At 73.0% G+C, this 445,028-nt stretch carries 415 protein-coding genes, 2 pseudogenes and 1 riboswitch (2 of these 418 only partly in view); of the genes and pseudogenes, 239 read left to right on the top strand and 178 right to left on the bottom strand.

Annotated features, from left to right (window positions below):
- On the bottom strand, nucleotides 1–125 hold the 5' end (the start) of the coding sequence (locus ACIGO8_RS04635; protein ID WP_399723689.1) for an NADP-dependent oxidoreductase. The gene continues 814 nt to the left of window position 1, outside the view; 125 of the gene's 939 nt are visible here — the first part of the coding sequence; it begins with the start codon at nucleotides 123–125; its stop codon lies beyond the left edge, outside the window.
- 117 nt (nucleotides 126–242) lie between these two features.
- Between ACIGO8_RS04635 and ACIGO8_RS04630 the strand changes: the two genes are divergently transcribed.
- The 4 genes from ACIGO8_RS04630 (at nucleotide 243) to glmM (ending at nucleotide 3,396) form a co-directional block, all read left to right on the top strand.
- Entirely contained in the window at nucleotides 243–650 is a 408-nt protein-coding gene (locus tag ACIGO8_RS04630) for a winged helix-turn-helix transcriptional regulator (protein WP_399723687.1), read from the top strand.
- Nucleotides 651–856: 206 nt separating this feature from the next.
- On the top strand, nucleotides 857–1,300 hold the full coding sequence (gene rplM, locus ACIGO8_RS04625) for a 50S ribosomal protein L13 (protein WP_399723684.1): 444 nt from the start codon (nucleotides 857–859) through the stop codon (nucleotides 1,298–1,300).
- A gap of 44 nt (nucleotides 1,301–1,344) precedes the next feature.
- Nucleotides 1,345–1,857 carry a 30S ribosomal protein S9 gene (rpsI, locus tag ACIGO8_RS04620; RefSeq protein WP_389656437.1) on the top strand — a complete coding sequence of 171 codons (513 nt, stop codon included), beginning with the start codon at nucleotides 1,345–1,347 and terminating at the stop codon, nucleotides 1,855–1,857.
- A gap of 180 nt (nucleotides 1,858–2,037) precedes the next feature.
- Nucleotides 2,038–3,396: a phosphoglucosamine mutase gene (gene glmM / locus ACIGO8_RS04615; RefSeq protein WP_399723680.1), complete on the top strand. Its 1,359-nt coding sequence runs from the start codon at nucleotides 2,038–2,040 to the stop codon at nucleotides 3,394–3,396.
- Nucleotides 3,397–3,480: 84 nt separating this feature from the next.
- Here glmM and ACIGO8_RS04610 read toward each other — a convergent pair whose 3' ends face one another.
- Genes ACIGO8_RS04610 through ACIGO8_RS04600 form a run of 3 tightly spaced genes read right to left on the bottom strand, consistent with a single transcriptional unit; the run spans nucleotide 3,481 to nucleotide 6,568 of the window.
- The gene (locus tag ACIGO8_RS04610; RefSeq protein WP_399723677.1) at nucleotides 3,481–4,428 is read right to left on the bottom strand and encodes a DUF389 domain-containing protein; all 948 of its coding nucleotides are present in this window, start codon (nucleotides 4,426–4,428) and stop codon (nucleotides 3,481–3,483) included.
- A gap of 2 nt (nucleotides 4,429–4,430) precedes the next feature.
- Nucleotides 4,431–5,438 (bottom strand): type I pantothenate kinase, encoded by a 1,008-nt coding sequence (coaA, locus tag ACIGO8_RS04605; protein WP_399723674.1) that lies wholly within the window; start codon nucleotides 5,436–5,438, stop codon nucleotides 4,431–4,433.
- Nucleotides 5,435–6,568, bottom strand: coding sequence for an acyltransferase family protein (locus tag ACIGO8_RS04600; RefSeq protein ID WP_399723672.1), 1,134 nt, complete (start codon nucleotides 6,566–6,568; stop codon nucleotides 5,435–5,437). Before ACIGO8_RS04600 ends, coaA begins: the two co-directional genes overlap by 4 nt.
- Before the next feature lie 416 nt (nucleotides 6,569–6,984).
- On the opposite strand from ACIGO8_RS04600, the gene ACIGO8_RS04595 reads away from it, so the two are divergent.
- From ACIGO8_RS04595 to ACIGO8_RS04560, 8 genes are all read left to right on the top strand, one after another.
- Nucleotides 6,985–7,752 carry a hypothetical protein gene (locus ACIGO8_RS04595; protein WP_399723669.1) on the top strand — a complete coding sequence of 256 codons (768 nt, stop codon included), beginning with the start codon at nucleotides 6,985–6,987 and terminating at the stop codon, nucleotides 7,750–7,752.
- Between the two features lie 39 nt (nucleotides 7,753–7,791).
- Entirely contained in the window at nucleotides 7,792–9,639 is a 1,848-nt protein-coding gene (gene glmS, locus ACIGO8_RS04590) for a glutamine--fructose-6-phosphate transaminase (isomerizing) (protein ID WP_399723666.1), read from the top strand.
- A gap of 11 nt (nucleotides 9,640–9,650) precedes the next feature.
- A complete protein-coding gene (locus ACIGO8_RS04585) occupies nucleotides 9,651–10,019 on the top strand; it encodes a holo-ACP synthase (RefSeq protein ID WP_399723663.1) in 369 nt (122 codons plus the stop codon).
- 159 nt (nucleotides 10,020–10,178) lie between these two features.
- Entirely contained in the window at nucleotides 10,179–11,618 is a 1,440-nt protein-coding gene (locus ACIGO8_RS04580; protein WP_399723660.1) for an NAD(P)H-hydrate dehydratase, read from the top strand.
- Between the two features lie 80 nt (nucleotides 11,619–11,698).
- Nucleotides 11,699–12,874 carry an alanine racemase gene (gene alr / locus ACIGO8_RS04575; RefSeq protein WP_399723657.1) on the top strand — a complete coding sequence of 392 codons (1,176 nt, stop codon included), beginning with the start codon at nucleotides 11,699–11,701 and terminating at the stop codon, nucleotides 12,872–12,874.
- 13 nt (nucleotides 12,875–12,887) lie between these two features.
- Nucleotides 12,888–14,027 carry an alpha/beta fold hydrolase gene (locus ACIGO8_RS04570; RefSeq protein WP_399723655.1) on the top strand — a complete coding sequence of 380 codons (1,140 nt, stop codon included), beginning with the start codon at nucleotides 12,888–12,890 and terminating at the stop codon, nucleotides 14,025–14,027.
- A gap of 79 nt (nucleotides 14,028–14,106) precedes the next feature.
- Nucleotides 14,107–14,598 (top strand): tRNA (adenosine(37)-N6)-threonylcarbamoyltransferase complex ATPase subunit type 1 TsaE, encoded by a 492-nt coding sequence (gene tsaE, locus ACIGO8_RS04565; protein ID WP_399723652.1) that lies wholly within the window; start codon nucleotides 14,107–14,109, stop codon nucleotides 14,596–14,598.
- 123 nt (nucleotides 14,599–14,721) lie between these two features.
- Nucleotides 14,722–14,898 (top strand): hypothetical protein, encoded by a 177-nt coding sequence (locus ACIGO8_RS04560; RefSeq protein WP_399723650.1) that lies wholly within the window; start codon nucleotides 14,722–14,724, stop codon nucleotides 14,896–14,898.
- A gap of 140 nt (nucleotides 14,899–15,038) precedes the next feature.
- Here the strand turns inward: ACIGO8_RS04560 and ACIGO8_RS04555 are convergent, their stop codons facing one another.
- Entirely contained in the window at nucleotides 15,039–15,608 is a 570-nt protein-coding gene (locus ACIGO8_RS04555) for a L,D-transpeptidase (protein ID WP_399723647.1), read from the bottom strand.
- Between the two features lie 109 nt (nucleotides 15,609–15,717).
- Here ACIGO8_RS04555 and tsaB point away from each other — a divergent pair, with 109 nt between their 5' ends.
- Genes tsaB through ACIGO8_RS04530 form a run of 5 tightly spaced genes read left to right on the top strand, consistent with a single transcriptional unit; the run spans nucleotide 15,718 to nucleotide 19,164 of the window.
- Nucleotides 15,718–16,383, top strand: coding sequence for a tRNA (adenosine(37)-N6)-threonylcarbamoyltransferase complex dimerization subunit type 1 TsaB (gene tsaB, locus ACIGO8_RS04550; RefSeq protein ID WP_399723644.1), 666 nt, complete (start codon nucleotides 15,718–15,720; stop codon nucleotides 16,381–16,383).
- 5 nt (nucleotides 16,384–16,388) lie between these two features.
- Entirely contained in the window at nucleotides 16,389–16,886 is a 498-nt protein-coding gene (gene rimI / locus ACIGO8_RS04545) for a ribosomal protein S18-alanine N-acetyltransferase (protein ID WP_399724334.1), read from the top strand.
- A complete protein-coding gene (tsaD, locus tag ACIGO8_RS04540) occupies nucleotides 16,876–17,988 on the top strand; it encodes a tRNA (adenosine(37)-N6)-threonylcarbamoyltransferase complex transferase subunit TsaD (protein ID WP_399723642.1) in 1,113 nt (370 codons plus the stop codon). The genes rimI and tsaD overlap by 11 nt, the downstream gene beginning before the upstream one ends.
- Nucleotides 17,989–18,002: 14 nt before the next feature.
- Nucleotides 18,003–18,254 carry a hypothetical protein gene (locus ACIGO8_RS04535; protein ID WP_399724331.1) on the top strand — a complete coding sequence of 84 codons (252 nt, stop codon included), beginning with the start codon at nucleotides 18,003–18,005 and terminating at the stop codon, nucleotides 18,252–18,254.
- A 46-nt stretch (nucleotides 18,255–18,300) separates the two neighbouring features.
- On the top strand, nucleotides 18,301–19,164 hold the full coding sequence (locus tag ACIGO8_RS04530; RefSeq protein WP_399723639.1) for a polysaccharide deacetylase family protein: 864 nt from the start codon (nucleotides 18,301–18,303) through the stop codon (nucleotides 19,162–19,164).
- 42 nt (nucleotides 19,165–19,206) lie between these two features.
- On the opposite strand, the gene ACIGO8_RS04525 is transcribed toward ACIGO8_RS04530, so the two are convergent.
- Entirely contained in the window at nucleotides 19,207–19,659 is a 453-nt protein-coding gene (locus tag ACIGO8_RS04525; protein ID WP_399723636.1) for a glutaredoxin domain-containing protein, read from the bottom strand.
- 124 nt (nucleotides 19,660–19,783) lie between these two features.
- Between ACIGO8_RS04525 and ACIGO8_RS04520 the strand changes: the two genes are divergently transcribed.
- From ACIGO8_RS04520 to ACIGO8_RS04510, 3 genes are all read left to right on the top strand, one after another.
- Nucleotides 19,784–20,149 carry a YciI family protein gene (locus ACIGO8_RS04520; RefSeq protein ID WP_399723633.1) on the top strand — a complete coding sequence of 122 codons (366 nt, stop codon included), beginning with the start codon at nucleotides 19,784–19,786 and terminating at the stop codon, nucleotides 20,147–20,149.
- A gap of 95 nt (nucleotides 20,150–20,244) precedes the next feature.
- Entirely contained in the window at nucleotides 20,245–21,465 is a 1,221-nt protein-coding gene (locus ACIGO8_RS04515) for an RNA polymerase sigma factor (RefSeq protein ID WP_399724329.1), read from the top strand.
- Nucleotides 21,466–21,475: 10 nt separating this feature from the next.
- The gene (locus ACIGO8_RS04510) at nucleotides 21,476–22,138 is read left to right on the top strand and encodes a hypothetical protein (protein ID WP_399723630.1); all 663 of its coding nucleotides are present in this window, start codon (nucleotides 21,476–21,478) and stop codon (nucleotides 22,136–22,138) included.
- Here the strand turns inward: ACIGO8_RS04510 and ACIGO8_RS04505 are convergent.
- A complete protein-coding gene (locus ACIGO8_RS04505) occupies nucleotides 22,080–23,267 on the bottom strand; it encodes a methyltransferase domain-containing protein (RefSeq protein ID WP_399723627.1) in 1,188 nt (395 codons plus the stop codon). The genes ACIGO8_RS04510 and ACIGO8_RS04505 overlap by 59 nt on opposite strands.
- Before the next feature lie 101 nt (nucleotides 23,268–23,368).
- On the opposite strand from ACIGO8_RS04505, the gene ACIGO8_RS04500 reads away from it, so the two are divergent.
- The 4 genes from ACIGO8_RS04500 (at nucleotide 23,369) to groL (ending at nucleotide 26,810) form a co-directional block, all read left to right on the top strand.
- Nucleotides 23,369–24,304: a polysaccharide deacetylase family protein gene (locus tag ACIGO8_RS04500; RefSeq protein ID WP_399723624.1), complete on the top strand. Its 936-nt coding sequence runs from the start codon at nucleotides 23,369–23,371 to the stop codon at nucleotides 24,302–24,304.
- Complete coding sequence (locus ACIGO8_RS04495; RefSeq protein ID WP_399723621.1) at nucleotides 24,301–24,570, top strand: hypothetical protein; 270 nt, start codon at nucleotides 24,301–24,303, stop codon at nucleotides 24,568–24,570. Before ACIGO8_RS04500 ends, ACIGO8_RS04495 begins: the two co-directional genes overlap by 4 nt.
- 174 nt (nucleotides 24,571–24,744) lie before the next feature.
- Nucleotides 24,745–25,053, top strand: a complete 309-nt coding sequence (gene groES / locus ACIGO8_RS04490; protein ID WP_003998759.1) for a co-chaperone GroES — start codon at nucleotides 24,745–24,747, stop codon at nucleotides 25,051–25,053.
- Nucleotides 25,054–25,181: 128 nt separating this feature from the next.
- A complete protein-coding gene (gene groL / locus ACIGO8_RS04485; RefSeq protein WP_399723617.1) occupies nucleotides 25,182–26,810 on the top strand; it encodes a chaperonin GroEL in 1,629 nt (542 codons plus the stop codon).
- A 225-nt stretch (nucleotides 26,811–27,035) separates the two neighbouring features.
- On the opposite strand, the gene ACIGO8_RS04480 is transcribed toward groL, so the two are convergent.
- The 6 genes from ACIGO8_RS04480 to ACIGO8_RS04455 all read right to left on the bottom strand — a co-directional run bounded on the left by ACIGO8_RS04480 (nucleotide 27,036) and on the right by ACIGO8_RS04455 (nucleotide 33,078).
- A complete protein-coding gene (locus tag ACIGO8_RS04480; protein ID WP_399723614.1) occupies nucleotides 27,036–27,680 on the bottom strand; it encodes an ester cyclase in 645 nt (214 codons plus the stop codon).
- 59 nt (nucleotides 27,681–27,739) lie between these two features.
- Nucleotides 27,740–28,759 carry a hydroxyacid dehydrogenase gene (locus ACIGO8_RS04475; protein ID WP_399723612.1) on the bottom strand — a complete coding sequence of 340 codons (1,020 nt, stop codon included), beginning with the start codon at nucleotides 28,757–28,759 and terminating at the stop codon, nucleotides 27,740–27,742.
- 31 nt (nucleotides 28,760–28,790) lie between these two features.
- Nucleotides 28,791–29,642, bottom strand: coding sequence for a carbohydrate ABC transporter permease (locus ACIGO8_RS04470; RefSeq protein ID WP_399723610.1), 852 nt, complete (start codon nucleotides 29,640–29,642; stop codon nucleotides 28,791–28,793).
- On the bottom strand, nucleotides 29,639–30,529 hold the full coding sequence (locus ACIGO8_RS04465) for a carbohydrate ABC transporter permease (protein WP_399723608.1): 891 nt from the start codon (nucleotides 30,527–30,529) through the stop codon (nucleotides 29,639–29,641). The genes ACIGO8_RS04470 and ACIGO8_RS04465 overlap by 4 nt, the downstream gene beginning before the upstream one ends.
- 4 nt (nucleotides 30,530–30,533) lie before the next feature.
- Complete coding sequence (locus ACIGO8_RS04460) at nucleotides 30,534–31,871, bottom strand: ABC transporter substrate-binding protein (protein ID WP_399723606.1); 1,338 nt, start codon at nucleotides 31,869–31,871, stop codon at nucleotides 30,534–30,536.
- A 100-nt stretch (nucleotides 31,872–31,971) separates the two neighbouring features.
- Nucleotides 31,972–33,078 carry a substrate-binding domain-containing protein gene (locus tag ACIGO8_RS04455; protein ID WP_399723604.1) on the bottom strand — a complete coding sequence of 369 codons (1,107 nt, stop codon included), beginning with the start codon at nucleotides 33,076–33,078 and terminating at the stop codon, nucleotides 31,972–31,974.
- Nucleotides 33,079–33,238: 160 nt separating this feature from the next.
- On the opposite strand from ACIGO8_RS04455, the gene ACIGO8_RS04450 reads away from it, so the two are divergent.
- Together ACIGO8_RS04450 and ACIGO8_RS04445 are read left to right on the top strand one after the other, a co-directional pair.
- Nucleotides 33,239–35,098 (top strand): DUF2264 domain-containing protein, encoded by a 1,860-nt coding sequence (locus tag ACIGO8_RS04450; RefSeq protein ID WP_399723602.1) that lies wholly within the window; start codon nucleotides 33,239–33,241, stop codon nucleotides 35,096–35,098.
- Nucleotides 35,095–36,645, top strand: a complete 1,551-nt coding sequence (locus ACIGO8_RS04445; protein ID WP_399723600.1) for a right-handed parallel beta-helix repeat-containing protein — start codon at nucleotides 35,095–35,097, stop codon at nucleotides 36,643–36,645. The genes ACIGO8_RS04450 and ACIGO8_RS04445 overlap by 4 nt, the downstream gene beginning before the upstream one ends.
- A 63-nt stretch (nucleotides 36,646–36,708) precedes the next feature.
- Here ACIGO8_RS04445 and ACIGO8_RS04440 read toward each other — a convergent pair whose 3' ends face one another.
- Entirely contained in the window at nucleotides 36,709–37,482 is a 774-nt protein-coding gene (locus tag ACIGO8_RS04440) for an SDR family NAD(P)-dependent oxidoreductase (RefSeq protein WP_399723598.1), read from the bottom strand.
- 214 nt (nucleotides 37,483–37,696) lie between these two features.
- A complete protein-coding gene (locus ACIGO8_RS04435) occupies nucleotides 37,697–38,374 on the bottom strand; it encodes an MOSC domain-containing protein (protein ID WP_399723597.1) in 678 nt (225 codons plus the stop codon).
- Between the two features lie 78 nt (nucleotides 38,375–38,452).
- On the opposite strand from ACIGO8_RS04435, the gene ACIGO8_RS04430 reads away from it, so the two are divergent.
- On the top strand, nucleotides 38,453–39,397 hold the full coding sequence (locus tag ACIGO8_RS04430; protein WP_399723595.1) for a LysR family transcriptional regulator: 945 nt from the start codon (nucleotides 38,453–38,455) through the stop codon (nucleotides 39,395–39,397).
- A gap of 490 nt (nucleotides 39,398–39,887) precedes the next feature.
- Here ACIGO8_RS04430 and ACIGO8_RS04425 read toward each other — a convergent pair whose 3' ends face one another.
- Nucleotides 39,888–40,238 (bottom strand): WhiB family transcriptional regulator, encoded by a 351-nt coding sequence (locus ACIGO8_RS04425; protein WP_399723593.1) that lies wholly within the window; start codon nucleotides 40,236–40,238, stop codon nucleotides 39,888–39,890.
- A 460-nt stretch (nucleotides 40,239–40,698) separates the two neighbouring features.
- Between ACIGO8_RS04425 and ACIGO8_RS04420 the strand changes: the two genes are divergently transcribed.
- From ACIGO8_RS04420 to ACIGO8_RS04405, 4 genes are all read left to right on the top strand, one after another.
- Complete coding sequence (locus ACIGO8_RS04420; RefSeq protein WP_003948568.1) at nucleotides 40,699–41,310, top strand: response regulator transcription factor; 612 nt, start codon at nucleotides 40,699–40,701, stop codon at nucleotides 41,308–41,310.
- 246 nt (nucleotides 41,311–41,556) lie between these two features.
- On the top strand, nucleotides 41,557–42,159 hold the full coding sequence (locus ACIGO8_RS04415) for a sigma-70 family RNA polymerase sigma factor (RefSeq protein ID WP_399723591.1): 603 nt from the start codon (nucleotides 41,557–41,559) through the stop codon (nucleotides 42,157–42,159).
- 204 nt (nucleotides 42,160–42,363) lie between these two features.
- Nucleotides 42,364–43,866 (top strand): IMP dehydrogenase, encoded by a 1,503-nt coding sequence (gene guaB, locus ACIGO8_RS04410; RefSeq protein ID WP_399723589.1) that lies wholly within the window; start codon nucleotides 42,364–42,366, stop codon nucleotides 43,864–43,866.
- A gap of 137 nt (nucleotides 43,867–44,003) precedes the next feature.
- Nucleotides 44,004–45,128: a GuaB3 family IMP dehydrogenase-related protein gene (locus ACIGO8_RS04405; protein WP_399723587.1), complete on the top strand. Its 1,125-nt coding sequence runs from the start codon at nucleotides 44,004–44,006 to the stop codon at nucleotides 45,126–45,128.
- Nucleotides 45,129–45,213: 85 nt separating this feature from the next.
- Here the strand turns inward: ACIGO8_RS04405 and ACIGO8_RS04400 are convergent, their stop codons facing one another.
- Nucleotides 45,214–46,467, bottom strand: coding sequence for a nucleotide sugar dehydrogenase (locus ACIGO8_RS04400; protein ID WP_399723585.1), 1,254 nt, complete (start codon nucleotides 46,465–46,467; stop codon nucleotides 45,214–45,216).
- A 302-nt stretch (nucleotides 46,468–46,769) separates the two neighbouring features.
- Here ACIGO8_RS04400 and ACIGO8_RS04395 point away from each other — a divergent pair, with 302 nt between their 5' ends.
- The 6 genes from ACIGO8_RS04395 (at nucleotide 46,770) to ACIGO8_RS04370 (ending at nucleotide 59,692) form a co-directional block, all read left to right on the top strand.
- The gene (locus ACIGO8_RS04395; RefSeq protein ID WP_399723583.1) at nucleotides 46,770–48,476 is read left to right on the top strand and encodes a glycerol-3-phosphate dehydrogenase/oxidase; all 1,707 of its coding nucleotides are present in this window, start codon (nucleotides 46,770–46,772) and stop codon (nucleotides 48,474–48,476) included.
- Nucleotides 48,477–48,640: 164 nt separating this feature from the next.
- Nucleotides 48,641–51,115 (top strand): serine/threonine-protein kinase, encoded by a 2,475-nt coding sequence (locus ACIGO8_RS04390; protein WP_399723581.1) that lies wholly within the window; start codon nucleotides 48,641–48,643, stop codon nucleotides 51,113–51,115.
- Nucleotides 51,116–51,190: 75 nt separating this feature from the next.
- On the top strand, nucleotides 51,191–54,010 hold the full coding sequence (locus ACIGO8_RS04385) for a protein kinase (protein WP_399723579.1): 2,820 nt from the start codon (nucleotides 51,191–51,193) through the stop codon (nucleotides 54,008–54,010).
- Nucleotides 54,011–54,194: 184 nt separating this feature from the next.
- The gene (locus ACIGO8_RS04380) at nucleotides 54,195–56,042 is read left to right on the top strand and encodes a serine/threonine-protein kinase (RefSeq protein WP_399723577.1); all 1,848 of its coding nucleotides are present in this window, start codon (nucleotides 54,195–54,197) and stop codon (nucleotides 56,040–56,042) included.
- Between the two features lie 144 nt (nucleotides 56,043–56,186).
- Nucleotides 56,187–57,815, top strand: a complete 1,629-nt coding sequence (locus ACIGO8_RS04375) for a succinic semialdehyde dehydrogenase (protein ID WP_399723575.1) — start codon at nucleotides 56,187–56,189, stop codon at nucleotides 57,813–57,815.
- Nucleotides 57,816–57,859: 44 nt separating this feature from the next.
- Entirely contained in the window at nucleotides 57,860–59,692 is a 1,833-nt protein-coding gene (locus tag ACIGO8_RS04370) for a GMC oxidoreductase (protein WP_399723573.1), read from the top strand.
- Between the two features lie 719 nt (nucleotides 59,693–60,411).
- Here the strand turns inward: ACIGO8_RS04370 and ACIGO8_RS04365 are convergent.
- Nucleotides 60,412–60,717, bottom strand: coding sequence for a chorismate mutase (locus ACIGO8_RS04365; RefSeq protein WP_399723571.1), 306 nt, complete (start codon nucleotides 60,715–60,717; stop codon nucleotides 60,412–60,414).
- A gap of 384 nt (nucleotides 60,718–61,101) precedes the next feature.
- Between ACIGO8_RS04365 and guaA the strand changes: the two genes are divergently transcribed.
- From guaA to ACIGO8_RS04345, 4 genes are all read left to right on the top strand, one after another.
- Nucleotides 61,102–62,703 carry a glutamine-hydrolyzing GMP synthase gene (guaA, locus tag ACIGO8_RS04360; protein ID WP_399723569.1) on the top strand — a complete coding sequence of 534 codons (1,602 nt, stop codon included), beginning with the start codon at nucleotides 61,102–61,104 and terminating at the stop codon, nucleotides 62,701–62,703.
- Between the two features lie 155 nt (nucleotides 62,704–62,858).
- The gene (locus tag ACIGO8_RS04355; protein ID WP_399723567.1) at nucleotides 62,859–63,659 is read left to right on the top strand and encodes a class II aldolase/adducin family protein; all 801 of its coding nucleotides are present in this window, start codon (nucleotides 62,859–62,861) and stop codon (nucleotides 63,657–63,659) included.
- A gap of 167 nt (nucleotides 63,660–63,826) precedes the next feature.
- Nucleotides 63,827–65,068 carry a hypothetical protein gene (locus tag ACIGO8_RS04350; RefSeq protein WP_399723565.1) on the top strand — a complete coding sequence of 414 codons (1,242 nt, stop codon included), beginning with the start codon at nucleotides 63,827–63,829 and terminating at the stop codon, nucleotides 65,066–65,068.
- A 120-nt stretch (nucleotides 65,069–65,188) separates the two neighbouring features.
- Nucleotides 65,189–65,758 (top strand): DoxX family protein, encoded by a 570-nt coding sequence (locus ACIGO8_RS04345; RefSeq protein ID WP_399723563.1) that lies wholly within the window; start codon nucleotides 65,189–65,191, stop codon nucleotides 65,756–65,758.
- A gap of 156 nt (nucleotides 65,759–65,914) precedes the next feature.
- Here ACIGO8_RS04345 and ACIGO8_RS04340 read toward each other — a convergent pair whose 3' ends face one another.
- Nucleotides 65,915–67,417 (bottom strand): PspC domain-containing protein, encoded by a 1,503-nt coding sequence (locus ACIGO8_RS04340; RefSeq protein WP_399723561.1) that lies wholly within the window; start codon nucleotides 67,415–67,417, stop codon nucleotides 65,915–65,917.
- Nucleotides 67,418–67,573: 156 nt separating this feature from the next.
- Between ACIGO8_RS04340 and ACIGO8_RS04335 the strand changes: the two genes are divergently transcribed.
- A complete protein-coding gene (locus tag ACIGO8_RS04335; protein WP_399723559.1) occupies nucleotides 67,574–68,842 on the top strand; it encodes a PspC domain-containing protein in 1,269 nt (422 codons plus the stop codon).
- Nucleotides 68,839–69,567 carry a LuxR C-terminal-related transcriptional regulator gene (locus tag ACIGO8_RS04330; RefSeq protein ID WP_399723557.1) on the top strand — a complete coding sequence of 243 codons (729 nt, stop codon included), beginning with the start codon at nucleotides 68,839–68,841 and terminating at the stop codon, nucleotides 69,565–69,567. Before ACIGO8_RS04335 ends, ACIGO8_RS04330 begins: the two co-directional genes overlap by 4 nt.
- A 57-nt stretch (nucleotides 69,568–69,624) precedes the next feature.
- Here the strand turns inward: ACIGO8_RS04330 and ACIGO8_RS04325 are convergent, their stop codons facing one another.
- Nucleotides 69,625–70,716 carry an NlpC/P60 family protein gene (locus tag ACIGO8_RS04325; RefSeq protein WP_399723555.1) on the bottom strand — a complete coding sequence of 364 codons (1,092 nt, stop codon included), beginning with the start codon at nucleotides 70,714–70,716 and terminating at the stop codon, nucleotides 69,625–69,627.
- Between the two features lie 343 nt (nucleotides 70,717–71,059).
- Between ACIGO8_RS04325 and ACIGO8_RS04320 the strand changes: the two genes are divergently transcribed.
- Entirely contained in the window at nucleotides 71,060–71,413 is a 354-nt protein-coding gene (locus ACIGO8_RS04320) for a hypothetical protein (protein ID WP_399723553.1), read from the top strand.
- Nucleotides 71,414–71,530: 117 nt separating this feature from the next.
- On the opposite strand, the gene ACIGO8_RS04315 is transcribed toward ACIGO8_RS04320, so the two are convergent.
- Nucleotides 71,531–72,676, bottom strand: a complete 1,146-nt coding sequence (locus ACIGO8_RS04315; protein WP_399723551.1) for an NlpC/P60 family protein — start codon at nucleotides 72,674–72,676, stop codon at nucleotides 71,531–71,533.
- Nucleotides 72,677–72,969: 293 nt separating this feature from the next.
- Here ACIGO8_RS04315 and pcrA point away from each other — a divergent pair, with 293 nt between their 5' ends.
- Nucleotides 72,970–75,420: a DNA helicase PcrA gene (gene pcrA / locus ACIGO8_RS04310; RefSeq protein WP_399723550.1), complete on the top strand. Its 2,451-nt coding sequence runs from the start codon at nucleotides 72,970–72,972 to the stop codon at nucleotides 75,418–75,420.
- A 98-nt stretch (nucleotides 75,421–75,518) separates the two neighbouring features.
- Here pcrA and ACIGO8_RS04305 read toward each other — a convergent pair whose 3' ends face one another.
- Both ACIGO8_RS04305 and ACIGO8_RS04300 read right to left on the bottom strand, forming a co-directional pair.
- Nucleotides 75,519–77,027, bottom strand: coding sequence for a M23 family metallopeptidase (locus ACIGO8_RS04305; protein WP_399723549.1), 1,509 nt, complete (start codon nucleotides 77,025–77,027; stop codon nucleotides 75,519–75,521).
- A gap of 220 nt (nucleotides 77,028–77,247) precedes the next feature.
- Nucleotides 77,248–78,045, bottom strand: coding sequence for an esterase/lipase family protein (locus tag ACIGO8_RS04300; RefSeq protein WP_399723547.1), 798 nt, complete (start codon nucleotides 78,043–78,045; stop codon nucleotides 77,248–77,250).
- A 228-nt stretch (nucleotides 78,046–78,273) separates the two neighbouring features.
- Between ACIGO8_RS04300 and ACIGO8_RS04295 the strand changes: the two genes are divergently transcribed.
- Nucleotides 78,274–78,681, top strand: a complete 408-nt coding sequence (locus ACIGO8_RS04295; RefSeq protein ID WP_399723545.1) for a cobalamin B12-binding domain-containing protein — start codon at nucleotides 78,274–78,276, stop codon at nucleotides 78,679–78,681.
- Nucleotides 78,682–79,234: 553 nt separating this feature from the next.
- Here the strand turns inward: ACIGO8_RS04295 and ACIGO8_RS04290 are convergent.
- Nucleotides 79,235–80,821, bottom strand: a complete 1,587-nt coding sequence (locus ACIGO8_RS04290) for a DUF5691 domain-containing protein (RefSeq protein ID WP_399723543.1) — start codon at nucleotides 80,819–80,821, stop codon at nucleotides 79,235–79,237.
- 42 nt (nucleotides 80,822–80,863) lie between these two features.
- Nucleotides 80,864–82,348: an SWIM zinc finger family protein gene (locus tag ACIGO8_RS04285; protein WP_399723541.1), complete on the bottom strand. Its 1,485-nt coding sequence runs from the start codon at nucleotides 82,346–82,348 to the stop codon at nucleotides 80,864–80,866.
- A gap of 138 nt (nucleotides 82,349–82,486) precedes the next feature.
- On the opposite strand from ACIGO8_RS04285, the gene ACIGO8_RS04280 reads away from it, so the two are divergent.
- The 5 genes from ACIGO8_RS04280 to sucD all read left to right on the top strand — a co-directional run bounded on the left by ACIGO8_RS04280 (nucleotide 82,487) and on the right by sucD (nucleotide 89,927).
- Complete coding sequence (locus tag ACIGO8_RS04280) at nucleotides 82,487–83,602, top strand: AAA family ATPase (protein WP_399723539.1); 1,116 nt, start codon at nucleotides 82,487–82,489, stop codon at nucleotides 83,600–83,602.
- Nucleotides 83,599–86,157 carry a DUF5682 family protein gene (locus tag ACIGO8_RS04275; RefSeq protein ID WP_399723537.1) on the top strand — a complete coding sequence of 853 codons (2,559 nt, stop codon included), beginning with the start codon at nucleotides 83,599–83,601 and terminating at the stop codon, nucleotides 86,155–86,157. The genes ACIGO8_RS04280 and ACIGO8_RS04275 overlap by 4 nt, the downstream gene beginning before the upstream one ends.
- Entirely contained in the window at nucleotides 86,154–87,311 is a 1,158-nt protein-coding gene (locus ACIGO8_RS04270) for a VWA domain-containing protein (protein ID WP_399723535.1), read from the top strand. Before ACIGO8_RS04275 ends, ACIGO8_RS04270 begins: the two co-directional genes overlap by 4 nt.
- 533 nt (nucleotides 87,312–87,844) lie before the next feature.
- Nucleotides 87,845–89,023: an ADP-forming succinate--CoA ligase subunit beta gene (gene sucC, locus ACIGO8_RS04265; RefSeq protein ID WP_399723533.1), complete on the top strand. Its 1,179-nt coding sequence runs from the start codon at nucleotides 87,845–87,847 to the stop codon at nucleotides 89,021–89,023.
- 19 nt (nucleotides 89,024–89,042) lie between these two features.
- Nucleotides 89,043–89,927, top strand: a complete 885-nt coding sequence (gene sucD, locus ACIGO8_RS04260; RefSeq protein WP_365337725.1) for a succinate--CoA ligase subunit alpha — start codon at nucleotides 89,043–89,045, stop codon at nucleotides 89,925–89,927.
- A gap of 122 nt (nucleotides 89,928–90,049) precedes the next feature.
- On the opposite strand, the gene ACIGO8_RS04255 is transcribed toward sucD, so the two are convergent.
- Nucleotides 90,050–91,561, bottom strand: a complete 1,512-nt coding sequence (locus tag ACIGO8_RS04255) for a sigma factor-like helix-turn-helix DNA-binding protein (protein WP_399723531.1) — start codon at nucleotides 91,559–91,561, stop codon at nucleotides 90,050–90,052.
- A 119-nt stretch (nucleotides 91,562–91,680) separates the two neighbouring features.
- On the opposite strand from ACIGO8_RS04255, the gene ACIGO8_RS04250 reads away from it, so the two are divergent.
- Nucleotides 91,681–93,393 carry a DUF6350 family protein gene (locus tag ACIGO8_RS04250; protein WP_399723529.1) on the top strand — a complete coding sequence of 571 codons (1,713 nt, stop codon included), beginning with the start codon at nucleotides 91,681–91,683 and terminating at the stop codon, nucleotides 93,391–93,393.
- A 21-nt stretch (nucleotides 93,394–93,414) separates the two neighbouring features.
- On the opposite strand, the gene ACIGO8_RS04245 is transcribed toward ACIGO8_RS04250, so the two are convergent.
- Nucleotides 93,415–94,098, bottom strand: a complete 684-nt coding sequence (locus ACIGO8_RS04245; protein ID WP_399723528.1) for a hypothetical protein — start codon at nucleotides 94,096–94,098, stop codon at nucleotides 93,415–93,417.
- Between the two features lie 231 nt (nucleotides 94,099–94,329).
- Between ACIGO8_RS04245 and purN the strand changes: the two genes are divergently transcribed.
- From purN to ACIGO8_RS04230, 3 genes are all read left to right on the top strand, one after another.
- On the top strand, nucleotides 94,330–94,968 hold the full coding sequence (purN, locus tag ACIGO8_RS04240) for a phosphoribosylglycinamide formyltransferase (RefSeq protein ID WP_399723526.1): 639 nt from the start codon (nucleotides 94,330–94,332) through the stop codon (nucleotides 94,966–94,968).
- On the top strand, nucleotides 94,943–96,508 hold the full coding sequence (gene purH, locus ACIGO8_RS04235) for a bifunctional phosphoribosylaminoimidazolecarboxamide formyltransferase/IMP cyclohydrolase (protein ID WP_399723524.1): 1,566 nt from the start codon (nucleotides 94,943–94,945) through the stop codon (nucleotides 96,506–96,508). The genes purN and purH overlap by 26 nt, the downstream gene beginning before the upstream one ends.
- 231 nt (nucleotides 96,509–96,739) lie before the next feature.
- On the top strand, nucleotides 96,740–98,203 hold the full coding sequence (locus ACIGO8_RS04230; RefSeq protein WP_399723522.1) for a DUF2079 domain-containing protein: 1,464 nt from the start codon (nucleotides 96,740–96,742) through the stop codon (nucleotides 98,201–98,203).
- Nucleotides 98,204–98,284: 81 nt separating this feature from the next.
- On the opposite strand, the gene ACIGO8_RS04225 is transcribed toward ACIGO8_RS04230, so the two are convergent.
- On the bottom strand, nucleotides 98,285–98,875 hold the full coding sequence (locus ACIGO8_RS04225; RefSeq protein ID WP_399723520.1) for a hypothetical protein: 591 nt from the start codon (nucleotides 98,873–98,875) through the stop codon (nucleotides 98,285–98,287).
- Between the two features lie 237 nt (nucleotides 98,876–99,112).
- Between ACIGO8_RS04225 and ACIGO8_RS04220 the strand changes: the two genes are divergently transcribed.
- The 3 genes from ACIGO8_RS04220 (at nucleotide 99,113) to ACIGO8_RS04210 (ending at nucleotide 101,944) form a co-directional block, all read left to right on the top strand.
- Nucleotides 99,113–99,973: a bifunctional methylenetetrahydrofolate dehydrogenase/methenyltetrahydrofolate cyclohydrolase gene (locus tag ACIGO8_RS04220; RefSeq protein ID WP_399723518.1), complete on the top strand. Its 861-nt coding sequence runs from the start codon at nucleotides 99,113–99,115 to the stop codon at nucleotides 99,971–99,973.
- A gap of 2 nt (nucleotides 99,974–99,975) precedes the next feature.
- Nucleotides 99,976–100,602 carry a DUF3017 domain-containing protein gene (locus ACIGO8_RS04215; protein ID WP_399723516.1) on the top strand — a complete coding sequence of 209 codons (627 nt, stop codon included), beginning with the start codon at nucleotides 99,976–99,978 and terminating at the stop codon, nucleotides 100,600–100,602.
- A 352-nt stretch (nucleotides 100,603–100,954) separates the two neighbouring features.
- Nucleotides 100,955–101,944: a malate dehydrogenase gene (locus ACIGO8_RS04210; RefSeq protein ID WP_399723514.1), complete on the top strand. Its 990-nt coding sequence runs from the start codon at nucleotides 100,955–100,957 to the stop codon at nucleotides 101,942–101,944.
- A 117-nt stretch (nucleotides 101,945–102,061) separates the two neighbouring features.
- Here the strand turns inward: ACIGO8_RS04210 and ACIGO8_RS04205 are convergent, their stop codons facing one another.
- Together ACIGO8_RS04205 and ACIGO8_RS04200 are read right to left on the bottom strand one after the other, a co-directional pair.
- On the bottom strand, nucleotides 102,062–102,817 hold the full coding sequence (locus ACIGO8_RS04205; RefSeq protein ID WP_399723513.1) for an isocitrate lyase/phosphoenolpyruvate mutase family protein: 756 nt from the start codon (nucleotides 102,815–102,817) through the stop codon (nucleotides 102,062–102,064).
- Nucleotides 102,814–103,317, bottom strand: coding sequence for a carboxymuconolactone decarboxylase family protein (locus tag ACIGO8_RS04200; protein ID WP_399723511.1), 504 nt, complete (start codon nucleotides 103,315–103,317; stop codon nucleotides 102,814–102,816). The genes ACIGO8_RS04205 and ACIGO8_RS04200 overlap by 4 nt, the downstream gene beginning before the upstream one ends.
- Nucleotides 103,318–103,364: 47 nt before the next feature.
- Between ACIGO8_RS04200 and ACIGO8_RS04195 the strand changes: the two genes are divergently transcribed.
- Nucleotides 103,365–104,786: a PLP-dependent aminotransferase family protein gene (locus ACIGO8_RS04195; protein WP_399723509.1), complete on the top strand. Its 1,422-nt coding sequence runs from the start codon at nucleotides 103,365–103,367 to the stop codon at nucleotides 104,784–104,786.
- An 8-nt stretch (nucleotides 104,787–104,794) separates the two neighbouring features.
- Here the strand turns inward: ACIGO8_RS04195 and ACIGO8_RS04190 are convergent, their stop codons facing one another.
- Entirely contained in the window at nucleotides 104,795–105,913 is a 1,119-nt protein-coding gene (locus tag ACIGO8_RS04190) for a serine hydrolase domain-containing protein (RefSeq protein ID WP_399723507.1), read from the bottom strand.
- 70 nt (nucleotides 105,914–105,983) lie between these two features.
- The gene (locus tag ACIGO8_RS04185) at nucleotides 105,984–106,814 is read right to left on the bottom strand and encodes a hypothetical protein (protein WP_399724327.1); all 831 of its coding nucleotides are present in this window, start codon (nucleotides 106,812–106,814) and stop codon (nucleotides 105,984–105,986) included.
- A gap of 120 nt (nucleotides 106,815–106,934) precedes the next feature.
- Here ACIGO8_RS04185 and ACIGO8_RS04180 point away from each other — a divergent pair, with 120 nt between their 5' ends.
- Nucleotides 106,935–107,234 (top strand): hypothetical protein, encoded by a 300-nt coding sequence (locus tag ACIGO8_RS04180; protein ID WP_399723505.1) that lies wholly within the window; start codon nucleotides 106,935–106,937, stop codon nucleotides 107,232–107,234.
- 7 nt (nucleotides 107,235–107,241) lie between these two features.
- Nucleotides 107,242–108,435, top strand: coding sequence for a glutathionylspermidine synthase family protein (locus ACIGO8_RS04175; protein WP_399723503.1), 1,194 nt, complete (start codon nucleotides 107,242–107,244; stop codon nucleotides 108,433–108,435).
- Nucleotides 108,436–108,565: 130 nt separating this feature from the next.
- On the opposite strand, the gene rocD is transcribed toward ACIGO8_RS04175, so the two are convergent.
- On the bottom strand, nucleotides 108,566–109,771 hold the full coding sequence (gene rocD / locus ACIGO8_RS04170) for an ornithine--oxo-acid transaminase (RefSeq protein WP_399723501.1): 1,206 nt from the start codon (nucleotides 109,769–109,771) through the stop codon (nucleotides 108,566–108,568).
- A 107-nt stretch (nucleotides 109,772–109,878) separates the two neighbouring features.
- Nucleotides 109,879–109,969: riboswitch (ZMP/ZTP riboswitch) on the top strand.
- A gap of 74 nt (nucleotides 109,970–110,043) precedes the next feature.
- Between rocD and glyA the strand changes: the two genes are divergently transcribed.
- Nucleotides 110,044–111,315 carry a serine hydroxymethyltransferase gene (glyA, locus tag ACIGO8_RS04165; protein WP_399723499.1) on the top strand — a complete coding sequence of 424 codons (1,272 nt, stop codon included), beginning with the start codon at nucleotides 110,044–110,046 and terminating at the stop codon, nucleotides 111,313–111,315.
- Between the two features lie 192 nt (nucleotides 111,316–111,507).
- Here the strand turns inward: glyA and ACIGO8_RS04160 are convergent, their stop codons facing one another.
- Entirely contained in the window at nucleotides 111,508–112,293 is a 786-nt protein-coding gene (locus tag ACIGO8_RS04160; protein ID WP_399723497.1) for a hypothetical protein, read from the bottom strand.
- A complete protein-coding gene (locus tag ACIGO8_RS04155; protein ID WP_399723495.1) occupies nucleotides 112,280–112,924 on the bottom strand; it encodes an RNA polymerase sigma factor in 645 nt (214 codons plus the stop codon). Before ACIGO8_RS04155 ends, ACIGO8_RS04160 begins: the two co-directional genes overlap by 14 nt.
- A gap of 17 nt (nucleotides 112,925–112,941) precedes the next feature.
- Between ACIGO8_RS04155 and trpS the strand changes: the two genes are divergently transcribed.
- Both trpS and ACIGO8_RS04145 read left to right on the top strand, forming a co-directional pair.
- Entirely contained in the window at nucleotides 112,942–113,955 is a 1,014-nt protein-coding gene (gene trpS, locus ACIGO8_RS04150) for a tryptophan--tRNA ligase (protein ID WP_399723493.1), read from the top strand.
- Between the two features lie 181 nt (nucleotides 113,956–114,136).
- Nucleotides 114,137–114,733, top strand: coding sequence for a 2'-5' RNA ligase family protein (locus ACIGO8_RS04145; RefSeq protein WP_399723491.1), 597 nt, complete (start codon nucleotides 114,137–114,139; stop codon nucleotides 114,731–114,733).
- Between the two features lie 60 nt (nucleotides 114,734–114,793).
- On the opposite strand, the gene ACIGO8_RS04140 is transcribed toward ACIGO8_RS04145, so the two are convergent.
- Both ACIGO8_RS04140 and ACIGO8_RS04135 read right to left on the bottom strand, forming a co-directional pair.
- On the bottom strand, nucleotides 114,794–115,549 hold the full coding sequence (locus ACIGO8_RS04140) for a decaprenylphospho-beta-D-erythro-pentofuranosid-2-ulose 2-reductase (protein ID WP_399724324.1): 756 nt from the start codon (nucleotides 115,547–115,549) through the stop codon (nucleotides 114,794–114,796).
- Nucleotides 115,550–115,586: 37 nt separating this feature from the next.
- Complete coding sequence (locus ACIGO8_RS04135) at nucleotides 115,587–116,975, bottom strand: FAD-binding protein (RefSeq protein WP_399723490.1); 1,389 nt, start codon at nucleotides 116,973–116,975, stop codon at nucleotides 115,587–115,589.
- Nucleotides 116,976–117,578: 603 nt separating this feature from the next.
- Between ACIGO8_RS04135 and ACIGO8_RS04130 the strand changes: the two genes are divergently transcribed.
- The 4 genes from ACIGO8_RS04130 to ACIGO8_RS04115 all read left to right on the top strand — a co-directional run bounded on the left by ACIGO8_RS04130 (nucleotide 117,579) and on the right by ACIGO8_RS04115 (nucleotide 120,684).
- Nucleotides 117,579–118,154, top strand: coding sequence for a phosphatase PAP2 family protein (locus tag ACIGO8_RS04130; RefSeq protein ID WP_399724321.1), 576 nt, complete (start codon nucleotides 117,579–117,581; stop codon nucleotides 118,152–118,154).
- The gene (locus ACIGO8_RS04125) at nucleotides 118,147–119,106 is read left to right on the top strand and encodes a decaprenyl-phosphate phosphoribosyltransferase (protein WP_399723488.1); all 960 of its coding nucleotides are present in this window, start codon (nucleotides 118,147–118,149) and stop codon (nucleotides 119,104–119,106) included. Before ACIGO8_RS04130 ends, ACIGO8_RS04125 begins: the two co-directional genes overlap by 8 nt.
- Before the next feature lie 137 nt (nucleotides 119,107–119,243).
- Complete coding sequence (locus ACIGO8_RS04120) at nucleotides 119,244–119,630, top strand: GtrA family protein (RefSeq protein ID WP_399724319.1); 387 nt, start codon at nucleotides 119,244–119,246, stop codon at nucleotides 119,628–119,630.
- 16 nt (nucleotides 119,631–119,646) lie between these two features.
- The gene (locus ACIGO8_RS04115; RefSeq protein ID WP_399723486.1) at nucleotides 119,647–120,684 is read left to right on the top strand and encodes a YihY/virulence factor BrkB family protein; all 1,038 of its coding nucleotides are present in this window, start codon (nucleotides 119,647–119,649) and stop codon (nucleotides 120,682–120,684) included.
- Between the two features lie 349 nt (nucleotides 120,685–121,033).
- Here ACIGO8_RS04115 and ACIGO8_RS04110 read toward each other — a convergent pair.
- Nucleotides 121,034–121,756 (bottom strand): annotated as a pseudogene (locus tag ACIGO8_RS04110) (D-alanyl-D-alanine carboxypeptidase family protein); the annotation flags it as partial.
- 259 nt (nucleotides 121,757–122,015) lie between these two features.
- Between ACIGO8_RS04110 and ACIGO8_RS04105 the strand changes: the two are divergent.
- From ACIGO8_RS04105 to ACIGO8_RS04095, 3 genes are all read left to right on the top strand, one after another.
- A complete protein-coding gene (locus ACIGO8_RS04105; RefSeq protein WP_399723484.1) occupies nucleotides 122,016–122,261 on the top strand; it encodes an SCO4848 family membrane protein in 246 nt (81 codons plus the stop codon).
- A 21-nt stretch (nucleotides 122,262–122,282) separates the two neighbouring features.
- Complete coding sequence (locus ACIGO8_RS04100) at nucleotides 122,283–123,677, top strand: metallophosphoesterase (RefSeq protein WP_399723482.1); 1,395 nt, start codon at nucleotides 122,283–122,285, stop codon at nucleotides 123,675–123,677.
- A 183-nt stretch (nucleotides 123,678–123,860) separates the two neighbouring features.
- Nucleotides 123,861–125,420 (top strand): ABC transporter substrate-binding protein, encoded by a 1,560-nt coding sequence (locus ACIGO8_RS04095; RefSeq protein ID WP_399723480.1) that lies wholly within the window; start codon nucleotides 123,861–123,863, stop codon nucleotides 125,418–125,420.
- An 85-nt stretch (nucleotides 125,421–125,505) separates the two neighbouring features.
- Here ACIGO8_RS04095 and ACIGO8_RS04090 read toward each other — a convergent pair whose 3' ends face one another.
- The 4 genes from ACIGO8_RS04090 to ACIGO8_RS04075 form a co-directional block, all read right to left on the bottom strand.
- Nucleotides 125,506–126,249, bottom strand: a complete 744-nt coding sequence (locus ACIGO8_RS04090; RefSeq protein ID WP_399723478.1) for a TetR family transcriptional regulator — start codon at nucleotides 126,247–126,249, stop codon at nucleotides 125,506–125,508.
- Nucleotides 126,250–126,272: 23 nt separating this feature from the next.
- The gene (locus tag ACIGO8_RS04085) at nucleotides 126,273–126,743 is read right to left on the bottom strand and encodes a thiol-disulfide oxidoreductase DCC family protein (RefSeq protein ID WP_399723476.1); all 471 of its coding nucleotides are present in this window, start codon (nucleotides 126,741–126,743) and stop codon (nucleotides 126,273–126,275) included.
- Nucleotides 126,744–126,748: 5 nt separating this feature from the next.
- Complete coding sequence (locus tag ACIGO8_RS04080; protein ID WP_399723474.1) at nucleotides 126,749–127,198, bottom strand: hypothetical protein; 450 nt, start codon at nucleotides 127,196–127,198, stop codon at nucleotides 126,749–126,751.
- 158 nt (nucleotides 127,199–127,356) lie between these two features.
- Nucleotides 127,357–128,547, bottom strand: coding sequence for an MFS transporter (locus tag ACIGO8_RS04075; RefSeq protein ID WP_399723472.1), 1,191 nt, complete (start codon nucleotides 128,545–128,547; stop codon nucleotides 127,357–127,359).
- 86 nt (nucleotides 128,548–128,633) lie between these two features.
- On the opposite strand from ACIGO8_RS04075, the gene ACIGO8_RS04070 reads away from it, so the two are divergent.
- Nucleotides 128,634–129,197, top strand: a complete 564-nt coding sequence (locus tag ACIGO8_RS04070) for a MarR family winged helix-turn-helix transcriptional regulator (RefSeq protein WP_399723470.1) — start codon at nucleotides 128,634–128,636, stop codon at nucleotides 129,195–129,197.
- 45 nt (nucleotides 129,198–129,242) lie between these two features.
- Here the strand turns inward: ACIGO8_RS04070 and ACIGO8_RS04065 are convergent, their stop codons facing one another.
- From ACIGO8_RS04065 to ACIGO8_RS04040, 6 genes are all read right to left on the bottom strand, one after another.
- Nucleotides 129,243–129,764, bottom strand: a complete 522-nt coding sequence (locus ACIGO8_RS04065) for a hypothetical protein (RefSeq protein WP_399723468.1) — start codon at nucleotides 129,762–129,764, stop codon at nucleotides 129,243–129,245.
- A gap of 97 nt (nucleotides 129,765–129,861) precedes the next feature.
- On the bottom strand, nucleotides 129,862–130,620 hold the full coding sequence (locus tag ACIGO8_RS04060) for a succinate dehydrogenase iron-sulfur subunit (RefSeq protein ID WP_399723466.1): 759 nt from the start codon (nucleotides 130,618–130,620) through the stop codon (nucleotides 129,862–129,864).
- Nucleotides 130,620–132,374 (bottom strand): succinate dehydrogenase flavoprotein subunit, encoded by a 1,755-nt coding sequence (gene sdhA, locus ACIGO8_RS04055; RefSeq protein WP_399723465.1) that lies wholly within the window; start codon nucleotides 132,372–132,374, stop codon nucleotides 130,620–130,622. Before sdhA ends, ACIGO8_RS04060 begins: the two co-directional genes overlap by 1 nt.
- A 25-nt stretch (nucleotides 132,375–132,399) precedes the next feature.
- The gene (locus ACIGO8_RS04050; protein WP_399723463.1) at nucleotides 132,400–132,879 is read right to left on the bottom strand and encodes a succinate dehydrogenase hydrophobic membrane anchor subunit; all 480 of its coding nucleotides are present in this window, start codon (nucleotides 132,877–132,879) and stop codon (nucleotides 132,400–132,402) included.
- A gap of 8 nt (nucleotides 132,880–132,887) precedes the next feature.
- On the bottom strand, nucleotides 132,888–133,268 hold the full coding sequence (gene sdhC, locus ACIGO8_RS04045) for a succinate dehydrogenase, cytochrome b556 subunit (RefSeq protein ID WP_399723461.1): 381 nt from the start codon (nucleotides 133,266–133,268) through the stop codon (nucleotides 132,888–132,890).
- Between the two features lie 192 nt (nucleotides 133,269–133,460).
- On the bottom strand, nucleotides 133,461–133,910 hold the full coding sequence (locus ACIGO8_RS04040) for a 2-oxo-4-hydroxy-4-carboxy-5-ureidoimidazoline decarboxylase (RefSeq protein ID WP_399723459.1): 450 nt from the start codon (nucleotides 133,908–133,910) through the stop codon (nucleotides 133,461–133,463).
- A 294-nt stretch (nucleotides 133,911–134,204) separates the two neighbouring features.
- Between ACIGO8_RS04040 and ACIGO8_RS04035 the strand changes: the two genes are divergently transcribed.
- The 3 genes from ACIGO8_RS04035 to ACIGO8_RS04025 all read left to right on the top strand — a co-directional run bounded on the left by ACIGO8_RS04035 (nucleotide 134,205) and on the right by ACIGO8_RS04025 (nucleotide 137,180).
- The gene (locus tag ACIGO8_RS04035; RefSeq protein ID WP_399723458.1) at nucleotides 134,205–135,836 is read left to right on the top strand and encodes a glycoside hydrolase family 20 protein; all 1,632 of its coding nucleotides are present in this window, start codon (nucleotides 134,205–134,207) and stop codon (nucleotides 135,834–135,836) included.
- A gap of 127 nt (nucleotides 135,837–135,963) precedes the next feature.
- Nucleotides 135,964–136,584, top strand: a complete 621-nt coding sequence (locus ACIGO8_RS04030; RefSeq protein ID WP_399723457.1) for a DUF4328 domain-containing protein — start codon at nucleotides 135,964–135,966, stop codon at nucleotides 136,582–136,584.
- Nucleotides 136,585–136,649: 65 nt separating this feature from the next.
- Complete coding sequence (locus tag ACIGO8_RS04025; RefSeq protein ID WP_399723455.1) at nucleotides 136,650–137,180, top strand: hypothetical protein; 531 nt, start codon at nucleotides 136,650–136,652, stop codon at nucleotides 137,178–137,180.
- Between the two features lie 73 nt (nucleotides 137,181–137,253).
- Here the strand turns inward: ACIGO8_RS04025 and ACIGO8_RS04020 are convergent, their stop codons facing one another.
- On the bottom strand, nucleotides 137,254–138,015 hold the full coding sequence (locus ACIGO8_RS04020) for a Clp protease N-terminal domain-containing protein (protein ID WP_399723453.1): 762 nt from the start codon (nucleotides 138,013–138,015) through the stop codon (nucleotides 137,254–137,256).
- 383 nt (nucleotides 138,016–138,398) lie between these two features.
- On the opposite strand from ACIGO8_RS04020, the gene ACIGO8_RS04015 reads away from it, so the two are divergent.
- Nucleotides 138,399–139,067, top strand: coding sequence for an RNA polymerase sigma factor (locus ACIGO8_RS04015; RefSeq protein ID WP_399724316.1), 669 nt, complete (start codon nucleotides 138,399–138,401; stop codon nucleotides 139,065–139,067).
- Complete coding sequence (locus tag ACIGO8_RS04010) at nucleotides 139,067–140,146, top strand: hypothetical protein (RefSeq protein WP_399723450.1); 1,080 nt, start codon at nucleotides 139,067–139,069, stop codon at nucleotides 140,144–140,146. Before ACIGO8_RS04015 ends, ACIGO8_RS04010 begins: the two co-directional genes overlap by 1 nt.
- Before the next feature lie 235 nt (nucleotides 140,147–140,381).
- Here the strand turns inward: ACIGO8_RS04010 and ACIGO8_RS04005 are convergent, their stop codons facing one another.
- Nucleotides 140,382–141,281: a L,D-transpeptidase family protein gene (locus tag ACIGO8_RS04005; RefSeq protein ID WP_399723449.1), complete on the bottom strand. Its 900-nt coding sequence runs from the start codon at nucleotides 141,279–141,281 to the stop codon at nucleotides 140,382–140,384.
- A gap of 137 nt (nucleotides 141,282–141,418) precedes the next feature.
- Between ACIGO8_RS04005 and ACIGO8_RS04000 the strand changes: the two genes are divergently transcribed.
- The 3 genes from ACIGO8_RS04000 (at nucleotide 141,419) to ACIGO8_RS03990 (ending at nucleotide 144,637) form a co-directional block, all read left to right on the top strand.
- A complete protein-coding gene (locus tag ACIGO8_RS04000; RefSeq protein WP_399724313.1) occupies nucleotides 141,419–142,999 on the top strand; it encodes a methylmalonyl-CoA mutase in 1,581 nt (526 codons plus the stop codon).
- A gap of 125 nt (nucleotides 143,000–143,124) precedes the next feature.
- Nucleotides 143,125–143,778, top strand: coding sequence for a leucine efflux protein LeuE (gene leuE, locus ACIGO8_RS03995; RefSeq protein WP_399723448.1), 654 nt, complete (start codon nucleotides 143,125–143,127; stop codon nucleotides 143,776–143,778).
- Between the two features lie 37 nt (nucleotides 143,779–143,815).
- Entirely contained in the window at nucleotides 143,816–144,637 is an 822-nt protein-coding gene (locus ACIGO8_RS03990) for a MerR family transcriptional regulator (protein ID WP_399723446.1), read from the top strand.
- 9 nt (nucleotides 144,638–144,646) lie between these two features.
- On the opposite strand, the gene ACIGO8_RS03985 is transcribed toward ACIGO8_RS03990, so the two are convergent.
- Together ACIGO8_RS03985 and ACIGO8_RS03980 are read right to left on the bottom strand one after the other, a co-directional pair.
- A complete protein-coding gene (locus ACIGO8_RS03985; RefSeq protein ID WP_399723444.1) occupies nucleotides 144,647–146,161 on the bottom strand; it encodes an alpha-2,8-polysialyltransferase family protein in 1,515 nt (504 codons plus the stop codon).
- On the bottom strand, nucleotides 146,158–147,180 hold the full coding sequence (locus tag ACIGO8_RS03980) for a glycosyltransferase family 2 protein (protein WP_399723442.1): 1,023 nt from the start codon (nucleotides 147,178–147,180) through the stop codon (nucleotides 146,158–146,160). The genes ACIGO8_RS03985 and ACIGO8_RS03980 overlap by 4 nt, the downstream gene beginning before the upstream one ends.
- 199 nt (nucleotides 147,181–147,379) lie before the next feature.
- Here ACIGO8_RS03980 and ACIGO8_RS03975 point away from each other — a divergent pair, with 199 nt between their 5' ends.
- The 11 genes from ACIGO8_RS03975 (at nucleotide 147,380) to ACIGO8_RS03925 (ending at nucleotide 160,808) form a co-directional block, all read left to right on the top strand.
- Entirely contained in the window at nucleotides 147,380–148,684 is a 1,305-nt protein-coding gene (locus ACIGO8_RS03975) for a DUF6716 putative glycosyltransferase (RefSeq protein ID WP_399723440.1), read from the top strand.
- Nucleotides 148,684–149,883, top strand: coding sequence for a cytidylyltransferase domain-containing protein (locus tag ACIGO8_RS03970; RefSeq protein ID WP_399723438.1), 1,200 nt, complete (start codon nucleotides 148,684–148,686; stop codon nucleotides 149,881–149,883). The genes ACIGO8_RS03975 and ACIGO8_RS03970 overlap by 1 nt, the downstream gene beginning before the upstream one ends.
- A 12-nt stretch (nucleotides 149,884–149,895) precedes the next feature.
- Complete coding sequence (locus ACIGO8_RS03965; RefSeq protein WP_399723437.1) at nucleotides 149,896–150,789, top strand: N-acetylneuraminate synthase family protein; 894 nt, start codon at nucleotides 149,896–149,898, stop codon at nucleotides 150,787–150,789.
- Nucleotides 150,786–151,955: a hypothetical protein gene (locus ACIGO8_RS03960; RefSeq protein WP_399723435.1), complete on the top strand. Its 1,170-nt coding sequence runs from the start codon at nucleotides 150,786–150,788 to the stop codon at nucleotides 151,953–151,955. The genes ACIGO8_RS03965 and ACIGO8_RS03960 overlap by 4 nt, the downstream gene beginning before the upstream one ends.
- A gap of 124 nt (nucleotides 151,956–152,079) precedes the next feature.
- Nucleotides 152,080–153,312 (top strand): amidohydrolase, encoded by a 1,233-nt coding sequence (locus tag ACIGO8_RS03955; RefSeq protein WP_399723433.1) that lies wholly within the window; start codon nucleotides 152,080–152,082, stop codon nucleotides 153,310–153,312.
- 459 nt (nucleotides 153,313–153,771) lie between these two features.
- On the top strand, nucleotides 153,772–154,833 hold the full coding sequence (locus ACIGO8_RS03950) for a BMP family protein (RefSeq protein WP_399723431.1): 1,062 nt from the start codon (nucleotides 153,772–153,774) through the stop codon (nucleotides 154,831–154,833).
- 117 nt (nucleotides 154,834–154,950) lie between these two features.
- Entirely contained in the window at nucleotides 154,951–156,663 is a 1,713-nt protein-coding gene (locus ACIGO8_RS03945; protein ID WP_399723429.1) for an ABC transporter ATP-binding protein, read from the top strand.
- Nucleotides 156,660–157,775 (top strand): ABC transporter permease, encoded by a 1,116-nt coding sequence (locus ACIGO8_RS03940; RefSeq protein ID WP_399723427.1) that lies wholly within the window; start codon nucleotides 156,660–156,662, stop codon nucleotides 157,773–157,775. Before ACIGO8_RS03945 ends, ACIGO8_RS03940 begins: the two co-directional genes overlap by 4 nt.
- Nucleotides 157,772–159,034 (top strand): ABC transporter permease, encoded by a 1,263-nt coding sequence (locus ACIGO8_RS03935; RefSeq protein WP_399723425.1) that lies wholly within the window; start codon nucleotides 157,772–157,774, stop codon nucleotides 159,032–159,034. The genes ACIGO8_RS03940 and ACIGO8_RS03935 overlap by 4 nt, the downstream gene beginning before the upstream one ends.
- On the top strand, nucleotides 159,031–159,435 hold the full coding sequence (locus ACIGO8_RS03930) for a cytidine deaminase (protein ID WP_399723424.1): 405 nt from the start codon (nucleotides 159,031–159,033) through the stop codon (nucleotides 159,433–159,435). The genes ACIGO8_RS03935 and ACIGO8_RS03930 overlap by 4 nt, the downstream gene beginning before the upstream one ends.
- A 95-nt stretch (nucleotides 159,436–159,530) precedes the next feature.
- Entirely contained in the window at nucleotides 159,531–160,808 is a 1,278-nt protein-coding gene (locus ACIGO8_RS03925; protein WP_399723422.1) for a thymidine phosphorylase, read from the top strand.
- Between the two features lie 55 nt (nucleotides 160,809–160,863).
- On the opposite strand, the gene ACIGO8_RS03920 is transcribed toward ACIGO8_RS03925, so the two are convergent.
- Nucleotides 160,864–162,006 carry a hypothetical protein gene (locus ACIGO8_RS03920; RefSeq protein ID WP_399723420.1) on the bottom strand — a complete coding sequence of 381 codons (1,143 nt, stop codon included), beginning with the start codon at nucleotides 162,004–162,006 and terminating at the stop codon, nucleotides 160,864–160,866.
- 126 nt (nucleotides 162,007–162,132) lie between these two features.
- On the opposite strand from ACIGO8_RS03920, the gene ACIGO8_RS03915 reads away from it, so the two are divergent.
- Nucleotides 162,133–162,435: an STAS domain-containing protein gene (locus ACIGO8_RS03915; RefSeq protein ID WP_399723418.1), complete on the top strand. Its 303-nt coding sequence runs from the start codon at nucleotides 162,133–162,135 to the stop codon at nucleotides 162,433–162,435.
- Between the two features lie 5 nt (nucleotides 162,436–162,440).
- Here ACIGO8_RS03915 and ACIGO8_RS03910 read toward each other — a convergent pair whose 3' ends face one another.
- The 3 genes from ACIGO8_RS03910 to ACIGO8_RS03900 form a co-directional block, all read right to left on the bottom strand.
- Complete coding sequence (locus tag ACIGO8_RS03910) at nucleotides 162,441–163,403, bottom strand: sigma-70 family RNA polymerase sigma factor (protein WP_399723416.1); 963 nt, start codon at nucleotides 163,401–163,403, stop codon at nucleotides 162,441–162,443.
- A 91-nt stretch (nucleotides 163,404–163,494) separates the two neighbouring features.
- Entirely contained in the window at nucleotides 163,495–164,190 is a 696-nt protein-coding gene (locus ACIGO8_RS03905) for a L,D-transpeptidase (RefSeq protein ID WP_399723414.1), read from the bottom strand.
- A gap of 276 nt (nucleotides 164,191–164,466) precedes the next feature.
- The gene (locus ACIGO8_RS03900) at nucleotides 164,467–165,741 is read right to left on the bottom strand and encodes an MFS transporter (protein WP_399723412.1); all 1,275 of its coding nucleotides are present in this window, start codon (nucleotides 165,739–165,741) and stop codon (nucleotides 164,467–164,469) included.
- 62 nt (nucleotides 165,742–165,803) lie between these two features.
- On the opposite strand from ACIGO8_RS03900, the gene ACIGO8_RS03895 reads away from it, so the two are divergent.
- Nucleotides 165,804–166,769, top strand: coding sequence for a LysR family transcriptional regulator (locus ACIGO8_RS03895; RefSeq protein WP_399723410.1), 966 nt, complete (start codon nucleotides 165,804–165,806; stop codon nucleotides 166,767–166,769).
- 120 nt (nucleotides 166,770–166,889) lie between these two features.
- On the opposite strand, the gene ACIGO8_RS03890 is transcribed toward ACIGO8_RS03895, so the two are convergent.
- Both ACIGO8_RS03890 and ACIGO8_RS03885 read right to left on the bottom strand, forming a co-directional pair.
- A complete protein-coding gene (locus ACIGO8_RS03890) occupies nucleotides 166,890–167,663 on the bottom strand; it encodes an alpha/beta hydrolase (protein WP_399723408.1) in 774 nt (257 codons plus the stop codon).
- An 88-nt stretch (nucleotides 167,664–167,751) separates the two neighbouring features.
- On the bottom strand, nucleotides 167,752–168,525 hold the full coding sequence (locus tag ACIGO8_RS03885) for a GNAT family N-acetyltransferase (protein WP_399723407.1): 774 nt from the start codon (nucleotides 168,523–168,525) through the stop codon (nucleotides 167,752–167,754).
- A 105-nt stretch (nucleotides 168,526–168,630) separates the two neighbouring features.
- Between ACIGO8_RS03885 and ACIGO8_RS03880 the strand changes: the two genes are divergently transcribed.
- Both ACIGO8_RS03880 and ACIGO8_RS03875 read left to right on the top strand, forming a co-directional pair.
- A complete protein-coding gene (locus ACIGO8_RS03880; RefSeq protein WP_399723405.1) occupies nucleotides 168,631–169,785 on the top strand; it encodes an adenosine deaminase in 1,155 nt (384 codons plus the stop codon).
- Nucleotides 169,786–169,966: 181 nt separating this feature from the next.
- Nucleotides 169,967–170,377 (top strand): hypothetical protein, encoded by a 411-nt coding sequence (locus ACIGO8_RS03875; protein WP_399723403.1) that lies wholly within the window; start codon nucleotides 169,967–169,969, stop codon nucleotides 170,375–170,377.
- A 146-nt stretch (nucleotides 170,378–170,523) separates the two neighbouring features.
- On the opposite strand, the gene ACIGO8_RS03870 is transcribed toward ACIGO8_RS03875, so the two are convergent.
- The 5 genes from ACIGO8_RS03870 to afsQ1 all read right to left on the bottom strand — a co-directional run bounded on the left by ACIGO8_RS03870 (nucleotide 170,524) and on the right by afsQ1 (nucleotide 174,344).
- Nucleotides 170,524–170,727 carry a PspC domain-containing protein gene (locus ACIGO8_RS03870; RefSeq protein WP_399723401.1) on the bottom strand — a complete coding sequence of 68 codons (204 nt, stop codon included), beginning with the start codon at nucleotides 170,725–170,727 and terminating at the stop codon, nucleotides 170,524–170,526.
- Nucleotides 170,728–170,804: 77 nt separating this feature from the next.
- The gene (locus ACIGO8_RS03865) at nucleotides 170,805–171,326 is read right to left on the bottom strand and encodes a VanZ family protein (protein ID WP_399723400.1); all 522 of its coding nucleotides are present in this window, start codon (nucleotides 171,324–171,326) and stop codon (nucleotides 170,805–170,807) included.
- 197 nt (nucleotides 171,327–171,523) lie between these two features.
- A complete protein-coding gene (locus ACIGO8_RS03860) occupies nucleotides 171,524–172,132 on the bottom strand; it encodes a hypothetical protein (protein WP_399723398.1) in 609 nt (202 codons plus the stop codon).
- Nucleotides 172,129–173,670 (bottom strand): ATP-binding protein, encoded by a 1,542-nt coding sequence (locus ACIGO8_RS03855; RefSeq protein ID WP_399723396.1) that lies wholly within the window; start codon nucleotides 173,668–173,670, stop codon nucleotides 172,129–172,131. Before ACIGO8_RS03855 ends, ACIGO8_RS03860 begins: the two co-directional genes overlap by 4 nt.
- Nucleotides 173,667–174,344, bottom strand: coding sequence for a two-component system response regulator AfsQ1 (afsQ1, locus tag ACIGO8_RS03850; RefSeq protein WP_399723394.1), 678 nt, complete (start codon nucleotides 174,342–174,344; stop codon nucleotides 173,667–173,669). The genes ACIGO8_RS03855 and afsQ1 overlap by 4 nt, the downstream gene beginning before the upstream one ends.
- A 169-nt stretch (nucleotides 174,345–174,513) precedes the next feature.
- On the opposite strand from afsQ1, the gene ACIGO8_RS03845 reads away from it, so the two are divergent.
- Nucleotides 174,514–175,233, top strand: a complete 720-nt coding sequence (locus ACIGO8_RS03845) for a SigE family RNA polymerase sigma factor (protein WP_399723392.1) — start codon at nucleotides 174,514–174,516, stop codon at nucleotides 175,231–175,233.
- Between the two features lie 274 nt (nucleotides 175,234–175,507).
- Here the strand turns inward: ACIGO8_RS03845 and ACIGO8_RS03840 are convergent, their stop codons facing one another.
- Entirely contained in the window at nucleotides 175,508–176,104 is a 597-nt protein-coding gene (locus ACIGO8_RS03840; RefSeq protein WP_399723390.1) for a hypothetical protein, read from the bottom strand.
- Nucleotides 176,105–176,381: 277 nt separating this feature from the next.
- On the bottom strand, nucleotides 176,382–177,077 hold the full coding sequence (locus ACIGO8_RS03835; RefSeq protein WP_399723388.1) for a uridine kinase: 696 nt from the start codon (nucleotides 177,075–177,077) through the stop codon (nucleotides 176,382–176,384).
- Between the two features lie 62 nt (nucleotides 177,078–177,139).
- Here ACIGO8_RS03835 and ACIGO8_RS03830 point away from each other — a divergent pair, with 62 nt between their 5' ends.
- Nucleotides 177,140–177,532 (top strand): hypothetical protein, encoded by a 393-nt coding sequence (locus ACIGO8_RS03830; RefSeq protein WP_399723387.1) that lies wholly within the window; start codon nucleotides 177,140–177,142, stop codon nucleotides 177,530–177,532.
- Nucleotides 177,533–177,603: 71 nt separating this feature from the next.
- Here ACIGO8_RS03830 and ACIGO8_RS03825 read toward each other — a convergent pair whose 3' ends face one another.
- The 3 genes from ACIGO8_RS03825 to deoC are packed head-to-tail and all read right to left on the bottom strand — an operon-like array spanning nucleotide 177,604 to nucleotide 180,891.
- Nucleotides 177,604–178,497: an aldehyde dehydrogenase family protein gene (locus ACIGO8_RS03825; RefSeq protein WP_399723385.1), complete on the bottom strand. Its 894-nt coding sequence runs from the start codon at nucleotides 178,495–178,497 to the stop codon at nucleotides 177,604–177,606.
- Nucleotides 178,490–179,926 (bottom strand): aldehyde dehydrogenase family protein, encoded by a 1,437-nt coding sequence (locus tag ACIGO8_RS03820; RefSeq protein WP_399723383.1) that lies wholly within the window; start codon nucleotides 179,924–179,926, stop codon nucleotides 178,490–178,492. Before ACIGO8_RS03820 ends, ACIGO8_RS03825 begins: the two co-directional genes overlap by 8 nt.
- A gap of 5 nt (nucleotides 179,927–179,931) precedes the next feature.
- Entirely contained in the window at nucleotides 179,932–180,891 is a 960-nt protein-coding gene (gene deoC, locus ACIGO8_RS03815) for a deoxyribose-phosphate aldolase (RefSeq protein ID WP_399724311.1), read from the bottom strand.
- Nucleotides 180,892–181,155: 264 nt separating this feature from the next.
- Between deoC and ACIGO8_RS03810 the strand changes: the two genes are divergently transcribed.
- The 3 genes from ACIGO8_RS03810 (at nucleotide 181,156) to ACIGO8_RS03800 (ending at nucleotide 183,862) form a co-directional block, all read left to right on the top strand.
- Nucleotides 181,156–182,418, top strand: a complete 1,263-nt coding sequence (locus ACIGO8_RS03810) for a hypothetical protein (protein ID WP_399723381.1) — start codon at nucleotides 181,156–181,158, stop codon at nucleotides 182,416–182,418.
- Nucleotides 182,419–182,565: 147 nt separating this feature from the next.
- On the top strand, nucleotides 182,566–183,192 hold the full coding sequence (locus tag ACIGO8_RS03805) for a class F sortase (RefSeq protein ID WP_399723379.1): 627 nt from the start codon (nucleotides 182,566–182,568) through the stop codon (nucleotides 183,190–183,192).
- 22 nt (nucleotides 183,193–183,214) lie between these two features.
- Nucleotides 183,215–183,862 carry a PH domain-containing protein gene (locus ACIGO8_RS03800; RefSeq protein ID WP_399723378.1) on the top strand — a complete coding sequence of 216 codons (648 nt, stop codon included), beginning with the start codon at nucleotides 183,215–183,217 and terminating at the stop codon, nucleotides 183,860–183,862.
- Nucleotides 183,863–183,935: 73 nt separating this feature from the next.
- On the opposite strand, the gene ACIGO8_RS03795 is transcribed toward ACIGO8_RS03800, so the two are convergent.
- From ACIGO8_RS03795 to ACIGO8_RS03780, 4 genes are all read right to left on the bottom strand, one after another.
- Nucleotides 183,936–185,111, bottom strand: coding sequence for a mannosyltransferase family protein (locus tag ACIGO8_RS03795; RefSeq protein ID WP_399724308.1), 1,176 nt, complete (start codon nucleotides 185,109–185,111; stop codon nucleotides 183,936–183,938).
- Between the two features lie 242 nt (nucleotides 185,112–185,353).
- A complete protein-coding gene (locus ACIGO8_RS03790; protein ID WP_399723376.1) occupies nucleotides 185,354–187,012 on the bottom strand; it encodes a phospho-sugar mutase in 1,659 nt (552 codons plus the stop codon).
- A 908-nt stretch (nucleotides 187,013–187,920) separates the two neighbouring features.
- Nucleotides 187,921–188,724, bottom strand: a complete 804-nt coding sequence (locus ACIGO8_RS03785; protein ID WP_399723375.1) for a purine-nucleoside phosphorylase — start codon at nucleotides 188,722–188,724, stop codon at nucleotides 187,921–187,923.
- A gap of 162 nt (nucleotides 188,725–188,886) precedes the next feature.
- The gene (locus tag ACIGO8_RS03780; RefSeq protein ID WP_399723373.1) at nucleotides 188,887–189,324 is read right to left on the bottom strand and encodes a gamma-glutamylcyclotransferase; all 438 of its coding nucleotides are present in this window, start codon (nucleotides 189,322–189,324) and stop codon (nucleotides 188,887–188,889) included.
- Between the two features lie 349 nt (nucleotides 189,325–189,673).
- Here ACIGO8_RS03780 and ACIGO8_RS03775 point away from each other — a divergent pair, with 349 nt between their 5' ends.
- Complete coding sequence (locus tag ACIGO8_RS03775; protein WP_399723371.1) at nucleotides 189,674–191,113, top strand: NAD(P)H-quinone dehydrogenase; 1,440 nt, start codon at nucleotides 189,674–189,676, stop codon at nucleotides 191,111–191,113.
- Between the two features lie 225 nt (nucleotides 191,114–191,338).
- Nucleotides 191,339–192,274, top strand: a complete 936-nt coding sequence (locus ACIGO8_RS03770) for a DeoR/GlpR family DNA-binding transcription regulator (protein WP_399724305.1) — start codon at nucleotides 191,339–191,341, stop codon at nucleotides 192,272–192,274.
- Nucleotides 192,275–192,481: 207 nt separating this feature from the next.
- On the opposite strand, the gene ACIGO8_RS03765 is transcribed toward ACIGO8_RS03770, so the two are convergent.
- Both ACIGO8_RS03765 and ACIGO8_RS03760 read right to left on the bottom strand, forming a co-directional pair.
- On the bottom strand, nucleotides 192,482–193,027 hold the full coding sequence (locus ACIGO8_RS03765; protein WP_399723369.1) for a TetR/AcrR family transcriptional regulator: 546 nt from the start codon (nucleotides 193,025–193,027) through the stop codon (nucleotides 192,482–192,484).
- Between the two features lie 103 nt (nucleotides 193,028–193,130).
- Nucleotides 193,131–194,885, bottom strand: coding sequence for an acetyl/propionyl/methylcrotonyl-CoA carboxylase subunit alpha (locus ACIGO8_RS03760; RefSeq protein ID WP_399723367.1), 1,755 nt, complete (start codon nucleotides 194,883–194,885; stop codon nucleotides 193,131–193,133).
- Between the two features lie 384 nt (nucleotides 194,886–195,269).
- Between ACIGO8_RS03760 and ACIGO8_RS03755 the strand changes: the two genes are divergently transcribed.
- A complete protein-coding gene (locus ACIGO8_RS03755; RefSeq protein ID WP_399723366.1) occupies nucleotides 195,270–195,698 on the top strand; it encodes a hypothetical protein in 429 nt (142 codons plus the stop codon).
- Nucleotides 195,699–195,728: 30 nt separating this feature from the next.
- On the opposite strand, the gene ACIGO8_RS03750 is transcribed toward ACIGO8_RS03755, so the two are convergent.
- From ACIGO8_RS03750 to ACIGO8_RS03740, 3 genes are all read right to left on the bottom strand, one after another.
- A complete protein-coding gene (locus ACIGO8_RS03750; protein ID WP_399723364.1) occupies nucleotides 195,729–196,334 on the bottom strand; it encodes a nucleoside triphosphate pyrophosphatase in 606 nt (201 codons plus the stop codon).
- A 24-nt stretch (nucleotides 196,335–196,358) separates the two neighbouring features.
- On the bottom strand, nucleotides 196,359–196,487 hold the full coding sequence (mmpB, locus tag ACIGO8_RS03745; protein ID WP_399723362.1) for a morphogenic membrane protein MmpB: 129 nt from the start codon (nucleotides 196,485–196,487) through the stop codon (nucleotides 196,359–196,361).
- 151 nt (nucleotides 196,488–196,638) lie between these two features.
- Nucleotides 196,639–197,361, bottom strand: coding sequence for a TetR/AcrR family transcriptional regulator (locus tag ACIGO8_RS03740; RefSeq protein WP_399723360.1), 723 nt, complete (start codon nucleotides 197,359–197,361; stop codon nucleotides 196,639–196,641).
- A gap of 69 nt (nucleotides 197,362–197,430) precedes the next feature.
- Between ACIGO8_RS03740 and ACIGO8_RS03735 the strand changes: the two genes are divergently transcribed.
- On the top strand, nucleotides 197,431–198,906 hold the full coding sequence (locus ACIGO8_RS03735) for an MFS transporter (protein ID WP_399723359.1): 1,476 nt from the start codon (nucleotides 197,431–197,433) through the stop codon (nucleotides 198,904–198,906).
- Here ACIGO8_RS03735 and ACIGO8_RS03730 read toward each other — a convergent pair.
- From ACIGO8_RS03730 to ACIGO8_RS03715, 4 genes are all read right to left on the bottom strand, one after another.
- Entirely contained in the window at nucleotides 198,888–203,702 is a 4,815-nt protein-coding gene (locus ACIGO8_RS03730) for a caspase family protein (RefSeq protein WP_399723358.1), read from the bottom strand. The two genes, ACIGO8_RS03735 and ACIGO8_RS03730, sit on opposite strands and share 19 nt — an antisense overlap.
- 3 nt (nucleotides 203,703–203,705) lie before the next feature.
- Nucleotides 203,706–204,251, bottom strand: a complete 546-nt coding sequence (locus ACIGO8_RS03725; RefSeq protein WP_399723357.1) for a hypothetical protein — start codon at nucleotides 204,249–204,251, stop codon at nucleotides 203,706–203,708.
- Between the two features lie 189 nt (nucleotides 204,252–204,440).
- Complete coding sequence (locus tag ACIGO8_RS03720; RefSeq protein WP_399723355.1) at nucleotides 204,441–204,653, bottom strand: acyl-CoA carboxylase subunit epsilon; 213 nt, start codon at nucleotides 204,651–204,653, stop codon at nucleotides 204,441–204,443.
- Nucleotides 204,654–204,673: 20 nt separating this feature from the next.
- Nucleotides 204,674–206,278 (bottom strand): acyl-CoA carboxylase subunit beta, encoded by a 1,605-nt coding sequence (locus ACIGO8_RS03715; RefSeq protein WP_399723353.1) that lies wholly within the window; start codon nucleotides 206,276–206,278, stop codon nucleotides 204,674–204,676.
- 134 nt (nucleotides 206,279–206,412) lie between these two features.
- Between ACIGO8_RS03715 and ACIGO8_RS03710 the strand changes: the two genes are divergently transcribed.
- The 4 genes from ACIGO8_RS03710 to ACIGO8_RS03695 all read left to right on the top strand — a co-directional run bounded on the left by ACIGO8_RS03710 (nucleotide 206,413) and on the right by ACIGO8_RS03695 (nucleotide 211,032).
- Nucleotides 206,413–207,264, top strand: coding sequence for a biotin--[acetyl-CoA-carboxylase] ligase (locus ACIGO8_RS03710; RefSeq protein ID WP_399723351.1), 852 nt, complete (start codon nucleotides 206,413–206,415; stop codon nucleotides 207,262–207,264).
- 537 nt (nucleotides 207,265–207,801) lie between these two features.
- Nucleotides 207,802–208,956, top strand: coding sequence for an adenylate/guanylate cyclase domain-containing protein (locus ACIGO8_RS03705; RefSeq protein WP_399723349.1), 1,155 nt, complete (start codon nucleotides 207,802–207,804; stop codon nucleotides 208,954–208,956).
- 60 nt (nucleotides 208,957–209,016) lie between these two features.
- Nucleotides 209,017–209,811: an enoyl-CoA hydratase/isomerase family protein gene (locus ACIGO8_RS03700; RefSeq protein WP_399723347.1), complete on the top strand. Its 795-nt coding sequence runs from the start codon at nucleotides 209,017–209,019 to the stop codon at nucleotides 209,809–209,811.
- A 105-nt stretch (nucleotides 209,812–209,916) separates the two neighbouring features.
- Nucleotides 209,917–211,032 carry a diguanylate cyclase domain-containing protein gene (locus ACIGO8_RS03695; protein WP_399723345.1) on the top strand — a complete coding sequence of 372 codons (1,116 nt, stop codon included), beginning with the start codon at nucleotides 209,917–209,919 and terminating at the stop codon, nucleotides 211,030–211,032.
- 153 nt (nucleotides 211,033–211,185) lie between these two features.
- Here the strand turns inward: ACIGO8_RS03695 and ACIGO8_RS03690 are convergent, their stop codons facing one another.
- Nucleotides 211,186–211,737: a YciI family protein gene (locus tag ACIGO8_RS03690; RefSeq protein ID WP_399723343.1), complete on the bottom strand. Its 552-nt coding sequence runs from the start codon at nucleotides 211,735–211,737 to the stop codon at nucleotides 211,186–211,188.
- A 196-nt stretch (nucleotides 211,738–211,933) separates the two neighbouring features.
- Between ACIGO8_RS03690 and hutH the strand changes: the two genes are divergently transcribed.
- Nucleotides 211,934–213,475 (top strand): histidine ammonia-lyase, encoded by a 1,542-nt coding sequence (hutH, locus tag ACIGO8_RS03685; protein ID WP_399724302.1) that lies wholly within the window; start codon nucleotides 211,934–211,936, stop codon nucleotides 213,473–213,475.
- Between the two features lie 69 nt (nucleotides 213,476–213,544).
- On the opposite strand, the gene ACIGO8_RS03680 is transcribed toward hutH, so the two are convergent.
- Nucleotides 213,545–213,814, bottom strand: a complete 270-nt coding sequence (locus ACIGO8_RS03680; RefSeq protein ID WP_399723342.1) for a hypothetical protein — start codon at nucleotides 213,812–213,814, stop codon at nucleotides 213,545–213,547.
- A 108-nt stretch (nucleotides 213,815–213,922) separates the two neighbouring features.
- Between ACIGO8_RS03680 and ACIGO8_RS03675 the strand changes: the two genes are divergently transcribed.
- Both ACIGO8_RS03675 and ACIGO8_RS03670 read left to right on the top strand, forming a co-directional pair.
- A complete protein-coding gene (locus ACIGO8_RS03675; RefSeq protein WP_399723340.1) occupies nucleotides 213,923–214,264 on the top strand; it encodes a hypothetical protein in 342 nt (113 codons plus the stop codon).
- 202 nt (nucleotides 214,265–214,466) lie between these two features.
- Complete coding sequence (locus ACIGO8_RS03670) at nucleotides 214,467–215,735, top strand: Ig-like domain-containing protein (RefSeq protein ID WP_399723338.1); 1,269 nt, start codon at nucleotides 214,467–214,469, stop codon at nucleotides 215,733–215,735.
- Between the two features lie 66 nt (nucleotides 215,736–215,801).
- Here the strand turns inward: ACIGO8_RS03670 and ACIGO8_RS03665 are convergent, their stop codons facing one another.
- Nucleotides 215,802–216,668: a helix-turn-helix transcriptional regulator gene (locus tag ACIGO8_RS03665; protein WP_399723336.1), complete on the bottom strand. Its 867-nt coding sequence runs from the start codon at nucleotides 216,666–216,668 to the stop codon at nucleotides 215,802–215,804.
- 129 nt (nucleotides 216,669–216,797) lie between these two features.
- On the opposite strand from ACIGO8_RS03665, the gene ACIGO8_RS03660 reads away from it, so the two are divergent.
- Together ACIGO8_RS03660 and ACIGO8_RS03655 are read left to right on the top strand one after the other, a co-directional pair.
- Nucleotides 216,798–217,841 carry an NAD(P)-dependent alcohol dehydrogenase gene (locus ACIGO8_RS03660; protein ID WP_399723334.1) on the top strand — a complete coding sequence of 348 codons (1,044 nt, stop codon included), beginning with the start codon at nucleotides 216,798–216,800 and terminating at the stop codon, nucleotides 217,839–217,841.
- A 148-nt stretch (nucleotides 217,842–217,989) separates the two neighbouring features.
- A complete protein-coding gene (locus ACIGO8_RS03655; protein WP_399723333.1) occupies nucleotides 217,990–218,349 on the top strand; it encodes a DUF1330 domain-containing protein in 360 nt (119 codons plus the stop codon).
- Here the strand turns inward: ACIGO8_RS03655 and ACIGO8_RS03650 are convergent.
- Entirely contained in the window at nucleotides 218,335–218,778 is a 444-nt protein-coding gene (locus ACIGO8_RS03650) for a VOC family protein (RefSeq protein ID WP_399723332.1), read from the bottom strand. The genes ACIGO8_RS03655 and ACIGO8_RS03650 overlap by 15 nt on opposite strands.
- A 52-nt stretch (nucleotides 218,779–218,830) precedes the next feature.
- On the opposite strand from ACIGO8_RS03650, the gene ACIGO8_RS03645 reads away from it, so the two are divergent.
- Nucleotides 218,831–219,589: a helix-turn-helix domain-containing protein gene (locus ACIGO8_RS03645; RefSeq protein ID WP_399723330.1), complete on the top strand. Its 759-nt coding sequence runs from the start codon at nucleotides 218,831–218,833 to the stop codon at nucleotides 219,587–219,589.
- A 38-nt stretch (nucleotides 219,590–219,627) separates the two neighbouring features.
- Here the strand turns inward: ACIGO8_RS03645 and msrA are convergent, their stop codons facing one another.
- Together msrA and ACIGO8_RS03635 are read right to left on the bottom strand one after the other, a co-directional pair.
- A complete protein-coding gene (gene msrA / locus ACIGO8_RS03640) occupies nucleotides 219,628–220,287 on the bottom strand; it encodes a peptide-methionine (S)-S-oxide reductase MsrA (RefSeq protein ID WP_399723328.1) in 660 nt (219 codons plus the stop codon).
- A 202-nt stretch (nucleotides 220,288–220,489) separates the two neighbouring features.
- Entirely contained in the window at nucleotides 220,490–221,593 is a 1,104-nt protein-coding gene (locus ACIGO8_RS03635) for a hypothetical protein (protein ID WP_399723327.1), read from the bottom strand.
- Between the two features lie 80 nt (nucleotides 221,594–221,673).
- Here ACIGO8_RS03635 and ACIGO8_RS03630 point away from each other — a divergent pair, with 80 nt between their 5' ends.
- Complete coding sequence (locus tag ACIGO8_RS03630; RefSeq protein WP_399723325.1) at nucleotides 221,674–222,828, top strand: cystathionine gamma-synthase; 1,155 nt, start codon at nucleotides 221,674–221,676, stop codon at nucleotides 222,826–222,828.
- A gap of 118 nt (nucleotides 222,829–222,946) precedes the next feature.
- Here ACIGO8_RS03630 and ACIGO8_RS03625 read toward each other — a convergent pair whose 3' ends face one another.
- From ACIGO8_RS03625 to ACIGO8_RS03610, 4 genes are read right to left on the bottom strand one after another with little or no spacing between them, the layout of a single operon-like run.
- Nucleotides 222,947–223,138: a DUF1059 domain-containing protein gene (locus ACIGO8_RS03625; RefSeq protein WP_399723323.1), complete on the bottom strand. Its 192-nt coding sequence runs from the start codon at nucleotides 223,136–223,138 to the stop codon at nucleotides 222,947–222,949.
- Nucleotides 223,139–223,179: 41 nt separating this feature from the next.
- Nucleotides 223,180–223,431, bottom strand: coding sequence for a hypothetical protein (locus ACIGO8_RS03620; RefSeq protein ID WP_399723321.1), 252 nt, complete (start codon nucleotides 223,429–223,431; stop codon nucleotides 223,180–223,182).
- Nucleotides 223,428–223,874 carry a sigma factor-like helix-turn-helix DNA-binding protein gene (locus ACIGO8_RS03615; RefSeq protein ID WP_399723320.1) on the bottom strand — a complete coding sequence of 149 codons (447 nt, stop codon included), beginning with the start codon at nucleotides 223,872–223,874 and terminating at the stop codon, nucleotides 223,428–223,430. The genes ACIGO8_RS03620 and ACIGO8_RS03615 overlap by 4 nt, the downstream gene beginning before the upstream one ends.
- A gap of 57 nt (nucleotides 223,875–223,931) precedes the next feature.
- Nucleotides 223,932–224,444 carry a MarR family winged helix-turn-helix transcriptional regulator gene (locus ACIGO8_RS03610; protein ID WP_399723319.1) on the bottom strand — a complete coding sequence of 171 codons (513 nt, stop codon included), beginning with the start codon at nucleotides 224,442–224,444 and terminating at the stop codon, nucleotides 223,932–223,934.
- A 157-nt stretch (nucleotides 224,445–224,601) separates the two neighbouring features.
- Here ACIGO8_RS03610 and ilvA point away from each other — a divergent pair, with 157 nt between their 5' ends.
- The 3 genes from ilvA (at nucleotide 224,602) to ACIGO8_RS03595 (ending at nucleotide 228,008) form a co-directional block, all read left to right on the top strand.
- Complete coding sequence (ilvA, locus tag ACIGO8_RS03605) at nucleotides 224,602–225,849, top strand: threonine ammonia-lyase (protein WP_399723317.1); 1,248 nt, start codon at nucleotides 224,602–224,604, stop codon at nucleotides 225,847–225,849.
- 243 nt (nucleotides 225,850–226,092) lie between these two features.
- Nucleotides 226,093–227,166, top strand: coding sequence for an ATP-binding cassette domain-containing protein (locus ACIGO8_RS03600; RefSeq protein WP_399723315.1), 1,074 nt, complete (start codon nucleotides 226,093–226,095; stop codon nucleotides 227,164–227,166).
- Nucleotides 227,163–228,008, top strand: a complete 846-nt coding sequence (locus ACIGO8_RS03595) for an ABC transporter permease (protein WP_399723313.1) — start codon at nucleotides 227,163–227,165, stop codon at nucleotides 228,006–228,008. The genes ACIGO8_RS03600 and ACIGO8_RS03595 overlap by 4 nt, the downstream gene beginning before the upstream one ends.
- 73 nt (nucleotides 228,009–228,081) lie before the next feature.
- Here ACIGO8_RS03595 and greA read toward each other — a convergent pair whose 3' ends face one another.
- The gene (gene greA / locus ACIGO8_RS03590) at nucleotides 228,082–228,579 is read right to left on the bottom strand and encodes a transcription elongation factor GreA (RefSeq protein WP_399723312.1); all 498 of its coding nucleotides are present in this window, start codon (nucleotides 228,577–228,579) and stop codon (nucleotides 228,082–228,084) included.
- A gap of 200 nt (nucleotides 228,580–228,779) precedes the next feature.
- Entirely contained in the window at nucleotides 228,780–229,181 is a 402-nt protein-coding gene (locus ACIGO8_RS03585; protein WP_399723311.1) for a DUF4307 domain-containing protein, read from the bottom strand.
- A gap of 97 nt (nucleotides 229,182–229,278) precedes the next feature.
- Here ACIGO8_RS03585 and mca point away from each other — a divergent pair, with 97 nt between their 5' ends.
- The 4 genes from mca to ACIGO8_RS03565 all read left to right on the top strand — a co-directional run bounded on the left by mca (nucleotide 229,279) and on the right by ACIGO8_RS03565 (nucleotide 233,274).
- A complete protein-coding gene (mca, locus tag ACIGO8_RS03580) occupies nucleotides 229,279–230,160 on the top strand; it encodes a mycothiol conjugate amidase Mca (RefSeq protein ID WP_399723309.1) in 882 nt (293 codons plus the stop codon).
- Nucleotides 230,153–230,389, top strand: coding sequence for a hypothetical protein (locus ACIGO8_RS03575; RefSeq protein ID WP_399723307.1), 237 nt, complete (start codon nucleotides 230,153–230,155; stop codon nucleotides 230,387–230,389). The genes mca and ACIGO8_RS03575 overlap by 8 nt, the downstream gene beginning before the upstream one ends.
- A gap of 303 nt (nucleotides 230,390–230,692) precedes the next feature.
- The gene (locus tag ACIGO8_RS03570; RefSeq protein WP_399723305.1) at nucleotides 230,693–231,085 is read left to right on the top strand and encodes a rodlin; all 393 of its coding nucleotides are present in this window, start codon (nucleotides 230,693–230,695) and stop codon (nucleotides 231,083–231,085) included.
- Nucleotides 231,086–231,246: 161 nt separating this feature from the next.
- The gene (locus ACIGO8_RS03565; RefSeq protein WP_399723303.1) at nucleotides 231,247–233,274 is read left to right on the top strand and encodes a thioredoxin domain-containing protein; all 2,028 of its coding nucleotides are present in this window, start codon (nucleotides 231,247–231,249) and stop codon (nucleotides 233,272–233,274) included.
- A gap of 65 nt (nucleotides 233,275–233,339) precedes the next feature.
- On the opposite strand, the gene ACIGO8_RS03560 is transcribed toward ACIGO8_RS03565, so the two are convergent.
- Nucleotides 233,340–234,365 carry an LCP family protein gene (locus ACIGO8_RS03560; protein WP_399723302.1) on the bottom strand — a complete coding sequence of 342 codons (1,026 nt, stop codon included), beginning with the start codon at nucleotides 234,363–234,365 and terminating at the stop codon, nucleotides 233,340–233,342.
- A gap of 554 nt (nucleotides 234,366–234,919) precedes the next feature.
- Between ACIGO8_RS03560 and ACIGO8_RS03555 the strand changes: the two genes are divergently transcribed.
- Nucleotides 234,920–235,153 (top strand): chaplin, encoded by a 234-nt coding sequence (locus ACIGO8_RS03555; protein WP_399723300.1) that lies wholly within the window; start codon nucleotides 234,920–234,922, stop codon nucleotides 235,151–235,153.
- 67 nt (nucleotides 235,154–235,220) lie between these two features.
- On the opposite strand, the gene ACIGO8_RS03550 is transcribed toward ACIGO8_RS03555, so the two are convergent.
- Both ACIGO8_RS03550 and ACIGO8_RS03545 read right to left on the bottom strand, forming a co-directional pair.
- Complete coding sequence (locus ACIGO8_RS03550; protein WP_399723298.1) at nucleotides 235,221–236,507, bottom strand: FAD-dependent oxidoreductase; 1,287 nt, start codon at nucleotides 236,505–236,507, stop codon at nucleotides 235,221–235,223.
- A gap of 131 nt (nucleotides 236,508–236,638) precedes the next feature.
- Nucleotides 236,639–237,988, bottom strand: coding sequence for an ATP-grasp domain-containing protein (locus tag ACIGO8_RS03545; protein ID WP_399723296.1), 1,350 nt, complete (start codon nucleotides 237,986–237,988; stop codon nucleotides 236,639–236,641).
- A 157-nt stretch (nucleotides 237,989–238,145) separates the two neighbouring features.
- Between ACIGO8_RS03545 and ACIGO8_RS03540 the strand changes: the two are divergent.
- Nucleotides 238,146–239,312: pseudogene (locus ACIGO8_RS03540) on the top strand (glycoside hydrolase family 26 protein); the annotation flags it as partial.
- A gap of 657 nt (nucleotides 239,313–239,969) precedes the next feature.
- On the opposite strand, the gene ACIGO8_RS03535 reads toward ACIGO8_RS03540, so the two are convergent.
- The 9 genes from ACIGO8_RS03535 to ACIGO8_RS03495 all read right to left on the bottom strand — a co-directional run bounded on the left by ACIGO8_RS03535 (nucleotide 239,970) and on the right by ACIGO8_RS03495 (nucleotide 251,276).
- On the bottom strand, nucleotides 239,970–241,115 hold the full coding sequence (locus ACIGO8_RS03535; RefSeq protein WP_399724299.1) for a GNAT family N-acetyltransferase: 1,146 nt from the start codon (nucleotides 241,113–241,115) through the stop codon (nucleotides 239,970–239,972).
- 176 nt (nucleotides 241,116–241,291) lie between these two features.
- Complete coding sequence (locus tag ACIGO8_RS03530; protein WP_399723294.1) at nucleotides 241,292–241,972, bottom strand: lipopolysaccharide biosynthesis protein; 681 nt, start codon at nucleotides 241,970–241,972, stop codon at nucleotides 241,292–241,294.
- Nucleotides 241,973–241,982: 10 nt separating this feature from the next.
- Nucleotides 241,983–243,134: a glycosyltransferase gene (locus ACIGO8_RS03525; RefSeq protein WP_399724296.1), complete on the bottom strand. Its 1,152-nt coding sequence runs from the start codon at nucleotides 243,132–243,134 to the stop codon at nucleotides 241,983–241,985.
- Between the two features lie 188 nt (nucleotides 243,135–243,322).
- On the bottom strand, nucleotides 243,323–244,114 hold the full coding sequence (locus tag ACIGO8_RS03520; RefSeq protein WP_399723292.1) for a polysaccharide deacetylase family protein: 792 nt from the start codon (nucleotides 244,112–244,114) through the stop codon (nucleotides 243,323–243,325).
- Entirely contained in the window at nucleotides 244,026–246,176 is a 2,151-nt protein-coding gene (gene murJ, locus ACIGO8_RS03515; RefSeq protein WP_399723290.1) for a murein biosynthesis integral membrane protein MurJ, read from the bottom strand. The genes ACIGO8_RS03520 and murJ overlap by 89 nt, the downstream gene beginning before the upstream one ends.
- On the bottom strand, nucleotides 246,169–247,530 hold the full coding sequence (locus ACIGO8_RS03510) for an O-antigen ligase family protein (RefSeq protein WP_399723288.1): 1,362 nt from the start codon (nucleotides 247,528–247,530) through the stop codon (nucleotides 246,169–246,171). The genes murJ and ACIGO8_RS03510 overlap by 8 nt, the downstream gene beginning before the upstream one ends.
- Nucleotides 247,531–247,532: 2 nt before the next feature.
- Entirely contained in the window at nucleotides 247,533–248,963 is a 1,431-nt protein-coding gene (locus ACIGO8_RS03505) for a sugar transferase (RefSeq protein ID WP_399723287.1), read from the bottom strand.
- The gene (locus ACIGO8_RS03500) at nucleotides 248,960–250,159 is read right to left on the bottom strand and encodes a glycosyltransferase (protein WP_399723285.1); all 1,200 of its coding nucleotides are present in this window, start codon (nucleotides 250,157–250,159) and stop codon (nucleotides 248,960–248,962) included. Before ACIGO8_RS03500 ends, ACIGO8_RS03505 begins: the two co-directional genes overlap by 4 nt.
- A gap of 1 nt (nucleotide 250,160) precedes the next feature.
- Nucleotides 250,161–251,276: a DUF3344 domain-containing protein gene (locus ACIGO8_RS03495; RefSeq protein WP_399723283.1), complete on the bottom strand. Its 1,116-nt coding sequence runs from the start codon at nucleotides 251,274–251,276 to the stop codon at nucleotides 250,161–250,163.
- A 376-nt stretch (nucleotides 251,277–251,652) separates the two neighbouring features.
- On the opposite strand from ACIGO8_RS03495, the gene ACIGO8_RS03490 reads away from it, so the two are divergent.
- From ACIGO8_RS03490 to ACIGO8_RS03465, 6 genes are all read left to right on the top strand, one after another.
- A complete protein-coding gene (locus ACIGO8_RS03490) occupies nucleotides 251,653–251,892 on the top strand; it encodes a chaplin (protein WP_399723281.1) in 240 nt (79 codons plus the stop codon).
- Between the two features lie 281 nt (nucleotides 251,893–252,173).
- Nucleotides 252,174–252,689 carry a hypothetical protein gene (locus tag ACIGO8_RS03485; RefSeq protein ID WP_399723279.1) on the top strand — a complete coding sequence of 172 codons (516 nt, stop codon included), beginning with the start codon at nucleotides 252,174–252,176 and terminating at the stop codon, nucleotides 252,687–252,689.
- Nucleotides 252,690–252,927: 238 nt separating this feature from the next.
- Entirely contained in the window at nucleotides 252,928–253,209 is a 282-nt protein-coding gene (locus tag ACIGO8_RS03480; RefSeq protein ID WP_399723277.1) for a hypothetical protein, read from the top strand.
- A 267-nt stretch (nucleotides 253,210–253,476) separates the two neighbouring features.
- Complete coding sequence (locus ACIGO8_RS03475) at nucleotides 253,477–254,427, top strand: LPXTG cell wall anchor domain-containing protein (RefSeq protein ID WP_399723276.1); 951 nt, start codon at nucleotides 253,477–253,479, stop codon at nucleotides 254,425–254,427.
- 115 nt (nucleotides 254,428–254,542) lie between these two features.
- Nucleotides 254,543–255,046: a hypothetical protein gene (locus ACIGO8_RS03470; RefSeq protein WP_399723274.1), complete on the top strand. Its 504-nt coding sequence runs from the start codon at nucleotides 254,543–254,545 to the stop codon at nucleotides 255,044–255,046.
- Between the two features lie 332 nt (nucleotides 255,047–255,378).
- Nucleotides 255,379–255,654 carry a chaplin gene (locus tag ACIGO8_RS03465; RefSeq protein WP_399723272.1) on the top strand — a complete coding sequence of 92 codons (276 nt, stop codon included), beginning with the start codon at nucleotides 255,379–255,381 and terminating at the stop codon, nucleotides 255,652–255,654.
- Between the two features lie 65 nt (nucleotides 255,655–255,719).
- On the opposite strand, the gene ACIGO8_RS03460 is transcribed toward ACIGO8_RS03465, so the two are convergent.
- Both ACIGO8_RS03460 and ACIGO8_RS03455 read right to left on the bottom strand, forming a co-directional pair.
- Nucleotides 255,720–256,586 carry a tyrosinase family protein gene (locus tag ACIGO8_RS03460; protein WP_399723270.1) on the bottom strand — a complete coding sequence of 289 codons (867 nt, stop codon included), beginning with the start codon at nucleotides 256,584–256,586 and terminating at the stop codon, nucleotides 255,720–255,722.
- Complete coding sequence (locus tag ACIGO8_RS03455; protein ID WP_399723268.1) at nucleotides 256,570–256,965, bottom strand: tyrosinase family oxidase copper chaperone; 396 nt, start codon at nucleotides 256,963–256,965, stop codon at nucleotides 256,570–256,572. Before ACIGO8_RS03455 ends, ACIGO8_RS03460 begins: the two co-directional genes overlap by 17 nt.
- Nucleotides 256,966–257,114: 149 nt before the next feature.
- On the opposite strand from ACIGO8_RS03455, the gene ACIGO8_RS03450 reads away from it, so the two are divergent.
- From ACIGO8_RS03450 to ACIGO8_RS03440, 3 genes are read left to right on the top strand one after another with little or no spacing between them, the layout of a single operon-like run.
- Nucleotides 257,115–257,618: a DUF5949 family protein gene (locus tag ACIGO8_RS03450; protein ID WP_399723267.1), complete on the top strand. Its 504-nt coding sequence runs from the start codon at nucleotides 257,115–257,117 to the stop codon at nucleotides 257,616–257,618.
- 19 nt (nucleotides 257,619–257,637) lie between these two features.
- The gene (locus ACIGO8_RS03445; protein ID WP_399723266.1) at nucleotides 257,638–258,285 is read left to right on the top strand and encodes a vitamin K epoxide reductase family protein; all 648 of its coding nucleotides are present in this window, start codon (nucleotides 257,638–257,640) and stop codon (nucleotides 258,283–258,285) included.
- A 46-nt stretch (nucleotides 258,286–258,331) separates the two neighbouring features.
- Nucleotides 258,332–259,336 (top strand): glycoside hydrolase family 26 protein, encoded by a 1,005-nt coding sequence (locus ACIGO8_RS03440; RefSeq protein ID WP_399723264.1) that lies wholly within the window; start codon nucleotides 258,332–258,334, stop codon nucleotides 259,334–259,336.
- Here ACIGO8_RS03440 and ACIGO8_RS03435 read toward each other — a convergent pair.
- On the bottom strand, nucleotides 259,290–259,913 hold the full coding sequence (locus ACIGO8_RS03435; protein ID WP_399723263.1) for a TetR family transcriptional regulator: 624 nt from the start codon (nucleotides 259,911–259,913) through the stop codon (nucleotides 259,290–259,292). The genes ACIGO8_RS03440 and ACIGO8_RS03435 overlap by 47 nt on opposite strands.
- Nucleotides 259,914–259,937: 24 nt before the next feature.
- On the bottom strand, nucleotides 259,938–260,630 hold the full coding sequence (locus tag ACIGO8_RS03430; protein ID WP_399723261.1) for a hemolysin III family protein: 693 nt from the start codon (nucleotides 260,628–260,630) through the stop codon (nucleotides 259,938–259,940).
- Nucleotides 260,631–260,826: 196 nt separating this feature from the next.
- Here ACIGO8_RS03430 and ACIGO8_RS03425 point away from each other — a divergent pair, with 196 nt between their 5' ends.
- Nucleotides 260,827–262,650: a phosphoenolpyruvate carboxykinase (GTP) gene (locus tag ACIGO8_RS03425; RefSeq protein WP_399723259.1), complete on the top strand. Its 1,824-nt coding sequence runs from the start codon at nucleotides 260,827–260,829 to the stop codon at nucleotides 262,648–262,650.
- Nucleotides 262,651–262,824: 174 nt separating this feature from the next.
- Here ACIGO8_RS03425 and ACIGO8_RS03420 read toward each other — a convergent pair whose 3' ends face one another.
- Complete coding sequence (locus ACIGO8_RS03420; RefSeq protein ID WP_399723257.1) at nucleotides 262,825–263,223, bottom strand: hypothetical protein; 399 nt, start codon at nucleotides 263,221–263,223, stop codon at nucleotides 262,825–262,827.
- A gap of 112 nt (nucleotides 263,224–263,335) precedes the next feature.
- On the bottom strand, nucleotides 263,336–264,547 hold the full coding sequence (locus ACIGO8_RS03415; RefSeq protein WP_399723255.1) for a pyridoxal phosphate-dependent aminotransferase: 1,212 nt from the start codon (nucleotides 264,545–264,547) through the stop codon (nucleotides 263,336–263,338).
- 243 nt (nucleotides 264,548–264,790) lie between these two features.
- On the opposite strand from ACIGO8_RS03415, the gene ACIGO8_RS03410 reads away from it, so the two are divergent.
- Both ACIGO8_RS03410 and mptB read left to right on the top strand, forming a co-directional pair.
- A complete protein-coding gene (locus ACIGO8_RS03410) occupies nucleotides 264,791–265,273 on the top strand; it encodes a hypothetical protein (RefSeq protein ID WP_399723253.1) in 483 nt (160 codons plus the stop codon).
- An 11-nt stretch (nucleotides 265,274–265,284) separates the two neighbouring features.
- Complete coding sequence (gene mptB, locus ACIGO8_RS03405; protein ID WP_399723251.1) at nucleotides 265,285–266,760, top strand: polyprenol phosphomannose-dependent alpha 1,6 mannosyltransferase MptB; 1,476 nt, start codon at nucleotides 265,285–265,287, stop codon at nucleotides 266,758–266,760.
- A 142-nt stretch (nucleotides 266,761–266,902) separates the two neighbouring features.
- Here the strand turns inward: mptB and ACIGO8_RS03400 are convergent, their stop codons facing one another.
- Both ACIGO8_RS03400 and ACIGO8_RS03395 read right to left on the bottom strand, forming a co-directional pair.
- The gene (locus tag ACIGO8_RS03400; RefSeq protein ID WP_399723249.1) at nucleotides 266,903–268,483 is read right to left on the bottom strand and encodes an amidohydrolase family protein; all 1,581 of its coding nucleotides are present in this window, start codon (nucleotides 268,481–268,483) and stop codon (nucleotides 266,903–266,905) included.
- Between the two features lie 29 nt (nucleotides 268,484–268,512).
- Complete coding sequence (locus ACIGO8_RS03395; protein WP_399723247.1) at nucleotides 268,513–269,778, bottom strand: alanine racemase; 1,266 nt, start codon at nucleotides 269,776–269,778, stop codon at nucleotides 268,513–268,515.
- Nucleotides 269,779–270,023: 245 nt separating this feature from the next.
- Between ACIGO8_RS03395 and ACIGO8_RS03390 the strand changes: the two genes are divergently transcribed.
- The 4 genes from ACIGO8_RS03390 to ACIGO8_RS03375 are packed head-to-tail and all read left to right on the top strand — an operon-like array spanning nucleotide 270,024 to nucleotide 272,872.
- On the top strand, nucleotides 270,024–271,109 hold the full coding sequence (locus ACIGO8_RS03390) for a sugar kinase (RefSeq protein ID WP_399724293.1): 1,086 nt from the start codon (nucleotides 270,024–270,026) through the stop codon (nucleotides 271,107–271,109).
- Entirely contained in the window at nucleotides 271,106–271,894 is a 789-nt protein-coding gene (locus ACIGO8_RS03385; protein ID WP_399723246.1) for an IclR family transcriptional regulator, read from the top strand. Before ACIGO8_RS03390 ends, ACIGO8_RS03385 begins: the two co-directional genes overlap by 4 nt.
- Nucleotides 271,891–272,301, top strand: a complete 411-nt coding sequence (locus ACIGO8_RS03380) for a RidA family protein (RefSeq protein WP_399723245.1) — start codon at nucleotides 271,891–271,893, stop codon at nucleotides 272,299–272,301. Before ACIGO8_RS03385 ends, ACIGO8_RS03380 begins: the two co-directional genes overlap by 4 nt.
- 49 nt (nucleotides 272,302–272,350) lie before the next feature.
- Nucleotides 272,351–272,872 carry a hypothetical protein gene (locus ACIGO8_RS03375; RefSeq protein ID WP_399723243.1) on the top strand — a complete coding sequence of 174 codons (522 nt, stop codon included), beginning with the start codon at nucleotides 272,351–272,353 and terminating at the stop codon, nucleotides 272,870–272,872.
- Here the strand turns inward: ACIGO8_RS03375 and ACIGO8_RS03370 are convergent.
- Both ACIGO8_RS03370 and ACIGO8_RS03365 read right to left on the bottom strand, forming a co-directional pair.
- A complete protein-coding gene (locus ACIGO8_RS03370) occupies nucleotides 272,869–274,218 on the bottom strand; it encodes a M14 family metallopeptidase (protein WP_399723241.1) in 1,350 nt (449 codons plus the stop codon). The genes ACIGO8_RS03375 and ACIGO8_RS03370 overlap by 4 nt on opposite strands.
- A 251-nt stretch (nucleotides 274,219–274,469) precedes the next feature.
- Nucleotides 274,470–276,152: a chitinase gene (locus tag ACIGO8_RS03365; protein ID WP_399723239.1), complete on the bottom strand. Its 1,683-nt coding sequence runs from the start codon at nucleotides 276,150–276,152 to the stop codon at nucleotides 274,470–274,472.
- Nucleotides 276,153–276,431: 279 nt separating this feature from the next.
- On the opposite strand from ACIGO8_RS03365, the gene ACIGO8_RS03360 reads away from it, so the two are divergent.
- The 14 genes from ACIGO8_RS03360 to ACIGO8_RS03295 all read left to right on the top strand — a co-directional run bounded on the left by ACIGO8_RS03360 (nucleotide 276,432) and on the right by ACIGO8_RS03295 (nucleotide 287,702).
- A complete protein-coding gene (locus tag ACIGO8_RS03360; RefSeq protein ID WP_399723237.1) occupies nucleotides 276,432–277,379 on the top strand; it encodes a hypothetical protein in 948 nt (315 codons plus the stop codon).
- Between the two features lie 101 nt (nucleotides 277,380–277,480).
- A complete protein-coding gene (gene cpaB, locus ACIGO8_RS03355) occupies nucleotides 277,481–278,191 on the top strand; it encodes a Flp pilus assembly protein CpaB (RefSeq protein ID WP_399723235.1) in 711 nt (236 codons plus the stop codon).
- 7 nt (nucleotides 278,192–278,198) lie between these two features.
- Nucleotides 278,199–279,473 carry a CpaE family protein gene (locus tag ACIGO8_RS03350; RefSeq protein WP_399723233.1) on the top strand — a complete coding sequence of 425 codons (1,275 nt, stop codon included), beginning with the start codon at nucleotides 278,199–278,201 and terminating at the stop codon, nucleotides 279,471–279,473.
- 46 nt (nucleotides 279,474–279,519) lie between these two features.
- Complete coding sequence (locus tag ACIGO8_RS03345; protein WP_399723231.1) at nucleotides 279,520–279,855, top strand: TadE/TadG family type IV pilus assembly protein; 336 nt, start codon at nucleotides 279,520–279,522, stop codon at nucleotides 279,853–279,855.
- A gap of 53 nt (nucleotides 279,856–279,908) precedes the next feature.
- Nucleotides 279,909–280,283 (top strand): TadE/TadG family type IV pilus assembly protein, encoded by a 375-nt coding sequence (locus ACIGO8_RS03340; RefSeq protein WP_399723229.1) that lies wholly within the window; start codon nucleotides 279,909–279,911, stop codon nucleotides 280,281–280,283.
- Nucleotides 280,280–281,626 (top strand): CpaF family protein, encoded by a 1,347-nt coding sequence (locus ACIGO8_RS03335; protein WP_399723228.1) that lies wholly within the window; start codon nucleotides 280,280–280,282, stop codon nucleotides 281,624–281,626. The genes ACIGO8_RS03340 and ACIGO8_RS03335 overlap by 4 nt, the downstream gene beginning before the upstream one ends.
- Nucleotides 281,627–281,764: 138 nt before the next feature.
- Nucleotides 281,765–282,709, top strand: a complete 945-nt coding sequence (locus ACIGO8_RS03330) for a type II secretion system F family protein (protein ID WP_399723226.1) — start codon at nucleotides 281,765–281,767, stop codon at nucleotides 282,707–282,709.
- Between the two features lie 13 nt (nucleotides 282,710–282,722).
- Nucleotides 282,723–283,610, top strand: coding sequence for a DUF5936 domain-containing protein (locus ACIGO8_RS03325; protein ID WP_399723224.1), 888 nt, complete (start codon nucleotides 282,723–282,725; stop codon nucleotides 283,608–283,610).
- 8 nt (nucleotides 283,611–283,618) lie between these two features.
- Entirely contained in the window at nucleotides 283,619–284,200 is a 582-nt protein-coding gene (locus tag ACIGO8_RS03320) for a response regulator transcription factor (protein ID WP_399723223.1), read from the top strand.
- A 96-nt stretch (nucleotides 284,201–284,296) separates the two neighbouring features.
- The gene (locus ACIGO8_RS03315; protein WP_399723221.1) at nucleotides 284,297–284,524 is read left to right on the top strand and encodes a Flp family type IVb pilin; all 228 of its coding nucleotides are present in this window, start codon (nucleotides 284,297–284,299) and stop codon (nucleotides 284,522–284,524) included.
- Nucleotides 284,521–285,204 carry a pilus assembly protein TadG-related protein gene (locus ACIGO8_RS03310; RefSeq protein WP_399724290.1) on the top strand — a complete coding sequence of 228 codons (684 nt, stop codon included), beginning with the start codon at nucleotides 284,521–284,523 and terminating at the stop codon, nucleotides 285,202–285,204. Before ACIGO8_RS03315 ends, ACIGO8_RS03310 begins: the two co-directional genes overlap by 4 nt.
- A 21-nt stretch (nucleotides 285,205–285,225) precedes the next feature.
- Nucleotides 285,226–285,807 carry a hypothetical protein gene (locus ACIGO8_RS03305; protein WP_399723219.1) on the top strand — a complete coding sequence of 194 codons (582 nt, stop codon included), beginning with the start codon at nucleotides 285,226–285,228 and terminating at the stop codon, nucleotides 285,805–285,807.
- A gap of 10 nt (nucleotides 285,808–285,817) precedes the next feature.
- On the top strand, nucleotides 285,818–286,432 hold the full coding sequence (locus ACIGO8_RS03300; RefSeq protein WP_399723217.1) for an OmpA family protein: 615 nt from the start codon (nucleotides 285,818–285,820) through the stop codon (nucleotides 286,430–286,432).
- 7 nt (nucleotides 286,433–286,439) lie between these two features.
- A complete protein-coding gene (locus ACIGO8_RS03295) occupies nucleotides 286,440–287,702 on the top strand; it encodes a hypothetical protein (protein WP_399723215.1) in 1,263 nt (420 codons plus the stop codon).
- On the opposite strand, the gene ACIGO8_RS03290 is transcribed toward ACIGO8_RS03295, so the two are convergent.
- Nucleotides 287,653–288,633 (bottom strand): hypothetical protein, encoded by a 981-nt coding sequence (locus ACIGO8_RS03290; protein ID WP_399723214.1) that lies wholly within the window; start codon nucleotides 288,631–288,633, stop codon nucleotides 287,653–287,655. The genes ACIGO8_RS03295 and ACIGO8_RS03290 overlap by 50 nt on opposite strands.
- A 156-nt stretch (nucleotides 288,634–288,789) precedes the next feature.
- On the opposite strand from ACIGO8_RS03290, the gene ACIGO8_RS03285 reads away from it, so the two are divergent.
- Together ACIGO8_RS03285 and ACIGO8_RS03280 are read left to right on the top strand one after the other, a co-directional pair.
- Complete coding sequence (locus ACIGO8_RS03285; protein WP_399723213.1) at nucleotides 288,790–289,209, top strand: hypothetical protein; 420 nt, start codon at nucleotides 288,790–288,792, stop codon at nucleotides 289,207–289,209.
- An 11-nt stretch (nucleotides 289,210–289,220) separates the two neighbouring features.
- Entirely contained in the window at nucleotides 289,221–290,390 is a 1,170-nt protein-coding gene (locus ACIGO8_RS03280) for a hypothetical protein (protein WP_399723211.1), read from the top strand.
- Here the strand turns inward: ACIGO8_RS03280 and ACIGO8_RS03275 are convergent.
- Nucleotides 290,362–290,760, bottom strand: coding sequence for a DUF192 domain-containing protein (locus ACIGO8_RS03275; protein ID WP_399723209.1), 399 nt, complete (start codon nucleotides 290,758–290,760; stop codon nucleotides 290,362–290,364). The two genes, ACIGO8_RS03280 and ACIGO8_RS03275, sit on opposite strands and share 29 nt — an antisense overlap.
- A 252-nt stretch (nucleotides 290,761–291,012) precedes the next feature.
- Between ACIGO8_RS03275 and ACIGO8_RS03270 the strand changes: the two genes are divergently transcribed.
- The gene (locus ACIGO8_RS03270) at nucleotides 291,013–291,759 is read left to right on the top strand and encodes a prepilin peptidase (protein WP_399723207.1); all 747 of its coding nucleotides are present in this window, start codon (nucleotides 291,013–291,015) and stop codon (nucleotides 291,757–291,759) included.
- A 166-nt stretch (nucleotides 291,760–291,925) separates the two neighbouring features.
- Nucleotides 291,926–293,392 carry a DUF2079 domain-containing protein gene (locus tag ACIGO8_RS03265; protein ID WP_399723205.1) on the top strand — a complete coding sequence of 489 codons (1,467 nt, stop codon included), beginning with the start codon at nucleotides 291,926–291,928 and terminating at the stop codon, nucleotides 293,390–293,392.
- Between the two features lie 72 nt (nucleotides 293,393–293,464).
- Here ACIGO8_RS03265 and ACIGO8_RS03260 read toward each other — a convergent pair whose 3' ends face one another.
- Nucleotides 293,465–294,697, bottom strand: coding sequence for a winged helix DNA-binding domain-containing protein (locus tag ACIGO8_RS03260; protein ID WP_399723203.1), 1,233 nt, complete (start codon nucleotides 294,695–294,697; stop codon nucleotides 293,465–293,467).
- Nucleotides 294,698–295,075: 378 nt separating this feature from the next.
- Nucleotides 295,076–296,113 (bottom strand): L-glyceraldehyde 3-phosphate reductase, encoded by a 1,038-nt coding sequence (gene mgrA / locus ACIGO8_RS03255; RefSeq protein WP_399723201.1) that lies wholly within the window; start codon nucleotides 296,111–296,113, stop codon nucleotides 295,076–295,078.
- 110 nt (nucleotides 296,114–296,223) lie between these two features.
- On the opposite strand from mgrA, the gene ACIGO8_RS03250 reads away from it, so the two are divergent.
- From ACIGO8_RS03250 to ACIGO8_RS03230, 5 genes are all read left to right on the top strand, one after another.
- A complete protein-coding gene (locus tag ACIGO8_RS03250; protein ID WP_399723199.1) occupies nucleotides 296,224–296,985 on the top strand; it encodes an isoprenyl transferase in 762 nt (253 codons plus the stop codon).
- 352 nt (nucleotides 296,986–297,337) lie between these two features.
- The gene (locus tag ACIGO8_RS03245) at nucleotides 297,338–298,660 is read left to right on the top strand and encodes a PhoH family protein (RefSeq protein ID WP_399723197.1); all 1,323 of its coding nucleotides are present in this window, start codon (nucleotides 297,338–297,340) and stop codon (nucleotides 298,658–298,660) included.
- A 352-nt stretch (nucleotides 298,661–299,012) separates the two neighbouring features.
- Nucleotides 299,013–299,726 (top strand): transglycosylase SLT domain-containing protein, encoded by a 714-nt coding sequence (locus ACIGO8_RS03240; protein ID WP_399723195.1) that lies wholly within the window; start codon nucleotides 299,013–299,015, stop codon nucleotides 299,724–299,726.
- A gap of 103 nt (nucleotides 299,727–299,829) precedes the next feature.
- Nucleotides 299,830–301,329: an AI-2E family transporter gene (locus tag ACIGO8_RS03235; RefSeq protein WP_399723193.1), complete on the top strand. Its 1,500-nt coding sequence runs from the start codon at nucleotides 299,830–299,832 to the stop codon at nucleotides 301,327–301,329.
- Nucleotides 301,326–302,033, top strand: coding sequence for a hypothetical protein (locus tag ACIGO8_RS03230; protein ID WP_399723191.1), 708 nt, complete (start codon nucleotides 301,326–301,328; stop codon nucleotides 302,031–302,033). Before ACIGO8_RS03235 ends, ACIGO8_RS03230 begins: the two co-directional genes overlap by 4 nt.
- A 72-nt stretch (nucleotides 302,034–302,105) precedes the next feature.
- Here the strand turns inward: ACIGO8_RS03230 and ACIGO8_RS03225 are convergent, their stop codons facing one another.
- Together ACIGO8_RS03225 and ACIGO8_RS03220 are read right to left on the bottom strand one after the other, a co-directional pair.
- Nucleotides 302,106–302,639, bottom strand: a complete 534-nt coding sequence (locus ACIGO8_RS03225; RefSeq protein WP_365325486.1) for an alkyl hydroperoxide reductase — start codon at nucleotides 302,637–302,639, stop codon at nucleotides 302,106–302,108.
- Between the two features lie 2 nt (nucleotides 302,640–302,641).
- Complete coding sequence (locus tag ACIGO8_RS03220) at nucleotides 302,642–303,196, bottom strand: peroxiredoxin (protein ID WP_399723188.1); 555 nt, start codon at nucleotides 303,194–303,196, stop codon at nucleotides 302,642–302,644.
- A gap of 150 nt (nucleotides 303,197–303,346) precedes the next feature.
- Here ACIGO8_RS03220 and ACIGO8_RS03215 point away from each other — a divergent pair, with 150 nt between their 5' ends.
- Nucleotides 303,347–304,291 carry a hydrogen peroxide-inducible genes activator gene (locus ACIGO8_RS03215; RefSeq protein ID WP_399723186.1) on the top strand — a complete coding sequence of 315 codons (945 nt, stop codon included), beginning with the start codon at nucleotides 303,347–303,349 and terminating at the stop codon, nucleotides 304,289–304,291.
- On the opposite strand, the gene ACIGO8_RS03210 is transcribed toward ACIGO8_RS03215, so the two are convergent.
- The 3 genes from ACIGO8_RS03210 to ACIGO8_RS03200 are packed head-to-tail and all read right to left on the bottom strand — an operon-like array spanning nucleotide 304,278 to nucleotide 307,986.
- Nucleotides 304,278–306,785 (bottom strand): FtsX-like permease family protein, encoded by a 2,508-nt coding sequence (locus tag ACIGO8_RS03210; RefSeq protein WP_399723185.1) that lies wholly within the window; start codon nucleotides 306,783–306,785, stop codon nucleotides 304,278–304,280. The two genes, ACIGO8_RS03215 and ACIGO8_RS03210, sit on opposite strands and share 14 nt — an antisense overlap.
- Nucleotides 306,782–307,465 (bottom strand): ABC transporter ATP-binding protein, encoded by a 684-nt coding sequence (locus tag ACIGO8_RS03205; RefSeq protein ID WP_399723183.1) that lies wholly within the window; start codon nucleotides 307,463–307,465, stop codon nucleotides 306,782–306,784. The genes ACIGO8_RS03210 and ACIGO8_RS03205 overlap by 4 nt, the downstream gene beginning before the upstream one ends.
- Nucleotides 307,462–307,986, bottom strand: a complete 525-nt coding sequence (locus ACIGO8_RS03200) for a PadR family transcriptional regulator (protein WP_399723181.1) — start codon at nucleotides 307,984–307,986, stop codon at nucleotides 307,462–307,464. Before ACIGO8_RS03200 ends, ACIGO8_RS03205 begins: the two co-directional genes overlap by 4 nt.
- A gap of 230 nt (nucleotides 307,987–308,216) precedes the next feature.
- On the opposite strand from ACIGO8_RS03200, the gene ACIGO8_RS03195 reads away from it, so the two are divergent.
- Nucleotides 308,217–310,409, top strand: coding sequence for a transglycosylase domain-containing protein (locus tag ACIGO8_RS03195; RefSeq protein ID WP_399723180.1), 2,193 nt, complete (start codon nucleotides 308,217–308,219; stop codon nucleotides 310,407–310,409).
- A 115-nt stretch (nucleotides 310,410–310,524) separates the two neighbouring features.
- Here ACIGO8_RS03195 and ACIGO8_RS03190 read toward each other — a convergent pair whose 3' ends face one another.
- The 3 genes from ACIGO8_RS03190 to ACIGO8_RS03180 all read right to left on the bottom strand — a co-directional run bounded on the left by ACIGO8_RS03190 (nucleotide 310,525) and on the right by ACIGO8_RS03180 (nucleotide 314,897).
- Nucleotides 310,525–312,396 carry a SpoIIE family protein phosphatase gene (locus tag ACIGO8_RS03190; RefSeq protein ID WP_399723178.1) on the bottom strand — a complete coding sequence of 624 codons (1,872 nt, stop codon included), beginning with the start codon at nucleotides 312,394–312,396 and terminating at the stop codon, nucleotides 310,525–310,527.
- 302 nt (nucleotides 312,397–312,698) lie between these two features.
- A complete protein-coding gene (locus tag ACIGO8_RS03185; protein ID WP_399723176.1) occupies nucleotides 312,699–313,364 on the bottom strand; it encodes a DUF402 domain-containing protein in 666 nt (221 codons plus the stop codon).
- A gap of 120 nt (nucleotides 313,365–313,484) precedes the next feature.
- Entirely contained in the window at nucleotides 313,485–314,897 is a 1,413-nt protein-coding gene (locus ACIGO8_RS03180) for a class II fumarate hydratase (protein ID WP_399723174.1), read from the bottom strand.
- A 106-nt stretch (nucleotides 314,898–315,003) separates the two neighbouring features.
- Between ACIGO8_RS03180 and ACIGO8_RS03175 the strand changes: the two genes are divergently transcribed.
- The gene (locus ACIGO8_RS03175; protein WP_399723172.1) at nucleotides 315,004–316,548 is read left to right on the top strand and encodes a ricin-type beta-trefoil lectin domain protein; all 1,545 of its coding nucleotides are present in this window, start codon (nucleotides 315,004–315,006) and stop codon (nucleotides 316,546–316,548) included.
- Nucleotides 316,549–316,604: 56 nt separating this feature from the next.
- Here ACIGO8_RS03175 and ACIGO8_RS03170 read toward each other — a convergent pair whose 3' ends face one another.
- Nucleotides 316,605–317,276: a lipoprotein gene (locus ACIGO8_RS03170; RefSeq protein ID WP_399723171.1), complete on the bottom strand. Its 672-nt coding sequence runs from the start codon at nucleotides 317,274–317,276 to the stop codon at nucleotides 316,605–316,607.
- 94 nt (nucleotides 317,277–317,370) lie between these two features.
- Between ACIGO8_RS03170 and ACIGO8_RS03165 the strand changes: the two genes are divergently transcribed.
- A complete protein-coding gene (locus ACIGO8_RS03165) occupies nucleotides 317,371–317,886 on the top strand; it encodes a dirigent protein (protein WP_399723169.1) in 516 nt (171 codons plus the stop codon).
- A 63-nt stretch (nucleotides 317,887–317,949) separates the two neighbouring features.
- On the opposite strand, the gene ACIGO8_RS03160 is transcribed toward ACIGO8_RS03165, so the two are convergent.
- The 5 genes from ACIGO8_RS03160 to ACIGO8_RS03140 all read right to left on the bottom strand — a co-directional run bounded on the left by ACIGO8_RS03160 (nucleotide 317,950) and on the right by ACIGO8_RS03140 (nucleotide 325,276).
- On the bottom strand, nucleotides 317,950–318,600 hold the full coding sequence (locus tag ACIGO8_RS03160; RefSeq protein WP_399723168.1) for an HAD family acid phosphatase: 651 nt from the start codon (nucleotides 318,598–318,600) through the stop codon (nucleotides 317,950–317,952).
- A 182-nt stretch (nucleotides 318,601–318,782) separates the two neighbouring features.
- On the bottom strand, nucleotides 318,783–319,601 hold the full coding sequence (locus tag ACIGO8_RS03155) for an MBL fold metallo-hydrolase (RefSeq protein ID WP_399723167.1): 819 nt from the start codon (nucleotides 319,599–319,601) through the stop codon (nucleotides 318,783–318,785).
- Nucleotides 319,594–320,466: an NAD-dependent epimerase/dehydratase family protein gene (locus ACIGO8_RS03150; protein WP_399723165.1), complete on the bottom strand. Its 873-nt coding sequence runs from the start codon at nucleotides 320,464–320,466 to the stop codon at nucleotides 319,594–319,596. The genes ACIGO8_RS03155 and ACIGO8_RS03150 overlap by 8 nt, the downstream gene beginning before the upstream one ends.
- Before the next feature lie 117 nt (nucleotides 320,467–320,583).
- The gene (locus ACIGO8_RS03145) at nucleotides 320,584–323,400 is read right to left on the bottom strand and encodes an AAA family ATPase (RefSeq protein ID WP_399723163.1); all 2,817 of its coding nucleotides are present in this window, start codon (nucleotides 323,398–323,400) and stop codon (nucleotides 320,584–320,586) included.
- Between the two features lie 181 nt (nucleotides 323,401–323,581).
- On the bottom strand, nucleotides 323,582–325,276 hold the full coding sequence (locus ACIGO8_RS03140) for a fumarate hydratase (protein ID WP_399723161.1): 1,695 nt from the start codon (nucleotides 325,274–325,276) through the stop codon (nucleotides 323,582–323,584).
- A gap of 237 nt (nucleotides 325,277–325,513) precedes the next feature.
- On the opposite strand from ACIGO8_RS03140, the gene ACIGO8_RS03135 reads away from it, so the two are divergent.
- Together ACIGO8_RS03135 and ACIGO8_RS03130 are read left to right on the top strand one after the other, a co-directional pair.
- The gene (locus ACIGO8_RS03135; protein WP_399723159.1) at nucleotides 325,514–326,209 is read left to right on the top strand and encodes a DUF1707 domain-containing protein; all 696 of its coding nucleotides are present in this window, start codon (nucleotides 325,514–325,516) and stop codon (nucleotides 326,207–326,209) included.
- A gap of 155 nt (nucleotides 326,210–326,364) precedes the next feature.
- Entirely contained in the window at nucleotides 326,365–326,739 is a 375-nt protein-coding gene (locus tag ACIGO8_RS03130; RefSeq protein ID WP_399723158.1) for a WhiB family transcriptional regulator, read from the top strand.
- Between the two features lie 136 nt (nucleotides 326,740–326,875).
- Here the strand turns inward: ACIGO8_RS03130 and glpX are convergent, their stop codons facing one another.
- Nucleotides 326,876–327,907 (bottom strand): class II fructose-bisphosphatase, encoded by a 1,032-nt coding sequence (gene glpX / locus ACIGO8_RS03125; protein ID WP_399723156.1) that lies wholly within the window; start codon nucleotides 327,905–327,907, stop codon nucleotides 326,876–326,878.
- A 119-nt stretch (nucleotides 327,908–328,026) separates the two neighbouring features.
- Between glpX and ACIGO8_RS03120 the strand changes: the two genes are divergently transcribed.
- Nucleotides 328,027–328,569, top strand: coding sequence for a DUF4245 domain-containing protein (locus ACIGO8_RS03120; RefSeq protein WP_399723154.1), 543 nt, complete (start codon nucleotides 328,027–328,029; stop codon nucleotides 328,567–328,569).
- Between the two features lie 115 nt (nucleotides 328,570–328,684).
- Here ACIGO8_RS03120 and ACIGO8_RS03115 read toward each other — a convergent pair whose 3' ends face one another.
- From ACIGO8_RS03115 to ACIGO8_RS03100, 4 genes are all read right to left on the bottom strand, one after another.
- Nucleotides 328,685–329,275 (bottom strand): malonic semialdehyde reductase, encoded by a 591-nt coding sequence (locus tag ACIGO8_RS03115; RefSeq protein ID WP_399723152.1) that lies wholly within the window; start codon nucleotides 329,273–329,275, stop codon nucleotides 328,685–328,687.
- Nucleotides 329,276–329,440: 165 nt separating this feature from the next.
- The gene (locus tag ACIGO8_RS03110; RefSeq protein ID WP_399723150.1) at nucleotides 329,441–329,680 is read right to left on the bottom strand and encodes an exodeoxyribonuclease VII small subunit; all 240 of its coding nucleotides are present in this window, start codon (nucleotides 329,678–329,680) and stop codon (nucleotides 329,441–329,443) included.
- 112 nt (nucleotides 329,681–329,792) lie between these two features.
- On the bottom strand, nucleotides 329,793–331,010 hold the full coding sequence (xseA, locus tag ACIGO8_RS03105) for an exodeoxyribonuclease VII large subunit (protein WP_399723148.1): 1,218 nt from the start codon (nucleotides 331,008–331,010) through the stop codon (nucleotides 329,793–329,795).
- A gap of 885 nt (nucleotides 331,011–331,895) precedes the next feature.
- The gene (locus tag ACIGO8_RS03100; protein ID WP_399723146.1) at nucleotides 331,896–333,248 is read right to left on the bottom strand and encodes an APC family permease; all 1,353 of its coding nucleotides are present in this window, start codon (nucleotides 333,246–333,248) and stop codon (nucleotides 331,896–331,898) included.
- Nucleotides 333,249–333,302: 54 nt separating this feature from the next.
- Here ACIGO8_RS03100 and ACIGO8_RS03095 point away from each other — a divergent pair, with 54 nt between their 5' ends.
- Complete coding sequence (locus ACIGO8_RS03095; protein WP_399723144.1) at nucleotides 333,303–334,322, top strand: 4-hydroxy-3-methylbut-2-enyl diphosphate reductase; 1,020 nt, start codon at nucleotides 333,303–333,305, stop codon at nucleotides 334,320–334,322.
- Nucleotides 334,323–334,352: 30 nt separating this feature from the next.
- On the top strand, nucleotides 334,353–335,111 hold the full coding sequence (gene ppgK, locus ACIGO8_RS03090; RefSeq protein ID WP_399723142.1) for a polyphosphate--glucose phosphotransferase: 759 nt from the start codon (nucleotides 334,353–334,355) through the stop codon (nucleotides 335,109–335,111).
- Between the two features lie 37 nt (nucleotides 335,112–335,148).
- Here the strand turns inward: ppgK and ACIGO8_RS03085 are convergent, their stop codons facing one another.
- The 4 genes from ACIGO8_RS03085 to ACIGO8_RS03070 form a co-directional block, all read right to left on the bottom strand.
- The gene (locus ACIGO8_RS03085) at nucleotides 335,149–335,490 is read right to left on the bottom strand and encodes a hypothetical protein (RefSeq protein ID WP_399723140.1); all 342 of its coding nucleotides are present in this window, start codon (nucleotides 335,488–335,490) and stop codon (nucleotides 335,149–335,151) included.
- A gap of 375 nt (nucleotides 335,491–335,865) precedes the next feature.
- Nucleotides 335,866–336,753 carry a carboxylating nicotinate-nucleotide diphosphorylase gene (gene nadC / locus ACIGO8_RS03080; protein ID WP_399723138.1) on the bottom strand — a complete coding sequence of 296 codons (888 nt, stop codon included), beginning with the start codon at nucleotides 336,751–336,753 and terminating at the stop codon, nucleotides 335,866–335,868.
- Between the two features lie 147 nt (nucleotides 336,754–336,900).
- On the bottom strand, nucleotides 336,901–337,194 hold the full coding sequence (locus ACIGO8_RS03075; protein ID WP_399723136.1) for a DUF1330 domain-containing protein: 294 nt from the start codon (nucleotides 337,192–337,194) through the stop codon (nucleotides 336,901–336,903).
- Nucleotides 337,195–337,232: 38 nt separating this feature from the next.
- The gene (locus ACIGO8_RS03070) at nucleotides 337,233–337,796 is read right to left on the bottom strand and encodes a carboxymuconolactone decarboxylase family protein (RefSeq protein ID WP_399723134.1); all 564 of its coding nucleotides are present in this window, start codon (nucleotides 337,794–337,796) and stop codon (nucleotides 337,233–337,235) included.
- 39 nt (nucleotides 337,797–337,835) lie between these two features.
- Here ACIGO8_RS03070 and ACIGO8_RS03065 point away from each other — a divergent pair, with 39 nt between their 5' ends.
- A complete protein-coding gene (locus ACIGO8_RS03065) occupies nucleotides 337,836–338,174 on the top strand; it encodes a winged helix-turn-helix transcriptional regulator (protein ID WP_397620509.1) in 339 nt (112 codons plus the stop codon).
- Nucleotides 338,175–338,276: 102 nt separating this feature from the next.
- Here the strand turns inward: ACIGO8_RS03065 and ACIGO8_RS03060 are convergent, their stop codons facing one another.
- The 3 genes from ACIGO8_RS03060 to ACIGO8_RS03050 form a co-directional block, all read right to left on the bottom strand.
- Nucleotides 338,277–339,725, bottom strand: a complete 1,449-nt coding sequence (locus ACIGO8_RS03060; protein WP_399723132.1) for an MFS transporter — start codon at nucleotides 339,723–339,725, stop codon at nucleotides 338,277–338,279.
- Nucleotides 339,722–340,084, bottom strand: a complete 363-nt coding sequence (locus tag ACIGO8_RS03055; RefSeq protein WP_399724287.1) for a MarR family winged helix-turn-helix transcriptional regulator — start codon at nucleotides 340,082–340,084, stop codon at nucleotides 339,722–339,724. The genes ACIGO8_RS03060 and ACIGO8_RS03055 overlap by 4 nt, the downstream gene beginning before the upstream one ends.
- Nucleotides 340,085–340,403: 319 nt before the next feature.
- Entirely contained in the window at nucleotides 340,404–341,057 is a 654-nt protein-coding gene (locus ACIGO8_RS03050; RefSeq protein WP_399723130.1) for a DUF6542 domain-containing protein, read from the bottom strand.
- Nucleotides 341,058–341,207: 150 nt separating this feature from the next.
- Between ACIGO8_RS03050 and ychF the strand changes: the two genes are divergently transcribed.
- A complete protein-coding gene (ychF, locus tag ACIGO8_RS03045; protein ID WP_399723128.1) occupies nucleotides 341,208–342,296 on the top strand; it encodes a redox-regulated ATPase YchF in 1,089 nt (362 codons plus the stop codon).
- A gap of 190 nt (nucleotides 342,297–342,486) precedes the next feature.
- Here ychF and ACIGO8_RS03040 read toward each other — a convergent pair whose 3' ends face one another.
- From ACIGO8_RS03040 to ACIGO8_RS03025, 4 genes are all read right to left on the bottom strand, one after another.
- Nucleotides 342,487–343,116: a DUF6000 family protein gene (locus tag ACIGO8_RS03040; protein WP_399723127.1), complete on the bottom strand. Its 630-nt coding sequence runs from the start codon at nucleotides 343,114–343,116 to the stop codon at nucleotides 342,487–342,489.
- A gap of 3 nt (nucleotides 343,117–343,119) precedes the next feature.
- A complete protein-coding gene (locus tag ACIGO8_RS03035) occupies nucleotides 343,120–343,302 on the bottom strand; it encodes a hypothetical protein (RefSeq protein WP_399723125.1) in 183 nt (60 codons plus the stop codon).
- 227 nt (nucleotides 343,303–343,529) lie between these two features.
- Nucleotides 343,530–344,144 carry an antibiotic biosynthesis monooxygenase gene (locus tag ACIGO8_RS03030; protein ID WP_399723123.1) on the bottom strand — a complete coding sequence of 205 codons (615 nt, stop codon included), beginning with the start codon at nucleotides 344,142–344,144 and terminating at the stop codon, nucleotides 343,530–343,532.
- Between the two features lie 142 nt (nucleotides 344,145–344,286).
- Nucleotides 344,287–344,955, bottom strand: a complete 669-nt coding sequence (locus ACIGO8_RS03025) for a ScbR family autoregulator-binding transcription factor (protein WP_399723121.1) — start codon at nucleotides 344,953–344,955, stop codon at nucleotides 344,287–344,289.
- A gap of 256 nt (nucleotides 344,956–345,211) precedes the next feature.
- On the opposite strand from ACIGO8_RS03025, the gene ACIGO8_RS03020 reads away from it, so the two are divergent.
- The 9 genes from ACIGO8_RS03020 (at nucleotide 345,212) to ACIGO8_RS02980 (ending at nucleotide 352,891) form a co-directional block, all read left to right on the top strand.
- Nucleotides 345,212–346,189, top strand: a complete 978-nt coding sequence (locus tag ACIGO8_RS03020; RefSeq protein WP_399723119.1) for a ScbA/BarX family gamma-butyrolactone biosynthesis protein — start codon at nucleotides 345,212–345,214, stop codon at nucleotides 346,187–346,189.
- Between the two features lie 126 nt (nucleotides 346,190–346,315).
- Nucleotides 346,316–347,008: an HAD family hydrolase gene (locus ACIGO8_RS03015; RefSeq protein WP_399723117.1), complete on the top strand. Its 693-nt coding sequence runs from the start codon at nucleotides 346,316–346,318 to the stop codon at nucleotides 347,006–347,008.
- Nucleotides 347,009–347,040: 32 nt separating this feature from the next.
- On the top strand, nucleotides 347,041–347,883 hold the full coding sequence (locus ACIGO8_RS03010; RefSeq protein ID WP_399723115.1) for an SDR family NAD(P)-dependent oxidoreductase: 843 nt from the start codon (nucleotides 347,041–347,043) through the stop codon (nucleotides 347,881–347,883).
- Nucleotides 347,884–348,074: 191 nt separating this feature from the next.
- Complete coding sequence (locus tag ACIGO8_RS03005; RefSeq protein ID WP_399723114.1) at nucleotides 348,075–348,662, top strand: TetR family transcriptional regulator; 588 nt, start codon at nucleotides 348,075–348,077, stop codon at nucleotides 348,660–348,662.
- A gap of 195 nt (nucleotides 348,663–348,857) precedes the next feature.
- Nucleotides 348,858–349,919 (top strand): ketopantoate reductase family protein, encoded by a 1,062-nt coding sequence (locus ACIGO8_RS03000; protein ID WP_399723112.1) that lies wholly within the window; start codon nucleotides 348,858–348,860, stop codon nucleotides 349,917–349,919.
- The gene (locus ACIGO8_RS02995; protein ID WP_399723110.1) at nucleotides 349,916–350,164 is read left to right on the top strand and encodes a hypothetical protein; all 249 of its coding nucleotides are present in this window, start codon (nucleotides 349,916–349,918) and stop codon (nucleotides 350,162–350,164) included. The genes ACIGO8_RS03000 and ACIGO8_RS02995 overlap by 4 nt, the downstream gene beginning before the upstream one ends.
- Nucleotides 350,161–351,585, top strand: a complete 1,425-nt coding sequence (locus ACIGO8_RS02990; protein WP_399723108.1) for an acetyl-CoA carboxylase biotin carboxylase subunit family protein — start codon at nucleotides 350,161–350,163, stop codon at nucleotides 351,583–351,585. Before ACIGO8_RS02995 ends, ACIGO8_RS02990 begins: the two co-directional genes overlap by 4 nt.
- Before the next feature lie 166 nt (nucleotides 351,586–351,751).
- Nucleotides 351,752–352,480, top strand: coding sequence for a DUF4232 domain-containing protein (locus ACIGO8_RS02985; protein ID WP_399723106.1), 729 nt, complete (start codon nucleotides 351,752–351,754; stop codon nucleotides 352,478–352,480).
- 78 nt (nucleotides 352,481–352,558) lie between these two features.
- Nucleotides 352,559–352,891: a hypothetical protein gene (locus ACIGO8_RS02980; RefSeq protein WP_399723104.1), complete on the top strand. Its 333-nt coding sequence runs from the start codon at nucleotides 352,559–352,561 to the stop codon at nucleotides 352,889–352,891.
- A 182-nt stretch (nucleotides 352,892–353,073) separates the two neighbouring features.
- On the opposite strand, the gene ACIGO8_RS02975 is transcribed toward ACIGO8_RS02980, so the two are convergent.
- The gene (locus ACIGO8_RS02975) at nucleotides 353,074–354,186 is read right to left on the bottom strand and encodes a threonine synthase (protein ID WP_399723102.1); all 1,113 of its coding nucleotides are present in this window, start codon (nucleotides 354,184–354,186) and stop codon (nucleotides 353,074–353,076) included.
- A gap of 272 nt (nucleotides 354,187–354,458) precedes the next feature.
- Here ACIGO8_RS02975 and ACIGO8_RS02970 point away from each other — a divergent pair, with 272 nt between their 5' ends.
- The 7 genes from ACIGO8_RS02970 to ACIGO8_RS02940 all read left to right on the top strand — a co-directional run bounded on the left by ACIGO8_RS02970 (nucleotide 354,459) and on the right by ACIGO8_RS02940 (nucleotide 362,641).
- Entirely contained in the window at nucleotides 354,459–356,036 is a 1,578-nt protein-coding gene (locus ACIGO8_RS02970; RefSeq protein ID WP_399723100.1) for a S8 family peptidase, read from the top strand.
- Between the two features lie 191 nt (nucleotides 356,037–356,227).
- Nucleotides 356,228–357,376, top strand: a complete 1,149-nt coding sequence (locus tag ACIGO8_RS02965; protein WP_399723098.1) for a DUF4190 domain-containing protein — start codon at nucleotides 356,228–356,230, stop codon at nucleotides 357,374–357,376.
- A gap of 208 nt (nucleotides 357,377–357,584) precedes the next feature.
- Nucleotides 357,585–358,337 (top strand): GntR family transcriptional regulator, encoded by a 753-nt coding sequence (locus ACIGO8_RS02960; RefSeq protein ID WP_399723096.1) that lies wholly within the window; start codon nucleotides 357,585–357,587, stop codon nucleotides 358,335–358,337.
- A 305-nt stretch (nucleotides 358,338–358,642) separates the two neighbouring features.
- Nucleotides 358,643–358,822 (top strand): SPOR domain-containing protein, encoded by a 180-nt coding sequence (locus ACIGO8_RS02955; protein WP_399723095.1) that lies wholly within the window; start codon nucleotides 358,643–358,645, stop codon nucleotides 358,820–358,822.
- A gap of 60 nt (nucleotides 358,823–358,882) precedes the next feature.
- The gene (locus ACIGO8_RS02950; RefSeq protein ID WP_399723093.1) at nucleotides 358,883–359,314 is read left to right on the top strand and encodes a (deoxy)nucleoside triphosphate pyrophosphohydrolase; all 432 of its coding nucleotides are present in this window, start codon (nucleotides 358,883–358,885) and stop codon (nucleotides 359,312–359,314) included.
- Between the two features lie 108 nt (nucleotides 359,315–359,422).
- A complete protein-coding gene (locus tag ACIGO8_RS02945) occupies nucleotides 359,423–359,845 on the top strand; it encodes an ATP-binding protein (RefSeq protein WP_399723091.1) in 423 nt (140 codons plus the stop codon).
- Between the two features lie 144 nt (nucleotides 359,846–359,989).
- Nucleotides 359,990–362,641 carry a SpoIIE family protein phosphatase gene (locus ACIGO8_RS02940; protein ID WP_399723089.1) on the top strand — a complete coding sequence of 884 codons (2,652 nt, stop codon included), beginning with the start codon at nucleotides 359,990–359,992 and terminating at the stop codon, nucleotides 362,639–362,641.
- A 55-nt stretch (nucleotides 362,642–362,696) separates the two neighbouring features.
- Here the strand turns inward: ACIGO8_RS02940 and ACIGO8_RS02935 are convergent, their stop codons facing one another.
- Nucleotides 362,697–364,589, bottom strand: a complete 1,893-nt coding sequence (locus ACIGO8_RS02935; RefSeq protein WP_399723087.1) for a TPM domain-containing protein — start codon at nucleotides 364,587–364,589, stop codon at nucleotides 362,697–362,699.
- 151 nt (nucleotides 364,590–364,740) lie between these two features.
- Between ACIGO8_RS02935 and ACIGO8_RS02930 the strand changes: the two genes are divergently transcribed.
- Complete coding sequence (locus tag ACIGO8_RS02930; protein ID WP_399723086.1) at nucleotides 364,741–365,760, top strand: hypothetical protein; 1,020 nt, start codon at nucleotides 364,741–364,743, stop codon at nucleotides 365,758–365,760.
- A gap of 67 nt (nucleotides 365,761–365,827) precedes the next feature.
- Here ACIGO8_RS02930 and ACIGO8_RS02925 read toward each other — a convergent pair whose 3' ends face one another.
- From ACIGO8_RS02925 to ACIGO8_RS02910, 4 genes are read right to left on the bottom strand one after another with little or no spacing between them, the layout of a single operon-like run.
- On the bottom strand, nucleotides 365,828–366,598 hold the full coding sequence (locus ACIGO8_RS02925) for a succinate dehydrogenase/fumarate reductase iron-sulfur subunit (RefSeq protein WP_399723084.1): 771 nt from the start codon (nucleotides 366,596–366,598) through the stop codon (nucleotides 365,828–365,830).
- Nucleotides 366,595–368,484: a fumarate reductase/succinate dehydrogenase flavoprotein subunit gene (locus ACIGO8_RS02920; RefSeq protein WP_399723083.1), complete on the bottom strand. Its 1,890-nt coding sequence runs from the start codon at nucleotides 368,482–368,484 to the stop codon at nucleotides 366,595–366,597. The genes ACIGO8_RS02925 and ACIGO8_RS02920 overlap by 4 nt, the downstream gene beginning before the upstream one ends.
- A 1-nt stretch (nucleotide 368,485) precedes the next feature.
- Nucleotides 368,486–369,304, bottom strand: a complete 819-nt coding sequence (locus ACIGO8_RS02915) for a hypothetical protein (RefSeq protein ID WP_399723081.1) — start codon at nucleotides 369,302–369,304, stop codon at nucleotides 368,486–368,488.
- Nucleotides 369,305–369,335: 31 nt separating this feature from the next.
- Nucleotides 369,336–369,563, bottom strand: a complete 228-nt coding sequence (locus tag ACIGO8_RS02910; RefSeq protein ID WP_399723079.1) for a hypothetical protein — start codon at nucleotides 369,561–369,563, stop codon at nucleotides 369,336–369,338.
- A gap of 250 nt (nucleotides 369,564–369,813) precedes the next feature.
- On the opposite strand from ACIGO8_RS02910, the gene ACIGO8_RS02905 reads away from it, so the two are divergent.
- The 14 genes from ACIGO8_RS02905 to ACIGO8_RS02840 all read left to right on the top strand — a co-directional run bounded on the left by ACIGO8_RS02905 (nucleotide 369,814) and on the right by ACIGO8_RS02840 (nucleotide 388,893).
- Nucleotides 369,814–372,168 carry an ABC transporter family substrate-binding protein gene (locus tag ACIGO8_RS02905; protein WP_399723077.1) on the top strand — a complete coding sequence of 785 codons (2,355 nt, stop codon included), beginning with the start codon at nucleotides 369,814–369,816 and terminating at the stop codon, nucleotides 372,166–372,168.
- 382 nt (nucleotides 372,169–372,550) lie between these two features.
- The gene (gene typA, locus ACIGO8_RS02900; protein WP_399723075.1) at nucleotides 372,551–374,452 is read left to right on the top strand and encodes a translational GTPase TypA; all 1,902 of its coding nucleotides are present in this window, start codon (nucleotides 372,551–372,553) and stop codon (nucleotides 374,450–374,452) included.
- A 436-nt stretch (nucleotides 374,453–374,888) separates the two neighbouring features.
- The gene (locus ACIGO8_RS02895; protein ID WP_399723073.1) at nucleotides 374,889–376,529 is read left to right on the top strand and encodes an ABC transporter substrate-binding protein; all 1,641 of its coding nucleotides are present in this window, start codon (nucleotides 374,889–374,891) and stop codon (nucleotides 376,527–376,529) included.
- 171 nt (nucleotides 376,530–376,700) lie between these two features.
- Nucleotides 376,701–377,633, top strand: coding sequence for an ABC transporter permease (locus ACIGO8_RS02890; RefSeq protein ID WP_399724284.1), 933 nt, complete (start codon nucleotides 376,701–376,703; stop codon nucleotides 377,631–377,633).
- Nucleotides 377,626–378,582 carry an ABC transporter permease gene (locus ACIGO8_RS02885; protein WP_399723071.1) on the top strand — a complete coding sequence of 319 codons (957 nt, stop codon included), beginning with the start codon at nucleotides 377,626–377,628 and terminating at the stop codon, nucleotides 378,580–378,582. The genes ACIGO8_RS02890 and ACIGO8_RS02885 overlap by 8 nt, the downstream gene beginning before the upstream one ends.
- A gap of 11 nt (nucleotides 378,583–378,593) precedes the next feature.
- Nucleotides 378,594–379,649, top strand: a complete 1,056-nt coding sequence (locus ACIGO8_RS02880; protein WP_399723070.1) for an ABC transporter ATP-binding protein — start codon at nucleotides 378,594–378,596, stop codon at nucleotides 379,647–379,649.
- On the top strand, nucleotides 379,642–380,751 hold the full coding sequence (locus tag ACIGO8_RS02875; protein ID WP_399723068.1) for an ABC transporter ATP-binding protein: 1,110 nt from the start codon (nucleotides 379,642–379,644) through the stop codon (nucleotides 380,749–380,751). Before ACIGO8_RS02880 ends, ACIGO8_RS02875 begins: the two co-directional genes overlap by 8 nt.
- Before the next feature lie 186 nt (nucleotides 380,752–380,937).
- A complete protein-coding gene (locus ACIGO8_RS02870) occupies nucleotides 380,938–382,563 on the top strand; it encodes an ABC transporter substrate-binding protein (RefSeq protein WP_399723066.1) in 1,626 nt (541 codons plus the stop codon).
- Between the two features lie 86 nt (nucleotides 382,564–382,649).
- Nucleotides 382,650–383,573 (top strand): ABC transporter permease, encoded by a 924-nt coding sequence (locus tag ACIGO8_RS02865; RefSeq protein ID WP_399723064.1) that lies wholly within the window; start codon nucleotides 382,650–382,652, stop codon nucleotides 383,571–383,573.
- Nucleotides 383,566–384,588 (top strand): ABC transporter permease, encoded by a 1,023-nt coding sequence (locus ACIGO8_RS02860; RefSeq protein ID WP_399723062.1) that lies wholly within the window; start codon nucleotides 383,566–383,568, stop codon nucleotides 384,586–384,588. The genes ACIGO8_RS02865 and ACIGO8_RS02860 overlap by 8 nt, the downstream gene beginning before the upstream one ends.
- A 6-nt stretch (nucleotides 384,589–384,594) precedes the next feature.
- Nucleotides 384,595–385,578 carry an ABC transporter ATP-binding protein gene (locus ACIGO8_RS02855; protein WP_399723060.1) on the top strand — a complete coding sequence of 328 codons (984 nt, stop codon included), beginning with the start codon at nucleotides 384,595–384,597 and terminating at the stop codon, nucleotides 385,576–385,578.
- Nucleotides 385,571–386,698, top strand: coding sequence for an ABC transporter ATP-binding protein (locus ACIGO8_RS02850; protein WP_399723058.1), 1,128 nt, complete (start codon nucleotides 385,571–385,573; stop codon nucleotides 386,696–386,698). Before ACIGO8_RS02855 ends, ACIGO8_RS02850 begins: the two co-directional genes overlap by 8 nt.
- Before the next feature lie 99 nt (nucleotides 386,699–386,797).
- Entirely contained in the window at nucleotides 386,798–387,538 is a 741-nt protein-coding gene (locus ACIGO8_RS02845; protein ID WP_399723057.1) for a class I SAM-dependent methyltransferase, read from the top strand.
- A 299-nt stretch (nucleotides 387,539–387,837) separates the two neighbouring features.
- Nucleotides 387,838–388,893: a hypothetical protein gene (locus tag ACIGO8_RS02840; protein WP_399723055.1), complete on the top strand. Its 1,056-nt coding sequence runs from the start codon at nucleotides 387,838–387,840 to the stop codon at nucleotides 388,891–388,893.
- Between the two features lie 33 nt (nucleotides 388,894–388,926).
- Here the strand turns inward: ACIGO8_RS02840 and ACIGO8_RS02835 are convergent, their stop codons facing one another.
- Nucleotides 388,927–391,092 (bottom strand): alpha/beta fold hydrolase, encoded by a 2,166-nt coding sequence (locus ACIGO8_RS02835; RefSeq protein WP_399723053.1) that lies wholly within the window; start codon nucleotides 391,090–391,092, stop codon nucleotides 388,927–388,929.
- Between the two features lie 169 nt (nucleotides 391,093–391,261).
- On the opposite strand from ACIGO8_RS02835, the gene ACIGO8_RS02830 reads away from it, so the two are divergent.
- The 4 genes from ACIGO8_RS02830 to ACIGO8_RS02815 all read left to right on the top strand — a co-directional run bounded on the left by ACIGO8_RS02830 (nucleotide 391,262) and on the right by ACIGO8_RS02815 (nucleotide 395,192).
- Nucleotides 391,262–391,456, top strand: coding sequence for a hypothetical protein (locus ACIGO8_RS02830; RefSeq protein WP_046911704.1), 195 nt, complete (start codon nucleotides 391,262–391,264; stop codon nucleotides 391,454–391,456).
- Nucleotides 391,457–391,497: 41 nt separating this feature from the next.
- Nucleotides 391,498–392,490 (top strand): N-acetyl-1-D-myo-inositol-2-amino-2-deoxy-alpha-D-glucopyranoside deacetylase, encoded by a 993-nt coding sequence (gene mshB, locus ACIGO8_RS02825; RefSeq protein ID WP_399723051.1) that lies wholly within the window; start codon nucleotides 391,498–391,500, stop codon nucleotides 392,488–392,490.
- On the top strand, nucleotides 392,487–392,846 hold the full coding sequence (locus ACIGO8_RS02820) for a DUF6113 family protein (protein ID WP_399723049.1): 360 nt from the start codon (nucleotides 392,487–392,489) through the stop codon (nucleotides 392,844–392,846). Before mshB ends, ACIGO8_RS02820 begins: the two co-directional genes overlap by 4 nt.
- 834 nt (nucleotides 392,847–393,680) lie before the next feature.
- A complete protein-coding gene (locus ACIGO8_RS02815) occupies nucleotides 393,681–395,192 on the top strand; it encodes a hypothetical protein (protein WP_399724281.1) in 1,512 nt (503 codons plus the stop codon).
- Between the two features lie 91 nt (nucleotides 395,193–395,283).
- Here ACIGO8_RS02815 and ACIGO8_RS02810 read toward each other — a convergent pair whose 3' ends face one another.
- The 3 genes from ACIGO8_RS02810 to ACIGO8_RS02800 all read right to left on the bottom strand — a co-directional run bounded on the left by ACIGO8_RS02810 (nucleotide 395,284) and on the right by ACIGO8_RS02800 (nucleotide 397,440).
- Nucleotides 395,284–395,508 carry a hypothetical protein gene (locus ACIGO8_RS02810; protein WP_399723048.1) on the bottom strand — a complete coding sequence of 75 codons (225 nt, stop codon included), beginning with the start codon at nucleotides 395,506–395,508 and terminating at the stop codon, nucleotides 395,284–395,286.
- 115 nt (nucleotides 395,509–395,623) lie between these two features.
- On the bottom strand, nucleotides 395,624–396,454 hold the full coding sequence (locus ACIGO8_RS02805) for a tetratricopeptide repeat protein (RefSeq protein WP_399723046.1): 831 nt from the start codon (nucleotides 396,452–396,454) through the stop codon (nucleotides 395,624–395,626).
- Nucleotides 396,439–397,440 carry a GNAT family N-acetyltransferase gene (locus tag ACIGO8_RS02800; RefSeq protein ID WP_399723044.1) on the bottom strand — a complete coding sequence of 334 codons (1,002 nt, stop codon included), beginning with the start codon at nucleotides 397,438–397,440 and terminating at the stop codon, nucleotides 396,439–396,441. The genes ACIGO8_RS02805 and ACIGO8_RS02800 overlap by 16 nt, the downstream gene beginning before the upstream one ends.
- A gap of 112 nt (nucleotides 397,441–397,552) precedes the next feature.
- Between ACIGO8_RS02800 and fdxA the strand changes: the two genes are divergently transcribed.
- Nucleotides 397,553–397,873, top strand: a complete 321-nt coding sequence (gene fdxA, locus ACIGO8_RS02795) for a ferredoxin (RefSeq protein ID WP_010474859.1) — start codon at nucleotides 397,553–397,555, stop codon at nucleotides 397,871–397,873.
- A gap of 82 nt (nucleotides 397,874–397,955) precedes the next feature.
- Nucleotides 397,956–399,053, top strand: a complete 1,098-nt coding sequence (locus ACIGO8_RS02790; protein ID WP_399723042.1) for a bifunctional succinyldiaminopimelate transaminase/glutamate-prephenate aminotransferase — start codon at nucleotides 397,956–397,958, stop codon at nucleotides 399,051–399,053.
- 73 nt (nucleotides 399,054–399,126) lie between these two features.
- Here the strand turns inward: ACIGO8_RS02790 and ACIGO8_RS02785 are convergent, their stop codons facing one another.
- Both ACIGO8_RS02785 and ACIGO8_RS02780 read right to left on the bottom strand, forming a co-directional pair.
- Nucleotides 399,127–399,576: an ATP-binding protein gene (locus tag ACIGO8_RS02785; RefSeq protein WP_399723040.1), complete on the bottom strand. Its 450-nt coding sequence runs from the start codon at nucleotides 399,574–399,576 to the stop codon at nucleotides 399,127–399,129.
- A gap of 405 nt (nucleotides 399,577–399,981) precedes the next feature.
- A complete protein-coding gene (locus ACIGO8_RS02780) occupies nucleotides 399,982–400,920 on the bottom strand; it encodes a hypothetical protein (protein ID WP_399723038.1) in 939 nt (312 codons plus the stop codon).
- A 29-nt stretch (nucleotides 400,921–400,949) separates the two neighbouring features.
- Here ACIGO8_RS02780 and dapE point away from each other — a divergent pair, with 29 nt between their 5' ends.
- Both dapE and ACIGO8_RS02770 read left to right on the top strand, forming a co-directional pair.
- A complete protein-coding gene (gene dapE / locus ACIGO8_RS02775; RefSeq protein WP_399723036.1) occupies nucleotides 400,950–402,056 on the top strand; it encodes a succinyl-diaminopimelate desuccinylase in 1,107 nt (368 codons plus the stop codon).
- Between the two features lie 84 nt (nucleotides 402,057–402,140).
- Nucleotides 402,141–402,890 (top strand): TIGR00730 family Rossman fold protein, encoded by a 750-nt coding sequence (locus tag ACIGO8_RS02770; protein ID WP_399723034.1) that lies wholly within the window; start codon nucleotides 402,141–402,143, stop codon nucleotides 402,888–402,890.
- 124 nt (nucleotides 402,891–403,014) lie between these two features.
- Here the strand turns inward: ACIGO8_RS02770 and folP are convergent, their stop codons facing one another.
- Nucleotides 403,015–403,875: a dihydropteroate synthase gene (folP, locus tag ACIGO8_RS02765; protein WP_399723033.1), complete on the bottom strand. Its 861-nt coding sequence runs from the start codon at nucleotides 403,873–403,875 to the stop codon at nucleotides 403,015–403,017.
- 104 nt (nucleotides 403,876–403,979) lie between these two features.
- On the opposite strand from folP, the gene ACIGO8_RS02760 reads away from it, so the two are divergent.
- On the top strand, nucleotides 403,980–404,312 hold the full coding sequence (locus ACIGO8_RS02760; protein ID WP_399723031.1) for a DivIVA domain-containing protein: 333 nt from the start codon (nucleotides 403,980–403,982) through the stop codon (nucleotides 404,310–404,312).
- The gene (locus tag ACIGO8_RS02755) at nucleotides 404,309–404,902 is read left to right on the top strand and encodes a DNA-3-methyladenine glycosylase I (protein ID WP_399723029.1); all 594 of its coding nucleotides are present in this window, start codon (nucleotides 404,309–404,311) and stop codon (nucleotides 404,900–404,902) included. Before ACIGO8_RS02760 ends, ACIGO8_RS02755 begins: the two co-directional genes overlap by 4 nt.
- A gap of 14 nt (nucleotides 404,903–404,916) precedes the next feature.
- Here the strand turns inward: ACIGO8_RS02755 and ACIGO8_RS02750 are convergent, their stop codons facing one another.
- Complete coding sequence (locus ACIGO8_RS02750; RefSeq protein ID WP_399723028.1) at nucleotides 404,917–405,720, bottom strand: enoyl-CoA hydratase/isomerase family protein; 804 nt, start codon at nucleotides 405,718–405,720, stop codon at nucleotides 404,917–404,919.
- A gap of 279 nt (nucleotides 405,721–405,999) precedes the next feature.
- Here ACIGO8_RS02750 and ACIGO8_RS02745 point away from each other — a divergent pair, with 279 nt between their 5' ends.
- Nucleotides 406,000–406,167 (top strand): DUF3117 domain-containing protein, encoded by a 168-nt coding sequence (locus ACIGO8_RS02745; protein ID WP_006346801.1) that lies wholly within the window; start codon nucleotides 406,000–406,002, stop codon nucleotides 406,165–406,167.
- Nucleotides 406,168–406,280: 113 nt separating this feature from the next.
- Here the strand turns inward: ACIGO8_RS02745 and ACIGO8_RS02740 are convergent, their stop codons facing one another.
- Nucleotides 406,281–406,895 carry an O-methyltransferase gene (locus ACIGO8_RS02740; protein WP_399723026.1) on the bottom strand — a complete coding sequence of 205 codons (615 nt, stop codon included), beginning with the start codon at nucleotides 406,893–406,895 and terminating at the stop codon, nucleotides 406,281–406,283.
- 208 nt (nucleotides 406,896–407,103) lie between these two features.
- Between ACIGO8_RS02740 and sigE the strand changes: the two genes are divergently transcribed.
- From sigE to ACIGO8_RS02715, 5 genes are all read left to right on the top strand, one after another.
- A complete protein-coding gene (sigE, locus tag ACIGO8_RS02735) occupies nucleotides 407,104–407,862 on the top strand; it encodes an RNA polymerase sigma factor SigE (protein ID WP_399723025.1) in 759 nt (252 codons plus the stop codon).
- Complete coding sequence (locus ACIGO8_RS02730; protein ID WP_399723023.1) at nucleotides 407,859–408,578, top strand: anti-sigma factor family protein; 720 nt, start codon at nucleotides 407,859–407,861, stop codon at nucleotides 408,576–408,578. Before sigE ends, ACIGO8_RS02730 begins: the two co-directional genes overlap by 4 nt.
- 88 nt (nucleotides 408,579–408,666) lie before the next feature.
- Nucleotides 408,667–410,355 carry a S1C family serine protease gene (locus ACIGO8_RS02725; protein WP_399723021.1) on the top strand — a complete coding sequence of 563 codons (1,689 nt, stop codon included), beginning with the start codon at nucleotides 408,667–408,669 and terminating at the stop codon, nucleotides 410,353–410,355.
- Between the two features lie 91 nt (nucleotides 410,356–410,446).
- Nucleotides 410,447–410,890, top strand: coding sequence for a sec-independent translocase (locus ACIGO8_RS02720; protein ID WP_399723019.1), 444 nt, complete (start codon nucleotides 410,447–410,449; stop codon nucleotides 410,888–410,890).
- Between the two features lie 74 nt (nucleotides 410,891–410,964).
- Nucleotides 410,965–411,567, top strand: a complete 603-nt coding sequence (locus tag ACIGO8_RS02715; RefSeq protein WP_399723017.1) for a hypothetical protein — start codon at nucleotides 410,965–410,967, stop codon at nucleotides 411,565–411,567.
- 60 nt (nucleotides 411,568–411,627) lie between these two features.
- Here ACIGO8_RS02715 and ACIGO8_RS02710 read toward each other — a convergent pair whose 3' ends face one another.
- From ACIGO8_RS02710 to ACIGO8_RS02700, 3 genes are read right to left on the bottom strand one after another with little or no spacing between them, the layout of a single operon-like run.
- Nucleotides 411,628–412,761 (bottom strand): Mrp/NBP35 family ATP-binding protein, encoded by a 1,134-nt coding sequence (locus tag ACIGO8_RS02710; RefSeq protein WP_399723015.1) that lies wholly within the window; start codon nucleotides 412,759–412,761, stop codon nucleotides 411,628–411,630.
- A 43-nt stretch (nucleotides 412,762–412,804) separates the two neighbouring features.
- Nucleotides 412,805–413,395 carry a DUF1003 domain-containing protein gene (locus ACIGO8_RS02705; protein ID WP_399723013.1) on the bottom strand — a complete coding sequence of 197 codons (591 nt, stop codon included), beginning with the start codon at nucleotides 413,393–413,395 and terminating at the stop codon, nucleotides 412,805–412,807.
- Nucleotides 413,388–414,668 (bottom strand): magnesium transporter MgtE N-terminal domain-containing protein, encoded by a 1,281-nt coding sequence (locus ACIGO8_RS02700; protein ID WP_399723012.1) that lies wholly within the window; start codon nucleotides 414,666–414,668, stop codon nucleotides 413,388–413,390. Before ACIGO8_RS02700 ends, ACIGO8_RS02705 begins: the two co-directional genes overlap by 8 nt.
- A 257-nt stretch (nucleotides 414,669–414,925) precedes the next feature.
- Between ACIGO8_RS02700 and ACIGO8_RS02695 the strand changes: the two genes are divergently transcribed.
- Nucleotides 414,926–415,732: a hypothetical protein gene (locus ACIGO8_RS02695; protein ID WP_399723010.1), complete on the top strand. Its 807-nt coding sequence runs from the start codon at nucleotides 414,926–414,928 to the stop codon at nucleotides 415,730–415,732.
- Here ACIGO8_RS02695 and ACIGO8_RS02690 read toward each other — a convergent pair.
- Nucleotides 415,705–416,580, bottom strand: coding sequence for a helix-turn-helix domain-containing protein (locus ACIGO8_RS02690; RefSeq protein ID WP_399723008.1), 876 nt, complete (start codon nucleotides 416,578–416,580; stop codon nucleotides 415,705–415,707). The genes ACIGO8_RS02695 and ACIGO8_RS02690 overlap by 28 nt on opposite strands.
- Nucleotides 416,581–416,711: 131 nt before the next feature.
- Here ACIGO8_RS02690 and ACIGO8_RS02685 point away from each other — a divergent pair, with 131 nt between their 5' ends.
- Complete coding sequence (locus ACIGO8_RS02685; protein ID WP_399723006.1) at nucleotides 416,712–417,506, top strand: alpha/beta fold hydrolase; 795 nt, start codon at nucleotides 416,712–416,714, stop codon at nucleotides 417,504–417,506.
- Complete coding sequence (locus ACIGO8_RS02680; protein ID WP_399723005.1) at nucleotides 417,503–418,777, top strand: FAD-dependent oxidoreductase; 1,275 nt, start codon at nucleotides 417,503–417,505, stop codon at nucleotides 418,775–418,777. Before ACIGO8_RS02685 ends, ACIGO8_RS02680 begins: the two co-directional genes overlap by 4 nt.
- Before the next feature lie 52 nt (nucleotides 418,778–418,829).
- Here ACIGO8_RS02680 and ACIGO8_RS02675 read toward each other — a convergent pair whose 3' ends face one another.
- Both ACIGO8_RS02675 and ACIGO8_RS02670 read right to left on the bottom strand, forming a co-directional pair.
- Nucleotides 418,830–419,345 (bottom strand): hypothetical protein, encoded by a 516-nt coding sequence (locus ACIGO8_RS02675; RefSeq protein WP_399723003.1) that lies wholly within the window; start codon nucleotides 419,343–419,345, stop codon nucleotides 418,830–418,832.
- Between the two features lie 13 nt (nucleotides 419,346–419,358).
- A complete protein-coding gene (locus tag ACIGO8_RS02670; RefSeq protein WP_399723001.1) occupies nucleotides 419,359–420,492 on the bottom strand; it encodes a magnesium and cobalt transport protein CorA in 1,134 nt (377 codons plus the stop codon).
- Between the two features lie 442 nt (nucleotides 420,493–420,934).
- Here ACIGO8_RS02670 and ACIGO8_RS02665 point away from each other — a divergent pair, with 442 nt between their 5' ends.
- Nucleotides 420,935–421,525: a suppressor of fused domain protein gene (locus tag ACIGO8_RS02665; protein WP_399722999.1), complete on the top strand. Its 591-nt coding sequence runs from the start codon at nucleotides 420,935–420,937 to the stop codon at nucleotides 421,523–421,525.
- Between the two features lie 57 nt (nucleotides 421,526–421,582).
- Here the strand turns inward: ACIGO8_RS02665 and ACIGO8_RS02660 are convergent, their stop codons facing one another.
- Nucleotides 421,583–422,824: an MFS transporter gene (locus tag ACIGO8_RS02660; protein ID WP_399722997.1), complete on the bottom strand. Its 1,242-nt coding sequence runs from the start codon at nucleotides 422,822–422,824 to the stop codon at nucleotides 421,583–421,585.
- Nucleotides 422,825–423,013: 189 nt separating this feature from the next.
- Here ACIGO8_RS02660 and ACIGO8_RS02655 point away from each other — a divergent pair, with 189 nt between their 5' ends.
- The 3 genes from ACIGO8_RS02655 to ACIGO8_RS02645 all read left to right on the top strand — a co-directional run bounded on the left by ACIGO8_RS02655 (nucleotide 423,014) and on the right by ACIGO8_RS02645 (nucleotide 425,495).
- Nucleotides 423,014–423,652, top strand: a complete 639-nt coding sequence (locus ACIGO8_RS02655; RefSeq protein WP_399722995.1) for a DUF6758 family protein — start codon at nucleotides 423,014–423,016, stop codon at nucleotides 423,650–423,652.
- A gap of 165 nt (nucleotides 423,653–423,817) precedes the next feature.
- Nucleotides 423,818–424,678, top strand: a complete 861-nt coding sequence (locus ACIGO8_RS02650; RefSeq protein WP_399722993.1) for a PHP domain-containing protein — start codon at nucleotides 423,818–423,820, stop codon at nucleotides 424,676–424,678.
- A gap of 211 nt (nucleotides 424,679–424,889) precedes the next feature.
- Nucleotides 424,890–425,495 carry a MarC family protein gene (locus ACIGO8_RS02645; protein ID WP_399722991.1) on the top strand — a complete coding sequence of 202 codons (606 nt, stop codon included), beginning with the start codon at nucleotides 424,890–424,892 and terminating at the stop codon, nucleotides 425,493–425,495.
- Between the two features lie 90 nt (nucleotides 425,496–425,585).
- Here ACIGO8_RS02645 and ACIGO8_RS02640 read toward each other — a convergent pair whose 3' ends face one another.
- Nucleotides 425,586–425,738 (bottom strand): hypothetical protein, encoded by a 153-nt coding sequence (locus tag ACIGO8_RS02640; RefSeq protein ID WP_399722990.1) that lies wholly within the window; start codon nucleotides 425,736–425,738, stop codon nucleotides 425,586–425,588.
- A gap of 108 nt (nucleotides 425,739–425,846) precedes the next feature.
- Between ACIGO8_RS02640 and ACIGO8_RS02635 the strand changes: the two genes are divergently transcribed.
- On the top strand, nucleotides 425,847–426,764 hold the full coding sequence (locus ACIGO8_RS02635) for an NYN domain-containing protein (protein ID WP_399722988.1): 918 nt from the start codon (nucleotides 425,847–425,849) through the stop codon (nucleotides 426,762–426,764).
- On the opposite strand, the gene ACIGO8_RS02630 is transcribed toward ACIGO8_RS02635, so the two are convergent.
- Nucleotides 426,682–427,662 carry an alpha/beta fold hydrolase gene (locus ACIGO8_RS02630; protein ID WP_399722987.1) on the bottom strand — a complete coding sequence of 327 codons (981 nt, stop codon included), beginning with the start codon at nucleotides 427,660–427,662 and terminating at the stop codon, nucleotides 426,682–426,684. The genes ACIGO8_RS02635 and ACIGO8_RS02630 overlap by 83 nt on opposite strands.
- Nucleotides 427,663–427,761: 99 nt before the next feature.
- A complete protein-coding gene (locus tag ACIGO8_RS02625; protein WP_399722985.1) occupies nucleotides 427,762–430,698 on the bottom strand; it encodes a DEAD/DEAH box helicase in 2,937 nt (978 codons plus the stop codon).
- 479 nt (nucleotides 430,699–431,177) lie between these two features.
- Between ACIGO8_RS02625 and ACIGO8_RS02620 the strand changes: the two genes are divergently transcribed.
- Complete coding sequence (locus ACIGO8_RS02620) at nucleotides 431,178–431,909, top strand: ferritin-like fold-containing protein (RefSeq protein WP_399722983.1); 732 nt, start codon at nucleotides 431,178–431,180, stop codon at nucleotides 431,907–431,909.
- Between the two features lie 109 nt (nucleotides 431,910–432,018).
- Here ACIGO8_RS02620 and ACIGO8_RS02615 read toward each other — a convergent pair whose 3' ends face one another.
- The 4 genes from ACIGO8_RS02615 to ACIGO8_RS02600 all read right to left on the bottom strand — a co-directional run bounded on the left by ACIGO8_RS02615 (nucleotide 432,019) and on the right by ACIGO8_RS02600 (nucleotide 434,000).
- The gene (locus ACIGO8_RS02615; protein WP_399722982.1) at nucleotides 432,019–432,288 is read right to left on the bottom strand and encodes a hypothetical protein; all 270 of its coding nucleotides are present in this window, start codon (nucleotides 432,286–432,288) and stop codon (nucleotides 432,019–432,021) included.
- Between the two features lie 211 nt (nucleotides 432,289–432,499).
- Entirely contained in the window at nucleotides 432,500–432,727 is a 228-nt protein-coding gene (locus tag ACIGO8_RS02610) for a DUF3107 domain-containing protein (protein WP_399722980.1), read from the bottom strand.
- A 136-nt stretch (nucleotides 432,728–432,863) separates the two neighbouring features.
- Complete coding sequence (locus tag ACIGO8_RS02605) at nucleotides 432,864–433,523, bottom strand: TetR/AcrR family transcriptional regulator (protein WP_399722978.1); 660 nt, start codon at nucleotides 433,521–433,523, stop codon at nucleotides 432,864–432,866.
- 261 nt (nucleotides 433,524–433,784) lie between these two features.
- Nucleotides 433,785–434,000, bottom strand: coding sequence for a hypothetical protein (locus tag ACIGO8_RS02600; RefSeq protein WP_399722976.1), 216 nt, complete (start codon nucleotides 433,998–434,000; stop codon nucleotides 433,785–433,787).
- 150 nt (nucleotides 434,001–434,150) lie between these two features.
- Between ACIGO8_RS02600 and ACIGO8_RS02595 the strand changes: the two genes are divergently transcribed.
- From ACIGO8_RS02595 to ACIGO8_RS02555, 9 genes are all read left to right on the top strand, one after another.
- Entirely contained in the window at nucleotides 434,151–435,134 is a 984-nt protein-coding gene (locus ACIGO8_RS02595) for an alpha/beta fold hydrolase (RefSeq protein ID WP_399722974.1), read from the top strand.
- Between the two features lie 8 nt (nucleotides 435,135–435,142).
- Nucleotides 435,143–436,465, top strand: a complete 1,323-nt coding sequence (locus ACIGO8_RS02590; RefSeq protein ID WP_399722972.1) for a DUF3152 domain-containing protein — start codon at nucleotides 435,143–435,145, stop codon at nucleotides 436,463–436,465.
- Between the two features lie 101 nt (nucleotides 436,466–436,566).
- Entirely contained in the window at nucleotides 436,567–436,662 is a 96-nt protein-coding gene (locus ACIGO8_RS02585) for an Ms4533A family Cys-rich leader peptide (RefSeq protein ID WP_399722970.1), read from the top strand.
- A 161-nt stretch (nucleotides 436,663–436,823) separates the two neighbouring features.
- A complete protein-coding gene (locus ACIGO8_RS02580) occupies nucleotides 436,824–438,554 on the top strand; it encodes an ABC transporter substrate-binding protein (RefSeq protein WP_399722968.1) in 1,731 nt (576 codons plus the stop codon).
- Nucleotides 438,555–438,607: 53 nt separating this feature from the next.
- Nucleotides 438,608–439,708, top strand: a complete 1,101-nt coding sequence (locus ACIGO8_RS02575) for an ABC transporter permease (protein ID WP_399724278.1) — start codon at nucleotides 438,608–438,610, stop codon at nucleotides 439,706–439,708.
- Entirely contained in the window at nucleotides 439,705–440,694 is a 990-nt protein-coding gene (locus ACIGO8_RS02570; protein ID WP_399722966.1) for an ABC transporter permease, read from the top strand. The genes ACIGO8_RS02575 and ACIGO8_RS02570 overlap by 4 nt, the downstream gene beginning before the upstream one ends.
- Nucleotides 440,691–442,427, top strand: coding sequence for a dipeptide ABC transporter ATP-binding protein (locus tag ACIGO8_RS02565; protein ID WP_399722965.1), 1,737 nt, complete (start codon nucleotides 440,691–440,693; stop codon nucleotides 442,425–442,427). Before ACIGO8_RS02570 ends, ACIGO8_RS02565 begins: the two co-directional genes overlap by 4 nt.
- A 194-nt stretch (nucleotides 442,428–442,621) precedes the next feature.
- Entirely contained in the window at nucleotides 442,622–444,427 is a 1,806-nt protein-coding gene (locus ACIGO8_RS02560) for a DUF3492 domain-containing protein (RefSeq protein WP_399722964.1), read from the top strand.
- 13 nt (nucleotides 444,428–444,440) lie between these two features.
- Nucleotides 444,441–445,028: the 5' end (the start) of a hypothetical protein gene (locus ACIGO8_RS02555; protein ID WP_399722962.1), read on the top strand. The gene runs 726 nt beyond the window's last position; only the first 588 of its 1,314 coding nucleotides appear in the window; its start codon is at nucleotides 444,441–444,443; its stop codon lies beyond the right edge, outside the window.

The following is a 445,028-nucleotide window of genomic DNA, read 5'->3' as shown; positions in this document are numbered from 1 at the left end:
ACCGGGTGGACGGTGGCGGCCTCGACGCGGATCAGGACCCGGCCGGGTCCGGGCTCGGGGCGGGGCACCTCGGCGATCCGGAGGACCTCGGGGCCGCCGAAGGAGTCGATGACGAGCGCGCGCATGGGCGGGACCTTCCGTGAGGTGTCCGTACGGGGTGACGGGACGAACCTAGGGAGCGCTACTCTCCGGCGGGAAGTACGTACCCGGAAGTGCGTACCGCACCTCGAGGAGGGCGCCCGATGGCCACCCGCACCGCCGCCGAACGCCGCGCCGACGCGCGCCGCGCCTATGACGCGTATCTCGCCGAGTGCCCGTCCCGGCAGCTTCTCGACCGGATCTCCGACAAGTGGGTCACCCTCCTCCTCAACGCCCTCGCGGACGGCCCGCGCCGCTACGCCGAGCTGGGGCGCACGGTGGCCGGGGTGAGCCAGAAGATGCTCACGCAGACCTTGCGGGGCCTGGAGCGGGACGGTCTGGTCACCCGGACGGTGACCCCTTCCGTACCCGTACGGGTCGACTACGCCCTCACCCCGCTCGGCGTGAGCCTGCTGCCGGTGGTGCGGGCCATCAAGGAGTGGGCGGACGGGCACATCGAGGAGGTCGCCGCCGCGCGGGCGGAGTACGACCGGAGCGCCGCCGCATTTTGACCCGCCGGGGGCGGCGCGGGTACTGTTGCGGTTTGTTATGCGTATCGGCTTCGTCGTTCTCACGCGAAGGGGCCCTGCGCAGGTTCCCTGGAGCAGTTACCAGTGGCTCGCATACGGGCAGCTCGTCCCGGCAGTGTGGGCCCCAGCTGCATGATCGCTTCAGGTGTGTCTGGACTCCAATCCACTGAAGAAGCGAAGGCTACGAAGTGCGTACGTACAGCCCCAAGCCCGGCGATGTCTCTCGCCAGTGGCACATCATCGACGCGCGGGACATCGTCCTGGGCCGTCTGGCGACGACGGCTGCGAACCTCCTGCGAGGCAAGCACAAGCCCGTCTACGCGCCGCACATGGACATGGGCGACTTCGTCATCATCATCAACGCTGACAAGGTCCACCTGTCCGGCAACAAGAAGACCCAGAAGATGGCCTACCGCCACTCTGGCTACCCGGGTGGTCTGCGCTCCGTCCGTTACGACGAGCTGCTGGACAAGAACCCCGAGAAGGCCGTCGAGAAGGCCATCAAGGGCATGATCCCCAAGAACTCCCTGGGCCGTCAGATGCTCTCGAAGCTGAAGGTCTACGCGGGCGAGAACCACCCGCACGCTGCGCAGCAGCCGGTCCCGTTCGAGATCACCCAGGTCGCGCAGTAGTTCCGGCCACACCCCCTAAGAACGAAAGAAATCTGAGGAGCATCGTGGCCGAGACCACCCCCGAGACCCCCGTCGACGAGTTCGAGGGCGTCGAGGAGTACACCACCGAGACCGAGACCGTCGAGGGCGACTACACCTCCGAGTCGCTCGCGTCCCGCTTCGGCGACCCGCAGCCGGCCGCCGGCCTGGGCCGTCGCAAGAACGCCATCGCCCGCGTCCGGATCGTTCCGGGCACCGGCAAGTGGAAGATCAACGGTCGCACCCTCGAGGACTACTTCCCGAACAAGGTGCACCAGCAGGAAGTCAACGAGCCCTTCAAGGTGCTCGAGCTCGACAACCGCTACGACGTCATCGCCCGCATCGCGGGTGGCGGCGTGTCCGGCCAGGCCGGCGCCCTGCGCCTCGGCGTGGCCCGCGCCCTCAACGAGGCGGACGTGGAGAACAACCGCGGCCCGCTGAAGAAGGCCGGCTTCCTCTCCCGCGACGACCGTGCGGTCGAGCGCAAGAAGGCCGGTCTCAAGAAGGCCCGCAAGGCCCCGCAGTACAGCAAGCGCTAATCGCCTGCTCGGTCTGCTTGGTCCGTACGCCCCGGCGGCACTGCCCGTGCTGCCGGGGCGTACGGCTTTTTCACACCTTGCTTTCATAATCTTGAGCACCAAACTGAGCACACCCTGGACGTGAAAACGGGCATCAAGCGTGCAGGGCATCGCATTTTCGGAGCATCTCGGAGGACAGCTGTGGGACGACTCTTCGGCACGGACGGAGTGCGCGGCGTGGCCAACGCCGACCTGACGGCGGAGCTGGCGCTCGGCCTGTCGGTCGCGGCCGCGCACGTGCTCGCCGAGGCGGGCACCTTCGAGGGCCACCGGCCGACCGCCGTCGTGGGGCGCGACCCGCGCGCCTCGGGAGAGTTCCTGGAGGCCGCCGTCGTGGCGGGCCTGGCCAGCGCGGGCGTCGACGTGCTGCGCGTCGGGGTGCTGCCCACCCCGGCCGTGGCGTATCTCACCGGCGCGCTCGGCGCCGACCTCGGTGTGATGCTGTCCGCCTCGCACAACGCGATGCCCGACAACGGCATCAAGTTCTTCGCCCGCGGCGGGCACAAGCTGGCCGACGAGCTCGAGGACAAGATCGAGGCCGTGTACGAGGAGCACCGCACCGGCGCTCCCTGGGACCGGCCCACCGGCGCGGGCGTCGGCCGGGTCCGCGACTACGACGAGGGCTTCGACAAGTACGTCGCCCATCTGATCGGCGTCCTCCCGAACCGCCTCGACGGGCTGAAGATCGTCCTCGACGAGGCGCACGGCGCCGCCGCCCGCGTCTCGCCCGAGGCCTTCTCCCGGGCCGGCGCCGAGGTCGTCACGATCGGCGCCTCGCCGGACGGCCTCAACATCAACGACGGCTGCGGCTCCACCCACCTCGGCCTGCTCAAGGCCGCCGTGGTCGAGCACAAGGCCGACTTCGGCATCGCGCACGACGGCGACGCCGACCGCTGCCTCGCGGTGGACCACACGGGTGAGGAGATCGACGGCGACCAGATCCTCGCCGTGCTCGCCCTGGCGATGCGCGAGGCCGGCACGCTGCGCGGCGAGACCGTCGTCGCCACCGTCATGTCGAACCTCGGCTTCAAGCTGGCCATGGAGCGCGAGGGCCTGCGGCTCGTCCAGACCGCGGTCGGCGACCGCTACGTCCTGGAGTCGATGAAGGAGCACGGCTTCGCCCTCGGCGGCGAGCAGTCCGGGCACGTCATCGTGCTCGACCACGCCACCACCGGCGACGGCACCCTGACCGGTCTGATGCTCGCGGCCCGGGTCGCCGCCACCGGCCGGTCGCTCGCCGAGCTCGCCTCGGTGATGGAGCGCCTGCCGCAGGTCCTGATCAACGTCCCGGACGTCGACAAGAGCCGGGTCACGACCTCCGCCGAGCTGGCCAACGCGGTCGTCGACGCCGAGCGCGAGCTCGGCTCCACCGGCCGGGTGCTGCTGCGTCCTTCCGGCACCGAGCCGCTGGTACGGGTCATGGTCGAGGCCGCCGACATCGAGCAGGCCCGCTCGGTGGCCGGCCGGCTCGCCGACGTGGTGAAGTCGGCGCTCGGCTAGCACGGATGAGGGCCCGTCCGCTGACGGCCCGTCCGGGTGACGTCCCGTCGGCCCCCGCCCTCGTGCGGGGGCCGACGCGTTTCGTCAGGCCTTTTCCTTGCGGATCCAGTGGCCGCGCTGCGTACGCCACAGCAGCACCTGGCCGAGCAGGGTCACGGTGCCCGCGAACACGATCCCGAGCAGGTTGAGCAGCAGCTGCTCGACCGAGCCCCACATCTGCGCGAACTCGCCGTAGGACAGCGCCACGGCCGCGTTGGCGCCGGCCGGGACCGTCGTCACCGAGATCGCCACGCCGATGAGCGCGCCGGACTTGGTCGAGGTCAGCGAGAGCGTGCCGGCGGCGCCCGCGAGCATGGCGACGACGAAGGAGAACGGGTCGGGCTTCCAGATGAAGCTGGTGTTGGCGCGCGGCGCGTCCAGCTGTTCGGCGCTGAACAGGCCGAGCCCGTCCATCGCCAGGCTGAAGACGGTCGTGGCGACGATCGCCGCGGCGAAGCCGACGAGCAGCGCGAACAGCGAGCGCAGCACCAGCCTCGGGGCCCGCCGCACCAGACCCGTACAGATGCCGGCGAGCGGGCCGAACTCCGGGCCCACGGCCATCGCGCCCACGATGAGGATCGCGTTGTCCAGGACCACACCGCAGGCGGCGATCATGGTCGCGAGGATCATGAAGGCGCTGTAGGTGATGGAGAGCGTCGACTCCTCGTGGGTGGCGTCGGTCAGCTGTTCCCAGATCACCGCGTCCGCGGCCTCGCCGGGCGCCTCCTGCTCGGCGGCGGCGGCCCGGGTCGACAGCGAGAGGTAGATGTTCTCGACGGCGATCGACCCGTCCCGGTCGATCCCGAGCTCCCTCATCCCGTGGATGAGTTCCTGCCCGGCCTCGCGGGCCACGTCGCACAGCACCAGGTCCCCGGCCGGCTCGCGGGCGGCACCGGGCAGGACCACGAGGTGGGTGGTGCCGACGGTGCGCTCGACGAGCGCGACGGCCGCCTCCGTACGGTCGGGCGGAACGATGAGGCGCAGGTGCAGCATCCTCAGAGCTTACGGAGGCTCAGCCGCTGCACCTTGTGATCCGGGCCCTTACGGATGACGAGCGTCGCCCGTCCGCGCGTGGGGGCCACGTTCTCCAGGAGGTTGACCTTGTTGACGGTGCGCCACATCGTGCGGGCGTAGTCGAGCGCCTCCTCCTCGGACACCGTCGTCCAGCGCTGGAAGTACGAGGAGGGGTCCTGGAAGGCGGTCTCGCGCAGCTTGCGGAAGCGGTTGAGGTACCAGCGCTCGACGTCCTCGGGCCGCGCGTCGACGTACACGGAGAAGTCGAAGTAGTCGGCGAGACCGACCCGGGTGCGGCCGTCCTTGCCGGGCAGGGCGGGCTGGAGGACGTTCAGGCCCTCGACGATCAGGATGTCGGGCCGGCGCACGACGAGGCGCTCGTCCGGCACCCGGTCGTAGATCAGGTGCGAGTAGACGGGTGCGGTGACCTCGTCCTTGCCGGCCTTCACGTCGGCCACGAAGCGGGTCAGCGCCCTGCGGTCGTAGGACTCGGGGAAGCCCTTGCGGGACATCAGGCCGCGGGCCTTCAGCTCCTCCATCGGGTAGAGGAAGCCGTCGGTGGTGACCCGCTCCACCCGCGGGTGCTCGGGCCAGCGGGCGAGCAGCGCCTCCAGGAGGCGGGCGACGGTCGACTTGCCGACGGCGACCGAGCCGGCCACTCCTATGACGAACGGGGTGCCGCGCTGTTCGGCCTTCTCGCCGAGGAAGGTGTTGAGCGCGCCGCGCAGGCCGCTGGTGGCCTGCACGTACAGATTGAGCAGCCGGGACAGCGGCAGGTAGATGTCACGCACCTCGTCGAGGTCGATGACGTCACCGAGTCCGCGCAGCCGCTCGACCTCCTCGGCGGTGAGAGGCAGCGGCGTCTTGTCGCGCAGGGCGCTCCACTCGGCCCGCGTGAGGTCGACGTACGGTGTGGGCTCGCCGGCCCGGCGCTGGGCGCCGTTTCCGGCGCCGGACGCGTGGGGGCTTCGTGGCGGCGAAGTGATCACCCCGCCATTGTCGTGGCTCGCGGGCGATCGTGGGTGCCCTCGAGGTCGTGGGCTGGGTCACGCCGTGCGCTGTCGCGGCGGGCCGGCAGCAGTCCGCGCAGCCGGCGCTCGGCCGGCTTCTCCACCCATTCGTGCAGGGCGGCGGCGACGACCAGGGCGGCGACGGCGGCTCCCGCCATCTCGACGAGGTCGGTGCGCAGGCCCTTGCTGGGCCCGTGGCCGAGGTGCTCGACGACCTTCAGGACCACGGCGTGGCAGAGGTAGTACGCGAAGGACCACTCGCCGAGCCGCACCAGGACCCGGGAGCGCAGCAGCGAGCGCCGGCCGCTGACGTCGCCCAGGGCGGCGGCCACGATGAGCAGCGCGAAGACCGGCATGAGGACGGCGTCGAAGAAGCCGATCTCGCCGCGGAAGGGGTGCAGGAGACCGGGGTCCCGCATCCACAGCCAGAGGAGCAGAATCGTTCCGCCGGTCAGGGCGGCCGCCGTGCCGGTGCCGATCCGAGGCCGCCAGCCGCGCCGTACCAAGAGGCCCGTGCACACGCCGAGGAGGAACATCGGCGTCAGGGCGAGCGGCGAGGACACCATGAGCCGCTCCACCTCGACCGACCGGTCCAGCTCCGTGACGACCACACGGCTGAGCGCGGTGGCCGCCACGCACAGCGCCGCGAGGACGGCGAGCAGTGTGTTCGTGCGGCGCAGCAGCAGCCGGAGAATCAGCGGAAAAGCGAGATAGAAGAAAGCCTCGACGGAAAGCGTCCAGGTGACGATGTTCATCGTCATGAAGTGCTCGGTGGTCCAGGCCTGGGTGAAGGTGAGCGTCCACACGATGTCCGCCGCGGAAACGGGAGCGTGCCACCACCATTTCATCAGCGCCACGGTCGCCGCCGTCGTGACGGCGAGCATCGGCCAGATGCGGGCGAAGCGCCGCCAGTAATAACGCCCGGGAGTGTCCGAAGGACGCGCCACCCAGGTCATGACGAATCCGGACAGAACGAAGAAGAACGGAACGCCTTCATAGCCGATGTCGGCGAGATCGAAGGCGCCCTGGGACTCCTTGAAGTAGGAGCGGGCGTGGAACAGGAAGACGCCGAACGCGGCGAACCAGCGCAATCCGGTCAGTGAATCCACGCGGCTGCCGCCCAGCGGCAGGGCCCACGGTGTGTCGCGTGACCAGCGGACGGGGGTCGTGGTGAGCCCCGTCCGCCGCCGTATGTTCTCGGGCGCGACGGAATTCTCGGTGATTGCGGAAATGGTGTCCCACTCCTCGACGGACCGTTGATCGACTGAAAGGGAATCAGCGGCTCCGGAATTGGAATTGTCAGCCCTGACACCGGCGGGGACCGTATCACTCCTGTGTGGGGGGTATGTGGAGTCTGTGTGACCTGGCCGGCCGTCCGCCGCCCGTCGAATCGGGCAAACGCGGTCAATCCAGAAGGCCGTTCCTTGCGATCCGATACCGACGGGCCGGTTCGTAATCGCGCTGTCTGCCTGCACACATAAGGTTCGCGAAGACAGCACACAGCCAGGACCGGAGAAGTCGAACCATGAATGCACGTGCCTTTCGTCACGTCGGAGTCCGCCGCGTCGGCGCCGCCGCCGCGGTCACCTCTCTCGCGCTTCTCCTCACCGCCTGCGGCGGCGAGGAGAAGAAGACGGAGGACACCGGAAAGGCCGACGCCTCCGCGTCCGCCGCGGCCAAGCCCGACGTCAAGGCACTGCCCGCGGCCGAGCTGGAGAAGCTCGTCGTCGAGCAGGCCGACCTCAAGGGCTACCAGGTGAAGAAGACCGAGGCCGCCGACGTCCTGAACGCGGGCGACGTCAGCGCCGACAAGGCCGCGTGCGAGCCGCTGGCCGAGGCCTTCGCCTCGGCCGCGCCCGGCACCCCGGGCGCCAGCGCCCACCGCAGGGCGATCCAGGTCCCGGACAAGAAGACCGGCTCCCTCGACGACGCCCTCGGCGCCCTCGCCGCGCCCATCACCTCCGTGACCCTCGGCTCGTACGCGGGCGAGGGCGCCCAGCAGGCCTTCGCCTCCCTGAAGGCGGCGGGGACCGCCTGCGCGGGCGGCTTCACCGCCCACGGCGGCGGCACCACGCACAAGGTCTCCAAGGTGACCCCGGAGACCCTGACCGCCGGTGACGAGGCCCTCGCCTGGACCATCAAGAGCGAGAACGAGGGCGAGTCCTTCGTCACCAAGCTCGTCGTCCTGCGCAAGGGCAACAACCTGGCCGGCTTCTCCACCCTGAGCCTGGCCGGCGAGGTCAAGGAGCAGCCCACCGCCGTCATCGACGCGCAGGCGGCCAAGCTGCGCTGAGTCCGGCCGCTCGGGGCGCTCGCGCCGTAGGCTGCCGACATGTGCGGAATCGTGGGTTACGTCGGCGGACAGTCGGCGCTCGATGTGGTGATCGCGGGCCTCAAGCGGCTGGAATACCGCGGCTACGACTCGGCCGGAGTCGCCGTGCTCTCCGACGGAGGGCTCGCCGCGGCCAAGAAGGCCGGGAAGCTCGTCAACCTGGAGAAGGAGCTGGTGGACCGCCCGCTGTCGAGCGGGTCCACCGGCATCGGACACACCCGGTGGGCCACCCACGGCGGCCCCACCGACGTCAACGCGCACCCGCACCTCGACAACGCGGGCCGCGTCGCCGTCGTCCACAACGGCATCATCGAGAACTTCGCCGCCCTGCGCGCCGAGCTCGCCGAGCGCGGCCACGACCTGCGGTCCGAGACGGACACCGAGGTCGTGGCCCATCTGCTCGCCGAGGAGTTCTCCTCCGTCGGTGACCTCGCCGAGGCCATGCGGCTGGTGTGCAAGCGGCTCGACGGCGCGTTCACGCTCGTCGCCGTGCACGCCGACCAGCCGGACGTCGTCGTCGGCGCCCGCCGCAACTCCCCGCTCGTCGTCGGCGTCGGCGAGGGCGAGAACTTCCTCGCCTCCGACGTCTCCGCCTTCATCGCCCACACCCGCTCGGCCATCGAACTCGGCCAGGACCAGGTCGTGGAGCTCACCCGCGAGGGCGTCACCGTCACCGACTTCGACGGCGGCCCCGCCGACGTGCGGGCCTACCACATCGACTGGGACGCCTCCGCCGCCGAGAAGGGCGGCTACGACTACTTCATGCTCAAGGAGATCGCCGAGCAGCCCAAGGCCGTCGCCGACACCCTCCTCGGCCGGATCGGCGCCGACGGACACCTGCGCCTCGACGAGGTGCGCATCCCGACCGCCGTGCTCCGCGAGGCCGACAAGATCGTCATCATCGCGTGCGGCACCGCCTTCCACGCCGGGCTCATCGCCAAGTACGCCATCGAGCACTGGACCCGCATCCCGTGCGAGGTCGAGCTGGCGAGCGAGTTCCGCTACCGGGACCCGATCCTCGGCCAGCGCACCCTCGTCATCGCCATCTCCCAGTCCGGCGAGACCATGGACACCCTGATGGCACTGCGGCACGCCCGCGAACAGGGCGCCAAGGTCCTCGCCGTCTGCAACACCAACGGCTCGACCATCCCGCGCGAGTCCGACGCCGTGCTCTACACGCACGCCGGACCCGAGGTCGCCGTCGCCTCCACCAAGGCCTTCCTCACCCAGCTGGTCGCCTGCTACCTGCTCGCGCTGTACCTGGGCCAGGTGCGCGGCACCAAGTGGGGCGACGAGATCCACGCCGTCATCCGCGAGCTGGCGCGCATCGCCGACGAGGTCGAGCGGGTCCTGGAGACCATGGAGCCGGTGCGCGCACTCGCCCGGTCGCTCGCCGGCAAGAACACCGTCCTCTTCCTCGGCCGGCACGTCGGCTATCCCGTGGCCCTCGAAGGCGCGCTGAAGCTCAAGGAACTCGCGTACATGCACGCCGAGGGCTTCGCCGCCGGGGAGCTCAAGCACGGCCCGATCGCCCTCATCGAGGAGGACCTGCCCGTCGTCGTGGTGGTGCCCTCGCCGCCCGGCCGGTCCGTCCTCCACGACAAGATCGTCTCCAACATCCAGGAGATCAGGGCGCGCGGCGCCCGGACGATCGTGATCGCCGAGGAGGGCGACGAGGCCGTCGTCCCCTACGCCGACCACCTCATCCGCATCCCCGCCACGCCGACCCTGCTCCAGCCGCTGGTCTCCACCGTCCCGCTCCAGGTCTTCGCCTGCGAACTGGCCACGGCCCGGGGCAACGAGGTCGACCAGCCGCGCAACCTGGCCAAGTCCGTGACGGTGGAGTGAGTGAGGAACAGATGATCATCGGGGTGGGGATCGACGTGGCGGAGATCGACCGCTTCGCCGCGTCACTGGAACGGACGCCGGGCCTGCTCCAGCGCCTCTTCGTGGAGCGGGAACTGCTGCTGCCGAGCGGCGAGCGCCGCGGCCCGGCCTCCCTCGCGGTCCGTTTCGCCGCCAAGGAGGCCCTGGCCAAGGCGCTCGGCGCCCCGGCGGGCCTGCACTGGACGGACGCCGAGGTGTACGTCGAGGACACCGGGCAGCCGCGGCTGCGGGTCCGGGGCACGGTCGCTGCCCGCGCCGCCGAACTCGGCGTGCGGAACTGGCACGTGTCGCTCAGCCATGACGCGGGGGTGGCGTCGGCGGTGGTGATCGCGGAGGGTTGAGGTCCCGCCGGGCCGAGAGGGCCCTGCCGGGCCTGAGGAGGCCTGCCGGGCCTGAGAGGTCCCGCCGGGCCGAGCGGTCCGCCGGGTCTGAGAGGTCGCGCCGGGCCGAGCGGTCCGGCCGGGCCTGAGGAGGCCTGCCGGGCCGGAAAGGGTGAGGACATGCGTACCGCTTATCGCGTGGAGACCGTACGGGCCGCCGAGGCCGAACTCATGGCGCGGCTGCCCGACGGCGCGCTCATGCAGCGGGCCGCGGCCGGGCTCGCCGCCGCCTGCCGCGCGCTGCTGCCGCGGGTGTACGGGTCGCGGGTCGTGCTCCTCGTCGGCAGCGGCGACAACGGCGGCGACGCGCTGTACGCCGGCGCCCGGCTGCTCCGGCGCGGCGCCGGAGTGACCGCCGTCCTGCTCGGGAGCCGGGCCCACGAGGGCGGGCTCGCGGCGCTGCGGGCGGCCGGCGGGCGGGTCGCGGACGACCCGTACGAGGCGCTGGCCGTCGCCGACCTCGTGCTCGACGGGATCACCGGCATCGGCGGGCGCGGCGGCCTGCGGCCCGAGGCCGTTCCCGTCGCACGGGCCGCGCGCGGCTCCGACGCGGTCGTGGTCGCCGTCGACCTGCCGAGCGGTGTCGACGCCGACACCGGCGAGGTCGCCGGCGAGGCGCTGCGGGCCGACGCGACCGTCACCTTCGGCGCGTACAAGCCGGGGCTGCTTGTCGATCCCGCACGGGAGTACGCCGGGGCGCTGCGGCTCGTCGACATCGGGCTCGACGCCGTCCTGCCGTCCGTGCCCGACCTGGAGGCGCTCCAGCACGAGGACGTGGCCCGGCTGCTGCCGGTGCCCACGCCCGAGAGCGACAAGTACCGGCGCGGGGTCGTCGGCATCGTCGCCGGCTCCGCCCGCTATCCCGGCGCCGCCGTCCTCGCCGTCGAGGGCGCGCTGCGGGGCGGCGCGGGGGCGGTGCGGTACGTCGGGCCGGGGCCGGTCGGCGACGCGGTGATCGCCGCGCATCCCGAGACGCTGGTGCACGCCGGGCCGCCGGCGAAGGCGGGCCGCGTGCAGGCGTGGGTCGTCGGGCCGGGCCTCGGCGACGGGCCCGGCGTGGCGGACGTCCTCGGCTCCGACGTGCCGGTGCTCGTCGACGCCGACGGCCTGCGCGACCTCGCGCCGGAGGCGGTCAAGGCCCGCACGGCGCCCACCGTGCTGACGCCGCACGCCGGGGAGGCGGCGGCGCTGCTCGGCGCGTCCCGCGAGGAGGTCGAGGCCGGCCGGCTCGCGGCCGTACGCGAACTGGCCGGGCGTTACGGCGCGACCGTGCTGCTCAAGGGCTCCACGACGCTGGTGTGCGGGGCGGGCGGCGCGGGGCCGGTGCGGGCCAATCCGACGGGCACGTCGTGGCTCGCGACGGCCGGCAGCGGCGACGTGCTGTCCGGGCTCGCCGGCTCGCTGCTGGCGGCCGGTCTCGCGCCGCTGGACGCGGCCTCCGTCGCGGCCTACCTCCACGGCCTCGCGGCCCGCCGCGCGACGACGGCGCCGGCCCCGATCACCGCCAGGGACGTGGCCCGCACCCTGCCCGCCGCCTGGCACGACGTCACGACCTCCTGACCACCGCCCGGCGCGCCCGGGACACGACGGGACGGCGGGGGCGGCCGGGGCCGGGGCGGGTACCTGAGAGACTGGGCGGGATGAGCCAGACACCGTTGCCACGACGAGCCCGCGCCGAGATCGATCTCGAAGCGCTGCGTGCGAACGTCCGTACGCTGCGTGCCCGGGTCGCGCCCCATGTCCAGTTCATGGCCGTGGTCAAGGCCGACGCGTACGGGCACGGCGCCGTGCCGTGCGCCCGCGCCGCGCTGGAGGCGGGTGCCGGGTGGCTGGGAACGGCGACGCCGCAGGAGGCGCTCGCGCTGCGGGCGGCCGGGCTGACCGAGGCGCGGATCCTGTGCTGGCTGTGGACGCCGGGCGACCCGTGGGCCGAGGGCATCCGGGCCGGGCTCGACATGACCGTCAGCGGCATGTGGGCGCTCCGCGAGATCACCGAGGCCGCCCGCGAGACGGGCCGCCGCGCCCGCGTCCAGCTCAAGGCCGACACCGGCCTCGGCCGCAACGGCTGCCAGCCCGCCGACTGGCCCGAGCTCGTCACCGAGGCCCTGAAGGCCGAGGCGCAGGGCCTGGTCAAGATCACCGGCCTGTGGTCCCACTTCGCCTGTGCGGACGAGCCCGGACACCCGTCGATCCCGGCGCAGCTCGACGTCTTCCGCTCCATGCTCGACTTCGCCGAGAAGGCCGGCGTCGAGCCCGAGGTCCGGCACATCGCGAACTCGCCCGCCACGCTCACCCTCCCCGAGACCCACTTCGACCTGGTGCGGCCCGGCATCGCGATGTACGGCGTGTCGCCCGATCCGGTGGCGGTCGGGCCCTCCGCCGCGTTCGGACTGCGGCCGGTGATGTCGCTCAAGGCGAGCCTGGCGCTGGTGAAGCAGGTGCCGGGCGGGCACGGCGTCTCCTACGGCCACCACTACGTCACGCCCGGCGAGACCACCCTCGGCCTCGTCCCGCTCGGCTACGCGGACGGCGTCCCGCGCCACGCGTCCGGCCGCGGACCGGTGCTGGTCGGCGACCGGGTCCGTACCGTCGCCGGGCGCGTCGCCATGGACCAGTTCGTCGTCGACCTCGGCGGCGACACGCCCGAGCCGGGCAGCGAGGCGGTGCTGTTCGGGCCGGGCGACCGTGGCGAGCCGACCGCGCAGGACTGGGCCGAGGCCGCCGACACCATCGCGTACGAGATCGTCACCCGGATCGGCGCACGCGTTCCCCGCGTCTACGTGGACGGGGCCGCGGACGGCGGCACGAGCGAGTAGGAAGGCGACCGGGGTGGCGGACGACACCTGGCGGCGGGCCGGCTGGGCCGGTGCCGCGATAGGCGTGCTCGCCGCCGGCGCGGCCGCGGGCGTCGCCGTCGAGCGGCTGACCGTCGGCCGTTCCGTACGGCAGAAGGCGCGGCTCGCGCTGGACTCCGAGGGCCCGTACGGCGCCCTGCGCGGCACGCCCGGCAAGGCCGTCGCGGACGACTCCACCGAGCTGTACTACGAGGTCGACGAGGTCGATCCCACGGCCGGCGTCCCGCGCAGACGGCGCCTGTTCGGGCGCCGCGCGCCCGCGCCCGTCACCGTCGTCTTCAGTCACGGCTACTGCCTCAGCCAGGACTCCTGGCACTTCCAGCGGGCCGCCCTGCGCGGGCTCGTGCGCACCGTCTTCTGGGACCAGCGCAGCCACGGCCGTTCGGGCCACGGCGTCGCGCAGGAAGGACCGGACGCGGTGCCGGTCTCGATCGACCAGCTGGGGCACGACCTGAAGGCCGTCATCGACGCCGCCGCGCCCGAGGGGCCGCTGGTGCTCGTCGGCCACTCGATGGGCGGCATGACGATGATGGCGCTCGCCGAGCTCTATCCGGAGTTCGTACGGGAGCGGGTGGCCGGGGTCGGCTTCGTGGGCACGTCCTCGGGCAGGCTCGGCGAGGTCACCTACGGGCTGCCGACGGCCGGCGTCAACGCGGTGCGGCGGGTGCTGCCCGGAGTGCTGCGAGCGCTGGGCGCGCGGGCGGAGCTGGTGGAGCGGGGCCGGCGGGCCACCGCCGACCTGTTCGCCGGGCTGATCAAGAAGTACTCGTTCTCGTCGAAGGACGTCGATCCGGCCGTCGTCCGGTTCGCCGAGCGGATGATCGAGTCCACGCCGATCGACGTCGTCGCGGAGTTCTATCCGGCGTTCGACGAGCACGACAAGGCGGCGGCCCTCGCCGCCTTCCGCGAGCTGCCCGTGCTGGCCCTCGCCGGCGACCACGATCTCGTCACGCCCAGCTCGCACACCGAGGCCATCGCCGACCTGCTGCCGGACGCGGAGCTGGTCATCGTGCCGGACGCCGGGCACCTGGTGATGCTGGAGCACCCGGAGGCGGTGACGGACCGGATCGCCGACCTGCTGGCCCGGGTGAGCACGGCCGCGGCCCGGCGGTAGGACCTCGGCCCGGGAGCAGGGCCTCGGTCCGGGGCTCGCGGCTAGGGCCTCGGGCGGGTGGGTCGGTAGGTTGGCGGGCATGGAGACACCGCACAACCAGGCCACACTCGCCGTCGACTCGCCCGAGCGGATGCAGGAGATCGGCCGCCGCCTCGCGAAGCTGCTGCGCCCCGGCGACCTCGTGATGCTCACCGGCGAGCTCGGGGCCGGCAAGACCACCCTGACCCGCGGGCTCGGCGAGGGCCTGGGCGTGCGGGGCGCGGTCACGTCGCCGACCTTCGTCATCGCCCGCGTCCATCCGTCCCTGGTCGGCGGCCCCGCGCTGGTGCACGTCGACGCCTACCGGCTCGGCGGCGGTCTGGACGAGATGGAGGACCTGGACCTCGATGTGTCGCTGCCCGAGTCGGTCGTGGTCGTGGAGTGGGGCGACGGCAAGGTCGAGGAGCTGACGGACGACCGGCTGCACGTGCTGATCCACCGGGTGGTGGGCGACACGGACGACGACCGCCGCACGGTCGTGCTCAACGGGATCGGCGCGCGCTGGGCGGCCGAGGACCTCGCCCTGGGCTGATCGGTACGGCCGAACGTACGTAGGTTCCGACAACGTGTCGGGAAAATGTTGCGCCGGTGCTCCGAGGCGTGGTCACATGGAAGCACGAGCTGGTTAGGTGTACCTAACCTACGGGAGGCATTCATGGCGACGCCGGAGCACGCCGGTCGGGCGGACCGCACCGCGGACAGCGTCTCGATGAGAGAGCTGCTGGCCTCCTGCGCCGCGGCGAGCGCCGTGTCCACGCCGCCGCGCGAGCGGGAGACGCCGGACGGCGAGGAGCCGGGCCCCGAGCCCGTCGCCCACGACGAGGCCGCCTGACCCGTAGGCGTGCGCGCCGGGAGTCGCCCGGCCCGTCGTCGTACGCGAGACGGCGCGACGAGCCGTCCGGTCCGTAGTCGCGCGCGCCGAGGGCCGTCCGACCCGTCGTCGTCCGCGACGCGGCCCCCGCCTCGTACGGCTTACGCCACCACGACGACCTTCGCGCCGATCGACGCGAACGTCCACATCGCGTCGCCGTCCGCGCGCTTCATCCGGATGCCGCCCGTCTTGCGTGACGGGTCCGGGCTCGGCGTCGAGCCGTCGACCGCCGCGCTGAAGCCGATCGACACGTCCTGGACCGTCGCGAAGCGGACGACGTGCTCGATCTGCACGCCGTCCGAGCCGCGCACCGCGCCCGAGCGGGAGGTCACCGCGTAGGAGCCCGGCGGCGGCGAGACGGTGCTCGGCATGACCGTGAAGGTGTGCGTGACCTGGTTCTTCGCGTCGACCAGCCACACCCGGCGGTCGGCCAGCGCGTAGACCACGCGCTCGCCCGTGCCCGAGCCCGCCGGCAGCGCCAGCGGGTCCTTGCGCGGCTGCTTCGGCGCGTCCGTCGCCGGAGTCGTGGGCGCCGTGGTGGGCGTGCGCGGCTGCGCCGCGAGCTCGGCCGGCGACGGCGCGTGGGCCGCGGCCTGATAGGCGAGGAAGCCGACCGCGACGACGGCCGCCGCGGTGAGCCCGGCCACGAATCCCGAGCTGCTCCTTGCCACCGTGCGCCCACCTTCTGTCGTACCTACGTATCGGTGCCTGACCGTAGCAGCCGTCACCCTCAAGGGGCGGGGCGCCGCACCTCCGTGCCCGGCGCCGTAGGCTGTTCGCGTGCTCTTGCTCGCCATGGATACCGCCACACCCGCCGTCACCGTCGCCCTCCACGACGGCGACTCCGTCGTCGCCCGGTCGAGCCAGGTCGACGCCCGCCGGCACGGGGAGCTGCTGCTGCCCGCCGTCGACGGAGTGCTGAAGGAGGCCGGGCTGAAGCTCGACGCGCTCACCGGCATCGTGGTCGGCGTCGGCCCCGGCCCGTACACCGGACTGCGCGTCGGCCTCGTCACCGCCGCCGCCTTCTCCTCCGCGCTCGGTGTGCCGGTGCACGGCCTGTGCACGCTGGACGGCCTCGCGTACGCCTCCGGGATCGACGAGCCGTTCGCCGTCGCCACGGACGCGCGCCGCAAGGAGGTCTACTGGGCGCGCTACGAGGACTCCCGCACCCGCGTCGGCGACGCCTCCGTGGACCGGCCCGCCGACATCGCCGAGCGGCTGGCGGGCCTGCCCGTCGTCGGCGCCGGCGCCCGGCTCTACCCGGAGGCCTTCCCCGACGCCCGCGACCCGGAGCACCAGTCGGCCGCCGCGCTCGCCGCCCTCGCGGCCGAGAAGCTGGCCGCGGGCGGCGACGGCGCGGCGGGCTTCCTCGACCCGCTGCCGATGTACCTGCGCCGCCCCGACGCGCAGGTGCCGAAGAACTACAAGGTGGTCACGCCGAAGTGACCGCCGTGACCGGGGCCGTGCTCCGCGAGATGCGCTGGTGGGACGTCGAGCCCGTGCTCGCGCTCGAAGCCGAGCTGTTTCCCGAGGACGCCTGGTCCGAGGGCATGTTCTGGTCCGAGCTGGCGCACGCCCGCGGTCCGCGCGCGACCCGCCACTACAGCGTGGCGGAGGACCCGGCCGACGGGCGTCTCGTCGGCTACGCGGGGCTCGCCGCGGCCGGCGGGCTCGGCGACGTGCAGACCATCGCCGTCGCCCGCGACCAGTGGGGCACCGGCCTCGGCGCGCGATTGCTCACCGACCTCCTGCAGGCCGCCACCGCCTTCGAGTGCGAGGAGGTCCTCCTCGAGGTGCGCGTGGACAACACCCGGGCCCAGAAGCTGTACGAGCGCTTCGGCTTCGAGCCCATCGGATTCCGCCGCGGCTACTACCAGCCCGGCAACGTGGACGCGCTCGTGATGCGACACACCGTTCAAGGAACAGAGACTGATTCAGATGGCTGCTGACGAACCGCTCGTACTCGGCATCGAGACCTCCTGCGACGAGACCGGCGTCGGCATCGTCCACGGGACCACGCTGCTCGCCGACGCCGTCGCCTCCAGCGTCGACACCCACGCCCGCTTCGGCGGCGTCGTGCCCGAGATCGCCTCCCGCGCCCACCTGGAGGCCATGGTCCCGACGATCGAACGCGCCTTGAAGCAGGCCGGGATCTCCGCACGCGACCTGGACGGCATCGCCGTCACCGCCGGGCCCGGGCTGGCCGGCGCGCTGCTCGTCGGCGTCTCGGCGGCCAAGGCGTACGCGTACGCGCTCGGCAAGCCGCTCTACGGCGTCAACCACCTGGCCTCGCACATCTGCGTCGACCAGCTGGAGCACGGCCGGCTGCCCGAGCCGACGATGGCGCTGCTGGTCTCCGGCGGGCACTCCTCGCTGCTGCTCTCCTCCGACATCACCTCCGACGTCCGGCCGATGGGCGCGACGATCGACGACGCGGCCGGCGAGGCCTTCGACAAGATCGCGCGGGTGCTCGACCTCGGCTTCCCGGGCGGCCCGGTCATCGACCGGCTCGCCAAGGAGGGCGACCCGGCGGCGATCGCGTTCCCGCGCGGTCTGACGGGCGCCAAGGACCCGGCGTACGACTTCTCCTTCTCCGGTCTGAAGACCGCCGTGGCCCGCTGGATCGAGGCCAAGCGGGCCGCGGGCGAGGACGTGCCCGTACGCGACGTCGCCGCGTCCTTCCAGGAGGCGGTCGTCGACGTGCTCACCCGCAAGGCCGTCCGGGCCTGCAAGGACGAGGGCGTCGACCACCTGATGATCGGCGGCGGCGTGGCCGCCAACTCGCGGCTGCGGGCGCTCGCCGAGGAGCGCTGCGAGCGGGCCGGGATCCGGCTGCGGGTGCCGCGGCCGGGCCTGTGCACCGACAACGGCGCGATGGTGGCGGCGCTGGGCGCGGAGATGGTGGCCCGTGGCCGGGCCGCCTCCGACCTGGAGCTGTCGGCGGACTCCTCGCTGCCGGTGACGGAGTCGCACGTGCCGGGCGTGGCGCACGACCACGTCCACGACCACGACCACGTGCACGAGGTCAGCAAGGAGAACCTGTACTCGTGACCACGGTCACCCTGATGTGGGAGGCGCGGGCGGCCGAGGGCCGCGGCGCCGAACTCCTCGCCTGGGCGCGGGAGCAGGCCCTGGACGGCGTACCGCTGCGCCGGGAGACCTTCCGCGCCCCGCAGGACCGGGTCCTCGTGCTGACGTGGTGGGAGACGGCGGACGGCCTGGACGCGGAGCTGCCGGAACTGCCGGAGCCGGCGGCGGGCCTGACCACGCGTCCGGTGCACCGCTGGCGTTTCGAATCGGTCGCCGCGGTCGGATAGTCGTACCGGAAGCAACCTTTCGTTCGATTCAGGCATCCCACAGCGCGTGAAGAAGACCCTCGCGCTGTGGGCGGCGCTGACCGCCGTCGCCCTGTTCGCGACCGGCTGCACGGTCGCCGACGCCGACACTCCCGACCACCCGGCCACGCCGACGAGCGCGGCGCCCTCCGCCCGCGCCGGGAACAAGGCACCCGAGGGGAACACGGCACCCGAGGCACCCGACCAGCGCGCCGCCGCCTACCGCAAGTGGGGCCTGAAGCCCTTCGCCGCGCCGCCCGCCCCGCCCGCGAAGAAGCCGGTGACCCGCCCGGCCGGCGGCCCGGTCCCCGTCATCAGCGACATCCCGACCTCCGAGAAGGTCGTCTTCGTCACCATCGACGACGGCGCCGAGAAGGACCCGGAGTTCGTCGCGATGATGAAGGACCTCAAGGTGCCGGTGACGATGTTCCTCACCGACGCCGCCATCCGCGCCGACTACGGCTACTTCACCCCGCTCGTCGCCCAGGGCCACGGCGTCGCCAACCACACCCTCACCCACCCCAACCTGCGCACCCTCTCCCAGGAGGCCCAGCGCAAGGAGATATGCGGCCAGCAGGAGAAGCTGGCGGAGCGGTACGGGAAGCGGCCGCGGCTGCTGCGCCCGCCCTACGGCAACTGGAACGAGGCCACCCGGGCCGCGGCCGCGCGGTGCGGCACCGACGCGATCGTGCTGTGGCGCGAGTCCATGCAGATCACGAACATGCAGTACCAGCGCGGCGACAAGAAGCTCCACCCCGGCGACATCATCCTGGCCCACTTCCGCGGCCCGTCCGAGCTCAAGGGCACGACGATGACGGAGATGACGGCGAACCTGTTCCGGCACATCCAGGAGCAGGGCTTCACGGTGGCGCGCCTGGAGGACTACGTCTGAGGCCCGGGCCGTAGGGCTACGTCCGAGGACTCCGCCCGAGGGCTACGTCCGCGGCCCGGCCGCGGTCCGGCGGAGCTGCTCGCGCACCCAGGCCGGATCGGGATTGGTGTGCGCCCGGCCCGCGACCACCACGGTCGGCACGGTCTCGTCGCCGCCGTTGGCCGCCCGTACCGCCGCCGCGCCCTCGGGATCCCGCCAGATGTCGACCCAGTGCGCCCGCCGGCCGCTCGCGCCCAGCCGGAGGCGCAGCCGCAGACAGTACGTGCAGCCCGGCCGCCAGTACACGACGGGCCGGCCGTCGGCCGCGCTGCGGCGCTGCGCCTCCCGCGCGCCGACCGCCCGCGGGAAGGCAAGCGGCGACAGCAGGCCCGCGAGCACCACGAAGAGCACCAGGAACGTCAGGCCCCGGCCCGGGCTCCCTCGCAGCACCGAACCGGCCGCGAGGGCCGAGCCGCAGAGCACCAGCGCCAGGGGCGGGATCCACGTGCGTGTCATGAGGCGGAAGGCTAGTCGAGGCGGCGGAAAAAACCTCCGGCGCGGTGTCGATGCGGGCGGATGCCGTTCGACGTATGAGTGGAAGGCGGGGAACGGCCCCGCCACCGCATCCCGAGGAGTCACCATGCCCCGCTACCTCTCCCTCGTCCGCATCGAGGAGAACACCATCGACATGGCCTCCGCCGACCCCGGCTTCGACGAGCGCATGGGCGCGCTCTTCGAGGAGATCACCAAGGCGGGCGCCATGGTCGACACCGCCGGCCTCCGGCCCACCGCCGAGGCCACCCGGATCACCTGGCAGGACGGGAAGCTGTCCTACACGGACGGCCCGTTCACCGAGACCAAGGAGGTCGTCGGCGGCTACGCCATGCTGCAGTGCAAGGACATGGCCGAGGCGGTCGAGTGGGGCAGGCGCTTCCTGGCCGTCCACCCGCCGCACTGGAAGGTGGGCCTGGAGGTCCGCGAGGTCGAGGAGATGCCGGGCGCCTGAGCGCCTGCCCGCCCCGCCGCTCCCGGCGGCTGTCAGTGGTCCGTGCTGTCATGTGAGACGTGACGGTGGACAGCACGCTCGAGACGGTCTATCGGATGGAGTCCGCGCGGATCGTCGCGACCGTGGCGCGCATCGTCCGGGACGTCGGCATCGCCGAGGAGATCGCCCAGGACGCGCTCGTCGCCGCCCTGGAGCAGTGGCCCCGGGACGGCGTTCCCGACCGGCCCGGCGCCTGGCTGACGGCCGCGGCCAAGCACCGGGCCGTCGACCTGGTGCGGCGGCGCGAGACGTACGCCCGCAAGCTCGCGGAGGCCGGCCGCGAGCTCACCGAGGAGTCGTACGACCCCGAGCCCTCGGGTCCCGGCGACATCGACGACGACGTGCTGCGGCTGGTCTTCACCGCCTGCCATCCGGTGCTGTCCGCCGAGGCCCGCACGGCCCTGACGCTGCGGCTCGTCGGCGGACTGCGCACGGACGAGATCGCCCGCGCCTTCCTCGTGCCGGAGGCGACGGTCGCCCAGCGGATCGTGCGGGCCAAGCGGACGCTCGCGAAGGCGGCGGTGCCCTTCGAGGTGCCGTACGGCGAGGACCGGGCGGCCCGCCTCGGCTCGGTCCTCGAGGTCATCTATCTGATCTTCAACGAGGGCTACGCGGCGACCGCGGGCGACGACCTGCTGCGGCCCGGCCTGTGCGAGGACGCGCTGCGGCTCGCCCGCGGCCTCGCCGCGCTCATGCCGAAGGAGGGCGAAGTCCACGGCCTGGCCGCCCTGCTGGAGATCCAGGCCTCGCGCACGGCGGCCAGGACCGGGCCGGACGGCGCGCCCGTGCTGCTCGCGGACCAGGACCGCAGCCGCTGGAACCGGCTGCTGATCCGGCGCGGTTACGCCGCTCTCGAGCGGGCCGTCCAGGAGGGCGGCGCGGGCGGACCGTACACCCTCCAGGCCGCCGTCGCCGCCTGCCACGCCCGCGCGGCGACGTACGAGGAGACGGACTGGGCCACCATCGCCGCGCTCTACGGGCGGCTCGCCGCCGTCGCGCCCTCGCCGGTCGTCGAGCTCAACCGCGCGGTCGCCGTGTCGCGGGCGGAGGGCCCGGAGGCGGGCCTGGCGCTCGTCGACGCCCTGGCCGCCGCCGCGCCCGGCCTGGACCGCTACCACCTGCTGCCGAGCGTCCGCGGCGACCTGCTGGCCCGGCTCGGCCGCGGCGCCGAGGCCCGGGCCGAGTTCCAACGGGCCGCCGCCCTCACCCGTAACGAGCGGGAGCGGAGCCTGCTCCTCCGGCGGGCCCGCGAATCCGCTCCAGGACACGGGACTTAGGCTTTTTGGCATGTCCCCGCGTACGCCGTTGCCTCCGCCGCCTCCGCCCGCCGAGATCCAGAACTGGCCCGACCGGGAGGCGCGGCTCGTCGACCGGGCGCTGGCGCTCGACGAGCTGGGCCGGCGGCTGCTCGGCGGCGGGCGGCTCGCGCTGTTCCTGACCTGGTTCCTGCTGCTCCAGCTCGGCTGGAGCCTGGTCGGCGTGCTGCTGACCTCGCTCGACGGCGCGATCCTCGACCCGATCACGTTCCTCGTCGGGCTGATCGTGGCCGCCCTCGGCCTGTGCGTCCTCGGCCCGGCGGTCTGGCTGACCGTCCGGAGCCTGCGCAGGGACAGGGTCGTGCGCGAGCGGCTGGTCCTGTGGGCGGTCCTGGACCGGCACGGCCCCACGGACGCCCGGCTGCGCGCGCCGGTGCTGAGCAGCTGCTGGATGCTGCTGTCCGCCCTGATGTGCGGCTTCGGCCTGTGGCTGTCCTTCGCCGTCCCGGCCGGCGCCACCCGCGAGGGCGGCTACGGTCCGGTCGTCTACGGCATGGGCGTCGCCCTGATCCTGTGGATCACGGGCCTCACCGGCCTGGCGAAGGCCGTCGGCCACTACCGCCTCGCCGTCCGCCTCACGGGCGCGGCGCCGGGTGCCCGATCAGCATCGTCGGAGCTCCCGCGACCCGAGTGAGCAGCACGGTCGCGGAGTGCGGGCCCTTCGGCTTCACCTTGCGGCGGATCTCCTCCGGCTCGACGGCCGAGCCGCGCTTCTTCACCGTCAGCGTGCCGACCTCGCGCTCGCGCAGCAGCGCCTTCAGCTTCTTGAGGTTGAACGGGAGTTCGTCGGTGATCTCGTAGGCGGTGGCGTACGGGGTCGCGGTGAGCGTGTCGGCCGTGACGTAGGCGATGGTCTCGTCGATCAGGCCGCCGTCCAGCTCCCGGGCCACCTCGGCGACCAGGTGCGCGCGGATGACGGCGCCGTCGGGCTCGTAGAGGTAGCGGCCGACGGGACGGACCCGCGGGTCGGGCAGGCCCTCGCCCAGGAGGCTCGCGCCGCCGGGCAGCAGCGTCGCGCGGCGGGCTCCGGGCTCGGTGCCGAACCACAGCACCGCCTCCTTCACGTCGCCGCCGTCCGAGATCCACTCCGCCTCGGCCTCCTCGGGCACGGCCTCGTGCGGGATGCCGGGAGCGATCTTGAGGGCCGCGTGCGGGGCCTTGCGGGCCGCCTCGACCGCCCAGGACAGCGGCGGCGAGTAGGCCTCCGGGTCGAAGACGCGGCCCCGGCCGCCGCGCCGCGCCGGGTCGACGAAGACCGCGTCGTACGGGCTGGTGTCGATCTCCGTGACGTCGGCGCACCGCACCTCGACCAGGTCCGCGAGGCCGAGCGCGGCGGCGTTGGCGCGGGCGGCCTCGGCGGTCAGCGGGTCGCGGTCGACGGCGAGGACGGAGATCCCGGCGCGGGCGAGCGCGAGCGCGTCGCCGCCGATGCCGGAGCAGAGGTCGGCCACGCTGCGCACGCCGAGCTCCTTCAGGCGGGCGGCGCGGTAGGCGCCGACGGTCGCCCGGGTGGACTGCTCGACGCCGTTGGGCGTGAAGTACATCCGGTACGCGTCCTCGGCGCCGAACTTCGCCACCGCCCGCTGCCGCAGACGGGCCTGACCGAGGGCCGCCGAGACGAGGTCGGCGGAGTGGTCGCGGCGCAGCCGGGAGGCGACCGCCAGTTCCTGGGCGGGGTCGTAGTCGCGCAGCGCGGCGAGGAGGGCCTGGCCCTCGGGGGCGAGCAGGGCGGTGAAGGCGGCGAGGTCGGTCACCCGCCCCATTGTGGCGGCCGGGGCGGGTGTGGGCCGCCCGGGGGATGGTGCGGACGGTGCCGGTGGTGTCGGGGCCGTGGAGCGGGGCGGCGCTGACAGGATGCGGCGCCATGCAGCTAGTAAGACAAAAGGAACAGAAGTCCATTTTTCTGGCCGTACGGGCGGCCGGGGCCGTCCTGGCCGTCGCCGCGCTCGGCTCCGCCTGCGCCGGTCCCGGCGGCGACGGGCGGCCCGAGGCGGCCGAACCGGCCAAGCCGGCCGCCGGTCAGGAGCAGCCCCGGGCCGGCGCCGTCGGCGCACTCGACGCGTACGTCGAACGCGTCCGCAAGACGCGCGCCGCCCGGGTGGCCGCCGCCCGGAAGTGGGGCCTGGAGAAGCCTCCGCTCGACGCGCCGGAGCCGCCCGCCGTCAAGCCGAGGATCACCACCCGCAAGGGCTTCGAGACCGACGGCGTCGGCCTGCCGCCGGTCTTCACCACCGTGCCGACCAAGCAGAAGGTCGTCTTCCTGACGATCGACGACGGCGCGGAGAAGGATCCCGCGCTGCTGCGGATGATGAGCGAGCTGAAGATCCCGTACAGCGCCTTCCTCAGCAACTACCTGGTCAAGGACGACTACGGCTACTTCAAGAAGATGCGGGACTCCGGCGTCTCGCTGCACAACCACACGCTCACCCACCCCTATCTGCCCGGTCTCGACTACGACGACCAGAAGCGGCAGATCTGCGGGATGCAGGACATCCTCCAGAAGCGGTTCGGCACCCGGCCGCCGCTCTTCCGCCCGCCGTACGGCAACTACAACGAGGACACCCTGCGCGCGGCCAAGTCGTGCGGCGTCAAGGCGGTCCCGCTGTGGGCGGCGGAGGCCTTCCCGGACCACATGGAGTGGCGCGAGTGGGACCGCGACCTGCACCCGGGCGACATCATCCTCACGCATTTCCGGGGCAAGGAGGACTGGAAGGGCACCATGCCGGACATGATCCGCAAGGTGATGAAGACGGTCACGGCCAAGGGGTACGCGGTGGCGAAGCTCGAGGACTACGTATGAGCCGGGCGCGCCGGCTGACCGCCGCCCTGGCCCTGACCGGCGCGCTGTTCGCCCTGCCGGCGTGCGCGTCCTCGGTCGACCCGATCGAGCGGCTCGGCCGCAAGGCGGCGGAGAAGGTCGGCCCGCGCCCGCACCGGGCCGCGCGCCAGCCGGCCGCGCGGCCGGGACCGTCGGTGTCTCCGGCTCCCGTCGTGTCCGGCGTGCCCCTCGTCCGGAACCGCCCGCCTCGGTCAGACGTTCCCCAGGTCGGCGCCACGGGGTCGTGAATTGGCACTCCGCTTGACCGAGTGCTAATCGCGGTCATAGTCTCGGCTCTGGCACTCCCCGCAGGAGAGTGCCAACACAGCGACGGGCAGGTCCGGCACCCGCGACGACGGATCCACCTGGTCGCCACCTCAGACAGTTAACCCCGTGAGATCTCCGAAGGGGGAGGTCGGATCGTGACGACCACCAGCTCCAAGGTTGCCATCAAGCCGCTCGAGGACCGCATCGTGGTCCAGCCGCTCGACGCCGAGCAGACCACCGCCTCTGGCCTGGTCATCCCGGACACCGCCAAGGAGAAGCCCCAGGAGGGCGTCGTCCTGGCCGTGGGCCCGGGCCGCTTCGAGAACGGCGAGCGCCTGCCGCTCGACGTCAAGACCGGCGACATCGTGCTGTACAGCAAGTACGGCGGCACCGAGGTGAAGTACAACGGCGAGGAGTACCTCGTCCTCTCGGCTCGCGACGTGCTCGCGATCATCGAGAAGTAAGTCACCCAGGGCCTTCAAGGGCACCTGTACAGATGCGTTGAGCTGCGCCCCTGACCCCCTGGCTATCTCCTCGGGCGGCCAGGGGCGCAGTTTCTTTCTACGATTTCCGAGAGGGCTGAACCGCTCCCATGGCGAAGATCCTGAAGTTCGACGAGGACGCCCGTCGCGCCCTTGAGCGCGGCGTCAACAAGCTTGCCGACACGGTGAAGGTGACGATCGGCCCCAAGGGCCGCAACGTCGTCATCGACAAGAAGTTCGGCGCCCCCACCATCACCAACGACGGTGTCACGATCGCCCGCGAGGTCGAGATCGAGGACCCGTACGAGAACCTCGGCGCCCAGCTGGTGAAGGAGGTGGCGACCAAGACCAACGACATCGCGGGTGACGGCACCACCACCGCCACCGTCCTGGCCCAGGCGCTGGTCCGCGAGGGTCTGCGCAACGTCGCCGCCGGCGCCTCCCCGGCCGCCCTGAAGAAGGGCATCGACGCCGCCGTCAAGGCCGTCTCCGACGAGCTCCTCGCCACCGCGCGTCCGATCGACGACAAGACCGACATCGCCGCCGTCGCCGCGCTCTCCGCGCAGGACCAGCAGGTCGGCGAGCTCATCGCCGAGGCGATGGACAAGGTCGGCAAGGACGGTGTCATCACCGTCGAGGAGTCCAACACCTTCGGCCTGGAGCTCGACTTCACCGAGGGCATGGCCTTCGACAAGGGCTACCTCTCGCCGTACATGGTCAGCGACCAGGAGCGTATGGAGGCCGTCCTCGACGACCCGTACATCCTGATCAACCAGGGCAAGATCTCCTCCATCCAGGACCTCCTGCCGCTGCTCGAGAAGGTCATCCAGGCCGGTGGCTCCAAGCCGCTGCTGATCATCGCCGAGGACGTCGAGGGCGAGGCCCTCTCCACCCTCGTCGTCAACAAGATCCGCGGCACCTTCAACGCCGTCGCCGTCAAGGCGCCCGGCTTCGGTGACCGCCGCAAGGCGATGCTCCAGGACATGGCCGTCCTCACCGGCGCCACCGTCATCTCCGAGGAGGTCGGCCTCAAGCTCGACCAGGCCGGTCTCGACGTGCTGGGCACCGCCCGCCGCGTGACCGTCACCAAGGACGACACCACGATCGTGGACGGCGCCGGCTCCTCCGAGGACGTCCTCGGCCGCGTCAACCAGATCAAGGCCGAGATCGAGGCCACGGACTCCGACTGGGACCGCGAGAAGCTCCAGGAGCGCCTCGCGAAGCTGGCCGGCGGCGTGTGCGTGATCAAGGTCGGCGCCGCCACCGAGGTGGAGCTGAAGGAGAAGAAGCACCGTCTGGAGGACGCCATCTCCGCGACCCGCGCCGCGGTCGAGGAGGGCATCGTCTCCGGTGGTGGCTCCGCGCTGGTCCACGCCGTCAAGGTCCTCGAGGGCAACCTCGACAAGACCGGCGACGAGGCCACCGGTGTCGCGGTCGTCCGCCGCGCCGCCGTCGAGCCGCTGCGCTGGATCGCCGAGAACGCCGGCCTCGAGGGCTACGTCATCACCGCGAAGGTGGCGGAGCTGGAGAAGGGCCAGGGCTTCAACGCCGCCACCGGCGAGTACGGCGACCTGGTCAAGGCCGGCGTCATCGACCCGGTCAAGGTGACGCGCTCCGCTCTCGAGAACGCCGCCTCCATCGCCTCCCTGCTCCTCACCACCGAGACCCTCGTGGTGGAGAAGAAGGAGGAGGAGCCGGCGGACGCGGGCCACGGCCACGGTCACGGCCACTCCCACTGAGCTCCGTAGCGCGCGGCCGGTAGCCTCCGGCTCGCGGCCCTCAGCTCGTGAGCGAGGCCCGGTGCTCCCGTCGCGGGAGCACCGGGCCTCGCCCGTTTCCAGGCCGTTCGACGGCGGCGTTCCTCCGCTCGGCGGCGGCGCCTCCTCGTCCCGTCGGGCTCCTCGTCCCGGTCAGGCCTCCACGGCTCCGAGCTGGCCCATCAGGCCCAGCAGGTCGTACTGCCACTAGCCCTCCGCGATCTTCCCGTCGTCGCGGAAGCGGTGGATGACGATCCCGGTCATGGACACCTTCATGCCGGTGGGCTGGAGCCCCATGAAGTCGCCGACATGGGTGCCCGTCCAGGTCCAGCGGGTGCAGACGCGGTCGCCCTCGGCCATCTGGTCCTCGACGGTGAAGGCGAAGTCGAAGCCGCCGCGCCACATCTCCACCTCGCGGCGCATCGCGTCCATGCCGATGGTGTCCTGCTCGTTGGTCGGGTCGTGGTCGTGATAACCCTCGGCGATCACCTCGTCGAGCAGCGCGAGCTCCGGCTCGTCGGCGAGCATCTCGAAGAAGCGCCGGGCGTTGGCCTTGTACAGCGCCTCGTCCCGCACCACGTCCAGATCCGTGAAGGTCGGCATCTCGTCGCAGAGCGCGACCATCTCCCGGAAGATCTTGTCGGTCTCCGGCAGCTGCGAATTGCGCATGGCCACGTCGTACGACGGGAACTCCACGATCTCCACGACATGGGAGGCGTCGGACCGGTCCGTGCCGACGATGCTGTGGGTGGCGGTGCGCTTGCCCTTGGTCTGCTCGACCCACCGGTCCATGAGGCGGTTGAGGTCGTCCACCCGGCTGGTCTTGCAGTCGATGATCTGTACGAAGCTCATGGCGCCTCCCGGAGCCGCCCCCCGGACCCGCTGGACCTCTCCAGTCTAGGTCCGGACGGCTACGCCGACCGTGTCAGGTCCGAGGCCCTGACCTCCTCCGCGAACGGCTCGCCCCGGCCGTAGCGGGCGATCTCCGCCAGCGCCTGGTCGGCCATGCGGTGCAGCTCGTTGCCGAGGGAGCCGGCCACGTGCGGAGTCAGCAGGACGTTCGGGAGTTCGTACAACGGCGAGTCGGGCGGCGGGAGTTCGGGATCGGTCACGTCGAGGACCGCGTGCAGCCGGCCCGCCCGCAGATGCGGGAGCAGGGCGTCCTCGTCGACGAGCGAGCCGCGGGCGGTGTTGATCAGCGTCGCGCCGTCGGGCATCGCGGCGAGCTGGGGCGCGCCGATCATCCGGTACGTGGCGGGCAGCTGGGGCGCGTGCACGGAGACGACGGTGCTGCGGGCGCAGAGTTCGTCGAGTCCGACGAGTTCCGTGCCGGGCGGGGCGTCCGTGACGTACGGGTCGTAGAGCAGGACGTCGAGGTCGAAGGGGCGCAGCAGGTCGAGGACCCGGCGGCCGATGCGGGAGGCGCCGACGATGCCGACGGTCCTGCGGTAGTTGCCCCAGGCGTCGGACTCGTCGGTCCAGGCCTGGTCGGTGCGCAGGCGCGCGTACTGCTGGGCGGAGCGCAGCACCTGCTTCCCGGCGAAGAGGATGGCGGCGAGGGTGTACTCGGCGACCGGCAGCGCGTTGGCGGCGGCGGCCGAGGTGACGCGGATGCCGCGGGCCCAGCAGGCCTCGGTGATGTGGTGCTTGACCGAGCCGGCCGCGTGGACGACGGCCTTGAGGCGCGGGGCGCGGTCGAGGACCTCCTCAGTGAGCGGCGTGGCGCCCCAGCAGGTCAGCAGGAGTTCGGCCTCGGCGAGCGCGGCGGCGGCCTCGGGCGCGGGCGCGGTCAGGTCGTGGGCGACCAGACGCGGGTCGGTGCGGGTGAGCGCGGCGAGCCGGGCGCGGTGGGCGTCGGTGAGCAGGCGTCCGTCGACGCCGGGGCCCATGCAGAGGAGGAGGGAAGGGCGGTTGTCGGTGGTCGGGTGCATCCTGGGACCTGGGCTCCTCACGGGACGTTCCTCACTTGACGCTGCCGGCGGTCAGACCCGCCTTCCAGTGGCGCTGGAGGGAGACGAAGGCGACGACGAGCGGGACGACGGCGAGCAGTGATCCGGTGACGACGAGGGGGTAGTAGTCGGGTTCGGCGTGGGCGTTGCTGTTCCACGCGTAGAGGCCGAGGCTCAGCGGGAAGAGCTTCTGGTCGGAGAGCATCACCAGGGGGAGGAAGAAGTTGTTCCAGATCGCGGTGAACTGGAAGAGGAAGACGGTCACGAAGCCCGGCATGATCATGCGCAGACCGATGGACCAGAAGGTGCGCAGCTCGCCGGCCCCGTCGATGCGGGCGGCCTCCAGGGCCTCGTCGGGGATGTAGCCGGCGCTGAAGACCCTGGCGAGGTAGACGCCGAAGGGGTTGACGAGGACGGGGATCAGCACGGCCCAGTAGGTGTTGACGACGCCCACCTCGCTGGCGAGCAGGTACATGGGCAGCGCGAGCGCGGTGGTGGGGACGAGCACGCCGAGGAGGACGAGGCCGAACAGCTTCTCCTTGCCCCGGAAGTCGTACTTGTCGAAGGCGTAGCCGGCGGCGACGCTGACCAGCGAGCAGGCGAGGGCGCCGAGGCCCGCGTAGAGCAGGCTGTTGAGGTACCAGCGGCCGTAGATGCCGTCGTTGTACGCGGCGAGGCGGCTCAGGTTGCCGCCGAGGTCGAAGCCCTCGAAGGAGAAGGCGTTTCCGGCGAGGAGTCCGCCGGCGTCCTTGGTGGCGGCGGTGAGCAGCCAGACGAGCGGGAAGAGCATGTAGACGACGGCGAGGACGAGGGCGCCGTTGACGGCCGCCTTGGACAGCCAGACCTTCGCGGTGCGGTTGCTCATGCCTCTCTGTCCTTCCGGCGGCGGGTCAGGCGGGTGACGGCGAAGGAGAGCAGCGCGGCCGTCAGGGCGAGCAGCACGGAGGAGGCCGCGGCGAGGCCGTAGTCGTTGCGGTCGAAGGCCGCCGTGTAGGCGTACATGTTCGGGGTCCAGGTGGAGGTGACGGCCGAGCCGGTGCCCTTGTTGAGGATCAGCGGCTCGGTGAACAGCTGGAGCGAGCCGATGACGGTGAAGAGGGCGACCATCACGAGCGAGGGGCGGATCAGCGGGATCTTGATGCCGGTCGCGACGCGCCAGGCGCCGGCGCCGTCGACGGTGGCGGCCTCCAGGACGGAGCGGTCGACGGCCTGGAGCGCGGCGTAGAAGATCACCATGTTGTAGCCGAGCCATTCCCACAGCGCGATGTTGACGACGGAGGGGAGGGAGCCGGCAGGGGAGAAGAAGTCGAAGCCGACGCCGCCGGCCTCCATGGCGTGGACGACCGGGCTGAGCTGGGGCGTGTAGAGGTAGACCCAGATCAGCGCGGCGATGATGCCGGGGACGGCGTGCGGCAGGAACAGCGCGAGCTGGAAGAAGCGGCGGGCGCGGGCGAGCGCGGAGTCGAGGAGCAGGGCGAGGCCGAGGGCCCCGGCGAGCAGCAGCGGGATGTAGAGCAGGCAGTATCCGAGCAGCACGCCGAAGCCCTCGCGGAAGGCCCGGTCACCGAGCGCGGCGGTGTAGTTGTCGAGTCCGCCGAAGACGGTCTCGGCGCCGCCGAAGCCGAGTCCCGACTGCTTCTCGGTGAAGAGGCTGAGCCAGACCGCGTATCCGATCGGCACCACCATCACCGCGGTGAAGAGCAGGAAGAACGGGGTCAGCAGGGTCGCCGCCGCGCGGGTGCGGGCCTTCACGCGATCAGCCCTCGACCTTCAGGCCGCGCTTGGTGAGTTCGGCGACGGTGGCGTCGTGGCCGGCCTTGACGGCGTCGGCGATGGTCGGGCCGCCCTTGGCGATCTTGCCGAAGTGGTCCTTGACGGTGGTGTTGGTGGTGCCGGTGGTCGGTCCCCAGGCCCAGTTCTCCTCGATGGTGGCGCCGGCCTGCTCGAAGAGGGCGTAGATGTCCTGACCGCCGTAGAAGCTCGCGTCGAAGGCCGACCTGGCGACCGGCCGCAGGGCGGAGGCGGCGGGGAAGGCGCTGGAGGTGCCGGAGGCGATACGGGCCTTCACACCGGCCTCGGTGGTGGACATCCACTCGGCGAACTCGACCGCGGCGGCCTTCTTGCCGCTGCTCTTGGTGACGGCGAAGGAGGTGCCGCCGAGCATGCCGCTGGCGGGTGTGCCCCAGTGCGGCATGGGCGCGACCGCCCACTTGCCGCTCTGCTCGGGCAGCGTGCCCTTGAGGACGCCGGCGCCCCAGGACGCGCCGAGGTAGCCGAGGGTGGTGCCGTTCTTGAGGGAGCCGGTCCACTCGGGGCTGAAGGAGGCGTTCTTGTGGACGAGGTCGGCGTCGAGGAGGCCCTGCCAGTAGTTCGCGACCTTGGTGGTGGCCGGGTCGGTGGTGTCGATCTTCCAGGTGTCGTTCTCGGCCTTGAACCACTGGGCGCCGGCCTGCCAGGCCATCGCCTCGAAGGTGGTGGGGTCGTCGGGGAAGAAGGTGGCGATCCGGGCCTTGGCGTCGGCCTTCTTGACCTTCTCCGCGGCCGCCTTGAACGCGTCCCAGGTCGTGGGGACGGTGATGCCGTACTTCGCGAACAGGTCCTTGCGGTAGTAGAAGGCCTGCGGCGAGGCGTCGAAGGGGACGGCCCAGGTCTTGCCGCCGAGGGTGGTGAGCTCCACGGCCTGCGGAAGCAGCTTGGCGCGGTCCTGCTCGGTGAACTGGTCGCCGATGTCCTGCAGGGCGCCGGAGGAGACGAACTCAGGGAGCGAGGAGTACTCGATGGAGACGAGGTCGGGCGCGTTGCCCGCCTTCACGGCGTTGGAGATCTTGGCGTAGCCGCCGGCGGTGCCGGAGGGGATCTCCTCGAACGTCACCCGGATGTTCCGGTGGGAGGCGTTGAAGGCGTCGACCACGTCCTTGGAGCCCTTGGCCCAGCCCCAGAAGGTGAGGGTGACGGGCTTGTCCGCGGTGCCCTTGCCGGCGTCGCCGGCGCTGTCGTCACCGCTCCCGCCGCAGGCCGTGAGGACGGCCAGGGCGGTGGCGGTGCCGGCTATGACGCGGGTGGTTCTGCTCCAACGGGTCCAACTACGGCTCACGGCACGGCTCCTGACACGGCGGCGTGGACGGGGTTGGCCGTGATCCTGGGACGGTTCGTGAGCGAAGTCAAGAGCGAAAGATTGATTGATCGAAAAAAGATCAGGAGATTGTCGATCCGTGCGCCCCGCACGAGGCCCGGACCCGCAGCCGCGGCAGCAGGCTCAGGTGCCGGCGCACCGGCTCCTCCTCGCCCGCCTCCGGCGCCTCCGTCAGCCGCTCCACCAGGAGCTCCGTGGCATGCCTGCCCACCTGCCGCTTGGGCGGGGCGACCGCCGTGAGCGGGATGTCGGCGAGGGCGGCGACCTCGTCGTCGTACGCGATCAGGGCGAGGTCCTCCGGCACCCGCACGCCGAGGTCGGCGAGCCGCTGCACGATCTGGATCGCGTCCACGTCGTTGTGCACCAGGGCCGCGTCGGCGAGACCCGACTCCACCGCCTCGTGCAGCGCCCGCACCGCCCGCTCGAAGCCCTCCGGGTCGGACTCCGCCGGTACGGAGTCGACGACCGCCCGCGGCGCCTTCAGGCCCAGCGTGCCGAGCGCCTCGGCGTAGCCGGCCCGCACCGCGAGCGCCGTCGGGCTGTCCCCGCGGGCCACGAGCAGCGGCGTGGCGCGGCCCAGGCCGAGCAGGTGGCGCAGCGCGAGCAGCACGCCGTGCGCGTGGTCGGACGCCACCCGGTCCAGGCCGTCGAGCGGGCTGCCCGGGTCGGCCCGCCGTTCCAGGAGCACGGCCGGCACCGGCAGTTCGGCCAGCCAGTCGCCGTAGGCGAGCCGGTCCTCGGGCCCGCGCCAGCCGGGTGCGACCAGGACGCCCTCGGCGCCCGCCGCGAGCAGGCCCTCGGTGCGGGCCCGGTCCTCCTCGGGCCGGTAGTCGGAGATCCGCAGGATGAGCCGGGCGCCGGCCCGGGCGGCGGCCTCGTGGGCGCCCCGGATGACCTCGGCGAAGTAGTACGTGGCGGAGGGCGCGAGCAGGCCGAGCACCAGGCCGCCGGGCGTGCCGGCTCCGGCCGCGGCGCCCGTGGCGCCGGGCCAGGACACCTGGCCGTGCACCCGGTCGAGCAGGCCCCTGGCGGCCAGCGCCTCCACGTCCCGGCGCGCGGTGACGGGGGAGACCCCGAGCAGTCCGGCCAGGTCGGAGACGCGGGCCGTGCCGCGTTCGCGCACCAGGGCCAGCAGTCGGTCGTGTCGTTCGGCGGCACTCTCGCGCACGGCGGTTCCCCCTCGCGGTGGTGGTGGACTCCCGACCTTAGAGCAAAATGATCGAACGGCGGGAGTTTCGATCATTCGCTCCGATTCTCTTGACGTTCGATCGGAGCGTGTTCAGGATTCCGGGGCGACGCCGCCGTCACCCAGGCACCCAGGGAGCATCATGCCCACGCCGCCCCCGAACCGTGAGCCGGAGGACCCCGAGCCCGAGGACCGTGCGCTCAGCCCGTACACCGGCTGGACCCGGGCCCACTGGGAGGCGCGGGCCGACCGGCTGCTCCTCGCCGTCCGCCCGTACGCCTCCCCGGGCCTCGGCCTCGTCGACCTGCCCGGGCCGCGCCCCAGCTGGTCCGGCACCCGCTCCGACGGCCTGGAGGGCTACGCCCGCACCTTCCTCCTCGCCGCCCTGCGGACCGCCGCCCACGGCGACGACCCGCACCGCCACCTCGACCGCTACGCCGCCGGGCTCGCCGCCGGCACCGAGAAGCCCGGCACCGACGGGCCCGACTCCTGGCCACGGATGGCCGGCACCCGCCAGGCGGTCGTCGAGTCCGCCTCCGTCGCCCTCGCCCTGCGCCTGACCCGCACCCGCCTCTGGGACCACCTCGACGACGACGTCCGCCGGCGCGCCGTCGACTGGCTCCTGCCCGCCCTCGAACCCTCGCCCGTCGACAACAACTGGTGGCTCTTCGGCCTCACCGTCGCCGGATTCCTCCAGGACGCCGGCATCGAGACCGACCGGGCCGCCGCCACCGTCGTCCGCTCCCTCGACCGGATCGAGGACTGGTACCTCGGCGACGGCTGGTACAGCGACGGCGACAACCGGGCCTTCGACCACTACAACGCCTGGGCCCTGCACTTCTACCCCGTCCTGCACGCCCACCTCGCCGGAGACCGCGCCCTCCTCGACCGCTACGGCCCCCGTCTGCGCGCCCACCTCGACGACTACGTCCACCTCTTCGACACGAACGGCGCACCGCTCCCGTACGGGCGTTCCCTGACCTACCGCTTCGCCGCCGCCGCGGCCCCCTGGCTCGGCGCGCTCACCGGCCACACCCCGCTCGGCCCCGGCGCCACCCGCCGGCTCGCCTCCGGCGCCCTGCGCCACTTCCTCGACCGCGGCGCCACCGACGAGAACGGGCTGCTCACCCTCGGCTGGCACGGCCCCTACGAACCCGTGCTCCAGTCCTACTCCGGCCCCGGATCCCCTTACTGGGCGTCCAAGGGCTTCCTCGGCCTGCTGCTCCCCGCCGACCACCCCGTGTGGACGGCGGCCGAGGAACCGCTGCCCGCCGAACGCGCCGACACCGTACGGGCCTTCGGCCCCACCGGCCTGCTCGTCCAGACCACCGCCGCCGACGGACTCGTCCGCCTCCACAACCACGGCAGCAACCACGTCGGCGACGGCGCCGACCCCGGCTACTCCCGCCACGCCTACTCCACCCGTACGGGACCCACCACCGCGCCCGACCCGGCCGACAACCACTTCGCCCTGCTCGGGCCCGACGGCACCGCCACCGCCCGCGGCCCCGCCGAACCGCTCGGCACCGGCCCCGGCCTGGCCGCCTCCGCCCACCGCCCGCTGCCCGGCGTCCGCGTCCTGTCCGCCACCCTCGCCCACGGCCGCGCCGAGGTCCGCGCCCACCTCGTGCTCGGCGCCCAGGAAGGGACACCCGTACGGCAGACCGGCTGGACCACCGGAGCCCGAGGGCCCGTCTCCCAGCTCCACCCGGTCCACGGCTATCACCCGGACCTCGCCCTCCTGCCCACCGGCGCCACCCTCCAGGGCCCCGGCCCCACCCGTACGCCCGCCCTGCACGGCACCACCCGCGGCCCCGCCGCCCTCTTCGTCGCCCTCGCCTCCCTCACCGCCGAACCCGACCCGGCTCCCGTCACCGCCCTCGCGCACGTCCAGGTCACCGGCCCCCACACCCTCACCGTGACCTGGCAGAACGGCACCACCGCACGACTCGACCTGGCAGCCCTCGCCCCTCTCGACGCCCCCGACCCGGAGGACCCGTGACCCAGCGCCGTACCCACGCCGCTCTCGCCGCCGCCGCCCTCGCCCTGCCCCTGCTCGCCGCCGCACCCGGCGCCCAGGCCGCCGCCCCGCCCGGCCACCGCCACTACGTCGACTGCTCCGCGCGGTCCGGCGGGGACGGCCCCGCGGACGGCAGCGTCCAGCACCCCTGGACCAGCCTCGCCGAGGCCAACGCCCACCCCTACGGGCCCGGCGACCGGCTCCTGCTGCGCCGCGGCACCACCTGCACCGGCACCCTCCAGCCCCGGGGCGAGGGCTCCGCCGCGTACCCCTTCACCATCGCCGACTACGGCTCCGCGCCCGGCCGCGCCGTCGTCGACGGCGCCGGCGCCCACGACGCCGTCCTGCTCGCCAACACCCGTCACGTCCGGCTCACCCGCCTGGAGATCACCAACGCCGCCGCGCCCGGCACCGAACGCAACGGCGTCCGCCTCCGCCTCGCCGACTACGGCGCCGCCCAGGGCATCACCCTCGACCACCTCGCCATCCACGACGTACGCGGCGGCGACTTCAAGACCCTCACCGGCTCCAGTGCCATCCACGTGGCCGTCGAGGGCACCACCGTCCCCAGCTGGTACGACGGCCTCGACATCCACCACAACGACATCCGGGACGTCGACCGCGAAGGCGTCTACTTCAAGTCCCGCTTCTCCCGCCGCGAACTCGTCGGCGACCAGCAGGACCCCGCCGCCTATCCCGGCCCCTGGACGCCCAGCCTCGGCGTGCGCGTCCACCACAACACCCTGACCTCGATCGCCGGCGACGGCATCAAGCTCGACACCACCCGCGGCGCCCGCGTCGACCACAACCGCGTCGACGGCTTCCAGCTCCGCTCGAACGCCGCCAACGCCGGCATCTGGACCTTCAACACCGACGACACCACCGTCGAGCACAACGAGGTATCGGGCGGCGGAAACACCCGGGACGGGATGTCCTTCGACGCCGACGGCGCCTCCCGGGGCACTGTCTTCCAGTACAACCTCAGCCACCACAACAAGGGCGGCTTCCTGCTGATCTGCCCCTACAGCGGCGCCCGGACCCTCGACACCGTCGTCCGCTACAACATCAGCGTCGACGACGGCGCCCGGCTGATCCAGAACTGCTGGGGCCCCATCCTCGGCACCGAGATCTACAACAACACCTTCGTGAACCGGACCACCGTGCCCGCCCACCTCGTCCAGGACGACGCCGGCAGCCCCGCCACCACCCGTCACGAACTCGCCCTGCGCAACAACATCTTCGTCAACGAGGGCACGCCCGGCGGCTACGCCTTCAAGAACCCGACGCCCGGGCTCTCCTTCTCGCACAACCTCTTCCACGGCGTCACCATGACCCGCCCCAACCCCGGCGGCCTCGACGCCGACCCGCTGCTCCGCCCGGACCTCCGGCTCGGCACCGGCTCCCCGGCCCTGTCCGCCGGCACCCTGATCGAGAACAACGGCGGCAGGGACTGGTTCGGGAACGACGTGCCGGCGACGTCGCTCCCCAACATCGGCGCCTACGAGGGCCCCGGCGTCGCGTCCGACTGACCGGCGGCTCCGGCGGCTCCTCGCGCGGCCGCGACGGCGCCGGCGACGGCGCCGGCCGAGCGGCTACTTCGGCCCGTACTTGCGGCCCGCCTTCGACGACACCCCGCCGAGCAGTCCGCGCGGGGCCAGCTTCACCACACCCATCAGCGCCTTGTAACGGGGATCGGGGATGGACAGCGTCCGTCCCCGGGCCAGGTCGGCGAGCGCCGTGGACACCAGCTTGTCCGCGTCCAGCCACATCCAGCCCGGGATGTTGTCCGTCCCCATGCCCGCCCGCTGGTGGAACTCCGTCCGCACAAAGCCCGGGCACAGCGCCATCAGCCGCACGCCGCTGCCCGCGAGGTCGCGCGCCGCGCCCTGGGTGAACTGCACCACCCACGCCTTCGACGCCCCGTAGGTGCCGCGCGGCACGAACGCGGCCACCGAGGCCACGTTCACCACGCCGCCGCGGCCCCGCGACCGCATCGACCCGGTCGCCGCGGACGTCAGCCGCAGCACCGCCTCGCAGTGGACCTTGAGCATCTTCAGCTCGTCGGCCATGGACACCTCGAGGAAGCGGCCCTTGTTGCCGAAGCCGGCGTTGTTCACCAGCAGGTCGACCGGCCGCTTCGCGTCGCTCAGCCGCGCCTCCACGGACGCGATCCCCGACTCCTCGGAGAGGTCCGCCGCCAGCACCTCCGCCTCCACGCCGTGGCGGTCGTGCAGCTCGGTCGCCTGCTCCCGCAGCCGCTTCACATCGCGTGCCACGAGCACCACGTCATGTCCGTCCGCGGCCAGTCGCCGCGCGAAGGCGGCGCCGATGCCGGCGGTCGCGCCCGTAATCAGTGCAGTCGTCATATGCGGCACGTTAGCCCGCGCCGTGTGAACGACGTGTGTGGGAAACCGGCACCCCGGGCCCTCCCGGACGCCGACCCGGGACTTCGCCCGGAGTTGTCCCCTACGCCGACCCGGGACTTCGCCCGGAGTTGTCCCCTACGCCGACCCGAGACTTCGCCCGGAGTTGTCCCGGGCCGGGCCCGGACGCGGCCGGGGCGACGACGGCGCCTTCCGGTCAGGACCCGGACGCGTCCCCGTACTTCTCCGTGTAGCCGCGCGCGAGTTCGAGCAGGCCCGACTCCATCCACTCCGCCGCGACCAGCGTGCCCGGCAGCTGCGTCCGGTCGGCCGTCGCCGCGTGGTGCAGCCGGGCGACGGTGACGTCGTGGTCCGGGCGGTGGACGACCTCCATCCGGTCGCCGGCCCGGATCTCGCCCGGGACGACGACCCGGAGCAGCGCGCCCGGACCCGCCGCCGAGCCGTTGAAGCGGCGGACCCAGCCGCTCTCCTCGACGAAGCCGGCGAACGTACGGCACGGGATGCGGCCGCCGGTCACCTCGACCACCACCTCCTCGCCGATCCGCCAGCGTTCGCCGATGAGGGCGCCGTTGACGTCGAGACCGCGGGTGGTGAGGTTCTCGCCGAAGGAGCCGGCCGCGAGCGGACGGCCGAGCTCGCGCTCCCAGGCGTCCAGGTCCTCGCGGGCGAAGGCGTAGACGGCCCGGTCGGGACCGCCGTGGAAGCGCAGGTCGCAGACGGCGTCCCCGGCCACGCCACTGGTCGCTCCGGGCCCGGGCGTCTCGACCCGTACGGGTCCGGTGACCGGCCGCTTGTCGATGGCCGTCGTCCCGGACGGGGCGTTGGTGTACTCCACGGTCTTGGGGCGGCCCACGTTCACGCTCAGCAGTTCCATGCGCGCACCCTAACCAGGCTTCTCAAAGCTGACCAGCGATATTCGCCGCGCCATCCAAGAGTCGCTTATGCTCGACCTATGATCGAGGCCCGCCACCTCCGCGTCCTGCGCGCCGTCGCCGCCACCGGCTCCTTCTCCGCCGCCGCGCGCGAACTCGGCTGCACCCAGCCCGCGGTGAGCCAGCAGATGAAGGCGCTCGAAGCCTCCGCCGGCACGCCGCTGCTCGTCCGCACCGGCCGCGAGATGCGGCTCACGCAGGCCGGCGAGGCGCTGGTCCGGCACGCCTCCGGCATCCTCGCCGGGCTGACCGCCGCCGAGGAGGAGGTCGCCGCCATCGCCGGGCTGCGGGCCGGCCGGGTGCGCCTGGTCTCCTTCCCGAGCGGCAGCTCCGCCCTCGTCCCCACCGCCCTGGCCGCGCTGCGCGCCGCCCATCCGGGCACCCGCGTCTCGCTGGTCGAGGCCGAGCCGCCGCGGTCGGTGGAGATGCTGCGCGAGGGCGACTGCGACGTGGCGCTCGCCTTCCGCTACGGCGCCGGGCCGGCGGCCGGTCCGGACGCCTGGGACGACCTGGTGGTCCGCCCGCTCCTGGCCGACCGGCTCGTCGGGCTCGTCCCGGAGGGGCACCGGCTGGCCGGCGCGGAGTCGGTCACGATCGGCGAACTGGCCGAGGACCCGTGGATCGCGGGCTGCCCGCGCTGCCGCCGCCAGCTGGTCGACGTCTGCGAGCGGGCCGGCTTCACTCCCCGGATCGACTTCGCCACCGACGACTACCCGGCCGTGGTGGGCCTGGTGGGCGCGGGTCTGGGCGTGGCCTTCCTGCCGGAGCTCGCCATCGAGTCCGTACGGCCGCGGGGAGCCGTCACGGTGCGGGTGGAACCCGCCGTGGAGCGGGAGATCGTGGCGCTGACCCTTCCGGACCTCGCCCAGGTGCCCGCCGTCGCGGCGACGCTCGACGAGCTCACCCGGGCCGCGAACCGGGGCGCGGGGCGCGGCGCGGGCCGGGCCGTGACGCCGGTCGGGTGACCCGCCGCCTCGGCCGTACGAGTGGTCCTGCCTCCGGCCGTACGGGTGGACTTTCCGCCCCGTAGGGGCCTCGCGTGCCGCCGTCGGGGTGAACGCGGCGGGCCGTCGGAGTGACGGGACGCGGGCCGTCGGGGTGAGACCCCGAGGGCTGTCCGGGTGACGGGGTGCGGGCCGTCGGAGTGAGCGGGCCGGGGCCGTCCGGGTGGCCGCCGTGGCGCCGTACGGGTGAGGGCGGGGACACCGGTCGGGGCCGGCCGGGTGACGCGGTCGGGCCGCACGGAACTCCGGGTCAGGCCGTACGGGGCTCCGGGTCGGGCCGTACGGGTGACGGGTGCGCGTGACGCCGGCGGCCGGCGCATCACGGGCGGCGGCCGGCGGTGGTCGGCCGCGGGCCGACCGGAGCCGCGCCGACCGGGACCGTCCCGCCCGGCTCCTGTCCTCCCGTCAGACGTCCTGGCGTGCCGTCAGGCAGGTTTGCAGAAACGTTCCTTCAGGCGTGGGCCACGCCTGCCGAACTCGACGCCGACGGCCGCGTCACTCCGGCGGCCGTCGTGACCAGGCGGTTGCGGGCCCGGCCCATGAGCTCCTCGCGTTCGTCCTCGGTGAGGCCGCCCCAGACGCCGTAAGGCTCCCGTACGGCGAGCGCGTGCGCCGCGCACTCCGCGCGGACCGGGCACCGCATGCAGACCTCTTTCGCCGAGTTCTCGCGCGCACTCCGTGCCGCGCCGCGCTCTCCCTCGGGGTGGAAGAACAGGGAGCTGTCGACCCCGCGGCAGGCCGCGAGGAGCTGCCAGTCCCACAGATCGGCGTTGGGTCCGGGAAGGCGGGAGAAATCTGCCATTGCGCTTGTCCCCTTGAAACCGTGTCGAACGGATAGGTGGGCGGGTGGATGGCTGATCGAGGGGGCCTTTCGCCCCTCAGTGGGTCTCGGGTACCCGCTCAAGCGGGTTCGATCCCGACCGTACAACTACTGACTGAGTAGATGTAAATATGACTCATTGCGAATCTAGCCACAGACACTGCGAAAAGGGAAGAAAACCCGCTAAATGGGGCATAGCTTCGAGCCAAGGACGGGTGACCTGCGACGCTCTCCTCCGCGTACGGTCCCTCACGTAGAGTGCCGAAGGCGGCCGTCCGACCCGTAACTCTTTCGAGTGACCATCGTTGAGAGTGCGGAGGCGGTTGAAGGAACAAGCGCTCGGGCAGGTGTCCGAGGGCGTCAATCGCACAGGTGACGATACGTACCAGCCCTGGAGGCCACAGGTGACGCGCTTCAGCTGCGAGAGCCACGGAGGTCAGCGATGACATCCGTCCTCGTCTGCGACGACTCCCCGCTTGCCCGAGAGGCTCTTCGCCGCGCGGTCGCGACCGTGCCCGGCGTCGAGCGCGTGACCACCGCGGCCAACGGTGAGGAGGTCCTCCGCCGCTGGGGCGCGGACCGCTCGGACCTCATCCTGATGGACGTGCGCATGCCCGGTCTGGGCGGCGTCGAGACCGTCCGCCGGCTGCTGTCCGCCGACCCCGGCGCCCGCATCATCATGCTGACCGTCGCCGAGGACCTGGACGGCGTCGCACTCGCGGTGGCCGCCGGCGCCCGTGGCTATCTGCACAAGGACGCCTCGCGCGCCGAGCTGCGGGCGACCGTCACCCAGGCCCTCGCCGACCCGACCTGGCGGCTCGCCCCGCGCCGGCTGCGCTCGGCCGAGATGGGTGCGGCGCCCACCCTGACCGCACGCGAGATCCAGGTCCTCGAGGGCATGAGCCACGGCCGGTCCAACGCGGAGATCGGACGCGAGCTGTTCCTCTCCGAGGACACCGTCAAGACGCACGCCCGGCGCCTCTTCAAGAAGCTGGGCGCCTCGGACCGGGCGCACGCGGTCGCGCTCGGATTCCGCTGGGGCCTGGTCCGCTGACCCGCGGTCTTCGGCCGCATCCCCGTCCGCCACGGGGCGGACGGGGTGGGCTTGTGTCACTTCCCCGCGGAATGCCGCATCCTTGAAGGCGTGGAGTTCCTCGGGGACGAGACGAACGAGCCAGCGGACAACGAGCGGAAGGGGAGGGCGCAGGAGATGAGTCCCGGCGCACCTGCTCATAACGCTTCGGTGCACAACTACGGACGCGGTGCCGCGAACGAGCAGACGCCGAGGCACCATGGAGCGATGCGCGACGACGAGACCACGGGGTCACCCGTGCCCGCCGGGCCGGGGGAGATCGGTGCACTCGTTCACCGTGCCGTCGAGGGGGACGCGCAGGCCACGCACGATCTCCTCGCGCGCGTGCACCCGCTCGCCCTGCGCTACTGCCGCACCCGGCTGAACCGGCTCCCCGGCGACGCCCGTCACTTCGTGGAGGACCTCGCCCAGGAGGTCTGCGTCGCCGTCCTCATGGCACTGCCGCGCTACAAGGACACCGGCAGGCCCTTCGAGGCCTTCGTCTTCGCCATCGCCGGACACAAGGTCGCCGACCTCCAGCGGGCCGCCATGCGGCATCCGGGGTCGACGGCGGTGCCCTCCGACGAGATGCCCGAGCGGCCCGACGACTCGCTCGGACCCGAGGAGCGCGCCCTGCTCAGCGACGACGCCGAGTGGGCCAAGAAGCTGCTCGCCAACCTCCCGGAGAACCAGCGCGAGCTGCTGGTGCTGCGGGTCGCGGTCGGGCTCACCGCCGAGGAGACCGGGCAGATGCTCGGCATGTCGCCGGGAGCCGTGCGGGTGGCCCAGCACCGCGCGCTCAGCCGGCTGCGGGCCCTGGCCGAGCAGTAGAAGGGCCCCGGGCCGAGCGGGAGAGGCCTCGGCCGGGCGGGAGAGGTTCGTAGTCCGGCCCGTAAGGGTTGCTGCTCAGGTGTATCCCTCACGTACACGTAGAAACCTCCAAAGCTTCTTGCTGATCTTGCTCGTGGAATGAGACACGGTCGCGGCCCGTTAGCATGGACATCCGCACCGATCAAGGCCATTGGGGAAGGTGTCATGACTGCAAACGTCGACGGAGTGCCCGGTAAATTCGCGACACTCGGGCTGACCTACGACGACGTGCTGCTGCTGCCGGGCGCATCCGAGGTGCTCCCCAACGCGGTCGACACCTCGTCCCGCATCTCCCGCAACGTGCGGGTCAACATCCCGCTGCTCTCCGCCGCGATGGACAAGGTGACCGAGTCCCGCATGGCGATCGCGATGGCCCGGCTGGGCGGCGTCGGCGTGCTGCACCGCAACCTCTCCGTCGAGGACCAGGTCAACCAGGTCGACCTCGTCAAGCGCTCCGAGTCCGGCATGGTCACCGACCCGATCACGGTGCACCCGGAGGCGACGCTCGCCGAGGCCGACGCCCTGTGCGCCAAGTTCCGCATCAGCGGCGTCCCGGTCACCAACCCGGACGGCAAGCTGCTGGGCATCGTGACCAACCGCGACATGGCCTTCGAGAGCGACCGCAGCCGCGAGGTCCGCGAGGTCATGACGCCGATGCCGCTGGTCACCGGCAAGGTCGGCATCTCCGGCGTGGACGCCATGGAGCTGCTGCGCCGCCACAAGATCGAGAAGCTGCCGCTGGTCGACGACGAGGGCGTGCTCAAGGGCCTCATCACCGTCAAGGACTTCGTCAAGGCGGAGAAGTACCCGAACGCCGCCAAGGACGCCGAGGGCCGGCTGCTCGTCGGCGCCGCCGTCGGCGCCAGCCCCGAGTCGCTCGAGCGCGCCCAGGCGCTCGCGGCCGCCGGTGTGGACTTCCTGGTCGTCGACACCTCGCACGGCCACAACAGCAACGCCCTCAGCTGGATGGCGAAGATCAAGTCGAGCGTGAACGTCGACGTGATCGGCGGCAACGTCGCCACCCGTGACGGCGCGCAGGCGATGATCGACGCCGGCGTCGACGGCATCAAGGTGGGCGTCGGCCCGGGCTCCATCTGCACCACCCGTGTGGTCGCCGGCATCGGCGTCCCGCAGGTCAGCGCCATCTACGAGGCCTCGCTCGCGGCCCGTCCGGCCGGCATCCCGCTGATCGGCGACGGCGGCCTGCAGTACTCCGGCGACATCGGCAAGGCGCTCGCCGCCGGCGCCGACACCGTGATGCTCGGCAGCCTCCTCGCCGGCTGTGAGGAGTCGCCCGGCGAGCTGCTCTTCATCAACGGCAAGCAGTTCAAGTCGTACCGCGGCATGGGTTCGCTCGGCGCCATGCAGTCCCGCGGCCAGGGCCGGTCCTACTCCAAGGACCGCTACTTCCAGGCCGAGGTCAGCTCCGACGACAAGCTCGTGCCCGAGGGCATCGAGGGCCAGGTGCCCTACCGCGGCCCGCTGGCCAACGTCCTGCACCAGCTCGTCGGCGGCCTGCGCCAGACCATGGGCTACGTGGGCGCCGCCACCGTCGCGGAGATGGAGTCCAAGGGCCGCTTCGTCCGGATCACCGCGGCCGGCCTCAAGGAGAGCCACCCGCACGACATCCAGATGACGGTCGAGGCGCCGAACTACAGCCGCAAGTAACAGCGCGCGACGGCGGACGGCGGCCCGCGCCGGCGCACGCCGGGGAAGGGGCGGTTCCGGCATACGGCCGGAGCCGCCCCTTCGGCGTGCTTCGGGGATACTGGTAGGCGCAGACCAAGAGGGAAAGGCCACACAACGTGACTGAGATCGAGATCGGGCGCGGCAAGCGCGGCCGCAGGGCGTACGCGTTCGACGACATCGCCGTCGTACCGAGCCGGCGCACCCGGGACCCGAAGGAGGTCTCGATCGCCTGGCAGATCGACGCCTACCGCTTCGAGCTGCCCTTCCTGGCCGCCCCCATGGACTCGGTCGTCTCGCCGCAGACCGCCATCCGCATCGGCGAGCTCGGCGGCCTCGGCGTCCTGAACCTCGAGGGCCTGTGGACCCGCTACGAGGACCCGCAGCCGCTGCTCGACGAGATCGCCGAGCTGGACGAGGCCACCGCGACCCGCCGTCTGCAGGAGATCTACGCCGCGCCGATCAAGGAGGAGCTGATCGGGCAGCGCATCAAGGAGGTGCGCGACTCGGGTGTGGTCACCGCCGCCGCGCTCTCCCCGCAGCGCACCGCGCAGTTCTCCAAGGCCGTGGTCGACGCCGGCGTGGACATCTTCGTCATCCGCGGCACGACCGTCTCCGCCGAGCACGTCTCCGGCGCCGCCGAGCCGCTGAACCTCAAGCAGTTCATCTACGAGCTCGACGTCCCGGTGATCGTCGGCGGCTGCGCCACCTACACGGCCGCGCTGCACCTGATGCGGACCGGCGCCGCGGGCGTCCTGGTCGGCTTCGGCGGCGGCGCCGCCCACACCACCCGTAACGTGCTCGGCATCCAGGTCCCGATGGCCACCGCCGTCGCCGACGTGGCCGCCGCCCGCCGCGACTACATGGACGAGTCCGGCGGCCGCTACGTGCACGTCATCGCCGACGGCGGCGTGGGCTGGTCCGGCGACCTGCCCAAGGCCATCGCCTGCGGCGCCGACGCCGTCATGATGGGCTCCCCGCTGGCCCGCGCCACCGACGCGCCCGGCAAGGGACACCACTGGGGCATGGAGGCCGTCCACGAGGACGTGCCGCGCGGCAAGCTCGTCGACCTGGGCATGGTCGGCACCACCGAGGAGATCCTCGCGGGCCCGTCGCACACCCCGGACGGCTCGATGAACTTCTTCGGCGCCCTGCGCCGCGCCATGGCCACCACCGGCTACAGCGAGCTGAAGGAGTTCCAGCGCGTCGAGGTCACGGTCGCCGACGCCCAGCACAAGCGCTGACCCACCGCCCGTCCCGTACGCCGAGGGGCCCCGCACCGAATGGTGCGGGGCCCCTCGGCGTACGCCCTTCGGTGTGCGCCCCTCCTCACAACCGGTGCGCCGCGCCGGCCGGGGTCGCGCCGCGGGTGTCGAGGAGCAGCTGGGCCTTCACCGCGAGGCCCTGGAGGTCGTACGTGCGGTGGTGCTGGAGCAGGATCGTCAGGTCCGCGTGGGCGGCGGCCTCGTAGAGGGAGTCGGCCCGGGGCACCGGCAGGTCGCCCACGCGCCAGTCGGGGACGTAGGGGTCGTGGTAGCTGACCGCTGCGCCGAGGTCGGTCAGCCGGCGGGCGATCTCGTCGGCGGGCGAGCCCTGCCGGTCGGCGAGATCGGGTTTGTACGTGACGCCGAGCAGCAGGACCCGTGCGCCGCGCGCGGACTTGCCGTGCTCGTTGAGGAGCGTGGCGCAGCGCTGCACGACGTACTGCGGCATCCGTTCGTTGACCTGCCCGGCGAGTTCGACCAGCCGCAGCGGCCGGTGGCCGCCCAGCCGGTCGACGGGCACGCCGTGGCCGCCGACGCCGGGTCCGGGCCGGAACGCCTGGAAGCCGAAGGGCTTGGTCTCGGCGCACCGGATGACGTCCCACAGGTCGACGCCCAACTCGTGGCAGAGCACCGCCATCTCGTTGACGAGGGCGATGTTGACGTGCCGGAAGTTGGTCTCCAGGAGCTTGACCGTCTCGGCCTCGCGCGGTCCGCGGGCGCGGACCACCTTGTCCGTCAGACGCCCGTAGAAGGCCGCCGCGGACTCCGTGCAGGCGGGCGTCAGGCCGCCGATCACCTTCGGCGTGCCGGCCAGGCCCGGGCCGCTCCCGTGGCCGCGGCTGCCGGGGTCGAGGCGCCCGGGCGAGTACGCGAGGTGGAAGTCGCGTCCGGCGCGCAGTCCCGATCCCGCCTCGAGGAGCTCGCGCAGCGGGCCCTCGGTGGTGCCGGGCGGCACCGGGGACTCCAGGACGACGGTGGTGTGCGGGCGCAGCCGGGCGGCGAGCGCGTGGGCGGCGTCGGTGACGGCGGTGAGGTCGAGGCCGCCGTCCGGGCCGGCCGGCGTGGGCGCGCAGATGACGGCCGTACGCACCCGGCCGAGCTCGGCGGGGCCGGTGGCGGCCCGGAAGCCGGCGGCCAGCATCCGGCGGATCTCGGCGGCGGTGAGGGAGCCGTCGACGGGCGGGCGTCCGGCGGCGAGTTCGGCGGCGGGGCGGGGATCGGTGTCGTAGCCGACGGTGGCGAGGCCGGCCGTGGTGGCTGCCTGGGCGAGGGGGAGTCCGTGGTGGCCGAGGCCGATGACGGCGAGGTCTGCGGGCATGGAGGATGGGCCGTCCTTCCCAGTAGCCGGAGGGGACGCGACGCGCAAGCCCTGTGGACCGAAGGGGGCGAACGCAATGTCAGACTAAGCGTAAATATGACCGATATGTGGCATTGTGCGGCCGAAGGTCGCCGAGTGTTATCCACAGGCTGGGGTCGAGGCGGTGGCTGAAGTCGGAGGGCCGGGCCAGAATCGAGTCTGTGAGCCGGACCACACGCGGCGCGACGCATCGGACACCAGCCGATCCCGCGCCGCCGCCCGGCTCCGCCGGCACACGGGGGACGCGACGGGAGGCAGCAGCCGTGAGGACAGCGACACTGGGACCGGCCGAGCGCGCCGAGGCGCTCGCGCAGATGGCCGAGCACGAACTGGACGTACTGGTCGTCGGCGCGGGAGTCGTCGGCGCCGGCACCGCCCTCGACGCCGTCACCAGAGGACTCTCCACCGGCCTCGTCGAGGCCCGCGACTGGGCCTCCGGCACCTCCAGCCGGTCCAGCAAGCTCATCCACGGCGGCCTGCGCTATCTCGAGATGCTCGACTTCGCCCTCGTCCGCGAGGCCCTGAAGGAGCGCGGCCTCCTCCTCGAACGGCTCGCGCCGCACCTCGTGAAACCCGTCCCGTTCCTCTATCCCTTGCAACACAAGGGCTGGGAGCGGCTCTACGCGGGCTCCGGCGTCGCGCTGTACGACGCGATGTCCGTCTCCTCCGGCCACGGGCGCGGCCTCCCGGTCCACCGCCACCTCAGCCGCCGCCGCGCCCTGCGCGTCGCACCCTGCCTGCGCAAGGACGCCCTCGTCGGCGCCCTGCAGTACTACGACGCCCAGATGGACGACGCCCGCTTCGTCACCACCCTCGTCCGCACCGCCGCGAGCTACGGCGCCCAGGTCGCCAGCCGCGCCCGCGTCGTCGGCTTCCTGCGCGAGGGCGAGCGGGTCGTCGGCGCCCGCGTCAGGGACGTCGAGACCGGCGGCGAGTACGAGATCAGGGCCCGTCAGATCGTCAACGCCACCGGCGTGTGGACGGACGACACCCAGGCCCTCATCGGCGAGCGCGGCCAGTTCCACGTCCGCGCCTCCAAGGGCATCCACCTCGTCGTGCCCAAGGACCGCATCCACTCCACCACCGGACTCATCCTGCGCACCGAGAAGTCCGTGCTCTTCGTCATCCCGTGGGGCCGCCACTGGATCATCGGCACCACCGACACCGACTGGGACCTCGACAAGGCCCACCCGGCCGCCTCCAGCGCCGACATCGACTATCTCCTGGAGCACGTGAACGGCGTGCTCGCCACCCCGCTCACCCGCGACGACGTCGAAGGCGTCTACGCCGGCCTGCGGCCGCTGCTCGCCGGCGAGTCGGACGCGACGAGCAAGCTCTCCCGCGAACACACCGTCGCCCACCCGGTGCCCGGCCTGGTCGTCGTCGCCGGCGGCAAGTACACGACCTACCGCGTGATGGCCAAGGACGCCGTCGACGAGGCCGTCCACGGCCTCGACAAGAGGGTCGCGGCCTGCGTCACCGAGGACGTCCCGCTCCTCGGCGCCGAGGGCTACAAGGCCCTGTGGAACGCCCGCGCCGGAATCGCCGCCCGCGCCGGGCTCCACGTCGCCCGGATCGAGCATCTGCTCAACCGCTACGGCTCCCTGACGGAGGAGGTCCTCGCCCTCGTCGCCGCCGACCCGTCCCTCGGCGCGCCGCTGCCGGCCGCCGAGGACTATCTGCGGGCCGAGATCGTCTACGCGGCCTCGCACGAGGGCGCGTGCCACCTCGACGACGTCCTGACCCGCCGCACCCGCATCTCCATCGAGACCTTCGACCGCGGCACGCTCAGCGCCCGCGAGTGCGCCGAACTCATGGCACCCGTGCTCGGCTGGGACGCCGGTCACGTCGACAAGGAGGTCGAACACTACGAGAAGCGCGTCCAGGCCGAACGCGAGTCCCAGCGCCAGCCGGACGACCTGACGGCCGACGCGGCGCGCCTCGGAGCGCCGGACATCGTGCCGATCTGACCCGATCAGGGCACCCCCCGGGGGTGGGCGGCCCGACCGGAGTGCGGACCCGGGGGAGCCGGTGGTCCCGGAGTGAGGGACAATGAGCTCTCTTCCAGGGCGGGTTGCCGCATTGCGCGGGAGCTCCGGACGCGGGCGACAAACAGGGATCGCAGAGGGGACGCATGTCGGAGTCGGAGCAGTCGCGGAACACGGGGCAGGCCCCCCGGCGGAACGCCGCCGCGGGCGCCGCCACCGACGGCGACCGGAGCGCGGTCCCGGCCGCGCGCACGCCGGAACAGGCCGACCAGCTGACGGCGGCGAAGACCTCGCCGCCCGAGGACACACCGACGCCGGGCGGCGCGAGCGCCGCTGACGGTGCCTCGACGGAGCCGCGGGACGCGGCGGAGGCCAAGGCGGTCGGGCCCGGCACGGGTTCGGCCGAGCCGCGGGACGCCACGAGCGCCGCCGCGCCGGGCGCCGCTGACGGTGCCTCGGCCGAGCCGCGGGACGCGGCGGACGCCGGCGCGGCGGAGGACCCGCGGCGCAAGGTCGTGTCGACGGCGAAGGACGTCGAGGCGGCGGACGGGCGTGAGAAGTCCGCGAAGGCGGACGCTCCGGCGGCCCGGCGGGGCGACCCGGCGAAGCCGGCGACGGGCGGCGCACGGACGGGCGTCGGACTGGCGAAGAGCACGGGCCCGGGCGCGAGCAGGTCGACCGACGGGGCCGCGCCGGCGGCCGGGTTCGGCGCCGACGGGTCCGGGAGCAGCGGGCGCACGGGAAGCACCGACGCGTCGTCCGCCGAAGGACGGCTGCTCGCCGGGCGTTACCGGCTCGGCGTCGTCCTCGGCCGTGGCGGCATGGGCACCGTGTGGCGCGCGGTCGACGAGACCCTCGGCCGCACCGTCGCCGTCAAGGAGCTCCGCTTCCCCAACAGCATCGACGAGGACGAGAAGCGACGCCTCATCACCCGGACCCTGCGCGAGGCCAAGGCCATCGCCCGGATCCGTAACAACGGCGCCGTGACCGTCTACGACGTCGTCGACGAGGACGACCGCCCGTGGATCGTCATGGAGCTCATCGAGGGCAAGTCGCTCGCCGACGCCGTGCGCGAGGACGGCACGCTCACCCCGCGCCGCGCCGCCGAGGTCGGCCTCGCCATCCTCGACGTGCTGCGTTCCGCGCACCGCGAGGGCATCCTGCACCGCGACGTGAAGCCCTCCAACGTGCTGATCGCCGAGGACGGCCGGGTCGTCCTCACCGACTTCGGCATCGCCCAGGTCGAGGGCGACCCGTCGATCACCTCCACCGGCATGCTCGTCGGCGCGCCCTCGTACATCTCGCCCGAGCGGGCCCGCGGCCACAAGCCCGGCCCCGCCGCCGACCTGTGGTCGCTCGGCGGACTCCTGTACGCGGCCGTCGAGGGCAGCCCGCCCTACGACAAGGGCTCCGCCATCGCCACGCTCACCGCGGTGATGACCGAGCAGGTCGACCCGCCCAAGAACGCCGGCCCGGAGCTGCAGCAGGTCATCTACGGCCTGCTCGAGAAGGACCCCGACCAGCGGCTCGACGACGCCGGCGCGCGGGCGCTGCTGCGCGCCGTCCTCGACGCGCCGGAGGCGGCGCCGGAGCCCTCGCCCGAGGCGACCCGCGTCGTTCCGCTGCCGCCGCTCCCGGACCGGCCGCCGGCCGCGCCCGTCCTCGGCAGGCCCGGCCGGGAGAAGCCCGCCGACGCGGCCGCCGACCGGATGCGCGACGCCCTCAAGTCCGTGCGCAACGCCGCCGCGTCCCGCACCGAGCCCGCGCGCACCGGCGCCGGAGCGACGGCGCCGGACCGGCCCACGCCGGCCAGGGCCTCGCTCACCGACGTCGTCCCGCGCCGCACCCTGGTGATCATCGCCGCGGTCGTCCTCGCCGTCCTGCTCGGCACGATCCTGTACGTCGCGCTCGGCGGCGGCAAGGACGGCGCCGACCAGGGCAAGGACGGCGCGAAGACCGGCGGCACCACCGCCTCGGCCGGTGCCGCGTCCGGCGGCGCCGACGGCCGGAACACGGACAAGTCGCCGAGCGACCCGACGCAGCAGGGCAGCGGCGGCAAGCCCGCCGCCGACAGCGGCGGCCAGAGCGGCACGACGCCCTCCGGTGGCCAGGGCGGCGACCAGAACAACGGCGGGAACGGCGCCGGCAACGGCACGCAGCTGCCCGCCGGTTACGTCACGGTCACCAACGACCGCTTCCACTTCCGGATGGCGATGCCCGCCTCGTTCCGGATGACCGCGATAGCGGGCCAGAACTCGGGCGGCATCTTCAACGCCTCGGAAGGCGCGTTCCCGCGCGTCCAGGTCGACTTCAACGACAGCCCGAAGGACGACGCCGCCGCCGCGTGGCGGGCCGCCATGGCCGCCGTCGCCGCGTCGAGCAACGGCTACCGGCACATCGGCATACGGGCGGTCGAGTACAAGGGCTACCCGACCGTCGCGGACTGGGAGTTCGAGCGCACCCAGAACGGCATGCGCATCCGGGTGCTCAACCGCGGCTTCAAGGTCGACGCCGGCCACGGCTACTCGATCATGGTCAGCTGCCGCGCCGACGCGTGGGACGCGGCGGAGTGCAAGACGCTGCGGGAGACCGCGTTCGCCACGTTCAGCCCCAAGGACTGACGGGCGGGACGTATCGTGAGAAGCCCCGCCCGCGAGGGCGGGGCCCGGGGGACGGAAGGCGCGTGGGGAGGCGTCGTGGACGACTACGCGGGAAGGGTGCTCGCGGACCGCTACCGTCTGCCCCTGCCGCCGGACGACGCGCACGCGGACGCCTACGACCTCGTCGAGACGCGCGCCTTCGACACGTACAGCGGCCAGGAAGTGCGCATCCGTCAGGTGCCGCTGCCCGAGGTCGTCGACGCCGAACTCGTCGACGACCAGCCCTACGCGGATCCCGGCCGCGCCACCCGAAGACCGGCCGACCCGGCCGTGCGCCGCGCCGTCGAGGCCGCCCAGGCCGCCGCCCGGATCCCCGACCATCCGCGCCTCGACCAGGTCTTCGACGTGTTCGCGGAGGCCGGATCGCTGTGGATAGTGAGCGAGTTCGTGGCGGCCACGCCGCTCACCGAGCTCCTCGCCGAGGGTCCGCTCAGCCCCTATCGGGCCGCCGAGATAGGCGCCGACCTCCTCACCGCCCTGCGCACCCTGCACGCGCACGGCTGGACCCACCGGAACGTCACCACCCGTACCGTCCTCGTCTGCGAGGACGGCCGCGTCGTCCTCACCGGCCTCGCCGCCGGCGCCGCCGAAGAGGCCCTCTGCGGCTACGCCCCGGTGCCCTCGGACGAGTACGCGGACGGCCCGGCCGACGCGTACGGCACCGAGGCGTACGCCGACACCGACGCGTACACCGACACCGTGGCGTACGACGACGAGGCCGACGAGGTCCATGAGCACGGCGCCTACGATGCCGAGCCGTACGACGAGGCCGGCGTCCACGGGCGGGACGACGACGGCCGGCCGGGTCCGCCCGGGACCTACGTGCCGGGCGCGCGCGTTCCCGGGAGCCGCCCGGCCGACGCGTACGGGCACGACGCGCTCGAGCCGGCCGTGACCGGCATCGAGGCCCCCGGGCCCTACGGCCCGGACGCCGGCCGGCAGGCGGACGAGGACGGCCCGGACGCGTCCGGCGCGCCGGAGCACACCGGTTACGGGCCCGACGGCGGCACGCCGTACGGGGCCGCGGGGCGGCCCCAGTTGCCCGCGGCGCCGGGTGGCGCGCCGGGCGCGGACGTACGGGCGGCGCGGGCGGGAGCCATCGCCGCCTACCGGGCCGGCGCACGGGCCGCCGCGCGGATCGGCGAGGCGAGCGCGCCTCCCGCGCCGCCCCAGGCCCCGGCCGCCCCGTCCGCGCCGCCGCCGGGCCCGCCCGCACCGCCGGCCCCGCCCGCGCCCCAGTGGTGGGCCCGGCTGGGCGACGACGAGGACGACGGCGACGACGAGGACGAGACGGGCGGCACGTACGGCGGCCCGCCGCCGCGCGCGTATCTCTCCGGGAGCTGGAGCGACGGCCCGCACGCCGCCCGCGACGGCGGCCGTTCCGTTCCGGCCGGCGGCGGGCTGCCCGCGCTGCCCGCCGGCTACCGCGCGGCGACGCCCGAACCCCGGCCCGTCCCCGCCACCACGCCCGTGCCCGCGTCCGGGCTCGCGCCCGACACGTACCGCGGTCCCGTGACCCGGCTCGCGGCCGAGCGCGCCCGGCAGACGCGGATCGCCGTCGTCGGCGCCGTCACCGAGCGCTGGGCGCCGGAGCAGGCGGGCCCGGTGCACGAGCACTGGCGACTGGCCCCGCCCATCGGCCCGGCCACCGACCTGTGGGCGCTCGGCGCGCTGCTCTACCGGGCCGTGCAGGGCCACGCCCCGTATCCCGAGGACAGCGCCGCCGAACTCGTCCAGCTGGTCTGCGCCGAGCCGCCCGCCTTCGCCGAGGAGTGCGGCCCGCTGCGGCCCGTCGTCGAGTCGCTGCTGCGCCAGGACCCGACCGAGCGCCCCGACGTCGAGGAGCTGAGCGGCTGGCTGCGCTCCCTCGTCCGTTCGGCGCCCGAGCCCGAGGCCGGCATCGGCGTCGTACCGCTGCCGTCCCCGGACGCCACCCGGCTGCCCATCGTGCGCAGGCGCGGCGAGTTGGTGCGCCGACGGCGCGGCGGCGCCGCCGGCGGGCGCCACCGCCACGCGAAGCGACGCGCGGTGCGCGCGGCGCCGTACGTCGACGAGCCGGCCTACGCGCCGGTGCACGAGGAGATCCCGCAGCGCGCCCCGCGGGCGCCCCGTGCTCCAGGGCGCTCCTCCGGGTCCCCACGCGCCCTCGGCCGTACGCTCCTGCTCCTGATCTGCCTGCTGCTGGCCGGGGCCGTCGCGTACGCCGTGCTGTTCATGCCCAAGGAGGGCGAGGAGCGCGGCGGTACGGGCGCGCCTCCGGCGAAGTCCGGCACCCCGCCGGCCCCGTCGGGCGCGCCGTCCGCCACCACCGGCGCCACCCCGTCCGAACCGGCCACCACGCCGCCCGTGACCAAGCCGCCCGCCACCACGCCGCCGGCCGCCGACCCGTCCGGTCCGGCGCTCGCCTCCGGCTACGAGCTCCGCAAGGACACCGAGGGCTTCCAGGTCGGCGTGCCGCGCGGCTGGCGGCGCAGTCCCGTCAACGACGCCGGACAAGTGCGCTTCACCGGCGGCGACTTCTTCCTGATCGTGGTCCCCGGCCGCGACACCGTGCAGGCGAACGGCGCCGATCCCATGGCGTACCAGCGCACGAAGGAGCGCGAGCTCCAGCCCTGGCGGGACTCGTCCTGGTCCAGCGCCTCGGGCCTGCGCCGGATCGACGTGGGCCGGCAGGCCATGGCGGAGGGCCAGTTCACCTGGCAGGACAGCACCGGCCGTGAGGTCTTCGTGCGCAATCTGGCGCTGATCGACGGCGGCCGCTACCACGTCGTCCAGGTCATCGGTCCCTCGAACGAACGGGACAAAGTGTCCGAGATCTACGAGCAGGCGGTGAAGGCCTACCGGGCCACCCGCTGAGCCGCACGCTCCGGCTCCCGCCCCGCGGTTGACGGTCCGTCGACGACCCGTTGACGCTCCGCGAGTTGTCCGGAATTCGACGGTCCATCAGCCGGTCACAGTGTGGTTCCCAAAGCGGCCCCGAGGTTCCGTGGGCCGCCCCACCCTCCGTACCCTTGCTTCCGAAGCAAACAGGCGGGGGCACGTGGAACATTCTGAGAGCACCGGCACCGGGCTGCTGCTCGCCGGACGCTACCGGTTGGGCGAGTCGATCGGGCGCGGCGGCATGGGCAAGGTGTGGCGCGCGCACGACGAGGTGCTGCACCGGGTGGTGGCCGTCAAGGAGTTGACGGCGGGCCGGTTCGTGGCGGAGGCCGACCGGCTGGTTCTGCACGCCCGGACGCAGAAGGAGGCCCGGGCCGCGGCCCGGATCACCCACCCGGGCGTGGTCACCGTGCACGACGTCCTGGAGCACGACGACCGGCCGTGGATCGTCATGCAGTACGTGGACGGGCCTTCGCTCGCGGACGCGACGAAGGAGTCCGAGTCCGGCACGATCGAGTCGCGCGAGGCGGCCCGGATCGGTCTGCACGTGCTCGGCGCCCTGCGCGCGGCGCACGCCGCCGGCGTGCTGCACCGGGACGTGAAGCCGGGCAACGTGCTGCTCGCCCGCGACGGCCGGGTCCTGATCACGGACTTCGGCATCGCCGCGATCGAGGGCGACTCCTCGATCACGCGCACCGGCGAGCTCGTCGGGTCCATCGACTACCTGGCGCCCGAGCGGGTGCGGGGCGGCGACCCGGGCCCGGCTTCGGACCTGTGGTCGCTCGGCGCCACGCTGTACGCGGCGGTGGAGGGCACCTCGCCGTTCCGCCGCACCTCGCCCATCAGCACCATGCAGGCCGTGGTGACCGAGGAGCCGCCGTATCCCGAGAAGGCGGGCGCGCTCGCGCCTGTCATCGTCGCCCTGCTGCGCAAGGACCCGGCGCAGCGGCCGGGCGCGGACGAGACGGAGCGGATGCTGCTCGACGCGATGGAGGGCCGGGCGCCGGACGCGGCGCAGGCCTACGTGCCGACGCAGCGGGTGGGGGCCGAGGAGCTGGCCGCCGCCGCTCCCGTGCCGTCCGCCGCGGCCTCCGCCGTGCCCTCGTCCACGGTGCCGCTGCCCCGGGACGGGTACGCCGACTCCGTGCCGTCCGCCCAGCCGGCCGGGACGCCGCCCGAGGACCGCCCCGGCAGCACCGTCGCCACAGGCACAGGCACAGGCACAGGCCCAGGCACAGGCACAGGCACAGGCGCGGGCACCGGCTCCGGCAGCACCGGCCCCGGAAACACCGGCAACACCGGCCCCGGCACCGCCGCGGGCGGCTCCGGCGGCCCGGTCCTTCCGTCCGCGATCCCGGCGCAGGGCGGCCGGGGCCGGTGGCGTACGGCGGTGCTCGCCGCCGTGGCCGCCGGCGTCATCGCGGGCGGCGCGGTCTTCGCCGCCATGACCCACATGGGCGGTGACCAGGGCGGGAAGGGCACCGGCACGCCCGCCGTCACCGAGGGCGCGGCCAAGGACCGGGACAAGGGCGCCGTCCCGGCCGGCTGGCACCGGGTCGAGGACCCGGACGGCTTCAGCCTGGTCGTACCGGACGGCTGGAAGCGGCAGACGGACGGCGACAACGTCGACTACACGCCGGACAACGGACGCCACCGCATCCGGATCAGCATCGATCCCACGCCCGACTTCGAGAACCCGTACGTGCACCTGCTGGACCTGGAGAAGACGCTCCGGAAGCGGATGGACTACCAGCGGATCCTGCTGAACCAGAACACCTACCGCGACCAGGTCCGTTCCGCGCGGTGGGAGTTCACCTGGACCGAGAAGCAGGAGTTCGCCGGCCCCCGGCACGCGATCGACCAGGTCTACTTCGGCGACGACGGCACCGAGTACGCCCTCTACATGTCCTCGCCCGAGGCGAGCTGGGAGACCACCCGGGAGCAGTTCGACGTCGTTCTGCGGCACTGGCGGGCGCCGGGCGAGCAGTCGGGCGGGCAGTCGGGCTGAGCGGGCGGACATCGCACGCCCGGCCGGGCGTAAGCCCCTGATCAGGGCTTATGTGCCAGCGATCGCTGGCGTGATGTGCGCACCCGGTGAAAACGCGTTACCGACGGGTACCCAAAGCCCGGAATGCGGCCTACTCTCGCCCTCATGACGGACTCGCAGGTACTCACCACCCCGGCCCCGGCCACCACCGGCACCAACCCCGTCGCGCCCGCGCCGGCCGGCGCGCGCACGGCCGCCGACGTGGTCACGCCCGACCTGGTCGCCCGGCTCACCCGCGGCGTCGTGGGCTCCGGCCGCACCGCGAACCACACGCCGTTCACCGGCGAGAAGCTCGCGGACCTGCCCGAGTCCACGCCCGAGGACGTCGCCACGGCCTTCACGCGCGCCCGCGCCGCCCAGCGCGCCTGGGCCGCGACGCCCGTCAAGGCCCGCGCGGCCGTCCTGCTGCGTTTCCACGACCTGGTCCTCCAGCGCCAGGCCGAGGTCCTCGACCTCATCCAGCTGGAGACCGGCAAGGCCCGCCTGCACGCCCACGAGGAGATCCAGGCGGTCGCCGTCGCCGCCCGGCACTACGGCCGCAAGGCGCCCGCCTACCTCAAGCCCCGGCACCACACCGGCGTCGTGCCGACCCTCACCAAGGTCACCGAGCTGCGCCAGCCGCGCGGTGTCGTCGGCCAGATCGCGCCCTGGAACTATCCCCTGGAGCTGTCGGTCGGCGACGCGCTGCCCGCCTTCGTCTCCGGCAACGCGGTCGTGATGAAGCCGGACACCGAGACCGCCCTGACCGCCCTGTGGGCCCGCGACCTGCTGATCGAGGCCGGTCTGCCGGCCGAGGTCTTCCAGGTCGTGCTCGGCGAGGGCCCGGTCGTCGGCCCCGAGGTCGTCCGGCACGCCGACTACGTCTCCTTCACCGGCTCCACCCGCACCGGCCGCGAGGTCGCCCAGGGCGCCGCCGCCCGCCTCGTCGGCGTCAGCCTCGAGCTCGGCGGCAAGAACGCCATGCTGGTCCTCGAGGACGCCGACGTCGAGAAGGCCGCCGCCGGCGCCGTCCGCGCCTGCTTCTCCTCCGCCGGCCAGCTGTGCATCTCCATCGAGCGGCTGTACGTGCACGAGTCGGTGGCCGACGAGTTCGTCGCCCGCTTCGCCGCCCGCACCAAGGCCATGCGGCTCGGCAAGTCGCTCGCGTACGGCGCCGACATGGGCTCCCTCGTCGGCGAGCGGCAGCTGGAGACCGTCACCCGGCACGTCGAGGAGGCCGTCGCCAAGGGCGCCAAGCTGGTCGCGGGCGGCGTCGCCCGCCCCGACATCGGCCCGCTCTTCTTCGAGCCGACCATCCTCGACGGCGTCGAGGCCCCGATGGCCGTCTGCGCCGAGGAGACCTTCGGCCCGGTCGTCTCGATCTACCGCTTCAGCGACGAGGACGAGGTGATCGAGCTCGCCAACGCCACCCCGTACGGGCTGAACTCCTCCGTCTGGACCACCGACTCCCGCCGCGGCCACGCGGTGGCCGCCCGGCTGCGCACCGGCACCGTCAACATCAACGAGGGCTACGCGCCCGCCTACGGCAGCGTCCAGGCCCCGATGGGCGGGATGAAGGACTCCGGACTCGGCCGGCGGCACGGTTCCGAGGGCATCCTCAAGTACACCGAGGCCCAGACCGTCGCCCAGCAGCGGCTGATGCCGCTCGCGCCGTCCTTCGGGATGGACGACGAGAAGTACGCGGCCTTCATGAGCACGTCCCTGAAGGTGATGAAGGCCCTGCGCCTGCGCTGACGCCCGTCCGCCCCACCTGTCCCCCTTTCCGTACGAGGAGAGCCATGACCACGGTACCCCCTGCCCAGAATCAGGCCGAGGACGGCTCGGACGACGCCTCGGGCCACGCCTACGACTACGACGTCCTCGTCGTCGGCTCCGGCTTCGGCGGCTCGGTCACGGCGCTCCGCCTGACCGAGAAGGGCTACCGGGTCGGCGTCCTGGAGGCCGGCCGCCGCTACACCCGCGAGACCCTGCCGAAGAACTCCTGGGACCTGAAGAACTTCCTGTGGGCCCCGGCGCTCGGCCTCTACGGGATCCAGCGCATCCACCTGCTCGGCAACGTCATGGTGCTCGCGGGCGCCGGCGTCGGCGGCGGTTCCCTCAACTACGCCAACACCCTCTACGAGCCGCTCGCGCCGTTCTTCGACGACCCGCAGTGGAAGGACATCACCGACTGGCGGGCGGAACTCTCGCCGTACTACGACCAGGCCAAGCGGATGCTCGGCGTCCGGCTCAACCCGACCATGACGCCCTCCGACGTCCACCTGAAGGCCACCGCCCAGGCCATGGGCATCGGCGACACCTTCCACATGGCGCCGGTCGGCGTCTTCTTCGGGGACGGCTCCGACGCCGACGGGTCGGAGAAGGTCAGGGCCAGGCCCGGGGGCGAGGTCGCCGACCCGTACTTCGGCGGCGCGGGGCCCTCCCGCAAGGCCTGCACCGAGTGCGGCGAGTGCATGACCGGCTGCCGGCACGGCGCCAAGAACACCCTCAACGAGAACTACCTCTATCTCGCCGAGAAGGCCGGCGCGGTCGTCCACCCCATGACCTCGGTCGTCGCCGTCACCGAGGACTCGCGCGGCGGCTACGCGGTCAGGACGCTGCCCACCGACAACCGGAAGAAGGGCGCGGGCCGCACCTTCACCGCCCGCCGGGTGGTGATCGCCGCCGGCACGTACGGCACCCAGACCCTGCTGCACCGGATGAAGGACACCGGGCTGCTGCCCCACATCTCCGGCCGGCTCGGCGAGCTGACCCGTACCAACTCCGAGGCGCTCGTCGGCGCCCAGACCACCGACCGCCGCTACCGCAAGCGGCACGGCAAGGAGCGGGCCGACTTCACCAAGGGCGTCGCGATCACCTCGTCGATCCACCCGGACGACAACACCCACATCGAGCCGGTCCGCTACGGCAAGGGCTCGAACTCCATGGGCGGCCTCACCGTCCTGCAGGTGCCCTACGGGGCCCACCGGGTCCGCAAGTGGCTCCTCGAGCTCGTCAAGCACCCGGCGCTCGCGATGCGCTCGCTGTCCAACCGCCGCTGGTCGGAGCGGACCATCATCGGCCTGGTCATGCAGTCCCTGGACAACTCCCTCACCACCTACCGCAAGCCCGGCGGCCTCGGGAAGGGCCTGCTCACCGCCCGCCAGGGCCACGGCGCGCCCAATCCCACCCAGATCGAGGCGGCGACGCGCGCCGCGAGCCTGATGGCCGAGGAGATCAACGGTTTCGCCGGCTCCAACGTCGGCGAGCTGATGGGCACCCCGCTCACCGCGCACTTCCTGGGCGGCTGCCCGATCGGCGCGGACGCGGAGTCCGGCGTCATCGACCCGTACCACCGGCTCTACGGCCACCCGGGCATCTCCGTCGTCGACGGTTCGGCGGTCTCGGCCAACCTGGGCGTCAACCCGTCCCTGACGATCACGGCGCAGGCGGAGCGGGCGATGTCCTTCTGGCCGAACAAGGGCGAGGAGGACCCGCGCCCGCGCCAGGGCGAGGCGTACGTCCGGCTGGCGCCGGTCGAGCCCAAGTCCCCGGCGGTCCCGGCCGAGGCCTTCGGCGCCCTGAAGCTGCCCTTCCTCGGCATCCCGGCGGTCCCGCCCAAGCGGGCCTGACCCGCGGAGCCCGGCCTCCTGGCGGAACGTCCCGGAGCGCGTTCCGGAAGACGTTCCGGAAGACGTTCCGGAAAAACGGAAAGGGCGCTGCACCCCCCTCCGAGTGCAGCGCCCCTCCAGTTTCTGGGTGGTGCTGCATAGATGACCGGTGACCTGGGGGATTGGTTGTAGCCGTCTCACGAGATCTTTATGTGACGCGCGTCACGTATCGCTCGGAGTGTTCGTCCGGCACGGCGCAGGGGCCCCGCGGCGCGATTCCGGTCGCGGCGCGGGGCCCCTGGCGGGTGGGGAGAGGGAGGTGTGGGGGAGCGGGGAGCGGGACGGTGGGTCTCGGGTCGTTCGGCCGGTTGCGGTCGGTCCCGGGCGTCCCCGGGACCGACCGCCCTTTCTGGGTGACCGGGCTGCTGTCCCCTGCCGTCCGGTCACGCGCGCTGGGGCGAGGTCCCACGACGTACCGGAGGTACGTCACACGCCCCAGCGAAGCCACGCGTGGTCTTTTTCGGGCCCGCCCCTGGCTGGCACGGACATCACGACCAACGAGGCGGCGCCGCGGCCGGTCACGCGCCGTACGGGTGAGGGTGCGACCGAACTCGGGTGCGGAACGGCACTCACACGCGCGGCGCCGCGGCCCGGCGGGCTCGGTGCTCCGGCTCGGCGGGCGCGGTGCTCCGGCTCGGCGCCGCTCCGGTCCGGCCCGGCTTGGCTCGGCCAGGCGGGGTTCAGATGCGGCCGCGGCACAGCTCCAGCATCGTCATCGCGATCGCGGTGCCCGGCTTGCCCAGCGCGTCGCGGTAGTGGCCGAGGACCTCCATCTCGCGCGCCAGGTTCACCCGGCGGCCGCCGGACGAGATCCGCGCCTCCTGGATGACGGCCGAGACGGCCACCCGTTCCTGGATCAGGCCGATGATCCGGTCGTCGAGCGCGTCGATGCGCTCGCGCGCGTCGCCGATGAGGGCCGCGGCCTCGTCGGTGCGGGCGCCGGTCTGCTCGGTGAGGGACTGCGCGGTGACGGTCTTCGTGGTCATGTCGGGGCTCCTGGGTGTCGGTCCGGTCGGATCTCGGGTCCGGGAGCCCCGGGCCTGCGCGGCCCGGAACAAGCAGAACGCCCCGGGCCTTGTCGGCCCGGGGCGCCTGGGAAGTCGCTTGTCAGTTGCTCAAGCAGCACGACCATGGCAGCCGGTGGGCCGGTTGCCATAGGTAAAGACGAAGGTCGTGAGCGTGCGCATGGGGCACAGTATGGCCCCTTCCGCGCGTCCCGGGGCAAGCCGGGTTCGGATGGTGAGACGAAGGCCACCCCGGAAGCGCCCAGGTTCGGATGGTGAGACGAAACGAGCCACCGGCGCGCCGGTAGAATCGACAAATAGCCCCCCTGTCGGGGGAACCGCTCCTACCGCCGGAAGGCCGCCGTAGTGTCATCAGCGCCCCCCGCTGCCGCGCCCGACGTCACCAACCCGGACGTAGTCCTCGTTGTCGACTTCGGCGCCCAGTACGCCCAGCTCATCGCCCGTCGCGTCCGTGAGGCGCGGGTCTACAGCGAGATCGTCCCGTCCACCATGCCGGTGGCCGAGATGCTGGCCAAGAAGCCGAAGGCGATCATCCTCTCCGGCGGCCCGTCCTCCGTGTACGCCGAGGGCGCCCCGCGCCTGGACCGCGAGATCTTCGAGGCCGGCGTCCCCGTCTTCGGCATGTGCTACGGCTTCCAGCTGATGGCGACCACGCTCGGCGGCACCGTCGACAACACCGGTGCCCGCGAGTACGGCCGTACGCCGCTGCACGTCTCCAAGGCCGGCTCCACCCTCTTCGAGGGCACCCCGGTCGAGCAGTCCGTGTGGATGTCGCACGGCGACGCCTGCTCCGCCGCGCCCGAGGGCTTCACCGTCACCGCGTCCACCGACGTCGTGCCGGTCGCCGCCTTCGAGAACGACGCGAAGAAGCTGTACGGCGTCCAGTACCACCCCGAGGTGATGCACTCCACGCACGGCCAGCAGATCCTGGAGCACTTCCTCTACCGCGGCGCCGGCATCGAGCCCACCTGGACCACCGGCAACGTCATCGAGGAGCAGGTCGCGGCCATCCGCGCCCAGGTCGGCACCAAGCGCGCCATCTGCGGTCTGTCCGGCGGCGTCGACTCCGCCGTGGCCGCCGCCCTCGTGCAGAAGGCCATCGGCTCGCAGCTGACCTGCGTCTACGTCGACCACGGCCTGATGCGCAAGAACGAGACCGAGCAGGTCGAGAAGGACTTCGTGGCCGCCACCGGCGTCCAGCTGAAGGTCGTCGACGCGCAGGAGCGATTCCTCACCGCGCTCGCCGGCGTCTCCGACCCGGAGACGAAGCGCAAGATCATCGGCCGGGAGTTCATCCGCGTCTTCGAGCAGGCGCAGGCCGAGATCATCGCCGAGGGCGCCGCCGACGGCGAGGAGGTCGCCTTCCTCGTCCAGGGCACCCTGTACCCGGACATCGTCGAGTCCGGCGGCGGCACCGGCACCGCCAACATCAAGTCGCACCACAACGTGGGCGGCCTCCCCGAGGACCTGGAGTTCGAGCTCGTCGAGCCGCTGCGCCAGCTGTTCAAGGACGAGGTCCGCATGGTCGGCCAGGAGCTCGGCCTGCCCGAGGAGATCGTCCAGCGCCAGCCGTTCCCCGGCCCCGGCCTCGGCATCCGCATCGTCGGCGAGGTCACCAAGGAGCGCCTGGACCTGCTGCGCGAGGCCGACGCCATCGCCCGCGAGGAGCTGACCGCCGCCGGTCTCGACCGCGACATCTGGCAGTGCCCGGTCGTGCTGCTCGCCGACGTCCGCTCGGTCGGCGTCCAGGGCGACGGCCGCACCTACGGCCACCCGATCGTGCTGCGCCCGGTGTCCTCCGAGGACGCCATGACCGCCGACTGGTCGCGCCTGCCCTACGAGGTGCTCGCCCGCATCTCGACCCGCATCACCAACGAGGTCGCCGACGTCAACCGCGTCGTCCTCGACGTGACGAGCAAGCCGCCGGGCACCATCGAGTGGGAGTGACCCCTCCCGCGCACCAGTGAAGCCGCCGCTCCCCGACGACCGGGGACGGCGGCTTCGTCGTGGGCGGCCCGCCCCCGCCGGTGCCGCCGAGGGCGTCGGCCTTTGGTCCGTACGGGCTCTGGAGACTTGGCGGGACGGGCGTTACCTTCCGGCGCATGACCGAGATACCGGCGCCCGTCCCGGCCCCCGTTCCCGTCGAGCAGCTCCACTTCGCGATGCCGCCCGTCCACGCGAGCAGCGCCGAGGAGCGCGCCCACCGCAAGCAGCGACTCGCCGCCGCGCTGCGGATCTTCGGACAGCTGGGGTACGAGGAAGGGGTGTCCGGCCACCTCACCGCCCGCGACCCGGAGCATCCCGACTGCTTCTGGGTGAACCCGTTCGGCGCGCCCTTCGCCGAGCTCACCGCGAGCGATCTGATCCTGGTCAACGGCGACGGGCAGGTGGTGTACGGCGCCCATCACGTCAACCAGGCCGCGTTCACCGTGCACGCCCAGGTCCACCGGGCCCGGCCCGACGTCGTGGCCGTCGCGCACACCCACTCCCCGCACGGGCGGGCACTCGCCGCCCTCGGCGAGCTGCTCGACCCGATCACGCAGGAGGCCTGCGCCTTCTACCAGGACCACGCCCTCTACGACGCCTACACCGGCGTCACCGTCGACCCGGAGGAGGGCCGGCGGATCGCGGTCGCCCTCGGCGGCCTCAAGGCGATCGTGCTGCGCAACCACGGGCTGCTCACGGTCGGATCGTCCGTGGACGCGGCGGCCTGGTGGTTCATCGCCATGGAACGGTGCGCGCAGGTGCAGCTGACCGCCCGGGCCGCGGGCAAGCCGGTGCTCATCGACCACCGCGACGCCGTCGCCACCCGCGAGCAGATCGGCAGCGACCTGGTGGCCTGGATCAACTACCAGCCGCTGTGGCGGCGGATCAGCCGCACCGAGCCCGAACTCCTGTCGTAACAGGTGGTCTTGGCTGTCCTTACGTCAATGTGATGACTCTTCAATCACTCTCGCGCGAGGGGTGCCGGGGCCCCCGTGCGGGCAGTGGGTGCGGCACAATTCCCGGGAATCGACAGCCAGTTGGCAGGGACGTGGGTCGGTCGACCGATCGGGAAGTGGGCGGCGCCGTGGCGGTGCAAGAGGCGAGACAGTGCGGGGCGGACGCCGCGACGGACGGCGGCTGCCCGCACTGCGAACGCTCCGGCCACCGGCGGGCCGTCGCCGCCTTCCTCGCCCGGCGCGACGAGCTGGCCACCGGGCACGGCGTGCCCGCCGCCCTCGCCCACTCGCCGGTCGCCTCCCGCCAGTGGGTCTCCGACGAACTCGCCCAGTCCGCCCGCACCGTCACCGCGCGCAGCCGGGAAGCCGGCCCGTCGCGGCTCGGCCGGATCCACCGGGGCACGCTCGCCGCCGCCTGGGGCGCCGTCCTGATGCTGCTCCTCGGCCAGGCCCTCACCGCGCTCGGCACCGGCTGGACCGGCACCCGCACCGCGGCCCTGGGCGCCGCCGCGATCCTCGCCGCCGCGCTGACCGCCGCGGCCCGCCTCCACCGCGACCGGGGCGGGATCGTCGCCGTGCTCGTCGGCGAGGACAACCGGATCTCCACCTCCCGCACCGTCGCCGCCGCCTGGCTCCTCTTCACCGGATACGCGGTGCTGCTGCTCGCCCTGCGTCTGGCGGGCGGTACGCAGCACGTGGACCTCGGCCTGCGGCGCGGCGCCGGACTGCTCGTCGTGCTCGCGCTGGCCGGCTGGACCGCCGTCGTCGCCCGGACGATCGTCGCGCTGCGGGTCGCGGCGCGGCGGCTGCAGAAGGTCCGCGCCGACCGGCCCCGGCCGGCCGACGTCCTGTGCGACGACGACGGCCGGGCCGGCCTCACCGACGTGCAGTACGTCCTGGTGACCGCCGCCGTGCTCGTCGTCGCCGCGGTCCGGCTCGGCCGCGCTCCCGACCGGCTGCCCGAGCTGCCCTGGACGCTGGTGCTGCTGCTCGCCGTCTCCGTGACCGGCTATCTCTTCGGCAAGTGCTCCGAGGGCGGCCGGCCCAAGATCTTCTCCGTGGTGCGGGCCCGCGAGGCCGGCGACCTCGACGCCCCGATCCGCACCGGCGACGACATCGAGATCCGCGGCAGCGGCTTCGTCCCGGCCGGCGCGGGCGGCGCCGAGCCGCTGACCCGGCTGGTCGTCCGGATCGGCCCGGTCCACGCCCATGTGCCGCTGGTCCCGGTGCCCGGCGGCTTCGCCAACCCGACCGACACCGCCCTGACCGTCCCGCTGCCGGCCGATGTCGAACCGGGCCGGGTGGAGGTGTCGGTCGTGACCGCCGCCGGTGTCGAGACCAACCGGGTCACGATCGACGTCGTCGACTGACCCCGAGCCCACTTCCGCGGACTTCCGCCGACTTCCCCGCGCCCGCACCTCACCCGTCACAGGGAATCCGGGGACAATCGTCCCGGGACAGCGACGCAGGGCGTGGAGAGGCGGCCGGAGATGGCGGGATTCAGTGGCTTCGGAAGGTCCGGCGGCACGGACGACGACGGGCGTCCCGAAGGGCGTGGCGACGGGCGTCCCGAAGGGCGCTTCGACGGGCGCCTGGACGGGTGGAAGGCGTACGCCTCCCGCTACGCGCTCCTGCCGCTGCGCGTCTTCCTCGGCATCACCTTCATCTACGCCGGCCTCGACAAGCTCACCGACGCCGGCTTCCTCGCGGACACCGGCCCCGAGTCGATCGGCGAGGTCATGCGGGGCGTCCGCGACACCTCGGCGCTTCCCGCCCTCGTCGACCTGGCCCTCAAGAACCCGGTCGGCTTCGGCTACGCCATCGCCCTCGGCGAGCTCGCCGTCGGCATCGGCACCCTCTTCGGCCTCTTCGCCCGGGTGGCCGCGCTCGGCGGGGCGCTGATCTCGCTGAGCCTCTGGCTGACGGTCAGCTGGCAGGTCAACCCCTACTACCTCGGCAACGACCTCGCCTATCTCATGTCCTGGCTCCCGCTGCTGCTCGCGGGCGCGCCCGTGCTCTCGCTCGACGCCCTGCTCGCCGACCGCCGCCGGATCAGATAGGCCGTCCAGGAGGCGAACGCCGCCAGGCCGAGGGCCCCGCCCAGCACCGGTATCACCATGTACCACGCGACCGACCAGGCGCCGGCGGCGTCGCCCGCGAACAGTGCCGCGAGGGCCAGCGCCGCCGCGCCCAGGATCAGCCGGCCGGGCCGGAACTCATGCAGCAGCACGGATGACCTCCACCTGTCCGACGCCGACCTCCAGCGAGAGGTCGAGGATGCCGCCCGGGGTGACGCCCGGCGGCGGGGCGAGCGTCCGGCTCTCGTCGAGGTCCGGCGCGATGTCGATGTCACCCGCCGGCTCCGTGGGCTCGGCCGACGGCGCCGGCGCCAGGGACGGCGCGGGCGGCACGGACGGCTGCCCGGAGGCCCGGCCCGGCGCGGACGGCGCGGCGGGGCGGGACGGGGCGGGCGGGGCCACCGGCGCGGCGGGGGAGCGGGTCGCGTGGTCCGGCGGCAGCCGCAGGTCGCCCAGACCCGCCTGGGCCCGCAGCTTCACCGTCGCGTTCCGCGGCACGATCACCTTCAGCTTGCCGGCGCCGACCTCCACCCCCGTCGTGACGGTCGTCCCCGCCGGGACGGCGAGGTCCGACAGATCGAGCGTGCCGATGCCCGTGCCCAGCTCGTACCGCGGCTGCACGGCCGCGACCGCGGCCGGGTGCCAGGTCTCGCGCGCCCAGACCGTCGAGATCTCCTTGGGCAGCACCGAGGCCACCGCGAGCAGACCCGCCGTCAGGACCATCAGACACAGCGTGCCGAAGCCGGTGCGGCCGAGGAAGCTGCTGACGACCAGGCCGAGGCCGATCACCGCGAGGGCGGCCGCCAGACCGATCTGCACGCTCGTGCCGAGCGGATGCCCCGACCAGGACAGGCCCGTGCCCAGGCCGCCCGCCAGCAGCGCGAGCAGGAACACCAGGCCGCCGATGGACGGCGGGCTCGCGTCCACCCGGCGCGACGGCGCCGGCCGGCCCGGCGCGCCCGGACCAGGACCCCACTGGCCGCCCGGTGTCGGCACCACGCCGTCGACCCTGCCGTCCTGGTCGACGATGCCGTGCGGGCCCCACAGATAGCCGATGGCCACCTTGCCGGTCGAACCGTCCTTGACGATCGGGTCGCGCCACCAGGACGGGAACTCCACCACCGGCGGCGCCTTGGTCTCCGGCGGCGCGTCGGCGACCGCGAGGGCGGCGGCCGGGTCTATCCGGCCGCCCTCCTCGGCGGTCGCGGCGACCGCCGGCCGGCGCTGCGACCACACCGCGGCGCCGCTCAGCGCGAGCGAGAGGACGAGCGCGAACGCCAGCGTCCCGCCGTTGTGCAGCATCGACAGGAAGATGCCGCAGCCCACCAGCGCCGTCAGCACCGCGGTCAGCGAGGAGCCCGAGACTCGGCCGGTGAGCAGCCTGCGGCCCTCGCTCTCCTCCTCGTCCGCGAGCGGGACCAGCAGCCACGCGAAGCCGTAGAAGATCAGCCCGACGCCTCCGGTCACCGCGAGCACGCCCAGCGCGACACGGAAGATCACCGGGTCCAGGTCGAAGTGCCGGCCGAGACCGCCGCACACCCCGGCCACGACCTTGTGCCCGCGCGAGCGCCGCAGCGGCGGGGCGGGCGGGACCTCCGCCGCCGGCGGGGCCTCGTGGTGCGAAGGCGTGGAACTCGTCATGCCTCCATGGTGACGGCCCGTGACCCGCCGCGGCACCGGGGCCGACCCTGCCTTGACCCTGATCTTCCGCCGGGGCCGGACCCCGAGACCGTTCCAGGGTCGATATCCGGGCCGACCCTGATGCCGTGGGGCCGCCGAACGTGTGACGATCAGTGCATGTCCGCATCCGCCCGTGTCACCGACATCGACGAACCGCCCGTGCGCAGGCTCTATCGAAGCGCCGACGGCCGGTGGCTCGGCGGTGTCGCGCGCGGTCTCGCAGGCCATCTCGGCCTGCCCGTGATCTGGGTTCGCGCCTTCTTCGTGGCCCTGATGCTCGCGGACGGGCTCGGCGCCCTGCTGTACGCGGTGTTCTGGATCGTCGTGCCGCTCGGCGTCGGCGGCCGCGCCGCGCCCCGCCCCGTGTTCGAGACCACCCCGGACGGCCGCAGACGGCTACGCAAGCCCGACCGCGGGCAGGTGTTCGCGCTGGTCGCGCTCGCGCTCGGGATCTCCGTGTTCGTCGGCAATCTCGACGTCGACAAGCAGGCCGGACGTTATGTCTGGCCGTCGCTGCTGATCGGTGTGGGTGTCGTCCTCGTCTGGCGGCAGGCGGACAACGCCCGCCGGGCCAGCTGGACCGACCCCGACCGGCGCCGGCGCGTCCTCCAGCTGGTCCGCGGCCTCGTCGGCGTGGCCCTGGTCGGCACGGGCCTCGCCGTCTTCCTCGTGGTCCGCGGCTCGATCACCCAGCTCGGCACGGCGCTGACCGCCGCCGTCGCGGTGCTCACCGGCATCGCGCTGCTCGCCGGTCCCTGGCTGGTGCGGATGTCGCAGGACCTCAGCGAGGAGCGCACGCTGCGCATCCGCGCCCAGGAGCGCGCCGAGGTCGCCGCCCACGTCCACGACTCCGTGCTGCACACCCTCACGCTGATCCAGCGCAACGCCGACGACGCCGGCGAGGTCCGCCGGCTCGCCCGCGCCCAGGAGCGCGAGCTGCGCAACTGGCTGTACAAGCCGGAGGGCACCGGCAAGGACGAGGACGAGGAGCCGGCCACGCTCGCCGAGGCCGTGAAGCGGGCCGCGGCCGAGGTCGAGGACAAGCACGGAGTCCCGCTGGAGGTCGTGGTCGTCGGCGACTGCCCGCTCGACGAGAAGCTGGCCGCCCAACTCCAGGCCGCACGCGAGGCGATGGTGAACGCCGCCAAGTACGGTGGCGAGGGCGGGCCGGTCCAGGTCTACGCGGAGGTGGAGGGCCGGACGGTCTTCGTCTCCGTGCGGGACCGCGGGCCCGGCTTCGACCTGGACGCCGTGCCGGCCGACCGGATGGGCGTACGAGAATCGATCATCGGCCGGATGCAACGCAACGGCGGATCGGCGCGGCTGCGGTCCGCTCAGGGCGGGGGCACCGAAGTGGAGCTGGAGATGGAGAGGGCGGACGGATGAGCGACGAGACCGGGACCGAGACCGGGATCGAGGCCGGGAGCGGGACGGCGGCACGGGGCGCGGGGCGCCGGGTGCGGGTCGTGCTAGTCGACGACCACCGGATGTTCCGCACCGGCGTGCAGGCCGAGATCGGCCGGACCGACGTGACCGGCGTCGAGGTGGTCGGCGAGGCCGCCGACGTGGACCAGGCGGTCACCGTGATCACCGCCACCCGGCCCGAGGTCGTCCTCCTCGACGTCCACCTGCCGGGCGGCGGCGGCGTCGAGGTGCTGCGCCGCTGCGCGAGCCTGATGGCGGCGCCCGAGGACCCGGTCCGCTTCCTGGCCCTGTCGGTGTCGGACGCGGCCGAGGACGTGATCGGCGTGATCCGCGGCGGGGCCCGCGGCTATGTCACCAAGACGATCACCGGCACCGACCTGGTCGACTCCATCTTCCGCGTCCAGGAGGGCGACGCCGTCTTCTCCCCGCGTCTGGCCGGCTTCGTCCTCGACGCCTTCGCCTCGACGGACGCGCCGCCGGTGGACGAGGACCTGGACCGGCTCACCCAGCGGGAGCGCGAGGTGCTGCGGCTGATCGCCCGCGGCTATGCGTACAAGGAGATCGCCAAGCAGCTGTTCATCTCGGTGAAGACGGTCGAGTCCCATGTCTCGGCGGTGCTGCGCAAGCTCCAGCTCTCCAACCGGCACGAGCTGACCCGCTGGGCGACCGCCCGCCGCCTGGTGTAGTCGCGGGCCCGTGCGGGCCCGTCAGCCGATCAGGCCGGCCGGGCCGTTGCCGGCCCGTCAGCCGATCCGGGTGGCGCCCGCGAAGGGCATCTCGTCGATCGGGGCGACCCGGACCGGGGCGCCCGGGCGCGGGGCGTGGATCATCTGCCCGCCGCCGATGTAGAGACCGACGTGGCTGATGCCGGAGTAGAAGAAGACCAGGTCGCCCGGCGCCAGTTCGGAGCGGGAGACCCGGCGGCCGGCGTTGATCTGGGTGTAGGTGGTGCGGGGCAGGGAGACTCCGGCGGCGCGCCAGGCGGCCTGGGTGAGGCCCGAGCAGTCGTAGGCGGACGGGCCGGTCGCGCCCCACACGTACGGCTTGCCGAGCTGCGCCCGGGCGAAGGCGATCGCCTCCGCGGCGCGGGTGTTCGGCGCCGAGACCGGCCCGCGGGCCGCCGAGCCGCGGTCGGCCCTGACCGCCGCCGTTCCCGTGCCGGCCGCGGCGCCCGCGCCGTCCCGGCCGGCCGCGGCCGCCTCGTAGCGGGCCCGCTCCTCGGCCGTGAGCCGGTCGAGCAGCTCGCGCGCCGCGGTCAGCTTGCCGCGCACGGCCGCCTTCTGCCGCCGCAGCTCCGCCTCCTGGGCCTGGAGTTCGCGCAGCCGGGTCTCCGCCTCGCCGCGCAGCTGCCGTACGGCTGCGAGCTCACGCCGTACGGAGGCGATGGCCGCCGCCTGCCGGTCCCCGGCCTTCTCGGCGAGCGCGGCCCGCTCCAGGTACTCGTCCGGGTCGGAGGTGAGCGCGAGCTGGACCGCCGGGTCGAGCCCGCCGGAGCGGTACTGGGCGGCGGCGATCGCGCCGAGCGCGTCGCGGGAGCGGTTGAGGCGTTCGGTCCTGCGGGCGGACTCGTCGCGCAGCCGGTCGAAGGCGGCCCGTGCCCGGTCGGCCCGCTCCTTGGCCCCGTTGTACTGCTCGGTGGCGGCCTCGGCCTCCTCGTACAGCCGGTCGACCTGCGACCTGACCTGCGCGGGAGTCGGCCGGGGCGTGGCCTGCCCGGAGCCTTCGAAGAGGGTCGCGGTGGCCGCGGAGGCGAGCGCCAGGGTGGCGGCGGTGCGGGCGGCCTGGCCGCCGAGCGGACCGAGCGGGGAGTGCTTGGGCTTGCGGTGCGCTGCCACGAGGGCGGGTCACATCCTCTCCCTGTGGGGGTCGCTGCCCGCCGGGGCCGGCGGCGGCCCGCACAGGGGAGACGGGCCGCCGCCGGTTTTCTCGGCGGGGGCGGCCGACAGCCGCCGGGTTCCGGCGGTGGTGGGGAGCCGGCCACCTGGGGCAGGACGCTAAACCTGGGCGGCGTCCGGCCGCCGCGTGTTGACCGTTATTGGCGCGCGATGGCGTTCCGTGACCGTTCCTGTTCGACGGGCCGGCGGCACGGCGGTGCTTGCGGCAGCCGCCTGACCGAAGCGCCGGACAAGGTGGACCCGCCCCGAAGGCGGTGCTATGGCCCCGGTTAGGCTCCGCCTCATGGACGTACTCATTCATGTCTTCGTCGCCCTGCACATCATCGGAATCGGCTCCCTGCTCGGCGGATTCCTCACCCAGATGAAGGCGATGGGCGCGGGTACGGCCCGCTTCACCCCGGCGATGCTGCACGGCGCCCTGACCATGCTCGTCACCGGCATCGCCCTCGTCGGGCTCAACCAGGCCGACGACCACACCGTGAACAACGTCAAGATCGGCATCAAGCTCGCCGTCCTCGTCGTCATCCTCGGCCTCGTCTACGTCAAGCGCGACGAGGAGAAGATCGACAAGGGCCTCTTCGGCGCCGTCGGCGGCCTGACCATGGCGAACATCTTCATCGCGACCCTCTGGGTCTGAGCGGCCCTCCGGGTCCGGGCGGCCTCCGGGCCGGACCGGCGCTCCGGCTGAGGCCGGCGGCCCGGGCGGACGGCCTCAGGGTCCGAGCGGACGGCCTCAGGGTCCGAGCGGAGGGCCTCAGACCGGGCGCACGCTCCCGTAGATCGGCATGTAGTAGATCGACTCCTCGCGCACGTACGCTCCCGGCTTCGGCGCGTGGATCATCTTCCCGCCGCCGATGTAGAGACCGACGTGGCTGATGTCGTCGTAGAAGAAGACGAGGTCGCCGGGCAGCAGGTCGTCCGTCGCGACCCGGTCGCCGACCTTCACCTGGTCCCAGGTCGTCCGCGGCAGGTCGACGCCCGCCGCCCGCCAGGCGGCCTGGGTGAGCCCGGAGCAGTCGTACGAGCTCGGGCCGGTCGCGCCCCACACGTAGGGCTTGCCGATCTGGGCCCGCGCGAAGGCCAGCGCCTCGGCGGCCTTCGCCGCGTACGTCGTACCGGACGGCGCGGGCACCGTCGGCCTCGGCGCCGGCCGGGTCTCCTCCTGGCGCTTGCGCGCCGCCGCGGCCGCCGCCTCCGCCTTCGCCCGCTCCTCCGCCTTGCGGCGCGCCTCCGCCTCGCGCCGCCGCTCCAGCTCCGCGAGCCGCGCCTTCTCCTCGGCCGTCAGCCGCGCGAGCAGCGTGCGCGCCTCGGCGAGCTTGCCCTGGACGACCTGCTTGCCGGCGCGCAGCCTCTCCTGCGAGGCGGTGAGCTCCGCGAGGCTCCGGGACGCCTTCGCCCGCAGCCCGGCCGCCGCGGCCCGCCGGTCCTCGTAGTCCGCGACCACCGTGCGCTGCCGCTCGGAGAGCCGGTCCATCAGGTGCCGCTGGTCGAAGTAGTCCTGCGGGCTGTCCGCGAAGATCAGCGTCGCGGTCGGGCCGACGGCGCCCGTGCGGTACTGGGCCGCCGCGTAGGAGCCGAGGGCGCGGCGCGCGGTGTTGATCTCCTCGGTGCGGCGGGCCACGTCGTCGAGGAGCCGGTCGACCTCGCGCCTGCGGCGGTCGGTGGCCTCCTTGGCCCGGTCGTACTCCTGCGTCGCGGCGCCGGCCTCCTGATACAGCCGGTCGACCTTCTTCTGCACCTCCTCCACCGTCGGCCGGGGCTTCGGCGCGGCCGGGGCCGCGTGGGCGCTCTGCGCCGGGAGCAGCGCGACCGAGGCCGTGAGCGAGGCGAGGGCGGCCGTCGTGACGCCGACGGCGGGAGCGTGCGAGCGGGGCGTGCGCGGCTTGCGGTGGGACGCCAAGGCCGGCCTCTCCTTCCGTGGACACCGGCACACGGCGGCTCGACTGCCGCGGGGCAGGGCCGGGTCCGGCGTGGGCGGCCCGCTCGGCGTGGATCGCCGACGGTGGAGACCGGTAGGGGTCGGGCTGCTTGGGCGAGCACGCTAGCGAGCCGCGGGACGGCTGGGAAGGCCGATGTTCGATATGCCCGATACATTTTCGTGACCTGATGCGGACGGGCACCCTCCGTACCGCATCGGTGACTTTGAGAGGGGGCGGCGCGCTGTCAGTGGCTCCCCCTAGACTCGTGGGTGCGATGAGCAACAGCCTCTTTGACGACAGCTTCCTGGCGAGCCTCCAGCACCACGCGGAGGAGCCCCCGCCCCCGCCCGAGGACGCCGAGCATGGCGCCCACGCCGCGGAGGAGGTCCCGCACGACCTCTTCGGCGACCACTTCGACACGCCCCCGGCCGGCCGGGACGCGTACTACCGCGACGGCGCCCACCGGCCCGTCGTGGACCCCGCCGCGCTCCTGGACGGGCTCAACGAGCAGCAGCGCGCCGCCGTCGTCCACACCGGCTCCCCGCTGCTCATCGTCGCCGGCGCCGGCTCCGGCAAGACCCGGGTGCTGACCCACCGCATCGCCCACCTCCTGGCCACCCGGCACGTCCACCCCGGCCAGATACTGGCGATCACCTTCACCAACAAGGCCGCCGGCGAGATGAAGGAGCGCGTCGAGCAGCTCGTCGGACCGCGCGCCAACGCCATGTGGGTCTCCACCTTCCACAGCGCCTGCGTGCGCATCCTGCGCCGCGAGTCCAAGCGCCTCGGCTTCACGTCCTCCTTCTCGATCTACGACGCCGCCGACTCCAAGCGCCTGATGGCGCTGGTCTGCCGCGACCTGGACCTCGATCCCAAGCGCTTCCCGCCGAAGTCCTTCAGCGCCAAGGTCTCCAACCTGAAGAACGAGCTGATCGACGAGGAGAGCTTCGCCGACCAGGCCGCCGACGGCTTCGAGAAGACCCTCGCCGAGGCCTACCGGATGTACCAGGCGCGGCTGCGCGAGGCCAACGCTCTGGACTTCGACGACATCATCATGACGACGGTCCACCTGCTCCAGGCCTTCCCGGACGTCGCCGAGCACTACCGCCGCCGCTTCCGGCACGTCCTCGTCGACGAGTACCAGGACACCAACCACGCCCAGTACACGCTGGTCCGCGAGCTGGTCGGCACCGGGTACGAGGACCTCGGCCCGGCCGAGCTGTGCGTCGTCGGCGACGCCGACCAGTCCATCTACGCCTTCCGCGGCGCGACCATCCGCAACATCCTCCAGTTCGAGGAGGACTACCCGGACGCGACCACGATCCTGCTGGAGCAGAACTACCGCTCCACCCAGACGATCCTGTCCGCCGCCAACGCCGTCATCGAGCGCAACGAGTCCCGCCGCCCCAAGAACCTGTGGACCAACGCGGGCGCCGGCGCGCAGATCACCGGATACGTCGCCGACACCGAGCACGACGAGGCCCAGTTCGTCGCCGACGAGATCGACCGGCTCACGGACACCGGCGACGCCAAGGCCGGCGACGTCGCCGTCTTCTACCGCACCAACGCGCAGTCCCGTGTCTTCGAAGAGATCTTCATCCGCGTCGGACTGCCCTACAAGGTCGTCGGCGGCGTGCGCTTCTACGAGCGCAAGGAGGTCCGCGACGTCCTCGCCTACCTGCGCGTCCTCGCCAACCCCGAGGACAACGTGCCGCTGCGCCGCATCCTCAACGTCCCCAAGCGGGGCATCGGCGAGCGCGCCGAGGCGATGATCGACGCCCTCGCGCTGCGCGAGAAGATCACCTTCCCGCAGGCGCTCAAGCGCGTCGACGAGGCGTACGGCATGGCGGCCCGCTCCGCCAACGCCGTCAAGCGCTTCAACACCCTCATGGAAGAGCTGCGCACCATCGTCGACTCCGGCGCCGGCCCGGCCGTCGTCCTGGAGGCCGTGCTCGAACGGACCGGGTACCTGGCCGAGTTGCAGGCCTCGACCGACCCGCAGGACGAGACCCGCATCGAGAACCTCCAGGAACTCGCCGCGGTGGCCCTGGAGTTCGAGCAGGAGCGCGGCGAGGAAGGCGGCTCGCTCGCCGAGTTCCTGGAGCAGGTCGCCCTCGTCGCCGACTCCGACCAGATCCCCGACGAGGACGAGGAGGGCTCGGGCGTCATCACCCTCATGACCCTCCACACCGCCAAGGGCCTTGAGTTCCCGGTCGTCTTCCTCACCGGCATGGAGGACGGCGTCTTCCCGCACATGCGGGCCCTCGGCCAGACCAAGGAGCTGGAGGAGGAGCGCCGCCTGGCGTACGTGGGCATCACCCGCGCCCGCGAGCGGCTGTATCTGACCCGTTCCGCGATGCGCAGCGCCTGGGGCCAGCCCTCGTACAACCCGGCCTCGCGCTTCCTGGAGGAGATCCCGGCCACGTATCTGGAGTGGAAGCGGAGCGGTCCGATGGCCAAGCCGGCCGGGCCGACCTCGGGCATCACGTCCTCGCTCTCCTCCTCGCGCTCCCGCTCCGGGCCCTCGGGCTTCGCCACCCGCCGCACCAGCGACAAGCCGGTGATCTCGCTCCAGGTCGGCGACCGGGTCACCCACGACCAGTTCGGCCTGGGCACGGTCATGGCCGTGACGGGCGCGGGCGCGGACGCGCAGGCCACGATCGACTTCGGCGACGAGAAGCCGAAGCGGCTGCTGCTGCGGTACGCGCCGGTCGAGAAGCTGTAGCGGATCGGCGTACGCGAAGGGGCCCCGGCCGGATGTCGGCGGGGCCCCTTCGCGTAGGTGCTTCCGTGCGGGTCCGCGTACGAGGTGTCGTACGGGCGTCAGCTGGTCGGGTCGAGTCCGTGGCGCAGCAGCCAGGGCAGCGGGTCGATCGCCGCGCCGCCGTTCGGCCGGACCTCGAAGTGGAGGTGCGGGCCGGTGGAGTTGCCGGAGTTGCCGGAGTACGCGATGACGTCGCCGGCCTTGACCTTGCCGGAGCGGATCTTGGTGCTGCTGAGGTGGCAGTACCAGGTCTCGGTGCCGTCCGGGGACGTCACGATCGCCATGTTGCCGTAGGCGCTGTTCCACTGCGTGCGGACGGTGCCGTCGGTCGCGGCCATCACGGGCGTGCCGTACTGCACGGGGAAGTCGATGCCGGTGTGCAGCGACATCCAGTTGACGCCGGCCTGGCCGTAGCGGGCGCTGAGCTGGTGCAGCTTCACCGGGAGCAGGAACTTCGGCCGCAGTGCCTCCTTGCGGGCCGCCTCCTCCTCGCGCTTCTTCTTCTCCGCCTCCTGGCGGAGCTTCAGGTCGATGCGCTCCTGGGTGCGGCTGGCGCGGTCGCCGAAGTCGCGGGCGTCGGCGCTGAGCGCGGCGAGCTGCGTGTCCAGCTCGCTGTTGGCGGCGACCTGCTTCACGGAGGCCGGGTCGGCGGCGGCCAGGGACGTCGTGTCGTCCTTGGCGTCGGAACCGCCGTCGGTGAGGCCGCCGACGGAGGCGGCCGCGATGCCGGCGACGCCCATGACACAGGCGGACGGGACGGCGACCGTCAGGAGCGCGGAGCGCTTGGCGGGCGTACGGCGCCGGCCGCGGCTGCCGCCACCGCCGGAACGGCGTACGGGCCGGGCGGGAAGCTCGGCGTCGCTCGGCACCGGGGAGGGCCCGGCCAGGTCCGGATCGATCTCCAGGGCGACCATGGTCTCGGCGTTGTGGAAGGCGTCCTCGTACGTCTCGGCCGCGTAGCCGTGCGTGTCGTGCGCGTCCTGGGTGCCGTGGAGGTCCTGCGCTTCGTCGAAGGCAAACTCGGCGGTGTGCTCCGGGGCGTAGTGCTCCTCGGGGGCGTACTGCTCGTCCGAGGCGTACTGCTCGGGCGAGTACTGCTCCGGGATGTACTGCTGCGGGACGACCGGCTCGGGCGTGGCGCCGGCGGTCTGGTTCCAGGCGGTGGCGTCGTAGCTGCCGGTCTCGAAGCCGGGCGTCGTCCACTGGCCGGTGGCGTCGTACGTGTCGTACGAGGCGTGCGCATCCTGGGAGGCGAAGGCGGCCGTTTCGTACGTGCCGGTCTGCTGGGCCTCGGTCCACGCGGTGGCGTCCCACTGGCCGGTGGCGGTGTACGAGCCGTAGGAGCCGCTGTCCCACTGACCGCCGCTGTAGTCGCTGTAACCGCTGTATCCGTGCTGCTGCTGGTCGGAGTGCGGTGCGTACTCCGCGTACTCCGTGTATCCCGTGTAGCCGCTCTGACCTGCGTCGTAGCCGGCGTCATAAGTGCCGAACAGGGGGTCGACGGCGAAGCTGCCCGTGGTCTGGGTGGCGTCCGTGACGTACCCGGCGTGGGGGTGCTGGTCGTTCACCAACTTCTCTCTCGCCTCGGCAGCAGGGGGTCAAGCAAGGGCTTGAGCGGAGGGCCAAGCAGTGGCGTGACTGTACCCGGCGGTATGCGCGCCCGACAATCTTCGCCGGGTTTCGAGCTGCCAGGAAACGGGCAATCGGCCGTCTTTCGGCGGGTTGCGGAGAGACCTTTGGCTCTGTGTTCGAAGAACGTTCGAAGAACGGCGGTGCTCTGTCGGCCCGTCAGGCCACCGATGCCGCCCCGGCGGCCCCGGCCTGCCCGTCGCGCGCCTCGCCCGACCGCCCGCCCTCGTCGAGCGCCTCGAGGATGCCGGCCGCGACCGCCGGGTGCACCGGCAGCGCCAGGTGCCCTATGCCGCTGACGCGCACGTTGTGCGCCCGCAGATCCGGATGGTCGAGCCGGGCCGTCTCCACCGGCACCATCACCTGGTCCAGATCGCTCCAGAAACTCACGAACCGGGTCCGGCAGCCCGGCGCCGGGCCCGCGAGCTCACGCAGCACCTCCGAACCGGGCCGCATCTGCCGCACCAGCGGATGGGCGTCGCCGAGCAGCGGCACGAACGTGGTGCCGGAATGCGGCGTGCCCAGCATGACCAGGGTCCGCACCCGGGCGTCACCGCCGCGGCACTGCACGTAATAGCGGGCGATGAGACCGCCCAGGCTGTGGCCCACCAGGTCGACCTCGGTGTGACCGGTCCGGGCGAGCAGCTTCTCGACCCGCCGCCCGAGCACCTCGGCGGCGGTCCGCAGGTCGCAGGTGAGCGGAGAGTAGTTGAGCGAGGCGACGTGGTCACGGCCGTGCCGGGCGAGCGCGCGGCGCAGCATCACGAAGACCGAGCGGTTGTCGACGAAGCCGTGGAGCAGGACGACCGGGCGGGTGGCGGACCGGTCGCCGGCACGCTCCGGAATCGCCTGGCGACGTTCGGCGACGAGCCCGGAAGGGTAGAGGAACAGATGGCCGGCCAGCACCGCGAGCTCCAGTGCGGTGGCCTTCAGACGTGCGGTGGGAACGAGATCCATCGCCGACCTCCGTCCCGGTACGACGGTGCGCCGCACCTCCGTGCCGTGCGGTTGGCGGCGGCACGGTGATACGGCGACCCCGTGGCGGCTCCTCCAGGGAGCGAAAAACGTCCCACGTGTGATTTCCCCCTCGCTGCCCACCGCGAAACGGGCCGGTGCGGGATGCTGGCGATAACGTTCGTTCACCTCCCCGGCAACGAAGCCCGGGGGTCGCATGTGGAGGCAGTGATGGGTGTGACCGGTCCGATCCGCGTGGTGGTCGCCAAGCCGGGTCTCGACGGCCACGATCGCGGGGCCAAGGTGATCGCGCGGGCGCTGCGCGACGCGGGTATGGAGGTCATCTACACGGGTCTGCACCAGACCCCGGAACAGATCGTGGACACGGCGATCCAGGAGGACGCCGACGCGATCGGCCTCTCGATCCTCTCCGGCGCCCACAACACGCTCTTCGTGAAGGTCATCGAGCTCCTGAAGGAGCGCGACGCGGAGGACATCAAGGTCTTCGGCGGCGGCATCATCCCGGACGCGGACATCGCACCGCTGAAGGAGAAGGGCGTCGCGGAGATCTTCACGCCGGGCGCGACGACGACGTCGATCGTGGACTGGGTGAACGCGAACGTCCGCGCGGCGGCCTGACGGCCGGTCGGCCTGACGGCCCGGTTGGCCTGCGGCCTGGCGGCTTGACGGCCTGCGGCCTGCGGCCGGTCGGTCTGCGGCCGGTCGGCCTGCGGCCGGTCGGCCTGCGGCCGGTTGGTCTGCGGCCTGCGGCCTGGCGCCGGTTGGCCTGTGGCCTGGCGGCTGGTTGGCCTGCGGCCGGTAGGTCTTCGGCCGGTCGGCCTGTGGCCTGGCGGCCGGTCGGTCTGCGGCCTGGTGGTCGGCCTGCGGTCTGCGGCCTGGCGGTCTGCGGCCGGTCGGCCTGGCGGCCGGTTGGCCTGTGGCCTGGCGGCTTGACGGCCGGTCGGCTTGCGGCCTGTGGCCTGGCGGCCTTGCGGTCCGGGTGGCGGCCTGGGGGCCGGTTGGTCGGACACGACGGGCGCTGGTGCGGCCCGGCCCGACGGGCCGGGAGGGCGCCGGCGTGCGTTCGGCACGGGCGGGCGCGCCGGGCCGCACGCTGTCGGTCGTACCCGCCGCCCGGGTGACCGGGCCGGCGCTGCCGCTCGCACGATCGGCGGCCCGGTGGGGCCGCTGGTCAGGCCGGCGCCAGTTCCGCGTGCATCGCCGCGCGCAGATCCAGGGTGGAGACCAGGCGCTGGAAGGCCTCGGACCAGTAGGCCGCGGCGCCGGGGGAGGCGTCCTCCGGCTCGGCCGGAAGGGCCGTGAGGGCGGCCAGCTGCGGCGCGGCCGACGGTGACAGGCAGCGTTCGGCCAGGCCCATCACCCCGCTGAAGCTCCATGGGTAGCTGCCCGCGTCCCGGGCGATGTCCAGGGCGTCCACCACCGCCCGGCCCAGCTCCTCCGACCACGGCACCGTGCACACGCCGAGCAGCTGGAACGCCTCCGACAGGCCGTGCGCCGCGATGAACGCCGCCACCCACGCCGCCCGCTCCTCCTGTGACAGCGTCGACAGCAGCTGGGCCCGCTCCGCGAGCGAGGACGTGCCGGGACCGGAGGTCTGCGGCGACGCGGGCGCGCCGAGCAGGGCCCGGGACCAGTCCGCGTCGCGCTGACGCACCGCCGCCCGGCACCAGGCCGCGTGCAGCTCGGCCCGCCAGTCGTCGGCGACCGGCAGCGCGACGATCTCCTCCGGCCGGCGCCCGCCGAACCGCGCCGGCCAGCAGTCGAGCGGCGCCGCCTCCACCAGCTGGCCCAGCCACCAGGACCGCTCACCGCGCCCGGTCGGCGGCGTCGCGACCACTCCGTCGTGCCGCATGCCCGCGTCGCACTCGTGCGGCGCCTCCACGACGATCGTCTCGGCGCCCTCCGTACGGTCGAGGGACACGCACGACGCGGCGCGTTCCGCCATCCGCGCGGCCAGCGCGGAGGACGGCAGCGCCGACAGCAGCTCGGCGGCCGTCGCCCGCACGTTGCGGCTGCGGTCGGCCAGGGCCGCCTCCAGGAACTCCTCGTCCGACGCGCTCAGCCCCGCCCGCAGCGAGTCCAGGAACATCAGCCGGTCCTCGGCCCGTTCCGCGGCCCAGGTGCCGGCGAGCAGCTCCCGGCCCCGGTCCGCGTCCCGAGCCCGTACGGCCGAGAGCAGGGCGACCCGCTCCGCGAACAGGCCCTCCTCCCACAGCGCCGTCACGCCGTCCGGGTCGGCCGGGTCGGGCAGGGCGCCGCCCGCGCCGGCGCCGCGCAGCGCGAACTTCCAGTCCGGGTTGAGCCGGGCCAGCCACAGCCCGCGCGGCCCGGCGAAGGCCAGGGCCTGCGGCCGCAGGTCGGTCCTGGCGCGGGCGGCGTCGAGCAGCGCGGGCAGCGCGGCGGCCGGCGCGCCGTAACCGTGCTCGTTGGCGGCGGCCAGCCACTGCGGCAGCAGCTCGGCCAGGTCCGGCGCGGCTCCGCGCCGCCCTCCGGACGGCGCGGGCGCGGCCCGGCCCGCGAGCAACTGCGCCAGCCGGCGCCGGGCCGCCTCCGGCAGCCGTCGGCGGCCGTCCTCCGGCGCGGCCTCCAGCGGCGGCGCGGCGGGCCCGGGCCGCAGCCCCGCCCTGCGCCGTACGGTGTGCACGGCGGCGGCGTCGAGCAGCGCGACGGGCGCCGCGTCCCCGGCGTCGTGCCGCGCGAGCGGCTTCCGGTCGGTGCCCAGCAGCGCCGACGTGACGAGCTCTTCCCAGGCGTCCATGGACTCTCCTCCAGAGGTGTGTTCCGGACCGGTCGACGACACTCAGACGAGCGGCACCGTCTCGCCGGGCGCGTCCGGCGCCCAGGCCGCGAGCGGCCTGAAGCCCTGGTGCCCGACCTCGCCGAACACGGTCACCGGCGCCCCGCCCGACAGGGCGACCAGCCGCCAGAGACCGGGATGGTTCTGCGCGGCCCGGGTCAGCGGTATCGCCTCCCGCGGCGCCTCGCCCGCGGCCGGGAGGCCGGTGTCCGGCCGCTCGTCGGCATGCGGCGCCACCGCGTGCGCCACGTGCCCCGCGTCGCCCGCGGAGCCCGGAGCGTCCGCCGGGGGCCGGGCGTCCGCGAGTTGCCAGCCGTCCTCCGCGCGGGCCGGGACCACGTCCGTGAGGGTGACCGGCCAGGTGTCGAGCCAGGGATCCTCGCGCAGGGCGCGGCCGTAGGCGGCGAGGGCGGCGGCGACGGGACCGCCGACGGGCGGCGGGGCGGGCACGGCGGGCGTGGCGAACTGCTCGACCAGCTCGACCAGCTCGGCGCGCAGACCGCCGCTCGCCTCGTACGGTCGGAGCTCGGCCTCGACGACCGCACCGACCGGAAAGGCCAGTTGGGGCGAGCGTCCTACCGGGCCGAACGACAGCAGCAGGGCCGTACGGCCGGTGCTCCGGCCGTGCAGCCAGATGCGGCGCGTGGTCAGGCGGCTGTCGGACGAGTCGTACTGCGCGAGCACCAGCCAGTGGTCCCGCACCACGGGACCCTCCGGCGGGGCCGTCAGGCCCACCCGGCTGCGTACCGTCGCGGCCAGCGGACCCGGCAGCCGGTCGGCGGACAGCCAGGCCCGGTCGAGGAGATGGGTCAGCGCGCACTCCTCCAGGAGCCGCACCGGCCAGCCCGGCCCTGATCCCGCTAGGGCGCCCAACTCCCGGACCCGCCCCGCCAGTCCGGGCGCCTGCGCGTCGACCATGCGGGCCGCCGTCTCCTCCCACAGCCCGTACCCCGGGCGGTCCGCCGACGCCAGCCCGCCGCGCAGCAGATCGGCGAGCCGCTGCTCCAACTCCTGCGCACCCGCCGTGATCCGGGCCGCCCGGCGCTCCGCCCGCCGGCGCGCCGCCTCGGGATCGGCCGGGCCCGGGTCGCCCGGACCGCCCGCGTCGGCGGCGGCCCGGGCGGCCTCCGCCCGGGCGCGGCGGCCCGCGAGCCACTCCTCCGCCCAGTCCGGTGCCTTGACGTCCTCGTCACCGCCGACGGCGTCGACACCGCCGTCCGCCCAGAGCAGCAGCAGCCCCAGCGCGTGCTTGCACGGGAACTTCCGACTCGGACAACTGCACGTGTACGCGGGCCCCGTGACGTCCACCACCGTGCGATACGGCGTTCTGCCGCTGCCCTTGCACAGGCCCCACACGGCCCCGCCGCCGGAGCCCGTGCCGGACCACGGCCCGGCCGAGCCCAGCTTGCCCCCCGCTTTGCGCGACGCGTCGTCAGGAGCCAGTGCCAGCACCTGTTCCGCCGTCCAGCGCACCCCCTGCTCAGTCATACGAACGACCGTACGGGCCGCCACTGACAACGCCCTCGGAGCGGCCCTGACCTGCGGTTTCCACCGGGCCGGGACGATTGTCAGTGGCATGGTGCACCGTGGATCCCACAGCAGGTCGAACGATCTGGAGGGGGACCCATGACCCTGCCCGAAACCACCACGGATACCTCCCGCGGCGAGGCCCTGCGGCCCCATGCCGAGGACGCCTTCGCCCACGAACTCGCCGCGCTGGCCGCGGTCGACGACCGGCCGCGCCCCGCCCGCTGGCGGCTCTCGCCGTGGGCCGTCGCCACCTATCTCCTCGGCGGCACACTCCGCGACGGCACCGTCGTCACACCCAAGTACGTGGGCCCGCGCCGCATCGTCGAGGTCGCCGTCACCACGCTCGCCACCGACCGCGCCCTCCTCCTGCTCGGTGTGCCCGGCACCGCCAAGACCTGGGTGTCCGAGCACCTGGCCGCCGCCGTCAGCGGCGACTCCACGCTCCTCGTCCAGGGCACCGCCGGCACGCCCGAGGAAGCCATCCGCTACGGCTGGAACTACGCGCAGCTGCTCGCCCACGGCCCGAGCCGCGCCGCCCTCGTGCCCAGCCCGGTCATGCGCGCCATGGCCGAGGGCATGACCGCCCGGGTCGAGGAGCTGACCCGCATCCCCGCCGACGTGCAGGACACCCTCATCACGATCCTGTCCGAGAAGACCCTGCCGATCCCCGAACTGGGCGAGGAGGTGCAGGCCGTCGGCGGCTTCAACCTCATCGCCACCGCCAACGACCGCGACCGCGGCGTCAACGACCTCTCCAGCGCCCTGCGCCGCCGCTTCAACACCGTCGTGCTGCCGCTGCCCGCCACGCCGGACGCCGAGGTGGACATCGTGGCGCGGCGCGTCGACCAGATCGGGCGCTCGCTCGACCTGCCGGCCGTTCCGGAGGGCGTGGACGAGATCCGCCGGGTCGTCACCGTCTTCCGCGAGCTGCGCGACGGAGTGACCACCGACGGCCGCACCAAGCTCAAGTCGCCCTCCGGGACGCTGTCGACGGCCGAGGCGATCTCCGTCGTCACCGGCGGTCTCGCCCTCGCGGCGCACTTCGGCGACGGCGTGCTGCGCTCGGCCGACGTCGCGGCCGGACTGCTCGGCGCGGTGGTCCGCGACCCGGCCGCCGACCGGGTGATCTGGCAGGAGTATCTGGAGACGGTCGTGCGCGAGAGAGAGGGATGGAAGGACTTCTACCGCGCGTGCCGCGAGGTGACCGCATGACGCCCGCCGCCGCCCGCGACGCCGGCCGCGCGCCCGACGCCGGCCACGGCGACACCGACCGCGCGTCCGACGCCGGCACCCGCGCCGACACCCACGGCCTCGGTGTGGGCGCCCGCGACGCCGACCGAGCGTCCGACGCCGGGGCCGGCATCCGGGAGGCCGACCGCGCGTCCGACGGCGGCACCCGCGCCGACACCCGCGGCCCCGGTGCGGGCGCCCGGTCCGAGGCCGGTTGCGGGCCGCTCGTGCTCGGGGTGCGGCATCACGGGCCCGGGTCCGCGCGGGCCGTGCGCGCGGCGCTCGAGGCGGGGCGGCCCAAGGCGGTGCTCATCGAAGGGCCGCCCGAGGCGGACGCGCTCGTGGCGCTCGCCGCCGACGAGGAGATGCGGCCGCCCGTCGCGCTGCTCGCGCACGCCGTGGACGATCCCGGCCGGGCCGCGTTCTGGCCGATGGCCGAGTTCTCGCCCGAGTGGGTCGCCATCCGCTGGGCCCTCACGCACGGCGCCCAGGTCCGCTTCATCGACCTGCCCGCCGCCCACACCCTCGCCGCCACCGACCCCACCTGGGGCGACGAGGACGAGACCGACGGCCACGGCGGCGGCCTGCGCATCGACCCCGTGGCCGAACTCGCCACCACCGCCGGCTACGACGACGCCGAGCGCTGGTGGGAGGACGTGGTCGAACTGCGCGGCGGCGACGACCCGTTCGCGCCCTTCGACGCCCTCGCCGAGGCCATGGGCGCGCTGCGCGAGGCGTACGGGCACGGCGGCCACCCGCGCGACGTCGTCCGCGAGGCGTACATGCGGATCCAGCTGCGCGCCGCGCAGAAGGAGTTCGGCGACGACGTGGCCGTCGTCTGCGGCGCCTGGCACGTGCCCGCCCTGCGCCGGAAGACCGGCGTCACCGCCGACCGCGCCCTGCTCAAGGGCCTGCCCAAGGTGAAGACCGAGCTGACCTGGGTCCCCTGGACGCACCGCCGGCTCGCCCGGCGCTCCGGGTACGGCGCGGGCATCGACGCCCCGGGCTGGTACGGGCACCTGTTCACCGTGCCCGACCGGCCCGTCGAACGGTGGATGACCAAGGTCGCCGGGCTCCTCAGGGACGAGGACTTCGCCGTCTCCTCCGCCCACGTCATCGAGGCCGTACGGCTCGCCGACACCCTCGCCGTCATGCGCGGCCGCCCGCTGGCCGGGCTCGGCGAGACCACCGACGCCGTCCGCGCCGTCATGTGCGACGGCTCCGACATCCCTCTCGACCTGGTCCGCGACCGGCTCGTCGTCGGCGACGTCCTCGGCACGGTGCCGGCCGCCGCGCCCGCCGTACCGCTCCAGCGCGACCTGGAGCGGCTCCAGCGCCGCCTGCGCCTCAAGCCCGAGGCGCACGAGCGCGAGCTCGAACTCGACCTGCGCAAGGACAACGACGCGGCCCGCAGCCGGCTGCTGCACCGGCTGCGGCTGCTCGGCGTCGCATGGGGCGCGCCCGTCGCGGGCCGCGGCTCCACCGGCACCTTCCGGGAGAGCTGGCGGCTGCGCTGGGAGCCGGAGCTGCACGTCCAGGTCGCCGAGGCGGGCGTGTGGGGCACCACCGTCGAGGCCGCCGCCACCGCCAAGGCCGAGGCACGCGCCGGCGCCGCCGGTGACCTCGTCGGCATCACCGCCCTCGCCGAGCAGTGCCTGCTCGCCGGGCTCACCGAAGCCCTGCCCGCCGTCCTGCACGCGCTCGCCGACCGCGCCGCCCTCGACAGCGACGTCGCCCACCTCGCCCAGGCCCTGCCCGCGCTCGCCCGTTCCCTGCGCTACGGCGACGTGCGCGCCACGGACACCGCCGCGCTCGGCGAGGTCGCCGCCGGCCTCGCCGAACGGATCTGCGTCGGCCTGCCGCCCGCCTGCACGGGCCTCGACACCGACGCCGCCGCGGAGATGCGCGAGCGCGTCGACGGCGTCCACGCCGCCGTGGCCCTCCTGACCACCCGCCGGCCCGGCCCCGACGGCCACCCCGACGGCGGCCCCGCCGCCACCAGCACCGGCGCCGCCGCCCACGACGGGCTCCGGGACCGGTGGGCCGGAGTGCTGCGGAAGCTGGCGGGGCGCGAGCGGGTGCCCGGCGTGCTGCGCGGCCGGGCCGTGCGGCTGCTGCTGGACGAGGGCCGGCTCGAGGACGGCGAGGCCGCCCGGCTCATGGGGCTCGCGCTGTCGCCCGGGACCGCGCCCGCCGACGCCGCCGCCTGGATCGAGGGCTTCGTCGGCGGCGCCTCCGGCGGCGGACTGCTGCTCGTCCACGACGAGCGGCTGCTCGCGCTGGTCGACGCGTGGCTCGCCGGCGTGCCGGCCGACGCCTTCACCGACGTGCTGCCGCTGCTGCGCCGTACCTTCGCCGCCTACGAGCCCGGCGTCCGCCGCACCCTCGGCGAGCTCGTCGCCCGCGGGCCCGCCACCGCCGGCGGCGCCGGCCCCGCCGTCACCACGCCCGGCTTCGCCGCCGCCCTCGACGAGGAGCGCGCCGACGGCGTCCTGCCCCTGCTCCAGCTGATCCTCGGTACGGAGGTAACCGCATGACGACCCCCACCACCGCCGACGAGCGGCTGCGCCGCTGGCGGCTCGTCCTCGGCGGCGGCGAGGCCGACGGCACCGGCCGGGCCCTCACCGGCACCGACGCCGCCATGGACGGCGCGCTCGGCGCCCTGTACGACAAGGGCCCCGGCGGGCCCGGCTCCGGCCGCGACCGCTCGGCCGGTCTCGGCGGGTCCGCGCCCTCCGTCGCCCGCTGGCTCGGCGACATCCGCACGTACTTCCCCAGCTCCGTCGTGCAGGTCATGCAGCGCGACGCCATCGAGCGGCTCGGCCTCGCCACCCTCCTCCTGGAGCCCGAGATGCTGGAGGCCGTCGAGGCGGACGTCCACCTCGTCGGCACCCTGCTCTCGCTCAACAAGGCCATGCCGGAGACCACCAAGGAGACCGCGCGGGCCGTCGTCCGCAAGGTCGTCGACGACCTCGAGAAGCGGCTGGCCACCCGCACCCGGGCGACCCTCACCGGCGCCCTCGACCGCTCCGCGCGGATCAGCCGGCCCCGCCACCGGGACATCGACTGGGACCGCACGCTGCGCGCCAACCTCAAGAACTACCTCCCCGAACACCGCACGGTCGTCCCCGAGCGGCTGGTCGGCTACGGCCGGGCCTCCCGGTCGGTCAGGAAGGAGGTCGTCATCTGCATCGACCAGTCCGGCTCCATGGCCGCCTCCGTCGTCTACGCCTCCGTCTTCGGTGCCGTCCTCGCCTCCATGCGGTCGCTCGCCACCCGCCTCGTCGTCTTCGACACCGCCGTCGTCGACCTCACCGACCAGCTCGACGACCCCGTCGACGTCCTCTTCGGCACCCAGCTCGGCGGCGGCACCGACATCAACCGGGCCCTCGCCTACTGCCAGTCGAAGATCACCCGCCCCGCCGACACCGTCGTCGTCCTCATCAGCGACCTCTACGAGGGCGGCATCCGCGACGAGATGCTCAAGCGGGTCGCGGCGATGAAGGCGTCCGGCGTGCAGTTCGTGGCCCTCCTCGCGCTGTCCGACGAGGGCGCGCCGGCCTACGACCGGGACCACGCCGCCGCGCTGGCCGCGCTCGGCGCGCCCGCCTTCGCCTGCACTCCCGACCTCTTCCCCGAGGTCATGGCGGCGGCCCTCGAGAAGCGCCCGCTTCCGATACCCGAGGCCTGAGACGCCGAAGCCCGCCCCGAAGCCCGAGACGCCGAGCCCGACCCGCGGCCCGAGACGCCGAAGCCCGCCCGAAGCCCGCCCGAAGCCCGCCCCAAGCCCGCCCCCACCCCGCCCCGGACCCACGCCCGCAGCGGGTGCGGAATCCGTCGCCGGGCGGCCCTGGACGGACACCCGGACGGGCGCGCACGCTGTCACTGAGGCCCATATCACACCCCGGGCCGGACGCCCCTCACTCCGCCGCCCGGCGTGCCGTGAGGGCCGCAACGCCCGCGCCCGGCCTGCCCCAAGGGCCCCGCCGCACCCCGCCCCCGACCCTACGGACCGCCCCGCCGGCCCTACGTTCTGTGACCCGTATCACCGCTCCGTTGTGATCTGCGATTTAGGGACCCACGGCCCACGGGGATAACCTGCGAGACGGACATGCCGCGTCCACGGACACCGTGTACGCCTCCCTAGTGACAGCGCAGTCACGTTGCCCTTCGCGGCACGCCCACGCAGACAACGAACCGCGATCATCTAGAAAAGGGACGCGCGTGGACCTGTTCGAGTACCAGGCGAGGGACCTCTTCGCCAAGCACGGTGTACCGGTGCTGGCCGGTGAAGTCATCGACACGCCTGAGGCGGCGCGCGAGGCCACCGAGCGGCTTGGCGGCAAGTCGGTCGTCAAGGCGCAGGTGAAGGTCGGTGGCCGCGGCAAGGCCGGCGGCGTCAAGCTGGCCGCCACCCCGGACGAGGCCGTCGCCCGCGCGACGGACATCCTGGGCATGGACATCAAGGGCCACACGGTCCACAAGGTGATGATCGCGGAGACCGCTCCGGAGATCCTCGAGGAGTACTACGTCTCGTACCTCCTCGACCGCACCAACCGCACCTTCCTCGCCATGGCCTCCGTCGCCGGCGGCATGGACATCGAGGAGGTCGCCGCGACGACCCCCGAGAAGCTCGCGAAGGTCCCGGTCGACGCCAACAACGGCGTGGACATCGAGAAGGCCCGTGAGATCGTCGCCCTGGCCCAGTTCCCGGCCGAGGTCGCCGAGAAGGTCGCCGAGGTCCTCGTGACCCTGTGGAAGACCTTCGTCGCCGAGGACGCGCTCCTCGTCGAGGTCAACCCGCTGGCGAAGGTCGCCTCCGGCGACGTCATCGCCCTCGACGGCAAGGTGTCCCTGGACGCCAACGCCGACTTCCGTCAGCCCGAGCACGAGGCGCTCGAGGACAAGGCCGCAGCCAACCCGCTCGAGGCTGCCGCCAAGGCCAAGGGCCTCAACTACGTGAAGCTCGACGGCGAGGTCGGCATCATCGGCAACGGCGCCGGCCTGGTCATGTCGACCCTGGACGTCGTCGCGTACGCCGGTGAGAACCACGGCGGCGTGAAGCCCGCCAACTTCCTCGACATCGGCGGCGGCGCCTCCGCCGAGGTCATGGCGAACGGCCTGGAGATCATCCTCGGCGACCCGGACGTCAAGTCCGTGTTCGTCAACGTCTTCGGTGGCATCACCGCCTGTGACGAGGTCGCCAACGGCATCGTCCAGGCCCTGGAGCTCCTCGCCTCGAAGGGCGAGGAGGTCACCAAGCCGCTGGTCGTGCGCCTCGACGGCAACAACGCGGAGCTGGGTCGCAAGATCCTGTCCGACGCCAACCACCCGCTGGTGCAGCGTGTGGACACCATGGACGGCGCGGCCGACAAGGCCGCCGAGCTCGCGGCTGCGAAGTAAGGGACGAGGACACACAGCCATGGCTATCTTCCTCAACAAGGACAGCAAGGTCATCGTCCAGGGCATGACCGGTGCCACGGGCATGAAGCACACCAAGCTCATGCTGGGTGACGGCACGAACATCGTCGGCGGCGTGAACCCGCGCAAGGCCGGCACGACCGTCGACTTCGACGGCACCGAGATCCCGGTCTTCGGCACCGTCGCCGAGGCGATGAAGGAGACCGGCGCCAACGTCTCGGTCCTCTTCGTCCCGCCGGCCTTCGCCAAGGCCGCCGTGGTCGAGGCGATCGACGCCGAGATCCCGCTCGCCGTCGTCATCACCGAGGGCATCGCCGTCCACGACTCCGCCGCGTTCTACGCGTACGCCGTGGAGAAGGGCAACAAGACCCGCCTCATCGGCCCGAACTGCCCCGGTCTCATCACCCCGGGCCAGTCCAACGCCGGCATCATCCCGGGCGACATCACCAAGCCGGGCCGCATCGGCCTGGTCTCGAAGTCCGGCACGCTGACGTACCAGATGATGTACGAGCTCCGCGACATCGGCTTCTCCTCCGCCGTCGGCATCGGTGGCGACCCGGTCATCGGCACCACGCACATCGACGCCCTGGCGGCCTTCGAGGCCGACCCGGACACCGACCTGATCGTCATGATCGGTGAGATCGGCGGCGACGCCGAGGAGCGTGCGGCCGACTTCATCAAGGCCAACGTCACCAAGCCGGTCGTCGGCTACGTCGCGGGCTTCACCGCGCCCGAGGGCAAGACCATGGGCCACGCCGGCGCCATCGTCTCCGGCTCCTCCGGCACCGCCCAGGCGAAGAAGGAGGCCCTCGAGGCCGCCGGTGTCAAGGTCGGCAAGACCCCGACCGAGACCGCCAAGCTGGCGCGCGCGATCCTCGCGGGCTGACACGGGCTGAACGCACAGCAGCCCGACGGGCCGTGAACGAGTGGGCCCCGCCCCTCCCGGGAGACCGGGCGGGGGCGGGGCCCACTCGCGTACGCGCGCCGCTGACCGGACGCCTGGCGGCCCTACCGGACCGTCGGGACCAGCCGCTCCGGGCCCGGGTGGGGCGCGGTGCGCAGCCGGTCGTGGAGTTCCTTGTCCTCGGCGTCCAGCTTCTGCGGGCCGCCGCGGACCGGGACGCCCTCGACGACGGCGCCGGGCGCGTTGACCGGGATGTAGCGGGTCGGCGCAGTCACCACGGTGAAGGCCGTGAGCCCGATCAGCACCGCCGTCACGCCGAACACCGCCCGCGTCAGCAGCCGGATCCGCCGCTCGCTGCCGCTGCGCACGCTGCGCGCCGGAGGCAGCGTGGCCGTCGGCGCCTCGGCGACCAGGCAGCTCAGCCGCTCGTGGAGCACCTCGGGATCGGCGAGTTCGGGCACCCGCTGCCCGATGACGGTCCGGGCGTGCAGCAGCCGGTTCCCGGCGGCGGGCGTGCTCGCCTCCGTCTCGGCGGCCGTCTCCGGCAGGTCGAGGCCGAGACCGTCGTAGAGCAGAACGGTACGGCGGTACGGCGGCGGGAGCTCCAGGAGCGCCGCGAGCAGGGCCCGCCGGGACGCCTCGGTCGGCGGCGAGTCGGGATGCCGGTGGCGGCGCCGGAAGCGGTGCCAGGGCGAGAGCGCGTACTCGTACGCCGCCGCGCGCACCCAGCCGACCGGGTCGCGGTCGACGGCGACCTCGGGCCAGTGCTGCCAGGCGTGGTGGAAGGCGTACTCGACGGACTCGCGGGAGAGCCGGCGGCGCCCGGTGAGCAGATACGTCTGATGGACGAGCCCGGGCGCGACGTACGCGTACAGCGCGTCGAACGCCTGCTCGGGCGTGAGTCCGTACGGCCGGTCGCCGCCGTCCGGCTCCGGCTCGGGCGCCGGGGCCTCGGCCGCGCCCGGACCGCCCACCGCGACCGCGGGCCGGACCGGTTGCGCGCCGTGCGGCGGGTGCGCGTCGGCGCCGGCCGCGGAGCCGGCGCTCGCCGCCTCGCCCGGCGCCCCCGTCGCGTCTCCGGCGCCGGCCGTGGCGCGGATCTCGCCTCCGGCCGGGCCCCGCGCTCCGGTCTCCGCCCTCGCCGTCGCGTCGGACGGTGTGGCGGCCCGTTCCCGCGCCCCGCCCGGCCTCCGGGCCGTGGCCGTGGCCGTGCGGCGTGCGCCGGGAGCCGGGCCGTCGGCGGTGTCCGCGACCGGGCCGCCGGCGGTGGCCGCGACCGGTTTCAGGCGCTCTTCGGGGACCTGGGGCGGCTTCGGCGACTTCGGCGGGCGAGCGGCGCCCTTCGCGGCCGGGCGCGGGCGGGTGGCGGCCGGTGCGGGGCGGGCGGGCTTCTCCGCGCGGGACGACGTGGGCTCCTCGTAGCAGCCGAGCAGCTTCGCGTACGCCTCGCGCTTGCGCCCTCTGGGCGAACTGCGGCCGGTCTCCCAGGCGCGGACGGTGGCCCGGGTGACGCCCAGCGCCTCCGCGACCTGGTCCTCGCTCAGCGAGAGGGCCTCACGCAGCCTGCGCCGCTCCTTCGGCGACGGGAGCGAGACGGACGGACTCGTCGGACTCATCGGCGTCGACCTCCCGCGGCGCAGCACTGGGCGGAAAAGTACATAAACGTATATTGAGCGACACAACGGTCATTCGCCTGTTACGAGGGCAAACCGCGTGTCGCTGGCAGCATGGCCCCGTGACGCACGTGACCGAGCAGCAACGCCCTCCGGCGGCGCCCGAAGCGCCGGTCCAGGGCCGCTCCTCCGCCGCCCTGGCCACCGCCTTCGTGCGCGGCGGCGTGGCGGCCGGGCTCGGTCTCGGCATGCTCGCCGTCCTCGTCACCGCCGCCTGGATCGCCTCGCCCTTCCCCGACGGCGGTCCCGGCGCCGCCCTGCACACCGCCGCCGGGCTCTGGCTGCTCGCCCACGGCGGGGACCTCGTCCGCACCGACACCGTCTCCGGCCTGCCCGCCCCGCTCGGCGTCACCCCGCTGCTGCTCACCGCCCTGCCGCTCTGGCTCGCGCACCGGGCGGCCCGCGACACCCTCGACCCGGACGACCGTCGCGCAGCGCCGCCGGCGGCCGGCGCGGTGGCCGCCGTCGCCGGCGGATACCTGCTGGTCGCGGCCGTGGTCGTGGTCTACACGGAGGCCGGGCCGCTGCCGGCCGAACTGCTCTCCACCGGCGCCTGGACGACGGTCACCGTCCTCGCCGCGGCGGGCGCGGGCGCCTGGACGGCGCAGGGCCGTCCGCTGCCGGACCGGGAGGAGAGCGCGACCGCGCTGCGCGCCGCCGGGCTCGCGCTGACCGTGCTGCTGGGCGGCGGCGCGCTCGCCGCGGGCGCGTCGCTGCTCTGGCACGTGGGTGACGCACAGGCGTCCTTCGACGGCATGGCGGGGGAGTGGTCGGGCCGGGCGGCCGTCACGCTGCTCGTCGTCGCGCTGCTGCCGAACGCCGTCGTCTGGGGCGTGGCGTACGGGCTCGGCCCCGGCTTCGCGCTCGGTACGGGCGCCCTGGTCACGCCGCTCGGCTTCACCGGCACTCCCGCCGTGCCCGACTTCCCGCTGCTGGCCGCGCTGCCGGGCGAGGGGCCCGGCCGCTGGCTGCACTGGGCGGCCGCCGCGGTCCCGGCCGTGGCCGCGCTCGTGCTCGGGCGGCGGGTCGGCCGGGCGGCGGTCCGTTCCTGGACGGTGCGGGAGACGGTGCTCAGCGCGCTCTGGGCGTCGGGAGCGTGCGGGGCGGCGGTCGCGGTCCTCGCGGCGGTGGCCGGCGGCCCGCTCGGTTCGGGGCGGCTCGCGGACTTCGGGCCGGTGTGGTGGCAGACGGGCGGCGCGGCGGTGGCGTGGTCCGCGGCCCTCGGGCTGCCGGTCGCGCTGGCGGTACGGGCCTGGGGCCGGCGTGGCCTGCGGCGCGCGGCCGGGAGCGCGCAGGCGGGGCTCGTGGCCGCGCCGCCCGGGTCCGTGCCGGCGCCGTCCGCCTCTTCGTCGTCCGCGCCGGGCCAGGCGTCCCCGGCCCACGGCCCGGCCTCGGCGCCGGAGGCCCCGGCGCCCGGTGCCACGGCCGACACCGCCGGCGCCCTGGCCGTACTCGACGCGCTCGAAGCGCGTGACACCGCGCGCGACGCCGCGCGCGACGCCGCGCGTGACGGGAGTGGCGGGAGTGGCGGGAGTGGCGCCGCCCGGGACGGCCGCGGAGGTCCGGGCGCACTGGACGACGACGCGGGCGACGAGGCGTACGGCATCCTGCCCGCCGCCTGGGAGCCCGCCGCCTGGGAGCCCCCGGCCGAGCCCCGAGTGGACCCCCGCCCGGATCCGCGCCCCGAGCCCGCCCCGCCACCTCGCCCCGAGATCCCTCCGGAGATCCCTCCGGAGTCCCGTCCCGAACTGCCGCCCGCCGCCCAGGAGTCCTGAGCGCCCGACCGCTCCGGCCGGCTACTCCCGGACGCCGAAGGTGTCCTGGAGCGGCTTCGGCAGCAGGTCGTTGCAGGCCAGCTGGCTCTCCTTGGTCAGGGCGTCGGCCCGGCACTCGTAGAAGTCCCGGTAGACGAGGTGCATCGCGAAGCCGCTCGCGACGATCGCGAGCGCCACCGAGGCCGCGACCAGGCCGCTGAGCGCCGCCGTCCGCTTCGAGCGGGCCGCGCCCGCGGCCGCCACCGCCTGCGCCGCCGACTGCGGCTCCTCCGGGGCCTTCGGACCGGCGCGCAGGGCGCTGATCGCCCAGTACAAGCCGAGCGCGCCGAGCAGCAGCGCCAGCTGCGGGATGTCGAAGATCGCGAAGAAGAAGGCCCACATGCCCGACAGCACCGCGTAGCGGGCCCGCCGCTGCGCCGGATCGGTCGGGTCCCAGCGCAGGCCCGGGCCCTGGCCGCCTTCGGGCCCGCCCTGTCCGCCGCCCTGACCGCCTCCCTGGCCGCCGCCGGGGCCGCCCGAGGGCTGGTCGGGCCGGCGGCCGAAGCCGTCGGAGGAACGTCCGGGCTGACTGCTGCTCCAGCCCGGGCCGGACGCCGAACCGTCCTCGTGGCCCTCTGGCCGCCGCGGCTGCCACGGCTGGTCCGGCTGCCCCTCGGGCGGCGGTGCGAACGGGTTGCTGTCGTTCGTGGACTGGCGATCCGGCATGTGCTGGACGTCTTCCCTCTGTCTGGTGTGCCCGGGTGTGATGTGGCGCGCGGCCCTGGTGTGGCGTGCCTCCGGACCCTGACGCTACCGCCCGGTCACGCCCCCGTCCCGTGGGGGCCGTCCGGAGTGCCGGTATCGTTGCTGACGGTCGAGCCCTTCGTAGGGTTCCCCGTATCGAGGGACGCGATTCGTTCGTACGACCGCACAAACACCACGGAAAGAGTGACCCCAGTGGCTGCCGCCCGCCTCGTCGTCCTGGTCTCCGGGTCCGGCACGAACCTCCAGGCGCTGCTCGACGCGATCGCCGCCGACCCCGAGGGCCCGGAAGGATACGGCGCCGAGATCGTCGCCGTCGGTGCCGACCGCGACGGCATCGCCGGCCTGGAGCGGGCCGAGCGCGCCGGACTTCCCACCTTCGTCTGCCGCGTCAAGGACCACGCGACCCGCGAGCTGTGGGACCGCGCCCTGACCGAGGCCACCGCCGCGTACGAGCCCGACCTCGTCGTCTCGGCCGGCTTCATGAAGATCGTCGGCAAGGAGTTCCTCGCCCGCTTCGGCGGCCGGGTCGTCAACACCCACCCGGCGCTGCTGCCCAGTTTTCCCGGTGCCCACGGCGTGCGCGACGCGCTCGCCTACGGGGCGAAGGTCACCGGATGCACCGTCCACTTCGTCGACGACGGTGTCGACACCGGCCCGATCATCGCCCAGGGCGTGGTCGAGGTGCGGGACGAGGACGATGAAGCCGCGCTCCACGAGCGCATCAAGGAAGTCGAGCGCTCGCTGCTCGTCGAGGTCGTGGGGCGCCTCGCCCGCAACGGCTACCGCATTGAGGGACGAAAGGTTCATGTCGGTGAACACGGACACCGTTAAGCCCATCCGCCGCGCGCTCGTCAGCGTCTACGACAAGACGGGGCTCGAAGAGCTGGCGCGCGGTCTGCACGAGGCCGGGGTCGAGCTGGTCTCCACCGGCTCCACCGCCTCGAAGATCGCCGCCGCCGGCGTCCCGGTCACCAAGGTCGAGGAGCTCACCGGCTTCCCCGAGTGCCTCGACGGCCGCGTCAAGACCCTCCACCCGCGCGTGCACGCCGGCATCCTCGCCGACCTGCGCCTGGAGTCGCACCGCGCGCAGCTCGCCGAGCTCGGTGTCGAACCCTTCGACCTGGTCGTCGTGAACCTCTACCCGTTCCGCGAGACCGTCGCCTCCGGCGCCACGCCCGACGAGTGCGTCGAGCAGATCGACATCGGCGGCCCGTCCATGGTCCGCGCCGCCGCCAAGAACCACCCGTCCGTGGCCATCGTCACCAGCCCCGAGCGGTACGCCGACGTGCTCGCCGCGGTCAAGGCCGGCGGCTTCGACCTCGCCACCCGCAAGCGGCTCGCCGGCGAGGCCTTCCAGCACACCGCCGCCTACGACGTGGCCGTCGCCGCCTGGTTCGCCGACGACTACGCGGCGGCGGACGACAGCGGCTTCCCCGACTTCCTCGGCGCCACCTACGCGCGCAAGAACGTGCTGCGCTACGGCGAGAACCCGCACCAGGGCGCCGCGCTCTACGTCGACGGCACGGGCGGCCTCGCCGAGGCCGAGCAGCTGCACGGCAAGGAGATGTCCTACAACAACTTCACGGACACCGACGCCGCCCGCCGGGCCGCCTACGACCACGCCGAGCCCTGCGTCGCGATCATCAAGCACGCCAACCCGTGCGGCATCGCGGTCGGCGCGGACGTCGCCGAGGCCCACCGCAAGGCGCACGCCTGCGACCCGCTGTCCGCGTTCGGCGGCGTCATCGCCGTCAACCGCCCGGTGTCGGTCGCGATGGCCGAGCAGGTCGCCGAGATCTTCACCGAGGTCATCGTCGCGCCCGGCTACGAGGACGGCGCCGTCGAGATCCTCGCCAAGAAGAAGAACATCCGCGTGCTGCGCGCCGAGGGCGCCCCGGCCAACCCGGTCGAGGTCAAGCCCATCGACGGCGGCGCCCTCCTGCAGGTCACCGACCGCCTCCAGGCCGACGGCGACGACCCGGCGAACTGGACCCTCGCGACCGGTGAGGCCCTGTCGGAGGCCGAGCTCGCCGAGCTCGCCTTCGCCTGGAAGGCCTGCCGCGCCGTCAAGTCCAACGCGATCCTGCTCGCCAAGGACGGCGCCTCGGTCGGCGTCGGCATGGGCCAGGTCAACCGCGTCGACTCCGCGAAGCTGGCCGTCGAGCGCGCGGGCGAGGAGCGGGCGCGCGGCTCGTACGCCGCCTCGGACGCGTTCTTCCCGTTCCCCGACGGCCTGGAGATCCTCACGGCGGCCGGCGTGAAGGCGGTCGTGCAGCCGGGCGGTTCGGTGCGCGACGAGCTGGTGGTCGAGGCCGCGCAGAAGGCGGGCGTGACGATGTACTTCACCGGGACGCGTCACTTCTTCCACTGACATCGGTCACGCCTTCCACTGACATCGCCTTCCACTGACGTCGGCACGTCTTCCACCGACGCCGGTCAGGAGGACGCAGGGCCCGCCGGTACGTGATGCGTACCGGCGGGCCCTCAGGCGAGAGGCACCCGAAGCGGTCCGCTCCACCCCGTCCGGCGGCGATTCCGCCGGTCGGGTGGACTCTGCTCTAATGGGTTGCTCTTTTGTCGGCGGCTGGTCCATGGGGGCACGGTGTTGGATGTGCACAACGGTTCCACGGCGGAGCCCTCCGCCCCCGAGGCCGGTCACGGGCCGCCCGGGGCGGCCGCCGCGGCGACCCCGGCCGGCCCGCCCGTCCTGCCGTACGCGCTCCTCGCGACCGTCCTCGGCGGGCTGTACTTCCTCTACTCGTGGGTGCAGTACGACCGCTTCCGCACCCCGTCCTGGGACCTCGGGATCTTCGAGCAGTCCGTGCGGGCCTACGCCGAGCTGCGCGCCCCGGTCGTCGACATCAAGGGACCCGGCTTCCTCATACTCGGGGACCATTTCAGCCCCGTGACGGCGCTCCTCGCGCCGCTCTACTGGGTGTGGTCCTCGCCGCTCGCGCTGCTCCTCGCGCAGGCCGCGCTCTTCGCCGCCTCCGCCGTCGTCGTCGGCCGCACCGCCCAGCAGGTGCTGGGCAGCCGCGCCACCGGGATCGCGCTCACCGTCGCGTACGGGCTGTCCTGGGGCCTGCAGGAGGCGGTCAAGTCCGACTTCCACGAGATCGCCTTCGCCGTCCCGCTGCTCGCCCTGACCTGCCGGGCGCTGCTCCTGGGCCGCTGGACCGCGGCCGTCGCCTGGTCCGTGCCGCTCGTCCTGGTCAAGGAGGACATGGGCCTGACCGTCGCCATGGTCGGCGCGGTGCTCTTCCTCAAGGGCCAGAAGCGGCTCGGCGCCGCCGTGGCCGCCTTCGGCACGGCGTTCTTCGCGCTCACCGTGCTCGTGCTCATCCCGGCCGCGAGCCGGGCCGGCCAGTACGACTACTGGGCCAAGATCGAGAAGTCCGGCAACGGCGCGGACGTCTCCTTCCTCGACTCCGTCCTCGGCGCCTTCCAGCACGGCGAGAAGTGGGAGATGGTCCTCTTCCTCCTCGGCGTCACGGGCTTCCTGTGCCTGCGCTCCCCGCTGACGCTGCTCGTGCTGCCGACGCTCGGCTGGCGCTTCCTGTCGCACGACCCGAACCACTGGGGCATGTTCTGGCACTACAGCGCCATCCTCATGCCGGTGGTCTTCCTCGCGCTGGTCGACGCCGTCCGCGCGGTGCGCACCTCGCCGCGGCCGTGGCTCGTGGCGTACGGGAAGGCCGCCGTCCCGGTCGTCACGGCGATCGCGGTCGTGCACGGCCTGGACATGCCGCTGCGCGAGCTGTTCCGGGCCGACACCTACCGCACCGACGCCCGCGTCCTGGACGCGCGGCGGGCGGTCGCCGCGGTGCCGGCGGGCAGCAGCGTGGAGACCAACGTGACGCTGATGGCGCACCTGACCGGGGACCACACGGTCTACTGGGTCGGCGGCGCGCAGGGCGTCAGCCCCGACTATCTGGCGCTCGACCTGAACTCCGGCTGGTCGCAGCCGGTCGCCGACCCGGTCGGGCTCGCCTCCCAGCTGCACCCGGAGGCGCGGTACGCGGTGGCCGAGCAGGCCGGGCAGTTCGTGGTGCTCAAGCGCCAGTGACCCGGCCGGCGCCGGACGGGCGGATGCGCGTACGCGAAGGGGCCCGGTTCCAGGACGGAACCGGGCCCCTTCGGCGAGTGATCAGTAGCGCGGGCGCTTGAACCAGGCGGCGCCGTCCGACTTCGCGACGAAGACCAGGATCAGGATGCCCAGGACCAGGTGGACCAGGCTCAGCGGGAACCACGGGTAGAGGCTGAACACGATGGTCAGCGAGGACAGCACGATGAGGCCGACGCGGGCACCGCTGCCGCCCTTGCCGCACTGCACGGCACCCCAGATCGCACCCGCCAGGAACAGCACGGCCACCACGATGAGCGCGTAGATGACGCCGCTGGAGAACTTCGTGATCGCGTCGAAGCCCTCCTGCCCCTTGAGCTCCGGGTCGTCCTTGATCTTCTCGACCGCGGCGACGCCGAGGAAGAGCAGCGCCAGGCCGACGACCTGGAGGCCCGCGATGACCCAGAGCATCACGCGCGCGGCCTTGATCGTGCCGGGCATCGTCAGCGGGACGCCGGGGCCGGCGCCGTAGCCGGAGACGGGCGGGGCGGCGGGGTAGCCGTAGCCCGCCTGACCCTGCGGCGGAACGCCCTGCGGGGCCTGCTGCGGGTAGCCGTAACCGGGCTGCTGGCCCTGCTGCTGGCCGTACGGGTTGTTCGGGTCGCCGAAGCTCATCGAGGAATTCCTCCGTTGATTCTGTGCGGGGACGACGCGGTCCGCGCGGAGGAGGTGTCACCACGTGTTTGACGACGTATGAGCGGTTTGGGCCCCCCGGCACTGCCCGCGGCACTGCGCAGATCATCGTGGTCAAAACGTCGACCGCTTGTCCAGTCGATAGGCGGCGCAGTTGTGCAAGTGCAATCTCCGGTTCCGAATTGGAAACGGGTGGGGTTCATCCGGGAGGATGGCCGCATGAGCGCCCAGATTCTCGATGGCAAGGCCACCGCAGCCGCGATCAAGTCCGATCTGACCGCCCGAGTGGCGGCCCTCAAGGAGCGGGGCGTGACGCCCGGTCTCGGCACCGTCCTGGTCGGCGACGACCCGGGCAGCCAGAAGTACGTCGCGGGCAAGCACCGCGACTGTGCCCAGGTCGGCATCGCCTCCATCCAGCGCGAACTGCCCGCCACCGCCACCCAGGAGGAGATCGAGGCGGTCGTACGGGAGCTCAACGAGGACCCGGCGTGCACCGGTTACATCGTGCAGCTGCCGCTGCCCAAGGGCATCGACGAGAACCGGATCCTGGAGCTGATGGACCCGGCCAAGGACGCCGACGGCCTGCACCCGATGAACCTCGGCCGGCTGGTCCTCAACGAGCCCGCGCCGCTGCCGTGCACGCCGTACGGCATCATCCAGCTGCTCCGCAAGCACGGTGTGGAGATCAAGGGCGCGGAGGTCGTGGTCGTCGGCCGCGGCGTCACCATCGGCCGCCCGATGCCGCTGCTGCTGACCCGCCGCTCGGAGAACGCCACGGTGACCCAGTGCCACACCGGCACCAAGGACCTGTCGGCGCACCTGCGGCGCGCGGACATCATCGTCGCGGCGGCCGGCGTGCCGCACCTGATCAAGCCGGAGGACGTCAAGCCGGGCGCGGCGGTGCTCGACGTCGGCGTCTCGCGCAACGGCGAGGGCAAGATCGTCGGCGACGTGGACCCGGGTGTCGCCGAGGTCGCCGGCTGGATCTCGCCGAACCCGGGCGGCGTCGGCCCGATGACCCGCGCCCAGCTCCTGGTCAACGTCGTCGAGGCCGCGGAACGCGCGGCCGGGGTCCGCTGACCGTGACCTCCTCCGACTCCTCGGAGGAGCCCGGCACGACGGACGGCACGGCTGACGGCACCGGCCCGGCGGTCGGCACGGACGGCACCGGCGCAGCCGGCGAAGCCGACCCGGACGGCACCGGCAGCACGGACGGTGCGGGCGCCACGGCCGGAGCCGAGGGCGGCCCCGGCCCCGGTCCCGCCGGTGCCACGGCCGGTCCCGCCGGGGCCGTCGACGGCGCCGTGCCCCGCCGGCATCCGCGGGCGGTCCTCACCACCACGACCGCGCGCCCCGAGGGCGGCGGCCGGGCGGCGCCGGGCGACGCGCCCGCGCCCGCGCGCCAGTGGCCGCTGCTCACCGTGCTCGGGATGACGTTCCTCGGGCTGCTGGTCGTCGGCACGGACCTGTTCGCCCAGGCGTTCCGGGTCGGCACGATCCTCGTCGGGGCCGCGCTGCTCACCGGCGCGGTACTGCGGCGGATGCTGCCGTCGGTCGGGATGCTGGCGGTGCGCTCGCGGTTCACCGACATGGTCACGTACGGCGTGATGGGCGGACTCATCGTGCTGCTCGCGCTCATGGTGCAGCCGGAGCCCTGGCTGCGGATCCCGTTCCTGGAGGACGTCCTCCACCTCACGGTCACCACGTAGCCGGCGGCGGGCACGCCCCGAGGCGGCCGGTACGGACAGGGCGCCCGTCCTCACCCCCGTGGGAGGGCGGGCGCCCTGCGTTCAAGGGTCATGTACGTGCCAACAGGGCTTCAAGACCCGGCGGTCCGTTGTGGCACGGAGGTGGCCGTCGTGGCACGCACGTGACGGAGGTGACCATTCCGCTACGTGACGGGCAGTGAGCCGTCCCACAAGGGGCCGGGGAGTGAGGGGGCGTCGGGTCGGATAGCCTGACCGCTGGATATCTCTTCACGTCGAGACACCGATCGATCAAGAGGGCTATCCAGCATCAGGGGCAGGGACCCCCACCGCCAGCTGTCTTACGGAGATCGCCATGACCCGCACTCCCGTGAATGTCACCGTCACCGGCGCGGCCGGCCAGATCGGTTACGCGCTGCTCTTCCGCATCGCCTCCGGCCACCTGCTCGGCGCGGACGTGCCGGTCAAGCTGCGCCTCCTCGAGATCCCGCAGGGCGTCAAGGCCGCCGAGGGCACCGCCATGGAGCTCGACGACTGCGCCTTCCCGCTGCTCAAGGGCATCGACATCTTCGACGACCCGAACAAGGGCTTCGAGGGCGCCAACGTCGCGCTGCTCGTCGGCGCCCGCCCCCGCACCAAGGGCATGGAGCGCGGCGACCTGCTGTCCGCCAACGGCGGCATCTTCAAGCCGCAGGGCAAGGCCATCAACGACCACGCCGCGGACGACATCAAGGTCCTCGTCGTCGGCAACCCGGCCAACACCAACGCCCTCATCGCACAGCAGTCCGCGCCGGACGTCCCGGCCGAGCGCTTCACCGCGATGACCCGCCTGGACCACAACCGCGCCCTGTCGCAGCTGGCCCAGAAGACCGGCGCCTCCGTCGAGGACATCAAGCGCCTCACCATCTGGGGCAACCACTCGGCCACCCAGTACCCCGACATCTTCCACGCGGAGATCGCCGGCAAGAACGCCGCCGAGGTCGTGGCCGACGAGGCCTGGCTCGCCGACACCTTCATCCCGACCGTCGCCAAGCGCGGCGCCGCGATCATCGAGGCCCGTGGCGCGTCCTCCGCCGCCTCCGCCGCGAACGCCGCCATCGACCACGTCCACACCTGGGTCAACGGCACCGCCGAGGGCGACTGGACCTCCATGGGCATCCCGTCGGACGGCTCCTACGGCGTCCCGGAGGGCCTCATCTCCTCCTTCCCCGTCACCTGCAAGGACGGCAAGTACGAGATCGTCCAGGGCCTGGAGATCAACGAGTTCTCCCGCACCCGCATCGACGCCTCGGTCGCCGAGCTGGCGGAGGAGCGCGACGCGGTGCGCGAGCTCGGCCTCATCTGAGTCCGTAGCCCGGCAGCCGCCCGGCTCCCCGGTTCCCGGGCCTGACAGGGCCTCATGTCGTCCCCGGTCGCTCACGCGGCCGGGGACGACATGTTCTGCCGGGCGGGGCCGTGGCCGTCACGACGCCAGCAGCTCGCGGCCCAGCTCCTCGACGCCCTTCAGGGTGCGCCCCAGCAGCCCCGGGCCGAAGGTGACGCGGGTCGCGCCCAGCCGGCCGAGCTCGGCGAAGGAGGGATCGCCGGGCCGGGCGAGGAAGTTGAGCGGGCCCTCGACGCCGGCGGCGCGCAGCCGCGGCAGGTCCTCGGCCGGCGCGAGGATCGGATAGACGCAGTCCGCGCCCGCCGCCGTGTAGTGCCGGGCGCGCTCGGCGGCCTCCTCGGCCGTCCCCTTGTGGAGGTACGTGTCGACGCGCGCGTTGACGAAGAGCGCGGGCCCGGCCGCCTCCCGTACCGCCGCCAGCCGCTCGGCCTGCTCGCGCGGGTCGCGCAGGCGGCGCGTCCCGCGTTCGGTGTCCTCCAGGTTCAGGCCGACCGCCCCGGTCTCCAGGACCCGTGCGACCAGTTCGCCCGCCGGCAGGCCGTAGCCGTCCTCCAGATCGGCGGTCACCGGCACGGAGACGGACCGGACGATCCGGGCCACGGCCGCGAACATCTCCTCGGGCGGCGTCTGCCCGTCCTCGTGGCCGAGAGCCGCCGCGATGCCCGCGCTCGGCGTGGCCAGGGCCGGGAACCCGGCCTTCTCGAAGGCCCGCGCGGAGGCCGCGTCCCACGGCCCCGGCAGGACGAGCGGGCGGCCGTCGGGCCGCGCCAGGTGGAGGCGCCGCAGCTCCTCGACGCCCGGGCGGCCGCCGCCGGGAGCGCTCTCGGCGCTCATCGCTTGTGCATCCCGGGCGTGTAGTGGCCCGGCGTGAAGCGGCAGGTCACGCCGATCCGGTTCCACGCGTTGATGACCGTGATCGCGCCGATGACGTGCGCCAGCTCCGCCTCCTCGAAGTGCGCGGCGGCCTCGGCGTACACCTCGTCGGGCACGAAGCCGTCGGTGAGGACGGTGACCGCCTCGGTCAGCGCGAGGGCCGCGAGCTCACGCTCGGTGTAGAAGTGCCGCGACTCGCGCCAGGCCGACAGCTGGACGATCCGCTGCACGGTCTCGCCCGCGGCCATCGCGTCCTGGGTGTGCATGTCCAGGCAGAAGGCACAGTTGTTGATCTGCGAGGCGCGGATCTTGATCAGCTCGTAGAGGGTGGGATCGATGTGCTTCGACGCGGCGATCTCCAGGCCGATCATGGCCTTGTAGAAGTCGGGGTGCTGCTCGGCGAAGGCGAGCCGGGGCGCGTGCTCGGCCGCGTGGACGGTCTGCTCGGTGGTGAGAGTCATGTCGATCACCGTACGGTCCGGGTGGAGCCGGGCTATGGTCCATTTCCATGGCGAACGACTGGGCCACTTTCGGGGCCGACCTGCATTTGGAGCTGCGCGGGCAGGGACTGCGCAACGGCCTGATGAACGCCCTGCGGGAGGCCGTGCGCAGCGGACGGCTCGCGGCGGGCGTACGGCTGCCGTCCTCCCGCTCCCTCGCCGCCGACCTCGGCGTGGCCCGCAACACCGTCGCCGACGCCTACGCGGAGCTCGTCGCCGAAGGATGGCTCACCGCACGCCAGGGCTCGGGCACCCGGGTGGCCCGGCGCTCCGACCCGCGGCCGCCGGCGGCGCCGGGCCGCACCACCACCGCCACCGGCGCCGGCGCGCGGACCACCGCCGGCAGGCCCGCCCACAACCTGCGGCCCGGCACGCCCGACCTCGCCTCCTTCCCGCGCGCCGAATGGCTCAAGGCCGCCCGCAAGGCGCTCATGGCCGCGCCGCACGAGGCCTTCGGATACGGCGACCCGCGCGGCCGGATCGAACTGCGCACCGTCCTCGCCGAATACCTGGCGCGGGCGCGGGGCGTCTACGCGCGGCCCGAACGGATCGTCGTCTGCTCCGGCTTCGTACACGGCCTGGAACTCATGGGACAGGTGCTGCGGGCCCGCGGCGTGCGGGAGATGGCCGTCGAGTCGTACGGCCTCGACCTCCACTGGGACCTGATCGGACGCACCGGCATCCGGATGCCGGCCCTGCCCTTCGACGCGCGGGGCACGCGCACCGAGGAACTGCCCGCCCTGGGCGGGACCGGGGCCGTCCTGCTGACGGCCGCCCACCAGTTCCCGACCGGCGGCGCCCTCCAGCCCGACCGGCGGGCGGCGGCCGTCGACTGGGCGCGGGCGGCCGGCGGGCTGATCCTGGAGGACGACTACGACGGCGAGTTCCGCTACGACCGCCAGCCGGTCGGCGCGCTCCAGGGCCTCGACCCCGAACGGGTGGTCTACCTCGGCACGGCGAGCAAGTCCCTGGCGCCGGGCCTGCGGCTGGCGTGGATGGTGCTGCCGGAGGACCTCGTCGACGAGGTCCTCACGGCGAAGGGCGCCGTCGACTGGGTGTCGAGCGTCACCGACCAGCTCACCTTCGCCGAGTTCCTCGGCTCGGGCGCGTACGACCGGCACGTACGGGCGATGCGGCTGCGCTACCGGCGGCGGCGGGACCAGCTCGTGGCCGCCGTCGCCGCCCGCTCGCCCGGCACGCGGGTCAGCGGCATCGCAGCGGGCCTGCACGCGGTGCTCGAACTGCCCGAGGGCACGGAGGACTCGGTCGTGCGCGCCGCCGCCTACCAGGGCCTCGCCCTCCAGGGCATCAACCGCTTCCGCCATCCCACGGTCCCGCGCACCACCGACGCCCTCGTCGTCGGCTACGCCACGCCACCGGACAGCGCCTGGTCCAACGCGCTCTCCGCCCTCTGCCGGGTGCTGCCGTAGCGGAACTCCTATTCCTTCTTCGGGCACGCCGCCGCATCGGTGAGCTTCCCGACCGCGTCCTTCGTCTTCTGGTGCATGGAGTTCGGGTCGTAGTTCATGGCGACCGTCGCCTGGCGCTGCCCGTCGGCCGTCGCGTACGACTCCACGAGGTATCCGGGGAAGTTTCCGCTGTGGCCCCACCAGGTGCCGCAGGAGAACCGGCGGGGCACGATGCCGAGGCCGTAGGTCACGCCGCTCCTGCCCGTCACCGTCGTCGTCATCTCCTTCAGCAGGGCGGGCGTGAGCAGACGACCCGTCAGCAGGGCGCGGTAGAACGACGAGACGTTGCTGGAGGAGGCGATGATGCCGCCGCCGGCCCACGCGATGGAGGGACTGAAGCGCGTCACGTCGGCGGCGGGCGGCTTCCCGAGCACGAAGTAGCCGTGGGCGTGGGGCCCGTCGATGTCGGGCCCGGTGGGCAGGTAGGTGGCGTCCAGGTCGAGCGGGTCGAAGATGCGCCGGTCGAACTGCGTGGCCAGCGAGGTGCCGGCCACCTTCTCGATGATCAGGCCGGCCACCGTGTAGTTCGTGTTCGAGTAGGAGACGTCCGTGCCGGGCTGGAACTTGCGCGGCAGCGAGGTCCCCAGTTCCACGAGCTGCCGCGGCGTCGTGACATGCGTGACGTTGCCGGCGAGATACGGCGCCAGGTAGCGCGGGTTCTCCTCGTAGTTGGGGATACCGCTCGAATGGTTCAGCAACTGGCGGACCGTGATCCGGCCGCCCTCGGGGACCAGACCGGGCAGCCATCGCTCCACCGTGTCGTCGAGCGTCATCTTCCGTTCGCCGACGAGCTGGAGAACGACGACCGCCACATAGGACTTCGCCAGGCTGCCGATCCTGAACCGGTCGTCCACCTTCATCGGGGCCCGGGACGCGACATCGCCCACTCCCCAGGCGTTGGCGGCCTGCTCGCCCTGGTCGGCGGTCACCACCACCGCCCCGGGCACCCCGGCGGCCAGCACCGTGTCGACGTCCTGCTGCAGTTCCTTCCGCCGCGACTCCGCCGGCGATTCTCCCTCCACACCGCAGGCGGCGGCGGACAGGACCACGGCGAGCAAAAGGGCGAGGAGTCTGAGCGGAGCCTTCACGCGCCCTACGATGCCCATCCGCGGGTCCCGCGTCGCCGAGGCACGCCTGGGGACCACTCCTCAGGAGGTGTCACTCGGCGGCCTGGGCCGGTTCCGGCGCGGGTGCCTCGCCGAAGCGGGCCAGGGTCAGCGAGCCCGCCACCGCGATCGCGAAGCCGAGCAGCGCGAGCCAGGCCAGGCCCTCGCGGGTGCGGTCGCCGAGCCAGACGACGCCGACGATCGCGGGGCCGATGGTCTCGCCCAGGACGAGCCCGGCGGTGGCGGTGGTGACGGAGCCGCGGTGCAGGGCGGAGGTGTAGAGCAGGAAGGCCGCGCCGCCGCCCACCAGGAGCGCGTACAGCGCCGGATCGGCCAGATCCACGGAGTCGATCAGGCGGACCGCGACCTCGACCACGCCGAAGCCGAACCCGCCCGCGAGCCCGAGCGTCAGCGCCCGTGGCCGCTCCGGCAGGTGGCCCGCGGCCGCGCCGACGAGCAGCACCGCGAAGGCCGCCGCGAGCAGGCCCCACTCCAGCCCCGCCCCGCCGCCCTCGTGGCCCTCCCTGCCGGACGCGAGCGCCAGCATCGCGAGCCCCAGGCACACCACCGCGACCGCGGCCCACTCGACACGGCGCAGCCGCACCTTCAGCATCCGGGAGGCGATCACCGCCGTGACCGCGAGGCTCGCCGCGAGCGACGCGCCGACCGCGTAGATCGGCAGGGTGCGCAGCGCGACGATCTGCAGCACGAAGCCGAGCCCGTCCAGGCCGAGCCCGGCCACGTACCGCCACTGGCGCAGCGCCCGCCACATCAGCGTGACGTCGACGCCGCCGCCCGAGCCGGGCTCGGCGGCCCGGGCGCCGAGCGCCTGGAAGACTGAGGCGGCCCCGAAACAGAACGCCGAACCGAGTGCGCACACCATCCCAAGAAGCACGAAAGGGACTCTAGTGCGACGGGGATCGGACGGGCGTTCACGCCGGGCCTACACTGTGCGATCGCAACCAGGCGCGGGCCGCCGTCTGGCGGACAGGGGAGGACGGACATGCGACGCAGGCTGAGGTCGGGCACGGTGGTACTCGGCGGGGTGGGCGTGCTCGCGGTGACCCTGACGGCCTGCTCGTCGGAGCCGGACCGCCGCTGCATCGACCCGACGACGTACAAGGAACTCGCGGACTACTACTGCGAGGACGGCGGCAGCGGCAGCAGCTCCTCCTCGTCGAGCACCGGCCGCTACTACTACGGCGGCTCGTCGCGTGGCGGCGTGGTCAGCGGCGGAAGCTTCGACAGGTCCGCGGTCGACAGCGGCGGCTTCGGCGGCCACCACTCCTCCTCGGGCGGCTGAGCCGACCGTGCGCCGCCACACCATCGAGCCCCGCCCCGGCTGGCAGCAGACGGTCGAGGAGCAGGGCCTGATCTATCCGCTGACCCGCTATCCCGACGACTCGCTGCGGCCCTACTGGGACGAGAGCGCCTACTACTCCTTCACCCTGCCCGAGGTCGAGGCCCTGGAGGAGGTCGTCGAGGAGCTGCACGCCATGTGCCTGGAGGCGGCGGCGCACATCGTCGAGAAGGATCGTTTCGCCGATCTGGGCATCACCGACCCCCGGCTCGCCGCCCGGGTCGCCGAGTCCTGGCGGCGCCGGGCCGAACTGCCCACCATCTACGGCCGTTTCGACCTCCGCTACGACGGCACGGGCCCGGCCAAGATGCTGGAGTACAACGCCGACACGCCCACCTCGCTGGTGGAGGCGGCGAGCCCGCAGTGGTTCTGGATGGAGGAACGCTTCCCCGGCGCCGACCAGTGGAACTCGCTCCACGAACGCCTCGTCGACGCCTGGAAGCGGCAGGCCCGGCTGCTGCCGCCCGGCAGCCCGGTCCACTTCGTCCACTCCGACGGCGACGAGCTCGGCGAGGACCTGATGACCGTCGCCTACCTGCGCGAGACCGCCCAGCAGGCCGGCCTCGACACCGTGGCGCTGTCGGTCGAGCGGATCGGCTGGGACCGGATCTCCGGCCGCTTCGTGGACGACCGGCTCCGCTTCATCCGCGCCTGCTTCAAGCTCTACCCGTGGGAGTGGCTCACCACGGACCGCTTCGGACCGCACGTCCTCGACACCCTCGACAACGGCGGCGGGACCGGCACCACCTGCTGGATCGAGCCCGCCTGGAAGATGCTGCTCTCCAACAAGGCGCTCCTCGCGATCCTCTGGGAGCTCCACCCGGGCCACCCCAACCTGCTGCCCGCCTATCTCGACGGGCCCCGCGAACTCGCCGCCGCCGGCGGGCCCGGCTACGTCGCCAAGCCGCTCCTCGGCCGCGAGGGCGCGGGCGTCACCGTGCACGAGCCCGGCGCGGAGCCGGCCGTGCCGGGCGACGAGGCCGTCTGCTACCAGGAGTTCGCCCCGCTGCCCGACTTCGACGGCAACCGGGTGGTGCTCGGCGCGTGGACCGTCGGGGACGAGGCGGCCGGGCTCGGCATCCGCGAGTCGGCGGGCCTGATCACGGACGAGTACGCGCGCTTCATCCCGCACGTCATCCTCTGACGCACGCGGTCGCACCGGGACCGCGGACCGGGACCACCGACCGGGACCGCGGGCCGGACCCGCACCGGAACCGCGGGCCGGGACCACGAGCCGGGCGCCGGAGGCGCGGCCCGCGGTCCCGGCGGCGGCGTCAGGCGGAGAGCACCGAGCGGAGCTGCTCCAGGCCCCAGTCCAGGTCCTCCTTGCTGATCACCAGGGGCGGCGCGATGCGGATCGTCGAACCGTGGGTGTCCTTCACCAGGACGCCGCGCTCCATCAGCCGTTCCGAGATCTGCCGGCCCGTGCCCTTCGCGGGCACGATGTCCACGCCCGCCCACAGGCCGCGCCCCCGCACCGCCTCCACCGCGCCGCCGCCCACCAGGAGGCCCAGCTCCGCGTGCAGGTGCTCGCCCAGTTCGGTCGCCCGCTGCTGGTACTCGCCCGTCCGCAGCATCGCGATCACCTCCAGGGCCACCGCGCAGGCCAGCGGGTTCCCGCCGAACGTCGACCCGTGCTCGCCCGGCCGGAACACCCCGAGCACGTCACGGTCCGCGACCACCGCCGACACCGGCACCACGCCGCCGCCCAGCGCCTTGCCCAGGATGTAGACGTCCGGCACCACGCCCTCGTGCTCGCACGCGAAGGTCTTCCCGGTGCGGCCCAGACCCGACTGGATCTCGTCCGCCATGAACAGCACGTTCCGCCGGGCCGTCAGCTCCCGCACCCCGCGCAGATAGCCGGCCGGCGGCACGAGCACGCCCGCCTCGCCCTGGACCGGTTCCAGGAGCACCGCCACCGTGTTCTCGGTGACCGCCGTCTCCAGCGCGGTCAGGTCCCCGTACGGCACGATCTCGAAGCCCGGCGTGTACGGCCCGAAGTGGTCCCGCGCCTCGTGGTCCGTGGAGAAGCTGACGATCGTGGTGGTGCGGCCGTGGAAGTTGTTGCCCGCCACGACGATCTTCGCGTGCCCGTCCGGCACGCCCTTCACCTCGTACCCCCACTTCCGGGCCGTCTTCACCGCCGTCTCCACGGCCTCCGCCCCGGTGTTCATCGGCAGCACCATCTCCTTGCCGCACAACTCGGCGAGCGAGGCGCAGAAGTCGGCGAAGCGGTCGTGCTGGAAGGCGCGCGAGGTGAGCGTCACCCGCTCCAGCTGCGTCCGCGCGGCATCGATCAGACGCCGGTTGCCGTGGCCGAAATTGAGCGCCGAGTACCCGGCGAGCATGTCGAGGAACCGGCGTCCCTCGACATCGGTCATCCACGCCCCCTCGGCGGAGGCGACGACCACGGGCAGAGGATGGTAGTTGTGGGCGCTGTGCGCGTCCGCGGCAGCGATCTCGTCTTGCGTCTTCGACACGGGATCTCCGTTCGTCCTGCGGCCTGGGGCTGGTGTGGCTCCCTTTCTTATCGTCGCTCGGATGCCGGACGGGGAAACCTGTGTGACGGCGCGCCCGCTACTCTGGAAACACGCGCGGCGACTGGCGTACGGGGAACCGACCCCGGGGGAGCCGTGCGCGGCAGACCACACGAGATGCCGCCCGCCTGGGCATCACGGGACACGGAGATTCCCGGTCCCGTGTGGTGCCGCAGGCATCCGCACCGGGACCCCTGCCCGGAGGAACACACGCCATGACCCTTCCCGCCCCGCACCATCCCGCCCTCTTTGCCGCCGACCCCGAGCTCGCCGCGCTCGTCGGCGCCGAGGAGCGGCTCCAGGCCGAGACGCTGCGGCTCATCCCCAGCGAGAACTACGTCTCCGCCGCCGTCCTCGAGGCCTCCGGCACCGTGCTGCAGAACAAGTACAGCGAGGGCTACCCGGGCCGCCGCTACTACGAGGGCCAGCAGAACATCGACCAGGTCGAGACCCTCGCCGTCGAGCGCGCCAAGGCCCTCTTCGGCGTCGACCACGCCAACGTCCAGCCCTACTCCGGCTCTCCGGCCAACCTCGCCGTCTATCTCGCCTTCGCCCGGCCCGGCGACACCGTGATGGGCATGGCCCTGCCCATGGGCGGCCACCTCACCCACGGCTGGGGCGTGTCCGCCACCGGCACCTGGTTCCGCGGTGTCCAGTACGGCGTACGCCAGGACACCGGCCTCATCGACTTCGACCAGGTGCGCGAGCTGGCCCTCGCCGAGCGCCCCAAGGTGATCTTCTGCGGCGGCACCGCGCTGCCCCGCACGATCGACTTCGCCGCCTTCGGCGAGATCGCCCGCGAGTGCGGCGCCGTGCTCGTCGCCGACGTCGCCCACATCGCCGGCCTGATCGCCGGCGGCGCCCACCCGTCGCCGGTCCCGCACGTGGACGTGATCTCCACGACCACCCACAAGACCCTGCGCGGCCCGCGCGGCGCCATGCTGATGTCCCGCGAGGAGCACGCCAAGGCCCTCGACAAGGCGGTCTTCCCGGGCCTCCAGGGCGGCCCGCACAACCAGACCACCGCCGCGATCGCCGTCGCCCTGCGCGAGGCGGCCCAGCCCTCCTTCCGTGACTACGCCCACGCGGTCGTCGCCAACGCCAAGGCCCTCGCCGAGGCACTGCTCGCCCGTGGCTTCGACCTGGTCTCCGGCGGCACCGACAACCACCTGATCCTGATGGACCTCACTCCCAAGGAGGTCCCCGGCAAGGTCGCGGCCAAGGCCCTCGACCGGGCCGGGATCGTCGTCAACTACAACACCGTGCCCTACGACCCGCGGAAGCCCTTCGACCCGTCCGGCGTCCGCATCGGCACTCCTTCCCTCACCTCCCGGGGCCTGGACGTCTCGCACATGCCGCAGGTCGCCGACTGGATCGACCGCGGTGTCGCCGCGGCCGGCAAGGGCGACGAGGAGGCCCTCGCCGTCATCCGCGCCGAGGTCGCCGACCTGATGTCCGCCTACCCGGCCCCCGGCCTCCCCGCCTAGCCCCTCCCGGGGCGCGGAGGCCGCCGCCTCCCGCCCCGGAGCGTCCCACCCGGCTGTCTGCCGGGCCGCCCGGCCAGCCACCCGGCCGTCTGCCGGGCCGGCCGGCTGGTCGCCCGCCCGCCCGCGGCGTCCGCCGTCCGCCCGCGGCCTCCGCGCCCGCCCGGCCGCCCGCGCGGCCGGCGGGCCCGCGGCTCACGGCACCGACGTCGCGATGCGTATCGCCTCCGCGCGGTCCGCCGGGCCCTCCAGACGGAGGGTCAGGGCGCCTCCGCTCCTCGTCCACAGGAGCGTGGGGCCCGACGGGCGGACCGAATGGGTCCAGGCCGCGCCGGAGGAGTCCGTCAGCGGGAAGGTCAGCAGATACGGACGGGCGAACCAGTACGCCTCCGAACCGTCCGGCAGCGACACCCACTCCGGCGGCACCCGCACCTCCTTGGCGAAGCCCATGTCGAGCCGGGCCGGGAACTCGTCCAGCCGGACCACGCCGCCGCCCTTCGTCCGCCAGCACAGGCCGATCACCCCGCGCGGCTCCGTCCCCGTCACCGCCACCGCGTCCGGCGGGCCCAGGGCCGCCGGTATCAGCGGCTCGAAGCCGGCCCGGCGCGCCGCCTCCGCGAGACCCACCGGCGCCGGGCAGCCCGGCACCCCGGCCGCGACGCCCGGCGCGGGCGGCGCCTCCGGCACGTACCGCACCGCGACTCCGCCGAAGCCCAGCCAGTCCACGACCGCGGCCCGCACCGGAGGAGTGAGCACCGCGACCATCAGCAGCCCCGACAGCGAGGCGACCAGTGCCTTCCAGCGCCGCCGCAGCCACGCCCGTCCCGGCGGCTCCGGCACCGGCTCCGGGACCGGCACCCGCTCGGCCAGGAGCTGGGCGAGCACCCGCTCGGCCATCGTCGTCCCGTCCACGTCCGGCACCTTCAGCGCGCGCCCGAGGTCCCGCAGCTCCTCCGGCAGCCCTCCGTCATCCCCGGCCATGCTCGTCACCTCCCTTCAGCTCCGTCCCCAGCCTCTTCAGCGCCCGGCTCAGCCGGGACTTCACCGTCCCGCGCGGCCAGCCCAGCGCCTCGGCCGTCTCCGCCTCGTCCAGCTCCAGCAGATAGCGGTGCACCACCACCTGCCGCTGCTCCTCGCCCAGCCCGTCGAGCGCCGCGAGCAGCCGTCCTCTCCGCTCGTGCTCCTCCGCCGCCACCGCCGGGTCCGCGCCCTCCGGTATCAGCGGCTCGCCCGCCAGCAGCTCCGCCTCCCGCCCCGCCACGGCCCGCTGCCGGCCCGCCGAGCGCAGTGTGTTCCTCGTCTCATTGGCCACGATGCTCAGCAGCCACGGCCGGAACGACGCCCCGTCCTTGAAGCCGCCCAGCGACCGATACGCCTTGAAGAACGCCTGCTGCACCACGTCCTCCGCGTCCGGGCCCGCGCCGCAGGCCACCGCGGCCCGCAGCGCCACCCCGGTGTGCGCGCGGACCAGCTCCGCGTACGCCTCGGTCTCCCCGGCGCGCACACGGGCGATCACGGCCCCCTCGTCGGCGACGACTCGGCCCCCCTCCCGGGTCCCCTCCCTCGTCCTCACACCTCTGATACACCGGCAGTCCGGGATCGGTTCCCACACCTGAGAGAATGATGAGCATGGCCTCTGAACGTCTTCGTGTGCTCTCCGGAATCCAGCCCACCGCAGGCTCGTTCCACCTCGGCAACTACCTCGGCGCCGTACGTCAGTGGGTCGCGCTGCAGGAGACCCACGACGCCTTCTACATGGTCGTCGACCTGCACGCGATCACGGTCCCGCAGGACCCGGCCGAGCTGCGCGCCAACACCCGGCTCGCCGCCGCCCAGCTGCTCGCCGCCGGCCTCGACCCGGAGCGCTGCACCCTCTTCGTCCAGAGCCACGTCCCCGAGCACGCGCAGCTCGGCTGGGTCATGAACTGCCTCACCGGCTTCGGCGAGGCCTCCCGCATGACCCAGTTCAAGGACAAGTCCGCGAAGCAGGGCGCCGACCGCGCCACCGTCGGCCTCTTCACCTACCCGATCCTCCAGGTCGCCGACATCCTGCTCTACCAGGCCCACCAGGTCCCGGTCGGCGAGGACCAGCGCCAGCACATCGAGCTGACCCGCGACCTCGCCGAGCGCTTCAACGGCCGCTTCGGCGAGACGTTCACGATCCCGGCGCCGTACATCCTCAAGGAGACGGCGAAGATCTACGACCTGCAGGACCCGACGATCAAGATGAGCAAGTCGGCGTCGACGCCCAAGGGCCTGATCAACCTGCTCGACGACCCGAAGACGACGGCGAAGAAGGTCAAGAGCGCGGTCACCGACACCGACACGGTCATCCGCTTCGACCCGGAGAACAAGGCCGGCGTCTCCAACCTGCTGACGATCATGTCCACGCTCACCTCCACCTCGGTCGCCGACCTGGAGAAGAGCTACGAGGGCAAGATGTACGGCGCTCTGAAGACCGACCTGGCCGAGGTCATGGTGGACTTCGTCACGCCGTTCCGGACCCGCACCCAGGAATACCTGGACGACCCGGAGACGCTGGACTCGATCCTGGCCAAGGGCGCGGAGAAGGCCCGCGCGGTCGCCGCGGAGACGCTGGCCCAGGCCTACGAGCGGATCGGCTTCCTGCCCGCCAAGCACTGAGCCGGCACCGCGCCGGCGCCCCGCCGGCGCCCGGCCGGCGCGGCGCCCGGGGCCGGGTCCGCGGGCCGGGCCGGGGGCCGGGTCGGAGGGCCCTGGCCACGAGGGTGGTGCAGGCCGCACACTGGCGCTGCACCATCACGCACATTTCGACGCACGACGGACGACGACGGAGGAGAACGACGTGGGGACCGTAACGCTCGGCGTTTCGATCGCGGTCCCGGAGCCTCACGGCAGCCTGCTCCAGGAGCGGCGCGCGGGCTTCGGGGATCCCGCCGCGCACGGCATTCCCACCCACGTCACCCTGCTCCCGCCGACCGAGGTGGACGCGGCCCTGCTGCCCCGGGTCCAGGCGCACCTCGCCGCGATCGCCGCGGTCAGCGACCCGTTCGCGATGCGGCTCGACGGCACCGGAACCTTCCGCCCGCTGTCCCCGGTCGTCTTCGTGAAGCTCGTCGAGGGCGCCGCCGGCTGCGACCTGCTCCAGCAGCGCATCCGGGACGCGGCCGGCCCGCTCCCGCGCGAGCTCCAGTTCCCGTACCACCCGCACGTCACCGTCGCGCACGGCATCCCCGACGAGGCCATGGACCGCGCCTTCGAGGAGCTCGCCGGTTACACGGCGGAGTGGACCTGCCGCTCCTTCGCGCTGTACGAGCAGGGCGCGGACGAGGTGTGGCGCAAGCTGTACGACTACGAGTTCGGCAGCGGCCGGACCGTCTCCGCGGTCCCGGCGCAGGGCGGCAGCCCGGTGGACGCCCCGGCGCGCACGCCCGCCGGCTGACGGCCCGCGCCGCCGCCGCTCCCGTACGGCCTCACCGCCCCCCCCCGCCGCCCGCTCCCGTCACAGCGGCAGGCGGCGGAAGACCGGCCTCGGGACGTGGCGCAGGGCCGACATCACCACGCGCAGCGCGCCCGGCACCCACACCGTCTCCGAGCGGCGCCGCAGGCCCAGCTCGATCGCCGTCGCGACCGCCTCCGGAGTCGTCGCGAGCGGCGCCTCCTCCAGGCCCTCGGTCATCTTCGAGCGGACGAACCCGGGCCGGACGACCATCACGTGCACCCCGGTGCCGTGCAGCGCGTCGCCGAGCCCCTGCGCGAAGGCGTCGAGACCGGCCTTCGACGAGCCGTAGATGAAGTTGGCCCGCCGGGCCCGCTCGCCCGCCACCGAGGAGAGCACCACGAGCGACCCGTGCCCCTGCGCCTGGAGTGCCTGCGCGCAGACCAGTCCGGCCGAGACCGCGCCGGTGTAGTTGGTCTGGGCGACGCGGACGGCCGCGAGCGGTTCGGACTCGTCGCGCGCCTGGTCGCCGAGGACGCCGAAGGCGAGCAGCACCATGTCGACGTCGCCCTCGGTGAAGATCTTGCCGAGCCGTTCCTCGTGGGAGTCGGTGTCCAGCGCGTCGAACGGGACCGTGTGGACGTCCGCGCCGAGCGCGCGCAGCGACTCGGCGGCGGCGGTGAGGCCGGGTGAGGGCCGGCCGGCCAGCCACACCGTACGGGTGCGGCGGGTGATCAGGCGGCGAGCGGTGGCGAGGCCGATCTCGGAGGTGCCGCCGAGAACGAGCAGGGACTGCGGTGCGCCGAAGGCGTCCTTCATGGCGTTCACGCTCCTCAGGAGAGCCGGTCGGGTCGACTCACAGGGCGAGGCGACGGGAGAGGTCCGAGACGAAGACGGACCGGGGATCGATACGGGCCCGCAGCTCGCGGAAGTCGGCGAGGCGCGGGTACATCGCGGCGAGCAGGTCGGGCCGCAGCCGCGAGTCCTTGGCGAGGTAGACCCGCCCGCCGGCGGCCACGACCTCCTCGTCCAGCTCGTCGAGGAACGCGCCGAGACCGGTGAGCGAGGCCGGGATGTCGAGCGCGAGGGTCCAGCCGGGCAGCGGGAAGGAGAGCCAGCCGGGATCGGCCTCGCCAAAGCGTTTGAGTACGGCGAGGAAGGAGGGACAGCCGCGGGAGGCGATCCGCCGGACGACCCGGCGCAGGGTCTCCTCCTGGCCGTGGCCGACGACGAACTGGTACTGCACGAAGCCGCCCCGGCCGTAGATCCGGTTCCAGTGCGGGACGCCGTCGAGCGGGTGGAAGAAGGAGGAGAGCCGCTGGAGCCGGTGGGTGGGGCGGCGCGGGGCCTTGCGGTACCAGAGCTCGTTGAACAGGCCGACGGTGGTGCGGCCGAGCAGGCCCTCGGGGACGTACGCGGGAGCGGCGGGCAGCCGGCCGGGCCGGAAGTCCAGGGGCGCGCGGCGGGCCCGGCGGGCGCGTACGGGCAGGGCGTCGTACGGGGCGTGGTCGCCGCGGGTCAGGACGGCGCGGCCGGTCGCGGCGCCGCGCGCGAGCAGGTCGATCCAGGCGACGGAGTAGCGGTAGCGGTGGTCGGTGGCGGTCAGCCGGGCCATCAGGTCGTCGAGGTCGGCGGCGCGTTCGGTGTCGACGGCCATGAGGGAGGTCTCGACGGGCAGCAGCCGGAGCGTCACGGAGAGGATCACGCCGGTCAGTCCCATGCCGCCGGCCGTGGCGTCGAAGAGGGGCGTGCCGGGGACGGCGGTCCGCACCTCGCCGTCGGCGGTGAGCAGGTCGAGGGAGACGACGTGGCGGGAGAAGGAGCCGGAGAGGTGGTGGTTCTTGCCGTGGATGTCGGCGCCGACGGCGCCGCCGACGGTGACGTAGCGGGTGCCGGGCGTGACGGGCACGAACCAGCCGAGCGGCAGCAGCACCTCCATGAGGTGGTGCAGGCTGACGCCGGCGTCGGCGACGACGAGCCCGGCCTCGGCGTCGACGGCGCGGATGCGGGAGAGGCCGGTCATGTCGAGCACGCAGCCGCCGGCGTTCTGCGCGGCGTCTCCGTAGGCCCGCCCGAGCCCGCGCGCGATCGACCCGCGCGCCCCGCAGGCGCGGACGGCGTCCGCGGCCTCCTCGTACGTGCGGGGACGGATCACACGGGCGTGGGTCGGGGCGGTGCGGCCCCAGCCGGTGAGGGTGTCGATGTCGGGTGCGACGCCCGGCTCGTAGTCGGTCTCGGCTGCCATGGAGGTGACCGTATCGCCGGGACTGTACCTTATGCCGGGATTGATGAGCGGTTCGCCGAAATGGGTGATTAAACGAGTGTCAGGAAAGCGTGCCGTCCCGTAGGCCGCCTCCGCGCGTCAGAGTCGCCCGTGGCTGACGGCGGCGAACCGGGGAGGCGGGCGAGACACATGCGACACGGGGACGGGGACGGCGACGACCGCACGGCGGCGGCCGCCGCCACGACGACCGCGACAGGCGGTGGCGCGGCCGTGGCCGCGCCCGCCGCGCGGACCGTGACCGGCGCGCCCGCGCCCACCGCGCGGGCTGTCACCGAGCCCGCGGTGGAGCCCGCCGCTCCGGTGGTCGCCGCGCCCGCCGCGCGGGCCATGACCGAGCCCGCGCCCGTTGCCGGTCGTGCGGCCGGTGACCCGTTGGTCCGGCGGAAGGCCGGGAGCGGCGTCCCGGGCGTCGCGCCGGACGGGCCCGCGGCCGCCTCGCGCGGCCTCACGGACGGGAGGGCGAGCGCCTGCTGCCCGCCGTCCGGCTCCGTGGCGACCGACGGCCCGGGGCCGAGGCCGGCCGCGACCGACGGCCAGGGGCCGAGGCCGGCCCCGGACGGCGACCTGGGGCCGAGGCCGGCCGCGGGCGGTGGCGCGGGCCGGGCCGGCGCCTGGGACCTGGCCGACCGGCGCGGACTGACCGTGGTGCGGGGCTGGGGAGAAGGGGCCGTCGTGGCCGGAGTGGCCCGAGGGCTGTCGTACGGCGGGGAGCACGGCGCGCTGTGGCTGGGCGCCGGGCTGCTCGGCGCGGCCCTGGACCCGGCGCGCCGGCGCGGCTGGCTGCGCGCGGTCGCGGTGGTCGGCGGCGCGCACCTGGTGAGCATGGGCGTGAAGCGGGTCGTACGGCGCCCGCGGCCGGCGCCGGAGACGTACGCGCCCCTCGTGCGCACCGCCGGCCGCCACTCCTTCCCCAGCTCCCACGCGAGTTCGGCCGCCGCCGCGGCCGTCGCCTTCGCCGCGCTGCACCCGCCCGCACGCCACGCCGTCGTTCCCGCGGCCGCCGCGATGTGCCTCTCCCGCCTCGTCGTCGGCGTCCACTACCCCAGCGACGTCGCCGCCGGAGCGCTCCTCGGCGCGGTCACGGCGGCCGCGGCCCGCACCTGGATCCGTACCGCGCCCACCGGAGGCCGCCGTGGCTGAGCCCACCACCGGGATCGCCGTCCTCGACCCGCTCGGCGCCGCGCCCCGCGTCCCCGGACGCACCGGCGCCCTCGCCACCGCCCGCGGTCTCGTCCGGACCGCCCGGCCCCGCCAGTGGGTCAAGAACGCCCTCGTCGTCGCCGCGCCCGTCGCCGCCGGCCAGCTCGGCTCCTGGCACAGCGCCGCCCGACTCGGCCTGGTCTTCGCCCTCTTCACCGCCGCCGCGTCCGCCGTCTATCTGGTCAACGACGCCCGCGACGCCGACGCCGACCGCGCCCACCCCGTCAAACGGCACCGCCCGGTCGCCGCCGGCCTCGTCCCCGTACCCCTCGCGTACGCCACGGGCGCCGCCCTCGCCCTCGGCGCGGCCGCGCTCGGCGCCCTGCTCTGCAACGCGATGACCGCGCTGCTCCTCACCGCGTACCTCGCGATGCAACTCGCCTACTGCGTCCGCCTCAAGCACGTCCTCGTCGTCGACCTCACCGTCGTCACCACCGGCTTCCTCATGCGGGCGATGATCGGCGGTGTCGCGCTCGGCATCCCGCTCTCCCGCTGGTTCCTCATCACGACCGGTTTCGGCGCGCTGTTCATGGTGGCGGCGAAGCGCTACTCCGAGGCCGTGCAGATGGAGGACGCGCAGGGCGCGACCCGTGCGCTGCTCACCCAGTACACGGCCGGATACCTGCGCTTCGTCTGGCAGCTGGCGGCCGGCGTCGCCGTCCTCGGCTACTGCCTGTGGGCCCTGGAGAGCGGGGGCGTGGCCCAGAGCGCGCTGCTTCCGTGGCGTCAGCTCTCCGTCGTCGCCTTCGTCCTCGCCGTGCTGCGCTACGCCGTCTTCGCCGACCGCGGCACGGCGGGCGAACCGGAGGACGTCGTCCTGCGCGACCGGCCGCTCGCCGTCATCGGCGTGGTGTGGGCGGCGATGTACGGCATGGCGGTGGCGGACCTGTGACCGCCTATGGACCACTGGCCGCTTCCGCCGAGAGCCACGCCGGGAGCCGTCCCGGGAGCCGCGCCGGGAGCCGCACCGAGAGCCGCGCCGGGAGCCGAGCCGAAAGCCGTCCCGGGAGCCGTGCCGGGCGGCGCGAGCTGCTCGGCTTCGCCACCGCCGGGCTCGCCGCCTACGCCGCCGACCTCGCCCTCTTCCTCTGCTTGCGCGGGCCGCTCGGCGTCGACCCGATCGCCGCCAAGGTCGGCTCCTTCCTTGCCGGCTGCACCGTCGCCTACCTCGGCAACGCCCTCGGCACCTACCGCCGCCGCGCCGTCGCCCTGCGCGAATACCTCGTCTTCTTCGCCGTGAACGTCGCCGGCGCCGCCGTCCAGCTCCTCTGTCTCGCCGCCTCCCACTACGGCCTCGGCCTCACCTCCGCCCGCGCCGACACGGTGTCAGGACTCGGCGTGGGCATGGTGCTTGCGACCTGTCTGCGATTCTGGGGTACCCGGACCCTGGTGTTCCGGAACGATCCCACCGCCTGAGGGAGAGACGTACGACATGGACTGGCTGAAGAAGCTCCCCGTCGTCGGCCCCTGGGTCACCCGCCTCCTGCGGACCCGCGTCTGGCACGCGTACGAGACGCTCGACGACGTCCGCTGGACCCGGCTCGCCGCCGCGATCACCTTCATCAGCTTCGTCGCGCTCTTCCCGCTGATCACCGTCGCCGCCGCCGTCGGCGCCGCGCTGCTCTCCGACGAACAGCTGAAGAAGATCGAGGACAAGATCGCCGACCAGGTGCCCGGCATCTCCGACCAGCTCGACATCGCGGGGCTCGTCGACAACGCCGGCACCATCGGTCTCGTCGCCGGCGCCGTGCTGCTCTTCACGGGCATCGGCTGGATCGGTTCGATGCGCGAGTGCCTGCGCGCGGTGTGGGGGCTCGACCGGGTCGACGAGGGAAATCCGTTCCTGCGCAAGGGCAAGGACACGGTCGTGCTGCTCGGACTCGGCGGTGTGATGCTCGGCTCGCTCGCCGCGTCGTGGCTCGGCTCGACCGCCGTCGGCTGGAGCGCCGAGCGGATCGGCATCTCGGACCGCGGCGCCGGCGGGATCCTGCTGGAGGTCGCCGCGGTCCTGGTGGCGGTCGTCGCGGACTTCCTGATCCTGCTGTACGTCCTGACGCTGCTGCCGGGCGTCGAGCCGCGGCGCCGGGACCTGGTGGTCGCGGCGCTGCTCGGCGCGGTCGGCTTCGAGCTGCTGAAGCTGCTGCTCGGCGGCTACATGAAGGGCGTCGCGGCGAAGTCGATGTACGGGGCCTTCGGCGTGCCGGTCGCCCTGCTCCTGTGGATCAACTTCACCGCGAAGCTGCTGCTGTTCTGCGCGGCCTGGACGGCCACCGGGGCCAAGAGCGCGGCCGAGGCGGTCAGGGATTCACCGGCGTCTGATCCGCAGCAGTCCCCGTCGAAGTCCCAGCCTCAGACACCGCCGCAGCCGCAGCCTCAGTCTCGGTCTCAGTCTCAGTCCCCGTCCCGGCCTCGGCCTCCGGCCCGGACTTCCGACGGCGGGCCGAAGCCGCCTGCGGCCAGCGGCGATTGACCACGAACGCGGCGCCCGCGAGCAGCACGAGCACGCCGCCCGCCACGCCCAGCGCGATCCCGGCGCCGCCCGACTTCTCCTGCGCGACACCGGCGTGCTGCGCGCTGCCGGCGGTGGCGTTCGTGTCCGGAGCGGGCGTGGAACCGTCGGACGAGCCGGTCCCCGTCGTCGTACGGGCCGACTTCGGCGGCACCAGCTCGCCGACCGGCTTCACCTTGCCGGAGGCCGCGAAGCCCCAGTCCAGGAGCCGGGCGGTCTCCTTGTAGACGGCGTGCTGCTCCTTCGACGACGGGTTCATGACCGTGACGAGCAGCACCCTTCCGTTGCGCTCGGCGACGCCCGTGAAGGTGGCGCCGGCGTGCGTGGTGTTGCCGTTCTTGACGCCGGCGATGCCCTGGTACGCGGGCACGCCGATGTCACCGGTCAGCAGCCGGTTGGTGTTCTGGATCTCGAAGCTCTCGCGCTTCTTGCCGGGCTTCTGCTCGCCGGGGAACTTGGCGCGGGAGGTCGCCGCGTACTCCCGGAAGTCCGGCTTCTGCATGCCGCTGCGGGCGATGAGGGTGAGGTCGTACGCGGAGGAGACCTGGCCCGGTGCGTCGTAACCGTCCGGTGAGACGACGTGGGTGTCGAGGGCCTGGAGGTCGTCGGCGTGCCGCTGCATGTCGAGGACGGTCTGCTGGACGCCGTTGTTCATCGCGGCCAGGACGTGGACGGCGTCGTTGCCGGACCGCAGGAAGACGCCGAGCCACAGGTCGTGGACGCTGTAGGTCTGCTTCTCCTTGATGCCGACGAGGCTGGAGCCGGCGCCGAGACCGGCGATGTCGGTGGCCAGGACGGTGTGGTTCGTCGTCTTGGGGAACTTGGGCAGCAGCGTGTCCGCGAAGAGCATCTTGAGGGTGGAGGCCGGGGCCAGCGGCCAGTGCGCGTTGTGCGCGGCGAGGATCTGGCCGCTCTCCGCGTCCGCCACGATCCACGAGCGCGCGCTGAGCTCCTTCGGCAGCACCGGCGCGCCGGGCAGGAGCTGCACCTGGGTGCCGGGCTGCGAGAGCAGTGTGCCGCCGACGCTGGACATGCGGGTGGGAGGCTGGGGCTGCGGGGCCTTGCCGTCGGCGTGCGCGGGAGCGGCGACGAGCAGGGGGAGCAGGGTGGCGGCGGCGGTCGCCGTGAGGGCGGTGCGGGCGGCCTTCGCGGTCATCTTCGAAGCGGACACGATCGAGAACGTACATCCCCGGAAGCGGGTTCCGAACCCCGCGGGGCGGTTCGTCCCCGCTCGTCCACCCGTCCGCAGGCCTGCCCGCGGGGCCCGCGGGGCCGGCGGTGATACTGGGACCATGAAGCTCAGCCGTCCCGTCTCCTGGTTCCTGCTCGCGTTCGGCGTGTGGAGCTGGTTCATCTGGATCACTTTCGTCAAGAATCTGGCCAACGACGCGAGCGGCCTCGCCTTCGACGACGCGGGTGATCCGACGGCCTACTTCTGGGTTCACCTGCTGCTTGCGGTCACGTCCTTTGTCTTGGGGACGGCGGTCGGAGTGATCGGGTTGCGTGGCGTTCGGGCGCTTCGGCGCGAGCGCGGTTAGCGATACGGGGGTTCGTCGGGCGTGGTCGTCTTCCTGCTGGTCATGGTGGTGGTCCTCGCCCTCCTGGGCGCGGTCCACCGGTACGTGTGGCAGCGCCTCGTGCGCGATCTCACAGCGCCGGGCGGCCTCGCCCGCCGCCTCGGCACCGCCGCGGCGGTCGTCCTGCCGCTGCTGTCGCTCGCGGCCCTCGTCTCCGGCCGCGCCGGCGCGCCCTTCCCGCTGGAGCAGGCCGTCGCCTGGCCCGGCTTCCTGTGGCTCGCCCTCCTCCTCTACGTCACGCTCGCCCTGGCCGTGACGGAGCCCCTGCGGCCGCTCCTGCGCCACCTGCTCGCCCGCCGGTCCGCCGCCCGGCCCGCCCCGCCGGAGGCCGCCGCCGAGGCCGCCCCGGCCTCAGCTCCGGCTCCCGCTCCCGCGCCGGCCGGAGCCCCGCCCGCCGCCCTCACCGCGGCCCCGGCCTCCGCACCCTCACCCTCCGCCCCCGGCGCCGCCCCGGCGGGCGCCACGGCGGCGCCGCCCGAGCACGCCGCTCCCGCCGCACCCGAGGCCTCCGCTCCCGCCGCTCCCGTCGACCCTGCCGCTTCCGTCGATCCCTCCCGGCGCCTCTTCGTCAACCGCCTCGTCTCCGGCGCCGCCGCCGCCGTCGCCGTCGGGACCGTCGGCTTCGGGACGTACGGCGTGCTGCGCGGACCGCGCCTGAAGCGGGTCGTCGTGCCGCTGGCCAAGCTGCCGCGCGCGGCGCACGGCTACCGGATCGCGGTGGTGTCGGACATCCACCTCGGGCCCATCCTGGGCCGGGCGCACACGCAGCGGATCGTCGACACGATCAACGCGGCCCAGCCCGACCTCGTCGCCGTGGTCGGCGACCTCGTCGACGGGAGCGTCGAGAACCTCGGGCCCGCCGCCGAGCCGCTCGCGCGGCTGAGGGCCCGGGACGGCGCGTTCTTCGTGACCGGCAACCACGAGTACTTCTCGGGCGCCGACGCCTGGGTCGACCACGTCCGCGACCTCGGACTGCGCCCGCTGCGCAACGCCCGCGTCGAGATCGGCGCCGGCTTCGACCTGGCCGGCGTCGACGACGTGGCCGGCGAGCGCGAGGGGCAGGGGCCCGACTTCGGGAAGGCGCTCGGCGACCGGGACCGGTCCCGTACGGCCGTGCTGCTCGCGCACCAGCCGATCGTCATCGACGACGCCGTGCGCCACGGCGTCGACCTCCAGCTCTCCGGCCACACCCACGGCGGCCAGCTCTGGCCCGGCAACTACCTCGCCGAGCTCGCCAATCCGACCGTCGCGGGCCTCGAACGCTACGGCGACACCCAGCTCTACGTGTCACGCGGCGCCGGCGCCTGGGGACCGCCGGTCCGGGTGGGCGCGCCGTCCGACATCACCGTCGTGGAGCTCGCCTCGAAACAGGCGTGACGCAGCGCTTCGTGACCGGTACGTACCGCTCGGTCCGCTGAAACACCACATCCCCGTACATATACCTGCAGTGTGAAGGTTTACTCTTCCACCAGTGAAGGTCGTGTGATTGGCTGACGCCATCGCGGCCGGCCTTTTTCCGCCGCGGCCAGGGGTGGGCACGCGAAAGAGGAAGCACGTCTCATGCGGTCGACGGTCCGTCTGCGGATTCTGATCACTTGTGGGGTTGTGGTGGCCGCCGGAATCGGGGGCTGGAAGCTGCTGCCCTCGGACGACGTACGGACCGACCCGATCGCCGTCGGCACCACCGACGAGGTGACGTCCCTCGACCCGGCCGGCGCCTACGACGCCGGTTCCTGGGCCCTGTACAGCAACGTCTTCCAGTCACTGCTCACCTTCAAGCCCGGCTTCACCACCCCGGTCCCCGACGCCGCCGAGAGCTGCCGTTTCGTCGGCTCGAAGCTCACCACGTACGAGTGCGAGCTGCGCGACGACCTCACCTTCGCCAACGGCCACAAGATCACCGGCGAGGACGTCCGCTACTCCTTCGAGCGGATGCTGGCGATCAAGACGGACGTCGGCCCGCAGCCGCTGTTCCCGACGCTCAAGAAGGTCGTCGCCCACGGCCAGAAGGTGACCTTCCAGCTCAGCGGACGTGACGCCACCTTCCCGCTGAAGCTCGCGACCGGCGCCGGCTCGATCGTCGACCACACCGCCTACCCCGCCAAGTCGCTGCGCACCGGCAACGTCGTGGACGGCTCCGGCCCGTACGTCCTCAAGGACTACCAGCCGGGCGTCAGCGCCCGCTTCGAGCCCAACCCGAACTACCGGGGCGCCGTCACCAAGACCGGCCGCACGGTCGTCGTGAAGTACTTCAAGGAGTCCGAGCAGCTCGCCGCCGCCTGGAAGGGCGATCAGGTCGACGTGACGCACCGGCAGATGCCGCCGGAGTTCCTCAACGCGCTGAACGACGCCCCGCAGGACGGCACCAAGATCACCGAGGCGGCCAGCGCCGAGATCCGCAACCTCAACTTCAACGTGCGCCCCGGCTCGGCGATGGCGAAGAAGGCGGTCCGGCAGGCCGTCGCCGCCGTGATCGACCGCCCGGCGATCACCACCGGCCCGTACAAGGGCACGGTCGAGCCGCTGTACTCCCTCATTCCGCAGGGCTTCACGGGCCACAGCACCGCCTTCTACGACGCGTATCCGGAGCCCAGCACCGCCAAGGCCGAGCAGCTGCTGCGGGCGGCCGGCGTCGACACACCCGTGAAGTTCACCCTCGGCCACCGCAAGGACGCCGTCTACGCCGACGAGGCCGCCGAGCTGAAGAAGCAGCTGGAGGACACCGGCCTCTTCGAGGTCGAGGTCGTGCCGGTGCCGTGGACCGACTTCCAGAAGCAGTACGCGCAGGGCAAGTTCGACGCGTACACGGTCGGCTGGCTCCCCGACTTCCCGGACTCCGACAGCTTCACCGCACCGCTCGTCGGCACCGACAACACCCTGCACAACGCCTTCTCGAACGCGGCGATCGACTCGCTGATCGCCTCGACGCAGCAGTACAGCGACCGCGCGCGGGCGTCCGCCGACTTCAAGGCCATCCAGGCCGAGGTCGCCAAGGACGTGCCGCTGGTGCCGCTGTGGCAGAAGAAGGACTACGTGCTGTCGACCGAGGCCGTCGCCGGTTCGCAGTACCTGTCGGACGGCACGGGCATCTGGCGCCTGTGGGAACTCAGCTGGATCTAGCGGGCGTCCTCCGAGGCATCCTCGGGGGCGTCCTGGCGGACGGCCTCGGCGGTGCCCCGGCCCGGGCCCTCTGACGGCGCCGGGGTCAGGACTTGTTCTTGGCCGCCCGCTTCGGCTTGCCCGAGGCCGCCATCCCGGCCGCCGTCGGCATGAAGTCGGACAGGACGTCGTGGACGTCCGTGACCAGCGGACGCAGGATCCGGAAGCGGGACAGCGAGATGGCCCGGGCGGTGACCGGGGCCAGCCGCTCCACCAGGCGGCGGCTGTTGGCGGCGTTCTCGGAGCGGTCGTACACCCAGAACAGCACCAGGCCCATCTGCTGCAGCCACAGCAACCGCGGCAGCGGCTCGGCCAGTTCGGGGTCGACCTTCACCGACGCGCCGCGGATGACCCGCCGGTGGACCTCGATCGCCGCCTCGCGCGGGCCCGTCGACTCGGGCGAGAAGGGGCTGAGCGGACTGTCCGGGTCGGCGGCGTTCTTGAAGAACTGGGCCGCGAACTCGTGGTACGGCTCCGCGATGTCGAGCCAGGCCAGGAGCACGCCCCTGATGCGGGAGGTCAGATCCTTCTGGCCGCCCTCCAGGATCGGTTCGACGGCCGCCTGGTGCTCCTCGGCGATCCGGTCGTAGAAGCCCTGGACCAGGTGCTCCTTGGAAGAGAAGTAGTAGTAGGCGTTGCCGACGGAGACGCCGGCCTCCTGCGCGATGGCCCGCATCGTCGTCTTGTCGTAACCGCGCTCCTTGAACAGCCGGAGCGCGGTCTCCAGGATGAGCGCGCGGGTCTGCTCGCTCTTGGGCGCCTTGGCGGGCGGGTCCTGCTTCTCTTCCATCGCGTCCTTCACAACTCCTGAGCCTAGCCGGACGAGCTGTGTGTCCCGCACCGCCCGTCGGCGCAGGACTCCCCGGCCTCGCCCTTGAGGCGTTCGCGCCACCTGGCGGCGGCGAGGACGGTCGCGCGGGCGAAGGGCTGCCCGGCCGGAGTGGCCAGCCAGTGGGCCTTGGGCCGGTACTCGGCCAGGGCCCACAGGCAGACGATCCAGGCGGCGGTGGCGCGGTAGACCTGGCCGCCGTCCCCGACCACGGTGATCTCCCGCAGGGTGTCGGCGTGGTCGAGGGCCGGGAAGCGCCGCCGCGCCTCGGCGGAGCCGGCCGGGACCAGGTCCATCGGTACGAGCCGGGGCTGGCGCAGCAGCCAGTGCCTCAGGTGGACGCAGAGCGGGCAGTCGGCGTCGTAGAGGACCGTCAGGTGCCGCACCGGCGCGTCCGGGTCCACGGCGGGACCGGCGACGGGCTCCACGGCGGGACCGGTCGGGGTGGCGGGCATCGGCGTCAGGCGCCGGTGGCCGGAGTCGCCCACGGGCCCGGTGCCTGCGGGCCGCCCCTGCCCGGGCCGGTCCAGCCCTGCGGCGGCACCGGCGGGACCTGGCCGCGCTCCATGACGCCCCGGCGGCGGATCTTGTTGAGGACGTAGACGTTGGCGAGGTGCATCACGCCGAGGACCAGCAGCACGACGCCGAGCTTGACCGAGAGGGCCTCGAAGAGCCGGCGGGCGTCGACGACGGTGTCGTCCTGGCTGAGGTAGAGGGCGACGAAGCCGAAGTTGACGAGGTAGAAGCCGACGACGAGCAGGTGGTTCACGGCGTCCGCGAGCTTCTCGTTCCCGTGCAGCACGTCGGCGAGGAAGACCTTGCCGTTGCGGCTGAGGGTGCGGGCGACCCAGACGGTGAGCCCGACGCTGATGAGCAGGTAGACGACGTACGCGACGACAGTGAGGTCCATGCCCCACGCTCCCTTGAACGCGTTCAAAGCTGACGTCGAAGACTCTAGACCTCATCTTGAACGTGTTCAAGTCAGCTTCGTGTGCGGAGGGGAAGGCGGAGGGGAATCCTGAGGAGGATCCGGGCGAGGGTCCGGAGGCGGCGGCTTCCGGACCCGGCTCAGCCGGCGCCGAACCGCCGCACGCCCGGCAGCAGCGCCGTTCCCAGGCAGCAGCCCGCCACCGCCACCGCCGCCGCGAGCAGCGGGAGCTCCGGGCCCCAGGCGGAGGCGGCGAGCGGGGCCAGGGCGTAGCCGAGCGGCATCGCGGCGAAGGACAGGAGCCAGTCGTACGAGGTGACGCGCGCGAGCGCGTGGGCCGGAACGGCCCGCTGCACCGCCGTCTCCCAGACCGGCGTGAGGAATCCGAGGCCGCCCTGCGCGAGCCCGTACGCGCCGATGACGACCGGCCCGGGCGCGTTCGCCGCGAGGAGCACCAGCGGCAGCGCGTAGGTGGCGAGGCCGGCGTTGGCGGCGAGGATCGGGCGCCGGGGCCGGATCCGGTCGGCGGCGAGCGAGCCGAGCAGCAGCCCGACCGCCCCGGCCTGGAGGAAGGCCGCCCAGGCGAGGTCGCCACCCATCCGCTCGACGGCGAGCGCGGGGCCCAGGGTCATCAGGACGGCGGCGGCGCCGTTCCAGGCGCTGTGGCCGATGAGGCTGCTCCAGTACCAGTCGCGGGTGCGCACCTCCCGCCAGCCCTCCTTGAGGTCGGCGAGGACCGAGGAGCGGCGCGGGGCCGTGACCGGTGCGACCCGCACCGCGCACAGCAGCGCGGCGCTGACCGCGAAGCTCGCCGCGTCGAGGACGAAGGCCCAGCCGGGGCCGACGGTCAGGATGAGCGTTCCGGCGAGGGCCGGGCCGCCGACCCGGCTGACGCTGTAGGCCACCGCCATGGCCGCGTTGGCCCGCTGCAGCTGCTCCGCCGCGACGGTGCCCTTGACCAGGGGCGAGGTGGTCGGCGTCGCGAAGGCCCCGGCCGCGCCGCCGGCGACCTCGACGGCGGCGATCACCGCGAGCGAGGGCGTCCCGCTCAGCAGCTGGACGCCGACGACGAGTTGGGTGACGCAGCGGACGAGGTCCATCGCGAGGGCGACCGTGCGGGCGTCGAACCGGTCGCCGACGACGCCGCCCAGCGGCAGCAGGAGCAGCTTCGGCACCATCGAGCAGGCGAGCACGAGGGCCAGCGCGGAGGTGGAGCCGGTCGCCTTCAGGACGGCGAGGGCGAGGGCGGCCGGGATGGCGGCGTCACCGAGCAGGGAGAGCGCGCGCCCGGCGAAGAGCAGGCGGAAGGAGCGGCTGCGGAGGGGATGCATGACCGCGAGATTATTTCGGTGCCGAATAATTCGTCAACGAAATACTTCGGGAGGGACGTCGGCGCCGTCCGACGTACGATCAGCCCATGGCACCCACCGAGGCCCCGCGCGGCACGCCCGACGAGACACCGCAGGAGCCCGCGCGCGACTGGACCGACGAGCACGTCGCGCGCTGGCGGCCCGTCCTGCCCGGCCTCGACCCGGTGGTCGAAGGCGCGGTCACCCGGATGAAGAAGCTCTCCGTCCACCTGCGCCGGGTCCGCGAGCAGTCCCTCGTCGACTTCGACCTCGAACGCCACGAGTTCGACACCCTCCACAAGCTCGCCGGCCGCGGCGGCAGCGCCGCGCCCTCCGAACTCGCCCAGGACCTCGACCTCGCGCCCGCCTCCGTCACCGGCCGCCTCGACGCCCTGGAGAAGCGCGGCTTCGTCCGCCGCACCCAGTCGACCACCGACCGCCGCCGCGTCGTCGTCGAACTCACCGCCTCCGGCCGCGAGACCTGGCTCGGCGCCATGGACGTCCTCGGCCACGAGGAGTACCGCCTCCTCGGCGTCCTGACGCCCGAGGAGCGCACCACCCTCAACGACCTGCTGCGCCGCATCATGCTCACCGCCGAGGAGAACCCCACGACCGAGCCCTGGCACGGCTGAACCGAGCCCTGGCACGGCTGACCGGTCGCGGGGACCCGCCGGGCCTCACATGCTCAGCGAGCGGGCGTAGTTCAGCTGACCCATGACCCAGTGGATGGTGTCCGGGCCGGTCGCCGGGATCATCGTCGCGTGGTGGCGGCCGCCGCTGGTCACCGTGACCTGGATGAAGCCCGTCGTCTGCTTCTCCTTCATCAGCAGGAACAGCAGACCGATCAGGCACAGCAGCGCGAACACGATCGCCAGCACGATCGCGACCGTCGGGATCTTCTCCTCGGTCCGCGACATGTCCATCGCGTTCCACACCGCGCCCTTGAGCGGCATGGTGCCGGCCGGCGTGACGATCTGGTCGCCGACGATCGTGATGTCGCCGAGCGCCAGCAGCGGCGCGCCGCCGCCCGGCGGCACCGCACCGTACTGCGGCGGCACCGGCACGCCGGCCGGCAACGTCGGCTGGTACGGCGGCGGCTGCTGCGGGTATCCGTACCCCGGCGCCCCGGCCTGCTGACCGCCCGGCCCCCACTCGTAACTGCCCGAGTCCTCCGGCCGGTAAGGGTTCGGCTCGCTCATCAGTCCCCGTCCTCCACTGCGTCCACACGCGAAAAAGCCCGCCTCTGCACGACGCAGCGTACAGAAGCGGGCTTCCCCGTCATGCAGTGACCAGGTGTCAGAAGCGACGCGTGATGAGCGCGCGCTTCACCTCCTGGATCGCCTTGGTGACCTCGATGCCACGCGGGCAGGCGTCCGTGCAGTTGAACGTCGTGCGGCAACGCCACACGCCGTCCTTGTCGTTCAGGATCTCCAGGCGCTGCTCGCCCGCCTCGTCACGCGAGTCGAAGATGAAGCGGTGCGCGTTGACGATCGCGGCCGGGCCGAAGTACTGCCCGTCGTTCCAGAAGACCGGGCAGGACGACGTGCACGCGGCGCACAGGATGCACTTGGTGGTGTCGTCGAAGCGCTCGCGGTCCTCGGCGGACTGCAGACGCTCACGGGTCGGCTCGTTGCCCTTGGTGACCAGGAACGGCATGACGTCCCGGTACGCCTGGAAGAACGGCTCCATGTCCACGACCAGGTCCTTCAGGACCGTCAGGCCCTTGATGGCCTCGACCGTGATGGGCTTCTCCGGGTTGATGTCCTTGATCAGCGTCTTGCAGGCGAGCCTGTTCTTGCCGTTGATCCGCATCGCGTCGGAGCCGCAGATGCCGTGCGCGCACGAGCGACGGAAGGTCAGCGTGCCGTCGAGGTCCCACTTGATCTTGTGAAGGGCGTCGAGCACACGCTCCTTCGGGTCGATCTCGATCTGGAAGTCCTCCCAGACCGCGGCGTCCGAGATCTCCGGGTTGAAGCGGCGGATCCGCATCGTGACCGTGATGTAGGGGGAGGCGGCGGAGTCGGCCTCGACCTTGTCCAGTACGGGAGTAGCCATCAGTACTTACGCTCCATCGGCTGGTAGCGGGTCTGGACGACCGGCTTGTAGTCGAGACGGACGGTCTCGGAGCCGTCCTCGCCGACCTCGCGGTACGCCATGGTGTGGCGCATGAAGTTGACGTCGTCGCGGTTCGGGTAGTCCTCGCGGTAGTGACCGCCGCGGGACTCCTTGCGCGCCAGGGCCGAGACGGCCATGACCTCGGCCAGCTCGAGCAGGTTGCCCAGCTCGATGGCCTCCAGGAGGTCGGTGTTGAAGCGCTTGCCCTTGTCCTGGACGGACACGTTCTTGTAGCGCGCGCGCAGCTCGGCGATCTTCTCGACGGCCGTCTTGATCGTCTGCTCGGTGCGGAACACCATCACGTTGGCGTCCATCGTCTCCTGGAGCTCACGGCGCAGGTCGGCGACCCGCTCGTTGCCCGTGGAGTTGCGCAGCCGCTCGATCTGCTCGACGACGAAGGCCTCGGGGTTCTCCGGCAGCTCGACGAAGTCGTGCTTGGCGGAGTACTCGGCGGCGGCGATGCCGGAGCGCTTGCCGAAGACGTTGATGTCGAGCAGCGAGTTGGTGCCGAGGCGGTTGGCGCCGTGCACCGACACGCAGGCGACCTCGCCGGCCGCGTACAGGCCCGGGACGACGGTGGTGTTGTCCGAGAGGACCTCACCCTCGACGTTGGTCGGGATGCCGCCCATGGCGTAGTGCGCGGTGGGCTGGATCGGGATCGGGTCCGTGTACGGCTCGATGCCGAGGTACGTACGGGCGAACTCGGTGATGTCCGGGAGCTTGGCGTCCAGCTGCTCCGGCGGCAGGTGGGTGAGGTCCAGGTAGACGTGGTCGCCCTCGGGACCGCAGCCGCGGCCCTCGCGGATCTCCGTGTAGATGGAGCGGGAGACGACGTCACGGGACGCGAGGTCCTTCATGACCGGCGCGTACTTCTCCATGAAGCGCTCGCCGTCCTTGTTGCGCAGGATGCCGCCCTCACCGCGGGCGCCCTCCGTGAGCAGGATGCCCATGCGCCAGATGCCCGTCGGGTGGAACTGGAAGAACTCCATGTCCTCCAGCGGCAGACCACGGCGGTAGCAGGCGGCCTGGCCGTCACCGGTCAGGGTGTGGGCGTTGGACGTCACCTTGAAGAACTTGCCGGTGCCGCCGGACGCGTAGATCACGGCCTTCGCCTGGAAGACGTGGATCTCGCCGGTGGCCAGCTCGTAGGCGACCACACCGGCGGAGTGCTTGACGCCGTCGACCTCGGTGATCAACTGGTCCAGGACGTAGAACTCGTTGAAGAACTCCACGCCCTCCTTGACGCAGTTCTGGTACAGCGTCTGGAGGATCATGTGGCCGGTGCGGTCCGCGGCGTAGCAGGACCGGCGGACCGGGGCCTCGCCGTGGTTGCGGGAGTGACCGCCGAAGCGGCGCTGGTCGATGGTGCCGTTCGGGGTCCGGTTGAACGGCAGGCCCATCTTCTCCAGGTCGAGGACGGCGTCGATGGCCTCCTTCGCCAGGATCTCGGCGGCGTCCTGGTCGACCAGGTAGTCACCGCCCTTGACCGTGTCGAAGGTGTGCCACTCCCAGTTGTCCTCCTCCACGTTCGCCAGCGCGGCGGCCATGCCGCCCTGCGCGGCGCCCGTGTGGGAGCGGGTCGGGTAGAGCTTCGTCAGCACGGCGGTGCGGCTGCGCTTCGTCGCCTCGATGGCGGCGCGCATGCCGGCGCCGCCGGCGCCGACGATGACGGTGTCGTACTTGTGGAACTTCATGACGTGGATTACCTCAGCCCCGTGCCTAGCGGATGTTCGGGTCGAAGGTGAAGATCACCAGCGTGCCCAGAAGGATGGTGAACACCGTGGCGGTGTACAGCAGGCCCTTGAGCCACAGACGCGTGTTGGCGCGCTCCGCGTAGTCGTTGACGACCGTGCGGAGGCCGTTGGCGCCGTGCAGCATCGCCAGCCACAGCATCAGCAGGTCCCAGACCTGCCAGAACGGGGACGCCCAGCGGCCGGCCACGAAGGCGAAGCCGATCTTGGAGACGCCGCCGTCCAGCACGAGCTGGATCAGCAGGTGGCCGACGACGAGGACGACGAGGACGATGCCCGAGAGGCGCATGAAGAGCCACGCGGCCATCTCGAAGTTGCCTCGGGTCGCCCGCGGCGTCTTGCCGGTGCGCTTGCGCGGGGCCTCGATGTACGGGGCCGGGTTGTCGATGCCGTACGGGGCAGTGCCCTCGACGGGACCGATCGCGGTGGAGGTGTCAGCGGTGGTCATGTCTGGTCTCAGCTCCCGAACACTTCACGCGCGGCGTGGGCGAGGACGGGGTAGACGGCGCCCGCCATCAGTACGACCCAGACGCCCACGACGGTCCAGAGCATCTGCTTCTGGTAGCGCGGGCCCTTGGACCAGAAGTCCACGGCGATGACACGGAGACCGTTCAGCGCGTGGAAGAGGATGGCGGCGACGAGGCCGTACTCGAGGAGTGCGACGATCGGCGTCTTGTACGTCGCCACGACATCGTCGTACGCCTCGGGGGAGACACGGACGAGAGCGGTGTCAAGGACGTGTACGAACAGGAAGAAGAAGATGAGGACGCCGGTGACTCGGTGAGCCACCCAGGACCACATTCCTTCCCGGCCGCGGTACAGCGTTCCAGCCGGCACGGAAAAACCCTCCGGGAGCGGGGATCGGGGCCGGCCGGCTTCTCTGTCGGTCTGGCCCGGCCGGGTACGGTCCACCGGCCCCGGTCATCGTAGCGACGACTCGTCGGTTCGCTCGCGCGGGGTCCGTCAGTGTGATCAAAGAGGCACGGACGGGCTATCCGTGTGCCCCGTATTACCGCATTCCGGGCGAACTCACCACGCGGCGATCGAACGGGTGAGCCGAGTACGGGCCAGCCGGCGCAGCTCCTCCGCGGCGACGACCCGTTCCTCCTCCCTTTCGTTGCCGAGACGTGACCGGATGGCGGCCAGGACCTGGTCGAGCCGCTCACCGGCCGGCACCCCGTCCAGGCTGATCACGAAGGCGTGGCCGAAGCTCGACTCGTACGCGGCGAGCGCGGCGCGCAGCGCGGTGCGGGCGGCCGGCGGCGCGTCCGGGTGCGGCAGGCCGGAGCTCTCGCGGGACAGCGCCTCGTCGAGATCGCCTCGCGTCAGGTCGTAACCGGCCTCGTCGGCGGCCGCGAGCAGCGCGTCGAGCGTCGGGTACGGTCGGTGCGCGGCCACCCGTTCGGCCCAACGGCGGCTGCCGTGGCAGTCGAGCAGCAGCGCCTCGGCGACGTGCGCCGGAGCCGCGTTGAAACGCACGAGGCCCGTGAGGTGCCGGCCCGTGCCCTGCTGGGCAGGTATGGCGGGGGAGACCGGGGTCCGGCAGGAGCCGGCGTGGATGTCGCTGGTCAGCGGGGACTCCGGGAGCGAGGGACGGAGGCGAGGGGCGCTGGCGAAGTGGCAGCTGTGACGCCACGCTATCGGCGGGACGGGGGAAGTGTCCGACGGATGCGCGAATTTCACCTGGACGAGTGGGTTTCGTCGAAGGACTTTACGGAAGACCCGAAAAGCCCGGGATGCCGTGGTTCGCGCGATGAGGGAGGATTCCGGGTGATGCGGTACTCCATACGAGGGCCCCGTCGGGGCCCCGCACTGACGGCGGCCGCGGTGGCACTGGTCACCGTGGCGGCCTGCTCGAACGGATCCGCCTCGGGCCCGCCCGCGGGCAGCGGCACCGGCACCGGTACGGGCTCCGCCGCCTCCACCGCGGCGCCCACCTCGGCCGCGCCACCGCCGAGTCCGACGCCCAGCAGGACCTATCCGCTGTCCACCGCGCCGCGCGTGATCCCCGCCGTCCGCTCCCACCAGGCCGCCCGCGGCCCCGGCTGGAAGCCCGGACCGGACGCCGGCGTCGTGGTCGCCGCGAAGGACGAGGCGGCGCTGGCCGACGAGGCCCGGCTGATCGCCGGCGAGCTGCGCGTCCCGTACCGCGGCACCGCCGCCGCCCGGCCCGGCGACGTCAGCCTCGCGCTCGGCGGGCAGGGCGGGGCCGAGTCGTACACCCTCACCGTCCGGGGCGGCGGCGTCCGCATCACCGGGCCCGGCGAGGCCGGTGTCTTCTACGGCACGCGCACGCTCAAGCAGTCCGTCCGGTCCACCGGCGCGATGCCCGAGGGCGTCGTCACCGACGCGCCCGCCAAGCCCCAGCGCGGACTGATGGTCGACATCGCCCGCAAGTACTTCACGGCCGGCTGGATCGAGGACCGGCTGCGCGAGATGGCCGACCTCAAGCTCAACCAGCTCGGCCTGCACTTCTCCGACGACCAGGGCTTCCGCATCGCCTCCGACAGCCACCCGGAGATCGTCTCCGAACGGCACCTCAGCAAGGCCGAGGTGCGGCGGATCGTCGCCCTCGCCCAGAGCCTGCACATCACCGTCGTCCCCGAGATCGACTCGCCCGGACACCTCGGCGCGGTCATCGCCGCCCACCCCGACCTCCAGCTCGTCAGCGCCACGGGCCGCCGCCCGGCCGGCACGGTCGACATCTCCAAGCCGGCCTCGGCGAAGATCGTCGACGACCTGCTGCGCGAGTACACGGGCCTCTTCCCCGGCGCCTCCTGGCACCTCGGCGGCGACGAGTACGTCGCCCTGATGGCCAAGAACCCCGAGGCGACCTATCCGCAGCTCGCCCGCGCGGCCACGGCGAAGTACGGCCCGTCCGGCCGGATCCAGGACCTGGCCACCGACTGGCTGAACGGCCGCGCGGCCGTCGTGCGGCCGACCGGCAAGCAACTGCGCGCCTGGAACGACGGCTTCTACACCGGCGGCGTGACGAGCGCCGCCAAGGACCTCCAGGTCGCCTACTGGACCGGCAACGAGATCGGCGCCCGCCCGCCCGCCTCGTATCTGAGCGCCGGCCGCACCATGCTCAACTACAACGACAAGTACCTCTACTACGTCCTCGGCAAGCCCAAGCTCTTCCCGTACCCGACCGGCCGCCGCATCTACGAGCAGTGGACCCCGCTCGTCGTCCGCGGCACCACACCCGTCCCGGCCCGCTACGACCCCCAGATCCTCGGCGGCAGCTTCGCCGTCTGGTGCGACGTGGCGACCGCCCAGACCCAGGCCCAGGTCGCGGACGGCATCCGGATGCCGCTGACGGCGACCGCCCAGAAGCTGTGGGACGCGCGCAAGCCGGCCCTGACCTGGACGGACTTCCAGACCCTGGCCGGCCGGGTCCGCTGACGCCCGGCCCGATTCCCTGTGGACGCGGGCGCCCCGGGTCCCGTACGTTCCCTCCGCCGCGGCCGACCGGCCCGCGGCGGCGCCCTGGGGAGGGCGCCGTCCCGTCCCTGGGGGGATCCGCTCCACCATGCTCCGCAACCCGAACGGCCTGTCGTACGCCGTGGTGTCCCTGCTCGGCGCGACCGCTGTCGTCGACGTCTTCGCCTTCCTCGCCGCGCTCGCCCTGCGCGCCGACCCGGTGCCGGAGGGCTCGGCCGACCTGATCGTCGCCCTGGTGTCGGTGGTGCAGCTGCTGCTGCTCGTCGCCACCGTGGTCGTCTGGATCGTCTGGTTCCACCGGACCCGGCAGAACGCCCAGGTCTGGGCGCCGGATCTGCACAGCCGCGGGCCTGGCTGGGCCATCGGCGCCTGGTTCATCCCGTTCGCCAATCTGTGGATACCGCGCAACATCGCCGCCGAGATCTGGCGTGCCAGCCGTCGGCTCCCGTACGCCCCCGACGCGCCGGGCGAGCTGGGACTGCTCAACGGCTGGTGGGCGCTGTTCGTGCTGCAAGGCCTCGTCGACCGCGTCGCGGGCCGGCTGTACGAGAAGGCCGAGACTCCTGACGCGTACGTCACGGCGGCCTCGTGGCTCGCGGCGAACGACATCGCGAACATCGCCGCCGCCGTCCTCGCGATCCTGTTCGTGCGGCGTCTGACCTCTATGCAGCACGCGAAGGCCACTGGCATGATTCCGGCCGCGCAGTGACGAAAAAGCGCCGGACGGCGCAGTAGTGGAAGTACTGCGTCCGCATCGCTGGCGAGGAGGCGTCCATGACGTCCGTGACGAGCACGAGCCTGCAGGAACTGATCGACCGCGCCGACGAGCGGGGCCTCGCGGCCGCCGGGCTCGCGTGCCTCGACCGGTGTCTGCCGCTGCTCGCGCCGGAGCGGGCCGACGTGCTGCGGCCGGTGTGGGCCGCGGTGGCGCGCGGCGACGGCGACGTGTGGGCCGAGGCGGTCGGCAAGGCGCGGGTCGAGCTGGCCGGCGTCGGGGACGAGGAGACGGACGCCGGCGGCGTCGTCACGATGGTGCGCGCGATGCTCCACGGCGTGCCCGCCGAATGGGCCGAGGGCCCGCTGCGGGAGTGGGCCGGACGGTGCTCCGGGATCGCGCTCGCCGTTCACCGGCTGTACGACGCGACCGAGGCCGGTCCGCTGCACGCGGGCGAACTCCGGCGGCAGCAGGCGGTCCTGGAGGCCGCGGCCCACGGGCCGACCGGGCTGCGCCGGGCCCGTGACCTGTCCACGGAGGGCGGGCGGGTGCTGCGCGCGGTGGTCTCGCGCCGGGCGCGTACCGCCTGAGGCGAGAAAAGCGAGAAGAGCGAGAAGGACGGGAGGGGCGGCCGGGCGGCCGCCCCTCCCGTCGTGTCGGAGGTCAGGCCTCCGGCTCGGCCGCGGGCATTGCGATCGACATCGAGGCGACGGCCTCCGCGATCTCCCGCTCGGCCCGCGCCTTGTCGAGGCCGAGCCCGGCGAGCGGGCCCTTGCCGTCCTCGAACTCGAGCAGCGCGAGCAGGATGTGCTCGGTCCCCACGTAGGGGTGACCGAGGCGCAGGGCCTCGCGGAAGGTGAGTTCCAGGACCTTCTTGGCGTCCGCGTCGTACGGGATGAGCGCGGGCACCTCCTCGACGGCCGCCGGCAGGGTCGGGGTGACCGCCTCGCGGACCTGCTCCGGGGTGACTCCCTGGTTGGTGATCCAGTGCCCGGCGAGGCCCTCGGGTTCGGCGAGCAGGCCGAGGGCCAGGTGGGCGGGGCCCGTCTTGTCGTTGCGGGCGGCGGAGGCCTCGTTCTGCGCGGCCACCACCACGTTGCGGGCCCGGGGGGTGAAGCGGGCGAAGCCGGCGGCCGGGTCCATCTTCGCCGCGTCGCCCGCGGTGTCGTCCTTGGGCACGAAGCGCTTCTGGGCGGCCTGCCGGGTGACGCCCATGCTCTTTCCGATGTCGGTCCAGGAGGCGCCGGCCCTCCTGGCCTGGTCCACGAAGTGGCCGATGAGGTGGTCGGCCACGTCACCGAGGTGGTCGGCCGCGATGACGGCGTCCGAGAGCTGGTCGAGGGCGTCGTCCGGGTGGGACTGCTTGATCGCCGCGATCAGGTCGTCGAGACGCACGGGGTTGGTCACGCCGAGTGGATTCGTCATGAGTGCAACCCTAGGTTGACAGTGCCCGGGGTGTCAACCGTGAGTTGACGGTCTGCGGCGGGGCGCGCCGGGAAACGAAAAAGGGCGCCCTCGCGGGCGCCCACACAGGAAGACGACCGGGGCCGCCACCCCCCACAGGAGAGGCCCCGGTCGTCGTCCGCGGAGCCGCAGCACGGCCCCGTACTCCTAACAGCGCCGTGCATGCGTTTTGTGTCACACCTCGCAGGCCCCCGGTCACACCGCACGAAGTTGCGACTTGTACAAAGAACCGGACCCGCGTGGACGCGACGCCCGAACAGGACGTAGCGTTCTGCTGCGCCCGGGCGGCGTGGCGGTGGCGACCAGCCGCGATGAGCACGACGACGGACGAACAGGTGTGGGGAGTGCTGGGGGACGACGCGGAGCTGACGGCCGCAGTGCTCGCCGCGCAGAACGGCGACGAGGACGCCTTCCGCGCCGTGTACCGCGCGGTGCAGCCACGGCTCCTCGGCTACATACGCACGCTGGTCGGCGAGGCCGACGCCGAGGACGTCGCCTCCGAGAGCTGGCTGCAGATCGCCCGCGACCTCGACCGCTTCAGCGGCGACGCGGACCGCTTCCGCGGCTGGGCCGCCCGCATCGCCCGCAACCGCGCCCTGGACCACATCCGGATGCGCGGCCGTCGCCCCGCCGTCGGCGGCGACGAGACCGAGCTCACCGACAAGCCCGCCGAGTCCGACACCGCGGACGAGGCCCTGGAAGCCCTGGCCACCGGCCGCACCATGCACCTCATCGCCCAGCTTCCGCAGGACCAGGCCGAGGCCGTCGTCCTGCGGGTCGTCGTCGGACTCGACGCCAAGAGCGCGGCCGACACCCTCGGCAAGCGCCCCGGCGCCGTCCGCACCGCCGCCCACCGCGGCCTGAAGAAACTCGCCGAACTCCTCGCCGCCGTCGGTCCCGACGGAGAGGCCGCCGCACTGGACGGCGTTCCTCCGCAACGCGGCCGCCGGCCGGGGTTCACGGCCCCCGGCGGTGTGACGCAATCGCGCCCGCGGACGCAGAAGGACATGTGATGGCCGACGAGCGGTACCAATGGCTCGACCAGGAGGCCGCGGAGCGGCTGCTGCGCGGCGATCCGGTCGACCCCGTCGACCCCACGGCCCGCGCCGAGGCCGTCTTCCTCGCGCGCGCCCTCGACACGGCCCGTACGCCCGCCGCCTCCGCCGCGGACGGTGAACTCCCCGGCGAGGCCGCGGCCCTCGCCGCCTTCCGCAAGGTCACCGCCGAGCGCGCCGCCCAGGCCGCCGCCCAGGGACAGGCAGGGCGGGCCACCGCGGCCGACCTCGGCGCCGTCCGGATCGCGCCGGACCGCACCGGCCACCGCTGGGGACGTTCCCTGCGCTACGGGCTGGCCGCCGCGTTCGCCGCCGTCACCGTCGGCGGAGTCGCCGTCGCCGCCGGCACGGGCGTCCTGCCGCTGACCTCCGATCCCGGCCCCGGCAGCTCCGTCGTCGCCGCCGATCCCTCCGCGCCCGCCACCTCCGGCTCGCCGAGCGGCGGCATCGGCACGGACGGGCCGGACCTGCCCAAGGACCCCGACCGGCCGACGGCCACGCCCGGCGTCACGGACGGCCCCGGCACCGCCACCGCCGGCCCCGGCGGCGACCCGACGGCCACGCCCGGCGCGACCACCGCGGGCCCGGGCCAGGAGACCGACGTCCAGCGCAGCAAGGTGGTCCAGGCCTGCCAGGAGTACCGCGCGGGCAAGCTGGCCGACAGCGGCCGGGAGCGGCTCGCGGCCGCGCTCCGGAACGGCGAGACCGTCAAGCGCTACTGCGACCGGATCCTCGCGGGCGGCCCGTCCGGCACCGCGACGCTGCCGTCCACCGGCCGTACGTCCTCGGGCGGCAACGGCGGCAGCGGATCGGGCTCCGGCTCGAACTCCGGCTCCGGCTCCGGTTCCGGCAACAAGGGATCCGACTCGGGCAACGGCGACGGCGACGGCGACGACAAGAGTGACCGAGGCGGTCACGGCGGCGGCAAGGGCCGCGGCGAGGACCGAGGCGCCGACCGTGGCGACGGCCGTGGCGACGGCCGCGATCAGGGTCTCCGTGGGACCGGCGACCACGGCCGGAACGGCTCCCGTTCATAGTCCCGACAGCCGGGTGTGACGTTTTTCGACCCCGTGACGCAGTACTGAGTGAGCCGACTGGTCATCGGCGAGCGCACGGAGCCGGGGTTCCCCCCGTACCTTCGGCTCGGCGCACCGGCGCGGGTGGGACACGTTCCCCCGGTCCCACCCGCGCCCCTTCCCTTCCAGGCCCTTTCTCCTCCGGGCCCTTTCTCCTCCGGGCCGCCTCTCCGCGGCTGCCGGCGCCCGTCAGGGCCTACCAGTGCACGACGACCTTGTCGCCGACCTTCACCTGGTCGAAGAGCACCGACAGCTTCGCCTTGTCCCGGACGTTCACGCAGCCGTGCGAGGCGCCCGCGTAGCCGCGCGCCGCGAAGTCCGCCGAGTAGTGCACCGCCTGGCCGCGGCTGAAGAACATCGCGTACGGCATCGGCGTGTGGTAGATCGTCGAGGTCCAGTCACGGGCCTTCCACTCCACCTTGAACTCGCCCTCGCGGGTCGGCGTGTTCTCCGAGCCGAAGCGCACGTCCATCGACGAGACGACCTTGCCGTCGATCATCCAGGCGAGCGTCCGGCTCTCCTTGCTGATGCACAGCACCCGCCCGGTCAGGCAGCGCGGGTCGGGCGCGTCCAGCTTGTTGGTGGTGGCCGGGCGCAGCTCGTCCGCGGTCGGCCGGTGCGTCATCGCGACCAGCTTCTGCCAGGTCGTCTCGTCCACCGAGCCGGTCTGCGGCAGGCCCCGCTTCTTCTGGAAGGACGTCACCGCGCCTCCGGTCATCGTCCCGTAGAAGCCGGTGGGCGCCCGGTCGAAGTAGCCGACCTGGCGCAGCCGCGCCTGGAGCTCGCGCACCTGCGTGTTCTCGTCGCCGTCCTTCATCAGGACCTTGCCCGCCGGAGCCCCGGTCGTGGCCGACGCGGACGGCGCGGCGGAGCCCGACGGCGGCGCCGAGGAGGGCTTGTCGTCGGTCGTGGCACCGGTCGACGGCGTGGCGGCGGGCGCCGACGTCGGCGTGCCCGAAGCACCCGAGCCGGGTGCCTGGCTGACCGTGCCGGTGCCCGGACCCGTGGGCCCGCCCTGGGCCGTACAGCCCGCGGCCAGGGCCACGGCCGCGGCGGCCAGGACTGCTCTGCGTATGACGGACGACGAACGCTTCATCGGTGTGCCCCCCGGGGAATTCACGTGTGTACCGCAAGGGATGTGTGCCCGGCCGCGCGCGGTTGCGCACGTGACCGAACGGAGACATGCATTCTGGAAGCCAGGTGAAGGTCCAGGTCGAGCGGGAGGCACCACGCATGGCGCGCGAGTCGGAGTCCGGGCTGCCCATCGAGCCGGTGTACGGGCCGGACGCCCTGGAGGGCTGGGATCCCGCGGAGAAGCTGGGCGAGCCCGGCGGGTATCCCTTCACGCGCGGGGTCTATCCGTCGATGTACACGGGCCGGCCGTGGACTATGCGCCAGTACGCGGGCTTCGGCACGGCCGTCGAGTCGAACGCCCGCTATCAGCAGCTGATCGCCCACGGCACCACCGGCCTGTCGGTCGCCTTCGACCTGCCGACGCAGATGGGCCACGACTCCGACGCGCCGATCGCGCACGGCGAGGTCGGCAAGGTGGGCGTGGCGATCGACTCGATCGAGGACATGCGGGTGCTGTTCGACGGGATCCCGCTGGACAAGGTGTCGACCTCGATGACCATCAACGCGCCGGCCGCGCTGCTGCTCCTGCTCTACCAGCTGGTCGGCGAGGAGCAGGGCGTGCCGGCCGAGCGGCTGACCGGCACGATCCAGAACGACGTGCTGAAGGAGTACATCGCCCGCGGCACGTACATCTTCCCGCCCAAGCCGTCGCTGCGGCTGATCGCCGACATCTTCAAGTACTGCCGGGCCGAGATCCCGAAGTGGAACACCATCTCGATCTCCGGCTACCACATGGCCGAGGCGGGTGCCTCGCCCGCGCAGGAGATCGCGTTCACGCTGGCCGACGGCATCGAGTACGTCCGCACCGCGGTCGCCGCCGGCATGGACGTGGACGACTTCGCGCCCCGGCTCTCCTTCTTCTTCGTGGCGCGTACGACGATCCTGGAGGAGGTCGCGAAGTTCCGGGCGGCCCGCCGGATCTGGGCGCGGGTGATGCGGGAGGAGTTCGGCGCGAAGAACCCGAAGTCGCTGATGCTGCGCTTCCACACCCAGACCGCCGGCGTGCAGCTGACCGCCCAGCAGCCCGAGGTCAACCTGGTCCGCGTCGCCGTCCAGGGCCTGGCGGCCGTGCTCGGCGGCACGCAGTCGCTGCACACCAACTCCTTCGACGAGGCCATCGCCCTGCCCACCGACAAGTCCGCCCGCCTCGCCCTGCGCACCCAGCAGGTCCTCGCCCACGAGACCGACGTCACCGCCACCGTCGACCCGTTCGCCGGCTCGTACGCCGTGGAGCGGATGACGGACGAGGTCGAGGCCGCGGCCGTGGAACTCATGCGCAAGGTGGAGGAAATGGGCGGCGCGGTCGAGGCGATCGAACGCGGCTTCCAGAAGGACGAGATCGAGCGCTCCGCCTACCGGATCGCGCAGCAGACGGAGTCCGGCGAGCGGGTCGTCGTCGGCGTCAACCGCTTCACGGTCGACGCCGAGGAGCCCTACGAGCCGCTGCGCGTCGACCCGGCCATCGAGGTCCGGCAGGCCGAACGCCTGGCCAGGCTGCGCGCCGAACGCGACCAGCAGGCCGTCGACGCGGCCCTCGCCGAGCTGCGGAAGGCCGCCGGAGGAACGGACAACGTGCTCTACCCGATGAAGGCGGCCCTCAAGGCGCGGGCGACGGTCGGCGAGGTCTGCGACGCGCTGCGCCAGGTGTGGGGCACGTACGTCCCCACCCACGCCTTCTGACGGCCGCGCGGCCACCGCGGTCCACGCCTTCCGACGGCCGTGCGGGCCCGCCGCGGTCCACGCCTGCCTTCCGCGATGCGAAACACACGGGCGGAATGTCGTACCCACGTGCGACACTCCGCTCCATGCTGGGTGTCACCGATCTGCCGACCTATCTCGCGGGCCTCGTCCTCATCATCCTCCTCCCGGGGCCGAACTCGCTGTACGTGCTGTCCGTCGCCGCCCGCAAGGGCACCCGCACCGGCTACAAGGCCGCGGCCGGGGTGTTCACCGGCGACACCGTCCTGATGACGCTCGCCGCCCTCGGCGCGGCCTCGCTGCTCCAGACCACGCCGCTGCTCTTCATGATCGTGAAGTACGCGGGCGCGGGCTATCTGACCTGGATGGCGATCGGCATGCTCCGCGCGGCCCGGTCGATGTGGCGCGCCCGCCACCAGGCCGCGGCCGAGGCCGCCGCCGAGCCGGACGAGGGCCCCGCCGAGCACCCGTACCGGCGCGCCCTGATCATCAGCCTGTTCAACCCGAAGGCGATCCTCTTCCTGATCTCCTTCTTCGTGCAGTTCGTGGACCCGTCCTACGCCTACCCGGCGCTGTCCTTCCTCGTCCTCGGCACGCTGCTGCAGATCGGCAGCTTCCTCTACCTGACCACCCTCATATTCGGCGGCACCCGCCTCGCCGCCGCCTTCCGCCGCCGCCGGCGCCTGGCCGTCGGCGCCACGACGGCGGCGGGAGCCCTCTTCCTCGGCTTCGCCGCCAAGCTCTCGCTGGCCGGTGCTTGACCCTCACACCGTGTGAGGCCGTTGCCTGGGACCCGCCATGTTCACCATCGGAGACTTCGCCCGGCACGGGCAGGTGTCGGTCCGGATGCTGCGTCACTACGACGCCGTCGGACTGCTCCGCCCGGCCCATGTCGACCCGCACAACGGCTACCGCTTCTACACGGCGGACCAGCTCGCGCGGCTGAACCGTGTCATCGCGCTCAAGGAGCTCGGCTTCACCCTCGAACAGGTGGGGGCCGTCCTCGACGAGGAGATCGGCGCGGAGGAGCTGCGCGGGATGCTGCGGCTGCGGCAGGCCGAGCTGGAAGCGGCCCTGGAGCAGGCGCGGGCGCGGCTCGCGCAGGTCGGGGCGAGGCTCCGAGCCATCGAGAGGGAGGGACGCATGTCCACCCAGGACGTCGTCGTGAAGAAGATCCCGGCCGTACGGATCGCCGAGCTGAGCGGTACGGCCGGCAGTTTCGGGCCGGAGGACATCGGTCCGGTCATCGGCCCGCTCTACCAGGAGCTGTGCGCCCGCCTGGAGGCGGCGGGCGTCAACGGGTTCGGGCCGGGCGTCGCGTACTACGAGGACGCGGGCCGGGGGGACGGCTCGATCGTCGTGCACGCCGGGATGACCGTTCCCGAGGGTACGGAGGCGGAGGGCGTCCAGGTGCACGTGCTGCCGGGCATCGAGGAGGCGGCCACCATCGTCCACCGCGGTTCCATGGACGGCATCCTGCCGACCGTGCAGACCCTGGCCGCCTGGATCGGGACCAACGGCTACCGGTCGGCCGGCTACGCCCGGGAGCTGTACCTGGAGTGCCCGGAGGACCCGGCGGGCTGGGTCGCCGAGATCCAGGAGCCGGTCACCCGCGGGTAGCCCTGGCCCTCACTTCCCGCCGAGCGCCCGCCGCTTCAGCTTCAGCGCGCGGCGGGCCAGCCGGCGCAGGCCCGGGTGGCGGGGGACCGGGAGGCCGCCGGGCAGGCCGAGCGAGGTCAGCCGGCGGCGCGTGAAGTGATGCCGGGTGGCGGCCGCGAGCGGTCCCGACAGGTGCCGTACGGCCGCGTCCCGCAGGTCCGGCCGGATCTTCGGCTGCATCGCGTAGCCGACCGCGGCGACGAGCCCGCCGAGTTCCGCCACGTCCGGCGGCCGGCGGCCGGCGGTCTCCTGGCCGGCCGCCTCCAGGTCGGGCACGAGCGCGTCCACGAGGGCCACCGGCACCCGGTTGCTGTTCTGGTACGGCGAGAGCCGGGCGACCAGCGGCCGGGTGCCGACCCGGGCGGTCTCGATCCCGTAGAAGGCGCTCGCGGTGAACAGGGCCGTGGAGAAGCAGCCCACCACGAGCGCGGGCCGCAGCTCGCGGTAGAGCACCTCGGCGAGCACCGGCCGGTCCAGGACGGTCAGTTCGGCGCCGAGCGCCTCCGCCTCCCGCACCAGCGCCTTCGACCAGGCGTCGGGCGCGGTCGGGTGCGGTTTGAAGACGAGCCGGCGGTGGCCGCGGGCGACGGCGCCGCGCACCATGCGCAGGTGCAGCTCGCCCTCCTCCTCGGGCGTGAGGAGGCCGAGCGCGGCCAGGTACTGGCCGAGGAGCAGGACGGGAGCCTCCGCCGCGGCGGGCTCCGCCGGCGCCGGTCCCGACAGTTCCTCCACGACCTTGGTGAACGCCTCGGTCGGTACGGTCTCGGCGACGGCCCCGAACTCTGCGAGCAGCAGCGGCGCGAGGCCGGGCACCAGGTCCAGGTGGAGCAGCCGCCGCACCCGCTCGCCGACCAGCGGGTCGATCTTGTTGCGGGTGGGGCCGTAGCTCATCAGGCCGTCCGCGTAGACGTCGACCGGGGCGTCCGGGAACAGCTGGGCGATCGTCAGGGCGGGCGCGACCTGGAGCGATTCCACGGCGAGTTCGATCCGGTCGGCGCCCAGGCCCCACAGCCGCCGCAGATGGCGCTGGAGCAGCGGCAGGTCGTCGGGACGGGGCGTCCAGCCGGCCGGGTGGAGCGGCTCGATGACCGCGTTCCAGTCGAGGACCTCGTCGAAACGGCCGCGCAGCCGCTCGAAGCCGGGCATCCGGTCCAGCGGGGTCGTGGTCTCGGGCACGGCGGCGTTCGTCGACACGAGCAGCAGACGCCGTCCGGCCGGACGGAAGCAGCCGCTGTCGACGGCGGCGGCCAGGGTGGCGGCGCCGTACAGCGTGGAGGCGTAGAAGATCTGCGTGGTCCCGGCGGTGCTCGCGTCGGAGCTCGCGGCCGCGGTCCGGGCGGCCGGGCTCGTGCTGGTCGCCGCGGTGGTGCCGGCGGCCCGGCTCCTGCTGGTCGCCGCGGTGGTCCCGGCGGCCGGGCCCGCGTACGAGTTCGTGGTCGCGGTGCTCGCGTCGGAGCTCGTGCGATCGCTGTGGTCGCTGGTCATGCCGCGGACGCCTCCGAGGTCGTGGCGGACGCCGGGGCGGTGGGAGCCGCCGGCGCCGGGGCCGGCCTCCGCCGCTTCAGCCGGCGCAGCGGCGCCGCCCGGTCCTCGCCCATCGCCGACAGCGCCTCCGCGAGCACGTCCTGCGGCATCCGCCGCAGCGCGCCCGCGCTCATCGCCCGCAATTTCCGTCCCACCTCCGGCTCGAATTTCGCCATGTTTCCGATGTGATGGAAAATCACCGCGCAATACGTCCGCACCGCCTTGGGAAGAAGCCGGTCCGCGTCCGGATCGCTCATTGTTTCTTCGATCACCTGGTCGAATGCGCGAATGAAATCGAGCTGCCGCACGTCGCCGATCTGGGTGAGCGAGGTGGCGACACCGCGCCGATAGAAGATGCCCAGGTCGCCGGTGACCGCGAAGGATTCCGCCTCCCGGTGCAGCCGCCAGATCCAGGGCCGGTCCTCGGCCGTCCGCAGCCCGTGCGGAAAATGCAGCAGGCCCCGCTCGAGGAGCCGCCGGTGATACATCCCGGCCCAGGCGTACGGGTAGTCCACCGAGGTCGTCCGGTCGGCCGGCAGGATCGCGTCCCTGGGCCGCAGCACCTCCCGCCGCCGCCCGACCGGCGCCCGCCGCACCGACCTGTTCCGGCCGGTCACGCGGACGTGGTCGGTGCGCAGGAAGTCGCAGCCCAGCTCGTCCATGGCCGCGACCTGGCCCGCGTAGAAGCCGGGCGAGAGCCAGTCGTCCCCGTCCAGGAAGGCCACGTACTCGCCGCGGGCCGCGTCCAGGCCGGTGTTCCGGGCGGTCGCCAGGCCCTCGTTGCGGGCGTGCCGGATCAGCCGCGCGCCCGGGATCTCGTGCCGCGCGCGCCGCAGGATCTCCGGGGTCCCGTCCGTCGAACAGTCGTCGACCAGCAGGAACTCGAAGTCCTCGCGGGCGTTCGCGCGCAGGCTTCGCAGGGCGTCGGGAGCGTATGTCTGCACGTTGTAGAACGGCACGACGACGGAGAGCTTGACCACGCGGCCGACGCTAGGCGCCGCCCCGGCATTCGCCCTGACCGAGAGGCGGATGCCCGGTGAACACAAAGCGGCGGGCCTCTTAACCACCTCGGACCGCTTTCCCATTCTGTCCGTTTCCCGCAATGCGTCATGGTGCTGTTAACCATTTGTTGCGGCCCAGTTGGGCCGCGAATCCCCCGGCCCTCCTAGCGTCCTCGACGTGCCCTCACGTACCGAACGAGCGGTGCGCGTCGCCGTTCTCGCCGACTCCGACACCCGGTGGAAATGGGGCGTGCTCACCGCACGCAGAATCACCGCGCCGAACGCCGCACCCACCGGCTTCGTACTGCGCGGCCGGGCCACTCCCACCGCCCGCCAGCTCGCCGAGACCGCGGTGTCCGACACCGCGCCGCGCGAGGTGACGGGTGCGGAGTTCCTGCGCGAGGTACGTGACGCGGCCGGCCGCGGCGAGGCGTACGACGTCGTCGTCCTCGCCCTCGTCGGCGGCACCGTCCGCGCCGTGCTCCAGGGCCTCGCCGACCTCGCGCTCGACCGCCGTCCGGTGATCGTCACCGGCTACGTCGGCGTCGTCTACGAGAAGCTCGCCGACGGGCTCCTGCTGCGCCACGGCGCCGACGTCGTCCTCGCCAACTCCCGCCACGACGCGGAGCGTTTCCGCGCCGTGTACGAGGGCGTCGGCGCCGACCCGTCCTCGGTCGTCGAGGCGGCCCTGCCCTTCCTCGGCGGCGCACCGTACCGCCCCGAGCCCGGCCGCGACACGCTCGTCTTCGCCGCCCAGCCCTCCGTGCCCGTCACCCGCGCCGAACGCGCCCACGTGCTGCGCCGGCTGGTCGAGCACGCCCGCCTGCACCCGCGGCGCGAGGTGCTGCTGAAGCTGCGCTCCAAGCCCGGCGAACACACCACGCACCTGGAGGAGTTCCCGTACCAGAAGCTGGTGCGCGACCTGCCGGTGCCGCCCAACTTCCGTCTCGTGTACGGACACATGGGCGAGGTCCTGGACCGTACCGACCTGCTGGTCACCGTCTCCTCCACGGCCGCCCTCGAAGCCCTCCACCGGCGGATCCCGACCGCGATCCTCACCGACCTCGGCGTGCGCGAGGCGCTCGGCAACCACCACTTCCTCGGCTCCGGGCTCCTCACCTCCTTCGACCGGCTCGACCGGGGCACCGTGCCGGCGCCGGACGAACGGTGGCTGGCCCGGCAGGGCGTCGGCACCGCAGGACCGGCCGGCGGCATCCCGTACGAGCGGGCCTTCGACGCGGCCCGCGAGCGGGTCGCCCGGCTCCTCGAAGAGCCCGCGCTGCCGCCGCTCGCGCCCTACTACACGGCCGAGACCGCCGGCGGCTACCTGCCCACGATCCTCGCCCGCCACCGCCTCGACGTCACCGCGCCCGAGCCCCGCGAGAGCGGTGTGCGCCGGATCGTCCGCGAGGCCGCGCGCGGCGCCTACCGCCACGGCGTGCAGCGCGTGGCCCCCGTCATCCGACGCCTGGGAGAACTGTGATGCCCACCCCCACCGTGCTCGCCGTCATCCCCGCACGAGGCGGCTCCAAGGGCGTCCCGGGCAAGAACCTCGCCCCGGTGTCCGGCATCCCGCTGGTCGGCCGGGCCGTCCGGGCCTGCCTCGGCGCGCCCGCCGTCACCGACGTCGTCGTCTCCACCGACGACGAGGGCATCGCCCGCGCCGCCCGCGCCTTCGGCGCGGACACGGTCCAGCGCCCCGCCGAGCTGTCCGGCGACACCGCCAGCAGCGAGTCCGCCGTCCTGCACGCCATGGACGCCTTCGAGGCCGCCCACGGCCGCGCCGCCGACGTCGTCCTGCTCGTCCAGTGCACCAGCCCCTTCCTCACCGCCGCCGAGGTCGACGAGACCGCCGCGAAGATCACCTCCGGCGCCGCCGACACCGCCTTCACGGCCGCGCCCAGCCACGGCTTCCTGTGGCGGGAGAAGCCGGACGGCGACGCCACCGGCGTCAACCACGACAAGGCCCACCGGCCGCGCCGCCAGGACCGCGCACCCGAGTACCTGGAGACCGGCGCCGTCTACGCCATGGCCGCCGAGGGCTTCCGAAGCCACCGGCACCGCTTCTTCGGCCGCACCGCGCTCGTCGTCACCGACCCGGCCCGCGTCCTCGAGGTCGACGACCCGTACGACCTGGCCCGGGCGCGCGCGCTCGCGCCGCTGCTCGACGAGCCGGCCACACCGGCCCTCGTCGACGTCGACGCGGTCGTCCTCGACTTCGACGGCACCCAGACCGACGACCGGGTGCACATCGACGCCGACGGCCGCGAGTTCGTCTCCGTGCACCGCGGCGACGGCCTCGGCATCGCCGCCCTGCGCCGGGCCGGCGTCCCGCTGCTGATCCTCTCCACCGAACAGAACCCCGTCGTCGCCGCCCGCGCCCGCAAGCTCCGCGTCCCCGTGCTGCACGGCGTGGACCGCAAGGACCTCGCCCTCAAGCAGTGGTGCGACGAGCAGGGCGTCGACCCGCAGCGCGTGCTCTACGCCGGCAACGACGTCAACGACCTGCCCTGCTTCCGCCTCGTCGGCTGGCCCGTCGCGGTGGGCAGCGCCCACGCGTCCGTACGGGCCGCCGCCCGCGCGGTCACCGACACCCCCGGCGGCTCCGGAGCGATCCGCGAGATCGCCGCCTGGCTCCTCGGCCCCGAACTCGACACCGCGCTCCACACCCCCAACGTGTAAGGAACCACCATCATGAGCACCCGCCTCCGCACCCTCGGCAGCAAGACCGCAGGCCCGGGCCGGCCCGTCTACATCACCGGCGAGATCGGCATCAACCACAACGGCGACCTGGACAACGCCTTCGCGCTCATCGACGTGGCCGCCGAGGCCGGCTGCGACGCCGTCAAGTTCCAGAAGCGCACGCCGGAGATCTGCACCCCGCGCGACCAGTGGGACATCGAGCGCGACACGCCGTGGGGCCGGATGACGTACATCGACTACCGCCACCGGGTGGAGTTCGGCGAGGACGAGTACCGCGCCATCGACGAGCACTGCAGGAAGCGCGGCATCGACTGGTTCGCCTCGCCGTGGGACACCGAGGCCGTCGCCTTCCTGGAGAAGTTCGACGTCCCCGCCCACAAGGTGGCCTCCGCGTCCCTGACGGACGACGAGCTGCTGCGCGAGCTGCGCGCCACCGGCCGCACGGTGATCCTCTCCACCGGCATGTCGACGCCGAAGCAGATCCGCCACGCGGTGGAGGTCCTCGGCAGCGACAACATCCTGCTCTGCCACGCCACCTCGACCTACCCGGCCAAGGCCGAGGAGCTCAACCTGCGCGTCATCCAGACGCTCCAGGAGGAGTACCCGAACGTCCCGATCGGCTACTCCGGCCACGAGACGGGCCTGCAGACCACGCTCGCCGCGGTCGCCCTCGGCGCCGCCTTCGTCGAGCGCCACATCACCCTGGACCGCGCCATGTGGGGCTCCGACCAGGCCGCCTCCGTCGAGCCGCAGGGCCTGCAGCGCCTGGTCCGCGACATCCGCACGATCGAGACGGCGCTCGGCGACGGCGTGAAGAAGGTCTACGAGTCGGAGCTCGGCCCGATGAAGAAGCTCCGCCGGGTCCCGGGACTCGTCGCCGCATGACCAGCCGGCTGGCGTTCGTCGAGAGCCCGGTCCAGCTCCTGAACGTCCTGGAATGGGCCCACACCACGGCCGCCTCGGTCCCGCCCCGCCTCGCGGCGGTCCCGCGCCAGCCCGACCGCCGCGAACCCGCGGCGGCGGGCCGTGCACCCGCCGCCGACCCGACCGGAGGTCCCACCGGGCCCGGTGCCACCGCCGCGCCGGGCGGCGGGCCGCTCTCGGGGCTCGGGCTCACCGTGGTCGTGCTGTCGCCCACCGATCCCATGTCCCGCGGGCAGCTGCGGCGGATGGCGCAGCTCGCCCGGGAGGAGGGCGTCGCGGTGAAGTGGCAGGACGCGCGGCAGGGGAGAGGGGCCGTGGCGCGGACGCTCAGGGAGCTCGCGGGGCCGCTGCGGGCGGCCGAGCGGGTGATCGTCGGCGATCCCTTCTCGCGCTACGTCCAGCTGCTGCTCGGGCTCTTCGGCCCGCGCCGGGTCACCGTCGTCGACGACGGCACCGCCACCATGGAGTTCGCCGCCCAGCTCGCGCGCGGCGAGCGCCTGGTGCGCTGGCACCGGCGCGGCGCCCGCGGGCCCCGCGAGCTGGTCCTCGCCCCGGTGACCTCTCTCGCCCGCCGCAAGCTCGCGCCCGGCCGCCGCCGCACCGTGGAGATCTTCACCTCGCTCCCGGTCCAGCCGCCGCCCGGCACCACCGTCACCGCCAACGACTTCTCCTGGACCCGGGCCCGCTTCGGCCCGCCGCGGATCACCCGCGGCTCCGACCTGGTCGGCACCTCCCTGGTGGAGACGGGCGTCGTCGACCCCGACGAGTACCTCCGCGCCGTCACCGTCCTCGCCCGCACCCACGGCGCCACTCGCTATTTCGCGCACCGCCGCGAGAGCGCGGAGAAGCTCCACCGGATCGCCGTCGAGACCGGCCTGGAGGTGGTCCGCCCCGATCTGCCACTGGAGCTGATCGCCCGCCGCGGCCCCATCGGCCGCACCGTCGTGAGCTTCCCGTCGACCGTGGTGCACACCTTGCCGCTCGCCCTCACCGGCACCGGCGTCAAGGTGGCCGTCTGCGAGATCGCGCCCGAGTGGCTGCGCGAGAACGCCTCCCCGCGCGCCCAGGGCTTCCTGGCCGGCGTCGCCGGCACCGCCACCCTCACCGAGAGGCTCGAGTTCGGGTAAGCGTAGTAGCGTACCCACACAGGGTGACCGTCAAGCCTGCGAAACAAGATTTCTATCCCCTATCGGGCTGAACTTTTCGTGATCAAGGGCCAGTTGATCTTCGTGGGGGCCTACCCTTCAAAAGGTGAACCAGTTGAAGTCCCGTGATCCCGGCCCCGACGCGGCGCCCGCAGCGCTGCCCGGAACGCTGTCAGAACCGCTGCGTACCGAACTGATCGCGTTCCGCAGGGACTTGCACATGCACCCGGAGCTCGGCAACCAGGAGTTCCGTACGACCGCTGTGCTCAAGGCCCGCCTGGAGGCGGCCGGCCTGCGCCCGAAGGTCCTCCCCGGCGGCACGGGGCTCATCTGCGACATCGGCACCTGGGACCGCGGCCGCCCCATGCTGGCCATCCGGGCCGACCTCGACGCGCTGCCCATCCCGGACACCAAGACCGTCGCCTACCGCTCCACCGAGCCCGGTCGCGCCCACGCCTGCGGCCACGACGTCCACACCACCGCCGCCCTCGGCGCCGGTCTCGTCCTGGCCGACCTCGACCGTCAGGGCCGCCTCCCCGCCGCCGTACGCCTGCTCTTCCAGCCCGCCGAGGAGGTCCTGCCCGGCGGCGCCGCCGACGCCGTCGAGGCCGGCGTCCTGGACGGCGTGGGCCGGATCATCGCCGTGCACTGCGACCCGCGCGTCGACGCCGGCAAGATCGGCCTGCGCAACGGCCCCATCACCTCCGCCTGCGACCGCCTGGAGATCACCCTTGGCGGCCCCGGCGGCCACACCGCGCGGCCCCACCTGACCACCGACCTGGTCACCGCCGCCGCCCGGATCGCCACCGACGTGCCCGCCGTGCTGGCCCGCCGCGTGGACGCCCGCTCCGGCCTGTCCGTCACCTGGGGCCGTATCGCCTCCGGCCACGCGCCCAACGTCATCCCGCAGCACGCCGAGCTCTCCGGCACCGTCCGCTGCCTCGACCTGCCGACCTGGCGCGAGGCCCCGGACCTGGTGCACGCGGCCATCGACGAGATCGCCACGCTGCACCGGGCCAAGTCGACCGTCGAGTACGTCCGCGGCGTCCCGCCCGTCGTCAACGACCCGGTCGTCACCGAGCTGCTCCGCGACGCGATGACCGCGCGCCGCGGCCCGTACGCGGTCGAGGACACCGAGCAGTCGCTCGGCGGCGAGGACTTCTCCTGGTACCTGGAGCACGTTCCCGGCGCCATGGCCCGCCTCGGCGTCCGCGCGCCCGGCGACACCCGGGTGCGCGATCTGCACGCGGGCGACTTCGACGTCGACGAGCGCGCCATCCAGGCCGGTGTCGAGCTCTTCACGGCCGCGGCCCTCCTCGACGCCATGCCCCAGCACTGAGGACCCCCCAGGGCCCGCGCCCGGAGCCGTGACCCGGCCCGGCGCCACCCCGCCCTCGGAGCCGTGACCCGGCTCCTCCGGCTCCTCCCGGTCCCGGCCCCTCCCGGTCCCGCGCCGCACCCGCCCGGCGCCCGGCCCCGCCCCGGACTCCTCCGGATCCTCCGCCCGAACCACAGGGCCGAATCCGGACGTTCCGGGCCACCCGCCGCCGGACCGGGGCCCGTTCAGCCGTCCGGCCCAGCGCCCGGCGTGTCGCCTCCGGGCCCGGCCCGTACGTCCGCACCAGCGTGTATGACGGGCCGTGTCGGCCCGGACGCCGCCCGTGGCCCTCTGGCTGGTTCGCGTCGATCCGATAACGACTCATGAACGGGTCTTTAACTGACATCTACGCGCGTTACGATCGCCGCGAAACCAGCGCCGGAAGAGGCGCTTTCGGTCAGTCTTGAAGGGACCCTCCTCTTGCGCCGGATCACCAGGATCACCACCGTGGGCATCGCCTCCGCGGCGCTCGCGCTGTCCGCCACCGCGTGTGGCAAGTCGTCGACGGACTCCGGTTCGAGCTCCAGCTACTCCTCCGCCGGCGCCGTCAAGGCCGCCATCGCCTACGACATCGGCGGCCGCGGCGACCAGTCCTTCAACGACGCCGCCTACGCGGGCCTGAAGCAGGCCGAGGAGGAGCTCGGCGTCAAGGGCGCCGAGGCCGAGCCGTCGCAGGGTGAGAGCGACGCCGACAAGGTCGCGCGCCTGACCTCGCTGGCCCGCGCCGGCAACAACCCGGTCATCGGCGTCGGCTTCTCCTACGCCCCGGCCATCGAGAAGGTCGCCAAGGCCTACCCGAAGACCACCTTCGGCCTCATCGACGACACGTCGAAGACCGGCCCGAACATCGCCAACCTCGTCTTCAACGAGGAGCAGGGCTCCTACCTGGCCGGCGTCGCCGCCGCCAAGGCCTCCAAGTCCGGCACGGTCGGCTTCATCGGCGGTGTCGAGGTTCCGCTGATCAAGAAGTTCGAGGCGGGCTTCGTCCAGGGCGTCAAGGACACCAACCCCAAGGCGAAGGTGCTCACCCAGTACCTGACCCAGCCGCCGAACTTCGACGGCTTCTCGAAGCCGGACCTCGGCAAGGCCGCCGCGCAGGGCCAGCTCGACAAGGGCGCCGACGTGATCTACGCGGCCGCCGGTCTGGCCGGCTCCGGCGCCATCGAGGCCACCGCCAAGGCGGGTAAGTGGGCCATCGGCGTCGACTCGGACCAGTACAACCAGAAGGGTCTGGCCGCGTACAAGGAGCACATCCTGACGTCGGTCACCAAGGACGTCTCGGACTCCGTCTTCAACCTGATCAAGTCGGTCAAGGACGGCAAGCCGCAGACCGGTGAGGTCCGCTACGGCCTCGCGACGGACGGCGTCGGCCTGGCCACGTCGAACCCGGCGTACTCGAGCATGACCGACATGGTCGCCGCCGTCGACAAGGCGAAGAAGGCGATCGTGGACGGCAAGATCACCGTCAAGACCACGCCGTAACGGCGCCCCAGGTCACGACCTGAGCCCGCGGGCCCGGTCCCAGTGGCAGCCACTGGAACCGGGCCCCGGGCCCATTCCCGTACGGGTTTTCAATTTCCGGCAGTGCTACGCGTGTAGATGTCCCAGCGGCACGATAACTTCGCCCCGCCCTGCCCGTCCGCTCCCACTCCTTTCGGCCAAGGAGAGTGCGCCATCAACGCGTCCAGCCCCCCTGCCGTAGAACTCCACGGCATCACCAAGCGCTTCCCCGGCGTCGTCGCCAACAAAGACATCGCCATCACCGTCCGCAAGGGCACCGTCCACGCCCTCATCGGCGAGAACGGTGCCGGCAAGTCGACCCTGATGAAGATCCTCTACGGCATGCAGAAGCCGGACGAGGGCACCATCGCCGTCGACGGCGAGCAGGTCTCCTTCTCCAGCCCCGGTGACGCCATCGCGCGCGGCATCGGCATGGTGCACCAGCACTTCATGCTCGCCGACAACCTCACCGTCCTGGAGAACGTCGTCCTCGGCGGCGAGAAGCTCTACGGCATCGGTGCCAAGGCCCGCCGGAAGATCAAGGAGATCTCCGACGCGTACGGCCTCGGCGTCCGCCCCGACGCGCTGGTCGAGGACCTCGGCGTCGCCGACCGGCAGCGCGTGGAGATCCTCAAGGTCCTCTACCGCGGCGCCAAGATCCTCATCCTCGACGAGCCGACCGCCGTCCTGGTCCCGCAGGAGGTCGACGCGCTCTTCGACAACCTGCGCGAGCTCAAGTCCGAGGGCCTCACGGTCATCTTCATCTCGCACAAGCTGGGCGAGGTCCTGAAGGTCGCCGACGACATCACCGTCATCCGCCGCGGCACCACGGTCGGCACCGCCGACCCCAAGACCGCCACCACCAAGCAGCTCGCCGAGCTGATGGTCGGCAGCGAGCTGCCCTCGCCGGAGACCCGCGAGTCGACGGTGACGGACATCCCGATGCTCAAGGTCGAGGGCCTGACCCTGACCGAGGCCGGCGCCGCCTCCGCCGCCCCTCTCACCACCGCCGCCCCGCCGGACCCGTCCGGCGCGGTCGCGGTCCTCGAGGCCGGCGAGGGCCGCAAGCTCCTCGACGACATCTCCCTGACCATCCACAAGGGCGAGATCCTGGGCATCGCAGGCGTCGAGGGCAACGGCCAGACCGAGCTCATCGAGGCCCTCATGGGCATGAACAGCCCCGACGCGGGTGTCGTCACCCTCGACGGCGAGGACATCACCGCGGTCTCCGTGCGCAAGCGCCGCGAGGGCGGCATCGGCTACATCCCGGAGGACCGCCACCGCCACGGCCTCCTCCTGGAAGCCCCGCTCTGGGAGAACCGCATCCTCGGCCACGTCACCGAGGCGCCCAACTCCAAGCGCGGCATCCTCGACCCGAAGGCCGCCCGCAAGGACACCGAGCGGATCGTGCGCGAGTACGACGTCCGCACGCCCGGCATCGACGTCACCGCGGCCTCCCTCTCCGGCGGCAACCAGCAGAAGCTGATCGTCGGCCGCGAGATGAGCCACGGCCCCAAGTTCCTGATCGCCGCCCACCCCACCCGCGGTGTGGACGTCGGCGCCCAGGCGCAGATCTGGGACGCCATCCGCGACGCCCGCCGCGAGGGCCTCGCGGTGCTGCTGATCTCCGCCGACCTCGACGAGCTGATCGGCCTGTCCGACAGCCTCAAGGTCATGTACCGCGGCCGGCTCGTCGCCGACGCCGACCCCGCCACCATCACGCCCGAGCAGCTGGGCTCCGCCATGACCGGCGCGGCCGCCGGCCAGCTCGAAGGCACCGAAGAGCAGTCCGAAGACGGTGACGCCCGATGATGAAATTCGACAAGGACAAGCTGATCATCGGGGCCGCGGGCCCGGTGCTCGCGCTGGTCACCTCCTTCGTGCTCACCGTGCTGGTGCTGCTGGCCACGGGCCTGGACCCGATCGAGCCGATCCGCCTGATGATCGAGAACGCCGAGTTCTCCGACACCCAGGTGCTGATCGTCAACCAGACCGGGATCTACTACCTGGCGGCCCTGGCCGTGGCCATCGGCTTCCGGATGAACCTCTTCAACATCGGCGTCGAGGGCCAGTACCGCCTCGCCGCGATGGTCTCGGCCCTGGTCGGTGCCGCCATCGAGCTGCCCGGCCCGCTGCACATCCTCGTGATCGTGCTCGTCGCCATCGCGACCGGTGCCCTCTGGGCCGGCATCGCGGGCATCCTGAAGACCACCCGCGGGGTCTCCGAGGTCGTCTCCACGATCATGCTCAACGCCATCACCACCTCCCTGGTGGCCTGGCTGATCCTGCCGAAGAACTTTGGCGTCCAGCCCGCCGGCTCCAACGACCTCACCACCGGTCAGATCGCCGAGTCCGGCTGGTTCCCCGGCATCGACATGGCCGAGGGCGGCCAGATCTACGGCTTCACCTTCGTCGCCCTCGCGCTCGGCGTCGTCTACTGGTTCGTCATCAACCGCACCCGCTTCGGCTTCGACCTGCGCGCCACCGGTGAGAGCGAGTCCGCGGCCCAGGCCAGCGGCGTCGACGCCAAGAAGATGATCCTCACCGCGATGCTGATCTCCGGCGGCCTCGCCGGTCTGGCCGGCATGCCGATCCTGCTCGGCGAGTCGCACACGTACAGCCTGGCCTTCCCGGTCAACGTCGGCTTCACCGCCATCACCGTGGCCCTGCTCGGCCGCAACCACCCGGTCGGCATCCTCTTCTCGGCCCTCCTCTTCGCGTTCCTCGACAAGGCGTCCTCCAACCTGGACGTCGCGGGTTACCCGAAGGAGATCACCCAGATCATGCAGGGCATCATCGTGATCGCCGTGGTCGTCTCCTACGAGCTCGTCCGCCGTTACGGCACCCGCCGCCAGCAGCAGAAGGTCGGCGAGCAGCTGGCCGCCGGCGGCGCCATCAAGACCGACAAGGAGGTGGCGGCATGAGCACCGGCACCGTTGCCAAGCCGAGCGCCGCGCCCAAGAAGGCCGGACGCCGCAAGCTGACCTGGCCCTGGATCCTGCTGATCGTCGCGGCCGGTCTCGTGCTCTTCTCGCTGGTCCGGGTCATCTCCGGGGCCGACGACCTCACCTCCGTCGGCCAGGTCTCCGGCGCCATCCAGCTCGCCGTGCCGATCGGCATGGCCGGCCTCGGCGGTCTGTGGGCCGAGCGCGCGGGCGTCGTCAACATCGGTCTCGAGGGCATGATGGTCCTCGGCACCTGGTTCGGCGCCTGGGCCGGCTACCAGTGGGGCCCGTGGACGGGTGTCCTCGTCGGCATCCTCGGCGGCGCCGTCGGCGGCCTGCTGCACGCGATCATCACCGTCACGTTCAACGTGAACCACATCGTCTCCGGTGTGGCCATCAACATCCTCGCGGTCGGCTTCACCCAGTACCTGTCGAACTTCACCTTCGACAAGGCCGAGGGCGGCTCCTCCAAGCAGTCCCCGCGCATCGACCAGATCACCGACATCACGATCCCGGGGCTCTCCGACTGGCTGTCGGACCTCCACGCCAAGCACTGGTTCCTGATCTCCGACATCGCCGGCATCCTCGGCGGCCTGGTCACCAACCTGTCGCTGCTCACGATCGTGGCGGCCCTGCTCATCCCGCTCACCTGGTGGGTGCTGTGGCGCACGGCCTTCGGCCTGCGGCTGCGCTCCTGCGGCGAGAACCCGGTCGCGGCCGAGTCGCTGGGCGTCAACGTCTACAAGTACAAGTACATCGCCGTCGTCGTCTCCGGCGGCCTGGCCGGTCTCGGCGGCGCGTTCCTCGCGATCGTGTCCACCGGCATCTACCAGGAGGGCCAGACCGGCGGCCGCGGTTACATCGGTCTCGCCGCGATGATCTTCGGCAACTGGATGCCCGGCGGCATGGCGCTCGGCGCGGGCCTGTTCGGCTTCACCGACAGCCTCAAGCTGCGCGGCGGCGCCGAGAACGTCCACGCGCTGCTGCTGCTCGTCGCCATCCTCCTGGTGATCGCCGCGCTGTGGCAGCTCTACCGGAAGAAGTACGTGGTCACCGTGATCGCCGCGGCGTTCTCGGCCGGCTTCTTCCTCTGGTACGCGCTCACCGACGAGGTCCCGAGCCAGTTCGTCGACGCCGCCCCGTACATCACCACGCTGCTCGTGCTGGCCCTGTCGGCGCAGCGGCTGCGGATGCCGAAGGCGGACGGCCTGCCCTACCGGAAGGGCCAGGGCAAGTGACGCCCGGCCCTGCCGAGCCGGACTGGGAGGCCCTGCGTACGGTGGCCCGCGAGGCGATGACCCACGCCTACGCCCCGTACTCGGACTTCCCGGTCGGCGCGGCGGCGCTCGTCGACGACGGCCGGGTCGTCTCCGGCTGCAACGTCGAGAACGCCTCGTTCGGTCTCGGCCTGTGCGCCGAGTGCGGTCTCGTCTCGCAGCTCCAGGCCACCGGCGGCGGGCGGCTCACGCACTTCGTGTGCGTGGACGGCCTGGGCGAGCCCCTGGTGCCGTGCGGCCGGTGCCGGCAGCTGTTGTACGAGTTCGGTGGCCCCGAGCTCGTCCTGGAGACGCCCGCCGGGTTCACCACCCTGGCGGAGATGCTTCCGCAGGCGTTCGGACCGGACCACCTGTCGAAGTAGAACCCGAGGAGCGGCCCTTCCGGCACGATGGAGGGGCCGCTCCTGTTTCCCCTCCCCGTACGACCCTCTATGCGCGTAGAAAGAGGCACCACCACATGGACGTCATCTCCGTCATCCGCACGAAGCGGGACAAGGGCGAGCTGAGCCCGGAGCAGATCGACTGGGTCATCGACGCCTACACCCGCGGGGAGGTCGCCGACGAGCAGATGTCCGCCCTGGCCATGGCGATCCTGCTGAACGGCATGAACCGCGACGAGATCGCCCGCTGGACCGCGGCCATGATCGCCTCCGGCGAGCGCATGGACTTCTCCTCGCTGTCCCGCCCGACCGCCGACAAGCACTCCACCGGCGGCGTCGGCGACAAGATCACCCTGCCGCTGGCCCCGCTGGTCGCCGCCTGCGGCGCGGCCGTCCCGCAGCTGTCGGGCCGCGGCCTCGGCCACACCGGCGGCACGCTCGACAAGCTGGAGTCCGTTCCCGGCTGGCGGGCGCTGCTGTCCAACGAGGAGATGCTGCACGTCCTCGACACCACCGGCGCGGTCATCTGCGCGGCGGGCGACGGCCTCGCCCCGGCCGACAAGAAGCTCTACGCGCTGCGCGACGTCACCGGCACCGTCGAGGCGATCCCGCTGATCGCCTCGTCCATCATGTCGAAGAAGATCGCCGAGGGCACCGGCTCGCTGGTCCTCGACGTCAAGGTCGGCACCGGCGCCTTCATGAAGAACATCGAGGACGCCCGCGAGCTGGCCTCCACGATGGTCGCCCTCGGCACCGACAGCGGCGTCAAGACGGTCGCCCTGCTCACCGACATGTCGACGCCGCTCGGCCTCACCGCCGGCAACGCGCTCGAGGTCCGCGAGTCCGTCGAGGTCCTCGCGGGCGGCGGCCCGGCGGACGTCGTCGAGCTGACCGTCGCGCTGGCCCGCGAGATGCTCGACGCGGCCGGCATCAAGGACGCGGACCCGGCGAAGGCCCTCGCGGACGGCTCCGCGATGGACGTGTGGCGCCGCATGATCGCCGCCCAGGGCGGCGACCCGGACGCCACCCTCCCGGTCGCCCGCGAGCAGCACGTCGTCACCGCCCCGGCTTCCGGCGTCCTGACCCGCCTCGACGCCTACGACATCGGCATCGCCGCCTGGCGCCTCGGCGCCGGCCGCGCCCGCAAGGAGGACCCGGTCCAGGCCGGCGCGGGCGTCGAACTCCATGCCAAGCCGGGTGACACGGTGACCGAGGGCCAGCCCCTGCTGACCCTCCACACGGACACCCCGGAGAAGTTCGACTACGCCCTGAAGTCCCTGCACGCCGCCTGGGACATCGCCCCCGCGGGCACCTCGTTCACCCCGAACCCGATCGTGCTCGACCGCATCGCGTGACGCCCGAGAACCGCGACGCCTGACCCCGGGGCCGGCGACCCACCACCGGCCCCGCTCAGCCGACGGCCCACCATGTCTCCCGGTCGACCGGCAGGCCCAGCTGGGCGAGGGTGATCCGCCGGTTGCCGTTGACCGGCGACCACAGGTCGTCGCGGGCGGCCAGCTCCCGCGCGAGGGAAGCCTGTTCGGGAGTCGGGTGCTCCGGCAGGCCGGTGGGGAAGTGGGCCTTCAGATAAGGGCCGAGGTCCGGGCAGGGAGCCAGGCGGAAGGCGTGCGGCAGGGCGGCGAGCGCGGGCTCGTGAAGGCGGGAGAGGTCACGCACCCGGTCGCACAGCACCGCGACCAGGGTCCAGCGCGCGGGACCGCCGCCGAAGCGGGGCAGGTCCGACAGCGCGTCGAAGGCGGTCGGCGTACGGGCCGCGGCGAGCAGCTCCGCGTGGGCGGCCGGGTCGTCGGCGAGCGGCCGGGTCGTCGCCGCCGCGCACCGCACCAGCGGGCTCGGGTCCGCGAGGAAGGCAGCCGGGTCGCCGCCGAGATCGCCCAGGTCCATGACGAGCGCCGCCCGCTCCTCCACGGACCCGGCCGCGCCGGCGGCCCGGGTCAGACGGGGCAGCAGGTGCGGCCCGTGGGCCGCCGCGGCGGCCGGGTGGTCCAGGAGCCGCGTGACCGTCGCCCAGGCGCAGGTGCGGACCCGCTCGTCCGGGTCGTCCAGGAACGCCGCCACCGGGTCCACCAGCTCCGGCAGCAGGTCCCAGCAGTCGAGCGCGGCCGCCGCGAGGACCAGGTCGCCGGTGCCGTCGTCGTCGGACCACAGGTCGACCTGCTCGTCCTCGTCGGCGGCGACGTACGCGGCCGTCCACTCCCGTGTCGGCGCCGCCGCCACCTCGGCCCGCAGCTCCTCGGCCCCGTCCCCGAACCGTACGCTGCTCGCCACGTCGCGGACGAATCGCAGGCCCAGCAGCGGTGCCTCCGCGAGGCGGCCCGCCACGCTCGACAGGACGGGCGGCGTCGCCGGCCAGACCGAGCCCTGGTGCAGGATCGCCGACCACAGGTGGTCGCCGGCCGCCTCCAGCGGGCCGGCCAGCACCTCGGCGGTGTCCGTGGCCGTCCCGTACGCGTGGAAGAGCGCCGACCAGTTCGTCGTCGGCCCGCCTTCGCGGGCTGCGCCGGGCGGCAGCGGTATGTCGTCAAGGCTCATGATCCGGAGCCTAGACGGTCGCCGGAGGGCCTCAGGAGACGGCTCCGACGACGGCTGCGACGACCGCTGCGACGGCCTCCGGTCGGCGACGGCCGTCTCCCGGGCGGCCGTCGGGGATGCCGGCCGATGAGTTCCGGGTGCGGCGGCGGTCTGTCTGGTGTGGACACCTCGCGCACTCTCGAACTACGGCTCACCGGGCGGCCCGCTCCGGACGACGTGGGCCGTCTCTGTGCCCTGCTGGAGGCCGCCGAGCCAGGGCTCGTCGTGTGTGAGGTCGGCGGGCTCGCCCGGGCCGATCTCGCCGCCGTCGACGCCCTCGCCCGGCTGCGGCTGGCGGCCCGGCGGCGCGGGCACCGGCTGGTGTTCCGGGGCGCCGGGCCCGAACTGCGCGGGATCCTCGATCTCGTCGGGCTCGGCGACCTGCTGTGACGGGCCTACGCCTCCAGCCGCTCCGGAAGGTCGAACAGCGGGAACCACCGCTTGGTGTCCAGGAAGAAGTCCATCCCGCCGACCTTGCCGTCGTGCAGCTGCAGCACGATCAGCGCCCACGGCGCGTACCCGCCCTCCGGGTCCGGGTGGTAGTGCGCGAAGGCCGGCTGGCCGTTCGCCACGGTCGGCACCAGCTTCGAGCCCCGGCACACCTCGCCGACGCCCAGCATCCAGCCCACGATGTCGTCGTGGCCGCGCAGCCACAGGTCGTACGGCGGCATGGACATCGTCGCGTCCTCGTGCAGGAGGGCGGTCAGCGCCTGCATGTCGTATCCCTCGAAGGCCGCCACATAGCGGTCGAGCAGCGCCTTCTGCTCCTCGTCCAGCGGGTCCGCCGGATCGGAGGAGGCCGGCGCCTGCTCGGCGAGGGTGGCCCGGGCCCGCTGCAGCGCGCTGTTGACCGAGGCGACGGACGTGCCGAGCAGCTCGGAGACCTCACTGGCCTTCCAGGCCAGCACCTCGCGCAGGATCAGCACCGCCCGCTGCTTCGGCGGCAGGTGCTGCAACGCCGCCACGAACGCCAGCCGGACCGTCTCCCGCGAGACCGCCGTCTCCGCCGGGTCGGCCACCGACGGCAGCACCCGCCCGTCCGGCACCGGCTCCAGCCAGGTGATCTCCGGACGCTCGTTGAGCCGGGCCTGCGCGACGGGCGTCGGATCCGTCAGGTCCATCGGCCTGGCCCGACGGTTGCCCGCGTTGAGCGAGTCGAGGCACACGTTGGTCGCGATCCGGTACAGCCAGGACCGCAGTGACGAGCGGCCCTCGAAGGAGTCGAGCGAGCGCCAGGCCCGCACCATGGTGTCCTGCACCGCGTCCTCCGCCTCGAAGGCGGAGCCCAGCATCCGATAGCAGTAACCGGTCAGCTCCGTGCGGTACTTCTCCAGGTCCTCGGTCATCTGCGCAGCCATCGGTCCACCCCGCTCGCCCCTCACCGGCGCCCGTTCGACGCCGATGAAAGGGAAGCTATCGCAGCCCACTGACAACCGGGGCCGGTTCCGGTCAGGTGCCCGGCTTGCGCCCGTACACGAACACGTCGTCGCCGTTGCGCAGCATGCTCCAGTACGCCTTGGCGTCCTTCTGCGTCATGTTGACGCAGCCGGCCGAACCCGGCGGGTTCCACATCGACTTGGTGACGGAGTGGAAGGCCTGCCCGCCGTCGAAGAACTGCGCGTACGGCATCGACACGTGGTACAGCGTCGACCAGTGGTTGATGTTGCGCCAGTAGATCTTCTTCGCGCCGGTACGGGTCTCCGCGCCGTCCCGGCCCGTGCGCACCGGCACCGGGCCGTACTTCAGCGTGGCGCCGTCCTGGATCCAGCTCAGCTGCCGGGTCAGGTCGACACAGGCGATCCGGCCCTTGTTCGTCGGACACTTGCGGTCCTTGTTGGGGTTGGCCCCCGCCGCCTTCTGCGCCAGCATCGTCGACATCGTGCGCCACGTGATGACGCCGGCGTAGCCGGCCGTCGGCGTGATGCCGTGCTTGGCCTGGAAGGCCTGGATGGCCTTGCAGTCGGCGAGCGACTGGCGCCCGTCGACCGGCCGGCCGAGGAACTTCTCCACCTGCTTCTGGTACGGGCCGGTCGTCACGTTGCAGGACGCCGCCTGCGCCGGGGCGGCGCCGAGCGCCACCGTCGTCGGCACCACCAGTGACGTGACGGCGAGGCCGATGGCGGCCTTTCTCCGAATCGCGTTCATGATCGTCAACTCCCCCTCGAGTCCTGACCGTTACGACGGACGAGGGAGCCGGACGGTTGCGCGGCGCCAGATGACGGAATCGTCACGAAACGACGCCGCCGCGCGGTCGTCCGTACGGGGCCGGGCCGGCAGCCCGTACGGGGCCGGTGCGGCAGCCCGGTGCGAGGCCCGTGCGGCAGCCCGTACGGGGCCGGTGCGGCAGCCCGTAAGGGCCCCGCGCGGCGGTCGGTACGGCGTCCGTACGACGTCCTCGCGAGGCCCCGCGGGCGGCCGGCGTCAGGCCGCCGCGAGCCGGTGGCGCCGCGCCTCGACGCGGGCGCTGTGCGTCCCGTACAGCGTGACCGACACGACGCCCAGCACCGCCACCAGACCGATCACGACCGTGCCCGCCCAGTCGCCCGCGTGGAAGGCCACCGCGCCGAGCGTGCCGCCCGCGCTGCTGCCCAGGTAGTACGCGGACTGGTAGAGCGCCGAGGCCTGCGCCCGGCCCGTCTTCGCCGTACGGCTCACCGAGGACGACGCCACCGCGTGCCCGGCGAAGAAGCCGGCGGTGACCAGGACCAGGCCCGCGAGGACGGCGGGCAGCGCGTCGGCGAGTGAGAGCAGCAGACCGGCCGCGGTGGTCGACACCGCGAGGTAGAGCGCCCCGCGCCGGCCCAGCCGGCCGACCAGCTTGCCGGCCGCCGCCGAGGAGACCGTACCGACGAGATAGACCAGGAAGACCGAGCCGACCACGCCCTGCGGCAGCGAGAACGGCGCCTCGACCAGGCGGTAGCCGATCACCGTGTAGACGGCGCCGAACACCGTCATGAACAGCGCGCCGATCGCGTACAGGCGCAGCAGCAGCGGATCCGCGAGGTGGCCGCGGACCGCCCGGAGGAGAGCCTTCGGGGCGGGCGTCGACGGCGTGAAGTGCCGGGCCTTCGGCAGCAGCGCCCGGAAGGCCAGCGCGCACACCGCCGCGGTCAGGCCGACGGCCGCCAGACCCGCCCGCCAGCCCCACAGCTGGGCGACCCAGCCGGTGACAAGGCGGCCGCTCATCCCGCCGACGGAGTTGCCCGCCACGAAGAGGCCGATCGCGGCGATCAGTGCCTTCGGCCGCACCTCCTCGGCCAGGAACGCCATCGCCGAGGCCGGCACACCGGCGAGCGCCGCGCCCTGCACCGCGCGCAGCGCGACCAGCCACTCCAGGTTCGGGGCGAACGGGACGAGGAGGCCGACGACGACGGCGACCGTGAGCGAGACCGTCATCATCAAGCGGCGCCCGAAGCGCTCGGACAGGGCGCTGAGCGGGAGGACGCACAGGGCGAGCGCGCCGGTCGCGGCGGACACCGTCCAGGAGGCCGCCGACGCGGTGGCACCGAACTCGGCCGAGACGGCGGGCAGGAGCGCCTGGGTGGAGTAGAGGAGGGCGAAGGTGGCCAGTCCGGCGGCGAAGAGCGCGAGGCTCATCCGGCGGTAGCCGGGAGCGCCGGGTGCGAGGCGGGAGTCAGCGGGGCTGGAGTCGGCGGCCGTGCTGGTGGCGGCCGCCTTGGTACTGGCGGAAGGCATGCCTCGAACGTAGGCCGACGCGCTTCATGCGTCCAATGCACGGAACTGCTGTAATCGTTCCCATGGTGCATGAGTACAGGTCACAGCGTCGGCTGTCACCGAACAGTAACGAAGAAGACATGGGACCGCTGCTCGCGCCGCGGCTCGCGTACTTCGCCGCGGTCGCCCGCCACGAGCACGTGACCAGAGCCGCGGCCGAGATGGGCGTGCCCCAGTCGACCCTCTCCCGGGCCGTCGTCCGGCTCGAAGAGGACCTCGGCGTCGCCCTGTTCGCCCGCCGCGGCCGCACGGTCTCCCTCACACCGGCCGGCCGCCGCTTCCTCGCCTCCGCCGAGCGCGCCCTCGCCGAGGTCGAGCGGGCCGCCGACTCCGTACGGGCCGACGCCGACCCCACCGCCGGCCGGGTCGCCTTCGGCTTCCTGCACACCATGGGCTCCGAGACCGTGCCCGGCCTCATCCGCGCCTTCCGCGTCGACCATCCCAAGGTCCGCTTCACCCTGGTGCAGAACTACGGCGAGGCGATGATCGAACGGCTCCGGGCCGGCGACCTCGACCTGTGCCTCACCTCGCCCGTACCGGACGCGCCCGACCTGGTGGCCCGCCGCCTCGACGAACAGCGGCTGCGCCTCGTCGTCCCCGACGACCACCGGCTCGCCTCCCGCAAGCGCATTCGCCTCGCGGAGGCCGCCGACGAGACCTTCGTGACCCTCGAACCGGGTTACGGGCTGCGCCGCATCACCGACGACCTGTGCGCGCAGGCCGGCTTCACGCCGCGCGTCGCCTTCGAGGGCGAGGAGGCCGAGACGCTGCGCGGCCTGGTCGCCGCCGGCCTCGGCGTGGCGCTCCTGCCGCCGCCGGCCGTCGCCCGCCCGGGCGTGGTCGAACTCGGCGTGACCTCACCGCGCGCGGTCCGCGAGATCGGCGTGGCCTGGCTCGACGGCCACCCGGACACACCGCCGGTGGCCGCCTTCAAGAAGTTCCTGCTCAGCAAGCGCGGCAGCCTGCTGCCGGAAGGCCCGTCGGAATGACCGGCAGAAGGCCCGCCGGAACGACCGGCAGCCGGCCCGTCGGAACGACCGGCGGGCCGGCTACCGCAACGACCGGCGGTCCGGCTACCGGAGCGACCGCCGCGAGGCCCGCCGGACCCGCTACCGGAACGACCGGCCGAAGCCCGCCGCCAGCGGCATCCGCAGCCCCAGCGGCGGCGGCGCGGCCATCGCGTCCGCCAGCGGCCGGCTGCGCGGGTGCGCGAACAGCGCCGACAGCACGAAGTCGGCCGCCAGCGCCTGGACTTCGTCCCGGTACTGACGCAGCGCGTGCCCGTCCGCGTGCACCTCGAAGCGGCAGGTGTCCCGGTTGGACTTCTTCGCCCGCTCGGCGAACCGGTACGACAGCTCCGGATCGGTCCGGCCGTCGTTCGTCCCGTGCACGATCAGCACCCGGCGCCCCACCAGCTGCCGCACCGGCTCCGGCTCGGCAGCCCGGTCGTCCTCCGGCAGCCACGGAGCCACCGCGAGCACCGCCGTGACCGCCGTGTGGCCGCCCGCCCGCAGCGCCGCCCGCGCGCCCATCCCGCGCCCCACCAGGCAGACCGGCACGTCGCCGTAGCGCCGTACCGCCTCCGACACCGCCCACGAGGCGTCCGCCGCGAGCCGCGCGTCCGCCCCGTTCCAGCCGCGGCTGCGATAGCGCACCACATGCGCCACCAGGCCGTCCGCCCGCCCGGCCCGCACCAGCCGCCGCCCGAGCCCCAGCACCGCCAGGTGCGCCCGCGCCGAGGCCCCGCGCCCGGACGTGTCCTCCCCGTCCGGCAGCAGCAGGACCACTCCGCCCGCCTCGGTGACCGGATGCGTCGCCGCTACGGGCCGCCCGAGCCGGGGTGTCCGGGAGCCGGCCGTTCCCACGAGTGCGTTGTGCGCCATGACGGAACAGTCTCAGAATCCGAGGTGTACGCCAGCCGTACGCGCGATCTCTGTTACGCAACGGCCCCTGAGTGAACGTTCTTGTGGCTCACGCCTGTTCGAAGGTGTGGATCTCGCCGACCGGGACGAAGCCGCGGCGGGCGTACCAGTGGCGGGGCCAGTCGTCGGCGAGGGCGATCAGGAAGACGGTGGTGCACCCGGCTTCGGCGGCGGTGCGCAGGGCGGTGTCGAGGACGACGCCCGCGTGGCCCTGGCCGAGGTGGGCCTCGGCGGTGACCAGGTCCTCGATCTGGGCGATGCCGGTGGCCGGGTCGATGTAGAGGTCGGCCCAGGAGGCGACCTGGCCGAACTCGTCGTGGGAGGCGAGGAAGCGGACGTCGTCGGCGCCGCGGCGGCGGGTCTCCCGGCGCTCGACCAGGACGCGCAGCACGTCGTCGCGGATGTCCGGCACCAGTCGCCGCAGGCTCTCGGTCAGCGGTTCGCGCAGGTCCGGCAGGCCGACCTCGCGTGCGCCGCCGAGCTCCGGCACGGGGCCGTCGTGGCGCATGACGACCAGCGTCCGGCAGGTGTAGCCGGCCCGGGCCAGGGGCTCGGCGCAGGCCTTGGCGACCGTGGCGTCGGGTATGTGGACGGTGCGGTGCGGCAGATGGGCCATGGCCTCGTCGACCAGCGCGGGCAGCGCCTCGGGGTCGGGTTCGCCGTCCACCAGGACGTGGTTGTTGCCGCGGGACAGCGCGTACGTGTCGTCGAGCGCGGCGAAGCCGCCGGGGAAGTCGGCCGTCCGCTCCGCCTGACGGCGGGTGAAGTCGGACAGGAAGCCGTGGATGCGGCGGAGTTCGGTCTCGCCGGTGCCGATGGTCATACCGGCAGGTTAGGCCCCACCACGCTCCGCCCGCACCGGAAAATCCGGGGGCGGAACCGGCGTCGAAGGGGCGCGCTCTACGCGCGTAGGGGCTAGAGTGCCGCAATGACGAGCCAGATCCCCAGCACCCCGACCGCGGACCAGATCCGCCGCGCCCCGAAGGTCCTCCTGCACGACCACCTCGACGGCGGACTGCGCCCCGGCACGATCATCGAACTCGCCCGTGCCCAGGGTTACGCGAACCTCCCGGAGACCGAGCCGGACAAGCTCGGCATCTGGTTCCGCGAGGCCGCCGACTCCGGCTCCCTGGAGCGCTATCTGGAGACCTTCGCGCACACCTGCGCCGTCATGCAGACCCGCGAGGCCCTCGTCCGGGTCGCCGCCGAGTGCGCCGTCGACCTCGCCGAGGACGGCGTCGTCTACGCCGAGGTGCGGTACGCGCCCGAGCAGCACCTGGAGGGCGGGCTCACCCTCGAAGAGGTCGTCGAGGCCGTCAACGAGGGCTTCCGCGAGGGCGAGCGCCGGGCCAGGGCGGCCGGCCACCGGATCCGCGTCGGCGCCCTGCTCACCGCGATGCGGCACGCCGCCCGCGCCCTGGAGATCGCCGAACTCGCCAACCGCTACCGCGACTCCGGTGTCGTCGGCTTCGACATCGCGGGCGCCGAGGCCGGCTTCCCGCCCACCCGCCACCTCGACGCCTTCGAGTACCTGAAGCGGGAGAACAACCACTTCACCATCCACGCCGGCGAGGCCTTCGGCCTGCCGTCGATCTGGCAGGCCCTCCAGTGGTGCGGCGCCGACCGCCTCGGCCACGGCGTGCGGATCATCGACGACATCGAGGTCGCCGACGACGGCTCGGTCAGCCTCGGCCGGCTCGCCGCGTACGTCCGGGACAAGCGCATCCCGCTGGAGATGTGCCCGACCTCCAACCTCCAGACCGGCGCCGCCGCCTCGTACCAGGAGCACCCCATCGGGCTGCTCCGCAAGCTGCACTTCCGGGCCACGGTCAACACCGACAACCGGCTGATGAGCGGCACCAGCATGAGCCGGGAATTCGAATTGCTTGTCGAGGCGTTCGGTTACACGCTCGAGGACATGCAGTGGTTCACGGTCAATGCGATGAAATCAGCGTTCATTCCTTTCGATGAACGACTGGCGATGATCAATGACGTCATCAAGCCCGGATATGCCGAACTGAAGTCCGAGTGGCTGTTCCAGCAGACCGCCACCACCAGCGACTCTTCCCGTACGGCGGGCTGATCGCGGCCCTCGGGACGATGATCGGAGCGGCCGGGCGCACCACGCCCGGCCGCATTTCGGTGTTTGCGGCCGGGACTTCCGCTGGTTAGTTTGCGTAGCCACCCCCGCATTCCAGCTTTCCCCGCGTTTCCAGCATTCGCCCTGCTCCACGCACCCGAGATTCCCCGAGGAAGATTTTCTGATGAAGCAGTCTGCCGCCAAGACGCTCGGTGTCGCCGCGCTCGGTGCCGCTTTCGCCGCCGTCGCCGCCGGAACGGCCTCCGCCGCCCCGGCCTCGCTGCCGGCCGGTCCCGACGTGCTCGGCCTGGTGACCAACACCGTGCCGCTCGGCGAGGACGTCACCGAGCTCCCGTCCGGCGCCGCCGAGGCCCTCGCGGGCGGCGAGACCGCCGTCGGCACCGGTGTCGACCAGGGCGTCAAGACCCTGCCGGGCGCGGTCGAGCAGGCCCAGAACCTGCCGGGCGAGCTGCAGAAGCAGGCCCAGGACCTGCCGCTCGACGGCGCCCGGAGCGGCCTCGCCGCCACCCCGCTCGGCGCGGCCGGCGGCCTCCTCGGCGGTCTGCCGGTCAACGGCCTGGGCCTGCCGCTCTAGGCTCCAGTCCTCGCGTCCTCGCATCCCGAGGCACCTCGCGTACGGCGAAGGGGCGCCCGTCCGGAACCGGACGGGCGCCCCTTCGCCGTGTGTGCGTATGTACGCGTGTGCGTGCAAGCGCGCGTGAACGTGCGGCTGTCGGTCGGCTACCAGGCCGTACGCGCCGACTTCTCCTCGCCGGGCAGCAGGATCCACAGCGCCAGGTACAGCAGGAACTGCGGACCGGGCAGCAGACACGACGCCAGGAAGATCACCCGCATCGCGGTCGAGGAGATGCCGAAGCGCCGGGCCAGCGCCGCGCACACTCCGCCGATCATGCGTCCGTCACGGGGGCGTACGAGTGCGGCCATGGTGGGCTCCTTCATTTCCGGTGCTCGGGATTTCCGATGCCTCCATCCTGTCCACTCAGCGCGGACAAAACGTCGGTCTACGGGGCGATCCCGACCCTGGGAATCGTCGGGGTCGGTCCCTGAGAAGCCGCCCTCCGGCTCCTCCTTGAGGAGGAGCCACGGGCCGTCCCCGACCGGCGGCGCAGCCGCGCCCGCGCGGCCGGCACCAGCAGCAGGTGCGCGAGCACCACGCCCGTCGTGTTCAGGAGCACCGAGTCCACGTCCACGACCTGCCCCGGCACCGCCGTCTGCAGCAGCTCCACCGCCAGCGAGACCAGCGCGCCCGCCGCCGCCGTACGGGTCAGGGATGCCCAGGGCGAGACGGTGAGCCGGCCGTCGGCCATCGGGAGCAGCACGCCGAGCGGGGCGAGGAGAAGGAGTCCGTCGGCGATGCGGCGGGCGGCCTCGGCCGGGCCGAGCACGAGATCGGATCTGATCCCGGCCAGCGGCGTCAGGTTCGGCGCGGTCACCCAGGCCACGTCCCGTGGCCGGAGCGTCAGCCAGGCGACGAGCAGCAGATGGGCGAGGAGAAGAAGGAAACCCGCCACGCGTACGACCACGGCGACACCGTCGCCGGAACTGCCCGAACCGCCCGAACCTTGAGGTTGCACGCACCCCAAGACGCGCCCCCCGGCGGAATCGGTTCCGCCGCACGCCGTACGAGGTGAGGACGCGCCCCGCGAGAGCCCCTGGCCGGGCCCGTACGAGCCCCGGCCGAGCCGCCTACGAGCCCCTGCCCTCCGTACGAGCCCGGTGCTCAGGAAGCCGTCGCCGGGGCCGACGGCACCGCCGACTCCGGGCGTTCCTTCAGCTCCCGCGTACAGCTGTAGCGTCGCGGCTCGTACCGGCCGGGCCCGCCGAGCACCACGGAGGAGCGGTCGGCCGCGGAAGTGCCCGGCGTGCTCTCCGCGAAGGTGCACACGATCTGCGCCAGCGCCGTCGCCGGCAGGTCCTCCGGCTGGCGGCTCAGCCGCAGCGTGCCCGCCGGATCGCCCTTCCTGGCCGCGCTCACCACCAGCGGTCCCTTCACCGCCGTGGAGAACCCGGCCTCCCGCTCGTCCGCCGACGGCTCGCTCTCCAGCTGGGCGAGCAGCGCCGACGCCGTGCGCACCGGATCGCCCGCCGCCTTCTCCTCCGGCAGCGGCGACCTGCGCTCCACCGGCTCCAGCTGGGCCCCGCACAGCAGGTACACGCGCAGCCGCAGCCCCTGCCCGGCCTGCCCGGCGGTGCCGTCCGCCACGTCGCACGGCACCCGGGAGGGCGCCGCGCCCGCGTCGACGGGCACCGAGGTCGTACGAATGCCGCAGCCCGCGAGCAGGACGGCGGCGCCCAGGGCGAGCAGCCCCCTTGTACGGCGACGTCTCAACTCTCCTCCACCTCGCCCTGACTGCTGCGGGTCTGCAGCTCCCGCGCGATGCCCGAGGCGTCCCGGGGCAGCCGCAGCACGAACACCGCGCCGTCCACCCGGCCGTCCTCGTCCGCGGAGTTGGCGGCGGTGATGGAGCCGCCGTGGATCAGCGCGTTCTCCATGGCGATCGACAGACCAAGGCCGCTGCCGTCCGACCGCGGCCGGGACGCGCTCGCCTTGTAGAAGCGGTCGAAGACGTGCGGCAGGACCTCCTCGGGGATGCCGGGCCCGTGGTCGCGCACCGCGATCACCAGGTCCTCGCCCTCGTCCGTGACCTCCGTGCGCACCGAGACCCGCACCGGCGAACCGCCGTGCTTGAGCGCGTTGCCGATCAGATTGGCCAGGATCACGTCCAGGCGGCGCGGGTCGAGCCGGGCCACGATCCCGCGCTCGGCGTCGAGGTCGACCGCGTCCAGCCAGGCCCGGGCGTCGATGCAGGCGGTGATCTGGTCGGCGATGTCCACGTCGTCCAGGACGAGGCGGGCGGTGCCCGCGTCGAAACGGGTCACCTCCATCAGGTTCTCCACCAGGTCGTTGAGGCGCCGGGTCTCGCTGACCACGAGCGCGACCGCCGGCGCGATCATCGGGTCGAGCGCGTCCTGCTCGTCCTCCAGGACCTCGGTCACGGCGGTCAGCGCGGTCAGCGGCGTGCGCAGCTCGTGCGACATGTCGGCGACGAAGCGGCGGCTGGCCTCCTCCCGGGCGCTCATGTCCGCGACCTTCTTCTGCAGCGACTCCGCCGCGCTGTTGAACGTACGGGACAGATCGGCCAGTTCGTCCGCGCCGGAGACCCGCAGCCGGGTGTCCAGCTTGCCCTCGCCGAGCTGCCGGGCCGCCTCGCCGAGCCGGTGCACCGGGCGCAGCACGGTCGTCGCCGCGACCTGCGCCAGCAGCACCGAGCCGATCACGGCGAGACCGGTGGCGATGCCGAGCGACCAGGCCAGCGAGTTCAGGTCGGCCTTCTCCGCGGCGAGCGACTTGAACAGGTAGCCGGTCGGCCCGCCGCCGTCGATCTTCGTGCCGCCGACCAGGTACGGCGTCGAGTCGCGCTGGGTGCGCTGCCAGAACAGGTGGTACGGGTAGGCGTTGGCCTCCGACACCGGGCGCCGGGTCTCCACCGCGGTCTGCAGCGGGCGCGGCACGTCCGCGAGCGTGAACACGTCCGGGTCGGAGGCGCCCACGATCGGCTTGCCCGCGTCGCGCTCACCGATCAGCAGCACGCTGTAGCCGGCGCTGCCGCTCGCCATCTGCTCGGCGGTGCGCCGCAGCTCCTCCTCGGTGGGCCGCAGCGGCAGCGTGGCCGCCCGGTTCTGCATCTCCTGCCGGAAGTCGTTGAGGGCGCTGTCCTGGGTGCGCTTGAGCACGGCCTCGCGGTTCAGCCAGTACGCGATGCCGGAGGCGGACACGGCCGCGGTGAGCGCGACCAGGGCGAAGACGACGACGAGCCGCAGGCGCAGGCTGGTGAACCTGAGCACCGAGACGATCCCTTTGCTCACGCAGGGACGTCCAGTCGGTAGCCGACGCCGCGTACGGTACGGATCAGGGTCGGCGAGGACGGCACGTCCTCGACCTTGGCGCGCAGCCGCTGCACACAGGCGTCCACGAGCCGCGAGTCGCCGAGGTAGTCGTGCTCCCACACCAGGCGCAGCAACTGCTGCCGCGACAGGGCCTGTCCGGGCCGCCGGCTCAGCTCCAGGAGCAGCCGCAGCTCGGTCGGGGTGAGCTGGAGGTCCTCGCCGTTCTTGGTGACGGTCATCGCCGAGCGGTCGATCACCAGCGAGCCGAAGGTGGCCGAGTCGGTGGCCTCCCGCTCGCCGCGCCGCAGCACCGCGCGGATCCGGGCGTCGAGCACCCGGCCCTGCACGGGCTTGACCACGTAGTCGTCGGCGCCGGACTCCAGGCCCACGACCACGTCGATGTCGTCGCTGCGGGCCGTGAGCAGGATGATCGGCAACTGGTCCGTGCGCCGGATCCGGCGGCACACCTCGAAGCCGTCGATGCCGGGCAGCATGACGTCGAGCACGACCAGGTCGGGCCGCTGCTCCTTGAGCATCTTCAGGCCGTCCTCGCCCGTCGCCGCGGTGGCCACACGGTGGCCCTGGCGGGACAGGGAGAGTTCGAGGGCCGTGCGGATGGCGTCGTCGTCCTCGATCAGCAACAGGAAAGGCACGGGCTCATTCTGTCCCATGCGGCCGTCCGAGTTCGACCGTCCGGTGACGCCTCCGTGCCCGGCCCGCCTGTGACACGGCTGTGACAGTCGGCGGACACCGCCATGAAGTCGGCCGGGCAGGCTTTTCGACATCAAGGACCTACGGACTCCAACCGACGGGGGGCGCGAGATGAACGCACTGCACAGCACCACCTCAAGCGCAGTTGTCACGCGTCTCCACGACGTCACGCGGAGCACCGAGAAGTCCGGCGCGGTGAACGGGCGGGGGTGCGTTCGCAGCGTCGGGCGTCAGCGCAAGGCGCCGTACATGGTCGCCGTGGCTGACGGGGGAGCGGCGTACGGGGAGGTCACGGGGGAGCGTTCCTGCACGGAGGCCGAGTTCACGGCCTACGTCCAGGAGCGCCGGGCCTCCCTGTACGCCACCGCCTACCACCTGACCGGTGACCGCTTCGAGGCCGAGGACCTGCTCCAGAGCGCGCTGTTCTCCACGTACCGCGCCTGGGACCGGATCAGCGACAAGGCCGCGGTCGGCGGCTACCTGCGCCGCACGATGACGAACCTGCACATCAGCGCCTGGCGCCGGCGCAAGCTCAACGAGTACCCGACCGAGGAGCTGCCGGAGACGGTCGGCGAGACGGACGCGATGCGCGGCACCGAGCTGCGCGCCGTGCTGTGGCAGGCCCTGGCCCGCCTGCCCGAGCTCCAGCGCACGATGCTGGTGCTGCGTTACTACGAGGGCCGGACCGATCCGGAGATCGCGGAGATCCTGGACATCAGTGTCGGCACGGTGAAGTCGAGCATCTGGCGCTCGCTGCGGCGACTGCGCGAGGACGAGGTGCTGAGCTTCGGCCGTGACGAGGAGGAGTCCTTCGGCGAGCTGGTGGCCTGAGGGCGTACGGGGGAAACGGGGAAACACGGGGGAATCACGGGGGAACGGGGAAACACGGGGGACCGTACGGGGGTACGGGGCAAGCGGCGAGGGCCGGACAGGATCGGGGGATCCTGCCCGGCCCTCGGCGTACGTCCGGCGCCTCACGCGGGTGCGGCGGGCCGACCGCCGCGGTTCGCCCGCCGCGGGGCCGCGGGCGGCGGTAGCGTGGAGGTGGCGGCTCCCGGCACTTCGCCTGCCGGGAGCCACCGTGCCGCTCCGCCGCGCGCCCGCCTCAGCAGTTCTTGCAGTTGGCGTGGCAGGCCGGGTCCTTGGCGGGCTTGGGGTACTGCCGGATGCGGTGGTGGTGGAGCCAGCAGTCGTTGTCGCCGCCGTTGGGCAGGATGACGGGCGGGATCCGGTCACAGCCGCTGGTGGTGGCCGGGTTGTTGGTGTACGGGGCGAGGGACAGCTCCGTGAAGCGCGCCGGGCTGATGATGTGGGACCGGTCGGCCACCGGCTGGAAGACCCACAGCTGGGACAGGGCCGCGAGGGTGTTGCTGTCCTTGTCGGGCGTCGGGTCGGGGAAGACGATGCCCTGGTTGATGGGGGCGTTCTGGGGATTGGCCGGGTCGAACGGGATGGCCATGACCTTCTTGGTCGAGACGTTCTGGATGCGGTAGGTCACCACTCCGTCGTCGGTGATCATGTAGGCCTCGAGCATCCACAGGGCCGGCGCGTCGTGGGTCTGGTCGCCGGTCAGCGGGTCCTGCTTGAGCTGCAGGTCCCCGGCCTGCGCGAGATAGCTGCCGCTCAGACGGTGCTGGAAGACCACCGGGGTCTGCAGACAGGAGGAGGCGACGATGTCGTTCGTGGGGTCGTAATAGACCATGGCGTGCCCTTCGTTCGTCGGCTGATGGAAGGTGAATTTCCCCTTCCATTTCTCGTCGGGAGTAACTTTCCCGAGGCCGGAGGGACATACGCGGAGAATGCCGGGCGCACGGGGACAAGAGCGGAGCGAACGGCGACCATCCGATCATCGGATGGTCGCCGGCGTGCACCGGCACGCAACAGCGCCCCCGGAGCGATGCTCCGGGGGCGGGGCGCCGACGGGCCGGGCGGGCGGCCCCGGTTCGGCGGACGGGCGTGGTGCGGCGGACGGGCGTGGTTCAGCCGGCGGCCGGGACGCGGCAGCGGCCGGCCGCTGCGGCGGCGAGCCGGCCGAGGGCCTCGTCCTTGGCGCACGGGTGCGCACCCAGGGCGGTCTGGCGGGCCACGATGGAGCGCTCGGCGCGCATCAGACGCCAGCCGCGGCGCAGCAGGAACGGCACCGACTTGCGGCCCTCCTTGAGGTCGCGCAGCAGCCGGCGGCGGAAGGTCGTCGAGGGCCGGCCGCGCAGACAGAGCGCGTCGGCCAGCACGCCGAGCTCACGGCAGCGCGCCACGATGTCGGCGGCGAAGATGCCCTCCGCCACGAAGAGCGGCGTCCGCGCGATGTCCAGCGTCTCGCGCCCCGCGACGGCGCTGGTGGCGATGTCGTACACGGGCACGTCGGTCCGTCCCGTACGGCACAGCTCGACGATCGCGGCGACCGCGGCGTCCTGGTCCCAGGAGAGCGGGGAGTCCCAGTCGATGTCCGAACTGCCCTCCACCAGCGGCAGCGTCGGGTCGTCGTGCTCCTTGTAGAAGTCGTCGAGGCGCAGCACCGGCAGTCCGGTGAGGGCGGCGAGGGACGACTTGCCGGAGCCGGAAGGGCCCGCGAGCAGGACGACCCGGGTCGGGATCGGTTGGGAACTCACGGGACACCAGTGTGAGGCATTCCCCCGTGCAGGGGACCCCCGAGGCGGCCCGTTGGTATCGAGCATCACACCTCCACTACTGTCGGTGGCCGCTCCGTCACCCCTCGAAGCCCCTGGAAGGTACGCCCATGGCGCGTCACGCAGAATCCCGCTCCTCCCGTCGCAGCGCCCTGCTGAAGGCCGGCCTCACCGTCACGGCGGCCGGTGCGGCGATGCTCGGCGCCGGCGCCGCGGCCCAGGCCGCCGGGCCGGTGGCGGTGCCGCTCCCGGTCGACTCGCTGACCCAGGTCGACGGCGCCGCGGCCCTGGAGGGCGTCGGTCACGGCGTGGCCCCGCTGACCGAGCTCCAGATCGACCCGCTGGCCAACACCGGCGTCGACCCGCTCGACAACGGCGTCGGCACCCAGGTCGCCGACTTCCGGCCGGTCGGCACGAACCTGGTCACCGACCACGTCACGCGCGGCGGCGCGCTGGCCGACCTGCCGGTGGCGGGCCCGCTGACGCAGGGCCTGCTGCCGTAGGGACGCGCGGGCCGTCCGGCACGACGGGCAGCCCCCGGCCGCATCGGCCGGGGGCTGCTGTCGTACGCCGTCTAGTACGAGGAGCCGGAGGCGCCCAGCGAACCCGTCGGGTGCCAGACCGTCTTCGTCTCCAGGAACGCGGTCATCCGGTCCGTGCCCGGGGACACGGTGAAGTCCTCGGCGCGGCGCGGGCGCAGCACGCGCTTGAGGTTGTCCGCCGCGGCGATCTCCAGGTCCCGGGCCAGGTCGGTGTCCGCGCCCGTCAGGTCGATCGCGTTGACGTCGAGGTGGGCCGCCAGGTGCGGACCCATCTCGGCGGCCTTGCCGGACAGGATGTTGACGACGCCGCCCGGCAGGTCGGAGGTGGCGAGCACCTCGCCCAGGGACAGCGCCGGCAGCGGGGCCTTCTCGGAGGCGATGACGACCGCCGTGTTGCCGGTGGCGATGACCGGGGCGATCACCGAGACCAGGCCGAGGAAGGACGACTCCTGCGGGGCGACCACGGTGACCACACCGGTGGGCTCCGGCGTGGACAGGTTGAAGTACGGGCCCGCCACCGGGTTCGCGCCGCCCACGACCTGGGCGATCTTGTCGGTCCAGCCCGCGTACCAGACCCAGCGGTCGATCGCGGCCTCGACGACCTCGGCCGCCTTGTTCTTGGACAGGCCCTCCGCCGCCGCGACCTCGTGCACGAACTGGCCCTTGCGGCCCTCCAGCATCTCGGCCACGCGGTAGAGGATCTGGCCGCGGTTGTACGCGGTCGCGCCCGCCCAGCCGGCGAAGGCCTTGCGGGCCGCGACGACCGCGTCACGCGCGTCCTTGCGGGAGGAGAGGGGCGCGTTCGCCAGCCACTTGCCCTTGGGGTCGGTCACCTCGTACACCCGGCCGCTCTCGGAGCGGGGGAACTTGCCCCCGACGTACAGCTTGTAGGTCTTGAAGACGCTCAGGCGGGTCTGATCAGACATCGAGGTAGGCCTCCAGACCGTGGCGGCCGCCCTCGCGGCCGAAGCCCGACTCCTTGTAGCCGCCGAAGGGCGAGGTCGGGTCGAACTTGTTGAACGTGTTGGCCCAGACGACGCCGGCCCGGAGCTTGTTGGCCACGGCGAGGATCCGCGAGCCCTTCTCCGTCCAGATGCCCGCCGACAGGCCGTACTGGCTGTTGTTGGCCTTGGCGACGGCCTCGTCGGGCGTACGGAAGGTCAGCACCGACAGGACCGGGCCGAAGATCTCGTCGCGGGCGACGGTGTGCGCCTGGGTGACGTTCGTGAAGAGCGTCGGCGCGAACCAGTAGCCGGCGGCCGGGATCTCGCAGGCGGCGGACCAGCGCTCGGCGCCCTCCGCCTCGCCCTGCTCGACGAGCGTGGTGATACGGGCCAGCTGCTCCTCGGAGTTGATGGCGCCGATGTCGGTGTTCTTGTCGAGCGGGTCGCCCAGGCGCAGCGTGCTCAGACGCCGCTTGAGCGACTCGAGCAGCTCGTCGTGGACGGACTCCTGCACCAGCAGGCGCGAGCCCGCGCAGCAGACCTGGCCCTGGTTGAAGAAGATGCCGTTGACGATGCCCTCGACGGCCTGGTCGATCGGGGCGTCGTCGAAGACGATGTTGGCGCCCTTGCCGCCCAGCTCCAGGGTGAGCTTCTTGTCGGTGCCCGCCACGGACTTGGCGATGGCCCGGCCGACGGCGGTCGAGCCGGTGAAGGCGACCTTGTCGACGTCCGGGTGCTCGACCAGGGCCGCGCCCGTGTCGCCGTAACCGGGAAGGATGTTGACGACACCCTTCGGCAGCCCGGCCTGGCGGCAGATGTCCGCGAAGAACAGGGCGGAGAGCGGCGTCGTCTCGGCGGGCTTGAGGACGACCGTGTTGCCGGTCGCGAGCGCCGGGGCGATCTTCCACGCCAGCATCAGCAGTGGGAAGTTCCACGGGATGACCTGGCCGGCCACGCCCAGCGGGCGCGGGTTCGCACCGTAGCCGGCGTGGTCGAGCTTGTCGGCCCAGCCCGCGTAGTAGAAGAAGTGCGCGGCGACCAGCGGGAGGTCCGCGTCGCGGGTCTCCTTGATCGGCTTGCCGTTGTCCAGGGTCTCCAGGACGGCCAGCTCACGGCTGCGCTCCTGGATGATCCGGGCGATGCGGAAGAGGTACTTGGCGCGCTCGGAGCCCGGCAGCGCGGACCACTTCTCGAACGCCTTGCGGGCCGCCTTCACCGCGCGGTCGACGTCCTCGGTGCCCGCCTGGGCGATCTCGGACAGGACCTCCTCGGTGGACGGGGAGACGGTCTTGAAGACCTTGCCGTCGGCGGCCTCGACGAACTCGCCGTCGATGAACAGGCCGTAGGAGGGCGCGATGTCGACGACGGACCGGGACTCGGGCGCCGGTGCGTACTCGAATGCAGATGCCATGTTGATCAGTCCACCGTCACGTAATCGGGGCCGGAGTAGTGGCCGGTCGCCAGCTTCTGACGCTGCATCAGCAGGTCGTTGAGCAGGCTGGAGGCACCGAAGCGGAACCAGTGGTTGTCCAGCCAGTCCTCGCCGACGGTCTCGTTGACCAGGACCAGGAACTTGACGGCTTCCTTGGTGTTGCGGATGCCGCCGGCCGGCTTCACGCCGACCTGGACGCCGGTCTGCGCGCGGAAGTCGCGCACGGCCTCCAGCATCAGGAGCGTGTTGGCCGGGGTGGCGTTGACCGCGACCTTGCCGGTCGAGGTCTTGATGAAGTCCGCGCCGGCCATCATGCCGAGCCAGGAGGCGCGGCGGATGTTGTCGTACGTGGACAGCTCGCCGGTCTCGAAGATCACCTTCAGACGGGCGCGGTCGCCGCACGTGGCCTTGATCGCGGCGATCTGCTCGTAGACCTCCAGGTAGCGGCCGGCGAGGAAGGCGCCACGGTCGATGACCATGTCGATCTCGTCGGCGCCCGCGGCGATGGCGTCGGCCGTGTCGGCGAGCTTCACCGGGAGGGCTGCGCGGCCGGCCGGGAAGGCGGTGGCGACCGAGGCGACCTTGACGCCGGAGCCCGCGACGGCGGCCTTGGCGGTGGCCACCATGTCGGGATAGACGCAGACGGCGGCGGTCTTCGGGGTCGTGCGGTCGGTCGGATCGGGGTTGACGGCCTTGGCGGCGAGCGCCCGGACCTTGCCCGGGGTGTCCGCGCCTTCGAGCGTCGTCAGGTCGATCATGGAGATGGCCAGGTCGATGGCGTACGCCTTGGCCGTGGTCTTGATCGAGCGGGTGCCGAGAGCGGCGGCGCGCGCTTCCAGGCCCACGGCGTCGACGCCGGGCAGCCCGTGGAGGAAGCGGCGCAGCGTGCTGTCGGACGCGGTCACGTCGGCGAAAGCAGTTGCTGCGGGTGCAGTGGTGGGCATGGTCACCAGTCGAGCATATCTACGCGCGTAGCAGCCTGTACAGGGCCCCGCTCTTCCGAGCGAACGAAAGGGCAGGTGGGTGCGGGAGTCACGGGTGCCGGGTGAGCCCTGTCACATGCCCGTGACATGGAGTGGACAGGTCCGGGAACCAAGATCCGTAACGTTTCTTCCGCAGCCGGCCAGAACTCAACGGACACCGACCGAACGAGAATGTCAGCGGCATGCGGCTCTCCCACCCACCTGCACTTCCTCACTGGAGTCGTGATGCGCACCGCCCTTCGCACCGCCGTCGCCACCGCCCTCCTCCTGGGCCTCGCGACCACCCCGGCCCTCGCCGCCGGCACCGCCCCCGCGGCGGACCACCCGGCCGCCGCCAGGGAGAACCAGGGCACTCTCGTCCGGACCGAGACGGTCTCCGACCACCTGACCGCCAAGATCTACCGGCTGGGCGAGCTCGCCTACCGGGCGGACGTCTTCCAGGACGGCACCCAGGTCGACTCGATCGAGGCCGTCACCCGCTCGGCGGCCGGCAGGACCGGCGGCTGGTACCTCGTCCTGAACCCGGACGGCACCACGCACCACTGGACCGGCAACTCCGTGACCGGCGCCCGCGACGGCCGCTACCGGCTGGCCGACGGCACCGTCCTGGAACTCGGCCGCAACGCGAAGGACGGCCGCGTGGGCCTCCAGCTGATCGAGAACGGCAAGGGCCGCGGTTTCACCTACGTGACCGGCGAGCGCGCGGTGTGGACGTACGGCAAGGCCGTCGTCGTCCTCGAGCGCGACGCCGACCTCGCCGCGTACGTCCCGGGCGCGGCCCGCCAGGCGGCGCCGGTCTACGTGGGCGCCACGGGCGGCGACGAGAAGCCGGGCGGCGGCGAGAAGCCGGGCGGCGGCGAGAAGCCGGGCGGCGGCGAGAAGCCGGGCGGCGGCGAGAAGCCCGGACCGACGCCGGCCGAGATCATCAGCGGCCCCACCGCCACCGGCCCGTGCACCGTCACCGAGGTCATCGCCTCGTCCTACGGCGGCGGGTGGACCGTCACCCTCACCAATGACCTGGACAAGGGCCCCAAGGCCGTCCTCAAGGACGCCAAGGGCAAGACCCTGGAGACGGTCGACCGCGCCCACCCCGGCCCGACCGGCCTGGGCCAGAAGATCGTCGGCGCCGGCACCCGCACCCCGCGCTACGGCCAGCACACCAACGGCGGCGACACCGCGCCGTACCGCTGGAACGACTTCCCGAAGCTCCCGAAGGACTGCGGCACGACCGCCACCCCGAAGCCCACCGCCTCGACCGGCACCGGCACCGGCACCGGCACCGGAACTGGAACCGGCACCGCCACTGGCGTCCAGGGCGGGCAGACGACCGTCGTGCCCAAGGGCGGTGTCGCCGCCGGCGCGGAGTTCGGCAGCGTCGAGCAGGCCAACGACGTCGCGCTGCTCGCCTCCGGCGCGGGCGCCGCGGCGGTCGTCGCCGCCGGCCTCGGCCTCACGGCCCTGCGCCGCCGGTCCGCCGGCCGCGGCTGACGCCCGCGGTCTGGACGGCCGACGCGGCGTGCCTGACGCCCTTGCGCGGCTTACACCCCTGACCGAGCCGCCGACCCCTCCGTCCACTGCCCGGCGGGCCGCCCTCCTCCTCGGCGGCCCGCCGCACCCCGTTCCCGGAGCACACCCATGACCCGCCGCCGCCCTCTCCTCCTCGTCCTGGCCGGCGCCGCCGTCGCGCTCGCCGGCTGCGCCGGACCCGCGGGCGGCGCGCCCGCCGCCGCCCCGGCCGTACCGGCGCCGCGCGTGACGACGGCCGCCGCGCCCGCCCCCACCGGGTCGCCCGCCACGCCGCTGCCGCGCTCCGAGCCCGTACGCGTACGGGTGCCGGCGGCCGGCGTCGACACCGGGCCGGTGCTGCGGCTCGGCCTGAACGACGACGGCACCGTGCAGGTGCCGTCGGTCGACCAGGCCGACCGGATCGGCTGGTACGACAAGGGCGTGACGCCCGGCGAGACCGGGCCGGCCGTCCTCATCGGCCACTACGACACCGCCCGGGGCCCCGCCGTCCTGCGCGACGTCGCGCGGATCCACGTCGGCGACCCGATCACCGTCACCCGTGCCGACGGCACCGACGCCGTCTTCCGCGTGCGCGCGGTGGAGCAGGTCACCAAGAAGGCCTTCCCGACCCGCAAGGTGTACGGCGACACCAGCCGTCCCGAACTGCGCCTGATCACCTGCGGCGGCGAGATCGTCGACGGCCACCGCCCCGACAACGTCGTCGTCTACGCCGACCTCGTCACCTCGGCCGCGTGACGGCTGAGGCACAATCGGCCCCATGACGACCCCCCAGCCGCCCTCCGCGCAGCCGTCCGAGCCCGCCCCGAAGGACCGCGTCTACCGCTCCCCGCTGGGCATCGCGGGCGGCGTCTTCCTGCTCGTCCTCGCCGTCGTCTTCGGCGGGGACGCGATCATCCGGGGCGACGGGCGCACGCCTTGGGCGGCGCTCGCCGGGATGATCCTCGTGGTGCCGCTGATCGTCGCCTTCACCATCCGGCCGGCCGTCCAGGCCAACGACCGCCGGCTGCGGATCCGTAACCCGTTCCGCACCCTCACGCTGCCCTGGGCCTCGGTCGCGGACGTCCGCGCCGGCTACTCCAGCGAGGTCCTCATGCACGACGGCCACCGGTACCAGCTGTGGGCCGTCCCCGTCTCGCTGCGCCAGCGCAAGCGCGCCGCGCGCCGCGCCGCGACGGCCTCCCAGGACGACCCGCACGGCCGAACCTCCGTCACCGCCGACGTCAACGACCGCGGCTCCCGTCAGGCCCCCGCCGACCAGACCGTGGCCGACCTGCGCGACATGGCCGAGCGCCTGGCCGGCACGCCCGAGGCACAGGGCGAGCCGCAGGTCCGGTGGGCGTACGAGGTGATCGCGCCGGCGGTGGCCGGTCTGGTGCTGCTGGTGATCCTGACCGTGGCCGGCTGACGCCGCGGGGCGCCCGCACGGGCCGTGCTGTACGGGCGGGGGCGGCCCCGCACTCGCCGCGGGCCCGGGTTCGTCAGGGCGGGCCCGGCCAGACCAGGAGCATGTGGCCGCCCAGCCAGGCCGAGGTCAGCGCCGCCAGGCCGAGGACCACGGCCGCGGCGGCCGGGCGGGCGCGGGAGACGGCCAGGGCGACGGGAAGCAGCAGCGGGAAGCCCGGCATGAGGAAGCGGGCGCGCGGGAAGTAGACGCCGGCGCTGCCGAGGACCACCACGAGCAGCACGCCGCCGAACACGAGCAGCGGCAGCGGCTGGCGGCCCGCCACGCACAGGACGTACAGGGCCGCCGAGAGGACCAGGACGGCGGAGACCGCGACCAGGAACAGCGGCGGGCGGGCGGACAGGACCAGCAGGCCGCGCAGCATCCGCAGCGTCGTGAGGCCGCCGTCCCACTGGTTCGTCCAGGTCCGCTGCACCGCGAGGTAGCCGTCCCAGCGGTCCAGTCGCAGCCCCACCCACGCCACGTAGCCCAGCCAGCCCGTCGGCGCCGCGACGGCCGCCGCCAGCGCCGCGGCCCGGCCCCCGCGCCCGCCCGTGCGGGCGGCCTGGAGCGCCGCCACCGACACTGCCGCCGCGACCGCGACACCGGTCGGCCGGGTGAGACCCGCTCCCACCGCCAGGGCCGCCGCCCACGCCCAGCGGCGGTTCAGGACCGCGTAGAGCGCCCACGCCGCCAGCGCCGTGAACAGCGACTCCGTATAGCCCATCCACTGCACCGCCGCCGCCGGCGCCGCGCCCCACAGCACCGCCAGGACCGTGCCCGTACGGCGCCCGTGCAGCCGGTCGCCGACCGCGAACACGCCGAGCGCGGCCAGCAGCGAGCACACCCCGGCGAGCACCAGCGCGACCGAGGCGCGCGAGCCCGGTGTCACGGCCGCGAAGGCCTTGATCAGCGCCGGGAAGAGCGGGAAGAAGGCCAGGTTGTCGTGGTGTCCGGGGCCGCCGAGCTCATGGTCGTAACCGCGGTCGGCGATCTGCAGATACCAGCCCGAGTCCCACGAGGTCGCGAGCAGCGGCCACAGCCCGCGGCCCCGCCCGTGCGCCCAATGGGCGAGGACGGCCAGGCCGAGCAGCCGCACCGCCAGATAGCCGAGCAGCGCCGGCGCCGCCCGGCGCAGCAGCCCGAGCCGCGGCGCGGCGGCGGGACCGCGGCGGGCGGGGACGGAAGGACGGGGAATCAGCACCGGGGACAGGGAAGGCACCGGGTCACCCTGCCCCGGCCGCCGGGACGCGCAGGGCGGGTTGCGGCAGCTGCCGTAGGCAATTCACCCGTAGGGGGAGCGGGCGCGGGGCGTGAGGGAGGGGCGTGGGGGAGGGGAGCAGGCGGAAGGCCCGTACGGAGACGATTCCGTACGGGCCTTCGCGGCGACCGGGCCCCGGGCCACGGGGCCTCGGGACCCACGGGCCCGGGCGAGGTGCGTCCCGGTGTGGCGGGTCAGAGGCCGGCGGCCTGCGCCAGGTCCTTCTTGATCGCGGCCAGGACGCCCGCGGCCGTCGCCCGCGCCGTGCCCAGCTCGCTCGCGCCGCCGACCGGGACCACGACCTCCAGGTAGCACTTGAGCTTGGGCTCGGTGCCGCTCGGGCGGACGATCACCCGGGCCTTGTAGTCGCCCGCCAGGTGGTAGCGCAGACCGTCCGTCGGCGGCAGCGACTCCGTACCCTTCGTCAGGTCCTCCGCCGAGACGACGGTCAGGCCCGCGAGCCGCACCGGCGGCTTCTCGCGCAGCGCCGCCATCGCGTCGGCGATGACGCTCAGGTCCTCCACGCGCACCGACAGCTGGTCCGTGGCGTGCAGGCCGTGCGCCACCGCCAGGTCGTCCAGCAGGTCCGTCAGCGTGCGGTGCTGCTCCTTGAGGACCGAGGCCAGCTCGGCGACGAGCAGCGCCGCCGTGATGCCGTCCTTGTCGCGGACGCCCTCCGGGTCGACGCAGTAGCCGAGCGCCTCCTCGTAGCCGTAGCGCAGGCCGTCGACGCGCGCGATCCACTTGAAGCCGGTCAGCGTCTCCTCGTAACCGACGCCCGCCGCCTCGGCGATCCGGCCGAGCAGCGAGGACGACACGATCGACTCGGCGAAGACGCCGGTGGCGCCCTTGTGGACCAGGTGCGCGGCGAGCAGCGCGCCGACCTCGTCACCGCGGAGCATGCGCCAGCCGCCGTCGACGGAGGCGTCCGGGACGGCGACGGCGCAGCGGTCGGCGTCCGGGTCGTTGGCGATCACGATGTCCGGGTCCACGGCGCGCGCCGCCTCGAAGGCGAGGTCCATGGCGCCCGGCTCCTCCGGGTTCGGGAACGCGACCGTCGGGAACGCCGGGTCCGGGTCCGCCTGCTCGGCGACCAGCGCCGGCGGCGGGAAGCCGTGCCGGGCGAAAGCGGCCGTCAGGACCTCCTTGCCGACGCCGTGCATGGCCGTGTAGACGGTGCGCGCGGAGCGCGGCGAGCCCGGGGTGAGGACGGCGTCCGTACGCTCCAGATAGGCCTGGAGGACCTCGTCGCCGAGGACGTCCCAGCCGCTGTCCGGGCGGGGCACGTCGTTCAGGGAGCGGACGGCGGCGATCTCGGCGGCGATCTCGGCGTCGGCGGGCGGCACGATCTGCGAGCCGTCGCCGAGATAGACCTTGTAGCCGTTGTCGCGCGGTGGGTTGTGGCTGGCGGTCACCTCGACGCCGGCGACGGCGCCCAGATGCCTTATGGCGTACGCCAGGACGGGCGTCGGCAGCGGGCGGGGCAGCAGCGCGGCGCGCAGACCGGCGCCGGTCATCACGGCGGCGGTGTCGCGGGCGAAGTCGGCCGACTTGTAGCGGGCGTCGTAGCCGATGACGACGAGACCGCCGGCCTGGCCCTTCGCCTTGAGGTACGCGGCGAGGCCGGCGGCGGCGCGGATCACGACGGCGCGGTTCATCCGCATGGGGCCCGCGCCCAGCTCGCCCCGGAGCCCGGCGGTGCCGAACTGGAGCGTGCCGGCGAAACGGGCGGCGAGCTCGGCGGTGGCGCCGGCGCCGCGGTCGAGGAGCGCGGCGAGCTCGTCACGGGTCTCGCTGTCGGGGTCCTCGGCGAGCCACGCCTGGGCCCGGGCGAGGAGGTCGTCCTGCGTCACGGTGTGTGCCTTTCGAGTGCGGAAGAAAGCGGTGCGGGATCGAGGTGCCGCTGGGCGGAGCCTTTCCCCACCCCGCCCCTTCCCCTAACCGGGCCCTGCGCGCCCGGCCCCGCGCCGAACGGCCCGGCACCGGCCGGGACCAGGGGCTCCGCCCCGGGCCCTGTCGGGCAGAGGGTCGGCGCACCCCCTGCGTCCTGGCGGACGTGGGGACCGGGGGCTCGCGCCCTCGGAGCAGCGGTGGGGTCCCTACGCCCTGGCGGGCGAGGGAGCCGGATGCCCGGCCGGTCCCGGCCGGAGCGAGGCCACGAGCTTGTCCCGCCCAGGGCGGGCAGGTGAGCTCCGTCGCCGGAACCGGCCCGGGCCGGCAGGTGGGCTCCACGCCCTGCGGGCGGGAGGACCGGGCCCCGGTCGGGACCGGCCCCGGCCCTCCGGAGGGCTGGCCTCCGGAGGGCCCAAGGCTTGTCCACGACTGGGCGCCCGTCCGGGCCCCGACCGGGGCTGGGGCTCCGTACGGGTACGGGTCCCGACCCTCGGGGGCGGAGACTGGCGCCCCGCATGGCAACGGGTTCCGGCCCTCGGAGGCCGGGTCGGGGCCGGCGCCCCGTCACGGGAGCGGGTCCCGGGCCCCGGTCCGGGGGCTGTTGCCCCCGTCACGGGAACGCGTCCCGGGCTTCCGGGCTCCGGTCCGGGGACCAGCGCCCCCTCAAGGGAACGGGCCCCGATCCGGGGCTGCTGCCCCCGGCGCGGGAACGGTCCCGGGCTTCCGGGGCGCAGGCCGGCGCCCCGCGCGGGAACGGCCCCAGCCCTCGGGGTCGGAGGCTCTCAGGCCCGCTACGGGACGGGTCCCGCTCCTCCGGGTGTCGGGCGGCCGGTCGGGTGGCGGCTCGGTCAGGGGAAAGGGACCGGGGTCAGATGCGGTCGAGGACGCGGGTGAGGAGCGCGCCCATGCGGGCCGCCGAGTCGCGGCCGGCCTGGAGGACCTCCTCGTGGTTCAGCGGCTCGCCCGAGAGGCCCGCCGCCAGGTTGGTGACGAGGGAGATGCCCAGGACCTCGGCGCCGGCCTCGCGGGCCGCGATGGCCTCGAGGACGGTGGACATGCCGACCAGGTCGCCGCCCAGGACGCGGACCATGTTGATCTCGGCCGGGGTCTCGTAGTGCGGGCCGGGGAACTGGACGTACACGCCCTCCTCCAGCGTCTCGTCGACCTCCTTGCACAGCGCGCGCAGCCGCGGCGAGTACAGGTCGGTGAGGTCCACGAAGTTCGCGCCGACGATTGGCGAGGCGGCCGTCAGGTTGAGGTGGTCGCTGATCAGGACCGGCTGGCCGGGGCGCATGCCCTCGCGCAGGCCGCCGCAGCCGTTCGTCAGGACGACCGTCTTGCAGCCGGCGGCGACGGCGGTGCGGACGCCGTGCGCGACGGCGGCGACACCGCGGCCCTCGTAGTAGTGGGTGCGGCCGAGGAAGACCAGGGCGCGCTTCTCGCCGATCTTGTACGAGCGGATCTTGCCGCCGTGGCCCTCGACGGCCGGCGGCGGGAAGCCGGGCAGTTCGGTGACCGGGAACTCGGCCTCGGGCGCGCCGAGCGCGTCGACGGCCGGGGCCCAGCCGGAGCCCATGACCAGGGCGACGTCGTGGTTCTCGACACCGGTCAGCTCGCGAAGGCGCGCGGCGGCGGCCTCGGCGGCCTCGTACGGGGTGGCAGTAGCGTTCACTGACTCTCTCGCCTCGGGGAGGGGGGTCCGAGGGGGAGGCCCCGGACGGATTTGATACGCGCAGAAGCCTAGCCCGAGAATCCCTACGCGCGTAGATGACGTCGCGCACGGAGCTGCGATCGTTGTCTTGTCGTTTCCGACAAGAGCCCCGACCGGGCCGGCTCAGCAGGGGCGCTTGCGCAGTTCCATCACGTAGTCGTGGGGCGCGCCCGCGGACTCCGCCGCGTCCGCGACCTCGCCGAGGTAGCGGGCCGACGGCAGGCCGCCCTCGTACGCGTTCAGGACGTACACCCAGGCCGGCTCCTCGCCGTCCAGGGTGTGCACCCGCACCCGCATCCGCCGGTAGATGTCGAGGCCGACGCCCTCCCAGCGGTCCATCGACTCCTCGTCCATCGGCGCGATGTCGTACAGCGCGACGAAGACCTGGGACCGCGGTGCCTCCACGATGGTGGCGAGCGCGCCCTCCCAGCCCATCTGCTCGCCGCCGAAGGTCAGCCGCCAGCCGTTGAGCCAGCCGGTGCCGCGCAGCGGCGAGTGCGGTGCGCGGCGGGTCATGAGCCGCGCGTCGAGGTTGCCGGCGTACGCGGCGTAGAGCGACATGGGGTCGAGGGTACGGGAGCGCGCGGCGTGCGTGACGAAGTCCGTGCCGCGGGCGGCACCCGGCGGCCCCGCGCCCGCCACCGGCTGATCCGCGCCCCGCCCCCGGCGCCGCGCCGGCCCCGTCCCATGCCCGCCCCCGCCGCCGCGCCGGCCCCCTCCCGCGCCCGCCCGCGGCCCGTCCGGCGCCCGTCCGCGGTGTCCGCGACCCGCCGGTGCGGCCCCGGCGCGTGGCCCGTACCCGCGTGCGGGAGAATGGGGTACGCACTTGAAGCGTGCGGGACAATGGCGTACGCACTGCAGCCCAGCGGGGGACCCCCCGGCAGAACGAGAGCGCGAGGCGTAGATCCCAGTGACCCGGATCGTGATCATCGGCGGCGGACCCGGCGGATACGAGGCGGCCCTGGTGGGCGCCCAACTCGGCGCGGAGGTGACCGTCGTCGACTGCGACGGCCTCGGCGGCGCGTCCGTCCTGACCGACTGCGTTCCCTCCAAGACCCTGATCGCCACCGCCGAGGTGATGACCACCTTCGACTCCTCCTACGAGGAGCTGGGCATCATCGTCGCGGACGACACCCCGCACATCGAGCAGGCGGCCCGGGTGGTCGGCGTGGACCTGGGCAAGGTCAACCGCCGTGTGAAGCGCCTCGCGCTCGCCCAGTCGCACGACATCACCGCCTCCGTCACCCGGGCCGGCGCCCGCGTCCTGCGCGGCCGCGGCCGGCTCGACGGGCGGCAGGCGATGGACGGCTCGCGCCAGGTCGTCGTCACGGCCGCCGACGGCTCCGAGGAGACGCTGACCGCCGACGCGGTGCTGATCGCCACCGGCGGTCACCCGCGCGAGCTGCCGGACGCCAAGCCGGACGGCGAGCGGATCCTCAACTGGACCCAGGTCTACGACCTCAAGGAGCTTCCCGAGGAGCTCATCGTGGTCGGTTCCGGTGTCACCGGCGCCGAGTTCGCCGGCGCGTACCAGGCGCTCGGCTCCCGGGTCACCCTCGTCTCCTCTCGTGACCGCGTGCTGCCCGGCGAGGACCCGGACGCCGCCGCGGTCCTGGAGGACGTCTTCCGCCGCCGCGGCATGAACGTCATGGCCCGCTCCCGCGCCGAGTCCGCCAAGCGGGTCGGCGACCGGGTCGAGGTCACGCTCTCCGACGGCCGGGTCATCTCCGGCACCCACTGCCTGATGGCGGTCGGCGCCATCCCGAACACCGCCGGAATGGGCCTGGAGGAGGCCGGCGTACGGCTGAAGGACTCCGGGCACATCTGGACGGACAAGGTCTCCCGCACCTCCGCGCCCGGTGTGTACGCGGCCGGTGACGTCACGGGCGTCTTCGCGCTCGCCTCGGTGGCGGCCATGCAGGGCCGGATCGCGATGTACCACTTCCTCGGCGACGCGGTGGCCCCGCTCAACCTGAAGACCGTGTCGTCCAACGTCTTCACCGACCCGGAGATCGCCACCGTCGGCTACACCCAGGCCGACGTCGACGCCGGCAAGATCGACGCCCGGGTCGTCAAGCTGCCGCTGCTGCGCAACCCGCGCGCCAAGATGCAGGGCATCAGGGACGGCTTCGTGAAGATCTTCTGCCGTCCGGGCACCGGGATCGTGGTCGGCGGCTGTGTCGTGGCCCCGCGCGCGAGCGAGCTGATCCACCCGATCTCGATCGCGGTCGACAACAATCTGACGGTCGAACAGATCGCAAACGCTTTCACCGTGTACCCCTCCCTGTCGGGCTCGATCGCGGAAGTGGCACGGCAGTTGCACACCCGAAAGACGGCGGCCGAGGCGTAGCCTCCCGCCCGGCCGGCGTCCCGGCCTGCGGGAACGGTTCGCCGACCCGGACAACCCCCGGCAAGCCGGGGCATAGATCGATCAACGGCGGGGCCCTCCATATCACTTGGAGGCCCCGCCTGTGTGCATCTTCTGCAATTCGGCGCATAGTGCTGAAAAGTATCGGCCGGTCACGTTACTGTCAGTTTCGTGTTCGCTGCAGAACGTCGCCAGTTGATCCTCGAAATGGTGCGCGCCAATGGAGCCGTGTCGCTCCGCGAGCTCGCCCGCGTCGTCCAGACCTCAGAAGTGACCGTACGGCGAGACGTGCGGGCCCTGGAGGCAGAAGGACTCCTCGACCGCCGGCACGGCGGTGCGGTACTGCCGGGCGGTTTCACGCGAGAGTCCGGCTTCCCGCAGAAATCCCATCTCGCCACCGCCGAGAAGACGGCCATCGCCGATGTCGCCGCCACCCTCGTCGAGGAGGGCGAGGCCATCGTCGTCGGCGCGGGCACCACCACGCAGGAGCTGGCCCGCCGGCTCGCCCGGGTGCCCGGGCTCACGGTCGTCACCAACTCGCTCCTCGTCGCCCAGGCCCTCGCGCACGCCAACCGGGTCGAGGTCGTCATGACCGGCGGCACGCTGCGCGGCTCCAACTACGCGCTCGTGGGCAGCGGGGCCGAGCAGTCGCTCCAGGGACTGCGGGTGTCCCGGGCGTTCCTGTCGGGCAGCGGGCTGACCGCCGAGCGCGGCCTGTCCACGTCCAACATGCTCTCCGCGAGCGTGGACCGGGCCCTGGTGCAGGCGGCGGCGGAGGTGGTGGTCCTCGCCGACCACACCAAGCTCGGCACCGACACCATGTTCCAGACGGTGCCGACCGACGTGATCACCCGCCTGGTCACCGACGAGCCGCCGGCCCACGACGAGCGGGCCGCCACCGAGCTCCAGGCGCTGGCCGACCAGGGCGTGCAGATCGCGGTGGCCGGCACGGGCGCGGCGCCGCACGGCGGCGAGCAGCTCCCGCCGGGCCGCCCGCGCCGCGACCTGCCCCTGCCGGGGCAGCGCGGCCGGCTGCCGGGCGGGCAGTTCCGCGGCGGTCCCGGCGGCCCGGGCGGCCCGCTCGGAGGCGAGGTGCTGGCCCCGGAGCGCCCGGTCCGCGTCGCGGACATGCGCCGCCGCTGAGCGGGCCCGCCCGCGCCGCCGGTACGGGTCGCCCGCCCGCGCCGCCGGCAGGCCCGCCGGCGCGGCCTCGAACGGCCACCGAGCGGTCCCGAAGGGTCTTGAACGGCCCTGACCGGGCCCTGCACGGCCTCGAGCGCCCCGCACGGCCCCGAACCGCCTGCGCCGCCCGCCGTGCGCCGCCCTCAGGTCGTCAGGCCCGTCAGGCCGTCACGCCTTCAGGCCCCGTACGGTCAGGTCGAGCAGGCGGTCCGCCAGTTCCGGGTCCTCCGGGGAGCGTTCGGCGGCCAGGGCGATCGCGTTGGTGAGCTTCATCAGGTCGCCGATCGACACGTCGGCGCGGACCGCCGCCGTCTCCCGGGCCCGGGCCAGCAGGATCTCGCCCGCCGCGCGCAGCGGCTCGCTGCACTCGGCGAGCGCCGAACTCCGGCCGTACGACACGGACATGAGCGCCATCGAGAGCCCGCGGTACTCACCCGCGTGGGCGATCAGGGTGCGCAGCCAGCTGACGAGCGCGACGCACGGGTCGGGTGCCGCGGCCAGCTCGGCGGAGCGGTCGAGGAGGGCGCGCAGGGCGTCCTGGAAGACGGCGCCGAGCAGCGCCTCGCGGGTGGGGAAGTGCCGGTAGAGGGTCCCGATGCCGACTCCGGCGCGACGCGCGATGTCCTCCAGGGAGGCGTCCGTGCCGTGGGCGGCGAAGGCGGCGCGGGCCTCGGCGAGCAGGCGCTCGTGGTTGCGGCGTGCGTCGGCCCGCATGCGTACTCCTTCCGCCGGCGACCGGTCGAGGTGTCACGAAGGGCCCGCAGGCGGTCGTGCCTGCGGGCCCTTCGTACCGTACCCCGGTGTGCCGGGGCCGGGTTCAGTCCTTGATCTCGCAGATCGCGGCGCCGGAGGTGATCGAGGCGCCGACCTCCGCGCCCAGGCCCTTGATGGTGCCGGACTTGTGGGCGTTGAGCGGCTGCTCCATCTTCATGGCCTCGAGGACGACGATCAGGTCGCCCTCCTTGACCTCCTGGCCCTCCTCGACGGCCACCTTGACGATGGTGCCCTGCATCGGGGAGGCGAGGGTGTCGCCCGAGGCGGTCGGGCCGGACTTCTTCGCGGCGCGGCGCTTCGGCTTGGCGCCGGCGGCCAGGCCGGTCCGGGCCAGCGACATGCCGAGCGACGACGGGAGCGAGACCTCCAGGCGCTTGCCGCCGACCTCGACGACGATCGTCTCGCGGCCGGACTCGTCCTCCTCGGCCTCACCGCCCGCCGGGGCGAACGGCTTGATCTCGTTGACGAACTCGGTCTCGATCCACCGGGTGTGGACGCGGAACGGGTCCGAGGTGAACGCCGGGTCGACCACGACGGCCTGGTGGAACGGGATGGCGGTGGCCATGCCCTCGACCTTGAACTCGGCGAGCGCGCGGGCCGCGCGCTGCAGCGCCTGCTCGCGGGTGGCGCCGGTGATGACCAGCTTGGCGAGCAGCGAGTCCCAGGCCGGGCCGATGACCGAGCCGGCCTCGACGCCCGCGTCCAGGCGGACACCGGGGCCGGTCGGCGCGTCGAAGGTGGTGACGGTGCCGGGCGCCGGGAGGAAGTTGCGGCCCGGGTCCTCGCCGTTGATGCGGAACTCGAAGGAGTGACCGCGGATCTCCGGGTCGCCGTAGCCGAGCTCCTCGCCGTCGGCGATGCGGAACATCTCGCGGACCAGGTCGATGCCGGTGACCTCTTCGGTGACCGGGTGCTCGACCTGGAGGCGGGTGTTGACCTCCAGGAAGGAGATCGTTCCGTCGAGGCCGACGAGGAACTCGACGGTGCCGGCCCCGACGTAGCCGGCCTCCTTGAGGATGGCCTTGGACGCCGCGTACAGCTGGGCGTTCTGAGCCTCCGACAGGAACGGCGCCGGGGCCTCCTCGACCAGCTTCTGGTGGCGGCGCTGCAGCGAGCAGTCACGGGTCGAGACGACGACCACGTTGCCGTGCTTGTCGGCGAGGCACTGGGTCTCGACGTGGCGCGGCTTGTCGAGGTAGCGCTCGACGAAGCACTCGCCGCGGCCGAAGGCGGCGACGGCCTCGCGGACCGCGGAGTCGTAGAGCTCCGGGACCTCTTCGAGCGTACGGGCGACCTTCAGGCCGCGGCCGCCGCCGCCGAAGGCGGCCTTGATGGCGATCGGCAGGCCGTGCTCCTCGGCGAAGGCGACGACCTCGTCGGCCCCGGAGACCGGGTCCGGGGTGCCGGCGACCAGCGGGGCGCCGGCGCGCTGCGCGATGTGACGGGCGGCGACCTTGTCACCGAGGTCGCGGATGGCCTGCGGCGGCGGGCCGATCCAGATCAGGCCGGCGTCGAGGACCGCCTGGGCGAAGTCGGCGTTCTCGGAAAGGAAGCCGTAACCCGGGTGGACGGCGTCGGCGCCGGAGTCCGCGGCGGCCTGGAGCACCTTGGCCATGTCCAGGTAACTGGTGGCCGGGGTGTCACCGCCCAGGGCGAACGCCTCGTCGGCCGCGCGGACGTGCAGAGCGTCCCGGTCCGGATCGGCGTAGACGGCTACGCTGGCGATCCCGGCGTCCCGGCAGGCCCGGGCGACGCGGACAGCGATTTCGCCACGGTTGGCGATGAGCACCTTGCGCACGATGGCTCCCTCCTTGAAACAAGCTGAGTTTAGGGACTGCCGACACGGCACTTCGACCCGTCCCCAATGGTGAGCTTGCCCACACGGAGCGTGAATCGAGGCTCGCTCGGGTCGTGAAATCCCTTGTCGCACCACGGTACGCAGGGTTCCTTTACGGCACAGTAGCTCCGGGGTGTGGCGCAGGTCTCTGTTCTCGTGACCAGTCGCCAAATGGGTTTCTTTGTGGAGTCCCTACGAATGGCTCAATGATTCTTTGCCCGTGGAGGGCCCGCTCGCCCACGTTTCACTCCCGTGCGCGAACCCTTGTCCGAGGTTTTACCGGCCAGTAGCCTTCGGCGTGTCGTTCGTACCGGAGGTAACAGCCGCATCCAGGGGGTGGCCGAGGTGGCCCGAAGACCGATAGCGCTCGTGACGGCGGCGGTGCTCTTCCTCGAAGCACCCGGCATCGTGGCGATCAACGCGGTCATGGCCCGGTTCGTGAAGGGCCAGTCGATGTCCCTCGACGGGCTCCATCCCGACGCCATGTACACCGGCACCTGGGCCCTCGGCATCGCCTCCGGCGCCCTGTTGGTGCTGTGCGCCCTCGTCCCGCTGATCGCCGCGATACGCGACCGCCGTCCCGGCCGGGCGGGCCGCGTCCTGCTCGTCGGCTGCGCGGTCGTCCACGGCGCCCTCGGAGCGGTCGCGGTCGGTCTGCTCGGCTGGGCCGCCTTCGCGTTCCTGATGGTGGTGGTCGGCCTGATCGTGCTCACCCTGGTGGCGTACGGCGAGACGCGCGCCGACGCCGCCCCTGAGGCGCCGGCCACCGCCTGAACGGGCCCGGCCGGGGCGGTCCGGCGTGCCTCAGGTCCAGAGGTCGGTGATCGAGACGCCCAGCTTGGCGAGCAGGGTGCGCAGCAGCGGCAGCGACAGGCCGATGACGTTGCCCGGGTCGCCGTCGATGCCCTCGATGAAGGGCGCCGAGCGGCCGTCGAGGGTGAACGCGCCCGCCACGTGCAGCGGTTCGCCGCTGGCCACGTAGGCGGCGATCTCGGCGTCGGTGGGCTCGCCGAAGCGGACGAGGGTGGAGGCGGTGGCCGACTCGTAGCGCTTGGCGGCCGTGTCGTACACGCAGTGGCCGGTCTGCAGGATGCCGACGCGGCCCCGCATCGCCTTCCAGCGGGCCGTGGCCTCCTCGGAGTCGGCGGGCTTGCCGAGCGCCTTCCCGTCCAGCTCCAGGACCGAGTCGCAGCCGATCACGAGGGCGCCGAAGGCCTCGGGGCGGGCGGCGACATGGGCGGCCTTGGCCTCGGCGAGGGCGAGGGCCAGCTCGGCCGGGGTCGGTGCGTGCGTCTTGTCCTCGTCGACGCCGCTCACGATGACCTCGGGAGCGAGACCGGCCTGCCGGAGCAGTCCGAGCCGGGCGGGAGAGGCGGAGGCGAGCACGACACGGCGGCGATCAGCAGTCATGGGGGCAGCGTAGCGAGCCCGTGCTCAGCGTGCGCCGACCACGAACATCGCCACCACCATCGCGAGGGCCAGCAGGACGCCGGCGCGCCGCAGCATCGCCTGCATGTCCCGCATTTCCTTCGGCGGCTCGTTCTTCGGGTCGGACCAGAGCATGCTTCCGATGCTGCGGCGCGGAGGGCCGCGGCGCCTGAGTACGGGTACTCAGGCGCCGCGTGTGAGGGGACTATTCCGCGCCGGCCCCGGCGGCTCCGGTCCCGGCGGCTGAGGCTCCGGTCCCGGCGGCTGAGGCTCCGGACCCGGCGGCTCAGGCTCCGGCGTCCCCGGCCTGGGTGTGCGCGGCCCCGATCTCACCGCCGCCGTCCGTGCCGTCGCCGGTCTCCGTCCCGCCGTCGCCGGTGCGCGCGTACGCGCCGGCGGCCGCGGCGGCCAGGGCGGCGGTGACGGCCCGTTCGGCGTCGGCGGCGGTCAGCTCCTCACGGGTGACCGCGAAGCGGTAGTAGAGCGGCGCCGAGACCGCGCGCAGCACCTCGACCGGGTCGGTGCCGGGCGGGAGTTCGCCGCGGGCGACCGCCCGGGCCGCGACCGGCGCCCACTCGGCGAGCCGGGTGCGGTAGAAGCCGCGCAGGGCGTCGGCGCAGTCCTCGTCGCAGGCCGCGGCCGCGATCACGGCCCGGAAGACGGCGCCCATCCGCGGGTCGGTGAGGGTGCGGTGCACGAGGGCCGCGTTCTCCCGCAGGTCGCCGGCGAGGCTCCCGGTGTCGACGGCCGGCAGGGACTGCTCGGCCATGTCGTGCAGCAGGTCCGCGACCAGGCCGACCGGTGAGCCCCAGCGGCGGTAGACGGTGGTCTTGCCGACGCCGGCGCTCGCGGCGATCTGATCCATGTTCAGCGTGTGGAAGCCCGAGGCCGCGAGGGCGTCCTCGGTCGCGTCGAGGACGGCCCTGCGCACCTTCGCGGTACGGCCGCCGGGCCGCACGGTGCCCGGCACGGCCGACTGGCTCTCGCTCAAATGGGTCTCCAGTTCCATTAAGAACTCTTGCTCTGCTACTGTCGGGGACATCCTAACGGAACGAGCTTCCCATTAAGGGGTCTGTTCATGGCTGCCCTCGATGTCTCCGCGCCCGCCGGCGCCGGCACGCCCGCCGACGCCGCCTCCACCGACACCACGACGAACGCTCCTCCGGACACCCGCATGACCGGCCGCATGCGGCTCGTCCTCGTCGTCCTCCTCGTCGCCCAGTTCATGCTGGCCGTCGACTTCTCGATCCTGAACGTCGCCCTTCCCGTCATCGGCCAGGGACTCGGCTTCAGCCTCGGCGGCCTGCAGTGGATCGCCACCGCCTTCGCCCTCGCCGCCGCCGGATTCACCCTGCTCTTCGGGCGCGTCGCCGACCTCGTCGGCCGCCGCCGGATCTTCCTCGGCGGCATGGCCGTCCTCGGCGTCGCCTCACTCGTCGGCGGCCTCGCCACCGGCCCCGAGATGCTGATGGCCGCCCGCGTCGCCCAGGGCCTGGCCACCGCCGCCGTCACGCCCGCCGGACTCTCGCTGCTCACCTCCTCCTTCCCCGAGGGCCCGCTGCGCGCCCGCGCCCTCGGCCTCAACGGCGCCCTGATGTCCGCCGGCTTCACCACCGGCGCCGTCCTCGGCGGCGTCCTCACCGACCTGCTCTCCTGGCGCTGGGCCTTCTTCATCAACGTGCCCGTCGCGCTCGCCGTCCTCCTCGTCGCCCCGGCCGTCGTCAAGGAGAGCCGCCCGGCCGCCCGGCCGCGCCTGGACGTGCCCGGCGCGATCACCGTCACCGGTGGCCTGCTCGCCCTCGTCTACGGGCTCACCGCCGCCGGCGAGCACGGCTGGACCGACCCCGGCGTCCTCGTCGCCCTCGCCGCGGCCGTCGCCCTGCTGACCGCCTTCCCGCTGATCGAACGGCGCTCCGCCGCGCCCCTCGTCCCGGTCCGGGTGCTGCGCCGCCGCACCGTCGTCTGGGGCAACCTCGCCGGTCTCGTCGCCTTCGCCACCGAGACCTCCCTGGTCTTCCTGATGACCCTGCACCTCCAGGACGTGCTCGGCTTCTCCCCGCTCGCCGCCGGCCTCTCCTTCGGCGTCCTGGGCGCCGGCACGGTCCTCGGCGGCCTGCTCGCCCCGCGCTTCATCGGCCGCTTCTCCGCCCGTACCGCCCTCGTCGCCGGCGGAGTGGTCCAGGCCGCCGCGACCCTCTCCCTCACCGCACTCGGCGACGAGCGGAGCACGTACGCCCTGCTGCTCGCCGGCACCTTCGTCGGCGGCATCGGCAACATGCTCGCCATCGTCGGCTTCATGGTCACCGCCACCTCCGGACTGCCCGACGCCGAACAGGGCATGGCCACCGGCATCGCCACCATGACCCAGCAGGTCGGCATCACGCTCGGCACGCCGGTCATGAGCGCCGTCGTCGTCACCTCCGCCGCGCTCCCCGACGGCATCGGCCGCGCCGTCCTGGTCAACGCGGCCGTCGTCCTCCTCGGCGCGCTCGCCTCGGCGCTGTTCCTCGGACGGTCCCGCCGGGCCGCCTCCCGTCAGCAGGACTCGCGGTAGTCCAGATGCGGGAAGAGGGCCTTCCACTGGTCCGGCTCCACGCCCAGCGGATGGGTCGCGCACAGCCGCTCGTAGACCTTGCGGGTGTCGCGGTCGAGGAGGTACGTGGCCTCCGTCTCGTCCAGGTTGGTCCGATCCGGCAGCACGATCACGTACGGCGTCCTCCCCGGCAGCAGGGCCACGCTGCGCACCCCGTCCAGCGTGGCCACCGCCGGCATCCGCCAGCTGCCGTCCGGCTCGACGTCCCAGATGCGGTACGGCGAGCCGGTGAGGACCCGGGTGCCGTCCGGGGCCACCTGGACGTCGGTGATCTCGCGGTCGAAGCGCAAGGTGTGCCGGACCTTCGGGTGCTTCGGGTCCTTCACGTCCACGAGCCGCACGGTGCCGTCCTGGAGCGTGGTGGCGAGCAGGTCGCCGACCGGGTGGTAGCCGCCCGGAGCCGCCGGAAGCCGGCCGACGGGCTTCGGGTGCCGGATGTCCGTCATGTCCCACATTTGGGCGCTCTGGTCGGTCCGGTCGGCGACCAGCAACCGCAGCGAGCGCACGTACATGGCGTGGTCGCGGGCCGCGTCCTTGAGCGGCGCCGGCACCCGGAAGGGGCGGGTGGGATCCTCGAGATCCCACAGCCGCAGGTTCAGCCCGCGGCTGCGGCCGTCGCCCTCCACGGTCGCAAGACCGCGCGGACCCATGAAGAACATGCTCTCCGGCTCGTACGACGGCGTCACCGCGATCACCGCCCGCCGCACCGGCCGGCGCGGGTCGCGGATGTCCCAGACCGCAGCCGACGGCTCCCGGGACGAGCCGATCACGAGCAGTGCGCCGTCGGGAGACATCGCCGTCCGCACGTCGCCCGCCCGCACCGGCATCTCGCCGCCGGCGACCGGAGGACCGTCGCCGCCCAGGTCCCAGACCCGGAAGGCGTGGTCGTCGGTGCCCTCCGTCCATCGGTGCGCGAGCAGCATCGGCCGGTCGCGGCCGGGCAGGAAGTACCTCGCCTCCCACGGGCGGGGCAGCGTGAAGCTCCTCCGCGGCGGGACACCCTTCAGCGTGTCCGCGGTGCTCATGTCCCAGACGCGGACCTCGCCGCCCAGCAGCGAACCGGCGTCGCTCTCGTCGGTGAGCACGAACCGTCCGTCGGCGCTGTACGGCCGCGTGCCGGGATCCCCGGACGCCAGCCTGCCGGGGACGGCGAGCGCGGGCGCCAGCTCCGGCCACAGCCGTACGTTGCCGCCGGTGTCGCCCAGCGCGAGATAGGCGCCGTCGCGGCTGTAGGCCACCGACTGGGCCGGCTCCCCGCTCGGCAGGGTGCCGTTCTCGGCGGAGGACGACAGCAGGGCCGCGTCGTCGGTACGGGCCACCGCCCGGACCGCGGCCCCGCCCGGATCGCCGGCCTGCGCCGCCGCGAGCATCTTGCCGTCGGGGCGGAAGCTGAGCGACGGCAGGCTACTGCCGTAGCCCCAGGTGCCCTGGAACCCGTCCTCCGGCTTGATCCGGTCGAGCCGCCGCCCGTCGCGGGCGACCGTCCACCAGGCCATCGCGCCCTCGCCGCCGGTCGCCACCAGCAGGTCCCGCTTCGGATGGAAGGCGACCGCCATGACGGACGCGCTGGTGACCGTGGTCAGCAGGGTGGCGCGGGCCGGATCGCGGACGTCCCACAGCCGCACCTCGGCGGGGCGGTTCCGCCCGGACGCGTCCTGGCTGTTGCCGTTGCCCGTGGCCAGAAAACGTCCGTCGTGAGGGAACGCCACCGAGATCAGTTCCGCGCGGGCGACGGTCCGGTCGAGCAGCGGCCTCGGCCGGGACGGCACGGCCACGTCCCACAGCCGCAGCCGCCCGGCCTCGCTGCCCGCCGCGAGCGTCCGCCCGTCGGGGCTGAAGGCGACGCTGAACGACTGCGTCGCGGCGAGCCGCTGCTCGCCGACCTGCTTCGGGTGGGCGGGGTCGGTCACGTCGTACAGCCGCAGCGCGGCCTTGCCCAGTGCGGCGAGCAGCGGGCGGCTCGGGTGGAAGGCGATCGGCGCGGTCCCGTCGAGGCGCAGCTCGGCGCCCCGGGCCGGCGCGTTGGGCACGGTGAGGTCCCACAGCCGGATCCGGCCGGTGCGCCGGCCGACGGCCAGGACCTTCCCGTCCGGGCCGTAGGCCAGGTTGAGTACGGGCTGGCGCACGTCGCCCCGGAGTTCCACCTGAGGGCGGGAGAGGTACGAGGCGTAGAGGCTGGAACGGGTCTCGCTGGTCTCGGCGGTGCGGTACGCGGCGAGACTGAGCCGCAGCGCGGTCTGCGGGTCGCGCTCGCGCATGGTGTCCGCCTGGGCGGCCAGCTGGTTGGCGACGGCGACGGTCTCGCGTGCCTCGGCGTCGCGCTGGGCGCCGCGCGCGACGACGGCGAGCGAACCGGCCAGCACCGCGAGCCCGGCCACCCCGGCGACGATCGCCCGCCGCACGCGCCGACCCAGCCGCTCGGCCCGCTCGCCCGCCACCAGAAAGTCCCGCTCCACGGGCCGGAGCGGCCCGAGCGGCCCCCCGTCCTGACCGGCCACCCGGCCCGCGGCCCGACCGGCGGAGCCGGGATCTTCGGTGCCGGGTGCGACGGCGTCGGGCGCGACGGCCTCGGGACCGTCGGCGCCGGGTGCGACGGGGTTGGGACGGTCGGCGCTGGGCCCGCCGGCCTTCGGACCGCCGTCGCCCGGACCACTCGGGACGCCCGAGTCACCCCGGCCGCGGCCGTCTGGGCCGCCTGGGAGCGGCTGGCCGGGGGTGGCACGCGGCTTCCACCAGGGACGCGTCTTCGGCGGTGGGTCCGTCAGCAGTGAGCGGGCGGTGGCCAGTTGGTCGCCGCGATAGAGCATGGCGGGCGGCCGGCCCGCCTCGTGCCAGGTGTCGGCGGCGTCGCCGACCCGCCGCAGGACGAGCAGCCGGACCCGGTCCGCGCGGATCCAGTCGCGCAGCAGCGGCCACCCGTAGAGCAGCGAGTCGTGGCACAACTGCGCCTCGCCCCGGTCGAGGACGACGAGCCGGGCGTCGGCGAGCCGGTCGAGCAGCTCCCGGTCCGCGTCGCCCTCCGCCTCCGGCACCGGCACCCGGCGGCGCACCGCGCGGCCGCCCGCGTCCACCAGCGTCACCATGCGCAGCAGCAGCGCCCGCAGCCGTGCGCGTCCGTCCGCGTCGAGGGCGTCGTGGACCTCGTCGGCGACCCGGGCCACCGAGCTGCGGATCCCGCCCGCGCTCTCGTAACCGCTGAAGGTGAGCAGGGCGCCACGGCGCCTGGCCCAGGTCTGCTGGAGGGCGTGCGCCAGGAACGGCAGGGCGACGGCCTCGCCGTCCCCGGCCGTCTCCAGGCGCAGCTCGTGCAGCAGATGGCTCGCCAGGCCGTCCTCCAGGCGCAGACCGGCGTGTTCCGCCGGCCGCTCGATCGCCGCGAGCAGTTCGTCGTCGGACATCGCCGGCACGGTGAACTGGCCGGCCCGCACGATCCGGGCGAGCCGCGGGTCGCGCAGGCACGGCCCGTAGAAGTCCGCCCGCAGGCCGAGCACGATCCGCGGCGCCGTCGCCGGGTCCGCGCCGGCCAGGGCCCGGACGAACAGCTCGCGTTCCTCGGCGTCGTCGCAGTCGGTGAAGAGCTCCTCCAGCTGGTCGACGACGAGCACGGCGGGCCCGCCGGCGCCGACGAACCGGCCCGCGCCCAGCTCCCGTTCCACCTCGGCGAACGGTCTGCGCACCGCCTGCGCCCAGCGCTCGACGAGCCGGTGGAAGGGCCGGGCGCCCGGCCCCGGCACCAGCAGCACCGAGCCCGCGCGGCGCTCCTCCAGACCCGCCACCAGACCGGCCCGCAGCAGCGAGGACTTGCCGGCCCCGGACGCGCCCACGAGCACGACGGGTCCCTGCCCGTGCTCGACCTGCCGCCGCAGGGCCTCGGACAACTCCTCGCGCCCGAAGAAGAGATGGCTCTGCTCCGGCAGGAACGGCCGCATGCCGGGATACGGGCACGGGCCGGGCGCCTGTGCCTCGGGCGCCGCGCTCCCGCCCTCGCCGCCGGGCGAGGAAGGGGCGACGGCGAGGTAGCCGGCGTTGCGGGTCACGACCAGATCGCCGGCGCGGCCGACGCCGTCCGCGTACGGGCGCGCCGGACCGCCCTGGAAGCGCCGGTCGAGGATCCGGTAGAGGTCGATGAGCGTCAGCCACTTCGGGCCGCTCGGATCGCCCTCCGCGAGCAGCCGGATCAGCTCGCCGGAGAAGAGCGTGTGCTCCTGGCCGACCGGCGCGAACGAGGCGGCGTAGTGGGTCGCCGAGGCGAGTAGGAAGCTGCCGGCCGGGCGGGCCGAGACGTACGGGTCGCGGTGGGCGCCGCTGGGCGCGGCCTCGGCCCGGCCGGAGAAGCAGCAGTCGAGGACGACGACGGTGCGGGCGGAGGCGTCGGCGAGCAGGTTGCGGATCTCCGCGTACGGCACGGCGTTGACGGTGTCGTCGGCCGTGGCGGTGCGCGTGGTGGCCAGATAGAGCTGCCGGCGCGGGCCGAGCAGGCCGTGGCCGACGAAGCAGAACAGGACGGCGCCGCCCTCCGCGCGGTGGACGGCGGTCCGCACCGCGGCGAGCACCTCCGTCGGGCTCTCCGGGTCGATGATCTCGGTGACCCGGCCGGCCATCCCGGCGCGCTCGCGCAGCAGCCGGGCCAGCTCCCGGGCCGAGCGCGCGGCACCGGGCAGGTCCGCGAGGCCCGCGCCGTCGCCCTGCCGTCCCGTCCCGACGACCACCGCGTGGCAGTCGGCTCCCGCGAGATCCCCCCACTCGCCGCCGGCCATGGCTCAGCCGTTCCCGGCGCTCGGCGGCCCGTCCTGCCGGCGACCGGCGTCCGGCGGGCCGGCGGCCCCGGGATCGGCCTCCTGCCGCCCGGAGGCCGACGACTCGGAGGCCGACCGCTCGCAGGCCGACGGCTCGGCAGCGGGCGACTCCGGGGCCGGGCGGGCCGGCGCCTCCAGCGCCCGTGCCACGCGCTCCGCCAGTTCGCCGCTGGACTCGGGCGTCAGACCGCGGACGCCCTCCGAGGTGACGACGACCTGGGTGCCGTCGGGCCGGGTGAGGGTCACGGACTGGGTGCCGCGGCGGGTCTGGAGCCAGGCCACCACCGAGGCGGCGAGCGTGACGGTCAGGCCGCCCGGCTGGAGCAGCAGCGAGACGATCTCGCCCGGACCGCCCATCGTCCCGGGCTCCGGCTCCGGCTCCGCTTCCGCCTCGGGCGGCGTTCCGGTGGTGGCGCCGCCCACCCGCGTGCGCAGCTCGGGATCGCCGCGCAGCCACTCCCGTAACTCGAGGGCGCCGCCCGCGCCGGTGACCTCAAGGGTGATCCTCACGTGACCTCCGATGCCAGAGCTCCCTGAGGCTAGGCCCGCAACTCCCGTGATTCCAGAAGCATTTCGGCCGCACCCGCCCCACCGCTCCGGCGGACGTGCCGGTGCCGGCCGAGGTGCCGCGGCGGCGACCGGCATGACGAAGGCCGGACCCCCCGCACACGGGATCCGGCCTTCGCTCCGTACGACCTTCTAGACCGGCCGGTAGGACCGCGCCCACGACATCGGGCCCGGCCGGTGACGCACGCCCCGGGCGATCCGCGCCGGGTCGGCCCAGCCCTCCGGCACCCGCGGGCCGCCGCCCGCCGCGGCGGCAGCCGCCGTGGCCGCGGCCCGCGCCTGGACCACCGCCAGTGCGGCGGCCAGCTCCTCGGGAGTCGGGTTTCCTCGTACGACCTTGATCATCGTGCTGTCCCTCCCGGAGGTTAGAGCGGGATGTTCCCGTGCTTCTTCGGAGGCAGGGATTCCCGCTTCGTGCGCAGCTGACGCAGGCCCTTCACGATCTGCGGGCGGGTGTCGGACGGCAGGATCACACCGTCGACGTAACCGCGCTCGGCCGCGATGTACGGGTTGAGCAGGGTGTCCTCGTACTCCTGGATCAGGCGCGCGCGCACCGCCTCGAGGTCCTCGCCGTTCGCCTCGGCCTCGGCGAGGGTGCGGCGGTGCAGGATGTTGACCGCGCCCTGCGCGCCCATGACCGCGATCTGCGCGGTCGGCCAGGCCAGGTTGAGGTCCGCGCCCAGGTGCTTGGAGCCCATGACGTCGTACGCGCCGCCGAAGGCCTTGCGGGTGATGACCGTGATCAGCGGGACGGTCGCCTCGGCGTACGCGTAGATCAGCTTCGCGCCGCGCCGGATGATGCCGCCGTACTCCTGGTCCACGCCCGGCAGGAAGCCGGGCACGTCGACGAAGGTGAGGACCGGGATGTTGAAGGCGTCGCAGGTGCGCACGAAACGCGCGGCCTTCTCGCTCGCGTCGATGTCCAGGCAACCGGCGAACTGCATCGGCTGGTTGGCGACCACACCCACCGGATAGCCCTCGACGCGGCCGAAGCCGGTGAGGATGTTCGGCGCGAACAGCGCCTGGGTCTCCAGGAACTCGCCGTCGTCGAGGACGTGCTCGATCACGGTGTGCATGTCGTACGGCTGGTTCGCGGAGTCCGGGATGAGGGTGTCCAGCTGGCGGTCCTCGTCCGTCGCGTCGGTCTCGGCCTGCTCGGGGAAGGCCGGCGGCTCGGAGAGGTTGTTCGAAGGGAGGTAGGACAGAAGGGACTTGACGTACTCGATCGCGTCCTTCTCGTCACCCGCCATGTGGTGCGCCACACCCGAGGTGGTGTTGTGGGTGCGGGCGCCGCCCAGCTCCTCGAAGCCGACGTCCTCGCCGGTGACCGTCTTGATGACGTCCGGGCCGGTGATGAACATGTGCGAGGTCTGGTCGACCATGACCGTGAAGTCGGTGATCGCGGGCGAATAGACCGCGCCGCCCGCGCAGGGGCCGACGACCAGCGAGATCTGCGGGATGACGCCGGAGGCGTGGGTGTTGCGGCGGAAGATCTCGCCGTACGCGCCGAGGGCCATGACGCCCTCCTGGATGCGGGCGCCGCCGGAGTCGTTGATGCCGACGACCGGGCAGCCGGTCTTCAGCGCGAAGTCCATGACCTTCATGATCTTCTGGCCGTAGACCTCGCCGAGCGCGCCGCCGAAGACGGTGAAGTCCTGCGAGAAGACGGCGACCGGGCGGCCGTCGACGGTGCCGTAGCCGGTCACCACGCCGTCGCCGTACGGCCGGTTGGCCTCCAGGCCGAAGTTGGTCGACCGGTGCCGGGCCAGCTCGTCCAGCTCGACGAACGAACCTTCGTCGAGCAGCAGTGCGATGCGCTCGCGCGCGGTCAGCTTCCCCTTCGCGTGCTGCTTCTCGACCGCCCGTTCGGAACCGGCGTGCGTCGCCTCGCCGATCCGGCGCTGCAGGTCCGCGATCTTGCCCGCGGTCGTGTGAATGTCGATCTCGTTGTGCTCTGCCGGCTCGGACATCGGGATGCGGCTCCCTGCCTGGTCACGGGGGGTTCGATGACTACGAATGGACTACTGCCCTGCTACTGACCCGTAGCGTATCGGCGTCGATACGGTTCGGCAGTGCGGCGTTTGCCACACCTACGCTGGCTTGCATGACGTCCTCACAAGACTCAGCGGGACGCTGGTCCGACCTCGACCGGCCTCCCCTCAACGCCCCCGCGCTGCGCCGCGCGCTCGTGCTTCCCGACGGCCTGTGGACCTCCTTCGACGTGGTCGAGTCCACCGGCTCCACCAACTCCGACCTCGCCGCCCGCGCCGACGAACTCCCCGAGGGCGCGGTGCTCGTCGCCGAGGAGCAGACCCACGGACGCGGCCGGCTCGACCGCGACTGGGTCGCCCCGGCCCGCTCCGGCCTCTTCCTCTCCGTCCTCCTCAAGCCGGCCGTGCCCGTGCACCGCTGGGGCTGGCTGCCGCTGCTCACCGGAGTGGCCGCGGCGACGGGCCTCGCGAAGGCCGCCGGCACCGACCTCTCCCTCAAGTGGCCCAACGACCTCCTCGTACGGGTCGGTGCCGAGGAGCGCAAGACCGGCGGCATCCTCGCCGAGCGGGCCGGCGCGGACGGCGTCGTGATCGGCCTCGGCGTCAACGTCACCCTCCGCGAGGACGAGCTCCCGGTCCCGGCCGCCGGCTCCCTCCTGCTCGCCGACGCCGTCTCCACCGACCGCGACACGCTGCTGCGGGCGGTGCTGCGCTCCCTGGAGCAGTGGTACGAGGCCTGGGTCCGCGCCGACGGCGACCCGGCCGCCTCGGGCCTCCAGGACACCTACACGGCCGCCTGCGCCACCCTCGGCCGCCGCGTCCGCGCCGACCTGCCCGGCGAACGCATGCTGGAGGGCGACGCCGTCGCGGTCGACGGCGACGGACGCCTCGTCGTCGCCACGGAGGGCGGCGGCACGGAGGCGGTGGCCGCGGGCGACATCGTCCACCTGCGGGCCGCGGACTGAGGCCGCCGAGGGCTGGCGCCAGGCCCGGCTGCGGACTCGGCCGGTGGCTCGGCCGCGGGCCCGGCTGCGGACCCGGTCGGTGGCTCGGCCGTGGGCCCGATCAGCGGTCCGGCCGTGGACCCGGCTGCGGACCGCCTGCGGGTCTGGTCGGCGGCTCGGCTTCGAGCCCGACCACGTGCCCTGCTGCGGATCCGGCCGGTGGCTCGGCCGCGAGCCCGGTCGGCGGTCCGGCCGCGGACTCGGTCGTGGACCCGGCTACGGACCCGTCTGCGTGCCCCGCCGCAGGCCCCGCCGCGGAAGGCGGCGCGCGGTCGGGCACGGGCCGGGGAGGCCCGTCGTACGCCGTCGGGCGGGGCGGGTCGCGGCGGCCGGGTCGCGCGTCACCCGTCCGGACCGCGCCATGCGCGGCCGGTTCGGGCGTGAGCCAGCACACACCTGTCGTATCGTGGAGCGCGATTCGTGGCACGCGATCCATGAAGCGCAGGCCACGCGACAGATCGGCAGGACAGTGGGCAGGGAACGGGCAGGAGGCGGCCGGTGACCGTCGACGACGCGAACAACGGCGGCGGGGCCGAACCCGATCCAGCTGAGCCACCCACGTACCCCACGCCCCACCATGTCGTCGACCACACGGCCGAGCCGACCGACGACCCGCTCGCGATCCGCCTCGAACAGCTCATCCTCGGCGCCGACCGCCGCTACACGCCCTTCCAGGCCGCCCGTACCGCCGGCGTCTCCATGGAGCTCGCCTCCCGCTTCTGGCGCGCGATGGGCTTCGCCGACATCGGACAGGCCAAGGCCCTGACCGAGGCCGACGTGCTCGCGCTGCGCCGCCTCGCCGGTCTCGTCGAGGCCGGGCTGCTCAGCGAGCCGATGGCCGTCCAGGTCGCCCGCTCCACCGGGCAGACCACCGCCCGGCTGGCCGAATGGCAGATCGACTCCTTCCTGGAGGGTCTGACCGAGCCGCCCGAGCCCGGCATGACCCGCACCGAGGTCACGTACCCGCTCGTCGAACTGCTCCTGCCCGAGCTGGAGGAGTTCCTGATCTACGTGTGGCGGCGCCAGCTCGCCGCCGCCACCGGCCGGGTCGTGCAGGCCGCCGACGACGAGGAGATGGTCGACCGCCGGCTCGCCGTCGGCTTCGCCGACCTCGTCGGCTTCACCCGGCTCACCCGGCGCCTCGAGGAGGAGGAGCTCGGCGAACTCGTCGAGGCCTTCGAGACCACCTGCGCCGACCTCGTCGCCGCGCACGGCGGCCGGCTCATCAAGACCCTCGGCGACGAGGTGCTCTACGCGGCCGACGACGCCGGCACCGCCGCCGAGATCGCGCTGCGCCTGATCGAGACGCTCAGCCACGACGAGACCATGCCGGCGCTGCGGGTCGGCATCGCCTTCGGCACCGTCACGACCCGGATGGGCGACGTCTTCGGCACGACGGTCAACCTCGCCAGCCGGCTCACCTCGATAGCCCCGAAGGACGCCGTCCTGGTCGACAGCGCCCTGGCCGAGGAGCTGACCAGGACCGGCGAGGCGCCGGTCTCCGAGGCCCGGGCCGCGGAGGAGGCCGCCCGCGCCGAGAAGGAGGGCGAGCGTGCCCCGACGTACCGCTTCGCGCTCCAGCCGATGTGGCAGCGCCCGGTGCGTGGACTCGGCGTGGTGGAGCCCTGGCTGCTGAGCCGCCGCCCGACCTAGGATCTCCGGTGAACAGCCGTTAACACTCGTTAACGGGCTTCGACCGGGAGGGCTCTCAGCATGTCCGAGCAGCGTTTTGGTGAGTTCGTGGTGGTCCGCAAGGAGGGGGCCGGGCATGTCGCCGAGCTGGTGCTCGACCGGCCCAAGGCGATGAACGCGGTCTCCTCGGAGATGGCCCGCTCCATCGGCGCCGCCTGCGCCGCGCTCGCCGCCGACCCGGCCGTCCGGGTCACCGTGCTGACCTCGTCCAACGACCGCGCCTTCTGCGTCGGCGCCGACCTCAAGGAGCGCAACTCCTTCAGCGACGCCGAGCTGGTGCGCCAGCGGCCCACCGCCCGCGCCGCCTACACCGGCGTGCTCGAACTGCCCATGCCCACCGTCGCCGCCGTGCACGGCTTCGCCCTCGGCGGCGGCTTCGAGCTGGCCCTCGCCTGCGACGTCATCGTGGCGGACGCCACCGCCGTGGTCGGCCTGCCCGAGGTCTCGGTGGGCGTGATCCCGGGCGGCGGCGGTACGCAGCTGCTGCCGCGCCGGGTGGGCGCGGCCCGCGCCGCCGAGCTGGTGTTCACGGCCCGCCGGGTGGAGGCGGTGGAGGCGCGTGAGCTCGGCCTGGTGGACCTCCTGGAGGAGGACGCCCGGCCGGCCGCCCTGGAGCTCGCCGCGCGGATCGCGGCCAACTCGCCGGTCGGGCTGCGCGCCGCCAAGCGGGCCATGCGGCTCGGCCAGGGCCTGGACCTGCGGGCGGGCCTGGAGGTCGAGGACGCGGCCTGGCGTTCGGTGGCCTTCTCGGGCGACCGGGCGGAGGGCGTCGCGGCCTTCAACGAGAAGCGGAAGCCGGAGTGGCCGGGCGAGTGACCGGCGCCGCCGGCCGGGTCTCCGTTTCGTCCCTATCTGCATCAAATGTCACGTTCTGTGACGTCTCGGAAGGGAAAACTGATCAAACCTCCCTAAGCTGGAGGAATGGGTGAGGATGTGCGACTGCGGGCCGTAGTGGCGCTGGCTCAGGCGATGGCGGCCGCGCACACTCCGCGGGAGTTCTGGCGGGCCGCCGCCCTGGGTGCCTGCGAGGCGCTGGGCGGCAGCTTCGCCGCGCTCTCCGTCTGGGAACGGGACCACGGCCGGCTCAAGGTCCTGGTGAACGCCGGGGAGCGGGCGGTGGGCGAGGAGGAGTTCCCGGACGCCGAGACGTATCCCGTCCACCAGTTCCCGGAGATCACCGAGTTCCTGCACGAGCAGTGGGCGGGCGGCGGCGAACCCGACGCGTGGGTGGAGACGGCCGCCGACCGCATCCCGACCGGCCGGGTCACCGGCCTGCGGCGGCGCGGCCGCGGCTGCTGCGTCGTCGCGCCCGTGGTGCTGCACGGGCGGGCCTGGGGCGAGCTGTACGTGGCGCGGCCGGGCGGCGCGGTGCCCTTCGACCGCGACGAGGCCGACTTCGCCACCGTCCTCGCGGCCGTGGTGGCGGCCGGGATCGCCCAGGCCGAGCGCCTGGAGGAGGTCCGCAAGCTCGCCTTCACCGACCCGCTGACCGGGCTCGCCAACCGCCGGGCCGTCGACACCCGGCTCGACGAGGCGATCGAGCGCTATCGCACGGACGGCTCCGTGGTGAGCCTGATGGTCTGCGACCTCAACGGCCTGAAACGGGTCAACGACACCCACGGACACGCGGTCGGCGACCGTCTGCTGGAACGGTTCGGCTCCGTTCTGTCACGGTGCGGCGCGATGCTTCCCGGCGCGCTCGCGGCCCGCCTCGGCGGCGACGAGTTCTGCCTGCTGACGGTCGGCCCGACGGCGGACGAGGTGGTCGCGGTCGCCGAGGAGCTGTGCGTACGGGCGGCCGAGCTGGAGCTCGGCGAGGGCGTGGCGTGCGGGGTCGCGTCCACCGGCGACCCGATCGGCGCGCTGAAGTCCGCCCGCCGACTCTTCCGGCTCGCCGACGCGGCCCAGTACCAGGCCAAGGCCGCCCGCTCGGCCAAGCCCGTCGTGGCCGGCCGCGACGGTTCCGTCATCCCGCTCGCCGACGCCCCGCCCGGCGCCCGCGACCGCCGCCGCTTCCGCGACGCCCCACCGGTCTGACCGCCGAGGGCCCCTCGACCCGCCCGCCGGACCGGCGTCGGAGGGCGCCCCGGGCCCGCCCGCCGGACCGGCGCCGGAAAAGGCCTCCGGCGCCGGACAACGCCCCGGCGCCGGAGGCGCCCCCGCGCCGCCCGGCGGGCGCCCGCCCGCCACCTACCGCCGGCCGCCGAACTCCCAGTCGTATACCTCGACGGCGGCATAGCGCTCCACCGTCAGCAGGGCGCGCGCCGCCGCCTCGTCCGGTGCCTGGAGCAGCGCCGCCGTGCCGAGCCAGCCGCTGCCGTCGTCGGACAGCAGCGGCCCGTACGCGACGAGCTCGTCCGCCCGCCCCGCCGGCACCGTCAGGTCGACCGGGTCTCCCGCCCCGAGCCCGAGCACCAGATAGCGGTGGCCGCCCTCCCGGCCGCCGGGAAACTCCCACATGGTGCGGCCCAGCAGGTTGCGCCACCGCCGCACCAGCACGTCCCGGTAGGCGCCGGCCTGGTAGTTGGGCTCGTCGAAGGCGAAGGCGCGGGCCGCGGCGGCATCGGGCAGGTCGACGATGTGCACGCTCCCGGCGAGCGTCTGCCCGCCGTCGGTGAAGGCCGGCCCTCGGGCGACCAACTCCTTCTCGAACCGGTCCATGTACGCCCAGTGGGCCTCCAAGAGCTCTTGACGCAGCGACAGCGAGCCGGGCCGGTCGCGGTGATAGACGAGGAATTCCATGCGCAGAGGATGCCCGTTCGAGCGCCTCGGGGCGAGGCGATTCCGTCGCGGTGGGCTTCGTCGTCTCCCGGTCGACGGCAGACTGGAACGGGACCTTCCGGCTCCCTGCCGTATACGGAAAGTAGCCGGAGGCGGCCCTCGGTCCGGTCACCTAGTGACATGTCGCTCTTCAGTCCGTAGGGTGCTGAATATGGATATGCAGACTGTCGTCCTTGGGACGTCCGGCACCACCCCGCAGGACGTCATCGACGTCGCCCGCCACGGCGCGCGCGTCGAGCTGTCATCCGAGGCCGTGCAGGCCCTCGCCGCCGCACGTGCCACCGTGGACGCGCTCGCCGCCAAGCCCGAGCCGGTCTACGGCGTCTCCACCGGCTTCGGCGCGCTCGCCACCCGTCACATCGGCCACGAGCTGCGCACCCAGCTCCAGCGCAACATCGTCCGCTCGCACGCCGCCGGCATGGGCCCGCGCGTCGAGCGCGAGGTCGTGCGCGCGCTGATGTTCCTGCGGCTCAAGACCGTCGCCTCCGGTCACACCGGCGTGCGCCCCGAGGTCGCCCAGACCATGGCCGACGTCCTCAACGCCGGGATCACTCCCGTCGTCCACGAGTACGGCTCGCTCGGCTGCTCCGGCGACCTCGCCCCGCTCTCCCACTGCGCCCTGGCGCTGATGGGCGAGGGCGACGCCGAGGGCCCCGACGGCGTGGTCAAGCCCGCCGGCGAGCTGCTCGCCGCCGCCGGCATCGAGCCCGTCGAGCTGCGCGAGAAGGAGGGCCTCGCCCTCCTCAACGGCACCGACGGCATGCTCGGCATGCTGATCATGGCGCTCGCCGACCTCGACAACCTCTACAAGTCGGCCGACGTCACCGCCGCCCTCTCCCTCGAAGCCCTCCTCGGCACCGAGAAGGTCCTCGAGCCCGAGCTGCACGCCATCCGCCCGCACCCGGGCCAGGCCGCCTCCGCCGCCAACATGCTGGCCGTGCTCAAGGGCTCCGAGCTCACCGGCCACTTCCAGAGCGGCGAGGCCCCGCGCGTCCAGGACGCCTACTCCGTGCGCTGCGCCCCGCAGGTCGCCGGCGCCGGCCGCGACACCATGGCCCACGCCCGCCTCGTCGCCGAGCGCGAGCTGGCCGCCGCCGTCGACAACCCGGTCGTCCTCGGCAACGGCGAGGTCCGCTCCAACGGCAACTTCCACGGCGCCCCGGTCGCGTACGTCCTCGACTTCCTCGCGATCGCCGCCGCCGACCTCGGCTCCATCGCCGAGCGCCGCACCGACCGCCTCCTCGACAAGAACCGCTCGCACGGCCTGCCGCCGTTCCTCGCCGACGACGCCGGCGTCGACTCCGGTCTGATGATCGCCCAGTACACCCAGGCCGCACTGGTCAGCGAGATGAAGCGGCTCGCCGTCCCGGCCTCCGTCGACTCGATCCCGTCCTCCGCCATGCAGGAGGACCACGTCTCCATGGGCTGGTCCGCGGCCCGCAAGCTGCGCACCGCGATCGACAACCTCAACCGGATCATCGCCGTCGAGCTCTACGCCGCCACCCGCGGCATCGAGCTGCGGCACGGCCTGAGCCCGGCCCCGGCCTCCGCCGCCGCCATCGAGGCGCTGCGCGCCGCCGGTGTCGCGGGCCCCGGCCCGGACCGCTTCCTCGCGCCCGACCTGGCCGCCGCCGACGCGTTCGTGCGCGAGGGCCGGCTCGTCGCCGCCGTGGAGCCGGTCACCGGCCCGCTGGCGTAACGCTTCCGCGCAGGCGAAGGGCCGCTCCCGGACTCCGGGAGCGGCCCTTCGCCGTACGTTCCGCGGCCGTCAGGACGCCCGGCCGCCACGGCGCATCGCCAGCGTCACGAAGCCCGCGCCCACACCCAGGAAGAGCGTCCCGCCCAGCAGGTACGGCGTGGTGTCGAGGCCGCCGGTCTCGGCGAGCCGCTCCCCGGTCCCGTCGTCCGTCACGGCCGACCGGGAACCGTCGGCTCTGCCCTGTTCCCCGGTGGCGTTCGCGGACGGCACGAACCACAGCGCGCAGAGCAGTGTCCCCGCGGCGGTGGCGGTGAGCAGCGGGCGTCGGGCGACGGACACGTTCTTTCGATCCCCCTTGCGGAACCAGGGATTTGGCAGGTGCGCCGATGCTAATGAACACAGCGGGTCGCGGGAAAGCCGAGGCCCTCCGGCACCTACGCTCCGGCCATGAGCACTTCCGAGACATCACGCTATGTACGCCTTCGGGTCGACCTTGTCCTCGAGATCGACGGCCCCGCCGCGCTCGCCGAGGCCGCCGCCGGCCGGATCGACACCGACCCGGCCCTGCCGGAGGAGGAGCGGACGCACGCCCGCGCCGCCGTCGCCGAGGACAGCGCCGAGGCCCTCGCCTATCTCGTCGAGCCCTTCGACCTGGTCGGCACCGTTCCCGGCGTCGACCTCGTCCAGGCGTCCTGGAGCAGTGAGGAGATCGACTACGACCCCGATGCGATGGACTGGGACCTCGACGACGAAGATGGTGACCGGGAAGACGACGAAGACCGCCCCTGAGCCCGCGAGCCGCCTCGGCAGGGCCCCGGGACTGCCGGCGTCGGCGTCCCGGGGCCCTGTGACGCGGCTGACGCGGGGACCCGGGAACCGAATGTTCCGGCCGTGCGTGTCGAACAGTGGTGTTCCCCACAAACCCCCCGGTTACGGAACCGGACGGGTTCTCATGGGTGTTTCAGTGGGAAGTGGACGGTAGTCGGCGACGATGGAGAAGCGTGTGATGACCTACGGCAAGCGCCGCAAGAGCCTGGCGGCCGCGGCCGCGGTGCTCGGCGGCGTGCTGGTGCTCTCGGCGTGCAACGACGACAAGGGCGGCAGCGCCGCGGACGCGTCGCAGAGCGGGCAGTCCCAGGCCCAGGTCGACGAGGCCGCCGCGCAGAAGACCTCCAAGGCGCAGATCACCATCTCGCCGAAGAACGGCTCCCAGAACGCGTCGATCAACGACGACGCCAAGGTCACCGTCGCCGAGGGCAAGCTGACCCAGGTCACCATGACCTCCGGCGAGGGCGACACCGTCAGCGGCGAGATAGCCGCGGACGGCCTGAGCTGGAAGCCCAGCGGCCAGCTCAAGCGCGGCACCGTCTACAAGATCGCGGCGACCGCCAAGGACGCCGACGGCCTGGAGGCGCACGAGAACTCCTCCTTCACCACCGTGTCGAAGGCCAACAGCTTCATCGGCAACTTCACGCCGGAGGACGGCTCCACGGTCGGCGTCGGCATGCCGGTCTCGGTGAACTTCAACAAGGCGATCACCGACAAGAAGGCCGTCCAGGGCGGCATCAAGGTCACCTCCAGCTCCGGCCAGGAGGTCGTCGGCCACTGGTTCAACTCCACGCGGCTCGACTTCCGCCCGGAGAACTACTGGACCGAGGGCTCGACCGTCACCATGAAGCTCGACCTCGACGGCGTCGAGGGCGCGAACGGCGTCTTCGGCGTCCAGAAGAAGACGGTCAGCTTCAAGATCGGCCGCAACCAGGTCTCCGTGGTCGACGTGGCCGCCAAGACCATGACGGTCAAGCAGGACGGCCGCACGGTCAAGACCATCCCGATCTCGGCGGGCTCGCCGGAGAACACCACCTACAACGGTCAGATGGTGATCTCCGAGAAGTTCAAGGAGACCCGGATGAACGGCGCCACCGTCGGCTTCACCGACGACGACGGCAAGGGCGAGTACGACATCAAGGACGTGCCGCACGCCATGCGCCTGTCCACCTCGGGCACGTTCATCCACGGAAACTACTGGGGCGCGCGCTCCATCTTCGGCAGCGTGAACACCAGCCACGGCTGCGTGGGCCTCGCCGACGTCAAGGGCGCCGGCGACCCGAACCAGCAGGCCGCCTGGTTCTACGACCACTCCATCGTCGGTGACGTCGTCGTGGTCAAGAACTCCAAGGACAAGACGATCGCGCCGGACAACGGCCTCAACGGCTGGAACATGAGCTGGTCGGCGTGGAAGGCCGGCTCGGCCCTCTGACCACCCGCCCGCCGGCAGGACCGGCAGGACCGGAAGACCCCCTCGCCTCCGGGCGAGGGGGTCCTCTCATTCCCGTACGTCGACGGGCTCGTCCACGCCCCACTGCGCCAGCAGCCGCAGCGCGTCCTCCGACGGCGAGCCCGGCTCCGCGTGATACGTCACGAGCACCAGGTCCGGGTCGTCGCCGGACACCTTCAGCGACTCGTACATCAGCGTCATCTCGCCCACCAGCGGATGCCGCAGCCGCTTCGAGCCGTGGCCCTTGTCCGTCACCGTGTGCGCCGCCCACAGCGAGCGGAACTCCTCGCTCCGGACCGACAGTTCGCCCACCAGGGACAACAGCTCCTGGTCGTCCGGATACATCCCGGCGTACAGCCGCAGCACGCTGACGACCTCGGTCGCCTTGCACTCCCAGTCGAGGTACAGATCACGCGCGTTCGGGTCCAGGAAGACCATCCGCGCCATGTTCCGCTCGTGCGGCTCCCAGGTGGCGAAGTCGCCCATCAGGGCCCGCGCCATCCGGTTCCAGGCCAGGATGTCGCCGCGCCGCCCGAGGACGAAGGCCGGCACGCCCTCCATCGCGTCCAGCAGATGCGCCAGACCCGGCCGCACCTTCTGCGGGCGGGCGATCGCCGCGCGCTGCCGCTTCTTCACGGTCGGCTTCGCCAGGTGCGTCAGATGCGCCCGCTCGGTGTCGCTGAGCCGCAGCGCCCGCGCGATCGAGTCCAGGACCTCCGTGGACACGTTCCTGCCGTTGCCCTGCTCGAGCCGCGTGTAGTACGCCACCGACACCCCGGCCAGCTGCGCCAGCTCCTCGCGGCGCAGCCCCGGCACCCGGCGGTGACGCCCGAACTCGGGCAGACCCACGTCCTGCGGCTTCAGGCGCGCCCGGCGGGTGCGGAGGAATTCGCTGAGTTCGGCACTGAGGTCCATACCTCCCCAGTATTCCCGTTCCGGCGCGCGGACGGACGTACGTTCCTGACCCTGCCAGTGGTAGGCACACCGGTCGTAGGCAGAGCAGTGACCTGGGTGAACGCGGAACACTCCGGCAGGCTTGCCACCATGACCACGAACGTTTCCGCCATCGCCGCACCCGCCCCCAGCGCTCCGCTGGAGCGCACCACCGTCCCGCGCCGTGCCGTCGGCGAGCACGACGTGCTCATCGAGATCAAGTACGCCGGCATCTGCCACTCCGACATCCACCAGGCCACCAACGGCTGGGGCGAGGGCATCTTCCCCATGGTCCCCGGCCACGAGATCGCCGGCATCGTCACCGAGGTCGGCGCCGGTGTCACCCGGCACAAGGTCGGCGACCGCGTCGGCGTCGGCTGCTTCGTCGACTCCTGCCGCGCCTGCGAGTACTGCGAGCGCGGCCTCGAGCAGTACTGCGTCACGGGCGGCACGCCCACCTACAACGGCCTCGACAAGACCGGCGAGCCCACCTACGGCGGCTACTCCACCCACATCGTCGTCGACGAGAACTACACCCTGCGCATCCCGGACGGCATCCCGCTCGACGTCGCCGCGCCGCTGCTGTGCGCCGGCATCACCCTCTACTCGCCGCTCGCCCACTGGCAGGCCGGCCCGGGCAAGAAGGTCGCCATCGTCGGCCTCGGCGGCCTCGGCCACATGGGCGTCAAGATCGCCCACGCGCTCGGCGCCGAGGTGACCGTGCTCAGCCAGTCCCTGAAGAAGCAGGAGGACGGCCTCAAGCTGGGCGCCGACCACTACTACGCCACCAGCGACCCGGAGACCTTCACCGCCCTGCGCGGCAGCTTCGACCTCGTCATCTCCACGGTCTCGGCGCCGCTGGACTTCGACGCCTACCTGAGCCTGGTCAAGACCGACGGCGCCCTGGTGAACGTGGGCGCGCCGGAGGAGCCGGTCAAGGTCGGCCTCTTCTCACTCATCGGCGGCCGCAAGACGCTGGCCGGCTCGATGATCGGCGGCATCGCCGAGACGCAGGAGATGCTGGACTTCTGCGCCGAGCACGGCCTGGGCGCCGAGATCGAGCTGATCACCGCGGACCAGGTCAACGAGGCGTACGAGCGGGTCCTCGCGTCCGACGTGCGCTACCGCTTCGTGATCGACGCGGCCACGATCTGATCCCCTCCGGAGCCCGGAGCCCGGAGCCCGGAGCCCGGAGCCCGGAGCCGCCCCCGGCGAGCTCCGGCCCCGGACTCCGGGCGGGCGGGGCCGGGGCATGACGTGCGGGGTAATCGACCCGTACGCCATGCCCCGGCACGCTGTTCCCATGACCGCGTACGCCATCGGAAACCTGCACCCGAAGCCCGTCCTCGACGAGGAGGTCTTCACCTACATGGAGCGCATCCAGGACACCCTGGACCCCTTCGGCGGCCACTTCCTCGTGCACGGCGCACCCGCCCGCGAGGTCCGCGAGGGCACCTGGCCCGGCGCCGTCGTCATCATCGGCTTCCCGACGTACGAGGGCGCCCGCGGCTGGTACGACTCCGAGGCCTACCAGGCCCTGATCCCGCTGCGCACCCGGCACATGGCCGGCGACGTCCTCCTGATCGACGGCGTCCCGGAGGGCTACCGGGCCGCCGCCACCGGCGCGGCCCTGCGCGCCGCTTCCCGCTCAGCGGCCCAGTGAGTCCGGGCGGTGCTCGACGTACTCCACCACCGTGCCGTCCGGGTGCCGGGCCGTGAAACCGGACCCGGTCGGCACCGGCCGCAGCGGATCGAGCACCTCGCCGCCCTCCGCCAGCAGCCGCTCCAGATGCGCGCCGGCGTCGTTCACGAGCAGGGTGCCGTCCACGTCCAGGAACGGCGCCAGATCGCCCGCCTCGCCCTCCACCAGCAGGAAGCCGCCGACCACGGCGAGCCCGAGGCGCTTCTCCGGATACGTGAACCACATGTCGCGCCGCACTCCCTGGACGCGCTCGTAGCGCTCCGTCAGCTCCTCCAGCGTGCCCGGGCCGGTGAACACCCTGATCAGGGCGCGCGGGGAAGCAAGCCCGGACGAGTCGTTGTTGAGCCGCCACAGGACGGCCGTGTCTTCGCGGATGACGTCTTCACTCATGGCCACGAGCCTCGTCGTCCGAACGGACGCGGACCAGAAAGGCGTTCATGCTGTGACCGACACTCACAGGCTCGCCCGCCGCCGCGAACTCGGCGGCTTCCTGCGCGCCCACCGGGAGCTGCTCTCGCCCGCCGACCTCGGCCTGCCGGCCGGCGCCGGCCGCCGCCGCACACCGGGCCTGCGCCGGGAGGAGGTCGCCGCGCTGTCGGGCGTGGGCGTCGCCTGGTACACCTGGCTGGAGCAGGGCCGCGTGGACACCTCGCGGGAGGTCCTGGAGGCCGTCGGCCGCGCCCTGCGCCTCGACACCGACGCCCGCGACCATGTGCTGCGGCTCGCCGGATACGCCCCGCCGGAGGCGCCGCGGGACGAGGCAGCGGCCGCCGCCGCCCTCCTGCACAGCTGGCCGGACCGCCCGGCCGTCCTCCTGGACGGCGCCCTCGCCCTCACGGCCTGGAACGAGGCCTACACCCGGGTCTTCCCCGACCCGGCGGACGTGCCCGAGCCGCGCCGGAACCTGCTCCTGCTGCTCGCCGCCGACCCGGCCCACCAGCGGCTGCTCCCGGGCTGGCAGTCCCTCGCCGTGGACCTCTTCCGGCACGCCCGCACCCGCGCCCGCCCCGAGGACCCCGGCCTGCGCGCCCTGACCGCACTCCTCACCACCGAGCGGCCCGACCTGAGCGCCTGGTGGGCCTGCCGCTCGGTGGGCGTCTTCACCTCCCGCACGGTCGAGGTGCCCGGCTCCCGGGCGTACACCGTCTCGATGCTCCACCCGTCGGACGCACCGGCCGCGGCGATCCTCCTCTGGTCCTGACACCCGCCCAGATGGCCCGGGCCGGGTGCCTGGTCCGGCTAGTCCGCCTTCGCGACGCCGATCGGGCAGGACACGCCCGTGCCGCCGATGCCGCAGTAGCCCGCCGGGTTCTTGTCCAGGTACTGCTGGTGGTAGCCCTCGGCCGGGTAGAAGGTGCGGCCGTCGGCCGGGAGGACCTCGGTGGTGATCGTGCCGTAGCCGGAGCCGGTCAGGACCTGCTGGTAGGCGGCGCGGGAGGCCTCGGCGGCCGCGGCCTGCGCGGCGGAGTGGGTGTAGACGGCCGAGCGGTACTGCGTGCCGACGTCGTTGCCCTGACGGAAGCCCTGGGTCGGGTCGTGGGACTCCCAGAAGAGCTTCAGGAGGCGCTCGTAGGAGACCTTCGACGGGTCGAAGACCACGCGCACGACCTCGGTGTGGCCGGTGAGGCCCGAGCAGACCTCCTCGTACAGCGGATTCGGCGTGTGGCCGCCCTGATAGCCGACGAGCGTCGTGTACACGCCCTCGGTCTGCCAGAACTTGCGCTCCGCGCCCCAGAAACAGCCCAGGGCGAAGTCCGCGACCTCCAGCCCCTCCGGGTACGGACCGAGGAGCGGGGTGCCGAGGACGGTGTGGCGCTCGGGCACCTGGAACTCGGGCTCCGGGCGCCCGCGCAGGGCCTGGTCGGGGGTGGGGAGGACGGGGGTTCGGGACAGGAACATGCTGCATCTCTCCTCGGCGGTGGGCCCTGGGGGATGTCTCGCCGATCCGGCCCGGTCGTCGGGACACCCTCCCGCACAACGCCGGCCACGGCCCCGCGATTCCCCGCCCACGGGCCCGGCCCGGCGGGCCCACCGGCGCCCGCGGCCCCGCCCCGGCTCCGGCCCGGCGGGCCCACCGGCGCCCGCCGCCCCGCCCCGCGGTCTACCGCGCCAGCGCCGCCGGGCTGCCGCCGTTCGACTCGTAACCCGCCACGATCAGGTTCCGGCACACCGTGTACGCGGCCGCCGGGTCCTCGCTCAGCGTCCACGGCAGCGCGCCCACGTAGCCGTCGACCCGCACCAGCAGACGCATCGCCTCCTCCCAGCGCTCGGAGCACATCAGGAACTGCACCAGCAGATGACGCACGTGCGCCAGCATCGGGTCGTCGGAGCGCGCCGAGTGCACCGCGTACATCGCGCCCGCGACGGCCCTGGTCACCACCGCCGTACGGTAGAAGTCCACGCCGACCACGAACTCCGGCCGGTTCTCGAAGACCGCGAACAGCGGCAGCGCGGCCAGCAGCGAGCCCTGCGGGGCGCGGGCCGCGGCCGTCGTCGCGAAGTGGTCCGCCTCCTCGCGCGAGCCGTGCCACTTCTCGCACCAGTAGTGCAGCGCCGCCAGGTGCGCTCCCATGTGCTGCGGCGCCCGGTCGATGACCTTCGCCCACACCTGGTCGAACTCCTCGTGGGAGTAGCCGAGTCCACGGGCCACCGCCAGCAGCGAGATGTACGGCACCGGGTCGCCCGGCGCCAGCAGCCCCGCCTGCTCGCAGGCCGACCGCGCCTCCTCCAGGATGACCCGGAAGTCCTCCGTGCCGGCCGAGGCCGTGCGCCACGCCTGCTGCACCAGGAACTCCGCGTACACCTGCGCGCCGCCCGGGTCCTTCGGCGCCTCCGCCCGCCACGAGCGCAGCCACGCGCCGCCGGCGCCCGGCCGTCCGGCCAGTTCCAGCGAGGCGGCGCCCGCGAAGGCCTGGACCCGCTGCCAGCGGATCTCGCCCTCCGCCTCGGTGCCCTTGAGCAGCTGGGACGCGGCCCGCCAGTCCTGCGTCGCCTGCACGACGTCGAGCACGTCCAGGAGATCCCGGTCCGGGCCCGGCAGCCGCACGTCCTGCTCCTCCTGGCGCAGGAATCCGTACGCCTCCGGGTCCGCCGCGTCGGGCGAGCCGGGCGCCACCGGCCGGATGCCGCGGCGCCGGCGCAGCACGAGAGGGCTCATGACGCCGAAGAGCAGCGCGAGCGCGAACAGGAACCAGAGAATCTCCATGCGTCCATTGTCCAGGACGCTCCGGGACGCCTGTTGAGACGACCGGCGACCGGGCCGCGACGGGACTACGCTCCTGACTCATGAGCGACCAGCACTCCCACCAGAGCTTCGAGACCCGCGCCATCCACGCGGGCAACACCGCCGACCCGCTGACCGGCGCGGTCGTCCCGCCCATCTACCAGGTGTCCACCTACAAGCAGGACGGTGTGGGCGGGCTGCGCGGCGGCTACGAGTACAGCCGCAGCGCCAACCCCACCCGTACCGCGCTCGAGGAGAACCTCGCGGCGCTGGAGGGCGGCCGGCGCGGCCTCGCCTTCGCGTCCGGGCTCGCCGCCGAGGACTGCCTGCTGCGCACCCTGCTCGTGCCCGGCGACCACGTCGTCATCCCGAACGACGCCTACGGCGGCACCTTCCGCCTCTTCGCCAAGGTCGTCGAGCGCTGGGGCGTGGACTTCTCCGTGGCGAACACCTCCGACGTCGACTCGGTGCGCGGCGCGATCAACGACCGCACCAAGCTGATCTGGGTCGAGACGCCCTCCAACCCGCTGCTCGGCATCACCGACATCGAGGCCGTCGCCGGCGTGGCCCGCCAGGCCGGCGTGAAGCTGGTCGTCGACAACACCTTCGCCTCGCCCTACCTCCAGCAGCCGCTGGCGCTCGGCGCGGACGTCGTCGTGCACTCGCTCACCAAGTACATGGGCGGCCACTCCGACGTCGTCGGCGGCGCCCTGGTGACGGCCGACGCGGAGCTGGGCGAGGAACTGGCCTACCACCAGAACGCGATGGGCGCCGTCGCCGGTCCCTTCGACTCCTGGATCGTGCTGCGCGGCATCAAGACCCTCGCCGTGCGCATGGACCGGCACAGCGAGAACGCCGGCAAGGTCACCGAGATGCTGACCCAGCACCCGAAGGTCACCCAGGTCCTCTACCCGGGCCTGCCGGAGCACCCGGGCCACGAGGTCGCGGCGAAGCAGATGCGCGCCTTCGGCGGCATGATCTCGTTCCGCGTGGAGGGCGGCGAGGAGGCGGCCGTCCAGGTCTGCAACCGCGCCAAGCTGTTCACGCTGGGCGAGTCGCTCGGCGGCGTCGAGTCGCTGATCGAGCACCCGGGCCGGATGACGCACGCGAGCGTCGCGGGCTCGGCCCTGGAGGTCCCGGCGGACCTGGTCCGCCTGTCGGTCGGCATCGAGAACGCCGACGACCTGATCGCGGACCTGCGCGAGGCGCTGGGCTGACCGCACCCCGGCGCCGGAGGAGCGTTTCCCGGAGCCGGAGCCGGAGCCGGAGCCGGAGGGCCGGGCACCTCGTGAAGAGGGCCCGGCCCGTGCGCGTACGGGACCGTCGCCGTCCGGGTCAGGTACCGGCCACCGGGTCCTTCAGGCTCGCCCGGATCTCCTCCCGCATCTCCGGGCTGTCCGTGTGCTCGTGCACCGAGACCATGTGCTCGGCCGCCGCCCGGATCACTTCCTCCTCCTCGCCGGAGATGTAGAGGCTGCAGCCGGAGACGCTCGGGGTGTCACGGCAGTCGCTTGCTTTCCTGGCCATGCCGACCTCCTATCGGCCCCTTCTCCAGGCTAGGCCGGTCCTCACCAGCCTTCGAGCGGGGGCGTCGTGCCGGCCGGCGGCACCTCCCAGGGCCGTACGACCGACGCCCAGACCACGAAGGCGAGGGCCGCGAGGGCGAGCAGCGTCCACCAGATCCGGCGCACCGTGCGGTCCCGGCGCAGCAGCCGGGCGCCGCGGGCGACGGCCCGCGCGGCCAGGTCGCCCGGCACGTGCGGATGCCCGGTCTCCATCATCCGGCGGACCTCGTCCTCCTTGCGCTCGTGGCGGTTCACGAGGCCTCCCGCAGCGCGCTCACCGACCGGGCGCACACCGCCCGGATCCGTTCCTCGGGCAGTCCGAGCAGCGCGGCCGTCTGCTCCTCGGCGACGCCTTCGTACAGCCGCAGCACGACCACCAGACGCTCCTGCGGGGTGAGCGCGGAGAGCACTCCGCCGCGGCCGCGGTGGTAGCGCCAGGCGGTGCGGGCGAAGCGGGTGGCGAGGTCGGAGCGGGTGAGGTCGTACGGATCCTCGCCGCGCCGCCGGTCCCAGTGCGCGTAGGTGTGGGCGAGGGCGGCCGTCAGGAGGGCCTGGGCGAGCGGGTTGCGGTGCGCGGGCTCGGTGGTGAGCAGCGTCGCGGCATGCAGCAGCCGCCCCGACGCCCCGGCCACGAAGGCGGTGAACTCCCGGGTGCGGGCGACGTTTTCGCCACGATGGCCGTCATTCGACTCGCGCACGTCCTCATATGAGGACAGCGCGGGCCCGTGGTCAAGACCCGTGCCCGAGGCGCCGGGTCACGACTTCGGCGCGGACTCCTCGCGGTCGGCGGGCAGGCCGGACTGCCGTGCCGACAGGGCCGAGTTGAAGCGGGTGAGCAGGGTGCAGAACGAGTCGCGCTCGGCGGGCGTCCAGCCGTCCGTCACCTCCGCCATCAGCTGCCGGCGCGAGGCGCGGACCTCCTCCAGGCGGGCCTGGCCGCGCGCGGAGAGCTGGAGCACCACGGCCCGCCCGTCCTCCGGGTGCGAGGTGCGCTTGACCAGGCCGGTGTCGACGAGCGGCGCGACCTGGCGGGTGACCGTGGAGGAGTCGATGCCCATGCCGGCGGCGAGCGCCTTCACGCCCATCGGGCCTTCCTGGTCGAGCCGGTTGAGCAGCAGGTAGGCGGCGCGGTCCATGGAGTTGCGGAGCTGTCCCGTGCCGCCGAGCCGGGTCTGCTCGGCCCGCCGGGCGAAGAGGGCCACCTGGTGCTGGAGGGCGTCGAGGAGACCGGGGTCAAGCTCAGTCGTCATGTCCTGAGATGTGGGCATGGCTGTGGTGGCTCTCTCGTGCGGTGGTCGGTTGGTGGGGGACAGAGTACGCGGACCGGACCGGCTCCGTACCGGCCCTGCGGGATCCGGCTGCGAACGGATGCCGGGTCCGCCGTCCGGGCGGCCGCGGCCCGTGTGAGCTGGGAGACTGGCGGTCATGAGCTATCGCGCGTCAGACGCCTTGCACCCGCAGCACCCGCCGCTGATCCTCGACGACGTGCGCGGCGCGCAGAAGATGCTGGCCGGGATCGCGCGGACGACGCCGATGGAGGGCAGCCGGCACCTGTCGTCGCTGGTGGCGGCGCCGGTCCACCTGAAGTGCGAGAACCTGCAGCGGACCGGTTCGTTCAAGCTGCGCGGCGCGTACGTGCGGATCGCGGGGCTGCGGCCCGAGCAGCGGGCGGCCGGAGTGGTCGCCGCCTCGGCCGGCAACCACGCGCAGGGCGTGGCGCTGGCCGCCCGGCTGCTGGGCGTGCGGGCGACGGTCTTCATGCCGGTGGGCGCCCCGCTGCCGAAGGTGGCGGCGACCCGGGAGTACGGGGCGGAGGTGCGGCTGCACGGCCATGTCGTGGACGAGACGCTCGCGGCGGCCGAGGACTACGCGCGGGAGACCGGCGCGGTCTTCATCCATCCCTTCGACCACCCGGACGTCATCGCGGGGCAGGGCACGGTGGGCCTGGAGATCCTGGAGCAGTGCCCGGAGGTGCGGACGATCCTGGTGGGCGTCGGCGGCGGCGGTCTGGCGGCCGGGATCGGTCTCGCGGTGAAGTCGGTACGGCCCGACGTGCGGGTGGTCGGCGTGCAGGCGGAAGGCGCGGCCGCGTATCCGCCGTCGCTCGCCGCTGGCCATCCGGTGGCGGTCGAGTCGCCCGTGACGATGGCCGACGGCATCAAGGTGGGGCGGCCCGGGGACGTGCCGTTCGAGCTGGTCCGGGAGTACGTGGACGAGGTCCGCACGGTCTCGGAGGACGCCCTGTCCTCGGCGCTGCTGCTCTGCCTGGAGCGGGCGAAGCTGGTGGTCGAGCCGGCCGGCGCGAGCCCGGTGGCGGCCCTGCTCGCCGACCCGGAGGCCTTTCGCGGCCGGGGCCCTGTGGTGGCGGTGCTGTCCGGCGGCAACGTCGACCCGCTGCTGATGCAGCGGATCCTGCGGCACGGCATGGCGGCCGCGGGCCGCTACCTGAGCCTGCGCCTGAAGGTGACGGACCGGCCGGGCGTCCTGGCGACGCTGCTGGCGGTGCTGACGGTGGTCGACGCGAACGTGCTCGACGTGAGCCATGTGCGGACCGACCCGCGGCTCGGGCTCACGGAGGCGGAGGTGGAACTGCACCTGGAGACGAAGGGCCCGGAGCACTGCGAGGAGGTCGCGAGCGCGCTGCGGGACGCGGGGTACACGGTCCTGGGCTGAGCCGCGCGGGCCCGCGGCCGTCGTTGCCCGTCGGCGCGCGGACCGTCGGCGGCGCGGCCCGCAGCCCGTCGGGCTCGCCGGCGCGGGGTGTTCTCGGCCGCCTGTCGCACATCGGTTGTGTGTCGCGATGTATCGCGTTAGCTTGTGAGGCGGGCCACAGGTGCGCCGGGCGGGGACCGTTCGGCGTCCCTAAACTTGGTCAGAAACGCTCAAATCTCGCCAAAACTCGCTGGGAGAACCCACATGCCAGGCGCGATCCACGCCGAAGGTCTGGTGAAGACCTTCGGCGACGTACGAGCTCTCGACGGCGTGGACCTCGACGTGCCCGAAGGCACCGTCCTCGGACTGCTCGGCCCTAACGGCGCGGGAAAGACCACCGCCGTGCGCGTGCTCACCACGCTCCTCCAACCCGACAGCGGCCACGCCACCGTCGCCGGCATCGACGTCCTCAGGCATCCCGACGAGGTGCGGCGCTCGATAGGCCTCTCCGGCCAGTTCGCCGCCGTCGACGAGTATCTGACCGGCCGCGAGAACCTCCGCATGGTCGGCCGGCTCTATCAGATGAGCGGCAGCCGGGCGAAGGCCCGCGCGGACGAGCTCCTGGAGCGGTTCAACCTCGCCGACGCCGCCGACCGCCCCGCCAAGACGTATTCCGGCGGCATGCGCCGGCGCCTCGACCTGGCCGCCGCGCTCGTGGTCTCGCCGCCCGTGATGTTCATGGACGAGCCGACCACCGGCCTCGACCCGCGCAACCGCCAGTCCCTGTGGGAGGTCATCCAGGAACTGGTCGCCGGCGGCACCACGCTCCTGCTCACCACGCAGTATCTGGAGGAGGCCGACCACCTCGCCCACGACATCTGCGTCGTCGACCAGGGCAAGGTCATCGCCCGCGGCACCTCCGACCAGCTCAAGGCCCAGACCGGCGGCGAGCGCGTCGAGGTCGTCGTCCACGAGCGCGAGATGATCCCGCCCGCCCGCGAGGTCCTCCACCGCTACGGCATGCCCGGCGTCGGCCACGCCGACATCACCGTCGAGGACCACACCCGCAAGCTGACCGTCCCGGTCACCGGCGGCGCCAAGCTCCTCGCCGAGGTCATCCGCGATCTCGACGCCGTCGGCGTCGAGATCGACGACATCGGACTGCGCCGCCCCACCCTCGACGACGTCTTCATCTCGCTCACCGGCCACGCGGCCGAACAGGGCGAGGAGGACGGCGGCGGGCCGGGCGCCGGCGGCAGGGACACCCGCGGCAAGGACGGCAAGGACGGCAAGGACGCCCGCGGCAGGCGTACGAAGGCGAAGGAGGCCGCCAAGTGACCGCGACCACCCGCACGCCGGCGCCGCCGAAGCCGCGCGGCGCCCTCGCCCGGTCGATCAGCGACTCGCTGGTCGTCACCCAGCGCAATCTGATCCGGATGATGCGCATCCCCGAGATGATCATCTTCGGCCTGATCCAGCCGATCATGTTCGTGGTGCTGTTCAGCTACGTCTTCGGCGGCTCCATGCAGATCGGCACCTCCACCTCGCCGGAGGTCTACCGCGAGTTCCTGATGGCGGGCATCTTCGCCCAGACCGTCACCTTCGCCACGGCCGGCGCGGGCGCGGGCATCGCCGACGACATGCACAAGGGCCTCATCGACCGCTTCCGCTCCCTGCCGATGGCCCGCGGCGCGGTCCTCACCGGCCGCACCCTCGCCGACCTGGTGCAGACCGCGCTGACCGTGGTGGTCCTGGTGATCGTCGCCCTGCTCGTCGGCTGGCGCATCCACGAGGGCGTCCCCAAGGCGCTGCTCGCCTTCGGCCTGCTGCTGCTCCTCGGCTACGCGTTCTCCTGGATCGGCGCCCTGATCGGCCTCTCCGTGCGCACGCCCGAGGCCGCCACCTCCGGCGGACTGATCTGGCTCTTCCCGGTGACGTTCATCTCCAACGCGTTCGTGGATTCCAGCAAGCTGCCGTCCTGGCTCCAGCCCATCGCCGAGTGGAACCCGTTCAGCGCGACCGTCCAGGCCTGCCGCGAGCTCTTCGGCAATCCCGGCGTCTCGCCGTCCGACGCCTGGCCGATGCAGCACCCGGTCTGGGCCTCGCTGCTCTGGTCGCTGCTGATCATCGCGGTCTTCCGGTCGCTCTCGGTGCGCAAGTACCGCTCGGCGACCGCGTGAGCCGGAGCCGGACGTGACGAAGGGCCGGACCCCTGCACAGGGGTCCGGCCCTTCGCCGACGAAAAGAGCGCGGTCAGCCGGTGTACGGCTTGGCGCTGAGGATCTTCACCATCGCCAGCTTGCCGTTCGGCAGCTCGTACTCCGCGTCCTCGCCGGCCTTCTTGCCGTTGACGCCGATGCCCAGCGGAGACTGCGGGGAGTAGGTCTCGATGTCGTCGCTCGCGTACTCACGGGAGGCGAGCAGGAACGTCATCGTGTCGTCCTCGTCGCCGTCGAAGGCGATCGTCACGACCATGCCCGGCTCGACGACGCCGTCGTCCGCCGGAGCCTCGCCGACCTTGGCGTTCTGCAGGAGCTGCGTGAGCTGGCGGACCCGGAGCTCCTGCTTGCCCTGCTCCTCCTTGGCCGCGTGGTACCCGCCGTTCTCCCGCAGGTCGCCCTCCTCGCGCGCCGCGGCGATCTTGGCGGCGATCTCGGTACGCGCGGGACCAGACAGGTACTCAAGCTCGTCCTTGAGCTTGTTGTACGCCTCCTGGGTGAGCCAGGTGACGTTGTCGCTGGTCTGGGTCACAGGTGCTCCTCGTAGGTACTGGGAATACAAAGCATCGCCCTGCGCGACACGCATGCCTTTCCAGCATGCGCTTCGAGCGGGCGAAACCACGAGCCTAACAATGAGTGGCGAAAAGCGGGAGGACATAAACCACGGAGTTCGCGTCTTCCCAGGTCACCGGGACGACCCGGCGGGGCTTTTCCCCGCCTCCCTACCCACCGCTACCGGGCCGTACACCCGATCAGCTCGGCGTTGGTCGCCTTCGCGGTGGTGCGGATCGTGTAGACCTTGTCGACCCGGGAGCCCGGCTCGTCGACACGGACGTCCTTGCGGCCCACCTCGGTGCCGTCCGCGGCGCGCGAGCGCAGCGTGCAGACGCCCTGGGCGCCCTCGTCCTTGCGGATCTCCAGATGGACCTGGACCTCGCTGTCACCCACCACGTCGAACTTGATCAACTCCGCGCTGATCTTGTTGTCGACGACGTAGTACCAGCCGAACCAGCCCATCACGCCGAGGAACAGGACACCGAGCACGGCGCCGACGATCTTGAGGGTGCGGTCGGCGCGGGCGTCCGCGGAGCGCCCGTAGCGCCCCTCGGGCAGCTGCTCTCGCACCGCGCTCATGATCGTTCCTCTCGCCGCCGGGGTGCCGGAATTTTCCGTCCCCCGATTCCGTCACTATAGAGACCTCCCTAGGCGACGAATCACTGAGGATCGAGTCTTGACTGAGCAGCTGCGACTGATGGCCGTTCACGCCCACCCCGACGACGAGTCGAGCAAGGGCGCGGCGACGATGGCCAAGTACGTGTCCGAGGGGGTGGAGGTCCTGGTGGTGACCTGCACGGGCGGTGAGCGCGGCTCCATCCTCAACCCGAAGCTCCAGGGCGACCCCTACATCGAGGCGAACATCCACGAGGTGCGCCGCAAGGAGATGGACGAGGCCCGCGAGATCCTCGGCGTCCGGCAGGAGTGGCTGGGCTTCGTCGACTCGGGCCTGCCCGAGGGCGACCCGCTGCCCCCGCTGCCCGAGGGCTGCTTCGCGCTGGAGGACGTGGACGCCGCCGCCGGCGAGCTGGTCCGCAAGATCCGCGCCTTCCGTCCCCAGGTCATCACGACCTACGACGAGAACGGCGGGTATCCGCACCCCGACCACATCATGACCCACAAGATCTCGATGGTGGCCTTCGACGGCGCGGCCGACACCGAGAAGTACCCGGAGGCCGAGTTCGGCCCGGCCTTCCAGCCGCAGAAGCTCTACTACAACCAGGGCTTCAACCGGCCCCGCACCGAGGCCCTGCACCAGGCCCTCCTCGACCGGGGCCTGGAGTCGCCGTACGGGGACTGGCTCAAGCGCTGGGACGAGTTCTCCCGCAAGGAGCGGACGCTGACGACCTTCGTGCCCTGCGCGGAGTTCTTCGAGGTCCGCGACAAGGCGCTGATCGCCCACCGCACCCAGATCGACCCCGACGGCGGCTGGTTCCGCGTCCCGATGGAGATCCAGAAGGAGGTCTGGCCGACCGAGGAGTACGAGCTCAGCAAGTCCCTCGTCGACTCCTCCCTCCCCGAGAGCGACCTCTTCGCGGGCATCCGGGACAATGCCTAGCATGAGCGCACACCTGGCACTGACCCAGCTCGCCCCCCTCGCCGCCAAGGAGCTGGACGAGAACAAGGTGACTCCCGGCGTCCTCGGGTTCGTCGTCTTCGCCGTCCTGGCGCTGGCGGTCTGGATGCTGATGAAGTCGATGAACCGCCACATGCACAAGATCGACTTCACCGAGGCCCCGGACCCGGCCGCGACGGCCCCCGGCGCCCCGGGCACGGCGAAGGAATAGCCGACCCCACCCCCTTACGGGCCCCGAGCGACCGCCGGGGCCCGTAGCCGCGTTACCCGGACGCGTCGTCGCGCACCCCGACCCACGGGAGCGGAGAGCGGCTTGCCGCCCGGTGTTCCCAAGGGTCGTGACACGGGAGGGTGCGGCCCGAACGGTCGGCCGTCGACCTCCCGTCCGATGGCGTTCATGTGCCGAATAGCGCATCCGGGTGACGCTCCGGAACCAATCCTTCTCAGGGCAGTTGATCAGGACGCTTCGGTCAACGGAGCAGTTCCGGGCCATCGAGCTCAAGAAGGAAGACTCGTGATCAAGAAGGTTCTTGCTACCGCTGCTGTTGCGGCCACCGTCGCCGGCATGTCCGCGACCACGGCGATGGCGGCCGGCAACGACGGCGGCAGCTCCAACATCATCGGCAACACGTCGAAGCAGTCCATCGGCAGCAACTCCACCGGTGGCTACATGAGCCCGAACTTCGGCCTCATCAACGGTGGCGTGCTCCACTGCTTCGACATCCAGAAGATCCAGGCGCAGGTTCCGGTCGGCGTCATCGCCGTCCCGGTCGCCGTTCAGGACGTCCTCGGCAACCCGATGTCGAACCAGACCTGCACCCAGAACTCCGTGCAGCAGAAGGGCGACGACGCTCTGTCGCACATCCTGGGCGAGGTCCTCTCCCAGAACGGCAACGTCGGCGGCTGACCTCCGCGGCGCCGCTGAAGCGGCCCCGTTCCTCGCAGAGCCAATGCGAGGAACGGGGCCGCTTCCCCGTATCCGTGCCCCGTTCACGCCCCGTCCACCCGTGGCGTACGGGCGGTGTTTCCGCCGTACACGACCCTCCCGGGTGCGCGAGGATGGGAAACATGCCGAACAGACTGGCCCATGAGACCTCTCCCTACCTCCTCCAGCACGCCGACAACCCGGTCGACTGGTGGCCCTGGTCGGCCGAGGCGTTCGAGGAGGCCCGGCGGCGCGACGTCCCGGTGCTGCTCAGCGTCGGCTACAGCTCGTGCCACTGGTGCCATGTGATGGCCCACGAGTCCTTCGAGGACGAGAGCACCGCGGCCCTGGTCAACGAGCACTTCGTCGCCGTCAAGGTCGACCGCGAGGAGCGGCCCGACGTCGACGCCGTCTACATGGAGGCCGTGCAGGCCGCCACCGGTCAGGGCGGCTGGCCCATGACCGTCTTCCTCACCCCGGACGCCGCTCCCTTCTACTTCGGCACCTACTTCCCGCCCGAGCCCCGGCACGGCATGCCGTCCTTCTCCGACGTCCTCGACGGCGTCGCCCGCGCCTGGACCGACCGGCGCGACGAGGTCGGCCAGGTCGCCGAGAAGATCGTCGAGGACCTCGCCGCCCGCTCCCTCGTCCACGGCGGCGCCGGCGCGCCCGACGAGTCGGAACTCGCCCAGGCCCTGCTCGGCCTCACCCGCGACTACGACACGGCCTCCGGCGGCTTCGGCGGCGCGCCCAAGTTCCCGCCGTCGATGGTCCTGGAGTTCCTGCTGCGCCACCACGCCCGCACCGGGGCCGAGGGCGCCCTCCAGATGGCCGCCGACACCTGCGAGGCGATGGCCCGCGGCGGCATCTACGACCAGCTCGGCGGCGGCTTCGCCCGCTACTCCGTCGACCGCGAGTGGGTCGTGCCGCACTTCGAGAAGATGCTGTACGACAACGCGCTGCTGTGCCGGGTGTACGCGCACCTGTGGCGGGCCACCGGCAGCGACCTGGCCCGCCGCGTCGCCCTGGAGACCGCCGACTTCATGGTCCGCGAACTGCGCACGCCCGAGGGCGGTTTCGCCTCCGCGCTCGACGCCGACTCCGACGACGGACACGGCAGGCACGTCGAGGGCGCCTACTACGTGTGGACGCCCGAGCAGCTCGCCGCCGTCCTCGGCGAGGACGACGCCCGCTACGCCGCCCGGTACTTCGGCGTCACCGAGGAGGGCACCTTCGAGCACGGCGCCTCCGTGCTCCAGCTGCCCCAGGACGCGGGCCTCGCCGACGCCGAGAAGATCGCGTCCATCAAGGAACGGCTGCTCGCCGCCCGCGAGGAGCGCGAGAGCCCCGGCCGCGACGACAAGATCGTCGCCGCCTGGAACGGCCTCGCCATCGCCGCGCTCGCCGAGACCGGCGCCCTGCTCGACCGCCCCGACCTCGTCGACCGCGCCACCGAGGCGGCCGACCTGCTGGTCCGGCTCCACCTCGACGACGCCGGCCGCCTCACCCGTACCTCCAAGGACGGCCTCGCCGGCGCCAACGCCGGAGTCCTGGAGGACTACGCCGACGTCGCCGAGGGCTTCCTCGCGCTCGCGTCCGTCACCGGCGAGGGCGTCTGGCTGGACTTCGCCGGCTTCCTCCTGGACATCGTCCTCGACCAGTTCACCACCGAGGGCGGCGCGCTCTACGACACCGCCCACGACGCCGAGCAGCTGATCCGCCGGCCCCAGGACCCCACAGACAGCGCCGCCCCTTCCGGCTGGACCGCGGCCGCCGGCGCGCTGCTCTCGTACGCCGCGCACACCGGGTCCGAGCCGCACCGGAAGGCCGCCGAGGCGGCCCTCGGCGTGGTCAAGGCGCTCGGCCCGCGCGCGCCCCGGTTCATCGGCTGGGGCCTGGCCGTCGCCGAGGCCCTGCTCGACGGGCCGCGCGAGGTCGCCGTGGTCGGCGCGCCGGACGACGAGGGCTTCCGCGCCCTGCGCCGCACGGCCCTGCGCGCCACCGCGCCCGGCGCGGTCCTCGCCGCCGGGCTGCCCGACGGCGAGGAGTTCCCGCTGCTGCGGGACCGGCCGCTGGTCGACGGCCGGGCCACCGCCTACGTCTGCCGGCACTTCGTCTGCGACGCCCCGAAGACGGACCCGGAGCTGCTGGCCCGCGCACTCGGCGACTGACCCGGCAGCCGGCCCCGCCCGGCCCAAGCCGCCCGAGGTCCCGACGGGCCGGCCGGAGACGCCTCCTAGGGCGTCCGGTCGCAGAGGAGGCTCTCGCCGCCGGCGGGCCGGTACTCGCCGAGCGGGGTCTGGCTCTGCGGTGTGGCGCGCGGCTGCGCGAGGCCCTTGTCCTCGCGCAGCCGGGCGAAGACCTCCGCGGCGTACTCCTCGTCCCACGAGATCGTCGCCCCGATGCCCGGGATGAGCGGGTTGATGGTCTTGATCGGGACGGTGGCGAACTCCGTGCGGTCCGGAGTGAGATTCCGCAGCCGGGCGGCCAGTTGCAGCAGTTCCGCCGCGCTGATCGCCCGCTCCGCCTCCTTCGTGCCGCGCAGCGTCCGGGCGACCAGGCGCAGCCAGTCACCGCCCTCGAACACCCGGGCGCGCAGCTCGCGCAGCGTGTTGACGACGAACCGCTGCTGCTTCTTGATCCGCCCGAAGTCCGCCTGCCCGTCCGCCTTGCGCGAGCGGACGTACTGGAGCGCCTCGCCGCCGTGGACCCTGCGGGTGCCCGGCAGGAGGTCGATCCCGGTGACCGGGTCGGTCAGGCGCTTCGCCGTGCAGATCGGCACGCCGTCGACGACGTTCACCGTGTCCATGAACCGCCGGAAGTCGATCTCGAGATAGCGGTGGACGGGCAGGCGGGTCAGCGCCTCGACCGTCTCGATCGTGAACGGGGCCCCGCCCTCCTTCCAGGCGTGGTTGAGCTTCGCCTGATGCGGCGGGCGCAGCTCGCCGGTCTGCCGGTCGCGGTGCTCGGCGAGCTCGGTCAGCGAGTCGCGGGGCAGGCTCACCACGCTGACCCGGTCGTTCCGGGCGGAGACGTGCACCAGCATCATCACGTCGGTGCAGCCGCAGCCCTTGTCGCCGGTCCGGTACTTCCTGCGCTCCTCGGGCGTGACGCCGTCCCGCGTGTCGATGCCGACGACGAGGAGGTTGAGGCCCTCGGCGGGCGACGGCAGGGGAGCGGGGGCAGCGGCGAGGGTCCCGGCGCCGAGCGCGGCCAGTGTTCCGGTGAGGAGGAGCAGCCGCGACGGTCGGAGCAGTTTCATGACGCACCACCGGTGGTCGGGAGGTAATGACGCCCGCACCGTAATTCGGCCGCTGTCGCACAGAGGTCCGCGACGCGACATGGGCAGTTCGAATCACTCTCCTGCTGAGGCTGTGTCATGATGCCAAACCTCAGCGGAAGGAGCGAATTTGGCCCCCGATCCAGGGAAATGGGAGCGCATGGCCTTCATTCCGAAGAGCCGATATGTGGCCGACCCGTTGCCCGTCGACCGAGAACCGTTTCCTCTCTTCTCCTCGCTCGCCCGCCAATGGGAGCGGGCCGGGCGGACCGTGCCAGGAGTGCCCGACCGGGAGTGGGAACGGCTGACCAGAACACCGATCTGGCCGCGTGGAAACCGCACGTAAACCGAACTGAATACGCGTGGAGTGCTGTTCCGCACGGCAATGGAGTGAACAATGCCGGTCGGACCGCCGGGCGGCTTCCCTTTCGTGGCAGGGTCGTGCCGAACCGTGTAGCGGAAGGCGAGCGCCGCAGTGCGTTCGCGCCTCACGAAAGCCGTGAATTCTCTTCCGCCGCAGAAAGGATCCAGACGAAATGAAGTGCAAGAAGGCTGCGGTCGCCGTCGCCGGTCTGCTCATGGCCCTGGGTGCCGCCGCCCCCGCGATGGCCGACTCGTACGCCGACGGCTTCGCCGCCGGCTCGCCGGGCCTCCTCTCGGGCAACAACGTGCAGGTCCCGATTCACATCCCGATCAACATCTGCGGCAACAGCGTCAACATCATCGGCCTGGTCAACCCGGCCTTCGGCAACATCTGCATCAACCGCTGACGTCTGCGGCGGACCGGGCCGGCCCCGGGAGCGTCCACCACGCTCCCGGGGCCGGCCTTCGCCGTTCTCAGGAGGCGCCGGCCGCCACCCGCTCCCCGCCGGCGCGAGGCCGGCCGATCCTGCCGCCGCCGCTCCGACCGGCGCCGCTCCGTCCGTCGGCCCGCAGCCGCTGCCGGACGCCCTTCACCAGGCGTCCCGCCGTGTAGGTCGCGCCGAACACGAAACGCATCGAAGGACCGTACGACGGGGCCGTCAGCAGCCCGGCGAGGAAGAGGCCCGGATGCGAGGACTCGAAGAGCGCGCCCACCTCCGGTGCCCCGCCCGCGCCGACCCGCCGCAGCCCGGAGCGCAGCGCGGGCGCCAGCACGTCCGCCCGGTCCAGGCTCGGTACGAAGCCGGTGGCCGCGACGACATGGTCGGTCTCCACGACGCCGGCCGTCCCGTCCGCGCCGGCCACGTCGAGCCGCAGCCGGTCGTCGGCGGTCACCGTCGCCGCCGTGACCCGCTGCCCGAGCCGCACGTCCTCGACCTTGGCGAACCGCTCGCGCAGCCACCAGGCGCCGGCCGGGCCGAGCGCCGAGTCGAAGATCCGCTCGCGGGTGGCGGCCGGCAGCCGGCGGAAGATCCCCGGCGTGTCCGCGTACAGCCGGTTCCGCCAGCCGCAGCCGAGACCCGTGTGCGGCGCGCGCAGCGACTGCCACCGGCCGCGTTCGAGCGCGGGCGGCACGGTGTTCCAGTTCAGCCGGCCGGAGCGGGCCAGGATCCGCACGGCCGCGCCCCGCTCGGTGAGGAGGGCGGCGGTCTCCAGGGCCGCCTGCCCGGCGCCGATCACCGTGACGTCCCGGCCCGCGAAGCCGTCGAGCTCGCCGTGGTGGCTGGAGTGGGTGACGTAACGGCGCGGCAGCCCGCGCAGCGGGCCGGGGATCTCCAGGAAGGGCAGGACGCCGACGGCGAGCGCGACGGTGCGGGTGCGGACGGTCTCGCCGTCCTCCGCGGTGACCGTGAAGGTGCCGTCCGCGACCGGCGCGACGCTCGTGACGAGGCGTTCGTCGAGCGCGGGCACCGCCTGGCGGGCGAACCAGTCGCCGTACGCGGCGAAGAAGCCGACGGGCAGCGGCACCCCGTGCTCGGCGCGCACGCCCCGGGACGCTGCGTAGGCGTCGAGCCCGTAACGGCCCTCGGGATCGGAGAGGTGGGAGGCCCACGGCTCGGACTTCAGGAACATCGCCGAGGGCATGGCGTGCCAGCACTCCATCGGCCGGCCGAAGGTGCGCAGGCCGAGGCCCTCGGCGGCCGCGTGGGCGGCCACGGACAGGCCGTAGGGTCCCGCGCCCACAATCACCAGGTCGTACATCGTGTGTTCCGCCTTCGTCGTGCGTGTCGTGCCCGTCGTGCGTGTCGTGCTCGACGTGCGTGTCGTGCTCGACGTGCTCGACCTGCGTGTCGTGCTCGCCGTGCTCGTCGTGCCCGTCAGGGGGCTGGGGCTCATCGCGGGCTCATCCGGTCCGTGGAGGGTGTACGGGCCGACGGCGGCGGCTGCGGCGTGACGGCCGGCCGCCACCGGGGCCGCCCGGCGGGCCGCAGCAGCCGACGGAGCCTCAGCAGGCCCTTGCGCAGGGCGTGGGCGAGCCAGGCCCGCAGCATCGCGAGCGCGGGACCGGGATCGTCGGCGGCGAACCAGGCCGCCTCGCCGGCCGTGCGCCTGCCGCCGCCCGCACCGCTGCCGGTTCCTCCGCCGGGCCGGGGCTCCTGCGCGTAGCGGCGCCGGGGCGAGGAGACGTACGACAGGGCCGCGTAGTTCTCGACGACGAAGCGCCGCCCGTACGCGGGCAGGTGCGCGGGCACGCGCCGCCCCGTCAGGTCCAGGTGCATCGCCCGGATCACGTCGAGTCCGTGCCGGTCGGCGAACAGCCGGAACTGCGCTCCGGGCCGCGGGTTGAAGTCGAGCAGGTGATAGGTGCCGGTGCCGCGGTCGAACCGGAAGTCCAGGTCGCACACGCCCCGGTAGCCCAGCGCCGCGAGCAGTGTGCGGGCCGTGCCGTCGAGCACCGGGTTCGCGGTCCAGCGGCCCACCGCGGTGAGCCCGGCCCCGTCGGGCCAGGAGCGCTCCTTGCGGCCGGTGGCGCCGGTCGAGCAGCCGCCGGCGGAGTCCACGTAGCCGTGGAAGAACCAGTCGAGGTCGCGTCCGGCCGGCAGCAGTTCCTGGAGCAGCAGCCGGCTGCCGGCCTGCGGGGTGCGCGCGTACAGGGCGCGGACCTCGGCGAGCGAGCCGACGATCGTGGTGCTGCGCAGCCCGCCGCCCGGCGGGAGCAGCCACGGACGGCTCCACTTGGCGATCACCGGCAGACCCAGCGACCAGGCCATGGCGGCGGCTTCGTCGGCCCCGGCCGGGAGTTCGGTACGAGGGTGGGGCAGGCCCAGGGCACGGCAGGTCTCGGCGAGGTGGGCCTTGTCGGCGACGCGCGAGAGCTGCTCCGGGGACTGGTCGGGCAGCAGATAGCGGCCGGCGAGTTCGGGCCGGCACTCGGCGAGGCACAGGGCCGTGATGTCGTCGAGGGGCACCAGGAGCGCGGGTCGTGACGCGCATTCAGGAATCCGCTCGGCGAGCCGCAGCAGCAGCCGCACCAGCTCGGCGGGAGACGGCTGGGCAGGGGGCGGGTGGGCGCCGCGGACGTAGCGGGAGCGGACGACCGGGCTGGAGAGCGACTCGACCACCGCGTGCACCGTGATTCCCGCCCTGCCGAGGGAGCGGGCGGCGCCGAGCGTGCCGTGGTGGAAGGGATTCGGGTCGAGCCGCACAAGGACCGCGGGGACGCGGGTGTCAAAACTCGGCACGGCATGTCCTTCGTCTCGGATGCCCCAAGTGGGCGATGAAAATTCCTCTAAGGGACTACTGAGGGGATCGGACCGCGTTCTCGCTCGGCGCATTAGGAATACTTTCGGAACATCGGACTGACGGACCATCAAGCGGCGAGAGAGAGAAGGAGCTGCCATGGTCAACGGAAAGCGAAGAACTTCGAAGGTATGGCTGGGGGTGTTCACCGCCGGTCTCCTTGCGTCAGGTTCTGTCGTGTTGTCGTCTCCCGCTCACGCTCAGGCTCACGCCGCCGCATCCGTAACGACACGGGACCCTCAACCGACTCTGTCCAGCGCACTGGGCGCGTTCCTCGAATCGGGTCCGCTGGGGGTGGCCCGCATCAGCCGCCTCCAGCAGTGGCTCGGAGGCCGCGAACTGCGTGTCGGGCACACGTACCTGCCCGGCGACCGGTGGTCGAGCATCGAGGGCCCGCCCGGCTTCCTGGACGCCTGGGCGTCCTGGCGCGGGGAACGCGACGACCGGATGCTCGTGCTCAACGTGCCCATGCTGGAACGCAACGAGGCCGGCGTCTCGGACTACGAGGTCCGGCGCCAGCTCCAGCTCGGCGCGGCCGGCTACTACGACCACCACTTCCGGACGCTGGCCCGGCGCCTGGTCGACCTGGAGGCCACGGACACCGTCATCGTCCTCGGCTGGGAGATGAACGGCACGACCTACACCCACCGGTGCGCGCCGGACCCCACGGCCTGGAAGAAGTACTGGAACCGCATCGTGACGACGATGCGGTCCGTGCCGGGTCAGAAGTTCCGGTTCGACTTCGCTCCGAGCCGGGGCCGGGACGCCGTTCCGTGGACGGAGTGCTATCCCGGTGACGACGTCGTCGACATCATCGGCATGGATTCCTACGACCAGCCGACGGGCGCGAGTTTCGACCGGCACGTGAACGAGCCGTACGGGCTCCAGGCGCAGGTCGATTTCGCGGCCGAGCACGGAAAGCAGATCTCCTATCCGGAATGGGGCCTGTTCCGGAACGGGGACAACCCCGAGTACATGCGGCGCATGCTCGACTGGATGAAGAAGCATCCGCCGCTGTACCACACGATCACCGATTACTGTCCGCACGGCGTGTGGCAGTGCGACGAGAATCCCCGGTCGTCGCAGGTGTTCCGGCAGATGCTGTACGGGACGGACCCGCAGGCCCCGACCCAGCCGACGGATCCGGTGGACCCGACGGATCCGATCGACCCGACGGACCCGACGGACCCGACGGACCCGGCCGACCCGGCCGATCCCACGGACCCGGTCGACCCCGTCGACCCGGTGGATCCGCTCGACCCGTGGGACATGTGGGACCCGTGGGACGTGCTGGACCCGGCGGAGCCCGCCGAGCCCGCCGAACCGGCGGAGCCCGCCGAGCCGGCGGAGCCCGCGGACCCGGCCGAGCCGACGGACGCGACGCTTCCGACGCTCCCGACGATCCCGGTGCCGAAGCCGGAGACCAAGCCGGAGAACCCCCAGCCCAAGCCCGAACCGAAGCCCGAGCCCAAGCCGGAGCCGAAGCCGGAGACCAAGCCGGAAAAGCCCCAGCCGAAGCCGGAACCGAAGCCAGAGCCCAAGCCGGTGCCGAAGCCGGAGACCAAGCCGGAAAAGCCCCAGCCGAAGCCCGAACCCAAGCCGGAGCCCAAGCCCGAGAAGCCCCAGCCGAAGCCGGAGCCCAAGCCGGAGCCGAAGCCGGAGCCCAAGCCGGAGCCGAAGCCGGAGCCCAAGCCGGAGCCGAAGCCCGAGCCCAAGCCCGACTGCTGGGCCGTGAACCTCGGTTCCTGGGTCGAGAGCTGGATCGGCGGACCGGTCTGCGTGGCCGAGGAGTCCTGGAAGGACTCCGTGGACGACGCGACCGACTGGGACGAAGCCCTGAACATCGACTGGAAGGGCGCCCTGCGGGGGACCTGGCCCTTCTGACCCGCCGGTGACGACCGGCACCCGCGGCGGCGGAGGAACTCATCCTCCGCCGCCGTCCGCCGTCCCGCGCCGTCGCGTCACCCGCTCCCACGCCCGCCCCAGCCACTCCCGCTCCCGCACCTGCCCGGCCGCCCAGCTCCGCGCCCGCGCCGCGCCCGCCCGCGCCCACAGCAGCGGAGCCGTAGCGCGCCCCGCCAGCAGGAGACGCTGGTTGCGCACCGTCTCCGGGCGCCAGTGGTGCTTGTACGGCTCGGTGCCCCGCAGCATGCTCAGCGTGGCCCGGCCGCTCGCGCTCGTCTCGCGCGCCGCGTGCCGCAGCAGCATCGCCGCCACGTCCACCTTGCGGGCCCGCAGCTCCGGATCGGCGCCGTACAGATAGCCGCCCGCGAGCCGCCGCGACATCAGGGTCAGGTCCGCGCACACCACCTCGCCGCCGAGCCGGAACTCGGTGACCATCGCGTCGCCGCTCTCGACCATCGGCCGCACCGCCCGCGCCAGGTGCCGCGCGAACCGCTCGCTGGTGTGCTCGGCGGTCACGCCGCGGCCCCGCCACTGGAGCTGATGGAGGCTCAGGAGGCGGCGGAGGGCGTCCGGCACCTCGGGCCCGGGCACGATCCGCTGGTCGACGCCCAGCGCGTCGAGCTTGCGCAGCTTCGCCCGCACCCGCTGCGCCTTGCCCGACGGGATGCGTTCGAGCAGGGCCTCCATGGGAACGGCGGGCAGTTCGAGGCACGACGAGTCGGCGAGCCGCCGGCGCGGCCCGCGCCAGGCCGCCCAGACCCGCTCCGCCGCGGCCCCGGGCCGTACCTCCCGCAGGTCCACCACCGCGCCGCGCGCCGCCCGCGCCATCGCCTCGGCCAGCGCCCGCGCCGCCTCCGGGCAGTCGTCGTCGAGCAGCACGTCGGTGAAGTCGGTGATCGCACCGCCGAGCTGCGTCAGCACCGGCACCGGCAGCGGCCCGGCCGCGGCCCGCATCAGCGCCGCCGCGCCGACGAGCACGCCGTCGCCCGCCCGCCGCACCAGCACCACCCGCAGGGCCCCGGGCCGCCCGTACGACAGCCACCAGGAGTGCAGCCAGGCGTGGGACTGGAACGGCGTCGCCGCCGCGCAGCGGCCGTACAGCTCCGTCCACTCCGGCCCGAGCCGCCCGAACTCCCCGCCGTCCCGGCAGATCTCACCGCGCAGCCCACCGCCCGCGCCGCCGCCCGCCCGGGCGGCCCGCCCGCCCGCGCCGCCCCGCGCCCCGGCCGTCGCGGCGCCCGCACCGCCGCCCGGGCCGGCCGGTGCGCCGGCGACGTCGCCGACGCCCGCCTCGGCGGTCCGCCTGGTCGTACCGCCGTCCGTCCCGGCGGCTCTGACGGTCACACCGCCTCCGGCTCGGGCTGCTGCGCGGTGGCCGGGCCCGGCACCGAGGCGGTCGGCAGCGACTGCCGCGAGTGCCGGGCCTCGGCCCGCGTGTTCCGCCGCGGCCGTACGAGCAGGGCCAGGCCGCCGAGCAGACCGCCGCCGCAGGCGCCGACGAGCGCCGACAGCGACGCGGACGGCGACACCGGAGTCACCGGCTTCGTCGCCCGCGAGAACTGCACCACCTTCACGCCCGTGTTCGCGGCGACATGCGTGCTGTTGAGGACCAGCGCCCTCGCCACCCCGTCGGCCATCGACACGGCCGTCGCCGGCTTCGCCGACCGCGCCGTGATCGAGATCATCGGCGCGTCCGGCGAGGTCGCGGCCTGCACGCTCGACCGCAGCGTCTCGGCCGACACGCCCGCCCAGACCGGGGCGTCGCCGGTCACCGCGATGTCCGTGGCCACCCGCCCGTACGCCTGGGCGAAGCCGAGCGCGGCGGACGGGTCGGACTTCTCGGCGGGCACGACGATGACATAGCTGGTCGCCGCGTACTGCGGGGCCTTCACGGCGCCGTAGCCGCCGCCGAGCACCGCGCCGGCGAGCACGGCGGCCGGCAGCACCATCCAGCGGGCCGGCGTGAGGAGGGAGGAACGTGGCGGGATCGTCGCCGAGGTCGAGGTCGACTTGGAGGTCATGACACAGCTCTCACTTCGCGGGAAGGTGGGGCACGGGAACGTGCGGGCCGTGGACGGCCCGGTGGTAGAGGGACAGCAACTGCCGGGCGCTGTGCGCGATGTCGTAGCGCCGCAGGGCCTCGGGCGGCGGCAGCCGGTCGGTGCGGGACGCGCGGAGGCGGTGCAGGGCGCCGATCAGCTCGGGCACGGACGCGCCGATCCGGCGCGCGCCGGGCGCCGCGTCCGGCGGCAGGTCGTCGATCGCGGGACACGCCACGTACAGCGCCGGCAGGCCCGCCGCCAGCGCCTCGACGACCGCGAGCCCGAAGGTCTCGTCGGGAGAGGTGGACACGAAGACGTCCATCGCGGCGAGCAGCGACGGCAGATCGGGCAGCCCGTCCGCCGGACGCGCCGGCGGGTCCGGGAAGGCGCCCGGGAGCAGCACCCGGTCCGCGGCCCCGCACTCCTCGGCCACCCGCAGCAGCTCCGCCCGCTGTTCGCCCTCGCCGACCAGCAGCAGCCGCGCCTCCGGAACCGACGCCACCGCCCGTACGAGCCGGTCGAACCGCTTCCCGGGCGTCAGCCGTCCCACTCCGCCGACCACGAACGCGTCGGCGGGCAGCCCGAGCGCCGCCCGCGTCGTCGCGCGGGCGCGCGCGTCGAAGGCGAAGCGGTCCGTCTCGATGCCGTTCGGCACGACGTGGACGCGGGACGGGTCCACGCCCCAGCGCGCCAGCCGGCGGGCCACGCTCGGCGAGACGGCGACCGTGGACGTGCCGAGGCGTTCCGTCGCCAGGTACAGCGCCCGCGTCCCGGCCGACAGCGGCCGGCCCTCGATCTGGTGGTCGCCCAGCGAGTGCTCGGTCGCGACGACCGCCCGCACGCCGGCGAGCCGCGCGGCCGGCCTGCCGTACACGCAGGCCCGGTAGAGATGGGTGTGCACCAGGTCGTAACCGCCCTGCCGGATCAGCCGGGTCAGCCGCGGCAGCGCGCCGACGTCGCGGTTGCCCCTCATCCCGAGGTGCGTGACCGGTGTGCCGTCCGCCTCGATGCCGTCCGCGACCGCACCCGGATTGGTCAGCGTCACCACCCGGCCGCGCACCGGCAGATGCCGCAGCAGCAGCCGCAACTGCTGCTCGGCGCCGCCGATCCCGAGCCCGGTGATGACGTGCAGCACCTTCAGCCCAGCCAGGGCGCCGGACCCGCCGCCGCCGTCCGGCCCGACGACCGGCCCGACGACCGGGGCCGTACGCGCCTCCGCCTCGACCGCCGTCTGCGTGTCCGCGTGGGTCACCGTCTCCGCCCCGGCCCCGCTCACCGTCACCGTCACCGTCTCAGCCCCGGTCCCCGTCACCCGCTCCGTCCGCGCGCTCATGACAGCACCGCCCGCGCCGCCGGACCCGTCCGCGCCGCCCGGGCCAGGTCCGTCGGCCGGCGCCGGCGCAGCGGGTGCAGGAGCCGTTTCGCGGTGAGGCGCCAGGAGGTGTCCTCCTCGCCGACGTGGACCCGGGGCAGGGCGTAGGCGCTGGTGAGCGGGCCCGGGTCGATCGCGCAGGCGTAGCCGTAACCGGCCCTGCGGACCGCCCGCATCACCCGCACGTCGACCGTCCCGTACGGGTAGCAGAAGCCGGCCACCGGATCGCCGGTGATGTCCTCGAGAAGCTCCCGGCTGTGCCGGGTCTCCGCCGCCAGCGTGGCGTCGTCGGCGTCCGTCAGCGACACGTGCCGCAGGCCGTGCGAGCCGATCTCCATGCCGGCGGCGGCCGCCCGCCGGATGCCGTCCTCGTCGAGCAGCGGCTTGCGCGGGCCGTCCGCGTCCCAGGCGTTGTCGCCGCCGAGCCGCCCCGGCAGCACGTACACCGTCGCGGTGAAGCCGTGCCGCCGCAGCAGCGGCACCGCCGACTCCAGGAAGTCGGCGTAGCCGTCGTCGAAGCTGAGCCCGACCAGACCGCGTTCCCGCCCCGCCGCGGCCGCCGCCAGCAGCTCCCGTACGGACACCCCGCGCAGCCCGCGGTCGCCCAGCCAGTGCAGCTGCCGGGCGAACCGCACGGGAGAGACGGTCACCTTGTACGGGTCATCGGGAGCGTCCGCGATCGAGTGGTACATCGCGACCCACAAGGGAGGCTTCGGCAGCAGACGACGCGGCACGGCGGGCGCGGGCATGGGAGGTCCTTCGACGGGGAGAGCGGGGCAGGGGCGGGATCTCGGGAGCCTTGGCGGCACACGCGACGAAGAGCAGGAACACGCCGGCGACCACCACGGCCGCGACGGCGAGCGAGAGCACGGGCGGGCCGGCGAGCCGCGAGCACAGCCAGCCCGCGCCGGTGGCCCAGGCGCCCGCGGTGGCCAGGCGCAGCAGGCCCTGGCCGAGCCGGCGCGCGTCGACCGGCACCGACTGGCGGTGCGCGCCGCGCAGCAGCATCACGGCGGTCAGCGTGATGCCGAGGGCGTTGGCGCCCGCGATGCCGGTGGCGCCCCACAGCCGGGCCAGGGCCGCGCCGGTGACGGCGGTCGCGGCGAGCCCGGCGCCCATGGCGGCGGCCGGGTACCAGAGCGGGCGGGCGGCGGAGAAGTAGCAGCGGACCAGCGCGCCGACCATCGTCTGGCCGAGCAGCCCGAGCGCGTACACCCGCATCACGGCGGCGGTCGCGGCCGTGTCGCCGGCGTCGAACGCGCCGCGCTGGAAGAGGATCTCGACGATCTGCGGCGCGGCGGCGATCACGGTCGACGCGCCGACGAGCACGACGACCGCGGCGAGCAGCAGGTCGCGCTCGACGCGGCGCCGGGCCGCCTCCGCGTCGCCGGCGGCCAGGGCCCGGGCGACGACCGGGAAGCTGACCGTGCACAGCATCAGGGACAGGATCATCGGCATCTGCGCGACCTTTTGCGCGTAGTTCAGATGCGAGATGGCGCCGGCCGGGAGCGGTGAGGCGAGGAACCGCTCGACGAGGATCTGCGACTGGCGCGACAGCGCGAAGGCCACGACCGGCGCGATCAGACCGAGCACGACGAGACGTCCCTCGCCTCCCGCGGGCGCCGCGGCCGGCCGCTCCTTCGGCACCGGCCGGCTGCGCAGCTCCCGCAGCAGCGTCGGCGCCTGGACCAGCACCATCAGGATCCCGCCGACCGCGACACCGGCGGCCGCGGCGCGCACGCCCAGCGGATCGCGCAGGACGAGGGTGGTGCCGATGATGCCGACGTTGTACGCCACGTAGATCGCGGCCGGTGGCAGGAACGAGCCGTGCGCGCGCAGCGCCGCCGAGCAGTAGCCGGCGAGCGCGAACGACAGCACGCACGTCGCCGTGAGCCGGGTGCAGTCCACCGCGAGGCGCGGATCGGGCAGGCCGGGCGCGAGCGCGGCGACGAGGAGCGGCGCGAAGGCGACGAGGAGCGCGGCGACGGCGGCGACGGTGAGCACGAGCCGGGGCAGCGTGGTGCGGACGAGGTGCCGGACCGGGTCGCCGAACAGCCCGCCGGAGCGGCGCGCGAGGGCCCGCGAGAACGCGGGCACCAGAATCAGCGCCATCGCGTCCTCGATCAGCAGCGTCGACGCGAACTCCGGCACCGTCCACGCCACGAGGAACGCGTCGGTCTCGGCCCCGGCCCCGAAGTAGCGCGCCAGGATCTGGTCCCGTACGAGTCCGAGCACGGCCCCGACGGCGGTGAGGCCCGCCGTCACCATCGCCGCGCGCAGCAGGAACCGCCCGCCCGTGCGGCGGGCGTGCCGGCGCCGGGCGTGCGGCGCGGGCGCCGGGGCGTGCGCGGCGGTCCGTGTGCCGCCGGCGAGCGGGCCGCGGCGCGGCTCCTGGTGCGGGCGCCATACGTCACCGACCGGCCGGGCGCCGTACGCGAGGGGCCGTCCGCCGAGCAACGGCCCCTGGTAGACCGGCACCGGCGTCCGCGCCCGTGTCTCGTGGCGGCTGTCCGTGGCCACGGCCGCCGCCCACGGATCGGCGAGCACGGCCCCGCGCAGCCCGCACAGCACGTCGACCGCGACGGCGTCCGCCTGCCCGCCGTCCGGCGGGCGGCCGGAGGGCCCGCCCGGACCTGACGGGTCGCCGGGGCCGGTGGGGCCGGTGGCGGCGGCCGGCGGGAGGTCGCACAGCGGGTCGGCGGGCGCGAGGGCCGACCACGGGTCCGGCGGGCCGGGCGCCGGATCCGGGTCCGGCGGCGGTCCGGAGCCGGGTGCGGCATGGTGGGCGGGCGGCGGCCACGGGTCACGCACGGCGCACCTCCGCGAGCGACCACCAGGCCGCGAGGCCGAGGACGACCGACATCAGGACCGTCGACGGGCCGCCGATGTCCGCGTAGAAGAAGTCGACGAGCTGCCAGGTGAGCAGGCCGGTCGCGACCAGGCCGCGCCGGCGCAGGGCGGCGACCAGGAGGGCGAGCCAGCTGCCCGCGAGGGCGAGGAGGCCGATCAGGCCCTGCTCGCTGAGCACCAGCAGGTACATGTTGTGCGGGGACAGCAGTGGCTGGCGGGCGAACGCCGCGCCCGCGCCCGCCGTGTCGCTGCCCGAGGACAGCGCGAGCGAGGCGTTCGAGTCGCGGTAGGCGGGAAAGCCCTTCAGGCCCACGCCCGTCAGCGGCTCGCCGCTCCACATCCGGCCCGCCGCCGCCCACATCGTGTACCGGTCGGTGACCGACTGGTCGGGCGCCGCCGTCACCTGAGTGATGCTGGTGACCCGTTCCTCCACCAGGTCCGAGCCGATGCCGAAGCCGCCGACCAGGACCACCGCGAGCGCCGCCACCACGAGCGCGACCCGCCCGGCCCGCCGCAGCCCCGACAGGACCAGCAGCAGCCCGCAGGTGAGGACGGTCGCGATCCACGCGCCCCGGCTGAAGGACAGCACCAGCGGCACGAACAGCAGGCCCGCGCAGACCAGCGCGCCCGTCCTGGCCCGTCCGGCCCGGCCGCCGAGCGCGAGCGCGGTGGCGATCACCAGGCCGTACGAGACGACCGTGGCCATGCCCATCACGTCGGTCGCCCCGAACGTGCCGACCGCCCGGACGTCCTCGCCCTGGTACGAGGCGCCCGTCCCGGTCAGGAACTGCGCCACGCCCACCGCGCCCTGCAGCAGCGCCAGGCCGACCAGCGCCCACGCCACCACGGCGAAGTCCCGCCGGTCGCGGACGGTCAGCAGGACGGCGGCCGGCACGAGGACGAAGATCTGGAGGTAGCGGGCGACACCGGGCAGGCTCGCGCCCGGGTCGGAGGAGGTGATCGCGGCCAGGCAGATGCCGAGCACCGGCAGGCCGAGGACGACGGCCGCCGCCCGGGTCAGCGGCCGGGCCCCGCTCCGTACCACCCGGACCAGGCAGATCAGCACCAGCAGACCCGACGCGGCGTCGGCGACCGTGCCCGTGCCGCCCGTCCCGCCCTGGGCGCCACCGCCGCCGCCCGGCACGAGCAGCAGCGCGATCACGGCGAGCACCGGCGACAGCGCGCCGGCCCGCCGCGCCCACTCCCGTACGCCGGGACGGACTCCGGGACGGACGCCGAGACCCGTGCCGAGACCCGTGCCGAGACCCGTGTCGGGACCGGCGTCCGGAACCGCCAGGGACGTACCCGTCGCCATCGTCAGCTTCCCGTCGGTCGCACGAGCCCGGCCGCCGTGCGCAGCAGGATGCACACGTCCTGCCACAGCGACCAGTGGTCGATGTAGTGGTTGTCGAAACGGCAGCGGTCCTCGATCGAGGTGTCGCCGCGCAGACCGTGCACCTGGGCGAGCCCGGTGAGCCCCACCGGCATCCGGTGCCGCGCCGCGTAACCGGCGTGCACCCGGCTGAACTGGGCGACGAAGTAAGGGCGTTCGGGCCGTGGCCCGACCAGGCTCATGTCGCCGCGCAGCACGTTCCACAGCTGCGGCAGCTCGTCCAGCGAGGTCTTGCGCAGGAAGTGGCCGGCCGCGCTCATCCGGCGGTCGTCGGCGACGCTCCACCGGGTCGCCGACTCCGTCTCGTCGGCCGGCCGCAGCGTACGGAACTTCAGCAGCGTGAACAGGCGCCCGTTCTGGCCCACCCGCTCCTGCCGGAACAGCACGCCGGGCCCGTCCGCGAGCCGCACCGCCAGCGCGCACACCAGCAGCACCGGCAGCGCGCACGCGAGCGCGGGCGCGGCGACCGCCACGTCCAGGAGCCGCTTCGCGGTGAGCCCGCGCCGCTCGCCGAGCGGCACGAGCCGCCGGCAGCCGTAGCCCCACAGATGGTCGGACATCGGCTCGCCGGCCGGCTCGCCGCCGACCCGCCAGGTGGTGCAGCCGTAGTGCTGGAACAGCGTCAGGAGCCCCGGGTCGTCGGTGAGGAAGACGGCGTCGCGGACGGTGTTCTGGATGACCGCCCGGTGGATCTCCTCGGTGGTGGTGAGCACCGGCAGGCCGCGCTCGCCGTCCGGCCGCGTTCCGACGATCCCCACCGGCCGGATGCCGTGCTCGGGATGCTGTCCGAGCGCGGCGGCGAACCGGCGGGCCGGTCCCGTCGGGCCCACCACGAGCGCGGAGCGCGGATGCGCCCGGGCCGTGCGCCGCCGGCGGCCGTGCACGAGGCCGCGCGCCGCGACGGCGGCCGCGACGTGCGTGCCGTAGGCGGCGCTCAGCCGCAGCGGGCCGAGCGCGAGCGCCGGGGCGTACGCGGCGACCGCGGCCGCCGTCACGCACCAGGCGACGCCGGCCCGGGCGGCGAGCGCGGGCAGCTCGTCCAGGACTCCGGTGGGCACACCGGACGGCCGGTAGAGCCCGGCGCGGCCGTCGAGCAGCACGACGAGCCCGGCGACGCACAGCGCGAGGTCCCAGCGGCGGTGCGCCGCGGACAGCACGCCGACCGCGAGCAGCACGGCGCACGCGTCGGCCGCGACCAGCGGCACGGCGGCGAACCGCAGCCGGGCCGGCCGGCGCGGCGGCAGCGCGAGCCGGTCGGAATCGGCGCGCGGCGGCGCGAGCGAGGCGAGGCCCGGATGGCCCGCCGTGGGCCAGGGGCCCGGAGAAGGAGTGAGGCTGGTGCTTTCGGTAGTCACTGCGCAATCGGCTCTCTGTGCTCCGTGCACCGCACTCCGGCCAGTTCGCGGTAGAGCTCCGCGACGGCCGCGCCGGTGCGCCGCACATCGAATCTGCTGAGTACGTGCTCGCGGGCCTCCCGGCCCAGCGAGTGCCGCAGTCGGGGCCGGCCCAGAAGGCGGCCCAGCGCGGCGGCGAGCGCGGCCGGGTCCTCGGACGGGACCAGGCACGGCTCCTCGTGGCCGGGCGGCAGGCTCTCGCGCGCCCCGTCCACGTCGCAGACCACCACCGGCCGGCCGCTCGCCATGGCCTCCAGGGGCGCGAGCGCCATGCCCTCCCACCGGGACGGCAGCACGACCACGTCGGCGGCCCGGTACCAGGGCGCGGTGTCGGCCACGGCTCCGGCGAACCGCACCGAGGGCCACGTGCCGGCGACGGCCCGCAGCGCCTCCGCGTCCGGCCCGTCCCCGACCAGGACGAGCCGTGCGTCCGGCACCGTGGCGAGCACCGCGGGCCACGCGGCGAGCAGCACGTCCTGGCCCTTCTGCCGGCACAGCCGGCCGACGCACACGACGACGGGACCGGGCGGTCCGCCGGCCTCGCCGCCCACCCGCGCCCCGCCCTCCGCCGCGCTGTTCGCCGCGTCCGGCCCGGCGGGCGGCTGCGGCGAGAAGCGGACGGTGTCGACCCCGTTGTGGATCACCGACCAGGGCGCGCGGACGCCGGCCGACTCGCCGGTGCGGCGCTCGGCCTCGCTGACGCACACGATCCGTGCCGTCCAGCGGGCCGCCCGGCGCTCCCAGCCGCGCGCGAGCGCGGCCGTGGTGCCCTCGACGGCCTCGAAGGACCAGGCGTGCGGCTGGTACACCGTCGGGATCCGGCCGCGCAGGGCGAGCCGGGCGCACAGGCCCGCCTTGGCGCTGTGCGCGTGGACCAGCGCGGGGCGGACGGTACGGATCAGGCGGGCCAGCTCGCGGGTCTCCCGGAGCAGCCGCGGGCCGGGTTCGCGGCCGGCCCGCCAGTCGTACGTGTCGGCGCCCTCCGCCCGTACCGCCGCGGCGAGTTCGGTGCCGGGCGGGCAGGCCACGGCCACCCGCAGTCCGGCGGCGAGCTGGCCGCGGACCAGGTCGGTGACCACGCGCGCGACCCCGCCGTCGCCCGGCTGGACCGCGTGCAGCACGTCCGGGAGCGCGGCCCGCCGGCCGTCCGGCCGCACGTCAGGGCCGGGCTCCCGCCCGCCGGACGTCCGCCTGGACGAAGAGCGCGCCGAGCCAGACGGTGTCCTTCCGGCTGCCGACGCGGATGTGGAAACGATCGGCCCCATGGCGCAGCGCCCCCCGCAGATCGAAGACGTCGGAGTCGTACCCCAGGGTGTGGAGATGAGCGGGCAGTCGTTTCATCCGACTTGTTCCCGGTTCCGTGATGCTGGAGTTCATCACGTCGTCCGCGGAATTCGCGGAATCGGAGATCACGCTGCGCGTGAGACCGCCCTCCACCGGCCCGGATTCCACCGCGAGCCAGTCCCCGGAAGTCCCGCGGTCGCCGTCGTATCCGACGATTCCGAGCCGGCCGCCCGCACCCTGGGGAATGCGGTCGGTGCCGAGCGCGAGCGGGATTTCCAGCTCGCCGTTCCTCGGGCCGAGCGTTTCGAAGCCGTCCCACACGGTCAGCCGGCGCAGCGGCTCGGCCGCCTTCTCGTACGCGGCGACCAGCGTCCAGCCGCCCCACCCGCCGACCGCCGAGCGGCCCATCGCCACGTTCACCTGCGCCACGGTCCACAGCCCGGGCCGCGCCGAACGGACCAGCTCCGTGACGTCGGCGGAGGCCTGGAAGGCGTCCGCGCCGTCGGCCGTGCGGTGACCGATCGTGGTGTCGGCGAGCAGCGCCTTGTAGGCGCCGCCGGGCTCGGCGATCAGCACCCGCCCGTTGTCCTTCGGCGGCTTCTGCTCGCCGACGCGCAGGTTCCCGCCCCAGTAGAGCCGGGCCCAGCTGACCCGGGCCCCGTCCGGCACGCGCAGTTCGGCGCGGCTGGAGTTGTACGTGTTCGGGTCGGAGTCGACGTCGACGTACGCGATCCCGGCGCCGTCGTTGGCCGTCTCGGCCCCGGTGACGCCCTGCGCCGAGGAGTTGGCGGCCCGCACGACTCCGCCGTGCTGGACGGCCTGGTAGCGCGGTGCGAAGGGCAGTCGGACGGCTTCCCGGGGCGTGGCGGGCGCGGGCGTGACGGGCCCGGGCGCGAGGGCGGAGGCGGCCGGCAGCGCCGCGGAGAGAGCCGCGCACGACAAGGCGCACACCAGCCCACGACGTACAGCATGAACCGCTGAATTCCGCATACAGGTGCTCCGCTTTGAGGAGAGAAGGAAGGGAAGACCCGTGGTGACCGGGAGAGAGGAAGATGTCGGCCGCGCGAAATGGATGAACGCGCGACGGGGCCGGAAGCAACGTCCGTAAACGTTATAACCCCCGCATCGGGCGATAGTAAGCATGAGATGCCCGGAAACCCTAACTTCCGTATCCGTGAGGCAGGTTCCTCGTTGTGCGTGTTGCGCCTTTCTGGGCCCGGTCACTCGAATGACCCTCCTATGGCCCAAAGATCGGTTGAACGTCACCCGTTCGGGAGAGCAACCGATGAATTCCCGGCGCGTTGTTGAAGGAGCCGGGCGAAACCGTCCGCGCCGTCCGAGTGTTAAATCGATCGAGGAGTTCCCCATGTCCCGTATCGCGAAGGCTGTCGCCCTGTCCGTCGGCGCCGCCGCGGCCGTCGCCGGTGCCGCCGGTGTCGCCTCCGCCAACGCCGGCGCCGAGGGCGCGGCGGTGCACTCCCCGGGCGTGCTGTCCGGCAACCTGGTGCAGGTCCCGATCCACATCCCGATCAACCTGTGCGGCAACACCGTCAACGTGATCGGTGCGCTGAACCCGGCCTTCGGCAACACCTGCGCCAACTTCTGATCTCGCACGCCGGATCGTGGTCCTTCCGAGGCCGGCGCGCCGCCCCGCTCGCGGGGTCGGCGCGCCGGCCTTTCGCCTTGTGCTCACCGAGCGGTGACTCGTTCGGACGCACCCGCGTGCGCCGTCGGGTGCAACGGCGCACGCCCCCGGGAGGAGCAGGTCGCGCGGGTGGATTCACCCGAACGGGGGCGTGGCGCTCAGTAGTTCTCCAGTTGCGGAGCGCTATACCCGCAGGCACGGTGAGGGAGAAGTTGTCCGACGCATAAGGAAAAGGAACACATATGCGTCCCCTGGCATCACGCCGACTCACCGTCCTGGCGATATCCGCCGCCCTCACCCTCGGCGCGGCGGCACCCGCCGTCGCCGACGACCTCCACCCGTCCCGCCCGGCCGCCCACGCCGACACCAGGGCGGCGGCTCCCACGGACGCCGTCTCCGACCTGCTCGCCACGATCCAGAAGACGGTGGCCGACCTGGTCGCCTCTCTCACCTCGGGCGGATCCACCGGTCTCGTCCCGCAGGTCACCAACACCCTGACGTCGCTGGTCAACCTGGTCACGTCGACCGCTCTGGGCGCCCTTCAGCTCCCGGCCGTCCCGAAGCTTCCCGAGCTTCCGGCCATGCCGGACCTGTCGAACCTCACCAACCTGCCGGGACTTCCGGCCGGTGCGGAGGACGTGCCGGTGTCGACCGACGACCTTCTGGCGCCGACCGACGACCTTGGGGTGCCGGCGGACGACCTTCCGGTCTCCACCGACAGCCTTCCGGTCTCCACCGGCGTGCCGCCGGCCCGCTAGCCGGCCGCATCCCAGGGCCGTGCCCGTCCGGACGTCCGGACGGGCACGGCCCTTTTCCCGGCCTTTCTTCGGTTCATCACACCGATCCTCATCGTTCGGGTGCAGTGTCGAGAAATCGCGGCCGCCGGAGTTTCCGGTCGGCGTACGTCTCGTTACAGGAAGCGGAACGACGTACGGGAATCTTTCAAGCAGCCTGTACGGCAAGCGACTTGCACCCACAGATGGAAGGACCCTCTTCATGAAGCCCACCAAGGTGGCCGCGGCCGTCGCCGGTTCTGTGATGGCCCTGGGCGTCGCCGCGCCCGCGATGGCCGCGGAGTCGATGGTGCCCACCAGCCTGGACGGTGGCCTCGGCGCGCTGACCAGCAGCGGCCTCACGACGGAAGCGCTCAGCAGCACCACGGACGGCTCCCCGGTCAAGACGGTCACGGACGCCACGACCACGCTGAACCAGGCGGGCAAGGGCGGCAACTCGCTGCTCGGCGGACTGCCGCTGGGCGCGGGCCCGCTGGGCGGCTGACGGTCGGTCAACCGATCTCGCCGCGTTCGGCCCTGGCGCTCCTCCCGCCAGGGCCGTTCCTTTGTCCCAGATCGACGTCCGATTGAATGATTTTCGCAATTCCCGCCGTGTTGCCTCGGTCTTCCGCCCGGTCCGTCTCCCTACGCTCACGCCATCCCCACGCAGTTGGACGGCGTGGAAAGGGCCGGTCGGAGCGAGGGGGGATCCTCGCCGGTCTCTCCCTGTCCCAGAGGAAGAGCGGTAATGCGATCCATCACCAGCAGAAAAGTGCTCATCTCCGCGGCGGCGACCGGCATTCTGTCGCTGACCGGCGGCTTCGCCCTGACCGCGAACTCCGTGGCTGCCACGGGGGATGCGCAGGGGCCGGAATCCGGACGCCATGCGCGGCTGCCCCTCCCGGGCCATGCCTGCGACGACCACGCGCAGCTGGGGGGCGTCGCCGCCGCGGTCGCCGACATCTGCCACCAGGCGGCCACGTCCGCCGGGAAGCACGACGCCGACGACGGTCCCGGCGGTTACGGCGACGACCAGCCCGGCGGCTACGGCGACGAGGACGGCGGCTACGGCGACCACGGCGGCGGCCCCGGCGGCCACCCGACGCACCCGACCTACTCGACTCCTCCGACCCACTCGACCCACCCCGGGGAGTGCGAGGAGGACCACGGCTACGGCTGTGAGACGACGAAGCCGCCGACGACCACGGCTCCGCCGACCACCACGGCCCCGCCCACGACGACGGCGCCCCCCACCACGACCGCGCCGCCGACCACCACGGCTCCGCCCACCACGACCGCGCCTCCCACGACGACGGCTCCGCCGACCACGACCGCGCCTCCCACGACGACGGCTCCGCCGACGACCACGGCGCCCCCGACGACCACCGCGCCTCCCACGACGACGGCTCCGCCCACGACGACGGCTCCGCCGACCACCACCGCGCCGCCGACGACGTATCCGCCCACCACGACGGCGCCTCCCCACACGACCAAGCCGCCGACGACCCACCCCGGCGAGTGCGAGGAGGACCACGGCTACGGCTGTGAGAGCACCCCGCCCCAGCACACCGGTCACCCGAGCGACCACCCCCACCTGCCCGACACCGGCAGCGACTCGACCGCCCTCATGGGCGCGGCCGCGATCAGCGCCGCGCTGCTCGTCGGCGGTTCCGTGATGTACCTGCGCGGCGGACGCCTGGTCCGCGGCGGCCGCAACCACTGACGGTCCGCGCCGACGCGCCGTCAACCCGGGCCCCCACCCTCACCGGTGGGGGCCTCGTGTTGCTGCACTCAGGCGAATCCCGTCACGAAACACCCCGGCAACTCGTTTGCAGGACATGAATCTGCGATCCCATGCCGGCCTGGGCCTGCTCGCCGCCGCCCTCGCCTCCGCGGCCCTGGCGTCGCCCGCCGCGGCCGACGCACCCGTCGTCGTCCCGCTGCAGGGCCTCGAGCCGGTGCTCCCGATGGACGCCCCTTCCGTCGCCACCGGCGTGCCCACGCCCATCCCCGGCGCGCCCACCGGCTTCCACGAGGGCGTCGGCGCCCTGCCGGACCTGACCCTGCCCCGTATCCCGCTCGACAGCACCCTGTCGGAGACGGACATCGCCGCACCGCTGCCGGAGGTCCTGCGGGGCAGCGAGCCCGGTACGGCCGAGCTCACCAGCCCGCGCTCCGAGATGCAGGCCGTCACTCCCGGTGCCACCGTCGGCACCGCGGTGCAGGCGCCGAGCGGCGACGGCCTCGGGCTGCCCGAGCTCACCGTCCCGGACGTCGGCGTCCTGACTCCCGCCGTGACCGGCGCGCTCGACCCGCAGCTGGGCCTCGTCCCGGACGCCTGACGGCCCGCCGTCCGACGACGCGTTCGCCTGTGCGAACGGTGCAGGCGGGTGAAGACACGATTCTTCCCGCCACCCGCGGGGACACCGCTCGTTGCAACAGAAGGCTTGTCGCATGGCCGCGGCCCGCGGGCTTCCGGTCGCTCCGTCGTATCCGACGGCGGGCGGCCGGGCGTTTCGCGGGCCATCCCCCTGCTTTCCGGGCCCTTCCGGCCCTTTTCCGGTTTCTTTTCTCCCCTTCGGCGCAATGGCCGTGACCAGGGTGCCGTTCCGCCGTTGAAGGACACATGCGGCCGTGATTGACGCGGTCGCTTTCCACGTTCAAGGAGTTCCTGATGTCTCGCATCGCGAAGGCTGCCGCTGTCATCGCCGGCACCGGTGCCGTTGCCCTCAGCGGAGCCGGCCTGGCCGTCGCCGACTCGGGCGCCGAGGCCATTGCCGCCCACTCGCCCGGCGTCGCCTCCGGCAACGTCGTGCAGGTCCCGGTCCACGTGCCGGTCAACGTGTGCGGCAACACCATCAACGTCATCGGTCTGCTGAACCCGACCTTCGGCAACCACTGCGCGAACGTCGACGACCACGGTCGCGACGACGGCGGCTACGGCGGCTGACCTTCCGCCGGTCCGGCCGAAGCCCCGCAGCGTCCCCCCGGCCCGCCTGGGCCGGGGGGACGCTGTCATGCGTAGCGGTAGATGCCGCTGTGGTCGAGCAGCTCCGCCGGCGTCACGTTCCACGGGCCGAGCCGCTCGTGCAGCGCCGCCACCTTGCGGTACTGCGGATCACCCAGCTGCGGCGGCTCCTTCGGCAGGTACCCGGCGCTTGGGTGGCGGGCCTGCCAGCGCGACCACAGCAGGTCGACGTAGGCGTGGTGCAGCCAGAACACCGGGTCGTTGACCGAGCCGCCGCCCAGCATCAGCCCGCCGACCCAGCGGTGCACCCGGTTGTGCAGCCGGAAGCGGGCGTTGCCCTGGCCCGGCGCCCAGCCCTCCAGGCGGTTGCGGAAGCCGGAGCCGCTGGTGGAGTTCCAGGGCGCCGCGTCGTATGCCCGCTCGTCCAGCGCCGCGGCGACGTCCGCGGCCGTCGGCAGCGTGATCGGGTCGCGGGGCCGGCCGAAGTCCCGGGACAGGAAGACCTGCTCGGTCATCCCGTGCTTGACCGTCCAGCGCCCGCTCGCGTAGGCGAAGGGGCCGGTCATGACCTGGCCGTCGCCGCCGCGCCCGTTGCCGCCCATGAAGTCCTCGCTCCACAGCGAGGCGGCCGGCGTGTTGTCACGGGTCCAGTCCCAGTACGGCACGGTCACCGACGGGTCGATCAGCCGCAGGGCCCGCTCGAACTCCAGCAGGAACTTGCGGTGCCAGGGCAGGAAGCTGGGGCACATGTGCGCGACCCGCAGTTTTCCCTCGCCGTCGGCGACGTAGTAGTCGATGTGGGTGCGCACGAAGTTGTCGTAGGTGCCGTTCCGCTTGAGCGCGAGGACGGCGGAGACGAAGCGCTTGCGCTCGGCGCTCGTCAGGTCGCGCTGGTTCTTACGCGTGTACGCCACGCGGGCTCCCTCCCTGGTGGGTCCCGCCGGAGCCGTGGGCGGCGGCGTAGCGGGACAGCGGGGCGGGCCCCGCCGCGTCCACGGCCGCGCGGGTGGCCGCCAGCGGCGTCGGACAGGACTCGTAGTGGTCGAGCGGGCTGATCCAGCCGCCGTCGGCGCAGCGCATCAGGTGCAGCGGCCGGCCGTCGACGAGGACCACCGGCTCGCCGGACGGTCCGCGCAGGCCCTGGACGTGCCGCCCGCCGTACATCTCGTCGAAGACCAGCGGGTCCTCGGGGGACGACGGCGCGGCCGCGATACGGGTCAGCGCGCCGCCCGTGAAGGCGGTGACGGCCAGCGCGAAAAGGGAGCGCAAGGCCGTACGGCGCGGGATGATCATGAGCGATCTCCTGGGGTCGACGGATGCCCTCCGGGCACAACGAGGGAAACGCCGGTTCGTTGCGCCGAAAACGCCACCGGACGGAAAGTCGGCCGAATGAGTGAATTCGGCTGAGGGTGGCGGTTGTTCGTCCCCTAGCATCCGGATTCATGACCACTTCCAACGTCGTGTCCGAGACCCACAGCGCCCATTCGATGGGAACGCTCACCGTCATCTCGTGGACCCTCGGTCCCACCGACGACATGCCCGCCACGCCCTTTCTGATGGTGTATTCGCTCGGGGACGGTCTGCACGGACCGGAGGCCGTCACGGCGGAGCTGAAGTCGACCCTGGAGAGCATGGGCGCGCCGATCGGCGGCACCGTCGTCGACGCGGGCCAGGACCGCGGGATCGGCGCCCACCTGCTCGTCGAGGCGCAGCGGGCGGTGCTGACGCTGCCGTTCATGAACGCGCAGTGCCCGGTGTCGCCGGAGTGGCAGGCCGCCGCCTACGAGACGGGGCACGTCATCCTGATGGTCCCGGTCACGCCGTGGCCGGACGCGCAGCCGGGCGTGCCGGTCCCGGACGACCACCTGCAGGCCTTCATCACCTCGGACGACGTGGTGCGGAACGCGGCCCACATCGCCGTGCCGGTGAGCCGGGTCCAGGGCTGAGCGGACAGGGGGCGGCCTGATGGCGACGGTCAACGTACGGGGCGGAGTGCCGGGTCAGCGGCAGCAGGACGACGAGCGTGCGGGCGGAGCGGGGATCGGCGCGAGCCGGGCCTTCGCCTGGATGCTGATCGTGACCGGGGCGGCCGGTGTGCTGGCCGGCTGGGTCATCACGATCGACAAGATCAAGCTGGCCGAGGACCCGGGCTTCCAGCCGGGATGCAGCCTCAACCCGGTGGTCTCCTGCGGCAACATCATGAAGAGCGAGCAGGCGGCGGTGTTCGGCTTCCCGAACCCGATGCTCGGGCTCGTCACGTACGCCGTCGTCGTCGCCGTGGGCGCCGGGATCCTGGCCGGCGCCCGCTACCGCGGCTGGTTCTGGCTCGGGCTGAACGCCGGGATGCTGTTCGGGACGGGCTTTTGCACCTGGCTGATGCAGCAGTCGCTGTACGAGATCAACTCGCTGTGCCTGTGGTGCTGTCTGGCCTGGTGCGCCACGATCACCATGTTCTGGTACGTCACCGCGCACAACGTGCGGCACGGGGTGCTGCCGGCGCCCGCCGCCGTGAAGGGCTTCCTCCTGGACTTCACCTTCGCGCTGCCGGTGCTCCACATCGGGATCATCGGGATGCTGGTCCTGACCCGCTGGTGGGAGTTCTGGACCAGCTGACGTGCGTCTCCTCCGCTCCGGGCCCGGTCGGCTCTCCTGGCCGCGGGTGGCACTCGCCGTGCTGCTCGCGGCCGCTGCCGTGTGCGTGGCGGTCCTGACGCTGCCGTCGCCGTCCGGGCGGCGGGCGCCGGACGGGCCGGAGACGGTGTCCGTGGCGCCGCTGCCGGGGCTGGCGTCGGGCTTCTTCACCGGTTCCGACGAGGCCGGCGTGCGCAGGATCGCCGCGGTGGAGCGATGGCTGGGCGGGACGCCGCTGACGGTCGGGCACACCTATCTGCCGGGCGACCGCTGGTCCAACATCGAGGGCCACCCGGCGCTGTTCGAGCCGTGGGCGCGGTGGAAGGAGGAGCGGCCTGGGCGGCTGTTCGTGCTCAACGTGCCGCTGCTCGACCGCAACGAGGAGGGACTCGGCGACGCGCAGGTGCGGGCGGGCCTGCGGCGCGGGGCGGCCGGGGACTTCGACCGGCACTTCCGTACGCTCGGCTCGCGCCTGGTGGCGCACCGGCTCGCGGACGCGGTCCTGGTCCTCGGCTGGGAGATGAACGGCACCACGTACGGGCACCGCTGCGGTCCGGACCCGGAGCGCTGGAAGGCGTACTGGCGGCGGGTGGTCACGGTGCTGCGGGAGGTGCCGGGGCAGCGCTTCCGCTTCGACTTCACGCCGAGCCGCGGCCTCGACGCCGTCCCCTGGCCGCGCTGCTACCCGGGCGACGACGTGGTGGACGTCATCGGCCTCGACGCCTACGACCAGCCGGCCGGGCTCTCCTTCGAGGAGCAGGTGGACGAGCCGTACGGGCTGGAGTTCCACGCCCGGTTCGCGGCGGCGCACGGCAAGCCGGTGTCGTTCCCGGAGTGGGGCCTGTTCCGCAACGGCGACAACCCGGCGTACGTACGGGGCATGCTCGACTGGTTCGCGCGGCACCGGCCGCTCTACCAGACCGTCACCGACTACTGCCCGCACGGCGTGTGGGGCTGCGCGGCCAATCCGCTGTCGGGCGCGCTGGTCAGGGGCGCGCTCGGCCGGGCCGGCGCAGGGTCAGACCGGCCTTGAGGGTGTCGACGGTCCGGTCGAGGAGCGGGACGAGGTCCTCGCGGCGGCCGTGCTCGGCCCAGTGGACGGTCGCCTCGCGCAGGGCGCCGAGGACGGCGGCGGTGAAGACCCGGACCTCCAGGTCGTCCGGCGCGCGGCCGGTGCGCTCGGCGACGGCGCCGGACAGCAGCCGGCCGGTCTGCGCGGTGGTCTCGGTGAAGCGGGCCCGGACGGCGGGGATCTCCACCAGGAAGCGGGCCCGCAGCAGGATCTCCTCGGGCTCGTGGGCGAGCGCCGCGGACACGGCGTCGAGGACGACGGCGCGCAGCGAGTCGAGCGGTTCCTCGCCGGCGGGGCGGGCGCGCAGCCGGGCGAGGAGGAGTTCGTCCTGGTCGTCGGTGAGGAGGATGTCCTCCCGGACCGGGAAGTAGCGCACCACGGTGGAGGGCGAGACCTCGGCCGCGGCGGCGATCTGCTCGATCGTGGTCGCCTCCCAGCCCTGCTCGGCCGCCAGGCGGCAGGCGGCCTTGCGGATCGCGGCGCGGGTCCTGAGCTTCTTGCGTTCCCGCAGGGTGGGGCGGGGCGGGGTGGCGGCCATGGCCGTCATTGTGCTGCTCACGGGTCAGCCGTGCTGGTAGGCGACCAGGGAGATGCCGACGTAGTGGACGACGAAGGCGGCGAGGGTGAAGGAGTGGAACACCTCGTGGAAGCCGAACCAGCGGGGTGAGGGGTTGGGGCGCTTGATTCCGTAGACCACTCCGCCCGCGCTGTAGAGAAGGCCGCCGACGATCACCAGGACGAGGACGGCGATGCCGCCGGTCCGCATGAAGTCGGGCAGGAAGAAGACGGCGGCCCAGCCCATGGCGATGTAGCAGGGCGTGTACAGCCAGCGAGGCGCGCCGACCCAGAAGACCCGGAAGGCGATGCCCGCGGCGGCGGCCGCCCAGACCGCCCACATGAGCGGCCGGCCGGTGGAGTCGGGCAGCAGGAGCAGGGTGAGCGGGGTATAGGTGCCCGCGATGATGAGGAAGATGTTGGAGTGGTCGAGGCGCCGCAGCACCGCCTCGCCGCGCGGCCCCCAGTTGCCACGGTGGTAGAGGGCGCTGATGCCGAAGAGCAGGCAGGCGGTGAGGGCGTAGATCCCGCAGGCGATCCGCGCCCGTGGCGAGTCCGAGAGCGCGACCAGAACGAGCCCCGCGACGATCACCGCGGGGAACATTCCGGCGTGCAGCCATCCTCTGAGCCGCGGTTTGAGCGGGTGCGGCAGCGCCGGGCGCTGGGAGGTGGCGGCGAGGTCCGGCGTGGCGGCAGTCATGGAACCGCATGCTACCTACGCCCTCGTAGGTAGCGGACATGAGTGGCGATGCTCACGTGTGAGGCCCTCTGGACATATGGGCGGTAGCATCGGATGATCAAATGAGTGCGGTCGGCACCGGATGAGCGCCTACGACGCATCCGGGTCGCAGCCCCCAAGGGGCATACATCTAAAAACCCCTCTTCAAGGAGCAATCGTGGCGCGCGACAACGCGGCTCCCTCCACCGTCCCCACCCAGCACCAGGAACTCGTGTCCTGGGTCAACGAGATCGCCGAGATCACTCAGCCCGACCGTGTCGTGTGGTGCGACGGATCCGAGGCCGAGTACGAGCGTCTGTGCGAGGAGCTCGTCGCCAAGGGGACCTTCAAGAAGCTCGACCCGACCCTGCGCCCGAACTCGTACTACGCCGCCTCCGACCCGTCCGACGTCGCGCGCGTCGAGGACCGGACCTTCATCTGCTCCGAGAAGGAGGAGGACGCCGGCCCGACCAACCACTGGAAGGCCCCGGCGGAGATGAAGGAGATCTTCGCCGGCGAGCAGGGCATCTTCCGCGGCTCCATGAAGGGCCGCACCATGTACGTCGTGCCCTTCTGCATGGGCCCGGTCGGCTCCCCGCTCTCCGCCATCGGCGTCGAGATCACCGACTCCGCGTACGTCGCCGTCTCCATGCGCACCATGACCCGCATGGGACAGGCCGTCCTCGACGAGCTCGGCACCGACGGCTTCTTCGTCAAGGCCGTCCACACCCTCGGCGCCCCGCTCGCGGAGGGCCAGGAGGACGTGCCGTGGCCGTGCAACTCCACCAAGTACATCTCGCACTTCCCCGAGAGCCGCGAGATCTGGTCCTACGGCTCCGGCTACGGCGGCAACGCGCTGCTCGGCAAGAAGTGCTACGCCCTGCGCATCGCCTCCGTGATGGCCCGTGACGAGGGCTGGCTCGCCGAGCACATGCTCGTCCTCAAGCTGACCCCGCCTCAGGGCGAGGCCAAGTACGTGGCCGCCGCCTTCCCGTCCGCCTGCGGCAAGACCAACCTCGCCATGCTGGAGCCCACCGTCCCCGGCTGGACGGTCGAGACCATCGGCGACGACATCGCCTGGATGCGCTTCGGCGAGGACGGCCGCCTCTACGCGATCAACCCCGAGGCCGGCTTCTTCGGCGTCGCGCCCGGCACCGGCGAGCACACCAACGCCAACGCCATGAAGACCCTGTGGGGCAACTCCGTCTTCACCAACGTCGCGCTCACCGACGACGGCGACGTGTGGTGGGAGGGCATGACCGAGGAGACGCCCGCGCACCTCACGGACTGGAAGGGCAACGACTGGACGCCCGAGTCCGGGACGCCGGCCGCCCACCCCAACGCCCGCTTCACCGTCCCGGCCGGCCAGTGCCCGACCATCGCGCCCGAGTGGGAGGACCCGAAGGGCGTGCCGATCTCGGCGATCCTCTTCGGCGGCCGCCGCGCCTCCGCCGTCCCGCTGGTCACCGAGTCCTTCGACTGGCAGCACGGCGTCTTCCTCGGCGCCAACGTGGCCTCCGAGAAGACCGCCGCCGCCGAGGGCAAGGTCGGCGAGCTGCGCCGCGACCCGTTCGCCATGCTGCCGTTCTGCGGCTACAACATGGGCGACTACATGGCGCACTGGATCAAGGTGGGCCAGCAGGCCGACCAGGCGAAGCTGCCCAAGATCTACTACGTCAACTGGTTCCGCAAGAACGACGCCGGCCAGTTCGTGTGGCCGGGCTTCGGCGAGAACAGCCGCGTCCTGAAGTGGATCGTCGAGCGCCTCGACGGCAAGGCCGACGGCGTCGAGACGCCCATCGGCGTGCTGCCGACGAAGGAGGCCCTGGACACCGACGGCCTGGACCTGGCCGAGGAGGACCTGGACTTCCTGCTCACCGTCGACAAGGACGTCTGGCGCGAGGAGGCCTCCCTGGTCCCCGCGCACCTGGAGACCTTCGGGGAGCACACCCCGAAGGAGCTGTGGGACGAGTACCGCGCGCTGGTCGAGCGCCTGGGCTAGTCCGCACCTCATGACTCGTGGCGGGTTGCCCCGATTTCCGCCCTGACCAGCTGGGGTCACGACGGCCCGCCACGACGCATCCGGCCCCCGGAGCCCCCTCACGGCTCCGGGGGCCGGCGCACGTTGGGTGGCACCCGGGCCGCGCGGGATCGTGGCCGCGCGGACCGGGGCCGATCAGGGGGAGGCGACCAGGGATTCCCCGGCCAGCGCCGCGGTGTGCGCGTCCATGCGCTCGGCGGCCAGGATCGCGGCGGCCGTGTCGGCCCGGGAGGCGGCGACGACCAGGGCGCGGCCGGCGAGGGCGTGGGCCTTGCGGTGCAGGGCCTCGGCGGAGGAGCCGCTCAGACCGGCGTGGCGGGCCGGCGGCGCGCCGCGCAGCCGGGCGACCTGCCGGGCGATGAGTTCACCGGCCTCGGTGTCGCCGAGCTCGTCGGTGACGGCGAGCAGGGCGGCGAGGTGGCCGGCGAGCTGGATGTCCAGCTCCTCCTCGCGGGAGCGGTGCGGGTAGGCGTTCTGGTTCCGGTCGTCGTCGGCCATCCGGTGGACCGACTTGGTGCGGATCGGTTCGTACATGAGGACGGCCTCCTGATAGCTCTGGAGGCATCCTAGCTTAGAACCGTTCTAAAGTTGAGCGCTGTCCGGAAGTTGGGAACGCCCGCGTGCACAGGGCGAGGCGGCCGGCCCGTCAGTGCTGGCTGTAGCCGTCCAGGAAGTTCCCGATCCGGGTCACCGCGTCCGCCAGGTCCGCCGCGTTCGGCAGCGTCACGATCCGGAAGTGGTCCGGCTCGTGCCAGTTGAAGCCCGTGCCGTGCACCACCATGATCTTCTCGGCCCGCAGCAGGTCCAGGACCATCTGCCGGTCGTCCTTGATCTTGTAGACGCTCGGGTCGAGCCGCGGGAAGAGATACAGCGCGCCCTTCGGCTTCACGCACGTCACGCCCGGGATCTGCGTCAGCAGCTCGTACGCCGTGTCCCGCTGCTCGAGCAGCCGCCCGCCCGGCAGCACCAGGTCCTCGATCGACTGCCGGCCCTGGAGGGCGGCGGCCACCGCGTGCTGCGCCGGCATGTTGGCGCACAGCCGCATGTTGGCCAGGATCGTCAGGCCCTCGATGTACGAGGAGGCGTGCGCCTTCGGGCCGCAGACCGCGAGCCAGCCGGAGCGGAAACCGGCCACCCGGTAGTTCTTGCTCATCCCGTTGAAGGTGAGGACCAGCAGGTCGGGGGCGACGGCGGCGGTCGGCGTGTGGGTCGTCCCGTCGTAGAGGATCTTGTCGTAGATCTCGTCCGAGCAGACCACCAGGCGGTGGCGGCGGGCGATCTCGGTCAGGCTCCGCAGCATCTCGTCGTCGTAGACGGCGCCGGTCGGGTTGTTCGGGTTGATGATCACGATCGCCTTGGTCCGATCGGTGATCTTCCGCTCGATGTCGGCCAGGTCCGGCATCCAGTCCGCCTGCTCGTCGCAGCGGTAGTGCACGGCCGTACCGCCCGCGAGCGACACCGAAGCCGTCCACAGCGGATAGTCCGGGGCCGGGACCAGCACCTCGTCGCCGTCGTCGAGCAGCGCCTGCATCGACATCTGGATCAGCTCGGAGACGCCGTTGCCGAGGTAGATGTCCTCGACCGACAGCGGGATGCCCTTGGTCTCGTAGTGGCTCATCACCGCGCGCCGGGCCGACAGCAGGCCCTTCGCGTCACCGTAACCATGGGCCTCGGCGAGGTTGCGCAGCACGTCCTCGAGGATCGCCGGCGGGCACTCGAAGCCGAAGGCGGCCGGGTTGCCGGTGTTGAGCTTGAGGATGCGATGACCCGCAGCCTCCAGCCGCATCGCCTCTTCGAGCACCGGGCCCCGGATTTCGTAACAGACGTTGGCGAGCTTCGTGGACTGGATCACCTGCATGACGAGAGCTTACGGCGGCGCGCTCCGCCGCGCTTCGTGTTTTGGGACACGTCGGGCATCCGCGCGCCCGGAGGCGGGCCCGAGGGCGTGTCCGAAGGCGGGCCGGACGCGGGCCCGAAGAGGGGGCCGGACGCGGGCCCGAGGGTGGGCCGGACGCGTGTCCGGCGCGCGCCCGGCCCGGGCCTCCGCGCCGCTGTGACCCAGGTCGCTTCCGGGCTGTCGTGCTCCCTACAATCACGCCTCGTGAGCCAGTACGACACGGGGGGCTCCGAGCCCCCGAGACGGCGACGCCGCCACGCCTCGGGGCGCCGCCCCGGCCCGCTCTGGATGATCGGCAGCGGCGCCGTCGTCCTGCTCGGCGTCCTCGCCGCCGTCACGGCCCTCGACTCCGGGCCGGCCGGCCGCGCCCCGGCCCTCGACGACGGACATCCCGGGATGCCCGCGCTGATCCAGCCCGGCCCGGGCGGCGACGACGGGAGCGCCGACGGACCGGCGACGCCCGGCGGGCGGCCTTCCGGATCCGCGTCCGGGCCCGCGCCCGCAGACGGATCCGCCACGGCCACGCCGTCCGGGCCGGCCTCCGCCGCGCCCTCGGCCCCGGCCGGCACCGCGAGCCCGTCGCCCACGGCCGGCTCCTCCGCGGACCCGGGACACCCCGGCAAGTCGGGCTCCGCACCCGGCAAGGTACGGAAGGCGGGCCCGAGCCACTCAACGACCGCAGGGTAGGTTGTCCCGTCATGTGGGTTTTCAGCACCGCCGGCTGCCGGTGGCTCGGCGCGGCCGGATCGCTCGCCGTCACCGTCGGCGGCTGGGCCGCCGGCGCCCTGCCGGTGCGTGGCGGTGCGGGACTCTGGCAGCCGCACGGCCCCGGCGCCACCACGGCCGGCGCGGTGCTCGCCTACCTCGGTCTGACCCTGCTGATCGCCGCCTGGTGGCAGTACGGGCGGCTGCTCGTCACCGGCGGCCCGCACGAGGGCGAGCGGACCGGACTCACCCTCGGCTGCTGGGCCGCGCCCCTGCTGCTCGCGCCGCCGCTCCACAGCGCCGACGTCTACAGCTACATCGCCCAGGGCGCGATGGTCCTCGAAGGCCACGACGTGTACGGCGCCGGGCCCGCCGTCCTCGGCCCCGGCGAACTCGGCCACGACGCCGCCGCGAGCGTCGGCGGCCACTGGACCGACACACCCGCGCCGTACGGGCCGGTCTTCCTCGTCCTCGCCCAGGCGGTCGTCAAGCTCACCGGCGGCTCCGTCGTGCCCGCCGTCCTCGGCATGCGGCTGACCGCCCTCGGCGCGCTCGCCCTCGTCGTGTGGGCGGTGCGGGGCCTCGCCCGCCCCGAACAGCGGGCCGGCGTGCTGTGGCTCGCCGCCCTCAACCCGCTCCTTCTGATCCACGTGGTCGGCGGCACCCACAACGACGGCCTCATGACCGGGCTCATGCTCGGCGGCGTCCTGCTCGCCGTACGGGGCCGGTGGGTGACCGGCAGCGTGCTCGTCGGCCTGGCCGTGATGATCAAGTCGCCGGCGGCGGTGGCGCTGCTCTTCATCGGGATCCTCGTCGCCCGGCGGCGCGGCGGCGCGGCGGGTGTGCTGAAGGGCCTGCTGCCGGGCGCCGTCGCGGCCGCCGTCGCCGCGGGCGCGAGCCTCGTCGCCGGGACCGGCTTCGGCTGGCTGCGCACCCAGGGCGTGGCCGCCGGCATCCACACGGCGCTCTCGGTCACCAGCGACCTCGGGCTCGGCCTGGGCGTGCTCGTCGCCGACGATCCCGAGCCGGTCAAGGGCGCCGTCCAGAAGCTGGGCCTGCTGGTCGCGCTCGGCGTCGTCGCGGTCCTCGCCCGGCGGGCCTGGCAGGGCCGCCTCGACCCGGTCCTCGGGCTCGGCCTGTCGCTGCTCGCGCTGGTCGCGCTCTCGCCGATGGTGCAGCCCTGGTACGTGCTCTGGGGCACCTGCGCGGTCGCCGTCGTCGCCTGGAACCGGCGGGCGGGCCAGCTCCTCGCGGTGCTGACCGCGGCGCTGACGTACGAGACGGCCCCGTCCGGCCACACGCCCGCCTACGGCTTCGCGCTCGCGGGCCTGGTGCTGGCGGCCGGCCTGTGGTGGACGCGGCGCGAGCCGTGGCCGCCGACGGGAAGCGGGCCGGACCTCGACCTGGTGGACGGCACGCGGCCCGCGCCGGGCCGGGTGGCGGCGCAGGGCCCGCGTACGGGCGCGTGACGGCGCGGGGCGGGTGCCGGGTCGGGTGACGGCGCCAGGGCCCGCGGCCGTCCCAGGTGGCGGCCAAGGACCCGCGCCCGCCGGATGGCGGCGAAGAGCCCGAGTCGGGCCTTCCGGCGGCGCCAGGGCCCGCGCGGGCCGGTCAGGGCGTGTGCCGGCGTACCGATCTGCCCGGGAGGGCGGTCGTCCGGCGGCCGTCCTCGATCACGAACTCGCCGGCGACCAGGACGTGCGGAATGCCCACCGGAAGCGTGCGCGGATGCTCGTACGTCGAGCCCGCCGCGACCGTCGCCGGGTCGAAGAGCACCAGGTCGGCGCGGTGGCCCTCCTTCACCAGACCGCGGTCGGGCAGGCGCAGCCGGGCCGCGGGGCGCGAGGTGAGGTGGGCGACGCACTCCTCCAGCGAGAGCACGCCCTCCTCGCGGACATAGCGGCCCAGGTACTCCGGGAACGTGCCGTACGCCCGCGGATGCGGCTTCGCGCCCTGCAGGATGCCGTCCGAGCCGCCCGTGTGGACCCGGTGGCGCATGATCGCCCGGACGTTCTCCTCGTGGCCCACGTGCTGGAGGACCGTCGTGCCGAGCCGGTCCTCGACCAGCAGGCGGCGGGCCGTCGCCCACCCGTCCACCCGGCGGCCCACGTACTTCGCCAGCGCCGGGTCGCCCACGCCCGAGATCTCCACCGTCTCCCACTCCACCGGCACGCCGTGGCAGCCGTCGGAGCCGACCTCCTCCAGCTGGTGCCGGATCCGCTCCGCCGTCTCCCCGTCCCTCAGCCGCGCCAGCAGCGCCTCCGGGCCGCCCTCGTGCGCCCAGCTCGGCAGCAGGGCGACCAGCGTCGTACAGCCCGGCGTGTACGGATAGGTGTCGAGGCTGATGTCGCAGCCGGCGTCCAGCGCCTCGTCCAGGAGCGCGAGCAGCTGGGGCGCCCGGCCCTCGTTGACGCCGAAGTTCATCGTGGCGTGGGCCAGGTGCAGGGCGCAGCCCGCCTCCCGGGTGAGCGTCACCATCTCCTCGTACGCCTTCAGGGCCCCGGCCCCGTACGAGCGGTGGTGCGGGCAGTAGTAGCCGCCGTACTCCGCCACGACCCGGCACAGCTCGGTCAGCTCGGAGTCCGGCGCGTACATGCCGGGCGTGTAGGTGAGGCCGGAGGACATGCCGACCGCGCCCTGCGCCAGGCCCTCCGCGACGAGCGTGCGCATCCGGTCCAGCTCGGCCTCGGTGGCGGGCCGGTCGTCCCAGCCGACGGCGTACATCCGCACCGTGCCCTGCGGCACGAGATAGGCGGCGTTGACCGCGATCCCGCGGTCGAGCCGGTCCAGGTACTCGCCGACCGTCCGCCAGTCCATGTCCACGTCGGAGCCGTCGCCGTTCCAGCCGGTGATCGCCTGCCGCACCTGCGCCAGCGTCCGGTCGTCGACCGGCGCGTACGACAGGCCGTCCTGGCCGAGGACCTCCAGCGTCACGCCCTGCGCGGCCTTCGCGCTGTGGTCCGGGTCGCGGAGCAGCGCGAGGTCGCTGTGGGCGTGCATGTCGATGAAGCCCGGCGCCAGGGCGAGGCCCTCGGCGTCGACGATCCGGCGGGCGGTGGGGCGCTGGCAGCCCGCCGCCGCGCCCTCCTTGACGATCGCGGCGATCCGGCCGCCGGAGAGGGCGACGTCGGCGCGGTAGGAGGGCGCGCCGCTGCCGTCGACGACCTCCGCGTCACGGAAGACGAGATCCATCGGCCTGCTCCTGCCCTCTCCTGGAAGCCCTAGAAGAACGTGCGGATGTAGTCGACGACGGTGCCGTCCGCCTCGACCAGCGGGATCAGCTGCCACTTGTCGAAGGACGTGCACGGGTGGGACAGGCCCATGCCGACCCAGTCGCCGACCTCCACGTCCGCGCCCGCTTCCGTGCGCAGCCAGGCGTGCTGGTCGGACAGGGCGGTGACGGTGATGCCGTCGGCCGGGCGGATCTCGCCGGTGCGGCCGTCGCGCACGACCTGGGCCTCGGGCAGGTGGAGGTCGTGGGCGGCGTCGCGCTTGCCCGCGTTGGTGAAGGCCTGGTCGGGAGTGGGGCGGGACAGGACCTGCGACCAGAGCCGGAACGCCGGCTGGAGCGCGCCCTCCTCGGGGATCCGGTTGAAGGGCGTCTTCTCGCGGTACTGGCCGTCGTCGTGGGAGACGTACGCGCCCGAGCGCAGCAGCTTCAGGACGGGACGGCTGAGTTCCGGGATGCCGGCGAAGACCTCGGCGACCGTGTCGAACCACTCGCTGCCGCCCGCGCTGACGACGATCTCCGGCAGCCCGGGCGCGAACCGGCCCGCCTTGTCGAAGGCGACGGCCAGGCCCACCAGCCGGTGCAGCCACTCCCGGACCCGGGCGGCGTCGGCCTGCGGCATCGTGGCCTCGTAGCCCGCCACTCCCACCAGACGCAGCCGGTCCGTGGCCGCGACGGCGTCGGCGACGGCCTCGCACTCGGCCTCGGTGCGCACGCCGGTGCGTCCGGCCCCGGCCGCGCCGAGCTCGACGACGACGTCCACGGGGCGCCGGGCGCCGGCGGCGGTCAGCGCCTCGTCCATCAGCTCGACACCGCGGACGGAGTCGACGTAGCAGACGAGTTCGAAGCCGGGATCGGCGTCGAGCTCGGCGGCGAGCCAGCGCAGCGCGACCGGGTCGACGAGCTCGTTGGCGAGGAAGATCCGGGCGACGCCGTGGGCGCGGTAGACGCGGACCTGGTGGGGCACGGCGGCGGTGATGCCCCAGGCGCCGTACGCGATCTGGCGGTCGAAGAGCTGGGGCGCCATGGAGGTCTTGCCGTGCGGCGCGAAGGCGAGGCCGTGGTGCTCGGCGTAGCTCTCCAGGAGGCGGAGGTTGTGCTCGACGGACTCCGCGGAGAGGGCGAGGACGGGCGTGGTGAAGCCGCCGGTGAAGAGGTTGCGGCGCTGGGCGGCGAGCTCGCCGACGGTCAGGCCGTCGGCGTCGGGCGGGAGGCCCTTGAAACGGTGGTCGACACGCTCGCTGGCCAGGTCCGGCATGGGACTCCTCCTCGTGACTCCTGTGACCGCAGCATCATCGCTTCTGCGTCTGCGTCTGCGTCTGCGTCGGCGGCATTGCGTCTGCAGCATTGCACTGTTGCGTCATGTGCAACGTCCATTGCGCATATCGCTCCGGGCTGTCTAACATCCGGGCCGACGCCGGGTCAACGGACCCGCGGCAGCGACCGCGCGAAGGGAGCCCGAAGGTGACCGGAACCCCGGACGTCGTCTGCCTCGGCGAGTCCATGGTCACCTTCCTGCCCACCCGGCCGGGCCGCCTCGCCGGCGTTCCCTCCTTCGACCGGGCCATCGGCGGCGCCGAGTCCAACGTCGCCTGCGCGCTGGCCGCCGCGGGGCACCACGCGAAATGGGTCGGGCGGGTGGGCCGGGACGGCTTCGGCGACCACCTGGTCGAGGCGATCGCCGCGTACGGCGTCGACGTCAGCGCCGTCGTCCGCGACCCGGCACGGCCGACCGGCGTCTACTTCCGCACCGCAGGTGACCGCGCGACCGACGCACACGAGGTCGTCTACTACCGGACCGGCTCCGCCGCCTCCGCGATGTCGCCGGACACCGTCCCGTACGACACCGTCGCCGGCGCCCGGATCCTCCACCTCTCCGGCATCACCGCCGCCCTCTCGGCCTCCTGCCTCGCCCTCATGCGCACCCTCATGGCGGCCCGCCCTGGCCGCCCGTTCGTCTCCTTCGACGTCAACTTCCGTCCCGGCCTGTGGCCCGACCCGGCCGAGGGCGGCCGCGTCCTCCTCGACCTCGCCCGCGGCGCGGACCTCGTCCTCGTCGGCGCCGACGAGGCGGAGCAGGCGTGGGACCTCACCGACCCGGCCGCCATCCGCACGGCCCTTCCCGAGCCGGCGCTGCTGGTCGTGAAGCACGGCGCCGCGGGCGCCCTCGTCTTCGAGCGCCGCGCGACGCCAGGCGCGGATGCCTCGGGCGCGGATGCCTCGGGCCCGGAGGCCTCGGGCCCGCAGGCCTCGGGCCCGGAGGGCTCGGACCTGGATGCCTCGGGCCGCGCCGCCGACCGCGTGACGCATGTGCCCGCCCCGCGGGTCGACGTCGTCGCGCACGTCGGCGCCGGCGACGCGTTCGCCGCCGGCTTCCTCGACGGGACACTGCGCGGGCTCGGCGTGAAGGAACGGGCACGGCAGGGGCACCTCGGCGCCGCGGCCGTGCTCACCGTCGGCGGGGACCTCGCCGCGCCGCCGCGGCGCGCACACGCCGACCGGCTGACGGCCCTCGGCGACGAGGCCTGGGAGAGACTTCACCTCGGCCCCGGCTGGACGGGGGAGGACCAGGAGGTACGTACGCCATGAGCCAGACCGTCGACCGCGCGCTCAGCATCCTGCCGCTGCTCGCCCAGGGCCCCGCCGACCTCGGTCAGGTCGCCGAACGGCTCGGCGTCCACAAGTCCACCGCGCTGCGCCTGCTCCGCACCCTGCACGAACACGGCCTCGTCTACCGCCAGCAGGACCAGCGCTACCGCCTCGGCGCCCGCCTCTTCGCCCTCGCCCAGGAGGCCGTCGAGAACCTCGACGTCCGCGAGATCGCCCATCCCCACCTCGCCGCCCTCAACGAGCGCACCGGCCACACCGTCCACCTCGCCGTCCTCGAGGAGGGCGAGGTCCTCTACATCGACAAGGTCGAGAGCCGCTACCCGGTCCGCATGTACTCCCGGATCGGCAAGCCCGTCGCCATCACCGTCGCCGCCGTCGCCAAGCTCCTCCTCGCCGACCTGCCCGAACCCGAGCGCCGCGCCCTCGCCGGCAAGCTCGACTACCCGCCGTACACGCCCCGTTCGACGCCGAACGCCGCCGCCTTCCTCAAGGAGCTGGCGACCGTACGCGAACAAGGCTGGGCCACCGACCTCGGCGGGCACGAGGAATCCATCAACTGCGTCGCCGCGCCGGTCCGCGGCGCGGACGGCCGGGTCGTCGCCGCCATGTCGGTGTCGGCGCCCAACGTCGTCGTCACCGCGGAGGAACTCCTCGCCCTGCTCCCGCTCGTGCGTCGCACCGCCGACGACATCAGCCGTGAATACTCGGGCACGACCGGCTCCACCGGCACGACCAGCACCACACCCACGAAGGACACCGCATGACCGAGAAGACCGCCCTCACTCCCTCGACCCACACCGAGCCGCCGGCCAGGTTCTCCCACGGCGTCAGGAAGGGCAACATCCTCCAGGTCGCCGGCCAGGTCGGCTTCCTGCCCGCCACCCCGGGCCAGGCCCCGACACCGGCCGGCCCGACGCTGCGCGCGCAGATGCTCCAGACCCTCGCCAACGTCAAGGCCATCCTCGAGGAGGGTGGCGCCGGCTGGGACGACGTGATGATGATGCGCGTCTACCTCACCGACGTGGACCACTTCGCCGAGATGAACGAGATCTACAACGCCTACTTCGAGGACCAGAACCTCAAGGCGCCGGCGTCCGCCCGTACGACCGTCTACGTCGGTCTGCCCGAGGGCCTGCTCGTCGAGATCGACGCCCTGGCGGTCCTCGGCTGACCGACCCCTGGGTCGTCCGGCTCACAGGATCGTCGTCCATACTCCTCCTGTGGAGCAGCGCACAGGACCCAGCATCCAGACCGTGCACGGTGCCGCGGCCGACCCGGCGTTCGTCCCGGGCATCGCGCCGGCGGACGCGCGCCCCGAAGGGCCGCGGGAGCCGGAGCGGACGGCCGAGGCCTCGCGGACCGCGGAGCCGGCGGAGCCGAAGACGGAGCCGGCAGAGGCGGATTCGACCGAGGCGGTACGAGACGCCGCTGTCGAGGACGCGGTCGCCGACGGCCCCGTGTTCGAGGCCGCCGACCGGCGGGCGCGGATCGTCGCGGACGCGCGGGGCGTGCGGCTGAGCCTCGACGAGGAGAGCTGCGACTTCCGCTGGGACGAGATCGGCGCGGTCGAGAGCCGGTCGGGCCGGTTCGGCAAGCGGTTCACCGTCATCGTGCACACGCCTGACCGGCGCTGGTACCCCTTCGAGGTCCAGGCGCCGGCCAGGGACCGCATCGCCGAGTGGGAGTCACAGCTCGACGCGGTGCTGGACGCCTACTTCGACGAGAACGGCGGCGAACGCTAGCAGTACTGCGCGGCCTTGCCGATCGAGCGGTACATGCAGTCGCTGTTCTCCAGGAGTTGCAGCACCGCGTCCTTGTTGCGGCTGGTCTCCCGCTCGATCACCTCGTCGGGCGGGTAGAAGCCGCCGTCCCACGACGAGGCCGGGTACATCTCGAAGGTGTAGCTGAAGATCTTCTGGGCGCCCCACAGGTAGTCGTCGATCGACCCGTCGGTGATGTAGAGGTCGCTGGACTGCTCGGGCGTGTAGCCGTTGCTGGCCGCCATCTTCTTGCCGACCGCGGCGAAGGCGTCGTGGTCGTCCTGGGTCATGCCGGTGGCCGTGTCGGAGTTGGTCCAGCCGAAGGGCCAGAGGACCAGCTCGCTGTAGGTGTGGAAGTCGATGCCGGTCTTGATCTGCTGCTTGCCGCCGACGACGCGGGAGCGGACGAAGTCGGCGACGACCTTCACCTCGGGCGCGGACTCGGGCGCGGTGCCGCGGTAGGTCTCGGAGCTCTTGGAGCCGGAGGAGCCGCCGCAGCAGCCCCACTTGTAGTCCCAGTTGCGGTTGAGGTCCGTACCGACGTACGAGGAACCGGAGTTGGGCTGCCGGTTCTTGCGCCAGCTGCGGTAGGAGCCGCTGGCGATGTCGTACTCGCCGCCGTCCGGGTTCAGGTCCGGCACGATCCAGATCTCACGGCTGTTGACCATGTTGGTGATCCGGGTGTCGGTGCCGTAGCCGGCGCCGAGTTCGCGCAGCAGGTAGAGCGCCATCTCGACGGTGAGGTGCTCGCGGGCGTGCTGGTGGTGGGTGAAGAGGACCTCGGGCTCGTTCTCGTCGGTGCCCACGTTGTCGCTGATCTTGATGGCGACGATGTCGCGGCCCTGGTAGCTCTTGCCGATCACCCGCTTGTTCATGATGTTCGGGTAGGCGGCGAGGCGCTGGTCGATCTCGGCGTTCATCTCCGCGTAGTTGTGGTACTTCGCGTCGGCGGAGGGGAAGTCGAGCGGGCCGAGCGGCTGCGCCTTGGCGGTCCCGCGGTCGGGCGGCGCGGGCAGGGCCCCCACCTTGTAGCCGAGCTTCTTGAGGTGGGCGATCTGCTGGGCGTTGGCGCTGACGACGACCGAACGGGCGTCGACCTCGTCGATGGAGACGCCGGTGGCGGCGAGTGCGGTGCGTTCGGCGGCGGTGGCGGGCCCGGCGATCTCGTACTGCCGGATCACCTCCTCCGCGCCCTGGGTGGCGGCGGTCGGCGCCGGGTCGGCCCCGGCCGGGGTGGCGAGCGCGGAGATCGGCGCCGCGAGCGCGAGCGCCAGGAGGGCCGCCAAGGTGGCGGACCTACCGCGGAAACCTCGTGTACGAAGTCGCATGCTGTCTCCTGGGTGGGGAGTGTGGGGGAGTGCGACAGACGGTCGGTCGTACCGGTCGTACCGGTCGGACGTCGTACGGGTGGTGACATGGTGAGTGCATGACATGGACGGGTCAAGGCATGGAGTTCGGCCACATTCTCCCGTGTCCGCCCACCGGAAACGGCGCGGCGCCGCCGGTCGTCCGGCGGCGCCGCGTACGGATTCCCCTGATGGGAGCAGTCGAAGGAGAGTCCGAGGAGTTGCGTGAGGTGTTACGGGAGGCCGTGGACGTGCGGGCCCACCGCGTTCGACCAGGCGTTGCCCGCCGTGGCGTCCCAGTTGGTCGACCAGGTCATCGCACCGCGGATGCCCGGGTACGTCCGCGACGGCTTGAAGCCGCCGCAGCCCGTGCCCTTGGCGAGGCAGTCGAGCGCGTTCTTCACGACCTGCGGGTCGACGTAGCCGCTGCCCGCGCCCCGCGTCGAGGCGGGCACGCCGAGGCCGACCTGGGAGGCGTCGAGGCCGCCCTGGAGCTGGATGCAGGCGAGCGCGGTGAGGAAGTCCACCGAGCCCTGGCTGTAGACCTTGCCGTCGCAGCCCAGCATCGAACCACTGTTGTAGTACTGCATGTTGACCACCGTGAGGATGTCCTTCACGGCGAGCGCGGTCTTGAAGTACTCGGTCCCGGTGGACTGCATGTCGATGGTCTGCGGGGCCATGGTCAGCACCAGCGACGAGCCGGCCTTCGCGGAGAGCTGGCGCAGCGCCTTCGTCAGGTACGTGGAGTTGATGCCGTGCTCCAGGTCGATGTCGACGCCGGTGAAGCCGTACTCCCGCATCAGGGCGTACGCGCTGTCGGCGAAGGCGGTGGCGGAGGCGTCACTGTTGATGGTGACGTTCCCCTTCTCGCCGCCGACCGAGAGGATCACGGACTTGCCGGCCGCCTTCTTGGCCGCGACGTCGGCCTTGAAGTCGGCGACGGAGGCGTAGCCGACGGCCGGGTCGAGGTTGAAGGTGATCTGCCCGGGCGTGGCGGTGGCGTCCGCGAACGAGACGGCGATGATGTCGTACTGCGCCTGCACGTCCCGCAGCTTCTGCACGGTGGCGCCGTTGTCGAAGTTCTGCCAGTAGCCGGTCAGCGCGTGCTTGGGCACGGCCGGACCGGGACCGGGGTCGGTGACGTCGGCGGTCCTCGCGGAGACGGCCGCCGACTTGGCGGACTCGCCGGCGGCGTTGGTCGCCGAGACCTGGAACTGATACGTGGTGTTCGCCGCGAGGCCCGTGACGGTGGCCGAGGTGCCGCTGACGGTGGTCGCGAGCGCGCCGTCCTTGTAGACCTTGTAGCCGGTCGCGTTGGACACCGCGCCCCAGCTGAGGGCCACCGAGGACGAGGTGGCGGTGCCGGCGGTGAGGCCGGTGGGCGCGGCCGGGACGGTCGGGGCCGGGTCGGTGCCGCCGCCCCCGTCGGGGCCGAAGACGCTCACGTCGTCGACGGAGTAGGCGGCCGTGCCGTACCACCCGTGCGTGTAGACCTGTACCGAGGTGGTGTTCGCGCCGGTGGTGAAGGTGGTCGTCAGCTGCTTCCAGCCGCTGCTGTCCGGCGTCCAGGTGGAGACGTCGGTGGTGCCGGTGCCGCTCGCGCCGAGGTAGGCGTAGCCGCCCTGCACCCAGGCGCTCAGGGTGTACGTGGAGCCGGGCTTGACCGTCACGGTCTGGGTGCACCGGGCGTTGTCCTGGCCGGCCGGCGTGGCCCGCAGGGCGCCCGCTCCGGTGCGTACCGGCGAGGAGACGACCGCGCCGCTGCCGGCGGAACAGGACCAGTTGGCGAGGCCGTTCTCGAAGCCGGCGTTCCTGGCGACGTTGACGTCGGCGGCCTGGGCGGTGCCGGCGCCGGCGACGAGGACGAGCCCGGCGCCGAGGGCCAGCGCGAGCGAGGCTCTGGTGGTGCGGTCCACGGGATGCCTCCGAGGGGAGTGGGGGAGGTGAGGTGCGGAACGGTGGCCACCGTTGGGGCAACAAGTTGGTCCAGACCAATTGCGTTGTCAAGACCTTTGGCCAGAACCGCAGTTCAGAGACGACCGCACAGGTCAAGAAAGTGACGGAGCTTGAAGGATTGTGTGTTCACCACCCCGGGAGGGCTGGATAGAGTGCGAGGGCAGTGACGCGGTGAACGCAGCAAGTGATCAACGAGTGCTCGCCAGCGAGTGGTCAGTGAGGGATCGGGGGAGCCCGACGTGCCGACAGCGATTGCGGTCACCAGCCCTGACCTGGTGCTGCCGCCGAACGATCCCCAGACGCCTCCGGCCGCCGTCCTGCCCGGCCCCGAGACCCGGCCGCTCGACGCCGCCGTCGCCGACCTGCGGCAGCTGATCGACCGCCACGGCCACGCCGTCGTCGTCTGCCCCGCCACCGCACCGGCCGCGACCGCGCGGCGCCTGCACGCCGTCCGGTCCCTGCTCGAAACCGACCGCGTCGCGATCGTCAGGACCGGCCTGCCGCCGCTCGGCACCGCCGTCCTCGTCCGCCAGCTGCGCCAGCTCTCCGCCTGCGACTTCAGCCCCGGCGTCCTCGCCTCCGCCGCCCGGCTGCTCGCCCACTACGTCTACGCCGGCGCGGTCCTCGCCTCCGTCGCCAAGCTCGACCACGTGCCCGTCGGGCTCACCTCCCACGTCAAGGGCTGGCTGCCCGGCGCCCACTTCGCCGTCCTCGCCGCGCCGGCCGCCCAGCTCGTACGCCTCGGAAGCGGCGGCGCGGGCGGGTCCGGCGCGAAGGGCGGTGCCGGCGGGTCCCGTGGGGCCGGCGGTTCTCGTGGGACCGGCGGCGCCGGCGGGCCGGCCGGCGGCGCCGATGGCCTGGCGGGGCCCGCCTTCACCACCGACCTCGTCCTCGCCCGCGGCCAGCTCCAGACCGACTGGCCCACCGCCACCCTGGCCCCCGGCTGGCAGGTCCGCGCCGTCCAGGAGACGGCCCTGCCCGAGTCCTCGCCCCGCTGGTGGGGCACCGGCAAGCTCGTCGAGTTCGCCGCGTACCTGCCCGACCTTCCCGTACTGCACCAACTCGTCGCGTCCGTACGGCGCGAGACCTGCCACTGGTGCGGAATGGAGCTCATCGGCGACCGCTGCGGCTTCTGCGCCGCGCCCCTGCCCACGGCCGAACCCGCCCCGGCGCACACATCCCGCTAGCCCGCCCGTCCCCGTCCGCCCCGTCCCGTCTCCGTCCGCTCCCGCCAGTCCCTGCCCGCTCCCGTCCGTTCCCGTCCACGATCGATCGAGGTAGTACGGCCATGAACTCCCGCCAGCGCCGTGGCGTCATCCTGCTGCTGCTGTCCGTCCTGTGCGCCCTCGGCGCGTTCGCCGGCGTCCTCTCCGTGATCAGTGACGTGAACTCCAAGGTCGGGCCCGAAGTGACCGCGTACCGCATCAAGGGCGACATCAAGCCCTACACCCCGCTCGGCACCGCCCAGTTCGAGAAGATCACGATGCCGGAGCGCTGGCTCCCGGCGACCGCCGTCACCGACCTGCGCGCGACCGAGGGCAAGATCGCCGTCACCACGCTCAAGGCCGGCTCGCTCCTCCAGAGCGACATGATCGTCGACCGGCCCGCGCTCGAACCCGGTCAGCAGGAGATCGCCATCATGATCGACGCCGCCACCGGAGTGGCCGGCAAGATCACGCCCGGCGCCACCGTCAACATCTACGCCACCTTCGCCGGCGAGCGCGGCACCGGCGTCCAGGGCGCCCAGTCGCGGCTCATCGTCGCCGGCGCCCGCGTCCTCGACATCGGCAAGCTCACGCCCATCAGCGACCGGGACGACCGCGCCTCCAGCCGCACCGAGGCCGTACCCGTCACCTTCGCCCTCTCCGCCACCGACACCCAGCGCGTCGCCTACGCCGAGTCCTTCGCCCAGCACGTCCGCCTCGCCCTCGTCGCCCCGGGCAGCACCACACCGCCCGACCCGCGCGACCGCACCTACACGCTCGACAAGGACAAGTGAGGCCCGCATGACCACGAGGATCCTGCCGGCGGTCGGCGACCCGGACGCGGCCCGCGCCGTCACCACCCTCATCGGCCAGCTGCCCGACGCCGAACCCGCCGGGCCCGTCGCCGACTCCACCCAGCTCGTCGACACCCTCGCCCGCCTCGCGGCCGAGTCCGTCGACGAACTGCCCGAGGTCGTCCTCGTCCACGAACGCATCGGCCCCGTGCCGGCCCTCGAACTCATCCGCGAGGTCGCCCTCCGCTTCCCGGCCGTCGGCGTCGTCCTCATCACCGCCGACGCCAGCCCCGTGCTGTTCTCCGCCGCCATGGACTCCGGCGCCCGCGGCCTCGTCACCCTCCCGCTCGGCTACGAGGAACTCGCCAGCCGCGTCCAGGCCGCCGCCCAGTGGTCCACCGGCGTCCGCCGCCACCTCGGCGGCGCCGCAACCGACACCACGGCCGGCCCCGGAGGCACCGTCGTCACCGTCAGCGGCGCCAAGGGCGGCGTCGGCACCACCGTCACCGCCGTCCACCTCGCCCTCGCCGCCCGCGCCTCCGGCCGCACCGTCGCCCTCGTCGACATGGACCTCCAGGGCGGCGACATCGCCTCCTACCTCGACGTCCAGTTCCGCCGCTCCCTCGCCGACCTCGCCGCCATCAACGACCTCTCGCCCCGCGTCCTCCAGGACGCCGTCTACGTCCACGAGACGGGCCTGTCGCTGCTCCTCGCCCCGGCCGACGGCGAACGCGGCGAGGAGGTCACCGACCGCTCCGCCCGCCAGATCGTCAGCGCGCTGCGCAGCCGCCACGAGGTCGTCGTCATCGACTGCGGCACCCACCTCGACGCCGCCGGCGCCGCCGCGATCGAGACGGCCGAGACCGCCCTGCTCGTCACCACACCGGACGTGGTGGCGGTGCGGGCCGCCAAACGGGTCGTACGGATGTGGGACCGGCTCCAGATCCGCAAGCCGGAGGAGACCACGGTCCTGGTCAACCGCCACCAGCGCACCACCGAGATCCAGCCACCGCTCATCCAGAAGATCACCGGCACGCGCCTGGCGGGTGTCGCCGTCCCCGCCCACTTCAAGGAACTCGCCGCCGTCGTCGACGCCGGCCGCCTGCACGACCTGGACGCCCGCTCCTCGGTCAAGCAGGCGCTGTGGTCGCTGGCCGGCGAACTGGGCCTGGTCAAGGCGGCCGGCCCGGCCGGCGCGCCGGGCAAGGAGCTCGTACGGGGCGCGGACCGGGACCGGGAGCGGGGCGCCCTCGGGCTGCGCCGGCGCGGGGCGGGGCGCTGACATGAAGCGGCGGTGGCCCGGGCGTGCGGACGGGGACAGGGGACAGGTGGCGGTCGAGTTCGCCGGCATGCTGCCGCTGATCCTGCTCACGCTCGTGCTGCTGTGGCAGTGCGTGCTGATCGGCTACACCTACACGCTCGCGGGCAACGCGGCGGACGAGGCGGCCCGGGCGGGCGCGGTCGGGGACAGCTGCGAGGAGGCGGCGCTGCGGCACCTCGAAGGCGCCTGGCAGAAGGGAGTCTCGCCCGAGTGCGGGCGCGGGGACGGGATGTACCACGCCACGGTGACCCTGCACGTGCCCGTGCTGTTCCCGGGCGCGGCGGCCTTCCCGTTCGACGTACGCGGCGAGGCGGCGGCGGTCTGGGAGGGCGACGACCGATGAGACGCGCAAGGGCGGCGTGGGGCCGCCTCCGGAGACCTGCCGACCGCGGCCAGGTGGCCGTCGAATACCTGGGCTTCCTGCCCCTGTTGCTGCTGATCGGCCTCGTCGGCGTGCAGCTCGGCATCGCCGCGTACGCCGCCCAGCAGGCGGGCACGGCGGCGCGGGCGGCGGCGCGCGCGGCCGGCGTGGACGACGAGGACGCCGTACCGGATCCGCGGGCGGCGGGACGGGCGGCGATGAGCGACTGGATCGCGGACCACAGCACGATCAGCTCCTCGGGACGGGGGAGCTGGACCGTCTCCGTCGAGGTCCCGTCCGTCATCCCGTTCCTGGACCCGCCGCGGGTGACCAAGACCGCCACCATGCCCGTGCCCGCCTCCGGGTCCGACGTCGTGCCCGATTTCGCGCCCGAGGAGGACCAGCCATGAGCCTGCGGTCCCGTATCCACACGCCCGAGGACAACAGGGCGGGCGGCGCCGGACGCGAGGACGGTCATCTCGTCGCGTCGTTCCGCGCCAAGCTCCTGGAGGAGATCGACCTCACCGAGATGTCCGCGCTCGCCGCCGCCGAGCGGCGGGCCCGGCTTGAGCGCGTCCTCGGGCACATCATCAGCCGCGAGGGCCCCGTCCTCTCCACGGCCGAGCGGGCCCAGCTGATCCGCCGGGTCGTGGACGAGGCGCTCGGCCTCGGCGTGCTCGAACCGCTCCTCGAGGACGCCTCCATCACCGAGATCATGGTCAACGGCCCCGACCAGATCTACATCGAGCGGGCCGGCCGGGTGGAGCTGCTGCCGCTGCGGTTCGCGTCCCACGAGCAGCTGATGCAGACCATCGAGCGGATCGTGTCCACCGTCAACCGCCGCGTCGACGAGTCGAATCCGATGGTCGACGCCCGCCTCCCGTCCGGCGAACGCGTCAACGTCATCATCCCGCCGCTGTCGCTCACCGGCGCCACGCTCACCATCCGCCGCTTCCCGCGCTCGTACACGCTGCACGAGATGATCGGGCTCGGCTCGCTCGACGAGCAGATGCTGCTGCTGCTGTCCGGCCTCGTCCAGGCGAAGTTCAACATCATCGTGTCGGGCGCCACCGGCACCGGCAAGACGACGCTGCTCAACGCCCTGTCCGGGCTCATTCCCGAGGGCGAGCGGGTCATCACCATCGAGGACTCGGCCGAACTCCAGCTCCAGCAGTCCCACGTCATCCGCCTGGAGGCGCGGCCGCCGAACATCGAGGGCCGCGGCCAGGTCACCATCCGCGACCTCGTCCGCAACTCCCTGCGCATGCGCCCCGACCGTATCGTCGTCGGCGAGGTGCGCGGCGGGGAGACGCTCGACATGCTCCAGGCGATGTCCACCGGCCACGACGGCTCGCTCGCCACCGTCCACGCCAACTCGGCCGAGGACGCCCTGATGCGGCTGCAGACCCTCGCCTCCATGTCGGAGGTGAAGGTCCCGTTCGAGGCGCTGCGCGACCAGATCAACAGCGCCGTCGACGTCCTCGTCCAGCTCACCCGGCATCCCGACGGCACCCGCCGGGTCACCGAGATCGCGATCCTCGCCTCCAACGGCCCCGAGCGCTATCTCCTCGCGACCGTCTGCCGCTTCCACGCGCAGCCGCTCGCCGCCGACGGGCGGGTGCACGGCGAGTTCACCTACCACCCGCTGCCGCGCCGCGTCGCGGAACGGCTCTACATGGCGGGCCAGCCCGTTCCGCAGGCCTTCGGCGTCGCCGAGAGCGCGGACCAGCTCGCTACCCGGGAAGCGAAGTAGGGCACGCGTGGGCGCGAGGAGGCACGGTCGCACGGCCGCGAGGACGCACCGGCGCACGGCCGCGAGGACGCACCGGCGCACGGCCGCGAGGACTCAGGGCCGTAGAGGAAGCAGGGGAAGTAGGGGAGATTCGTCACCATGAACCCGACACTGCTGACCGTGGGCGTGGCGCTGGTCGCCGGCGTCCTCGCCGTGGTCGGCGTCCAGCTGTACGCGAGCGGGGCCGCCCAGCGGGCCGCGCTGATCGCGCGCCTGTCCCAGACGGCGGGCGAGGCGGGCGACGGCGCGGGCCGGCGCCGGCGCGCCTTCCGGGGCGTCGACCGGCGGGTGCGGCGTACGGCCTTCGGGCGCAGGCTGGAACTCCGTATCTGCGCCACGGGCCTCGACGTCACACCCGGAGAGTTCGTCGTCGCCATGGCGGTGACGGTCGCCGCCCTGTGGATCACCGGGCAGGCGCTGCTCTCGCCGTTCTTCGGGCCGATCTGCGGCTTCCTGGGCGTGTGGGTGGCCATGGGGTTCCTCAACTGGCAGCGGCAGAAGCGCATCGAGAAGTTCATCAACCAGCTGCCCGAGCTCTCCCGCATCCTCGCCAACGCCACCCAGGCCGGCCTCGCCCTGCGCATGGCGCTGTCGCTGGCCGCCGACGAGCTGGAGGCCCCGGCCGGCGACGAACTGGAGCGGGTCGCCCAGCAGCTGGCCGTCGGCAGGTCGATCGACGACGCCCTCGGCGAGCTGGCCGAACGCCTCCCGTCGCGCGAACTCGTCGTCCTCGTCACGACCCTGGTCCTCGCCAACCGGGCGGGCGGCACGGTCGTCTCCTCGCTGCGCAACCTCACCGAGACGCTGGAGGAGCGCAAGGAGACCCGGCGCGAGGTCCGTACGCAGCTGTCGCAGGTGAGCCTGACGGCGTACGCGGTCCCGGTCATCGGCGTCGGCTCGCTGCTGCTCATCGACAACATGCAGCCCGGCGCCCTGGACCGGATGACCGGTTCGGGCCTCGGGCAGCTGGCGGTCGTGCTCGCCTTCGGGCTGTACGTGGTGGGCTTCGTGGTGATCCGCCGGCTCGCGAAGATCGACGTGTAAGGGGCCATCGGACATGGATCTCCTCCTGGCCCTGCTCGCCGGCCTCGCCGTCGCCGGCGTCTGCTACGGCATCCGCCTCTACCGGGCCGACGCCCGCCTGCCCGACGACCTCCAGCTCGCCCTGGAGGTCGGCGCCAGCCGGACCGGAGCCGTCGACTCCGTCGTCGACCGGCTCGGCATGCGCTGGTCGCCCGCCGTCCTGCGGCTCATGGGGCCCAAGCGGGTCAACTCCGTACGGCGCCGGATCGACCTCGCCGGGAACCCGGGCGGTCTCACCATCAACCGGTACGGTGCCAGGCGCGCCGTCTACGGCTTCCTCGGCGGCTTCGGCGGCCTGCTCATGCTCACCCGCGGCTCCTACCTGGTGGCGCTGCTGCTGTTCGCCTTCGGCGCCTTCTGGACCGAGGTCGGCATCTGGTCTGCGGTCCGCATCCGCAAGGACCAGATCGAACGCACCCTGCCCGACTTCCTCGACGTCCTCGCCGTCGTCGTCTCCGCCGGCCTCGGCTTCCGGCAGGCGCTGGAACGCGTCGCCGACAAGTACGAGGGGCCGTGGGCCGACGAACTGCGCATCACCCTGCGCCAGATGGACATGGGCGTCAGTCGCCGCCAGGCCTTCGACGAACTGCGCCGCCGCAACGACTCCGAGCAGGTCGCGCAGTTCGTCACCGCCCTCCAGCAGGGCGAGGAACTCGGTGCGCCGATCGTCGACACGCTCATCCAGATCGCCAACGACATGCGCCGCACCGACGCCCAGAACGCCCGCCGCAAGGCGGCGAAGGCCGTCCCGAAGGCGACGATGGTCATCACGACGCTGATGGTCCCGGCGACGATGATCCTGCTGGGCGCGGGCCTGTTCCTCGGCACGGGCACCGACTTCGGCTCCATCACGGGCGAATGAGGTCCCTGATGCTGAGAGTTCTGGTGGCCTCGCGGAACCCGGTCGTACGGGCCGGCCTGACGGCCCTGCTGGGCGCGCGGCCCGACCTGCGCGTGGTGGGCGAGGCGGACAATCCTCACGCGGCCGTGACGGACGCCCGCCGCCTGACCCCGGACCTGATCCTCCTCGACGGCCCGACCGCCCTCCACCACCTGACCCCGCTGGCCCCGGTCCTCCTCCTCACCCACGTCCCGGTGCGCACCCCGGCCGGCGCGTCGGCGTGCGCGCAGCTCGTCCACGGAAAGTTCGACGAGGCGGAACTCTTACGGGCGGTGCGTGCGACTGCACATGCTGGTGCTGGGTCAACTGTCTCGAATATACTGCGCTTCAGAAATCCAGCTTCGCAAGTGCAACGATTCGGTCTGAGCGCAAGGGAGGTGGAGGTCATGGACCTGATCGCATCCGGCATGACGAACCAGCAGATCGCCACCACCTGCTCCATCACCGAAAAGACCGTCAAGAACCACATCAACCGCATCTTCGCCAAACTCCACAGCACCACCCGCGGCGAGGCCATCGCCTCCTGGCTCGGCACGAGGACCGCCTCATGACGCCGACTACCCACCGTGATTGGGCCTACGGACCCTGTGATCCCCCCGCCTCCCCGGCGTACCCTGCCCGCGACGCCGGACTCGGAGGGGAACGCCATGAACGACGCGCTGCTGAGGGCCGTGACCAAGGCCAAGGTGCGGGCGGAGAGTTGGTCCACCAGGAGGAACGACCGCGGGCAGACGGCGGTCGAGTACCTGGGGATCATCGTGGTGGTGGTGGCGATCGTGGTCGCGATCTCGGGCACGAGCATCGGCCAGGACATCAAGAACGCCATCGCGAACAAGATCGCGAGCCTCACCGGGGGCGGTGGCGGACAGCGCTGAGCGTTCGGAGCAGAGGTGACTCCGGGCAGGCCTTCCCGGTCTACATCACCGTGATGGCCGGGCTGCTGTTCCTCGCCTTGGTCTACTTCGCCGTGGGTCAGGCGGCAGCCAACCGCAACGGAGGACAGACCGCCGCTGATGCCGCCGCGCTCGCCGCGGCGCAGGACGCGCGGGAGCAGTTGCGGCAGGGCTGGCTCGAAGTGATCCTCGACCCCGACGCCTGGGACGCCTACGTGCGAGGGGATCGTTACGACGTCGATCAGGCCTGCGACGAGGCGGCAGCCTACGCCGCGAAGAACGGAGCGCAGCTCTGGCACAGGGACGACGGGTGCCGGCCCGTGCGGACCAACGGTGCGGAGGAGTTCCGGGTACGGGTCCGCACGGACGACTCCGTGGGCCGGTCGCTCGTGCCGGGAACCGAGGACAAGCACACCGTGGCGACGGCGACGGCAGTACTCAAGCCCCGATGCTCCTTCGACGCACCCGAACCGACGCCACCGCCCACCCCGGCTACGCCGACGCCTTCAGACACGGCCACCCCGCAGCCGACTCCGACGCCGAGCCCTGAACCGGAACCGATCACCGGCCTCGTCTGCGACGGCATCGAGTGGACGATCGACCCGGATCATCCGAGGCTGCCCGACGCGGCCGACCTCTTTACCGTCCGACTGGCCGACTGACGAGCGAAGGACCCTGTTCCCATGAGTGTGCGGCACACGAAGAAGGCCGGCAGAGGAATGGCCGCGACGATCGTCGCCGCCGGTCTGCTCCTCGGTCTCGCCGGCTGCGGCGGCGAGGAGCAGCCACCGCAGGACAAGCCGGCGGCGGCCACACCGTCCGACAAGGGCAGCGGCGGCAACACCCAGCCGCAGTCCGAAGAACCTGCCCAGCCCATCGCCGTGCTCAAGGGCCAGGAAGGCCTGGAGCTTTCGATTCTCTCCGCTAAGCGGGACCAAGGAGGATTCGTCACGGTCAGCGGCAAGCTCAGGAACACCGCGGACAGCGTCCGCGTCATCCCGGCACAGCTCGGCGGCAACGAAACCGAGATCATCAAGCACGGCAACTCCCTCGGCGGCGCCACCCTCGTCGACTCCGTCGGCAAGAAGCGCTACTACGTCCTCCGGGACACCGACGGGCGGCCGCTCACCACCACCGACCTCTCCAGCCTCGCCCCCGGCGCCTGGAGCTCCGTCTTCATGCAGTTCCCCGCCCCGCCCCCCACCACCACCGAGGTCTCGCTCCAGCTCCCCACCTTCGACCCCGCCACCATCAAGCTCTCCTGAGGGCGCAGCCATGAAGACGACGTCGACCTCCCGCCGCCTCGCCGCTCTCACCGCCACCGTCGTCCTGCTGGCCGGAGGCGTCGGTACCGCCCGGGCCGACGATCCGCCCGGGTCCATGTCCGACGCCGGGCCGCCGCCCGCCATCGACGCCCATTCGCCCGCGCTGATGCTCCCCGACGGCGCCACCCTCGCGCCCGCCAAGATCCTCGACATCAAGCAGATCGTCGAGGAGGAGGGCGGCGAGCAGCGGCGCGAGGACACCAACGTCGACGTGACGTTCGCGCTGCAGGCCGAGGTGCTGTTCCCCAAGGACAGCGCCAAACTCAGCCCCTCCGCCACGGCCCGTATCGCCGCCATCGCCGCAGAGATCAACAAGCAGGGATCCGGCCGGGTCCGGGTCTTCGGCTTCACGGACGACCTCGGAACGTACGAACACGGACTGAAGCTCTCCAAGCAGCGCGCCGACGCCGTGCAGCAGGAGCTGGCGAAGAGCCTCGATCCCGGGACGACGTTCGACATCCGCGGATACAGCGAGGACTACCCGATCGCCGACAACTCCACCGAGGAGGGACGGAAGAAGAACCGCCGGGTCGAGGTCTCCTTCCCGCGCACCTCCGGCGGGTAGCGGGGCGATGCGCAGCGCCGCGACTCTCGCGCTCGTCCTCGGGATGCTCGCCGCCCCCGCCGCCGACCCGACGCCGCCCGTCTACCGCACCGCACCCGACGCCCGGCCCGTCGGCACCGGCGCGCTGCTGCCCGGCCCCGGTACGTATACGGACAGCATCGCGGAGGGCGAGACCCGCACCTACCGGGTCCGGCTCGACGGTTCCTCGAACGTGTTTCTCTCCGCCGTCCTCGCGCCCGCCGCCGGCGCCGACCCCGGCCTCGCCGTGGACGTCGTGGACGGAGTGTCGCTCTCGCTCCGCACCGCCTCGGGACTCGCCTGCGGCCCGCACACCGACGTCCGCTTCTACGGTGACACCGACCGCCCCGTCGCCGACTACGTCAGCCGGCGCGTCGAACCGGGGCGGCTCTGCCAGGAGCCGGGGGAGTACCTCTTCGTCGTGGAAGGCGTCGGGAGGGAGCGGGGCGAGGCGCGACGCCGGACCCTGGAACTCGGTTACGTCGTCGAGCAGGCGCCCCGGCACGGTTCCGGCCCGGGTGACGCGGCCGCGGCCCCGCTCGCTGTCGCTCCCACCGACTGGCCGACCGCGCCGCCCGCCGGGGTGCTCGGCGCGGATATGGGCCGGCCGGTGCGAGGCGGCACCGGCTTCAACGACGCCGCGCCGCTCGACGGCCACGGTGACGGCGGCGGCACCTGGCGGGACGAGCTGAGGCCGGGGGAGAGCCGCTTCTACCGGATCCAGGTCGACTGGGGCCAGCAGCTCTTCGTACGGGCGCGGTTCGGCAACGCCGCGCCACCGCCTCAGGGTTCCGCACTGCCGGACGGGCTGCGGCTCGCCCTGTACAACCCGGCGCGCGGCGCCGTCGACGAGCGCAAGGAGCTGTACACCGGCGGGCCCGCCGCGCTGCTTCTGGCCACCGCGCCCGCCGCATACGCCAACCGCACCCAGGGCGGCACCGAAGCCGTCGCCGCGATGCGGTTCGCCGGCACCTACTACGTCCAGCTCACGCTCGACCGCCGGGCCCCGGGACCCGTGCCTCTGGCCCTCGACGTCGCCGTCCTCGCTCCTTCCGGGGGCCCCTCCCCCTCCCCCCGCCCCACCCCTCCTCCTTCGCCTTCTCCTTCTCCTTCCGGGCCCGATCCGGCCCTTCGGATTGTCGGGATCGCCGGTGTCACCACCGGCACCGTTCTCGTGGCCGGGCTCGGGGCCTGGCCGGTGGTCATGTCAGGGCGACGCCGTCCTCGTGGCCGCCACGCAGCAGGACGTTGAGGGTCGTGCGGATCGTGGTGGTCATGCGGGTCGGGTGGGTGAAGACCTCGTGGGCCGTGAAGCGCAGGACGCGGCGGACGCCCGGGCAGGTCTGGAGGTCGTTGAAGCGGCGGACGTCGCGTTCGTGGGCCTCGCGGGTGCCGTGGTAGGCGAAGCCCTCGATCTCGACGACCAGTCCGGCGGCGCGGAAGTAGAAGTCGGGGTGCAGAGGGCGGCCCGTGAGGGTGTGGAGGGTCGGCTGGGTCTCGGGGCGCAGGCCGGCGTCGTGCATCCGCAGCCGGGCGACGGTCTCGGCGGGCGAGCCGGTGCCGGGCACGGCGAGCCGCAGCCAGCGGCGGGCCGCGGGGCCGCCGGGGCGGCGGGGCTCGGCGAGTTCGGCGGCCAGGTCCTCGGGGCGGACGAGGGGCCCGCGGCGCAGGCCGGCGACACGGCGGTGCGACAGGGCCGAGTCCGCGACGACCACGGCGGCCTCCCGGCCGGCGGCGGCCCGTATCAGATCGCCGGCCGTGCGCGCCGGCGCCGTCACCCGCAGCCCGCGCCGCAGCGAGCAGTCCCCGTCGGTGAGCCGGGACGTCGTGTGGACCCGGACCGCGGCCGCCCGCGTCCGTATCCGGCCATGAGCGACTTTGCCGCGGCAAGCGGTGAACTCGAGGACGTCCGCCTCCGCCCGGGCGTCCGCGAGCAGTTCGATGCGGTGCAGCGCCGCCGCCGTCCGGTGGCTGCACACCAGCTCGGGCCGCAGGAGCTGCATCGCCCCGGCCCGCACCCTCCAGTCCACCTCCTTCCCCGGGACCGCCCACGCGCCCCGGCAGATCCGCTGCCATCCGTCCCCGCGCAGCCGCCCCGCCAGCCGGCCCCGCGGCCAGCCGGCCGCGAGCGCCCACACCGTGAGCAGCACCCCGCCCCTGGCGAGACTCACCAACTCGTACATACGCCCAACGATCCACGGAAGAGCGACACTTCGCACCCCCTGTGGAAAACCCGGCGAAAGACGTCGTCAGGAAAGCGCAAAAGCGACGGGACGGTGTACTTCGGCAGGAGCATCCTGGTCCGAACAGTTCCATAGCGCTTTCGGAATGGGCAGCCGATGACGACTCCGACCCCGACGCCGACCCCGACCCAGACTCCGGCCTCGACCTCGCTCCCGGCCCTCGCCCCGAGCGTGCAGCTGGTGAGCGACCTCGTCGCCCGGGTCCCCGACTTCCGTGCCGCGTACGACGCGCACGTCTTCAGCCAGGGCCGGGTCCTGCCCCACGTCTTCTTCTGGGACGTCGTCCAGGACACCGTGCGCTCCTTCCTCGGAGAGGAGGGCCGCGCCGTCGACTGGCGGCGCACGCTCGACTTCCTCGAGGAGCAGAGCGGCCGCGGCGTGGTCGGCGTCGACGAGGTGATCGTCACCTCCTTCCTCGGCGATCTGCCCCACCCGCACGAGCCCGGCTACGGGATCGTGGCGCAGCTGGGGCCGGTCCTGGCGGCGCGATTCGGGCGGATTCGACCGGGCGGCTGATAATCGACCGCATGTCCCGCGCCACCCCCGCCCCGCCCCGGGCCGCCACCCCCGCCCCGCGCCGGGCCGGCCTCGCCCCACGGCGGGCCCGTCTCACCCCGCCCTGGGCCGCGCTCGGCGGCTACGCCGCCACCCGTCTCCTCGGTCTCGCCGTCCTCGCCGTCGCCGCGGCGGCCACCGGCGAGGACGGGCCGCACCGGCTCATGGGGCGCTGGGACGCGGTCTGGTACACCCGGATCGCCGAGCACGGCTACGGCCACGAGGTCACCCTGCCGAGCGGCGCCGTCCACTCCGACCTCGCGTTCTTCCCGCTCTTCCCGGCCCTGGAGCGTGCCCTGGCCGCCGTCCTGCCGGGCGTCGACGCCGCCACCGCCGGGCTGCTCGTCTCCTGGGCCGCCTCGCTCGCCGCGGCCTGGGGCATCTACGCGGTCGGCGCGCACGTCACGGGGCGGCGGCGCACCGGTGTCCTCCTCGCGGTGCTGTGGGGCGTGTATCCGACGGCGTTCGTGCAGTCGATGGCGTACACCGAGACGCTGTTCACGGCGCTCGCCGCCTGGTCCCTGCTCGCCCTGCTGCGCGAGCGCTGGATCCTGGCGGGCCTCCTGTCGGTGGGCGCGGGACTGACGCGGCCGACCGCCGCCGCGCTGGTCGCCGCGATCGGGATCACCGCCGTGGTCACCGTCGTCCGCGAGCGGCGGCTGCGCGCGCCCGTCGCCGCCGGCGCCCTCCTCGCCCCGCTCGGCTGGCTTGCGTACGTCGTCTACGTCGGCGTCCGCCAGGGCAGCGCCACCGCCTACTTCGAGGTGCAGGCGGCCTGGGGCAACTCCATAGACGGTGGTGTCGCCCTCGCCCGCTTCATCGCCGGGCTGCCCTGGCCCGCCGCGCTCGGACTGTGCGCGGCGCTCGGGCTGCTCGCCTGGCTGGTGGTGCTGTGCGTACGGCAGCGGCAGCCGCTGCCGCTGCTCGTGTACACGGTCGGGGTCGTGGTGATCTCGCTCGTCGGCGCCGCCTACTTCGGGTCGCGGCCGCGGCTGATGATGCCCGCGTTCGGGCTGCTCCTGCCGCCCGCCGCGGCCCTGACCCGGCTCCGTGTCCGTACCGCCGTGCCCGTCCTCGCCGCTCTCGCGCTCGCGTCGGCCGGATACGGGGCGTTCACGCTGCTCGGTTCGGGTCCTCCGTGAGCCGGGGCGCGACCGTCACGCCCCGCCGCAGGCCCCAGCCTGCCATGGCGCCGCCCGCGGCCTCCAGGACGTGCCGGCCGCGCCACCGGATCATGCCGAGGCGGCCCGGCGGCATGGTGACGACGTCGAGGACCGTCCACGAGCGGTCGAGGTAGGCGACGTCGACGGTGAAGCGCATGCCGAAGGTGTGGACGCTGTTGGCGGGCGTGAGGAGCAGGACGCCGTCGATCCCGTCCCGTCCGAGCAGACCGCGCCGCCGGGCCCGGTAGGAGGCCGCGATCTCCAGCGGAACCGTCCCGCCCGGAGTCTCCAGCCCGCCCGCACCGTCTCGCCACGCCCTGCGCCAGGCCCCGTGCCTCGTCCTCCCCATGGCCCCGACCCTAGCCGGACCTGAGCCCTGGCCCCAGGCCTCGGCTTCCCGGGCCTCCCCGCCGGCCTCGGCCCTGGCCCGGACCTGGGCCCTGGCCCCACGCCTCGGCCCTGGCCCCACGCCTCGGCCCTGGCCCGGGTCTCCGACCCGGAAAGCCCGGGCCCATGCCCGCCCCCGCCGCCACGCCCTTCTCCCGCACAACCTCCCCGGACCCGCCCCCGGCCCTCCGGCCCAGGCCCTAGGGTCAGGCCCGTGGACGCCCTGTCGATCGCCTTCGTCTTCGCCGCCGCCCTGTGGGGCGCGGCGGCCGGGCTGTTCGTGCCGCGGGCCGCGTACCGGCTGTCCGTCGCTGCCGACGAGCCCTGGCGGGCCCGGTGCCCCGCCGGTCATCCCTTCGCCGGGCCGGCCCGTGGCTGGCTGGGCGGGTCGGGGCGGGCGGCCTGCGCGACCACGACCGCGCCGCTCGCGTCGCCGCTGCTGACCGCGCTCGCCTGCGCCGCGCTCGCCGCGGCGACCGGCGGCCCGCGGCCCGAGCTGCTCGTCTGGCTGCTGGTGGCGCCGTTCGGCACGCTCCTCGCGTGGGTGGACCTGCGGGTGCACCGGCTGCCGGACCGGCTGACGCTGCCGCTCGCCGCCGGAGTGCCGGTGCTGCTCGCCGGGGCCGCGCTGCTGCCGTACGCGGCGGGGTCCTGGCTACATTCGCTGCTGGGCGCGCTCGCGCTCGGCGGCGGCTATCTGGTGCTGTTCCTGCTGCACCCGGACGGGATGGGCTTCGGCGACGTGAAGCTGGCGGTGCCGCTGGGCGCCGCGCTCGGCTGGTACGGCTGGGGCGTGCTGTTCGCGGGCGCGTTCGCCGGGTTCCTGCTGGGTTCGCTGTACGGGCTCGGGCTCGTCCTCACCCGCCGCGCGGGCCGGGGCTCGGCGATTCCCTTCGGCCCCTTCATGCTCGTCGGCGCGCTGCTCGGGCTGCTGCTCGGCGCGTTCACCGCCCTCCCGTGACGGGTGCATCCTAGTATCACCGCATATGCGGACAATTGACGAACCCTCACCGCCAACCGCAGACCAGCCAGCCTCCCGCCCCGCCCCCGAGCACGCACCCGAGCCTGGCCAAGGGCCCGGCCCAGGGTCCGGACCAGGGCCCGGGTCAGGAGCCGGATCCGGGCCCGTGGCCTGGTACCGGCGGCCCGCCCTCGTCCCGTGGGCCTGGGCGGCGGCCCTCTGCCTGCTGTACGCCACGGTCGCCGTGCGCCGCCACCTCCTCATGCGCACCACCGGCTACGACCTCGGCATCTTCGAGCAGGCCGTCCGCGCCTACGCCGACCTCCGCGCACCCGTCGTCCCGCTGCGCGGCGAGGGCTTCAACCTCCTCGGCGACCACTTCCACCCGCTGCTCGCCGCCCTCGCCCCGCTCTACCGCCTCTTCCCGTCCCCGCTCACGCTGCTCGTCGCCCAGTCCGCGCTCCTCGCGCTCGGCGCCGTGCCCCTCGTCCGCTGGGCCGTCCGCGCCGTCGGTCCGCGCGGCGCCCACGCCGTCGCCGTCGGATACGGGCTGAGCTGGGGCATCGCGTCCGCCGCGGCCTTCGACTTCCACGAGGTCGCGCTCGCCGTCCCGCTGCTCGCCTTCTCCCTCGAAGCGCTCGGCCGGCAGCGCTGGCGGGCCGCCGTCGCCTGGGCCACGCCGCTCCTCCTCGTCAAGGAGGACCTCGGGCTCACCCTCGCCGCCGTCGGCGTATACGTCGCCGTGAAGGCGCGCGCGTCCAGGCGCGACCGGAACCTCGGGCTCGCCGCCGTCGCCGCCGGGCTCCTCGGCTCCTACCTGGAGATCAAGGTGCTGCTGCCGGCCCTCGACCCCACCGGCGGTTACGCCCACGGAGGGCAGCTCGCCGCCGCCCACGGCTCGCTCCTCGGCGCTCTCGCGCACGCCCCGCTCGACCTGCTGCGGCCCGAGACCAAGGCGACCACGCTGATCCTGGCCTTCGCCCCGTCCGCGCTGCTCGCCCTGCGCTCCCCGCTCGCGCTGATCGCCCTGCCCACCCTGGGCTGGCGGATGGCCTCCGCAAACGGCTTCCACTGGGGCACGGCCTTCCACTACAGCGCGGTCCTCATGCCGGTCGTCATCGCCGGGCTCCTCGACGTCCTCGGCCGCGAGACCGACCGCCGCTCCGTCCGCGCCGCCCTCGCCACCGTCCTCGCCGTGACCGTCGTCCTGCTGCCCTCCTTCCCGCTGGCGCAGCTCGCCCAGCGCGCCACCTGGCACACCACCCCGCACCTGGAGGCCGCCCGGGCGCTGCTCGCCCGGATCCCGGACGGCGCGACCGTCGCCGCGTCCAACCGGCTTGCCCCGCAGCTGACCTCACGCTGCACGGTGGTGCTCTTCCCGACCTTCCCGGTCGGCGGCCGGCTCTACGAGTACCGGCGCGAGGACCTGCCGCCGCCCACCGCGGAATGGATCCTGCACGACCCGGAGGCCCCCGAGGCCTGGCCGTACCGCCGCGGCCACTGGCCCTACCCGCTCGCCCAACAGCAGGCCGAACTCAAGGCGGCGCGGCAGACGTACGGATACGAGGTCGTGGCCGTACGCGACGGGATCACCCTCCTCCACCGCACGCCCACCGGCCCGCGCGCCTCCTAGCCCGCCCGCCTCCTGGCCCGGACGCGCTCGGCGTGCCCTCACGCTCGCGGCGCCCTCACGCTCGCGGCGCCCTCACGCGTGCGGGCCGACCGTCACCGGACCCACCGTCAGCTCGGCCCGGCCTTCCAGGACCGCCGCCACCCGCCCGGCCCGCTCCTCAAGTTCGCGCAGCCGCGCCGCGCCCAGCGGCCGCAGCGGTTCGACGGTCACCGCGATCCGCTTCCCGGAACGGCGCTGGTGCCAGACGCCCGCCACCGTCCCGTCCACGAGCAGCACCGGGAAGTTCCCGGCCTGGCCGCCGGCCAGCGCCCGCCCGTAGGCCTCGCCCGGAAAGAGCCGCTCGCGGGGCTGGGAGGCGATGGTGAAGGCGTCGAAGTACGGCAGCAGCCGCACGCCGTGCGCCGGCCGCTCCTCCGGGAAGTCCGTGTCCCCGGCGACGACCCATGCCGCGACCTCCTCCGCCGCCCGGCCGGACGGGCCCTCGAACGACACCTCCTCGATCCGGCCCGCCCCGGCCAGCTCCGCGAACAGCCCGGCCGCCCAGCCCGCCGGCGCCGCCAGCCACTTCGCGAAGTGCGCCGGTGTCGCCGGGCCGTAGGCGCGCAGATAGCGCTCCACCAGCTCGCCGAGCGCCCGCTCGCCCGGCTCGGGGCGCACTCCCGGGTTGGTGTACGTGACCTTCCGACCCCGGTCGCGGCCGAAGCACAGCACTCCACGGTGCCCGGCCACATGCGTGATCTGGCGCCAGCGCGGCCACTTGTCCTGGAAGGCGTCCATCACCCGCTCGCCCGCCCAGGGCCCGGTCCGCGCCACGATCGCGTCCGTCAGCTCGTCCACGGTCAGCTCCGCGCCCGTCAGCGCGTCCGCGATCGCCGTCACGACCTCGTCCGTCTGCTCGGCCGTCATGCGTACGCCTTCGGGCTGTGCGTTCCGCCCGGCCGGCAGCGCCGACAGCGCGCCCGTCCACATCGGCAGGTCGGCGGCCGGCAGCAGATGGACCGTGCCGCGCGGCCCGAACGTCTTGACCAGGCTCCGGTCCTCCCACAGCGCCGCCCGTACGTCGGCCCGAGTCGCGGCCGTGGTCCGCAGCGCCACGGACAGCTCGGCGGCCGACAGGACCTGGGCGTGCGCGCCGAGCATCGCGCCGGCCACCGCCGCCGGCCCGGCGGCCGCGGGTGCGTCGGCCGGAGCGGCCAGGAACTGGCGGCGGATCCGGCGGGCGTTCGCCCGCGCCCAGGTGACCCGGACGGGCGCGGCGGGCGCGGCGGGAGAAGGGTGCGCGGCGGAGGGCGGGGAGGGCGTCATGCCCCGACCGTAGGACGCCATCAGGTCAGAACCTGTCCGCCTTGCCCTGGCCTGTGACGCGCCCGGTCACTCCCTCGGCCGTCTCCGCCGCCGTCAACCGGACGGGCCGTGGCGGGGGTCCCCCGTGGGAAGTACCGAATACGCCGCCACGCCCGGGCGCAAACCCGCCACGGGCCCCTACAACCCTTGTGCCGCTTGGCCTCCGGGCGATCCGACGGCGGTCGTTCGGCGCGGGTGGCACACAGCACGACTAACGAAGGGTTATGGTGGAAACCCCCCCTCGGGCCGGTCCGTATCCCCCCCACGGACCGGCCCGTTTTCTTTCCCACCCGCCCCGCCGGCCCCACCCGCGCCGCGAGCCCCGCGAGCTACGACTGCTCAGCGCCGTCCGGCCCAGATGTTGGTGCCCTTGGTGTCGACGGCGAAGGTGTCGATCTCCTTCAGCTCGTCCTCCGTCAGCGGAGCCCCGGCCAGCGCCGCCACGTTCTGCTCCAGCTGCGCCACGCTCGACGCGCCGATCAGCGCCGACGTCATCCGCGGGTCGCGCAGGACCCAGGTCAGGGCCAGCTGGGCGAGGGACTGCCCGCGCCGCTCGGCGATGGCCGCGAGGCCGCGCAGGCGCCCGAGCACGTCGTCGGAGAGCAGGTTCGGGTCGAGCGACTTGCCCTGGGTGGCCCTCGAACCGGCCGGGACGCCCTTCAGGTACTTGTCGGTGAGCAGGCCCTGCGCCAGCGGCGCGAAGGAGATGCAGCCCATGCCGGCCGCCTCCAGCGTGTCGAGCAGGCCGTCCTCCTCCGTCCAGCGGTTGATCATCGAGTACGACGGCTGGTGGATCAGGGCCGGGACGCCCATCTCCCGCAGCAGCCGCGCGGCCTCGGCGGTCTGCTCGCTGCTGTACGAGGAGACACCCACGTACAGCGCCTTGCCCTGCCGCACGGCGGAGGCGAGCGCCCCCATCGTCTCCTCCAGCGGCGTCTCCGGGTCGAAGCGGTGCGAGTAGAAGATGTCGACGTAGTCGAGACCCATCCGCTTCAGGGACGCGTCGAGGGACGACATCAGATACTTGCGGGAGCCCCACTCGCCGTACGGGCCCGGGTGCATCAGATAGCCGGCCTTGGTCGAGACGATCAGCTCGTCCCGGTAGGGCGCGAAGTCCTGGGCGAAGATCTTGCCGAAGTTCAGCTCGGCGGAGCCGGGCGGCGGCCCGTAGTTGTTCGCCAGGTCGAAGTGGGTGACGCCCAGGTCGAAGGCACGGCGCAGGATCGAACGCTGCGACTCCAGGGTGCGGTCGTCGCCGAAGTTGTGCCACAGACCCAGCGAGATCGCGGGCAGCTTGAGGCCGCTGCGGCCGGTGCGCCGGTACTCCATGGTGTCGTAGCGGTCGGCGGCGGCGCGGTACAGGGGGGAATCAGTCACGTATCTCTGCTTATCACGGACTTGTGACAGTCCCGGGCTGGGAGCCGGTTACCCGTCCGCAGTAATGTGGCGGCTTCGGGGGCCGACACTGCATGGAGGGGTAAAGAACAGTGAACCTGCGCGACCTGGTGTACGGGCTCTACGCACGCCGGGTGGAAGGCCGCCTCGACCACGCCCAGGTGCCCAAGCACATCGGCGTCATCCTCGACGGCAACCGGCGCTGGGCCAAGGCCTCCGGAGGCACCCCCGAGCAGGGTCACAAGGCCGGCGCGGACAAGATCCAGGAGCTGCTCGGCTGGTGTGCCGAGACCGACGTCGAGGTCGTCACGCTCTGGATGCTCTCCACCGACAACCTGAACCGCCCCGAGGACCAGCTCCTGCCGCTGCTCGGGATCATCGAGGACGCGGTGCGGGCGCTCGCCGCCGACGGCCGCTGGCGGGTGCACCACGTCGGCACCCTGGACCTGCTGCCGGCGCGCACCCAGTCCGTCCTGAAGGAGGCCGAGCAGGCCACCCTCGACAACACCGGGATACTCGTGAACGTCGCCGTGGGCTACGGCGGCCGGCAGGAGATCGCGGACGCGGTCCGCTCGCTGCTCCTGGAGCACGCGGAGCGCGGCACCAGCTTCGAGGAGCTGGCGGAGATCGTCGACATCGACCACATCGCCGAGCACCTCTACACCCGCGGCCAGCCCGACCCGGACCTGGTGATCCGCACCAGCGGAGAGCAGCGCCTCTCCGGTTTCATGCTGTGGCAGAGCGCCCACTCGGAGTACTACTTCTGCGAGGTGCACTGGCCGGCCTTCCGCAAGGTCGACTTCCTGCGGGCGCTGCGCGACTACGCCGCCCGGCACCGCCGCTTCGGCAACTGACGTCCCCCCGCCCTCCGGGGAGGTACGTCACCCTCCGTTCATGAACACGCCGTCATATGCCATGGCATGACGGCGTGTGTTCGAGGGCATATCCCAGGTGAAGTGAGCGGCACGGAGACCGCCACCCGGGAGGCCCTTTGCACCAGGAAGACCGTGCGGGACCCGCACGGACGAAGCGGAGGGCCGGTGCTCGGCCCGCGCATCGTGGCCTGAGCCCGGTCCCATTCCGCCGCGACACCGTCGCCGCCGGCAGTGTTTCCGCCACCAGCGAGTCTGCCGGCAGCCCTTCCGCCGGAGCGGGTACGTCGCAACCCCGACCTCACAGGGGTCCTCGAAGGGGGTCTGTCCTTCCGTGGTGACCAGCAACAAGCGCCGCTTGTCCGACAGGCGCACCTATGTCCTCGACACCAGCGTCCTGCTGGCCGATCCCAGCGCGATGTCCCGCTTCGAGGAGCACGAGGTCGTGCTTCCGATCGTCGTGGTGACCGAACTGGAGGCCAAGAGGCACCACCCCGAGCTCGGCTACTTCGCCCGGCAGGCCCTGCGCCTGCTCGACGACTTCCGGGTCCGGTACGGTCGCCTCGACGCCCCGCTCCCCATCGGGGACCTGGGCGGCAGCCTGCGTGTCGAACTCAACCACCAGGACCCCGGCGTCCTCCCGGCCGGCTATCGGCTCGGGGACAACGACTCACGGATCCTCGCGGTCGCGCGCAACCTGCAGGCGGAGGGGTACGACGTCACGGTCGTCTCCAAGGACCTCCCGCTGCGCATCAAGGCCTCCTCGGTCGGTCTCCTGGCGGAGGAGTACCGGGCGGAACTCGCCATCACCGACTCCGGCTGGACCGGAATGTCCGAAGTGGCGCTGTCCGCCGAGCAGATCGACCTCCTCTACGACCAGGAGACGCTGTACGTGCCGGAGGCGGCCGAGCTGCCCGTGCACACCGGTCTCGTCCTGCAGTCCGAGCGGGGCAAGGCGCTCGGCCGGGTGGGCTCCGACGGGTCCGTACGGCTGGTGCGCGGCGACCGGGAGGCGTTCGGCATCCGCGGCCGCAGCGCCGAGCAGCGCATCGCCCTCGACCTGCTGCTCGACCCGGACGTCGGCATCGTCTCGATGGGCGGCCGGGCCGGCACCGGCAAGTCGGCGCTCGCGCTGTGCGCGGGCCTGGAGGCGGTCCTGGAGCGCCGTCAGCACCAGAAGGTGATGGTCTTCCGGCCGCTGTACGCGGTGGGCGGGCAGGAGCTCGGCTATCTGCCGGGCACCGAGGCCGAGAAGATGAGCCCGTGGGCGCAGGCGGTCTTCGACACGCTGTCGGCCGTGGCGGGCCGCGAGGTGATCGAGGAGGTCCTCGGCCGCGGCATGCTGGAGGTGCTTCCGCTCACCCACATCCGGGGCCGCTCGCTGCACGACGCGTTCGTCATCGTCGACGAGGCCCAGTCCCTGGAGCGGAACGTCCTGTTGACCGTTCTGTCCAGGATCGGGGCGAATTCCCGGGTCGTCCTCACCCATGACGTCGCCCAGCGCGACAACCTGAGGGTGGGTCGGTACGACGGAGTCGTCGCCGTGGTGGAGAAGCTGAAGGGCCATCCGCTCTTCGCGCACGTCACGCTCACCCGCTCCGAGCGCTCGCAGATCGCCGCGCTCGTGACCGAAATGCTGGAGGACGGCCAGATCTGAGGTGATTCGCCCGTGCCCGGCACGGGAGTTGGCGCCGCCCGGCAAAGCGCGAGAGCTTAGCCGGGCGGCGCCGCGCTGTCGCCCTCATCCGCCAAATCCCGTGCGTCCGGACCGGTGTGAGCTTTCACACGCAACGTGGAATTGCCTTGCGGCGTCGACGTCCGGCAGAGTCTTGCTTCCGTCAGGCCCCGCATACGGCACACGTGCACCTCCAGAGGTGCTGCACCACACAACTCAACAGCCGTTCGCCGTATGCCGCCCACAGCACCACGGGCCCGTGTCTTCTGTGACCCAGTAGTCGGAGACCAGCGTCAGGGGCACGATTTCGCCCGCTTGGTCACCTGTGCGGGCGATGCTGGAAGGAAACCGTGTGAGCCGGATCTCGGTCCGGGGATTCGCGGTGGCTTCGGCCACTGCGGTCACCACTGTCGGCGCCGTCGTCGGTGTTGCCTCGGGCAACGCCGCGCAGCCCTCGGACGACAACTTCGAGGCCACCGCGGCCGACACGTCGCTGCTCGCGGACATCCCCGCGGGCGAGCAGGCCCAGGTACAGGTCTCCTCCCTCACGGAGCAGGCCGACGTCCAGGCGGCCGCCGCCGACTCCCTCGCGCGCAAGTCCGCCGAGGAAGCCGCCCGCATCCAGGCCGCCCAGGACGCCGAGGCCAAGAAGAAGGCCGCCGACAAGGCCGAGAAGGAGCGCAAGGAGGCCGAGGCCGAGCGCGCCAGCCGGTCCGCCGTGCGCGACGCCTCGAGCTTCTCCGCCCAGGGCTCGTACAGCATCGCCGACGTCAAGGCGATCGCTCGCCAGATGATCCCCGGCGACCAGTTCCAGTGCTTCAGCAACATCGTGAACCACGAGTCCGGCTGGAACTACCAGGCCACCAACGCCTCCTCCGGCGCCTACGGTCTGGTCCAGGCCCTCCCCGGCTCCAAGATGTCCTCGGCCGGCGCCGACTGGCGGACCAACCCCGCCACCCAGATCAAGTGGGGCCTCAGCTACATGGACGGCCGCTACGGCAGCCCCTGCGGCGCCTGGTCGTTCTGGCAGGCCAACCACTGGTACTAGTACCAGCCACGCTCAACTCCGCGGAGCCCCTCGCCGTCCTACGGTGGGGGGCTCCGCGCGTGTGCGTGTAGGTTCGGGGATCCGAGGGGGGAGAGGGAAGAGCATGTCGAGACTGCCACGATGGCTGCACCGGATGGGCGCGGGCCTCAGCCGCATGGGCGAGAAGCTGGACGAGCGCCGGGCGGAAGCCGAACGCGACGACCCGCTGGGCCCTCCCTACGTCCTGGACGGGCCCGCACCGGGGCCGCGGACGGTCGTCGTACCGGCCGCGGTCGGAGCCGCAGCCGGTACCGGTACCGGCGCGCCGGGCACGGCGGCCGCACCCGAGGCGGCCGACGCGCCGCCCGCCGCCGGCGCCGGACCGGCCGCCGACGACGGACCCGCCGCGGGCACCCAGCCGGCCTCCGTCCCCGCGCCGCCCTCCTACGCGCCCGCCGTCGCCGCCCGCCCCGACCCCGTCGCCGCCATCCCCTGGGGCATGCGCGTCGCCGCCGAGGCGAGCTGGCGCCTGCTCGTCCTCGCCGGCACCGTCTGGGTCCTCATGAAGGTGATCAGCTCCGTCCAGCTGGTCGTCCTCGCCTTCGTCGCCGCCCTCCTCATCACCGCGCTGCTCCAGCCCACCGTCGCCCTGCTGCGCCGCAAGGGCCTGCCCCGCGGACTCGCCACCGCCGTCACCGCCGTCTCCGGCTTCGTGATCATGGGCCTGGTCGGCTGGTTCGTGGTCTGGCAGGTCATGGACAACGTCGACAACCTGTCCGACCGCGTCAAGGACGGCATCGAGGAGCTCAAGCGCTGGCTGCTCGACAGCCCGTTCCACGTCACCGAGCAGCAGATCAACGACATCGCCAAGAACCTCAGCGACACCATCGGCGCCAACGCCGAGCAGATCACCTCCGCCGGACTCCAGGGCGTCACCGTCGTCGTGGAGGCCATGACCGGCATCCTGCTCGCCATGTTCTCCACCCTCTTCCTGCTCTACGACGGGAAGAAGGTCTGGGAATGGACCCTCAAACTCGTGCCCGCCCAGGCCCGGCCCGGCGTCGCCGGCGCCGGCCCCCGCGCCTGGCGCACCCTCACCGCCTACGTCCGCGGCACCGTCCTCGTCGCCCTCATCGACGCCGTCTTCATCGGCCTCGGACTGTGGTTCCTCGAAGTGCCGATGGCCGTGCCGCTCGCCGTCTTCATCTTCCTCTTCGCCTTCATCCCGCTGGTCGGCGCCGTCGTCTCCGGCGCCCTCGCCTGCGTCGTCGCGCTCGTCACCAACGGCGTCTTCACCGCCCTCATGGTGCTCGTCGTGGTCCTCGCCGTGCAGCAGATCGAAGGCCACGTCCTGCAGCCCTTCATCCTCGGCCGCGCCGTCCGCGTCCACCCGCTCGCCGTCGTCCTCTCCGTCGCCGCCGGCGGCCTCACCGCCGGCATCGGCGGCGCCGTCGTCGCCGTCCCGCTGGTGGCCGTCGCCAACACCGTCGTCGGCTACCTCCGCGCGTACAGCACCGAACAGGCCCTGCGCGCCGCGCCCGAGCCCCGGGGCGCGACCGCCCACCAGGTCGCGCCGACACCCGCGCCCGGCGCGGCCGGCCGGCGGACGGGAGCCGACGCGTGATCTCCGAACCCGAACTCGTCGACGGTACGCAGCACCCGGCGCCCGTCGCCCCGCTGCCGTTCCCGGCCCAGGAGCCCGCCCGGGAGCCGGCCCGGGACCCCGCGCCGGGCCCGGGCGCCCGGCGTCCCTGGCTGTGGGCGCTCGGCGGCGCGGTCGCCGCGTCGGCGGTGTGGGCCGGCGGGCTCCAGGCGTACGAGAAGCAGGGCCCCGACCTCGGCGGCTACCGCACCGACCGCGACCCCTGCGAGGCCGGCACCCTGGAGGGCCTGACCTCCGCGCTCGGCCCCAAGAAGCGCACCGGCGAACCGCTCAAGGCCGAGCACCCCGCCCTCTTCGAATGGGACTGCGGCCTCACGCTGGCCGCGAAGCCCGCCCCGTACGACGTGAGCATCGCCTACGCGCTGCACCGGGCGACCGACCCCGGCCCGGAGTTCGAGGCCACGATGGCGGACCCGCAGCTGAACGGCGGCAGCTTCAGCCGGATCGACGACCTCGGCGAGAGCGCGTACGTCGGCGAGCTGTCCGGCGGAGACCTCATGGTCCGCGTCCTGGACGGGCGGGCCGTCCTGACCCTGTCCGTCGTGGCGGACACCTGGGACGACGAGCGCAACGAGCCGGTCGACGCGCCCGAGCTCGACAAGGCGGCGATGGAGACCTATCTCGTCGAGGACATGCGGCAGCTGATGGCCGCCCTGCGGAAGTGACCCGCGGCGGCACGGCGAAGGGCCCCGGGGCGGATGCCCCGGGGCCCTTCATCGTGCACGGACGGACCGGCCCTACTCGGCCAGGACCGCCTCGGCATCCAGCGTCACGCCGACCGCCTGGATGACCGCGGCGATCTTCACGGCCTCCTGGATCGTCTCGCGGTCCACACCGGCCTTGCGCAGGACCTGCTCGTGCGAGTCCAGGCACTGGCCACAGCCGTTGATCGCGGACACGGCCAGCGACCACAGCTCGAAGTCGACCTTGTCGACACCCGGGTTGCCGATGACGTTCATCCGCAGACCGGCGCGCATCGTCCCGTACTCCGGGTCCGACAGCAGGTGCCGGGTCCGGTAGAAGACGTTGTTCATCGCCATGATCGCGGCGGCCGACTTGGCGGCCTGGTACGCCTCGGGCTTCAGGTTGGCCTGGGCCTCCGGCTCCAGCTCCTTCAGCACCTTCGGCGAACGCGAGGCGATCGCGCAGGCCAGCACCGTGCCCCACAGCTGCTGCTGCGGCAGCTCGCTGTTGCCGATCACCGAACCGAGGTTCAGCTTCAGGTCCTTGGCGAAGTCCGGTACTGCGGCCTTCAGCTCATCGAGCGCCATGCTCACTCACCGGCCAGGAGCTTGCCGGCGTCCAGCGTGTCGTCGCCCTTGTTCCAGTTGCAGGGACACAGCTCGTCGGTCTGCAGCGCGTCGAGGACCCGCAGGACCTCCTTCGGGTTACGGCCGACGGAGCCGGCGGTCACCATGACGAACTGGATCTCGTTGTTCGGGTCGACCACGAACACGGCACGCTGGGCGAAGCCGTCCGCGCCCTCGACGCCGCAGTCGCGCATCAGCTCGTGCTTCGAGTCGGCGAGCATCGGGAAGGGCAGGTCACGCAGGTCGGCGTGGTCCTTGCGCCAGGCGTGGTGCACGAACTCCGAGTCGCCGGAGACACCGAGGATCTGGGCGTCACGGTCGGCGAACTCGTCGTTCAGCTTGCCGAACGCGGCGATCTCCGTCGGGCAGACGAAGGTGAAGTCCTTCGGCCAGAAGAACACCACGCGCCACTTGCCCTCGTGGGACTTGTGGTTGATCTGCTCGAACTCCTTGCCGCTCTCCAGCGACACGCAGGCGGTCAGGTCGTAGGTGGGGAACTTGTCACCGACAGTGAGCACGCGCTCTCCTTACAAGCCGGAAGGATCCCTTTTGAGGTCTTCCGTGGGGGTTGGACGGTGCACAGCATGGCACGGCGTGCATTGATCAGTGAAATAGCTAGAGTGGGTCGTGTTGATCGAAGGCGGTTATCAGTGATTCCAGTACGACGGGTGAAGCAGCCCAGCCTGTCCCAGCTCAGGGCCTTCGCGGCGGTCGCGGAGCATCTGCACTTCCGGGACGCGGCGGCGGCCATCGGGATGAGCCAGCCGGCGCTGTCGGGCGCCGTGTCGGCGCTCGAAGAGGCACTCGGTGTCCAGCTGCTCGAGCGTACGACGCGCAAGGTGCTGCTCTCGCCGGCCGGGGAGCGGCTGGCGGTGCGGGCCGGGGCGGTGCTGGAGGCCGTGGGAGAGCTGATGGAGGAGGCGGAGGCGGCGCAGGCGCCGTTCACCGGAGTGCTGCGGCTCGGGGTCATTCCGACGGTCGCGCCCTATCTGCTGCCGACGGTGCTGCGGCTGGTGCACACCCGCTATCCGGAGCTGGACCTCCAGGTGCACGAGGAGCAGACCTCGTCGCTGCTGGAGGGCCTGGCGGCGGGACGGCTCGACCTGCTGCTGCTCGCCGTGCCGCTGGGCGTGCCCGGCGTGACCGAACTGCCGCTGTTCGACGAGGACTTCGTGCTGGTGACGCACGAAGGGCATCCGCTGGCCGGCCGCGCGGACATTCCGAGGGAGGCGCTGAAGGAGCTGAAGCTGCTGCTCCTGGACGAGGGCCACTGTCTGCGGGACCAGGCGCTCGACATCTGCCGCGAGGCCGGGCGCACCGAGGGCGCGCCGGTGACGACGACCGCCGCGGGCCTGTCGACGCTGGTGCAGCTGGTGGCGGGCGGGCTCGGTGTGACGCTGCTGCCGCGCACCGCGGTGAAGGTGGAGACCGCTCGTAACACCGCGTTGTTCACGGGCGACTTCGCCGTGCCGGCGCCGTCGCGGCGGATCGCACTGGCGATGCGGACGGGAGCGGCCCGCCAGTCCGAGTTCGAGGAGCTGGCGGGCTCGCTGCGGGGCGCGATGAGGCGCCTTCCGGTGCGGGTGGTCGGCGCGGACGCTACTCGGTCCTGAGGCCGTCGGCCCGCATCAGCCGCCACAGCAGCGGCAGGCTGAGCACGGTCACCAGGAGGATCAGGGCCGCGCCGACGCCGGCCACCGGCAGGAAGACCCACCAGTCCTCGACCTGTTTGCCGATCATGCCCAGCAGGACCACGCCGAGTCCGAGGCCGCCGGCCACCGCGAGGCCGAGGCCGAGGGTGATCGGGACGGCCGTCTGCCACAGCACCGACCAGCCCAGCGTGGAGCGGCGGGTGCCGAAGGCGACCAGCGAGGACAGCAGCCGTTTGCGGTCGCGGAGCTGCTCCAGGGTGGTGACGAGGAGCGAGGCCGCGACGAGCAGCATGGTGAGCGTGGCGCCGATCATGATGCCGGTGCGGACGCTGGAGAACTGGGCGTCGCGCTCCAGGTTCTGCAGGGTGCCGACCCGGGTCAGCGGATCGAGGGCGGCGACCGTGTTCCGTACGTGTTCGGGCGCGTCCGGCACCGTCGGGTCGAGCCGGATCATGGCGCCGGCCTGCGGACTGTCGAGCCGGGTGGCGTCGATCGCCTTCGGGGTGGCGAAGACGCCGAACTGGACCAGGCCCATGGGATCGGGGCGGGAGTCCACGGTGCGCGCGGTGTCCGGGATGCGCCAGGTCGGCACCGGACCGGACCGGTGGGTCTGCGGGTCGCGCAGGGCGACGGTCGCGCCGGGCCGCGCGGTCTGCCGCACCCAGGCGTCGTCCGGCCCGGCCTTGCCGTGCGGCAGGGCGACGAAGACGTCGCCGTCCACGCAGGACGGAAGGGTCGCCAGCTCCTTCAGGGAGGCGCAGTCGGCGACGACGAGCGAGGTCACGGGCCCGAACTCCTCGCCCTTGCGCAGCGGCCCGGGCCGCCACGCGTTGGACTCGATGGTGCCGATCACGCCGCTGACGCCGGGAGTGCGCGAGAGCGCGTCGATCGCCCGGCGGGCCGCGTCGCCGCCGCGGGCCGCGACCTTGGTCTCCAGCTGGGCCCGTGCGCTGTCCATGTTCGTGACCCGCATGAAGTCGTTCTGCATGGCCGTGAACAGCATCTGCAGGGCGATCGCGCCGGCCGCCGCGACGACGATGCCGCTGACCGTGCGGGCGGCGGTGCCGCTGCTGAGCTGGAGTCTGCGGGTGGCGAGCTGCCAGGCCACCGGGCCGCCGCGCAGCCGCCGCACCAGCGCCTCCACCAGCCAGGGCAGCAGGGTGGTGAGCCCGACGAGGGCGAGGGTGGCGCCGGCCGCGATGCCGGCGGTGTCGATCTGGGTGGCGGCGATGTCGACCCGGCCGACGGTCGGTACGAGCAGGGCCGCGCCGGCCAGGACGAGGACCAGCCGCCAGGCGAGGCGGCGCCGCCCGGGCGTGGCGGTGCGGACGACGCCGAGCGGTTCGATGGCGACGCCGCGCAGGGCGACGACACTGACGACGACGGCGGCGACGGGCACGGCCGCGACGATCACGGCGGCGAGCCAGGGCACGGGTGACACGTCGGACGGGAAGGCGTTGACGTCCCAGATCTGGACGGTGCCGGCGAGCTGCCGGGCCAGCGCGAACAGGCCGGCGCCGGCGGCGAGTCCGAGCAGGGCGCCGGCGAGGGACTCGCCGGCCGCGATCCGGCGGGTCATGGCGGTGTCCGCGCCGACGAGCCGGAGGGCGGCGAGCCGCCGGTCGCGCTGCTCGCCGCCGAAGCGGACGGCGGTCGCGATGAAGACGAGGACAGGCAGCAGCAGGACGACGCAGGCGATGACGACGAGCAGGAGGAGGAAGCCGTTCATCGGTTCGCCGGGTACGGACCAGCCGTAGCGGTCGCCGCGTCCGGTGGCGTTGTCGGTGGTGAGGATGTCGGTGCCGGCGACGTAGCGGAGTTCGGCCGGGCCGATGAGGCCGGGCTGGGTGAGGGTGCCGACGGTCCTGTACGGCAGGCGGGCGCGCAGGAGTTCCCCGTCGGGCGACTCGAGCAGGGCGCGCAGGGCGGGAGAGACCAGCATCTCGCCGGCCGCGGGCACCTTCGGCGCTCCGGGCGGGACCGGGGCGTGCCGGCTCTCGGGCCGCAGGAGCAGGCCGGTGACGGTCTCGCCGCGGTAGAGCGTGGACTGGTCGGCGTAGAGAAAGGTGTCCGGTCCCGGCCGGGTGATCTCCCGGCTCGCGTCGACGGCGCGGGCGGACTCGCGTACCTCCCGCTGGAACATCATCTGCGGCATGGAGGCGGCGACGAGCAGCAGGGTGACGCCGAGGCCGATGCCGGTGGCGGTGAGGGCGGTGCGGAGCCAGCCGCCGCGGCCGCCGGTGACGGCGAAGCGCGCGCCGAGCGCGAGGTCGCGCGCCCAGACCCGCAGGCCGCCGCGGGTGCGGGTGCGAGTGTCGGCGCGGGCGCCGGCGGTGCCTCGGGTGCCGGTGCCTCGGGTGTCCGAGCCCGCGCGGGTGCCGTCGGTGCCGCGGGGGCCGGTGCCGGTGCCGGTGTCGTCGTGGGAGCCGGTGTCCGCCGTGCCGGGGTCGCTCATACCGCCCACTCCGTGTCCCGTACGGAGCCGTCGCGGACCACGACCTCGCGGTCGGAGTAGGCGGCGACGCGGGCCTCGTGGGTGACCAGGACGACGGCGGCGCCGGTGTCCCGGGAGGCGTCGGTGAGCAGCCGCATCACGCGCTCGCCGTTGAGCGAGTCGAGCGCGCCGGTCGGCTCGTCGGCGAAGATCACCCGCGGTGCGGTGACGAGCGCGCGGGCGACGGCGACCCGCTGGCCCTGGCCGCCGGAGATCTCGCCGGGCCGCTTCGCGGCCACGTCCTCGACCTCCAGGCGGGTGAGCCAGTCGAGGGCCCGGCGCTCGGCGTCCTTGCGCCGTTCGCCGTTCAGCCGCAGCGGCAGGGCGACGTTCTCGACGCAGGTCAGTTCGGGCACGAGCTGGCCGAACTGGAAGACGAAGCCGAAGTCGGAGCGGCGCAGGGCGCTGCGCTGCGCGTCGCTCATCGCGGTGAGCTCGCGGCCGTCGTAGTGGATGGTGCCGGTGTCCGGGCGGACGATGCCGGCGAGGCAGTGCAGGAGCGTGGACTTGCCGGAGCCGGAGGGCCCCATCACGGCGACGACCTCTCCGGCGCGCAGCGCGAAGCCGGCCTCGGTGAGGGCGGCGGTCGGTCCGTAGGTCTTGCCGATCCCGCTCGCCGTGAGCAGCGGCGCGGTGGTCATCGGCGGATCTCCTCGGCGAGCCGGTCGAGGCGGGCGGCGGTGAGTTCCAGCCAGCGCAGGTCGGCCTCCAGGTGGAACAGCGCGTGGTCGCAGATGAGCTGGTCGGCGAGGTCGCCGTCCTTCTTGCGCCGGGTGAGCTCGCGCATCAGGCGCAGGTGCTCGGTGCGCTGGACGTCGAGCAGCTCGGCGGCGCCGCGGCCGGTGAGCAGGGCGAGGACGACCTTGGTGTAGAGCGTGGACTGGAGGTAGGGCTCGGGCTTCTCGGGTGTGGCCAGCCAGTGCGCGACGTCGGTGACGCCGGCTTCGGTGATGGCGTACCGCTTGCGTTCGGGACCGCCGCCCGCCTCCACGCCGTCGACCTCGACGAGGCCGTTCTTCAGGAGCCGGGACATCGTCGAGTAGACCTGGCCGTAGTGCAGGGGCCGGTCGTGGCCGAAGCGCTCGTCGAAGGCGCGCTTGAGGTCGTAGCCGTGGCGCGGGCCGGACTCCAGGAGTCCGAGGAGGGTGTGACCGATGGACATGCCGTCACTGTACACCGGGTGTATACGCACGATGTATAGCCCTGGTCGTACCGCTCGAACGGGCGGAATGTGACCGGCGGCACACAACCAAAGGGCTCCGCCGAGCGTCGGTTCCGTCAGGGGTGGGTGCTCATTCTCACGCCCGGAAAAGCCGGATGGATCGCCCTTTGTCGCGATGGGCGGTGTTAGCTTGCTGAGCTGATTCGAAGACGAGCGGAGCGAACGAGGACATGGGCCGTACGGGCAAGACCCAGGCGAGGAAGGGCGGACGCATACGCCGCCTCTTCACCTGGAAGAAACTCCTGGGCACGTTCTTCGTGGGCTGCCTGCTCGTCATGGGCGCCTTCTACGTGCTCTACCTGATGGTCCCGGTGCCCTCGGCCAACGCGGACGCCACGCTGCAGAGCAACGTCTACAAGTACTCCAACGGCAAGGTCATGGCCCGCACGGGCAAGATCAACCGGGAGATCGTGGGCCTGGAGAAGGTCCCGGTCGACGTCCAGCGCACCTTCGTCGCCGCCGAGAACAAGACCTTCTACAAGGACAACGGCGTCGACATCAAGGGCACCGTCCGCGCCGCCTGGAACACCGTCACCGGCAAGGGCAAGCAGGGCGGCTCGACGATCACCCAGCAGTACGTCAAGAACTACTACCTGAGCCAGGACCAGACGGCCACGCGCAAGCTCAAGGAAATGGTCATCGCGCTCAAGGTCGACCAGCGCATGGACAAGAGCGAGATCCTCGCCGGCTACATCAACACCAGCTACTACGGCCGCAACGCCTACGGCATCCAGGCCGCCGCCCAGGCCTACTACGGCGTCGACGCCACCAAGCTCACCGTCGGCCAGGGCGCCTACCTCGCCTCCGTGCTCCAGGCGCCCAGCCAGTACGACTGGACCTTCGCCGGCCCCGAGGGCCGCAAGCTCGTCGAGCAGCGCTGGAACTACGTCCTCGACAACATGGTCGAGGAGGGCTGGCTGGACGCCGGCAAGCGGGCCGGCCTGAAGTTCCCCGCGCCGCAGAAGCCCAAGGCGCCCAAGGGCATGAGCGGCCAGAGCGGCTACATCGTGGAGGCCGCCAACCAGGAGCTGATGCGCCAGGGCGTCAGCGAGGAGGACCTCAAGGCCGGCGGCTGGACGATCACCCTCAACATCGACGAGAAGAAGCAGAAGAGCCTGGTCAAGGCCGTCGACGAGGAGCTGGAGGCCAAGCTCGACCGCAAGGGCGACAAGAAGGACGCCACCGTCCAGGCCGGCGCCACCTCCGTCGACCCGAAGACCGGCGCGGTCGTCGCCCTCTACGGCGGCGTCGGGGCCACCGAGCACTGGACGAACAACGCCACCCGGCGCGACTACCAGCCCGCGTCCACGTACAAGCCGATCGTGCTCGCCTCGGCGCTCGACAACGGCGCCGAGACCCAGGACGGCCGCAAGATCGGCCTCGGCACGATCTACGACGGCACCAGCAAGCGCCCGGTCGTCGGCAGCAACGTCAGGTTCGCCCCGGAGAACGAGGACGACCAGAACTACGGCCCGGTCACCGTCCAGAAGGCCACCAACAGCTCCATCAACTCCGTCTACGCCCAGATGATCGTGGACGTCGGCCCGACCAAGGCCAAGCAGACCGGCATCGCGCTCGGCCTGAAGGACGGCGCGGACTTCGGCGCCACGCCCTCGATGTCGCTCGGCGTCATGGGCGCCTCGACCATGGACATGGCCGGCGCCTACGCCACCCTCGACAACCACGGCGTCAAGGTCACCCCGACCCTGGTGAAGTCCGCCGAGCACAAGGACCGCAAGGCCGATCCCGTGCAGTCCATCGGCGAGCGGGTCATCAGCCGCGAGGCCGCCGACACCACCACCAAGGCCATGCAGGGCGTCGTCCAGAGCGGCTCCGGCTTCCGCGCCGCCGGTGACTACCAGGCGGCCGGCAAGACCGGCACCTCCGAGAACAACCGCTCGGCCTGGTTCGTCGGCTACACGCCCGAACTGGTCACCGCCGTCGGCCTGTTCGGCGAGGACGCCAAGGGCAACCAGGTCACCCTGACCGACACCATCAACCCGGGCCGCGCCAACGGCGGCCGCACGCCGGCCGAGATCTGGGGCGCCTACACCACCAAGGCGCTCGGCGGCGGCTCCGACGCCACCTTCGACCTGGAGACGGACGGCACCTCCGGCGGCGACGTCGCCCCGACGCCGACCGCGTCCAGCGGCTCGCCGACGCCGTCCACGACGCCCAGCGACGAGAGCACCACGCCGACGCAGCCGCCGACGCCGACCGGCACCACGCCGCCGCAGCCGCCGACGTCCACGGCCACCACTCCGCCGGAGCCCACGCCGACGCGGACCAGGACGACCGATCCGACGATCGCGCCGACCCCGGACGGCGGCGACGCCGTCTTCGACGGCAGACCGGGCCAGTGACAGACGGCGAAGGCCGGACCCTCCGCAAAGGGTCCGGCCTTCGCCGTTCGTCGATCGTGGCCCCACGGCGTCACGGCGGTCGTATGCGGTCGGTCGTACGGCGGTCGTACGGCGCTCAGCGCGCGGCCGTGGCCAGCTCGAACCACACCACCTTGCCGCCCGAAAGCCGGGTCGCGCCCCACCGCCGGGCCAGCCGGTTCACCAGGAACAGCCCGCGGCCGCCCTCGTCGGTGTCCCGCGCCCGCCGCTGACGCGGCAGCTGCGGCGAGTCGTCGCCGACCTCGCAGCGCAGCACGTCGGTGCGCAGCAGCCGCAGCGTCACCGGGCGCTCCGCGTACCGCACGGCGTTGGTGACGACCTCGCTGACCAACAGCTCCACCGAGTCCGTCAGGTCCTCCAGGTCCCAGCGTGCCAGTGCCCGCCGGGCCAGCCTGCGGGCCCGGCCCGGCGCCGCGTCCTCCGGCTCCAGGAACCAGTACGCCACGTCGCTCGGCGCGATCCCGTCGAAGCGGGCCGCGAGCAGCGCGATGTCGTCGTCCCGGTCGCCCGGACCCAGCATGTCGAGCACGTCGTCGCACAGCGCCTCCAGCGGAGGCGAATGGTCCGGGCCGGTCAACTGGGCCGTCGCCGCCAGGCGTTCGCGCAGCTGCTCGATCCCGGTCCACACGTCACGCAGCCGGGACTCCACCAGACCGTCGGTGTAGAGCAGCAGCGTGGCCCCGGCCGGCGCGTCCAGCTCCACCGCCTCGAAGTCGACCCCGCCCACGCCGATCGGCGCGCCCGGCGGCACCCGCAGCACCTCCGCCCGGCCGCCGAGGTGCAGCAGTATCGGCGGCGGGTGGCCCGCGTTGGCGATGGTGATCCGGTGCGAGACCGGGTCGTACACCGCGTACATGCAGGTCGCCATGCGGTTCTCGCCGAGCCGCTGGGCCTGCTCGTCGAGGTGGTGCAGCACCTCCTGCGGCGGCAGGTCCAGGCCGGCCAGGGTCTGCGCGGTGGTGCGCAGCTGGCCCATGATCGCCGCCGAGGTCATGGAGTGGCCCATGACGTCGCCGACGACCAGCGCGACCCGGCTGCCGGGCAGCGGGATCGCGTCGTACCAGTCGCCGCCGACCCGGGCCGTCTCGGCCGCGGGCAGATAGCGCGAGGCGAGCCGCACGCCGGTCGGCTGCGGCAGCGAGTCCGGCAGCATGGTGCGCTGCAGCTCGTCCGCGATGTACGCCTCACGGCCGTACAGCACCGCCTTGTCGATGCCCAGGGCCGTGTGCGTGGCCAGCTGGGCGGCGACGAGCAGGTCGTTCGGCTCGAAGCCGGCCCGCTCGGGCCGGCGCAGGAACACGGCCGCGCCGATCACCCGGCGCCGCCCCCGCAGCGGCGCGAGTATGGCCCGCTGCCCGCCGGGCACCGGATGGTCCGGGCCGAGTAGTTCGGGCAGTGCGGCCCGCGCGGCCGGCGAGTCGCCGGGCACCGGCCGTACCCCGCGCAGCACTTCGGCGAGCGCGCCGCCCGAGCGGACCTCGCACAGTTCCGCCGCGGGCGTCGGGTCGGGATCGGGGACGAGCACCAGCTCCTCGCCCTCCACGTCCGCTAACCGCAGCCGGTCGGTGCGGCGCAGCCGCAGCATGAACGGCTCCGCCGGGCGCTCGTCGCCCACCGGCAGCGGGTCGCGCAGATAGACCAGGATCGCGTCGGAGAAGGTCGGCACGGTCGCCCGGCACAGGCCGAGCACGATCTCGTCGAGGTCGAGGCCGCGCGCGATCCGCCGGGTCGCGGCGCCCACGAAGCGCAGCCGCTCGCCCTCGCGGCGCGCGGCGCCGCCGTCGGGGCCGGGCAGGCCCCCGCCGTTCCCGCCGCCGGGCGCGGGAGCGGGCACGGCGACGGCGGCCGCCGCCGTCGCCGCCGCCGTGTCCTGGCGGGGGCGAGTGCGTTCCTGCGGCCGGTCGGCCATCGCCTTGCGGCCTTCGTGGGAGGTGGGATGCTCCGTCACGCCTGGGATTCCGTCCATCCGGGCCGGTGGTGCGTTGCACGCGCTCTTCTCGCCGATGCCGCTCCTTCGGCGGGGCTAAACCACCGGCACGAGCTCGATGTGGAAGAGGGGGCGGAAGCACCCGCGCACAGGTCCGGCACTGCTCTCCCCCTCATGAAGCAATCATGGCTGACTGGCTGATGACTGACGGTCAGATGGTGCGCCGTGCCGGGTGCGTGACGTGCGGTCCGATCGGTCGGTTGCGTGGTCGGTGCTTGCGGAGGACGATCCTACGTTTGCACCCCCGGGGCGCATCAAGAGTCTCATGGTGCCGTGTGCGCCGGAGTGCGATCCCAGTCCGCGGGCAGTTCGGGAACCGGCCAGGCCGGGTCCGGCCGCCAGTCCTCCCAGCCGTCCGAGAACGGCGCGCCCCAGGCCCCGATCAGCTCGACCGCGGCCGCTCCGGCCCGCCGTACCCGGCCGGCCTGCTCGGGGCCCATCAGCCCGGCCCGCTGCGCCTGGGCGAACTCGTCCTCGTCGCGCCACAGCCAGCTGCGGTCCGGGTAGACGGAGATGTCGAGGAAGTGGTCCTCGGAGTCGATGCCGCCGGCCCAGCGGGTGCGCGGCTCCTCCAGGTTCACGTACCAGCTGCGGAAGCGCCAGCCGCGCTCCCAGAACAGCCACACCGACCACGGGTCGCCGGGCGCGGCCAGCTTGAGCACGCCGGTGCCGTGCCAGTGGGCGCGGGTGGTGGTGCGGGGCGCCGTGTAGCGGGTGGCGAGCGGCTCCTCGTGGACGGGCGTGCCGTCGGCCAGGACCGGTTTGACGCATTCGGTGCCGGGTGCCATCCAGACCGCGAGCAGCTCAGGGGTGTCCTGGACCACGGTCACCGGACGGCAGATGTGCACGTCGCCGGTGCCGTTGTCGCGGTAGCGCCAGAGGATGTGATCCCCCGGCGCCCAGTGCTGGGGGCGGCCCGATCCTGTCATGCGCAGATCTTAGGGGCGGGCCCCCGGCACCGCTGCGGCGAAGGTCACGGTTGAGTCAGCGAAGGGCCGGCGGCGGGCCGGACGGTGTCCGGGGCGGCCGGGCCGCGGGCCCGTGCCGGGTCAGGGCCGGGTCATGCGCAGGACGTCCAGGGCCTCGTCGAGCTGCTCGAGGGTGAGGTCGCCGCGCTCCACGTAGCCGGACTCCAGGACGACGTCCCTGATCGTCTTCCGCTCGGCCAGCGACCTCTTGGCGACCTTGGCGGCCTCCTCGTAACCGATGTACTTGTTCAGCGGGGTGACGACGGAGGGCGAGGACTCGGCGTACTCGCGGGCCCGTTCGACGTTGGCGGTGATGCCGTCGACGGTGCGGTCGGCGAGGAGCCGGGAGGCGGCGGCGAGCAGCCGTACGGACTCCAGGACGTTCTTGGCGATCACCGGGAGCATCACGTTGAGCTCGAAGTTCCCGGCCGCGCCCGCCACCGCGACCGTGGTGTCGTTTCCGGTCACCTGCGCGGCGACCATGAGGACCGCCTCGGGGATGACCGGATTGACCTTGCCCGGCATGATCGACGAACCGGGCTGGAGGTCGGGCAGATTGATCTCGGCCAGGCCGGTGCGCGGGCCGCTCGCCATCCAGCGCAGATCGTTGGCGATCTTCGTGAGGGACACCGCGACGGTCCGCAGCTGCCCGGACGTCTCCACCAGGCCGTCGCGCGCGCCCTGGGCTTCGAAGTGGTCGCGGGCCTCGGTGAGCGGCAGACCGGTGGCGCGGGCGACCTCGGCGATGACGGCGGCCGAGAAGCCGGGCGGCGTGTTGATGCCGGTGCCCACCGCGGTGCCGCCGAGGGGGAGTTCGGCGAGCCGCGGCAGGGCGGCGCGCAGCCGCTCGATCCCGTACCTGACCTGCGCCGCGTAACCGCCGAACTCCTGGCCGAGGGTGACCGGAGTGGCGTCCATCAGGTGGGTCCGGCCGGACTTCACGACGTCCGAGAATTCGGCTGATTTCCGCTCCAGGGCGGCGGCGAGGTGGTCGAGCGCCGGGACGAGGTCGTGGGTGACGGCGGCGGTGGCCGCGATGTGGATGGAGGACGGGAAGACGTCGTTGGACGACTGCGAGGCGTTGACGTGGTCGTTGGGATGCACCTCCCGGCCCTCGGGCAGGCGCTCGGTCGCCAGGGTGGCGATCACCTCGTTGGTGTTCATGTTGGAGGAGGTGCCGGAGCCGGTCTGGAAGACGTCCACCGGGAAGTGCGCGTCCCAGCGGCCCTCCGCGACCTCCTCGGCCGCCGCCGCGATCGCCTCCGCCCGGTCCTCGTCGAGCACGCCGAGCTTCGCGTTGACCTTGGCGGCGGCGGCCTTGATCCGGGCGAGGGCCTCGATGTGGGCCCGTTCCAGCCGCTGTCCGGAGATCGGGAAGTTCTCCACCGCGCGCTGGGTCTGGGCGCGCCACTTGGCGTGCGCCGGGACCCGCACCTCACCCATGGAGTCGTGCTCGATCCGGTAGCCGCCGGAGCCGGTGCTGTCGTCGTTCATGTTCTTCAACCTCCCGCAAAAGTTGAGCAGTTGTCTTGTTCGACGTATTCCCAAGTCGTTTACCGGCCAGTAAAAACCGTGGGTAACCCCACTTCCAGGAGGCGCAATGACGCGCACCAGGTACAGACTCAGCTGGCCGATCGCGGCCGTCGCCGCCGCCGCGGCGGCCCTCGGCAGCATGACGGCCGCCACGCCCGCCGGTGCGGCCGACACGAGCACCACCGCCCGATCCGCGGCCGGAATCACCTCCGTACCGCTCTCGCCCGAGCTGGAGGCGATCCGGGCCGCCGAGGCCACCAGGATCTACGGCAGCCCCGAGGAGCGCCCGCTCGCCCAGCGGAAGACCGGGCTGATCTCGCTGGGCGACAGCGAGATCTCCGGCGAGGGCGTCGGGACCTACGAGTCGCCCACCAACGGCCCCACCAACTGGTGCCACCGCTCGCCCGACGCCGCCATCCACCGCACCGGCATCCCCGCGGACCTCACGTTCAACGTGTCCTGCTCCGGCGCCTACACCGGCAACATCCGCATCGGCGGCTCGAAGCAGTACGCCGACGAGCTCGTCCAGAGCGACAACCTGGCCGTCAAGGCCCGCAACACCCGCATCAAGATGGTCGTGCTCGTCGCCGGCGCCAACGACGACCTCCAGTTCGGCCCCGTGATGACCGACTGCGTCCAGCGCTACCTGCTCCTCCAGGGCGCCTGCGAACCGAAGTACGCGCCCGGCTGGCAGGCCCGCGTCGACGCCCTCGTCCCCAAGGTCGAGCAGACCGTCCGCGACCTCAGGACCGTGATGCGCGACGCCGGATACGCCGACGGCGACTACAAGCTGGTCCTCATGGGCTACCCGAGCCCCATCGGACCCGACTTCTACGACAACCCGAACTTCCCCGGCAAGCTTTCCTGCGGCGGCCTCGGCTACGACTCCGACACCAAGTGGGGCCGCAACACCGCCGTCCCCGCCTTCGAGCGCGGCATGCGCAAGGCGGCCGCCGACACCGGCGCCGTCTTCCTGGACAACTCGCGGCTCTTCCACGGCCACGAGGTCTGCATGGAGGACACCTGGGCCCGCGGCCTCTACATCGACCTCTCCAAGCCCGGCACGCCCGACGAGAACTCCGTACGCCAGTCCTTCCACCCCAACAAGAGCGGCCACGCCGCCTTCGCGTCCTGCCTCACCCAGATCTACGCCACGGGCCTGCGCGAGGCCGGCTGCGCCGACGTCAACTCCACCGGAACGCCCACCCTCTTCCCGCTCGCCTGGGACGACGCGTACAAGCCGCTGAGGAACGCGGCCACCGGCAACTGCCTCGACGTCAACGCCTCCGAGTCCGCCAACGGCACCGCCGTCCTCGGCTGGGACTGCCACGGCGGCCGCAACCAGGGCTGGTGGTACGACTCCGCCCGCCGCACCGTCCACACCCAGCTCACCCAGGACCGCTGCCTGGACGTGCCCGGCGCGGCCTACCAGGCCGGCACGGCGCTCATCCTCTGGAACTGCCACGGCGCCGCCAACCAGGGCTTCGTGCGCGACGGCGACACCCTCCGCCCGGCCGCCGCGACTGGGCTGTGCCTGACCCAGGGCGCGGCGCGGGAGCCGGTCCGGCTGCAGAACTGCAACGGCTCGGCGAACCAGCGGTTCGTCGCGTAACGACGCCCCACGCGGGCGGCCCCCGTCTCCTCGCGGGGCGGGGGCCACGGCCGTGCTCAGAGCGGCTTGAGGCTGGTCCGGGCCAGCTCGTACGCCGGACGCATCTCCTTGTGCTCCTCGCTGTCGAGGCCGCCGAGGTGCACGATGACCGTGCCCTTCGCGCTCTCGACGGCGAAGGCCCGCTCCTCCTTGGTCTCGTCCAGGAGCTCGCTGTGCACCGAGTACACGACCTCGACGGCCGGCAGGGCGCCCGCCTTCGTCTCCTTGTAGACGGCTCCCGTGGAGCCCTTCTCCGCCTTCACGAAGCCCTCGAGCGTCGCCCGCGCGGCGCCCTTCGGAGCGGTCCACACCCTCAGGAAGCCGATGTTGCCCGCGGGCTTGGCGTCCACCTCGCAGCGGACGGTCGCCGGGCCCTGGCGGGTCAGCTCCGCGAACTCCGGGTTCTCCGGGTCCCTGACCGCCTTCGGCCGCCAGTCCTTGGCCAGCGAGAAGGAGACGGGCAGCGCGCAGGCCGTGCCGGCCCCGCCGAGGCTGCCGGCCGCCGGCGCGGCGCCGACGGCCGTGTCCGGGCTCTTCGACGGTTCGCCGGTGGCCGACGCGGTGGCCGGCGCGGTGGCCGGCGGGGCGGCCGGATCCCCGGTCGCGGCCGTGCCGCAGCCGGTCAGCAGGAGCCCCGCCGCCAGCAGGGCGACGGGAACCGCCGTACGTATGGGTGCTCTCTCAGGCATGCGCTCATCATCCACGAACGGGTGCGGGCCTCCGTCGACGGCCTGACAATGGCGGAAGGCCTCGGGGAGATCCGCCACCCACGGGAGGCAGCACATGTCGCGCAGCTTCAGGAGGATCGGCGTTTTCGGCGCCTGCGCGGTCACCGCGGTGACGCTCGCCACCGCCGTGCCGGCCGCCGCCCACGACGACGGCGACGGCTTCGACTTCACGCTCTACGCCAAGGAGGTCGGCGACGGCAACGCTCCCGGCGGCACCGGGAGCAGCGGCCCGCCGCCCAAGGTCGGGGACACCTTCACGTTCGCGGACGACCTGTTCAAGACCAAGGGCGGGGACAAGGTCGGCCGGGACGGCGGGACGTGCGCGGTCGTGCGCACCTCCGACAGCCAGGTCGACGCGACCTGCTCGGGCACCTTCGTCCTGAACGGCGGCCCGGGCGGCCAGCTCACCGCCCAGACCCTCACCACGTTCAGCACCGGCGCGCAGACACCGGCCGCCTTCGACATCGCCGTCACCGGCGGCACCGGCGACTTCAAGAACGCGCACGGCTACATCCGGGTGACACCCGACGGCGACTACGAGCGGATGGAGTTCCACATCACCAACCGCTGAGCATCACCGAGCGCCGAGCATCACGGACCGCTGAGCACCGCCGACCGCTGAGCCGACCCGGCGTCACGACAGCTTGCCGCCGTAGTCGGGCAGCTTGAAGGTGCGCTCGGCGTGGCCGCCGACCAGGTCGGTGGTGTTGTTGCCGATGTTCGCGACGATCGTGTAGCCCTTGGCCTCGATCTCCGCGCGCTTCTCCGTCTTGTACGCGCTGACCTCGGCGAACAGGTCGGGCAGGGAGCGCACGTAGAGGCCGTCGACCGGATAGCCGGCCTTCCTCAGGTTCCAGTCGGTCAGGGAGTGGATGATGCCCGGCCGGGCGGTGACGAAGAAGACGGCCACACCGCGGTCGTGGGCGTCGCGCACCAGGTCGCGGACATCGGCGATGGCGGGCGTCGGCAGCTCCCAGAACGGGTGGAAGTCCGTCTCCAGCGAGCTGTTGTCGATGTCCAGGACGATGGCCTGCTTCTCGCGGCCGGCGTCCTGGGCGCGCGCCTCGATGTACGGGCGGGCCTCGGCGACCACCGCGGCCACGTCCTTGCGCCAGGTGCCGTAGTCGACGTCCTTGAGGGCGGCGGCCGAGGTGACGTGGCTGTCGGGGTCCGCGGCGGAGGCGGCGGGCGCGACGCCGACGACGAGGACGGCGGTCAGGCCAAGGGCGGCGGCGGTCCTGGCCGCCTTGGCCTGGGTGGCGGCGGAAGGCGCGGCGGAGGGCATGGGGGGCTCCCGAGGTGGTCGACCGGCTCAGTGGTTGACATGCTCGCGTCTCATACTGGCCAGTAGGGGGCCGCAGGGCTACCAGTCGGTAGCGAAAATCTGACCGGAGATCGACCGAGGGGCCGCCCGACCGCCGCCCGAGGGCGGCGGTCGGGCCGAACGGACCGGTCCGTCGCCGTACGTCAGCCGACGAGGCCCTCCTCGAAGCGGAGGTAGCGCTCGACGGAACGGGCCAGGACCTCGTTGCCGCCCGACGTCACGACCCGGTCCCACCACGCGCCGTAGATCCGCTCGAAGCGGTAGCCGGCGAGCAGGTCGGCGGCGGCGCGGACGGCGTCCGGACGCTCCGGGATGTGGTTGGCGTAGCTGTACATCAGCGTCACCCAGCGGCTGTCCGGGCAGACGTTGACCACGTCACCGGTGAACAGTGCGCCCTCGCCCGCGCTCCAGTGCAGCACCGCGCTGCCCGGGAAGTGCACGCCCGGATTGATCAGCGTCAGCTCGTCGGACAGCTGAAGCGTCCGCCCGCTCCAGAACCGCACCGCCGGATCGGGCCGGCCCACCCACCGCCGGTCCGCCTCGTGCAGATGGACCGGCGCGTCGAAGGCGTGCGCCCACTCCACCATCGTCGAGTAGAAGTGCGGATGGCTGATCGCGATGTGGTCGATGCCGCCGAGCTCCTCGACGGCCCGCACCATCGCGTCGTCGAGGTACGGCACGCAGTCCCACAGCACGTTCCCGGCCGAGGTGCGCAGCAGCAGCGCGCGCTGGCCGATCGCGAACGACGGCGTGTAGCCGACGCCGAGCACGTCCGGGCCCTGCTCCTCGAAGCGCCCGGTGTGACCCTCGGCGCGCAGCTCCGCGAGGCTCGTCCACTGCTGCCCGTCGGCGCCCACGTACTGCCGCTCGTCGAGGCAGACGGGACAGTCCGGGCGCGCGGCGGCGTACTGCGTGCCGCAGGTGCGGCAGATCGGAAGCGTCAGGAGCGCGGTGTCAGCCACGGACGCCTCCGGACAGCTCGGCGAGGACGTACGGGCGGCTCGGCCGCCAGCCGAGCTCGTCCACGGCGCGCCGGCCCGACACCACCTGGTCGAGCGCGAGCGCCTCGGCGAACGGCGCGCCGAGCACCTCGGCGGCCCGCGCCTCCGGCCACGGCTCGGCCCGGCCCGCTCCGCCCGCGGCGACGTCCGCGGCGGCGGCGACGGCCGCCACCGGGACCGACTCGTGCGCCACACCGTGCAGGACCGTGCCCTCCTCGGCCTTGGTCAGCGCGAGGGCGTACAGCTCGGCGAGGTCGTCCACGTGCACCATCGGCCAGCGGGTGGCGACCGGGCCGACGTAGCGGCCGGTGCCGTGCTCCCGGGCCCAGCCGGTCATCAGGGCCGGGATGCCGCCGCCCCGGCCGTACACGATGCCCGGGCGTATCACCACCGCGCGCACGCCGTCCCCGGCCGCGGCCAGCACCCGCTGCTCGATCCGCGGCCGGTAGCCGACGATGCCGATCGGGTCGGTCGCCGACTCCTCGTCGGCCACCGCGTCGCCCGTGGCGCCCAGCACCCACACGCCGCTGGTGTAGACGAACGCCCGGCCGGTGCCGCGCAGCGGGCCGGTCAGCGCGTCGAGGGCGGCCGTGTCCACGGCCTCGTCGCCGGTCGGCGTCGCCAGGTTCACCACCGCGTCCACGTCCTGCGTCACCGCGGCGCGCAGCGAGTCCGGATCGGTCAGGTCACCCACCCGCACCGGCACGTCGGCGCCCAGCGCGGACGCGTCCTTCACCAGAGGGACCACGTCGTGGCCCTCCAGGGTCAGCCGCGACACCACTGCGGAACCGATGTAGCCGGTGGCTCCCAGCACCAGAACCTTCATGCCCCACTCCCGTCGTCGATCGTCGAACGGTAGGAACACTAGGAACCGGGCCGGGGCCCGCGGATCCGTCAGATGACCGGGGTGCCCTACCGGGCCCTGGCACGGATGCCCGCCCCGTCAGCCCGGGTTCGGGCCGATGCCCAGACCCAGGTCCGGGCCCGGGTCCGGACCGAGGCCCGGGTCCAGGCCCAGGTCCAGGGCGCCCAGCGCGCCGAGCGCGGCCCGCGACGTCACGCCCAGCTTCGGATAGGCGTTGGACAGGTGATAGCCGACCGTGCGGGGACTGAGGAACAGCCGCGCGCCGATCTCCCGGTTGCTCAGGCCCGTCGCCGCCAGCCGCACCACCCGCAGCTCCTGCGGAGTCAGCCGGCCCGCGAGATCCGGCCCGGCCGGCGACGGGGCCGGAGCGGCGCCGACCGCCCGCAGCTCCGTGCGCGCCCGGTTCGCCCACGCCCGCGCCTGCGTCCGCTCGAAGGCGCCGAGCGCCGCCGTCAGCGCCTCCCGGGCCGCCGCCCGCCGCTTCGCCCGCCGCAGCCACTCCCCGTACAGCAGCCGCGTCCGCGCCTCCTCGAACGGCCGGCCGTCGCCCTCGTGCGCGTCGAGCGCCCGCTCGTACCACCGCTCCGCCTGCTCGTCCGGCGCACGCAGGGCCCGGCAGCGCAGCTCCACGGCCCGCGCCCACGGCGTCCCGGCGGATATCGCCCACCGGGTGAAACGCTCCTGCGCCGGACCTGCCTCGGCGGCCCGGCCGGCCCGCACGGCCGCCTCCACCTGGTCGGGCAGGCTGTGCACGGCGAGCATCAGATGCCGGTACGGACCGTCGGTGAGCGCGGCGAACCGCCGCAGCGCGTCGTCGTAGCGGCCGAGCCCGAGGTCGAGCATGCCCCGCGCCCTCGACTGCGAGACCGCGTGCGGGACGACACCGGCGCCGAGTTCGCCGCCCGGCTCCGCCACGCCGGCCTCGTCACCGTCCAGCGCGGCGAGCAGGGACAGCACGGAGCTCAGCAGCGAGGCGAGATGACGCTGCCCGGTGTCCAGCGCGATCTCCAGACCCTCCACCGCCGTCGTGTACGCGTCCCGGTGCCGGCCCAGGAACAGCCGGCAGCGCGCGAGCCGCAGCAGCACCCGCGGCAGCACACCCACCGCGCCCTCCGCACGGCACTCCTGCTCCAGGGCCACCGCCTCGTCCAGCACGCCCCGGTACTCGCCGAGCAGCATGTCCCAGCCGTGCAGCCGCACCTGGTCCGCCAGACTGCGCTCGTGCCGGGTGCGCACCACGTAACCGGCGAACTCCCGGATCGCCGCCGCGCCCACCACCGGATCACCCGCCAGCGCGTCCAGCACACCGCCCGCGCCCCGCCGCACCGGGCAGTCGCCGAAATCCAGACCGGCCACCCGCGCCCGGGTGTCCCGGGCCGCCGCCACCGGATCCGGCGCGTCCCACGCCATCGCCGCCGACTCGAACAGCAGCCACGCACCCGTCGCCGGCCGGTGCGGCGTCACCTCGCGGGTCGCCTCGACCAGCAGCAGCCGCGCCGACTCCGCCCGGCCCCGGCTGTGCTCGAGCGCCGCCCGCACGCTCGCCAGCCGCGCCAGGGCCGGCGGACTGCTCACCGCGCCCGCCTCGTCGGCGAGCGACGCCGCCAGCTCCACCTGCCCGGCCTCCGCCGCCGCGGCCGCCGCGGCGGCCAGCCGCAGCGAACGCGACTCCGGATCCTCGGTCAGCCGCGCCGCCCGGCGATAGGCCGCCGCCACCGCCGCCCGGCCGCCCCGCGAACGGAACAGCTCCGCGCTGCGCTCCAGTTCGGCGGCGACCTCCTCGTCGTAACCGACGGTGGCCGCCGCCAGGTGCCAGGCCCGGCGGCCCATGTCGCCGCCCGCGGGCGCCGCGTCCGCCAGCGCCCGGTGCGCGGCCGTCCGCTCGGCCAGCACCGCGCCCTGATACGCCGCGGCCCGCACCAGCGGATGACGGAAGACCAGCCGGCGCCCGGCCACCCGCACCAGGTCCGCCGCCTCCGCGGGCCCGAGGTCCCCGGCGCCCGCCCCGAGCCGGGCCGCCGCCGCGAGCACCAGGGCCACGTCACCGGTGTCGTCGGCCGCCGCGACCGTCAGCAGCAGCCGGGTCGGCGCGGGCAGCGCCCGGATCCGCTCGTCGAAGATCCGCCGCACCCGCCAGGACGCCGGCAGCACGGCGATCTCCCGCGCGTCCAGCGGCTCGCTGCCGTCCCGCTGAGCCGCCGTCAGCGCGCCGACCAGCTCCACCAGGGCCAGCGGATTGCCCTGCGCGAGGCCGAGGATCCGGCTGCTCACCGCCGCGTCCAGACCGGGTGCGTGGCCGGCGAGCAGCGCCGCGCCCTCCTCGTCGCTCAGCGGCCCCAGGTGCAGCAGCGGCAGGCCCGGCGCGCCGTCGAAGGCCGGCGAACCCTCGCGCGCGGCGAACACCATGGCCACCCGGCCCACACCGAGCCGGCGGGCCGCGAAGAGCAGCGCGTCGACGGTCTCCAGGTCGAGCCAGTGCGCGTCGTCGACCAGGACCACCACCGGGCGCTCCTCGGCCAGTTCGCCGAGCAGGCTCAGCGTCGCCGCCCCGACCAGGAAGCGGTCACCGGCCGGCGCGTCCTCCGAGGCGATCGCGCCGCGCAGCGCCCGCAGCTGGCGCTCCGGCAGGTTCCGGGCGCGGTCGAGCGTGCCGCGCAGCAGCACCTGGAGTCCGGCGTACGGAAGCGCCGCCTCCGACTCCACGCCGGAGCAGCTCAGCAGCAGCCCGGCCTCGCCCGCCAGCGCGCCGACCCGTTCCAGCAGGGCCGTCTTTCCCGACCCCGCCTCGCCGCGGACCACCACGGCCCCGCCCCGGCACTCCGCCGCTCCGGCCAACAGCCGTTCCAGCGCGGCCAGTTCCCGGGCCCGCCCGCTCAGTCCCCCGTCGTCGGCCATCGGTATGCCCCCCTCGTGCCCCGCCGCCTCGTGCCGATCATGGTGTCACCCCGCCGGAACGGGACGGGACCCCGCCGGAACGAGGCCGGCCCCCGGCGGAACGGGACAGGCCCCCGGCACGGAGCCGAGGGCCTGTCGGGTGCGGCGCGGACCCAGCCTGCGCGGACTCGGTCTGCGCGGACTAGCCGAGACCGGGGCCGCGGACCGGGATGTGGGTGAACGTCGGCTCCGGGGCCGGGTTCTGGAAGAAGTCGTTGCCCTTGTCGTCCACGACGATGAACGCCGGGAAGTCCTCGACCTCGATCTTCCAGACCGCCTCCATGCCGAGCTCCTCGTACTCGACGACCTCGACCTTCTTGATGCAGTCCTGGGCCAGGCGCGCCGCCGGGCCGCCGATCGAGCCCAGGTAGAAGCCGCCGTGCGTGCCGCAGGCGTCCGTGACCTGCTTGCTGCGGTTGCCCTTGGCCAGCATGACCTTGGAGCCGCCCGCCGCCTGGAACTGCTCGACGTAGGAGTCCATGCGGCCGGCCGTGGTCGGGCCGAAGGAGCCGGAGGCGTAGCCCTCGGGCGTCTTGGCGGGGCCCGCGTAGTAGACCGGGTGGTCCTTCAGGTACTGCGGCATCTCCTCGCCCGCGTCCAGGCGCTCCTTGATCTTGGCGTGCGCGATGTCGCGCGCCACGACCAGCGGGCCGGTCAGCGACAGGCGCGTCTTGACCGGGTACTTGGTGAGCTCGGCGAGGATCTCGTCCATGGGCTGGTTGAGGTCGATCTTCACGACGTCGCCCTCGGTCTCGAGGTGCTCGTCCGTGGTCTCCGGCAGGAAGCGCGCCGGGTCGGTCTCCAGCTGCTCCAGGAAGACGCCCTCGGCGGTGATCTTCGCGACGGCCTGGCGGTCGGCCGAGCAGGACACGGCGATCGCGACGGGCAGCGAGGCGCCGTGGCGGGGCAGGCGGACCACACGGACGTCGTGGCAGAAGTACTTGCCGCCGAACTGCGCGCCGATGCCGATCTTCTGCGTCAGCTCGAAGACCTTCTCCTCCAGCTCCTTGTCGCGGAAGCCGTGTCCGGTCTCGGCCGAGCCCTCGGTGGGCAGCTCGTCCAGGTAGTGCGCGGAGGCGTACTTGGCGGTCTTCAGCGCGAACTCGGCCGAGGTGCCGCCGACGACGATCGCGAGGTGGTACGGCGGGCAGGCGGCCGTGCCGAGCGAACGGATCTTCTCCTCCAGGAACTTCATCATGGAGGCCTCGTTCAGGACCGCCTTGGTCTCCTGGTAGAGGAACGACTTGTTGGCGGAGCCGCCGCCCTTGGCCATGAAGAGGAACTTGTAGGCGCCGCCGTCGGTCGCGTACAGCTCGATCTGCGCGGGCAGGTTCGAGCCGGTGTTCTTCTCCTCCCACATCGTCACCGGGGCCATCTGGGAGTAGCGCAGGTTGAGCTTGGTGTACGCGTCGTAGATGCCCTTGCTGAGGGCCTCCTCGTCGCGGCCCGAGGTGAGGACGTTCTGGCCGCGCTTGCCCATCACGATCGCGGTGCCGGTGTCCTGGCACATGGGCAGGACACCCGCGGCGGCGATGTTCGCGTTCTTCAGCAGGTCGAGCGCGACGAACTTGTCGTTGCTCGACGCCTCCGGGTCGTCGATGATCTTCCGCAGCTGGGCCAGGTGCGCCGGGCGCAGATAGTGCTGGATGTCGTGGATCGCCTCGGCGGCCAGCTTGCGCAGCGCCTCCGGCTCGACCTTGAGGAACGTGCGGCCGTCGGCCTCGAAGGTGGAGACACCTTCGGAGGTCACCAGGCGGTAGGGCGTGGTGTCCTCTCCCAGCGGGAGCAGATCGGAGTACGCGAACGCAGGGCCGGAGGGGCGGGAAACAGGGGACATGACGGCGGCCATTCCTCACTCGGCAGACAGCAGCGCCGCCTCCGTTGGCGGCGCGCCCTCCAGCGTATGACGCGCCCACGGGCCCGATCCTGTGAGGTAAGGCTCACTCGGCGCCGGAACCCCGCCGGATTGGCGTGTTTCCGGCCCGGCGGGAAGTTGTCCACAGGCCGAGAGTTGTCCACAGGACACGCACGCGACCCCTGGTCGCGATCTATCGCGTTTCGCTAGGCTGGCGCCGTGGACCTCGAAAAGCAGCCTCAGCAGCCGCCCGCGCCCGCGCCCCGGCCCGGCTTCGCCGATCCTCAGGGCTCGCTGCGCGCCTCGGACGCCGACCGGGACCGGATCGCGGACATCCTCGGCCAGGCCCTGGCGGAGGGGCGGATCGACGCCGAGGAGCACTCGGAGCGGATCGACGCCGTCTACGGCGCCAAGACCGTCGGCGAGCTGGAGCCGATCGTGCGGGACCTGCCCGCCGCCGGCGCCCGCCCGGCCTCCGCGCCCGAGCCGCTCTACGGTCCGGACGACTCCCAGGGCCCCGCGGACAACCTGATCGCGGTCTTCTCCGTCACCACCCGCAAGGGCCGCTGGCGGGTGGGCCGCAGGACCAACGCCTTCTCGCTGTTCGGCAGCGTCGAGATCGACCTGACCGAGGCGATCTTCACCCAGCGTCTCACCACGATCAACGCGACCTCGGTCTTCGGCAACGTCGAGGTCCGCGTCCCGGAGAACGTGACGCTGCGCGGCAGCGGCACGGGCATCTTCGGCAACTTCGAGGTGGTGACCCTGGAGGGCTCCGACCCGCAGGCCCCGGTCGTCGTGGTCAACGGCTACGCCTTCTTCGGCAACGTGGACGCCAAGCCCAGGCGCGGCAAGTGGATCACCGACCTGCAGAACAGGGTTCAGGACAAGTTGCGCAAGCATCTCGGCCACTGACCCTCGCGTTCCGCTTGTCGCGGGTGACCGGAATTCGCCGTCCGGTGTCCGCGCTGCGGAACAGCGCGGCACGCAGTGCATAGGCGCGCGCACAGCGGGTAGGGCTGGGGCATCGTCGCTCGTTCGCTCGCGGAAGCCGTCGTCAGGAGTAGACCGTGCTGCACACGCCGCATCAGCCCCTCCGGGTCGCCGCCGCCGTGCCGCCCCAGCGCACCCCCGCTCGGGAGGACGAGGCCGGCCCCTGGCACACGGAAGCGGTCTGCCGCCGGGACGAGGCCGGACTCTTCTTCGCGCCCTCCAAGGAGCCCACGGCCGCCCGGCTCTCCCGTGAGGAGGCCGCCAAGCAGGTCTGCGCCCGCTGCCCGGTGATGGTCGAGTGCCGCGAGCACGCGCTGCTCCAGCCGGAGCCGTACGGCGTGTGGGGCGGCCTCACCGCCGCCGAGCGCCGCGTGGTGCTCGCCCGCCGCCGTCGCCGCGAGGTCGAGCTCCGCAAGGCCGCGGCGGCCGAGCGGATCGCCAAGGCCGGCTGACGGGTCCACGGCCCGTACGGGAAGGGGCGCTCCCACCGCACATGGGGGCGCCCCTCTTCGTACCGTCGCGGACGGGGGGGCGGGGCGGCCCGGCCTTCCGGTGGCCCGGTTCCGGCCCGCCCCGCCCGCTCCCGGGCTACTTCGCCCGGTCGAAGTCGATCTTGCTGTACGCGCGCAGCTTCGACAGCCGGTGCGTGGAGTCGATCTGGCGGATCGTGCCGGACTTCGAGCGCATGACGAGCGACTGGGTGCTCGCCGTCTCGGAGCGGTAGCGCACGCCGCGCAGCAGCTCGCCGTCGGTGATGCCGGTGGCGACGAAGAAGACGTTGTCGCCGCTGACCAGGTCGTGGGTGCTGAGCACGCGGTCCAGGTCGTGCCCGGCGTCGAGGGCCTTCTGGCGCTCGGCCTCGTCCTTGGGCCACAGCTTGCCCTGGATCACACCGCCCAGGCACTTTATGGCGCAGGCCGAGATGATGCCCTCGGGCGTGCCGCCGATGCCCATCAGCAGGTCGACGCCGGTGCCCTCGCGGGCGGCCATGATGGAGCCGGCCACGTCGCCGTCGGAGATGAACTTGATGCGGGCGCCGGTCTCGCGGATCTCCTTGACGATGCCCTCGTGGCGCGGGCGGTCCAGGATGACCACGGTGACGTCCTCGGCCGTCATGCCCTTGGCCTTGGCGACCCGGCGGATGTTGACCGAGGCGGGCGCGTTGATGTCGACGAAGTCGGCGGCCTCGGGGCCGGTGACCAGCTTGTCCATGTAGAAGACCGCGGACGGGTCGAACATGGCGCCGCGGTCGGCGGCGGCGAGCACGGCGATCGCGTTCGGCATGCCCTTGGCGTTGAGCGTGGTGCCGTCGATCGGGTCGACGGCGATGTCGACCTCGGCGCCGGTGCCGTCGCCGACCCGCTCGCCGTTGAACAGCATCGGGGCTTCGTCCTTCTCGCCCTCGCCGATGACGACGACGCCGTTCATCGAGACGGTGGAGATCAGGGTCCGCATGGCGTTCACGGCCGCGCCGTCCGCGCCGATCTTGTCGCCGCGGCCGACCCAGCGGCCCGCGGCCATCGCGGCGGCCTCGGTGACCCGGACCAGTTCGAGGGCGAGGTTGCGGTCGGGGGCCTCGGGGGAGACCTCGAGCTCGGGCGGCAGGTGGTGCTCGGTCATCGGAGCGCACCTTTCTGTACGGCGACGGCCGGGGAACGGAGGGTTGCCTGTGACTCTATCGTCAGGTCGACAAATTGAGCAGAGGGGCCCACGTATGAGCACACCACCATGATGCGACCATGGTGGGCGTGGCAGGTATGCGAGGCAGGCAGACGGTACGCGGGATGTTCCAGTCCCTTGCGGTGATCATGGTCGCCGCGGGCGTGATGTATCTCTTCATCCCGCACGACGAGAAGGCGAGCCCGGTCCAGGCCAAGGACTACCGGGTGGAGCTGCTGACGGCCCAGCGGGCGGCGCCGTACCCGGTGCTGGCCCCGGAGGGCCTCGGCGAGGAGTGGAAGGCGACGGTCGTCTCGTACCGGCGCGAGGACCACGACGCCTGGCGGCTCGGCTTCCTCGACCCGGACACCCAGTACGTGGCGGTCAACCAGTCCACCGAGGATCCGGCGAAGTACGTGCCCGAGGTCACGCTCCAGGCGAAGAACTCGGGCAAGACCCAGACGGTCGGCGGGCAGGTCTGGCAGCGCTGGGAGGGCCCGAAGTACGACGCCCTGGTGCGCTCCGAGGGCGGCGCGACGACCGTGGTGACGGGGACGGCATCCTTCGACCGCCTCGCGCAGCTGGCGGGCGCGCTGCAGCCGCAGAAGGCACAGAAGGCGTAGAAGGCGTAGCAGGCTTAGCGGGAGCCCGGAAGGGCGCGCGCTGAAGGGCGCGCGGGTATGTGGAAGGGCCCCCGGTGCGGTGCACCGGGGGCCCTTCCGTACGTCCGGGAGCCGATCAGACGGTGGTGATCACGTCGTCGTAGGCCAGACGGGGAGAGCGCGGGAACCAGGCGTCCTCGCCCGGCTTGCCGATGTTGACGACCATCAGCGGGGTGTGGTCGTCGTCCAGGAACTCCTTCTGGAGACCGGCGAAGTCGACACCCGTCATCGGGCCGGCGGCCAGACCCGCGGCGCGGACGCCGATGATGAAGTACGCGGCCTGGAGGGCGGCGTTCAGGAGCGCGGAGGACTCACGGGCCGGGCGCTCGGCGAAGAACATGTCCTTGGCCTGCGGGAAGTGCGGGAGCAGGGCCGGCAGCTCCTCGTGGAACTCGTTGTCCGCGGAGAGGATCGCGACCAGCGGGGCGGCCTTGGTCTTGGCCTGGTTGCCCTCGGCCATGTGCTGGACGAGGCGCTCGCGGGCCTCGGGGGAGCGGACCAGCGTGATGCGCAGCGGCGTCTGGTTGAAGGCGGTCGGGCCGTACTTGACCAGGTCGTAGATCGCCTGGACCTGCTCATCGGTCACCGGCTCGTCGGTGAACGTGTTGGCGGTACGGGCCTCGCGGAAGAGGAGGTCCTGGGCGGCGGGGTCAAGGGCGAGAGACATGCTTCGTACCTTCCGGACTGCAAGGGGCTCGCTCGTCGGGGTTCGAGCGATGTCACGACAGTACGCCCGGAATAGGTGAAGTTTCAACTATCGCAACCGGATAGTGATCCGCTTCACAGGTTCAGTGTACGGGGTCGTGGACGGGGCCCGGGAGGGCCCGCGTGATCACTCCTCCTCGTCGGCGTCCCGCTCCGCCGCGAGCGAGGCGTCCAGACGCGCCCGGGCGCCCTCCAGCCAGCGCCGGCACACCTTCGCCAGCTCCTCGCCGCGCTCCCACAGCGCGAGCGACTCCTCCAGGGACGTGCCGCCCGCCTCCAGGCGCCGGACGACCTCGATGAGCTCGTCGCGGGCCTGCTCGTAGCCGAGCGCGTTCTCCGCCGTGCCCGTGCCCGTATCCGTTCCCATGACTTCTCCTTCTGTCTGTTGCGCGCTGTTTCGCTTCTGTCGCGTCTGTCGTGTCGATGAATGAGGCCGACCAGGCCGAGCAGGTCGAGGGGGCGGGCGAGGGGCGGGCGGATCAGGCCGGGTCGGGCAGGCGCCGCACCCGGAACTCGCCCGCGGCCACCCGCGCCCGCAGCTCCTCGTCCGCCGCGACCTCCTCCGGGTCGCGCACCACCGAGCCGTCCGCCCGCTGCAGGACCGCGTACCCGCGCTCCATCGTCGCCGCCGGCGACAGCGCCCGGACCCGGGCGCGGGTGTGCGACAGCTCCGAGTCCGCCCGGTCGAGCAGATGACCCAGGGTCCGGCGGCTGCGCGCGAGCAGCGCGTCCAGCTCGTCCTCCCGCACCTCCACCATCCGCTGCGGATGCTCCATCACCGGCCGGGCCAGCGCGTGCGCGAGGCCCCGCTCCTCGCGCTCGAGCAGCCCGCGCACGCACCGCAGCGCCCGGTCGCGCAGCCCGCGCACCCGCTCCAGCTCCTCGCCCACGTCGGGGACGATCTTCTTGGCGGCGTCGGTCGGCGTGGACGCCCGCAGGTCGGCGACCAGGTCGAGCAGCGGGGAGTCCGGCTCGTGGCCGATCGCCGACACCACCGGCGTACGGCAGTCGGCGACCGCGCGGATCAGCTGCTCGTCCGAGAACGGCAGCAGGTCCTCGACGCTGCCGCCGCCGCGGGCCACGACGATCACGTCCACGTCCTCGTGCGCGTCCAGCTCCTTGACGGCCTGGATCACCTGCGGCACCGCCTTCACGCCCTGCACCGCGACGTTGCGCACCTCGAAGCGGACGGCGGGCCAGCGGCGGCGGGCGTTCTCCAGGACGTCCCGCTCGGCGGCCGACGCACGGCCGCAGACCAGGCCGATCAGCTGCGGCAGGAACGGCAGGGGCCGCTTGCGGTCGAGCGCGAAGAGGCCCTCGGCGGCCAGCGACTTCTTCAGCATCTCCAGGCGTGCCAGCAGCTCGCCGATCCCGACCGGCCGGATCTCCGCGGCCCGCAGTGACAGCTGGCCGCGCGGCGCGTACCACTCGGGCTTCGCGTGCACGACCACGCGCGCGCCCTCCGACACGACGTCGGCGACGGCGTCGAAGACGGTGCGGTAGCAGGTGACGTTGATCGAGATGTCGTACGAGGGATCCCGCAGCGTCAGGAACACCACCCCGGCACCCGGCCGCCGCGACAACTGCGTGATCTGGCCCTCGACCCACACCGCCCCGAGCCGGTCGATCCATCCCCCGATGAGCCGGGAGACCTCGCCGACGGGCAGGGGCGCTTCGGCTGACGTGTTCAGACCCATGCGCCGAGCGTAACGGCCCCCTCCGACACCCCCGCCCCCCGACGCCCTCCGCCACCTCGGTGCCGGCCGCGCCCGGTCCACCTCCATGCGGGCCCGCGCCCGCCACCCGCGCGGGCTGCGCCCCGTGCGGGTGGCGCCTGCTTGCGCGGCGCCCTCGTCGCCCACCCCTGTGCGGGCTGCGCCCGCTGGCGCGGCGCCCCCGGTCCACCTCCGTGCGGGCTGCGCCCGCTTGCGCGGCGCCCTTCGCTCACCTCCGTGCGGGCCCGCGCCCGCGTCCGTGCAGGCCGCGCCCCCCGCCTCGTGCGGGCTGCGCCCGCTTGCGCGGCGCGCCGGTCCACCTCCGTGCGGATGGCGCCTGCTTGCGCGGCGCCCTTGGTCCCCTCCGTGTGGGCATTCGTCCCGCTGGGGCGGGACGGGTGGGCACACGGGACGGCGCCCTTTGCGGGGGCGTTCCGCACCTGCGCCTTGACCCGCACCCCATGGGCGTCGCACTCCGGGTGCGGGTCCAGGCCCGGGAGCCTAGGCCCGGCAAGGGGCGCCGTCCGTTGTGCCCACCCGTTCCGCCCCAGCGGAACGAATGCCCACAACGGCGGGGCGCAGGCCCACAACCGCGGGCGGAGGGCCTACGACGCGGTAGCGACGGGCGCCCGCCCGGGCCCAGCGGAACGAATGCCCACAACGCGGTGGACGGCGAGGGGCGCCGCGCCAACGGGCGTAGACCGCCCAGCGGGGCCGGGGCCGCAGCGGCGGGGCGGGGCCCGCTCGGGCGGAGGGGCGCCGCGTCAGCGGGCGTAGACCGCTCAGCGGGGCCGGGGCCGCAGCGGCGGGGCGCGGCCCGCTCGGGCGGAGGGGCGCGACGGGCCCAGGTCCCGGCAGGACTCGGCGCTACGCCTCCGGGCGGCGCGCGCCCTGGACCGCGAGGACCACCAGCCCCACCCCCAGCCAGATGACGCCCACCACCTGCGCCGTCGCGGACGCCTCCACGATGACGGCGATGAGAATCGCCGCACCGAGAAGCGGCGCCACCAGGTGGCGCAGCCAGCGCGGAGGCCCCGCCATCCGGCGGACGACGAACCAGCCGATCACACTCGCGTGCAGCAGCACGAACGCCGTCAGCGCCCCGATGTCGACCACCGACACCAGATGGTCGAGCCCGTCGTCCCGCCGCGCCGCCCACACCGCCGCGACCATCGTCACGGCCGCCGAGACGAGCAGCGCCACCCGCGGCACGCCCGAGTCCGTACGGGCCAGCACCTGCGGCAGGCGCCGGTCGCGGCCCATCGCGAACAGCAGTCGCCCGCCCGCCGCCTGCCCGGCGAGCGCCGCGAACGCCGCGCCGATCGCCTTCGACACCGCCACCAGGTCGTGCAGCCAGCCGCCGACGGACGTGTCCACCGCGTCGTAGAACGCGGAGCCCTGCTTCGCCGGGTCCCGCGCCAGCTCCGCCGAGGACGCCGGTTCGAGCAGCGCCACCAGCCACGTCTGCGCCACGAACAGCACGCCCGCCAGCGCCAGGCAGAACAGCACCGCCCGCGCCACCTTCTGCGGGCCGCCCGTCACCTCCTCGGCGAAGGAGGCGATCGCGTCGAAGCCCAGGTACGACAGGACCGCCACCGACACCGCCCCGATCACCGCCGACGCCGAGAACCCGCCGTCACCCGTGAGCGGCGACCACCAGTCGCGCTGCGCCCCGTCCCGTACGAGCACGATCACCGCCGACACCACGAACACCAGCAGCACCACGATCTCCATCGCCAGCACCGCGAAGCCGACGCGGGCGGCGGCCCGCACGCCCCACAGGTTGAGCAGCGTCGTCACGACGACCGCGATCCCGGTCCACACCCACCGGTGCACCTCGGGGACCAGCGCCTCCATGGCGATGCCGGCGAAGAGGTACGCGACGGCCGGGATGAGCAGGTAGTCGAGCATCGCCATCCAGCCGGCGACGAAGCCCGGGCCCTCGCCCAGCGCCGTACGCGCGTACGTGAAGACGGAGCCGGCCCGCGGCGCGACCCGCACCATCTGGGCGTAACTGAAGGCGGTGAAGGCCATCGCCACGGTCGCCACCACGTACACGAGTGCGACCGCACCGTGCGACTTGGCGTCGAGGGTGCCGAAGACGCCGACCGGCGCCATTGGCGCGATGAACAGCAGTCCGTAGACGACGAGGTCCCGGAAGCCGAGACTCCGCCGAAGGCCCCGGTGTTCCGCTTCCGCCGCCCGCGCATCCTCAGCCATGGCGCCAGTCTCGGCCACGGCGGTGACGAAACCGCCCATCGACGCGGCCTTACGATGGGGACCATGACTGCGACGCCCGCGCCGACGCCCGCCACCAACCGCCCGAAGCGTGTCCTGCTCGCCGCGCCCCGCGGCTACTGCGCGGGCGTGGACCGCGCCGTGATCGCCGTGGAGAAGGCCCTGGAGCAGTACGGGGCCCCGATCTACGTCCGGCACGAGATCGTCCACAACAAGTACGTCGTACAGACCCTGGAGCGGAAGGGCGCCATCTTCGTCGACCAGGCGACCGAGGTGCCGCCGGGCAACATCGTGATGTTCTCCGCCCACGGCGTCGCCCCGACCGTCCACGAGGAGGCCCGCCAGGGCCGGCTCGCGACCATCGACGCCACCTGCCCGCTGGTCACCAAGGTCCACAAGGAGGCCGTGCGGTTCGCCAAGGAGGACTTCGACATCCTCCTCATCGGCCACGAGGGCCACGAGGAGGTCATCGGCACCTCCGGCGAGGCGCCCGACCACATCCAGCTCGTCGACGGCCCCGAGGACGTCGCCAAGGTCGAGGTGCGCGACCCGTCCCGGGTCGTCTGGCTCTCCCAGACCACCCTGTCGGTCGACGAGACCATGGAGACGGTCGACGCGCTGAAGGAGAAGTTCCCGCAGCTGATCTCCCCGCCCTCCGACGACATCTGCTACGCCACGCAGAACCGCCAGCAGGCCATCAAGGAGCTGGCCGGCCAGGTCGAGCTCGTCATCGTCGTCGGCTCCAAGAACTCCTCGAACTCCCAGCGCATGGTCGACGTCGCCAAGCAGGCCGGCGCGCCCGCCGCGTACCTCGTCGACTTCGCCAGCGAGATCGACGAGACCTGGCTGGAGGGCGTCACCAGCGTCGGCCTCTCCTCCGGCGCCTCCGTCCCGGACGTGCTCGTCCAGGAGGTCCTGGAGTGGCTGTCCCAGCGCGGCTACGTGGACGTCGAGCTGGTCAAGACGGCCGACGAGTCGCTGACCTTCTCGCTGCCGAAGGAGCTGCGCAACAAGGACCTGCGCGCCGAGGCGGCGGCGCTGCTCGAAAAGGAGTAAGGCAGGGCCCGGGCGGTTACGTTGATGTTCATGAACGTCTTCGGAGTGGACATCGGCGGCTCGGGAATCAAGGGCGCGCCCGTCAACCTGGAACACGGCGAGCTGGCCGAACCGCGCCACAAGGTGCTCACCCCGCAGCCCGCGACGCCCGACGGCGTCGCGGGCTGCGTCGCGGAGGTCGTGCGCCACTTCGGCTGGACCGGGCCCGTCGGTGTCACCTTCCCCGGCGTCGTCACCGGCTCCACGATCCGTACGGCGGCCAACGTCGACAAGGGCTGGATCGACGTCGACGCGGGCCGGCTGCTCGGCGACCGTCTCGACGGGCTCCCGGTGACCGTCCTGAACGACGCCGACGCGGCCGGCATCGCCGAGATGGCCTTCGGCGCGGGCAAGGGCCGCAAGGGCACCGTCGTCATGCTGACGCTCGGCACCGGCATCGGCTCCGCCCTCTTCGCCGACGGCCGCCTCGTCCCGAACACGGAACTCGGCCACCTGGAGCTCAAGGGCCACGACGCCGAGAAGCGCGCCTCGTCCAAGGCCCGCGAGGACGAACAGCTGAGCTGGGAGCACTGGGCGACCAAGCGCCTGCAGAAGTACCTGGCGCACGTGGAGATGCTGTTCTCGCCCGAGCTCTTCATCATCGGCGGCGGGATCAGCCGCAAGGCGGACAAGTTCCTCCCGCTGATCGAGGGCGTCCGCGCCGAGATCGTCCCGGCGAAGCTCCAGAACGACGCGGGCATCGTGGGCGCGGCGATGGCGGCGAGGGCGGCGGCGGTGAGGGTGGGATAGCTCGTACGCGACGTGTGGAACCGTCTGCGGCGTACGGTCACCGAGCTCTCCGGGCCATGGCCCTGGGTCCCCAGGAGGCACGTGCGACGGTGGGAGGAGAGGTGAGCCCCAGGGCGGGGTTGTCCTTGCCCTCCAGCATGTGGTTGAGCCAGCGCTCGTACCAGCTCAGGAAGTCCCGGGCGGAAGAGACGTTCGAGTGCCGGAAGCCGTCCGCGTTGCCGGTGACCATGCGGCCGGCGAGGGGCCCGGTGACGCCGATGAGGCACAGGTCGGTGCAGCCCATCTCGACAATGTGCAGGAACCGATCTCCTTGGAGCGCGTCCGGGTGGTCCGCGTGATGGAATCCCCGCGCGGTGCCGTCCGGGGGCTTTCGGTCCATGGTGAAGAGCCTGCAGTCTTCCAGCGGAAGCAGGCCGTAGAAGGGGCCGGCTCCGCTGCCTCCGAGTTCGCCGATGAACTCTCGGTAGGCCGACGGCAAGGCGATGTGGTGTTCGCGCTCGAAGTCGTCCGCCTGTGCGGCACTGACTCGGGGGCCAAGGCGAAACCGGTGGCGCTCGGCACCCATCGAGTGGCTGCGCCGTGCCTGGTACGGGACCTTCGCCAACGTGGAGCGTATGCGCGATACGCGGGAGTCCATCGGAGGATCTCTTCTCTCGTCTGCCGCCACTCTACTGGCGCCTGAACGAGCACCTTCGAGCATCCGGAGAACCCGCGAGCCATGTGCCGAGCGCAGGCGAGGCCTTGTCCATGACCCCTACCTCGGGCACGGCACCGGGTCGGTCGTCAGCAGCATCGTCAGGTCCAGCGCGGGCGCGCTGTGCGTCAACGCGCCGACCGAGATGAAGTCCACTCCCGTCTCGGCGACGGCGCGGACGCCGTCCAGACGGACGGTGCCCGAGGCCTCCAGCAGGATCTGGGAGGCGTCGGCACGCTCGGCCCGGATCTTGACGACTCTTTCGACGTCGGCCACCGGCATGTTGTCGAGCATGATCCAGCGGGCTCCGGCATCGAGGGCCTCAACGGCCTGGGCCACGGTCTGCACCTCGACATCGGTCTCCACCGTCTGCCCGGTACGCGCCATGCCGCGCCGGACCGCGTCGATCGCGGTGGTCACGCCGCCTGCCGCGGCGATGTGGTTCTCCTTGAGCAGCACCATCGCCGCGAGGTGGAGCCGGTGGTTGTGGCCGCCGCCTACGGTCACCGCGTACTTGTCCAGGGCGCGCAGGCCCGGCGCCGTCTTGCGGGTGTCCAGGATGCGCGTCCCGGTCCCGGCCACCGCCTGGACGTAGCGGTCGGTGAGCGTCGCGATACCGCACATGCGCTGCAGGAAGTTCAGCGCCGTACGCTCCCCGGTGATCAGGCTGCGCGCCGAGCCGGACAGGCGCACCAGGACATCGTCGCTGGTCAGCCGGGTGCCGTCGGGGACGAGCGGGTGCACGGTGACCTCGGGGTCGACCTGGGCGAAGACCTCGGCGACGACGGGGAGACCGCCGGCGATGCCGCCTTGCCGGGCGCGGATCTCGGCCACGGCCGCCAGGTCTTCGGGAACGCTCCACGCGGTGGTGATGTCCTGGCCCGACTCGTCCTCGGCCAGGGCAGCGGCGACGGCGGTTCGTGCCGCCTGTAAGGGGAACTCTGTCATGGTCCGTTGGTCTCCGATTCTGTGGTGACGGGCCGGAAATCTGAGGTGCCCCGCGCGCGGACCGCTGTCGGATCCGATTGCGCCGGCAGCGGCGGCGGCAGTGGGGCGGGGCGTCGGCACGCTCGGCAGCCCACCGCTTGCGATCAGTCAGTCGAGGCCTTCGACGATGCGGAAGTCGCGCTCGACGCCGTCGGAAAGGGCGGCCAGCGCCTCCTGGTAGGCCGCACTGTCGCGCGCCGCCACGGCCTGCTCGAAGCTGTCGAACTCGACCAGGACGGTGCGCTCGGCGATGCCGGCGTCGTACGCCATGACCCGACCGCCACGGACGAGGGTCCGCCCGCCCCAGGGCGCGACGGCCAGGCGGGCCAGCTTGTTGTAAGCAGCCAGCTTCTCAGGGTCCGAAATGGTGCGGTAGACGCTGACCCAGTAGCCCTTGGGCATGGAACCTCCAGTGTGGGGACGAGTGCATCCGACGTGGATCAGTACGCGGAGATCGGCTCGGTGCCGGGCTCGAGGGGCAGGCGGAGCACCCTGACGGCGAACGAAATGGCGTGGTACCAACCGCACACCAAGACCAGATCGAGTGCGGCGTCTTCATCCGCGACAGCGACCAGGTTCGCCCACGTGTCGTCGGACAGGTCGAAGGTCGCATGGAGTTCGTCGACCGCTTCGAGCACGGCACGATCGGTGGTGTGCCAGCAGTCGTCCGTCGGCCTTCCATTCGCGAGGGACGCGAGCTGCGCCGCGTCGAGTCCCGCCTTCTCGGCGAAGAACGCGACGTGCACGGCCCACTCGTAGTCGGCGCCGCACAGCGCGGTGGTCCGGCCGATGACCAGCTCGCGCTGACGCAGAGTGAGAGCGGAGCGCCGAGAGAAGTAGTAGCTTCCCCAGCCCGCGACGGAGCGGGCGAGCTCGGGCCGGCGGGCCCACACCCGGAACAGCTGGATGGGTGAGTGTCCGAGGAGCTCAAGGGCCTCGCCGGCTTCCTCGCCATAGGGCGGCGAGAGTGGTTCGATGCGCGGTTGCTTCGATTTCAGAGGCACGGCGGGACGTTAACATTGCCGCTTTGGAAAGGGAAGCAGATGACCCGACCCACACCACTCCCAGGCCGCCGGGTCCGCGGCTCGCACACGGGGCGACCGATCATGGCGCTCCTGGACCTCTTGGGCCGACGCTGGGCGCTGCGGGTCCTGTGGGAGCTGCGGGACGGCTCATCTCCGACCTTCCGCCAGCTCCAGCAACGATGCGGCGGCGTCTCGTCAAGCGTCCTGGCAGACAGGCTTCGCGAGCTAGGACAGGCCGATCTCGTCGAGAACACCGGCGAGGGGTACCTGCTCACTGAACAGGGCAGGACCCTTCGAGAATCTCTCGCCCCGCTCGATGACTGGGCCTCCGGTTGGCGGCCCAAAGCGGCGGACTGACGGCCGTGCAGGACGGACACCGTCTCCGGTGGCCGCAGAGCGTCGCGTCTCGGTGCTCATCGGGAGCGGTGCCCGCCCTGCTGTAGAGGCTCGCCCCACCACCTATGTGCGCGAGCTTTCACGGGTGGTCTCGGACGGGCGTCGGCGGGCGAGGGCGAGGCTTGTCAGCGTCGTGATCGCCATGGCGCCGATGCCGACCAGCGCCGCGGTGGTGTAGGCGCTGTCGTCGGGGAAGAGGTGGCCGGGGCCGGTGCCCGCGGCGAGGATCAGGCCGCCGATGGCGCTGCCCAGGGAGTACCCGACGCTGCGGACGACGTAGTTGAAGCTCATGGCGCTCGACGTCTCGCTCTTGGGGGTGACGGCCAGGATGACGCCGGGCATGGCGGCCGCGAAGCCGCCGACGCCGAAGCCGAGCACGCCCATCGCCGCGAACAGTTCGGCCAGCTCCGACCGGGCCGCCGCGAACAGGGCGAACCCGCCGCCGACCACGACGGCGCTGCCGGCCAGGAGCCAGGGGCCGGCGATCCGCGTCCGGAGCCGCGGCGTGAGCTTGCCGGCGACGAACCCCAGCACCGAGAACGGGACGAGGACCAGCCCGGCGACGAAGGTCGTCAGCCCGAAGCCGTAGCCGGCGTCGTGCGGCGTCTGCGCGTACCGGGTGATGAGCGTGAGCAGCAGATACATGCCGATCCCGCCGACGAACATGGCCAGGTTCGCCCCGGCGACCGCCGGGTGCCGCACCGCCCGCACATCGACCAGGGGCGTCGTGCCGCGCAGCTCGATGACGGCCCAGACGCACAGCAGCACCACCGCGACGACGGCGAGGCCCGCCGCCACGGCGAGGTGCCGGCTCCACAGACTCCGTTCGCCGGCGAGGAACAGCACCAACAGCAGCGCAGCGGCCAGGACGACCGCGCCTGGCACGTCCACTTGCGCGGAGCGGCCTTCGGGGGCTTCGGGCAGGGAGCGCCACGCGGTCAGGAGGGCGGCGGCGGTGACGGCCAGGCCGAGGCCGTAGGCGGCCCGTACCCCGCCGAGCTCGGCGAGCAGTGCGGCCAGCGGGTAGCCGACACCGGCCCCGATGATCGAGACCACCGAGATCAGGGCGATCGCGGCCGCGCCGCGCTCCTCGGGGAGGTGGTCCCGGGCCACGCCCATCATCAGCGCCGTCAGCCCGAGCCCGACGCCCTGGGCCGCCCTGCCGGCCAGCAGCCACGCGAACGGCAGCGGCAGCACGGTGAGCGCGCTGCCGGCGACGACGACCGCCAGCGTGGCGATGATCGTGGCCCGCCGGTGCGGGCCGGCTCCGAGCCGACCCAGGACCGGCGTGGCGACGGCGCCGCTGAGCAGCGCGACGGTCAGCGTCCACTGCGCGCTGCCGAGCGAGACGTGGAACGAGGTCGCCACGCTGGTGATGAGCGGCGTCCCGAGGCTGCCGACGGCCGCCACGACCAGAGCGATGAACATCAGGGCCGGGACCAGCAGCCGCGCCCCGGAACGCGCCACCGGGAACGTCTCGGCCGCGACCGGGCCGACCGGCTGCCCGGTCATTGCTTCGGCCCCTCGCGGTCCTGGTTCTCGAGCTCTGCCAGATGCCTCAACGCCGGAAGGGCCGCCACCAGCGCCTCGACCTCGTCGCCGGTGAGCTCGCCGATCAACCGCTCGAAGGCGTGGATGCCCGCCTGGCGCCGCGTCCGGACATAGGAGGCGCCGGCCTCCGTCAGGCACACCAGCGTGACCCGCTTGTCGGACGCGTCGCCCCGCCGCTCGACCAGACCGGACTCCTCCAAGACCCGGACCAGGGCGGTCATCGCGGGCTGGGTGACGCCCTCGACCGCGGCCAGATCGGTGATACGCCGCGGCCCGGTCCGGTCCAGGGTGGCCAGGGTGGCGGCGGACGTCAGGCTCATGTCCCGGGGCAGGCGTCGCGCGGCCCGGGTGGCCAGGCCGTAGAGGGCTGCTCCGATGGCGGCGGGCGCGCCAGGAGCGGTGTCTTGACGACTCATGGCGGAAGCATAACAGCTTTATATTCAGTTCTTATGTAAATGGACTTACGCCGGTGGGGGCCGGGACCGGCTGGGGCGGGGGCGCGCGGGCTCGCCAGTCAGACGGCCTTGTACGGGGCGGGGGCCGGGTCCGGCCGAGGCCGAGGCTTCACGGGCGCGGCCAGTCAGCCGAGCCGGCGGTCCGAGGCTCAGGCGGCTCGGGGCTTCGACGGTCCGTCCGGCCTCAGCCGCGTTCAGGGGCCGGGCGGCGGACCGGGCGGACGGCGTTCGCGGCCGCGCCGGCGGCCGCGGCGCGCTGGCGGCGGCTCATGTCCCGCACCTTGCGCACGCTCGCGATCAGACCGGCGACGAGCGTCCCGCCGTACAGCCACCCGGCGTGCACGGCGAGGGCCGTGACCAGGGCCATCGCCTGGCCGCCGACGCCGGCCGTACCGCCCGAGATCGGCACGACGCCGACGGCGAACGCGATCGGCACGCTGATCGGCGCCGTGACCAGATCCGCGGTCCTCACCCAGAGCGCGGTCAGGGCGCTGAGCGGCAGGAAGAGCAGCCCGAAGACGAGCGGCGAGCCGTCGAACAGCAGCCAGTCGAGGAAGCCGATCACCAGCATCACGGCCGAGGCGAAGAGACCGGCGCCGAGGCCGGTCAGGCGCGGGTTGGGCAGCCTGCGCAGCGCGACGACGACCGGCGGCGCGGGCCGCTCGAGGCGGGGCCGGCCGGGGCGCGGCCTGGTGGCGACCCGATAGACCGCGGCGCCCTCGACCAGTGCGCCGGGCGGCGCCGGCGGCACCGGCGGTGCCGACGGTGCAGGCGGGGCCTGCGGCCGACCCTTGGCGGGCCGGCGGGGCTGCGGCTTGCGTGTCCTGTGCTGCTCCACGTCACCAACGTAGGTCGGGAAGGGCCGGGAACAGCATGCGGGACACGCCCTTTGGGTGACCTTGGCCGGAAGAGCGCCGTCTTGGGCCCGGTCCGTGCCCCCGTAAACTGGGGGACATTCGCATCCATCCGCTCTAGGGAAGTCGCCACCGTGTCGCTCACGATCGGAATCGTCGGTCTGCCGAATGTCGGCAAGTCGACCCTGTTCAACGCCCTGACCAAGAACGACGTGCTGGCGGCCAACTACCCGTTCGCCACGATCGAGCCGAACGTCGGCGTCGTCGGCGTGCCGGACGCCCGCCTGGACAAGCTCGCCGAGATCTTCGGCTCGCAGCGCGTCCTCCCGGCGACCGTCGACTTCGTCGACATCGCGGGCATCGTGCGCGGCGCGAGCGAGGGCGAGGGCCTGGGCAACAAGTTCCTCGCGAACATCCGCGAGTCGGACGCGATCTGCCAGGTCATCCGCGCCTTCAAGGACGAGAACGTCGTCCACGTCGACGGCAAGGTCTCGCCGAAGGACGACATCGAGACGATCAACACCGAGCTGATCCTGGCCGACCTCCAGACCATCGAGAAGGTCCTGCCGCGCCTCCAGAAGGAGTCCCGGATCAAGAAGGACGTGGCCCCGAAGGTCGCGGCGGTCGAGGCGGCCAAGGAGATCCTGGAGAAGGGCGACACCCTCTTCTCGCAGGGCATCGTGCAGGGCTCGGAGCAGGCGGAGCTCCTCCACGACCTGCACCTGCTGACCATGAAGCCCTTCCTCTACGTCTTCAACGTGGACGAGGACGAGCTGTCGGACGACGCCTTCAAGGACGAGCAGCGCGCGCTGGTCGCCCCGGCCGAGGCGATCTTCCTCAACGCCAAGCTGGAGGCCGACCTCGCCGAGCTCGACGAGGAGGACGCCATGGAGCTCCTCCAGTCCGTCGGCGCCGAGGAGCCCGGCCTCGCCACCCTCGCCCGCGTCGGCTTCGACACCCTCGGCCTCCAGACCTACCTGACGGCCGGCCCCAAGGAGTCCCGCGCCTGGACCATCAAGAAGGGCGCCACGGCCCCCGAGGCGGCCGGTGTCATCCACACCGACTTCCAGAAGGGCTTCATCAAGGCCGAGGTCATCTCCTTCGCCGACCTCGTCGAAACCGGCTCGGTCGCCGACGCCCGCGCCGCCGGCAAGGCCCGCATGGAGGGCAAGGAGTACGTCATGCAGGACGGCGACGTCGTGGAGTTCCGCTTCAACGTCTGACACGTCCGGCGAAAGGCCGCCCGACCTGCTACGGAGTAGGTTTGGGCGGCCTTTGCGATCCGCACAGAGTCCGCGGCGCGCTGACGTCGGTCAGCGTGCGGGGGAGCGGCTTCGCCACCGTGCACCTGGCCCGCGCCGCCGCCAACTGGCACGAACAGCGCGGCCACGAACAACGTGATGGCGCCGCGACCTACAGGCGTCGCCAGCCGTTGGCGAACTCGCACTGGAGATCCGCCCAGCGGCGTTGTTCGGCGGGGATGTGGCTGGGGTAGCCGAGGCGTCCCATGCCCTTGACCCACTCGTCCCAGAGGCCGTCGGGCTCCAGGAAGCCGTCGGCGTGGTGGTTACCGAGGAGACAGTCGAGTCGGAGGAGGGCACCGAGGGCGGCGGGCTGGTCGTAGTGGAGGTCGGTGCGGGGGAGGTAGTGGTCGAGGTAGGCGGTGAGGATCTCGGCGTCGGCGTGGGTGCCGAAGCGGGCCAGGGCGAAGCAGTAGGCGCTGCCGGAGTAGCAGACCTCGCTGGCCAGGAGCAGGTCGCCGATGCGTGCCCGAAACCGCTCGCGGCGGTCGACGCCGATCAGCCAGGCGGCGGTGAGACGCGAGCGCCATTCGTACCCTAGGAGAGCGTCCAGCTCCTTGTCGGTGATCGCGGCGGCGTCATTCAGCAGGTGCCGGGTGAAGCGGGTGGTGTGCCACCACCGGGGGCCCAGGAACCGTCCGCCGTTCAGTACGAGGTAGCGCGGGAGGCCGCCGTACGTCCTCGTCACGTAGCTCTCGACCACATGGTCGTGGCCGAGCTCCTCGGGGTGCTGGGAAGGCATCGGTCACCGCTCCGGGTGCAGGTCGGTCCAGTCGAGTTCCCAGTCCGGGCCGGGGCCGGGGCCGGAGACGGCGATGGCGTCGTCGATCTCCAGGCTCGCCAGGGCCATCGCCGCCCATTCCCGGACGGTGGAGTTGTCGCTGCGCAGGTGGGCGATCAGAGCGGGGGTCTCGATGGGGGAGGTCATGACGCGGAGTGGTTCCGGCGCCGGAAAGGGGGGAGCCGCCGGCAGGGCGCCGAGCGGGCGTCGGGCCACGGGGTCTCGTACGAGCCGGGCCTCGCGCCCAGGACGCGGTGCTCGCAGAACGGGCGGGGGCAGGAGTCGCTCACCTGCGTAGTCTGGCACCTCCGGCGAAAGGCCGCCCGACCCGCTGCGAAGCAGGTCAGGCGGCCTTTGCCGTTCCCCAGGGGCGGTCAGGCGTGGGGGACCGCCGTGGCGAGGAGGACGTCGAATTCCTCGAGGCTGCGGGTGGTGGCGCGGGCCTTGGTCGTGGCTTCGCCGCGGATGCCGGCGATGGCGGAGCGGGAGGAGGCGAGGGCGTCGCGGTCGGTGTAGAGGGCGCCGACGGCGGCCTTGCCGTGGGTGCGGTCGACGAGCAGGGAGATGCCGGCGTATCCCGGGATCTGCTCGATCTTGGGCAGGGCCGTGTCGCGGAAGGTGTCGATCAGCAGGTCGATGTCGGACGGTTCGACGTCCATGCGGACCAGCCGGAACGCCGCGCCGGGGCCGAGGTCGTCGGCGCGGCGGGCGACCGCCGCCTCCCAGGCGTCGAAGGTGACGGTTCGCGCGAAGGGTGCGAGCAGTTCGTTGCGGCGCTCGGCGAGGGCCTCGAAGCTGGCCTCGCGGGAGGCTTCGTCCTCCCACCACGACCCCACCAGCAGCTTGCCGAGCTCGCGGTCGACGAACAGCCCCATCCCGCGGTAGCCCGGCCGCCCGGACAGCAGCTCGCGCCCCTCGGTCCGGAGCGCCTCCGCGACCTCGTCGAGCTTGGCCGGGTCACCTGTCACGTAGATGCTGCGAACGTACATAGCGCCTGCTCCTGCCTTCCCGTGGCCCCCTGCGGGCTCGCGTCGCCCCCTCCATGCGATGGTGACGGCGGTCGGAGGGCAACGCGGCGAGGGCAATCAGGTGACGAGGCGGCCCCCGGTCCGGTGCTCGGGTGGAGTGCCGTCAGGCGGTGGGCTCGGAGGTCTTCGCCGCCGTGGCGTCGAGGAGGGCGGCCTGGGCGCGGGCCGGGTTGACCTCGGTGCGGGCGATGACCGTGGGGACCGCGATGCCGGGCATCATGAGGCGCCACATGCGGATGACGCGGTCGACGAGGTCCGCGCGGGCCTCGCTCGCGACGGCGGAGTAGGTCTGCATGCCGGTACACGCCTCGACCATGAAGTCGGCGAGCTCGGCCGGGTCGATGCCGGCCTGGAGTTCGCCCTTGTCGGCGGCGACCCGCAGGCAGTCGGCCATGATGCGGCTCCAGTCCTGGTACGGGGCGATGTCCCGGACGCCGAAGGAGCCCTGTTCGGTCGTCAGGCGGACGCCGGCGCGCAGGACGACGTCGGTCTGGAGTTGGTGTGCCCAGACCAGGGTGATGTCGACCAGGCGCTGGAGGCCCTCGGAGGTGAGCCAGGGAATGATCGAGTCGGGCTGCGCGTTCATGACGGCGCGGGCGAGCTCTTCCTTCGACTTGAAGTGGAAGTAGAGCGCGCCGGCGGTGAGGCCGGCCTCGCCCAGGATGCGGTTGATGCTGGCGCCGGCGAAACCCGATTCGTCGAAGACGACAGCCGCGGCCCGGAGGATCTCCTTACGGGTCTGGATGGCCCTCTCCTGCTTCGGCTGCGACACGCGGACCTCCTAGAACAAACAGAACATTTCTTATGTTACGTGGCATCGACACTTGTTGCCAGTTTGACGTTTGTCACGGCAGGGGTTGGGGCAGGGTAGTCCTCTTTCGGGGTACTTTGAACGGGCTCACTTGGTCAAGTAATGGTGTTTCCTTTGCCATTGTTTGACTCAAAACAAAACGAGCATTCTTTATTTTCGTCGCTGGAACGACCTGTCATGCCACTCAGCGCGTCCATGGCCTTCCAGGGGGAACTCGATGTCCGTCACCATTGCCGACGTCCGCACCAGAGACCTGCACGACCTGCTCGCCACTTCCGTCCCGCGGCAATTCGTCCACAAAACGGTGGAGTCCGAAGTGCTGCTCACCGGCTGGTTCCCGGTGGCGCCCGACCGCTTCCGCGTCACCGCCCGCTGGCCCGTCGGCCACGCCTTCTACGCTCAGGTGAACGGCCACCACGACCCGCTCCTCATCGCCGAGTCCGTCCGCCAGACCGTGCCGCTGCTCAGCCACGTCGCCTACGACGTGCCCTTCGGCCACCGGCAGACCTGGAGCACCTTCCGTTACGAGATCGACCCCGCCGCCCTCGCCGTCACCGGCGCCGCGCCCGCCGAGGTCGACATGGACATCGTCTGCTCCGACGTCGTCCGCCGCGCCGGCCGGCTCTCCTCCGTGCGCATGGCCGTCGACATGAGAGTCGACGGCCGGCACCTCGGCCGGGTGGAGACCGCCTTCGCCAACCTCGCGCCCAGCGTCTACCCGCGGCTGCGCGGCCCCTACGCCGACATCGACGAGGCCGTCCGCCGCTCGCTCCCGCTCGCCCCGCCGATGGCGCCCGGCCGCGTCGCCCGCGCCCGCTTCGCCGACGTCGTGGTCTCGCCCACCAACACGGCGCTGCGCATGCAGCTGCGCGTCGACCACTCCCACCCGGTGCTCTTCGACCACCCCGTCGACCACGCGCCCGGCATGCTGCTCCTGGAGGCGGCCCGGCAGGCCACGCACGCCGCCGCCGGCCCGCGGCCGGTGATCGCCACCGCCATGGACGTCGCCTTCACGCAGTACGTGGAGTTCGACGCGCCCTGCTGGATCCACGCCGAGGTCGCCGCGGCCGACAGCATCCGCGTCCGCGCCGAGCAGAACGGCGCCGACGCCTTCACCGCGCTCGTGACCACCACGCCGGTGCCGCAGGCGGCGCTGCCACGGATCCCCGCCCAGCGCGACCGCCGGGTCCGTTGACCATACGTTGACCTTCCGTCAACTCCTCGCTGCAGATCACGAGTTCGTGCCATTACTAGTTCGTGCCATTGCTGGTTCGCGCGTGCACGAGTTCGCGCGTTCACATCACGTCATCAGGGGGATCACATGGCTCGGCCGCTCAGACACCTGCGCCTGTGCGCGCTCAACATCGACGGCGTCATGCTGGAGGACACCTTCAGCCCCGTCATCCACCACTTCCTCGTCAGCCGCGGCTGCGCGTACACCGCCGACCTCGAGCGCAGCATCTTTTCCCAGCCCCGCGCGATCGCGGGCCGGCTGCTCGCCGAGGCGATCGGGTCGTCCATGACCGGTGAGGAGGCGCTCGCCGCGTACTTCGAGGAGCGCGCGCGGTACGTCGCCGAGCACCCGGTACGGGTGAGCGACGGGGCCGTCGAGCTGGTCGGGCGGCTGCGCGCGGCCGGACTGGCGACGGTCTGCTACGGCGGGCTCGCCAAGGACCACTTCGACACCTTCCTCGGCGCGCACGCCGCGCTGTTCGACGCGCCCGGCTATCTCTGCACCGACTCCTTCCGGCCCGGACTGCGCGAGATCGCGGGCGCGTTCGGCCTCGCGTACGACCAGGTGCTCGTCATCGACGACGTGGCCCGGGTGGGAGAGGAGGCGGGGCGGCTCGGGATGCCGTTCGTCGGGCATCCGAGCTCCTTCGAGCACAGCTTCCAGCGGCGGTTGATGACGGAGGCGGGTGTCCGCCACGTCGTGGACTCGCTGCACGCCGTGGACGACGAGCTGCTGGGCGTGCTCGACAAGGAGGCCGCCGCCTCCGTGGCCGGGCGTTGACGGCCGGCCGGGCGAGAAGGAGGGGAGAGGCGATGAAGGCGGAAGCGTTGCTGAGCGGCAAGGTGGCCATGATCACGGGCGCGTCCAGCGGTATCGGGGCGGCCGCGGCCCGGCTGTTCGCCGCCGAGGGCGCCGCGGTGGTGCTCATGGCGCGGCGCAAGGAACGGCTCGACGCGCTCGTCGAGGAGATCCGCGCGGCGGGCGGCCGGGCCGTCGCGGCGAGCGGTGACGTGACCTCGTCCGACGACGTCGAGCGGGCCGTGGCCGTCGGTGTGGAGACCTTCGGCAGGCTGGACGCGGCCTTCAACAACGCCGGTTACGCGACGGCGGGCACACCGCTGCACGAGATCGACGACGCCGTCTACGAGCGGACCCTCGACGTCAATCTGCGCGGGGTCTGGAACTGCCTGCGCCACCAGGTGCCGGCCATGCTCGGTACGAGCGATGCGGGCGATGCGAGCGATGCGGGTGATGTGGGCGGTATGCGTCGTACGAGTGGTGCGGGCGGTACGGGCTCGGGCGGGTCCATCGTCAACACCTCCAGCGTCGCCGGGCTCAAGGCCACCGGCGCGTCGGCCGCGTACGTCGCCGCGAAGCACGCGGTGATCGGGCTGACCCGGGCCGCCGCCGCGGACTACGGCGAGCGGGGCATCCGGGTCAACGCCCTCGTCGTCGGCCCGACCCGGACCGAGATGATGGAGGAGGTCCTGGGCGCGCGTCCCGAGCTGGAGGAGGCCTTCCTCTCCCACTCGATGCAGCGCCGGATGTGCGCACCCGACGAGGTCGCCCAGGCCGCGGCCTGGCTGTGCAGCGAGCGCTCCGGCTTCGTGACCGGAACCGCGCTGGCCGTCGACGGCGGGGCGACGGGCCTGTAGGACGACGGGACCGCGACAGGCGTCCCGACGAGGGGGCGACCGGGATCTTCCGGTCGCCCCCGACGTTGTTTCCGGGCCGCGGCTCGCGGGCATTCGTGCCCTCCCGCTCGACAAATAATTCAGAACGCTTGCTATTTTTTTGACGAACAATGGCGAGGGTGACGTCCGTCGGCGAGGAAGGGAGCACGTGCATGGCGATCCAGCGAAGGGCCGTGCGGACGCGCGGCGCACTGGTGCGGGCCGCGGCGGCGGAGTTCGACGAGGCCGGCTACGAAGGCGCCAGACTGTCGCACATCAGTGAGCTGGCCGATGTCTCGATGGGCGCCCTGACCTTTCACTTCCCGGCCAAGGCGGCGCTCGCCGACGCCGTGGAGGAAGAGGGCCTCGCGCTCGCCCGGGCCCTGGTGGAGCGGCTGTCCGAAGGCCGTACGACCGGGCTTGAGGCGGTCATCGAGCTGACCGTGGGCCTGGTGGAGCTGCTGGAGGAGGACCTTGTCGTCCGCTCCTCCGTGCGGCTCGCGCGGGAGCGGCCCGGCGGCGCGGGCCGCTGGACGGGCGTCTGGCTGCCGGCGGTGCGCGAGCAGCTGCGCCTGGTGTGCGCCGAGGAGGTCCGGGAGGTCGCGGCGGATCTCGTCGTCTATCTGCTCGCCGGAGCGGAATCGCAGGTCAGGGCCGCCCTTGCGGTCTCCGGCGGGCCCGTCGCCGGAGGCGGCGTCGCCGAGCGTCTGGGGCACATCTGGCGGCTGGCGCTGTCCGGAGTCCTCGTAAGCGACGGCTGAGCGCTGTGGCGGTGCGGCTCTGTTGCCCTGCCCGGCGTCGATGTCGCACCGGAGTCCCTCCGCTCCCGTGGTGACGGCCCCCTAGAAAAACAAAGCGAACGTTCTGTATCGTTTGAGGCGTCGGAGGGATCGCCCTCCGAGGCGCGTGCCCCCTGGGCGCCCGCTTGGCGCATCGCAGAGAAACGGGGAAGGTCCGTGAAAGTAGCGGTGGTTGGAGCCGGCGGTGTCGGCGGCTACTTCGGTGGCCGTCTCGCCGCGGCCGGACACGACGTCCGGTTCGTCGCGCGGGGACGCCACCTGGAGGCCCTCCGGCGCGAGGGCCTCACGGTCGAGGGCCCCGCCATGGGCTCCGGGCCGGCCACCGACCCCGGGCCGGCCACCGGACCCGGCCCGGCCACCGGCTCCGGCCCGGCCGTGGGCTCCGGCCCGGCCGTGGGCTCCGTACCAGGCGGCTTCTCCGTACCGGCCGAGGCGCTGCGGGCGACCGACGACGCGGGCGAGATCGGCCCCGTGGACGTCGTCCTGCTCGCCGTGAAGGCCTGGCAGCTGCCGGGCGCCCTCCCGCTCCTGAAGCCGCTGACGGCGGACGGCGCGGCGGTGGTCACCACGCAGAACGGCGTCGAGGGCCCGGCCGAGGTCGCCGAGGCCCTCGGGCGGGACGCGGTGCTGCCCGGCAGCGCGAGGATCAGCGCGTACGTCGCGGAACCGGGCCGGATCCGGCACCTCGGCGGCCCCGGCTCCCTCGCCTTCGGCGAGTGGGACAACCGGCCCACGGAGCGTGTCGAACGCCTCCGGGTCGCCCTGGAGCGGGCCGGCGTGACGGCCGTCGTCCCGCGCGACATCTGGGCCGAACTCTGGTCCGCGTTCCTCTTCGCGGCCTCCGTCGGCGCCGTCGGCGCGGTCACCGACGCGCCCGTCGGCGCGCTGCGCTCGCGGCCCGGCACCCGGCGGCTGCTCGCCGACGCCATGGCCGAGATCCGCCGGGTGGCGGCGGCCACCGGCACCTTCCTGCCGGAGGGCGTCATCGTCGACACCCTCGACCTCGTCGACCGGCAGCCCGCCGACGGCACCTCCTCCCTCCAGCGCGACATCGCCGCCGGCCGGCCCTCCGAACTGGAGTCCTGGACGGGCGCGGTGGTCCGGCTCGGTGCCCGCACCGGCACCCCGACGCCGGTCAACGCCCTCCTCTACGAGGTCCTCGCGCTGCGCGAGGCCCGGGCCGCCGAGGCGCGCGACCTGGAAGGAGCGGCGGCATGAGGGCCCCGGACGGCGCCGTGGGGACGACGGCCGACCGGACGGTCACCGGCGACCCCACCGCGCCCGAGCCGTTACCCGGCCGGCTGCCGCGATGCCGCCCGAGCGAGGAGGCGGCGGAGGCGGGCCCGCTCCCGCCGCGCCACCCGCGCCACCCGCGACGCCACGACGCCGGCCCGCTGCTGCCACCCTCGGCGCGCGCCTCCGTGCCCGCCGGCGACATCCAGTACGAGAGGAACGCGCGATGAGCGAACCCATCGGACGGTTCTTGATCGTCGACTACGACCGCTCCCGGGTGGACGACGTGCGCCGCATGAGCACGTACGCCCGCGAGTCCTACGGGACGGCCGTCACCCTGGTCCGCGCCGACCCGACTTCCGTCGACGCCGGGCTCTGCGACGAGGTGATCGACCTCGACCCGCTGCGCCCCGACTTCGCCGACGCCGCCGAACGCCTCCTCGGGCCACGGCGCGACCAGTTCGTGGCCGGCGTCGTCTTCTCCGACGACGCGGTCCGGAGCGGCGCCGAGCTGCTCGCCCGCCTCGGTCTGCGGACCGACTCCCCGGAACTCGCCGCCGGCGCCGCCTGCAAGCACGCCTACCGGCGGAGCGAGGCGGCCCACCGCAAGCTGCTCACCGCCCAGCGCCTGCTCGTGCCCGACGTCGCGCGGGTCGACTCGTGCGAGGGCCTGGCGGACTTCGCCCGCTGGCACCCGGAGGGCTTCGTGGTGAAGCCGGCCAGGGAGGGCGACAACCGGGGCGTGGTCGTGGTCGGGCCCGGGGACTGCGTCGACGCCGCGTTCGCCGAGGTCGGCCCGTACGTCGAGAACGGCGTCATCTGCGAGGAACTGCTGCCCTACCGGCGCGAGTACTCCTTCGACGGCCTCGGCTCGCTCTCCTTCGTCACCGAGAAGGTCAGAGCCGCCGGCCGCTACCCGGTCGAGCTCGCCCAGATCCTGCCCGCCCGGCTCGACCACGCCGGCCGGTCCGCCGTCGAGCGGGCGGGACGGCAGGTGAACTGGCTGGTCGGGCAGTGCGAGGGCCCCTTCCACCACGAGATCAGACTGAGCGACGACGGCAGCCGGACGGCGGTCGTCGCGCCCCACCGGCGCCCGGCCGGCATGAAGATCTGGGACCTGGCCTACTGGGTGTACGGCGTCGACCTGCACCAGCGCTGGGTCGACGCGGCCTTCGGGAACACCGCCGGCCCCGCCCTGTCCGCGCCGGCCTGCTCCGCGGCCACCGTGATGCTCGGCGTCAAGACCGACCGGGACTTCGCTCCGGAGGACGTCGTCGCCGGCCCGTCGCCGCTCGAGTACGCCGTCGCGGCCACCGCCGCCGCCCACCGCCTGCTGCCGGGCGAGCTCGTCGTGACCGGCTTCGACTGGCTGAGCCCGGCGCGGCGCCGGCTGCACGCGACGCCGCGGGACGGCGCCGACTTCGCCGCGCAGGGCTGCGTGGTGCTCACGGCGCCCGGCACCGACATGGGCGAGATCGTGCGTACCCTGCGCGAGGTCTGGCTGGACACGCTCGACGCCTGCACCGGCCGCTTCCCGGCTCCGGCCCAGGTCCCGGCCCAGGTCCGGGGCGAGCACGACGCCGAGACCGAGACCGAGCTCGAGCCCGAGGCGCGGGCCCAGGTCCCGGTCATGGGGGGAGCCGGCCGATGAGGCGCGCCGACTGAGGACGGCGCCCCGGCTGAGGACGGCGGGACGGCGGGACGGCGGGACGGCAGTGGAGCGTTAGCGGTACGCAAGCAGGACGGCAAGGGCGGAGGGGAAGGTTGTACACGGCACTGACACGGTGCCGTCCGACCTGAACCGGGGGAGATCCACCATGCGCAAGAACACCGTCCTCGCCGTCACCGCCGCCGCCGTCCTCTCGCTGGGCCTGACCGCCTGCGGCGGCAACGACGGCACCCGTGACGAGGGCGCCGCGCCGTCCGGGGCGGCGAACGGCGCCACCACGACCGCCGTCACGGGCGGCACGGCGACCGGCACCGCGACCGGCGGTTCGACCACGGGCGGCTCGACCACCGGCGGTGCCACGGCCGGCGGCTCGACCGGCGCCAAGACCTCCGGCGGCACCGCCGCCAAGGCCTCCGCCGGCTCCGGCTCGGCGTCCTCGGCCAAGGCCGCGGCCTGCACGTACAAGGACGTGAAGATCACGGCGGCGAAGGCCGACGAGACGCCCACCGAGCACATCGTGCTCACCGCGACCAACACCTCTGGCCGCGCCTGCCGCCTCTACGGCTACCCGCTGATCGCCTTCGGCCAGATCCAGACCGCCAAGGACATCCCGGCCGTCGCCAAGAGCAAGCCGGCCGCCCCCGTCGTCCTGGAGCCCGGCGCTCCCGCCTACGCCAACGTGCGCGTCGTGCTCGGCGGGGCCCACGAGGACAACAAGGTCGTCAGCTCCTTCAACGTGAACCTCTTCGCCGCCGACGCGCCCGCCGAGGGCAGCGTCGTCGTGAAGGCCCCGGCCGGCGGCCTCGCCGTGAACGAGTCCGCCGCCAAGACCGGCTACTGGACGCCCGAACTGCGCAACGGCGCCGACGAGTTCTGAGCCGGCCTCTGAGCCGACCTCTGAGCCCGCCGCTGATCCCCGCGAACCATCGGGCCCGCCCGGCGCGTCCTCCTCGCCATGAAGGACGGAATCGGCTGCCTCGCCGTACTCGGCGGCTTCGCCACCGGTCTTGTGGTGTGGGGGATCGGCGCGACTCCCGCCCTGACCGGCGGCTTCGAGGGCGAAGGGCGGGACCTCGGCGTGGTGTGGCTGGAACTGCCCGTGATGATGCTCGGCATCCCGGCCCTCGCCCTCGGCGTCTGGGCGCTGCTGCGCCGCCGCTCGCCGCTCCTGCTCGGCCTCGCCGTCGTGGCGACCCTGCTCGCGGCGGGCTGGGCGGGCGCGCAGTGGCTGGAGACGCGGGTGCCGGAGTTCGGATACGAACAGGGTGCGGCCGGACCGGGCGCCTGACGGGACGACGCCTGACGGGACGGCGCCTGACGGGACGGCGCCTGACGCGCGGACGTCTGACGCAGGACGTCTTACGCGAGGACGCCTGACGGGACGGCGCCTGACGGGACGGCGCCTGACGCGCGGACGTCTGACGCAGGACGTCTTACGCGAGGACGCCTGACGGGACGAAGCCCAAGGCGTTACGGGCCGGCCGGCGCCGCGAGGCCCGTCTTCGCGCCCGACCCGCACAGCGGTACGACGGTCGTGCCGGGCCGCCGCGGCGCGGCCCGTACCGCCGCCCAGCAGGCGACGCCGGTCGGCTCCACGTACAGCCCGCGGCGCGCCAGATCGAGCTGCGCGGCCCGGATCTGCGCCTCCGTCACCGTGAGGAACGTCCCGCCCGACTCCCGTACGGCCCGCAGGATCTGCGCCGCGCGGGGCGGGTTCGGGATCGCGATGCCTTCGGCGAGGGTGGGGCGGGATTCGGCCGGTCCCGGCAGCTCCTGCGCGCCCGCGTGGAAGGCGGCGGCCAGCGGGGAGACGGCCTCGGCCTGGACGGCGAGGAGCGCGGGCCGCCGGTCGACGAGCCCGTGGCCGTACAGCTCCTCGACGGCCAGCGCCGCGCCGAGCAGCAGTGTGCCGTTGCCGACCGGCAGCGCGAGGGTGTCGGGCAGCCGGCCGCCGAGCTCCTCCCACAGCTCGTAGACGTACGTCTTGGTGCCGTGCAGGAAGTGCGGGTTGTACACGTGCGAGGCGTAGAAGACGCCGGGCTCGTCGGCGGCGGCGCGGGCCGCGCGGGCCGTCGCCTCGCGGTCGCCCGGGACGACGACCGTACGGGCGCCGTGGGCGCGGATCTGCTCCAGCTTCTTCGGGGAGGTCGCGTCCGGCACGTACACCGAGCAGTCGAGACCGGCCCGGGCTCCGTACGCCGCGACGGCCGTGCCCGCGTTGCCGCTGCTGTCGGCGATCACGGCGCGCGCCTCCAGGCGGCGCGCCAGTTCGGCCAGCATCACCGCGCCCCGGTCCTTGAAGGACAACGTGGGCATGAGGAAGTCGAGTTTGGCCGAAACGGTGTCGGTGAGCGGCACGAGCGGTGTGCGGCCCTCCCCGAGGGTCACATGAGGGATCTCGGTGGCCAGCGGCAGGGCCTCCGCGTAACGCCACAATGAATTCACACGTGACGGAAGTGACGCCAGTGGCACCGGCGCGCTGCTGAAGTCGAGGTCCCAGGGGCCGCGGCAGCGTGGACAACACCAGGTGAGACTGTCCGCGGGAGCGTGGACCTGGCATCGGGGGCACACGTAGGCCGTCATGATCCCCAGGATGGCAGGCGTGTGGCGGGCGCGTTGCGTGGCGCTCGGAGCCCTTGTGGGATTCCTATGGATCGGTCAATCTTTCGGTCGGCAGCCGGAGATGACGAACGGCGCGGACCTCTCACGCCTTTCTTGTCATGTCCATGCAGTACCTGCCCGTGTGTGCCTCGCACGTTCCGTACGACCTGCTCGTCCCGCACGTCCGCAACCGCACGTCCGCAACCCCCCACGTACCCCCACACGACGCACCACCTATGAGGAGGACCCCTCACATGTCCGTGATGCGTGACTCGCGGCGCAGACTCGCCGCCGCCGGTGCCATAGCCGTCGCTGCCCTCGCGTTCGGCTCCCTCTCCGCGCTCCCGGCCTCCGCCGCCGGGACCGCCGCCGAAGGCGTCATCCTGAACGCCGGCGCGGAAGGGACCGTCCCCAACAGCTACATCGTCACCCTGCGCGAGTCCGCCGCCCAGGCGGAGACCGCGAAGGGCCGGGCCGTCGCGACGAAGTTCGGCGCCACGATCAAGCGCACGTACACCGCGGCGCTCAACGGCTACTCCGTCGAGCTCTCCGAGGCGCAGGCCAGGAAGCTCGCCGCCGACCCGGCCGTCGAGTCCGTCAGCCAGAACCGCGTCTTCCACATCGACGGCACCCAGCCCTCGCCGCCGTCCTGGGGCCTCGACCGGATCGACCAGAAGGCACTGCCGCTCAACCAGAGCTACACCTACCCGGACACCGCGGGCCAGGGCGTCACGGCGTACATCATCGACACCGGCGTCCGCATCACCCACAGCGACCTCGGCGGCCGGGCCTCCTACGGCTACGACGCCATCGACAACGACAACACCGCGCAGGACGGCCACGGTCACGGCACCCACGTCGCCGGCACCGTCGCCGGCAACACGTACGGCGTCGCCAAGAAGGCCAAGATCGTCGGCGTCCGCGTGCTCGACAACTCCGGCTCCGGCACCACCGAGCAGGTCGTCGCCGGCATCGACTGGGTGACGCAGAACGCCGTGAAGCCGGCCGTCGCCAACATGAGCCTCGGCGGCGGTGTCGACTCCGTCCTCGACGACGCCGTTCGCCGCTCGATCGCCTCCGGCGTCACCTACGCCGTCGCCGCCGGCAACGAGACCGACAACGCGGCCAACCACTCGCCCGCCCGGGTCGCCGAGGCCATCACGGTCGGCGCCACGACGTCGAGCGACGCCAAGGCCAGCTACTCGAACTACGGCAGCGGCCTCGACCTCTTCGCGCCGGGCTCCTCCATCACCTCGTCGTGGAACTCCAGCGACACGGCCACCAACACCATCTCCGGTACGTCGATGGCCACGCCGCACGTCGCCGGCGCCGCGGCCCTCTACCTGGCCGCCAACCCGACGGCCACGCCGGCGCAGGTCTCCTCGGCCCTCGTCGCCGCGGCCACCCCGAACGTCGTCACGAGCCCCGGCAGCGGCTCGCCGAACCGGCTGCTGTTCGTCGGTGGCGGCACCACCCCGCCGCCCACCGGCCCGAAGTTCGAGAACACCGCGGACTACGCGATCAACGACAACGCGACCGTCGAGTCCCCGGTGACCGTCAGCGGCGTCTCGGGCAACGCCCCGGCCGCCCTCCAGGTGCCGGTCAACATCGTCCACACCTACATCGGTGACCTCCAGGTCCAGCTGATCGCGCCCGACGGGACGGCGTACACGCTGAAGGCCTTCGGCACCGGCGGCAGCGCGGACAACATCAACACCACGTACACCGTCAACGCCTCCTCGGAGGTCGCGAACGGCACGTGGAAGCTCCGGGTCACGGACAACGCGAACCTCGACACCGGGAAGATCGACTCCTGGGCGCTGCAGTTCTGACGGTGATGACGGTCAGGACCGACTGACCGACTGAGTAACTGAAAGGGAGGGGCGGTCGCCGATCCGGCGGCCGCCCCTCCCCGCGTCGCCGGACCCCCGTACCGCCGCGGCCCCGGGACCACGTACGATGCGCGCGCCCGTTCGACTCGCCGAAGGCCCGCTCTTCCCGCCCCCACAGGAGCTCCGTACTCGTGGACCCGTCCCAGCCGCCGCAGTATCCGCAGTCGCAGCCGGCTGTGCCGCCCGCCCCGGGGCCGTACGCCTCGCCCGGTCCCTACGGACCCTTCGGGCCGGCGGGACCCTACGGGCCCCAGAGCCCGTACGGGGCGCCGCGGAAGACCACCAACGGCCTTGCCGTCGCGTCGCTGGTGTCCGGAGTCGTCTGCTGCCTGCCGCCGCTCGGCCTGGTCTTCGGTCTGATCGCCCTGCCCCAGATCAAGAAGCGGGAGCAGAGCGGCAAGGGCCTCGCCGTCGCCGGCATCGTGCTCTCCTCGCTGGCCACCCTGCTGGTGATCGTCGGTCTCGTGACCGGCGGGATCGGTGAGGCGTGGCGGGGGTTCAAGAAGGGCGTGGACGAGGCCGCCGCCTCCGAGTCGCCGTTCGGGCTGCGCAAGGGCGACTGCTTCCGCGTCGACGGCAAGCTGGAGTCGTACACCACCGACGTGAAGACCGTGGCGTGCGGCAAGCCGCACGAGGGCGAGGTGACCGGCAGCTTCAAGCTCACCGGCTTCACCAAGTGGCCCGGCGAGGACGCGGTCGACGACGTCGCCGAGGAGCGCTGCCAGGAGATCAACGACGCCTACGCGCTGGACCGGTGGGCCGTCCCGGAGGACGTCTGGACCTACTACTACCTGCCGACCAGCGTCTCCTGGCGGGCCGGCGACCGCACGGTGACCTGCTCGTACGCCACGGACAAGGCGCCCTTCACCGGCTCGCTGCGGAGGGACGCGACCACTCTGAACGCCGATCAGGTGAGCTTCCTGAAGGCGGTCAACGCCATCGACACGGCCATGCTCAAGGAGCCCGAGCAGGACGCCGACGAGGACCTGGCCGAGAACAAGGCCTGGGCCGCCGAGGTCCACGACGTCGTACGGCGGGAGAGCAACGGCCTGCGCACGCGGCACTGGCCCGGCGGCTCGGCCGAGCCGGTCGCGGAGCTGGTGAGGAAGCTCGACGCGGCCGAGAAGCAGTGGCAGAAGCTCGCCACGGCGAAGGACGCGGACGCCTTCTGGGAGGTCTACGACGTCGCCTACGACTCCGTCGACCGCAAGATCGAGACCGCGTCGCGGACGGCCCTCGACCTGGAGGACACCCTCAGCCAGGACTCCGAGAAGGCCTGACGGAGGCGGACGCGGCGGACGCGGCGCGGCGGACGCGGCGGAGGGCGGCCAAGGCCGGGTATTGCGACGGGAGTTCGGTGGCTATACCCGCGGCGGAGGTTTACGTAAAGACAAGTCATCACTTCGGGTGAAACTCTGGCCCATGCTTGCGGCTGTGCACCCTCGGTTGTCAGGCTGTAGCAGACAGTCAAGCTGAGGGGAGTGTCCAGTGACGTTCGGTGAGCAGCCGGCCTATCTGCGGGTGGCGAGCGACCTCCGGGAGAAGATCGCCAACGGCTCGCTTCCCCCGCACACCCGGCTTCCCTCGCAGGCGCGCATCCGCGAGGAGTACGGAGTCTCGGACACCGTCGCACTGGAGGCGCGCAAGGTCCTCATGGCCGAGGGTCTCGTCGAAGGACGCTCGGGCTCCGGGACCTATGTGCGCGAGCGTCCCGTGCCGCGCCGGATCGCCCGCTCCGGATACCGGCCCGCCGCCGGCGCCACTCCCTTCCGGCAGGAGCAGGCGGCCGAAGGCGCGCGTGGCACCTGGGAGTCGAGCAGCGAACAGGAGCAGGCGAGCCCGGAGCTCGCCGCCCGGCTCGGCATCGAGCCGGGGGAGCGGGTGATGCGCACGCGGTACGTGTACCGGGACGCGGGCGAGCCGATGATGCTCTCCACCTCCTGGGAGCCGCTCGCCGTCACCGGCCGGACCCCGGTGATGCTGCCCGAGGAGGGCCCGCTGGGCGGCTGCGGCGTCGTCGAGCGGATGGCCGCGATCGACGTGGTCGTGGACAACGTCGTGGAGGAGGTCGGCGCCCGGCCCGGCCTCGCGGAGGAGCTGCTGACCCTCGGCGGAGTGCCCGGCCATGTGGTGATGGTCATCGAGCGGACGTATTACGCCTCGGGGCGCGCGGTCGAGACCGCCGACGTCGTCGTCCCGGCCGACCGCTACCGGATCGCCTACCACCTGCCGGTGCGCTGACCTCCGGACCGCCCGCCGGCCCGCCCGCCGGCCCGCTTCCGTATGTTCGAACTCGCCGCGCCGCCCGCACCCGGGCGGCGCGGCGAGTGTTGTCCGGGCCCGTTTTCGACCGCGGTGAGCAGGGCGGCCGCGAAGGCGGCGGCGGCCGGGTGTTTCGCGCCCGAGAGCCGGTTCCTGGCCAATGTGTACCTCTTTGTGAAAACTCATATCCGCTGTGTAAAGGTCAGGCGTAAGCTCGGGCATATGCGCATTGCGGTTTCCAGCAGATCGTTAGACACGGCCGGACCGGCGGAGGGAGCAGCCCGATGAGCGACAGCGGTCCCGTCCTTCCCTGGCTGGTCATACGGCAGGACGACAACGGCAACCGCTACCGCGTCGGCCGGTACGCGACCAAGGACGAAGCCCAGAAGATCGCCGACAGCCTCGACGACCGCGGACACAAGCAGCTCTACTCGGTGGAGCGCATCGGTCAGCCGGCGCTCTGAGCGAAGAGACGCCCTCTCGCCCGGGCGGCCGCCGCGGCCGCCCGGGCTACGCTCCGCCCCATGACAGAACACCGAACCGACCCCGTCGTGGTCGTCGCCGGAGCCCTGTGCGACCAGGGCCGGCTGCTCGCCGCACGGCGCAGCGCGCCCGCCGAGCTCGCGGGCCGCTGGGAGCTGCCGGGCGGCAAACTGGAGCCGGGTGAGAGCCCGGAGGAGGCCCTGGTCAGGGAGCTGCGCGAGGAACTCGGCATCGAGACCGAGGTCGGTGCGCGGCTGCCCGGCGAGTGGCCGCTGAAGCCCGGCTACGTCCTGCGGGTCTGGGCCGCCCGCGTGCGCTCCGGTGTGCCGGAGCCCCTGGAGGACCACGACGAGCTGCGCTGGCTGGCCCGCCACGAGCTGGACTCCGTCGACTGGCTCGACCAGGACCGCCCCGCCGTCGCCGAGGCGGCGCGGCTGCTGCCCGCCGCGCCCGAGGGCGGCGTGCGCGGCTGACGCGTGCGCCGTTCGTGCCACCGTGCGCCGCGGTCGAGTCGCGCGGGATATCCCACTCCCAATATCGGGTATGTCGTGATTAACCCCCCGAAATAGGACGTGGGCCTCGTGATCGACACCGAAGGCGACTGCGCCGAATGGCATTTCCCCGCGGAGGCCAATGCCGTGCGCACGGCCCGCCACGCGGTGCGGGACACCCTGAGGAGCTGGCAGCTCGACGCGGCGATCGGAGACGTGACCGTCCTTCTGGTCAGCGAGCTGGTCACGAACTCCCTGCGCTACGCCTCCGGCCCCATCGGCGTCCGCCTGGTCCGCCGCCCACCCGAGGGAACGGGTCAGGGGAACGGCCCCGCGCTCCTCGTGGAGGTCTCCGATCCGCTTCCGGACCGGCCCACCGAACGCCCCGCCGGTCCCGACGACGAGGGCGGCCGCGGACTCCAGCTCGTGGCCGGATCCGCCCGCCGCTGGGGCACCCGCGCCGGGCGCACCGGCAAAACCGTGTGGTTCGAGCTGGCCTTGCCTGGTGAGTAAACAGGGTGGGACGACGATCAGCGGGACTCGGCCGGAAACGAACGAGACCACCCTGTGATCGTGAACGTCGTGCCGACGGGGGCCGTGGTGCTGAATACTGCGGTCATGGCCGGTCCGGTGCGGTGAGCTGGAGGGGACGGTCGCGTGAGCGAGATACCTGAGACGGCGAGCGGTGTCGTGTGGCAGAGCAGCCCGCCCGGGTCGATCTATGACTACATCCGGGTCGCCTCCTTCTCGATAGGCCCCGACGGGCTCGTCGAGCAGTGGAGCAGGCGCGCCGTCGAGCTCTTCGGAGTCACCGCCGAGGAGGCCCACGGCAAGGACCCCGTCGAGGCCTTCATGCCCTCCGACCTGCGCGAGCGCGGTCACCGCCGGGTCAGGGAGATCCTCGACGGCAGGGAGTGGACCGGTCTGGTCCCCTTCCGCATCCCGGGCGAGGACCGGCCCCACGGCATCGCCGAGATGTACGTGATGCCGAGCGAGACCCGGACCGGGGAACGCGGCGCGCTGTGCATCGTGGTCGACGTGCGGGCGCTGCGCCGCATCGAGACCGACCTCGCCGCCTCGCAGGCGATATTCGGCCAATCCCCTTTCGGTTTTCTGCTCTTCGGCACCGACCTCACCGTCAAGCGCGCCAACCGCCGCTTCGCCACCGTCTTCGGCGGCAACGCCGACGACCACCGGGGCCGCACCGTCCACGACTACCTCGCCCGGCCCGAGGCCGAGCGGATGACCGCGGCGCTCCGCAAGGTCCTGGAGACCGGCGAGGCCGTCACCGACTTCCAGATCATCGGCGCCGCGCCCGGCGCAAAGGACCGGCGCCACTGGTCCATCAACCTCTACCGCGTGCACAGCGGCACCGGCCGTCCCGTCGGCGTCGCCGGACTCGGCATCGACGTCACCCGGCGCCACAACGCCGCCCGCGAGGCCGCCAGCGCCCGCCGCAACCTCGCCCTCCTCAACGAGGCCGGCGCCCGCATCGGCAACTCCCTCGACCTGGAGGCCACCGCCCGCGAACTCCTCGACGTCGCCGTACCCGGCTTCTGCGACCTCGCCGCCGTCGACCTCTACCAAGGGCTGCTCACCGGCGACGAGGCCCCGCCCGGACGCTGGGGCAGCTCCCACGACGTCGGCTACGGCTCCGGCAGCGCCGAACTGCGCCGGGTCGCCGTCGCCAGCGCCGTGTCCCACGCCCCGCCGCGCGTCGGCAAACTCCGCACCGGCGGCGACGACGAAGCGCTCAAGACGGCCGACCCCGCCCGGACCGCCGGGACCGCCGGGACCGCCCGGGCCGGCGCCGTCGACGGCGACATCTGTTGCGACACCCGTCCCGTCGAGGTCGGCTCCGTCCACCGCTATCCCTTCAACTCGCCCTGCGCCGGAGCCCTGCGCACCGGCCGCGTCAGCACCGTGCCCGGCGCCGACGGCAGCCTCGTCCAGTCCACCCTGGTCGTGCCGATGGTCGCCCACGACACCGTCGTCGGACTCGTGCAGTTCTCCCGCACCAAGGGCAGCGAACCCTTCGGCGAACGCGACCGCGCCCTCGCCGTCGAACTCGCCGCCCGCGCCGCCGTCTGCATCGACAACGCCCGCCTCTACCGGCGCGAACACGAACGGGCCCTCATCCTCCAGCGCAGCCTGCTGCCGCCCGGCGACCCGGAGGCCGCCGGACTCGACATCGCCTGCCGCTACCTGCCCGGCACCGTCGGCTCCGAGGTGGGCGGCGACTGGTTCGACGTCATCGAACTCCCCGGCCACCGCACCGCCCTGGTCATCGGCGACGTCATGGGCCGCGGCCTGCGCGCCGCCGTCGCCATGGGCGAACTGCGCACCGCCGTGCGCACCCTCGCCCAGCTCGACCTCGAACCCGCCGAGGTCCTCTCCCATCTCGACGAGATCGCCCGCGGACTCGGCGCGCCCGCCGGCGCCCAGAGCTCCGCCCGCGCCCACAAGGCCCGCGGCCCCGAACTCTCCGAGGTCTACCTCGCCACCTGCGTCTACGCGGTCTACGACCCGGTGACCCGCCGCTGCACCTTCGCCAACGCCGGCCACCTGCCGCCCGTGCTCGTCGAACCCGGCGAGGAGGCCCTGCTCCTCGACGTGCCGCCCGGGATGCCGCTCGGCGTCGGCGGCGAGCCCTTCGAGGAGGTCGAGGTGGAACTGCCCGAAGGCGCGCTGCTCGCGCTCTACACCGACGGGCTCGTCGAGTCCCGCGACCATCCGCTCGACGAGGGACTCGGCGCCTTCCGCACCGCGCTCGCCAACCCCGGCCGGCCGCTCGAGGACGTCTGCGACCACGTCCTGACCACCCTCGACACCCGGCACGGCGAGGACGACATCGCCCTGCTCATGGCCCGCATCCAGGGCCTGCCCAGCGAGGCCGTCGGCGACTGGCGCCTGCCGCGCGAACCCCGCTCGGTGGGCCGCGCCCGCGAACTGGCCCGCGCCCAGCTCACCACCTGGGAGCTCGAGCCCCTGGTCGACACCGTCGAACTGCTCGTCAGCGAACTCGTCACCAACGCCCTGCGCTACGGCGAGGGCGAGATCCGGCTGCGGCTCCTGCGCGACCGCACCCTGGTCTGCGAGGTGTGGGACGCGGGTCTCGTCCAGCCCCGGCGCCGCCGCGCCAAGGACACCGACGAGGGCGGCCGCGGACTGCAGCTGGTCGGACTGCTCAGTGCCGCCTGGGGCTCGCGCCGCACCCCGCGCGGCAAGACGGTGTGGTTCGAACTGCCGCTGCCGGACGGGGACGGAACCGCCGAGCCGACGGTCGACCAGCTGCTCAGCATGTTCTGACGGCCGGGCGGCGGGCCCGGCCCGGCCCCGGCCGGGCGGCCGCGGACCCCGGTCCTCATACGCTCCACGCGCCCCCGCCCAGGCGACCGCGCGTCGCGCCGCCGCCGAAACCGGCGGGGCCGCCCCCGAAACCGCCGCCGCCACCGCCGCCCTCACCATCAGCAGCGCCGCCCACACCATCACCCCCGGCAGCATCACCAGCAGCGCCGGTGCCACCCTCACCACGTCCATCACGACCTCCCCCGAACGGTCCTGCGAGCACGATGCCGCCGAGCACGGCCCCACCGAGCCCGCCGCCCACGGCACCTTCCACCTCTGTTACACCGCCCAGGCCGTTCGGGTTCCCGTACGCCCGCACGTCCCGCTCCGCCAGTTCCTGCGCCGCCCGGGCCAGACCGTCCGCCCGCCGCGCCTCGGCGAGCGCCGGCCACGGATCGCCGGCGTCGCCCCGCTCCGCCCGCTCCAGGCGCCGCCGCGCCTCGGCGAGCCGGGTGCGGGCCTCGGCGCCGACGGCGCCGCGGTGCGTGCTGACGTAGGCGTCGGCGGCGCCGACCGCCGAACGGGCCGTCAGCGTCGCGTGGCCGAGCAGCGCCCCGGCCCGCACGCTGTCCGACGCGCCCTCCCGCCCGCCCCGCAGCACCTCGTCGAGCGCCCGGTCCGTCTCCGCGGTCCGGCGCAGGGCGTCGAGCGGGTCGGGGCGTCCGGAGTCCACCGCGGCGCGCACGACGGCCAGCACGGCCTCGGCGTGCGCGATCCGTCCTCGCAGGCCCACCGCCGTCGCCTCCGCCTCCGCCTCCGCCGTGTCCTCCACCGCCGCCGCAGTCGCCGCCGACGCGGCTGCCGTCCCCGCTCTCTCCGTCGTCCCTTCCTCCGCCGCCTCCTCGACTCCTTCCAGCAGTGCCCGCGCCTCGGCCAGGTCCGCCTGCGCGTCCTCGACCGCGCCGGGCAGCCGGCCGGCCGCCTCCGCGAGTTCCGCGGCCCGCCGGTCCACGGCCTCGGCCAGCCGCGCCGTCTGGTCGACGGCGCCCTCGGCGGCCCGGACCAGCGCGGCCGCGCCGCCGTGGTCGCCGCCGTCGAGCAGTTGCCGCGCACGGTTGATGCCGGCGGTCGCGAACACCAGCCGGTCCTTGGCCTGTTCGACGGCGCCGGAGACGGGAGCCGTCGCCGACTCCGCGTACCGCTCGCGCAACTCCGCCAGCGCCGCCTCCGCCGTACCCACCCGGCCGGTCTGCTCGCGGAACGCCGCCTCGACGGCGGCCAGCGCGTCCGGCGTGTCCCGCTCCAGACCCCGCAGCCGGTCGAAGTCGGCCACCTCGGCGTCGAGGCGGCCGTCGGCGTCGGCGCAGCGCCGCAGGATCTCCTCCAGTACGGCCCGCCGGGTCGCGTCGTCCCGGGGCACCCGGTCGTCCAGCCGCTGCCGGAGCCGGAACGCCTCGGCCAGCTCGCCCCGCGCCTGCCGCACCGCCTCGGTGTAGCGGATGACCGCCGTCTCGCCGAACCGGGCGGCGGCCCAGCGCAGTTCCTCCGCGCTGGTGCGCACGGCGTCGTCGGCGGCGACGAGCGCCCGCCGGGTCCGCTGGTCCAGCTCGTCGAACGGCGGACCGGGCGGCACCTTCGGCGAGCCCCAGCCCGCGCCGCCGCCCGCCGCGCCCCAGCCGCGGCCGCCGCCCGGCGTGGTGCGGGTCGCGGTCCTGCGCCGGCGCTTGGTGAAGGTGTAGGCGGCGGCGACGGCCGCGCCGCCGACCAGGGCGACCGGAAGGACGAGATCGGTGGCGGAGGCCGAGCCGTCGGAGCCGCTGTCCGTCGCGGCCGGCGGGCCGAACCGCCGCTCGATGGCCGGCGCCGCCCGCGCGGGCTCGTCGGCGTGGGCGCCCGGCACGGCGGGCACGATCAGCCACCACGCCGCCGCCGGCACCGAGAGCAGGGCCCGGGCGGCTTTTCGCGTCACAAAAGGGAGGTTATGTCCGGGATCGTGGGCCCGCGACCGGGCCGGGCATCGAGCGCGGAAACCATTCTCCACAGGCCGTCGTCACTGTCGGTAGCCGTCGCTACGGTAGTGACGGTGAGTGAGCAGTGACGCGACGACCCTCGGGGGCCCGGTGAACGGACGATGGAAGAGCGTGTGGCGACGAGGCCGCTGGTGGGTCCTCGGACTCGTCCTCCTGCTCGTGCTGCCCGTGCTCGCCGCGGGCACGGCCCTGCGCCTGAACTACACCGGCGATCCCGGCGCGGGGACCACGACCCGCGGCAAGGACGCCGTCTGGCTCGGCCACGCCTGGGTCGACGGCCGGAAGAAGGACGCCGACGTCGCCGCGTTCGCCGCGCGGATCAAGGGCACCGGCATCCGCGACCTGTACGTCCACGCCGGCCCGCTGGAGCACGACGGCACCCTGCCGCCCGCCCGTCACCCGCGGGCCCGCTGGCTCGTCGACGCCGTCCACCGCACGATGCCCGGCATACGGGTGCACGCCTGGCTGGGCGACGTCCTCGCCACCGAGGGCCCCGACGGGCTGCGCCTGGAGGACGCCGGCACCCGGGCCGCCGTGGTGGCCTCGGCCCGGCAGGTCCTCGACGCGGGCTTCGAGGGCGTCCACTTCGACTTGGAGCCGCTGCACTCCGACGACCGTCACTACCTGTCGCTGCTCGACGACCTCGGCGCGCTGACCCGGCCCCGCAAGGCGCCGCTGTCGGTCGCCGCCCACCAGATAGACCCGCTGCCGGCCGCCCACCGCGTCCTGGGCGCGCTCAGCGGCAGCGAGAAGTGGTGGTCGCAGGAGTTCTTCGGCGAGGTCGCCCGCCGCGTCGACCAGATCGCCGTCATGTCGTACGACACGTGGATGCCGCTGGAGGGCCTGTACGGCGGCTATGTCGCCCAGCAGACCAGCCTCGCCCTGGAGGTGACGCCCGAGGACACCGACCTGCTCATGGGACTGCCCTTCTTCCACGAGGACGACCTCGGCCACCACGAGTCGGCCGAGACCGTCACCGCCGCCGTCCGCGGCGCCCGCCTCGGCCTCGCCCGCACGGACCGGGACCGCGAGCGCTTCGGCCTCGCGCTGTACGTGGACTTCGCGGCCGAGGAGGCCGACTGGCGGGCCTACCGCGACGGCTGGCACTGACGGCCGGCCCGCACGAGCCGGCCCCGCACCACCCGGTCCGCACCACCCGGTCCGCACGAGCCGGCCCCTACGTCCGCCGCCGGCGGATCTTGTCGCCCAGCCACACCACCGGGTCGTACTTCCGGTCGACGACCCGTTCCTTCATCGGGATCAGCGCGTTGTCCGTGATCCGGATGTCCTCCGGGCAGACCTCCGTGCAGCACTTGGTGATGTTGCAGTAGCCGAGGCCGTGCTCGTCCTGGGCGGTGGCGCGCCGGTCGAGGCCCGCCTCCTGCGCCGCGTCGAGCGGATGCATGTCGAGTTCGGCGATGCGCATGAGGAAGCGCGGGCCGGCGAAGACGGCCTTGTTCTCCTCGTGGTCGCGGACGACGTGGCAGGTGTTCTGGCACAGGAAGCACTCGATGCACTTGCGGAACTCCTGCGAGCGGTCGACGTCCTCCTGGCGCATCCGGTACTCGCCGGGCGCGAGCCCGGCGGGCGGCACGAAGGCCGGGATCTCCCGGGCCTTGGCGTAGTTGAAGGACACGTCCGTGACCAGGTCGCGGACGACCGGGAAGGCCCGCATCGGCGTCACCGTGACGGTCTCGTCCCGGCCGAAGACCGACATCCGGGTCATGCAGAGCAGCCGGGGCCGGCCGTTGATCTCGGCCGAGCAGGAGCCGCACTTGCCGGCCTTGCAGTTCCAGCGCACGGCCAGGTCCGGCGCCTGGGTGGCCTGCAGGCGGTGCACGATGTCGAGCACGACCTCGCCGTCGTGCACCTCCACCGTGTAGTCGGTCAGCGCGCCGCCGTCGGCGTCGCCCCGCCAGATCCGGAACTTCGCGTCGTACGTGCTCATGAGCCCAGCTCCTCCGCCGCGAGGTACTTCGCCAGCTCCTCCTGCTCGAAGAGGGCGAGCAGATCGCTCCTGATCGGCTCGGTGCGGACCCGCTCCAGGTCCACCCCGCCGCCCTCGGCCGCCCGGCACAGCAGGTTCACCGGCCGCCAGGCGCTGTCCATGCCGGGGTAGTCCTCGCGGGTGTGCCCGCCCCGGCTCTCCGTGCGCTCCAGCGCGGCCCGGGCCACGCACTCGCCGACGAGCAGCATGTTGCGCAGGTCCAGGGCGAGGTGCCAGCCGGGATTGAACTGCCGGTGGCCCTCGACGGCGACGCGCCCGGCCCGCTCGCGCAGCTCGGCGATCCGCTCCAGGGCCTCGGCCATCTCGCCCTCCCGCCGGATGATCCCGACGAGGTCGTTCATCGTCTGCTGGAGTTCCTGGTGGAGCGTGTACGGGTTCTCGGCGGCGGCGCCGAAGGACTCGCCGTCGAACGGGGCCAGGGCCTCGGCCCGGGCCGCCGCGACGGCCTCCTCGCCGACCTCGGCGGGGCCGGCCTGCGCCGCGTACCCGGCCGCGTACAGCCCGGCCCGCCGGCCGAACACCAGCAGGTCGGACAGCGAGTTCCCGCCGAGCCGGTTCGAGCCGTGCATGCCGCCCGCGACCTCGCCGGCCGCGTACAGACCCGGGACGCCCGTCGCGGCCGCCGTCTCCGAGTCGACGCCGACGCCGCCCATCACGTAGTGGCAGGTCGGCCCGACCTCCATCGCCTCGGCCGTGATGTCGACGTCGGCCAGCTCCTTGAACTGGTGGTACATCGACGGCAGCCGCCGCCGGATCACCTCGGCCGGCATCCGCGTCGACACGTCGAGGTAGACGCCGCCGTGTGGCGAGCCGCGGCCCGCCTTCACCTCGGAGTTGATCGCCCGGGCCACCTCGTCACGCGGCAGCAGCTCGGGCGGCCGCCGGTTGTTGTCCGGATCCTCGTACCAGCGGTCGCCCTCCTCCTCCGACTGCGCGTACTTCTCCTTGAAGACGTCGGGCACGTAGTCGAACATGAAGCGCCTGCCCTCGGAGTTGCGCAGCACCCCGCCGTCGCCGCGCACCGACTCGGTGACGAGGATCCCCTTCACCGACGGCGGCCAGACCATCCCGGTCGGATGGAACTGCACGAACTCCATGTTGACCAGCGGCGCCCCGGCGAGCAGCGCGAGCGCGTGCCCGTCGCCGGTGTACTCCCAGGAGTTGGACGTCACCTTGAAGGACTTGCCGATGCCGCCGGTCGCGAGGACGACGGCCGGCGCCTGGAGGACGAAGAAGCGGCCGGACTCCCGCTCGTAGCAGAAGACGCCCGCGACGCGCCCGAAGCCGTCCTTGAGGATCCGGGTGACCGTGCACTCCTGGAAGACCTTCAGACCGCTCTCGTAGTCGCCGGTCTCCCGGAAGTCGTCCTGCTGGAGCGAGACGATCTTCTGCTGGAGCGTGCGGATCAGCTCCAGACCGGTGCGGTCGCCGACGTGGGCGAGGCGCGGGTACTCGTGGCCGCCGAAGTTGCGCTGCGAGATCCGCCCGTCGGGAGTGCGGTCGAACAGCGCGCCCCAGGTCTCCAGCTCCCAGACCCGCTCCGGTGCCTCCTGGGCGTGGATCTCGGCCATCCGCCACTGGTTGAGGAACTTCCCGCCGCGCATGGTGTCGCGGAAGTGGATCTGCCAGGTGTCGTGCGGGTTGGCGTTGGCCATGGAGGCGGCGATGCCGCCCTCGGCCATCACCGTGTGCGCCTTGCCGAAGAGGGACTTGCAGATCACCGCCGTACGGGCGCCCTGCCGGCGCGCCTCGATCGCCGCGCGCAGCCCGGCGCCGCCCGCGCCGACCACGATCACGTCCCACCGCTGTCGTTCCGTGTCGGTCATCTCAGAAGAACCTCGGGTCGTCGAAGGCGCCGGTGGCGAGCAGATACACGTACAGGTCGCAGACGGCGACGCTGATCAGCGAGGCCCAGGCCAGCTGCATGTGGCGGCGGTTGAGCCGGCCCACCCAGGTCCACAGCCGGTAGCGGACGGGATGCTTCGAGAAGTGCCGCAGCCGGCCGCCGACGACGTGCCGGCAGGAGTGGCAGGACAGGGTGTACGCCCAGATGAGGACGATGTTGAGGAGGAAGACGAGCGTTCCGAGGCCCGCGTGGCCCCAGGAGTAGGAGGCGTCCCGGAAGGTGAGCGCGGTGTCGTAGGTGAGGACGCCGGCGACCGGGAGGGCCAGGTAGAAGAAGTAGCGGTGGACGTTCTGCAGGACGAGCGGAAGGCGGGTCTCGCCGGTGTACGTGCGGTGGGGCTCGGCGACCGCGCAGGCCGGGGGAGAGGCCCAGAAGCCCCGGTAGTAGGCCTTGCGGTAGTAGTAGCAGGTCAGCCGGAAGCCGAGCGGGAAGACCAGGATCAGCAGGGCGGGCGAGAGGCTCCACCAGCTGCCGAAGAGCGCCCAGTTGGGGCCGCCGCGCATGGGGACGCAGTTCTCGGCGAGGCAGGGCGAGTAGAACGGCGAGACGTAGGGCGCGGCGTAGTAGTGGGCGTTGGCGAAGGCCCGCCAGGTCGAGTAGGCGACGAAGGCGAGCAGTCCGGCCGCGGTGCCGGCGGGCGCCAGCCACCAGCGGTCGGTGCGCAGATGGCGGGCGGCGAGGGAGGCGCGCCCCGCGGAGCGCACCCCCGTCGCCGCGGCGGGTTCGGTACCTGTGGCCAACAGGGCCTCCTCGGCTCCCGGGGATGTCCCCCTACGGCGCGTGGCGGTCGCGTGCTCCCAGACCCTCGTCGTCGGTGTCGGTCCACAGTCCGCTGTCGTACGGGGCGTCGGGGATGGTCACCACGTTCTCGGCGCGGCCTCTGGGCGGCGCCGTGGGCGCGGCCCGCTCCGTCCCGGCGCGGCGTTCCAGCTGTTCGACCGTCTGTTCCAGGTCGTGCAGGCGACGCTTGACGGCCGCCAGGTCGTCCTGAAGGGACATGGTTGCCCTCACTTCCGCGAGCGCGGGTCACACGCGAGTGTCGCGCGTCACATCCCGCTTGTGAAGCCGTGTGCACCTGATTCCACTCGTCCGGAGCGCCCCGGCGGGCGGGCGATTGGGCCGCACGAGTGGGGTTTGCCGGCCGTGCCGCCGTGTCGTCGCCACCGGATCCGCTCCGTCCTTTTCAGTGTATGAGCAATAGGTGTGATCATCTCCAAATGGCATGAAACTGGACGAAGGGGTACAAGTCATGTCCCAGGTCGGCGCCCCTCGCGGGAGGACATGCTCCAGGAGCCCCCGCTCCCGCACGCTCCGCTCCGTCGCGACCCTCGGCAGCGCGGTCCTCGCGCTCACCGTCCTCGCCGGTTGCGGCTCCGGCGACGGCGGCGACGAGCCGCCCGCCGCCGCCCAGGACAACGCGCCGGCCGCGCGCGACCAGGTCGCCGACGGAGGAACGCTGCGCTGGGCCGTCGACGCGCTGCCCACCACCCTCAACGCCTTCCAGGCCGACGCCGACGGCGCCACCTCCAGGATCGCCGGAGCCGTGCTCCCCGCCCTCCACACCCTCGACGAGCGCGGCCGGCCGAAGCTCAACCCCGACTACCTGGAGTCCGCCCAGGTCATCGAGACCGAGCCCCGGCAGGTCGTGCTCTACAAGCTCAACCAGCAGGCCGTGTGGAGCGACGGGCGCGAGATCGGCGCAGCGGACTTCGTCGCCCAGTGGCGCGCGCTCAGCGGCCGGGACACCGCCTACTGGACGGCCCGCAACGCGGGCTACGAGCGGATCGAGAAGATCGAGCGCGGCAAGAACGACCTGGAGGTACGGGTCACCTTCGCCAAGCCGTACGCCGACTGGCGCTCGCTGTTCACGCCGCTCTACCCGAAGGAGGTGATGGGCACCCCGAACACCTTCAACGACGGGGCCCGCACCGCCCTCAAGGCCACTGCAGGACCGTTCCTGCTCAAGACGATCGACCGCAAGAACGGCACCGTCACCCTCGCCCGCAACCCCCGCTGGTGGGGCCAGGCGCCCAAGCTCGACACCCTCGTGCTCACCGCCGTGCCCCGCGCCGACCGGGCCGCCGCGCTCGCCGCCGGCAAGCTGGACCTGGCCGAGATCGACCGGGCCGTCGCCGAGCGGATCGCCCTCGCGGTACGGGACGCCCGGGCCGGCCGGGCCGGCGCGCAGCCCGCCCTCGCCCACGGCCCCGGCGCCGGGATCACGCCCGCCGCCGCCCTGAAGTCCTGGGCGCTCGCGCACGGCTCCGACCCCGAGAAGGCCGCCGAGGTGCAGGCCGCCCGCGAGCAGAACCAGCTGGCCGTCGCCCGCTACGCGACCGAGCAGAACGGCCTCGCCCGGTTCGTGGTCCGCAAGTCCCTGGAGCCCGCCTACACCCAGCTCTCGCTCAACGGCGAGTCCGGCCCGCTCGCCGACGAGCGGGTGCGCCGGGCGGTGGCCCGCGCGATCGACCGCCAGGAGCTGGCCGAGACCGTGCTCAAGCCGCTCGGCCTGCCGGCGAAGCCTCCGGGCAGCCATCTGGCCCTGCTCGGCCAGCCGGCCTACGCCGACAGCAGCGACGCGCTCGGCGGCCAGGACACCAAGGAGGCGCAGGCGCTGCTCGCGGACGCCGGCTGGGTGCCGGGCGGCGCGCTGAAGAAGCCGGGCGCCGGGACGAAGGCGGGCAGCGAGGCCGAGCCGAAGAAGGCCGCGGGCAAGCCGTCGGCGGCCGGCGCCGGGACCAAGGCCGGCCAGGCCGGGTCCGACGAGAAGAAGGGCCGGGACAAGGACGAGGACAAGGCCGGGAAGAAGGAGGGCGACGCCGCCTCCGACGAGGGCCTCTACATCGTCGGCGACGACAAGCCCGGCGAGCGGCCGGCGGCCGGCCCGGCGATCGGCCCCGCCGGTCCCGAGGAGCGGCCGGACGCCAAGCCGGCCGGCGCCGCCGGCGAGGCCAAGCCCGTGGCCGGCGCCTACGCGCCGCGCGGCAGCGCGGCCCCGGCCGCGCCCGCCGAGGCGGACGCGGCGAGCCGGTCGCTCGGCAAGGACGGCAAGCCGCTCAGCCTCCGCTTCGTGCTGCCGTCCGGGCCCGGCTCGGAGTCGCTGCGCGCGGTCGGCGACCGGATCGTCCGGATGCTCGACGCCGTGGGCATCCGTACCGAGGTCACCAAGGTCTCGGACGAGAGCTTCTTCAAGGACCACATCGCCTCGGGCGACTACGACCTGGCGCTCTACTCCTGGCCCGCGACCGCCTTCCCGGCGACCGACGCCCGGCCGATCTACGCCAAGCCGGAGCCGGCCTCCGACGGCTCGCTCCTGGTCGAGCAGAACTACGCGCGGGTCGGCACCGACCGCATCGACCAGCTCTTCGACCAGGCGGCGGCCACCCTCGACGAGGAGGAGGCCCGTGACCTGGTGCGCCAGGCCGACGCACGGATCTGGGCCGCGGCCGGCTCGATCCCGCTCTACCAGCGTCCTCAGCTGGTCGCGGCCAGGAACGATCTGCTGAACGCCGGCGCCTGGGGCTTCGCCGCCCCGCGCTACCAGGACATCGGCTTCAAGAAGCCGGAGTCGGCCCGCGGCGCCGAGCGCAACACGAACGGATAGCCCCGGGGACCGTGAAGCTCAGGCCCCCTGGGCCTGGGCGCTCCAGCCGCTGGGCTCCGGCGCCCCCTCGGCCTCGCGGCCCCGGCACCAAAGCCATCCCATTACCCGAAAGTAGCCGAAACTCCAAGTCGCAAGCTCAGAACCAGCTCAATTTCCTTGCCCGCCGGTGATCCCGGCGGGCAGGATCACGTCGGCCCCTTGACCCGGTCGCACCACCCTCCCCACACCCTGAAACCTCCCAGTAGACCCTCTCGGATCCCTCCGGGGAAGCCCCTTGCACGGCGGCCCCGTACCATAGGACATAGCCGTGGCGCGTCCGCCCGGCGGGCGTATAGAGGAACTGACGCCGATTCCCACGATCCGAGAGAAGCGCAAGCCACCCATGCCCACGCGCCACGACATCCGTAACGTCGCCATCGTCGCCCACGTCGACCACGGCAAGACGACCATCGTCGACGCCATGCTCAAGCAGGCCGGTGCCTTCGCCGCCCACCAGCAGCTCGACGACCGCATGATGGACTCGAACGACCTGGAGCGTGAGAAGGGCATCACGATCCTCGCCAAGAACACGGCGGTGAAGTACCACCCCAAGGACGGCGGGGCCCCGATCACGATCAACATCATCGACACCCCCGGCCACGCCGACTTCGGCGGCGAGGTCGAGCGCGGTCTGTCGATGGTCGACGCCGTCGTCCTCCTCGTGGACGCCTCCGAGGGTCCGCTGCCCCAGACCCGCTTCGTGCTGCGCAAGGCCCTCCAGGCGCGCATGCCGGTGATCCTCTGCATCAACAAGACGGACCGCCCGGACTCCCGGATCGACGAGGTCGTCAACGAGACCTACGACCTCTTCCTGGACCTGGACGCCGACGAGGACCAGATCGAGTTCCCGATCGTCTACGCCTGCGGCCGCGACGGCATCGCCTCGCTGACCAAGCCGGAGGACGGCACCGTCCCGGCGGACTCCACCAACCTGGAGCCGTTCTTCTCCACCATCCTCGAGCACGTCCCGGCCCCGACGTACGAGGAGGACGCGCCGCTCCAGGCCCACGTCACCAACCTCGACGCCGACAACTTCCTCGGCCGCATCGCGCTGCTCCGCGTCGAGCAGGGCGAGCTGCGCAAGGGCCAGACGGTCGCGTGGATCAAGCGTGACGGCACCATCCAGAACGTCCGCATCTCCGAGCTGATGATGACCGAGGCGCTCACCCGCAAGCCGGCCGAGGTCGCCGGCCCCGGTGACATCTGTGCCGTCGCCGGTATCCCGGACATCATGATCGGCGAGACCCTCGCCGACCCGGAGAACCCGGTCGCGCTCCCGCTGATCACGGTCGACGAGCCGGCCATCTCCATGGTCATCGGCACCAACACCTCGCCGCTGGTCGGCCGCGGCGGCACCGGCAAGGGCGCGGACGCCAAGTCCGCGGTCAAGGACCGCAAGGTCACCGCCCGCCAGGTCAAGGACCGCCTCGACCGCGAGCTGATCGGTAACGTCTCGCTGCGCGTCCTGGACACCGAGCGTCCGGACGCCTGGGAGGTCCAGGGCCGTGGCGAGCTCGCGCTCGCCATCCTGGTCGAGCAGATGCGCCGTGAGGGCTTCGAGCTGACCATCGGCAAGCCGCAGGTCGTCACCAAGGAGGTCGACGGCAAGGTCCACGAGCCGGTCGAGCGCATGACGATCGACGTGCCCGAGGAGCACATGGGCGCCGTCACCCAGCTCATGGGCGTCCGCAAGGGCCGCATGGACAACATGTCGAACCACGGCTCCGGCTGGGTCCGCATGGAGTTCGTCGTTCCGTCCCGTGGCCTCATCGGCTTCCGTACGGAGTTCCTGACCCAGACCCGCGGCACCGGCATCGCGCACTCGATCCACGAGGGCCACGAGCCGTGGTTCGGCCCGCTGCAGACCCGTAACAACGGTTCGCTGGTCGCCGACCGCGCCGGTTCGGTCACCGCCTTCGCGATGACCAACCTCCAGGAGCGCGGTGTGCTGTTCACCGAGCCCGGCACCGAGGTGTACGAGGGCATGATCGTCGGCGAGAACTCGCGCTCCGACGACATGGACGTGAACATCACCAAGGAGAAGAAGCTCACCAACATGCGCTCCTCCTCGGCCGACTCCTTCGAGGCGATCGTCCCGCCGCGCAAGCTCTCCCTGGAGCAGTCCCTGGAGTTCTGCCGCGACGACGAGTGCGTCGAGGTGACCCCGGAGGCGGTCCGCATCCGTAAGGTGAACCTGGACCAGCGCGAGCGCGCCCGCGCCGCCTCCCGCGCCAAGAACGGCTGACGCCTGGGCTGTTGGGCAGTCTGCCCGGAAGCTCACATTCAGGGTCCGGCCCCCCGTACTGTGTACGGGGGGCCGGACCCTTTCTCTACGTTTCGTCAACCTCGTTTCATCGGACGAGTGTCCGGATATCGGTCGTCGCTCTCCGGAACGTGTGGTAACAGTCCGTTTCGTCGCTGTCTGTCTGTGCTCGCTTTGTCCGGATTTCGGTCTTCGGGGCCCTGGTGATGTTGTCAAACCGAGACCACTTAAGTGTGGTTTACGGCCCGGACGTACTTAATAGTTGGCTCCATTGAGCTCGGGTCAATGGGTCACGCACTGTGGGGAGTGCCGACTCACGAGCACACTCGGGGCACTTGAGTGCAACGCCGTCAGGGGTGTCGGCAGAACTCGAAGTGCCCCTCTTGTAGTGACAAGTGGACTCATGAGGAGGAACCCCATGCGCGGTGCCAAGAGCGCCAAGTGGGTAACGGGCGCGATCATCGTCGCCCTGGCAGCGACCGCCTGTGGCGGGGGCAAGAGCGACGGCGGCTCCGACGCCAAGGGCAAGGTGGACCCGAACGGGATCTTCTCGATCGAGCTCGGTGAGCCGGAGAAGCCCCTCTACACCGGTGACACGATGGAGTCCAACGGCTCCGCGGTCATGTCCGGCCTGTTCTCGACCCTGGTCGACTACAAGGCCGACGGCTCGCTCGAGATGATCAACGCCGAGTCGGTCACCACCACCGACTCCAAGACGTGGACCGTCAAGCTCAAGCCGGGCTGGACCTTCCACGACGGCACCCCGGTCACGTCCAAGTCCTTCGTGGACGCGTGGAACTGGAACGCCAACGTCACCAACGCCCAGGGCCTCTCGTCCTGGTTCGCCGACGTCAAGGGCTTCGACAAGGTCCACCCGGAGGGCGAGGGCGCCAAGCCCACCGCCGACAAGATGGACGGTCTGAAGGTCGTCGACGACACCACCTTCACCATCGAGCTCACGAAGCCGGTTCCGTACTTCGCGCACAAGCTCGCCTACATCGTCTTCGCGCCGCTGCCGGAGTCCTTCTACAAGGACCCGAAGGCCGCGGGCCAGAAGCCGGTCGGCAACGGTCCCTACAAGTTCAAGAGCTGGGACCACAAGAAGCAGATCGAGATCACCCGCTTCGACGGCTACAAGGGCCCGAACAAGGCGAAGAACGGCGGTGTGGTCTTCAAGAACTACACCACCCTCGAGGCCGCGTACGAGGACCTGAAGTCCGGCAACGTCGACGTCCTGCGTCAGCTCGCCCCGAAGGACCTGCCGGTCTACCGCCAGGACCTCGGCGACCGCGCCGTGGACCAGCCGTACTCCGCGATCCAGACCATCGCCGTCGCCTTCTACTCCGACCAGTGGAAGAAGCCGAAGGCGATCGACCCCAAGGTCATCCAGGGTCTGTCGATGGCGATCGACCGCGCCACCATCACCAAGACGGTGCTGAACGGCACCCGCGAGCCCGCGACCGGCTGGGTCGCCAAGGGCGTCCTGGGCTTCCAGGAGAACGCGGCCGGCGACGTCACCAAGTACGACCCGGCGAAGGCCAAGGAGCTCATCAAGGCCGGCGGCGGCGTCCCCGGCAACAAGATCTCCATCCAGTACAACGCCGACGGCGGTCACAAGGAGTGGGTGGAGGCCGTCTGCAACTCCATCCAGCAGGCCACCGGCGTCCAGTGTGTCGGTGACGGCAAGCCGGACTTCCAGGCCGACCTGACCGCGCGCAAGACCAAGCAGGTCAAGTCCCTGTACCGGTCCGGCTGGGTGCTCGACTACCCGGTGAACGCCAACTTCATCTCGGACCTGTTCCGCACGGGTGCGGGCGGCAACCAGGGTGACTTCTCGAACAAGGAGCTGGACGCCAAGATCGCGGCGGCCGACTCGGCCAAGACCCTCGACGAGTCCGTCAAGGCGTACCAGGCCATCGAGAAGGACCTGATCAACTACATGCCGTCGATCCCGCTCTGGTACTACAAGGTCAACGCGGGCTACTCGGAGAACGTCTCCGGCGTGGCGTACGGCCAGGACGGCGACCCGATCCTGACCGGCGTCGAGGTCAAGAAGTAATCACCCAAGCGTAGTCCGCTCGCCGTCGCGGGGCTGACCGTTCGTCAGCCCCGCCCCGGCGCCTTACGCAGTGGCTGGGGGGCCCTTCCACGACATCGGCATGCCCAAATGAGGGCAGCCCGTCGCGGGAGGGCCCGTCGGCTGCGGCCGTCACATCTCAACGGAGGCATGATGGGGCGCTATGTCGCACGACGACTGCTCCAGATGATCCCGGTCTTCCTCGGGACAACCCTGCTGATCTTCCTCATGGTTCACGCCCTGCCCGGTGACCCCGTGCTGGCGATGTTCGGTGACAAGGGCGCGGATCCCGCGACCCTCGCCGCCAAGCGCCATGAGCTGGGTCTCGACAAGTCGCTGCCGGAGCAGTACTTCGTCTACATGCGGGACATGATCCTGCACTTCGACTTCGGCAACCAGATCCGCAACGGTCGCCCGGTCACCGAGGTCCTTGGAGCCGCGTTCCCCGTCACGCTCCAGCTGGCGTGCCTGGCCTTCGCGTTCGAGCTCATCTTCGGCATCGGCCTCGGCATCATCGGTGGCCTGAAGGCCGGCAGGCTCGCCGACAACGCGATCCTGATCTTCACCCTGCTGATCATCTCGATCCCGGTCTTCGTGCTCGGCTTCATCATCAAGATGGTGTTCGCGTTCAACCTGGGCTGGATCGCCCCGAACGTCAGCAACGACGTGCTGTGGTCCGAGCTGATCGCCCCGGCGGTCGTCCTCGGTGGTCTGTCCCTCGCGTACGTGACCCGTCTGACCCGTACGTCCATGGCGGAGAACCTGCGCGCCGACTACATGCGCACGGCCGTCGCCAAGGGCCTGCCGAAGCGCCGCATCATCGGTGTGCACCTGATGCGCAACTCGATGATCCCGGTCATCACCTTCCTGGGCACCGACATCGGCGCGCTCATGGGCGGCGCGGTCGTCACCGAGAAGATCTTCAACATCAAGGGCGTCGGTGGTCTGATCGCCGAGTCGATCTCCCGTCGCGAGGGCACGACCCTGGTCGGCCTCGTCACCGTCCTGGTGATCGTCTACCTCGTCACCAGCCTGCTCATCGACCTGCTGTACGCGGTCCTGGACCCGAGGATCCGGTATGCCTGACGTGACCAACACCGCCTCCGCCGTCGAGGACGCCATCGCTCCTCCGACGGCCGGGGCGCCCGCGGCTGCCGCGCCGACGCAGGAGAAGACGCGCTCCCTGTGGGGCGACGCCTGGCGGGACCTGCGCCGCAACCCGTACTTCATCGTCTCGTCGGTGCTGATCCTCTTCCTGCTGACGATCGCCGCCTTCCCGGGCGTCTTCACCAGCGCCTCGCCGACCGCCGGTGACCTGGTGAAGCACTACCTGGGCAAGCCGGACCTCGCGAACTTCGGCCAGCCCGACTGGCTCGGCTACGACGGCCAGGGCCGCTCGGTGTACGCCCGCATGATCCACGGCACCCGTGCCTCGATCATCGTCGGCATCGCCGTCACCGTGATCGTCACCGTGCTCGGCGGTCTCGTCGGCATGATCGCCGGCTACTTCGGTGGCGTCGTCGACGCGATCCTCTCCCGGATCGTCGACATCTTCTTCGGCATCCCGTTCCTGCTCGGTGCCATGGTCGTCCTGCAGTCCTTCACCGACCGCACCGTGATGGTCATCGTCGGCGCGCTGGCCTTCCTCGGCTGGACGCAGATGGCCCGCGTCATGCGCGGTGCCGTGATCACCGTCAAGCAGGCCGACTACGTGCACGCCGCCAAGGCACTCGGCGCGAGCACCTCGCGGATCCTGTTCAAGCACATCCTGCCGAACGCCATGGCGCCGGTGATCGTCGTCGCGACGATCTCGCTCGGCGGCTACATCTCCGCCGAGGCGACCCTGTCCTACCTGGGTCTCGGCTTCGCCTCGCCGACCGTCTCCTGGGGTGTCGACATCTCCACCGCCGTCGACCAGATCCGAGTGGCCCCGCACATCCTGCTCTGGCCGTCGATCATGCTGAGCATCACCGTCCTGGCGTTCATCATGCTCGGCGAAGCAGTCCGCAACGCCCTCGACCCGAAGCTGCGCTGAGGAGGGCGTACATGACCATCATCGACAACACCGCGACGGTCCCGGCGCCGCGCGACGGCGACCACACCGGTCCGCTGCTCGAAGTCCGCGACCTGCACGTCGAGTTCCACACCCGTGACGGTGTGGCCAAGGCGGTCAACGGCGTCAACTACTCGGTCGACGCCGGCGAGACGCTCGCCGTGCTCGGCGAGTCCGGCTCCGGCAAGTCCGTCACCGCCCAGGCCATCATGGGCATCCTCGACATGCCGCCCGGCAAGATCCCGCAGGGCGAGATCCTCTTCCGCGGCCAGGACATGCTCAAGATGTCGGGCGAGGAGCGCCGGAAGATCCGCGGCCGGAAGATCGCCATGATCTTCCAGGACGCGCTGTCCTCCCTGAACCCGGTCCTCACCGTCGGCTACCAGCTCGGCGAGATGTTCCGGGTGCACCACGGCCTGTCCAAGAAGGAGGCCACGGCCAAGGCCGTCGAGCTGATGGACAAGGTCAAGATCCCGGCCGCCAAGGCCCGGGTCTCGGACTACCCGCACCAGTTCTCCGGCGGTATGCGCCAGCGCATCATGATCGCCATGGCGCTGGCCCTCGAGCCGGACCTGATCATCGCGGACGAGCCCACCACGGCGCTCGACGTGACGGTCCAGGCCCAGGTCATGGACCTGCTCGCGGAGCTCCAGCGCGAGTACAACATGGGCCTGATCCTCATCACCCACGACCTCGGCGTCGTCGCCGACGTCGCGGACAAGATCGCGGTCATGTACGCCGGCCGCATCGTGGAGCAGGCGCCGGTGCACGAGCTTTACAAGCGCCCGGCCCACCCGTACACCCGGGGTCTGCTGGACTCGATCCCGCGCCTGGACCAGAAGGGCCAGGAGCTCTACGCGATCAAGGGCCTGCCGCCCAACCTGCTGAAGATCCCGTCGGGCTGCGCCTTCAACCCGCGCTGCCCCAAGGCCACCGACCTGTGCCGCACGGACATCCCGGCCCTGGTGCCGGTGACCGAGCAGGACGGCGCCGAGCTGCCGGGCCGCAAGAGCGCCTGCCACTTCTGGAAGGAGACGATCCATGGCTGAGCTGAGCAAGACGAACGAGGCCGGGGGCGTGTCCGAGGCGGAGGCCGTAGCCGCCATCGAGGCTCCGGTCGAGCGCGGGGAGCCGATCCTGCAGGTCCGCAACCTGCAGAAGCACTTCCCGCTCACCCAGGGCATCCTGTTCAAGAAGCAGGTCGGCGCGGTCAAGGCCGTGGACGGGGTCTCCTTCGACCTCTACCAGGGCGAGACCCTCGGCATCGTGGGCGAGTCCGGCTGTGGCAAGTCCACGGTCGCCAAGCTCCTGATGAACCTGGAGCGGGCCACCGCGGGCGAGGTCTTCTACAAGGGCCAGGACATCACCAGGCTGTCCGGCCGTGCCCTGAAGGCCGTCCGCCGGAACATCCAGATGGTGTTCCAGGACCCGTACACCTCGCTGAACCCGCGCATGACGGTCGGCGACATCATCGGCGAGCCCTTCGACATCCACCCCGAGGTGGCCCCGAAGGGCGACCGGCGCCGCAAGGTGCAGGAGCTGCTGGACGTCGTCGGTCTGAACCCCGAGTACATCAACCGCTACCCGCACCAGTTCTCCGGCGGTCAGCGCCAGCGCATCGGCATCGCCCGCGGCCTCGCGCTCAACCCGGAGATCATCATCTGCGACGAGCCGGTCTCGGCCCTGGACGTGTCCGTCCAGGCCCAGGTCATCAACCTGATGGAGAAGCTGCAGGACGAGTTCAACCTCTCCTACATCTTCATCGCGCACGACCTGTCGATCGTCCGGCACATCTCGGACCGCGTGGGCGTGATGTACCTGGGCAAGCTGGCGGAGATCGGGACGGACACCCAGATCTACGACCACCCGACCCACCCGTACACCCAGGCCCTGCTGTCGGCGGTGCCGGTGCCGGACCCGGAGGCCCGCGCCCACCGCGAGCGCATCATCCTCACCGGTGACGTGCCCTCGCCGGCCAACCCGCCGTCGGGCTGCCGCTTCCGCACCCGCTGCTGGAAGGCCCAGGACAAGTGCGCCACCGAGGTCCCGCTGCTCGCGGTGCCGGAGCGCTTCCAGGGCCAGGACACCCCGGCCGCGCACGAGTCGGCGTGCCACTTCGCCGAGGAGAAGGACGTCGTGCACGCGTCCTGACCCTCTCCCCGGTCCGGTGAACGGCCGGTTCCCGGTGCCTCTGGCGCCGGGAACCGGCCGTTTCGCGTGTCCGGAGGACCCGGCGGCGGGTGACCCGTTCATCCGGGCGCAGTGAACATGCACTCCCGTCAGTATCGGGTGATATTGGGTCTCTCAGTGACATCGTGGACATTCGGGAGGCACTCCATGCGCGGAGCCACGCACGCCAAGTGGGCCGCACTGGCCACCGCCGTCGCCCTCGCGGCGACCGCCTGCGGCGGAGGCGGCGACAGCGGCGGCGGGGGCGAGAACGGCGTGGTGACCTCCTCGTGGGGCGATCCGCAGAACCCGCTGGAGCCGGCGAACACCAACGAGGTGCAGGGCGGCAAGGTCCTGTCCATGATCTTCCGCGGGCTCAAGCAGTACGACCCGAAGACCGGCGAGGCCAAGAACATGCTCGCCGAGAAGATCGACACCACCGACTCGACCAACTTCACCATCACCCTGAAGGACGGCTGGACCTTCTCCAACGGCGAGAAGGTCACCGCCAAGTCCTTCGTCGACGCCTGGAACTACGGCGCGAACCTGAAGAACAACCAGAAGAACGCCTACTTCTTCGGCTACATCGAGGGCTACGACAAGATCCACCCGGACAAGGGCGAGCCGACCGCCACCACCATGTCCGGGCTCAAGGTCGTCGACGACAAGACCTTCACCGTCAAGCTGACGCAGAAGTTCTCGACCTTCCCCGACACCCTCGGCTACGCCGCCTTCAGCCCGCTGCCCAAGGCCTTCTACGACGACCACGCCGGCTGGCTGTCCAAGCCCGTCGGCAACGGGCCGTACACCGTCGACTCCTACGCCAAGGGCTCCCAGATGGTGCTCAAGAGGTGGGACGCCTATCCCGGCACGGACAAGGCCCAGAACGGCGGCATCACCCTGAAGGTCTACACCGACAACAACACCGCCTACACCGACCTGACGGCCGGCAACCTCGACCTCGTCGACGACGTGCCCGCCTCGCAGCTCAAGAACGTCTCCGCCGACCTCGGCGACCGCTACATCAACACACCCGCCGGCATCATCCAGACCCTGGCCTGGCCCTTCTACAAGCCCGAGTTCAACAAGCCGGGCCAGGAGAAGCTGCGCACCGGCCTGTCCATGGCGATCGACCGCAAGCAGATCACCGACACGATCTTCCAGAAGACCCGCACGCCCGCCAAGGACTGGACCTCGCCCGTCCTCGGCGCCGACGGCGGCTACAAGGAACTGTGCGGCGCCGCCTGCGAGTACAACCCCACCGAGGCCAAGCGGCTCGTCGCCGAGGGCGGCGGCATCCCCGGCGGCACGCTGAAGATCTCGTACAACGCCGACACCGGCTCCCACAAGGAGTGGGTGGACGCCGTCTGCAACTCCATCAACCGGGCCCTCGGCAACAACAAGGCCTGCGTCGGCAACCCGGTCGGCACCTTCGCCGACTACCGCAACCAGGTCACCACGCAGAAGCTCGACGGACCCTTCCGGGCCGGCTGGCAGATGGACTACCCGCTCATCCAGAACTTCCTCCAGCCGCTGTACTACACCAACGCCTCGTCCAACGACGGCAAGTACTCCAGCCCGGAGTTCGACAAGCTGGTCAACCAGGCCAACGGCGAGAGCGACACCACGAAGGCCGTCGAGACCTTCCAGAAGGCCGAGGAAGTCCTCCGCGACGACATGGGCGCCATCCCGCTCTGGTACCAGAACGGCAGCGCCGGCTACTCGGACCGGGTCGAGAACGTGTCCCTGAACCCCTTCAGCGTCCCGGTCTACGACCGGATCACGGTGAAGTGACGCCGTAGCAGGCCGGTGGCGTACGGCCCGGCCCGCGGACCTCCGCGCCGGGCCGTATGCCTTCCTCACCCCTCCCGGAGGTATTCGTGGGTCGCTATGTGATCCGGCGGCTGCTGCAGATGATCCCGGTCTTCTTCGGCGCCACGCTGCTGATCTTCCTGATGGTGAACGTGATGGGCGATCCCGTCGCCGGCCTGTGCGGCGACCGCCAGTGCGACCCGGCGACCGCCGCCCAGCTCAAGAAGGAGTTCGGCCTCGACAAGCCGGTCTGGCAGCAATACCTGACGTACATGGGCAACGTCTTCACCGGCGACTTCGGCACCGCCTTCAACGGCCAGCCCGTCACCGAACTGATGGCCGACGCCTTCCCGGTCACCATCCGGCTCACCGTCGTCGCGATCATCTTCGAGATCGTCATCGGCATCACCCTCGGCGTCGTCACCGGCCTGCGCCGCGGCCGGCCCGTCGACACCACGGTGCTCCTGCTGACCCTCGTCGTGCTCTCCGTGCCCACCTTCGTCACCGGCCTGCTCATCCAGCTGCTCCTCGGCGTGAAGTGGGGCTGGATCAAACCGGCCGTGTCACCCGAGGCCACCTTCGACGAGCTGATCGTGCCCGGCCTCGTCCTCGCCTCCGTCTCCCTCGCCTACGTCACCCGGCTCACCCGCACCTCCATCGCCGAGAACAAGCGCGCCGACTACGTCCGCACCGCCGTCGCCAAGGGCCTCCCGCGCCGCCGCGTCATCACCCGCCACCTGCTGCGCAACAGCCTCATCCCGGTGGTGACCTTCATCGGCGCCGACGTCGGCGCGCTCATGGGCGGCGCCATCGTCACCGAGCGGATCTTCAACATCCACGGCGTCGGCTACCAGCTCTACCAGGGCATCGTCCGCCAGAACACGCAGACCGTCGTCGGCTTCGTCACCGTCCTCGTCCTGGTGTTCCTCCTGGCCAACCTGCTGGTCGACCTCCTGTACGCCGTCCTTGACCCGAGGATCCGCTATGCCTGAGCCGCTTGAGCCACTCGAGTCGTACGACGAAGGCCGCCAGATCGCCTCCACCGGCGCCGGCGGGGCCTCCGACCTCGGCACCGCGGAGGCGGAGACCCTGGAGCGGCGTCCCCCGGCCACCCCCACCGGCCCCGAAGGCACCGGCCCCGAAGGCCCCGGACCCGACACCAAGCCCCGCTCCCTGTGGTCCGACGCCTGGCACGACCTGCGCCGCAACCCGGTCTTCATCATCTCCGGGCTCGTCATCCTCTTCCTGGTCGTCATCTCCCTGTGGCCCTCGCTCATCGCCTCCGGGGACCCGCTCGACTGCGACCTCTCCAAGGCCCAGGAAGGCTCCCAGGCCGGCCACCCCTTCGGCTTCAACGGCCAGGGATGCGACGTCTACACCCGTACGGTCTACGGCGCCCGGACCTCCGTCGCCGTCGGCGTCCTCGCCACCCTCGGCGTCGCCATCCTCGGCAGCGTCCTCGGCGGCCTCGCCGGCTTCTTCGGCGGCGCCTGGGACGGCGTCCTGTCCCGGGTCACCGACATCTTCTTCGCCATCCCGGTCGTCCTCGGCGGCCTGGTGCTGCTCTCCGTGGTGACCAGCGCCACCATCTGGCCCGTCATCGGCTTCATGGTGCTGCTCGGCTGGCCGCAGATCTCCCGCATCGCCCGCGGCTCCGTCATCACCGCCAAACAGAACGACTACGTCCACGCCGCCCGCGCGCTCGGCGCCTCCAACTCCCGGATGCTGCTGCGCCACATCACGCCCAACGCCGTCGCGCCCGTGATCGTCGTCGCCACCATCGCGCTGGGCACCTACATCGCCCTGGAGGCCACCCTGTCGTTCCTCGGCGTCGGCCTGAAGCCGCCGACCGTGTCCTGGGGCATCGACATCTCCTCGGCCTCGCAGTACATCCGCAACGCCCCGCACATGCTGCTCTGGCCGGCCGGCGCGCTCGCCGTCACGGTGCTCGCCTTCATCATGCTCGGCGACGCGGTGCGCGACGCCCTCGACCCCAAGCTGAGGTAGCCGACCATGCTGCTCGAAGTGCGCGACCTGCACGTGGAGTTCCACACCCGCGACGGTGTGGCCAAGGCCGTCAACGGCGTCGACTACTCCGTCGACGCCGGCGAGACGCTCGCCGTGCTCGGTGAGTCGGGCTCCGGCAAGTCCGTCACCGCCCAGGCCGTCATGGGCATCCTCGACATCCCGCCCGGGAAGATCACCGGCGGGCAGATCCTCTTCCAGGGCCAGGACCTGCTGACGCTGAAGGAGGAGGAGCGGCGCAAGATCCGCGGCGCCAAGATGGCGATGATCTTCCAGGACGCGCTGTCCTCCCTGAACCCGGTGATCAGCGTCGGCGATCAGCTCGGCGAGATGTTCCGGGTCCACCGCGGCATGTCGCGCAAGGACGCCAGGACCAAGGCGATCGAGCTGATGGACCGGGTCCGCATCCCGGCCGCGGCCGAACGCGTCAGCCAGTATCCGCACCAGTTCTCCGGCGGCATGCGCCAGCGCATCATGATCGCCATGGCGCTCGCGCTCGAACCCGAGCTGATCATCGCCGACGAGCCCACCACCGCCCTCGACGTCACCGTCCAGGCCCAGGTCATGGACCTGCTGGCCGAGCTCCAGCGCGAGCTCCACATGGGCCTCATCCTCATCACCCACGACCTCGGCGTCGTCGCCGACGTCGCCGACAAGATCGCGGTGATGTACGCCGGCCGGATCGTCGAGCACGCCCCGGTCCACGAGATCTACAAGGCGCCCGCCCACCCGTACACCCGCGGCCTGCTGGACTCCATCCCGCGCCTGGACCAGAAGGGCCAGGAGCTCTACGCCATCAAGGGCCTGCCGCCCAACCTCCTGAACATCCCGCCGGGCTGCGCCTTCAACCCGCGCTGTCCGCTCGCCCAGGACGTGTGCCGCACCGACGTGCCGCCGCTGTACGACGTCACCGAATCGCCCGTGCCCCGCACCAGCGCCTGCCACTTCTGGAAGGAGTGCCTCCATGGCTGAGGCGATTCTCCAGGTCCGCGACCTGGTCAAGCACTATCCGCTGACCAAGGGCATCCTCTTCAAGAAGCAGGTCGGCGCGGTGAAGGCGGTCGACGGCGTCGACTTCGACCTCGCCGCCGGTGAGACGCTCGGCATCGTCGGCGAGTCCGGCTGCGGCAAGTCGACCGTCGCGAAGATGCTGGTCAACCTGGAGCGGCCGACCTCCGGCACCATCTCGTACAAGGGCGAGGACCTCACCAAACTGTCCGCCCGCGCGCTCAAGGCCGTCCGCCGCAACATCCAGATGGTCTTCCAGGACCCGTACACCTCGCTCAACCCGCGCATGACGGTCGGCGACATCATCGGCGAGCCGTACGAGATCCATCCCGAGGTCGCGCCCAAGGGCGACCGGCGCCGCAAGGTCCAGGACCTGCTGGACGTCGTCGGCCTCAATCCCGAGTACATCAACCGCTACCCGCACCAGTTCTCCGGCGGCCAGCGCCAGCGCATCGGCATCGCCCGCGGCCTCGCCCTCCAGCCCGAGGTCATCGTCGCCGACGAGCCGGTCTCGGCGCTCGACGTCTCCGTCCAGGCGCAGGTCGTCAACCTGCTCGAACGGCTCCAGGACGAGTTCAGCCTGTCGTACGTCTTCATCGCCCACGACCTGTCGATCGTGCGCCACATCTCCGACCGGGTCGGCGTCATGTACCTCGGCCGGATCGTCGAGATCGGCACGGACACCGAGATCTACGACCACCCGACGCATCCCTACACCCAGGCCCTGCTCTCCGCCGTGCCGGTGCCCGACCCGCAGGCGCGCGAGCACCGCGAGCGGGTCATCCTCACCGGCGACGTGCCGTCGCCCGCCAACATCCCCTCCGGCTGCCGCTTCCGCACCCGCTGCTGGAAGGCGCGGGAACGGTGCGCGCTGGAGGTCCCGCTGCTCGCCGTCCCGGCCGAGTTCCGGCTCACCGACTCCCCGGCGAGGCACGACTCGGCGTGCCACTTCGCGGAGGAGAAGCAGGTGGTGCCACCGGAGCACGGCGAGGGCCCGGGCGCGGGGCCTGGTGGAGGTCCCGGCGCGGGTCCCGGCACAGGCCCGGGCGCGGGCCCGGGCGCGGAGGAACCGCCAACTCGCTGAATCCGCAGGCCTGTTCGTACGCACGACCGGCGCCGTGCCCGTATCTTCGTGGCTTCCGCCTATACGGCCGCGCGCCGGGCCGCGGGAAGACTGCCCGTCATGAGCGTTCAACAGTACGACGAGATCGGTGAGGCGTTCGACGGCTTCAAGTCCCTGCCGGTGGTGCGCTACGGAGAGGTGCCCAGCGTCCTGGCCCTGGTCGGCGACGTGCGCGGCAAGTCCGTGCTCGACATGGCCTCCGGCACCGGCTTCTACAGCCGGGAGTTCATGCGACGCGGCGCCAAGGACGTGCTCGGCATCGACATCTCCGCGGAGATGGTCGCCGTGGCCCGGCAGCTGGAGGAGCGCGAGCCGCTGGGCGTGCGCTACGAGGTGGGTGACGCGGCCGGGCTGCGGCCGCTGGAGGAGCGGTTCGACCTGGCCCTCGCCGTCCAGCTGCTCAACTACGCCGAGGACGTCGCCGCCATGGAGCGGATGTGCCGCAACATCCACCGCAGCCTGAAGCCGGGCGCCGAGCTGTTCCTCTTCAACCAGTCGCCCGACTACGACTTCGACGGGCCCTCGCTCGCCAAGTACGGCTTCCTCACCGAGCTGACCGGCGAGGAGGCCGAGGCCGGGCCGCGCGTGCGGACCACGGCGCTGCTCGACCCGCCGGTCTCGATCGTGGCCACCCGCCCGCGCCGCGAGGTCTACGAGAACGCGCTGCGGGCGGCCGGCTTCGGCGACATCACCTGGGTGCCGCTGGAGGTGTCCGAGGCCGGCATCCGCGAGTTCGGCGCCGACTACTGGGCCGACCTGCTCGCCAACCCGCCGCTGGAGCTGCTGCGCTGCCGCGCCTGAGCGCCGACGGTCCCGGCCGGGTCCGGCCCGGGATCGGCCCGGGATCGGCCCGGACCGTGAGCCGGCCGGGCTCTTAACGCCCGCGCAATCCAGCCGAATCGGATCCGATATACGGACGCGGGAGTCTGCTCGGCGTACGGCCGTGCGGGTGCCGTAGGCCGGCCGGGGCGCGCCATGTCGCCCCGACCGGCCGCCCGTACCGCGCCCGCGCGAACGCCCGCGGCCCGACTTGACGCACAACCGCCCCGCATATGCGGAACCGCTTGTTTCGGCCCATGGCGACCGAGAGTATCGGCGTCGTGACTGTCACACGAACGGCACGTCTCACCGGCGCCGCCCTGTGCGCCGCGCTCGCCCTCGTCATCGTCGTCTGGGTGCTGCGCGACCTCGGCCGCCCAGGTCCGGGCGCCGAACTGCTCCGCTCCTGGGCCGGGGACCACGGCTTCCAGCCGCGCGACCGCACCGCGACCTCGTACATCGATCCCCTCCTCTTCCTCGCCTACGCCGCCACCGCCCTCGCCGCCCCGCGCTCCCCGCTCGCCGGCGCGGCCTTCGCGGTCACCGGGCTCACCACGCTCGCGCTGCGGCTGCCCGGCCTGTGGGCCTCGGGCGTCGACGAACTCGTCACCACCCTGCTCACCCTCGGCCTCGCCGCCGCGCTCGTCGTCACCGCCGCCGCCGGCCGCGGCATCGACGGCTCCGGCTTCGGCACGCCGGCCGGCCCCGCCGCGACGCCCACCACGTCGTCCACCGGATCGTCCACCGCGTCGTCCGCCGAGCCGGGCCCGGCGGCGGGTCACGCGGCCGGCGCCGCGGTCCGCGCCGTGGCGGCCGAGGAGACGCCCGCCCGGCCGCGCCGCGGCCCCACCCTCGCCGCCGCCGCGCTGTGCGCGGCCGCCGCGCTGATCTGGGCGGCCTGGGAGATCCGCTGGGCCACGCTGCTGCCCGTCGAGTACACCGTCGGCCGCTTCACCGGCGGCCGCTCCCTGCTCCTGCCCACCCTCGCCGTCCCGCCCGGCTGGCTGAACGCCGTCCTCGTGCTGCTGCTCCTCGCCGCCGCCGGCGCCGCCTTCGCCCGCGCCGGCCACGCCCGCCCGCTCGGCCTGCTCGCCGGGCTGCTGCTGGCCGGCTCCGGGAGCTGCGGGGTCGCGGCGGCACTGCGCTCCGACTGGCACACCTTCGCACCGGAACGCGACCTCGCCACCGGGCTTTACGACCTCAGCTCCGCCTTCGCCGTGCTCGCCGGCCTCGCCGTCCTGGTGCTGCTCGGCCTGCCCGGGCGCCGCCGGGTCCCGTACCGCCCCGTCGCCGCCCTGCCACCGGCCCCGCCGGTCCGCCGCCCGCCCGGCTGGTGAGCACCGGCCCGGCGGGCGGCCGAGGGCCCGCGGCTACCGCACCGGCCCCAGGGACCGCTTGAGGAAGTCGACCTGGAGTAGCAGCAGGTTCTCCGCCACCTGCTCCTGCGGCGTCATGTGGGTGACGCCCGACAGCGGCAGCACCTCGTGCGGCCGGCCCGCCGCGAGCAGCGCCGAGGACAGCCGCAGGGTGTGCGCCATCACCACGTTGTCGTCGGCCAGACCGTGCACGATCATCATCGGCCGCGCCGGCTCCCGCGCCTGGGTCAGACCGTCCCGCGTCATCAGCGAGTTGGCCGCGTACACCGCCGGCTCCTCGTCCGGGTGGCCCAGATAGCGCTCGGTGTAGTGGGTGTCGTACAGCCGCCAGTCCGTCACCGGCGCGCCCACCACGGCCGCGTGGAAGACGTCGGGCCGGCGCAGCGCCGCGAGCGCCGCCAGATAGCCGCCGAAGGACCAGCCGCGGATCGCCACCCGCTCCAGGTCCAGCGGGAAGCGGCCGGCCAGCGCGTGCAACGCGTCGACCTGGTCGTCCAGGGACAGCGCGAGGTCACGGACCACCGCCTTCTCCCAGGCGGGCGAGCGGCCCGGCATGCCCCGCCCGTCCGCGACGACCACCGCGAAGCCCTGCTCGGCGAACCACTGCGAGGTCAGATGCGGGTTGTGGGCCGCGAGCACCCGCTGGCCGTGCGGACCGCCGTACGGATCCATCAGCACCGGCAGCGGCCCGTCGCCCTCCCGCCAGGACGACGGCAGCAGCACGGCGCACGGGATCCGGCGCTCGCCGGCCTCGACCAGCCGCGGACGGGCGGTCAGCGCCGGCGTCGACGCGTACGAGGCGACCTCGGCGAGCGTCTTGCCGTCCCGCAGCACCCGCGTCACGCCGCCCGGCGCGTCCGGGCGGGCCGAGGACAGCACGGTCACCGCCCCGCACCGCACCGCCCCGTGCACGCCGGCGCCCTCCGAGACCCGCTCCACGCCCTGCTCGTCCACCCGGTACACATGGATCTCACCGATCTCGCGGGCCCCGTCCGCCCCGGCGGCCCCGTCCGCCCTGGTGGCCTCGCCCGCCGACGCCGAGATCAGGACATCTTCCGCACCGACGTCGAGCACCGCCCGGACGTGCAGCGACGCGTCCGTCAGGACCCGGTCGCCGACCGCGAGCGCCCGGGCGCCGGTCTCGTCCGTGACCCGCACCAGCCGCCCGTCCGCCGTCCACACCGGCACGCCCGTGAACAGCTCCAGCCACACCGGGTCCTCCTCCCGGTGCACGGTCCGCGTCCTGCCCGACTCCGGGTCGACCGCCAGATACTCCTGCGTCCGCTGGTCCCGGGCCTGGACCAGCAGCAGCGGGTCGCCGCCGGACGACCAGTGGACCCGGGCCAGATACGGGAACGCCGCCCGGTCCCACACCACCTCGCTGCGATTTCCGGCCAGATCCACGAGGAAGAGAGCGACGTCCGCGTTGTCCGTGCCCGCCGCCGGATACGCCACCGCCTGCGGCTCCCGGTCCGGCTGCGCCGGATCCGCGATCCACCAGCGCCGCACCGGCCGCTCGTCGACCCGCGCGACCAGCAGCCGGTCCGAGGCCGGCGACCACCAGAAGCCCCGGCTGCGGCCCATCTCCTCGGAGCCGACGAACTCCGCGAGCCCGTACGTGACACCCGGCTCCTCCGGCTCGGCGAGCGCCCGGTCGCCCGCACCGTCCGCCCCGGTCACCCGCAGCGCCCCGCCCGCCGCGTACGCCACGTACCGCCCGTCCGGCGAGGGACGCGGGTCCACCACCGGCCCCGGCACCGGCAGCTCGCGCGCCGTGCCCGCCCGCAGCTCCGCCGTGAACAGCCGCCCCGACAGCGCGAACGCCGCCAACTCCACGGCCCCGTCCACCGCGTAGCCCACGATCCCCGACGAGCCCTCCCGGCTGCGCTCGCGGCGCGCCCGCTCCTCGGGCGACAACTCCTCGACCGCGCCCGCGAGCAGCACCTCCGGATCGGCCGCGAGCCGCTCCACCCGCTCGCCGAGGTCGAGCACGAACAGCCGGTGCGAGCGGTCCGTGCCGGAACCGGACCGGACGAACACCACCCGCTCGCCGTCCGGCGAGACCGTGAAACCGCGCGGAGCGCCGAGGGTGAAGCGCTGCGTCCGGGCGTACTGCCGGGGGAAGGACACCGGTTCTTCTCCTGCTCGTGGCGAAGTCATGTGACCGAAACTAGCGTCCGTGCGCCCCCTCATGCCCCCGTACACCGATCGATGCGATGGCACGGATAGTTATGATCCGTAGCGCTAGGTGGGTATGCATCCCCTGGCACATGCCATCCGAACGTCCGACCGGGAAAGTCCGACCGAAGAAGTGTGGAGGTGAACCGCCGTGGCACTCTCGATTTCGGTGGTTGTGCTGCTGGCGATCGTCGTCTTCCTGCTGATCAGGAAATCGGGACTCAAGGCCGGACACGCGGCGATCTGCGCGCTCCTCGGCTTCTATCTGGCGAGCTCGTCCATCGCCCCGTCGATCAGCACCCTCACCACCAACGTGGCGAGCATGATCGGCGGCCTCAAGTTCTGACCTGACGGTCCTCGCCGGGCCCCGCCTCGTAGGGTGGGGCCATGACGGTTCTCCCAGCCCGTCGTCTGCTCCTCGTGCACGCGCACCCGGACGACGAGTCGATCAACAACGGCGCCACCATGGCCAGGTACGCGGCCGAGGGCGCCCTGGTGACCCTGGTGACCTGCACGCTCGGCGAGGAGGGCGAGGTCATCCCGCCCGAGCTCGCCCATCTCGCACCCGACCGGGAGAACCGGCTCGGCGAGCACCGCGTCGGCGAACTCGCCGCCGCGATGAAGGAGCTGGGCGTCACCGACCACCGCTTCCTCGGCGGGCCCGGGCGCTTCCGCGACTCCGGGATGATGGGCGCCCCGCAGAACCGGCACCCGAAGGCCTTCTGGAACACCGACGTCGACACCGCCGCGCCCCACCTCGTCGAGGTCATCCGCGAGACCCGGCCCCAGGTCATGGTCACCTACGACCCGGACGGCGGCTACGGCCACCCGGACCACATCCAGGCCCACCGGGTCGCCATGCGCGCCGCCGAACTGGCCGCCGACCCCGCCTACCGGCCCGACCTCGGCCCCGCCCACGCCGTCGCCAAGATCTACTGGAACCGGGTCCCGCGCTCGGTCGCCGAGGCCGGCTTCGCCCGGCTGCGCGCCGAGGGCTCCGTCTTCCCGGCCGACGCGACGATCGACGACGTTCCCGGCGTCGTCGACGACTCCCGCGTCACCGCCGAGATCGCGGGCGGCGAACCGGACGATGCCGGTGAAACCGGTGAGCCCGGTGAGCCCGGCGAGCCCGGTGCGCCCGGCGGGACGGGCGACGCCGGCGGGACGGGCGGCCGCTGGGCGGCCCGGAAGAGCGCCGCCATGGCCGCCCACGTCACCCAAGTCGCCGTCGACGGCCCCTTCTTCGCGCTCTCCAACAACCTCGGCCAGCCGGTCTTCACCACCGAGTACTACGAGCTGGTCCACGGCACGCCGGGCGCTCCCGCGGGCGAACGCGAGACCGACCTCTTCGCCGGCCTCGCGGAGGTGGGCGAGGCATGAGCACGCTCACCCCGAAGGCCCGTTACGTCTGGTACGCCGTACTCGTCGTCCTCGGCGCACTCGTCGGCACGGCCGGCTCGCTCGTCCAAGCCGCCTGGTTCCCCGCCGGGTTGCTGCTCGCCCTGCTCGCCTCCGCCGCCGTCTTCTACGGCGGACGGCGCGCCACCGGCAACCAGCTCGGCGTCGCCGCGGCCGGCGGCGGCTGGCTGGTCGCCATCGTGCTGCTCAGCTTCGGACGCGCGGAAGGCGACGGCCTGTTCGGCGGCGGCATCGGCGAGATGGTCTACCTCCTCGGCGGCATGGCCGTCGCTGTGATGTGCGCCACCATGACCCGGATCGCCCGACCGGCCCCGTGAACAGCGCGACTTGACGGGGGAGTGTCTTGACTTCGGCCGGATTGCCCATGGCGGATCCACGCCGGGACAGGTACTGATCGGCGGCGGCCAGTATGGTGGTGCGCGCCGCCGACCGCCCGGATCACCACGAGCATCAGCAAGAGCGGGCGGCGGAGCCAACCGGGAGATCCTGCTTTGAGTCGTGAAACTGGTCGAGAGACTGACAGTTCGTCCTCCGGCGCCCAGGCGCGCGGCGGGGCCGCGTACCCCTCGGGCACCCCGCCGTACGGCCTCCGGGGCGGAGCGGACGCGGACGAGGCCGCCGCCTCCGCGCCGCCGGAGGAGCCCAAGACCGAGACCACGCTGACCACCCGTATCCGGATCAACATCCCGGGTTCGCGTCCGATCCCGCCCGTGGTCGTCCGCAAGCCGGTCGCCGACGCCCAGGCGGGCGGCGGCGAGCGCAAGGGCGCGGGCGCCGAGCCCCGGACGGCCCCGGAGCCCGCCGCCGAGCACACCCGGCCGGAGCCGGCGCCCGAGCCGGCCCCCGTGGCCCCGCCGGCCGAGCCGCCGGCCCCGGCGGCCGCGGCGGAGGAGAAGACCAGCGACTGGTTCGCCCCGCGCAAGCCCGCCGCCGCCCCGAAGCCCGCCGGCGGCCCCGGTCCCGCCGCGCCCGCGGCCCCGGCCGTCGGCCCGGGCCCGTCGCCGTCCGCGCCCGCCCCGGCGGCCCCGGCCCCCGGCTTCGCGGGCTCCGCCTCCGACGGTGTGCCCTCGGTCGGCAGCACCACCCAGAGCATGCCGATCGTCACCCCGCTGACCAGCGGCGGCGGCCACACGCCCGCGGGCGGAACGCCGATGTACGACGGCTCCTACGGCGACGACGCGTACGGCGACGACGCCTTCGCCGGCGGCCCGGGCGGGACGCCCGCCGGCGGCACGCCGATGTACGACGGCCCCGGCGGGACGCCCGCCGGCGGCACGCCGATGCACGACGGTCCCGGCCCGTCCGCCGCGCCCGCCAACCCGCTCTACGACAGCGGCCCCGGCCACACCCCGGCCGCGGGCACGCCCGTCGGCGGCCTCGGCGGCCTCGCCTCGCCGCCCACCGGCCCGACCACGGGTCCGGTCACCGGCAGCAGCCCGGTCGTCGGCCCCGGCGGCCCGCGCGGTGCGGCGCCCCGTCGCCCCGCGCCGCCCCGGATGTCCGACGACACCGCGATCCTGACGCCGCAGTCGCCGGCCGCCGTGCCGGCGGGCGCCGACCGCGGCCACGTCTCCGGCTCCACGCTCACCAGCGGCATTCCCGTCGTCCCGTCGGCCGGTCCTGACCTGACGCCCCGCATCCCCGACCGGCACGACGACGACGCCCCGGCGCCGGCGCCCAGGCCCGCACCGAGGTCCGCCCCGGCGCCCGCCAAGAAGGGCCGCTCCAAGCTGGTCCTGGCCGGTGTCGCCGTCGTCGGCCTGGCCGGTGTCGCCTACGGCGCCGGACTCCTCCTCAACCACTCCGAGGTGGCGAAGGGGACGACCGTCCTCGGCGTCGACATCGGCGGCGGTACGAAGGAGGAGGCCGTCGCCAAACTGGAGGCGGCTCTCGGCAAGCGCGCCCACGCGCCGCTCCAGCTCAGCGTCGGCGGCAAGAAGGTCGAGCTGGCGCCCGACAAGGCCGGTCTCTCCCTGGACGCCCAGGAGACCGTCCGCGCGGCGGCCGGCAGCGACTACAACCCGGTCTCCGTCATCGGCTCGCTCTTCGGCGGCGAGCGCGTCGCCCAGCCGGTCTTCCCGGTCGACGAGGAGAAGCTGGGCGTCGCCCTCACCGACCTGGCCGGCAGCTCCGGCTCGGCGACCGAGGGCACCATCGTCTTCTCGCCGGGCAAGGTCACCGCGGTCGAGGGCAAGCCGGGCAAGGGCCTGGACGTCCAGCGCTCGATGATCGCGGTCAAGGACGCCTACCGCGCCCAGGTCGAGACCGGGCACCCGAACACCGTCGAGGTCCCCGTCGTCACCCGCCGGCCCACCATCACCAAGGCGGAGCTGGACCGGGCGATGGAGGAGTTCGCCCGGCCCGCGATGTCCGGCCTGATCACGATCAAGGCCGGCGGCAAGAAGATCGACTTCGGTCCTTCGCGGTCCCTGCCGAAGATCCTCTCCATGAAGGCCGTCGACGGCCACCTGGTCGAGGTCTACAACAAGCAGGCGATCGACGAGCTCCTGGACGGCGTCTTCAAGGGCATCATGATCACCAAGGGCGACGGCACCAAGCACGAGGTCTCCGCCGACGACGTGGCGTTCGTGATGCGCGACGCGCTGCGCGGCAAGACCGCGGCCGAGCGCACCAAGACGATCGACCTGAACGGCGAGGGCTGAGGCCCGACCCGAGGAGCGCAGGGCCCGGGGCCCCGTACGGACGCGTGGACGTCCGCACGGGGCCCCGCCCCGTCTCCGCCGCCCGGTACCGTCACCACTCGCCGCCGTAGCGCCGCTTCTTCGCGCGCAGCCACTCCTGGACCTCCTTGGCCTCGCGCGCGGACGCCGCCCGCAGGTCGCAGGCCCGTACCGTCGCCACGAAGTGCACGAACCGCACCCGGCGATGGACACCGTCCACGCCGATGACCTTGCCGGGGCCGTAGACGTCGGTGCCCGTGTGGGCGACGAAGCTGCCGGGGCCGTGAGGGGTGTTCATCGTGCGCCTTTCGCTCTGTGTGCCGTGTAGGTCACACAGTGGCGTCCGCACGCCGACGCCGGAGGGTGGACACGCGCGGCGGGCCCGCGGGCCGGCGGGACTTCCCGCACACGACCTAGTTCAGCAGCGCCCGCGCCGCCTTCGCCTTGCGGCGGATCGTCTCGGCCGCGCTCGGCTCGACCGCGTCCATCACCGTCGCGTACGCCTCCATCTCGGCCGCTCCCGTGAGGAAGTCGCCGCGCTGGACGAGCAGCTCCGCGCGCTCGTAGCGCAGCCGCGCCGGGTGGCTGGGCAGCAGCAGGGAGAGCTCCACCGCCCACAGGGCGACGTCGGAGCGTTCGGGGCGGGCGGAGGCCCAGGCCCGGATGTTGTTGAGGATCCGCAGGACGATGGCGCCCGGCGTGGCGGGCCGCAGCATCGACGGGTCGAGCGCCTCACCGGTGGCGCCCGCCACGAGGAGTTCCGCGTCGGCACCGGTCATCGCGCGGCCGCCCGCGAACGGGTCGGCGAGCCGCAGGTCGGCCGGGTCGCCGAAGCCGACGACGAAGTGGCCCGGCAGGCCGAGCCCGTACACCGGAGCACCGGCCCGGCGGGCGACCTCGAGCCACACCACGGACAGCAGGATGGGCAGACCGCGCCGCCGCCGCAGCACCTCGTGCAGCAGCGAGGACTCCAGTCGCTGGTAGTCGGCGGGAACGCCCTGGAAGCCCTCACGGCGGCCGAGCAGGTCGGCGAGCGCCGCGACCCACGCGTCGGCGCCGCGCGTTCCGTACGGCACGAGACCGGCGAGCCGGTCGAGTTCGATCTCGGCGGCGTCCAGATCGGCCTCGGTGACCGCCGGGTCGGCCACGGCGCCGACCAGGAGGCAGAGCCGGGCGAGGGCGGGCCGCTCGGAGCGGGCCTCCTCGGCGAACTCCCGCCGCCAGTCGGTCATGCGTCCGTCCATCGGTAGTGGTGGTAGTGGTGATGGGTGGCGAAGCCCATCCCGTCGTACAGCGCGCGGGCGCCGTCGTTGTCCGACTCCACCTGGAGCCAGGCGGCCGAGGCGCCCTCCTCCAGGGCCCGGCGGGCGAGCGCCGTCATCACCGCCGTGGCGAGACCGCGCCGCCGCTGGTCGGGAGCGACCTCCACGGCCATGAAACCGGCCCAGCGGCCGTCCACGACACAGCGTCCGATCGCCGCCGGTATGTCTTCCGTGCCCGCCACGGACGCGAACCACACACTCGGGCCGCCGCCGAGGACCTTCAGGACGTGCGGACCGGGCTCGCCGAAACGCTGGTAGCGGCGCAGCCACCGCTCGTCGAAGGAGCGCTCGAGGCGGACCGCCGTGACGTCGGCGTCGAGGTCGCCGATCGGCGCGAGCGCCGCGATCCGCACCTCGGCCGAGACCTCGCGGACCCAGCCGCGCCCTTCCAGCTCGGCGCACAGCAGCTCCTGGGTGCCCTCCGCGCCGGTGGCGGTCTGGACGTACGCGGGCAGGCCGCGGGCCGCGTACCACTCCCGTACGCGCTCCAGGGCGGCGTCCAGCGGAAGGCCGGGATCGCCGAGCGGCAGCACGGAGTTGGCCCGCCGGGTGAAGCCGGACGCGGCCCGGAGCGTCCACTCGCCGAGCGCCTCGCTCTCCAGCGGCTGCCAGGCGCGCGCGGTGGCCCGGGCGAGCTCGGCGAAGGTCGCGGCGGGACCGCGGCGGCGGGCGGGCGCGGCGGGGACGACCTTGCCCGCGGCGAGGGCCTGTTCCGCGATCCGGACGGTCTCGCCGCTTCTGCGTGTGATCAGCAGCACACCGGCGTCCCATGATGTGAGAACCCCGACCGCGTCGGTGAACCGCTCACCGCTCGCACCCGCGTCCGTCAGGTACCGCACCGAGACACGTTTTCCCACGTCAGAAGCCGTGATGCGCACTTCAAGGCGTCCTCCACCGGTGAATTCCACAGCTTCTGAGCCCCTCCTGTTCGGATCGTCCCCAAGAACGGAGATACTAGGGGCGGGCATCGACGACGCCGCGCTCCCGCGCAGACCAGCCCTATCGAGGAGGAACGACAGCGTGACCTACGTCATCGCGCAGCCTTGTGTCGACGTCAAGGACAAGGCGTGCATCGAGGAGTGCCCCGTCGACTGCATCTACGAGGGCCAGCGGTCCTTGTACATCCACCCGGACGAATGCGTCGACTGTGGGGCCTGTGAGCCGGTCTGCCCGGTCGAGGCGATCTTCTACGAGGACGACACCCCGGAGGAGTGGAAGGACTACTACAAGGCGAACGTCGAGTTCTTCGACGAGCTCGGCTCGCCCGGTGGTGCCTCCAAGCTCGGTCTGATCGAGCGCGACCACCCCTTCATCGCCGCCCTGCCGCCGCAGAACGGCTGATCATTCGCCCTCGGTCCCGTACGGCCTCGCCGCTGTACGGGACCGAAGCGTTTTCCGTACGCACGAGGAAGTGAGCCAACCCGTGAGCGCAGTCTCTTCGCGCCTGCCCGTCTTCCCCTGGGACAAGCTGGAGCCCTACAAGGCGGCCGCCTCCGCCCACCCGGACGGGATCGTCGACCTGTCCGTGGGCACGCCCGTCGACCCGGTTCCGGCGCTGATCCAGGACGCCCTGGTCGCGGCCGCGGACTCGCCGGGCTATCCCACGGTGTGGGGCACGAAGGAACTGCGCGACGCGCTCACCGGCTGGTGCGAGCGGCGCCTGGGCGCGGTGGGCTTCGCCCACGAGAACGTCCTCCCGGTGGTCGGCTCCAAGGAGCTGGTGGCCTGGCTGCCGACCCAGCTCGGCCTCGGCGCCGGCGACCAGGTCGCCTACCCGCGGCTCGCCTACCCGACGTACGAGGTGGGCGCGCGGCTGTGCGGCGCCGAGCCCGTCGTCTACGACGACCCGGTCGCCGACCTCGACCCGGCCGCGGTCAGGCTGCTCTGGCTCAACTCGCCCTCCAACCCGACCGGCAAGGTCCTCGGCAAGGACGAGCTGACCCGGATCGTGGCCTGGGCGCGCGAGCACGGCGTGCTCGTCTTCTCCGACGAGTGCTACCTGGAGCTGGGCTGGGAGGCCGACCCGGTCTCCGTGCTGCACCCGGACGTCTGCGGCGGCTCCTACGAGGGGATCGTCGCCGTCCACTCGCTGTCCAAGCGGTCCAACCTGGCCGGCTACCGTGCCGCGTTCGTCGCGGGCGACGCGGCCGTCCTCGGCGAGCTGCTGCAGATCCGCAAGCACGGCGGCATGATGACGGCCGCGCCGGTGCAGGCGGCGACGGTCGCGGCGCTCGGCGACGACGCGCACGTGGCCGAACAGCGCGAGCGGTACGCGGCCCGGCGCGCCGCGCTGCGCTCGGCCCTGGAGGCGCACGGCTTCCGGATCGAGCACAGCGAGGCCAGTCTCTACCTGTGGGCGACGCGGGACGAGCCGTGCTGGGAGACGGTGGCGTACCTCGCGGAGAAGGGCATCCTGGTGGCGCCCGGCGACTTCTACGGGGCGGCCGGCGAGCGGTTCGTGCGGGTGGCCTTCACGGCGACCGACGAGCGCGTCGAGGCGGCCGTGAAGCGCCTGGGCTGACGGCCACGGCACGCGTGAGGGCCCGGGGAGCGCGCGCTCCCCGGGCCCTCACGCGTCAGCGGTGCGCCGCGGGTCAGCCGCCGACGGGCAGGCCGCCCAGCATGCCGCCGGTCGGCAGGCTGCCGAGCGCGCCACCGGTGGGCGCCTCGGCGCTCTCGGCGGCCGCGCCCGCGGTCTGGCCGACGGCCGCGCCCGCCTGGCCCGCGGTGTCGCCGGCGATCTTCTGCGCGGCGGGAGTGGCGGTCTTGCCGGCCGCGCCGAGCGCCTTGCCGGCGGCCGGGACGGCGGAGGAGACGGCCTCGCCGCCGGTCTTGCCGACGACGGTGGTCGCGGTCTGCGAGGCGCCGTCCACGGCGGTGCCGGCGTGCGTGGCGTCGAGGGCGGTCAGACCCGACAGGGTGCCGGTGGGCGCGAGGTTCTGCTCCACGGCACCCGCGGAGCCGGCCGCACCGACCACGGGCGCTGCACCGGCCGCGACGAGGAGGGCGGCGCGGGCGATCCGACGGGTCAGGGGGAGGGACATGGTGCTCCTTCGACGGAGGGGACGAGCGATGACGCGATGACAACCGGCCCCGGGGCGGGAGAGGTTGCGGACGCCGAAGGTAAAGACTGGGCAATGCGTCGTATTGTCGGCCGGGGAGGAAACCGGACGAACGGGAGTTTGCGCCGCCCGCTGCCGAACCGTCACTTCCCTTGTGCCGCAAGGCCCTTGCGGTGACATGTCAGCCCGCGGGAAAGCTTCCCGCAGAACTTCCCGCCGCACCGCCCGCATGACACCTCCGGGCGACACCCCGCACGCACGCCCGCCCCGCCGCCCGCGGCGCCTGCCGCGCCGGCGGAGGCGTCGGCCGCGCCGGCGGAGGCGTCGCGAAGGACCGCCACGCGGGCGGGTGGATCTCTCGTCGTCGGGTGCCGGGCCGTGGCCGGACTAGCGCGCCAGCCTGATCCGGACCGACGCGCCGTCGGTGGACCGCGAACCCGCCGGCTCCCAGTCACCCGAGGCGTCGTCCGCGACCCACGCGCGGTCGCCGTAGACGACCTCCGCGACGCGCAGGTCCTCGGCGCGGGCCACCGCCCACTGGGCCAGCTCCCAGCCCCGCTGCTCCCGCGCGCCGCGGGACTCCTGGACCGGGATCGTGAGGTACGTGGCCGGCGGGGCGCCGGCGTTCGCGCCGGCGGCGCCGGGGGCCACGGGCGCGGGCCTCGCGGTCGTGCCGGCGCCGAAGGCGCGGGACAGCTCGGCCCGGATCCGGGCCGGGTCGCCCGGCCGGCCGGCCGTCACGTCCGCCGTGCAGGACAACGACGCCGGCGATCGGCCGGTCAGCGCCGCCGACAGCAGCGTCGCGTCCGGCTCGTGCTTCGCGTACGCCTGCGGGAAACCGCTGCGCTGCACCTTCTGCGCCGCCACCGTCAGCGGCAGCCGCGAATAGCCCGGGACCTTGTCCAGGCCCTCGTAGAACTTCCCCGACGAGTACACCGGGTCCAGGATCTGCTCCGGCGTTCCCCAGCCCTGGGACGGCCGCTGCTGGAACAGGCCCAGCGAGTCCCGGTCGCCGTGCTCGATGTTGCGCAGCGCCGACTCCTGGAGCGCCGTCGCCAGCGCGATCGTCACCGCCCGCTCCGGCATCCCGCGCGTGGTGCCCACGGCCGCGATGGTCGCCGCGTTGGACGCCTGCTCCGGGGTGAACTCGTACCGGTTCGCTCCGGTTCCCACGCTGCACCGCGGCGCGCCCTTGCTCCCCGTGACGTAGTGCACGGCCACGTAGGCGACCAGGCCGAGGAGCACGGCGAACGCCGCCGTGAACCGGGCGAGGCGGCCGCGACGGGCGGGGCGGGGGCGGCGGATGGGCTCGGACACGCGCCCCACCGTACTGGAGGCCGCGTTAGGGTCGGCACATGGCTGACACCGCTCCTCACCCCGCCCTGCCGGACGCCTCGCTGGACCTCACGCTCGACGGCGCCGCGCTGACCGCAGCGCTGGTCGACTTCCCGTCCGTCAGCGGAACCGAGAAGCCGCTCGCCGACGCGATCGAGCAGGCCCTGCGCGCCCTGCCGCACCTCACCGTCGACCGCCTCGGCAACAACGTCGTCGCCCGCACCGACCTCGGCCGCGCCGAGCGCGTCATCCTCGCCGGCCACATCGACACCGTCCCCATCGCCGACAACGTGCCCTCGCGGCTCGACGACGACGGCATCCTGTGGGGCTGCGGCACCTCCGACATGAAGTCGGGCGTCGCCGTGCAGCTGCGGATCGCCGCCACCGTCCCCGCGCCCAACCGCGACCTCACCTTCGTCTTCTACGACAACGAGGAGGTCGCCGCCCACCTCAACGGCCTCGGCAAGATCGCCGAAGCCCGCCCCGACTGGCTCGTCGGCGACTTCGCCGTCCTCCTCGAGCCCTCCTTCGGCGAGGTCGAGGGCGGCTGCCAGGGCACCCTGCGGGTCAAGCTGCACACCAGCGGCGAGCGGGCCCACTCCGCGCGCTCCTGGATGGGCTCCAACGCCATCCACGCCGCCGCTCCCATCCTCGCCCGGCTCGCCGCCTACGAGCCGCGCAAGCCCGTCATCGACGGCCTGGAGTACCACGAGGGCCTCAACGCGGTCGGCATCGAGGGCGGCGTCGCCACCAACGTCATCCCCGACGCGTGCGTCGTCACCGTCAACTACCGCTACGCCCCCGACCTCTCCCCGGAGCAGGCCGTGGCCCACGTGCGCGAGGTCTTCGCGGACTGCGGCGTCGCGGAGTTCGAGATCGACGACGAGAGCGGCGGCGCCCTGCCCGGCCTCTCGCACCCGGCCGCCGCGGCCTTCATGAAGGCGGTCGGCGGCAGCGCCCACCCCAAGTTCGGCTGGACCGACGTGGCCCGCTTCAGCGCGCTCGGCGTCCCGGCGGTCAACTACGGCCCCGGCGACCCGCTCTACGCGCACAAGCGGGACGAGCACGTCCACGTCGACAAGATCCACCAGTGCGAGGCGCGCCTCCACGACTGGCTGACCGACTGATTGCCGTAATTTCGCTTTTCGTCACCTCTGTGGACCTACCCTGACCGGACCGGAAGATCAGTGGAACGGTGAAAGGAGCGGGCCATGGACGTACCCGAGGACCCGAGGAAGCCGGAGGAGCAGCGACTGGGACCGGTGCTCAGGCGCCGTGATCAGGTCCAGCCCGGCACCACGGACCAGCGTCTGCTCGACACCGAGGGCGACTCGGAGTGGGTGCACACCGACCCGTGGCGGGTCATGCGCATCCAGTCCGAGTTCGTGGAGGGCTTCGGCGCGCTGGCCGAACTGCCGAGCGCGATCAGCGTCTTCGGCTCGGCCCGTACGAGGCCGGACTCGCCGGAGTACGAGGCCGGCGTCCGCATCGGCCGCGCCCTGGTGGAGGCCGGCTTCGCGGTGATCACGGGCGGCGGGCCCGGCGCGATGGAGGCCGCCAACAAGGGCGCGCGCGAGGCGAAGGGCGTCTCGGTCGGCCTCGGCATCGAGCTGCCCTTCGAGCAGGGCCTCAACCCGCACGTCGACATCGGCGTCAACTTCCGCTACTTCTTCGTCCGCAAGACGATGTTCGTGAAGTACGCGCAGGGATTCGTCGTCCTGCCGGGCGGCCTCGGCACCCTGGACGAGCTCTTCGAGGCCCTCACGCTGGTCCAGACCCGCAAGGTCACCCGCTTCCCGATCGTGCTCTTCGGCACGGAGTACTGGAAGGGCCTCGTCGACTGGCTGCGCGACTCGGTCGTCGCGGGCGGCAAGGCCTCCGAGCACGACCTGCTCCTCTTCCACGTGACGGACGACGTGGACGAGGCGGTGGCGCTGGTGACGAAGGAGGTCGGCCGCTAGAGGCCTCCGGCCGCTCCTCCCGGGGGCGCCACCCGGTGCCCCCGTCCTGCGGGCCGGAGCCGCGGGCCCCGGCCCTCCGGAGCCCCGGCCTTCCGGCGCCGGGGCGCCATCGGGCCCTGCGGGCCTACGCCAGGCCGCGGCGGGCGACGGCCGGCGGGCGGTGGCCGGCGATGGACGCGACCATGTCCAGGACCTGCTTCGTCTCGGCCACCTCGTGCACCCGGTACACCTGGGCCCCGAGCCACGCCGAGACCGCCGTCGTCGCCAGCGTCCCGAGCACCCGCTCCTTCACCGGCCGGTCCAGCGTCTCGCCCACGAAGTCCTTGTTCGACAGGGACACCAGCACCGGCCACCCCGTCTGCGTCATCTCGCCGAGGCGCCGCGTCGCCTCCAGGCTGTGCCGGGTGTTCTTCCCGAAGTCGTGACCCGGGTCGATCATGATTCCGTCCCGCCGCACGCCCAGCGCGACCGCCCGCTCCGCGAGCCCGACCGTGACGCGCAGGATGTCGGCCATCACGTCCTCGTACTCGGTGCGGTGCGGCCTCGTGCGCGGCTCCACGCCGCCCGCGTGGGTGCACACCAGACCCGCGCCGTACTTCGCCGCGACCTCCGCGAGGCCGGGGTCGACACCGCCCCACGCGTCGTTGAGCAGGTCCGCGCCCGCCTCGCACACCGCCTCGCCGACCTCCGCGCGCCAGGTGTCCACGCTGATCACCACGTCCGGGTGACGCCGCCGCACCTCGGCCACGAAGCCGACCGTGCGCCGGGCCTCCTCCTCGGCCGTGACCTCCTCGCCGGGGCCCGCCTTCACGCCGCCGATGTCGATGACGGCCGCGCCCTCGGCGACGGCCTGCTCGACCCGCGCGAGGGCCGGTTCGTCCCGGAAGGTCGCCCCCTGGTCGTAGAAGGAGTCCGGGGTCCGGTTCACGATCGCCATGATCACCGGTTCGTGCGGCCCGAATTCACGCCGTCCCAAACGGAGCATCCGTTATGTCCTCCCTCGCGTCTCTTCGCCTGCGACCCTAACTGTCGGTGGCGCATGGCACGATCGGCACGGGACGATTTCCACGGACGGGGAAAGGCGCGCAGGTGTTCTGGTTTCTGCTGATCACGATGGTCGTGGTCGTCGCGGCGGTCACCTTGGCGGTGGTCGGCGGCGGCGACAGCGAGGTGCTGCCCGAGGTGGCGCCCGATCAACTGGTGGACCCGCTTCCGGCGGCCCGCCCGGTCGGCTTCGCCGACGTCGAAGCGCTGCGGCTGCCGGTGACCGCCCGCGGCTATCGGATGGCGGACGTCGACGACGTCCTCGACCGCCTCGCCGCCGAGCTCGCCGAGCGGGACGCCCGCATCGCCGAGCTCGAGGCCGCCCTCGCGGGCGCCGGACCGCGCGGCGACCGCCGCGACGAGGAGGGCGGCGCGTGAGCGACGGCAGGGCGATCGCGGGCCCGGACGGGCGGCTGCGCTGCCCGTGGGGCCTGTCGGCCGAGGACTACGTGGCGTATCACGACGAGGAGTGGGGCCGCCCGGTCCACGGCGACGACGCGCTCTTCGAGCGGCTGTGCCTGGAGGCCTTCCAGTCCGGCCTGTCGTGGATCACGATCCTGCGCCGCCGGGAGGGCTTCCGGAAGGCGTTCGCGGGCTTCCGGGTCGCCGCCGTGGCCGCCTTCACGGAGGCCGACCGGGAGCGGCTGCTCGCCGACGAGGGCATCATCCGCAACCGCGCCAAGATCGACGCCACCCTGGCCAACGCGAAGCTGCTCGCCGCGTGGGAGCCCGGCGAGCTCGACGCGCTGATCTGGTCGTACGCGCCGGACCCGGCGACCCGCCCGGCCCCGGCCGGCACCGGTGACGTGCCGGCCGTGACGGACGAGTCGACGGCCCTGTCCAAGGCCCTGAAGAAGCGCGGCCTGCGCTTCATCGGCCCGACCACGGCGTACGCGCTGATGCAGGCCTGCGGCCTGGTCGACGACCACGTCGCCGGCTGCTTCGCCCGGGGCGCCGGAGCCCGCTGAGCGCGGGTCCGCGCTCAGCGGCCGAGGTACTTCGGCTTCTCCTTGGCGATGAACGCCTGGACCGCGATCGTGTGGTCCTGCGACGCGCCCGCCCTCGTCTGGAGTTCGTCCTCCTTGTCGAGGGCCTCGGACAGCGAGTGGTCGGCGCCGTAGGCGAGGGACTCCTTCAGGGCCGCGTAGGCCACGGTCGGGCCCTCGGCCAGCTTGCGGGCCACCTTCGCGGCCTCCTCGGCGAGCGACTCCGCCGGGACGAGACGGTTGACGATGCCCAGCTCGTACGCCTCCTGGGCGCTGATCGAGCGCGGGAAGAGCAGCAGGTCGGACGCGCGGCTGTGGCCGATGAGGCGGGGCAGCGTCCAGGACATGCCGGAGTCGGCGGTGAGGGCCACGCCGGCGAAGGAGGTGTTGAAGGAGGCGCTCTCCGCCACCACCCGGTAGTCGGCCGCGAGAGCGAAGCCGAAGCCCGCGCCGGCCGCGACGCCGTTGACGGCCGCGACGACCGGCTTCGCCATGCCGGTGAGGGCGCGGACGATCGGGTTGTAGTGGTCACGGACCGTGTTCATGGTGTGGTTCGTGCCGGACTCCTGGTCCTGGAGCAGCAGCCCGACGTGCTCCTTCAGGTCCTGGCCCACGCAGAAAGCCCGGTCGCCGGCCGCGGTGAGCAGCACCGCCCGCACCGCCGGGTCGGCGGCGGCCGCCTCCGCCGCGTCGCGCAGGGCGACCTTCGCCGCCACGTTCATCGCGTTCATGGCCTCGGGCCGGTTGAGGGTGATGGTGGCGAGTCCGTCGCTCACCTCGTACAGCACCGTGTCGGCCATCGCGTGATCCCTTCGCGTCCTTGCGTCGTTGACACGCTCAGCATGGCGGAGTTCACCCGTGGCGCACATGTGAGCTGCGTCAAAGAATCCCGGGCCGGGCGCGGACGGGCGGCGGCGAAGTATCGCAGGTGGATCGGCGAAATGTGCGGCTTTGTGAAAGCGCGTTGCGGAAGCGATGCCACCTGATGTTGGTCATCGGGTCCTCTGATGCGGGATAATGACCGGGAAGCAATCGTGTTCGATGCTGAGTGTGAGCTGGTTTCAGGAAGGGGAACGAGCATGGCGGCCATGAAGCCGCGGACGGGTGACGGCCCGCTCGAGGTGACCAAGGAGGGGCGGGGCATCGTCATGCGCGTTCCGCTCGAAGGCGGCGGCCGGCTCGTGGTCGAGCTGACCCCGGACGAGGCCGAGGCGCTCGGTGACGCCCTGAAGCAGGTCGTCGGCTAACGCCCCGCGTATTTCCGCTTCTGCCCCGGTACGGTACCCACCGCACCGGGGCAGCGGTGTTTCGTCCGGGTGGATCCGGGGGCGGACGCGGGCGGATCGGGACAGGGGCGGGCTTATGCGCCCCGGCGCACCGCGCACAGCAGACCGTCGCCCACCGGCAGCAGCGTCGGCAGCAGCTCCCGGCTCTCGCGCACCGTCCGCAGCAGCTCGCGTATCCGCTGCACCTCGGCCGGCTGGGCCGCAGAGTCCACCGTGCGGCCGTCGGCGAAGACGCCCTCGAAGCACACCAGACCGCCCGGCCGCAGCAGGCGCAACGATTCAGCGAGGTAGTCCAGGAGCTCCAGGCGGTCGCCGTCGCAGAAGACGAGGTCGTAGCCGCCGTCCGCGAGCCGGGGCAGGACGTCGAGCGCGCGGCCCGGGATGAACCGCGCCCGGTTGCCCGCGAAACCCGCCGCGCGGAACGCCGCCTTCGCGTGCGCCTGCCGCTCCGGCTCCACGTCCACCGTGGTCAGGACCCCGTCCGGACGCATCCCGAGCAGCAGATAGATCCCGGACACGCCCGTGCCCGTTCCGATCTCGGCCACCGCCTTGGCGTCCGCCGTCGCGGCCAGCAGACGCAGCGCGGCGCCGGTGCCCGGCGACACCGAGGCGAGCCCGGACTCGCGGGCCCGTTCGCGGGCCCAGCGCAGGGCTTCGTCCTCGGCGACAAAGGCGTCGGCGAACGCCAAGCTCGTCTGCCGGTTGGCGGTAATGGCCCTCTCCTGTTCCCGTCATCGACGCCGTAGTTGACGCAGGCGTCGACTGTATCCGCTGCGCGCGGGAACCCGCAGATGGGACCGTGCGTTCCTATGGATGGGAAGCGAGACGGGACACGGGCACGAGCCCGCCCCAAATTCGCGTAAAGATTCTTATCCGGAGCTAACGGGCGAGGTGGCTATGGTAGGGGCTCCACTGGACACCACCAGAGCCGACAGGGGAGGTGCGGCTGCGCCTGTGGATCGGAGAGGGCCGCTGCGGCGCCTTCTCAGGTCGGCGGGTGAGCCGAAATCCGTGACCGACACCGCTGACCGTTTCCGCACCGCCGACTCCGCACCCACCACCGCGACCTTCGCATCGGACGCGGAATCGCAGGCGTGGACTCCGCCCAGCTGGGAGGAGATCGTCAGCACCCACAGTGGCCGGGTCTACCGCCTCGCCTACCGCCTCACCGGCAACCAGCACGACGCCGAGGACCTCACCCAGGAGGTCTTCGTCCGCGTCTTCCGGTCCCTGTCGTCCTACACGCCGGGGACGTTCGAGGGCTGGCTGCACCGCATCACCACGAACCTCTTCCTCGACATGGTCCGCCGCAAGCAGCGCATCCGCTTCGACGCGCTCGCCGACGACGCCGCCGAGCGGCTGCCGAGCCGCGAGCCGTCCCCGCAGCAGGCGTTCAACGACACGCACTTCGACGCCGACGTGCAGCAGGCCCTGGACACCCTCGCGCCCGAGTTCCGCGCCGCCGTGGTGCTCTGCGACATCGAGGGCCTGTCCTACGAGGAGATCGCCGCGACCCTCGGCGTGAAGCTCGGCACCGTCCGCAGCCGCATCCACCGCGGCCGTTCCCACCTGCGCAAGGCGCTCAAGCACCGCTCGCCCGAGGCGCGCGCGGAGCGCGCTCTTGCCGGCGTCGGCTGGGAGGTCGGAACGGCGTGAGCGGTACGAGTCCGTCAGCGAAACCCTCGGCGCACGCCGCGGAGCACGGCCTCGCGGAACAGCACCTCGGGGACCGTCTCGCCGCGCTCGTCGACGGCGAGCTCGGCCACGACGCCCGCGAGCGGGTCCTCGCCCACCTCGCGACGTGCCCCAGGTGCAAGGCCGAGGCCGACGCCCAGCGCACCCTCAAGAGCGTCTTCGCGTCCACCGCGCCCCCTCCGCCCTCGGAGGGGCTGTTGGCACGCCTCCAGGGGCTGCCGGGGGGACCGGATGACCAGGGGGGACCCTTCGACGACCTGCTGCGCCGGGGAGGAGTGCGCGCCGACGGCTTCGCCACGGCCGCGCCCGTCAGCCCGGACACCGGGTTCCGCATCCACGAGGTCGGTGAGCGTTCCTCGGGACGAGGCCGGCGCTTCGCCTTCGCGGCCGCCAGTGCCGTCTCGTTCGCCGCGATCGCGCTGAGCGGCACCCTGCCGCTCGACAGCACCCGCGGCGGCCAGGGCACCGGCAGCAACGTCACGCCGCTGCGGGCCCCGGCGACCTTCGCCTCCGGCTCCCGCCGCGAGCCGGGCTCGGAGGCGACGCCGCCGACGGTCATCCCGGCCCGGCTCGAACTGTCCCCGTACGCCCGCCCGGTGAGCCCCGCCCTGCGCCTCTCCTTCGAGCCCGGCCACGCCCCGACCGTCACCCCTGCCCCCAGCCCCTCCCACCGCTGACCGGCGACCTGGTTGAATCCAGGGAGCAGGGGCGCGCCGTCCGACGATGCGGGCGGCGCGGACAGGGTTCATCGGGTGCGGGGAGAGCATGAAGAACGGGAAGCCGACATGGTGGAGCCGGCCGTCGAGCACAACCACCACTCCCGCCCCTCCTGACCCCACCCCCACCGACTTCCCCCTCGCGGCCCCCACCCCGCCTCCGTCCCAGCCACCCGCGCCGCCGGTGGCAGACGCGCCGGTCCCGCCCGCGGCCCCGGCGACAGACGCTCCGGCGGCCCCGGCGGCTCCGGTGGCAGACGCTCCGGTCCCGCCCGCGGCCCCGGCGACAGACGCTCCGGCGGCCCCGGCGGCTCCGGTGGCAGACGCGCCGGTCCCGCCCGCGGCCCCCGCGCCCGCCGTCCCGGCGGCCCCCGCGCCCGCCGTCCCGGCGGCCCCCGCGCCCGCCGTCCCGGCGGCCCCGGCGCCCGTGGAAGCCGCGCCGCAGGCGTTGCACGCGCCCGATCCGTATCGGACGCCGCCGTACGGGGAGCCGGGGCCGTGGGCGCCCGCGCCGCCCGTACAGCGGCCTGTGCCGGTGGGGCCGGCGCAGCCGCTGGCGCTCGCCTACGACCCGTGGGCGGTGCCCGCCGCGCCGGGCGCGGGCGGCGGCAAGGCGACGGCTCGCAAGCCGCGGCGAGGGCTCGCGCTCGTCGGCGCGCTCGCGTTCGCCCTCGTCACCGGCGTCGTCGGAGGCGGCGTCGGCGCGTACGTCGAGCGGCACGGCGGCATCACCAGCGTCGAGCTGCCCCAGTCCGACGCCGAGGACACCGGCCGCGCCCCCGACAGCATCGCCGGCATCGCCGCCAGCGCCCTGCCCAGCGTCGTCACCATCCACGTCAGCGGCAGCGGCTCCTCCGGCACCGGAACCGGCTTCGTGCTCGACACCCGCGGCCACATCCTCACCAACAACCACGTGGTCGACGCCGCCGCCTCCTCCGGCGAGATCTCGGTCACCTTCAGCAACGGCGAGTCCGCCCGCGCCAAGCTCATCGGCCGCGACACCGGCTACGACCTCGCCGTCATCCAGGTCAGCGGCGTCTCCGGCCTCAAGCCGCTGCCGCTCGGCAACTCCGACAGCGTCCGCGTCGGCGACCCCGTCGTCGCCATCGGCGCGCCCTTCGACCTGTCCAACACGGTCACCTCCGGCATCATCAGCGCCAAGGAGCGGCCCATCACCGCCGGCGGCGAGAAGGGCGACGGCAGCGACGTCAGCTACGTCGACGCCCTCCAGACCGACGCCCCGATAAACCCGGGCAACTCCGGCGGCCCGCTCGTCGACTCCCACGCCCGCGTCATCGGCATCAACAGCGCCATCCGCGCCGCCGGCAACGGCTCCGGCGGCGAGGAGGGCGGCCAGTCCGGCTCCATCGGCCTCGGCTTCGCCATCCCGATCAACCAGGGCAAGCGCGTCGCCGAGGAGCTCATCAACACCGGCAAGGCCACCCATCCCGTCATCGGTGTGAGCCTCGACATGCAGTACGAGGGCGACGGCGCCCGGGTCGGCACCAAGGGCAAGGACGGCAGCGCGTCCGTCACGCCCGGCGGCCCCGCCGACAAGGCCGGTGTCCGGCCCGGCGACGTCATCACCAAGGTCGACGGCCAGCGCGTGCACAGCGGCGAGGAGCTGATCGTGAAGATCCGCGCCCACCGCCCCGGCGACCGGCTCGCGCTGACCCTGACCCGCGACGGCAAAGAGCGGACAAAGACGTTGACGCTCGGTTCCTCGACGGGTGGTTAGCCGTCATGTGGAGGACACCACGTGGTACCCGTCGGACGGTTTCGGCGGGTACGGTGGAGCGGGCCCGGGACCGGCGTGAAGGAGCTACAGGGTGTTCAGCGACATAGGCGCACTCGAACTGGTGACGCTCGTGGTGCTCGCCGTGCTCATCTTCGGCCCGGAGAAGCTGCCGAAGGTGATCCAGGACGTCTCCCGCTTCATCCGCAAGGTCCGCGAGTTCTCCGACAGCGCCAAGGCGGACATCCGCAGCGAGCTGGGTCCCGAGTTCAAGGACTTCGAGTTCGAGGACCTCAATCCCAAGAACTTCATCCGCAAGCAGCTCGCGGAGAACGAGGACCTCAAGGAGCTGAACGAGCTCCGCTCGACCTTCGACCTCAAGAAGGAGATGAACGAGGTCGCCGACGCCGTCCACGGCCGTGAGCCGGCGTCCTCCTCGTCCGTCCCGACCTCGGTCAACGGCTCGCCGGACCTGCTGAAGAAGCAGGACAAGCCGGCCGCCGACGAGCGTCCGCCGTACGACTCGGACGCCACCTGACGACGGGCTGTCACCGCCCCACCGCGCCCTGGTGGCTATCCTCCCTCTGTTGAAGGAACGAGGAGGCTGCCGAGATGAAGACCACGAGCCGGGCGGAAGCCGACGGCTTTCTACGCGCGCCCTTCGCCTGGTACGGGCTCGACGAGGCGTTCACCGGCCCGCGCCGGCTGATGCAGATCGGTACGGCGGCGGACGGCACCGTACAGCACGGCTCCATGGGCCACGGTGACGAGCCGTCGATAAAGTCCGAGGCGGGCGGCGCGGAGAAGGAACGGTTCGCGGTCGTCGTGACGGTCGCCGCCCATCCCGTACGCCGCACCGGCGACGGCACGGGCGTCCTGGACGCCACCACGGTCTCCTCGGCGGCCTGGCTGGCCGGCTCGGGCCTGCTCGCCCACACCTGGCCGCCCCAGCTCGACCACACCCTGCGCGACAACTGGCTCGACCAGCAGACGGAGACGGCGTTCGAGCTCGCCGACGACCTCGACGGGCCGGAGTGGTCGACGCTGTCGCTGCCGGTCGACGGGTCACCGGTGCCGTTCCACTACCGCGAGTCCGAGTTCGGGTGGGTGCTGGCCGGGTCGGCCGAGGGCGTGCACATCGGCGCGTACGGCCGGGGGATGAGCGCGTACGGGCTCGGCTTCGCCCGCGTGAAGGACCTCAGCGCGTACGCCTGACCGGCGGGCACGGGAAAGGGCGCCCCGCGAACGGGGCGCCCTTCGCCATGCCTGGGAGACCTAGAACTTGTTCTTCGGTGTGATGCCCAGGCTCATGCCGGACAGGCCGCGCTGGCGGCCGCCGAGCTTGCCGGCGATCGTCCGGAGCGCCGAGCCGGCCGGCGAGTCGGGATCGGCCAGGACAACGGGCCTGCCCTCGTCGCCGCCCTCACGCAGGCGGACGTCGATCGGGATGGAGCCGAGGACCGGGACGGTCGCACCGGTGGTCTTGGTGAGGCCGTCGGCGACCTTCTGGCCACCGCCCGTGCCGAACACGTCGACCATCTCGTCGCAGTGCGGGCACGGCATGCCCGACATGTTCTCCACGACGCCGACGATCTTCTGGTGGGTCTGCACGGCGATCGAACCGGCCCGCTCGGCGACCTCGGCCGCGGCCTGCTGCGGCGTGGTCACGACGAGGATCTCCGCGTTCGGCACCAGCTGCGCCACGGAGATCGCGATGTCACCGGTGCCCGGCGGCAGGTCGAGCAGCAGGACGTCCAGGTCGCCCCAGTACACGTCCGCGAGGAACTGCTGGAGCGCGCGGTGCAGCATCGGGCCGCGCCACACGACCGGGGCGTTGCCCGGGGTGAACATGCCGATGGAGATGACCTTCACGCCGTTCGCCGACGGCGGCATGATCATGTTCTCGACCTGGGTCGGACGGCCGTCCACGCCCAGCATGCGGGGCACGCTGTGGCCGTAGATGTCGGCGTCCACGACACCGACCTTCAGGCCGTCGGCCGCCATCGCCGCCGCCAGGTTGACCGTCACCGAGGACTTGCCGACACCGCCCTTGCCGGAGGCGACCGCGTAGACACGGGTCAACGAGCCGGGCTTGGCGAAGGGCACCTCGCGCTCGGCGGTGGTGCCGCGCAGCGCGGAGGCGAGCTCCTTGCGCTGCTCGTCGCTCATCACGTCCAGCGTCACGTCGACGCCCGTCACGCCCTCGACGCGGGAGACGGCGTCGGTCACGCGCTGGGTGATGGTGTCGCGCATCGGGCAGCCGGAGACCGTCAGGTACACCGTGACCGCGACCCGCCCGTCGGATCCGATCTCCACCGACTTGACCATGCCGAGGTCGGTGATCGGCTTGTTGATCTCGGGGTCGTTCACCGTCGCCAGTGCTTCGCGCACCGCGTCTTCCGTAGCCATAGGGAGATGGTACGGCGCCGACCACCGGCTCATGAAAGCCCTGTCAACGGTCGGGAACGTCACTTCCGTGGGCATGGTCACCCGGGAATAGATCCCGGCGCTCTCCCTCCCGGTGTTCCAGCTCCTTGAGCAGGTCCTGAAGCTCCGAGCGCATCCAGTCGCGGGTCGCCACCTCGCCCAGGCCCATCCGCAGCGCCGCGATCTCCCGGGTCAGGTATTCGGTGTCGGCGATCGAGCGCTCGTTCTGCTTGCGGTCCTGCTCCAGGTTGACCCGGTCCCGGTCGTCCTGCCGGTTCTGCGCGAGCAGGATCAGCGGCGCCGCGTACGAGGCCTGCAGCGAGAGCATCAGGGTCAGGAAGATGAACGGGTACTCGTCGAACTTCAGCGGCGACGGGGCGGCGATGTTCCACACCACCCACGCGATGATGATCACCGTCATCCAGACGATGAAGCGCCCCGTCCCCAGGAAGCGGGCGATCCGCTCCGACAGCCGCCCGAAGGCCTCCGGGTCGTACTCCGGCAGCAGCCGCGGGCGCCGGATCCGCGGCTGGTCGAGCCGGATCCGGGGCAGCGCGCGGTCCCGTTCCCGCTCCCGCTCGCGGTCCCGCTCCCGTTCCTGGGTGCGCTCAGCCACGGTGGACCCCCTCCTCGTGGAACTCCGTCTCACGCCAGTCGTCCGGCAGCAGGTGGTCGAGCACGTCGTCCACCGTCACCGCGCCCAGCAGCGAACCGCTCTCGTCCACGACCGGCGCCGCGACCAGGTTGTACGCGGCGAAATAGCTGGTCACGGCCGGCAGCTGGGTGGCGGGGCCGAGCGGCGGCAGGTCGCTGTCCACCAGCGAGCCGACCAGCGTGAACGGCGGATCGCGCAGCAGCCGCTGGAAGTGCACCGTGCCCAGGTACTTGCCCGTCGGCGTCTCGTCCGGCGGCCGGCACACGTACACCTGCGCGGCCAGCGCCGGCGACAGGTCCTGCTGGCGCACCCGGGCGAGCGCGTCCGCGACGGTGGCGTCCGGGCGCAGCACGATCGGCTCGGTCGTCATCAGACCGCCCGCGGTCCGCTCCTCGTACGCCATCAGCCGGCGCACGTCCGCCGCGTCCTCCGGCTGCATCAGCGTCAGCAGCCGTTCCTTGTCCTCCTCGGGCAGCTCGGACAGCAGGTCGGCCGCGTCGTCCGGGTCCATCGCCTCCAGGACGTCGGCGGCCCGCTCCTCCTTCAGCTTGCCGAGGATCTCGATCTGGTCGTCCTCCGGCAGCTCCTCCAGGACGTCGGCGAGCCGGTCGTCGTCGAGGGCGGCGGCCACCTCGGCCCGGCGCTTGGGAGACAGGTGGTGCAGCACGTTGGCGAGGTCGGCGGGGCGCAGCCGTTCGAAGGTCGCGACCAGGTTCTCGGCGCCCTGACCGTGCTCCTCCAGCGAGAAGCCGGTGACGGCCGACCACTCCACGGTCAGCGTCTCGCCCTTGCGGCGCAGCGCACCGCCCTTGCCACGGCGTACGAAGACCTTGTCGATCTCCCAGTCGCGTCGGGCCGGCAGCTGCTGGATGGCCACGTCGAGGACGGTCACCTCCTCGCCCTCGCGGCCGTCGGGCTCCACGAGCCGCACCCGCCGGTCGAGCAGTTCGCCCAGGACGAGCCGCTCCGTGGGGCGCTGTTCGAAGCGCCGCATGTTGACCACGCCGGTGGTGATGACCTGGCCGGACTCCACACCGGTGATCCGGGTCATGGGGACGAAGACCCGCCGCCGGGACAGCACCTCGACGACCATGCCGAGCAGCCGGGGCGGGCGGCGGCCCACGCGCAGCATGGCCACCAGGTCGCGGACCCGGCCGACCTGGTCGCCGACCGGGTCGAAGACGGGAACCCCGGCGAGATGGGAGACGAAGATGCGGGGGGCGCCTGCCGCCATGCCACGCGCCTCCTCGATGCCGCACGATTCGGGTCGGTCCTCGGCCTTCGACCGCCTTGCCGGGTTCAGGCTAGCCCGTGCCGATGCGCGGCGCTTCGGCAGAGCGCCCGTCCGGCTGCCTGCGGGGCCGCGGCGCGTCCCGGGTACGCTGCGGTCTTGCCGTCCCCACCGGCTCCCGGACGTCCCGCCTGCCCGGCCCGTCCCGCCCCGCCCGTATCGACCCCACAGGGTCCCCCACCGACTCGAGAGGCGCCCAGGTGACCGTTCTCCGTCCGTCGTCCTCGTGGTCGTCACCGCGCCCGCGCGCGGCCGCCCTGCCGCTGGCCCTGTCCGCCGGTCTCGTCATGGCGCTGACCGCCTGCGCCGCCGATCCGGACGAGGGCACCAACGGCGTCGGGAAGCTGGAGGCCACGGCCATCGAGCAGAAGGCGCAGTCGGCGGCCGACGCGGCGAAGGCGGTGCGGCTGTCCGGCACGCTGGTCAGCAAGGGCGGCACGTACAAGCTCAACATGCGGCTGAAGCAGGACGGCGCGTCGGGCTCGGTGACGACGAAGAACAGCACGTTCGAGCTGCTGCGGGTCGGTGAGGCGCTCTATCTGAAGGCCGACGCGGGCTTCTGGGCGCACGACGAGAAGCCGTCGTCCGCGCCCTCCGGCGGTGGTGACGCGGGCGGTGACACGAGTGACGACGCCGGCGACGAGGCCGCCGACAAGCTCGACGACATGTACGTGAAGGTGCCGCAGGACGATCCCTCGTACAAGCAGCTGCGCGGCTTCACCGACATGGACCTGCTGCTCGACGGCCTCATCGGGCTGCACGGCGACGTCGCCAAGGGCGACTACGACAAGATCGGCGGCATCCGCACGATCAACGTCAAGGGCGGCGAGGACGGCGAGGGCGGATCCCTCGACGTCTCCCTCGAGGGCACGCCGTTCCCGCTGCGCTTCGAGCGCGGCGGCGGCGCGGGCGTCGTCATCCTCTCCGACTGGGACAAGGACTTCGCCCTCACCGAGCCGGCCAAGGGCCAGACCCTGGACTACGGCAAGCAGCTGCCCCGCACCTGAGCCGACGACGGTTCCGCCGCCCGGCCCGGCCAGGCGAGCTCGTCCACGGCGAGGAAGCGCTCGCCGGCCACGGCCGCCGGAGTCGCGCCGGTGAAGGCCATGACGTCCCGGTGCAGATGGGACTGGTCGGCGTAGCCGGTGTCCGCCGCGACCCGGGCCGCACCCTCACCCGCGACCAGCCGGTGCGCGGCCCGGTCGAAACGCACCAGCCGCACGGCCCGCTTGGGCGGCAGACCGAGCTGCGAGCGGAACCGGGACCACAGCCGCTTCCGGCTCCACCCGACCTCGGCCGCCAGTGCGTCGACCCGGGCCAGGCCGCCGCTGCCGACGATCCGCCGCCAGGCCCAGGCCACCTCCGGGTCCACCGGCGGGCCTGCCTCGTGCCGGCGCGCGAGCAGCGCGTCCGTCCACGCGAAGCGGTCCTGCCACGAGGGGGCGTCGCGCAGCCGCTCCCGGATCCGTGACGCCTCCCGGCCCCACAGGTCGCCCAACGCCACGACGGCGCCGTCGAGTTCGGCGGGCGAGGCGCCCAGGACCGCGCGGGCGACGACCGGCGACAGCCGTACCTGCACGCACTCGACGTTCTTCCCCCGCGCCCACACCGCGCCGCCCGACCCGGTGCCGGGGCCGGCGACGACGCTTCCCCGCTCCTGCCGGCCCGCCGCACCGTCGACGACGGGCGAGCCGTCGCCGAAGTCCAGGAGCAGCGTCACGGCCGGGTGCGGGACGATCCGCAGCGCCTCCAGGTCCCGGACGCGGAAACCGGCCATGGTGACACCGGTCGCCCGGCCGGGCCGCCGCGGGCACTCGACGTCCCACGTGGCCGCCCCGTGCGCGAACGTCTGCATCGGCCCATGCTACGAGAGCCGCGCGCCGGCGCCCTGGGCCCCACCCAGGGCCGTGCACCGGTCGTGCGCGGACCACGGCGCCGGGAACATTCGTCCAAGCCACCCGCGCGCGCCGGCGCGACAGTGAGCCCATGACCGCTTGCGACGACCTCCACGTGTGCGAGGACGGGCCCCGCGACGCCCCCGCCCTCCTGCTCCTCCACGGGTCCGCCTCCTCGACCCGCTCCTGGGACCCGCTGGTCCCGCTGCTGACCGGAACGCACCGCGTCATCCGGGTCGACCTCCTCGGGCACGGCCGGTCGGCCAAACCCGCCGGCCCCGGCTACGCCGTGCCGGACCAGGCACGCCGGGCCGGCGCCGTGCTCGACCGGCTCGGCGTCGGGCAGGCCCTGGTCGTCGGGCATTCCAGCGGCGGCGTGGTCGCCACCGCCCTCGCCGAGGAGCGGCCCGACCTGGTGAGCGCGCTCGCCCTGATCAACACCGGGCCCTGCCTGGACGCCTTCCTCGCACCGCGGGCCGCCCCGAGCGGCCCCACGCAGTGGCCGCCGTCCGACGAGCAGCTCCGCGGCTTCGCGGCCACGGCCGTCAGCCGCGCCGGCTACCGGATCCCGGAGGAACTCCTCGACGACGTCCGCCTCATGACCCCGCACAGCTTCGCCGCCACGACGGCCGCCACCCGCGCCTACCTGGAGGAGCGGACGCTGCCGGACCGGCTCGCGGTCCTGGGCAAGCCGCTGCTGGTGGTCTTCGGCGCGGACGACCGGCGCTGGCGGTCCTCGTCGGCCCTGGCCTACCGCGCCGTTCCCGGCGCTCGGATCGAGCTGCTGGCCGGCCTCGGTCACTCGCCCCTGCTGGAGGACCCGCCGCGCACCGCCGCCCCGCTGCTGCCCTTCGCCGCGCTCCACGCCGCCCGGCGGCCCGTATGACCAGGGCAGGCGGCCTGCGGGTCCTCGTCTCCGGCGGCGGCATCGCCGGACTCGTCCTGGCCTACTGGCTCACCCGGCACGGCTTCTGCGTCACCGTGGTCGAGCGCGCGCCCGCTCCGCGCAGGACCGGCGGCCACGCCGTCGACCTGTTCCGGCCGGCGACGACCGTCACGGAGCGGATGGGCGTGCTCCCGCGCGTCGAGGAGCGGGCCATCGGCACCAGCCGGATGACGGTCCACGGCGAGGGCTCACGGCGCCCGGTCCGGGCCGACCTCTCCAAGATCTTCGGCGCCGCCTCCGGTCGGCACGTCGAGATCATGCGGGACGATGTGAGCGAGATCTACTACGACGCCGTGCGCGACGACGTCGAGTTCCTCTTCGGCGACTCGGTCACCGCGCTGTCTCCCGACGGCGAGGCCCGGTTCGAGAACGCCGCGCCGCGCCGCTTCGACCTCGTGGTCGGCGCGGACGGGCTGCACTCCACCGTGCGCCGTCTCGTCTTCGGCGAGGAGTCCCGCTTCACCGCCTTCATCGGCGCCTACTTCGGCGTGCTCAGCCTGCCGAACCGCGCGGACCTCGACGGCGAGCTCCTGCTGCACGTCGGCGTCGGCCGCACCGCAGGCATGTACGGCGCGCGGCACCTCGGCGACGCACGGGCGCTGTTCCTGTTCCGGAGCGAGCGCGAGCTCGGCGTGCACCACCGCGACGTGCCCCGGCAGAAGGAGCTGCTGCGCGGCGCGTTCGCCGGCCTGCACGCCGACGTGGACCGCTGGCTGGACGAGCTCGACGGCAGCCCGGCGTTCTACTTCGACTCGCTCACCCAGCTCCGTATGGACACCTGGTCGCGGGGCAGGGTCACGCTCGTCGGCGACGCGGGCTACTGCCCCGGGCCGGTCGTCGGCGGCGGCACCACGCTGGCGGTCGTCGGCGCGTACGTCCTCGCGGGGGAGCTGGCGCGGGCGGGCGGCGATCACGAGCGCGCCTTCGCCGCCTACGAGCGGGTCATGGCCGAGCACGTGCGCGGCAGCCGCGCGGTCGGGCTGAGCGCGGCGAAGACCCTGATCCCCACCTCCCGCCTCGGCGTGCGGGGACTGGCCCAGGGCGCCCGCCTGATCTCCGCCCTGCCCGCCCGCCCCGCCCGTGCCCTGGTCCGCCTCACCACCAGGAGCGCGCGGCACTACGACGCGGTGACCGTCGACGACTACCCGCCGGCGGCCGCCGGGCCCGGAGACCGGGGCGGCCGGACGGGCGCGCCCGGGGCCGGCCCGTGACGGTGCTCCCACGGCCGTGACCGCCGTCCCGGGGCCGGGGCCGGCGGAGGCGTCAGCTCTTGCGGCGGCGCTTCTTGAGCAGCAGCTTCGGCAGGCCGGCCGGGACCGGCCGGCGCGTGATGCCGGGCGACGGCAGCGGTGCGGCGGCCAGCGAGCCGTCCGGCAGGTCGGTGGTCGAGGAGCGCGGGTCGAGCCGTACGACCCGGCACTCGCGGGCCCAGCGCTCCGGCATCGCCTCGCCGTCGTGGGCGTTCAGCCGCTTGCCCTTCAGCTCGGCGACGGCCGCGTCCCACTCCTCGGTGCCGGCCGGCACCTCCCGTACGGCCGCGGTCCAGGCGACGATCCGGCCGCCCTTGTCCTTGCTGCGTACGGTCACCTCGGCCGTACCGCCGTCGACCAGGCCGGGCAGCGGCTGCTCGCCCGGGCCGTCGCCGACGACGTGCGCGGCGCCGTCGTGCCAGACGTGCCACAGCGCCCGGGCGGCCGGGGCCTCGCCCCGGACCCAGATGAGGCCGGACTTCTTGGTGGCCTCCTCGACGAGGGCGGGCCCGAGCGACTGATCGGTCATGGCCGAAGCCTATCTACAGCCAGCCGTTGCGCTTGAGGGTGCGGTGGATGGCGAAGCAGATGACGGCGATGCCGCCGAGCACCATCGGATAGCCGTACTTCCAGTGCAGCTCCGGCATGTGGTCGAAGTTCATGCCGTACACGCCGCAGACCGCCGTCGGGACGGCGACGATCGCCGCCCAGGAGGTGATCTTGCGCATGTCCTCGTTCTGCGCGACGGTCGCCTGCGCCAGGTTGGCCTGGAGGATCGAGTTGAGCAGTTCGTCGAAGCCGACGACCTGCTCCTGGACGCGGGCGAGGTGGTCGGCGACGTCCCGGAAGTACTTCTGGATGTCCGGGTCGACCAGCCGCATGGGCCGCTCGCTGAGCAGCTGCATCGGGCGCAGCAGCGGCGACACGGCCCGCTTGAACTCCAGCACCTCGCGCTTGAGCTGATAGATCCGGCCGGTGTCGGTGCCGCGCGTCGAGCCCTTGGCGGGCGGCGAGAAGACGTCGATCTCGATCTGGTCGATGTCGAGCTCGACGGCGTCGGCGACCGCGATGTAGCCGTCGACGACGTGGTCGGCGATGGCGTGCAGGACCGCCGAGGGGCCCTTGACGAGCAGCTCCGGCTCGCCCTCCAGGCGGTGGCGGAGGTTGCGCAGCGAGCCCTGCCCGCCGTGCCGGACGGTGATGACGAAGTCGGGGCCGGTGAAGACCATCACCTCGCCGGTCTCCACGACCTCGCTGGTGGCGGTGAGTTCGGCGTGGTCGACGTAGTGGATCGTCTTGAAGACGGTGAAGAGGGTGTCGTCGTACCGCTCCAGCTTGGGCCGCTGGTGGGCGTGCACGGCGTCCTCGACGGCGAGCGGGTGCAGCCCGAACTCGGCGGCGATACCGGCGAATTCGGCCTCGGTCGGCTCGTGCAGGCCGATCCACGCGAAGCCGCCGCTCTCCCGTACCTGCCGCATCGCGCCGCGCGGCGTCAGGCACGCCCGGTCGTCGACCCGGCGCCCGTCGCGGTAGACGGCGCAGTCGACGACGGCGGTGGCGGCCGTCGGGTCGCGGGTGGCGTCGTAGTTGGCGTACGGAGAGGTGGTGCCGGCCTTGCGCAGCGGGTGCCGCAGAGAGGGCCGGACGGCGGCGCGGAGGTCACGGATCATCGACATGGGCGTGCTCCTTCACGGAGAGGCCGTCGGCGAGCGTGGCACAGCCCGGAATGAGGACGTGGAGCTACGTCGTCCACAAAGCGGGCGGCACCGGAGGATCGCGATGACGGCGTTCGCTACGGACAGGCAAAGAGAGGTGCTCTTCCGTCGTGCGCGATGCCGGAGAGGAGGCGGCCGTGACCGTGCTGTCAGGGCTGACGGGATCCTCGGGTCACCGAAGGGAGAAACGCACCGGGCTCGGGTGCGGCTCGGCGGAAGAGCGGCTGGTACTGCCCGATCGACTTCGATCCATCGCAGTCCCACCTCCTCCGGCCGGTCCCTCGTGAGGGATGACGTGTCGTGTGACGAGCAGTCGGGAATCCCGACCAGTGGCCAAGACTATCAGCCGACTGAGGGTCAATCCCTTACTTTGCCCGTTCCATACGCGCTTTATGCTCGCGACATGGGAGAAATTCTTGCTCTGGTCGAGGCCCGGCTCCGTACGGCCCTCGGCGAGCCGGACGCACGGGCCGCCATCACCTTCCTCGGCACCGACCGCATCGAGGTGCTGCGCTTCGTGGACACCGACGCCGGCCTGGTGCGTTACGCGACGCTCGGCATGTCGGCGCAGCCGATGGCCGATCCGACCTCCGCGCTCGCCGACCCGGTGAAGGGCCCGCGCGCGGAGCTGGTGCTCTCCGTACGGCTCGGGCGCGCCGACACCGACAAGGTGCTGCGCCCGCTCGCGGTGCTGGCCGCCACGCCGCAGGTGGAGGGCGTGGTCGTGGCCCCGGGCGCCTCGCTGGACGTCGGCGAGCCGCTGTGGCCGGGCGCGCCGTTCAGCTCGGTGCTCGTCGCCGAGCCGGGCGGTCTGGTCGAGGACCTGGACCTGGACGACCCGATGGATCCGGTGCGGTTCCTGCCGCTGCTGCCGATGACCTCGAACGAGGCGGCGTGGAAGCGGGTGCACGGCGCGCAGGCCCTGGAGGAGCGCTGGCTGACGAACGGCACCGACCTGCGCGATCCACTGCGCAGGTCGGTGCCGCTGGACTGAACCGCGGCGAGCGGAAGCCGGGTGAACCGGGCCAGGCCGGGCGGCCGCGGACCGGCCTTAGCCCGCGAAGGCCGTGACGCCGTCCTCCGTCGCGTGGCGCGGGGCCAGTTCCGCGGCCTCGTGGGTGAGGGCGGCGCGCCGGACCCACACGATGCCCGCGCCGATGACCGCGGCGACGCCCGCGACCACGAACGGCATGTGGACGTCGCTCCACTCCTCGATCTTCGGCGCGAGGTACGGGGCGGCGGCCGCCGCGAACCAGCGGACGAAGTTGTAGCCCGCGCTCGCCACCGGGCGCGGCGCGTCGGAGACGCCGAGCGCCAGCTCGGTGAAGACGGTGTTGTTGACGCCGATGAAGGCGCCCGACAGGACGGTGCAGACGACCGCGGTGGTGTGGCCGCCGTAGCCGAGGACCACGACGTCGGCCGCGAGCAGCACCAGTGAGCCGCCGAGCACCGTGAGCGAGCCGAGGCGCCGCTGCAGCCGGGGCGCGACGAGCACCGAGAAGACGGCCAGCAGCACGCCCCAGGCGAAGAAGACGGCGCCCGACTTGTACGGCGTCATGTCCAGCACGAACGGCGTGAACGCGAGCACCGTGAAGAACGCGTAGTTGTAGAAGAACGCGGAGGCGGCGGCCGAGGCGAGACCGCCGTGGCCCAGGGCCCTGAGCGGGTCGAGCAGTGAGGTCGTGCGGGCCGGCTTCGGCTGTTCCTTCAGGAAGACCGTGATGCACAGGAAGCCGATCGCCATCAGGGCGGCGGTGCCGAAGAACGGGTAGCGCCAGCTGGCGTCGCCGAGGACGGCGCCGAGCAGCGGCCCGCAGGCCATGCCGAGGCCGAGCGCCGACTCGTACAGCAGGATCGCCGCCGCGCTGCCGCCGGCCGCCGCGCCGACGATCACGGCGAGCGAGGTCGAGACGAAGAGCGCGTTGCCGAGGCCCCAGCCGGCCCGGAAGCCGACGAGCTGGCCGACGGTGTCGGAGGTGCCGGCGAGGCCCGCGAAGACGACGACGAGGGCGAGGCCGGCGAGCAGCGTCCGGCGGCCGCCGATGCGGCTGGAGACGAAGCCGGTGACCAGCATCGCGACGGCGGTGATCAGGAAGTACGAGGTGAAGAGCAGCGACACCTGGCTGGGTGTGGCGTGCAGGCCCTGGGCGATCGAGGGCAGGATCGGGTCGACCAGGCCGATGCCCATGAAGGCGACGACGGACGCGCCGGCCGTGGCCCAGACGGCGGGCGGCTGGCGCAGGATGCCGCCGCCGGTGGCGCCCTCGTCGAAGGTGTCTTCCGCTCTCCTCATGCCGAACTCCTCCGCCCGTCGAGATGGTTGCGATATACACAGAATAAGTTAGCCGATCTAATGAATGCAAGCTACACCTATGTGTGCGCACGGGGCTCATGGGACGGAATGGTCGGGCGGGGTGAACTCTCGGGCCGGACGGGTGATCGTCCTTGACGCGGGGCGCCCGTGGTAGGACCGTTGAGCCCTATGAGGGGCGAACCCAGTTGCCCGAAGTGCGGTGGCCGGGTCAGGGCGCCCGGTCTCTTCGCCGACTCCTGGCAGTGCGACGTGCACGGCTCGGTGCACCCGCTCCAGCCCGTGATCCCACCCAGCGTCGAGGGCCTCGGTGTCGTGGTGAACCGCGCCCACGTGCCGGTGTGGATGCCGTGGCCGCTGCCCGTCGGATGGCTCTTCACCGGGGTCTCGTACGCCGGTGACGACCGCAGCGGCGGTCGGGCGACCGCCGTGGCGTGCTCCGGACCCGGCCCGCTCGGCGGCATCGGGGAACTGCTGCTCGTCGCCGAGGAGCTCGGCGTCGGCCTCGGCGCGCGGTACGCGGGCATGGACGGACCGGACCCGGGGCACGGCATGTCGATCGACAAGCCGCCCCAGGTGAAGGTGCTCGCGGCCGGCCGGCCGACCCCGCTCTGGCACGTCAACGGCGCCCCGCGGGACCGCGCCGTCTTCGCCGGCGAGGCGCGCGGCCTGTGGCTGTGGGCGATCGTCTGGCCCGAGCAGTCCGGCCTGCTGATGTACGACGAGCTGGTCCTGACCGACCTGCGGGACGCGGGCGCGGAGGTGGAGCTGCTGCCGTGCGGCGCGCTGACGCCGAGGCTGCTCACGTAGAGGGTGTTGGCCCGGGCGTACCCCGCCCGGGCGCCCGCGTCCGACCGAGCCCGACCGGGTCGGGTAAGGGGTGACGGCTTTGGCGAATCCGTACGTGCGTGTTCGATTCGCCCGTTATGCTGGAGCGTCCGCCCCGTCCGTCCCGAACCCCTGGAGTCCCGCGTCGTGCGCATCGATCTGCACACCCACTCCACGGCCTCCGACGGCACGGACACCCCGGCCGAGCTCGTGCGCAACGCCGCGGCCGCCGGGCTCGACGTGGTCGCGCTGACCGACCACGACACCAGCCGCGGCTACGCGGAGGCGACCGCCGCCCTGCCCGAGGGCCTCACCCTCGTCACCGGCGCCGAACTTTCCTGCCGCTACGACGGCGTCAGCCTCCACATGCTGGCCTATCTCTTCGATCCCGAGGAGCCCGCCCTGCTCGCCGAGCGCGAGCTGGTCAGGGACGACCGGGTGCCACGGGCGCGCGCCATGGTCGGCAAGCTCCAGGAACTCGGCGTCCCGGTCACCTGGGAGCAGGTCGCCCGGATCGCCGGCGACGGCTCCGTGGGCCGCCCGCACGTCGCCGAGGCCCTCGTCGAACTGGGCGTCGTGCCCGACGTCTCCGGCGCCTTCACGCTCGACTGGCTGGCCGACGGCGGCCGGGCCTACGTCGAGAAGCACGAGCTGGACCCGGTCGACGCGATCCGCCTGGTCAAGGCGGCCGGCGGCGTCACCGTCTTCGCCCACCCGCTGGCCGTCAAGCGCGGCGAGTGTGTGCCCGAGTCCGCGATAGCCCGCCTCGCCGAGGCCGGCCTCGACGGCATCGAGGTGGACCACATGGACCACGACGAGCCGACCCGGGCGCGGTTGCGCGGCCTGGCCAAGGAGCTGGGCCTGCTGACCACCGGCTCCAGCGACTATCACGGCACGCGCAAGACCGTCGGCCTCGGCGACTTCACGACGGACCCCGAGATCTACGGCGAGATCACCCGCCGTGCCACCGGCGCCTTCCCGGTGCCGGGCGCCGGCGGACGCGCCTGACGCATCCGGCGCACGCCCGGCGGGCGCGCACCGGGACAGCCTCCCGGGCGCGCACCTGGGAGAGCCTCCCGGACGCGCGTCCGACGCGGCCTTCCGCCTCGGACCCTCACTCCGCGCTTCTTCGCGCCGCGCGGGGCTCTGCCCTGCCCCCTCTCCGGAACCCCCAGTTCCGGATCTTCGTGTACACCCCTTTCCCGCAAGGCCCTTCACCGTGTTCGACGTCGCCGTCTTCGGCTCGCTCTTCCTGACTCTCTTTGTGATCATGGATCCCCCCGGGATCACCCCGATCTTCCTCGCCCTCACCTCCGGCCGCGCCGCCAAGGTCCAGCGCCGCATGGCCTGGCAGGCCGTGGCCGTCGCCTTCGGCGTCATCACCGTCTTCGGCATCCTCGGCCAGCAGATCCTGGCCTATCTGCACGTCTCCGTCCCCGCCCTGATGATCGCGGGCGGTCTGCTCCTGCTGCTGATCGCGCTCGACCTGCTCACCGGCAAGACCGACGAGCCGAAGCAGACCAAGGACGTCAACGTCGCCCTCGTACCGCTGGGCATGCCGCTGCTCGCCGGGCCCGGCGCCATCGTGTCCGTCATCCTCGCCGTGCAGCACGCGGACAGCGTCGCCTCGCAGGTGTCGGTGTGGGCCGCCATCGCCGCCATGCACGTGGTGCTGTGGCTGACCATGCGCTACTCGCTGCTGATCATCCGCGTCATCAAGGACGGCGGCGTGGTCCTCGTGACCCGGCTCGCCGGCATGATGCTGTCCGCCATCGCGGTCCAGCAGATCGTCAACGGCGTCACCCAGATCATCCATGGCGCCTGACGCGCCCTCCCGCACACCACTGCGCCCCCGTACGGATTCCGGCTCTGCGGAGTCCGTGCGGGGGCGCGGTGCGTGGAAGCGGTGTGGCCGTTACGAGGCCGTGGTGTCGGCGGGCCGGATCCAGATGCGCTGGCCGATCGCTGCGGCCTGCTGCACGATCCCGGTGACGGAGGCGGCGTCCACGACGGTCCGGTCGACGGGCGTACCGTCGATGTCGTCGAGTCGCAGGATTTCGAAGCGCACGGGCTTCTCCCTTCGTCTGAGTTGATCCTCCAGGTGGAGAACTGCGTTACGTACGGGTCCAACGGCATGCATCCTGCAAACATTCCCTACGCTAAGGAAATTTTTTGGATGACTAACTACTCATCGGTAGGGAGGGACGGTCTTGACGGGCTCGAAGCCCGCCTGGAGCGCACCAACGAGCTCCTCCAGCGCATGCTGGCCGAAGTGGCCAAAACCCCTTCTACCCACGCCATCTTCGTCGATGCCGGTTACGTCTATGCTTCCGCCGGGTTGCTGGTCGCGGGCACCGAGGACCGGCGCAACTTCGACCTCGACGCCGAGGGCCTGATCGACGCCTTCATCGACACCGCGCGCACGATCTTCGCCGACAGCCGGCTGCTGCGCGTCTACTGGTACGACGGTGCCCGGCGCCGTATCCACACCGCCGAGCAGCAGGCCGTCGCCGAACTGCCCGACGTCAAGGTCCGCCTCGGCAACCTCAACTCCAACAACCAGCAGAAGGGCGTCGACTCCCTCATCCGCACCGATCTGGAGTCCCTCGCCCGGCACCGCGCCATCAGCGACGCCGCCCTCGTCGGCGGCGACGAGGACCTCGTCTCCGCCGTCGAGGCCGCCCAGGGCTACGGCGCCCGCGTCCACCTGTGGGGCATCGAGGCCGCCGAGGGCAGCAACCAGGCCGAGCCGCTGCTGTGGGAGGTCGACAGCCAGCGGGTCTTCGACCTCGACTTCTGCCGGCCCTACGTGACGCGCAAGCCGGTCACGCTGTACGAGAACGAGGGCGAGCCGCCGCCCTCACGCGAGGAGGTCCGCTTCATCGGCGCCCAGATCGCCGCCACCTGGCTCGCCGAACGCGGCCGCGACCAGCTCGCCGAACTCCTGCCCGGCCAGCCCTATCTGCCCGGCCCCGTCGACCAGGAACTCCTCGTCGAGGCGGAACGGCTGCTCAGCCGGTCCCTGCGCGGCCACGCGGCCCTCCGCCGGTCCCTGCGGGACGGCTTCTGGCAGCACCTGCGGGCCCAGTACTAGCGCCCGCCGCCCGCGCACCGGCGCTGACCAGCTCCGGGACCGCGTCCCAGAACGCGGCGAGGCCGGCTGCCAGCTCGGCCGGATGCGAGACGTTGGGGGAGTGGCCGGCGCCCGCCACCACCGTGTGGTGCGCGCCGGTACGCGCGGCCGCCGCCGCCAGGTCCGCCACCGGCCACACCATCTCCTCGTCGCCGTAGGCGATGTGCAGCGGAAGCGGCAGACCGCTCAGCGCCGTCGTGCCGTCCGGGTCGGCGAGCAGCAGCCGGCCCGCGCCCGCCAGCTGCGCGATCCGGGTGCGCATCCAGCGGCGGCGCAGGAACCGCACCAGCTCCGGCGGATCCGCCGCGTCCGGCTCCTCGCCCCGGCTGTCCAGCCAGCGGGTCGCCTGCCACACCCGCTCCTTCGGCAGCAGCGCCAGCGCGCCGCGCAGCGCCCGGACCCGGATCCGCTGGGGCCGCGCGACCCGGCCCGGGCCCGAGGACAGCAGCGTCAGCGAGACGAACGCGTCCGGCGCGAGGGCGGCCGCCGCGCGGGCCACCAGACCGCCGAACGAGTGCCCGAGCAGATGGACGGGCCCGTCGCCGAGCGCCGCAGCCTGCGCCACGGCGTCCAGCGCGAGCGCCTTGCGGCGGTAGGCGGCCCGGCCGCGCGGGCCCGGCGTCTCGTGCTGGCCGCGCCCGTCGACGGCGACGGCGCGATAGCCCGCCTCGCTGAGCGGGCCGAGCAGCGCGAGGAAGTCCTCCTTGCTGCCGGTGTAGCCGGGCAGCAGCAGCGCGGTCCCGTGCGGCCGCGTGCCGGCGGGCGGCGCGGTGTCGAGGACGGCGAAGTCGCCCCGCGCGGTGGAGAGCCGGTAGGCACGGGTGCGGGGCGGCAGCGCCAGGGAGCGGGGCTTGCTCATACAGGGACTGTAACCGGGAGCGTGACCGGTCCCGAACGCGCCGCGGCCCGGCCCCTCGGGTGAGGGACCGGGCCGCGGCGGTACGGCGGAACCGCCTGCTCAGGCCTCCGGCTGGGCGGCCTTCTTCGCGGCCCGCTTGCGCGGAGCCTTCGGAGCGGCCTCGGCGGCCTCGGCGGCCCCGGTTTCGACCGGCGCGGCGGCGGCCTTGCGGGTCGTGCGACGGCGGGTCGTGCTCTGCGGCTCCGACGCGTCCGGCGCCTCGGCCGTGACGGCCTTCTTGGCGGCGCGCTTGCGCGGGGCCTTCGGGGCGGCCTCGACGACCTCCGCGACGGCCTCGGCGACCTTCTTGGCGACCCGCTTGCGCGGGGCCTTCTTCGGCGCCTCGGCGGCGGGCTCGGTCGCGGGCTCCGCCACGGTCTCGACCGCCGTTCCGACCGGCTCGGCCGTCTTCTTGGCGGCGGCCCGCTTGCGCGGAGCCTTCGGAGCGGCCTCGGGCGCCTCGACGGTGTCGGCGGCCTCGGTCACGGCCGGCTCGGCGACGGCCTTCTTGGCGGTCCGCTTGCGCGGGGCGGCCTTCTTCGGCGCCTCGACGGCCTCCACCGGCGCGGCGGCGGTCGCGGCGGCGGGCGCCGCCTCGACGATCACCACGACCTCGGCGGCCGAGGTCGACGTCACCGGGCTGGAGACCCGGCGGGTCGCCCGGCGACGGGCCGGCTTGGGCTCCTCGACCGGTGCGGCGACGGGAGCCTCGACGGGCGCGGCGGCCGGAGCCTCGGCCGGCGCGGCCGTGTGGGTCGCGGGCCGGGTCACCCGCCGGCGACCGCGGGGCGCCGTCGGCTCGGTGGCCTGTGCCGGCACGGAGGCGACGGGAGCCTTGGGCTCCTCGACGGCCTGCGCGGGCACGGTCGCGGTCTTGGTGGTGCCGGCGGTCGTGCCGGTGCCGGTGCCGGTGGTGCCGGTGCTGGTGCCGGTGCTGCTGGTGGTGGCGGCGAGCGCGGCGGCCGCCGTCTCCACGGTCTGGAACGTCACCGTGTCCTCGACCGGGCGACGCCGCGCGGGACGGCGCCGCGGCGCCGGCGTCTCCACCGGAGCGGCGGCGGCCACGCGGGCCCGCGGCGCCCGGCTCTCGCCGGTACGGCCTTCGGCAGCGCGACCACGGGTGCGGCGCGGGGCCTCGGTGGCGGTTTCGGCTGCCGGGGCGTCGGTGGTGACGGTCTCGGCGGCGCGGCCACGGGTGCGGCGCGGGGCCTCGGTGGCGGTTTCGGTAGCCGGGGCGTCGGTCGTGACGGCCTCGGTCGCGGCCTTCGGAGCGTCGGTCGCGGCGGTGGGCGCCGTGGTCTCCGGGGCCGGGGCCTCGGTCGTACGGGCCTCGGCGGCGCGGCCCCGCGAGCGGCGGCGGCGCGGCTCGGCGTCGGCGGCCGGCGCCGGCGTGGCCTCGGCCTCGACGGCGGCCGGGGTCTCGACGGCGGCCGGGGTCTCGGCGGTCTCGACGGCCGGGGCCGCCGACTCCGCCGTACGGCCGCGGCTGCGGCGACGGCGCGGCTCGGCCGGGGCGTCGGCGGCGGGAGCCTCCGTCACCGCGGCCTCGGCGACCGGGGACGCGGTGGCGCCGGCCACCGGGATGCCGGCCGACGGGCCGGTGCCACGGGTGCGGCGGCGTCGCGGGCGTCGCGGCGTCGCGGGAGCGTCGTCCTCGGCCGTCTCCGGAGTCGCGACGGGCGCGACGGCGGTGTCCTCGGCGGACGCCGCCCCGCCACGGGTGCGGCGGCGCTGGCGCGGCGTGCGGGCCGGGCGCTCCTCGGTGCGCTCGCGGTCCTGCTTCGGACCGCGGCCACGGCGGCCGCCGGGCTCGCCGAGGTCCTCGAGCACCTCCGCGTCGAGGCCCGCGCGGGTGCGCTCGGCGCGGGGCAGGACGCCCTTGGTGCCCTCGGGGATGTCGAGCTGGGTGTAGAGGTGCGGCGAGCTGGAGTACGTCTCGACCGGGTCGTTGAAGTCCAGCTCCAGCGCCTTGTTGATCAGCTGCCAGCGCGGGATGTCGTCCCAGTCGACCAGCGTGATCGCCGTACCGCTCGCACCCGCGCGGCCGGTGCGGCCGATGCGGTGCAGATAGGTCTTCTCGTCCTCGGGGGACTGGTAGTTGATGACGTGGGTGACGCCCTCGACGTCGATGCCGCGCGCGGCGACGTCGGTGCAGACGAGCACGTCGACCTTGCCGTTGCGGAAGGCGCGCAGCGCCTGCTCGCGGGCGCCCTGGCCGAGGTCGCCGTGGACCGCGCCGGAGGCGAAGCCGCGGCGCTCCAGCTGCTCGGCGATGTCGGCGGCGGTGCGCTTCGTCCGGCAGAAGATCATCGCGAGGCCGCGGCCGCGGGCCTGCAGGATGCGCGAGACCATCTCCGGCTTGTCCATCGAGTGGGCGCGGAAGACGTGCTGCGCGATGTTGCGGTGGGTCGCGCCCTCGTCGTCCGGCGAGGTGGCGCGGATGTGCGTGGGCTGCGACATGTAGCGGCGGGCCAGGCCGATGACGGCGCCCGGCATGGTCGCCGAGAACAGCATGGTCTGGCGCTTCGCCGGAAGCATGTTCATGATCTTCTCGACGTCGGGCAGGAAGCCCAGGTCGAGCATCTCGTCCGCCTCGTCCAGGACGAGCGCCTTGACGCGGGAGAGGTCGAGCTTGCGCTGGCCGGCCAGGTCGAGCAGGCGGCCCGGGGTGCCGACGACCACGTCGACGCCCTTCTTCAGGGCCTCGACCTGCGGCTCGTAGGCGCGGCCGCCGTAGATGGCGAGGACGCGCACGTTGCGCACCTTGCCGGCGGTGAGCAGGTCGTTGGTGACCTGCTGGCAGAGCTCGCGGGTGGGGACGACGACGAGCGCCTGCGGGGCGTCGGTCAGCTGCTCGGGCTTGGCCCGGCCCGCCTCGACGTCGGCGGGGACGATGACGCGCTCCAGGAGGGGGAGGCCGAAGCCGAGGGTCTTGCCCGTGCCGGTCTTCGCCTGGCCGATGATGTCGGTGCCGGAGAGGGCGACCGGAAGGGTCATCTCCTGGATGGGGAAGGGGGAAACGATGCCGACGGCTTCCAGGGCCTCGGCCGTCTCGGGAAGAATCCCGAGGTCTCGGAACGTAGTCAGGGTGCTGCCTCTTCTGTGAGACGCGGCGCGAGGCGAGCGATAGGGGTCTCACCGTGCCGGGAACTTCCGGGGGGATCGGGGAGATCTCCGCCGGGTGGCGCGGGACCACTGCCGTCGCTCGAGCGTCTTGCCGCTGAGGGACCCTTCGGCAGGCCGCCGGAAGGGCTGTCGGGCCGGAGCCGATCGGGCCACCGACCGGGCATCCTCATTCATGAGTCGGCCCACCGGGTACGTCCGAACGTGCGAAAGCATGTCCGCATACTCAGCAGGCGCATTACCACTGTACCCCGGAATCGCGCATGTGTGTTGGGAGAATTCCCGACGAGGCCACCGTCACAGTCACCCACCGGGGCCCGGGCCGTCCGGCGGAGCGGGCTATTGTGCGCTTCATGGAGACGCCTGACAACGCCACACCCACCGGTATCGCCGCCCAGGACTGGGCGACGGCCTCCGCCGTACCGCAGTACCGCGCCGCCGTCATCGACCTGCTCGGCGCGCTGGCCTACGGCGAGCTCGCGGCCTTCGAGCGGCTCGCCGAGGACGCCAAGCTGGCGCCGACCCTCGCGGACAAGGCGGAGCTGGCGAAGATGGCCTCCGCCGAGTTCCACCACTTCGAGCAGCTGCGCGGCCGGCTCGCCGCCGTGGACGCCGAGCCGACGGCCGCGATGGAGCCGTTCGCCAAGGCGCTCGACGACTTCCACCGCCAGACCGCGCCGTCGGACTGGCTGGAGGGTCTGGTCAAGGCGTACGTCGGCGACTCGATCGCCAGCGACTTCTACCGCGAGGTCGCCGCCCGCCTCGACGCCGACACCCGCGCCCTGGTGCTCTCCGTGCTCGACGACACCGGCCACGGCAACTTCGCCGTGGAGAAGGTGCGCGCGGCGATCGACGCCGACCCGCGCGTCGGCGGCCGGCTCGCCCTGTGGGCCCGCCGGCTGATGGGCGAGGCCCTCTCCCAGGCGCAGCGCGTGGTCGCCGAGCGCGACGCGCTGTCGACGATGCTGGTCGGCGGTGTGGACGGGATGGCCGCGGGCTTCGACCTCGCCGAGGTCGGCCGGATGTTCTCCCGGATCACCGAGGCGCACACCAAGCGCATGGCGGCGCTGGGTCTCGCGGCCTGACGGACCCGCTCGGACTCGACCCGCCCGGACCGGACCCGCTCGGACCAAACCGGTTCGGACGCGCTCGGACCGGATCCGCTCGAACCCGACGCGCTCGGACCCGACCCGCTCAGGCCGCGGCTGATCGGCGCAGTCGGCGCGAGGCGGGGCGCAGCAGCAGCGACAGCAGCACCGCCGCCACGGCGACGGCGCCGATCAGGGTCGCGAGGAAGTGTCCCGGCCCGAGCGCGCCGTGCGTCACCAGGGCGCCGAATACTCCGCCCAGTGTGCCCGTGGCGAGGACGCGACCCCGTGCGGGGAGGCGGTCGGAGAGCCGGTGCACGGCGGCCCAGGCCAGGGCGAATCCGAGCAGGGCGGAACCGAGGGCTTCCAGGAACACGGCGAATCACCTCGCGTGGGGTGCGGGGCGGGCAGTTCGGTCACACCCGTCCTACCCGGTCACTCCGGATGACAATCCTCCCCGTACCCCCTGACGTGGGCAGACAGGTGAGGACGCCCCACGAAGCGGCCGCGGACGCGGGCGAACGAAAGGCCCGGTGGACGCGGAGTCCACCGGGCCTTCGCCGCTTCCGCGGGCCTTCAGATGTCGCTCAGAGCGCGCCGAAGCCCACCCGGCGCACCGCCGGCTCGCCGATCTCGACATACGCGATCTTGTCGGCCGGCACCAGGACCTTGCGGCCCTTCTCGTCCGTCAGGCTGAGCAGCTGCGCCTTGCCGGCCAGCGCCTCGGCCACCGCGCTCTCGACTTCCTCGGCGGACTGCCCGCTCTCCAGCACGATCTCCCGGGGTGCGTGCTGCACGCCGATCTTGACCTCCACGGCTATGTCCCTCCGAACGGTCAGCCTTGCGCGTGGGTCCCGCGCCGTACCTGCCACACATTAGCCCGGTGAGGGGACGGACACGGTGCGGGCTCGGAACGCCAAGAGCGAACAGCCGCCGCCGCGGCCGTCCGGCTCAGTGGCCTTCGGCGCTCAGCTGCCCGTCCGCGCCGTGCAGCGGGAAGCCCGCGATGCCGCGCCAGGCGAGCGAGGTGAGCAGGGCGACCGCCTTGTCCCGGGCGACCGGCGACTCGCTGGAGAGCCAGTAGCGGGCGACGACCTGCGAGACGCCGCCGAGACCCACGGCGAGCAGCATGGACTCGTCCTGGGACAGGCCGGTGTCCTCGGCGATCACCTCGGAGATCGCCTCCGCGCACTGCAGCGAGACCCGGTCGACGCGCTCGCGCACGGCGGGCTCGTTGGTCAGGTCGGACTCGAAGACCAGCCGGAAGGCGCCGCCCTCGTCCTCCACGTACGCGAAGTAGGCGTCCATGGTGGCCGCGACCCGGAGCTTGTTGTCGGTGGTGGACGCCAGGGCGGTGCGCACCGACAGGAGCAGGGCCTCGCAGTGCTGGTCGAGCAGGGCGAGATAGAGCTCGAGCTTGCCCGGGAAGTGCTGGTAGAGCACCGGCTTGCTGACGCCGGCCCGCTCGGCGATGTCGTCCATGGCGGCCGAGTGGTACCCCTGGGCGACGAACACCTCCTGGGCCGCGCCGAGGAGCTGGTTGCGTCGGGCACGGCGCGGCAGGCGCGTGCCCCGCGGGCGTGCTGCCTCTGTCTGCTCGATGGCGCTCACGCCGCCTCCCAAAAATCGATCCATGCGCGCATATGCGTCGCGCCGCCATCGTACTTTTGGGTAACCCGGCTGTGCGCGGTGCGAACGCAGAATTTCACGGACCGGACGCCCGGGGCGAGAGGCTTCGGGCAAGGAGATGGTCATGGAACCGAACAGAACAGCGGGCACGACTTCGGCTACCGCCGAGTAGTCATCCGCCCAGGTGGCGCCACGGATGCCCACCCGAGGGAACGCGAGAGGAGAGCGGGCCGGGGCCCGGCGTCAGCGGTAGTCGTCCTCGTCCAGCGCGACCACACGGGCCTGTTCGACCGCGTCCGCGTCGTTGGCCGCGTCGTGCGGAAGCCGGCTCAGCGGCTCGTCCTCACGCTGCTGGATTTCGGTGTGCTGTTCGGCCGCGTCGGCCTCCGGGATCTCCTGGTCGAGCACGTCTTCCTCTTTCTCGGTGAATGTGTCCGGCTCGTCCGGGTCGACAGTCATGCGGTTCCTTCCGGCGTGCGGCGTGCGGGTCCGCGGGTCCTGTCCGATGACCCTTATCTCCGAGAGTAGGAGTTCCTCCGGCGCGCCGCACCCGAACCTGTGACGCCACCCACACACGCCCGGGCGTGATCGTCTCGTAATATCGCTGCCATGTCCTCGACCGAGCTGCCGGAAACCCGGACCGCCGCACCGCCCGCGACCCGGCCGCGCACCGTGCGGATCGCCGACGGCGAGGAGCTGCGCTCCGTGGCGCTTCCGGGGCTCACGCTGACCGTGCGCGCGCGGCCCGGCGACCGGCCGGGACTGCCGCCCGCGCTGTACGTGCACGGGCTCGGCGGTTCCTCGCAGAACTGGTCGGCCCTGATGCCGCTGCTGTCCGGCCTGGTCGACGGCGAGGCGGTCGACCTGCCCGGCTTCGGCGTCTCGCCGCCGCCGGACGACGGCAACTACTCCGTGACGGGACACGCCCGGGCGGTCATCCGGCTGCTCGACGCGGCCGGCCGCGGCCCGGTCCATCTGCTCGGCAACTCGATGGGCGGCGCGGTCGCCACCCGGATCGCCGCCGTGCGGCCCGACCTGGTCCGCACCCTCACCCTGATCTCGCCCGCCCTGCCGGAGCTGCGCGCCCAGCGCAGCGCCTGGCCGACCGCGCTGCTCGCGATGCCGGGCGTCGCCTCGCTGTTCGCCCGGCTCACCCGGGGCTGGACGGCCGAGCAGCGGGTCCGCGCCGTACTCGCCCTTTGTTACGGAGACCCGAAGCAGGTCACCGACGAGGGCCTGCGGCACGCCGTCGAGGAGATGGAGCGGCGCCTGGAGCTGCCGTACTTCTGGGACGCGATGGCGCGCTCCTCGCGCGGCATCGTCGACGCCTACACGCTGGGCGGCCAGCACGGGCTGTGGCGGCAGGCGGAGCGGGTGCTCGCCCCGACCCTGCTCGTCTACGGCGGGCGCGACCAGCTCGTCTCGTACCGGATGGCGCGCCGGGCGGCCGCCGCGTTCCGCGGCTCGCGTCTGCTGACGCTCCCGGACGCCGGGCACGTGGCGATGATGGAGTATCCGGAGACCGTCGCCGCGGCGGTACGGGAGCTGATCACCGATGCCGCGCGGGCGGCCTCGGCCGAGGGCGGGAGCTGATCCGGACCGTGGGACGACATAGTCGCAAGGGGCCCGCCGCCCCGGTGGCCGACACCGGGCAGCGGGAGGCCGAGGGGCCGGGGCCGGGGACGGGGCGACGCCGAAGGACGGAGGGCCAGCGGCCCTCGGGACCGTACGACACACCCGGACTCGGCACGCCGGGCCCGTACGACACGCCGGGCCACGGCATCCCGCAGGTCCCGCACACGCCCGCCCACGGCATCCCGCAGGCGTACGACACGCCCCGCCACGGCACTCCGCGTCACCGGGGCCCCGAGGACACCGCCGGCGCCTCCGTACGCGGCGGCCACCCGGCCCACGACGAGGGCACGCCGCGCGCCGCCCGTCGTCCCTACGGCGCCACGGCTGCCGCCACCGCGCCCGCCGGGCCCGCCGGGCCCCGCATACCCGGACAGCGCCGCCCGTCCGGTCCCGCCGGACAGCCGGTGGACACGACCGCCGGGCACCCGGAGGAGACTCCCGAGGCGGACGAGCGCCGGCAGCCCGCCAGGACCGGCGGCATGGGCCGTACGCTCACCGGCATCGCGGCCGCCGCCGTCACCACCGTCCTCGCCGTCGTCGTCGCCGGCCAGGTCACCGCCCGCGACACCGAGGCCGCGCCCCGGTCCCGCACGGCGGACGAGTCCGCCGGCCGGGACGGCGCCGCGAGCCCGGCCTCCCGTTCCGACGACCGCGCGGTCCCGGAGCGTCCGGTCGAGGCCGCGCCGCCGACGTACGAGCAGCTGATGACCCGCCAGTTCCCCATCGACCCGAAGCTGGACGCGTCGGGTGACTTCGAGGCCGTGCCCGGCTTCGACAAGGCGCCCGGAAAGGGCCGCAAGATCCGCTACCGGGTGGACGTGGAGAAGGGGCTCGGGCTCGACGGCGGACTGTTCGCGCAGGCGGTCCAGAAGACCCTCAACGACCGGCGCAGCTGGGCCGGGAACGGCGAGATGGCCTTCGAGCGGATCTCCAGCGGCCGGCCCGACTTCGTGATCACCCTGGCCAGCCCCGGGACCACCGGCGACTGGTGCCGGAAGTCCGGTCTGGACACGACCGTCGACAACGTCTCCTGCGACTCCGCCTCCACCGAGCGCGTGATGATCAACGCCTTCCGCTGGGCGCAGGGCTCGGAGACCTTCGGTCCGCAGGCCATGTACGCCTACCGCGAGATGCTCATCAACCACGAGGTCGGCCACCGGCTCGGACACGGCCATGTGAGCTGCCGCACGCCCGGCGCGCTCGCCCCGGTGATGCAGCAGCAGACCAAGTCGCTGGACATCGACGGCATCAAGTGCCGCCCCAACCCCTGGGTGCACCCCGGAAGTTGACGGGCCGTCCGATCCACGTGTGTCCGCATATCGGAACGGGCGTCTCGGAAACGGGTGTCCGCGCGTTGACATCACCCGGACGGTCGTCCATATTTCTCGGCATGTCGCACCGTCCCGTCGCCTCCGATCGCGCCGCCCTTGAGCTGGCGCTCTTCGGCGTGACCGGACACGCGGTCGCCGACATCCTCTGTCGCTGACGCAGCCCGCGCGCACGTCGGCCCTTTCCTCATCGCCGCTTCCTCCCGCGCCCGGGTTCTTCTCCGCGGGCGCGCGCATCCCTCCTCGTTTCGGGCTGTTTCTCCGTGCCTGCGGAATTCCCTTTCCCATTCCCGCAGTTCACCTGGAGAGGCTTCCTCCGATGCGTCCATCGTCCGTCATCTCGCGCCGCGTGGCAGCGGCCGCCGTCAGTCTCGTCCTGGCCTCGGGCGCCGCCGCCTGCGCCGGACCGCAGGACGCCGCCGGCAACGGCACCGCCGGCAAGGGCGCGGACGGCGCGCCGCGCAAGGGCGGCACCCTCACCGTCCTCAACGCCGAGGCCCAGAGCGACTTCGACCCGGCCCGGCTCTACACCTCCGGCGGCGGCAACGTCCCCTCCCTCGTCTTCCGTACGCTCACCACCCGCAACCGCGAGGCGGGCGCCGCCGGCACCAAGGTCGTCCCCGACCTCGCCACCGACACCGGCCGCCCCAACAAGGACGCCACCGAGTGGACGTTCACCCTCAAGGACGGGCTGAAGTACGAGGACGGCACGCCCGTCACCAGCGCCGACGTCAAGTACGGCATCGAGCGCTCGTTCGCCGCCGAACTCTCCGGCGGCGCGCCCTACCTGCGCGACTGGCTCGTCGGCGGCGACACCTACCAGGGCCCCTACAAGGACCCGAAGGGCCTCGCCTCCGTCGTCACGCCCGACCCGAAGACCATCGTCTTCAAGCTGCGCAAGCCCGAGGGCGAGTTCCCCTTCGTCGCCACCCAGACGCAGTTCGCACCCGTTCCCAAGGCCAAGGACACCGGCGCCAAGTACGAGGATCACCCGGTCTCCTCCGGCCCGTACAAGGTCGTCAAGAACGAGAACGACGGCGAGCACCTCGTCCTGGAGCGCAACCCGCACTGGGACCCGAAGACCGACGCCGAGCGCAAGGCCTACCCGGACCGGATCGACGTCCGCTCCGGCCTGGACGAGGCCGTCATCAACCAGCGGCTGGCCACTTCCGCCGGCGGCGACGCCTCCGCCGTCACCACCGACACCAACCTCGGCCCCGCCGAACTCGCCCAGCTCGGCTCGGACAAGGAGCTGACCTCCCGCGTCGGCACCGGCCACTTCGGCTTCACCAACTACATCGCCTTCAACCCGAAGGTGAAGCCCTTCGACAACATCAAGGTCCGCCAGGCCATCTCCTACGCGGTCAACCGCACCAGCGTCGTCAACGCCGCCGGCGGCTCCGCGCTCGCCGAGCCCGCCACCACCTTCCTGCCCGAGCAGAAGGCCTTCGGCTTCACCGCCTACGACCACTTCCCGGCGGGCCCGGCCGGCAACCCGGCCAAGGCCCGGGAACTCCTGAAGGAGGCCGGCTATCCGAACGGCCTGACCGTCACGCTGCTGCACTCCACCGCCCAGAACCGCACCACCAGCCCCGAGATCGCCACCGCCGTCCAGGAGGCGCTCGCCAAGGCCGGCATCACGGTCAAGCTCGACGGCCAGGAGCCCAACTCCTTCAACGAGAAGCGCTGGAGCGTCAAGGACGCGCCCGGCTTCTTCCTCTCCCGCTGGGGCGCCGACTGGCCGGCCGGCGGACCCTTCCTCGCGCCGATCTTCGACGGCCGGCAGATCGTCACCAACGGCTCCAACTACAACCACGCCCAGCTGAACGACCCGGCGGTCAACCAGGAGATCGACGAGATCAACAAGCTCACCGACCTCACGGCCGCCGCCGCCCGCTGGGGTGCGCTCGACAAGAAGATCGGCGAGCAGGCGCTCGACGTGCCGCTCTTCCACCCCGTCTACAAGCGGCTCGTCGGCAAGAACGTCAAGAACGTCGTCATCAGCGACTGGACCGGCGTCCTCGACATCTCGCAGGTCGCGGTCAAGTGACCGCCGCCCTGACCGAACCGGCGGCCGGCACACCGGCCGGCCCGCCGGCGCCCGTGGCGGGGGCCGTCCCCGCCACGGGCGCCGCCCGGCGGGTCTGGCGGAGGCTGCGCACCCGCCCCTCCGCCCTCGCCGCCGCCGGCGTGCTCCTCCTGCTCGTCCTCCTCGCCGTCGCCGCGCCGCTGCTCGCGGCCCTCGCCGGCCAGGACCCGCACACCTACCACGACGACCTCGTCGACTCCGCCCGCGGCGGCGTCCCGTACGGCTCCTTCGGCGGGATCAGCGCCGAGCACTGGCTCGGCGTCGAACCCGGTACCGGCCGCGACCTGTTCGTCCGGCTCCTGTACGGCGCCCGGGTCTCGCTGCTCGTCGCGCTCGGCGCCACCGCCGTCCAGGTCCTCGTCGGCGTGCTCGTCGGCCTCGCCGCCGGACTCGGCAACCGCTGGGTCGACGCCGCCGTCGGCCGGATCACCGACGTGTTCCTCGCCCTGCCGTTCCTCGTCCTCGCCGTCGCGCTCACCGCCGTCGTACCCCGCGACTTCCCGCGCCCGCTGCTGCTGATCCTGGTCATCGGGCTGCTCGGCTGGGCCGGCACCTCCCGGATCGTGCGCGCCCAGACCCTCACCCTCAAGAGCCTCGACTTCGTCGCCGCCTCCCGGCTCGCGGGCTCGGGCCGGTGGCGCACCGCCCGCCGCGAGCTGCTGCCCTCGCTCGCCGCACCCGTCATCACGTACGCGGCGATCCTCGTGCCCGTCAACATCGTGGTCGAGGCGTCCCTCTCCTTCCTCGGCGTCGGCGTCACCCCGCCCACACCGTCCTGGGGCCAGATGCTGTCCACGGCGCAGACCTGGTTCCGGGCCGATCCGGCGTACGTGCTGCTGCCGGCCGGCGTGCTCTTCGTGACCGTGCTCGCCTTCACCGTCCTCGGCGACGCCGTGCGGACCGCCCTGGACCCGCGAGAGGCCGGCCGGCTCGGCGTGGGAGCGCGCGGCAACCGGACCCGGAAGGCGGGGAGGGCCGGCGCCAGGACCCGGAAGGCCGCGACGGGCGGCGCCGGGACGCGTCCGGGAGCGACGGGCGGGGCCGGGACGCGCAAGGCCGGGCCGCCCGAGGCGAGGGCGGCCGAGACCGGCGCCGACAAGGAGAAGACCTCATGACCCGCTACGTCCTGAAGCGGCTCGCGGGCGCCGCCCTCGTCCTGCTCGCGCTCTCCGTCCTCGTCTACGCCCTGTTCTACCTCGCGCCCGGCGACCCGGCCCGGCTCGCCTGCGGCGAACGCTGCAACCCGCAGCAGATCGCCCAGGTCCGCGCCCAGCTCGGCCTGAACGAGAGCGTGCCCGCCCAGTACCTGCACTTCCTCCAGGGCGTCCTCGCCGGCCGCGACTACTCCACCGGCACCGGCGTGCTGCACTGCGACGCGCCCTGCCTCGGCCTGTCGTACCAGACCGACCAGCAGGTGACCCGGCTCGTCCTGGACCGGCTGCCCGCCACCGCCTCGCTCGCGCTCGGCGCGATGGTCATCTGGCTCGTCATCGGCGTCGGCACCGGCCTGCTCTCCGCGCTGCGGCGCGGCGGGCTCACCGAGCGGACGCTGACCGTGCTCACCCTGGCCGGCACCGGCACGCCCGTCTTCATCCTCGGCCTGCTGCTGCTCATGGCCGTCTGCGCCTACCTCCGGTGGCTGCCGTTCCCGACGTACGTGCCGCTCGGCGAGGACCCCGAGCAGTGGGCCTGGAACATGCTGCTGCCCTGGCTCACCCTCGGCCTCTTCGAGTCCGCCAAGTACGCCCGGCTGACCCGGAGTTCCACCCTGGAGACGCTCGCCGAGGACCACATCCGCACCTTCCGCGCGTACGGCGTGGGCGAGCGGGCCGTGGTCACCCGGCACGCGCTGCGCGGCGCGCTGCCGCCGGTCATCGCGCTCAGCGCGATCGACCTGGGCACGATGTTCGGCGGCGCCCTGCTCACCGAGTCCCTCTTCGGCATTCCCGGTCTCGGCAAGACCCTCATCGACGGTGTCCGGCAGGTCGACCTGCCGGTCGTCGTGGGCGTGGTGCTCGTCATGGGAGTCGCCGTGGTCCTGGCGAACGTCATCGCCGACCTCCTCTACGCCGTCGCCGACCGAAGGGTGGCCCTCGCATGACCCCGCTCGTGACCGTCGACGGCCTCTGCGTCACCTTCGACGGCGCCGAGGGCACCCGCACCGGCGCCGACGACGGCGTGCGTGCCGTGGACGGCCTGTCCTTCACGCTCGAGGCCGGCCGGGCGCTCGCCCTCGTCGGCGAGTCCGGCAGCGGCAAGTCCACCGTCGCCGGCGCGCTCCTCGGCCTCCACCGGGACACCGGCGCCCGCGTCGAGGGCCGCGTCACCGTCGACGGCATCGACGTCGCGAGCGCGGGCCCGGCCGAACTGCGCGCGCTGCGCGGCGGAGTGGCGGCCATGGTCTTCCAGGACCCGCTGTCCGCGCTCGATCCGTACTACGCGATCGGCGACCAGATCGCCGAGGTGTACCGGATCCAGAACCCCGGATCCAGGAAGGCGGCCCGGGCGCGCGCCGTCGAGGTCCTCGACCGGGTCGGCATCCCCGACGCGGCCCGCCGGGCCCGCGCCCGCCCGCACGAGTTCAGCGGCGGCATGCGCCAGCGCGCGCTCATCGCCATGGCCCTCGCCCGCACGCCCAAGCTGCTCGTCGCCGACGAGCCGACCACCGCCCTCGACGTCACCGTCCAGGCGCAGATCCTCGACCTGCTGCACGAGCTGCGCCACGAGACCGGGATGGGACTGCTGCTCGTCACGCACGACGTGGGCGTGGCGGCCGAGAGCGTCGACGAGGTGCTCGTGATGCGCGGCGGACGCGCGGTCGAACGCGGGCCCGTGGCCCGGGTGTTCGGCGCGCCCGCGCAGCCGTACACCCGCGAACTGCTCTCCGCCGTCCCCCGGCTCGACGGCCCGGTGCGGACGGGGCCGGCGCGGACGGGGCCGGTGCGGACCGGCCCGGCGCGCGCCGCCGGAAAGCCGCCGGGCGGGCCGGCGGGGGAGCCGGCGGGAGAGCCGCTGCTCGAAGCGGTCGGTCTGCGGCGGGAGTTCGGGCGCGGCCGGTCCCGTACCACCGCCGTCGACGGCGTGTCGCTGACCGTGCGCGCCGGCGAGACCCTGGGCGTCGTCGGCGAGTCCGGCAGCGGAAAGACCACGCTCGGCCGGATGCTCGTCCGGCTCCTCGACCCGACCGACGGGCAGCTGCGCTACGACGGGACCGACATCGGGCGCCTGTCGGAGAAGGAACTGCGGCCGCGCCGGCGCGAGCTGCAGATGGTCTTCCAGGACCCGGTCTCCTCGCTCAACCCGCGCCGCTCGGTGGGCGAGTCGATCGCCGACCCGCTGCGCGCGGCGGGCACGCTCGACGACACGCGCGTACGCGCCCGGGTGCGCGAACTGCTCGACCGGGTCGGCCTCGACCCCGACCGCTACGACGCCTACCCGCACGAGTTCAGCGGCGGCCAGCGCCAGCGCGTCGGCATCGCCCGGGCACTCGCCGCCGAGCCGCGCCTGATCGTCTGCGACGAGCCCGTCTCGGCGCTCGACGTCACCACCCAGGCCCAGGTCACCGCCCTGCTCGCGGACCTCCAGGCGGAACTCGGGCTCGCGCTCGTCTTCATCGCCCACGACCTGTCCGTCGTGCGGCAGGTCAGCGACCGGGTCGCGGTGATGCGCCGGGGCCGGATCGTCGAACAGGGCACGGTCGAGGAGGTGTACGCGGCGCCCCGCGACCCCTACACCCGCGCCCTGCTCGCCGCCGTCCCGTCCCTCGACCCGGTGCTCGCCGCCGAGCGCAGGGAACGGCGCCGGACCCTCGCCGAGGACCCGGTCGCGGCCTGACCCAGGGTGACCGAACCACCTCGTAGCGCGACGGAACGCTACCGGGGTGCGAAAGTTACGTGCATTCACCCCTTCCGGTGGTGCGACGGACAACCGTCCGTCGCACCACCGTCACATCCGCTTACGTTTCTACCCGCTGCGGGTCACCGGACCGAACGGTGGCCGCCGTCACGGGAGAACGGGGGTGTGTGCTCATGCGGATCGGACTGCTCACGGAGGGTGGCTACCCGTACGCGACGGGCGAGGCCGCCCTCTGGTGCGACCGCCTCGTCCGCGGGCTCGCCCCGCACGAGTTCGTCCTCTACGCCCTCGGCCGCGACCCCGGCCAGGATCCCGCCGGCCTGCTCCCGCTCCCGCCCAACGTGCGCGGCGTGCGCACCGCGCCGCTGTGGGCGGCCGGGAGCGACGGGCGCGGCCACGGCCGGCGCGGGCACGGACGGCGCGAGCGGCGCCGCTTCGAGGCGGCGTTCAAGGAACTCGCGGACGGCGTCTGCGCCGAACCGGGACCGGCCCGCGGCCCGTACGGCGGACCGGCCACGGGCGGCCCGGCCACGGGCGGCGCTGCCCCGGGCGGCATGGCCGCGAGCGGTGCTGCCGACGGCGCGCGCGACGAAGGCGCCGAGCGGTTCGCCGCCGGCCTGTACGCGCTCGCCGAACTCGCCCGCGACCACGGCGGTCTCGCCGCGTCCCTGCGCTCCGAGACCGCCGTCCGCGTCCTGGAGTCCGCCTGCCGCGCGCCCGGCGCACGCCGCGCCGTGGCCGGCGCCACCGTTCCCGACCAGCTCGCCTTCACCGATCAGCTGGAGCGCGCCCTGCGCCCGCTCTCCCTCGACTGGTACGACGAGGACGACGGGCCCGCGGCACGCACGGGCGGTACGGCCGCGGGCGGTGCGCCCGGCGGCGGGACGGCCGGCGGCCTCGGACTCGTCGACCTCTGCCACGCGGCCTCCGCCGGAGCCGCGGCTCTCCCGGGCCTGCTGGCCAAACGCTTCTTCGGCACCCCGCTCCTCGTCACCGAGTACGGCGTCCAGCTCCGCGCCCACTACCTCGCCGCCACCGGAGCACCTCTCGCCACTCCCGTACGCGCCCTGCTCGCCGCCTTCCACGGACGGCTCGCCGGCGAGGTCTACCGGCGGGCCGACCTCCTCACCCCGGGCAACACCCACGCCCGCCGCTGGCAGGAGCGGTGCGGCGCCGACCGGGCCCGGCTGCGCACGGTCCATCCCGGCATGGACGCCGAGCGCTTCGCCGAGGTCGGCGAGGACGAGGAGAGCGGCGACCCGGCGACCCTCGCCTGGATCGGCCGCGTCGAACCCGCCAAGGACCTCGTCGGCCTGCTCCACGCCTTCGCCGAGGTCCGGCGCCGGCAGCCGGACGCCCGGCTGCGGGTCATCGCCGCGCCGGTCCGCGAAGCCGGCGCCGCCGCCTACCTCGCGCACTGCCGCGGCCTCGCCGAACAGCTCTTCCCCGACGAGGCGGCCGGCGCCCACGCCGTCGGCGAGAACCCCGTCTCCTTCGAGGAACTCGGCGGACCCGAGGCACCCACCCTGGAGGACGCCTACGCCGCCAGCGCCGTCGTCGTCCTGTCCAGCGTCGTCGAGGGCTTCCCGGTCGGCCTCGTCGAGGCCATGTTCTGTGCCCGCGCCACCGTCTCCACCGACGTCGGAGCGGTCGTCGAGGTCATCGGCGGCACCGGCCTCGTCGTCCCGCCGCGCAACCCCAAGGCCCTCGCCGACGCCTGTCTCGCGCTGCTGCGCGACCCCGAGCGCCGCTACCGCCTCGGCGCCGCCGCCCGCGCCCGCGCCCTGGAGCTGTTCACCGTGGAACAGAACCTCGCGGCGTTCCGCGGCATCTATCTGGAACTTCTCTCCCACGCCCCGGTCCGCCGCCGCACCACCCGCGGCGTGCCCTTCGCGCACCCGGCCGAGGCCCATGTGCCGGGCAGCTGGGCCGACCAGCCGGTCACCGCGACGGCCGGCACGGGAGATCCCGATGCCTGAAGGAGGCACAGCCATGCGCGGCCCCGCCGCACCCGTCAGCCCCGGCCCCTGGGACTCGCGTTCCGAGGCCCTGCTCAAGGCCTCCGCCCTCGCCGCGCCGGCCCTCGCCCCACCCGCCGCCACCGGCAACACCGGCACCGGCACCACCGTGCCGGCCGCCGCGGCCCCGCCCGCCGAAGCGATTCACCAGCCCGCCGCCGCACCGCGCGCCCGGCGCGGCCCCGCCGACCCCGTCAAAGCCCTGATGCACCGCCACCGCGAGCTGTGCGAACGGGCCGTCGACGCCCTGGAGATCGCCGCCGGCCTCGAAGCCCACGGCGTCACCGACCGCACCGCCGCCCGCTTCCGGCACCGGGACGTCTTCTCCCTCGCCGAGGAGCTGTACGCCCGCGTCCCGCGCCACGAAGGACCCTCGGCCCGTCCCGCCGCCGCGCCGGCCGAGCCGGACGGCGCGCCCTGGACCTGGGCGCTCACCGCCTGCGCCCCGGGCGCCGTCGCCGTCCTCGGCACCGCCGCACTCGCCCTCACCACCGGTGCCGTCCGCGCCGCCGCCGGCGTCCTCGCGGCCCTCGGCCTCGCCGCCGCGCTCCTCCTCGCCGCC

It is taken from the genome of Streptomyces sp. NPDC053493 (genome assembly GCF_044544825.1).
GTDB lineage: Bacteria > Actinomycetota > Actinomycetes > Streptomycetales > Streptomycetaceae > Streptomyces.
The sequence above is the reverse complement of the archived record's forward strand: the minus strand, read 5'-3'. Positions and strand labels throughout refer to the sequence as shown.

Bases quoted from the DNA above. Each gene is read 5' to 3' on its own strand.
- ACIGO8_RS04630 (WP_399723687.1), top strand. From the start codon at position 243: ATGGCCACCCGCACCGCCGCCGAACGCCGCGCCGACGCGCGCCGCGCC.
- ACIGO8_RS04610 (WP_399723677.1), bottom strand. From the start codon at position 4,428: ATGCTGCACCTGCGCCTCATCGTTCCGCCCGACCGTACGGAGGCGGCC.
- ACIGO8_RS04595 (WP_399723669.1), top strand. From the start codon at position 6,985: ATGAATGCACGTGCCTTTCGTCACGTCGGAGTCCGCCGCGTCGGCGCC.
- glmS (WP_399723666.1), top strand. From the start codon at position 7,792: ATGTGCGGAATCGTGGGTTACGTCGGCGGACAGTCGGCGCTCGATGTG.
- ACIGO8_RS04585 (WP_399723663.1), top strand. From the start codon at position 9,651: ATGATCATCGGGGTGGGGATCGACGTGGCGGAGATCGACCGCTTCGCC.
- ACIGO8_RS04580 (WP_399723660.1), top strand. From the start codon at position 10,179: ATGCGTACCGCTTATCGCGTGGAGACCGTACGGGCCGCCGAGGCCGAA.
- alr (WP_399723657.1), top strand. From the start codon at position 11,699: ATGAGCCAGACACCGTTGCCACGACGAGCCCGCGCCGAGATCGATCTC.
- tsaE (WP_399723652.1), top strand. From the start codon at position 14,107: ATGGAGACACCGCACAACCAGGCCACACTCGCCGTCGACTCGCCCGAG.
- ACIGO8_RS04560 (WP_399723650.1), top strand. From the start codon at position 14,722: ATGGCGACGCCGGAGCACGCCGGTCGGGCGGACCGCACCGCGGACAGC.
- tsaD (WP_399723642.1), top strand. From the start codon at position 16,876: ATGGCTGCTGACGAACCGCTCGTACTCGGCATCGAGACCTCCTGCGAC.
- ACIGO8_RS04535 (WP_399724331.1), top strand. From the start codon at position 18,003: ATGTGGGAGGCGCGGGCGGCCGAGGGCCGCGGCGCCGAACTCCTCGCC.
- ACIGO8_RS04525 (WP_399723636.1), bottom strand. From the start codon at position 19,659: ATGACACGCACGTGGATCCCGCCCCTGGCGCTGGTGCTCTGCGGCTCG.
- ACIGO8_RS04520 (WP_399723633.1), top strand. From the start codon at position 19,784: ATGCCCCGCTACCTCTCCCTCGTCCGCATCGAGGAGAACACCATCGAC.
- ACIGO8_RS04515 (WP_399724329.1), top strand. From the start codon at position 20,245: ATGGAGTCCGCGCGGATCGTCGCGACCGTGGCGCGCATCGTCCGGGAC.
- ACIGO8_RS04510 (WP_399723630.1), top strand. From the start codon at position 21,476: ATGTCCCCGCGTACGCCGTTGCCTCCGCCGCCTCCGCCCGCCGAGATC.
- ACIGO8_RS04505 (WP_399723627.1), bottom strand. From the start codon at position 23,267: ATGGGGCGGGTGACCGACCTCGCCGCCTTCACCGCCCTGCTCGCCCCC.
- ACIGO8_RS04500 (WP_399723624.1), top strand. From the start codon at position 23,369: ATGCAGCTAGTAAGACAAAAGGAACAGAAGTCCATTTTTCTGGCCGTA.
- ACIGO8_RS04495 (WP_399723621.1), top strand. From the start codon at position 24,301: ATGAGCCGGGCGCGCCGGCTGACCGCCGCCCTGGCCCTGACCGGCGCG.
- groL (WP_399723617.1), top strand. From the start codon at position 25,182: ATGGCGAAGATCCTGAAGTTCGACGAGGACGCCCGTCGCGCCCTTGAG.
- ACIGO8_RS04480 (WP_399723614.1), bottom strand. From the start codon at position 27,680: ATGAGCTTCGTACAGATCATCGACTGCAAGACCAGCCGGGTGGACGAC.
- ACIGO8_RS04475 (WP_399723612.1), bottom strand. From the start codon at position 28,759: ATGCACCCGACCACCGACAACCGCCCTTCCCTCCTCCTCTGCATGGGC.
- ACIGO8_RS04470 (WP_399723610.1), bottom strand. From the start codon at position 29,642: ATGAGCAACCGCACCGCGAAGGTCTGGCTGTCCAAGGCGGCCGTCAAC.
- ACIGO8_RS04450 (WP_399723602.1), top strand. From the start codon at position 33,239: ATGCCCACGCCGCCCCCGAACCGTGAGCCGGAGGACCCCGAGCCCGAG.
- ACIGO8_RS04440 (WP_399723598.1), bottom strand. From the start codon at position 37,482: ATGACGACTGCACTGATTACGGGCGCGACCGCCGGCATCGGCGCCGCC.
- ACIGO8_RS04435 (WP_399723597.1), bottom strand. From the start codon at position 38,374: ATGGAACTGCTGAGCGTGAACGTGGGCCGCCCCAAGACCGTGGAGTAC.
- ACIGO8_RS04430 (WP_399723595.1), top strand. From the start codon at position 38,453: ATGATCGAGGCCCGCCACCTCCGCGTCCTGCGCGCCGTCGCCGCCACC.
- ACIGO8_RS04425 (WP_399723593.1), bottom strand. From the start codon at position 40,238: ATGGCAGATTTCTCCCGCCTTCCCGGACCCAACGCCGATCTGTGGGAC.
- ACIGO8_RS04420 (WP_003948568.1), top strand. From the start codon at position 40,699: ATGACATCCGTCCTCGTCTGCGACGACTCCCCGCTTGCCCGAGAGGCT.
- ACIGO8_RS04415 (WP_399723591.1), top strand. From the start codon at position 41,557: ATGCGCGACGACGAGACCACGGGGTCACCCGTGCCCGCCGGGCCGGGG.
- guaB (WP_399723589.1), top strand. From the start codon at position 42,364: ATGACTGCAAACGTCGACGGAGTGCCCGGTAAATTCGCGACACTCGGG.
- ACIGO8_RS04400 (WP_399723585.1), bottom strand. From the start codon at position 46,467: ATGCCCGCAGACCTCGCCGTCATCGGCCTCGGCCACCACGGACTCCCC.
- ACIGO8_RS04390 (WP_399723581.1), top strand. From the start codon at position 48,641: ATGTCGGAGTCGGAGCAGTCGCGGAACACGGGGCAGGCCCCCCGGCGG.
- ACIGO8_RS04375 (WP_399723575.1), top strand. From the start codon at position 56,187: ATGACGGACTCGCAGGTACTCACCACCCCGGCCCCGGCCACCACCGGC.
- ACIGO8_RS04370 (WP_399723573.1), top strand. From the start codon at position 57,860: ATGACCACGGTACCCCCTGCCCAGAATCAGGCCGAGGACGGCTCGGAC.
- ACIGO8_RS04365 (WP_399723571.1), bottom strand. From the start codon at position 60,717: ATGACCACGAAGACCGTCACCGCGCAGTCCCTCACCGAGCAGACCGGC.
- ACIGO8_RS04355 (WP_399723567.1), top strand. From the start codon at position 62,859: ATGACCGAGATACCGGCGCCCGTCCCGGCCCCCGTTCCCGTCGAGCAG.
- ACIGO8_RS04345 (WP_399723563.1), top strand. From the start codon at position 65,189: ATGGCGGGATTCAGTGGCTTCGGAAGGTCCGGCGGCACGGACGACGAC.
- ACIGO8_RS04340 (WP_399723561.1), bottom strand. From the start codon at position 67,417: ATGACGAGTTCCACGCCTTCGCACCACGAGGCCCCGCCGGCGGCGGAG.
- ACIGO8_RS04335 (WP_399723559.1), top strand. From the start codon at position 67,574: ATGTCCGCATCCGCCCGTGTCACCGACATCGACGAACCGCCCGTGCGC.
- ACIGO8_RS04330 (WP_399723557.1), top strand. From the start codon at position 68,839: ATGAGCGACGAGACCGGGACCGAGACCGGGATCGAGGCCGGGAGCGGG.
- ACIGO8_RS04320 (WP_399723553.1), top strand. From the start codon at position 71,060: ATGGACGTACTCATTCATGTCTTCGTCGCCCTGCACATCATCGGAATC.
- pcrA (WP_399723550.1), top strand. From the start codon at position 72,970: ATGAGCAACAGCCTCTTTGACGACAGCTTCCTGGCGAGCCTCCAGCAC.
- ACIGO8_RS04300 (WP_399723547.1), bottom strand. From the start codon at position 78,045: ATGGATCTCGTTCCCACCGCACGTCTGAAGGCCACCGCACTGGAGCTC.
- ACIGO8_RS04295 (WP_399723545.1), top strand. From the start codon at position 78,274: ATGGGTGTGACCGGTCCGATCCGCGTGGTGGTCGCCAAGCCGGGTCTC.
- ACIGO8_RS04290 (WP_399723543.1), bottom strand. From the start codon at position 80,821: ATGGACGCCTGGGAAGAGCTCGTCACGTCGGCGCTGCTGGGCACCGAC.
- ACIGO8_RS04285 (WP_399723541.1), bottom strand. From the start codon at position 82,348: ATGACTGAGCAGGGGGTGCGCTGGACGGCGGAACAGGTGCTGGCACTG.
- ACIGO8_RS04280 (WP_399723539.1), top strand. From the start codon at position 82,487: ATGACCCTGCCCGAAACCACCACGGATACCTCCCGCGGCGAGGCCCTG.
- ACIGO8_RS04275 (WP_399723537.1), top strand. From the start codon at position 83,599: ATGACGCCCGCCGCCGCCCGCGACGCCGGCCGCGCGCCCGACGCCGGC.
- ACIGO8_RS04270 (WP_399723535.1), top strand. From the start codon at position 86,154: ATGACGACCCCCACCACCGCCGACGAGCGGCTGCGCCGCTGGCGGCTC.
- sucD (WP_365337725.1), top strand. From the start codon at position 89,043: ATGGCTATCTTCCTCAACAAGGACAGCAAGGTCATCGTCCAGGGCATG.
- ACIGO8_RS04255 (WP_399723531.1), bottom strand. From the start codon at position 91,561: ATGAGTCCGACGAGTCCGTCCGTCTCGCTCCCGTCGCCGAAGGAGCGG.
- ACIGO8_RS04245 (WP_399723528.1), bottom strand. From the start codon at position 94,098: ATGCCGGATCGCCAGTCCACGAACGACAGCAACCCGTTCGCACCGCCG.
- purH (WP_399723524.1), top strand. From the start codon at position 94,943: ATGTCGGTGAACACGGACACCGTTAAGCCCATCCGCCGCGCGCTCGTC.
- ACIGO8_RS04225 (WP_399723520.1), bottom strand. From the start codon at position 98,875: ATGAGCTTCGGCGACCCGAACAACCCGTACGGCCAGCAGCAGGGCCAG.
- ACIGO8_RS04220 (WP_399723518.1), top strand. From the start codon at position 99,113: ATGAGCGCCCAGATTCTCGATGGCAAGGCCACCGCAGCCGCGATCAAG.
- ACIGO8_RS04210 (WP_399723514.1), top strand. From the start codon at position 100,955: ATGACCCGCACTCCCGTGAATGTCACCGTCACCGGCGCGGCCGGCCAG.
- ACIGO8_RS04205 (WP_399723513.1), bottom strand. From the start codon at position 102,817: ATGAGCGCCGAGAGCGCTCCCGGCGGCGGCCGCCCGGGCGTCGAGGAG.
- ACIGO8_RS04200 (WP_399723511.1), bottom strand. From the start codon at position 103,317: ATGACTCTCACCACCGAGCAGACCGTCCACGCGGCCGAGCACGCGCCC.
- ACIGO8_RS04195 (WP_399723509.1), top strand. From the start codon at position 103,365: ATGGCGAACGACTGGGCCACTTTCGGGGCCGACCTGCATTTGGAGCTG.
- ACIGO8_RS04185 (WP_399724327.1), bottom strand. From the start codon at position 106,814: ATGGTGTGCGCACTCGGTTCGGCGTTCTGTTTCGGGGCCGCCTCAGTC.
- ACIGO8_RS04180 (WP_399723505.1), top strand. From the start codon at position 106,935: ATGCGACGCAGGCTGAGGTCGGGCACGGTGGTACTCGGCGGGGTGGGC.
- glyA (WP_399723499.1), top strand. From the start codon at position 110,044: ATGACCCTTCCCGCCCCGCACCATCCCGCCCTCTTTGCCGCCGACCCC.
- ACIGO8_RS04160 (WP_399723497.1), bottom strand. From the start codon at position 112,293: ATGGCCGGGGATGACGGAGGGCTGCCGGAGGAGCTGCGGGACCTCGGG.
- trpS (WP_399723493.1), top strand. From the start codon at position 112,942: ATGGCCTCTGAACGTCTTCGTGTGCTCTCCGGAATCCAGCCCACCGCA.
- ACIGO8_RS04140 (WP_399724324.1), bottom strand. From the start codon at position 115,549: ATGAAGGACGCCTTCGGCGCACCGCAGTCCCTGCTCGTTCTCGGCGGC.
- ACIGO8_RS04135 (WP_399723490.1), bottom strand. From the start codon at position 116,975: ATGGCAGCCGAGACCGACTACGAGCCGGGCGTCGCACCCGACATCGAC.
- ACIGO8_RS04115 (WP_399723486.1), top strand. From the start codon at position 119,647: ATGGACTGGCTGAAGAAGCTCCCCGTCGTCGGCCCCTGGGTCACCCGC.
- ACIGO8_RS04105 (WP_399723484.1), top strand. From the start codon at position 122,016: ATGAAGCTCAGCCGTCCCGTCTCCTGGTTCCTGCTCGCGTTCGGCGTG.
- ACIGO8_RS04095 (WP_399723480.1), top strand. From the start codon at position 123,861: ATGCGGTCGACGGTCCGTCTGCGGATTCTGATCACTTGTGGGGTTGTG.
- ACIGO8_RS04090 (WP_399723478.1), bottom strand. From the start codon at position 126,249: ATGGAAGAGAAGCAGGACCCGCCCGCCAAGGCGCCCAAGAGCGAGCAG.
- ACIGO8_RS04085 (WP_399723476.1), bottom strand. From the start codon at position 126,743: ATGCCCGCCACCCCGACCGGTCCCGCCGTGGAGCCCGTCGCCGGTCCC.
- ACIGO8_RS04080 (WP_399723474.1), bottom strand. From the start codon at position 127,198: ATGGACCTCACTGTCGTCGCGTACGTCGTCTACCTGCTCATCAGCGTC.
- ACIGO8_RS04075 (WP_399723472.1), bottom strand. From the start codon at position 128,547: ATGCATCCCCTCCGCAGCCGCTCCTTCCGCCTGCTCTTCGCCGGGCGC.
- ACIGO8_RS04070 (WP_399723470.1), top strand. From the start codon at position 128,634: ATGGCACCCACCGAGGCCCCGCGCGGCACGCCCGACGAGACACCGCAG.
- ACIGO8_RS04065 (WP_399723468.1), bottom strand. From the start codon at position 129,764: ATGAGCGAGCCGAACCCTTACCGGCCGGAGGACTCGGGCAGTTACGAG.
- ACIGO8_RS04060 (WP_399723466.1), bottom strand. From the start codon at position 130,620: ATGGCTACTCCCGTACTGGACAAGGTCGAGGCCGACTCCGCCGCCTCC.
- sdhA (WP_399723465.1), bottom strand. From the start codon at position 132,374: ATGAAGTTCCACAAGTACGACACCGTCATCGTCGGCGCCGGCGGCGCC.
- ACIGO8_RS04050 (WP_399723463.1), bottom strand. From the start codon at position 132,879: ATGACCACCGCTGACACCTCCACCGCGATCGGTCCCGTCGAGGGCACT.
- ACIGO8_RS04035 (WP_399723458.1), top strand. From the start codon at position 134,205: ATGCGGTACTCCATACGAGGGCCCCGTCGGGGCCCCGCACTGACGGCG.
- ACIGO8_RS04030 (WP_399723457.1), top strand. From the start codon at position 135,964: ATGCTCCGCAACCCGAACGGCCTGTCGTACGCCGTGGTGTCCCTGCTC.
- ACIGO8_RS04025 (WP_399723455.1), top strand. From the start codon at position 136,650: ATGACGTCCGTGACGAGCACGAGCCTGCAGGAACTGATCGACCGCGCC.
- ACIGO8_RS04020 (WP_399723453.1), bottom strand. From the start codon at position 138,015: ATGACGAATCCACTCGGCGTGACCAACCCCGTGCGTCTCGACGACCTG.
- ACIGO8_RS04010 (WP_399723450.1), top strand. From the start codon at position 139,067: ATGGCCGACGAGCGGTACCAATGGCTCGACCAGGAGGCCGCGGAGCGG.
- ACIGO8_RS04005 (WP_399723449.1), bottom strand. From the start codon at position 141,281: ATGAAGCGTTCGTCGTCCGTCATACGCAGAGCAGTCCTGGCCGCCGCG.
- ACIGO8_RS04000 (WP_399724313.1), top strand. From the start codon at position 141,419: ATGGCGCGCGAGTCGGAGTCCGGGCTGCCCATCGAGCCGGTGTACGGG.
- leuE (WP_399723448.1), top strand. From the start codon at position 143,125: ATGCTGGGTGTCACCGATCTGCCGACCTATCTCGCGGGCCTCGTCCTC.
- ACIGO8_RS03990 (WP_399723446.1), top strand. From the start codon at position 143,816: ATGTTCACCATCGGAGACTTCGCCCGGCACGGGCAGGTGTCGGTCCGG.
- ACIGO8_RS03985 (WP_399723444.1), bottom strand. From the start codon at position 146,161: ATGACCAGCGACCACAGCGATCGCACGAGCTCCGACGCGAGCACCGCG.
- ACIGO8_RS03970 (WP_399723438.1), top strand. From the start codon at position 148,684: ATGCCCACCCCCACCGTGCTCGCCGTCATCCCCGCACGAGGCGGCTCC.
- ACIGO8_RS03965 (WP_399723437.1), top strand. From the start codon at position 149,896: ATGAGCACCCGCCTCCGCACCCTCGGCAGCAAGACCGCAGGCCCGGGC.
- ACIGO8_RS03960 (WP_399723435.1), top strand. From the start codon at position 150,786: ATGACCAGCCGGCTGGCGTTCGTCGAGAGCCCGGTCCAGCTCCTGAAC.
- ACIGO8_RS03945 (WP_399723429.1), top strand. From the start codon at position 154,951: ATGTCCCAGCGGCACGATAACTTCGCCCCGCCCTGCCCGTCCGCTCCC.
- ACIGO8_RS03940 (WP_399723427.1), top strand. From the start codon at position 156,660: ATGATGAAATTCGACAAGGACAAGCTGATCATCGGGGCCGCGGGCCCG.
- ACIGO8_RS03935 (WP_399723425.1), top strand. From the start codon at position 157,772: ATGAGCACCGGCACCGTTGCCAAGCCGAGCGCCGCGCCCAAGAAGGCC.
- ACIGO8_RS03925 (WP_399723422.1), top strand. From the start codon at position 159,531: ATGGACGTCATCTCCGTCATCCGCACGAAGCGGGACAAGGGCGAGCTG.
- ACIGO8_RS03920 (WP_399723420.1), bottom strand. From the start codon at position 162,006: ATGAGCCTTGACGACATACCGCTGCCGCCCGGCGCAGCCCGCGAAGGC.
- ACIGO8_RS03915 (WP_399723418.1), top strand. From the start codon at position 162,133: ATGAGTTCCGGGTGCGGCGGCGGTCTGTCTGGTGTGGACACCTCGCGC.
- ACIGO8_RS03910 (WP_399723416.1), bottom strand. From the start codon at position 163,403: ATGGCTGCGCAGATGACCGAGGACCTGGAGAAGTACCGCACGGAGCTG.
- ACIGO8_RS03905 (WP_399723414.1), bottom strand. From the start codon at position 164,190: ATGAACGCGATTCGGAGAAAGGCCGCCATCGGCCTCGCCGTCACGTCA.
- ACIGO8_RS03900 (WP_399723412.1), bottom strand. From the start codon at position 165,741: ATGCCTTCCGCCAGTACCAAGGCGGCCGCCACCAGCACGGCCGCCGAC.
- ACIGO8_RS03895 (WP_399723410.1), top strand. From the start codon at position 165,804: ATGGTGCATGAGTACAGGTCACAGCGTCGGCTGTCACCGAACAGTAAC.
- ACIGO8_RS03890 (WP_399723408.1), bottom strand. From the start codon at position 167,663: ATGGCGCACAACGCACTCGTGGGAACGGCCGGCTCCCGGACACCCCGG.
- ACIGO8_RS03885 (WP_399723407.1), bottom strand. From the start codon at position 168,525: ATGACCATCGGCACCGGCGAGACCGAACTCCGCCGCATCCACGGCTTC.
- ACIGO8_RS03880 (WP_399723405.1), top strand. From the start codon at position 168,631: ATGACGAGCCAGATCCCCAGCACCCCGACCGCGGACCAGATCCGCCGC.
- ACIGO8_RS03875 (WP_399723403.1), top strand. From the start codon at position 169,967: ATGAAGCAGTCTGCCGCCAAGACGCTCGGTGTCGCCGCGCTCGGTGCC.
- ACIGO8_RS03870 (WP_399723401.1), bottom strand. From the start codon at position 170,727: ATGGCCGCACTCGTACGCCCCCGTGACGGACGCATGATCGGCGGAGTG.
- ACIGO8_RS03845 (WP_399723392.1), top strand. From the start codon at position 174,514: ATGAACGCACTGCACAGCACCACCTCAAGCGCAGTTGTCACGCGTCTC.
- ACIGO8_RS03840 (WP_399723390.1), bottom strand. From the start codon at position 176,104: ATGGTCTATTACGACCCCACGAACGACATCGTCGCCTCCTCCTGTCTG.
- ACIGO8_RS03835 (WP_399723388.1), bottom strand. From the start codon at position 177,077: ATGCTCGATACCAACGGGCCGCCTCGGGGGTCCCCTGCACGGGGGAAT.
- ACIGO8_RS03830 (WP_399723387.1), top strand. From the start codon at position 177,140: ATGGCGCGTCACGCAGAATCCCGCTCCTCCCGTCGCAGCGCCCTGCTG.
- ACIGO8_RS03825 (WP_399723385.1), bottom strand. From the start codon at position 178,497: ATGTCTGATCAGACCCGCCTGAGCGTCTTCAAGACCTACAAGCTGTAC.
- ACIGO8_RS03820 (WP_399723383.1), bottom strand. From the start codon at position 179,926: ATGGCATCTGCATTCGAGTACGCACCGGCGCCCGAGTCCCGGTCCGTC.
- deoC (WP_399724311.1), bottom strand. From the start codon at position 180,891: ATGCCCACCACTGCACCCGCAGCAACTGCTTTCGCCGACGTGACCGCG.
- ACIGO8_RS03810 (WP_399723381.1), top strand. From the start codon at position 181,156: ATGCGCACCGCCCTTCGCACCGCCGTCGCCACCGCCCTCCTCCTGGGC.
- ACIGO8_RS03805 (WP_399723379.1), top strand. From the start codon at position 182,566: ATGACCCGCCGCCGCCCTCTCCTCCTCGTCCTGGCCGGCGCCGCCGTC.
- ACIGO8_RS03800 (WP_399723378.1), top strand. From the start codon at position 183,215: ATGACGACCCCCCAGCCGCCCTCCGCGCAGCCGTCCGAGCCCGCCCCG.
- ACIGO8_RS03780 (WP_399723373.1), bottom strand. From the start codon at position 189,324: ATGTCGCTCTACGCCGCGTACGCCGGCAACCTCGACGCGCGGCTCATG.
- ACIGO8_RS03770 (WP_399724305.1), top strand. From the start codon at position 191,339: ATGGTGCGCGCCAATGGAGCCGTGTCGCTCCGCGAGCTCGCCCGCGTC.
- ACIGO8_RS03765 (WP_399723369.1), bottom strand. From the start codon at position 193,027: ATGCGGGCCGACGCACGCCGCAACCACGAGCGCCTGCTCGCCGAGGCC.
- ACIGO8_RS03750 (WP_399723364.1), bottom strand. From the start codon at position 196,334: ATGACTGCTGATCGCCGCCGTGTCGTGCTCGCCTCCGCCTCTCCCGCC.
- mmpB (WP_399723362.1), bottom strand. From the start codon at position 196,487: ATGCTCTGGTCCGACCCGAAGAACGAGCCGCCGAAGGAAATGCGGGAC.
- ACIGO8_RS03740 (WP_399723360.1), bottom strand. From the start codon at position 197,361: ATGGAACTGGAGACCCATTTGAGCGAGAGCCAGTCGGCCGTGCCGGGC.
- ACIGO8_RS03735 (WP_399723359.1), top strand. From the start codon at position 197,431: ATGGCTGCCCTCGATGTCTCCGCGCCCGCCGGCGCCGGCACGCCCGCC.
- ACIGO8_RS03730 (WP_399723358.1), bottom strand. From the start codon at position 203,702: ATGGCCGGCGGCGAGTGGGGGGATCTCGCGGGAGCCGACTGCCACGCG.
- ACIGO8_RS03720 (WP_399723355.1), bottom strand. From the start codon at position 204,653: ATGATCAAGGTCGTACGAGGAAACCCGACTCCCGAGGAGCTGGCCGCC.
- ACIGO8_RS03715 (WP_399723353.1), bottom strand. From the start codon at position 206,278: ATGTCCGAGCCGGCAGAGCACAACGAGATCGACATTCACACGACCGCG.
- ACIGO8_RS03710 (WP_399723351.1), top strand. From the start codon at position 206,413: ATGACGTCCTCACAAGACTCAGCGGGACGCTGGTCCGACCTCGACCGG.
- ACIGO8_RS03700 (WP_399723347.1), top strand. From the start codon at position 209,017: ATGTCCGAGCAGCGTTTTGGTGAGTTCGTGGTGGTCCGCAAGGAGGGG.
- ACIGO8_RS03695 (WP_399723345.1), top strand. From the start codon at position 209,917: ATGGGTGAGGATGTGCGACTGCGGGCCGTAGTGGCGCTGGCTCAGGCG.
- ACIGO8_RS03690 (WP_399723343.1), bottom strand. From the start codon at position 211,737: ATGGAATTCCTCGTCTATCACCGCGACCGGCCCGGCTCGCTGTCGCTG.
- hutH (WP_399724302.1), top strand. From the start codon at position 211,934: ATGCAGACTGTCGTCCTTGGGACGTCCGGCACCACCCCGCAGGACGTC.
- ACIGO8_RS03675 (WP_399723340.1), top strand. From the start codon at position 213,923: ATGAGCACTTCCGAGACATCACGCTATGTACGCCTTCGGGTCGACCTT.
- ACIGO8_RS03670 (WP_399723338.1), top strand. From the start codon at position 214,467: ATGGAGAAGCGTGTGATGACCTACGGCAAGCGCCGCAAGAGCCTGGCG.
- ACIGO8_RS03665 (WP_399723336.1), bottom strand. From the start codon at position 216,668: ATGGACCTCAGTGCCGAACTCAGCGAATTCCTCCGCACCCGCCGGGCG.
- ACIGO8_RS03660 (WP_399723334.1), top strand. From the start codon at position 216,798: ATGACCACGAACGTTTCCGCCATCGCCGCACCCGCCCCCAGCGCTCCG.
- ACIGO8_RS03655 (WP_399723333.1), top strand. From the start codon at position 217,990: ATGACCGCGTACGCCATCGGAAACCTGCACCCGAAGCCCGTCCTCGAC.
- ACIGO8_RS03650 (WP_399723332.1), bottom strand. From the start codon at position 218,778: ATGAGTGAAGACGTCATCCGCGAAGACACGGCCGTCCTGTGGCGGCTC.
- msrA (WP_399723328.1), bottom strand. From the start codon at position 220,287: ATGTTCCTGTCCCGAACCCCCGTCCTCCCCACCCCCGACCAGGCCCTG.
- ACIGO8_RS03635 (WP_399723327.1), bottom strand. From the start codon at position 221,593: ATGGAGATTCTCTGGTTCCTGTTCGCGCTCGCGCTGCTCTTCGGCGTC.
- ACIGO8_RS03630 (WP_399723325.1), top strand. From the start codon at position 221,674: ATGAGCGACCAGCACTCCCACCAGAGCTTCGAGACCCGCGCCATCCAC.
- ACIGO8_RS03625 (WP_399723323.1), bottom strand. From the start codon at position 223,138: ATGGCCAGGAAAGCAAGCGACTGCCGTGACACCCCGAGCGTCTCCGGC.
- ACIGO8_RS03610 (WP_399723319.1), bottom strand. From the start codon at position 224,444: ATGCCCACATCTCAGGACATGACGACTGAGCTTGACCCCGGTCTCCTC.
- ilvA (WP_399723317.1), top strand. From the start codon at position 224,602: ATGAGCTATCGCGCGTCAGACGCCTTGCACCCGCAGCACCCGCCGCTG.
- ACIGO8_RS03600 (WP_399723315.1), top strand. From the start codon at position 226,093: ATGCCAGGCGCGATCCACGCCGAAGGTCTGGTGAAGACCTTCGGCGAC.
- ACIGO8_RS03585 (WP_399723311.1), bottom strand. From the start codon at position 229,181: ATGAGCGCGGTGCGAGAGCAGCTGCCCGAGGGGCGCTACGGGCGCTCC.
- ACIGO8_RS03575 (WP_399723307.1), top strand. From the start codon at position 230,153: ATGCCTAGCATGAGCGCACACCTGGCACTGACCCAGCTCGCCCCCCTC.
- ACIGO8_RS03565 (WP_399723303.1), top strand. From the start codon at position 231,247: ATGCCGAACAGACTGGCCCATGAGACCTCTCCCTACCTCCTCCAGCAC.
- ACIGO8_RS03560 (WP_399723302.1), bottom strand. From the start codon at position 234,365: ATGAAACTGCTCCGACCGTCGCGGCTGCTCCTCCTCACCGGAACACTG.
- ACIGO8_RS03555 (WP_399723300.1), top strand. From the start codon at position 234,920: ATGAAGTGCAAGAAGGCTGCGGTCGCCGTCGCCGGTCTGCTCATGGCC.
- ACIGO8_RS03550 (WP_399723298.1), bottom strand. From the start codon at position 236,507: ATGTACGACCTGGTGATTGTGGGCGCGGGACCCTACGGCCTGTCCGTG.
- ACIGO8_RS03530 (WP_399723294.1), bottom strand. From the start codon at position 241,972: ATGACCTCCAAGTCGACCTCGACCTCGGCGACGATCCCGCCACGTTCC.
- ACIGO8_RS03520 (WP_399723292.1), bottom strand. From the start codon at position 244,114: ATGCCCGCGCCCGCCGTGCCGCGTCGTCTGCTGCCGAAGCCTCCCTTG.
- ACIGO8_RS03510 (WP_399723288.1), bottom strand. From the start codon at position 247,530: ATGGCGACGGGTACGTCCCTGGCGGTTCCGGACGCCGGTCCCGACACG.
- ACIGO8_RS03495 (WP_399723283.1), bottom strand. From the start codon at position 251,276: ATGCGGAATTCAGCGGTTCATGCTGTACGTCGTGGGCTGGTGTGCGCC.
- ACIGO8_RS03490 (WP_399723281.1), top strand. From the start codon at position 251,653: ATGTCCCGTATCGCGAAGGCTGTCGCCCTGTCCGTCGGCGCCGCCGCG.
- ACIGO8_RS03485 (WP_399723279.1), top strand. From the start codon at position 252,174: ATGCGTCCCCTGGCATCACGCCGACTCACCGTCCTGGCGATATCCGCC.
- ACIGO8_RS03480 (WP_399723277.1), top strand. From the start codon at position 252,928: ATGAAGCCCACCAAGGTGGCCGCGGCCGTCGCCGGTTCTGTGATGGCC.
- ACIGO8_RS03470 (WP_399723274.1), top strand. From the start codon at position 254,543: ATGAATCTGCGATCCCATGCCGGCCTGGGCCTGCTCGCCGCCGCCCTC.
- ACIGO8_RS03465 (WP_399723272.1), top strand. From the start codon at position 255,379: ATGTCTCGCATCGCGAAGGCTGCCGCTGTCATCGCCGGCACCGGTGCC.
- ACIGO8_RS03455 (WP_399723268.1), bottom strand. From the start codon at position 256,965: ATGATCATCCCGCGCCGTACGGCCTTGCGCTCCCTTTTCGCGCTGGCC.
- ACIGO8_RS03450 (WP_399723267.1), top strand. From the start codon at position 257,115: ATGACCACTTCCAACGTCGTGTCCGAGACCCACAGCGCCCATTCGATG.
- ACIGO8_RS03445 (WP_399723266.1), top strand. From the start codon at position 257,638: ATGGCGACGGTCAACGTACGGGGCGGAGTGCCGGGTCAGCGGCAGCAG.
- ACIGO8_RS03435 (WP_399723263.1), bottom strand. From the start codon at position 259,913: ATGGCCGCCACCCCGCCCCGCCCCACCCTGCGGGAACGCAAGAAGCTC.
- ACIGO8_RS03430 (WP_399723261.1), bottom strand. From the start codon at position 260,630: ATGACTGCCGCCACGCCGGACCTCGCCGCCACCTCCCAGCGCCCGGCG.
- ACIGO8_RS03420 (WP_399723257.1), bottom strand. From the start codon at position 263,223: ATGTACGAACCGATCCGCACCAAGTCGGTCCACCGGATGGCCGACGAC.
- ACIGO8_RS03415 (WP_399723255.1), bottom strand. From the start codon at position 264,547: ATGCAGGTGATCCAGTCCACGAAGCTCGCCAACGTCTGTTACGAAATC.
- mptB (WP_399723251.1), top strand. From the start codon at position 265,285: ATGTGGGTTTTCAGCACCGCCGGCTGCCGGTGGCTCGGCGCGGCCGGA.
- ACIGO8_RS03400 (WP_399723249.1), bottom strand. From the start codon at position 268,483: ATGGATCTCGTCTTCCGTGACGCGGAGGTCGTCGACGGCAGCGGCGCG.
- ACIGO8_RS03395 (WP_399723247.1), bottom strand. From the start codon at position 269,778: ATGCCGGACCTGGCCAGCGAGCGTGTCGACCACCGTTTCAAGGGCCTC.
- ACIGO8_RS03390 (WP_399724293.1), top strand. From the start codon at position 270,024: ATGGTCACCTTCCTGCCCACCCGGCCGGGCCGCCTCGCCGGCGTTCCC.
- ACIGO8_RS03385 (WP_399723246.1), top strand. From the start codon at position 271,106: ATGAGCCAGACCGTCGACCGCGCGCTCAGCATCCTGCCGCTGCTCGCC.
- ACIGO8_RS03380 (WP_399723245.1), top strand. From the start codon at position 271,891: ATGACCGAGAAGACCGCCCTCACTCCCTCGACCCACACCGAGCCGCCG.
- ACIGO8_RS03370 (WP_399723241.1), bottom strand. From the start codon at position 274,218: ATGCGACTTCGTACACGAGGTTTCCGCGGTAGGTCCGCCACCTTGGCG.
- cpaB (WP_399723235.1), top strand. From the start codon at position 277,481: ATGAACTCCCGCCAGCGCCGTGGCGTCATCCTGCTGCTGCTGTCCGTC.
- ACIGO8_RS03350 (WP_399723233.1), top strand. From the start codon at position 278,199: ATGACCACGAGGATCCTGCCGGCGGTCGGCGACCCGGACGCGGCCCGC.
- ACIGO8_RS03335 (WP_399723228.1), top strand. From the start codon at position 280,280: ATGAGCCTGCGGTCCCGTATCCACACGCCCGAGGACAACAGGGCGGGC.
- ACIGO8_RS03330 (WP_399723226.1), top strand. From the start codon at position 281,765: ATGAACCCGACACTGCTGACCGTGGGCGTGGCGCTGGTCGCCGGCGTC.
- ACIGO8_RS03325 (WP_399723224.1), top strand. From the start codon at position 282,723: ATGGATCTCCTCCTGGCCCTGCTCGCCGGCCTCGCCGTCGCCGGCGTC.
- ACIGO8_RS03320 (WP_399723223.1), top strand. From the start codon at position 283,619: ATGCTGAGAGTTCTGGTGGCCTCGCGGAACCCGGTCGTACGGGCCGGC.
- ACIGO8_RS03315 (WP_399723221.1), top strand. From the start codon at position 284,297: ATGAACGACGCGCTGCTGAGGGCCGTGACCAAGGCCAAGGTGCGGGCG.
- ACIGO8_RS03305 (WP_399723219.1), top strand. From the start codon at position 285,226: ATGAGTGTGCGGCACACGAAGAAGGCCGGCAGAGGAATGGCCGCGACG.
- ACIGO8_RS03300 (WP_399723217.1), top strand. From the start codon at position 285,818: ATGAAGACGACGTCGACCTCCCGCCGCCTCGCCGCTCTCACCGCCACC.
- ACIGO8_RS03295 (WP_399723215.1), top strand. From the start codon at position 286,440: ATGCGCAGCGCCGCGACTCTCGCGCTCGTCCTCGGGATGCTCGCCGCC.
- ACIGO8_RS03290 (WP_399723214.1), bottom strand. From the start codon at position 288,633: ATGTACGAGTTGGTGAGTCTCGCCAGGGGCGGGGTGCTGCTCACGGTG.
- ACIGO8_RS03285 (WP_399723213.1), top strand. From the start codon at position 288,790: ATGACGACTCCGACCCCGACGCCGACCCCGACCCAGACTCCGGCCTCG.
- ACIGO8_RS03280 (WP_399723211.1), top strand. From the start codon at position 289,221: ATGTCCCGCGCCACCCCCGCCCCGCCCCGGGCCGCCACCCCCGCCCCG.
- ACIGO8_RS03275 (WP_399723209.1), bottom strand. From the start codon at position 290,760: ATGGGGAGGACGAGGCACGGGGCCTGGCGCAGGGCGTGGCGAGACGGT.
- ACIGO8_RS03260 (WP_399723203.1), bottom strand. From the start codon at position 294,697: ATGACGCCCTCCCCGCCCTCCGCCGCGCACCCTTCTCCCGCCGCGCCC.
- ACIGO8_RS03240 (WP_399723195.1), top strand. From the start codon at position 299,013: ATGCTGGAAGGAAACCGTGTGAGCCGGATCTCGGTCCGGGGATTCGCG.
- ACIGO8_RS03235 (WP_399723193.1), top strand. From the start codon at position 299,830: ATGTCGAGACTGCCACGATGGCTGCACCGGATGGGCGCGGGCCTCAGC.
- ACIGO8_RS03225 (WP_365325486.1), bottom strand. From the start codon at position 302,639: ATGGCGCTCGATGAGCTGAAGGCCGCAGTACCGGACTTCGCCAAGGAC.
- ACIGO8_RS03210 (WP_399723185.1), bottom strand. From the start codon at position 306,785: ATGAGCGACCCCGGCACGGCGGACACCGGCTCCCACGACGACACCGGC.
- ACIGO8_RS03205 (WP_399723183.1), bottom strand. From the start codon at position 307,465: ATGACCACCGCGCCGCTGCTCACGGCGAGCGGGATCGGCAAGACCTAC.
- ACIGO8_RS03200 (WP_399723181.1), bottom strand. From the start codon at position 307,986: ATGTCCATCGGTCACACCCTCCTCGGACTCCTGGAGTCCGGCCCGCGC.
- ACIGO8_RS03195 (WP_399723180.1), top strand. From the start codon at position 308,217: ATGGGCCGTACGGGCAAGACCCAGGCGAGGAAGGGCGGACGCATACGC.
- ACIGO8_RS03185 (WP_399723176.1), bottom strand. From the start codon at position 313,364: ATGACAGGATCGGGCCGCCCCCAGCACTGGGCGCCGGGGGATCACATC.
- ACIGO8_RS03180 (WP_399723174.1), bottom strand. From the start codon at position 314,897: ATGAACGACGACAGCACCGGCTCCGGCGGCTACCGGATCGAGCACGAC.
- ACIGO8_RS03175 (WP_399723172.1), top strand. From the start codon at position 315,004: ATGACGCGCACCAGGTACAGACTCAGCTGGCCGATCGCGGCCGTCGCC.
- ACIGO8_RS03170 (WP_399723171.1), bottom strand. From the start codon at position 317,276: ATGCCTGAGAGAGCACCCATACGTACGGCGGTTCCCGTCGCCCTGCTG.
- ACIGO8_RS03165 (WP_399723169.1), top strand. From the start codon at position 317,371: ATGTCGCGCAGCTTCAGGAGGATCGGCGTTTTCGGCGCCTGCGCGGTC.
- ACIGO8_RS03160 (WP_399723168.1), bottom strand. From the start codon at position 318,600: ATGCCCTCCGCCGCGCCTTCCGCCGCCACCCAGGCCAAGGCGGCCAGG.
- ACIGO8_RS03150 (WP_399723165.1), bottom strand. From the start codon at position 320,466: ATGAAGGTTCTGGTGCTGGGAGCCACCGGCTACATCGGTTCCGCAGTG.
- ACIGO8_RS03145 (WP_399723163.1), bottom strand. From the start codon at position 323,400: ATGGCCGACGACGGGGGACTGAGCGGGCGGGCCCGGGAACTGGCCGCG.
- ACIGO8_RS03140 (WP_399723161.1), bottom strand. From the start codon at position 325,276: ATGTCCCCTGTTTCCCGCCCCTCCGGCCCTGCGTTCGCGTACTCCGAT.
- glpX (WP_399723156.1), bottom strand. From the start codon at position 327,907: ATGACCGAGCACCACCTGCCGCCCGAGCTCGAGGTCTCCCCCGAGGCC.
- ACIGO8_RS03120 (WP_399723154.1), top strand. From the start codon at position 328,027: ATGGTGGGCGTGGCAGGTATGCGAGGCAGGCAGACGGTACGCGGGATG.
- ACIGO8_RS03115 (WP_399723152.1), bottom strand. From the start codon at position 329,275: ATGTCTCTCGCCCTTGACCCCGCCGCCCAGGACCTCCTCTTCCGCGAG.
- ACIGO8_RS03110 (WP_399723150.1), bottom strand. From the start codon at position 329,680: ATGGGAACGGATACGGGCACGGGCACGGCGGAGAACGCGCTCGGCTAC.
- xseA (WP_399723148.1), bottom strand. From the start codon at position 331,010: ATGGGTCTGAACACGTCAGCCGAAGCGCCCCTGCCCGTCGGCGAGGTC.
- ACIGO8_RS03100 (WP_399723146.1), bottom strand. From the start codon at position 333,248: ATGGCTGAGGATGCGCGGGCGGCGGAAGCGGAACACCGGGGCCTTCGG.
- ACIGO8_RS03095 (WP_399723144.1), top strand. From the start codon at position 333,303: ATGGGGACCATGACTGCGACGCCCGCGCCGACGCCCGCCACCAACCGC.
- ppgK (WP_399723142.1), top strand. From the start codon at position 334,353: ATGAACGTCTTCGGAGTGGACATCGGCGGCTCGGGAATCAAGGGCGCG.
- ACIGO8_RS03085 (WP_399723140.1), bottom strand. From the start codon at position 335,490: ATGGACCGAAAGCCCCCGGACGGCACCGCGCGGGGATTCCATCACGCG.
- nadC (WP_399723138.1), bottom strand. From the start codon at position 336,753: ATGACAGAGTTCCCCTTACAGGCGGCACGAACCGCCGTCGCCGCTGCC.
- ACIGO8_RS03075 (WP_399723136.1), bottom strand. From the start codon at position 337,194: ATGCCCAAGGGCTACTGGGTCAGCGTCTACCGCACCATTTCGGACCCT.
- ACIGO8_RS03065 (WP_397620509.1), top strand. From the start codon at position 337,836: ATGACCCGACCCACACCACTCCCAGGCCGCCGGGTCCGCGGCTCGCAC.
- ACIGO8_RS03060 (WP_399723132.1), bottom strand. From the start codon at position 339,725: ATGACCGGGCAGCCGGTCGGCCCGGTCGCGGCCGAGACGTTCCCGGTG.
- ACIGO8_RS03055 (WP_399724287.1), bottom strand. From the start codon at position 340,084: ATGAGCCTGACGTCCGCCGCCACCCTGGCCACCCTGGACCGGACCGGG.
- ACIGO8_RS03040 (WP_399723127.1), bottom strand. From the start codon at position 343,116: ATGCCTTCCCAGCACCCCGAGGAGCTCGGCCACGACCATGTGGTCGAG.
- ACIGO8_RS03035 (WP_399723125.1), bottom strand. From the start codon at position 343,302: ATGACCTCCCCCATCGAGACCCCCGCTCTGATCGCCCACCTGCGCAGC.
- ACIGO8_RS03030 (WP_399723123.1), bottom strand. From the start codon at position 344,144: ATGTACGTTCGCAGCATCTACGTGACAGGTGACCCGGCCAAGCTCGAC.
- ACIGO8_RS03020 (WP_399723119.1), top strand. From the start codon at position 345,212: ATGTCCGTCACCATTGCCGACGTCCGCACCAGAGACCTGCACGACCTG.
- ACIGO8_RS03015 (WP_399723117.1), top strand. From the start codon at position 346,316: ATGGCTCGGCCGCTCAGACACCTGCGCCTGTGCGCGCTCAACATCGAC.
- ACIGO8_RS03010 (WP_399723115.1), top strand. From the start codon at position 347,041: ATGAAGGCGGAAGCGTTGCTGAGCGGCAAGGTGGCCATGATCACGGGC.
- ACIGO8_RS03005 (WP_399723114.1), top strand. From the start codon at position 348,075: ATGGCGATCCAGCGAAGGGCCGTGCGGACGCGCGGCGCACTGGTGCGG.
- ACIGO8_RS02995 (WP_399723110.1), top strand. From the start codon at position 349,916: ATGAGGGCCCCGGACGGCGCCGTGGGGACGACGGCCGACCGGACGGTC.
- ACIGO8_RS02990 (WP_399723108.1), top strand. From the start codon at position 350,161: ATGAGCGAACCCATCGGACGGTTCTTGATCGTCGACTACGACCGCTCC.
- ACIGO8_RS02985 (WP_399723106.1), top strand. From the start codon at position 351,752: ATGCGCAAGAACACCGTCCTCGCCGTCACCGCCGCCGCCGTCCTCTCG.
- ACIGO8_RS02980 (WP_399723104.1), top strand. From the start codon at position 352,559: ATGAAGGACGGAATCGGCTGCCTCGCCGTACTCGGCGGCTTCGCCACC.
- ACIGO8_RS02975 (WP_399723102.1), bottom strand. From the start codon at position 354,186: ATGACGGCCTACGTGTGCCCCCGATGCCAGGTCCACGCTCCCGCGGAC.
- ACIGO8_RS02970 (WP_399723100.1), top strand. From the start codon at position 354,459: ATGTCCGTGATGCGTGACTCGCGGCGCAGACTCGCCGCCGCCGGTGCC.
- ACIGO8_RS02955 (WP_399723095.1), top strand. From the start codon at position 358,643: ATGAGCGACAGCGGTCCCGTCCTTCCCTGGCTGGTCATACGGCAGGAC.
- ACIGO8_RS02950 (WP_399723093.1), top strand. From the start codon at position 358,883: ATGACAGAACACCGAACCGACCCCGTCGTGGTCGTCGCCGGAGCCCTG.
- ACIGO8_RS02925 (WP_399723084.1), bottom strand. From the start codon at position 366,598: ATGAGCACGTACGACGCGAAGTTCCGGATCTGGCGGGGCGACGCCGAC.
- ACIGO8_RS02920 (WP_399723083.1), bottom strand. From the start codon at position 368,484: ATGACCGACACGGAACGACAGCGGTGGGACGTGATCGTGGTCGGCGCG.
- ACIGO8_RS02910 (WP_399723079.1), bottom strand. From the start codon at position 369,563: ATGTCCCTTCAGGACGACCTGGCGGCCGTCAAGCGTCGCCTGCACGAC.
- ACIGO8_RS02905 (WP_399723077.1), top strand. From the start codon at position 369,814: ATGTCCCAGGTCGGCGCCCCTCGCGGGAGGACATGCTCCAGGAGCCCC.
- typA (WP_399723075.1), top strand. From the start codon at position 372,551: ATGCCCACGCGCCACGACATCCGTAACGTCGCCATCGTCGCCCACGTC.
- ACIGO8_RS02895 (WP_399723073.1), top strand. From the start codon at position 374,889: ATGCGCGGTGCCAAGAGCGCCAAGTGGGTAACGGGCGCGATCATCGTC.
- ACIGO8_RS02890 (WP_399724284.1), top strand. From the start codon at position 376,701: ATGGGGCGCTATGTCGCACGACGACTGCTCCAGATGATCCCGGTCTTC.
- ACIGO8_RS02885 (WP_399723071.1), top strand. From the start codon at position 377,626: ATGCCTGACGTGACCAACACCGCCTCCGCCGTCGAGGACGCCATCGCT.
- ACIGO8_RS02880 (WP_399723070.1), top strand. From the start codon at position 378,594: ATGACCATCATCGACAACACCGCGACGGTCCCGGCGCCGCGCGACGGC.
- ACIGO8_RS02875 (WP_399723068.1), top strand. From the start codon at position 379,642: ATGGCTGAGCTGAGCAAGACGAACGAGGCCGGGGGCGTGTCCGAGGCG.
- ACIGO8_RS02870 (WP_399723066.1), top strand. From the start codon at position 380,938: ATGCGCGGAGCCACGCACGCCAAGTGGGCCGCACTGGCCACCGCCGTC.
- ACIGO8_RS02860 (WP_399723062.1), top strand. From the start codon at position 383,566: ATGCCTGAGCCGCTTGAGCCACTCGAGTCGTACGACGAAGGCCGCCAG.
- ACIGO8_RS02855 (WP_399723060.1), top strand. From the start codon at position 384,595: ATGCTGCTCGAAGTGCGCGACCTGCACGTGGAGTTCCACACCCGCGAC.
- ACIGO8_RS02850 (WP_399723058.1), top strand. From the start codon at position 385,571: ATGGCTGAGGCGATTCTCCAGGTCCGCGACCTGGTCAAGCACTATCCG.
- ACIGO8_RS02845 (WP_399723057.1), top strand. From the start codon at position 386,798: ATGAGCGTTCAACAGTACGACGAGATCGGTGAGGCGTTCGACGGCTTC.
- ACIGO8_RS02835 (WP_399723053.1), bottom strand. From the start codon at position 391,092: ATGACTTCGCCACGAGCAGGAGAAGAACCGGTGTCCTTCCCCCGGCAG.
- mshB (WP_399723051.1), top strand. From the start codon at position 391,498: ATGACGGTTCTCCCAGCCCGTCGTCTGCTCCTCGTGCACGCGCACCCG.
- ACIGO8_RS02820 (WP_399723049.1), top strand. From the start codon at position 392,487: ATGAGCACGCTCACCCCGAAGGCCCGTTACGTCTGGTACGCCGTACTC.
- ACIGO8_RS02815 (WP_399724281.1), top strand. From the start codon at position 393,681: ATGTACGACGGCTCCTACGGCGACGACGCGTACGGCGACGACGCCTTC.
- ACIGO8_RS02810 (WP_399723048.1), bottom strand. From the start codon at position 395,508: ATGAACACCCCTCACGGCCCCGGCAGCTTCGTCGCCCACACGGGCACC.
- ACIGO8_RS02805 (WP_399723046.1), bottom strand. From the start codon at position 396,454: ATGGACGGACGCATGACCGACTGGCGGCGGGAGTTCGCCGAGGAGGCC.
- ACIGO8_RS02785 (WP_399723040.1), bottom strand. From the start codon at position 399,576: ATGTCCCTCCCCCTGACCCGTCGGATCGCCCGCGCCGCCCTCCTCGTC.
- dapE (WP_399723036.1), top strand. From the start codon at position 400,950: ATGGCTGACACCGCTCCTCACCCCGCCCTGCCGGACGCCTCGCTGGAC.
- ACIGO8_RS02770 (WP_399723034.1), top strand. From the start codon at position 402,141: ATGGACGTACCCGAGGACCCGAGGAAGCCGGAGGAGCAGCGACTGGGA.
- folP (WP_399723033.1), bottom strand. From the start codon at position 403,875: ATGCTCCGTTTGGGACGGCGTGAATTCGGGCCGCACGAACCGGTGATC.
- ACIGO8_RS02750 (WP_399723028.1), bottom strand. From the start codon at position 405,720: ATGGCCGACACGGTGCTGTACGAGGTGAGCGACGGACTCGCCACCATC.
- ACIGO8_RS02745 (WP_006346801.1), top strand. From the start codon at position 406,000: ATGGCGGCCATGAAGCCGCGGACGGGTGACGGCCCGCTCGAGGTGACC.
- sigE (WP_399723025.1), top strand. From the start codon at position 407,104: ATGGTAGGGGCTCCACTGGACACCACCAGAGCCGACAGGGGAGGTGCG.
- ACIGO8_RS02725 (WP_399723021.1), top strand. From the start codon at position 408,667: ATGAAGAACGGGAAGCCGACATGGTGGAGCCGGCCGTCGAGCACAACC.
- ACIGO8_RS02715 (WP_399723017.1), top strand. From the start codon at position 410,965: ATGAAGACCACGAGCCGGGCGGAAGCCGACGGCTTTCTACGCGCGCCC.
- ACIGO8_RS02710 (WP_399723015.1), bottom strand. From the start codon at position 412,761: ATGGCTACGGAAGACGCGGTGCGCGAAGCACTGGCGACGGTGAACGAC.
- ACIGO8_RS02700 (WP_399723012.1), bottom strand. From the start codon at position 414,668: ATGGCGGCAGGCGCCCCCCGCATCTTCGTCTCCCATCTCGCCGGGGTT.
- ACIGO8_RS02690 (WP_399723008.1), bottom strand. From the start codon at position 416,580: ATGCAGACGTTCGCGCACGGGGCGGCCACGTGGGACGTCGAGTGCCCG.
- ACIGO8_RS02685 (WP_399723006.1), top strand. From the start codon at position 416,712: ATGACCGCTTGCGACGACCTCCACGTGTGCGAGGACGGGCCCCGCGAC.
- ACIGO8_RS02680 (WP_399723005.1), top strand. From the start codon at position 417,503: ATGACCAGGGCAGGCGGCCTGCGGGTCCTCGTCTCCGGCGGCGGCATC.
- ACIGO8_RS02675 (WP_399723003.1), bottom strand. From the start codon at position 419,345: ATGACCGATCAGTCGCTCGGGCCCGCCCTCGTCGAGGAGGCCACCAAG.
- ACIGO8_RS02670 (WP_399723001.1), bottom strand. From the start codon at position 420,492: ATGTCGATGATCCGTGACCTCCGCGCCGCCGTCCGGCCCTCTCTGCGG.
- ACIGO8_RS02665 (WP_399722999.1), top strand. From the start codon at position 420,935: ATGGGAGAAATTCTTGCTCTGGTCGAGGCCCGGCTCCGTACGGCCCTC.
- ACIGO8_RS02660 (WP_399722997.1), bottom strand. From the start codon at position 422,824: ATGAGGAGAGCGGAAGACACCTTCGACGAGGGCGCCACCGGCGGCGGC.
- ACIGO8_RS02655 (WP_399722995.1), top strand. From the start codon at position 423,014: ATGAGGGGCGAACCCAGTTGCCCGAAGTGCGGTGGCCGGGTCAGGGCG.
- ACIGO8_RS02635 (WP_399722988.1), top strand. From the start codon at position 425,847: ATGACTAACTACTCATCGGTAGGGAGGGACGGTCTTGACGGGCTCGAA.
- ACIGO8_RS02630 (WP_399722987.1), bottom strand. From the start codon at position 427,662: ATGAGCAAGCCCCGCTCCCTGGCGCTGCCGCCCCGCACCCGTGCCTAC.
- ACIGO8_RS02625 (WP_399722985.1), bottom strand. From the start codon at position 430,698: ATGACCCTTCCGGTCGCCCTCTCCGGCACCGACATCATCGGCCAGGCG.
- ACIGO8_RS02620 (WP_399722983.1), top strand. From the start codon at position 431,178: ATGGAGACGCCTGACAACGCCACACCCACCGGTATCGCCGCCCAGGAC.
- ACIGO8_RS02600 (WP_399722976.1), bottom strand. From the start codon at position 434,000: ATGACTGTCGACCCGGACGAGCCGGACACATTCACCGAGAAAGAGGAA.
- ACIGO8_RS02595 (WP_399722974.1), top strand. From the start codon at position 434,151: ATGTCCTCGACCGAGCTGCCGGAAACCCGGACCGCCGCACCGCCCGCG.
- ACIGO8_RS02585 (WP_399722970.1), top strand. From the start codon at position 436,567: ATGTCGCACCGTCCCGTCGCCTCCGATCGCGCCGCCCTTGAGCTGGCG.
- ACIGO8_RS02580 (WP_399722968.1), top strand. From the start codon at position 436,824: ATGCGTCCATCGTCCGTCATCTCGCGCCGCGTGGCAGCGGCCGCCGTC.
- ACIGO8_RS02570 (WP_399722966.1), top strand. From the start codon at position 439,705: ATGACCCGCTACGTCCTGAAGCGGCTCGCGGGCGCCGCCCTCGTCCTG.
- ACIGO8_RS02565 (WP_399722965.1), top strand. From the start codon at position 440,691: ATGACCCCGCTCGTGACCGTCGACGGCCTCTGCGTCACCTTCGACGGC.
- ACIGO8_RS02560 (WP_399722964.1), top strand. From the start codon at position 442,622: ATGCGGATCGGACTGCTCACGGAGGGTGGCTACCCGTACGCGACGGGC.